This is a genomic window from Longispora albida DSM 44784, from assembly GCF_000379825.1.
Classification (GTDB): domain Bacteria; phylum Actinomycetota; class Actinomycetes; order Mycobacteriales; family Micromonosporaceae; genus Longispora; species Longispora albida.
Genome location: NZ_KB903834.1, coordinates 1 through 449262, shown reverse-complemented (window position 1 = coordinate 449262; position 449262 = coordinate 1). Strand labels below are relative to the sequence as shown.

The following is a 449262-nucleotide window of genomic DNA, read 5'->3' as shown; positions in this document are numbered from 1 at the left end:
GGGAGCTGAGGGCGTGTCATGAGCCGCACGCTAGAGCCGCCCGGTGCCCTGACGGCGAATCAAACCTGGCCGGAAGGTGAACGCGGAACGTAGTAGGGCTAGCCCCACCCCAGATCGGGGGGTCTGTCGCAATGATTCGCCCTGCGTTCATTGGCAGGCTCACACCCATGATCATCGAAGCGACCCCTCCGGTGTCCGCCGCCCGGAATGCCAGGTGGCACCGCCCTTTGCTCGCTGTGTCCGCCGCGATGGCCGTTCTCGTGCTGGTGTGCGCCGCGGGACTCGTCTTCGACGATCGTCAATCGGTCAACGTCCCGGTCTGGCTTAAGCCGCTCAAATTTTCGATCTCCGTCGGCATCTACTGCGCGACCCTAGCCTGGCTGCTGACCTTCCAGCGGAAGGCCCGCCGGACGGCGTGGTGGCTCGGCACGATCGTCGCGGGGGCGCTGGCCGTCGAGATGGCCCTGATCGTGTTCCAGATCGGCATCCGGGGCCGTCAGCTCCACTTCAACCAGCAGACCCCGTTCGACGTGAACCTCGGGATCGTCATGGGCCAGACCATCTACGTGCTGTGGGCAGCGGCGCTGGGCATCGCCATCCTGGCACTCTTCCAGCCCCAGACGGACAAGGCGCTCAAGTGGGCGATCCGGCTCGGCCTGCTCATCATGATCGCGGGGCTCGCGCTCGGCATCCTCATGGTCATCCCGACCCCGGAGCAGCTCGCGGCGGCCCAGCCCGGCCAGAAGCTCCCGATCGCGGGCGCGCACAGCGTCGGCGTGCCGGACGGCGGCCCGGGCATCCCTGGGCTCACCTGGAGCACGGTCGGCGGTGACCTGCGGATTCCCCACTTCATTGGCATGCACGCGATGCAGGTGATTCCGTTCCTGGCCCTTTTCCTGGTACGCGTGCGCAGGCTCACTGCCGCCGCCCGCACCCGGGTCGTCCTCGTGGCCTCTGCCTCCTACGCCGGCCTGATCGCGCTGGTCACGTGGCAGGCGCTCCGGGCAGAGCCGTTGCTGCGGCCGACCCTGCCGACCTATGTGGCCGGTACGGCATTGATCGCACTGACTGCCCTCGGAGTGCTGCTGGCGGCCAAAGACTACGATCGCCCGCGTGGATGGGTACTCGATCGGCGTTGACCTCGGCACTTCGAACACGGTAGCGATGCTGCGCAGGCCCGACGGGCGTGTGCAGCCGCTGCTTTTCGACGGCCAGCCGGTCCTCCCGTCCGGCGTGTACCTCGACGAGGACAGCCGCCTGCACGTCGGCCGGGACGCCGCCCGGGTCGCCCAGCTCGACCCCTCCCGCTTCGAGCCCAACCCGAAGCAGCGGATCGACGAGCGGACCGTACTGCTCGGCGGGTTCGAGGTGCCCACAGTGGACCTGCTGGCCGCGATCCTGCACCAGGTCGGGGTGTCGGCGGTCGAGGCGGTCGGCTTCGTGCCCCGCGCCGTCGTCACGTACCCGGCCTCGTGGGGCTCCGTCCGCCGCGACGTCCTCCTCCGCGCGGCCCACCAGGCAGGCTGGCCGCCGATCTGGCTCGTCCCGGAACCGGTCGCGGCGGCACGGTACTTCGCCGGCACGATGCGGCGGCCCATCCCGGTCGGCTCCACCCTCGCCGTCTTCGACTTCGGCGGCGGCACGCTCGACATCGCCGTCGTGAAGAACGACGGGGCGAAGACCACAGGCATCGGTCAGCAACCGGGAGATGGCCAGGAGTGGCGCCGAGGATCTGAGCCCCCAGGCCAGCACAGTGGCCAGTTCACCGTGGTGGGTTCCGGCGGGCTGGAGGACCTGGGCGGGCTCGATCTCGACGCCGCCCTCGTCAGCCACCTCGGCCGGATCATCGCCCACGCCGACCCGCGCGTCTGGGCGGCGCTCAGCAACCCGCAGACCGCGCAGGACCGGCGCGCCCGCCGGCTGTTCTGGGAGGACGTCCGGGGCGCGAAGGAGATGCTGTCCCGCGCGGCGTCGGCCCCCGTACCGGTACCCGGCCTGGAACAGGCCCTCCACCTGACCCGCGCCGAGCTGGAGACGATCGCCACCCCGCTGCTCCGGCGCGCCGTGGCCGAGACCAAGGCCGTCATCGAGCGGTGCGGGCTGACCCCGGAGCAGCTCGGCGGGCTGTTCCTGGTCGGCGGCTCGTCCCGCGTACCGCTGGTCGCGCGGGCGCTGCACGCCGAGCTGGGCATCGCGCCAGCGGTGCTGGAGCAGCCCGAGCTGCCCGTCGCCGAGGGGGCGCTCGCCGAGCTGCCGCCGGAGACGACCCAGGTCATGCCGGGAGCGGCCCGTCCGGCGGAGCGGGAGGTGGGGGCGCCGGCTCCGGTACAAAATCAGAGAAGGAAGCTGCCCTGGCTGCTCGCCGCAGGCCTGGCGCTCGTCCTGGCCGTGACCGCGGGCCTGTATTTCCTCCTCCGCGACCCTTACTCCGAAGTGGACTTCGTGGCCAACCTGGCCCAGGAGAAGACGGTCCCGCTGCTGGGCGACGGCACCTACGGCCGGGTGGCCATCGCCGCTGACGTCGCCTACCTGGCGACCGAGCGCGACGAGAAAGCCGGCAGCCGCACCGTCAAGAAGATCCAGGTGATCGCCTACGACCTGGTTGGCGGCAAGGAGAAGTGGCGGTCGGACGATGTCCTGCCCACCCTGGAGGGCGACTGGGACGGCTTCCACGCCTTGCCCTCCGCCCTCTTCTTCTTCCGCAAGGACGGTGACCAGGCGACGGTCTACGCACTGGACCCGGACGACAAGGGCAAGCAGCTCTGGACGGCGAGCTACCCCTCCGGCGACCGGTGGGTCTACTACGAGGACTACTTCCTCTGGGCCGACAGTGCGACCGGCACTCTCAGCCGGGTCAGCTACCGGACCGGCACCCCCGACGCCAAAGTGGACGGCTGGAAGGGCGCGAAGCTCCTGGCGGCCACGACGAAGGACGACCCTGGCTGGTGGGACTCCCGGCGCAAGGACACCCGCGTGGTCCTGGTGAACGGCAGCACCAAGAACGCACGGGTGCTGGACGTGGCGGAGATGAAACTGGGCAAGGAGTACGCCAACGTTGGTGGTGCCGACGACCACTACGTCGTCCGCGACGGCAGGCTCTATGTGGGTTCGGACGACCCCGGCTACCAGGTCACCTCCTTCGACCTCAAGGACATGAAGGCCACCAGCCTGTACCGGGCGGACAGCTCGGCCCGCAAGATCGGCAAGGACAGCCACGGCGATCCGAACTTCCACGTCTGCGGCGACCGGGTGTGCCTGATCGACATCGCGGACGACCGGAACGCGAAGGCCGAGGACAAGGCCAAGTCCAGCCGCCTGGTGTCCATCGGCCCGGACGGCAAGACCTGGGCGAAGCCCTTCGCGAACGCCGAGGCACTCAAGCCGGTGGGCGACCGGGTGGCAGTGCGGGTTGACCTCGACCCGAAGAGCCCGTGGTTCGAGCTGTTCGACGCCGAGGGCGACCGGGTCGGCCAGCGCCAGGCTGACCGCGTGCCGCAGGGGCTCACCAGCGGATCGCTGCTGCTGTTCGGCGACCACTCCAACTACGTGGCCGGCGGCCAGACCAGCCTGGCCGGTTACAGCGCCCGGTCGGGGGAGCGGTTCGAGCTCGGCGTGATCGCGGCGAAGCTCGAAGGCTGCGCGTGGACGGAGAAGTACCTGGCCTGCCCGAGGGAGAAGGACTTCGGGATCTGGCAGTTCGCGAACTGAGCCCGTTGCCGGCAGCCGCAAATCCCGGATGTGCGCGGGGAAGTGTGCTTCTCTGGATCAATGCGACGAATCTGGGCAATGGGTATGAGTGTGGTCCTGGCTGCCGTCACGGTCGCGGCGGCGGCGGGATGCGGTGGCAGTTCCTCCGGTACCGGGAACGGTTCCGACCCCGCCTACGCCGGTGACCTGCGCGGCAGGCTCCAGAAGCTGCTGACCGAGATGAAGGTGCCCGGCGCCGTCGTCATGATCACCTCGAAGGAGAAGGGGGACTGGACCGCCACCTTCGGTACCCGGTCGATCGGCGGCGGGGCCGCGATGGGCGCCGGCGACCACTTCCGGGTCGGCTCGAACACGAAGACCATGACGGGCACCGTGATCCTCCAGCTCGTGCAGGAGGGCAAGCTGGCGCTGAACGACCCGATCGCCAAGTACCGGCAGGACGTGCCGGGCGGCGACAAGATCACGATCGCCCAGCTCCTCGACATGCGCAGCGGGCTCTACAACTACTCGGAGGACCCGGCCTTCAACGCCGAGCTCGACAAGAACCCCGGCCGGGTCTGGCAGCCAGCAGAGCTGGTCACGATCGGGCTGGCCAAGCCGCCGTACTTCCCGCCGGGCGAGGGCTTCCACTACTCCAACACGAACACCGTGCTGCTCGGCCTGCTGGCCGAGCAGCTGACCGGCGGCAAGCTCGCCGACGAGTTCCAGAAGCGGATCTTCGGCAAGCTGGGGCTCAAGGGCACGAGCCTCCCGGCCCTCGACGACAGGAAGATCCCGGACCCGCACCCGCAGGGCTACATGTTCGGTACCAACATCGAGACCCTGGAAGACGCTGCCCTCCCGGCAGCCCAGCAGTCGGCGGCCGCCGCCGGTACCCTCCTGCCGTCCGACCACACCGACGACAACCCGTCCTGGGCCTGGGCGGCTGGTGGCGCGATCTCGACGGCCGGCGACCTCCAGCGGTACGTGAAGGCACTCATCGACGGCGAGCTGCTCAACGCCGAACTCCAGAAGACCCGGATCGACAGCATCCGCCCCTCAGACCCGTCGAACCCGAACAGCGCGGGCTACGGGCTCGGCATCGCGAAGTTCGGCCCGCTGGTCGGGCACGACGGCCAGATGCCCGGCTTCAACTCGTTCATGGCGCGCGACAAGGACAAGGACGTGACGGTGATCGTGATGACCTCACTGTTCGCGGCGGCCGACGGCCGGCAGCCGGCCAACGTCCTCGCCCTGGAGATCATCCAGACCCTGTACGGCAGGCCGACCCCGGCTCCGTCCGGTACGTGACCGGCGGGCCACGCAGGCAGGACTGAGCACTTAGGCTGGTCGCTATGCCCCATGTGCCGCAGGAGCTCCTCCCGCCACCGCCGGTCCTGGTGAGCCGCAGTGAGGAACTCGGCTGGCTGCACCAGGTCCAGCGGACCGTGGCCGTCGTGACCGGCCTGCCGGGCGTCGGCAAGCGAGCCCTCGCCCTGACCTGGGCCGAGGCCGCCAGCGCGCAGTACCCGGACGGCCAGCTCCACCTCGACCTCGCCGACCACGCTGGCCCGGGCGGCGGCTTCGACCCGGAGTCGGCCCTCGCGGCACTGCTGCGCAGCATGGGCATCCCGGAGGCCGACCTGCCGCCCAGCCGGGCAGAGCTGGGCAGCAGGTGGCGGACGCTGACCGCGCGGCGGCGGATCCTGCTCTTCCTGACCGGGGTGCGGACCGAGGCCCAGGTTCGTGAGCTGTTGCCCGGCGGGCACGGCAGCCGGGTGGTCGTGGCCAGCCAGCGGCGGATCCACGGCCTCGAACACGCCGAGGACCTCCAGCTCGCCCCGCTGGGCGAGCCGGGTGGCATCCAGCTTCTCGCCGCGCTCGCCGGCGAGGCCCGGGTCGCCGAGGATCCAGCCGGGGCCGCCGCACTGGTGCGCCGGTGCGCCGGGCTGCCCGCCGCGCTGCGTGTGGTGGCCAGGATGCTGAGCAGGGACCGGTTCCTGCCGCTCGGCCGCCTGGCCGGGCGGCTCGGCGACGGTGAGCTGGCCGGCCCGGTCTTCGAGGAGGCATACCAGCAGCTCGGCCCCGAAGCCCAGCAGCTGTACCGGATGCTCGGCCAGCACGAGCTCCGCGAGGTGAGCGCCGAGCTGATCGGCGCGTTCGGGCTGTCCGGCATGGAAGAGCTGCTGGACGCCTGCCTGGCGGACCAGGTGGGCGACGGCCGGTACGAGCTGCACGATCTCCTCCTGGCGCACGCCCGCACGGTGCCCGGTGACCCCGGCGAGGCCTCGGCGGCCCTCGACCGCTGGACGGCGGCGTGCCACCACTACCTGAACAAGGCCGGCCACGGGGCGTTCGCCGTGACCAGCCCGCGACGGCTGACCTTCGCCGGCCGTCCGGCCGGTGCCGACCCCTTCGGCGGCAGTAAGGCCGCTGCGATGGGCTGGTTCGAGGCGGAGTACCCGGCGATCCTGGCCGTGGCCCGGATGTCGGCTCTCGCCGGGGACGGCGGGCTCGCCTGGCAGTTCGCGGACGTGCTCAGCGCGTTCTTCTTCAACCTGCGCCGTCGCCTCGACTGGATCGAGCTCACCCGGCAGGGCATCCTGGCAGCTGCCCACAGTGGACGGATAGATGTCGAGGCCCGGCTGCGCAGCCTGCTGTCCCGCGCGCTCCTGACGGACGACGAGGCGGCCCGCGAGTCAGAGCTCTCCGTCGAACTCGCCGAGCGAGCCGCGCATCCGCTGCTGCTGGCCTCGGTGTGGGAGTTCCGGGGCCGTCACCTGGAAGCGGCCGGCGGGGCGGCCGAGGAGGCCTACCGCAAGTCGTACGAGCTGAACCTCGCCGCCGGTGATCGGCGCGGCGCGGCCCTGGCGCAGCTCTTCCTCGGCCGGCTCACGAAGGACGTTGCCCTGCTCCGGACAGCCATCGCTGAACTCGACGGCGACGAGCGCATGATCGTCCGCGCCAAGCTCGCGATCGGCCAGCTGACCGGCGACCAGGCCCTGCTGGCCGAGGCTGCCAGTTACTTCGCGGTCAACGGCATGCTGACCTACGAAGCCGAGGCGTTGCAGTCACTCGGCACCGATCCAGCCCGGCTGGAGGAGATCCGCGAGCGCCTCGGCCTCGTGTCGTAGCGGCATATTGCCGGTCAGTTGCCTGGTCCCCGGCTCTCCGCGTTGACAGGATCATGAACCTGCCGACTGAGGAGGACGCGATGAAGCGAGTTTTCGTGATGCTGCTGGCGATCGGGGCACTGGCGGTTGCCGGAGCCACCTGGACTGGCGAGGCCTGGACGCCGGTGCCTGCCACCTCGCTGGCCGACGACACCGACAGCAGCTTCAAGGGCATGTGACCGGGGTCTACCGGCTGATCGCCCGGTACGCGAGCACCATCGGATCCTCGGCCCCCGCCACAGTGAACGGCTCCCCGTCCCGGGGATGGATCTCGCACCCGCCGGGCACCGGCCGGACCGCCCACGAGCACGGGTACCGGCTGAGCAACCCGGCCGGGTCCGCTCCGGCGATCACGGACGCGGTGTGCAGGAGCCGCTGGTCGGGCTCGGACTCCTCCGCGCAGACCAGTCCCTCGCCGGACAGCCCCGGATAGCGCACGCCGTCGCGGACCGTGAACGTCCTGACTGGACGATGCTCGGGTGCCGGTACCGGCCAGGCGCGGCGGGACGGCTCGGGGCACGTGAGGCCCAGCTGCTCGTAGAGGACCTCCGCCAGCGACACCGGGGCGTCGAAGGCCAGGCTGGCCAGCCCCGGTACCGGTACGGCATCGGCGATCTGGGCCGCAGGGGCGGCATCGGTGAGCCGCGTACCGAGCTGGCCGAGCTGCTCGGCCGGCGTGCCCGGCACCACCTCGGCCCCGAACTCGGCCAGCAGGATCGGCGTGCCGAGCGCCCCGGCGTAGTACGTGACGGAACCGTGGTCGCCGATGACGACGTCGGAGGCGACCAGCGCCGCCTGCCAGCCCTCGTGCGGCGGGACGAGGTGCAGCCCGAGGTCGAGTGCCGGGGCGAGCCACTGCCGGATCTGCCACGGGCTGTGCCCGAACCACGCGTTGGGATGCAGCACCAGCGCCACCTGGAACTCGTCGGCGGGCAGCTCGCGCAGCAGCCGTTCGGCGAGCAGCGGCCGCCGGGCGAGCAGCGACTCGGCCCGCCAGGTGGAACTGAGCAGCACGAGCCGCTGCCCGGCAGAGGTCACGCCGAAAGCCCGCCGGTACTGCTCCCGCATCGGCTGGCTGAGCAGGATCCGTTCCCAGGCGGGATCACCGGCCACGACGGACCGGCCACCGGTCCGCGCGATCTGCGCGACCTGCCCGGGATGCGACAGCACGTGCAGCACGCGCTCGCGGAACTCCGGCCGGGCCAGCCCGGACACCCGCGTCACCCCCGACCGCGAGTCGGGTACCTGCTTGTGGAAGCCCACGCCGTGCGGCAGCAGGACGACGGGGGCGCTGACGTGGGTGAGGTCGACGTTCTCCGAGGCCGTGACCGCGAGATCGAACGTCAGGTGCTCAAGCTGCTCCCAGGGCGCGATCCGGGCTCCGGCGCTGTGGAGCAGGTCCGCGACTCCGGAGTGGAACGCCGAGGTCTCGTCGACCGCGAAGACGACCTGCACCCGCCAGTCACCCCGGAACGCGTCGAGGGCTTCGAGCAGCCGGGTCGTGGAGGTGAATGTCCTGACCAGCCCGAGAACCTTGCGGGTGCCGGCGACGGTCTCCCAGCGGTGCGCGTCCGGCCCGATCGGCACCCGCACCTCGCGGTCACCGAACATCGTGCCACCACCCGGCTCGCGCCCGTGCACCCCGCACCCGGCAGAACGAACAGAACCTCAGACCACCAGAAACAGAAACAGAAGCTGCCCGGCTGCCCGGCTGCCCGGCTGCCCGGCTGCCCGGCTGCCCGGCTGCCCGGCTGCCCGGCTGCCCGGCGTGAATTGTATGGATTCTATAGGTTTTGGCTGGATTCTGCGGGTGCCGCGCTGGACGTGGCCGCGCGTTTCCGGCCCGCCAGGCGAGGCGGCGGGACATCGGCGGGGCATCGGCATCAGGCGGCTACTCCGGCAGGCGGGCCTGGATCAGGAACCAGCGGTTGGAACGGCCCGGAACACCAGGTCGAAGATCTCCCGCCCGGCCTCCACGCCCCGCTGCTCGAACTTCGTCAGCACCCGGTACTCCGGCCGGGCCGCGAACCCCTCGCACGTGTTCTCCAGCCCGGGGTCCGCCGACAGCACCTCCAGCATGACCTCGGCGTACTCTGCCCAGTCCGTCGCGCAGTGCAGCACGCCGCCGGCCGCCAGCCGGGAACGGATCAGCGCGACCAGCTCCGGCCGGATGATCCGCCGCTTGTGGTGGCGGGGCTTGGGCCACGGGTCGGGGAAGTAGATGTGCACGGCGTCGAGGCTGCCGGGCGCGATCCGCTCGGTGAGCAGCACGACGGCGTCGCCCTCGTACACGCGCACGTTGTCCAGCTCGTGCTCCTCGACCAGGCTGAGCAGGTTGGCCACGCCGGCGAAGTGCACCTCGACGGCGAGGTAGTCCCGCCCGGGGTCGGCTGCGGCCATCGCGGCGGTCGCGTCGCCCATCCCTGAGCCGATCTCCAGCACCAGGGGGCGCTCGCTGGTCACGGGGCCCGGTGGCAGCCCGTAGCGGGGCCGGAGCCTGGCGGCTGCGTCCTCGTGGCGGGCGCTGACCCGGCCGCGGCGCGGGTAGAAGGTTTTAATCGCAGTGGTAGTCACAATGGTCCCCAGAATACCCTCGCCCGATGCGCCTTGATCCCTTGCACGAGTGGCCGTCGACACCAGCCGAAGCTGAGGCGATCCAGGACCGGCTGCGTTCCCGTGTGATCTTGTCCGGTGCCCCGGCCGGTGTCCGGACCGTCGCGGGGCTCGACGTCGCCTACGCCGACGACCGGCTCGCCGCCGCGGTCGTGGTGCTCGACGCTGAGACGCTCCAGCCGGTCGACGAGGCGGTGGCCCTCGGCGTCCCGGCCTTCGAGTACGTCCCGGGCCTGTTCGCGTTCCGGGAGATCCCGATGCTGGTCCAGGCCCTGGAGCGGCTCACGGTCACCCCGGATCTGCTGGTCTGCGACGGGCAGGGGGTCGCGCATCCGCGCCGCTTCGGCCTCGCCTGCCACCTCGGCCTGCTCACCGGCCTCCCGGCCATCGGAGTGGCGAAAACCCTTTTCGTCGGTACCCACGACGAGCCGCCCCAGCCCCGCTCCGCCCGCACAGACCTCCTCGACGACGGCGAGGTGATCGGCGCCGTGCTGCGTACCCAGCCGGGGATCAAGCCGGTCTACGTCTCGGCCGGCCACCTGATCGGGCTGGACGAGGCCTGTGACTGGACGCTCAGGCTCGCTCCGCGATACCGGCTGCCGGAGACGACGCGGCTCGCCGACCAGCTGAGCCGTCGCGCCCTGTCAGCACCATGACGGCGACGACGACGGCGAGGATGCCGGCCGTGAGGTGGATCGGCGCGCCGGTGAACGGCGTGAGCAGCGCCAGCCCGGCGGCCACCGGGAACACCCACTTCAGCCCGGCGTCCCGGTGCGGGCAGATCTGGAGCAGCCAGACCGTCAGCAGGTAGACGGCGACCGGGATGGCGACGGCGAATCCGGCGGCCGTACCGGACAGGTGGGCCTTCCCGGTGTCATAGTCGACAGCCACGGCCAGCCCGGCCCCGACAGCCGCCGTCGAGCCGAAGATCAGATAGTGGCCGTACCCCCAGCGGAAGGCGGCCTTCGCCGACGACAGCAGCTCGTGCGACTCCTTGTCGAAGTAGATCCACCACATCGAGAAGACGATCACGAGCCCGGCGACCGCCAGGCCGATCAGCGTGCCGGAGTGCCCGCCGGCGTCGATCGCGCCCTGGAAGGCCAGCGTGGCGGCCAGCACGGACTCGCCGAGCACGATCAGCGTGAACAGGCCGTACCGCTCGGCGATGTGGTGCGGGTGCCACGTGGTCGGCTCTGTCCGCTCGGCGAGTACCGGGACCAGCAGCTCAAGCCCGACGAAGAGGACGAACAGCGGCAGAGCCCAGCTCGACGGCGCGAACAGGAACGCCACCCACAGCGCCTGCATGATCGCGACCCCGGCCGCGTACCGGATCGCGGTCGTCCGGCGCGGCGGGTCCGACCGGGCGGCCCGCAGCCACTGCGAGACGATCGCGATCCGCATGATCACGTACCCGATGACCACGACCAGGAAGTCGCCGTCGTCGAAGGCCCGCGGGATCCCGGCGGCCAGCACGAGCGCCCCGGCGATCTGGACGAACGTCGTGACCCGGTACGGCCCGTCGTCGGTGTCGTACGCCGAGGCGAACCAGGTGAAGTTCATCCAGGCCCACCAGATCGCGAAGAACACCATCAGGTACCTGACCAGCGCCAGCCCGAAGTGGTTCTCGGCGAGCGCGTGGTGCAGGCTCGTCCCCGCCTGGGCGACGGCGACCACGAAACACAGGTCGAAGAAGAGTTCGAGGGGCGTGGCGGCCCGGTGTTCCTCGTGCCGTTCCCGCGCGCCCATCCGCCTGTACCACCGCATGGGAGTGATCATCGCAGGTCCGGGGATCGTATTTCCGGCAAACGCCGGACCTACCAACATCAATGCCCCGGAGTCCATACTCGACAGATGGTGTTCACTCCGGAATTCCAAGCCAATCCACACCCTGTCTACGCGCGGTTGCGGGCCGAGCTGCCCGTGCACCAGGTGACACTGCCCGGCGGCATGCTGGCCTGGCTGGTGACCCGGTACGAGGACGCGCGGCTCGCCCTGACCGACCCCCGGTTCGTGAAGCAGGGCCTGACCACGCCCACCGGCCCGAACGCGGAGATCGCGCCGGACGTCCTGGCCGCGATGAGCAGCCACATGCTCAGCTCCGACCCGCCGGACCACACCCGCCTGCGCCGCATGGTGTCCGCGGCCTTCACCCACCGCCGGGTCGAGCAGCTCCGGCCCAGGGTCGAGGAGATCACGGCCGGCCTGCTCGACGAGATGGCCGGTCAGGACACAGTGGACCTGATCGACGCCTTCGCCTTCCCGCTGCCGATCCAGGTGATCTGTGAACTGCTCGGCATCCCCGGGGCCGACCGGGAGTCGTTCCGCGACTGGTCGAACACGATCGTCGCCGGGGTGGTGGCGGGAGAGAAACTGCCGATCGCCTTCGCCGCCCTGCTCGGGTACCTCCGCGAACTGATCGCCGACAAGCGCGCGCACCCGGCCGAGGACCTGATCTCCGCGCTGATCGAGGTCCAGGAGGCCGACGGCGACCGGCTCACCGAGAACGAGCTGACCTCCACCGTGTTCCTGCTGCTCCTGGCCGGCCACGAGACGACGGTCAACCTGCTCGGCAACTCGGTCTACCTGCTGCTGTCCGAGCGCGAGCGCTGGGAGAAGCTCCGCGCCGACGCCGAGACCCTGCTGCCGACGGCCATCGAGGAGTTCCTCAGGTACGAGAGCCCGGTCGAGACGGCCACCTTCCGGATGGCGGCGGAGGACATCACCCTCAGCGGCGTGACCATCCCGGCAGGCGACGCCGTACTGGTCGGCCTGCTCGCCGGCAACCGGGACGGCGGCCGGTTCCCGGAGGCCGGCCTGCTCGACATGGCCAGGACGGAGAACCCGCACCTCGCCTTCGGGCACGGCATCCACTACTGCCTGGGCGCCCCGCTGGCCAGGCTCGAAGCCCGGATCGCGCTCGGCGGGCTGCTCAGCCGCTTCCCCGACCTCCGCCTCGCCGTACCGGCCAGCGAGCTGGAATGGCGGCCGGGCGTGCTGATGCGCGGCCTGCTCGCGCTGCCGGTGACGGGCCTGACCTCTTAAGAGGTTGGCAGGTGCCGGCCGGGTGCGGGATCGTTGCTGGCCGGCACCGGGCCGGTGGTCACGGAGTACAAAGAAGAGGTTTGCGTGATGGAGACGGTGGCCGAGCTGAGGCAGGCCCTGGCAAGCGGCGCCCGCCCGAAGTATCTGCACTTCTGGGGGCACCGCCCGCAGCGGGACGGCAGCGTCGGGGCTGGCTGCCTGAGCCAGTGGTGGCCGTCGCGGTTCGAGGTGGACGGCCTGGTCTACGCCACGGCCGAGCACTACATGATGTGGTCGAAGGCCACACTGTTCGGCGACGACGAGATCGCGGCGAAGACGCTGGCCGCGTCGACCCCGGGAGCGGTCAAGGCACTCGGCCGCCAGGTGCGCGGCTTCCAGCAGGAGCTGTGGGAGGCTGAACGTTTCCGGATCGTGGTGGCGGGCAACGCGGCGAAGTTCGGCCAGGACGCTGAGCTGGGCGCGTATCTGGCGGGCACGGGGAACAGGGTGCTCGTCGAGGCCAGCCCGGTCGACCGGATCTGGGGGATCGGCCTGGCAGCCGACGACCCGCGCGCTGGCAACCCACAGCAGTGGCGCGGCCTGAACCTGCTGGGGTTCGCCCTGATGGTGGTCCGTAATGGATTGTCGCCAGCCTGACGATGGCCGCTAGGTTGTCCCGATGACTGATGAAGATCTCAAGCCGTACTTCGCGGCAGCAGCAGCCAACCTCGTCTACAACGCCCCGGTGTCCCCCGAGCGGGTCGAGGACCTGATCAGCAGGCTGACACCGGACGCGCCGGACTGGCGGGCACTCGACCTGGGCTGCGGAAACGGCGAGTTCCTGATCCGGCTGTGCAAGGAGCACGGCATCCCGGGTGCCGGCGTCGAGATCTTCCCCGCCGACCGCGAGGTCGCCCTGAAGCGCGCAGCCGAACTCAAGGCCGAGGACCTGCTCGCCTTCCACACCGCCGACGCGACGACCTGGACCGAACCGGCGAACCTGGTCGTCAACGTCGGAGCCGGGCACATCTGGGGATCGACAGCCTCGGCCCTGACCGCCCTGCACAAGCTCACCGCGCCGGGCGGCATGCTCCTGTTCGCCGACGGCTTCTACGAGAAGGAACCGAGCGAGCAGGTCCGCGAGATGTTCGGCGACCTGCCGGACCTGAACGGATTCGCGGCGGCAGCCGTCGCTGCGGGCTTCCGCGTGCTCTACCTGGGTCAGTCCACGCTGGACGAATGGGACGCCTTCGAGTCGGACTGGCGGGCCGGCATCGAGTACCTGGAGTCGCCCGGCGGCCGGGCCTTCGCCGACAAGCGCCGCGAGGAGTACCTGACCGGCTACCGGGGCGTCGTCGGCTTCGCCTGGAGCATCCTGACGCCGGCCTAGATCTCGTAGACCCGCTCGGCGGGCAGGAGAGCCGTGGCCCGATCGGTGTCGCCGGCGCGGACGAGGTCATGGATCTCGGTCGCCAGCCCGGTGACATCGGTCAGGCCCACGATCCACTCGTCGGCATACCGGCCCGCCGCCTCCCCGCCGAGCCCCACCTGGAGCGAGCGGCAGGGAAGCGGCCGCAGGTGCAGGTCACGCTCCGGGTCCCACTGGACGCGGACAGGGCTCGTCTTGAGCTGCTGCGCCCAGGCGGCCCGGCTGGCGTGCACGTCCGGGTCGTAGTGGCTCAGGCAGGCGTTCGCGAGCGCCCACTCGAAGCCAGCCCGGGTGATCTCGACCGCGAGGACCCGTTCCTGGCCGGGCTTGGCCGCCCAGCCGCACCGGTACATCATCCACAGGAACGACGGCTTGATCCACGTCATCCGCTCCCGCTTGAACGGCGCCACGAACCGGCCGGCCGCGAGGGCCGGCTCGGCGATCGCGGGGGAGTAGGCCTGGTAGACGGTGATGGTGTCCACTATGTACACGGCGCGGATCTGGTGCCGGGGCGCGGCCTGTTCAGTCATCGCTTCGCCATTCACTGCTTCGTCACGCGAAGTCTTCCAGTACGGCGGCGACCTTCGCCTGGCCTTCCGCGATGAAAGCCGGGTTGGAGTCCCAGTAGTACGGCAGGCCGACGAGCGCCGTCGACAACGCCCAGCCCCGGCCCCGCCGCCACGTGTCCTCGTCGTACCCGGAAGCCTCCCGGAACACCTGCCGCGTCCGCGCGTCGAACATGCTCCAGCCCGGCGCCAGGTCCGGAGCGGGATCCCCGAGGCCGAGCCCGCCGAAGTCGATGACAGCGGAGAGCCTGCCGTTCTCGGCGAGCAGGTTGCCGGCCTGGATGTCGCCGTGGATCCACACCGGAGGCTTGTCCCACGGGGTCGCAGCCAGGGCGTCGTCCCAGGCGGCGGTGACGCGGGCCGTGTCGACCCGGCTGCCGAGTTCCGCGATCGACTCGCGGGTCCACTCGTCCCGGGCAGCCAGCGGCACGCCCCGGGTCATGCCGGTCTTCACCGGGCCGCCCGTGGTGTCCACGGTGTGCAGGGCCCGGACGAATGTGCCCAGGTCGACGGCGGCCTGCTCGTAGTCGAGGTTGCCGGCGGTCGGGTTCTCGCCGGACAGCCACGGGGCCACCGACCACTTCCACGGGTACCACTCACCGGGCGCACCCACAGCCACCGGAGCCGGAACAGGCAGCGGGAGGTGCGGCGCGAGTACCGGCAGCCACCGCTCGTCATTGGTCGCCTGATCCGTCGCGCTCTCGATCCGCGGCATCCGGGCGACCAGCTCGTCGCCGAGCCGGAACAGCAGGTGATCGGTACCGGCCTGCTCGACGGGCGTCACGTCCAGCCCGGCCCACTGGGGAAACTGCGTGGCCACCAGCCGTCGCACCAGCGCGGCGTCAGCTTTGATCTCGTCTTTGTGCATCATCGGGAGCGAAGCCTAGCCCCGCCCAGCAACCCGGTCACCTGATTACTGCCTGAAGCACTGTCACGAGCCACCCCGCCCGTAACGGAAAGCAGGGCTGGCTCACCTCTCGGGCCAGCCCTGCTTCTTCGTTACGTCGCTATCCCTACACGCTGGTGCTGTACCGGCGACGCCGCGCTGCAACCACGAACGCCGCGCCAGCACCCATGAGCGCAACAGCCACACCACCGATGACCATCGCGTTCGTACCCGTCACCGGCAGCTCGGTACCGGTGGGCGAACCCTTGGCGGGTGGCACATTCGCGCCGGTAACCGGAACCACGCTGGAACTCGGGCTCGGGGTCGTGCTCGGAGTGGAGGCGACACGCTTCAGGGCGATCGTGACCTCAGTGTTCTTGTCGGCGAACACCTCGACGTCGGCGACCTCGCCCGGGAAGTAGGCGCCCGCGGGCGGGTACGGCTTCAGCTTGTACTTGCCGGGCTTGACCTTCGCGAACGTGTACTGGCCAACGTTGGTCGTGGTCTCACTGATAACCTTGCCCGAGAGATCGAGCAGCTCGATGCGCGCGCCGTTGACATACGAGGGTCCTTGCTGCGGCGGGTCCAGCCGGACATGCATGACGCCGCTGATCGAGCCCGCCGCACCCGGTACCGACACGTGGGCGATGGCAGTGTTGTCGCCCACGCTGGCCTCGCCATTGCGGGCGTCGGCCCGGAGGAAGAAACTGGCTCGCGTGTTCTGGGCCGCGCCCTGTGGCACGGTGCAGGTCCAGGTGAAGTCCTTGGCCGCCCCTGGAGCGAGGCTGAACTCGGCCTTCAGATCATCGGCGTTCTGACAGACGACTACCCAGTTCGTCTCCGGGCCGCCGGCCGAGAAGTGCACACCTTCCGCAGCCACGGAACCCTTGTTGGACACCTTCGCCGACAGCGTGACCGTGTCGCCGACCTTCGCCTCGGCCCGGTCGAACGCGGCCGTGAACACGATGTCCGGCTTCTCTGCGGCGTGGGCCGGCGCGGCATACAGCACCGGAATGGCCGCGCCGAACACGACGGTACCGGCAGCAAGAACTGCCTTGCTAGTACGCATTTATCCTGCTCCCCGTGGTTGTCGACGCGGAGGGTTCACGCGTCGAACAGCCGAAGCTATGCGCGGCGGGTAGGTTTGTCGACCCCGTTCCACGTCACTGTGGAACATGTCATACCGCCGCCGGCCAGGCTGTCATGTCACAACCAGCAGGGCTGTCTCGTCTCAGGTACGGACAATGGGTGGTTTGCCGGCGGGGAGGAAACAGCATGACCAGGACAGAGGAATTCGAGGATCTCCGGCCACTGCTGTTTTCCATCGCGTACCGGATCCTCGGCAGCGTGAGCGAGGCCGAGGACGCCGTCCAGGAGACCTGGCTCCGCTTCGAAGCCTCCACCACGGAACCGGTGTCCGCCAAGGCTTTCCTCTCCGCCGTCGTCACGCGGATCTCGATCGACGTACTGCGCTCCGCCCGGCTGCGCCGCGAGGAGTACGTGGGCCCGTGGTTCCCCGAGCCGCTGCTCACCGACCCGTACGAGGATCCGGAACGGTCAGCCGAGCTGGCCGACTCGGTGTCGATGGCCGCCCTCCTGCTGCTCGAACGGCTCAGCCCGCTCGAACGCGCGGCTTTCGTACTCCGCGACGTGTTCGGCTTCGGCTTCGACGAGATCGCCTCAACGGTCGGCCGCTCGGAGGCCGCCTGCCGCCAGCTCGTCGTCCGGGCCCGCCGCCACATGGACGAGGGCCGGCCACGGTTCGACGCCGACCGCAGGGAACGCGAGGAACTGGCCAGCCGGTTCTTCGAAGCCTTCCGCGAGGGCGACGTCGAGGGACTCCGCGAACTCCTCGCCGCCGACGTCCACCTCGTCGGCGACGGCGGCGGCAAGGCACCACAGTGGAGCCGGGCCATCTTCGGCGCCGACAAGGTCGCCAGGCTGCTCGCCGCCGTCGTCCCGCCACTGCTCCGGCTCGGCGTCGTCGTCGAGGCCTGCGAACTCAACAGCGAACCGGGCGCGATCTTCCGCGACCGCGACGGCGGAGTCCTCAACACGTGGGCGCTGGAGATCCTGGACGGCCAGATCCAGGCGATCCGCGCCGTGACCAACCCCGACAAACTCACCCACGTCGGCCCACTCGCCGACGCCTGGTCCCTGACCCGCCAATTCCAAGACCAACGCCGCCACGACACGGGTACGGCGGGCGCGGAGTAGAAAACCCCGATCGGTCAGCGTTTCCGCTGGTCGATCGGGGTCCTGCCTGGCTGGTGCTGCTGGTGCCCCCGAGAGGATTCGAACCTCCGACACACGGTTTAGGAAACCGATGCTCTATCCCCTGAGCTACGAGGGCAGCCCTGAGAGTCTAGCGAAGTCTCCGGGATCCGGCTGGCTCCGGGTGCCTTCCGAGCCGGCACACGGTTTCCTGAACCGCGCCGCTCACGTCGCGGGGGCGCCGCGCGGCCGGCCGTAGCTGTGGATGGGCATCTGGTTCATCGGGGCCATCTTGATCCGCTCGCCGGGCTGCGGGGCGTGGATCACGCGGCCCGCTCCGGCGAAGATCCCGACGTGGTGCAGGTCGTCGAAGTAGAAGATCAGGTCGCCCGGGCGGAGTTCGGCGGCTCCGATGCGTTCGGTGGCGTCGCGTTGCATGGCCGCGCTGTGCGGGAGGTTGATCCCGGCCGAGCGCCAGGCGGCCAGGACGAGGCCGGAGCAGTCGTATCCGCTGGGCCCGTCCGACCCGAAGATGTACGGCGACCCGATCGCCCGGTACGCGAACTGGACGACGGACCCCGACTTCCCTGCCCGGTACGGCGGGACGTAGCTGTCGCGCGGTTCGGCCCGGCTGCTGCGCGCGTCGCCCCAACGGGCGGTGGTCAGCTCGTTGAGCTGCTGTTCGATCGTCGCTTTGCGGGTCGCGATGTCGCGTTCGGCGCGGGTCTGGGTGTCGAGTACCTGGTCGAGGGTTCTGAGCTGCTTCTCGAGCCCGGTCTTGGCCTTGTTCAGGTCCCTGATCTGGCGGTACTGCCGCGCGGCGAGCTGGTCCACCGTCATCAGCCGTTCGGCGATCTCCGCCGGGGACTTGGTGGCCAGCAGCGCGTTGGCCCCGGCCAGCGACCCTCCTTTGTAGAGGGAGGCGGCCAGTTCGGCGACCTGGAAGCTGAGGTCGGCCACCCGGGCGCGCAGCGGGCCGAGCTGGCCGGTCAGTGCCGCTACCTTCGCCTTGGTGCCCTTGAGCTGCTCGCGAGCCTGGTCGTACTTCTCGATGACCGTCGCGAGCTGCCCGACAGCCTGGTCGATCGCCTGGTCGGGGCTGGGAGGGTCCGCCGCCGCCGGGCTGGGCGTGAGCACCAGCAGGAGAACAGCGAACCCAGCGGGGAGCAGAGCCTTCACCGAGCGAGGATAGAAAAGTGGTCAAAATTGGGCAAGTCCACACGCCGGAAAGGCCAACCCGGACCGCGAGTTGCCAGACGGCACGCCCGGGCCGAATAGTGTGAGCCATGTCCGACGCGACCAGCAGCCCGCCCGTCCGGCTCGGCGCCTTCATCGGCGGGCTGGCCGTGGCCCTGACCGCCGGATACCTGATCGGCAAGGTCGCGCCGAACGACCCGGCCCAGCCGGCCGCGCACAACCACGGCGGCACGAAGACCACCGCCGCCAGCCCCGGCGGCGGTCACGACCACACGGCCCCCGCCGTCACCGGGTTCGCGATCAGCCAGGACGGCTACACCCTGGTCCCGGCCCGGACCACCTTCACGGCCGGCGAGACGGCCCCGCTCAGCTTCACGATCGCCGGCCCCACCGGCAAGCCGGTCACCGACTTCGCCGTCAAACACGAGAAGAAGCTGCATCTCCTGGTCGTGCGTCGCGACCTGACCGGATATCAGCACATTCATCCGGTACTGGGGGAGGCCGGCCGCTGGGAGGTCCCCCTGACCCTCCGCGAGCCCGGCAGCTACCGGATGTTCGCCGACTTCACCACAGGCTCCACGGAACTCACGCTCGGAGCCGACCTGACCGTCCCCGGCGTCGTGACCCCGCAGCCGCTCCCGGCCCCGGCCCGCGAGGCGAAGCCGGGCGGGCACGACGTCACGTACGAGGGCACGCCCCGGGCCGGCTCCACGCAGCCACTTCTCTTCCGGGTGTTCGCCAGCGGCAGCCCGATCACGAACATCGAGAAGTACCTCGGGGCCTACGGTCACCTGATCGTCCTGCGCGAGGGCGACGCCGGCTACGTGCACGCGCACGCCGAGACCGACCTCGCCGGCGGGGCGATCAAGTTCTGGTTCGCCGCGCCCAGCCCCGGCCGGTACCGGGCCTTCCTGGACTACCAGGTCGGCGGCACCGTCCGGACAGCCGAGTTCACGATGCAGGTAGGGCCCGGGCCAGCCACGGGCTGACCTGCCACTCGCCGAGCAGCGCGCGGTACTCGTCGGCACCGGCCGGCGCTGCACCGCGACGTGCCCGGATCAGCAGGTTACGGGGCGTGTGCGCGGAGTCGACGAACTCGGCGACCTCCACCTTGTACCCGAGCTGCCGCAGGATCAGCGCCCGCAGCGTGTCCGTGAGCACGTCGGCGAACCGTTCCCGCAGGATCGGCTGCCCCACGATCGGCGAGGAGTGCTTCTTCAGCTGGCTCGCCAGGTCGTGATGGCAGCACGGGGCGGCCAGGATGTACTCGGCACCCCACTCCACCGCCCGGGCCAGCGCCTCGTCCGTCGCCGTGTCGCACGCGTGCAACGCCAGCACCACGTCAGCCGAGTCGACCGGGGCGTCCAGAATGGTCCCCGCGACGAACGTGACCTTGCCTGCCCACCCGAGCCGCTCGGCCAGCTCCGTGTTCCGCTTGCGCTGGTCCTCGCGGATGTCGACGCCGACGACCTCGGTGTCGAGCCCCTTCAGCGTCAGGTACCGGTACGCGGCGAAGGTCAGGTACGCGTTGCCGCAGCCCAGGTCCACGATCCGCTTCGGCCTCGCGTCGCCGAGCGTCGCGTCGAGGGCCCGCAGGAACGCGTCGACCTGACGGCGCTTGGCAGCGTTGCCGCCGATCACGTCGTAGATCGGGTCGTCGGGCGGCAGCAGGTACGCCTTCTTGCGGTCGTGAGCGGTGTCGGCGGCGTCCCGCGAGGCCGCCTGCCGGGACACCTGGGCCTCGCCCTTCTTCGTCACCCGGAGCTGGATGGTCTCCGTGGTGGTCTCGACATGCCAGTTCCCGAAGGGCTCGGCGAGCAGCTCGGCGACCAGCGGGTCACCGAAGTCCACATTGGACGTGTGCGGCCGGTCCGACGTCGCCACCACCTGGAGCAGGCGGTTGCCCTTGATGGTCACCGGGCGGAGCTCGACCCGGCTCCACCGCGGCGTCTCCGACCGGCGCTTGCCGGCCGCGACCGCCCTGACCAGGGCATCGGGGTCGGTCAGCCGGGCACGGAGCTCGTCGAGGACATCAGGGAGTGGCAGTTGTGGCATGTGCGGCCTGTCGTTGTCGGTACGCCTTGGTCTTGCTGCGGTTTCCGCAGATGTCCATCGAACACCACCGGCGGGAGGAATTCTTGGAGGCGTCGTAGTACGCCCAGCCGCAGTCGTCGGCCGGGCACACCTTCATCCGCCGCCAGTCGGGCTCACCGGCCAGCACGATGTCGGCCAGGACCTCGGAGAGCACCGCACGCGCGCCGTGCCCAGCCGGTACGAGATCAGGCCAGTGGACCACCAGCGGCAGCTCGGCCGCGACGGCGCGCAACCCGGCAGGGTCTCGCGGCGCGCCACCCCGGTGATGGGTGACGGCCTCGGCCCGCAGCTCGTCGCGGAGCCGCCGGGCCAGCAGCAGGTCCCCGGCCTCCGGGATGGCCCCGGCCAGCCGCGCGGCGGTGTGCGGCCGGCCCAGCTCGGCAGCCAGCGGCGCCTGCGTGGCCAGCCAGGAGCCGAACCTGTCGAGCGCGATGGCGTCGTCCGGCCCGGTCTCGGCGATCTCCACGGAGTTCAGGAAAGCCTTGACGAGCCAGAGCCGGTCGGGAACAGTCCTGGTCATCCATCCAGACTACTGGCTGGCCGGCTGTGTGCTGAGTCTCATCTATGCCGAATGGCCGTCAGGACGGCTCCGACCATGCCGTCTGGATGAGGTTGATGCCGTCCTTCCGGCGGACCAGCGTGCCACGGCCCGGCGGGAGGATGCTCGGCTTCAGGTTGCCGAAGAGCACACCCTCGTCCTTGTTGCCCGACATCATCAGGCCCGGGCAGTCCAGCTCGCGGAGCCGCTGGATCACCGGGTCGTACATGGCACGCGAGGCGCCACCCATCCGGCGGGTCAGGATCAGGTGCAGGCCGAGGTCGCGGGCCTGTGGCAGGTACTCGCTGAGCATCGTCAGCGGGTTGCCGGCGCTGCCAGCCACCAGGTCGTAGTCGTCGACCAGCAGGTAGACGTCCGGCCCGTACCACCAGCTGCGGTCCTTGAGCTGCTGCGGCGTCACGTCCGGGCCGGGCAGCCGGTCCTTCATCGCCGCCTGCACCGAGCCGAGGATCTCCGAGAAGGCCTGGCCGGACGGCGCGTAGCCGAGCAGGTGGTCCTGCCCGAACGCGCCGAGCAGCGAACGCCGGTAGTCGGCGACGATGATCCGGGCCTGGTCCGGGGTGAACTGCTGCTCGATCGTCTGGCCGATCACCCGCAGCAGGTTGGACTTGCCGCTCTCGGAGTCGCCGAACACGATCAGGTGCGGGTCGTTGCCGAAGTCCATCATCACCGGCGCGAGCTTCGTCTCGTCGATACCGATCGGCACGCCCAGCTTGGCGTCGACCCTCGGCAGCTCCGAGATGTGCAGCAGCTCCGGCAGCAGGCGGACCTTCGGGGCCGTCGCGTGCGACCAGGCGCCACGGATCTGGCTGACCAGCGCGGAGACGCCCTCGGCCAGGTCGTCGGTCGTCTTGGTGCCGTCCATCCGGGGGATGGCGGTGAGGAAGTGCAGCTTCTCCTTGGTGACACCACGGCCGGGCGTGCGCTCCGGCACGTTGGCGGCGGCGCGGCGGTCCAGCTCGGACTCGCCCGGGTCGCCGAGGCGCAGCTCGACCTTCGTACCGAACAGGTCGCGCATCGCCATCCGGATCTCGCCCCACCGGGTCGCGGCGGTGATCACGTGGATACCGAAACCGAGACCGCGTGAGCAGAGGTTCAGCACGGACTGCTCGAAGTTCTCGTAGTCCTGCTTGAAGCCGCCCCAGCCGTCCACGACCAGGAACACGTCACCGAACGGGTCGTCGGCGAACTCGCCGGCCGCGCGCCGCCTGCGGTACGTGGCCATCGAGTCGATGCCGTGCTGGGTGAACTTGGCCTCCCGGCTGTCCAGCAGGGCCGTGACCTCGGAGATCGTCCGGCGGATACCGTCGGCCTCCATCCGGGTGTACACGGCGCCGACGTGCGGCAGGTCCTTCATCGACACGAGCGTGCCACCGCCGAAGTCGACGCAGTAGAACTGCGCCTCGCGCGGCGTGTGGGTCAGCGCCACGGACGCGATGAGCGACCGGAGCAGCGTGGACTTGCCGGACTGCGGGCCGCCGACGACGGCCACGTGACCGCCGGCCCCGTCCAGCTCCAGGTACATCGGGTCACGGCGCTGCTCGTACGGCTTGTCGACGATGCCGACCGGCACGCGCAGCTGACCGGCACCCGGCCAGTTCGCCGGCGTGAGGCCGCGCTGCGGGTCGATCGCCAGCGGCGGGAGCAGCTCGGCGACGGTCGGCGGCTCGGACAGCGGCGGCAGCCACACCTGGTGGGCCGGCGGGCCCTGGCCGCGCAGCTTCTCCACGATCACGTCGAGCATGGAGGCCTGCTTGCCCTGCTGCTCCGGCGTCGCCTCCTCGATCTCGACCGGCACGTCCGGCACCTCGGGGATCGGCACGTACGCCACGTCGTAGGGCACGATCCGCCGCTGGAGCAGCGTGTGCGACTTGGCCTGGATGCCGGTCGGCCGGTACGTGCCGGACACGTACGCGCCACGGAACCGGTGCAGGGGACCAGCCGCGTCGGACTTCAGGTACCCGTGGCCGGGCGCGTTGGGCAGCTCGTACGCGTCGTTGACGCCGAGGACGATGCGGGACTCGACGGCGGAGAAGGTCCGCAGGCCGATCCGGTACGACAGGTAGGTGTCGAGGCCGCGCAGCTTGCCCTCCTCCAGCCGCTGCGAGGCGAGCAGGAGGTGCACGCCGATCGACCGGCCGATCCGCCCGATCTGGACGAACAGGTCGATGAAGTCGGGCTTGGCGACGAGCATCTCGGAGAACTCGTCACAGATCATCAGCAGGCTGGGCAGCGGGGCCAGCGGCTCACCGGCCAGCCGGGCCTTCTCGTACTCGTACCGCGAGACGTAGTTGCCGGCCGAGCGCAGCAGCTCCTGCCGCCGCGTCATCTCACCGGCGATGGCGTCCTGCATACGGTCGACCATCGGCAGCTCGTCCGACAGGTTGGTGATGACCGCGCTGGTGTGCGGGAGCACGTCGAGGGACGCGAACGTCGCACCACCCTTGAAGTCGACGAGGACGAAGTTGACTTCCTCGGACGAGTGGTTGATGGCGAGCGCCGCCACGATCGTCCGCAGCAGCTCGGACTTACCCGAACCGGTCGCGCCGATGATCAGGCCGTGCGGGCCCATGCCCTCCTGGGCCGCTTCCTTGATGTCGAGGTCGACGGGCACGCCGTCCGGCCCGACGCCGAGCGGGATGCGCAGCTTCTCCCGGTTGGGCCGGGGGTGCCAGCTGATCCGGGGGTCGACCTTGGCCGCGTCGGCGACCCCGAGCAGCTCGGGCAGCTCGGTCGCGACGTTGAGCACTTCCTCGCTGTTGCCGCCGCTGGTCTGCAACGACAGCCGGTACGGCGCGAGCTGGCGTGCCAGCCCCTCCGCCTGCTCCAGCGTCATCCGGTCCGGCGCGCCGAGCGGGATCGTCCGGTCGCCACGCAGGCCCTGGACGCTGGCCGAGGTGGCCTCCAGCGTGAGCAGCCCCGGCCAGCCGTGCCTCGGCGTGAAGCCGGACAGGTCGATCACCGTCGTACCCTGCAGGCCCTGGCCCGCCAGGTGGCAGGAGGGCGAGGCCTCGCCGCCGTCGAGGATGACGACCAGGTGCGGCATGCTCGTGATCGGCTTGGCGTCGGCAGCGTGCCGTGGCCGGGCCGACACCTCCTCGCCGAGCAGCTCCTCCAGCTCGTCGAGGCTGCTGAACACCATCCGCAGCGGGCCGGCCGCGTCGCTGACCGGCTCGTACATGCTGTGGGGCAGCCACTTCACCCACGACCACTCTGCGACCCGCTGGGCGTTGGTGACGACAGCGATCCGCATGTCCTCCGGGGACTGGAACGTGGCGAGCTGGCACAGCATCGACCGGGTCAGGTCGGTGACGACGGCACGCTCGCCGCGCATCACGAGCCGGCTGAACGAGCGGACGGACAGCGCCATCGGCACGTCGTGCACAGTGGAGTGGGTCCGGACGAACCGCCGCAGGGCGATCGCGGTCATCGGCTCCAGGTCCTCGACCGGCTTGGTCTCCGGCGTGATGATCTGCACCGCGAGCTTCTGGGGGCCGACGGCCACCCGGGTCTCGCCGAAGTCGCCGTCCGGTGGCCTCCGCTCCCACCGGCGGGCCGACGCGGCGATCGCCCAGAGCGCGTCGGGCTCCGGCTGGCGGAACTGGAGGGCCTCACGCTGCTGCGCCGCCGCCTTGCGCGCACGCTTCCGCATCTGCGTCAGGTACCGCATGTAGTCGCGGCGTGAGTGGTTGAGCTCGGCCTTCTTCTCGCCGCTGCCCTGGGTGAACTGGCTGACACCCATGCCGAGCATCGAGAGGCCGAACAGCGCGCCGGTGATCCACGGCATCGCGGAGTTGCCGCCGCCACGGCCCGCGTACATGAACATCATCGCGCCCATGCCGGCGAGCATGGGCAGGACCATCAGGACCTGGCCGAGGCCTTTCGGGTTCGGTTCTGGAAGATCGGGCGGCGACTCCAGCAGCAGCTCCCCGCGGGGAATCTGCGGCCCGGCCTGCCGTGCCGGCCTTCGGAACAGAACGGTACCCATGCCACCTCCTGAGATTTGCTCAGTCTAGGTAGTCTCAGCAAGCCAGGCTGGCACGGAGGGGAGAGGGTCGATGGCGGTCACGGCGGGCTTGTGCCGGATCACCGTGAAGGCACCGAAATCACGGCTTGACATCTCCTTGCCCGGAGACGTCCCCTTTGCGGATATGATGCCGACCCTGCTGCAGTACGCGGGGACGGACCTTGCCGACGACGGCGCGATGCAGGGCGGCTGGGTGCTCTCCCGGCTCGGCGGAGACGTGCTGGACAGCACAAAGACCGCCACCCAGCTCGACCTCCGCGACGGCGAGATCCTCTACCTGACTCCGCGCTCGCAGGTCGCGCCGGACTATGTGTACGACGACACGGTCGACGCCGTGGCCTCCGCCGCCGTGGACCGGGGCGGCAAGTGGCGCCTGTCACACACCCGGCGTTACTCGGTCGCGGTCGGCATCGGCGCCCTCGCTGGCGGCCTGCTCGCGATCCTCTTCTCCGGCACGACGATGGCGGCGGGTGCCGTCGGTCTCGGCCTCGGCGTGCTCCTGCTCGTCCTCGCGGCGATCATGTCCCGGGTGGCCGGCGACAGCATGGTCGGCGCCGCGTGCGGGCTCGTCGCCGCCGCGTACGGCACGGTCGGCGGCCTGCTGCTCCTGGCGGACTCTGTCTCCACGCTCGACGGCATCAACGTCCTGATCGCCGCCGCCGCGATGCTGTTCTTCGTGCTGCTCGCGGCAGTGGCGGTCGGCGACGCGCGGCCGGTGTTCATCGGGGCAGGCGTGGTCTCGGTGATGTTCCTGATCGGCGCGGTGACGGGCGTTCTCTTCGGACTGTCGCCGTCCGGCGGTGCCGCCGTGGTGTCCGCGATCCTGGTCCTCGGCCTGCCCTCGCTGCCCATGAACGCCTACCGGCTCGCCAAGCTCCCGATGCCGACCATCCCGACCGGCCCGGCCGACCTGCGCGCCGACAACGAGATCGTCGACGGCGGGCGCGTGCGGCGCGGCGCGGACACCGCCGACCAGTACCTGGCGGGGCTCCTGGGTGGCGTGGCCTTCACGGCTGTCGGCGTGCTGCTCCTGGTGGTGACCGGTGGCGGGATGCAGGGCGCTCTGCTCGGCACAGTCCTGTCCCTGGTCCTGCTCACCCAGGCCCGCGTCTTCCACGGCTGGCTCCAGCGCCTGCCGCTCCTGCTCACCGGCGCGATTGGCCTGGCACTCGTCGCCCTGGCCAGCTTCTCCGCCAGTTCCCCGCTGATCCGGCTGGCCGTCGTCCTCGCAGCCCTCCTGATCCTCGCTGGGATCAGCCTGGTCTACGGCCTCGGCGTCGCCGGCAAGCGGATCTCCCCGGTCTGGGGCCGCACCCTCGACATCCTCGAGATCATCCTCATCCTCGGCGTCGTCCCCCTCGCCGCCTGGGTCTGGGGCATCTACGAATGGATCCGCTCCATCAAGGGGTGATAGACCCGTTGAGCGAAAATCTGAGCTGCGCAGAACAAAAGCCCATGTACAACCAGTACACGGGCTTTTGTTCTGCTTGTCAGATTTCCGCTCAACGGGCCACTTCGCCTTAGATCAAGATCAAAAGCTTGAAGAGCGTGATTTTGTACCCGCGACGAGGCTGGACACCTCTCAGCACACGCAACGGGCACCCAGGGAATCCCGGGTGCCCGTCTCGTGTGATGGTGCTAGTTCAGCGCTCTTGGTACTCGCTCTTGATCTAGCGCGAGGTGGCCCTCACCGGGCCGGCACTACCAGGCTCAGCCGGTGTACCACTTCTGGTAGTTGCCGCCGTTGGCCGGCAGTGTGTACACGTTGCCGTTGTAGTTGCTGTCGAGCACGCGTCCGGTCTCGACGTTCTGGATGTAGCCGTTGCTGTAGAACAGCCACTTCTGGTAGCTACCGCCGTTGCACGGCAGCGTGTAGACGGCGCCGTCGTAGTTGCTGTCGAGGCAGCGGCCGGTCTGGGCGTTGCGGACGGTGCCGTCGCCGGGGCCGGTCCACCGCTGGTAGTTCCCGCCGTTGGCGGGCAGCGTGTAGACGTTGCCGTTGTAGTTGCTGTCCAGCAGGCGGCCGGTCTGGGCGTTGCGGATGGTCACCGAGGCGAACTGGGCGGAGACCTGCGAGCCCAGAGCCGGGCTGGCGGTGGTGTCGGCGGCGGGTGCCGCGGAGGCCGGGGCGGCGGCCAGGAACGAGCCCGTCAGGGCGACGGCTCCGATGGTGAGCTTGGTCAGGGTATTCATGATCATTTCCTCCCGTAGCGTGCACCGGATCCCGGTGCTGACTCGCCCAAGCCGTGAAATGCCGGCTATGTCAGGGCTTGAGGCTGTCTAGGGTGAACTGACCTTCCCGACGGTACATAGTGGATCCAGGGCTGCCCACCGTGAAGTTTCAGATGGTGAAAGCAGGCCTCCGAGTGTTCGGGGACGGTAAGGCGCCGCTTTCCGGGCCTGACCTGCGACGTTCCGAGCCGTCTCCAGTCCGGCCCGCCGAGGCCGGACGTGTCTCGGATCACAGTGGACGGTCGTCAATGGACCAAGAAAAGCGGGAGGCCCGGTGCCCCAGCACCGGGCCTCCCAGGAGGAGAGAAAAGCTTCGTCAGCGTGCATGCTCTTGATCTGACCTGAGGTGGCCCGGCGGGAGCGTTGAGGCGGCGGCAGAGAGTGTTGTATGCCGGGTTCTCGGCAACGCGCGCATCGACGCTCCCACCGGGTCGGCACTCACGCGTTACAGGTGCCTTGGTCTTCCCAGACGGCTGCGGTGCCGGGCGTCTCGCCCTGTGTCCACCACTTGGCGCGCCACTTCTTGCTGTTGTGGGAGACCACGGCCCCGCCACTGTAGGCGCGGCTGGCCACCCAGGCGGCAACCGTGCAGGTACCGGGCGGCTGGCTGGTCGCAGGGCCGCACGCGCCTGTGTCCTCCCAGACGGCTGCCGTGCCGGGGGTCTCGCCCTGTGTCCACCACTTGGCCTTCCACACCCGGCCGGCGTGCGAGGCGGTGTCGCCACCCACGTACACCTTCGTGGAGAGCCACGCCGGGACACTGCACCCGGGCGGGGTGGTGGTCGGCGGCGTCGTCGTTGGCCCGGTGGTGGGCGGGGTCGTCGGGGGAGTCGTGGGCGGTGTCGTGGTCGGCGTGGTCGTCGGGCCGACACAGCCCGGGGTGGTCGCGTTGATCGCGTCGACGGCCGCGTTGAACAGGGTCATGCCCGGGTCCAGCGATTCCATCGAGTAGAACATGCCGCCGCCGAGGCCTTTGCAGTGCGCGTAGTCGGCGCGGGCCTTGATGGACTGCTTCGAGTCGCCGCTCCAGAACGTGGTGCCGTCGTAGAAGTACGCGGCCTGGCTGACCGGGTCGTAGTACGTGCGGGAGGCGTTGTCCACGAAGCCGGTCAGTTCCTTGTAGAACCGCACGCCGGGAACGTTGCCCGACAGCGGGGCACCCGCAGCCGGGGCTGTGGCCGGCTGGAAGAGGCCGTTCTTGCCGTTGTTCGGGACGCCGGTCCAGCCACGGTAGTAGAACGGGTAGCCGACCGTGATCTTGCTGGCCGGGAAGCCGCCAGGGATGCCGTACTCGGGCAGGCCGTCCACCCACGCGGCCACGGCGGTGTCTGCGGAGTACTTCTTCGTGCCCGGCGGGACCGGGGTCATCGGGTCGGCCGGGTTCTCGTACACCGGGGCCTGGTGGTTGGTCGGGCCGGTCTTCTCCCAGCCGCCGTGCATGTCGTACGTCATCAGGTTCGAGTAGTCGAGGTACTGCCCGACCTTGTCCGTCTCGACATACTTGATCTTGTCCTGCCCGGCGGGCATCGCGGCCGTCAGCCACTTCTTCCCGCCACCCAGCGCGTCGAGCTGCGTCCGGAACTCCTTCAGCAGCAGCGTGAAGTTGACCTTGTCGTAGTCGCCGTAGTGGTTGCCCACGTGGCCACCCGGCGAGCCCGGGTACTCCCAGTCGAGGTCGATGCCGTCGAAGATGCCGGCCGCCGAGCCGGGGCCGCCGTAGCCGGCCTCGACCGGCAGGTCGCCCTTGATGAACATGTTGATACAGGACGTGACGAACTTCTTCCGGGAGGCGTCGGTCATCGCGGCGTCCGAGAAGTACTTCGAGTAGGTCCAGCCGCCGATCGAGATCAGGATCTTCATGTTGGGGTTCTTCGCCTTCAGCTTCTTGAGCTGGTTGAAGTTGCCCACGATCGGCTGGTTCCAGGTGTCGGCCACGCCGTCGACACTGATGTCGGCCCCGTAGCTCTTCTGGTAGTCGGCGAACGCGTCACCCGCGCCGTCGCCGGCGTTCGGGTTGTTCTCGTCCTGCGAGGCGGCCTTGGTCGCCATGAAGCAGGTGTGGTTGGTCGGGTGGATGTTGGCGAAGGCGTAGTTCAGGAAGTCGATCTTCGCGGCGGCGCCAGAGGTCTGCATGTTCTTCGGGTAGAAGGCGTTCTGGTAGATGCCCCACTGCGTGAAGTACGCGAACTTCACCCCGCCACTGCTGGGTGCCGCGCTGGCCGGCGCCGAGGGGGCAGCGCTGGCCAGCGCGGCGGCGAACCCGAGTGGCAGGGCGAGTGTCGCCGCCGCCGCCCACGCGAGCCGTTGACGTAGTTTCATGACCGGTCCTTAACTGTTAAGAAACCTAAGTATTGAAATGTATACACGTCCCGATCTCACGAGGCAATACGTGTCGATATGGATGGCACGGGTGCCCGGTGCGCGCCGCGGCACTCGCTGGCGTGCGTTCATGGGCAGCCCATTGCAACTCTCTGCCCGCACCTTGCATTCGTGGGCAGGGCCATTGCAATGATTGCTCGCGCTTGACCTGGCTAAACATCGCACATTGCAACAATCATATTTGACGAACCTATAAACGCTACGTAGCTTTTCCTCATTGTGAAAGTTGAGGGGAGGCGGGGCGTCATGTGGGAGCGGCACGAGCTGGAGACGTTCCTGACCCTCGCCGCTGACCTGCACTTCGGACGGACGGCCACCCGGCTGCGCCTCACGACGAGCCGGGTCAGCCAGACCATCAAGAAGCTGGAACGCCTGATCGGCGCGCCGCTCTTCGAGCGCACCAGCCGCCGGGTCGGCCTCACCCCGCTCGGCCGGCAGCTCGCCGACGACCTCCGTCCTCTGGCCTCCAGGATGGACGAGGTGATCCGGTCGGCGATGGACGCCGCGCGGGGGATCAGCGGGCTGCTGCGCGTCGGGTACTCGGCGCAGTGGGTCGGCGACCTCACGATCCTGGCCGCCGACGCGTTCAGCACCCGGTATCCGGACTGTGTGGTGCAGGTCAGCGAGATCCAGCTGTCCGACCCGCTCGGGCAGCTGCGGGACGGCGCGCTGGACCTCCAGATCAGCGCGTTCCCGGTCGAGGAGCACGACATCACGCGCGGCCCGGTCGTGTTCTCCGAGCCACGGGCGCTGATCGTGCCCAGTGCCCATCCGCTCGCCACGTGCAGGTCGGTGTCGCTGGAGGACCTGGCCGGTACGCCGCTGGTCAGCATCGCCGGCCGGGCGCCCGCGTACTGGACGGACTTCCACTACCCCCGGTACACGCCGAGCGGCCGGCTCATCCCGCGCGGGCCGGCGGCCGGCTCGTGGAGCCAGATGCTCTCGTACGTCGCCACGGGCAAGGGTGTGACTCCGGCCAGCGCCAGGGCCGCCTGGTACCACGACCGGCCGGACGTGGCCTTCGTCCCGTTCAGCGACGCGCGGGCCATCGACTACGGACTGCTGTGGCCGGCGGCGCGGGAGACCAGCCGGACGCGGGACTTCGCCGAGACGGTGCTGGCGGTCCGGGATCGTTGAGTCCCGGTAAGCGATCGTGTGGCGATCGTGCGTTGATCGGCCCGGGCGGCGCGGCGGAAGCTGATCATGTTCAGCGAAAGCGATCCACAGAGGAGTACCCACCATGAGCCGCAAGATTGTCGCCGGGCTGTTCATCTCGCTCGACGGGGTCGTGGAGGCCCCGGAGACCTGGCACTTCCCGTACATGAGCGAGGAGATGAACGCCGCGATCGGGACCATGACAGCCGCGGCGGACACGCTGCTGCTGGGCCGGGTCACCTACGAGGGCTTCGCCGCCGTCTGGCCGCACCAGACCGGCGAGATGGCCGACCAGTTCAACAGCATCCGCAAGCTCGTCGCGTCCACCACGCTGGACAAGGCCGAGTGGCAGAACTCCGCCGTGATCGAGGGCGACTTCCTCGAGGCGATGCGAGAGCTCAAGGGCCAGCCGGGCGGCAACATCAACCTCTCCGGCAGCCTCAGCCTGACCCGGACACTGCTCGCCGCCGGGCTGCTCGACGAGCTGCGGCTGCTGGTGCACCCGATCGTGCTGGGCTCTGGTGAGCGCCTGTTCGCCGAAGGTACCCGCGTGCCGCTCGCGCTGACCCGTTCGGCCGCGCTCCCCAACGGCGTCCTCGACCTGAGCTACGAGGCGGCCTGAGTACACCGGCGGGAGGCGGAGTTCCCGCCTCCCGCCGGCAGGCGGCTCAGTGCCCGGTACTGACGAGTTCTTCGGTCTTCCCGGCCGCAGCGGCCTTGCGGCCGGGCAGCACGACCAGGGACACGATGGCGGCCGCCACGACTCCGGCAGCGCTGATCAGGAACGTGGTGGACATGGCATCGGTGAACGCTTCCCTGGCGGCCTGGGCGAGGGCAGAGTCACCGAGAGCGAGTGCGTCGGCGATGGAACGGCGGGCGGTCTCGGGCGCGCTGTCCATGCCGGCGCTGTAGCTGTCGGCGAGGATGCTGCCGAGCACGGCGACGCCCAGGGCGGCGCCAGCCTGCTGGATCGTGTCGTTGAGCGCGGAGCCGACCCCGGCCTGCTCCGGCGGGATCGCGCCCATGAGTGCTGAGACCGCAGCGGGCATGGCCAGGCCGGCTCCCGCTCCCATCAGGGCCAGGGCGACAGCGGTGATCCAGAAGCCGTCGGAGGCGTTGAGGGTGGCCATCAGCCCGAAGCCGCCCGCACAGGCCAGCAGCCCGGCGCTGATCATCGGCCGGTTGCCGATCTTCGCGCCGAGGCCGGCGCCGATCCCGTTGAACACCAGCGAGGCGATCGCGAGCGGAATGAAGGCCAGGCCGGCCTCGGTCGGGGTGTAGCCCAGCACGAACTGGAGGTACTGGGTCATCACGAGCAGCAGGCCGCCGTTGCCGATCTGGACCAGGGTCAGTGACAGGCTGCCACCGCTGAACGTGCGGTCACGGAACAGCTTGAGCGGCACCATCGGGTGCGGAGTACGCAGCTCCCAGGCGACGAACCCGGCCAGGGCGGCCACCGCCACCGCCAGTGATGCCCAGTTGAGTCCGTGGGGCAGTTCGATGATCGTCCACACCAGGGCGGTCATCCCGGCCACCGACAGGATCGCGCCGAGCGGATCGGCCTTGCGCTCCGGGCCCTTCGACTCGGGCATCAGGGCGAACGAGGCGATGATGGCGACCGCTGCGACCGGCACGTTGATCCAGAACGCGGTCTCCCAGGAGTACTCGGCGATCAGCGCGCCACCGGCGATCGGCCCGCCGACCAGGCCCAGCATGGCCACCGCGCCCCACGCGCTCATGGCCTTGCGGCGTTCGTTCTCGTCGAAGACCGTGATCAGGATCGACAGGGTGCTCGGCATGATCAGTGCGCCGCCGACGCCCATCGCGGTCCGCGCGGCGATCAGCTGGCCGGGGTTCGTGACGAACGTGGCCGCCAGCGAGGCCAGGCCGAACAGAGCCAGGCCGATGACCATGACCTTCCGCCTGCCGTACCGGTCGGACAGGCTGCCAGCCGTCAGCAGCAGGCCGGCGAAGACCAGGATGTAGGAGTCGAGGATCCACTGGATGTCCTGGGCCGTGGCACCCAGGTCGGCGGTCAGCGGCGGGATCGCCACCGTCAGCACCATGTTGTCGATGACCAGCACCAGCGTGGCCAGGCACAGCACGATCAGGATCAGCCAGCGGCGCGGGTGATTACCGGATTGCATGAAAACCTCTCTGCGGGCGTGCGGCACCAGCGCGCCGCGTCTGCGGCACGCTGATGGGTGAGGGGAGGGAAACGCTTGGTCCACTCAGGAACAGACCAAGCATCGCCGCAGGCAGAGAGCCTTACAACGCCGGAATTCGCAACGGTCGTTAACTCCCGGTTATGGAACCCGCACAACGGTGAGTTCTGGATCTGGCTCTTGGTCTAAGGCGAGGTGGCCCGCTGAGACGGCCGAGGCGAAGGCGGAGGGGTTCCGGCATACCGGTGTTGTATGCCGGGTTCCCGACAACGCGCGCATCGGCCGTCTCAGCGGGTCGGCACCACCCCTAGACCCAGTGGTTTCCTAGCCACATGCGGGCCCACCAGCTCGCGTAGGTGATCGCCTGGCCGGTGTAGATCGGGTAGAAGTACGCGAAGCAGACCGCGATCACGCCCAGGTACGAGCCGGCGATCACCGCCCCGACCGTCCGCCGCCGCGCGGGCCTGTCCGGCGTCAGTACCGATACCGAGCGGGCCTGCTGTCCTGCCACGACACCGAGCACGAAGGTGACGGCGAGGATCAGGAACGGCTCGGCCGGGGCGGCGTAGAAGTAGAACATCGTGCGCTTGGGGTAGAACACCCACGGGATGAACACGCCGAGCAGCGAGAAGCCGAGGATCGGCCACGCGCGCCAGTCGCGGCGGGACAGCCCGAACCACGCGACGGCGAACAGCGCGGGGATGAAGGACCACCACAGCAGCGGCGTACCGAGCAGGACCACCTCGGACGCGCACTGGGGAGCCCCGCACGCCGCGTCGCCCGTGTAGTGGAAGGCGACCGGCCGGCCGAGCAGCAGCCACTCCATCGGCCACGACTGGTACGGGTGCTTGTCGCTCAGTCCCTCGTGGAAGGTGAGCATGTCGCGGTGGTACTTGAACAGGTTGTAGAGCGCGCCGATGACGGGCGGCTCGGAGTGCCCGTTGTCGCGGAGCCAGTGCCTGCCCCAGCCCTGGTCGCTGGCGAACCAGCCGAACCAGCTGCTGACGTACGTGACGATCGTGGTCAGCGTGTAGAGGGCGACCCAGCCGAGCTCGTCGAGGAAGCCGTTCCAGATCGGGCGCTTCACCCCGGCCGTCCGGCGGATCTGGATCTCCCACGCCACGAACATGATCACGAAACCGATCGCGTACGTGACGGCCGACCATTTCACCGACAGGGCGCAGCCGAGCAGGACGGCGCTGGCGATCCGCCACCACGGCACGGAGAACCTCGGCCGCAGCCTGCCCTCCTCCAGGGCGCTCAGCCACCGGCCACGCCGCTGGTCGCGGTCGGCGACCAGGCACGCGAAGGACGCGACGACGAACAGCAGCAGGAAGATGTCGAGCAGCGCGAACCGCGACAGCACGAACTGGAACCCGTCGAGCGCCATCAGCAGACCGGCCGCGCAGCCGAGCACGGTGGAACCGAACATCCGCCGGGCGAGCCGGGTGATGATGACGACGGCGGCGACCCCCGCGACCACCGATCCGATCCGCCAGCCGAACTCGTTGCGGCCGAACACCATCTCGCCGAGCGCGATGCACCACTTGCCGAGCGGCGGGTGCACGACGTAGTCGGCGCCGTTGGTCTCGACGTTCCACTCGATACCACGGTCGATGAACGTCTCGGCGTGCTTGACGTAGTGCTGCTCGTCGAAGACCTTGCCGCCGGGGAAAGCCAGGCCGACCAGCCGCAGGGTCGCGGCGATCAGGGCGACGGCCGCCGTCCACACCCACGACATCGGGTCGCGGGCGATCAGCGGGCTCAGCCGCCGGCGCACCTCGTCCGGCACCACGGGGGCGGCGGGCGCGTCGTCTGGCGCTGCTAGGGGCGTCGTCTCGGTCACAGCCACCCGCCGATCGTAGGCTGTCGGGGACGCATATGGGATACGGAGTTCTTGAGATGTCTGGACAGCTTGTCCTGGTTGGGGCACCACTTGGCAATCTGGGCGATGCGTCGCCACGGCTCGCGGCAGCCCTCGCGGAGGCCGACGTGGTCGCGGCAGAGGACACGAGGCGGCTGCTGCGGCTGGCCAGGGACCTCGGGGTGGAGATCAAAGGCAAGATCATTTCGTACTTCGAGGGCAACGAGGAGAAACGCACCCCGGAACTCGCGGCGCTGCTCACCGACGGCCTGAAGGTCGCGCTGGTCACCGACGGCGGCATGCCGAGCGTGTCCGACCCCGGGTACCGGCTGGTCCGGGCCGCGATCGACGCCGGAGTGCCGGTCACCGTGGCCCCGGGGCCGTCGGCGGTGACCACGGCGCTCGCGCTGTCTGGGCTGCCGTGCGACCGGTTCTGCTTCGAGGGCTTCCTGCCCCGCAAGCCGAACGAGCGCCGGTCGGCCCTCGCGGCCCTCGCCCGCGAACCGCGCACGCTCGTCTTCTTCGAGTCCCCGCACCGGATCGCCGGCGCGCTCCGCGACCTGGCCGGCGCGTTCGGGGCCGAACGCGAGGCCGCGGTGTGCCGCGAGCTGACCAAGACCTACGAGGAAGTACGCCGGGGCGGGCTCGCCGAGGTGGCGGCCTGGGCCGAGGAGTCCCAGCCGCGCGGCGAGATCACGATCGTGGTGGCCGGGTTCGCCGGCGCGGCGGAACGCCCCTCGGACGAGGCGCTCCGTGCCGAGGTCGCCGAGCGGGTCACCGGCGGGATGTCCAAGCGGGACGCCGCCGCCGAGGTGGCCGAGCTGTACGGGCTGCCCCGGCGCGAGGTCTACAACCTGGCGATCGGGGGCTGACCGTTCCGCGCCGGCCGGCGCGCCCAGCCCGGGACCGGTTACGGGCGGCGGGTCACCCCGCCGCCCGTAACAGATAAAGATCTTGATCTGTTCTTACCAGCTCAGGGCCAGCATGGTGCCAAGGAAGGCCAGTGGAGCCCCGAAGCTGAGCAGGACCGCTGTGACGCGGGCCGCGCCGTGGAGGCGAAAGGCCCCGGTGGCCCAGGCGATGCCGGCCCCGCAGACGAGCAGCAGGCCGAAGCCGATGGCCCAGCGCAGGTGCAGGCCGGACGATCCTCCGATGTAGGCGAACTTGGAGCTGCCGGACACCATCCGGGCCGGGATCTGCTCGCCCTGGTGGTGGTCGGCGTCGGGGGTGCCGGAGAGCGCGACGTTCTCGACCGCGAAGGTGCTGGTCCTGAAGTGGCCCTCGCACCGGGCGCCGAGCCCCGCGCCCTCGCAGGCGGTGACGGTGACGGTGCCGCGGTCGCCGTGCCCGAGCGCCAGCCAGAACGGCTCGGCGCTGACCCAGGCGAAGAACGCGGAGACGAGCGCGAGCACGATCAGCATCGGCAGGCCGATCAGCGGCCTGCGCGGCGGCTTGGGCGGCTTGATCCGGCCACGGGCCGCGGGGGCCGGCTCGGTGCCGGCCCAGAACGGCTGGTCGGGCTGGGCGACTTCCGGCGCCTCGGGCACCGACTCCGGCCGGACCCGCTGCACGGGCGGCGCGGTCGGGTCCCCGGCGTCCTCACCTGCGGGTTTACCGGTCATGAAGATATTTGACCATCTTGGCGGCATTTGCGAAGCCGGACGGCGGCGGCGTGTCGGAGACCGATTCCGGTGAAGGGCTAGGCTTTCGTGCATGAGTCACGTCCTCGCCGCGGTTGCCTGGCCCTACGCCAACGGCCCGCGCCACATTGGTCATGTTTCCGGCTTCGGGGTTCCGTCCGACGTGTTCAGCCGGTACATGCGCATGGCGGGGCACCGGGTACTGATGGTCTCGGGCACCGACGAGCACGGCACGCCGATCCAGGTCCAGGCCGACGCGGAGGGGCTGACCCCGCAGCAGGCCGTCGACAAGTACAACCGGATGATCGTGGAGGACCTGCACGGGCTGGGCCTGTCCTACGACCTGTTCACCCGGACCACGACCCGCAACCACTACGCCGTCGTGCAGGAGGTCTTCTCCGCGCTCGACGCGAACGGGTACATCGTCTCGCAGATCCAGATGGGCGCGCTGTCGCCGTCGACGGGGCGGACGCTGCCCGACCGCTACATCGAGGGCACCTGCCCGATCTGCGGTTACACCTCGGCGCGGGGCGACCAGTGTGACAACTGCGGTAACCAGCTCGACCCGATCGACCTGATCAACCCGAAGTCGAAGATCAACGGAGAGACCCCGGAGTTCCGGGAGACCGAGCACCTGTTCCTCGACCTCGGGGCCTTCGCCGACGCGCTCAACCAGTGGCTGGACTCCCGGGAGGGCTGGCGGCCCAACGTGCTGCGGTTCTCGAAGAACCTGGTGGACGACCTCCGGCCGCGGGCGATCACGCGGGACCTGGAGTGGGGCGTGCCGATCCCGCGCGAGGGCTGGGACGCGAAGCGGTTCTACGTCTGGTTCGACGCGGTCATCGGCTACCTGTCGGCCTCGATCGAGTGGGCCCGCCGCTCCGGCGACCCGGAGGCCTGGCGGAACTGGTGGCAGGACCCGCAGGGCAAGGCGTACTACTTCATGGGCAAGGACAACATCGTCTTCCACTCGCTGATCTGGCCGGCGATCCTGTTCGGCTACGACGGCAAGGGGGACAAGAACGGCAAGCCGGGCGAGTACGGCGAGCTGGCCCTGCCGACCGAGGTGGTGTCGAGCGAGTTCCTGACGATGGAGGGGAAGAAGTTCTCCTCCTCCCGCAAGATCGTCATCTACGTCCGTGACTTCCTGGAGCGGTACGACGCCGACGCCCTGCGCTACTTCATCGCCGTGGCCGGCCCCGAGTCCAACGACACCGACTTCACCTGGTCGGAATTCCTCCGCCGTAACAACGACGAGCTGGTGGCCGGCTGGGGCAACCTGGTCAACCGGTCCATCTCGATGGCCGCGAAGAACTTCGGCGGCGTGCCGCAGCCGGGCGAGCTGACCGACGAGGACCGCGCGCTGCTGGCGTTCTCCAAGGAGGCCTTCCCGCGGGTCGGCGACCTGATCGCCGCGCACAAGCAGAAGGCGGCCATCGGCGAGGCGATGCGGGTGGTGGCCGAGGCCAACAAGTACCTGTCGGACCAGGCCCCGTGGAAGCTCAAGGAGGACAAGCCCCGGATGGGCACCGTCCTCTACGTCGCGCTCCAGGTGATCGACGACTGCAAGACGCTGCTCTCCCCGTTCCTCCCGCACTCCTCGCAGAAGGTGCACGAGCTGCTGGGCGGCACCGGGGTGTTCGCGCCGATGCCGGAGATCCGTGAGGTGGACGACCTCGACGGCGGGCCTTCGTACCCGGTGCTGACCGGCGACTACGAGTTCCCGGCCTGGGAGCCGGTGACGCTGGAGCCCGGCAAGGCGCTGACCGCGCCGACGCCGCTCTTCAAGAAGCTCGAACCGTCGATTGTGGACGAAGAGCTGGCCCGGCTCACGGGCTGACCAGCATCGATACGGCACCCGGGGTTCCCGCAACCCCGGGTGCTGTCGTTTCGGTCACGGTCCCTGTCCAAGATCTATCGTGAGCTGCGGAAATGTGAGCACTGTGGACGGCGCGGCATGCGGCCTGCGCCGTGTGTTCGCGTTTCGTTAACCTACCGTTGTGGTAGGTCATTTAGCGTGGCCGTCATGACTCTGGTAGGTGAGGCCGGTATGCGTACGGTGACGTACGCGGGCCGCCAGTACCCTGCCGAGGAGATCGCGCGCGGTGCGGCGTTCGAGCTGTATCTCGACGTTCCCGAGCCCGGTGCGCTGCCCAACCCGCGCCCCGGTGCCCGGCACCCGTTCCGGCTGTTCGTGCATTCCTCCGAGGTGCTCGGCTCCGCTTCCTTCGACTCCCAGCTCAGTGCCCCGCTGTCGCGTAACGTCTCGTGGTCGCAGGTGCAGCTGCTGTCCCAGACGCCCGGCGCGGACCTGGCCGCGATCCGGTCCTCCGCGCTGATCAGGCCGGGCACCCGGATGTTCAAGCCACTCAGCCCGGCCCGCGCCGCCGCGTACCTGCGCGGCGAGCTCCCGCACGGTTTCTGCTACCGCGAGCACGACCTCGCCCACCTGCGCACCCCAGCCAGCCTCCGCTTCCTCGGCGTCGACGGGGACTCGTCCGGCGCTGGGGAGCCCGAAGTGGTGTACGCGCTGCGCTGGCGCGCGATCAGCCCCGCCGACTACCAGGTCCCCGACCTGCCCGGCGTGATGGAACTCCCGCCGCACGAGCGCGTCGGCCCGCCACTCCTCGGTACCGGCTTCGCGCCGAGCAGCCAGCACCTGATCCCCGAGTTCGTGACGCGGGACCTGGCGAGCCTCCCGCTGCCGGCCTTCACCGAGCTGCTCGCCTTCCTCCCGGACGGCACGGAGGTGACCCTGTTCCACTACCTGCCGGAGCAGCGCGGCTGGGCACGGATGGCCGGGCCGCAGTGGCGGCGGCTGCTCAGCCCGATCGGCGCCGACCAGGAGTTCTTCCCGGGGGTGGAGGTGTTCAGCAAGCTCGTCGGCCTGTACCAGGGCCAGGAGTACGAGGCTGTCGCCGACCCGCCGGGGGAGTACCGGGTGCTGTCGCGGACCCGCGCAGGGCGCTGGCCGGTCGAGACCCTGGCCCGCCGTGACGCCCGGGTCCGCTGGCGCGGGGCGGACTGCCTGATCGCCGGAGCCGACGGCGACTGGCTCCGGCTGCGTCTGATCACACCGGAGCAGGCTGCGATCGCCCGGCGGGGCGCGCGCTGCGCCGAACGGGGCGTCTACGAGGTCTGGGCCCCGGCCGCCGAGCTGGCCAATGCCCGTGAGCACGAGACGGCGTACCAGCTAACCTGAGGGTGATGTCTCAGCGCCCGCCGGCCCCCGAGCCGCTCCCGATTCCGGTACCCGACTCGCACACCCACCTCGACATCATCGTCGGGGACAGGGGCAGTGACGGCGCACCGCCGCGCATGGACCTGGTCCGCGCGGAGATCACCGCCGCCCAGGCGGCAGGCGTGGACCGGATGGTGCAGATCGGCGTCGACCTGGCCTCCTCCCGCTGGGCCGCAGACCTGGCCGAGACCGAGCCCGCCGTACTCGCGACCGTCGCGCTCCACCCCAACGAGGCACCCCGCGTCGCCGACCTCGACGAGGCGCTGCGCGAGATCGAGGCCCTCGCCCAGCGGCCACGGGTCCGCGGCCTCGGCGAGACCGGGCTCGACTACTTCAGGACCGGGATCGACGGCGTCGCGGCGCAGACCGACAGCTTCCGGGCGCATGTGGCGTTCGCGAAGCAGTACAACAAGGCCCTGGTCATCCACGACCGTGAGGCCCACGGCGACGTGCTCCGCATCCTGAAGGAGGAGGGCGCGCCGGACCGGGTCGTGCTGCACTGCTTCTCCGGCGACGCTGACTTCGCGCGGGCCTGCTCCGATCGCGGCTACTTCCTGAGCTTCGCCGGCAACGTGACCTTCAAGTCCAACGAGCACCTGCGCGCCGCAGCCCTGGTCGCCCCGCAGGACCAGCTCCTGGTCGAGACCGACGCGCCGTTCCTCACCCCGGTGCCCTACCGGGGCAGGCCCAACGCCCCCTACCTCGTACCCCTGACGGTGCGCTTCCTCGCCGAGCTGCGCGGCGAGTCCGTCGAGGACCTGTGCGTGGCCCTGTCGGCCAACAGCGAACGGGCGTTCGGGGCATGGTAGACGAGAACGGTGCGGAGCTGCTCGGCCCGGCCGACATCCGCAAGCTCGCCGCCGAGCTGGGCGTCAGCCCGACCAAGACCCTCGGCCAGAACTTCGTCCACGACGCCAACACGGTCCGCCGGATCGTCGCCGCGGCCGGGCTGTCCCCCGAGGACATCGCCGTCGAGGTCGGCCCGGGGCTCGGCTCGCTGACCCTGGCCCTGCTGCCACACGTCAAGGCCCTGCACGCCGTCGAGCTCGACGGCAAGCTCGCGGCGGCCCTGCCGTCCACCGTCGCCTCCCGCGCGCCCGGGCTGGCCGATCGCCTCACCGTCATCGCGAACGACGCGCTGAAGGTCAAGGCCGCCGACTTCCCGTCGCCGCCGACCGCGCTCGTCGCCAACCTGCCGTACAACGTGGCCGTCCCCGTGGTGCTGACACTGCTCGCCGAGCTGCCCAGCCTGGCCCGGGGCCTGGTGATGGTGCAGGCCGAGGTGGCCGACCGGATGATCGCTGGCCCGGGTTCCAAGATCTATGGTGTACCGAGCCTCAAGCTGGCCTGGTACGCCGCCTCCCACTGGGCGGGCCCCGTCCCGCGCGGCGTGTTCTGGCCGGTGCCCAATGTGGACTCGGGCCTGGTCGCCTTCACCCGGCGCGAGCCGCCACGGTCCGATGTGGAGCGTGAGGCGGTGTTCGCGATCGTGGACGCGGCCTTCGGCCAGCGGCGCAAGATGCTCCGGTCGGCGCTGTCTGGCTGGGCTGGCAGTGCCGAGCGGGCGACCGCGATCCTGGAGGCGGCCGGGGTGGACCCGACGGCGCGCGCCGAGACGCTGACGATCGAGGCTTTCGCAGGCATCGCCGCTGCGGCCGATCAGGTCTGATTTCCGCTAGCCGGTTCATCATGATCGTTGTTCTGTCGCCGGAAATTGCGTTTTCAGCGAGATTTTCGTCAGTACCAGCGATCACTCCGGGGCGACAATGGGCAGCAGGCTGGAATGTCGGAGGGCGGGGTTAGGGTATGGCTGAAAATGGCGAGAAGGAGGAGGCTGTGACCGCTTCGCCTGCCGAACGGCTGTATCCGGCACCTTGGGCACCCGACCCGATCCGGCAGCGGCTCGCCAACTACACGGTGGAGGATGTCCTCGCGTTTCCGGAGGACGCTCCCAGGGTCGAGCTCGCCGAGGGAAAGGTCATCGTGGTCCCCGCACCCACTCCGGATCATCAGGACATCGCCGGGCTGGTCTGGCACTGGCTCCGAAGGCACGCGCCGAAACAGTTCCGCGCGACGATGGCCACGGGAGTCATGGTCTCCGCCAGCCATACCTTCGAGCCCGATGTCCTGCTGATCGATGCCGAAGCCCCGGGCAACCGGCACTACCAGCTCCCAGAACAGGTCGAACTGGCTATTGAGGTCGTCTCGCCGAGCACCCGCAGGCAGGACCGGATCACCAAGCCCGCTGAGTACGCCGCCGCTGGCATCCCGTGCTACTGGCGGATCGAGCAGAATCCCCTGCACATCTACGCCTACCAGCTCGCAGGCCAGGAGTATCAGCTCGTAGCCGACAGCGCCGGGGAACTGGTCATCGAGGCTCCGTTCCCCATCCGGCTTCCCATCAGTGAGATCACCCCGTGAGCCTGGCGTATGAGGAGGGTGTCGAGTTCGACGCCTCCGGTTCGGTGAAGGTCCGCGTCCCCGCGAAGATCAATCTGCACCTCGGCTGCGGCCCGCTCCGCCCCGACGGCTTCCACGACCTGACAACGGTCTACCAGGCCATCTCGCTGTACGACGACCTGCACGTGATGCGCGCCGACGACCTGACTCTCACCATCGAGGGTGAGGGCGCGGCAGCGCTGCCCGTCGACGAGGGCAACCTGGCGATCCGCGCCGTGCAGGCCCTCGCCGCGCACACCGGCCACGAGCCGCTGGCCCGGCTGCACCTGACCAAGCACATCCCGGTGGCCGGGGGGCTGGCCGGTGGCAGCGCCGACGCGGCTGCGGCCCTGGTCGCCTGTGACGCCCTCTGGGGCACCGGCCTGTCCCGGGACGAACTCGCCAAGATCGCGGCGGATCTCGGCTCCGACGTGCCCTTCCTGATCCTCGGCGGCACGGCGCTCGGTACGGGCCGTGGAGAGCAGGTCAATCCGGTGCTCGCCGGGGGCGGCTGGCACTGGGTGGTGGCCGTCGCCGACGGCGGCCTGTCCACCCCCGAGGTGTACCGGGAGATCGACCGGCTCCGCGACCTCGGCATCGCACCCCGCCCGGCGGGCCCGCCGGACCAGCTGCTGGCCGCGCTCCGGCAGCACGACCCGGCAGTCCTGGCCGCAGCCCTGGTCAACGACCTCCAGGCCGCCGCGATCTCCCTGCGGCCCCAGCTGCGCAACACGCTCCGGGCTGGCAAGGACGAGGGCGCGCTGGCCGCGCTCGTGTCCGGTTCCGGCCCGACCTGCCTGTTCCTGGCGGAGAGTTCCGAGCACGCGAGCCTGCTGGCCACCCGGCTGACCGGCCGGGGCGTGTGCCGGACGGTCCGGCTGGCCCACGGCCCGGTGCCGGGAGCCCGGGTGTTCGCCTGACCACGGGCCGGCGTGCTCTGCCGGTGGCATGATTGCCCTGACCGGCGGCTAGGCTTCGCCTGCGTACGAGCCGGGGGCACGCACGGCTCCGCCCAGGCCCCGGGCCGGCCTTCCCGCAGGTCCGGCGGGGGTGACTCGTTGTTTCCGTGCGCGACCCGTCCGAGACCGCAGCCCGCGCCAGTGCTGGGGCGGGCAGCGGTGAAGCGGGCTGGTGCTGTCGTGTGGTGCGGTCCCTTGCCGGGCGGGAGTGAGGAGAAGCCTGATGGGTGCTGTGCCGGCCCGCCGGGCTGCCTGTTGCGAGTCCCGCGTCGAGCGGGTGCGAAGGAGTGGCTTGGTGGGCGCTGCTTGTGAGCCCGTCTGGTTGGTTCTGTCGTGTGGTGTGAGTCCCGTGTTCGGGCGGGAGCGAGAAGGAGTGGCTTGGTGGGCGCTGCTTGTGAGCCCGTCTGGTTGGCTCTGTCGTGTGGTGTGAGTCCCGCGTTCGGGCGGGAGCGAGAAGGAGTGGCTTGGTGGGCGCTGCTTGTGAGCCCGTCTGGTTGGTTCTGTCGTGTGGTGTGAGTCCCGTGTTCGGGCGGGAGCGAGAAGGAGTGGCTTGATGGGCGCTGCTTGCGAGCCCATCCGGTTGGCTCTGTCATCTGGTGTGAACCCCGCGTTCGAGCGGGAGCGAGAAGGAGCGGCGTGAACATCGTCAACCTGGACAAGGTCTCCAAGGTCTACGCGGCCGGCCCGATCTTCGACAACGTGTCGCTCGGGGTCGACGAGGCCGACCGGATCGGGGTCGTGGGCCTGAACGGGGCTGGCAAGTCCACCTTGCTCAAGCTCATCCTCGGCACGGTCGAGCCGGACTCCGGCCGGGTCACCCGGCGGCGGGACACCCGGATCTCGGCGCTGCCCCAGCAGGTGAGCTTCCCGGACGGTACGACGGTCCGCGATGTCGTGCTCGGGACGGCCTGGCTGGCGGAGGGCTTCGACGCCGAGCACGAGTGGGCCTCCGACGCCGGGATCCGGGGCATCTTGGCCGGCCTGGGCATGCCGGGGCTGGGCCTCGACGCCGAGCTCGCCCCGATGTCCGGTGGTGAGCGCCGCCGGGTCGCGCTGGCCGCGCTGCTGATCCGGAGCGCCGACCTGCTGATCCTCGACGAGCCGACCAACCATCTCGACGTGGCTGGCATCGCCTGGCTGGCGGCCTTCCTGAACGAGCGGAAGGGCGCGCTGCTGGTCGTCACGCACGACCGGTGGTTCCTCGACGCGGTGTGCGGCCGGACGTGGGAGGTCGCCGACGCGACGGTCCGCGCGTACGAGGGCGGGTACGCGGCGTGGATCCTGGCCAGGGCCGAGCGGCAGCGGGTCGCCTCCGAGGTCGAGTCCAAGCGGCAGAACCTGCTGCGTAAGGAGATCGCCTGGCTGCGGCGCGGCGCCCCGGCCCGGACGTCGAAGCCGAAGTTCCGGATCGACGCGGCCAACGCGCTGATCGCCGACGTGCCGGAGCCTCGTGAGTCGGTGTCGCTGAAGAAGATGGCGACCGCCAGGCTCGGCAAGGACGTGTACGGCCTGGCCGACGTCACCGTGCGCCTCGGCGACCGTACCCTGCTGTCCCACGTCGACTGGATCGTCGGCCCCGGCGACCGGATCGGCCTGGTCGGTGTGAACGGCGCGGGCAAGACCACCCTGCTTCGCCTGCTGGCCGGAGTCTCCGAGCCGACCGAGGGCGAGGTCTCCATCGGCAAGACGGTGAAGACGGCCTTCCTCTCGCAGGAGCTGTCGGAACTGCCGGGTGAGCTGCGGGTGCTGGAGGCGGTCGAGGAGGTCGCGCGGCGGGTCGTGCTGGGCGACAAGGAGATGTCGGCCGGCCAGGTCGCCGAGGTGTTCGGCTTCACCGACCGGCGGCTGTGGACGCCGGTCAAGGACCTGTCCGGCGGGGAACGCCGACGGCTCCAGCTGCTGCGCCTGCTGGCGACCGAGCCGAACGTCCTGATCCTCGACGAGCCGACGAACGACCTGGACACCGACACGCTGGCCTCGCTGGAGGACCTGCTCGACACGTGGCCGGGCACGATCGTGGTGGCCAGCCACGACCGGTACCTGATGGAACGCGTCTGCGACCAGGTGTACGCGCTGATGGGCGACGGCAAGGTGACCCACCTGCCGCACGGTATCGACGAGTTCCTGGAGCGGGTCGGGGCCGGCGGGCAGGTCGGCGGCAGGCTGGGCGCGACGGCAGCCGAGCCGCAGCAGGCCAAGGCCACTGTGGAGCGTGCCGGGCTGTCGGCGGCCGAGGCGCGGGTGGCGAAGAAGGAGATGGCCCGGCTGGAGCGGACGATCCAGAAGCTGGAGCAGCGCGAGGAGAAGCTCCACGCCCAGCTGGCCGAGCACGCCACGGACTATTCGAAGATCACCGAACTCCAGGCCGACCTGAGCGCGATCGTCGCCGAGAAGGAGTCGGCGGAGGAGGAGTGGCTCTCCCTGGCCGAGCAGGTCGGCGAGTAGGACCTTCTAAGGGGTGGCCGCCACGGTGGCCCGTGACCGGTCGAAGATCAGCCGGACGGCCATCCCCGCCAGCACGGTGCCCATCAGGTACCGCTGGACGCGCAGCCAGGACGGCCTGCCGCTCAGGAACGTCGACAGCGACCCGGCCATCATCATGATCACGCCGTTGACGGTGACCCCGATCGCGACCACGACCAGCCCGAGGATGAAGCTCTGCGCGGCCACGTTGCCCCGGTCCGGCTCGACGAACTGGGGGAGCAGCGAGACGTACAGGATCGCGATCTTCGGGTTGAGCAGGTTGGTGACCAGGCCCATGCTGAACAGCCTGCCCGCCGACTCGGCAGGCAGGGGCTTCGGCGCGAAGACCGACTCGCCGCCCGGCTTGAATGCCTTGTAGGCCAGCCACAGCAGGTACGCGGCGCCGGCCAGCTTCAGCACGGTGTAGACGGCTGGCACGAGCGCGAAGATCGTGGCGAGGCCAGCCGTGGTGGCGACCAGGTACACGAGGAAGCCGGCGGCCACACCGGCCAGCGAGATCGCCCCGGCCTTGCGCCCCTGCGTGATCGCCCGCGAGGCCACGTAGAGCATGTTCGGGCCGGGCGTGAGGGCCATGCCCAGCTCGATGGCTGCGATGCCGAGTACCGCGTGAGTGCTGACCATGATCGTCAAACTAGCGCACCCCGCCGGGCATCCCTACGGGCAGCGAACGTGGCCCGCACCACCCTCGGCCCGCCCGCCGGCGGGCACGGTAGTCCTGCCAGGCGCCCCAGTCACCAGTACACACGGAGTCCGGCGGGCTGCGGTACGAGCAGACGGTCCACCAGTACGCACGCATCAGCACGCACGACAAAGGCCGGCCTCCACACGGGAGACCGGCCTTCGCCGAAAACTGAAACTGGAGCAGATCCGGACCGGGAACGAGCGGATCAGGCGTGGCGGAAGGCTTCCTCGGCCTCGGCCTCTTCGGACGTGCCCACCTTGCCGTACAGCGCGGCCGCGAGCAGCAGCATCCCGGCCGTGTACACGATGATCACGGTGGTCATCGAGCCGCCGAAGACGTTCAGGTCGGTACGCAGCAGCGACAGCATCGCCGTGCCCACCGTCATCAGCACCAGCGAGGTCACGGTGTTGATCTTGACGTCGAGGTTACGGCCGAGCACGACCCCGAGCACGATGAGCGCCCCGGTGGCCAGCGAGAACACCGACCAGGCCATGTTGCCCTTGGTGCCGACGACGGTGGTCGCGCCCTGCGTGCCGAAGAAGTCGAGGTCCTTGCTCTCGACGAAGCCGAGCACCCCGGCCACGACCAGGTAGGCGCCGATCAGGCCGGCAAGGACCCGGTACAGCGGTCGCAGGTTGTGGTTGATCGGAATGTGTGACATCGTGCCCCTCTTCTGGTGAACGTCCACGGCGATTGTCGCCTACCGCCACGGGCGGCGAGCAGGAACCCCGGACTTCACGCCGCCGGCCGTGTCGCGGCTGCTTCCCCGGACGGCCCGGGCGCCACGTCCGCCCGAGCCCAGACGCTACTTCGCCGGGCGGCCCAGAGCCGGCTTCGGCTCCAGATTCCCCAGGCCGTTCCACGCCAGGTTGACCAGATGCGCCGCCACGGCTTCCTTCCGGGGCTTGCGCACCTCCAGCCACCACCGGCCGGCCAGCGACACCATCCCGACCAGCGCCTGCGAGTACAGCTCGGCGAGCTTCGGGTCGTAGCCCCGCGACTTGAACTCCCCGGCCAGCACGTGCTCGACCTGGTGCGCGACGTCATTGAGCACACTGGAGAAGTTGCCGCTGGTCGAGCCGACCGGCGACTCCCGCACCAGCACCCGGAACCCGTCGGTGTCCGACTCGATGTAGTCCAGCAGCGCCAGCGCGGCCTGCTCCAGCAGCTCACGGGGATGCCCGCCGGTCAGGGCGTTCGTCACCCGGTTCAGCAGGCCGAGGACCTCGCGGTCCACGACGACCGCGTACAGGCCTTCCTTGCCGCCGAAGTGCTCGTACACCACGGGCTTGCTGACCCGGGCGCGTGCGGCGACCTCCTCCACAGAGGTCGCGTCGAAACCCTTCTCCGCGAACAACTGCCTGCCGATCGCGATCAGCTGTTCCCGGCGCTGCGCCGAGGACATCCGCACCCGGCGTTGCACCGGCTTCGTCTCAGCGCTGTCAGCCACCTGGTTATTTAACACGCTTGGCGTCAAGCCGCTCCGCCTTGGGCCACCTGACCTGCGAAACCCAGCCGAACTTCTCGAACATCCAGATCAGCCGGGCCGACATGTCCAGCTGGCCCTTGTCCACGCCGTGCCGGGCGGACGTCGGGTCTGCGTGGTGCAGGTTGTGCCAGCTCTCGCCCATCGACAGCAGGGCCAGCGGCCAGAAGTTCGTCGCCCGGTCGCCGTCGCGCATCTCGAACGGGCGCTCCCCGTACACGTGGCAGATCGAGTTGATCGCCCACGTGGTGTGGTGCAGCAGCCCGATCCGGACCAGGCCGGCCCAGAAGAACGCGGACAGCGCGCCCTGCCACGACCAGGTCACCAGGCCGCCGGCCACGGCTGGCAGCAGGACCGAGACGCCGATCAGCGGCAGGAACAGGCTGTCGACGCGGCGGATGTCCTTGTCGGCGACCAGGTCGGGCGCGAACCGCTTCTGGTTCGACAGCTCACGGTGGAACAGCCAGCCGACGTGCGCGTGGAACAGGCCCTTCATCAGGCCCCAGAACGTCGGGCCGTACCGCCACGGCGAGTGCGGGTCGCCCTCCAGGTCCGAGTACTGGTGGTGGCGGCGGTGGTCGGCCACCCACTGCGTCGGCGAACCCTGGATCGCCATCGAACCGGCCACGGCCAGCGCGACCCGCAGCCAGCGCTGCGCCTTGAACGAGCCGTGCGTCAGGTACCGGTGGAAGCCGATCGTGATGCCGAACCCGGCGAGGAAGTACATGACCACGGCGATCGCGATGTCAGCCCAGCCCAGCCCCCAGCCCCAGGCGATCGGGACGGCGGCGAGCAGTGCGACGAACGGGAGGACCACCACGGCCCACAAACCGGCCAGCACCCCACCGGACTGCGTGCCGTCGGTGAGCGGCTTCGGGCCGGACTGCTGCTGGTCAGCAGCCACTTGCTGGGACATGGTGCCTCGCTAGATGAGCTGTCGATTGACGGAGGGGCCAGCCTGAGGCTACGCCTACGTCACCGTAACCTACGGGACCGTAGTTTGACAGGGCCCGCGAGTGCCGTCCCGGTGAGTCTGTGGCCCTTTAACCCCTTTCTTGTACCGGCGGGTAACAGCTCTCCGAATCCCCAGGAATGTCACACCCCAGCCATAAAGTCCCCCCATGCCAAGCCCCCGCCCCCAAGCCCGAGCCCAGGCCCGCGCGCTCCGCGCCTCAGGCCATACGTACGACGAGATCGCCACGCTCGTCGGCTGCTCGAAGTCGAGCGTGTCCCTATGGGTGCGTGACGTGCCCAAGAGCCGGGTTCCAGCCCCGGGGTGGTCGCCCGGCGCGCGTGCCCGCCGTGCCGAGCGCCTCGCCGCCCGCAGGTTGAGAGCCCGGCAGGCGCGAGAGGCTGGCCGCACCGTCCTCGCGTCGGAACTCGGCCAGCTGCCCGACGACGTGATCATCCTGCTCGGCGTCGTCGCGTACTGGTGCGAGGGCTCGAAGTCGAAACCCTGGCGTCCAGCCAACCGGCTGAGGTTCTGCAACACCGACCTCGGGCTGATCAGGCTGTTCCTGGCCTTCCTGGACCGGGCGCCGGTCGAGCACGGCGGGCCACGCTTCCGCCTGCACATCCACGAGTCGGCTGACGTCGAAGCAGCCAAGGCGAGCTGGGCCGCCGACCTGGGAGTACCTGCCGGGGATTTTCTCCCGACTGTCCTGAAACGGCACAACCCTCTGACCACCCGGCTCAACCGGGGCGACGGGTATCGGGGGCTGGTAGTGGTTGATGTCTTGAAGTCGGCGGCCCTGTACCGTTACGTCGAAGACATGGCTGCTGTGGTGCTCGCCGCGGCAGCCATTCCCGGGTCGTCTAATGGCAGGACAATCGGTTTTGGTCCGATTAATGGGGGTTCGAACCCTCCCCCGGGAGCCTGACGAGAACACCGAGGGAGTCACCGTGAGCCGGACAGTGATCGTTCTTGCCGCCGGTAAGGGTAAGCGGATGCGCTCGGCGCTGCCGAAGGTCATGCACGAGCTGCTGGGCCGCCCGCTGCTGGGCCACGTGCTCACCGCCGCCGCCCCGCTCGACCCGGCTCAGACGGTCGTCGTGGTCGGGCACGGTTCGGAGCTGGTCACCGAGTACCTGGGCTCTGCTTTCCCCGGTGCGGTCACCGCGCTCCAGGAGGTGCAGGGCGGGACGGGTCACGCGGCGCGTACCGGGCTCGACGCCCTGAAGGACGTCAAGGGCACCGTGGTCGTCCTGGCCGGTGACACCCCCCTGTTGCGCGCCGAGACGGTGAGCGCTCTGGTCGAGGCGCACGAGGCGGCCGGCGCCGCCGCGACGGTGCTGACGGCAGAGGTGGCCGACCCGACCGGCCTGGGCCGGATCCTGCGCGCCGCTGACGGTGCGGTCACGGGCATCGTGGAGGAGCGGGACGCCTCGCCGGAGCAGCGCCAGATCCGTGAGATCAACAGCGGTGTGCTGGCCTTCGACGCTGACGCGCTGCGGGAGATGCTGGGCAAGCTGACGGCGGACAACGACCAGGCCGAGGAGTACCTGACGGATGTCGTGGGCCTGCTGGTCGCGGCGGGCCGCCCGGTCGGCGCGCACGTGGCGGCTGACGCGACGGACACGCTCGGCTGCAACGACCGCGAGCAGCTTTCCGACCTGCGGTACCTGTTGCGTGACCGGGTCAACCGCGCCCACATGCGTGAGGGCGTGACGATGATCGACCCGGCCTCGGCCTGGATCGACGTGACCGTGACCCTGGAGCCCGACGTGACGATCGAGCCGGGCGTGATCCTGCGCGGTTCGACGTCGGTGGCGGCCGGCGCACTGGTCGGCCCGGACACCACCCTCCAGAACGTCTCGGTCGGCGCTGGCGCCAAGGTCATCCGGGCGCACGCGATCGACGCGGAGATCGGCCCGCGCGCCCAGGTCGGCCCGTTCGCGTATCTGCGGCCGGAGACGGTGCTGCACGAGCGGGCGAAGGTCGGCACGTTCGTGGAGACGAAGAAGACCTCTGTCGGCCCGGGCGCGAAGATCCCGCATCTGACGTACGCGGGTGACGCGACGATCGGTGCCGACGCCAACATCGGCGCGGCGACGATCTTCGTGAACTACGACGGGGTCCGTAAGCACCACACCACGATCGGCGAGGCGGCGTTCATCGGCTGCAACACGAACCTGATCGCCCCGGTCGAGGTCGGCGACGGCGCGTACGTCGCGGCTGGCAGCACGGTCGAGAAGTTCGTCCCGCCGGGTGCGCTGGCCGTTGAGCGTTCCCAGCAGCGCAACATCGAGGGCTGGGTGGAGCGCAAGCGGCAGGGTACGAAGTCGTACGACGCGGCCGTCAAGGCGAAGAAGGCCAACGAGGCAAGCGCCCCTGAATGACGGGTGGCGTGAAGTTGGCCACGAGGTTCGGGTTGGCTTGTACCTGAGGCGTGCTCACCCGCGATACTGGCGGTAACCGTCAGCCTCACCGTAGAGACAAGGGCCGTACCCGATGGGCAGCATCGTCGCGGAAAACCGTAAAACACTGATGCTCTTCTCCGGCCGGGCATACCCCGCGCTGGCCGAGGAGATCGGGGCGGAGCTGGGCATCCGGCCCACGCCGACTGACGCGTACGACTTCGCGAACGGCGAGACGTTCGTCCGGTACCAGGAGTCGGTGCGGGGCTCGGACGCGTTCGTCGTGCAGTCGATGACCACGCCGATCAACCAGTGGGTCATGGAGACCCTGATCATGGTGGACGCGCTGAAGCGTGGCTCGGCGAAGCGGGTGACGGTCGTGCTGCCGTTCTACCCGTACGGCCGGCAGGACAAGAAGCACCGTGGCCGGGAGCCGATCTCGGCCCGCCTGATCGCCGACCTGCTGAAGACGGCAGGCGCCGACCGGATTCTCACGGTCGACCTGCACGCCTCGCAGATCCAGGGCTTCTTCGACGGCCCTGTCGATCACCTGTACGCGATGGACACGCTCGCCGACTACATCATGGAGAAGTACGTCGGCCGCCCGCTGGCCGTCGTCTCCCCTGACGCCGGCCGGGTGAAGGTCGCCGAGCGGTGGGCGAACAAGTTCGGTGGCGTGCCGCTGGCGTTCGTGCACAAGTCGCGTGACCCGCTGAAGCCCAACCAGGTCGTGGCGAACCGGGTGGTCGGTGACGTCGAGGGCCGGGTCTGCCTGCTGATCGACGACATGATCGACAGCGGCGGGACGATCTGCAAGGCTGCGGACGTGCTGTTCGACAGCGGGGCGACGGACGTCGTCGTGGCCGCGACGCACGCGATCCTGTCCGACCCGGCGACGGAGCGGTTCAAGAACAGCCGGATCAGCGAGGTCGTGGTGACGAACACGCTGCCGATTCCGCCGGAGAAGCAGCTCGACAAGATCACTGTGCTGTCGATCGCACCGATGGTGGCGCGGGCCATGCGTGAGGTGTTCGACGACGGTTCCGTGACGACCCTCTTCGGCGGCCTCTCGGGCTGATGTCCCTTTCCCGGACGTATCCGGGGTAAGGAACCTCGCCCCGCCCCCGATTTCGTGCCGCCGCGCCTCCTCGGGTAAGCTGGCACGGTTGCCACGGCGAGGGTGCCCTCAAGGGCTCCGTCATCGACGCGGTGTTCCGGGCCGATGTGTCCGCCTCATCGTCGCCGTCGGGGCACCGCACCTGATGACTTTCGCAATTTCACGACCAAGCCCTTTCGGAGGAGTTCTCCCGTGTCCGAGGTCCGAATCAGCGCAGAGCCCCGTACCGAGTTCGGCAAGGGCGGCGCACGTCGCACCCGCCGGGCCGGAAAGATTCCTGCCGTCCTGTACGGCCACGGCGAGGCCCCCAAGCACATCGCCCTGCCGGCTCTGGAGTTCGCCGCCGCGATCCGCCGTGGTGGCATCAACCAGCTGTTCAGCCTCGAGGGCGCGGACGGCACCAAGACCCTGGCGCTGCCGAAGGCGCTCCAGCGTGACCCGATCAAGGACACGATCGACCACGTCGACCTGCTGATCGTCAAGCAGGGCGAGAAGGTCACCGTCGAGGTCCCGGTGCACGTGACCGGTACCGCGGCCTCCGGCACGCTGGTCAGCATCGAGCACACCACGCTCACGCTGTCCGCCGAGGCCACCCACCTCCCCGACTCGGTCGAGGTCTCGATCGAGGGCGCCGAGGCCGGCACGCACATCACCGCCGGTCAGATCACGCTGCCGAAGGGCGCGGAGCTGGGCATCGACGCCGACGCGCTGATCGTGAACGTGACCGCTTCGCCGACCGCCGCCGACCTGGAGGGCGAGGCCCCGGCCGAGGCCGCAGAGGCTCCCGCCGAGGCGTAAAGATCTCAGGGGCGGCCCGGCTGAATAGTATTCAGCCGGGCCGTTTTCCGTTTCTCTTCGAGGATGGTGTACCGGTGGACGCCACATTCCTGGTCGTTGGCCTGGGCAACCCTGGCAAGCAGTACGCGGGGAACCGGCACAACGTCGGCTTCATGGTGGCCGACCTGCTCGCCGGGCGGGCCGGCGCGACGTTCGGCCGGCATGCCCGCGCGCCGAAGGCCGAGGTGGCCGAGGGCCGGATCCGGCCGGGCGGGCCGAAGCTGGTGCTGGTCAAGCCGCTGACGTACATGAACCTGTCGGGTGGCCCGGTGGCGGCGCTGGCCCGGTTCTACAAGGTGCTGCCGGAGCACGTCATCGCCGTGCACGACGAGCTGGACGTGCCGTTCACGTCGATCCGGATCAAGCTGGGTGGCGGCGAGGGCGGGCACAACGGGCTGCGGTCGATGACGCAGACACTGGCCACGAAGGACTATGTCCGGGTGCGGTTCGGCATCGGGCGCCCGCCGGGCCGGCAGGATCCGGCCGACTTCGTCCTCAGTGACTTTTCCACTGTGGAGCGCAAGGAACTGGCGTTTTTCGTGGATCGCGCTGCCGATGTCGTCGAGGCTGTCATGGATAACGGCGTGGAGTGGGCGCAGAACGCGTACCACGCAGCGTGACCGTTATGCCCCTTATTCGTTACCTGGGTAGGTGACGCTGGGGGGAGCGGAATGGCGATCAGGGAGTTCGGCGCCGCGGTCACTGCTGTCCCGGATCGGGCCTGGGAAACGCGCTATCTGCGCCAGGTACTCGCCGTGGACCTCATGGTCGGGCTCGGTGCCGGTACGGTGGCGTTCTGCCTGCGATTCGGCGAGCACCTCACCTCGTACAACCTCAGGTATTTCGCTCTTTCGCTGCTCTTCCCGCTCGCGTGGGTCGCGGCACTGGCGCTGAACCGCGCTTATGAAAAGCGTTATCTCTACGTCGGCACCGACGAATATCAGCGGGTATTCCGCGCCGGCCTCGGTCTGACCGCCGGCCTGGCCGTTTTCGCCTACGCGCTGGACTTTCCGCTCGCCCGCGGTTACGTCATCATGGTTCTTCCACTCGCGACGGCTGCGACTTTGCTCGTCCGCTTCCTGTTGCGAAAAGCACTGCATTACGCCCGTGCCCGTGGCCGGTGCCTGCGGCGGGTTGTCGTCGTCGGGCATTCGTCCGCTGTGGAGCAGCTGGCGACGCAGTTGCGCCGGGAGGCCTATCACGGGCTGCGCGTCGTCGGGGCGTGCCTGCCGCCGGGGCAGTACGCGGATGGCCTGCCGACCTGCGGCGACTTCGGCGACGTGGCGGCTGCGGTGGAAGCGGCGCGCGCCGACACGGTCGTCGTCCTGTCCTGCCCGGAGCTCGACGGCATCGCGATGCGCCGCCTCGCCTGGGAACTCGAACGCGGCGACGTCGACCTGATCGTCGCCAGCTCCCTGCTGGACGTGGCCGGCGACCGCACGACGATCCGCCCGGTCGACGGCCTGCCGATGCTCCACGTCGAGCACCCGAACCTCGCGGGCACCCGCCGCCTGGCCAAGGAACTCTTCGACCGGGTCGGTGCCCTGCTCATCCTCGTGATGATCGCTCCACTGTGGCTGGTGATCAGCCTGGCGATCTGGTGGGCGGAGCCGGGCGCGCCGGTCCTGTTCCAGCAGCTGCGGGTCGGCAAGCACGGCAAGCTGTTCGCGGTGTGGAAGTTCCGCAGCATGTACGTGGACGCTGAGGCCCGGCTGGCCGCCCTGAACAGCGACAACTCCGGCGTGCTGTTCAAGATGCGCAACGATCCGCGGGTCACGCCGATCGGGCGCTGGCTGCGCCGGTTCTCCCTGGACGAGCTGCCGCAGCTCGTGAACGTGGTCTGCGGGCACATGTCGCTGGTCGGCCCGCGCCCGCCGCTGCCGGCCGAGGTCGCGGCGTACCCGGAGGACATGCGGCGGCGGCTCGTGGTCAAGCCGGGCCTCACCGGCCTGTGGCAGGTCAGCGGGCGCTCGGACCTGCCGTGGGAGGAAGCGATCAGACTCGATCTCCAATACGTGGAAAACTGGTCGCTGTCCCTCGATCTGGTGATTTTGCTGCGCACCCTCACTGCGGTGTGCCGGGCTTCGGGAGCGTACTGATGACCTCGGGAGGTACTGATGATCACTCCAGCCGCTGATGCCGCCTTCGCCCGCTGGCTCGCCCGCGCGGCGGGTGATGCCCTGCTGAGCCTGCGGGCCGACATGGGTTTCGATGACGGCGAGGCACTCAAGAACTCCGGAGACAAGGTCTCCCACGAACTCCTCATGACCGCCCTTGCCCGCTGGCGCCCCGCGGACGCCGTCCTGTCGGAGGAAGGCGCGGACGATCATGCCCGGCTGGCCGCCGAGCGGGTGTGGATCGTCGACCCGCTCGACGGTACGCGGGAGTTCTCCGAGGCCGGCCGGACCGACTGGGCCGTGCACATCGCGCTCTGGGTGCGTGGCGAGCTCGTGGCCGGCGCGGTCGGGATGCCGGCGCGTGGCGTCATCCTCGGTACGGACACCCCGCCGGCGTTTCCGGTCCGGGCCGCCGGGCCGCTCCGGCTCGCGTGCAGCCGCTCGCGCCCGCCGGCCTTCGTGGCCGAGCTGGCCGAGGCGGTCGGGGGCGAGCTGGTGCCGATGGGCTCGGCCGGCGTGAAGGCCTCTGCCGTGGTCACGGGCGAGGTCGACGCGTACGTGCACGCCGGCGGCCAGTACGAGTGGGACTCGGCGGCCCCCGTCGCTGTGGCCCGGGCCACCGGGCTGCACACTTCCCGGATCGATGGATCTGTGCTGAACTACAACCAGCCTGACCCCAAACTGCCTGACCTGCTCATCTGCCGCCCGGATCTGTCGCAGGTCCTGCTGGCGCAACTTTCGTCCATTTAAGTCCATCGGAGCACACGAATGACCGAATTCCCTACCCAGTCAGTGGGTTATGCGGTCTCCCACCTCGACGCGCTCGAGGCGGAGGCGATCTTCGTCTTCCGTGAGGTCGTGGCGGAGTGTGAGCGGCCGGTGCTGCTCTTCTCCGGTGGCAAGGACTCGATCGTCCTGCTGCACCTCGCACAGAAGGCGTTCTGGCCGGGCCGCATCCCGTTCCCGCTGCTGCACGTCGACACCGGGCACAACTTCGAAGAAGTACTCGCCTTCCGCGACCGGCGGGCAGCCGAGCTGGAGGCCCAGCTGCTCGTGGCCTCCGTGCAGGAGGGCATCGACTCCGGCCTGGTCGCCGAGCCGCCGTCGGGCATGCGCAACGCGATCCAGACGCCGGTGCTGCTGGAGGCCGTCGAGAAGTACCGCTTTGACGCGTTGTTCGGTGGCGCGCGGCGGGACGAGGAGAAGGCGCGGGCGAAGGAGCGGGTGTTCTCGTTCCGCGACGAGTTCGGCCAGTGGGATCCGAAGAACCAGCGGCCCGAGCTGTGGTCCCTCTACAACGCCCGTACCCACTCGGGCGAGTCCATGCGCGTCTTCCCGCTGTCCAACTGGACCGAGCTGGACGTCTGGCACTACATCCAGCGGGAGAACATCGCCCTCCCGGACATCTACTTCGCCCACGAGCGCGAGGTCGTCGACCGGGGCGGCATGCTCTACGCCGTCCACGAGGTCCTCCCGGCCAAGCCCGGCGAGGAGCCGTTCACCGAGCTGGTCCGGTACCGCACGGTCGGCGACGCGTCCTGCACCGCCGCCGTCCGGTCGGACGCGCGGACCGTGGCGGAAGTGATCGACGAGGTCGCGGCCACGCGCATCACGGAGCGGGGCGCGACCCGGGGCGACGACCGGGTATCGGAAGCGGCGATGGAAGACCGCAAGCGGGAAGGGTACTTCTAAAATGGACCTGTTGCGTTTCGCCACCGCCGGCTCGGTAGACGACGGCAAGTCGACGCTGATCGGCCGCCTGCTCTACGACTCGAAGTCCATCTTCGAGGACCAGCTCGCCGCCGTCGAGGCCACGAGTGCCGCCCGTGGCGACGACTACACCGACCTGGCGCTGCTCACCGACGGCCTGCGTGCCGAGCGGGAGCAGGGCATCACGATCGACGTCGCGTACCGGTACTTCGCCACGCCCCGGCGGAAGTTCATCATCGCCGACACCCCGGGGCACATCCAGTACACGCGGAACATGGTCACCGGTGCCTCGACGGCCGACCTGGCGCTGATCCTGGTCGACGCCCGAAAGGGGCTCGTCGAGCAGTCGCGCCGGCACGCGTTCCTGTGCTCGCTGCTGCGCGTCCCGCACATGGTCCTCTGCGTCAACAAGATGGACCTGGTCGACTGGTCGGAGGAGGTCTTCGAGAAGATCTCGGCCGAGTTCCGCGCGTTCGCCGCCAAGCTCGACGTGCCCGACCTCGCGATCATCCCGATCTCGGCGCTCAAGGGCGACAACATCGTCGAGCGCTCGCAGAACATGCCCTGGTACGAGGGCACGTCGCTGCTGCACCACCTGGAGCACGTCCACATCGGATCCGACCGCAACCTCGTGGACGCCCGCTTCCCCGTCCAGCACGTGATCCGGCCGCAGTCCAACGCCGACGACCGCCGCGACTACCGGGGCTACGCCGGTCAGGTGGCCTCCGGGGTGCTCAAGCCGGGCGACGAGGTGATGGTGCTGCCGTCCGGGTTCACCTCGCGGATCGCGGGCATCGACACGGCGGACGGGCCGGTCGCCGAGGCTTACCCGCCGATGAGCGTGACCGTCCGCCTGGAGGACGAGATCGACATCTCGCGGGGCGACATGTTCTGCCGCCCGAACAACAAGCCACAGGTCTCCCAGGACGTGGAGGCGATGGTGTGCTGGATGGACGAGTCGGTGCCGCTCACGCCCGGCCGCAAGTACACGATCAAGCACACGACCCGCAGCGCCCGTGCCGTCGTGAAGAACCTGCACTACCGGCTCGACATCAACACGCTGCACCGCGACGAGGGCGCGTCGAGCCTGGGCCTGAACGAGATCGGCCGGGTGCGGCTCCGCACGACCGTGCCGCTGCTCCACGACGAGTACCGCCGCAACCGTGCCACCGGTGGCTTCATCATCATCGACGAGGCCACCAACAAGACAGCCGGAGCGGCGATCATCGTATAGAAGACAGTCATCCTCCACAGGGGACGTTGCCCGTGCGTGGTTAGACATAGCATGTCAAATCTGGCCCGGTGGAAACCTTTCTTGACAGGGTTACCACCGGGCCGGACACTGCCTCCGTCGAGACTATCGAGCCACGGGGGCTACGTGATGACTGTTCGGCGCGGGGTTCACCCTGCCCTGATCGCGTTGTTAGGCGGGGTGCTGACGCCGCTTGTGCTGGCTCAGCCAGCGGCGGCGGCGCCAGCGGACTGCGCGGACGTCCGCCAGGACGAGGCGAGCGCGCTCGCCACAGCGAAAGCCTGCAAACGGCAGGTCGAGGTGATCGGCCAGCGCGGTGAGCGCGAGCGGCTGTTCGCGAATCCGGCGGGTCACCTCACCGCCGAGATCTCCGCCAGCCCGGTGCGGGTGAAGAAGGGCACCGAGTGGGTGCCGGTCGACACCACGCTCCGGAAGAACGCTGACGGCACGATCACGCCGGTCGCCTCTCCGCTGGCGATCACCCTGTCGGGCGGCGGGCACAGGCCCTTCGTCACGGCGGCGAAGGACGGCAAGTCCTTCTCCCTCGGCTGGCCGGGCACGCTGCCGGCTCCCGTGCTCAGCGGCGATACCGCCGTCTACCCGGAGGTCCTGCCGGGCGTCGACCTCAAGGTCCAGGCCGACGCGCAGGGCTTCGCCGAGGTACTGGTGGTGAAGACCCCGGAGGCCGCCAAAAACCCGGCGCTGAGGAAGCTCACGTTCACCACGTCCGGCAGCGGCCTGACCGTGAAGTCAGCGAAGGACGGCGGGTTCGCGGCTGTCGACGCGGCCGGGCAGGAAGTGTTCGGCTCCGGCGCGCCGATGATGTGGGACGCCGGCCGGGCGCAGGCTCCGGCCGCGGGTACGAGAAAAGGTCTGGTGGCGACCCCGGCGGAGACCGGGGCCGTCAAGCGGAAGCAGATGCCGGCCGCCGTGGCGCCGGGCTCGATCACGATCGAGCCGGACCAGGAGCTGCTGACCGGGGCCGACACGTCCTTCCCGCTGTCGATCGACCCTTCCGCATCGGAGGCCACCAACGGCTGGACGATGATCAACAGCTACTACCCGACCACGTCCTACTGGTCGTACGACCGCAACGACGGAGCGAAGGTCGGCTACTCCGACTGGGACAACACCGTGATGTACCGGTCGGTCTTCACCTTCCCGACCGGCCGGTTCCAGCTGCCGGGCGCGACGGTGCTCAAGGCGACCTTCAGCGCACAGCTCACCCACTCGTGGACCTGCGGCGGCGGGCACGTCGACCTGCACCACGTCGGCGCGGTGAACTCCGGGACCACCTGGAACAACCACTCCGGCTCCTGGGGCTCCCCGCTCGTCTCGGTGAACCCGGGCAACTGCACCGGCAACGTGGAGTTCAGCAACGACGCGCTGAAGGCGAAGCTCCAGGAGGCGACCGGCTGGAACGGCGCGACCTTCGGCCTGAAGGCCCGCGACGAGGGCGGCCACGACAGCTGGAAGAAGTTCAAGCACGATTCGCCGGTACTGGCGATCGACTTCAACCGGCCGCCGAACATGCCGACCTCGCTGAGCGTCGACAACAAGCCGTGCGCGACCGGCCAGGCCCGGCCGTGGATCACGACGGCCACGCCGACCCTGCGCGCGTGGGCGAGCGACCCGGACACCGACCAGAACCTGCGGACCTGGATCGCGCACGTCAAGCACAACGGCACCAGCTTCGACGAGCGCACAGCTGCTGGCGGGTACCAGGACGGCCCGGCCGGAGGCTACACGGCACAGTGGACGGCATCGGGCCTGGCCGACGGCGGAATCTATGCGTACCGGGCCCAGTCCACCGACTCGCACGGCAAGGCAGGTCCGATCACGGGCATCCCCGGCAACTGTGAGTTCGGCGTGGACCTGGTCGACCCGGCCAAGCCGTCGATCGACAACGACCTGTACGCGGAAGGCTGCCAGCCGTGCGGCGGCGGTGGCCAGCCGGGCAGGTTCACCTTCACCAGCTCGCTGGACGTCGTGGCGTACAACTGGGGCTTCACCGACCCGCCGGCCACCCGGGTCAGCACGTCTCGGATGGGTGCTCCGGTGACGGTGACCTGGACCCCGCAGGCCGGCGGCCCGAAGACGCTGTACGTGCAGGCCATCGACCGGGCCGGCCGGACGGCGACCAGGGAGTACCAGTTCACCGTGGCCGGCTACGCCATCAACGAGGGGCGCTGGCTCCAGGCCGACATGCCGGTCCTCGGCGACAACTCCGGCCACAACCGGCACCTGACCGCCACCGTCCCGCCCACCACCGTGCACCGGATCGTGGACGGCGGCGGCTACGGCTTCGACGGCACCGCGAACCCGATCGCCAGCACCGCCGGCCCCGTGATCGCGGACACGACGAAGAGCTTCACCGTCTCGGCGTGGGCGAAGGCCGACCCGGGTACCGGGCAGGCTGTGGTCGTGGGCCAGGACGGCAACCGGATCAGCGGTTTCATGCTCTGGTACGGCGGCGACAGCACCTGGCGGTTCGGCATGCCGACCTCCGACTCCGACGGCTTCCCGGTCACGATCGCGACGGCCAGCGGCGCGAAGACCGGCGTGTGGACCCACCTGATCGCCGCGTACGACGAGCCGAAGAAGCAGCTCAAGCTGTACGTGAACGGCAAGCTCGCCACCACGACCCCGCACACCGCGACGGTGAAGGCCACCGGCCAGTTCACGATCGGCCGCGACAAGGTCAACGGGGCGGCCAACGGCGGAGCGCTCTGGCGCGGCGGCCTGGCCGACGTACGGGCCTGGAGCCGACTGCTGGTCGACCATGAGATCGCCGAGATCGTCGCACCGTCCGAAGTGGCCGAATGGCACTTCGACCAGGAATGGCCGCCGGAGACCAACACCGGTGACAACCCCAACCAGGGCGAGAACGACCTGAATCTCTACGGCGGCTTCCAGGTGCCGTTCGATGGCTCCGGCAACTGCAAGGTCGGCACCTGCCTGCTGCTGGACAGCACAGGTTACGGCGACACGCAGTACCCGGTGCTGGACACCAGCCAGTCGTACACGATCTCGGTGTGGGCGCGGCTGTCGGACAAGAACGAGGACCACAACATCGTCAGCCAGCGGAACCCGTCCGGCGTCAACCCGTTCTTCCTCCAGTACGACAAGAGCACCGACCGGTGGAACTTCGAGATCCCGGACTCGGCGACCCCGGCCAAGCGCTGGTACACCCGCTCGGTGAGCGTGCCGGCCGTGAACGTCTGGACCCACCTGACCGCCATCTACGACGCGCAGGCCGGCCAGGCGAGGCTCTACGTCAACGGGGTGCTCGAAGCCACCCTCAACGGTGTCACCGCGTGGAACGGGTACTACCCGCTGGTGGTCGGCACAGCAAGCGGCCGTTCCTGGAAGGGTGCCCTGGACGAGCTGCGAATCCATACTGGAGTGAAGGCTCCGGACACCAGCCCGGTCGGTTCCTCGATCGGCATCGCGACCGGTGACTTCAACGGTGACGGCAAGGCGGACGTGGCCGGCGTCGACGCCAGCGGCGACATGCGGCTCTACCCGGGCGACGCCAAGGGCCGGGTCACCGGCGAGGCCCAGCTGATGTGGCCGGGCGGCAACGAGTGGGGCGGCTTCAAGCGGATAGCCGGCGGTGACTTCAACGGCGACACCAAGGCCGACATCGCGGGCGTCGACGCCCTCGGTGACCTGCGGTTCTTCGAGGGCGACGGCACGGGCAAGCTCCGCAACGACCCGATGATGTGGCCCGACCGCGGCGCGTGGGCCGCCTTCCGGATCCAGGCCGCCGGCGACTTCAACGGCGACGGTAAGCCTGACGTCGCCGCGATCACCACCGACGGTTACCTGCGGCTGTACACCGGTGACGGCAAGGGTTACCTGGCCGGGGCCGGCCTGATGTGGACGAACCCCGACTGGGGCAGCGGCCACCTGTCGATCGCGGCTGGCGACTTCAACGGCGACGGCAAGTGCGACCTCGTCAGCCTGTTCGGCAACCAGGTGTACTTCTACCCGGGCGACGGCGCCGGCAGGGTCAGCCACGGCGGTCCGATGTGGCAGGACGCCGGCTGGGGCGGTTACACCAAGGGCATCACCGCCGGTGACTTCAACGGCGACGGCAAGATGGACCTCGCCGCGGTCACCCCGCAGAACAGCATGTACTTCTTCGCCGGCGCCGGCGACGGCAAGCTGGCCAACTCGATGACTCCGATGTGGCCGGACGCCGGTGCGTGGGCCGCCTACACCAAGGGGTACACGGCTGGCGACTTCGACGGGGACGGGAAGACGGACCTGGCAGCCATCTCCGGGGCCGACAACAACCTGTACTTCTTCAAGGGCGACGGCACGGGCAAGCTGACCGGCATGGTCCTGATGACCCCGGGCCTCGGCCGCTGGGGCGCTGCGCGGACCCTGGTCTCCGGCGACTTCACCGGGGACGGCAAGCCGGACATCGCCGGCATCGACGGGGAGAACAGCATGGTCATGTTCGGCGGCGAGGGCTCCGGCCGGGCGGCCGTCGGCACGAAGATGTGGCCGAGCCTGGCGTAACCGGCACGCGCGACAGAGGGAAGAAAGGCCAGGTGGGCGATCCACCTGGCCTTTCTCGCCGGCGCCCTAGGTCTCAGATGCCGTGGCCCCTGCGGTGGAGCGCGGAGACCACCCGTTCCACCTTCACGATCCGGGTCGCGGCCGCCAGGGCGATCGCGGCCCGAGGTTCGCGCCAGCGCTGCCGCAACGCGGCCTTCGCCCACCGCACGGCCTGCCGCCGGTCGCCCTTCGCTGCGTGCCAGCAGGCGAGCTGCCCGTAGACCCTGGCCGCACCGGCCGGGCTGGTGCCGATCTCGGGGTGCCGGTCGAGCATCCAGCGCAGCGAAGAGATCTTCGTGTCGTACTGCCGGGCGAACAGCGAGTTCCCGCCCCACGCCACCCGGACCAGCGGCGTGTCCACGTGCACGACCGGGTGCCGGGCCGCGGCGCGCAGCAGCAGGTCCCAGTCCTCGTTCTGGCTGCCCGGAGCGTCCTCGGCGACCAGGCCCAGCCCGCCGGTCAGCGCGCCGCGCCGGATCAGGAACGTCGAGGAGTGCAGCATCGCCATCCGCGAGCGCAGCAGGTCGGCGTGGCTGACCTCCGCCTGCCCGGCCAGCCGCGCGTTGACCTGCCCGTTGTAGGCGACCTCGATCGCGCACGTGGAGAACTCGGCCAGCGGCCGCCGCCACAGCGCCATCGCCTGCGCCGTGATCTTCCCCGGCAGCCACACGTCGTCGTCGTCGCAGAAGGCGACCAGGTCGGTGTCGAGAGCCGCGATCCCGGTGTTGCGGGCGCCGGCCAGGCCAGGGGTGCGGTTGTTCGACAGCACCATCACCGGCCGGTCCCCGCCCTGCGCGACCATGAAGTCGGGCTCGGCCCGGTCGTAGACCACGATCACCCGCAGCTCGCCGGGATACTGCTGGGCCAGCACGCCTGCGACAGCCTCGCGGAGCTGCTCTGGGCGGCGGTGGGTGGGGATCACGACGCCGATGGAAGGCCAGTACATGTCAACTCCGGAGGTAGCCGTAGCGGCTGAGCAGTGGCGCGGTGAGCGCGCCGACGAGCTGCCGCTGCCTGGGGGGTAGGGCGGTGCGCCAGGCCTCGTCCCTGCGGAGCGGTACCCGGCCGGTGGTGAAGCGCATCGGATTGCCGGCCGCGCTGTGGCAGGTGGTCAGCTCGGCGGATTCGAGGTCGAGGAATCCGAGCCCGGCCGCGTCGAGCCCGCCGAGCCCGGCGAACCGGGCGATCGACGAGGTGACGGCGACCGGGTCGCGGAGGAAGTTCTCGTACCGGACGCGGCGGACGGGCACCCCGCTCCGCCGCAGCAGCCCGAACGCCGCGTTGTGCGTGTTCCACAGCAGCGCCGACCGGGTCGGGGAGTAGCGGGTCATCGCCTCGGTGCCGTCGGTCTCCGGCCGGGGCACGTTCTTCGTCCACGAGTAGGCGACGCCGCGCGCGTCGCGGACGACGTGCAGGACGCGCAGGTCGATGTCGGGGGACCAGCGCAGGCAGTACGCGAGGGCCGCGTGCTTCGACGAGTCCACGATGACCGGCGCGCCGGACACCTCGGCGGCAGCCTGGTACACCCGGCGGTAGTGCCAGACGTAGTCCTCGACGGCGGAGCCGCCCCGGACGGCGAGCCGGGGGATGTGCCGGGTCCGCTCGACCGTTGCCCGCAACTCCAGCAGCTTCGGGACGTTGAGCCGGTGCCAGCCACCGAAAGCGCGCTCGCCGATCTCCTGCCAGAACTCGCACCGGGAGAACCGGTGGCCGCAGCCGCAGCGCTCGTCGTCGCGGACGTCGCGGTCCCAGAGGTGGACGACCTCGCCGAGCGCGCAGACGCCGGGCAGCTGGCCGAGAACCCGTTCCAGGAGTGTCGTGCCGCTCCGTCCGAGCGCACCGATGAAAATGAGGCGAACCACGCATACCCTCCCAGACCAGCCCGCTCGTTATAACGAGCGAGCACAGCGGAAAGAACGGGGAACCCGGCTTTGGTAGGAAAAGTGACTGTCGGCGGGGTGGCGTTCGACGCCCTCACCGAGGCCGAGGCCGTCGAGCACGTCCGGGCGGCCGTCGAGCGCGGCGAGGGCGGCCGGATCATCACGCCCAACGTCGACATCCTCCGGCGCGGCGCGGAAGCAGCCGACTACCTGGACGACGCGACACTCGTGGTCGCCGACGGCATGCCGCTGCTGTGGGCCGCGCGGCGGGCCGGTACGCCGCTGCCCGAGCGGGTCGCCGGGTCGAGCCTGATCTGGTCGCTGTCGCGGGCGCTGGGCGCCGACGGCCGCTCGGCGTTCCTGATCGGCGGCGACCCGGGCAGCACCCGGGCCGGTGACGTCCTCGCCGAGGCGTGTCCCGGCCTGCGGATCGCCGGGCAGATCAGCCCGCCCTTCGGCTTCGAGGACACCCCGGACTACGACGAGCTGTGCGCGGCCATCATCGAGGAAAAACCCTCCATCGTGTACGTCGGCCTGGGGTTCCCCAAACAGGAACGGGTGATCACCAGGCTCCGGCCCCAGCTGCCAGGTACCTGGTTCCTCGGCTGCGGCGCCTCGATCCAGTTCGTGGCCGGCGAGCTGCGCCGCGCTCCACTGTGGATGCAGCGCTCGGGGCTGGAGTGGCTACACCGGCTGCTCAGCGAGCCCCGCCGGCTGGCAGGCCGGTACCTCGTGCACGACCTGCCCTTCGCCCTCCGCCTGCTCATCAACGCAAGGAAGACCACATGCTGACCTTCGATCGCCCCGCAGAGGCGTGCACCGCGCTCCAGAGCGCAGTCGACGAGCTGCTCGGCGACCATCTCGGTTCCCGGGCACTGGAAGCCGGGGCCGGGAAGCGCACCCGGCTGTCCCTCCCGCCAGACACCTACGTGATCGGCGTCGACACCGATCCCAACGCGCTGGCCTGGAACAAGCGGCTCGACGAGCGGGTGCTGTGCGACCTGATGGAGTACACGCCGCCGCCGCGGAGCTTCGACCTGATCACCTGCTGGTACGTGCTGGAACACGTCGACCGGCCGGACCTGCTCGTCGAGCGGTTCGCCGGCTGGCTGCGGCCCGGCGGGCTGATGGTGCTGGCCGTACCGCACCTGGCCAGCCCGAAGTCCCTGGTCACCAAGTGGACCCCGCACAGCTTCCACATCTGGTTCCGCCGGAGGATCGCCGGTTCGCAGAACGCCGGCAAGCCCGGCTTCGGCCCGTACCCGACGACGCTGCGCCGCTCGATCGCCCCCCGCCACCTCGCCCGCCGGGCCACAGACCTGGGCCTGTCCGTGGCCTTCGAGGGGTACTTCGAGGACAACAAGCAGCGCAAGCTCCGCGAGAAGCTCAAGATGACCGGCATGAGCTGGCGCGCGGCCCAGGGCCTGACCCGGGCAGCCAGCCTCGGCCAGCTCGACGCCCGCCGCACCGAGTACCTGGTGGTCCTCCAGAAGGAGATCTGAGCCTGTCAGGACCCCGCACTCACCCATGGGTACGCGCTGGGCCTGGTGCCCGTCGCGACGTATTCCGCGAGGATCACACCGGCCGACGTCAGCGAACATGTAGCCACCTGGGCTGGAACCGTGTCCTGGCCGGTGAACGGATCCAGCGTGACGAGCGGCGTGGCCGGTGGGTCGATCTCGTTGACGTGCGTGCCGTCGGCCAGCCAGGTGACGGCGGCACGCTGGTTCTCGTAGTCGACGTCCAAGCGCAGCTCGGCCGTGCCGGGACTGACATTGTGGTCCCAGCCGGGCTGCGCTGGGCCAACCCAGAACGTGAAGACCCGGAAGCCGTGAAGGTTGACCGAACCCTCGTAGAACGCGAGGGTCGCGGCGGCGTCGGCCGGGCTCGCCTGCAACTCGGCACCCACGTGGCCGTCGCTGAACATCCAGTAGCCGGTCATGGCCTGATCCTCTCGCCGGTCCCGTGGTAAGTGCCGCGAAGCCAGGTGCGGCCGGAGTCAGGGGTGACCCAGACGGTCAACCGGGTGCCTGCGGGCAGTATCGCGGGAAGGATTCGCTCGCAACTGTAGGGGTTGGCGGCAGCGCTGACCTCCCTGGTGTTCCCACATGGGATGTTGTTGATGACCAGCTCAGCCTCGTTGGTGCCTTCACGGCGGATGATGGCGGCTACTTTGGACTCGACGTGCTGCCACATGGTGACCGGAGGAACGGGCAGCGGGACCGGGTCCAGGTCGGCTGCAGGCGATGTGTCCCGGCCGCCGGAGTCGATGATCTGCCCCAGGAAATCGCCCTGAGTCGGTGCGCCCAGCGCGCCCAGGGGCTCGCGTGGCCTGAGGCGAACTCCTGCCTCCCGGATGTGACGCGGTACGTCGGCCGGCCGGTACCAGCGGCCGGTGGCGGCCAGGTGTGCTGGTGGCGAGTTCGGGGCCGCAGCGGTACCCAGTGCCGCCCCGTGACTATCGCCCCTGGCTGATGCCCCTGATCTTGGTGCTTGCCCGGTCCACAGCGTCCAGGGCGGCGCTGATCTCGGCGGTGATCTCCCTGGTGGTCGCCGTCGCTGACTGAGTGGCGGCGAACCGGGGCTGGTCGTTGACGACAACGTAGTGCCGGGCGAGTTCGTCCAGCATGGCGATCGTCTTGTCGACGGCTGCCCGGGCTTCTCCAAGGGCGCGATCGGCGAGTTGCGCCTGGGTGATGATCTCTTCGGGCGTAGGGGCCATTCCGTAAGTATCGTCCACTATGGAGCTGATCGCCAGATCTGATGATGATCGTCGACTATGAACGGCCTCTGCTGAACCAGTCGCTGGTCGCCATTCCTCTGAAGGCCGCGAGGGACTGGCCGTCTATCGAGTACTGGTGGGCGGCGTCGTTGCCCTCGGGGTCGGAGTTGAAGTAGCTGACGGCCTTGATCCTGGGTGTGCGTTCGAACAGGACCGCCGCGTCGCGGAGCCAGGCGGCGCGCTCGGTGGCTGAGAACTTCTTCGAGATGCCGTACTCGCCGATGATGATCGGTTTCGGCCGGGCCTTCGCCCAGTTCAGGAACGGCCCGGCCACCTCGGACAGCGGCCGGAGTGTGGTGGACGTGTAGGCGTCGGCGCAGGTCCAGTCGACCTGCTCGTCGCCGGGGTAGAACTTCTGGGCCTCGCCGGTGGCGAACCCCTCGGCTGTCGGGCACCACACCCACGACACGTTCGACGCGCCGGCCTGCTGGAACACGCGGCGGACGTGCCGCCAGGCCGCGATGTAGTCCTCGGGGGACCACATCTGGGCGCGGAGGTTGGGGCGGTCCATCTCCCACCGGTACCGCAGAAGAACTGGTTTTTTCAGGTTTCTGACGCGGACGGCCTGTGCGCTGATCTCCTGGTCGAGGCGGCCGGACGTGACCATGCGGGTGTCGGCGCCGGCCCAGCTGATCATGAGTGTGGTCCCGCGTTTGACGAACGCGGAGTCGGCCGGGTCGGCGAGCTTGTCCGTCCACTTGTGATAGACGTGCACGATGTCGAGCTTGCGCCCGAGCTGGCCCTCCAGGCCCGTGATGGCCTCGACGCGCGCGGCGTCGCTGTAGTCGCCGGGGCGCACCCAGGCCCCGACGTACGCGCCACGGTCGGGGACCTTGACCGGGCCGGAGGGCTGGAGCGCGGCCGGCGGGCCGGGGGGCTGCTCCACCGGCGGGTCCGCCGGTTCGCAGCCCGCCAGCCCCGTCACGACCAGGAAAGCGGCCAGGGAAGCTGCCAGCAGTCGTTTCACGCCTTCCTCCGCAAGGTCGTGAGCTCGGACAGTGCCAGTGGTACGCGCAGCCGCCAGCACGCCAGGCCGTACACCGCGCCGCCGAGCCCGGCCGCGAGCAGCAGCCCGGCCATGTTGCGGCCCGTGAACGTGGTCGTGACCAGCGGCAGGATGCCGAAGCAGGTACCGGAGAGCGCCGCAGCGAGCAGCGTCCCCCGCCCGAACGGGTGCATCCCGAGCCCGAGCTTGAGCTGCGCGAGTGGCAGCAGGTTGTTCGTCAGCACCGCGGCGGCCAGGCCGCACGCCGCGCCGCTCGCGCCCCAGCGCGGGATGAGCACCAGGTCCACGGCCACGTTGGCGACGAGGGCCGCGAGGACGTTGATGAGGTTCCACGAGGTCCGGCCGGCCATCGACAGCACCGCGTCGACCATGCCGCAGCCCGAGGCGACGAGCATCGCGACGGCGAGGACGACGACCACGCCGGCCGCCGGGGCGTAGCCGGGGCCGAACAGGCGCAGGTACACCGGGGCGAAGACGGCGGCCAGCAGGTAGATCGGCCAGGACAGCAGGATCAGCCAGCCGGTCGCCGACTGGTACAGGGCCTTCGTCGCAGCCTTGTCGCCGGTCGCGAGCAGGTCGGCCAGCCGGGGCTGCACGCTGTACGAGAGCGCCTGGTTCGCCAGCTGCCCGACGATCACGAACCGGCCGGCCACGGCGTAGTACGCGGCCTGCGTGAAGCCGACCAGCGCCGCCAGCAGGATGATGTCCACCCGCTGCACCGCCTGCTGTGCCACGCTGGCCAGCGCGCGCGGCGCGGTGAACTTCCAGAACGCCTTCCGCAGCGTGGCCGGCGTGAGCGTGGCGTCCGGTGGTGCGACTTCCGGCCGCGACACCGCCCGCCTGGCCGACCGCCAGGCCAGCAGCACGACCGGGACGTAGGCCCAGGCCCAGGCCAGCGTGAAGGCACCCGGCGATCCCTCGGCCAGCCACAGCGCCACGGCCAGCGCGCCCAGCTGCAACGTCGGCCGGAGCAGCTTGTCGAGCAGCACCGTAGGCCGCGGGCGCCGGCAGCCACGGGTCGCGGCCAGCAGCGCGTCGGTCAGCGCGGCGAGCGGCAGGAAGAAGGCGAGCGCGTTGAGCCTGCCGGTGAACCACAGCCCGGCCGCCAGTACCGCCGAGGTCAGCAGCACCGGGCTCAGCGCGATCCGCAGGCACGGTCTGAGCAGGTCGAGGCGGCCCTGCGCGCGGAGCTGGGCCGGCCAGTACACGAGGCCGGTCTGCGTGCCGAGTTTCGCGACCGTCACGGCGATCGTGAACACGGCGGTGGCCGCGAAGAAGACGCCGGCCTGGGCCGGTTGCAGCCCCCGGGCGACCAGCCAGGTGATACCGAAGCCCGCCAGGCCCGCGTACCCGGCGCCGGCCAGGTTGAGCACACCCCGCCGCGCGACCCGGCCCAGGTCGGCCCGGTCGCGTGCTGTGCGGGTGGTGACGGTGCTCAGCGGCGCCAAGAGGGTACCCAGCCGAGCCAATCGACGAGCCTGCGGTCGTATGGCTCGAAGTAGCGTTCGAGTGCCGTGCGCACCGCCGGGTCCATGGTGGAGCGTGGCCGGGCGTTGTGCTGCTCGAACGGCGGGTTGCCCAGCCAGGGCAGGCCGAGGAAGTGCAGCAGCTCGTCGTAGACGGGGCCGGGGTTCGTGAAGAAGTCGTGGCTGTCGAGCACGTGGATGCGGTCCCGGCCGAACAGGTTCGCCAGGGGCTCCAGGTAGTCGGTGTACTGCCCACGGGCCAGGTAGCCGTGGTGCTGGTGCGAGAACGAGTAGTACGTCGGGTCGGTGCGCAGCCGCTCGGCCTCGCCGGACAGCCGGACCGGCTCCAGGTCCAGCGCCTCGGTGAACTCCTCGATGTGCTCGAAGCCGCGCGCCAGCTCGTGCGCGTGCTGCGAGTGGGCCCGCTCGACCGGGTCGCGCAGCAGCACGACCAGCTTCACGTCCGGCAGGTCCCGGCGGATCCGCTCGGCGGCGTGCGGGTGGTACATGTAGTACGGGCTCGACTCGAACGTCTGCACGGGCACGCCGATCCGGCCGCTGAGCCTCCTGGCGTTCATCCGCAGGGGGAAGTGGCCGCGGTACCAGGACATGCCCTGGTGGTACGACGTGTCGAAGTAGTGCACGCCCTTGTGCAGCACGGCCTTCAGGATCGCCGGGTGCGCGGCGAGCGCGCGGTACAGCGACGTGGTGCCGCACCGCTGACCCCCGCACAGCAGGAAGGACGGCAGCAGCCGGGCACTGGCGGTAGCGCGGCCCAGCGAGCGCGACCCGAAGTGCACGAGCCGTTTGACGCGTTCAGGGACCTTGGCAGAGTCCACGACCTAACTCCTCACACGTGACTAGAGATGAGCGACCCGGCGGACCAGCGCCGGCAGCAGCCAGCTGCCCAGCACGCCCAGCCGGGCACCGGCCTCGGCCTGGCGGTCGGTCAGGTAGCGCGCAGCGAGGTCCGCGAGGTAGAGCAGGACGGTGATCCGGGCCGCGGCCGATCCGACCCCGAACGGCGCTAGCAGCGCGGGGGCGGTCTCGATCACGGTGTCGACCGCCGTGGCCGGTTCACGGCCCGCGGTGACGATCGCCGACTGGAGGGCGTAGTGCGCGGCGTCGAAGCCGATCGGCACGCCGGTGGTGAAGCGTTCCCAGTCCCAGACGAGCAGGGTGTCCGACAGCGCCGCCATGTTCCACGGGGTCCAGTCGCCGTGCCAGGCACCGAAGGACAGCTGGGCCGAGCCGGCCCGCTGGATCAGGTCGGCCCCGGCCCTGGCCAGGACGCGGCCGTCCGGCGAGCTGGTCAGGGCGTTCAGGCGGGTGCTGAGCCGGCCACGGTACTCGCTCTGCGCGAGCCGGCACCGGGTGATGCCGAAGGCCTCGGCCAGCTCGCGCATCGCGTACGGCAGCCGGTCGCGCATCGGGGCACGTGGCTGCCAGATCGGCAGCGCCGACTGGGCCAGCACCTCGTTCCCGCGCCACTCCCCGCTGTGCAGGACGGCTGGCGTGGTGATCTGTTCCAGCCCGGCGCACGCGAGCGTGGACAGCGCGTTCGTCTCGGCGCGGACCAGCCGGCGGGTCAGGTCGTTGACGCCGAGCTTGACGAAGCCGACCGTCGCGCCGGCCGGCGTCAGGAGCTGGATCACCGGCTTGCGGTTCGCCCTGGCCGGTCCGATGTGGACGCTGAGCCGGACGTCCTGGCCGAGCGCGGCCTTGAGGTACTCGTCGATCCCGCCGGACCCGCCGACCCGGACCTTGTCCCGGAGCAGCAGCCCCGAGGCACCCGTCTTCAGCGCGGCCACGACGGCGTCCCGTTTCAGCCGGGCCAGCCGGGAGGTCGGCTCCGCGTACCGGCGCACGGCTGCAGCGGCCAGTTTCCGGTCGTCGGCGGGTACGAGCAGCCGTGGCCGCCGGGCGTCCGGGACGACGAGGTACTCGATCCCGTCCCCGGAACCGGATTCGGGCTCCGGGTAGAGCACAGCGAGCACCTCGGCCAGGTACGCCGACCGTAGTTGCGCGTCACCCGCGGTCAGTTCAGCCGGCGCGTTATTCGCAGGCACTGTCGTCCCCACCCCTTCCAGCGGCGGCGTGTGCGGCATCGTTCCTCCACAGCAGGGCGTATGCGAGCAGCAGGAAGGCCAGCGGAGTGACGAGCGCGTTGTACCAGAACATCGCCGAGAAGCTGGCCACCAGGCAGGCCGAGCCGGCCAGCCCGGCCGGGCTGCGGTCCCTGCGGAACCGCCAGATCCCGTACCCGAAGAAACCGAAGTATGCGGCCGTGCCGATCAGCCCGTGCGCGTAGAGCGTCTGCCAGAGCTGGCCGTTGCCGCCGAGGGTGAAGTTGCCGCAGCGCTCGCAGTCCGAGGAACTGCCGACCGCGATCGAGTTGCGCCCGCCGGTCGTCGTCCGGGTCGAGCCGAAGCCGATCAGCGGGGACTCGCGCAGCCCGGCGAGCGCCTGCGTCGTGACGTACATCCGCACGTCGTTGGACTTGCCGTGTTCGAGCCGCGCCCCGACCAGGTTGCCGAGCGGGCTCACGACCACGAGCAGCGCCATCGTCGCCGCGCCGACGGCCAGGCCGCCGAGCGGCCACAGCCTGCCCTGCATGGCGAAGCGGATCGCGACGTAGACCGCCATCACGGCCAGGCCGATCCACAGGCCGCGGTTGAGGGAGTAGACGACCGGGACGACACTCGCGGCCAGCACCGCTGCCGCCAGCCACTTCTTTTTCCTGTACGCCCGGGAGGCGATCACGAACCAGCCGACCAGCAGGCAGTAGTTGTTACCCCACGTGTTCGTGTACCCCCACGGCGCGGCCGGCCGGGGAATCGGGTCGCCGCCGAGCACGTCCATGATCTGGGCTGCCGACGGGTGCACGAGGGACTTGATGAAGCCCATGCTGCGCAGCTTGTGCGGGAGCAGCGACTCGACGGGCGACGTGAACTCCCAGTGCCCGGCGACCACCCCGAGCAGCCCGCCGGCCACCGTCACGGCGAACAGCCAGCCGAGCAGGGTGATGAGCCTGCGCTGGGAGAGCCACTGCCGGGGCAGGTTGCCGGCGTAGAGCAGCATGATGGTCAGCGCGCCGTACTCGATCACCCGGAACCCGGCCCCCGGCATCCGGCCGATGACCGTGCCGGGGAGGGTGCCTGCGGGGGAGTAGCCCAGCGCCGTGAGGCTGCCGAGCACCGCGACCAGGAAGAGCAGCCAGAGGCCGAAGCCGGGGGGTACCCGCACCGGCCGGTTCCGCAGCAGCCACCACGCCATCGGCACCGCCATGATCGGGAAGATCAGCACGCCGAGGCCCAGTGCCCACCACAGTGGATAGAGGGCGAGGATCCCGGTCAGCGGCCAGGCCGGCGGCAGGGGCAGCCAGCGTGGCCGCTGCGGGCGGAGCGGTCGGACGGGGAGAGCTGTGGCGGTCACGTGCGGGCGGCCTGTGCGGCCTCGGCCTTGACCTGGACGGGCTCGGCTGGCCGGGCGGGCAGCTTCGGGGTGACCAGCCCGCCCAGCAGGACGGTGTCGACCCGGCGGAGCTGCTCCGCGGCGTCGAGTACCTGCGCGTGCGTGGTCCGGCGCAGCTCGACGACCACGAGCGCGGCGTCGGCCAGGCTGGCGAGGCTCTGCGCGTCGGCACTGGCCGCTGTGGACGGCGCCTCGATGATCACGTACTCGGCCCGGCCGCGCAGCTCCTCCACCCGCCGCCGCACCGGCTCGACCTGCAACTGCCCGCCGGCGTCGGTGGCGTAGTCGGTGATCAGCTCGGTGTCGTTGCCGGCGTGCTGGAACGCCCCGGCGAGCTGGGCGGCGACGAGCCCGGCACCCGGACCCTCGGCGGCACCCGTGACCACGAGTACCCGGTGGCTCGTCGCCGCCACGATCTCGTTGCGCAGCCTGGCGAAGATCCGGCCGGGCTCGGTCAGCGGCTCGAAGGCCGCCCCGATCACGGGCAGCTCGGCGAGCAGCGCGACGTCGGCGCGGCGCGGCAGGTCGATCCCCCGCCGGACCTTGCGGTCGAAGCGCTCGCGGCCGAGTGCGAAGCCGACGCCGAGGACGAGCCCGGTCAGCGCGCCGGAACCCAGGTTCAGCGCGGTGTTCGGCTTGACGGCCCTGTTCGGCAGGTCCGCGTCGCTGATGATCTTCCCGCCGTTGACCGTTGTCGTCGCGAGCTGGTTGAACCGGCTGGTCAGCGCGTTGAGCTGGTTGGTGAGGTTGGTCCGCCGGCTGTCCAGGTCGGCCTGCTTGTCGGCCGTCTTGTCCCCGGTGATCCGCCCGTCGATCGCGCTCAGGTCCGCGCTGACCTGCTTGATCTTGCGGTCCATCGTGTTGTACTGCCCGGTCAGCTCGGCCTTCGCGCTCTCGTTCCGGTTCGCCAGGTACGCCTCGGCGAAGGCGTGCGCCCCGGCCTGTGCCCCGCGCGGCGTGTGCTCGGAGTACGTGATGACCAGCACCGACGTGTTCGGCGGCACCGTGACGGAGACCCGCTTGGCGAGCTGGCGCGGCTGGCGCGTGCTCCGCATCAGCTTGCCGGCGTCGGCGGACACCTCGGTCGACTTCACGAGCTGGGCCTCGGTGTCGAGGTTGATCTCGCCTTTGGTCCGGCCGCCGGCCACGTTGGTGTCGGTGACCCCGGTCGGCTGGACGAGCACGGAGGCCGCCGACTGGTACAGCTTCTCCTGGGTCAGCGTGAACCCGGCGGCGAGGACCACCCCGCCGAGCGCGACCAGCAGGGCGAGCCACCAGCTTCGGCGCAGCGCGCTCAGGTAGTCGGAGAGGTCGTAGCTGGCCGGCCGGGTCGCGTCCATCAGGGCGGGGACACCTTTCTGGAATTTATTCCGACAAAGGTACAGATAAGGGATTGTATTCCCCGGGTGGTGCGGGCCGGTCGTCGCGGGGCGGGGCTCGAAGCCAGGCGAACGGAGGGCCGACGTACGGCCAAACGAGTGAGATTGCGCCGAGGGTGCGCAGTTTGGTCCCGAAGATCCCCAGAAGCGCGTTAAATATCCTGGTATGAGCCGCATTGACCGCCGAGTCGCCCTCGCCGCCATCGTGCTCTGTGCCGGAGGGGCCGCCGTCGCCTGCACCGGCCCGTCGCCCACCCGGCCGGTGTCCGTGAAGGCCAGCGCCGACGGGTACCTGAGAGACGGCCGGACCCCGGCCAGCGCCCGCGAGCCAGAGCTGAGAACCGGCACGTCCGGAGTCCAGGCGCACGTCGCGTACCTGCGCTTCCAGGTCACCGACCTCCCCAAGGGCGGCGGGAAGCTCCGGGCAGCCGTGGTGCTCACCCCGCTCCCGGGCTCCACGGAGGCGCTCATCGAGCTGGCAGCGGTACCCGACACCGGCTGGAGCGACCGCACCCTCGCGCAGCGCGCCCCGCTGGCCGGCCGGGTACTCGGCAGCAGCCTCCTCGCGGCCGGCGCCGAGGACCTGACCTTCGACGTGACCCGCGCGGTGAACGGGCCGGGCGCGTACTCCTTCGCCGTCACCAGCCCCGGCAAGATCCAGCGGTTCTACAGCTCGGAGTCGCCGACGGGCGCCCCGGCGCTGCGCCTCACCCGGGAACCGGGCCCGGCCCGCGTCCCCTCCCCTGACGACCGGTGGCCCCGGCCGACGGACTTCCCGACGACCCGCCCGGTACCGTCACCGACCCTGCCGTCGCCGTCGCTGTCCCCTTCGGCGTCCCCGAGCCCGAGCGCCTCACCGTCCCCTTCGGCCAGCCCATCCCCGTCCCCGTCCCCATCTCCGTCCCCTTCGCCGTCGCCCAGCCCGACCCCGTCGCCTTCCTCGCTCCCGTCACCCTCGGCGTCCCCGAGCCCGCTGCCGCCGACGCCGACCATTCCCGTCCCGACAGGCCCGGTCCCGACAGGTACCGGCCTGCCCACGCCCGGTCTGACGATGCGGCCGGTCGACCCGGATCCGCACGACCCGCCGGTACCCGACTGCGTGCTGGAGCGGCTGCTCGTCCCGACCTGCGGCATCCTGACCGGCGTCGCCCCGGCCGCCCACACCTCGCAGCCCAGGGACGAGGCCATGCGCGAGTTCGAGGCGAAGGCCGGGCGGACGCAGCAGATCTACCACGCCTACCACCGCGGCGAGGAACTCTTCCCGACCCCGACAGAGATCTCCCTGGCCAGGGAACCGGGCAAGAACCGCATCCTGTTCCTGAACTGGAAGCCGTACAAGATGACCTGGGCGCAGGTCGCGGCCGGTGAGTTCGACCCGGTGATCGACCGGCTCGCCGCGCACATCGTGAAGAACTTCCCCGAGCCGTTCTACCTCACCGTCCACCACGAACCGGAGAACGACGTCGACGCCCGCGACGGCTCCGGCCAGACGGCCAAGGACTACGCGGCGATGTTCCGCCACGTGGTGGAACGGCTGCGCGGCAAGGGCGTGACGAACGCGGTCACCGTCATCTCGTACATGTCCTACATCCCGTGGAACACCCAGCCGTGGTTCGGCGACCTCTACCCGGGCAACGACATCATCGACTGGGTCGGCTGGGACGTGTACGCCTACAGCGACGCCGGCTTCGGCTTCGGCGACTTCGTCGAGATGGTCAACCGCACCAAGCAAGGCGCCCAGTGGCCAGGTTTCTACTCGTGGGCAGCGCGGACCTTCCCCGACAAGCCGCTCATGGTCGCGGAGTGGGGCGTGTGGCAGTCCAGTGGCAACCCGGCCCACAAGCCCTGGTTCTACCGCACGGCCTTCGACCAGCTCGCGCTCTTCCCGAGAGTCAAGGCGATCGTCTACTTCGACTCACCCAACGCCGAGGGCCGCGACTCCCGCATCGACGCCACCCCGGAAGCCCAAGCCGCCTTCCGCGACCTGATGCGCAGCCGCGTCTTCGACGTCCGCCTCCGGTAACCAGGCTGGCCAGGTTTATAGGACTGTAGTTCTTATAACTACAGTCCTATAAACCTGGGGGATGAAGAAGCCCGCTGAAATGTTCGACCGTGACCATGAATGGGCCGCACTGTCCAGATTCGTGAGTGACGAGCAGCCTGGCGCGACCCTCGGGGTGGTATCCGGCCGCCGCCGGCAGGGCAAGACCTTCCTGCTGGACGCCGTCGCACGGGAAGCGGGCGGCTTCTTCTTCTCGGCAGCGGAGGCCACGGAGGCCGAATCGCTCCGGCGACTGGGAGAGACACTCGCGGCGTTCCTCCGGGCCCCCGGGCCGCTGGCATTCGAAAGCTGGCATCACGCGATCGAGGCGCTGCTCCGGCTGGGAGCCGAGCGGCCGGTTCCCGTCGTGCTGGACGAGTTTCCCTATCTGGTCAAGGCCAGCCCGGCACTGCCATCGATCATTCAGGGCGCGTACCGGCCGCTCGGCCCCGACCGCACCGGATCTCGGGCACGCCTCCTGCTCTGCGGCTCGGCGATGTCCTTCATGGGGTCGCTCCTGGCCGGCAACGCCCCGCTCCGCGGCCGGGCCGGGCTCGAACTGGTCGTGCACACGCTCGACCACCGGCTGGCCGCCCAGTTCTGGGGGATCGGCGACCCGAGGCTCGCGCTCATGACCAACGCCATCGTGGGCGGCACCCCGGCGTACCGCACGGAGTTCCTGCGCGGAGACACACCCGCTGATCTGGACGACTTCGGCGACTGGGTGGTGCGAGCGGTGCTCAACTCGCAGAGCCCGCTGTTCCGGGAAGCTCGTTACCTCCTGGCGGAAGAGCCAGACATCCGGGACTCGGGCCTGTTCCATTCCGTGCTCGCGGGCGTCGCGGAAGGAAACAGCACCAGGGGAGGGATCGCGAACTACCTGGGCCGCAAGGCGACGGACATCGCGCACCCGCTGAACGTGCTGGAGGGCGCCGGCCTCCTGATCAAAGAAGCGGACGTCTTCCGCGACAACCGGACGACGTACCGGATCGCGGAGCCACTGGTCACCTTCCACCACTCGATCATGCGACCAGCGTGGTCCCTGCTGGACAGAACCGGCAATGCCGAGCAGGTGTGGCGGATGAGCCAGCGGCGGCTCGCCGGCAGCGTTCTCGGGCCACACTTCGAATGGATCTGCCGGGAGTGGGCGCTGCGATACTCGGGCGGCTTCTTCGGCGATCTGGTCACGCAGGTGGGCAGCGGCGTGGTCAACGATCCGTCGAACAAGACGAGCCACGAGGTTGACGTCGCTGTCGTCGGCTACTCGGACGGCGGCAAGCCGCCACTGCTGTCCATTGGCGAGGCCAAATGGCAGGAAAGAATGGGCATGGGCCACCTGGAACGCCTCCGTCGAATCCGGACCCTGCTGAGCGGCAGCACCAGATACGACACCTCCGGGACCCGGCTGGCCTGCTACTCCGGAGCTGGTTTCACCCCTGAACTCGTCAAGGAGGCGGAGTCCGGAGCTGTCGACCTCGTCGACCTCAACCAGCTCTACGGCCTGCCCGTCACGGCCCCGTAAGGTCTGAATCTTGGTTGGGCGTTCAGGCTGTAGGCATGAGGAAAAAGCTGATCGCCGGGGGTCTGGTCCTCGCGGTTGCCCTGGCAGTCTTCGTGCTCGTCTGGTTCCAGCCGCAGAAGCTGTTCTACGACCAGGCCGTGAACGAGACGCTGCCGTCGCCGGTCGCGTCGCCGGCCGTGTCGTCCGCACCCGCGTCACCGGCCCAGACGCCACCAGCTGCCGATGTCGTGCTCCGCAGGGGGAGTTTCATCAGCCACGAGCACGAGACCAGGGGCACGGCCGAGATCGTGCGGCTCGCTGACGGCCGCCGGGTTCTCGCTCTGCGGGATCTCGACACGAGCAACGGCCCGGATCTGTATGTCTGGCTGTCTGACCGTCCTGCGGCATTCACGGAACTGACCAAGACGAAGTACCTTGACCTCGGACGGCTCAAAGGCAACAAGGGCAGTCAGGTGTACGAGATACCGGCAGGAGCTGACCTCGGCCAGGTCGCGAGCGTGACGATCTGGTGTAAACGGTTCAGTGCCTCGTTCGGTGCCGCTGATCTGACGCAAGCCTGACAGCCCTGGGTGGCGTCTCGACCTGGTCTTGACAGGCTGGGAGACTGTACCGGGTGCGAGGAGGGGGCTGCGGATGAACGGCTGGGTGCTGCCGGAAGAGGTGCTGCGGGGCGCGCCGGCGTACACGCCGAGACCTCGGGAACTTGCTGACCTGGAGTTGCTGCTCAGCGGGGCTTATGCCCCGCTGACGGGTTTCCTCGGCCGGGAGGACCTGGCTTCGGTCACCCGGCGGGGCAGGCTCGCCGACGGTACGCAGTGGTCGGCCCCGGTCACCCTCGAGATCCCGATCGGCCTGACCGAGCAGCTCGACCTGGCCAACCCGATCCGCAGGGTCCTGGTGCTCACCGACGCCGAGGCGGCACCGGCCGCAGCGCTCGACGTGACCGAGGCGTGGGAGGCGCGCGCCGGGTCGATGTACATCTCCGGCCAGCTCCGCAGGCTCGGTGAGGGCCCGCGTGGCCCGTTCCGCAAGCTGCGTCTCGGCCCGGCCGAGGTCCGCGACCAGCTGCCGCAGGGCCGGGTGCTCGGCGTGTTCGCCGACCGCCCCCTGCACCGGCCGCAGCTGGCGCAGCTCGCGCACGCCGCCCGTACGATCGCTGGCCATGTCCTGATCATGATCCCGGTCGGCGGTCCCGGCCCGGACGGCCTCCCGCCGGAGGCTCTGGTCCGCGCGGTGCTCGCCGCCCGCGACCGGCTGCCGTCCTGCACGATCGTCGCCGTGCCGCTGGCCAAGACCGGCGACGACTTCCGCGACGCGCTCCTGTACAACCGGGTCGCCGCCGCCTACGGCGTGACCCACCTGCTCTCGGGTGCGACCGCGCTGACCTCCGGCGGCCTGCGGGTCGTCCTGCCGCGCGAGCTCGCGTACGACTCCCGCGACGGCCAGTGGCGCTCCCGCGACGACGTGCCCCCGCACACCCGGCGGCTCGCACTGACCAATGAGGAGATCGCCGACCTGCTCGACCGTGGCGTGACCCTGCCCGAGTGGCACACCCCGCCGGCCGTGGCCCGCGAGGTACGCCGCTCCCGCCCGCCGAGGCGCGAGCGCGGCCTGGTCGTCCTGTTCACCGGCCTGTCCGGCGCCGGTAAGTCCACGATCGCCCGAGGCGTCCACGAGGCGCTCCTCGAAGGCGGCGAGCGCAGCGCCAGCCTGCTCGACGGTGACGTCGTCCGGCGCCTGCTCTCCAAGGGACTCGGCTTCTCCCGCGCCGACCGTGACCTGAACATCGCCCGGATCGGCTACGTGGCCGCCGAGGTCGCCCGGCACGGCGGCATGGCGCTGTGCTGCCCGATCGCTCCGTACCACTCCGGCCGGGCCGACGCCCGCCGCCTCGCGCACGAGGCCGGGGCCGGCTTCATCCTCGTGCACATCGCGACCCCGCTCGAAGTCTGCGAGCACCGCGACCGCAAGGGCCTCTACGCCAAGGCCCGGGCTGGCGAGATCACGAACATGACCGGGGTCCACGACCCGTACGAGGCACCGACCGACGCCGAGATCACGCTCGACACGGCCGGCACTGTGGACGAGGCGGTACAGACCGTCCTGGAGTACCTGACCGCAGAGGGCTGGCTGGAACCGGGCCGCCGCTGACCCGGCTGTTCACGGACGGGGCAGCCAGCCAGTCCGGCTGTCCCTGGCACGCGGGACAGTCGTGTTGACCTGCCACAGTTCCCACTGTTCGGGACCGGCGGCGTGCACCTGGTAGCCGGCCGTGCGATCGAGTACCCGATCGCCTTGCGCGGTGGGCAGAACCGATACGGTGCGGCCGGGGCGGTGGAGCCGGTACGTATGCCCCGGCTCGGTCCAGCAGCCTCCAGCGATCGTCCATGACGCTCCATCGTGGACGATTCCATAGATGTCGCCGGTTCGGAGCCAATGGGTGTGGACATGGCCGGCCACGTCGTCGTACATGTACAGGCCGACAACGCGATGCCAGCCGTCCTGAACGTGAGTGTCCAGAGTTCCGAGCAACTGCGGTTCACGCATCGCAACCTCCCACTATCGGACGAGTGACGACGAGACTACGATCGGAGACGAAGCCGGGCGACTGACTCGAAGTACACGTTGGCCGATCCTGTGATTGCCCGCCGAGGCTTTGGCTGAGCACTATTGCTGACTGGCAGTCGAGGAGACCGGGGCAATGGGCAGGACGGCTGGGATTGTCGCGGGCCAAGTGATCAAAGCAGTCCGGGAATCTGTTCCCCTGAGCCAGGAACACCTGGCGGAAGATCTTGGTGTGGACCGGACGACGCTCCAAAGCTGGGAATCGGGCCGGAGGCCACTCTCGCAGACCACCATCGAGACCATGTCGAACCTGCGCGACACGTTCCTTCGTCTCGGCGCGGATATGGCGATCTTCGGATCACTGCACGACGCGCTCGAAGCCGATCGCCTGCTGGCAACGTTGATCGACCAGGATCCGGCAACCTGTTCTCTTGACAGGCATCCACTCGGCTCGCTCGTGCTCAATCGCAGCACGACATCTCGCGGCAGTCTCGTCAGGAACTGAGTTCGATTCTCTACGTCCTCAAGACGGCTGGCATCACGACAACGAGGAGACAAGCGTGACAGGCCCCGAAGCTGCGATGCGGTACGTCTTCGAAGTTGGCATGCTCAAGCGTGCGAAGCGTACGGGTTGGTGGATCGCAGGGGTCCCGTCCCCGGAGTCCATCGCCGATCACTCGTTCCGGGTAGGCATCATCGGCGCGATCCTGGCTGCCATGGAAGGCGCGGATCCTGCCCGGGTGGCGCTGCTGTGCCTGCTGCACGACACGCAGGAAACCCGGGTCGGCGACATCCCCCACATCGGACGCCGATATCTCACTGCGGCCCCCAACGAGAAGGTCACGGCGGATCAGGTCGATGGCTGCCCTCCTGAGGTGTCCATGATGATTCAGGCAGCGGTCGACGAGTATGAGGACAAGGAGACGCTGGAGGCCCGGGTCGCGAACGACGCCGACAAGCTGGAATGCCTCGTGCAGGCCGTCGAGTACCGCAGCCAGGGCAACGCCAACGTCCAGCCCTGGATCGACTCTTCGCTGGCCTCGCTCAAGACCTCCTCTGCCCGCCAGCTCGCCGAGGCGGCGTTGAACACCGACGTGATCGGCTGGCGTGCGTGACCTTCTTCCTCGATATGGAAGCGGGAAGCCAGCGATGAAGTGGACGGTGCACTCCGAGCGGACTCTGTACCAGGACCAGTGGGTGCATCTCGTGTCCGCTGACGTCGAGTTGCCTGACGGGAGGCACCTCGATCACCGGCTGATGCGGAGTACCGCCCCCAGCGCGGGGGTGGTGTTGCTGCGGGAGGGCCGGGTACTCCTGATGTGGCGGCACAGGTTCATCACCGATACCTGGGGATGGGAGATCCCGATCGGGGGCATGAACCGGGGCGAGGTGCCCGTGGAGGCTGCTGCTCGCGAGTGTGAGGAAGAGACGGGCTGGCGGCCAGAGGGATTGCGGCAACTGGTGTACACACAGCCATCGCCGGGGCTGATGACCTCTGAGCACTATGTCTTCCTCGCGGAGTCGGCCACCTACACTGGCATGCCGAAGGACGGCTTCGAGTCGGAACGGATCGAGTGGGTGCCACTGGCGGATATCGTCACCCTGATCGCCAAGGGGGACATCGTGGCTGGCACGACGCTGGTGGCGCTGTTGTATGCACACGCGACCTGCTCGTCGGCTGGGGAACGCGAAAGCGGGTGAGCTGATGGAACTGTTGCGGGCCGACGCGTTCGAGGCGCTGTTCCGGACATTCGGGCGGACGGCGTTCCGGCTGGAGTTGCGCGATACCTACTACGAGCCGGCGGAGTCGGGGCCGTTCCGGTTGTTCCTTGATGGGCTGCACGACGATTTCGCCTGGCATGAGCCGTGGCTGGCGGGTGTTCGGGAGTTGACGGCTGCGGGCAAGCGGATGAGCCGGGTGCGAGTCGTCACCGTTCCGCATGGCGACTACACGCGCTGGGGCTTGGCTGTTGCTTCACTCAATGCAGGCGCCGGTGAGGATATCCGGTGGCTGCCGAGGGAACTCGCGACCGGCCTGGACCTCCCCGGCGACGACTTCTGGTTGTTCGACGATCAGTACGTGGTCCGGATGCACTTCGATTCCGAGGGGCGTTTCGCGGGTGGAGAGCTGACGCGCGACCCAGCCGAAATAGACAGTTGCCGTCGCGCTCAACGGGAATCGTGGAACCTGGCGATACCGCACGGCGAGTACCGATAGGTGAGCAGCGCCGCCACACCGGCCGACTCGAGTTCCGCCGTGACGGCGAACCCCAGCCGCATATTTAGCGGGATGTGCCGCAGTTCGGTCACACGGGTTCGCAGACGCAGAGTTGCAGCGACGCGTCCCCGGCGAACGGCCCGCCGGACCAGTCGCCGAAGCGTTCGGTGAGCCGGAGGCCGCCGAGTGAGAGGAGCAGCAGCAGCTCCTGCGGGAAGATGCTCCTGAGTTCGACCGGTGCGACGAGGAAGTCGGGCTCGGATTCGGCCGAGAGGTGCCATGTCCCGCGTGTGACCTGTGAGGGCGCGTCGTAGGTCTCGGTGATGTCGACGCTGACGGTGCCACGGTCAGGATCGGTGAACGACAGCGATCTGCGGGTACGCCGCGTGCCGTTGGCTTCGGCGAGCATGCTCACGTTCGGGTTGAACACGTCGAAGACGAACCGTGCCCCGGGTGCCAGGTGCCTGCGTACCGACCGGAAGCAGCTGATCAGGTCCTCGGCCTCGTGCAGGTGCAGCAGGGAGTTGGCTGTGATGAACACGAGGTCGAACGTGCGGCCCAGGTCGAAGGCCCGCATGTCGCCCTGGACCCACTCCACCGCCACACCGCGCTCGTCGGCCTTGCGCCGGGCCTCGGCCAGCATCTCCGACGAGAAGTCCAGGCCTGTGCTCGGATGCCCGTCGGACGCGATGGGGATGAGTTTGTGCCCGGTGCCGCACCCGAGTTCGAGCACGCTTCCGCCTTGCCTGCTGGCCTCGGCCCGGTAGTAGTCGACCGCCGGCCCGCCGCCCGGGAACATCAGGTCGTACAGCTTCGCTTGCGCGTAGAACGCTTCGCTCATCAGGTGCCTCCCCGTTCAGGCTCATCCACTGCCGGCGTTCCTGCCGGTGGCTGTGTTGCAGGATACGAGCCTGATCGTGCCGGTGCTGCGAATAAGCGAGCCTAGTAGCAGCCAGAAAGCAGGACAGTCCTCAATGGGCGGTTGGCTTAAGGTTGATCGCATGGGATCTATGCAACCGTGGCATTTCGCAGTTCTGCTTGTCTGTCTCGCCGTCGTCGGGAGCGTCGTAGCGCTGGCTGTTGTCCTGGCAACCAGGAAGTCCAGGTAGTTACGACTCACTCCCGGAGCATCGCCGTGACCGTCAGTGGCCCGATTCGCACTGTTTCCGTGACAGTGAATCCCAGCTTCGTGTACAGCGGGATGTTGGCCGGGTCGGCTGTGGTGAGGAAGAGGGGGCCCGGGATCGCGGTGATGAGCTGGCGGGCCAGGCCCCGGCCACGGTCCTCGGGGAGGACGCCGACGAATTCGAGCACGGAGGCCCCGGCCGGCTTGAGCGGTTCGGTGCGGGCGAGGTAGCCGAGGGTGCGGCGGACGGCGCGCGGGCCGCAGCCGGCGAGTACCGAAGCGGCCCACCGGGCCTGGGTCAGCGGCGGGATGCGCGAGCCGGGCGGGGTGATCAGGGCCGCCGCGCCCGGTACGAGGACGCGGTCGACCGGCAGCCGGAGGGTCGCCGCGAACCACGGGCGTTTGCGGGTGCCGCAGAGCCAGGTCATGCCCGGCTCTGCGGAGAAGGCCGTGGCCAGGAGGCCCGCGAGGTCAGCGGTCACGGAGGGGTGCCTCCGGTACCAGGTGGCAGACGAGCAGCTTGAGGTAGAACAGCGCCGGGAACCAGGCCAGGGGAGCGGGCAGCCAGCCCAGGTTCAGCAGGAAGAACGCCATGTACGCGGCCATCGCGGTGGGCCGGCGGATCGCGACTGGTACGCCTTCGATCAGGAGGGCCGAGGCCAGCAGCAGGGCGGCGTTGGTGGCGAACCACAGCCAGGTACCACCCAGGAAAACGACCGCGGCCAGGTGTGCGATGTGGACAGTGACGAACATGAGGCGGGGTTTGGCTTTGGGGCTGCGGTGATACCAGCGTTTGGCGGAGTTGGTCGCGTTGGTCATCACGCCGCCGGCCAGGTCGAGCGCGAGGATCGCGACGACCGCGAGCTGCCAGCCGGTGAAGTCGCCCCAGACGTGCCAGGCGATGAGGGCCGCCGCGACGAGCCCGCCCGAGAGCTCCGTGACGGTCTCGGCGCGCGTCTTGCCGGGACCCATGACCCTGTCGAGCGCGCCGGACGGCCGGGGCACCTCCCAGTCGGCGACGAGGTCCGTCCTCATCGCGGCTCGCCCCACAGGCCCGCGAGCAGGCTCCATGCTTCCTCGCCGACCGCATTCCCCGCCAGCGCCCAGCCGTCGAGGGTCTGCAACACGGCCGTTGTCACAGCCACGAGCAGGGCCTGGTCGAGATCGCTCCGGATGATCCCCAGCTCCTGGCCGTTGGCGACCACACCAGATATCCACTGTGTACCGGCGTGCGCCACCGGCCGCTCCAACGCCAGCGGAGCCAGCGCCTGATCGTCGGGATGCTCGGCGAGATGGGCCACGAGCCGGCCCGACCCGGCCCGGAGCTGCCCCCAGAAACCAGCGGCGTCACCGGCAGGCTCCCAGTCGCCCAGGGCGCCCAGCACGCGGGCCCCGACATCGTCGAGGACCGCGCCGAGCAGGTCGTCCTTGCCGTCGAAGTAGTGGTACGCGGCCGTCTTCGAGATCCCGGCCAGCTCAATGATCTTGTTGTAGGAGGCGGCCTCGGGTCCGTGTTCTGCGAACTGGACCCGGGCCACGGCGAGAATGGCGGCCTGCCGGTCGGCGGCCAGCCGGTCAAAGCGGGGCAGCGGCATGCACCCACAGTACATACCGCTGGGGTGTACCGCTAGTACACCTTCCTGCCGGGCGGCTCAGCCGGTGTTGCGCAGCCCGGCCGCGATCCCGTTGACCGTCGTCAGCAGCGCCCGCTCCGCCGTCGGGTCCGGCTGGGCCCGGTGCCGCTTGAGCAGGGCGACCTGGAGATGGTGCAGCGGCTCCAGGTACGTGTCACGGACAGCGAGCGTCCTGCGCAGGCTCGGCTGGGCCTCCAGCAGCGAGGACTCCCCGGTGATCGCCAGCACCTCGCGCACCGAGGCCTCGTACTCGGCCGCGATCTGGTCGTAGAACCGGTGCAGGTGCTCCGGCACGAGCGAGGACACGTACCGGCCGGTGATGCTCAGGTCGGTCTTCGCGAGCGTCATCTCCACGTTGGACAGGAAGGTGCGGAAGAAGTGCCAGCGCTCGTACATCTCGGCCAGCAGGTCGCCCAGCCCCTCCTCGCGGGCGGCGGCCAGGCCGGCCCCGACGCCGTACCAGCCGGGGACGATCTGCCGGGACTGCGTCCAGCCGAACACCCACGGGATCGCGCGCAGCCCGCCCAGCCCGGCCCCGGCGTCCGGGCGCTTGGCCGGCCGCGAGCCGATGTTGAGCGCGCCGAGCAGCTCGGTCGGCGTGACGGCCCAGTAGTACGCCGCCAGATCGGGGTCCTCGACCAGGCCCCGGTACGTGCCGAACGCCGCCGAGGACACGACCTCCATAGTGGAGTTCCACGCGGCCAGCGACTCCGAGGGCTGACGCGGCGCTGTGTGCAGGACGGTCGCCTCCAGCACGGCGGCCAGCGACAGCTCCAGGTTCTCCCTGGCGAGCGACGGCAGCGTGTACTTGTCGGAGATGACCTCACCCTGCTCGGTGACCTTGATGGCCCCGTCGAGCGTCCCGTACGGCTGGGCGAGGATCGCCTCGCGGGTCGGGCCGCCGCCCCGCCCGACCGTGCCGCCCCGGCCGTGGAACAGGCGCAGCCGGACGCCGTGCTTGGCCGCCACGTCCCGCAGCGCCCGCTGGGCCTGGTGGATCGCCCACTGGGAGGTGGTGATCCCGGCTTCCTTGTTCGAGTCGGAGTAGCCGAGCATCACTTCCTGCACGGAGCCGGCGATGGCCCGGTACGCCGGGATCGACAGCAGCTGGTCGAGCAGGATGCCGCCGGCTGCCAGCTCGGCCGGGGTCTCCAGCAGCGGCACGAACCCGATGCCGGACACGCCTGCCTCGCGGGCGAGGATCACGGCCGCCAGTACGTCGTCGATGCCCTGGGTCATCGAGATGATGTACGACTCGATGATCTCCGGCCCGAACACCTTCCGGGCCGCCCGGATCTCCCGGAACACCCCGAGCGTCTTCGTGCCGGCCGCGTCCAGCGGAGTGTCCGGAGTGGACAGCGGGCGGCGCGAGTCCAGCTCCTTGATCAGCAGGGCGGTGCGTTCCTCACGGGTCAGGCTGAGGTACGCCGCCTCGCCGACGTGCGCGTAGAGCTGCGCGAGGACGTGGTGGTGGGCGTCGGCGTGCTCCCGGATGTCCAGCGTCGCCAGCGGGAGACCGAAGGCCGCCACCGCCCTGACCAGCGCCTCCAGGTGCCCGGTCGCGGCCAGCCGCCCGCCGTGCCTGCTCAGCGAGACGCGGATCAGTTCGAGATCGGCCAGCAGGTCTGCCGTGCCGAGGTAGTCGCGGCCGGGGGAGTGCGTGCCGCCGGTCGCGAGGCGCTGCCGCGTGTTCTCCAGCTTGAGCTTGACGCAGCGGGCCTTGAGCCGGTACGGCTCCTCGGCGTTCACCCGGCGGAACCGCTCCGGGAGCTCCTTGAGCCGGTCGAGGTCCGTGGCGACGCTGGCTGCCAGGTCCAGCGAGACCCCGCGCAGCCGCCGGGAGATCGACAGCTCGTTGAGCAGCGCGTCCATCGCCTTCTCCGCCGCGCGGATGCCGTACTCGTGCTGGAGCAGCAGCACCTCCTTCGTGACCTGCGGAGTCACGTACGGATTGCCGTCGCGGTCCCCGCCGATCCAGGTACCGAAGGTCAGCGGCCGGGCGGTCGGCGGCAGCTTCACGCCGAGGCTGTCCAGGGTGGACGCGAGGTCGGCGAGCACCTGCGGGGCGGCCTCGGTGTACAGGTCGGACAGGTAGTACACGGCGTTGCGGGCCTCGTCGGTCGGCTCCGGCCGGGACAGCCGCAGCTCGTCGGTCTGCCAGAGCAGGTCGATCAGCTCGGCCAGCCGGGGCTCGGCGTCCTCGCCGAAGCCCTGGGCCAGCGCCGCGGCCTCCGCGTCCAGCGTGTCGGCCACCGCGCGCAGCTTGGTGAGGATCGACCGGCGGGCAGCCTCGGTCGGGTGCGCGGTGAACACGGGCCGGACCGCGAGCTTGCGGACAGCGGCCTCCAGCTCGCCAGCCGGGACGCCCCGCTCGGTGATCCGCTGCGCGACCTGCTCCAGCCAGCCGCCGGACTTGGCGCGCTGCCGGCGCAGCTCGCGGCCCCGGTGCGTCTGCTCCGCGATGTTGGCCAGGTGGAAGTACGTCGCGAAGGCCCTGGTCAGCTTGATGCCCGTCTCCACGTCGACGGCGCTGAGCCTGGCTTCCGCCGCGTCGCCGTCGGCCCGGACCAGGGCCCGGACCTCCTCCACGAGATCGAGGAGGCCCTGGCCTTCCTGGCGTACGAGCGCCTGGCCCAGCAGGGTGCCCAGGCGGCGGACGTCTGCACGGAGTTCGGCGTCTTCTTCGAGCATCTGGTGCTCCCTCGTTCAGAAGAGACGGAGCCCGTGACCGCGCTGTCCGGGAGATCTGACTCACCCTATCGGCGGGGCGAGCTCACTATCGGGCGAGGCGGGCCACGATCTCCGTGTCCTCCATCTCTCCGGTCTCCACGAAACCAATGCTTTTGTACAGCTTCGCGGCGGTCTCGTTGAGCGGGTCGTAGGACAGCGCGAACTTCTGGTACGGCAGGTGCGCCATCGCCGCCTCGACCATCGCCCGGCCGAGCCCGGCACCCTGCTTCCTGCGGTCCACGATGATCCCGCCCAGCCAGCAGGTATCACCCTCGACCGCCCACATCAGGAAGCCGCACACCTCCTCGTTGTGGTACGCCGCCAGCGGCTGCCACAGGTCGCCGTACGCGCACAGGCTCAGGTAGTACGTGGACGCGGCGACGAATTCCTGCTGCGCCGGCTTCACTTCCAGCGCGGCGACTCCCCGCCAGTTGACCCCGGTCACGGGCCTCAGCTCGATCATGATTGTGGAGGCTACCGGTTGCCCCGTTTGCCGAGCACGGTTGTCGCCAGCAGCAGGCCGATCACGCCGGCGGCCGCGTAGAGGACCAGGCCGGTGACAGCCCGGCCGGGTCCCTTGCCGTCGAAGTACGCGACCGAGCGGGCGAGATCCGTGCCCAGGCCGGGCAGCACCCAGTTGTGCAGGCCCCGGAAGACCCTCGGCAGCAGCTCCGGCGCGTAGATGCCGCCCGAGCCCGGGTTGCCGAGGATGACGAAGAGGAAGATCGCGACTCCGGTACCTGTCATGCCCAGCCAGCCGCTCAGCGCGCTCGCGGCAGCCGCAGAGGCGAACACCGTCAGCGCACCGGTCACGGTCAGGCCGAGCAGGTGATCGGGCCAGATGTGCAGGCCGTGCGTCACGATCAGCGCCCCGGCGAAACCGGCCAGTGCGGAGAACAGTGCCAGCGCGCCCAGCCGCATCGCAGCCCGCTCGAAGTTGCGCGGCACCGTGCCGGTGGACAGCGCCAGGACGGTCGCGGCGAGGTACCCGCCGACCACCCAGCCCACCACCAGGTAGAACGGCGACAGCCCGTGCGGGTCCTCGTCGTCGAGCGGCGCGACGTCGGTGACGGTCAGCGGGATCGAAGCCGCGTCGGCGGCGGTGGTCAGCGTCTCGGTGATCACGAGAACGGCGGACGGCCCGCCTGCCGTGGCCACCGTCAGCCCGGCCCCCGGCGCGTCCTCGCTCGTGGTGAACGTGAGCACGGCGTAGACCCGCCGCTTCTCCAGCGCGCTGCTCGCCGCGTCCGCCGAGCTGTACTCGACGGCCTGCAGGGCATCGCTGCGCTGCCGGAGCGTCGCGAGCAGCTGGTGGGCTGGCGCGTCACCCTTGATCACACCGACAGGAACATTCTTCGGTACCGGATTGTGCAGAGCCCCCACATACGCCCCGACGAACAACCCGGTCAGCAGCAGCACCCCGGTCAGCAGCAGAAGCGAGCGCATGAACCAGCTGCGCCACCACCGGTCGCTCATCGGCTCCGGGATGAACCACAGCGCGTTCCAGATCCGGTGCCGGGGCGCGGCGTGCTTCCCGCGTACCCGCAGCGGTTTCCGCCCGACCTCCTCCTCGGCGACGGCCACCGCCACGGGCTGATCCGTCGCGGTGGCCAGCTCGGCAGCAGGCTCGACCGGCGTCTTCACGGAGGCGGCTGCTGCTGCGGCAACGGTGGCAGGTACGACCGGCTGGGCCTGCTCAGGAGGCGACGCCGTGGCGATCTCCAGATAGCTGGCCGCCGAATCCTCAGTGTCCTTGCTCGTGGCAGCCACGACAGCGGCCTTCTCGCCAGCCTTCTCGGCGGGTTGCTCCTTCTCGGCCTCGCCGACCTTCTCCTCCGTCGGCCAGCAGTCCGTGGCGACCGGCGGCAGATCCGCACCCTCGGTACTCTCCGGACCAGCCTCGCCCTCAGCCTTCCCGGCATCGGACTTGCCTGCCGGCTCCGAGTCCTCGCCGGCGGCCGGCGCTTCCTCGGGCTCCTGCTCCGCCCGCTCGTCAGGCGCCTTCTCGGACTCCTTCGCAGACTCCTTCTCCGGCTCCTTCGCGGACGCTTTCTCAGAGCCCTTTCCGGCGGGCGGCGCTGGGTCCTTGGCCGGAGGTGGCGATCCCGCTGCCGAGGCCCCGGTCGCGGCTTCAGTGCCGGCCAAGGGATCAGCCCCGGGCTTGGGCTGGCCCGCGGCGGATTCCGGCTGGCCTGGCCCCTGCGGGCTGGTCTCGGGCTGCTTGTCGGTCATCGCGTTACCTCCACGCCGAACAGCTTATTGCGTGACATATCGGTTGGAAGAAGTAACGCGCAGAGATCCGCACGCCCGATGAGCGCCTACTCGGGGCTGTTCGCGGCCGGTCCGCCGATCAGGAACGGGGTCGTGACTCCCTCGTACGAGACGTGGGCCATGAGTCCCTGTGCGGCGTGCGGGAGGTTGTGACAGTGGTCCATCCACAGGCCCGGGTTGTCGGCGACGAACACGATCTCGTAGGTCTCCCCGCTGGCCACGTTCAGCGAGTCCGTCCACCAGGGACTGCCGGTGGCGGGTACGCCGTCGCGGCTGGTCACGAGGGCGTGGTGCCCGTGCAGGTGCATCGGGTGCACCTCTCCGCTGTGGTTGGACACCGTGAACCGGACGACGTCGCCCTCCGCCACCCGGAAGTCCGGTACGTCGGGGAACATCCGCCCGTTGACCGTCCACCACAGTCCGGGCCTCCCGTCGAGGAAGCCCGGCCGCCGCCCGATGCTGTACTCGTGCTCCCGGTTGACCCGTCCCGGGTCGATCGGGGCCACGGCCGCCGGTGCGCCGTAGGCCAGCGGGTCGACCATCCTCGCGGGCGCCGGCGAGCGCTTGCCTGCCACGCTTCCCGGCGGGCTCAGCACGATGGCCGTGTCACCGCCCAGCTCGATCCGCGCGCCCGCCTCCGGTACGACGACCTCGATGTCCGCCCGGCCGCCGGAGGTGACCAGCACGCCCTGCCCGGTCACCGGGGCCGGCTCGCGGACCTCGGTACCGTCGATGGCCGCGAGCGTGAACGGCGCGCCGGTCACCCAGGACGTCATCGGCCCGTTGTCCGTGTTGATCACGCGGACCCGGGCCCGCTCTCCGGCAGCGCTCGGCTGCACGACATCACCCGCGTACCCGTTCACCGTCCGCACGGCCCCGTACCGGTGCACCAGCGCGACCACGCCACCCCTCGGCGTACCCGGTTCGATCACGACGGCTCCGAGCAGCCCTTTCTGGACCTGCTCGTGGGACACCTGGTGTGAGTGGTACCAGTACGTGCCCGCCTGCTCCGCCACGAACCGGTACGTGAACGACCCGCCGGGCGGCACCGCGTCCTGGGTGACCCCGGCGACCCCGTCCGCCGCGTTGGGTACGTCGATGCCGTGCCAGTGGACGGTCGCCCCGTCCGGTACCGACTCGTTGACCAGGGTCACCTCGACCAGCTGGCCCTGGACTGCCCGGACGGTCGGCCCCGGGGACGTCCCGTTCACCGTGTAGCCGTCGAAGGCGCGCCCCGAAGGCAGCCTGAACCGCTCCTTGCGGGCCACGAGCGTGACCCGGACATCGGCGGCCCGTGCCGGATCAGCCACGAGGGTGTGCACGCCCCGGCCGTGATGCTGGTGCCCGCCGTGACCGTCCATGATGGAGTAGGTGCCAGGCATCAGGCTGGCCTGCCAGAACCAGGCGAGCGGGGCCAGGACGACGATGCTCGCCGCGGTGGCCACCAGTGCGCGCCGGGCCATGACGCCGCGAGCGGATCAGCCGCCAGCCACGCCGGTCGTCACGCTGGCCGGTGCGACCTGGGCGACCCGCCTGCCAGCGGTGATCGAGACGCCGACGATGGCCAGCGCGTTGATGCCGTGCAGCATGCCCAGCAGCGGGATGCCGTGCGACATGTATCCGAGGGTGACCTGGATGGCGATCAGCAGGAAGATGATGGCTGCCCACTTGACCCCGCCCGGGATGTGGGCGAAGAACGACACGATCAGCAGGATCAGCCCGACGAGCGGGATGAGGAACGTCCCGTTCATGCTGTGGATGATGATTCCCCAGATCTCGGGGAAGGGCATCTCGCCGTCGGACTCGATGACGCTCTTGTCGAAGACGCCGCCGTCGTCCACCCATTTCGACAGGCCGGAAACCGCCCACACGGCCATCGCGGACTGCACGAACACCAGTCCGGCGATGACGAACGTCAATGTCCGGTAGAAGGATCGCATTGCCTTTCCCCTCCCCCTCGGGGCAGCCGGTACTGGCCAGCAATCCTTCTCAGGCTATCCCTGGATCAGGTACCGCAAAATAGAAGAAGCCTTCTCAAACGAACACCGGACAATTTTCATTATTCAAATTAACAATTTGGACATCCGGGGACCCCGCTCGATAACGGCGTGCGCGGGGGCTGGGCCGAGATAGGGTAGAGACCCCCGGTCCGCACTCGGATCGGGGTTAACGCCGTGCCTGGAGTGGATCAATGCAGCTCGCCGGCCTCCTCGCCGCAGCCATCGACGACCCCGTACTCTCCGCCGCCAGGGCCGGCGGTGACGAGCTGGATCTCACCGGCCCGCCTGCCATGCGGCCCTTCGTCGCAGCGGCGGTCACCGGCCCGGTCCTCGCGGTCACCGCGACGACCCGCGAGGCCGAGGAGCTGGCCACAGCCCTGCGCGCGCTCGTGCCCGCCGACACTGTCGAGTTCTACCCGGCCTGGGAGACCCTGCCGCACGAGCGGTTGTCCCCGCGCTCGGACACAGTCGGCCGCCGCCTCGCCGTGCTCCGCCGCCTCGCCCGCAAGGACGACGTCCGGATCGTCGTGGCCCCGGTCCGCAGCGTCATCCAGCCGCAGCTCGCCGGGCTGGGCGAGCTGGAGCCGGTCGAGCTGCGCTCCGGCACGTCCGCGGACCTCGACGAGGTGGTGCGCTCGCTGGCCGGCATCGCGTACAACCGGGTCGACCTGGTGGAGAAGCGGGGCGAGTTCGCCGTCCGTGGCGGCATTCTCGACATCTTCCCGCCCACCGAGGAACACCCGCTCCGGGTCGAGTTCTGGGGCGACGAGGTCGAGGAGATCCGGTACTTCGCTGTCGCCGACCAGCGTTCACTGGACCGGGCCGAGGTCATGACCGCCCCGCCCTGCCGGGAGTTGCTGCTCACGCCGCAGGTCAGGGCGCGGGCCGCCGAGCTGGCCAGGGAGTACCCGGGCCTGGCGGAGATGTGCGCGAAGCTCGCGGAGGGCATCGCGGTCGAGGGCATGGAGTCGCTGGCCCCGGTCCTCAACGCCGGCCGGATGGAGCTGCTGCTCGACTGCCTGCCCTCGGGCACGACGGTCGTGCTCTGCGACCCGGAGCGGATTCGCGGCCGGGCCGCCGACCTGGTCCGTACCGCCGAGGAGTTTCTCGAAGCGAGCTGGGCCGCGGCCGCCGTCGGTGGCCAGGCCCCCATCGATCTCGGCGCCGCGACCTTCCGCAGTCTCGCGGATGTCCGCCAGGTCGCTGCGGGCCTCGGCCAGCAGTGGTGGTCCTTCTCCCCCTTCGGTACCGGCACGGAAGGGCTCACCGCCTCTGCCCAGCCGGCCCCGCTCTACCACGGCGACGGCGCGGCGCTGCTCGGCGACGTCCGGCGCTGGATCGCCGACGGCTGGCGCGTTGTCCTCGTCTTCGCAGGTCACGGCCCGGCCGAGCGCGCGATCGAGCTGCTGAACGAGGCAGGCCTCGGCCCGCTGTCCCTGCCCTCGCTGCCCGGGCTGCCCGAGCCCGGCCGGGTCACCGTCACGACCGGCGACATCGAGCGCGGCCTGGTCGACGAGTCCACCAAGCTCGCCATCATCACCGGGAACGACGTCACCGGCGGGCGCGGCGCGTCCACCAGGGACATGCGCAAGATGCCGTCCCGGCGCAAGAACACGATCAACCCTCTGGAGCTGCGGGCCGGCGACTTCGTCGTGCACGAGCAGCACGGCATCGGCAAGTACGTCGAGCTGGTCCAGCGCACGGTGAACGGCGCGGAGCGCGAGTACCTCGTCATCGAGTACGCGGCCAGCAAGAAGAACCAGCCTGGCGACCGGCTCTACGTGCCGACCGACCAGCTCGACCAGCTGTCCCGGTACGTCGGCGGCGAGAACCCGACCCTGCACAAGATGGGCGGCTCGGACTGGCAGAAGTCGAAGGCCAAGGCCCGCAAGGCCGTCCGGGAGATCGCGGCCCAGCTCATCCAGCTCTACGCCGCCCGGCAGAACTCGCAGGGCCACGCCTTCGGCCCAGACACCCCGTGGCAGCGTGAGCTGGAGGACGCCTTCCCCTGGCAGGAGACGCCCGACCAGCTCTCGGCGATCGACGAGGTCAAGGGCGACATGGAGAAGCAGGTCCCGATGGACCGGCTGATCTGCGGCGACGTCGGGTACGGCAAGACGGAGATCGCGGTGCGGGCGGCATTCAAGGCCGTGCAGGACGGCAAGCAGGTCGCGGTGCTCGTGCCGACAACGCTGCTCGCCCAGCAGCACTTCAACACGTTCACCGAGCGGATGAGCCAGTTCCCCGTGGCGATCCGGCAGCTGTCGCGGTTCCAGACGCCGAAGGAGACGGCGGTGACGCTGGAGGGCGTGGCGGCCGGCTCGGTCGACATCGTGATCGGCACGCACCGGCTGCTCCAGCAGTCGACCCGGTTCAAGCAGCTCGGCATGGTGATCATCGACGAGGAGCAGCGGTTCGGCGTCGAGCACAAGGAACACCTCAAGTCCCTGCGTACCAACGTGGACGTCCTCGCGATGTCCGCGACCCCCATCCCGCGAACCCTCGAGATGGCCATCACGGGCATCCGGGAGATGTCGACCATCGCGACCCCGCCGGAGGAACGGCACCCGGTGCTCACCTCGGTCGGCGCCTACGACGAGCGGACCATCGCCGCCACCATCCGCCGGGAACTCCTCCGCGACGGCCAGGTGTTCTACCTGCACAACCGGGTCGAGTCGATCGAGAAGACCGCCCGCAAGCTCCGCGAGCTCGTACCGGAGGCCCGCGTCGTCACCGCGCACGGCCAGATGTCGGAGGACGCGCTGGAGAAGGTGATGGTCGGCTTCTGGGAGAAGGAGTTCGACGTACTCGTCGCGACGACGATCATCGAGTCCGGCATCGACATCCCGAACGCCAACACGCTGATCGTCGAGCGGGCGGACCTGCTGGGCCTGTCCCAGCTCCACCAGATCCGTGGCCGGGTCGGCCGGGGCAGGGAGCGGGCCTACGCCTACTTCCTCTTCCCGCCGGAGAAGCCGCTCACCGAGCACGCCCACGAGCGGCTGGCCACGATCGCCCAGCACACCGAGCTGGGGGCCGGCATGTTCGTCGCGATGAAGGACCTGGAGATCCGTGGCGCGGGCAACCTGCTCGGCGGCGAGCAGTCCGGGCACATCGAGGGCGTGGGCTTCGACCTCTACGTCCGGATGGTCGGCGAGGCCGTGCAGCAGTTCAAGGGCGGCGGCGCCGAGGAAGAGGAACCAGCAGACGTCAAGGTGGACCTGCCGGTCGACGCGCACATCCCGCACGACTACATCGGTGCCGAGCGCCTGCGCCTGGAGATGTACCGCAAGCTGGCCGAGGTGCGCGACACCGAGGCGCTGACGGCCGTCGAGGCGGAGATGAAGGACCGGTACGGCACGCTGCCCGAGCCGGTCGCCAACCTGGCCGAGGTGGCCCGCCTGCGCCTGATCGCCCGGGGCTACGGCCTCACGGACGTGTCGGTGCAGGGCAAGTTCGTCCGGTTCACCGGGCTCACGCTGCCGGACTCCAAGCAGCTGCGGCTCAAGCGCCTCTACCCGGAGGCCGTGTACAAGCAGGCGGGCGAGACCGTGTCCCTGCCCCGGCCGTCGACGCGCCGGGTCGGTGGCGAGCCGCTGCGCGACGTGCCGATGCTGCGCTGGTGCCAGGAGTTCCTGGACTCGCTCCTCGGAGGGGCCACACTATGATCCTCGTCATGAGACGAGCCCTTGCCGCCACAGCTCTCGCCGCCGTCGCGGCCCTGGCGCTGACCGGATGCCGTTCCGAGCCGATCGCCGCCGCGTACGTGGGCGACACCCGGATCGAGAATTCCCAGGTCCAGAAGGTTGTCGATGAGGTGAGCAAGCCGGGCGTGGCCAAGCCGGGCCAGGTCGGGCAGAGCAAGCAGGGCATCGCGTCCTTCATCGTGGTCGGCGAGCTGGCCCTGCGGCTGTGCGCCGAGCAGAAGCTGACGGTGCAGCCGGTCACGGCCGCGGAGTTCGCCGCGCAGCGCCGGTCGAACGAGGTGCTGGAGTTCGACCGGCTCCAGGAGAAGTACGCGCCGTGCCTGGCGGCCCTGGAGGAGTCGGTCGCCCCGGCCGTGCCGAGCGAGGCCGACGTCAAGGAGATGACGGCGCTCGTCAACGGGCAGGGCTTCCGGATCAACAACGCCGAGCGGATCACTGGTGACCAGGAGTTCCGCAAGAAGCTCGGCCTGCGTAACACGCTGCGTGAGGCGATGACGAAGTACAACGTCACCATCAACCCGCTCTACGCCCCGGCGTCGTACGTGGTGATGAGCGACGAGGGCCCGAACGGTGCGGCGGTCAAGCTGATCGTGCTCCAGCTCGCCGGCGCGAACCCTGCCGTCACGGACCGCCCGGTCGCCGAGGACGCGCCGGCCCTGTGAGCGACAGTACCGAGAGCCGCCGCATCATCTTCCTGGTCACCTCGCCCCGGTTGCCGGCCGGTCTGCTGACAGCCGAGGCGTGGGACCTGGTCCGTAAGTACCCGGTGCTGGCGGCGGAGGAGTCCTCGCAGACCGAGGCGCTCCGGCACGCCGGTGCCGATGTGACGGTCGGTGAGCCGGACATCCCGGCGATGGTCGCCAGGCCGGGCACGTTCGTCTGGCTGGCCGGCCCGGCCGGTGACCAGGACATGGCCCGCGCGCTGGGCCGCAAGCTGCTCCTGGAACCGGAGCCGGTCACCATCGAGCTCTGCTACGGCTCCTGGGACCCGCCCGGCGCCCGCCTGCTGGACGCCGTCACGGTGACCGACCGGCTCCGGCTGGAGGATCCGTGGAAGCGGCAGCAGACGCACGAGAGCCTGGCCCAGTACATGCTGGAGGAGGCCCAGGAGGCGCACGACGCCATCAAGGCCGGGAACTTCGCGAATCTCCGTGAGGAGCTGGGCGACGTGCTGCTCCAGGTGCTCCTGCACGCCCGGCTCGCCGAGGAACGCGACGAGGCCGAGCGGTTCACGGTCGACGACGTCGCCGGGGACTTCGTGGACAAGATGGTCCGCCGCAACCCGCACGTGTTCTCCGGTGTGACCGTCACGAGCATCGAGGACATCATCACGAACTGGCGCCTGATCAAGCAGGCGGAGAAGGAAGGCCGAGAAGGCCGGCCGTGATCAGGACCGAGGACGGCGTCGAGCTGTCGGCAGTCCATCTGGCAGGGCCGGACCTCGGGGCCTGCGTGGTGCTCGCGCACGGGTTCACCGGCTCGTGGAGGCGGCCGGCTGTCCAGCGGATCTGTGAGCGGCTCGGCGCGACGTTCGGCGTGGTGGCCTTCGACTTCCGGGGGCACGGCCAGTCGGGCGGTCAGTCCACTGTGGGGGATCGGGAGATCCTCGACGTCGACGCCGCGGTGGGGTGGGCGCGCTCACTCCGGTACACGAAAATCGTTCTTCTGGGTTTCTCCATGGGCGCTTCGGTCGTCATCCGGCACGCGGGGCTGATCGGCGGGGTGGACGCCGTCGTGGCCGTGAGCGGCCCGAGCCGCTGGTACTACAAGGGCACCAGGCCCATGCGCCGCCTGCACCGGATGCTGGAGTGGCCGGGCGGCAGGCTGGCCGGGCGGCTGCTGAAGGTGCGGATCGCGCCCGGCGGCTGGGATCCGGTGCCCGTCCCGCCGGACGAGGCCATCGCCGCGATCACCCCGGTGCCGGTGCTGATCGTGCACGGTGACGCGGACCACTACTTCCCGGTCGAGCACGCCGAGGCGCTGTACGCTGCCGCGAACGAGCCGAAGGAGCTGTGGCTGGAGCCCGGTTTCGGCCACGCGGAGAACGCCGCGCCGTCCGATCTCGTAGACCGAATCGTGACCTGGATCGTGGCAACCTTCTGACCTTTCATCGCGTCCACACAGGCGTGGGGAAGTCTGGAAAGCAGAAGGGTCCGTTATGGGCGCGGTTGTGCATCGCGTTCGGCACGGTCATCGTCCTGCTCAGCGGGGGAACGCTGGTCGCGGGCAAGCTGGCGCTCGACAAGGTCGAGGGCTCGGTACACAAGGCTGACCTGTTCGGCGAGCCGCCACCGCGGTACGTCAGCGAGGAAAGCACGATCACCGGCCCGCTGAACATCCTGCTGGTCGGCATCGATCCCCGGCCGGAGCGGCCGGGCGAGGCCCCGCGCGGCGACTCGGTGATGGTCCTGCACGTCCCGCGCTCGATGGACCGGGCGTACCTGTTCTCGTTGCCCCGTGACCTGCTTGTCCAGATCCCGCGCTGGGAGCCGGCCAGGTTCGAGGGGCACCGGCGCGACAAGCTCACGCACGCCATGTTCTACGGCGCCTCCCGTTCCGACGGCCAGCCGTCCGACGTGGCCAGTGGCTTCGCGCTGATGGCCCGGACGGTCAGCGGGTACACCGGGATCAAGGAGTTCGACGCCGGAGCCGTGATCAACTTTTCCGGGTTCACGAAGGTCGTCGACGCGCTGGGCGGGGTGACGATGGACATCGACCAGCGGGTCGAGTCGATCCACGTCACGCCGGACGGGCAGGCGCGCTGGCTGCTGCCGGGCAATCCGCCGCGCAAGACCTACGAGCCGGGCCGCCAGCACCTCAACGGCTGGCAGGCGCTCGACTACGTCCGCCAGCGCTACACCGAGGGCGGCGACTACTCGCGGCAGCGGCACCAGCAGCAGTTCATCCGGGCGATGGTCGACCAGGCCGTCAGCAAGTCCGTGGTGACCAACCCGGCCAAGCTCAGCTCGGTGATCGAGGCGGCGGGCGCCTCGCTGACCTTCGACGGCCGTGGCCGGTCCATCGCCGACTTCGCGCTCGCCCTGCGCGGCATCTCGCCCTCGGACATGACCCTGGTCAAGCTGCCGGGGGAGAACGTCGGCTCCGGCTACGGGTACCAGGGCGAGCAGTTGCTGCCCATCGCGGCTGGCTTCTTCGAGGCTCTCAACGCCGGTCAGATCGACGAGTTCATCGTCGGTCACCCGGAGCTGGTGAACAAGTAGGTAGGTTGGGCGGATGCCTGAACAGTTCGCACCCCTCGCAGAGCGGATCGTCGACGCGCTGCTCGCCTCGGACCCGCACGTCGCCTACGACGCCGGGGACCACCGCTTCGACGGCCAGCTCCAGGACTTCAGCGCCGAGGGCGTCGCAGCCCAGGTGAGCATGCTCCGCGACGCGGCGAACGCGCTGGCCCAGGTGGACGTCGACGAGCTCGGTGCCGAGGACGGCGTGGACCACGCGCAGCTCAGCACGGCCGTCGACAAGCGGCTGTTCGAGCTGACCGAGGTCCGCAGCCACGAGTGGAACCCGCTGCGGCACAACCCGGGCAGCCTGCTCAACGCGCTGCTCGACCGGGAGTTCGCCCCGGCGGGCATCCGGCTCGACTCGGTACGGGAGCGGCTGGGGGCCGTGCCGGAGGCGCTGGCCACCGCCCGCGAGACCCTGCGCGAGTGCCCGGCGATCCACGTGGAGACCGCGATCGGCCAGTTCGCCGGCGTGCGGCGGCTGATCGAGACCCGGGTGCCGGAGCTGGAGGCCGCCGCCGGGTTCACGGTCGAGACCGAGCGGGCGAACGCCGTGAAGGCCCTGGAGGAGTTCGACGGCTGGCTCAGGGCACAGCGGCCCGGCCGCGACCCGCGCCTCGGCCGCCGGCTGTGGGAGGGCAAGCTCTGGTACACGCTGGACACCGAGCTGAGCGCCGCTGAGGTGCTGGCCAGGGCAGAGGCCGCCGTGGAGCGGGTGACGGCCGAGCTGGCCGAGCTGACCGGCGGCGTGCCGATCCGCGAGGCGCTGAACGCCCTGGGTGCCGAACGTCCGGACAACACGACGATCCTCGGCCTGGCCCGGGAGAGCTTCGCCGAGGTGACGGCGTTCGTCCGCGAGCACGACCTGGTGTCCCTTGTGGACGATCCGCTGGTGATCGAGGAGATGCCGGAGTTCGCGCGCGGTCAGGCCGTCGCGTACTGCGACCCCGTCGGGCCGTTCGAGACGGCGCCGGTCGCGACGACGTACGCCATCTCCCCGACTCCGGCTGACTGGTCAGCGGAGCGGGTCGAGTCGTTCTACCGCGAGTACAACAACCACATGATCAAGAACCTCACGGTGCACGAGGCGACGCCGGGGCACTATCTCCAGCTCGCGCACGCCCGGAAGTTCCGCGGGTCGAGCCGGGCGCGGGCGCTGTGCGAGTCCGGCCCGTTCTGCGAGGGCTGGGCTGTCTACTCGGAGGAGCTGATGGCCAACGCCGGCTACGGCGGCCGGGCTGTCAAGCTCACCCAGCTCAAGATGCAGCTGCGGATGGCGATCAACGCGATCCTCGACCAGCTCGTGCACTGCGAGGAGCTGACCGAGGCCGAGGGGATGGCCTGGATGATGGACCGCGGCTTCCAGGAGGAGGGCGAGGCGGCCGGCAAGTGGCGGCGCGCGCTGCTCACCTCGACGCAGCTGTCCACCTACTTCGTCGGTTACACCGAGGTCGCCGCCATCGGCGCCGCCCGCCCCAGTGGCGTGACGGTCAGGGCCTGGCACGACGCGATGCTCGCCCACGGCAGCCCGTCGCCGCGCCACCTGGCCACCCTGCTCGGCGTCTGAAACCCCTTCATCTGTTACCCGCGGCGGGCCCCAGCAGGAGCAACAGCCGCGCTGAACAGGGCACGGGGCTGACCGGAGCACCCCGCTTCGCGGAAGGGCGCACACAGCGCCCGGCTGCGAGGCGGGGCCGCAGCGCTCGACGTGGCACAGCAGCCGCCCATCACGAGAGGGACCTGAGCGCATGTCGCTGCCAACCCCCACGCTGGACACCGCCCGCCTCCGTCTCCGCCCCTTCGGCGACGCCGACGCGGACGACCTCTTCGCCCTGCACAGCAACGCCAACGTCCTGCGCTACTGGGACTCCCCGCCGTGGACAGAGCGGGCGCGCGCCGAGCGGTTCGTCGCGGGTTGCCGTCAGATGGCGGAGGAAGGCGCCGGGGCGCGGCTCGCCGTGGAACGCGCCTCCGACGGAACGTTCATCGGCTGGTGCAGCCTGAACCAGTGGAATCCCGAGTTCCGCAGCGCGTCGCTGGGCTACTGCTACGGCGAAGCGGCATGGGGCCACGGCTACGCGACGGAGGCCGCTGGCGCTCTGCTGCGCTGGGCGTTCGGCACGCTGGACCTGAATCGCGTCCAGGCCGAGGCCGACACGCGCAACGTTGCCTCGGCCCGCGTGCTGGAGAAGCTCGGGTTCGTGCGTGAAGGGACGTTGCGGGAAGACTGCGTCGTGAACGGCGAGGTCTCCGACTCGTGGGTCTACGGGCTGCTCAGGCGGGAGTGGTCACCGGACAGGTCCTAGCTCTGCCCGTCGCGGGGACGGTTCCGGTGAACCGCCCCCGCGAGTACCCGGTCTCATCAGACGCTGTAGTCCACCCAGCCCTCGTCGGCCTCGGTGCCGGACCAGCAGGACGCGGTGGACGGGCCAACGGTCACGGTCTGGCCATAGGCGTTGCCCATGTACCGGTAGTCGGTGATGCGGAAGCACTTCACCGCGGCCCGGGCGTTGTCGTTGTTGTGGATGTAGCAGTAGATCTTGAAGGACTGCCCGGTCGGGTAGCCCTGCGAACTACAACCCTGGGTGGCCTGCGCGGCCTGGGGTACGGCGAGAACGGCTGCGGTGGCCAGCCCCGCGAGGGCTACCGCACGGAACGTCTTGGACACGGATTCCTCCTGGTCAACTCGTGATCACTGATCGCGATCAATGCAAGGGGGACGCTACGTATCCACGCTTGCCGCTTTCTTGCCGTTCGCTGGCAATCGCGTTCGCCGCTGTGCGGGCAGTGGCTTGCGAGGCGCTCAGCTGACGAGCAGGTCCGTTACGACGGCGGCGTGGTCGGAGTAGAACCGGCCCGGCCCGTGTTCCGGGAGTCGGCTGTCCACAGTGGTGGAAGCCGTCACGGTCACGCCGGCGCCCCGGGTGAACACGAAGTCGATCCGGTCATCAGTGATCATGTAGCCGTACTCCGGCTGCGGGCTCCACGTGCGCCCCGGATGCGTGCACACGTCGGGGTTGGCGGCGCGGTACGTGTCGGTGAATCCGGTCTCGGTCAGCACGGTCGTGGTCCGCAGCTCGTAGCCGAGGCCGTAGTGCCGGGCGCACCGCGACCACGCCGGAGCCCAGTCGGCTGCCGGGACGGTGTTGAAATCGCCGGCCAGCACGACGGGCGAGGTGTCCCCGGCCAGCATCAGCGGCAGCTGGTTGCGCACGATGTCGGTGAGCTGCGGCGTCTGGGCCCTGCTCTCCGCGCCGGCCACCTTCCGCGCGGCGTACGTGGCCCGCCGCCCGGCCACGGCGTCGGTGGCGTTCGTGTCGATCATGTCCCCGATCCAGGGGTTGGTGTACGAGAGCCATGTGTCGAACAGATTCAGCTGACGGCCGTTGGGCAGCGCGACCCGGACGCCCCCGAAGTTGAAGTCGGTGACGGCGCTGCCCGAGGGCTTGGGGTAGACCTTCACCACCGGGTACCTCGTGAAGATCCAGAGGTTGTCGCTGCTGCTGGACGTGATCCGGGTGGCGCTGTAGGCGCCCTTGCCCGCCCGGGCGGTCAGGCCCTCGCGGATGGCGTCGGCCGCGCCGTAGGTCTCCACGGCGAAGAAGACGTCCGGGCTGATCGCGACGAGCTGGTCGACGACGCGGGGCAGGTTGGCGGCCCCGCCGACGGCCGGGTCCTGCCCGCCGTGCCAGATGTTCCAGGCCAGGACCCGCACGGGTTCCGGCGTGGCTGCCGGGCTCACGGGCGCGGCGAGAGCGTGGACGGTGGTACCGGACAGCAGGGCGGCGGCGCAGACAGCGGCGGCCGCGCTCCTTCTGAGGATCGACATGCGCCGGATAATGCATGACACACCACTCGGGCGGGCAAACACCGGACGGCAGCCCGGTAAGGCCCGGGTAAGCGGAAACTACACGCGCTCAGGAACCGGGCCCCTGCGCTCGCCAGCGACAGCCGCGTCCAGCAGCCACCGGGCGATGCTGAAGTGCGGCGGCACCTCGGCGGGCAGCGCGTCCAGCGGGAACCACTCGGCGGCCGTCAGCTCGGCACCGTCTACTGTGGGCACGCCGGCCGCCCAGTCGGCGGTGAAGCCGACGAGCAGCTGTCCCGGCCCGGCCATGCTCCACGGCTGGCTGCCGGCGTAGGCCAGGTTCGTGATCTCCAGGCCGGTCTCTTCCCGTACCTCGCGGCGGGCCGCGTCCTCCAGCGTCTCGCCGTACTCGGTGAACCCGGCGATCAGCGCCCACATCGTTTTGGCCGGCCCGTACGAGTGCCTGGCCAGCAGGACCTCGTCGCCGCGCCGGATCAGCACGATCACCGCCGTCGACAGCTGCATCGGGACGAGCAGGTCGCAGCCGGAGCAGCGTGGCCACGAGTAGCCGGGCTGGTAGGCGAGCTCCTCGCGGCACGCACCGCAGTACCGGTGGGTCCGCCGCCAGGTGACGAGCTGGAGCGCGCGCCCGGCCAGCGCCAGCGTCTCCTGGTCGAGGGTCGCGGCCAGCTCGCGCCACGTCGCCCCGCCGTCGGCAGCCGACTCCTCGGCCCAGGCCGGCACACCGTCGAACGTGCCCAGGAACAGCAGTTCCCCGGGCACTCCACGAGCGCCGACCGAGCCGATCGTGACCCGGTCTCCGGACACGGTGAGCAGCCAGTCGCCGGTCACCGGGCCGCGTGGAGCCTCCGTGCTGGCCAGCAGGCGGCTGTTCACTGACCGGCCGGCTTGTCGAACGCGTTCGCGGCGACCGTCTCCTCGTATCTGCTGAGGACCACGTCCACCTTCACCCCGCCAACCTCGCCGGTGAAGCTGCCGAGCACACCCCGGTCGGTGAAGCACGCCTCGTACCTGTCGACCTTCACGCACAGCGCGTGCTGACCGGCCAGCGTGGTGTCACTCGGCGTGATGGTCCCCGAGGCGTGCAGGGAGGACTCGGTGAGCACCCGGATCGCCTGCGGCCCGGTCAGGAACCCGGGAATCGCCACCGGCACCCCGGTGGCCGGGGTGGGCTTGATGGCCGAGCACTGCGTGCCGCACTGGTTCGCGCCCTCGGGCGTGATGATCAGTTTGCCGCCGGGGTGGGTGTACGCCGTCCTGAGCGGTTTCTGCCCCTGGACGACTGTGACGATTTCGTTACCCGCGAGGCGGTACTCCGCGGTGTATGTCCGTTCCGCGCCCTCGGCGAGCCGGGACGCCAGCGTGTTGATCAACCGGGCCGGGTCAGCCGGGCTCCCGGCCTCTGCCGTGGTCTGGCAGCCGGCCAGGGTGAGGAGCGCCAGGGTGGCGCCTGCGAGTCGACGCATAGATGCCAGCCTTCCCTGTCAGCCGGCCGTGCGCAAATCCTCTTCGTGCGCCCGGAGTGTCCCGCCAGCCCCGGCGGCCCGGGCGGACCGTCACCTCCGGAGAGCCCCGGAGGTCACTGGCCAGGGAGCCAGCGCACGCGCCCCCGGGGCCGGTGACTACGCTCGGCTGTGGGCCGCGAAGCCGCCGGCCCGGCCTTGGCCGCAGCGGCGCGGCCTCATCTCGATCTTCGAGGAGAGACAACGTGGCAACGATTGAGGGCATCGCCGCCCGCGAGATCCTGGACTCCCGGGGCAACCCGACCGTCGAGGTCGAGGTCCTGCTCGACGACGGCACCTTCGCCCGCGCCGCCGTGCCGTCCGGCGCGTCGACCGGCGCCTTCGAGGCCGCCGAGCTGCGTGACGGCGGCGACCGGTACCTCGGCAAGGGTGTCGAGCAGGCCATCGGCAACGTCAGCGCCATCGCCGAGGAGCTGATCGGCTACGACGCGACCGACCAGCGCGCGATCGACGCCAAGATGATCGACCTGGACGGCACGCCGAACAAGGGCAACCTGGGCGCCAACGCGATCCTGGGCGTCTCGCTGGCCGTGGCCAAGGCCGCTGCCGAGTCGGCGGGCCTGCCGCTCTTCCGCTACCTGGGTGGCCCGAACGCCCACCTCCTGCCGGTACCGATGATGAACATCCTCAACGGTGGCGCGCACGCCGACAGCAACGTCGACGTGCAGGAGTTCATGATCGCCCCGATCGGGGCCCCGACCTTCCGCGAGGCGCTGCGCTCGGGCACCGAGGTGTACCACGCGCTCAAGGCCGTCCTGAAGAAGAAGGGCTACGCGACCGGCCTCGGCGACGAGGGCGGCTTCGCCCCGAACCTGCCGGCCAACGCCGCGGCCCTCGACCTGATCGCCGAGGCGGTGGAGAAGGCCGGCTACGCGCTCGGTACCGACATCGCGCTCGCTCTGGACGTCGCGGCCACCGAGTTCCACAAGGACGGCTCGTACACCTTCGAGGGTGTGCAGAAGTCGGCCGACGACATGGCCAAGTACTACGCTGGCCTGCTCGACACCTACCCGATCGTGTCGATCGAGGACCCGCTGTCCGAGGACGACTGGGCCGGCTGGAAGGCGCTGACCACCCTGGTCGGCGACCGTACCCAGCTCGTCGGCGACGACCTGTTCGTCACCAACCCGGAGCGGATCGCCCGCGGCATCGCGGAGAGCACCGCCAACGCCGTCCTCGTCAAGGTGAACCAGATCGGCTCGCTGACCGACACCCTGGACGCCGTCGACCTGGCGCACCGGGCCGGCTTCCGGACCATGATGAGCCACCGGTCCGGCGAGACCGAGGACACCACGATCGCCGACCTCGCGGTGGCGCTCGGCTGCGGCCAGATCAAGACCGGCGCCCCGGCGCGGTCCGAGCGGGTCGCCAAGTACAACCAGCTGCTCCGGATCGAGGAAGAACTCGACTCGGCCGCCCGCTACGCGGGCGCGCTGGCGTTCCCCCGCAGGTAGTGCCGACCCGCTGAGAACGAATCTGGACTGCGCGTCGCGGCTTCCCACGTACAACACCGGTACGAGGGAAGCCGCGACGCTTGCCAGATCCGCCCTCAGCGGGCCACTGCGCCTCAGATCAAAACCAAGATCAAGGGCGGTAAGTCCGGTTTCTTGGTACGTGATGGGTGGGCCGGGGAGTTCCGGCGGGTCGCAATAGACTCAGTGGACGACCCGCGCCCGTGCGCGACACCCCTCTAAGGAGCGTCACGTGACCCGCTCACCCGGCAGCAGAGGCCCCAGCCGCAGGCCTGGCCGGTCCGCTGCCCGCCCGGCTGCGGCGCGCCGGCCGGCCGCCCCGGGCGCCGCGCAGCGTACCCGGCCGCCCCGGCAGAAGCGGCTGACCGGCCGCGCGGCTGTGCTCGGCCTGCTGCTCGCCGCGCTGATGCTGGCCTACGCGTACCCGGTGCGGACGTACCTGACGCAGAACGCCGAGATGTCCCGGCTCCAGCAGCAGCTCGCCGACCAGCAGGTCAGGATCGAGCGGCTCAACGAGCGTTACAAGAAGTGGGACGACCCGGCGTACTTCACCCAGCAGGCCCGCGAACGCCTCCAGCTCGTCCTGCCCGGCGACACCGCGTACCGGATCTCCGGCACCCCGGCCACCGGCCAGCCCGATGCCGACGCCTCCGGCCGGGGCAAGTCCGCTGGGGAGGGCACCTGGTACGGCAAACTATGGTCGAGTACCAAGGCAGCGGACAAACCACGAAGAAAGTAGCCAGGTAGCCAGGTGAACGACAGTCAGATGGTGAGCGCAGACGATCTCGCGGCGGTGGCCGCCCAGCTCGGCCGGACCCCGCGCGGGACACGGGCCGTGGCGCACCGCTGCCCGTGCGGCAACCCTGACGTGGTGGAGACCGAGCCCCGGCTGCCCGACGGCACCCCCTTCCCGACCACGTACTACCTGACCTGCCCGAAGGCGACCGGCGGCGCGTCGACCCTGGAGTCGGAGGGCCTGATGCGCGAGCAGCAGGACCGCCTGGCCACCGACCCGGAGCTCGCAGCCCAGTACCTGTTGGCGCACGAGGACTACCTGGCCCGCCGCGAAGCCATCGGCCACGTCGCCGAGATCGACGGCATCTCGGCCGGCGGGATGCCCGACCGGGTGAAGTGCCTGCACGTGCACCTCGGCCACGCGCTCGCCGCCGGCCCCGGGGTCAACCCGTTCGGCGACGAGGTACGCGAGCGGCTCGGCGAGTGGTGGGCCGACGGCCCGTGCGTGCAGCCGGGGACGGCCGGCGCATGAGGGTCGCGGCGATCGACTGCGGGACCAACTCGGTACGCCTGCTCATCGCGGACCTCCGGGGCGGAGCACTCTCGGAGCTGGTGCGGGAGATGCGGATCGTCCGGCTCGGCGAGGGCGTGGACCGGACGGGCCGGCTGGCCCCGGCGGCGATCGAGCGGACGAGGCTCGCGCTGGAGGAGTACGCCGGCCTGATCAAGGAGCACGGTGCCGACCGGGTCCGGATGGTCGCGACCAGCGCCTCCCGCGACGCGGAGAACGCCGGCGAGTTCGTCGCGATGGTCCGCTCGGTGCTGGGGATCGATCCCGAGGTCGTGTCCGGCGACGAGGAGGCCCGGCTGTCGTTCACGGGCGCGGTGCGTGGCCTGGAGACCGAGGGCCCGTACCTGGTCGTCGACATCGGCGGCGGCTCGACGGAGTTCGTCGTCGGTGACCGGGAGGTCGAGTCCGCGATCAGCGTGGACATCGGCTGCGTCCGGATGACCGAGCGGCACATCCACGCCGATCCGCCGTCCACTGTGGAACTGGCGGACGCGACCGCTGACATCACGGCCACCGTCGAGCGGGCACTCGGCGCGGTCGGGGGCGGCCGGGGGCTGACCCTGGTCGGCCTGGCCGGCTCCGTCACCACGATCGCGGGGATCTGGCTGGGGCTCACCAGGTACGAGCCGAAGTCCATTCACCACGCAGTGGTGCCAGCCGCCGGCGTGGCAGACGTCGTGGACCGGCTGATCGGCATGGACCACGACACACGCCTGGCGATCCCGATCATGCATCCGGGCCGGGCCGACGTGATCATCGCCGGCGGCCTGATCCTCCGCACGATCATGGAGCGGACCGGAGCCGGGGCAGTGATCGCCTCCGAGTCCGACATCCTCGACGGGATCGCCTGGGGACTGTCCCCTGACCAGTAATAGCGGGTGATCTCGCGCACCGCTGAGCGCTGGCGGGGCAGCTGGATCCGGTGGTTTTCCCTACCGTACGGGGATGCGCCGAACCCCACTCCTCGCCCTGCCGCTGGCCGGGCTGCTGCTCGCGGCCTGCACCGCCGAGTCAGCCACACCGAAGGCCGCCGCCCCGACCGGCGGCGCGCCGGGCTCCGCCAGCCCCTCCGCAGCCCCGGGCGTCGACTACGCCAAGTGGTCGGCGGGCAAGTCGTCCCCGGTGGCCGACACGCTCTACCCGGCCAAGGGCAACGCCCAGCTCGACGTGCTGCACTACGCCCTCGACCTGGCGTGGGCGCCGGAGACCAAGACCTTCACCGGCAAGGCGACCCTGCGGATCCGCCCCGTCGCGGACGCCGCGGAGATCAAGCTGGACTTCGCCGCCTACACGGTGGACGAGGTGGCTGTGGACGGCAAGGTCTCGGCTGGCACCGTGGCACAGGAGAAGCTGGTCGTGCCCAGCGGGGTGAAGAAGGACCAGCCGGTCACGCTGACCGTGAAGTACCACGGCACGCCGAAGACGGTGCCGATGCCGTCGAAGCGTGGCGACGCTGAGGGGCTCGGGCTCACCGTCACGGACGACAGCGAACTGTGGACGATGCAGGAGCCGTACGGGGCCTTCACCTGGTACCCGGCCAACGACTTCCCCTCCGACAAGGCCCTCTACGACATCTCCGTCACGGCTCCGGCCGGCTGGGCTGGCATCGCGTCGGGTACACCGGCCGGGCAGTCGGGGGACACGTACAAGTACACGACCACCGATCCCGTCGCGAGTTACCTGACCACGCTCGTCGTCGGCAAGTACACGAAGGTCACGGACACCGGCCCGCATGGCATCCCGCTGACCTACTGGTACCGGGCAGGCAAGAACGACGAGGTCCTTCCGTGGCTGAAGAAGTCGCCGAAGCAGCTGGAGTGGCTGGAGGCCCGGTTCGGCCCGTACCCGTTCCCGAGCGGCGGCGTCGTGATCGTGCCCTCGGAGTCCGGCATGGAGACCCAGCAGATGATCACGCTGGGCGACCACCTGGAGATCCCGGCCGACAAGCGGGAGGCGGCCTTCGACGGCAACCTGCTGCACGAGTACGGCCACCACTGGTTCGGTAACTCCGTGACCACGTCCACCTGGACGGACCTGTGGCTGAACGAGGGCTGGACCATGTACGTCCAGTACCTCTACCAGAACGAGCGGGACAAGGTCACTCCCGAGCAGTTCGAGCAGTGGCTGCGGCAGCGTGACGCGAAGCTCCGTGCCGAGGTCGGCCCGCCCGGCAAGCCCGTGGCCGGCCGGTTCGCCGAGAGCAACGTGTACACCTGCCCGGCTGGCATGCTGCTGAAGATCCACCAGAAGCTCGGCGATGACCGGTTCTTCAAGCTGGCCCGGGACTGGGTGCAGACCCAGAAGAACACGGGTCAGGACCGGGCCTCGTTCATCGCCTTCGTCAACAAGCACACCGGCGAGGACTTCACCGCCCTGATCAACGCCTGGCTGGACTCGCCGACCACCCCGTAGTCCACGTCAGTCCCGTGGCCCGGCAGCATCCCCGCTGCCGGGCCACAGGTGTCCCGGGGGCCACTGTGGATGTTTCCGGCCACTGTGGTCTGCCGCGATGGACAGTACTGTGCAATGCGGAGTACTCTGCGATGCGTGGATACGACCCAGCTCTTCAAGGGAGTCCTCGACCTCGCCGTCCTCGCCGTGCTCCGCGAGGAGGACGGCTACGGCTACGACATCCTCCGGCGGCTGCGCGCCGCCGGGATGTCGGAGATCGGCGACGCCACGATCTACGGCACCCTGCGCAGGCTGTTCGCCGCCGGGTACCTGACGACGTATGTCGTGCCGTCCGAGGCCGGCCCGAACCGTAAGTACTACGCCCTCACCCTCGCCGGGAACATCCAGCTCCATCATGGCTCGAAAGTGTGGCGCGGGTTCACCGAAACCATGAACAGCCTGCTGGGCGAGAGGAAAAAGCCATGACGAACCTGGGAACGGACAGCCAGCCGGCGGTGAACCGGGCGATGGAGGCCAGCGCGTACCTGGCCGGGGTCCGCGCCGCGCTCGCCGACCTGCCGGCCGCACTGCGCGAGGACCTGCTGGAAGAGCTGCCCGGTCACCTCGCCGAGGTACAGGCGGAGGGCGCAGGCTCACTGGTGGAACGGTTGGGCAGTCCCGTCGCCTACGCGGCCGAGCTGCGCGCCTCGGCAGGCCTGCCGCCCGGCCCGGTGCCGAGCGCGCCCAGCACTGTGGACTACCGGGAGCTGGCCCGGCGGTGCGACGAGGCGGCCGGCCGGCTCGCCGGGTACGAGAAGGGAAGTGATCTTCTCCGGGACCTGCTGCCCGGCTGGTGGGTGCTGAGGGGCGTCTTCGCCACCGTGCTCCTGATGGCCACCATCGGCCTGCACTGGTATCTCGGGCTGGTGACCGTGCCGCTGGCCGTGGTCATGGCGATGGTCTCGGTCCGGATCGGCCGGGCCAGCCGGACCTGGCCGCTGCCCGCCAAGATGATCATGATCGGCCTCAATGGACTGCTGTCCCTGCCCTACGCCGCGAGCCTCCTCAGCAGGCTGAGCTGAGCCCTAGAGGTCCTGACTCAATGGCTGGGGCCGCCACAGCACCACCGCCATTGAGTTAGGACCTCTTAGCGCACTTCTCCAACTTGTCCCCCTCGTTACGTGCCGCCCGTCACATCGTTACCGAGCTGGGCATAGGGTGTCTGCGTGAATGTTGGTCGGGGGGCAAGGCGGTGGGCGCCGGTCGCGGTGGTCCTGCTGCTTCTCGTCACGGTCGGCCTCGTGGCCACCCAGGCCGGAGTGCAGGCGACCAAGCTGCCGCCGCTCACCCGGCCCAGCTCCGTCGTCTCCCCTGAGGACGAGCCCGGGGAGGCCGCGGCTTCCGCGGAGGCGGAGGCGGTGTCCCAGGGCGACGTCAGCGGCATCCCCAGCTGGGTGATCACGCTCGCCCTCGGCATCATGGTCGCGATCATGATCTCGGTGGTCGTCGCCGTGCTGTGGACGGTCGCCAAGCAGTCGATCAGCGTGCACATGCGCTCGTTCTCCAAGCTGAATCCGGACACCAAGACGCCGGAGCAACGGGCAGCCGAGGTACGCGACGCCGTCGCCGCCAGCCTGACCGTGCTGGACGACGGCAGCACCGACCCGCGCCGGGCCGTGATCGCCTGCTGGCTGCGGCTGGAGGCGGTGGCAGCGTCGGCGGGCACCGTACGCGAGGCCGGCGACACCCCAGCCGAGCTGATCACGCGGCTGCTCGGCGACCACGAGCTGAGCGCGCCCAGCCTCGCCGAACTCGCCGAGCTCTACCGCCTGGCCCGCTACGCCCCGCACGCCGTGCCGGAAGGCATGCGCGACCGGGCCCGCGCCGCGCTCGGCCGCCTCCACAGTGAACTCGCGTCCTCGCCAGTGGCCCCGTCATGACCAGCATCGACGACCTGCTGACCGAGGACCGCCCCGCCAGGAACCGGCGCCGCCGGGCCCGGGTCACCGTGCGCGGCATGGTGATCGGAGCCTGCGCCGGAGCCGCGGTCATCGCTGGCGTTCTCTACGTGCTGATCGCCGGCACCGGGTACACGATTCCCTTCGTCTTCCTGTTCCTGCTCTGCCTGGCCGTCATCGCGTCCTTCCGGCTGAGCCGGCTGCTGGCCCCGCCGAAGGGCAGCGTCCAGATGGAGCGGCCGCAGCCCGAAGACGACTGGTTCCGCGTGCCGAACCGGCCCTTCGCCGAGGCCATGTACTGGATCAGGCAGCTCGACTACGCCGACGGCAAGCCCGTCGACTTCGTCCGCACGCTGGTACCGGCGATCGGCGCGCTGGCCGACGAGCGCCTCCGGCTCCGGTACGGCGTCACCCGGCAGAGCCACCCGGCCCGCGCGGCGGAGCTGCTCGGCCCCCGCCTGAGCGCCTTCCTGGCCACGACGGAGCTGAAACAGGTGCCCAAGCCCGCCGAACTGTCCGCACTGGTGAAAGAACTGGAGTCACTATGAACCCGCTGAAGCCGCTGGAGGTCAGCAGGCTCGCCCGCGCGGTGCTCGACCAGGTCGGCACGGTCGTGGTCGGCAAGCGTGACGCGCTGGAACTGGTGCTGGCAGGCATCCTGGCCGGCGGGCACGTCCTGCTGGAGGACCTGCCCGGCCTGGGCAAGACCCTCACGGCGCGGACGATGGCGCAGGCGCTGGGCATCGAGTTCCGCAGGCTCCAGTTCACCCCGGACCTGCTGCCCGCCGACGTCACCGGCTCGTTCCTCTACGACCAGCGCACCCACGACTTCACCTTCCGGCCCGGCCCGGTCTTCACCAACCTGCTGCTCGCCGACGAGATCAACCGGACGCCGCCGAAGACCCAGGCCGCGCTGCTGGAGGCCATGCAGGAGAAGCAGGTCTCCGTCGAGGGCACGACCTACCGCCTGACGGCGCCCTTCCACGTGCTGGCCACCGCCAACCCCATCGAGCACGAGGGCACGTACCCGCTGCCGGAGGCCCAGCTCGACCGCTTCCTGCTCCGCGTCTCCTTCGGGTACCCGACGCAGGAGGAGGAGCTCGACGTGCTCCACCGGCGGATGGCCCGGCAGCGCGAGGAGGTCGTGGTCCAGCCCATTGTGGACGCTCCCACGCTGCTCGCGATGCAGGAGTCGCTGGAGTACGTGTCGGTGGAGGAGTCGATCAGCCGGTACGTGGTGGACCTCGTCGCGGCGACCCGTTCCGACCCGCGCGTGCTCGTCGGGGCCTCCCCGCGTGGCTCGCTGGCCCTCCTGCTGCTCGGCCGGGCCCGGGCCGTGCTGGCCGGGCGCGACTACGTCGTACCGGAGGACATCAAGGGTGTCGCCATCCCGGCCCTGTCGCACCGGATCACCCTCCGGCCCGAGATGTGGCTCCGGCGGGTCGACCCGGGGCTGGTGGTCCGCGAGGTGGTCGACGCGGTACCGGCGCCCGCCAGCGGCGCGCTGCCGCAGTACGCGTACGCCACCGAGGAGGTGCCGGTCGGCGAGGCCTCCCAGTGGCGCTGAAGACGCAGGACGAGGCCGCCGACTGGGTACCGACCAAGGCGCTCCGGCGTGCCGTGCTGCTCAGCCTGCTGATCTCGGTCATCGCCGTGGTCACCGGCCGGGCCGAGCTGATCGTGCTCGCCGCGCCCTTCGCGGTCGGGGCGGCCTACTCGCTGCGCAACCGGCCGAAGTCGCTGCCGGAGGCCGTGGTGTCGACGGAGGAGCCGTACCTGACGGAAGGCGACCGGGCCACCGTCAGGATCAGCGTGGCCAACCCCGACGAGGCTGACTACGACCTGGCCGTCGTCCGGCTCGCAGCTGCCCCGGCCCTGAAGATCCAGAACGTGGACCGGGCGTTCGTCAGCCCGGTACTGGCCTCCGCCGTGATGGATCTCGACCTGTCCGGCGAGGCGACCCGGTGGGGCAGGCAGGCCGTCGGCCCGCTCCAGGTGTACGCGTTCGCGTGCGACGCGATGCTGGAGAGCCGGCCCATCGTCGCCGAGCCCCTCCGGCTCAAGGTCTTCCCGGCCACCGAGCCCTTCGAGGCCGACGAGGCGATGCCGCGCGCAGCCGGGCTGGTCGGGGCGCACCGCTCCCGCCGGTACGGCGACGGCGGCGAGCTGGCGGGTATCCGCCAGTTCTCCACGGGCGACCGGCTCCGGCGGATCGACTGGCGGACCTCCCTGCGCACCAGGGAACTCCACGTCGCCCACACGCTCTCCGACCGCGACGCCGAGCTGGTTCTCCTGCTCGACGTCCTCAACGAGGCCGGGAACCCGGCAGCGGCTCCCACCGTCCTCGACACGACCGTCCGGGCGGCGGCGGGCATCGCCCAGCACTACCTCGGCTGCGGCGACCGGGTGTCGATGGTGGAGTACGGCGCGCGGGCCCGGCGGCTCCGCGCGGGCAGCGGCAGGCGCCACTACCTCGCCGCGCTCGAGTGGCTGCTCGACGTCCGGCCGGGCGGGACGGAGTTCGACCCGGTCGACGGGCTGTTCAACCGGTACGTCCTGCCGAACAGCGCCCTGGTCGTCGTGCTGACCCCGCTCCTGGAAGCCCGCAGCGCCGGCCTGCTGGCCCGCCTGGCCCGGGCCGGCCGTTCCGTCGTCGCGATCGACACCCTGCCCCCGGGCATCCGGCCGGTCACCGACAGCCCCTGGGGCGACATCGCCAACCGGCTCTGGCACCTCGACCGGGAGAACACCGTCGGGGAGCTGCTCGAACACGGCGTGCCCTTCGTACCCTGGGCGGGCGCGGGCAGCCTGGACCAGGTACTCCGCGACGTGTCCCGGATGGCAGCGGCCCCCAGGGCAGGCCTGCGATGACCGGGCGAGGGGAGCGAGCACGATGATGCTGGACGCCGCCAGGACCGGCAGCCGGAACCTGGGCCGGATCTCGCCGGGCCCGCTGCTCGTCCGGGCCATCGCCTTCTGCGCCGGTCTCGCGACGCTCGGCCTGGCCCTGCCCCCGACGATGTTCACCGCGCCGAGCATGGTCGTCTCGGCGCTGCTGGCCGCCCTCGCCGCGATCTTCCCGCGCAGCGCGGCCGTGACCCTGCTGCTGGTGGTGGCGCTGGGGCTCTGGCTGGGCGGCACGGCCGTCGACGGGGGCGAGGTGTCCGGCCTGGGCCTGATCCTGCTCGGCTGGGCGATGTACTTCCAGCACACCGCCTGCGCCCTGGCGGCTGCCGTGCCGCTCGACGCGGTGGTCCTGCCATCCGTCCTGTTTAGGTGGTTTGCCCGAACTGCCGTCGTGATGTTAGTCACCGCCATATTGGGGGTGGTCGTGGTCACGCTGTCCGGCAAGATCCCTGAGCGCTCATCCCTGGTGTTTCCGCTGCTCGGAGTGGCCTGCGCCATTCTGATCGGGGTCATATTGGCCTACCTGGCGCTCCGCCGCCCCCGGGACGGCTCATGATGAAGACATGGCTGGAAAGAGGATCCTCGTCGTCGGTGCCGGACACGTCGGGCTGTACACGGCACTGAAGCTCTCCAAGAAGCTGAAGAGCCGCGAAGCTGAGATCGTCGTGATCGACCCGCAGCCGCACATGACGTACCAGCCCTTCCTCCCCGAGGCGGCGGCGGGCAACATCTCCCCCCGGCACGCGGTCGTCCCGCTGCGCCGGGTGCTCCGCAAGTGCACCGTCATCACGGGCCTGGTCACCTCGATCAGGCACGAGACCAAGACCGTCACCATCCAGCCGCTCGTCGGCCCGGACTGGGACACCAGCTACGACCACATCATCGTCGCCCCCGGCTCCGTCTCGCGCACCCTGCCCATCCCGGGCCTCAAGGAGAGCGCGATCGGCTTCAAGACGATCGGTGAGGCGATCTACCTGCGCAACCGGGTACTCGCCCAGCTCGACATCGCGGCCAGCACCACCGACCCGGCCACCCGCCGCCGCGCGCTGTCCTTCACCTTCGTCGGCGGCGGCTTCGCCGGCATCGAGGCGCTCGCCGAGATGGCCGACATGGTCGACGACGCCCTCAAGTACTACCCGGAGCTCGACCGCTCCGAGGTCCGCTGGGTCCTGGTCGAGGCCTCCGAGAAGATCCTCCCCGAGGTCGGCCTGGAACTCGGCGCCTACACCGCCGTCCAGCTCGTCGAGCGCGGCATGGACGTCCGGCTCGGTACCCGCCTGGAGTCCTGCGTGGACGGCAAGGTGGTCCTGTCCGACGGCGAGACCTTCGAGTCGGACACCATCTGCTGGACGGCCGGCGTCAAGCCGCACCCGATGCTCGACTCCACCGACCTGCCACGCCACGACCGGTCCCGCAAGGTCATGTGCAACGCGAAGCTCCAGGTCATCCAGGCCGACGGCACCCCGATCGACGGCGTGTGGAGCGCTGGCGACTGCGCCCAGGTACCCGACCTCAGCGTCGACGACCCGGAAGCGACCTGCGCGCCGAACGCCCAGCACGCCGTCCGCCAGGCCGCCACGCTGGCCAGCAACATCGTGGCAGTGGTCCGGGGCCGCGAGCCGCGGGAGTACAAGCACAAGTGGGCCGGTTCCGTCGCCAGCCTCGGCCTGCACAAGGGTGTGGCGTACCTGTTCGGCTTCAAGGTCCGCGGCCTGCCGGCCTGGTGGGTGCACCGCACGTACCACATGAGCCGGATCCCTTCCTTCAACCGGAAGGTCCGCGTGGTCGCCGACTGGACCCTGGCCCTGTTCACCAAGCGCGAGGTCATCGCCCTCGGTCAGCTCCAGGCCCCCAAGCACGAGTGGCGCGAGGACTCGTTCTGAGCAGCTAGCGCACAGAGCGCTACAGAACTACGGCCGCCCCCGGGCGGCCGTAGTTCTTTGGGGACACGTCAGCTCAGTGCCCGTCGTAGGTCTTTCATGAACAGCACGAGGTGCATCGGATCCGTGGGGGACTCGTCGAACTTCGCGAGTCCCTGGTAGAAGTTCCGGGCTGCTTCGGTCTCGCAGTGAATGAGCAAGGCCCGAACCCCGATGACCTCCGAGGCCACGGCCACTCGGGTGAGTGCGTCCACGATCAGTGACCGGCCGAGCCCTCGTCCTTGCATCGACAGGTCCACGCCCAGCCGGGTCAGGATGACAATCGGCTGAGGATATTGCCCGGCACCTTGGAGCAGCCTGCGCGGCGCGTCGGCAGGGGACACACTGCCCGCTGAAAGCGCGTAGTAGCCCGCCACTCGTTCCCCGGAGGCGGTGACGTAGACCCGAGACAAGCCAGCCCGGTGAGCCTGGAGCGCATGCCGGATCAGCCAGTCGGACTGTGCGGCCGAACCGCAGTCGAAGCCTGCGACGACGTGCTGCGCGTTCAGCGGCTCCGGTGCGCCGAATCTTGGGCTCACTCAGCAGCCTCGCCGAACACTGTCGGCTTGCGAAGGAGTTCTCGCAGGCCAGGTACGTCCTTGGCTGGCTCGTCCAGGGCTCGGTCGAATGCCTGCCAGCCTTCGTCGTCCAGCACGAAGGTGCGCCTGTCGGCCAGTACGTCCGCCGCCGCTTCTGTGGCGACGCGCAGAACGAAAGCCGAGACTGATTGGCCAGTGGCTTCGCTGGCGGCTTCCAGTAGTGCCTTCTGTTCCTCATCGACCCGCAGGTGCAGACGTTCAGCCTTCATGAGGTCAGTGTACGCACAACGTGCACCCGGTGAGTGGCGGAAAAATGGGGCTGAGGTCAGTGACCCCAGCCCCTGCGTGCCTCGACCTGGCTAGCGGACCAGGTCCGCCATCCAGGACTCGACATCGGAGGCCGTGCGGGGGAGCTGGTGGGACAGCATCTCGTAGCCGTCGGCCGTGATCAGGAGGTCCTCCTCGATCCGGAAGCCCATGCCGCGCAGTTCCTCGGGGATCAGCAGGTCGTCGGGCTGGAAGTAGATGCCGGGCTCGACGGTGAGGACGTGGCCGGGTTCGAGGCGGCCGTCGAGGTAGTTCGTGGCGCGGGCCCGGCCGCAGTCGTGGACGTCGAGGCCGATCATGTGGCCGGAGCCGCACAGCGTCCAGCGGCGGTAGATGGTCGACTCGGGGTCGAGGGCCTGCTCGGCCGGTACGGGGAGGACGCCCAGGTCCTCCAGCCCGTGCGCCATCACGCGCATCGCGGCCCGGTGGAAGTCGCGGTACTCGGCGCCGGGCTTCAGGGTCTCCAGCGCCGCGTCGTTGGCCCGCCGGGACAGCTCGTAGACGTCGCGCTGGAGCGGCGTGAAGCGGCCGGAGATCGGCAGGACGCGGGTGATGTCGGCGGTGTAGAGCGAGGTCAGCTCGACGCCGGCGTCGAGGAGCAGGAGGTCCCCGTCGCGGATCGGGCCGTTGTTCTCGATCCAGTGCAGGGTGGTGGCGTGGGAGCCGGCCGCGACGATCGAGTGGTACCCGACGTCGTTGCCCTCCGTCCGCGCCCGCCGCCAGAACGTGCCTTCCAGGTACCGCTCGCCGCCGCCCGTCTTCGCGAACTCCAGCGCCCGGACCACATCCTCGAACCCGCGCGCCGTCACCTCGCACGCGAGCCGCATCTGGCCTACCTCCCACTCGTCCTTGACGAGCCGCAGCTCGGAGAGGACGACGGAGAGTTCGAGGTCCGCCCGGCCGTCGCCGCGCTGGGGCAGGTCGGCGTCGACGGTCGCGTCCACGCCCCGCAGCAGCCGGGCCGGGCCGGCCAGGGACAGCTCGTTGATGTGGCGTACCTCCAGCCCGAGGCTGGTCGTCGACTCGCGCAGGGTCGGGCGGCGCCCGGCCCACAGCTCGCCGTACCGCCGGTCGGTGAAGAACTCGCCGTCGGAGCGGTTGGACTTGGGCCGGAGGTAGAGGACGCCCTCGCCGGACGGTTCGAGGACGAAGACGCCGTCGGAGGTCTGGTCGCCGGTCAGCCACACGTACGCGGAGTGCGGGCGGAACCGGTAGTCCTGGTCGTTGGAGCGGGGGATCATGCGGCCGGAGGGCACGATGATCCGCTCGCCGGGGAAGGCCGCGGCGAGGCGCTTGCGCCGGGCCTCGGTGTACGGGGCGAAGTCGGCGGGGTCGACATCGCGTTCGCCGTCGGCCCAGCCTGCCTTCATGAACTCGGTTAGGGCCTCGGTGACCGGCCAGTCGTGGCTACCGGTCGCGAACTCCGCCATCTCACACCCTCCAAACCCAGACGCCGGCGATGCGTTCCCCCTGGCCGTAGAGGCCGTCGAGGGTCAGCTTCAGCTCGTCGTGGAACGTCGACGGGCCGAGAGTAATACATGATGCATTCCAGTAGCGAGCATCGCGCTGTGCCTGCTCCCGCTCCGGCGGTCCGATGACCGGCACCGTCCCTTTTTGGTGTACTTCATGAAGCAGCGCCGCCGTCGGCTGCGAGTAGACGCCCATCGCGGCCCGGCCCTCCGCCCCGTACGGCCCGATGAAGAACCCCTCCGGTACCCCGAACGCCACGTTGGCCGCCGTGGCCCAGCGCAGCGGCTCGGGCGCGGCCGGCGTCGGCAGCGGTACCGGCACGAGCACCCCGCCCGGCCGCACGCACTTCTCCCAGTGCCCGGCCGAGAAGAACCCGGGTACCTCCGGCCGGGACACCGTGCCGAGCTGCACCGGCAGCAGCGGTACAAGAGCCAGCGCGATCCCGCCCGTCATCACGTACCGCGACAGATCGGCCGCCTGCATGGCCTCGTGCACCGTCAGCGCGAGCAGCCCCGCGATCAGAGGTACCAGGATCAGCGCGAACCGGCTCGGCAGCGCCCCGTCCACGACCGGCAGCCCCTCCAGCAGCACGTACGGCCCGGCGACGCCGGTACGTTCCCCGCCGACCACGATCTCCGGGCCGAAGGAGAGCCCGGCGGCGATCAGGCCGGTGACCAGGGCGGCCCGGACGTAGGCGCTCTGGAACAGGTACCCGGTGCACGCGGCGACCACGAGCAGCAGCGGCCAGCCCAGGAACGTGTTCATCTCCGTCGCGTTCGGCGCGAGCCTGACCGACTCCTCGGATCCAGCCAGGGAGTACGGGGAATACGCGAGGTAGCTGGCCAGGTCCGCGGAGAAGTACGAAGGCGGGAACAGGCCGTTCGGCACGGACTGCCGGCCGGCGAACTGCACCCACAGTGGATATCCGAGCAGGACGATCGCGAGCCCGGCCGCCACGCCCAGCCCGATCCCGAGCGGGCGGAGCGCCGCCCGGAGCTGCTGCCAGCCGACGACCGCGTACGACAGCGTGAGCAGGGCCAGGGTGAGCGCGGTGAGGAAGAGGACCTCCTCCCCGGCGAAGAGCTGGAGCGCGATGAGCAGCCCGAGGGCCACCCCGGTCCGGACCGGGGTCTGTGCCCTGGTGAGGCGCAGCACGCAGTACACGATGAGGGGTATGAGGATCTGAGCTGTGATGTGCAGGTGGCTGTTGGACTGCGACAGCATCGCCGGGGCGAAGCCGCAGAACAGGCCGCCGGCCGCCGCACCGGCCCGGTGCAGCCGGAAACCCCGCGCGAACAGCAGATACCAGCCGGAGGCCGTGCCGGCCAGGTTGGCGGCGACCAGGACGGCGAAGGAGACCGGCGCGCCGAACAGGAACGTGACCGGGGCCAGCACGATCCCCGAGAGCAGGTTCGTCGCGTTGGCCAGGAGGTTGATCCCCTCCGGACTGTTCATCCTGTCCGAGACGAGGGACAGGTCCCCGGTCCAGAACCGGGCGCCCTGTGCCAGGAACCACTCGGTCAGCGTCTGGTCGGCCGGATTGACCGCCAGCGCCCTCGTGCCCGGCGACGGCCACAGTCCAGCAGTGACAAAGGCCGCAATCGCCAGATACGCCAGCATCGCGCCGGCGTCCAGCCGGGCGGTTCGGCCGAATCGTCCGGCTTGCCTCGGTGTCGTGGCCGGCTCCGGCTGACACGTGGTGGTCACCCCGGTCACGGTAGTGGAGTAAGCGGGTACCACGGGAGGGCCACTTCGGGCTACCGTGGCTTTCTGACGAAGAGTCTCGGAGCCCGGATGGTGGAATGGCAGACACGGCCGACTTAAACTCGGCTGCCGCGAGGCGTGTGGGTTCGACCCCCACTCCGGGCACTGTATGTCCGATTTCCCTGCGAGTCCCGAACGTCCGGTTACGCTGAAAGGTATGCCAGAGTTGAAGAGCTCTAACGGCGCTCTGGGGCGCGTCCTGACCGGCGCAGCCCAGGACCGCAACACGTACGCACAGCCGGGTTACCCGGCTCCCTACGGCGACACCGGCTACGCCGCGCCGCAGGTCCGCACGATGACCGTCGACGACGTGGTCATCCGTACCGTATTCCTGCTAGCCCTCACCGGCATCACCGGCGCGGTGAGCTGGCTGTTCATCCCGCCGGCCGTCCAGGGCCTCGCCCTGCTGGCCTCCGGCGTGATCGGCCTCGTCCTCGCGCTCGTGATCGTCTTCGCCCAGGTGACCAACCCGGTCGTGATCAGCGCCTACGCGGTGATCCAGGGCGTCGCGGCCGGTGTGGTCAGCAAGTTCTACGAGAACCTGTACGACGGCATCGTGCTCCAGGCGGTGGTCGCCACCTTCGGCGTCTTCTTCGCGATGGCGGTGCTGTACAAGTTCCGGGTGCTGCGGGCCACGCCCAAGTTCGCCCGTGGCGTGATCGGCGCCCTGATCGGCGTCGTCGCCCTCATGCTGATCAACTTCGTGGTCGGTTTCTTCAACGACGGTGGCATCGGCATCCGTGCCTCCGCCGACCCGTCGGCGAAGGTCAGCTGGCTGCCGATCGTGTTCAGCCTCGTGGTGATCGTCGTCGCCGCGCTGACCTTCATCCTCGACTTCGACCAGGTCGAGCAGGGCGTGCGCTACGGCCTCCCGGAGAAGTACGCGTGGGCCTGCGCCTTCGGCCTCCTCGTCGGCCTGATCTTCCTGTACTACGAGGTCCTGCGCCTGCTTTCCTACCTGCGGCGGTAGTCAGACCGCAAGATCATGGGACCCCTCACGCTGCCATAGCAGCATGAGGGGTCCCACTGTCTTGCCAGTGACCCAGACCACCCGCGCCCCAAGTTACTGGAGCGTTAACCTATGGGCATGCCTGAAGCCGTCATCGTCTCCACCGCCCGTACGCCGATCGGCCGCGCCCACAAGGGCTCGCTGAAGGACCTCCGCCCCGACGACCTGGCGGCCACGGCCATCCGGGCCGCGCTGGACAAGATCCCGGAGCTGGACCCGACGCTGATCGACGACCTGTACCTCGGCTGCGGCCTGCCCGGCGGCGAGCACGGCTTCAACATGGGCCGGGTCGTGTCGACGCTGCTCGGCTACGACCACCTGCCGGCCGCGACCCTGACCCGGTACTGTGCCTCGTCCGTGCAGACCACCCGGATGGCGTTCCACGCGATCAAGGCCGGCGAGGGTGACGTGTTCATCTCGGCCGGCGTGGAGGCGGTCTCCCGGTACGCCCGGGGTAACTCGGACTGGCTGCCCGACGACGCCCGCGCCGCGGTTGGCGGCGGCTGGCAGAACCCGAGGTTCGCCGGGGCCCGTGAGCGTTCGGCGCTGGCGGAGCAGGGCGGCCAGACCTGGCACGACCCGCGTCAGGACGGCGAGCTGCCCGACATCTACCTGTCGATGGGCCACACCGCGGAGAACCTGGCCCAGGCCAAGGGCGTGACCCGCCGGGACATGGACGAGTTCGGCGTGCGCAGCCAGAACCTCGCGGAGGAGGCCATCAAGAACGGCTTCTGGGCCCGCGAGATCACGCCGGTCACCCTGCCGGACGGCACCGTGGTCAGCACCGACGACGGCCCTCGGGCCGGCGTGACGCTGGAGGGCGTCGAGGGCCTCAAGCCGGTGTTCCGCCCGGACGGCCTGGTCACGGCTGGCAACTGCTGCCCGCTCAACGACGGCGCTGCCGCTGTCGTGATCATGAGTGACGTGAAGGCGCGTGAGCTGGGCCTGACCCCGCTGGCCCGGATCGTGTCCACCGGCGTCACGGCCCTCTCCCCGGAGATCATGGGCCTCGGGCCGGTCGAGGCCACCCGCCAGGCGCTCAAGCGGGCCGGCATGAGCATCTCCGACGTCGACCTCTTCGAGATCAACGAGGCGTTCGCCGCCCAGGTCATTCCCTCGTACCGCGACCTGGAGATCCCGCTGGACAAGCTGAACGTGATGGGCGGAGCGATCGCCATCGGCCACCCGTTCGGCATGACCGGTGCCCGGATCACCGGCACCCTGCTCAACGCGCTCGACTGGCACGACAAGTCGATCGGCCTGGAGACGATGTGCGTGGGCGGCGGCCAGGGCATGGCTCTCGTCCTGGAGCGCCTGTCCTAACCGGTCAGTGCGTGGCGATGCTCAGCGCCGTCCGGCAGGCCGGCGCCAGAGCATGCGCCCACAGCCGGTACCCGTCGGCCGACGGGTGGTAGTCGTCCCAGCACAGGGTGCCCGGGTCGGTACGGAACATCACGCCGGTCTCCGCCGCGAGGTCCACGGGGACGCCCCCGGCCTCGCGGACGGCCGCGTTCTGGGCGCTCGCCAGGGTCCGGCCGCGCCGGGCGACGAGAGCCCGCAGCGGCTGGGCGATCGCGCGGGCGGCCCCGAGATCCGGGCAGGTGCCGGCCACGACAGGTACCCCGGCGCGCCGCAGGCGCCGGACTGCCGTGCCGAGCAGCGCTGCCGAGGTCTCCGCCCGGCCGGGCCGGATGGCGTCGTTGGCGCCGATCAGGATGACGGCGAGGTCGGGGCGCTGGCCGAGGAGAGCGCGGGCGACCTGGGTGGCCAGCTCGCCTGACCGGGCCCCGGCGACGGCCACATTGGACAGCTCCACCCGGTACCCGTCGGCGGCCAGCAGCTCGGCCAGCTGCCCGCCGACCGTGTCGGAGGCCTGCTCGACGCCAACGCCGGCCGCCGTGGAGTCACCGAGCAGGACGAGCCGCAGCGGCGTGGCAGCCGGGCGGCCGACGCTGCCCCGGTGGGCGAGGCTGAGTTCCGGCCGGGCGTACCGGCGCTGCCTGGCGACGGCCGCCTCGATGGCGACCAGGCTCAGCAGCCCGGCGGCGGCCAGGCCGGTGCCGTACGCGAAGGTCCGCAGCTTCGGTCTGACCGTACGCTCCGTCATGCTGGCTCCCTGATGAGTGCGGCCCGGACGGCCGGCAGCAGCGCGTTGGCCGCGGCGGCGTAACCGGCGGCCGAGGGGTGGAACCGGTCGGCGCTGAACATCTCGGCCGGCGCCGCCGCGAACTCCGGCCCGAGCAGCGCCCCGAGCTGCACAGCCCGGCCACCCGCCGCCTCGACGGCCCTGGTCTGCATCGCGGCGAGCTGCCTGCTCCACTGCCGGGCGACCCAGCGCAGCGGGGGCTGGATCGGCTGGATCGTACCGAGATCCGGGCAGGTCCCGACCACGACTTCCGCGCCGAGTTCGCGCAGGGCCCGCACGGCGTCGGCGAGCAGCCGGACGGCGAGGGCCGGGCGGACGCCGTGCGTGACGTCGTTACCGCCGATGACGATGATCGCGATGTCCATCGGGTGGGCGCTGGCCAGCTCGATCTGCGCCGCCAGGTGCCCGCTCTCCGCCCCGACGACCGCGAAGCACCGGTACTCGACCGGGACGCCGAGCGAGGCCGCGATCAGCGCCCCTGGGGTCTGCGCCGGATGGTCGACGCCGAGCCCGGCGGCTGAGGAGTCCCCGAGCATCACGAGCCGGATGGGCATGCCGTCGCCGGGGAAGTGGCCGCTGCCGTCGGGTGGTGGCCGGTCGGCGTCGGGGATCGCGCGTTTGGCCAGCTGGGCCTGCCCGAAGAGCAGGCCGGTGAGTAACGCCCCGGCCAGACCCAGCCCACCGCCGCCATAGGCGAAGGCTTTGGCGAACCGGTTCATGTCGCGAGCGTAGCCGAGCAGGGCGAGGCTTCCCTTCCGATATCGCCGGGTCGGTAGGCTCAATCTGTCGGAGAATCTCCCGGAGCCAGAAGGGCACAGCGACGTGCAGTACTACAACTCGGTTGTCGAGCTGATCGGCAACACCCCCCTGGTCAGGCTGCGCAGTGTGACCGAGGGCATCCAGGCGACCGTGCTCGCGAAGGTGGAGTACTTCAACCCCGGCGGCAGTGTGAAGGACCGGATCGCCGAGCGGATGATCGAGACTGCCGAGCGCGAGGGCCTGCTCAAGCCGGGCGGCACGATCGTCGAGCCGACCTCCGGCAACACGGGCGTCGGCCTGGCCCTGGTCGCGCAGACCAAGGGCTACAAGTGCGTCTTCGTCTGCCCGGACAAGGTCAGCGAAGACAAGATCAATGTCCTGCGGGCGTACGGCGCCGAGGTCGTGGTCTGCCCGACCGCCGTGGCCCCCGAGGACCCCCGGTCCTACTACAACGTGTCCGACCGGCTCGCCGCGGAGATCCCGGGCGCGTGGAAGCCGAACCAGTACTCCAACCAGGACAATCCCCGGTCGCACTACGAGACCACGGGCCCGGAGCTGTGGACGCAGACCGACGGCCGGATCACCCACTTCGTGGCGGGCGTCGGCACGGGCGGCACGATCTCGGGCACCGGCCGGTACCTGAAGGAGCAGAACGGGAACGTCAAGATCATTGGCGCGGACCCGGAGGGCTCGGTCTACTCCGGCGGCACCGGCCGCCCGTACCTGGTCGAGGGCGTCGGCGAGGACTTCTGGCCGACGACGTACGACACGGAGATCTGCGACGAGATCATCGCGGTGTCCGACAAGGACTCCTTCGAGATCACCCGCCGCCTGGCCCGCGAGGAGGGCCTGCTGGTCGGCGGCTCGTGCGGCATGGCGGTCGTGGCCGCGCTGGAAGTCGCGCGCAAGGCCGGCCCGGACGACGTGGTCGTGGTGCTCCTGCCGGACAACGGCCGCGGGTACCTCTCGAAGATCTTCAACGACAGGTGGATGGCGCACTACGGCTTCCTGCGGACCGGCGGCCAGGACACGACCGTCGCTGACGTGCTGGCCACGAAGGGCGGCGAGCTGCCGGAACTCGTGCACACTCACCCGACGGAGACGGTCCGCGACGCGATCGACATCCTCCGCGAGTACCACGTCTCGCAGATGCCGGTCGTCAAGGCCGAGCCGCCGATCGTCACGGCGGAGATCGTGGGCTCCATCGTGGAGCGTGACCTGCTCGACGCGGTGTTCAGCGGCCGGGCCAGCCTGCACGACTCGATCGAGCAGCACATGTCCGAGCCCCTGCCGATGATCGGCGGCGGCCAGCCGGTCGCCGAGGCGGTGGCTTTGCTGGAGAAGGCTGACGCGGCACTGGTCCTGATCGAGGGCAAGCCCCGAGGAGTAATCACCCGCCAGGACCTCCTCTCGCATACCGTTTCGACCCGCTGAGCGAAAATCTGAGCTGCGCAGAGCAAAAGCCCGTGTACAACCAGTACACGGGCTTTCACTCTGCTTGTCAGATTTCCGCTCAGCGGGCCACTTCGCCTTAGATCAAGATCAAGGGCCGAAGAACATTTAGTTGTTACTGGTGCCGGGTGTGCTCTGGGGCGGATTGCAGGCCGGTCTCCAGGGCGGAGATGAGCAGAGCGAACGTGTCGTCGAGTTTGTCGGGGAGGCCGAAGCCGCCGGTTGTCTCCAGGCTGACGAAGCCGTGGAGGGCGCTGCGGATGATCCGGGCGGCGTGGACGCGGCCGGTGTCGGGGATGCCGTAGCTGGCGATCAGGGCGAAGATCGGGGCGAGTGCCCGGGTGGCGGCCTCGTCGAGGCGGGGGTCGGCGCGCTGGCTCGCGGCGTAACAGGCGGGGTTGGCCACGGCGTACTCCCGGTAGGCGTTGGCGAGGGCCGGCAGGCCGCTGGTGCCGGCCATCGCGCCGGCCAGGCCGTCGACGCCGCGCAGGGCGAGCTGGTGCAGGAGTTCCGGCAGGCCGTTGACGTGCCGGTAGAGCGAGGGTGAGCGGACGCCCAGCCGTTCGGCGAGCAGGGCCAGGGTGAGGTTCGGCAGGCCGATCTCGTTGGCGAGCGCTGCGGCGGCGTCCACCACCGCAGCTGTGGTGAGCCCGGCCCTAGGCACGGTGCAGGGCCATGATCGCGTCGGCCACCACGGCGGGCGTCTGGACGTGCGGCTGGTGCCCGGCGCCCTCGGCGATGACCTTCCGGCCGCGTACGGCCTGGGCCGCCCACTCCGCCTGCGCCAGCGGGTCCGGGAAGTCGGGGTCGGCGCTGCCCATCACGACGACGGCTGGCGTGGAGATCCGGGGGAGCGCGTCCTCGGCTCGGGCGTGCGACATGCTGCGAATGTAGTGGCTGGCCGCGGCGGCCCGGCCCGGTTCGGCGAGGTTGGCGGCGAGCGCCGCCCGGTACTCGTCGAAGTCGGCGGGGACGTTGCCCGCGTACATCTTCACGACGTGGCTCTTCCACAGCGACACGGCCAGCTTGGGCGACCGGGCCAGGAACTTCACGAGGCTCAGCATGACCGAGGGCGCGGGATCGCGGAGGAAGGGCGCGACGAGCACGATCCCGGAGACCAGCTCGGGTGCCGTGGCGGCGACGACGGCGGAGGCCGCGGCACCGGAGGATGCGCCGACCAGGATGGCCGGGCCCGAGCCGAGGTGCCGGAGCAGGGCGATGACGTCGTCGGCGATCGGCGCGCTGCCGTACTCAGCCCACACTGCCCCGGTCTCACCCATGCCGCGAATGTCCATAGTGACCACCCGGTACCCGGCCTGCACCAGCATCGGCGTGAGGAGCCGGTACTCCGACCGCAGCCCGATCATCCCGGGAACGCACAGCACCAGCGGTCCGGAGCCCTGCTCGTCGTACGCGATCCGGCCGTGCGCGGTGTCGAGGTACTTCGTCGTCTGCGTCATGCTAATGAGGTTAGCTAACATCATTAGCTTTCGTCAAGAGCGCGCTCCGGAAGGCTCGCCGGCGGTCAAATTGGAGGTCGCACAAGCTGTCCGATGACAGGGCGCATCCGGCCCCTAACGTGGAGTCCGGAGGTTCTTCCAGAGGGGTCATCACCCGATGGGGGGAGTAAAAGTGGTCACGGTCGATCTCGCAGCGGTGGACACTCCTGCGGACGTCACAGACCCACTGTTATGGCGCGACGCCCAGTTCATGCTGGAGCGTCACGCCAGGCCCGACGAGCGCGGGCTGTGCGTGTGGTGCGGACGAGCCTGGTCCTGTGCCCCGCGCCGCCTCGCCGAGCGGGCCGCCGCCGCGGCACGCAAGCCGTGGCGGGAGGCATGGACGGCGCGGCACGACATCGCCGGCATGCGCGCGCTGCCCGAGTGGCGGCGGGCCGAGCCGGCCAGCGGGCACCTGCCGCCAGCGAACGGCGTGATCACGAGCAACCCGGCCAACACCAGCAGCCACACTGCACCGCTTACCCTCAGCGCTTCGAACGCCCCGGTCACACCGGCCACCCCCGACGCCAAGCGGAACCGGCCCAGCCCGCACTTCCGCTAGCGGACGGCCACGGCCCCGATCCCCGTCCAGCGATCCGATCTTCCCTGGCCGACCTGTCCTACCTGGTTTCCCGGTCGACCTGCCTGCCCCTGCGCGCCTCGAGCCCTCAGGCGCGCCCGCCCCGGCGGCGGCTCCCCTGCCGCCGGGTGAGCGGCTCCCCACGGGCCGGCAGGCCATCCGGCGGGAGCGCCTGGGTGCCCGAGTGCCGACGGCACCGTCTTCATCGGGCGCTCCCGCCGGGTCACACATACCCAGCGCGAAGGGCCGGGGTTCCTTGTGGAACCCCGGCCCCATGAACCGGCGTGCTGGGCTGGCCAGCCCGGCATGTGCCGAGCCGTTCAGCCTCCGGCAGCGGAGTGCCGTGCCCGTGGCTTCCCTGTCCTCGGTACGGCGGTCCAGCCGCCGGGCGACCCCCTCACCACCGCCCGGTGGCCAGGTGGCGCGCCGGTCAGGCGCTGCCCCACGGGTTGCCGGTGTAGTCGGCGACACCGTCGTGGTCGGTGTCGACGGAAGCCTTGTCCCAGCTGCCGTCGCTGTTGGTGTCCCAGGCCTCGACGTCGTGCGTGCCGTCGCCGTCGGTGTCGGCGGCCACGAAGTCGAACTGGCCGTCCCCGTCGGTGTCCGAGGCCTCGTAGTTGGCGACACCGTCACCGTCGGTGTCGATCAGCATCTCGCTGGTGCCGTCGGAGTTGACGTCGTACTGGATCTGGTCGGCGTTGCCGTCGCCGTCGACGTCGGCCTCGTAGAACTCGCTCATGGTGGTTCTTCCTCCGGGGTGGATCTTTCTGTTGGTGAATACTCTAGGAGAGCGGGGCAAGCCGGTGCTCCCCAGTTCATGCCACCATCACCTGATGCGCACGCGCGGGTCGGCCGCGGCGTAGAGCAGGTCGCAGACCAGGTTGAACACCACGATGAACACGGCTCCGATCAGGACGGTCGCCATGATGACCGGCAGGTTGTCGTCGGCGAGGGCCTCGATGGAGATCTGGCCGATGCCGCGCATGTTGAAGACGTTCTCCGCGATGATGTAGCCGCCGAGCGAGCCGCCGAGCTGGATGGCGGTGATGGTGAGCAGCGGGGCGAGGACGGCGCGCAGGGCGTGCCGCACCGTGACGGCCCGCTGCCCCAGGCCCTTGGCGCGGGCGGTGCGGATGAAGTCCTCACTCAGCACTTCGGACAGCTCGGATCGCACGTATCGGGCGTAGGCCGCGGCGTTCAGGAACCCGAGGGTCACCCACGGTAACAACATGCCGAGCAACCAGCCGCCGAAGTCCTCCGCCGGGCTGTGGTACTTCGGCGTGGGGATCAGCTTGAGCTGATACACGAAGACCTGCTGCACCAGCAGGCCGAGGAAGAAGACCTGGAGCGAGGCCCCGGTCAGGGTGATCCCGATCGACACCTTGTCGGCCAGGCGGCCCTGCCGGAGCGCGGAGACGACGCCGAGCCCGACTCCGATGAGGACGGAGAAGACCGTCGCGCCGATCGCCACGCTGGCCGTCACCGGCATGCCCCTGGCGATGATGTCGGTGACCGGTTCGTCGTTCCGGAAGGAGACGCCGAGGCAGGGCGCCGGGCAGTGGATCTCCCCGACCTGCCGCCCGGCGAAGATCCCGCGCATGTAGGCGACGTACTGCTCGTGGAGCGGCTCGTCCAGCCCGAGCGACTTGTTGATCCGTTCGAGCCGCTCGGCCGGGCAGGCCCGATCGCCGCACATCGCAGCTGCCGGGTTGGCCGGCCCGGCGAAGAACAACAGGAACGTCGTCACCGAGATGCAGAACAGCGCGAGCACGGCCAGCAGGGTCCGCCGGATCAGGAAGCGTGTCATGCCTTGGCGAGGCAGGCGGGGGCTCGCCGGTGCCCGTCCTGTGTGGATCGTTACCGGTCGTTGTCTCGTTCGTGTCTGCCGTTACCGGCCGGTGCCCGGAACGTGACCGTTCACCGGCACCGGCCGCAGCTGACAGCCCTCAGCCGGTCATGGTGCCGGAGTGGCGGAGTGCCGTGCTGACCGCGTCGACGACGTGCTCGAAGGACGGCATCAGGTCCGACCGGAAGGCGTGCAGGGTCGCCTGGTCGATGAAGCCCAGCGAGACCTCCGCCCGGTCGCCGCCGCTGACCAGGATCTGGAGGTACCGGGTCTCCAGGCTGCCCAGCTTCACCGGATGCTGGGTCAGGACGGCTGGCCCGGCCCCGCGCTCGATCGGCGGCAGCGGGCGGGTGCCTGCCGTGACGGCGGAGACCTGGCTGTAGGGGAACCAGCGGGCTTCCTCGGTACCGAGGTTGCCGGTCTCCAGGTCGAGCGTGCAGGTGTAGATCCCGAACTGCCAGCCGGTCGGGCAGATGACGGCGAAGCGGTACCGGGAGAAGTACGTGCCCTGCTCCCCGGTGACGAGCGCGGTCGGCAACGCCGGCCCGATGATCATCATGGGGCGGCGCGGCCCGTGCTGCCCCGGCGCGAGCCCCTCGGCGATCTCCCGCTGCAACTGCTGGGTACCGGCGTCAGACAACGCCTGGAGCTCGCCCCGCGCGATCCGCAGCTCCGCGAGCGCGTGCTCCTCGATGCGCCGCAGCTCGTGGTTGACCAGGCCCCGGATCCACTCGACCGGCGGCTTCGGCTCGGCGTGGTAGTAGGCGCGCTGGTACTTGGCCCGGTGCTGGAGGAACAGCACCCCGCCAATGACGCCCACAGTCACGCCGATGAACCCGAGGCAGAGCCCGGGGACGGCACCGGCCAACTGGGCCGGGTCCTCGGAACCGGTGGCACCGGACGAGGAGGCCGACAGGAACAGGATCAGCGCGACGATCGACAGGGCGCCGCCGCCGCCGATCATCAGCAGGTCGCCGACGTAGTTCGGGGTCTTCGGCGTGAGGGCGAAGAACCGGCGGACGACGAGCCAGCGCGGCGGCGGGGCAGGTGGCGGAGGTGGCTGGGGTGGCGGCTGGTCGGGCTGCTGGTCGGTCATCAGGGGGCTCCTGTGCGTTCCGAGGGGTCGGTGGCCTTACGGGTGAGCGCCTGCCAGGTCCGGCACTCCGGGGCCGGCACGTGCTGGACGATGAGGTGCGCGTCCTCGGAGCTGATCCGGCCGAGCAGCCCGGCCAGCAGCTCGTAGCCCGGCCCGCGGCCCCGGATCCACAGCCGCTCGTGGTCCTCGTCGACGAGCAGCCGCAGCAGCCGGGCCTGCGGCAGCGGGTCGGCGGCCACGAGATGGTCACGGATCTCCACAGTGGACGGCATGTACCGGGGCGCCCGGCCGCCGAGCAGCGCGATCGCCAGGTAGTAGTGGGCTTCGGGCGGGGCGGCCGGTTCGGCGAGGCGCTCGCGGAGGTGCCGCTGGGCCGCCGGGTACGCCCGGTTGTGCAGGGCCTGCATGCCCAGCGCCCAGTGGTCGGGGGCCGGCGGGGCCTGGTTGATCGTGACGTCGCCGGCCTGGCCGAACACCGGCCCGGCGAAGTTCCCGCTGAAGTGGTTCTGAGCGGGGGGCTGGGTGGCGGCGGGTTCGGGTGCCGCGACTACCGGGCGCTCTCGCGTCCCAGGTACATGAATCCATGCCTTGACGTGCAGTTCCTTGCTGTCGACCGGGACCTGTGTGTAGGTGCTGGCGTCGATCGCGCCGTGCTCGTGGCGGATCACGGCCTGGAACCATTCGTCGGACACGATCAGCGCGACGTGCGCCTCGGGCACCGAGGCGAGCGCGTCGCGCAGGGTCTGGACGTCGCACAGCCGGCAGGCGGTGTTGACGGCCGCGCCGATCCAGCCACGGTCGTCCCGGCCGAGTTCCCCGGAGTGCATGGCCAGCCGCATGCGCATCCGGCCGGCCTCGTTGCTCACCTTCGCGTAGCCGCGCAGCGCGGCCTCCAGCTTCGGCAGGAAAGTGTCCACCAGCTTGTACTTCGAATACTCCACAGTGGAGGGGATCAGCATGAGCACGCCGTCGCCCCGGTCCTCCAGGAAACAGCCGTCGGCGGGCAGCCCTGCCGCCCGCATCGCGTCCTCGATGCAGGAGTACATCTCCCGGCGGAGCCGCCACTGGATCGGGTCCGGGCGGCTGCCATATCGTTCGATGTCGAAAACAAGAATCGAGTGATGCGTGGGTTCCAGCCCCATGTCGGCCCACTGCCCTTCTACGTCTGCTTTTTGTTGGTACCCGCAGAGCGGCGCGCGCCGTGCCCCAGACGAAGCACAACGGCGAACCCGGCGGGGAATCGCGATCAGAGGTCGGATACCAGCCGGGCCAGCTCGCCAGGATCGGTGACGACCAGCCCGCCGCGCCTCGTCCGCAGCAGCCCGCGACCGGCCAGGTCCCGGATCGCACGGTCCATCGTGGTCCGCGAGACGCCGACCAGCCCGGCGAGCTCGCGCTGGAGGATGTCGACCAGCACAGCCCCCGGCTGGCCGCGTACCGGACGCCCCGTCCGCTCGGCCAGGTCCAGGACGCACAGCGCTGCCCGCGCGACGGCCGAGTACGCCCCGTACTCCAGCCGCTGCCGGTCGGCCTCCCGCAGCCGCTGCACGATCACCTCGAGCAGCCACAGGCTCAGCCCCGGCGCGGTACCGAGCAGCCTGCGGAACCGTGGCGCCGGGATCATGAGCGCCTCCACCGGGCTGACCGCCGTGACGGTCGCCGACCGGGGACCGTGGTCGACCCCGGCCAGCTCGCCGACCACCTCGCCCGGGCCGCGCACGGCCAGCACGCTGGTGTGCCCGCCGGGCGACGTGCTGGTCACCCAGACGTGACCGTGCTCGATGAGCAGGACGAAGTCCTCGTGCTCGCCCTGCCAGATCAGGGTGTCGCCCTGCCGGTACACCCGTCGGCTGCCCGCCGCGCGCAGGGCGGCGACGTGCTCGGCCGGCACAGCGTGAGCACCGCGAACATTCTGGTTGATGGCCACCCGACAATGACGGTCCATAGCCGACAATTGAGGAAGATCTATGTCCGATATCCGGCACAACGTGGTCTCGGCCAGTACTCGGGTGCTATGTGAAGATCATGAATCTTGATCAGCGGGGCGCCGTCGACTGGGCCTGGCGCGTCCACGCCGCCCAGGAGAACTGGACGGCCAAGGTCGACGCGAAGGCCGCCACGTTCCTGAGCATCGATCTCGCCCTGCTCACAGCCCTGGCGGCGGCCCGGCTCACCGGAGGCCTGCTGGCCGCGCTGACGGGGTTCCGCGCGGTGATGGTGAACACGGGCACGGTCCTGTGCCTGCTCGGCGTGATCCTCGCCGTCGCAGCGGTGTACCCGAGACTCGGCTCCACCATCCGCCCCCCGAACCCAGCGCCCCGGCGCACGCCGGGTGACGGGGAGGCGGACGGGGTCCCCGAGAGCCCGAAGCGGCTCATGCGCGGGACTGTCTACTTCGGGCACCTGCGCCGCTGGCAGCCCGGCGAACTGGCCGAGCGGCTGACGCGCATCACCCCGGCCGAGCAGCTCGACGAACTGAGCCACCAGCTCGTGCAGATGGCCCGGTACAACTGGATCAAGCACCGGCTGGTTCAGTCGGCGATGCTGACCGCCGTGCTCGGCGCGGTCCTGATCGCGGCAGCCATCACGCTCTGATCTTCCGGAGCTGCTCGAACGCTATGGGGGCCGGGGCGAGGGTGAGCCGGAGCGCGATCAGCTCCGCGCACTCTTCCGGGCTCAGCTCGGAGGTGTCGACCTCAAGGTCGTAGATACCGGGCGTGTGGACGGCTTCCTGCCACAGGCTCACCGGATCGGCCACGGCACCGCCCTCCGCGAACCCTGCTCCGCCCCACGTGTCCCTGCGGCGCTGCCGGATCACCTCGATCGGGCAGCGCACCCCGACCAGCAGGGCCGGCAGGCCGTCCAGGCGGCGGGCGGAGTCCGGCAGGATGCCGCGCGGGACCGAGTACACGTCGTGGTGGAGGGTGTCGGCGACGACGTTGAAACCGAGGCGGCTGTACGCGGCGATCGACTCGTACAACGCCGCGTACTGGGCGACGACCAGCGGCTCCAGCTCCGGCCGCTCGCCGCCCGGCCTGAGCCCGAGGCCCGGCTGGAACCGCCGCGGCGTCGCCTGCATGACCTGGTCGACCCCGAGGCTCATCCACACGCCGTCCAGCCGGTCCTGCACCGCCGCGGCGATGCTCGACTTCCCGGCGCGTGACGGCCCGTTCAGGACGACGATCTGTCCGGGAGTGCTGCTGAGCATCGCGTTCCTCAGGTGGTGGTCCAGCCTGGGTCGCGGCCGGAGAGGGCAAGGGCACGGTCCAGGGTAGAGGCGTCAGCCGGTACCGCGACGACCCCGGCGAAGCCGTCGAACTGCCGGTACAGCTCACCGTGCTCCTCGACCACGTGCAGGACGGACTTCGCCACGTCCTCCGGCCAGCCGTACTCCTGCCCGGTGGCCCGCGCGACATCCCAGCCGTGCACGACCATCTCCTTGAGCACCATGCCGGCGACCATCTCGGCCGGCATCTCGTACCCCTGCCCGACGTCGATGATCCCCTCGAAAGCGGCCGGGTCCGACCAGGCGGCGACGGCCCGGTCCAGCTGCGCGGCGTACGCCCCGGCCCAGCCCGGCTCGGCGGTGAAGTCCCGGTCGATCAGCTCCTGCGGGACCTCCTGGCGGAGCGCGCGCCGCTCGAACGAGTACCCCGTCCACAGCACGAAATGGTTGAGCAGCGTCCGTACGTCCCACTCGCCGCACGGGCTCGGACCGCCGAGCTGTTCCGGGCGGACACCGCGGGCCAGACGGGCCGCGGTGGCGGCTGCGGTCACGATCTGCGGGTACAGGAAACGGGTCATGATCTTGAAGCTAGGCGTGCGCTGACCGGCGGTATTGAAAAAATGCGACACTGGGCCGGTGAGCAGCGAAAGCATGGGCCGTGGCGTGCTGCATCCCGCCCAGGCGGCCACCAGGTTCAGCCTGAACCGGCACGCGCCGGCCCCGGCGGTGGCCACCTTCGTCGACTACTACTGGATCGTCCAGTGGGACCTGACCGGCCTGCCGCACTACGACCAGAAAATCCTGCCGCACCCGAACGTGCACCTCGTCTTCGAGGACGGCCTGACCGGCGTGCACGGCGTCGACCCGGGCCTGTTCGTCCGGCGCGTGCACGTCGCCGGCCACGTCCTCGGCGTCCGTTTCCTGCCCGGCGGCTTCCGGCCCTTCTGGGACCGTCCCGTCGCCGAGCTCACCGGCCAGACGCTCCCGGCCGCCGACCTGTTCGGCCCGGCAGCCCTCGACACGGAACGCGCCGTCCTGTCCACACAGGACGAATCGCAGATGGTCGCCCGAGCCAACACCTTCATGCTTTCCGTACTCCCCGAGCGCGACCCGCTCGCCGAAGAAGTCGCCGCGATGGTCCACCACATCGTCACCGATCCGGCACTGACCAGAGTGGACCAGCTCGTCTCCACCCTCGGCGTACCGGCACGCCGGCTCCAGCGTCTCTTCGCCGAATACGTGGGCGTGAGCCCCAAGTGGGTACTCCGCCGCGCCCGCCTCCACGAAGCCCACGAACGAGCCGACCGGGGCGCCGGCCTCGACTGGGCAGCCCTCGCCGCCGACCTCGGCTACGCCGACCAGGCCCACCTCACCCGGGACTTCACCGCGACGATCGGCGAACCACCGGCCCGGTACGCAGCGGTGTGAGGGGTTGAGCGCCTTCCGGACCTTCGCTGGCCCGGAAGGCGCATCGGGGCTGCCGAGCAGGTCCTCAGCACGATCAGTCGAGCAGCCCGGTGACCTGGGGAAGCGCCGTCACGCCCTCGGCCGTCTTCGCGACCCCGACCGGGCAGGTCAGGCCGTTCGGGCCGTGGTTGCAGTAGCCGCCGGGGTTCTTGTCCAGGTACTGCTGGTGGTAATCCTCCGCCTTGACCCATAAAACGTTGATCGACAACTGTCGGTATCGTTGAACGGTGTCGCTGAAACGTGTCGTGCCGTCCATCGCTCACCGAAAATATGACTACGCCAAGTTATGGCAGGATGATTTAGGTCATATCGTTGCAGATCTACGCGACCTGGGTTCACCGCTTGTGCTGCGTGCTGACGACTATGAGCTGGATGACGTATCTGATCTCGATTCTTTGCCGCAACTACGTCTCGAATCTTTTACTGTTCGGTCAGTGGACGGGAGAGTTCGCCTTGAATTATCCCGCTCTGAGGCTTGGATCGAAATCTCCGAACCTGATACGTTGGCTTACGGGGTTCTGGCGCGCATTGGTGGAACATTCACTGCGCGGTCGAGAAACTTGCCTTGGCTTGGGCTTGGGTGTTTGGCGCTAATCTGGCTAATAGCTTCCGTCATCCTCCTTTATGCGCTGGATGATGGTCGAGGTATTGGCGCGGCGACAGGATTTGCTCTGTTCGTGGCGCCGGTAGGTGTCCTCTTCTTGATTGGCCTCGCGTTCGAGCGCGGCACTTGGATAATTCGGCGGACAATCTTGGTTACGCGCAGGCGGGCTGATGCCCCAGGCTTTCTTGAACGTAATAGAGATAGTCTCTGGATTACAATTGTATCCAGTTTTGCGAGTCTCATCATTGGCGGCATGCTCGGATATTACATCAACCAAATCAGTTAGCGGGTGTACGTTATCCGCTATGGGCGACTAGCGGTTCGAATTCGATAGTTTGCAGCTCGCGCCGTGGCGATAATGAGCGGCTGCAGTTCACGTAAGGCGCTTGCGGTCGTGATAAGCCCATTGCGCCCGATTCGGTGGACAGCCCTCGCATCGCTGTCTTCGTCGAAATGTGAAGTGTATGCGGTGAGGGTTGTTATGTTCTTCTCGGGATCAAACTCGGATGCACCTTTTCTCGGTGACGCCGTGAGGAGGCTCGGTGGACGATGGCGGTGAAAATCCATACTGCGGCGCTGATCTAGTTCAGTGAAGCGTGAATCGCTGCGAAGGCGAAGAAGGCGCTTTACCATTCGGATGGCTGGTTGGCTATTCCTTGCTTCGGCTGCGTCCCTCAGCCTATCCCATATGTTGACTCGTGGCGAAAAACTCTTCCAATCTTCTTGTTTGGTACTTGCTGGAGAGTAGGCCCCCTTGGCTAGCTTCAATAGAGACCGAATTCCTTCGTCCAGGTAAGCCGCCCGCAGAACGGCATTTGCGCAGCCGTGTGCCGCGCCGAGAGTAAACAGCATGCAAACTTCAGACAGTGCCCTCACGGCCATTCGGCGCTGCAATTCGTTGTTGGTAGATTCCTTGTTTTGCCATCGCTGAACGTCTTGTTCGGCGGTGCGTGCGAGGCCGAGCTGTTCCCCTACGCTTCCCATCAGGCCGCACAATTCGTTTATGGCATTGGGGTATAAGGGCAATCCCAGTGACCGGCGGTGCACGGTGGATGCGATTTCCATTGACGAGCCGTATACTGCCATAAACTGCCAGGATATCGCCGTCTTCTGAATGTTGATGCGTGCGGCCTGGGTGCGAACTTGTGCAGAGCGCCTAGGGGTGAACGTTTGCAGGACCATCGCCCTGATATGCTGATCTGCCATATTTCCACGATAGATGAGTCGGCGCTCAGATTGGGCTATATGGCCGAGCGTGAACACGCCGCGCTGGAACGCACTGAGGTGAAACGCTTAGCCGCGCCATTTTGGGATGAGCAGATCTGGATTGAACGGTGCGCGACCCTTTCCGGCAGGCAAAACAATGACGGCCAGCAGCGCCTCGCGGATGTAGGCTCGCTTCTGGGTGGTGTCTAGGTCTCCGTTGAGCCATCGCTGTCGAACGCCCGTGAAAGTCGCTTGCGCCCGGGCTGCTGCGACTGTATGACGGCCTTGCTCGTTCCTTAGTTCTTTGATGGACTGCTCGATCTCCCGGACGGTGCCGAAGAAGAACTCATCGGTTATCTCGGACGAAGTCCACTGCCTCTTCAATGTGCCTAGTTTTCCCTCCAGTCGATGTAGTTCGGCTTCGCCAAGCCAGGGTGTGGTTTCGCGGGCGGCTGTCGCGTTTCGCTCTTCCAGCTTTGCCAAGACAGCTTCGGTGATGTACTCGTCGACCAGGTCGCCACGCCGTCCGAGGCCGCCGCACCCTCCGGCAGTTTTCGGCGGGCAAGCGTAGATGTGCTGAACGCAGTCTCGGTTGGATGTGACTCGTAGTTTTGCGCCACAGATCGAGCCGTCCTCGCGAGTGCGCCCACATCGGAGTATTCCGGTGAGTAGATGCTTGTGTTCGCGGAAGTCTGAGGGCAAGTCGCCAGCTATGCCGTTCCTATTCACGAGTTTGCCGCGCCGTGCCTCAAAGACTGCATGGACTGCGAGCCACTTTTCTGGTGAGACGATTGGCCGCCAGAGCCCGACTACCGGTTGGCCGTGCTCATCCAGCACCAAATCGCTCCCCATGCGCCGCCAGCCGCAGATTCGCGGATTGTCGAGGGCGAGCTTGAGCGAAATGGCCGTCCATTGGTTTCCGAGGCTGGTTAGGATTCCGAGTTTTCGCCACTCGTTGATGATCGAGTTTAGGGATCGACCGGCGATTACCTCGTCCACGGCCTTGGCAAGTAGTGGGGCCTCCGCCGGGTCCAATTTTGATCGGTCATCCTTGCGCCAGCCAAAAGGGCGGGTCCCGCCCGGCTGTTTGCCATCTTCGGCCCGTGCGCGATGCCAGCGTTTGATACGGCGTCGAATCTTCCGAGACTCGATTTTGGAGAAGGCGACGCCAACAAGGCCCAGCCCTTCAACATCCTCGGAGTAGAGGTCTTTCTTGCCTCGCTCATCTGCATAGACCCTGCCGTCCTTGGACGTCAGCGCTTCGACGAACCGTTCATAGTCTCCGGCGCGGCGGGCGAGCCGGTCGTCAGCCACGACAACTACGCCCTCCACGGGGGTGCCATCTGGACACCGGCCCGCTCGTAGTAGCTTGACCATGCGCTCAAAGTCTTCACGAACAACCTCGGCCTTGCTGGCTGACCGGTCGTTATCGGTCAGCTCCAGTACAACTTGCATGCCGAGCCGTTTAGCGGTAGCGCGATTGACCTTGTGCTGATCACGTACGCCGTGCTGGTCGTTCTCGCCATCATCGCTGATGCGGGCGTAGGAGATGACGGGGGTGCCGTCATCAGACGGCACCCCTTCGACCTTGCTCATGCTGCCTCTCGATTTTCGTTGCCGGGTTCCGGCTTGGTGAATTGGACTCCGAGAAGGACTGATATCCGAGCCCATTTCTCTTCGCTCCATACTGGCGACTGCGCAGCCTGGTTCCTGCCCCATTCGCGTGCGGAAAGAGTGGGTGGGCTGCTAGCCGCAGACGAGTCGTTGCCCGCCACCAGGTGCAGGTGTCGATGTGCGCGCTGCGGCTTGGTCACATGGCCTCCTTGCCGTTGCGGATGGTGGTGGCGTCGATATAGATGCGCTGGAACATTGGGGTGTTGCGGTCGGGGTATGGGTGGCTCACGCTGCGGATATCGAGGACTTTTGCCAGCGCTTGGAGTGCTTCGGTGGTTTCTTGGGGTGTTCCGTGGAGCCTGATTCGCACGGTGGCGGCCTCTCTGGCCGGAGTGGTCGTCTGTGGAGGGTCCGGCATCGTTGACGGCACAAGGGTTCTGGATGGCCCGCCGTACGGCCCTTAGAGCCAAGATCCGACCCGCCCGGGTACCCGGGTGAGGGTCAAACAGGCTGGGGGCTTCTGAGCGGGCCGGTTCCGGCCGCTACTCCGGCCGCTGATGGGCAGAGGGCCGGAGTAGCGGTGACACGGTGACAATCGGCCGACGCGGCAACGTTTCAGCAGGTCAGGGCCTTGTTGGCGGTGTCACCGGGTCTGGTGACAGGTGGTGACAGCGGTGACAGTGGCTAGGCGGCCGGGCTTGTTGTCACCGCTGTCACCGGGGTGTCACCGCCCTCGGTGACAGCGGGTTCGGGGCTGTGAGCTGCGGAAAGGGCTTCGCGGAGTGCGGTTGTCACCGTGTCACCGCTTTCCCGGTGCTGTGCGGCCTGCGGGTGGAGTTCGTACGCGCCGTCGGTGGTGGATCTGATCCAGCCGAGCTGTGCGAGGTTGTCGAGGGCTGCGACGAGCTTGGCGGCTTTCGGGAAGTGCCGCTGTACCCGCCGCTGGGCCTCGCGCCGCGTGAAGTGCTGCATGTCTTTGCTGATCAGCACGTTCAGCAGGTGCGCCGTCTTGTCGTCCTCGCTGTCGGTGCCGATGGTGTGAAGCGCAGCCCGGTAGTGACCTGCGAAGAACCCGGCGAGCCGGATGGCTGCTGCCATCGTCTCGCCGTCGATCGGGTGCTTGCCGAGGTCGCGGGTGTGGCGTGCGGTGTGCAGCAGCCCGGCCAGCCGCATCGTGGTTCCGCCGAGCTTTCTGGCCCAGCCGCGCAGTTCCGCGAGGTCCCCTCCCGGCCGGAGCCGCAGCTCGTCTGCTGCCGCTGCCTGCCGACGGAGTTCCTTCGCCTCATCGCTGAGCGGGATGGTGATGATGTCGTCCCACCCGGCCGCTTCGACCGCCAGGCCGCTCACCTGCTCGGCGTACTCGGTGGCGACTTCCCGGCCGACGGCGGGTGCGTCGGTGTCGCGGTATCCGACGATGCTGGCCGGGAGGGTGAACAGGAACCGGGCGGGGAGGCCGCGCCCGTCGAGGTCGTCGTTACTACCAAACTTCCGCAGTACCGACGGCTGGGCCATCACGCACACTGTGAGTGCCGGGTGTGCGATCTGCTCGCCTTTGCGGGTGAGGCGTTCGTTGCCGATGGGCCGTCCGGAGTGGCCGTTGAGGTACGGCGCGAGGTTCGGCGCTGCGGAGAACCGCCCGGCGAGGATGTCGAAGATCCCGCCCTCATCGGAGATGATCGCCATCCGGCCGCCGTTGGCGGCCATCAGCGCCATGAGCATTTCCGGGGTGGCGTCGTCGATGAACAGCTTTGGCTCTGACGGGACCACGATGGCCTCTGCCGACATGGCCGCTGCCACGGCTTCGGCTGTCAGGTCGTCGCGGCGGTCCGCCGTGGCTTTGGCTGCCGCTGTCTTGGCCTGCTCGGCGGCACGGTCGGCGATTTCCTTCAACGCCGCCCGTTCCGCGATCAGGGGTTCGACCCGGCTGCCGAGGGTTTCCTGTGCGTCGATCAGGGGCTGGGTCATGGCCGCGTGCACCGGGGACTTGGATTCGCCGGGATCTGCGATGACGGCGACGTAGACGTTGACGGGTTCACGCCAGTCGTCTTTAACCTCGACTTTCACCCGGCCCCCGACGCACGCCGACAGCACCGACAAGCCGAGCGCGGCGGCCATCGCAGGGTCGGTCTGCGTCGACCACGACACCCCGCTCACCATGTCGGCCAGCCAGAAGGGGAACACGTCGAGGGGGAACGACGGCGGCCGGTCACGGCTGCCCAGCGGTACCGGAATCTCCCACCCTGACTCTGCGTCGGACGCCACGAGCCGCAGGGCTGCTACGGGGGCGTTCATGCCGCCACGCTCCGGGGACGCTTCCCGCCCGCAGCGATGCCCGATCGCACGGTCCGGGCCGTCTCGACCATCCCCAGCCCGGCTGAAACACCGGCGTGTTCCAGCAGTCTTGTCACTTCGCTCGCGCTGAGTGCCCCACCGGCCGCGAGCTGCCCGAGCGCCACGGCGGCCACGTACAGCGCATGGTTCCGCCCGCCGTCCTCTGCGGTCTTCACCCGCCGGAGTTCAGCGTCCACAGCGGCCGTCAGGTACCCGCTCTTGCGCCGCCCGGCCAGGTCGATAACGACCGGCTCCTGTGGCGGGAGCGGAGCGGGTTCCAGCAGCACCGCCAGCCAGCCGGGCAACGGTTGCGGGTCGGCCTCCCAGACCGGCGTGTACGTGCCGCCGCCCACGATCGAGCCGGGGCCGACGACGTAGCCGCCGTGGGCGCGGGTGTCGACCAGCCATCCCAGGCTGCCTTGTGTGTTGCGCAGCTCCGGGCCGGTACCGGGGTGGGTGTAGTAGTAGTGCCGCCCATCGCTGGGGGTCTGGACCACGAACGTCTCAGCGGGCCACCGCGCACCGGCCCGTTCCGCGAGCACCGAGAGCACATCTCCGCCGTCGTGGCAGCACTCCGCCGCCCACTCCGGCGGCGGGACCTGTCCGGGCTTCGGCATGTCGGTGTCGGCCACCACGAGGCCGGATGGGCCACAGGCGACGCCGACGTTGTAGGGGCCGGTCGTCCAGCAGCGGCGGATCCGCTCCGGGTCGGTGGTGGCCCGGGACTCCCATTCGCTGACGGCCGGTCGCTTGCCCCCGGGCACGAGCGGGAACACCGCCCAGCCCCGAGTCGCAGCCGCCAGGGCGGCGAGCAGGAACCACTCCCGCGAGCCCTTCACCGCCGGGGCAATGTTCAGGTCGCACCACTCGCTAGAGCCCGGAAACGGCGGCAGCCGGTCGGCGCTGAGGCCGGGCAGCGGGTTCTGCATGATCGTTCCTCCCTGCTTCCAGGCAGGGGCCACCCCACCTGGATTCGTCACTGTGCGTGTTTTTCCAGGGGGTTGTTTCCAGTATTTCCACGCCGATGTTTCCGCTCTTTCCACGCCGCTCCCCTATAGGGAGGGACACGGTGGAAACATTGGAAACGCTGGAAAGACCGGAAACTGGAAACATCACGGTGAGTGACCGTCGGCACGGGCACCGACGGCCACTACCGCATGTGGATCTTGATTTAGGCGAGCTGGAGTACCCGGCCGCCGTCGTCGCGGGACGGGATGCCGTACACGCCGTGCTCGGGCTCGATGGTCAGCTCGCCTTCGTCCACGAGCCGCCGGAGTTCCTTGGTCAGCCAGGATGATCCCCGGCCGATGTTGGCGCGGAAGTCCACGAGCTGCCGGGGCTCGATCGTCTCGTACCCGGCCTCGGCCATCTGGTCGATGAGATTCCGCAGCGCCTGGCGGGCGTCTGCTGTGGACAGCCCGCGCTGGTCGCGTCCTGCGGTGAGGCTGATCTCCAGCACCGCATCTTCGGGGCTATCGGGGATGTCGGCCTCAACGTCGATGGCGTCCATGAACCCAGGCTCCGGCTGGTCCGGGATGATCAGGTCCGGGTCGTCATCCACGTCCGGCTCACCGTCTACGTCGTCCATGTCGGCATCGGTGTCTAGGTCGTCGTCGAGGTCGTCGGCCGCGCTGTTGAGCAGCCGGACCACCGGCCCGGACTGAGCCGCCCTGACCTGGGCCAGGGCGATCGTGGTGCTGGACTTAGCCCCGGCCTGCCACGCGGCGGCACCTTCGGCGACCTGCGTGCGGTAGTCGGCGTAGACCTTCCCGAATGCCGCCGCCGTCGTCTCGTCCAGGCTCGGATCGGTGACGTACTCGGCCACGGCTTCGGTCATGTGATCTTCCTCGGCGATGTACCCCCGCATCGGGATCGACCACCGTGTCCGGTCGATACCGGGGGCCTCCAGGTAGGAGTAACCAGGCTTGTCAGCCTTCCACGCCCACGGAGCCGCCCCCGCGTCGAGGGTTTCATCCGAGAGAGCGAACTTCGCTTCCTGCTCCCCGGTCACCCCGAAGCACCAGCCGCCACCCAGGTTCGACCGGGCAGAGGTCGCGATCCGGTCGTGGGACAGGCGCTGCTGCGAGATGACCAGCGAGATACCCGCCGAACGCGCCTGCTCGGTGACCTGCACGAACGTGTCAGAGTCCGCCAGCAAGGCTGCGGCTTCCTCCCACCAGCAGATCAGGTACTTCAACCCCGCCCCGCCGTCGCTGACCGGCCGGGCCGCTTCGGGAGTCCACTGCTTGAACCCATACCGGCCGAGCTGCATCGTCCGCGCCCGGATCACCTTCGGGAGTGCCCGGAACGCCGCCACCGCCGACTTCTGTTCCGTGAGCAGCAGCCCGATACCGGCCGCGATCGGCCGTACGGACTGGATGCCCTTCACCGGGTCGGAGAACATGAACGACACATCCCGCCGGGTCAGCGCATCCGTCACCACGCACAGACCCGATTCGGTCTTGCCCGCCCCAGTCATCCCGGAGACGGCCAGGTGCAGGGCGTTGCGGCGGCGCTGCGGGTCACCCGGCAGCCACAGCAGCGCCTGGTCGCCATCTTCGTAGAGGCCGGAGTGGAGTTCTTCGGCGATCGACTCACCCGGTGCCGACGGTCCCGGCCAGATCTGGTCGGCCGACAGCAGATCCTTCGGAGTAATGAACACGCTCGCCCGTCCGAAGTCGCCCGGGTCCGGGATGACCCGCACCCGCTCCGGTGACACCCGCGCCAGAGCCGCGATCTGCTCACGCGAGCGCTGCACATCAGCGGCCGTGTGCTTCTCCCGCTGGACCTCGACATCCGCCCGGACACGGTTGCCGCCCGCTTCAAGCTCGACCTTGCGGGTACGGCCTGCGATGCCGACCTTCTCCAGGAAGTCATCCCCGCCGTGCTTGTCCGTGCCGTCACCGCGGCTGATCCTGCGGATGTTCCACGTCAGGCACGCGATCGGCCCGGCCAGAGCCCACGCGCCCCACGGCCAGCCGTTGAAGTACCCCAGCATCCACCCGACAACATCCCAGCCCTGCCACGGCGAGGACTGCCACAGCCCGTCAGCCGTCGTCCACATCACCCACGCCGCCGCCGCTGAAATCGTCGCCGTCGCGTGAACCCGGATCGAATGGGCACGGGCGGCGAACACGTGCCACCCGAACACCGACAGGCCCGTCCCACCCACAGCGACGATCCCGCCGACCGCGACAGCAGCCGGGGTGCTGGCCTCGGTGAACAAGTGCGTCAGGGTACTGACTGCCGGGAGACCAAGCCACACCGCCCACGGCGGCGCGTAGGGGGCCAGGTGCCCGGAGCCGTAGGAGACGGATCGTGCGCCGCCCTTCATGACTTCGCCCTCCAGGGCCTTTCCGCTGGAGGGCTTCTTCTTCCGCTTGAACATTGGGTCTCGCCTCCCTTCTACTCCGGTACGACCCTGAACGACCGCCGCTTACCCCGCACCTTCGCCGGGGACAGCTCCGCTTCGTACTCCGCGCGGAACACGCCCCACGTCCGCACGCTCGCCGCACCGGCCGCGACCATGCACGCCGCCGCGTGCCGCAAGTGCTTAGCGACGCGCCGCGCACGGCGCTTGGCCCGCGTCTTGGAGAACGGCCCCGAAATCGGCGCGATCGTCTCCAGGGCCGCTTCTACTTCGGATGCTCCGATGTGGAGCAGCATCGCCGCGATGTGACAGCCCCGCCGGATGTCGTTCAGGTACAGCCTCAGATCCTTCGAGTTCGTGAACTCCGGCTCCGGCCAGTTCGGCCCGCCCTTGGCTCCATCAATGCTCAACTTGGCCTCCCTTCATCGCTGCGGATCAGGTGCCGTAGTGCCGCGCCCATCCCCAGCACGAGGATCGGGACGCATGCCACGGCTGTGGTGATCTGCCACGGCGCGGCCGTGACGCCTGCGGCTTCCATCAGGTGATACGCGACCTGACCGGCCGCGCCCAGCAGCAGCGAGCCGATCGCTGACCATTTCGCGAACCGCTGAGCTCGGCCCGTGACGGCGGCCGACAGCCACACGTGCAGCGCGTACGCCGCGTACGTCTCAACCCCGATCGGGAGCGTGATCGCGGAGTTCAGTTCGAAGCCGTCCGCGATACCCGGTAGGGGCCGGACGATGCCGAACCCGCACATCACCCCGAGGCCCACCCACCCCGACCAGATCGCCACGAACGCCGGGAGCGCCAGCAGCACCAGCGGCCACGAGCGAACCTTGCGAGCCCGGTTCTCAACAGGCAGGTCAGCGGGTTTCGTACCCGGGTACGTAACACCGCTGACCTGCGAATCCTCCGCCCGTACCGGGGCGGGGGCGAGCATCACCGGCGGTGCGGGTTCCGGTTCCGGCATCGTCTCCGTACCCGGGTACGACACCGTCTCGGCCATCTCCGGCACCACGTGCAGATGCCGCTCCGGGCCGTCGTCGCCTGGCTCCGGCTCGACCGGAACGGCCGCGAGGTCGGCGAGCAGGGAAGCCCTGAACGCCTCCCGGTACTCACCCGTCCCGCCCCCGCCGAGAACCTGCCGCGCGAACGGCCAGTCCGCGCCCAGCCCCGCCAGGGCCTCCCGGATCGCGTTCGCCTTGTGCGGGCCGACCCGCAGCTCCGCCATCAGCCGGTTACGCGACGGCACCTCCCCGCCGTCGATCGCCATGTCGACCGCCGCGCCCAGCAGATCCGTCACCGGCACCCGGTACGCGCTCCCGCGCTCAGCCGGGGCCGTCACCGGTTCCGCCCTTTGCGTTCCATGTGCACGATCGCCACCAGGAACAGCACCGCCCCCGCAGACAACGGCACGCCCTGCCACAAGCCACGTGAGGCCAGCACCGCACCCGTCACGCTCACGAACACCAGCACACCCAGAACCAGGAGCCGTTCCATCAGCCCTCACCACCAGCGAGGGCATTCATGAAATCGCCCAACCCCGACCACAGCTCCCGGACCATCCCCGCCGACCCGGCCGGGGACTTCACCACGAACCACACCACAGCCAGCACAGCCAGCGCGACACCCAGCTTCTTGCCCATCAGGAACTCTCCCTCAGCACAGTCCAGGCACTCACCCAGCGACAGGGGAATGCAGTACGAGCGCTCAAACCCGCACGTCGAGCACGTACGCCGCGCTGCCATCGCCCGCTCCAAAGCGGCGAGCTGCGCGGCCGTCGCAGGCTTCCTCGGCCGTGCCAGCGACACCTGGTACAGGTACGCCACCCGCACACCGCCGACCCCGCGCCACAGAATCTGAGCCGCGATCGGCTGACGGCCCGGCCGCAAACCCTGAAGCCGGAGCTGCCGTCGCGTCGCCAGCCCCGCCGGGGCTGACCACCACGGGAACGTCGGCACGGCGTGCCGTTCGCCGTCGGGGTCGTAGTACGCCGCGCGGTACCGGCCCATTACCAGCCACCCCCGCACAGCGATCGCGACGCCGCCGCCAGGCACGCCCGCACCTCCGGCAGCGTGCAGCGGTCAGCCCAGCAGTCCACGGCCTCCGGCCCGCACTCACCACACAGGACGTTGCGCGACAGCAGCCACGCACCCAGCCGCCGCGCCACCTCCCGCGACCGGACCTCAACCGTCGCCGCGTCGAACCACAGCGCGCACGCAGCCTCGATCACCCGGCACAGCGAACCCGTCACCTTCGGAGCCTCCGACGCCCGCAGCATGATCTCCGCGTGCCCGATCAGCTCCCCATCCGACGGCAACCGCACACCCTCCAGCCGCCACGCCAAGCTCGGGGCCGTCATCACGCCACCACCCGCAGCACCGGCGCGGCCGTGGTCACGTGCAGCACCGACAGGCCCTCGGCGATCGCCTGCCTCCGTGCCCTGCGAGCCCGGCGGGAGTCCAGGTCGATCACGTTGCTGTCCAGCTCGACCAGCTTGCTGTCGAGATCGAGCAGCGCGGCCACCCCGTCAGCGTCGAGGGCTGCGGCGTCCGCCAGGATCGACGGCATTTCCTGCTCGATCGCCTCCAGTTCGGCCACCGTCGGGCCGGACAGCAGGTCCAGCACGTACACCTCAGCCATCACGGCCGAGCCGTCCACGTCGGCAAACCTGCCGGTCAGTGGGAAAATCTTCATGGGTCTAGCTCCTTTGGCTGGATAGACCTGAACGAGGCCCGGCGGCTGCAACCGCTGGGCCTCACCTGCACAAACTTGGGGAACCGCCGGGCCTCTAGGCCACGCGGCGGTTGTGCGCCTTCCGGCACGGCTTACAACGCGTCTCATCGCCCGGCAGCCCGGACACCACCGAGCAGCCCGCGCACTTACGGAACGTCGACTTGCTCTTGATCGTCAGCCGCGCCGACGCGGCGAAACTCGAACCCATCACGCCTCACCTCCGATCACCAGACAGCCCTGTAGCTGCCTCCCGGACGAACGGCAGAGCACCCGGATAACCGGGGTCGTGCACGTGGCCCTCCCTTTCACACCACGCATGGCCGCCTTGACTACCAGGGGAAACTCCCCAGGCCCAAGACCAGGGGAAATGACGGCTAACCCGATTCAGTTCTCAACACCGGGCCGCACAAGCAGCCCGACACAAGCGGCAGCATGCGGCCCGTCCGCGCGTCCGGCGCAACAGCGCCAGACCTTCCCCGGAACCACAAGCTCCCACACTGTAGGTCTGCATCTCTGTATGCAGACCTACAGTGACTGGGGACACTCTAAGCACGCGAGCGACGGGATGTCAACAGGTCTGCATGCAGACCTGCAAGGTGCCCTGTAGGCTGGCTCCATGACGAGTTCGATCGGGTACACAGACGCCCGCCCCCTCCAGGTGCGGGTTGCCGACGACATCCGCCTAAAGATCGAATCCGGGGAATACGCACCCGGCCAGCAGCTGCCGACGCTCGACGAACTGGCGGCGCTCAACTTGTGCAGCTTGGCCGTCATCCGCAAGTCGCTTGACCTGCTCCGACAGCAGGGACTCGTGGTGACGGTCCAGGGCAAAGGCTCGTTCGTTCGCGAACGTCCCTCAGCGCGACGGCACGGCATCGACCGGTACGCCCGCAGCAAGTGGAAGGGCGTGACGGGCAAGCCGATCCTGATCGCCGAGGCGGAAGCTCAAGGCCGCTCTGCTGGCCAGCAGCTGCGCGAACTCGCCGAGGTTCCAGCGCCTGAATCGGTGGCTGAGAAGTTTGGGGTTCCGGCTGGCACACCGGTCTGGGTTCGGCGTCGTACAACCCTCATCGACAACCGCCCCAACCAACTTGCCGACTCGTACTACCCGCTCGACATCGTGACCGGTACGCCGATCATGGAGGAAGACACCGGGCCGGGTGGCGGATTCGCTCGGCTTGAAGATGCGGGGCACACGCTCGACCGCATCCGCGAAGAGTGGGCCGTGAGAATGCCGACCGGGCCTGAGTCTGTTGCACTCCGGCTTCAAACGGGTACGCCCGTAGTTGACCTGCTCAGGACGACGTACGACGCCGAAGGCCGCGCCGTTGAGGTCATGCTGGCCACGCTCGCGGGCGACATGGTGACCTTCGCCTACGAGTTCCCGATCCCCGACTAAACCGGAGCCTGTCTGTGCTCGAAACGACCACCGTCACCGAGGCTGCACCGGGTGGCGTGAACGATGACCTGCTGCTGGTGTCCGATCGCTGGGCGATTCTCCTTGATGGAGTGTCTCGGTATCCCGGCGCCGACAACGGCTGCACGCACGATGTGAGCTGGTTCGTTGCCCATCTCGGGGCACACCTTGGCCGCGGTATCGCTACCGCTCCGTCTGCTACAGACATGAGGACGCTGCTTGCCGATGCGATCACGCTGACGATGGCTGATCACGGCGCGGGCTGCGACCTGACCAATCCGCTCACTCCGGCCGCCACCGTGGCAGCGATCCGACTCAGCGCAGACCGGATTGACTGGCTCGTGCTTGGTGACGCGACGGTGTCATGGCTGTCCTCCGACGGTACCGCCGATGCGGTCACCGATGATCGACTTGAACAGCTCAAGGGAGGTCCGGTCGTCGTCGCCGATGTGCGGCGCTACGACTCCGCCTACGTCGCGAGTGTGCGCAACAAGCCCGGTGGCTTCTGGGTCGCCGCTGCCGATCCCAATGCCGCGGCAGAAGCACTCACAGGCTCAGTGCAGCGTGACCGGGTAGCCAAGGTCGGTCTCTACTCGGACGGCATCACCCGTCTCGTAGAGCGCTACGGCCGCACGTGGCGTGAGCTTTTCGACCTGGCAGAGGCAGAGGGGCCGCGGGCGCTCGTGGATGCCGTACGGGCCGCTGAAAAGGCGGACCCTGACCCGAGCAGATGGCGCGGTAAGCCACACGATGACGCGACCGCAGTCATTGCCCGTTGCTCGTGACGGTTCGTAGAAAGACGAAAAAGGGGCTCCCGGCATCAGGCCGGGAGCCCCTTTGTTTTGTTACCTGAGCCGTGCCTAGCCACGAACACGCTCCGCTTGGACGATGTCCTTCAGCTGGTCAATGGTCAGCCAGTTGTCGGCCTTACGGTGGATCATTCGATGGCAGTTCGAGCAAATAAGGGCGAGATCGGCGAGCTTGGTGGTCACCTGTCCCGTGACCGACAGCGGGGTTCGATGGTGGCACTCGATGTACTCGTGGCCGTGGTCGCCGTAGACCTGCTTGAAGTCGAATCCGCACACCTCGCAGGCGATGACCTGCCCCTTGCGCCGAGCCTCCGCCAGCTTCTTAACCTTCAGCCGCGGGTTTCGCTCCCGGCGCAGATGTTGCCGCAGAAGAAGCTGACCTTCCTCGGCTGAGTGCCCGTCAAGGTCCGGGTCAGTCACCGCGGGATGTTCTGCGGTTTCTTCCGACCGCAAGATAGCCTTTAGGGCCTTGGCTTCCGCGCGCATGGAGTCTGGGTCGTCGATGAATGCCTCGATGACAAGCTTTTCCCAGCTGCCGCCATTTGTTGGCTTCTTCTTATAACTGGGATGCCGCGTCGCGATGTCGGCCGTCTTTCTGACTACGCCGTTCGGGTTGCGGAACGTCGGGCTGCGGCCCTCTAGCGGGTGAATAGCGGGAGACTGAAGTAGTGCCGACAGCTCGATCACCCGCGGGTCATTCTCGGCGAGCTGTGTCCAGTGGTTGTCGGCAACTAGCTCAGTCGCCAGGATGACTTCATCCCGGGTCCAGTCAGGATTCCGTGTCTTGCGCACCGTAAAGCCCAGCCCCTTGAGCTTCGCGACGACTGTCTTCTCTCCGCCGGAGAAGTCCGACGGGCCTAGGAGGACTCCCTGCCCGAGCTTGTGGGCGTAGCCAACGATGGCCTTCGAGTCGTACTGCACACCGTTCTCTCAAGGAAGTACTCCCTAGCGAACCCGAACCCCGTCACCCGCAGGAACTCGTCTCGTCCTAGCCGATCAAACTCAGCCATCGCCCCGCGTACGTCGGCGGCAGTCACATCGGTAAACGTCACGCCCGGAACCCTAGACGGAGGGGCCGACATTCGCCGTACCTCTGGGCTCAGCCAGAGGTACGGCAGCAGCTTGCGGCTGCCCCGGACGCCGCCTGATCAGTCCAGCAGACCCGTGGCCCGGGGGAGTGCAGTTACGCCTTCCGCGGCCGTGGCCACGCCAACGGGGCAGGTCAGGCCGTTCGGCCCGTGGTTGCAGTACCCGTTCGGGTTTTTGGTGGGCGAGAGGTACTGCTGGTGGTAATCCTCGGCGTAGTAGTAGTCGCCCAGTGGCTCCACCGTGGTGGTGATCTCGCCGTAGCCTGCCGCCGCGACGACCGGGGCGAAGGCCGCGCGGGAGGCCAGGGCGGTCTGTTCCTGTTCCGGGGTCGTGGTCAGGATGATCGAGCGGTACTGGGTGCCGATGTCGTTGCCCTGCCGCATGCCCTGGGTCGGGTCGTGGTTCTCCCAGAACTCCTTGAGGATCCGCTCGTACGTGATCTTCGACGGGTCGAACACGACCATGACGACCTCGGCGTGCCCGGTCGCGCCGGAGCACACCTCCTCGTAGGTCGCGTTCCGGGTGTGGCCGCCCGCGTAGCCTGCCGAGGTCGAGTACACGCCGGGGAGCCGCCAGAAGATCCGCTCTGCGCCCCAGAAGCAGCCGAGGCCGAGGACGGCGATCTCCATTTCCGCTGGCCAGGGGCCTTGGAGGGGGGTGCCGAGCACGGTGTGCCGTGCCGCGACGTTCAGTGGCTCCGCCCGGCCGGGCAGAGCTTCGGCTGCGGTGGGCAGGTCGAGGCTGCGAGGTCTGCGCATATCCCAAGGATGCCCCAGCCCGCCGCCCGCTGGTCTTACGAAGTGCCGACGGAAACTCAGCCGCCCAGCGGAAGGGATATAACCGACACGGCTACGCTCAACGTATGACACTTGGCTTCGACACCCTCGCCATTCACGCCGGCCAGGAACCCGAGCCCCGTACGGGCGCCGTGGTCGTGCCGATCTACCAGACCTCCACCTACAAGCAGGACGGCGTCGGCGGCCTGCGCGAAGGGTACGAGTACTCCCGATCGGCCAACCCGACCCGGACGGCGCTGGAGGAGTGTCTCCAGGCTCTCGAGGGCGGCCAGACCGGCCTGGCCTTCGCCAGTGGCCTGGCCGCCGAGGACACGCTGATCCGGACGGCCTGCCGGCCCGGTGACCACGTCGTGATCCCCGACGACGCGTACGGCGGCACGTTCCGGCTGTTCGCGAAGGTCGCGGAGCGCTGGGGGGTCAGCTGGACGTCGGCCAAGCTGTCCGACCCCGGCAGCGTCCGGGCCGCGATCCGCCCCGAGACCAAGCTCGTCTGGGTGGAGACCCCGACCAACCCGCTGCTCGGCATCGCGGACATCGCCGCGCTCGCCGCGATCGCGCACGAGGCCGGGGCCAGGCTGGTCGTGGACAACACGTTCGCCTCGCCGTATCTCCAGCAGCCGATCGCGCACGGTGCCGACGTCGTCGTGCACTCCACCACCAAGTACGTCGGCGGGCACTCCGACGTCGTCGGTGGCGCGCTGATCGCCGCTGACGCCGGTCTCGGCGAGGAGCTGCGCTACCACCAGAACGCGATGGGTGCCATCGCCGGGCCGTTCGACGCCTGGCTGACCCTGCGAGGCATCAAGACCCTGGGTGTACGCATGGAGCGGCACTCCGACAACGCCGAGCGGATCGCAGAGTTCCTCACCGGGCACGCCAAGGTCGCCCAGGTGCTCTACCCCGGCCTGCCCGACCACCAGGGCCACGAGATCGCCGCGAAGCAGATGCTGCGCTTCGGCGGCATGATCTCCTTCCGGGTGAACGGCGGCGAGGAGGCGGCTGTCGAGGTCTGCAACCGGGCCAAGCTGTTCACGCTGGGCGAGTCCCTGGGCGGGGTCGAGTCGTTGATCGAGCATCCCGGCCGGATGACCCACGCGTCGGCCGCCGGGTCGCCGCTGGAGGTGCCGGCGGACCTGGTCCGGCTGTCCGTCGGGATCGAGACCGTGGACGACCTGCTGGCCGACCTCGCCGAGGCGCTGGGCTAACCACGCAATTCATCGAGTACCACCACGACACATCTGGAGGGGTCGGTCATGGCCTGGGTCGGGGCTACCGCACGCGAGATCGCCCGTGCGGTACGGCGCGGAGACGTGTCGGCGACTGAGGTGGTGGCCGACCACCTGGACTACATCCGGGCCACGGACCGCCATCTCGGCGCGTTCCGTGCGCTGCGCGGCCCGCGGGCGCTGGCCGAGGCCGAAGCGGTCGACAACCTGCCGGAGCTGACCAACCTGCCGCTGGCCGGCGTGCCGGTGGCGGTGAAGGAGAACGTCGCCGTCGCCGGGGAGCGTTCCGGCGCGGACTGGCCGCACGTGGCCGACGCCGACCACGAGGTGGTCCGGCGGCTGCGTGGTGCCGGTGCGATCGTGGTCGGCACGTCCCGGATGCCCGAGCTGGGCCTGTGGGGTACCTGCGACGACAAGGAGATCGTCACCAGGAACCCGTGGCGGCTCGACCGGTCGCCCGGTGGGTCCTCCGGCGGTTCGGCGGCTGCTGTCTCCGCCGGGCTCGTACCGATCGCGCACGGCAACGACGGGCTCGGCTCGATCCGCATCCCGGCAGCCTGCACCGGCCTGGTCGGGCTCAAGCCAGGCCGTGGCGTCGTGCCGGCCGGGATCGGTGCGAACGACTGGTACGGCATCGCGGAGAACGGCGTGCTGGCCAGCACTGTCGCCGACGCCGCCGTCGGGTTCGCCGTACTGGCTGGCCGCCGCTCGCACAAGCTCACCGAGCCGGGCAGGCTGCGGTTCGCGGTGTCGCTGCACAGCCCCATTCCGGGTGTCGTGCCGGACGCCGACAACCGGGCGGCCGTGAGCCGTGCCGTCCGGGCTCTCGTGGCCGGCGGGCATTCGGCTGTACGGGCCGAGGTGCCGTACCCGAAGCGGCTGGGCGCGGTGATCCTCGCGACGTGGACGGCATCGTCCTATCTGGACTCCCGCGACCTCGACTACGCCGAGCTCCAGCGCCGGACCCGCAGGCACGTCGCGCTCGGCGAGCAGGCCATCCGTACCGCCGAGGTGACGTCCGGCCAGCGGACCCGGTGGCGCGGGCAAGCGCTGAAGTGGATGTCCGACTACGACCTGCTGGTCACTCCGGCCCTGGCGGGCCCGCCCCTCGAAGCCGCCGAGTGGTCCCGGCGGCCGTGGCGGACCAACCTGACAGCCAACACCCGCTACGCTCCGTACTCGGCTCCGTGGAACATCGCCGGGCTGCCAGCGATCGTCGTGCCGGCCGGGATGCGCGGTGACGGCCTGCCTGCCGCAGTGCAGATCATCGGCCCGCCCGGCTCGGAGCTGATGCTGCTGGCCGTGGCCGGTCTGCTCGAACTGGCCGCGCCGTGGCGCCGGCACGCGCCGAGCTGGCCCCGGACCAAGCGCTAGCCTCCGGTTCACGGACAACGGGCACGCACGAGACGGGTACACAAAAAAGGGGTTCTGGCCTGGACCAGAACCCCTTTTCTGTGGAACTGGGGTCCTAGAGGACCTGGAACACCTTGTAGCTGGCGCCCATGTGGTTCTGTGACCACATCGTGCGCGGCCCCTGGAAGCCTCCGGCCTGCTGCGGGGTGAACGCGAAGAGCGTCTGGACCATGTTGCCGTAGTCGTAGAGCAGGGCGAGGTCGGACCGGCCGGTGCTGGTCGTGTACTTGCCGGCGGCGATGTGCTTCGTGCCGCTGCCCCAGTACGGGCCGTTCCAGATCGTCTCCAGCGCCGTGAAGCCGCCGTCCGCTCCGGCCGTCAGGCTGAACGCGGTGACCCGGCCGTCGCCGTAGTCGTAGAAGAGCGCCAGGTCGGACTTGGCGTCGCCGGTGAAGTTGCCGGCCTTGACGAACTTGGTGGCAGAGCCCCACTGCGGCGCGTTCCACCGGGTGTACAGGCCGCCCATCGTGCCGTTCGCGTCCGCGGTCAGCGTGAACGCCGCGACGTGCGAGCCGCCGTAGTGGTAGAAGAGCGCCAGGTCGGACCTGCCGTCGCCGTTGAAGTCACCGGCGGACATGGACTGCGTGCCCGTACCCCACAGTGGAGCGTCCCACTGCTGCTTGAAGGAACCGAGGGTCCCGTCAGCGCTGCCGTTCAGGGTGAAGATCGAGGCATGCGACCCGCTGTACTGGTAGTACAGCGCCAGGTCGGCCTTGCCGTCGCCGTTGAAGTCCCCAGTGGACGCGAACCTCGTGCCGGTGCCCCAGTACGGAGCCTCCCATGCGAGCTTCAGCCCGTCGAACGTGCGGGTCGTCGTGTTGTAGCTCAGGGTGTGCAGTGCCGTGTAGCCATTGGGCTGCTCGACGAGGAGCCCCATCTCGGCCTTGCCGTCGCCGTTGTAGTCGCCGGCCGTCAGGCTCTTGACCCGGCCACGCCAGTACGCGCTGGCCTGCCAGGTGGAGTCGCCCTGCGGTGCCTCGAAGCCGCCGTCCTTGCCCAGCATCAGCTTGATCTTGGGGTTGACGGGGACGGCATCGGGCCACGCCTGCGCTTCCCACACCACGAGGTCGTCGCGGCCGTCACCGTTGAAGTCGGCCTTCACCTGGCCGGCGTCGGAGGCGGCGGTCAGGTGCGGCGCGATCATGTTGACGGGGTTGACGTCAGCGCCCATGGTGTAGCTGGCGAGCACCTTCGGCCAGCCGGGAACCGTCAGGGACACCTTGACCTGGTAGGTACCCGGCAGCTGGTACCGGTGCCTGGCGGCGTTGAGCGTCGTCTCCTTGAACTCGCCTGCGGCCACCCACGGCAGTCGCGTGGTGACACTGCTCGTCGTGCCGTCGCCCCACTCGTACGTGGCGACGATGTCCGTCGAGCCCCACTGCCCGTAGTAGCTGAGGCCACTCCACTCGACCGTCAGCATTTCCCGCGTGGCCGCGAGGTACGTGTTGCCGATGCTGCTGGAGTACGAGAGCGGGACGTTCTCGTACGCGCCACGGTCATGGATGGCGGGCCGCCCGGCCGGCGCGCTGTGGTTGCGGATGCGCGGGTTGCCGGCGATGTCGGTGCCGAGCTGCCCCGGCGCGTCGGGATTCGCGGAGTCGACCAGCTCGTACGGCAGGTAGCTGCTGCCCCGCGTGCGCAAGGACTGGTCAACCGGCGCGTTCTCGGTGACGTCGGACGCGCCCTGGCCGGTGCCTGCCTGGAAGGCTGCGACGGTCGCGTAGTCCGTACCGGCCCAGCGGTAGAGCACCTGCGGGCTGAGCGCCGTGCCGAAGCCGCTGTAGCTGGCCTTGGTGGTGGCGGCGCTCGCCGCGTCGACCTCCACGACCGGCCGGCTGACCTCGAACGAGTCCGGCGGGAAGTAGTTGTTGGTGAACGTCGAGTCCTGCGAGGCCACCACGCCGGCCGCCACGGGCGTGCTCGACACCGTGTTGCTGGTGACCGTCGTGCGGGCGGCGCCCTTGAGCAGGACGGTGGGCCGCAGGTCGGACTTGGCCCGCCTGATCACGTTCGTGGTCAGCACCGTGTCCGCCGAGCCACCGCTGACCTGGATGCCCTGGTCGAGGTAACTGCGCTCGACACGCACACCGGCGGACTGGGAGACGAGGACCTGCAGGTCCACGAAGGAACTCTCGAGGACGACGTTGCTCACCTCTGAGAAGCTGAGCGCCGGCCCGAGACCGGCCTTCTGCTCGATCCAGAAGTTCCGCAGCCGCACATCGTGCAGCCCGGCCGCGAGGGCCGGCGCGTTGTCGATCACCTGCACCCTGACCTGCTGGCCGCCGGACTTCGGATCGGCCTCGAAAATGATCGGAGCCTCGGGAGTCCCGGACCTGGTGAGGGTGAAGTCGCCCGGGTACACCTTGTACGACTGGGCGATGCGGACCGTCTGTCCAGGCTGGACCACGTCCGCTGCCCGCTGGATCGTGCAGAACGGCATGCCCTCGGTGCCGGCTTCACCGCCCGGAGTGTCCGAACATACGCCGGTGTTGCTGACGTAGAGAAATGGTGTGACGGCTGACTGCGCGTATGCGGGAACTGGTGCCAGGCCAGTAGCGAGAACGGCAGCCACCATCGAGAATCTGAGCGCTTTCATCGCACCTCTGCCCCGTTTGGTGACGCAACAGAGGAAGACCTTAGGGCACGTGTATCACGGACAGATCACGTTCTGTCGATGGAATGGCGCACCCGGGCCATACGGCGTGATCACGTGCCGAACGGCTTGACCACCATCATCACGACGATCAGGACGATGAGCAGCAGGTTCACGCCACCTGCCGCGCCGATCCGGCCGGCCGCGGAGTCCAGCTTGGCTTTGGCCTCCACATCGGAGGTGGTCGCGGTCATCAGCTCGCTCGGGGTCTCGGACTCGCTATCCATTTCGCGTACCCAGGGCGTGACGCCGTCGAACGCCCCGGCCTCGGCGAGCCTGATCGCCTTGCCGAGGGCCGGCCTGGCCCAGAAGAACACGACGAGCAGGTCCACCACGAACAGGGTCATCGAAATGATCACCCACGGGGTCTTGGACGTGTACCCGTCCGTCTGGGTGAGTGTGAGCCCGCCGAGCGCCGCGACGAGCAGCGAGCCGAGCCCGAACAGCCAGGTCTGCTTCGCCGCGTCCCGCAGCCGGCCCAGATCCTGGCCCATCAGGGCGCGGAGGCCCATGAGGGGGGCCAGTGCCAGGGTGCCCATGACCAGGACGGCCGCGAGCACGTGCAGCAACTTGAAGAATGTCCCCATAGCGGGAGTCTATGACTATTTGGGGGTGTTGCGAGGCGGAAGCCGCCGGGTACGACCTGGGCATGCAGCTCGTCCCGTTCCTGCTGCTGCTCCTGCCGGCGGTGCTCTGCGTGGTCGCCGTCCGGGGGATCACCGCCCACCAGATGAGCCACCGCCAGCGCGCCTGGCTCCGAACGCCGGGCCGGAAAGGACCGGGTCCGGCGCGCCGGGTCCCGCCTCGGCCCCCGGCCGCGCGGGTGCGACGATGACGGCATGTCTGACCTGGTCACGCTCGACGATGTGCTGGCCGCCCGTGAGCTCCTGCACGGCGTCGTCCGCAACACGCCACTGGAACAGTCCCGCACCCTGTCGGCCCAGCTGGGCGGGCCGGTCTGGCTGAAGTGCGAGAACCTCCAGCGCGCCGGGGCGTACAAGGTGCGCGGCGCGTACGTGCGGATCGCCCGGCTGTCGGCCGCCGAGCGGGCCAGGGGCGTCGTCGCGGCCAGCGCGGGCAACCACGCTCAGGGCGTGGCCCTCGCAGCCACCACGCTCGGCGCGAAGTCCACGGTCTTCATGCCGACCGGGGCGCCACTGCCCAAGGTCGCGGCGACCAAAGGGTACGGCGCGGAGGTCCAGCTCTCCGGGGCCAACGTGGAGGAGGCCCTGGCGGCGGCGAAGCAGTTCGCCGCGGACACCGGTGCCGTGTTCATCCACCCCTTCGACCACCCGGACGTGATCGCGGGCCAGGGCACGGTCGCGCTGGAGATCCTCGAACAGTGCCCGGACGTGAAGACGATCCTGGCCGGGATCGGCGGCGGCGGCCTGGTCTCCGGGATGGCGGTCGTGGCCAAGGCACTCCGGCCGGACATCCGGGTGATCGGCGTGCAGGCCGAGGGCGCTGCGGCCGTCCCGCCGTCCCTGGCGGCCGGGCACCCGGTGAAACTCAAGGAGTACGCGACGATCGCGGACGGCATCGCGGTCGGCATCCCCGGCGAGGTCACGTTCCAGCACATCGCGGCACTGGTCGACGACGTCATCACCGTGACGGACGAGGACATCTCCCGGGCCATGCTCGCCGTCCTCGAACGCAACAAGCTGCTCGCCGAGCCGGCCGGGCTGGTCGGCGTGGCGGCGCTGATGGCGGAGGTCACGCAGGTGGAGACGCCGGCCGTGGCCGTGCTCTCCGGCGGCAACATCGACCCGCTCCTGCTGCTGCGGGTGCTGGAGCACGGCCTGGCGGCCGCCGGACGGTACCAGCGCTTCAAGGTCCGCTGCACCGACCGCCCCGGCACCCTCGCCAGCCTCCTGGCCCTCATCGCCGAGCAGGGCGCGAACGTCCTCGACGTCGCCCACCAGCGCTACGACGCCCGCCTCGCCCTCGGAGAGGTCGCCGTGGCGCTGTCCGTCGAGACCCGGGGCAACGAGCACTCGGAACGCCTGGTCGGCGCACTGCGCGCCGCCGGCCACACGGTCGAGTTCGACTGAGTACATGAGAAGCCCCGCCAGGACGAGATCGGCTGGGTCTAGGGCCAAAAGCTCCGGTGCCGTACCCGAAGGGCACGGCACCGGAGAACGAAAAGGGAAACTCAGCCCGTGAAGGGCTCGAAGGACACCACGACGACGGAGATCTCGGCGCCGGTCGGGGCCGTGTAGGTGACCTTGTCGCCGGCCGCGTGGCCGAGGATCGCGGCACCCAGGGCCGACTCGGGGCTGTACACCTTGAGGTCGGTCGTGGCGGCGATCTCCCGCGAGCCGAGCAGGAAGGTCTCGGTGTCCTCGGGGTCGTCGTCGAACTGGATCGTCACCACGGTGCCGGGCGCGACGACCTCGCTGACCGGGGCCTCACCCACCTGGGAGGTGCGGAGGAACTCCTGGAGGTAGCGGATCCGGGCCTCGGCCTTGCCCTGCTCCTCGCGGGCGGCGTGGTATCCGCCGTTCTCCTTGAGGTCGCCCTCCTCGCGGCGGGCGTTGATCTCGGCCGCCATTGCCGGGCGCTCGGCGATCCGCCGGTCGAGCTCCTCCTGGAGCTTGTCGTACGCCTCCTGGGACAGCCACGTGGCTTTGCTGTCAGTGCTGGGCACGGCGACTCCTTCAGCCCTGCGGGTGCGCAGGTTGCAGAAAACGAAACTACGAGAATATCAGCGCTGCGCCGCGCAGCCCACGGTCTCGCCGCTGACGGGGAGTCCGGAGGTCGACAGTGTGTAGCGGACCTCGACCCGCTTCCCCTCGGCCCTGATGGGCACGTTCGCCCGGCCGACCTCGGCACCTGCCCGGTTGCGCGCCCGCACCACGCACACGCCCGGCTTGCCGTCCGGCTTGTCCACGACAAAGTCGATGACAACCTGACTGTCCGTAATATCGCGGTAGGCCTTGAGCGTGGCGGAGAATTCCTTCGTGCCGTACATGCCCTGCAACTGGAGGGCGACAGCCACGCCGCCGGCCACCACCAGCCCGGCGATGACGGGGACCACCCAGCGCGGGGCCCGGCGGGGCGAGCGGCGCCTGCCGTACCGGTCAGGCGGGAAAAGTGTGTCGCTTGTCTCGCTCACGAGATGTCAGGCTCCGGTGTTGTCGGTATCAGGATCGTCGCAGCAGAATCAAAAGTATCCTCCGACCCTTACTACAGGAGTGTTCCGGTGGCCGAGCGGCTCCGCATGATGGCAGTACACGCCCACCCCGATGACGAGTCGAGCAAAGGCGCGGCTGTCATGGCCAAGTATGTCAAAGAGGGCGTGGACGTCCTGGTCGTGACCTGTACCGGTGGCGAGCGCGGCAGCGTGCTCAACCCGAAGCTGGACCGCCCGGAGGTCTGGGAGAACATCACCGAGATCCGGCGGGCGGAGATGGACACCGCCCGGGAGATCCTCGGCATCCGGCAGGAGTGGCTGGGCTTCGTCGACTCCGGGCTGCCCGACGGGTACCTGGAGGCCGAGGAGGTCGACCGCCCGGCGCTGCCGGAAGGCTGCTTCGGCCTGGTGGACCCCGAGGTGGCGGCCGAGCCGCTGGTGAAGCTGATCCGGGAGTTCCGCCCGCACGTGGTGACCACGTACGACGAGGACGGCGGGTACCCGCATCCCGACCACATCATGACCCACCGGATCTCGATGGTGGCCTTCGACGCCGCCGGTGACCCGGAGAAGTTCCCCGAGGCCGGCGAGCCCTGGACCCCGGCGAAGCTGTACTACAACATGTCGCACCCGCGGGCGAAGCTCGTCGCGCTCAACGACGCGATGATCGAGGCCGGCGAGGAGGGCCCGTACACCGACTGGCTCCAGTGGTTCCCCGAGGACAAGGACAAGGGCAGCCGGATCACCACGCAGGTCGAGTGCGCCGAGTTCTTCGGGGTCCGCGACGACGCGCTGCGGGCGCACGCCACCCAGGTCGACCCGGACGGCCGCTGGTTCGCCGTGCCGCTGGACCTCCAGGGCCGGGTGTGGCCGACGGAGGACTACCAGCTCGTCCGGGCCAACGTGCCAACAGAGCTGCCGGAGAGTGACCTTTTCTCTGGAGTACGGTGATGGCCATGCTCGAGTTCCTGGCGACAAACAATTTCGGCGACACCCGGGGCCCCGGCCTCGCCGGGCCGCTCGCCCTGCTGCTCATCGTGCTGCTGGGCGTCGCGACGTACTTCCTGATCCGCAGCATGAACAAGCACCTGCGCAAGCTGCCGGAGCGGTTCGACACGAAACCGCGCCAGTAATGGGCGATAACGCGGGGTGAGCACCGGTGCTTGACTACCGGGTGTAGATCGAGTAGCGCACATTTGGGACTGTTGCGGCCAACGCATCTCCCATAACCTTCTCTTACGGCCTGCCGTGCACTGCGAGGGCCGTTCGGGGGCCACCAAGAGGTGGTCCCTGCTCGCTGTGCGAGGGGGTTGGCGTTGGGTCGCCGCTGGCTGCTCACCGGCTGCGCCGCACCGGCTGCCGTACTCGGGCTGAGCCTCGCGGCCTGGCCAGTGTGGCTGCGGCTGCTGCTGGCAGCCGTGCCGGTGCTGTGGCTGGCCGTCCAGGGCTACCGGTACTGGCTGCGGATTCTCGAGGAGCGCCGGATCTGGCGCGAGCTGGCCACCGCGCCGCACCGGCTGCTCCGGCTGGACGAGCGCGAGGTCGTGGACGCGGCCCTGCACAGCCTCGGCCGGCTGTTCGCGCCGGAACGTGTGGAGATCGCGATCCGGGCCGGCGGTGGTACGGAGCGGGTCTACGCCTCAGGCCAGCCCGGCCCGCGTGGGCGCGGCTTCTCCCGCCAGCTCCGGGTCGGCGACCACCGGATCGGCGAGCTGCGGCTGTGGCTGCGCACCCCGGGGCCGATGTCCGAACGGGAGGACCTGGCCCTGTCGGCCTACGCCGGTACGCTCGGCGCCGCCCTGCTGAACGTCGCGGCGCACCGGCGGCTCCGGGAACTGATCGACGTGCTGCACCACACCGGTGACCCGGGGCACGGCAAGGGGCTGAGCGGCCCGGAGCGGGTCACGATGCTCGCCGAGCTCCGGCAGGCGCTGCTCGTCGAGGACCAGCTCGTGCTGGCGCTCCAGCCGGCCGTCGAGCTGGCGACCGGCGCGCCGATAGGAGCCGAGGCCCTGGTCCGCTGGCAGCACCCGAGCCGTGGGCTGCTGGCTCCCGACGCCTTCATCGAGGTCGTGGAGCACAGTGACCTGGTGGGGCCGTTCTCCCGGTACATCCTGGATCTCGCTCTGCGGATCACCTCGGAGTGGGCGGCCAGCGGCCTGATCGTGCCGGTCGCGGTGAACCTGTCGGCGCGGAACCTGCTGGAGCCGGACCTGCCAGGCGTGGTGGCCGAGTCGCTGCGCAGGCACGGCGTCCCGGCCGGGATGCTGGTCCTGGAGATCACCGAGACCGTGATGCTGGACGAGTCGCCGATCATCGACCAGGTGCTCGCCGGGCTGCGTGAGCTGGGCGTGCGGATCGCCGTCGACGACTTCGGCACCGGTTACTCCTCGCTGACCCTGCTGACCAGGTTCCAGGTGGACGAGGTGAAGGTCGACCGGGCCTTCGTCTCGAAGATGGGGGTCTCGCCGGAGGCGGCGGCGATCGTGAAGACCACTGTGGACCTGGGCCGGGCGCTCGGGCTGAGGGTCGTCGCCGAGGGCGTGGAGACCGCCGAGCAGCGGCAGGCGCTGATCGGCATGGGCTGCACCGCCGCGCAGGGATACCACTTCTCGCCGCCGTTGTTCCCGGACAAGGCGGGGGTCGCGCTAGCCACTCTCGCACGCGCCGCTGGTGCCTGATCGTCCACGAGGCACGATCGCTGAGACGCAACCGCAATCTGCCGGTGGCTTTGTGTAGACCAAGCGTTCAGTAGCGTCAGCCCGACTCGATCTATAGCTAGGCTGGCGAGGAGACACGTGGTGGGCGGCTCCGTAACACTTCAGGGCATCCGGTTCCGTCGGGGACTGTCGCTCGTTGTCCTGATCCTCGCGGCCTTCGCCGCCGCCTCGGCGGTACTGGTGCCCGCGTACACCCGGGCCGCGCAGGCCTCGGTGCTCGCCGACGGGCTGAACGCCGCCGAGCCCTGGCAGCTCCAGGTGCGGATGACCGCCGACGGGCCGGCGCCACTGGCCCAGGTGAAGAGCGCTGCCGACGAGGCGATCCGGGGCAGGAAGACCGGTAGGCACGTCGGCCCCGGTGTCGGCACGGCTGGCGAGAAGGTCGAGGCCGGGCCGCTGGGCAACGCAGGCCTGCTCGTGTACCGCGAGGGGATCTGCGAGCACCTGCGGATGACGTCCGGCACGTGCGCTGGCCCGGGCCAGGTGATGCTGACCGCCGGCACGGCGAAGCTGCTCGGCGCCGAGGTGGGCCAGCCCGTGCAGCTCAACCGGGCGACGGTCAACGGCAACGCCGACAAGAGCTCGCTGACCCTGTCCGGCATCTACGAGCCGAAGGACTCCCGCTCGCAGTACTGGGGCCGCGTCGTCCTGTTCCGTGGCTCCAGCCCCGACTCGGACCAGGCCGACGGCCCGCTGTTCGCCGGGGAGGAGAAGAGCATCTTCGGGGTTACCCGGACGAGCGCCATCGACTACCCGGTGCGGCCCGGCAGCTTCGCGCTGTCCGATGTGGAGCCGGTCGGCGCCGAGTTCGTCGTGATGGCGTGGAAGCCGGGCCTGAACGTGCAGTCCAGCCTCGGCGGGCTGCTCAAGGACATCAAGGCCGAGCAGGAGGCGCTCAGTAACGGCGTGCCGCTGGTCGCCCTGCCCCTGCTGCTGCTCTGCCTGTTCGTGCTGTTCCTCGCGGTCGCGTCGGTGACGGAGGAACGCGGCCCGGAGATCGCCCTGGCGAAGCTGTGGGGCTTCGGTGCCGGCCGGACGGTCCGGTTCGGCCTGGGTGAGGCGCTGGTCCTGATCGCTGTCGCGACTCCGGTCGGGCTGCTGCTCGGGCTCGGGATCACGGAACTGGCCGGGCAGGTGCTGTTCTATCCCGGTACCCATGTCGAGCCGCGCTGGGAACTGCTGGTCGCCGCGCTGGGCGCCGTCGCGGGAGCCGCGCTCACGGCCGGGCTGGCCGCCAGGGCCACCCTGCGCCGGCCGGCCCTGTCGCTGCTCCGCCGCGTACCGGCACGCGGCCGGCTCAAGGCTGCCGTTGGCGAGGGCGCGGTGCTGGCCCTGGCTGGCGCGGCCCTGTTCCAGGTACTCGTGGCCGGTGACCGCAACTCTTCACTCGGCCTGCTCGCCGCCCCGCTGCTGTCCCTCGTGGCCGGCCTGCTCGCCGCCCGCGGGCTGGCGTTGTGGAGCAAGCGCCGGGCCGGCCGGGCCGCGAAGTCCGGCAAGGTACCGGCGATGCTCGCCCACGCGCAGCTCGGCCGCCGCCAGTCGACCGTGCGGCTCGCGATGGTACTGACGGCGGCGCTCGCGCTGCTCGGCTTCTCGACCGCGATCTGGGGCGTCGCCGACATCAACCGCACCCGCACGGCGCAGGCGAAGGTCGGCGCGGCCAAGGTGTACCAGGTCTCGGCGGCCAGCCCCCAGTCCCTGCTCGACGGCGTGGCCAAGGCCGACCCGGGTGGCAAGAACGCGATGGCGGCCATGCGCGCCGTCCAGAGCTACGGCGGCGAGTCGATCAGCATCATCGGCGTCGACTCCGCCCGGCTGGCCCCGATCGTGTCGTGGCCGGACGTGACGGAGGCAGAGGCCGCCCAGATCGCCGGCAAGCTGGCCGTCGACCAGTCGGCGGCCCTGACGATCCAGGGCCCGGAGGTCAGCGTGGCCGCCTCCGTCGAGTCGGTCACCTCGGAGCGGCCACTGCAGCTCGCCGCGTGGGTGACCAGCCTCAACGCCGCCCCGCGCCAGGTGCAGCTCGGGGAGCTCAAGCCCGGGGCCGGCACGTACTCGGCGAAGCTCACCGGGTGCACGACCGGCTGCCGCCTGATCGGGCTGGTGGTGCAGCGGCACCCGTCCGGTTCCAAGGGGTACGCGGTCACCCTGACCGTCACGAAGATCGTGTCCGGCGGGCAGCAGGTTCCGGCGAAGCTGGACCGCAAGGAGATGTGGACGCAGGGTGCCGAGGTCTCCGGCAACTCGCTCACCGTCGAGCCGGCCGCTGAGAACAAGGGCCTGACGTTCGCGGTGAAGAGCGAGGGCGGTAACGACCTGGCCATCCGGTACGCGGACCTGCCGGCCCGGCTGCCTGCCGCGCTCGCCGGCCCCGTGCCGGACAGCAACCCGGACGGCCAGGACTTCCAGATCATCGCGTTCGGCCGGGGCGTGCAGAAGTTCGCCGTGTCCGACCGGGTGCAGATCGTGCCCAGGGGCGGCGAGCACGGCCTGATCACCGACCTGCACGGCGCGGCCTGGTCGGCAGCTGTGGAGACGAACCCGGGCAACCTCGGTGCGATCACCTTCGAGGTGTGGACCGGGCCCGGGGCGCCGGCCGGCTTCGACAAGACCCTCGCTGCGGCCGGGCTCCAGGTGATCTCGGTCGACTCGCGGGCGGCGTACCAGGACCGGCTGGAGCGGGCTGCCCCGGCGCTGTCCCTGGCCCTGTACATGGTGGCCGGCGGGCTCTCGGTGCTGCTCGCCGTCGGAGCCGTGCTGCTCAACGCGCATGTCGGCGTGAGGTCCCGGCTCTACGAGCTGGCATCGTTGCGCGTGGCCGGCCTGCGGGCCGGGACGCTCCGTGGCGCGGTGCGGCGGGAGTACGCGACGCTGCTCGGCGTGCCGCTGGTCGTCGGCGGGCTGACCGGCGTGCTGTCGGCGACCCTGATGGTCCGCGCGATCCCGCTGGTCACGACGGCTTCCGACGCCCTCAAGCCGGTGTACCGGCTCAGCCCGGCCGAGCTGGGCGTGGCCGGCACGGTGACGGTGCTCGGCTTCGCCGCCGTCGTCGGCGTGGTGCTCCGGCTGGTCGGCCGCGCGAAGGCCGACCTGCTGCGGTCTGGGGTGCGTTAGACGGGGCATCGGGCTGGGCGTTGGGCGGAGCGTGCAAGGCGGCAGGGGACCTGCGGCGTAAGTACCACGGTGGAGGGTGGGTGAGATGCGGCTGAGTGGTGGCGGTACAGGTACGTTCCGGCTGGCTCTGTCCGGGCTGTGGCATCGGCGGGGCAGCTCGCTGCTGGTCATGCTGCTCGTGGCCGTGTCGGTGGCCGCAGCGGTGTTCGCGCCCGGGTACAGCCGGGCTGTCGAGCAGTGGTCACTCCGCCAGGGCATGGCGTCAGCCGTCCCGGCCAACACCGTCGCGACGGTGACGGAGCTGTGGACCGGCGAGCGGGCCAAGCCGGCCGCTGACACCCTCGCCGCCGCCGAGCGGACGTTCCCGCTGAAGGAGTTCTTCGGCAAGCCGATCACCGAGTACAGGCTGAATGGCCGGGTCGCGTTCCCCGGTGACGGAGGGGTCGGCCGCCTCGTCTGGCGCGACGGCCAGTGCGAGCACCTGACGATCGTCGAAGGTACCTGCCCGAGCGCGCCCGGCGAGCTGCTGGCCAACGCGAACGCGAAGGTGGCCGACCCGAAGGGCGGCGGCCTTCGGCTGGGCGTGCCGGTCGACGTCACGGCCGGGCCGCTCGTCGGTACCGGGAAGATCGTTGGTTTCTACCGGGAGAAGCGCGACCCCGCCTACTGGATCGGCCGCGAGTACTTCGACTACGGCCCCCCGCTCGACGAGAGGGGCCCGTACAACTTCGGGACCTTCTTCACCGTCGGGGAAGGCGTGCTCGGTGCGCGTCGCGCGTCGGCGACCGTCTCCACCGGACGGAGCCCGTCCAACACCTTCGCCGACTACCCGATCAACCCCCGGGCCGTCGATCTGAACAATGTGGACCAGATGCTCACCGGGCTGCGCAAGGTCTTCACGGAGCCGGGTGGGTGCGACGCGCAGGGCCGGTGCGGGTCCCGCGTCCTCATGCTCCAGTCGAACGTCAGCGCCGTGATGTCCGACGTGCAGGCTCAGCGCGAGTCGGCGCTCCGCGCGGTGCTCTACGTGACGGTGCAGCTCATCGCCCTGTGCTGGCTCGTCGTGTACCTGATCCTCGCGAACCTGGCCGAGGCCCGGTCGGCCGAGCTGGCCGTGGCGAAGCTGCGCGGGTTCAGCACCAGGCGCGTGCTGCGCTTCGGGCTCAACGAGGCCCTGCTGCTCGTCGCGCTCGGCGGCCCGCTCGGTGCAGCCCTCGGCTGGGGGCTCGTGCTGCTCGGCACGCGGGCAGAGCTGGGCGCGCTGGCGGTGCGGGCCGAGCTGCGGCCACCGGTACTGATCGTCGGCGGGGCGGTGCTGCTCGGTGCCGTCGGAGTCGCGGTGCTGGCGAGCGCCGGGCCCTTGCGGCGCCCGGTGCTCGCCCTGCTGCGCCGGGTGTCGAGCGGGCTGCGCCGCCGGTTCGGCTTCCTCGACGCCGGGCTGGTGGTGGTGGCCGGCGTCACCGCGTACACCCTTGTCCTGGAAGGACCGGACTCCCAGCTGGGCCTGTTCGCCGGCAGTGTCGCGGCACTGACCGTCGGGGCACTCACCGGGCGGCTGATCGCGATGCTGGCCAGGCGGCGGGCCAAGGCCGGTGTCAGCAAGGGCAGGCCCGTGCAGATGCTGGCCTGGTCGGGCATCGGCCGGCGGCCGGGCGGGCCCCGCACGGTGGCCCTGGTGGTCGTGGCGACGTCGCTGCTGGTCTACGGCCTGTTCTCCTGGGGCATGGCCTCGCACAACCGTGAGATCCGTGCGGGCGTCGTGACCGGTGCGCCCGTGGTCTACCAGCTCGGCCCGGTCAAGACGGACAAGCTGCTGGCAGCAGTGCAGGCCGCGGACCCGGACGGCCGCAACGCGATGGCCGCCAGTAGCACCGTCCACACCAGCGGCACCAAGACCCTGCACCTCGTCGGCGTCGACACCAGCAGGCTCGCGGGCATCGGCTTCTGGAACGATTCGGTCACCGGGCTGAGCGTCGGCCAGCTGGCCGCCAAGCTCAAGCCGGCCGCCGACGGCCCGATCGTCCTCAAGGGACAGACGCTGGAAGCCGAGCTGGACGTGCGCTCCGTGCAGCCGCCCGGGTCCGTGACGCTCGTGGCGCTGCTCGACCTGGGAGCCGGCGTCCGCAAGAGCGCCGTGTTCGGCCAGGTGCCCAGCGGCAAGGCGAAACTCACTGCCGAGCTGCCCGGCTGCGCCCAGGGCTGCCGCCTGCTCGGCTTCGACCTCTACCGGGGCGGTGGCAAGCACGCCCTCGCGAACCTGACCGGCGACCTCGTCCTCACCGCGCTCAGGAACGACGGCGAGGACCTGACCGCCCACCTCCGCCTCGGCGACGGCTGGCGCGGCGCGGAACCCACGACACCGACCCAGCCGGTGGCCGCCGCCGAGGGCACGGCCGAGGGCCTGAACATCAAGTACACGTCGGCCGGCACGGAGAACCTCCAGGTCCTCCACAACGACTACCCGTACCCGATGCCAGCCGCCGTCTCGACCCCCGACTACACGGGCGACTTCAAGGCGGCCGGCGTCTACGGAGCCCAGCAGCAGTACCGCGAGGTCGTGCGAGCCCCCACCCTCCCTGGCGCTGCGGTCGGCATCCTCGTCGACCTCGCGTACGCCGACCGGTCGGCCAGCTCGACGGACACGTCCGCCACGGTGACGTCGATGGTGTGGGCCCGGGCCGACGCACCGGCTGACCTGCCGGCCAAGCTCGCCGCCGCCGGGCTGACCATTGTGGACACCGTGCGGCTCGACCAGCGCCAGGCGGCCCTCGACGACCAGGGCTCCTCGGTCGCCCTGCGCCTGTACCTCTTCGCGGCGGCCGGTGCACTCCTGCTCGGCCTGGCCGGCGTGCCGCTGACCGCCCGGCCGGGAGCGGGGGACCGGACGTACGAGACGGCCGCGCTGCGGGTCGCCGGGCTGAGCGGCCGGCAGGTGCGGCGGGCTGCCCTCCGCGAGTACCTGATCCTGCTCGGGGCCGCCGGGTTCGCCGGTGCCGCGGCCGGGACGGCGACAGCGGTGCTGACCCTGCCGTACCTGCTGCCGGCCAGCGGGCTCGTCGCCACGGTGCCCGTCGACTACTGGCCGGGGCCGGCCAGGGCCGGGGTGGTGCTCGGCCTGATCGTGGCCGGGTACGGGCTGGTCGCCCTGACCGCCGTACGGACCACGATGCGCCGCGGCCTCGCGTCCCGGCTACGCGAGGGCGCCCTGTGATCCAGGCCAGAAGAACGCCGGCGCAAAGAACGAGACGTTGTGAGCAGGAACAGGGGACGGTTGCAGTGAGCCAGGTCAGGGGAATCTTGTGAGCCAGGGCAAGGGGATCGGCGTCACGTGCCGCGGCCTCGTCTACATCTACCGGCTGGAAGGCTACGACGTCGTCGCACTGTCCGGTGTGGACCTCGACATCGAGCCGGGCGAGGCGCTCGCCCTCGTCGGCCCGTCCGGCTCGGGCAAGTCCACGCTGCTGTCCCTCATGGCCGGGCTGCTCCAGCCCTCCGCGGGGCGGCTGACGGTCGGTGAGCACGACGTGGCCAAGGCCAGCCAGAGCGAACTCCAGCGCATGCGCGGCCTCGACGTCGGCGTGGTCCTCCAGGGCGCCTCCCGCAACCTGCTGCCATACCTGACGGCCGAGCGGAACATCGCCTTCGCCCAGAGCGACGTGCCCCGCTACCGCCGCTCGGAACTCCTCCACCCCGTCGACGTGCTCCGCCTCGTCGGCCTCGACGATCCGCGTATCTCCAGGTCAAAGCCCGCCGACCTGGCCCCAGGCGAACGCCAGCGGCTCGCCGTCGCCGTCGCGATGGCCACCAACCCCGGCCTGCTCCTCGCCGACGAGCCGACCAGCCAGCTCGACCACGACGCCCGCGACGAGGTCCTCGCGGCCTTCACCGCCGTGAACCGGGCCGGCACCACCGTGGTCGCCGTGACCCACGACCCCGACGTGGGCCGGATCCTCGGCCGCACCGTCACGATCCGCGACGGCCGTGTCGGCGCGGAAGGCCGCCACGGCGAGGACTACGCGGTGGTCGCCCGCGACGGTGCCGTCCACCTCCCACCGGACATCCTCCGCGAGATCGTCCCCGGCACCCTGCTCCGCGTCGAACTCACCGAAGACGGCTGCATCCGCATGGAACCCGCAGGCACCGCATAAAACCCATTACTTTGTACCTGCAGCGCAAAGCCCCCTGGCGGCCCGGCACCTCCTCCACCCGGGCCGCCACACCCAGAACCCTGAACCCAGACAGCGAACAGCATGTACCTACTACCCAAAGGCGCGACGGGATTCTGGCTGGCGGACAGCGACCCGTCGCTCGCTTCCAACGACACCAGAGCGTTCATTCAACTACTGGGACTGATTCAGTCCTTGGGCTGGGCGTCTCCTCAGAGCTCCAGGACGCCCACCTTCTCGCCGAACAGGATCTCCCCGGTCTCCCGGAAGCCGAGCCTGAGGTAGAAGGCCTCCGGGCCGGCCTCGCCCGGCTCCCAGAGCACGGTCAGCCGCGTGTTGCCCCGCCGCCTGGCTTCGGCGGCGACGGCCTCGACGGCGATCCGGCCCAGGCCACGGCCCTGCGCGCCGGCGGAGATGTTGAGCCGCCAGATCCCGCACCGGAAGGCCTCGACCTCGTCGTCCGGGTTGAAGCCGGCCATCACGAAACCCACGACCTCCTCGCCTTCCATGAGCAGCCGTGGCCAGGCCGAGGGATACACATACGCCTCGGCCAGCGACACGGCGACCGGCGCGACAAAGGGCTCCTGTTCGGGGTGAACCCGCAGGTCGCATGCTTTCCGGACGTTGGCGGCAGTGACCTCGGCGACGACGACTTCGGTACTCATGCGCCGGACTCTATGCGACCCCTACGACAGTTTCCGGCCCTCGCATGGGGTGGTTCTCAGGGCTCGCCCCGGGGTTCCGCCGGAGGCGCGGGCACCGTGTCGCGCTGCAAGATCGTTTCATGACTCAGCCCCCGATGAGCAAGACGCCGAGCAGCACCCTGACGCGCACCGCCCTGATCGCGGCCCCGCTGGCCATCGTCGCGTACGGCGTCACCCGCAGTCTCGGCAAGATGGACGGCCACTATGGACCAGGCTTCGACTGGCAGCTCGCGCACATCTTCGCCCTGGCAGGCATGGTGTTGTTCCTGCCTGTCGTTCTCCTGATGCGCCGGCTGGCCAAGCCGGGCCTCGCCCGCGAGTGCGTGACCGGTGTGACCCTGGCCGGTCTCGGTGCGGCGATCGTCCAGTTCGGAGCGGACATCGTGCAGGCGTTCCTGGCGGAGGACCAGGCTGACCTGAAGCGGCTGCAGCACGAGTTCATGGACCTGCCGGGTGTCGAGCTGGCGTTCTACCAGGTCGGCCCGCAGCTTTTCTTCCTCGGGCTCGTCGTGCTGGCCGCCTTCCTGGCCGTGGCGCGGCGGGTGCCGGCCTGGAGCCCGGTACTGATCCTGGCCGGCGTGCTCCTCGTGCCGGTCAACCTGACCTTCATCATCGGCACCGGCCTGCTGATGCTGGTCGCCCTGCTCCCGCTGGCCCGGGCCGCCGGCACCCCGGCCAGGGCCTGACACCAGGCCGCCCCGCCCCCGCCGTGTCCTGCCTCCTGGTCGCGGCGGGGGCTCAGGTACCCGTCAGCCGGGCCCAGCTCGCCCTGTCCGCCCACACCGATCCCGGGTCGACATATGGCCGGACCAGCCGGCTCAGCCCGGGATCGGAATGGCCGCGCAGCTCGTCCTGCGCCACCTTCCGCGCGACTCCGGCCAGCATGTCGACGACCTGGATGCGCTCGTCGACCTCCGGGTTCGCGTACTCGACGCCGGCCAGGCCGGGATACTGGGCGTGGAGGTACGCGATCTTCGCCGGCGACCGGGACAGCGTGGTCTGCCGGTCGTGCACGATCGTGACCGCGCCCCCGCCAGCCGACCAGTACTGAACCGCACGGCTGATGGCCGGGATCAGCGGATCGGCAGGCGGCAGCAGTTCCGGATCTGCGGCCAGCCGTTCCCGGAAGGCGGCGAGCGCAGTACCCGACTCCGCGAGCCGCGCCATCGCCCGCGACCGGAGATCGGCAGCCAGCACCCCAGCGATCTCGGTGAACACGGGAACAGGGTCGCCGCCGTCAGGCCGCCCTTTGGTTTTGAGCACGTCGTTCGCCGCGACGAGGAATGCGCGCCGGGAGGGGTGGCGAGCCGCAGCCTGGTACACAATGGCGGTTTCTTCTTCGGAGCAGTCACCAGTGAGCCGGGCGATCTGCTGGACCAGATAGAACTCCTTGTCTATCAGGAAAACCTGCCCTGCCCCGGCGAATGGCCCGGCAGGTCCCAGCGCCCATTCCAGTGTGCGCCGGTGCCTCTCCCGCAACAGATGGTTCGCCTTGTATTGCGTCGCGGGTGACTGGATGCGTTTGCGCAGCTCAAGAAGCCATCCGGCCGCAGTCTCCCGCGCCATCGACATAGCACCGTGCGCGAACACGTCCGTCGTGGTCCCGGTGAGCTTCTCGCCCTCGTAACCACTTTCGTCGCAGGCGACTTCCAGCGCTTTCACAGTGCCAGTCTTCGCACGCCCGTCAAACACCCGCAACAGAATTCAGGGCTTCAGAACCTTCATCGTGTACCGGTGACAAGGCACCGCCAGAGTCCCACCCGGCACGAGCGCCGGATAGCCGAAAGCGCCCTCGTCCGTCCACCCGGACCGCTCGTGTCCCGCCTCGGTCACCAGCCGCGCGCCCCGGCGAGCAGCAGGCCAGCCACCCCGGAGCCGATAGATCGTCATGAGCCCGAGCGTAACAACGCGAAGTGTCGTACCCCGGTGCTAGCTTCCGGCCATGACTGGTCCCGGAGACGTCCCGCCCGAGTACCTCGCCCAGCTCAGGCCGGTGTGCCTCGGCCTGCCGGAGGCCTGCGAGGAGGCGGCGTGGGTCGGCCTGCGCTGGCGGATCCGCACGCGCACCTTCGCCCACGTGCTGACCATCGACCCGGCCCGCCAGGCTGCGTACGCACAGTCGTTCCAGACCGACCAGGAAACCTGCATCCTGACCTTCCGCGCACCCCTGGAGGAGATCGGCGGCCTGGTCGCCACCGGCCACCCGTTCTTCAAGATGAGCTGGGGCCCGTCCGTCATGGGCCTGGTCCTCACCCCCGAAACCGACTGGGCCGAGGTCGAAGAACTCCTCACCGACAGCTACTGCCTCCTGGCCCCGCAGAAACTCACCAGGCTTGTCGCCCGCCCGCCGGGCAGCGCCATGAGTTAGGCGCGGCGCCAGCTGGTGCCCGGTCACCCGGCGTACGGATCGGTCAGTGTCATCGGGGTGCGCGCGATGTCGAGCGCCTGCTCCGGGAACCGAGCGCCTGCCGTGTAGTAGCGGGCGCGAGTGCGCCCCACGGATTCCAGTACTCCTGCGGTGACGAGATCGCGCAGATCGCGCTGAGCCTGCTGCGTGCTCAAGCCCTCGGCGTGCTCGTAACGCGATCGGCGAACTCGACCGGACATCGCCACATCGTGCAGCGCGGAAACGATCCGCTCGTCGCGGCCAGTGCTGTCGGCGAACTCGGACAGCGTGGTCCACGTCCGGCCCGAACGGTCGATCCTGCCCTGCACCGTCTGGGCCTGCTGGTGATATGCGGTGAGGTTGAATCTGACCCAGCTGGAAACGTCCTGGTCCGGCAGGTACACCGCACCGCGGCGAGCCAGCTCGCGGTAGTACTCCCAGGTGTTGCCGGGCCGTCCCAGCCACGCCTCGATGGAGGAGAACTCCGGCGCGAGCACACCCTCCCGCGCGATCATCAGAGTTTGCAGCGAGCGCGACATCCGCCCGTTCCCGTCGGCCCAGGGATGGATGGAAACCAGGTGCAGGTGCGCCATCGCGGCACGGACCAGCGGGTGGTGGCCCTCGTCGTCGGTGTTCAGCCAGTCGACGAGTTCCAGCATGAGAGAGGGGACCTGCCCGGGCTCAGGGGCTGTGTAGGTGGCAATGCTGGGATCACGGGCGTCTGTGACGTAGACAGCTCCGCGCCGCCACTGCCCGGCCAGCTTCCGAGGGGCGTGCCGGTGTCCCTGCAACATCCAGTGCAGGGCGTTGAGGAGGCCCTTGCTGTACCTGAAGTCGGCGGAGTCGTGCAGGGTCTGGATGTACGTCATCATCTGCTGGTAGGCGAGCGTCTCCTGACGATTCTCATCGGACACCTCGACGTCACGCTCGCCATCGAGCAGGTCCTCGACGTCCACCGTCGACACCTTGAACCCTTCGATGGAGTTCGATGCGGCCACGGCGTCGGCTGTCAGGAACTTCCTCAGGCCGGCGTTCCGTTTGGAGGGCGAGGAGTTCACCTGGTGCTTCAGCTTCGAACGGGCGTTGTCGATCTCGCCGAGGACGCGCTGGTCGTCGGCGTCAAGCTTCGGCGTCGGATAGAGCATGCGCCCATGATGGATTGACGCAATCATTGCGTCAAGGTGTCGCCGGGAACGCCGGCCGGGTGAAGGCTCAGGGGTATGGGAGCCTGGACGGCATGAACCGGCTCGCCAGCGCCACGTCGCCGTATCTCCAGCAGCATGCCGACAACCCCGTCGACTGGTGGGAGTGGGGCCCAGAGGCTTTCGCCGAGGCGAAGCGGCGTGACGTTCCGCTGCTGATCTCCGTCGGGTACTCGGCGTGTCACTGGTGTCATGTCATGGCGCACGAGTCGTTCGAGGATCCGGCGATCGCCGAGGTCGTGAACAGGCTGACTGTGCCGGTGAAGGTGGACCGGGAGGAGCGCCCGGACGTCGACGCCGTGTACATGGCGGCGACGCAGGCGACGACTGGTCAGGGTGGCTGGCCGATGACGGTGTTCGCGACTCCGGACGGCGAGCCGTTCTACTGCGGTACGTACTTCCGCAAGGGTGACTTCGTGCAGCTGGTGGAGGCGGTCGGCAAGGCGTGGGCCGGGCAGCGGGAGGAGGTTCTCGCGCAGGGCCGGGCGATCGTCGAGGCGGTCAGGCCGGGTACGTCGGCGAGCGGTGACGTGAGCGCTGGCCTGCTGGGGGCCGGGGTCAGCAAGCTGCGGGCCGGGTACGACGACGTGAACGGCGGGTTCGGCACCGCGCCGAAGTTCCCGCCGAGCATGGTGCTGCTGTTCCTGCTCCGGCACCACGAGCGGACCGGGTCGATCGAGGCGCTGGAGATGGCGCGCCACACGTGTGAGCAGATGGCCCGGGGCGGCATGTACGACCAGCTCGCCGGCGGCTTCGCCCGCTACTCCGTCGACGCACAGTGGACGGTGCCCCACTTCGAGAAGATGCTGTACGACAACGCGCTGCTGCTCCGCGCGTACACGCAGCTCTGGAAGATCACCGGGGATCCGCTGGCGGCCAGGGTGGCCCGCGAGACGGCTGCCTTCATGGTGCGCGATTTCGTGACGCCGGAGGGTGGCTTCGCGGCGGCGTTCGACGCGGACACCGACGGGGTCGAGGGGCTGACGTACGCGTGGACGCCGCAGCAGCTCACCGATGTCCTCGGCGAGGAGGACGGTGCCTGGGCGGCAGACCTGTTCCGGGTCACGGCGGCTGGGACCTTCGAGCACGGTACGAGCGTGCTCCAGCTGAGCCGGGACGTGGACGACTCCCCGAGCCCGAGGCTGGCCGGCATCAAGGCCCGGCTGCTCGCCGCACGTGACGAGCGCCCGCAGCCCGGGCGGGACGACAAGCTCGTCGCCGCGTGGAACGGCCTGGCGATCACCGCGCTCTGTGAGTTCGGCGCGATCTTCGGGGACGAGGCGGCCCTGGCTGCCGCCACCCGGGCCGGAGACCTGCTCGCCCGGCTGCACATGACAGAGGACGGCCGGGTGCTGCGCGTGTCGCGGGACGGCGTCGCCGGTACGCCGAAGGGTGTCCTGGAGGACTACGGCTGCCTGGCGGAGGCGTTCTGCGCGTTGCACCAGGTGACGGCCGGCGGCCGGTGGCTCACGGCTGCCAGGTCCCTGCTGGACACCGCGCTGGCGCAGTTCGGCGACGGCGATGGCGGGTACTTCGACACGGCCGCCGACGGTGACGCCCTGGTCGTCCGGCCGCGTGACCCGGCGGACAACGCCAGCCCGGCCGGGGTGACGGCCCTCGCGGGTGCCCTGACCACGTACACGGCACTGTCCGGCGAGACCGCGTACCGCGAAGCCGCCGAGAAGGCCCTCGCCACCACAGCCCTGCTGATCGGGAACCATCCGCGATTCGGCGGCTGGGCGGCAGCCGTGGCGGAAGCCCAGCTCACCGGGCCGTGGGAGGTCGCGGTGGCCGGGGGAGGGCCGTTGGAGCTGGCCGCCTGGCGTACGGCACCGGGGGGCTCCGTGGTCGTCTCGGGCGCGCCGGATGCCGAAGGGGTGCCGCTGCTCGCTGACCGGCCGCTGGTGGACGGTGCGGCAGCCGCGTACACCTGCAAGGGTTTCGTGTGTGAGCGGCCGGTGACCGACGCTGCGAGCCTGACCCAGATCTTCGGCAGGGCCTGACCCAGATTTTCGGCAAATGGGGCAAAGGGCTAGGATCGGTCATCCCGCCCGCAGGAGATGACCAATATGGCCGGAATTGCTGGATATTTTGGGGCAGTGCCTGCTGTCCTCGACACGCTGACCGCTGCCCTGGCACCGCGCGGCGGCGACCCTGGGACCTGGCACACCGATGACCGCAACAAGCTCCGCCCGGCCAAGGCGGCGCTGGGCCTGGGCCTGCGCGCCGCCGTGCCCGAGATCAAGACCCGGGCGGGCACGGCCATCGTCATCGACGGCATCGCCGAGGCGACCACACTGCTCGGGAAGTACGCGGAACACGGGCCGCGCGCCCTGCTCACCGGCACGGACCCCTACGCGATGGCCCTCGCCGACCCCGACCGTGGCCTGCTGGTCCTGGCCCGCAACGGCGACGGCCCGCCGCTCTACTACGCCGTCCACCACGACACGGTCCTCGTCGCCTCCGAACCGTCCGCCCTGTTCGCGGCCGGTGTGCAGGCGACGCCCGACCCGGCGGTCATCGAACGTTTCCTCGGCACCGGCGCCTGCGACGACCAGGAAGCGACGTTCTACTCGGGAGTCCGGCGGGTCCTGCCCGGGCAGGTGATCGCGGTCGCCAAGGACGGCATCGAGCCGCTGATGGTCCGGCCGTCGCCGATGCGCGCCGTCGCCCCGGCCACCGCGCTGCTGCGCACCGCCGCCGCCACAGGCAACGTGGGCGTCCGGCTCGCGGAGGGAGTCGCTGGCGCTGCGGCCCTCGCCACCAGCAACACCAATTTTGTGTACTCCGCCAGCTTCGCCCCCCTCGAAACCGGCGAGGAGGCCTACGCGGCCAAGCTGATCGACCGCCAGCAGCACTCTTCCGTACCGGCAGGCCCCGACCAGATCGAGCACGACCTCGACGCGTTCCTCGCCGACCTCGGCGAACCCGTTCCCGACCTCACCGGGTACCTGATCTGGGCGACCGCGCGCGCCGCCGCAGGTGAGGTCGACGCGCTGATCGACCCGGCCGGGGCGAACCTGCTGCTCACCGCAGGGGAACGCATGCCGGCCAACGCGCAGCGCACCGCCGCCACCGCGTACCTGTCGCGCGTCGCAGACCGGTGCGCGACCCGGTTCGGCGTGGCGATCCGCGCGCCGTACGCCGAGGCGATCGGCTCGGGCGACACCCTCCGCAAGGAACTCGCCGGCCTGGCCCGCCAGGGCGAACTCGCCGGAGCCGACCAGCTCCGCCACCCGGCACCCACCCGCGAACTCCTCCTCGCGCTGCGCGGCAGGATCTACGCCGCCCTGCTCGCCGAGCGCTTCGCTGCCAGGCCCTGGGCTGACCAGCGCACCGTCCTGGCCGGATTCCAGGGACTGGTGCGCGGCCGTCGTGCCGACGCCGAGTACTTCTGGCGGCTCTACCTGGTCGAACGCTGGATCCGTACCCTCGACGAGCCCCCGGCCTCGGCGACCCCGCGCGCCGCGTTCGAACCCAACCGTGGCCACCTGCTCGAACAGGACGGCTGGCTGCGCTTCCCCGTCCGGACCGCTGTGATCGGTGACGGCGAGCGGATCGTCGAGAAGGTGCGCTGGTACGTCACCGAGTTCACCCAGCAGCTCACCGCCGACAAGTTCTACCGGAAGGTCCTCGGCCAGCAGTGGTTCGCGGTCGTCGCGGCCAAGCCGGTCTCGGTGGCCCAGGGCCGTGCCAGGTACCTGTGGGAGATCATGCCCGGCCTCCCGGCCCGCGTCCTCACCGCCCGTGGTGACGGGGTCCGGCGCGGACCGTGGCGTACCCAGCTCGCGATCGAAGCCTCCGGCCTCGGCCGGGTCGTGTGCGCGGGCGGGCTGCGCGTGATGGGCCTGCGTTCCCTGGCCTACAAGGTCGGCGGCCCGGCCCTCCGCGCCGTCACCATCCCCCGCGAGGACGCCGTGTACCCGGCCGACGTCGCCGTCATCCCGCCACCCGGCCAGCCGGACGAGCTCGCGGCGGCGATGCTGAACGCGCTGCGCACCGGGCTGCCGGCCGACGTGTACGCCACCTTCGGCGGCATCGCGATCGTGTCCGGTGCCGAGGTGCTCGGCTTCGCTGGCCCCGGTACCTTCCCGCACGCGGCCCTCGCCGACGACCCGCTCGGCTCCAGCCGCGAGCAGACCCCCATCGCGATCCTCACCCAGCCGGTAACAGCACCCCGCCCCACCAAGAAGGACAAGACTCGCCGAGGCGTACCAGCAGCCTCAAGGCGGTGAGCACTAGCGGTGAGTACTAACAGGGAAAGTGCGCCACCGGCCCGTGACCACGCGGGTTCTCTCAGCTTGACCACAGCCGGTGTAACCGTGAAGCGCCGGCAGACGTAGCAACGGTAACGGCGCCCGGGCACGGGTTGGGCAGGCTGGCCGCGGTTCGCTTCGTGCGGAGGCCCCCTGGGGCCGGAGCGCGAAGGGAACCTGCTGAAGCGGCCAGCCTGCCCAACCCCTAGCGCACAGCGGAGCCGGCCTGGACCTGTTCCCAGGTCAGGTCCCACACCGTCCAGCCGTCGCCCTGGGTCAGCGGGGCTTCCGTGCCCTTCACGACCACCATGTCGCCGATCAGCGAGTTCTCGAACACCCAGCCGGCGTTCTCTGTGGAGAGGTTCACGCAGCCGTGGGAGACGTTCCGGACGCCCTGGTCATCCACTGACCACGGTGCGGCATGGATGTACTGACCGCCCCACGTGAGCCGCTCGCCGTAGTCGACGACCTGGTCGTAGGAGTCGCCGGGTGTGGTCGACACGAAGTGGCTGGTGCGCTCGCGGCTCATGATGACGAGGTTGCCGTAGGACGACGGGGTGCTCGGTTTCCCGAGGCTGATCGGGTAGGTCTGCACGACAGTCCCGTCCCGGGTGACGGTCAGGGTCTTGGTCGCGTTGTCTGCGGTGAACACCATCGAGCGGTCGCCGATCGTCGCGCTGGCGGTGCGGTCCACGTCCCCGTATCGCCCGTCGCCGAGCGGCAGGCCTTCGAAACCAACACGCACGGACAGCTTCGTGCCCGGCTTCCACTGCTCCTTGGGCCGGTACTCGACCGCCTGGTCACTGTCCCAGTGCCAGGCTCCGACCTGCGGCGGATCGGACTTCACGAAGAGGCGGCGCTCCACAGTGGCCCGCTGGGCCGCCGGGATGCCGCCGCCCTCCTTGATCGGGAACTCGACGACGATCGGCATCGCCGTGCCGTAGACCTGCCCGTCGAAGAGGTACAACCCGCTCGACTGCCGGTTGCCCGGCGAGGGCATGGTGGTGAAGGCCGAGGTCTGGTTCCCGCTTTTCACTGTGTACCCGGTGCTGTAGGCCAGCGGCCTGCCCGGCACCCACGCCGACCCGTCGGCCCGGAACTCGCCGGGGATCTGGTTCCCGGCCGGGTCGGTCAGCGTCACCTGGCCACGGCCGGTCACTTCGATCTCCGCGGTGACCGGCACGTTCGTGGCCCCGTTCGCCGGGGAGCGCACCAGCGACGGCGGCGGCTCGGTACTCGGCGGCGCGGCCGTCGGCGTCGGGCTGGCCGGGGCGACCCACCGCGCCGGCGCGTCCGGGCCAGCCGTCGTACCGGTCGGCCCGGCGCACCCGCTGGCCAGCAGCACCGCCGCCAGCCAGCTCGTGGCCCACCGCCCCTGGCGCCCCGTCACCCGCATATCGCCAAGGTACGACATTCTGGTATCTACCTGGCGGTAATAGCCAGAAGGGTTCAATCAAACAGCTAGCTGATCTCCGGGCCCTTCCGGCGCAGCTCGTCGACCGACTCCATCGCCCCGCGCAGGTCGGTCAGCCACGACTCGGCGTGCTCGCCGACCAGCCGGACGCACCAGGCCAGCGCCTCGGACCGCGACCTGGCCACACCGGCGCTGACCAGGGTGTCGAGGACCAGCCGGTCCTTCTGCTTGAGCCGGCTCATCACCGGGGCCGACAGGGTGGTGAACAGCTCGCGGCTGTCCCCGCACTTCGCGCCCCAGCTGCACTTGCGCCGGTAGCGGTACTCGATCTGCTGGGCGAGGGAGATCCGGCGCTCCCGGGTCGGCTCACGGAACCGCTCGATCCGGCCGGCCTCGGCGGCTGCCTTGTCGATCTCGGTGGCGTCGGCGGGGAGCTGCGGCTCGGCGAGCTGGCCGACGATCAGGATCTCGTCCCGGTCAATGGTGATCTCCACGCCGGTGAACCAGTCGTCGGGCAGGCGGCCGGAGATCCAGCCGATCGCGTCGTCGGCGGGGGGTACCTCAGCGCGGGCGTAGGCGTATCCAGACATGATTACAGCGTTACACCGCTTCGGTGTGCACGCAAGGCACGGTGCTTACCCCCAGATCCCCATTTCGTGCCAACTAGTGTTCCGGGCCGCCGCCGGCCACGCGGGCGTAGTGCCGGGCCGACCGGGCGCGCGCCCCGCACGCGTCGGAGCACCAGCGCCGCCTCGGCGTACCCAGGAAGAACAGCCCGCACCCCGGAGCCGGGCAGCGCCGCAGGTCGTTGAGCCCCGACCCGAGCAGCCGCACCCCGGACGCCGCGACCAGTGCGAGCGCGATGTCGACAGGATTCGCCCCCCGGTACTCCACCTGGAGGCCGTCCGGCAGGACGAGCAGCCGGGGCTGGGCCGGGGTCCGGTTGCTCACCGAGTTCAGCGCGCCGACGATCTCCCTCGGCAGCTGCTCGCCGGACGTGACGGCGGCGAAGGCCCGGAACAGCGCGTCGCGCAGCCGCCGGAAGCCGTGGAATCTGGCCAGGCCGGGCGGCGGGACGGGCAGCCGGTACGCCTGGCGGTGGAGCCACGCGCTCAGCTGCTCCTCGGTGGAGATCAGGTCGAGTGGGGTGTCCGGCCGGGCCAGTGGCAGTGTGTTGGCCAGGTCGAGAGCCAGGGGGCCGCCGAGCCAGGCCAGCCTCGAATAGTCGGTCTGCCGCACGCCACCAGATTACAACGGTTCAACCCGTAAGAAAAAATGCTCGGTCGTGCTGAATTTTTTCCGCCGAACTTTCAGCCCATGCGCAAACTTGGCGCGAATCAGACATGAAGACGCATGAAACTGCAGGGACCGCGCAGGCAGCATCACCTTGTGCAGTTGTTCACAAGAGCTTGAGATGCCCCGTGTGAGCTGCCGGTTTAGGCTGCATCCACCAGGTGGGCTTGCGCCTGCTTTGTCGTCTACGAGGAGATTTCCCCATGACAGCTCCGGCCACGATCCCGGGCCTCGAAGCCGCTCCGACCCAGCACCCGCGGCTGCTCGCATGGGTACGCGAGGTCGCTGAGCTCACCACCCCCGACCGGGTGGTGTGGGTCGACGGCTCGGACGACGAGTGGAAGCGCCTCACCGACGAGCTGGTCGAGGCCGGCACGATGGTCCGGCTGAACGAGGAGATCAAGCCCAACTCATTCTGGACACGGACCGACCCGACCGACGTCGCCCGGGTCGAGGAGCGCACCTACATCTGTTCCGTGGACCCCGCCGACGCCGGCCCCACGAACAACTGGATGGCCCCGTCCGAGATGAAGCAGCTCATGACGGGCCTGTACAAGGGCTGCATGACCGGCCGGACGATGTACGTCATCCCGTTCTGCATGGGCCCGCTGACCGCCGAGTCCCCGATGTTCGGTGTCGAGATCACCGACTCCGCGTACGTGGTCTGCTCGATGCGGATCATGACCCGGATGGGCTCGCACGTCCTCGAGGCGATGGGTACCGACGCGGACTACGTCCCGGCCCTGCACTCGGTCGGCGCGCCGCTCAAGCCCGGCCAGGCCGACGTGGCGTGGCCGTGCAGCGAGACCAAGTACATCACCCACTTCCCGGAGGAGCGGACGATCTGGAGCTTCGGCTCCGGCTACGGCGGCAACTCCCTGCTCGGCAAGAAGTGCTACTCGCTGCGGATCGCCAGCGTCATGGGCCGCGACGAGGGCTGGCTGGCCGAGCACATGCTGATCCTCAAGCTGACCTCGCCGGAGGGCAAGGTCTACCACGTGACCGGTGCCTTCCCGAGCGCCTGCGGCAAGACCAACCTCGCCATGCTGGAGCCGACCATCCCGGGCTGGAAGGTCGAGACCCTCGGCGACGACATCGCGTGGATGCGCTTCGGTGAGGACGGCCGCCTGTACGCCGTCAACCCGGAGTTCGGCCTGTTCGGTGTCGCGCCGGGCACCGACCACACCACCAACCCGAACGCGATGCGCACCATCGCGAAGGGCAACTCGCTGTTCACCAACGTCGCGCTCACCGACGAGGGCGACATCTGGTGGGAGGGCATGGGCGAGCCGCCCGCGCACCTGATCGACTGGCACGGCAAGGACTGGACCCCGGACTCCGAGGGCGTCTCCAGCCACCCGAACTCCCGGTTCTGCACCCCGATCGAGCAGTGCCCGATCCTGTCGCCGGACTACGACAACCCGAACGGCGTGCCGATCGACGCCATCCTGTTCGGTGGCCGCCGCAAGACCACGATCCCGCTGGTCAGCGAGTCCCGCGACTGGGTGCACGGCGTGTTCCAGGGCGCGACCCTGTCGAGCGAGACCACGGCGGCGGCTGTCGGCGCGGTGGGTGTCGTCCGGCGCGACCCGATGGCCATGCTGCCCTTCATCGGCTACAACGCCGGTGACTACTTCCGGCACTGGATCGAGATGGGCAAGGGCGTCGACGGCGACGCCAGCAAGCTCCCCAAGATCTTCTACGTGAACTGGTTCCGCCGTGGCGACGAGGGCCAGTTCCTGTGGCCCGGATTCGGCGAGAACAGCCGGGTGCTCAAGTGGGTCGTCGAGCGGCTGGAGGGCAAGGCCGAGGCGATCGAGACCCCGATCGGCTACGTGCCGACCGCCGACGGCATCGACGTGTCGGGCCTCGACCTGACCCGTGAGGACCTCGAGGCCGTGCTCAGGGTCGACGCCGAGGAGTGGAAGGCCGAGGTGCCGCAGATCCAGGAGTGGTTCGACAAGTTCGGCGACAAGCTGCCGGGCGTGCTCGGCGCCGAGCTGGACGCCCTCAAGGCCCGCCTCGGCATGGAGTAACCATCACTCCACAGTGGGTGCAGTGATCTAGGCGGGGAGCTCGGGCCGGAGCTCCCCGCCTTCACTGTGCGCGATCACCGCAGCAGCGCTTAAGGCAAATATTTGCTGCTCTTAAGCATTTACGCCGGAGAATCTCTTCCCCTGCGCCTCCGCAGGCAGCTAATGTCCCGCCTAATTGGATTCGACCTGGTGTGCGTAGTCGGGGCAACCGCCGGGTCGCGAGGCGGAGGTGCGCATGAAATCTCTCGCGAGGCTGACCCTGGCCGCTGCCGTCGCCGGCGGCCTGCTGGTCGTCGGAGCCCCGGCCCAGGCCGAAGACGGGATGGAACTCGTCGCGGTCAAGGAGTCGCTGCTGGCCAAGCACTACTGGTACGAGCAGACGTTCGCCGGGCACCCGGTGCTCGGCGGGTTCTACGCGAAGCACGTCAGCAAGGCCACCGGCCAGGAGACTGTGGACGATGGCCGCATCGCCGTCTCCGGGCTGCCCCGTGGCTTCGCGGCGAGCCCGGCTGTCGGCTCGTCGAAGGCCGGCCTGGCCGCCCAGCACCGTACCGGCGGGCCGGCCTACAAGTCGCGCCTCGTCGTCGTGCCCGGCGCGCAGGCCAAGCTGGCCTGGCAGGTCAGCACCGAGCCGGAGACCGGCGGGTCGGTGAGCACCCTCGTCGACGCCGGTACCGGGCAGGTCCTGTCCAGCACGCCGCTCGTCAAGCACGCCACCGGCACCGGTAAGGTCTTCGACCCGAGCCCGCTCGTCACCCAGCAGAACCCGAACCTGAAGGACACCGACCCGCTGTCGGCGTTCCAGTACAAGACGGTGACGCTGAACCGGATGACGGCTTCGAGCAAGCTGGTCGGCGACTTCGCGAACAACACCAGCAAGAAGCCGGTGACCTCGACCTCGGGCACCTACGCCTTCGACCGCTCGCAGGCCGGGTTCGAGCAGGTCATGGGGTACTACCACATCACGACCACCCAGGAGTACATCCAGAGCCTGGGCTTCACCGGCGTCAACAACGAGTCGCAGGACTACCGGACGACCGGCCTGACCGCCGACAACTCCTACTACGACCCGGCGCGTGACCAGATCACCTTCGGCACCGGCGGCGTGGACGACGCCGAGGACGCCGAGATCATCTGGCACGAGTACGGCCACGCGATCCACGACGCCCAGGTGCCCGGCTTCGGCACGACCAACGAGTCCGGCGCGATCGGCGAGGGCTTCGGCGACTACTGGGCCTACACGATGTCCCAGGCCGTCAGCCCGAACACCTCCGTCACCCCGTGGGCGTGCGTCGGCGACTGGGACGCGGTGTCCTACACCTCCAGCACCCCGCACTGCCTGCGCCGCACCGACGGCAACAAGGTGTACCCGGGTGACATCGCCGGCGAGGTGCACGACGACGGCGAGATCTGGTCCCGTGCGCTGATGGACATCAACATCGCGCTCGGCCGGACCAACGCGAACAAGGTGATCCTGGAGGCGCAGTTCGGCTTCGCCCCTGGTACCACGTTCTCCGCGGCGGCCACCAAGACCGTGGCGACCGCGCAGACCATGTTCGGCAGCACCGCCGCGACCCAGGTGAAGGCCGCCTTCCAGGCCCGAGGCATCCTCTGACCGTCTGGACCTGGTGAGGACGACGCTGGACTGCGCGTTGGGCCCGCCCGCATACAACACCGGTATGCGGGCGGGCCCGACGCTTGCCAGCCCCGCCCTCACCAGGCCACTTCAGGTGAGATCAAGATCAAAAACTTGAGTGAGGTGTACCCGGACGCGGAGATCCTGTGCAGGTTTCCTGGGTGGGGGTGCCCGACCCTGACCGGCGGGTTTATCGTGACGGTCGTGGGTCTTCGGAATCTGGTCTACTCCTTCTACGAACAGTTGCTGACCGGCAAGTTAGCCGGGAAGCCGCGGCCGCGGCATGTCGGCGTCATGGTCGACGGCAACCGCCGCTGGGCCAAGGAGATGGGCTACGTCGACCCGAACGACGGTCACCGGGTCGGAGCCGCGAAGATCGAGAACCTGATCCGGTGGTGCGACGACGCCGGGGTCGAGGTCGTGACGCTGTTCCTGCTGTCGACGGAGAACCTGAACCGGCCGGCCGCCGAACTCGACCCGCTGATCCGGATCATCGGTGACCTGGCGACCGACCTGGCCGACGACGGCAACCCGTGGCGGCTGCGCGTCGTCGGTACCCGTGACGTCCTCCCGCAGATCCTCGCGGAGCGCCTCAAGGCCGCCGAGGAGCGCACCGCGGACCGTACCGGGGGTGCGCAGGTCAACCTGGCCGTCGGGTACGGCGGCAGGCAGGAGATCGCCGACGCGGTCCGTGCGCTGCTCCAGCAGCACGCCGAGGCCGGTACCAGCATCGAGGAGCTGGCCGGCATCCTCGACGTCGACCACATCTCCGAGCACATGTACACGAAGGGCCAGCCTGATCCGGACCTGGTGATCCGGACGAGCGGGGAGCAGCGGCTGTCCGGCTTCCTGCTCTGGCAGAGCGCGTACAGCGAGTTCTACTTCCACGAGGCGAACTGGCCGGACTTCCGGCACGTCGACTTCCTGCGCGCCCTGCGGTCCTATGCCGACCGTCAGCGCAGATTCGGCGGCTGAGCACCGCTCACTCACGCGGCTCGGTGACTGGCCGGTAACACCGGGTGGCCAGGCGAGATTGCCTGTTTGTCCATAACAGCCGGTCCGCGAAGGCAAGATCTTCTCACCGAAAACTCTCGCGCCGCTACTGGCTGAGCTGCTCTCCCGGGGCTACCGTCGAAGCGTGGCCCGGCGTAGGCCCGGGTCGCGCAGGAGGCCTGAGTGAGCACACGTCGCACTTTCGTCCTTGACACTTCCGTCCTGCTCTCCGACCCGGCTGCGTTCCTGAGGTTCGCCGAGCACGAGGTCGTCATCCCGCTGGTGGTCATCTCCGAACTGGAGGCCAAGCGCCACCATCCCGAGCTCGGCTGGTTCGCCCGGCAGTCCCTGCGGCTGCTCGACGACCTGCGGATCCAGCACGGCAGGCTCGACCAGCCGTTGCCGGCCAACGACCACGGGGGCACCCTGGTCGTCGAGCTCAACCACGCCGATCCCACCGTGCTGCCCCCGGGGCTGCGCGCGGACAGCAACGACGTCCGGATCCTCGCCGTCGCGCTCAGCCTCCAGGCGGAGAAGCGCGAGACGGTGCTGGTCACCAAGGACATGCCGTTGCGGGTGAAGGCGGCGGCCGTCGGACTGCCAGCCGATGAGTACCGGCACGGGCAGGCCTCCGATCCCACGTGGACGGGCATCGCCGACCTCACGGTCGGCGAGGAGGAGATCCGGCAGCTGTACGCGGGGGAGAGTGTCGATGTCGCCGAGGCCCAGGGCCTGCCGTGCCACACCGGCCTGGTCCTGCACAGTACGAAGGGCTCGGCGCTCGCCAGGGTGCAGCCGGACAAGTCGGTCCGGCTGGTCAGGGGCGACCGGGAGGTGTTCGGCCTGCACGGCCGGTCGGCGGAGCAGCGGGTCGCGCTCGATCTGCTGCTGGACGAGTCGGTCGGCATCGTGTCGCTGGGCGGCCGGGCCGGTACCGGCAAGTCGGCGCTCGCGCTGTGCGCCGGCCTGGAGCAGACCCTCGAACGCCACCGGCACAAGAAGGTGATCGTCTTCCGCCCGTTGTACGCGGTCGGTGGCCAGGAGCTGGGCTACCTGCCCGGTTCCGAGACGGAGAAGATGTCGCCGTGGGCGCAGGCGGTGTTCGACACGCTGGGCGCCGTCATCCACGAGAACGTGCTCGACGAGGTGCTCTCGCGGGGGATGCTCGAGGTGCTGCCCCTGACGCACATCCGGGGCCGTTCGCTGCACGACGCCTTCGTGATCGTGGACGAGGCCCAGTCGCTGGAGCGCAACGTGCTGCTGACGGTGCTCTCGCGGATCGGTACAGGATCCAAGGTCGTGCTCACCCACGACGTCGCGCAACGTGACAACCTCAGGGTGGGGCGGCACGACGGCGTCACCGCCGTGATCGAGGCGCTGAAGGGGCACCCGCTCTTTGCGCACGTCACGCTGACCCGGTCGGAGCGCAGTGAGATCGCCGAAGTCGTGACCGACCTGCTGGAAGACCTTCCTATGTGATTGACGAGTAACGCAAAGTAGTGTGACCTGGGTCACAAATGGACGGCCGCGGGCTGGTGCCCGCGGCCGTCGTGCGCCAAAGTGAGCCTTTGCAGGTGTTGCCGGCGGAAGGACAGGGCGCGTGCGGCGCGGTGTGATCCGGGTTCTCGCGAGCCTCATCCTGGTGCTGGCCCTCGCGGCCGGCGGCTACATGGGCCTGAAGACCAGCACGGAGAAGGACGTCGTCTCCGACAACGCCCGGCTCGCGGCGCAGGCCACCGAACTCCAGGCCGACCGTCAGCGGATCGGCGAGCTGGACAGGGCCAGCCGTGCGGCCAGGCGCCAGGCCGAGACCGACGCCAAGGGCAGGGCCGACGAGCTGGGCAAGACCATGACGGACGCGGTCAAGGCCGCCGACGCCAAAGCCTCCAAGGCCACGCCGACCCCGACGCCGGGTGCGTCGATGGGCCCGGTGAAGCCGTACGACGGGCCGGTCCCGACCTCCTGCGCCCAGTACACGGGCCACCAGGCGGCTGGCTGCGCGCTGCTGCTGGCCGGCGGCTTCGGGCTCGACCAGATGCCCTGCCTGTCCAAGCTGTGGACCAAAGAGAGCAAGTGGAACGTGACCGCGAAGAACTCTTCTTCGGGCGCGTACGGCATCCCGCAGGCCCTGCCGGGCAGCAAGATGGCCACCGTGGGCTCCGACTGGCAGACCAGCGCCGAGACGCAGATCAAGTGGGGCCTCGGGTACATCAAGGGCCGGTACGGCACGCCGTGCGGTGCCTGGTCGCACTCGCAGGCGACCGGCTGGTACTAGGTAGTACCCGGCCGGCCGCCCTGGTGCCGGTGCTCCCTGGCTAGTCCGTGGTGCTGTAACTCAGCCAGGTACTGGTGATCTCCCGGGCCTGCCGGGCCTGATCGGGTGTGATCAGCCCGCCGACATCGCAGTGCCGGCTGAGCAGATGCTCGACCTGGGCCCGTTCCTCGGGGGTGATCGTCCACAATGCCGAGACGGACGTGCCGTCGTCGTGCCAGTCCACAATGCTCAGAGTGTGCCGTTCAGTCATCACTGTCTCCGCACTGCTAGGTGGACATGCGGGTACAGACTGCGCTCACTGCTTGCTGACTGTCCATTGCCGCGCGCCAGAAACGGCCGCTGGTCCAGCGTACCGCCGGCCATTCGGCCCGGGGGAAAAACCGGCATTCCTGTGTCGGATGCCCGTCGCACTTGGGAGGCTGTTTCACATAGCTTGAGCCCTTAACATGGGTTTCATCCCAATTGGAGGTCCCGGTATGCGTCGCAGCCTCGTCCTCATCGCCTTCACCGCACTGCTCGCCCTGGTCGTCCCGGCTGCCCCGGCCCTGGCCGACGACGCCGAGATCGTCGGCGGCTCGCCGGCCGCGGCGGGGGAGTTCCCGTGGGTCGTGCACCTCTCGATGGGCTGCGGCGGATCCCTGTACCGCAAGGACCTCGTCCTCACCGCCGCCCACTGCGTCGACGGCAGCGGCCCAGACACCAGCATCGAGGTCACGACGGGTGCGAACTGGCGGCGGCCGGCGGCGAAGGTCCGCTCCCAGTCGGTACGCCGGGCGCCCGGCTTCCAGGACGTCACCGAGGGCCGGGACTGGGCGCTGATCAAGCTGGCCAAGCCGATCGAGGCCCCCACCCTGCCGCTCGCCTCCGACGGCACCCTCGACAGCGGACAGTTCACAGTGGTCGGCTGGGGCGCGACGAAGGAAGACGGCTGGAGCGTCGACCAGCTCCGCAAGGCACAGGTGCCGTTCGTCGCCGACGAGCCGTGCGGGCGGAACTACCGGCGCGCCGGGTACGGCTTCGTCGCGGCCGAGATGCTCTGCGCCGGGGCTGCTGGCAAGGACTCGTGCCAGGGCGACTCGGGCGGCCCGATGGTACGCAGGGACGCGGCTGGCCAGTGGCGTCAGGTCGGCATCGTGAGCTGGGGCAAGGGCTGCGCGCGCGCCGACTTCCCCGGCGTGTACACGCAGGTGTCACGCTTCCAGGCCGCGATCAGGAACGCGGCCGCCGGGATGTGACGGAAAAGGGGGCACCGGCCGGTGCCGGTGCCCCCTTTTCCGTGTGGTCACTCGGAGCCGTCGAAGTCCACGAGCGAGTAGCCGCGGAGCTTCTCCAGCCGGTGGTAGGAGTCGATCACGCGGGTCGTCCCCGACTTCGACCGCATCACGATCGACTGGGTGTAGGCGCCGCCGGACCGGTACCGGACGCCCTTGAGCAGGTCGCCCGTCGTGATGCCGGTCGCGCAGAAGAACATGTTGTCGCCGCGCACCAGGTCGTCGGTCGTGAGTACCCGGTCGAGGTCGTGGCCGGCGTCGATCGCCTTCTGCCGCTCGTCGTCGTCCTTCGGCCAGAGCCGGCCGTGCAGCGCGCCGCCCATGCACTTGAGCGCGACGGCGGCGATGATGCCCTCGGGCGTGCCGCCGATGCCGAGCAGGACGTCGACCTCGCTGCCCTCACGCGCGGCGCTGATCGCGCCGGCCACGTCACCGTCGGAGATGAAGCGGATCCGGGCGCCGGCGTCGCGGACCTCCTGCACCAGGCTGGCGTGCCGTGGCCGGTCGAGGATGCACACCGTGACGTCGGAGACGCTGCCCTTCTTCGCCTTGGCGATCCGGCGCAGGTTCTCCTTGATCGGGGCGGAGAAGTCGATGACGTCGGCGGCGTCCGGGCCGACGGCCATCTTCTCCATGTAGAACACGGCAGAGGGGTCGAACATCGCGCCACGCTCGGTCACCGCGAGGACGGCGATCGAGTTGGGCATGCCCTTCGACATCAGGGTCGTGCCGTCGATCGGGTCCACCGCCACGTCCACCTCGGCGCCGGAGCCGTCGCCGACCTGCTCGCCGTTGTAGAGCATCGGGGCGTTGTCCTTCTCGCCCTCGCCGATGACGACCGTGCCGCGCATCGGCACCGAGTTGATCAGGAGCCGCATCGCGTCGACGGCAGCCCCGTCCCCGCCTTCCTTGTCGCCACGGCCCACCCAGCGCCCGGCGGCCATCGCTGCCGCCTCGGTCACGCGGACCAGGTCCAGGGCCAGGTTGCGGTCAAGTTCCTCGGTACGGCGGGCTGCGGACATCGGCGTCCTCCTCGTCGGCGGGGTGGGTCGTCGCCTCATCCTGTCAGGTCGCCCTGCCCGTCCGGTGACATGGGTCATCAGGGAGCATGGAGCACGTGAGCGTATTCCAGGAGAGCCCCCGGCTGGGCAAGCCCGCGCGCAGCAGCCGGAACGCCAAGGACATGGCGTACTCGATGCTGGCCCTGCTCATCCCGATCGCCCTCATGGTGATCCTGTACCGGTTCCTCGGCGGCGAGTCACCCACCGTGATCGACCCGTCCGGCACCTACGCCGCGGCCCGCAACTCCGCCACGTACCAGGTGCTCGAGCCGAAGCCGGTGCCGAAGGGCTGGCACGCCTCCACGGCGACCCTCGACGCTGGCATGCTCCGGGTCGGGTACGCCGGGCCGGACGACGCGTACCTCCAGGTCACCGAGTCCAGCCAGCAGGCAGAGGCCGTGCTGGAGGCCGCGATGGGCAAGGGATCGGCGCCGCGCGGTACCGCACAGGTCAACGGCGCGTCCTGGCAGCTCTACGAGGGCACGAAGGGTGACCGGGCCCTGGTCCTGATGGAGCCGAACCGGACGATCGTGCTCGCCGGGCGCACCCCGGAAGCCCAGCTCAAGGCTTTCGCCGAGTCCCTGAAGCCCTAGGGGTACGAGTCGTGACAGAGCTGGACTTCCTGGTCCTCACCGCCGCAGAGCGCGCGCAAGGCGCCAGCCTCAGCAGCGTGACCTTCTCGATGGACTGGACCGGCGAGGAGTACCCCGGCCAGCTCGCGGCGTTCGCCGCCAGCCGGGTGCGAGCCACCGGAGCCCAGCCAGCCGACGACGTTTTCGCCCTCCCGGAAGCTCCGGACGACCCGGCTCCGGGCCGTGGTGACTACCCGGTCCGCCAGCTCGACCACCTGGCAGGCGCGCTGGAGACCCTCGGCTGCACGCTCCTGCTGCACGACACCGGTACCGACACGTACGAGCTCCTGATCGCGCTGACCAGCGGCGATGACCTGACCGGCCTGGCACACGAGGGCTCACCGGTGCGGGCCTGGGGCTCCGATACCGGGATCACCCTGGTCAGCCTGGACTGCCCGGGCTGCTCGGACATGCTGGTCTGGGAACTTCCGTCAGCCGAGACCCTGGCCGGTGAACGCTGCTCCTGCGGGGCCGCGCTGTTCGACACCGACGGCAGCCCGATGCCCGGGGTCGTCCTCCACGACTAGTGCAGCCCGGCTAGCCCTCGCCGGCGGGCTTGCGGGCGGCTTCGAGGCGGACCCTGGCCCCCTCCAGCCACTCCTGGCACACGGCGGCCAGCTTCTCGCCGCGCTCCCACAGGGCCAGGGACTCCTCCAGGCTCACGCCGCCGGCCTCGAGCCGCTCGACGACCTGGGCCAGCTCCGCCCGTGCTTCCTCGTACGTCATGACTCCACCAGCGCTTTCAGCTCGCCCTCGTCCAGCCTGATCCTGACCCGGTCGCCGGGTGCGACCTCGCCCTCGGCCCGCACCACGTGCCCGTCGGCCCGCTGCACGATCGCGTACCCCCGGGCCAGCGTCGCCGCCGGGCTCAGCGCCCGCAGCCGGGCCAGCGTGTGCTCCAGCTCTGAGCTGGCCCGGTCGAGCCGGTGACCGAGCGTACGGGCCGCCCGGTCCCTGACCTGCGACACGTCGGCCGCCCGGGTGTCGATGATCGCCTCGGGGCGGGCCAGCACCGGCCGGCTCCGCAGCGCGGCGATCCGGTGTTCCTCCCGGTCGAGGAGGCCGGCGATGGCGCGGTCGAGCCGGGTACGGGCGATGTTCAGCCCTCTGAGTTCCTCCGACAGGTCGGGCACGACGCGCTTGGCGGCGTCGGTCGGCGTGGAGGCGCGCAGGTCGGCGACGTAGTCCAGGAGCGGGGTGTCCGGCTCGTGGCCGATCGCGGAGACCACCGGGGTGCGGCAGGCCGCGACGGCCCGGCACAGCGCCTCGTCGGAGAACGGCAGCAGGTCCTCGACGCTCCCGCCGCCCCGGGCGATGATGATCACGTCCACGGCCGGGTCGGCGTCGAGCGCCCGCAGCGCCTCGATGATCGCCGGAACGGCTGCCCCGCCCTGTACCGGCGTGTTGATCGTGGTGAACTCCACGGACGGCCAGCGCCGGAGAGCGTTGGTCTGCACGTCGTGCTCCGCCGCGCTGGCCCGCCCGGTGATCAGGCCGATCCGGCCCGGCAGGAACGGCAGCTTCCGCTTCCGGGCCCGGTCGAACAGCCCCTCGGCTGCCAGCAGCTTCTTCAGCTTCTCCAGCCTGGCCAGCAGCTCGCCGAGCCCGACCTGGCGCAGCTCGTCGGCGCGGAGCGAGAACGTGCCCCTGGCCGGGTAGAAGTCCGGTTTGGCGTGCACGACCACCCGTGCGCCCTCACGCAGCGGCGGCTCGCACGCGTCGATCGCCGCCCGCCGGATCGTCACCTGCATGCTGATGTCGGCCGAGGGGTCGCGCAGGGTGAGGAACGCGGTGTTCTGGCCGGGGCGCCGGGAGAGCTGGGCGATCTCGCCGTCCACCCAGACCGTGCCCAGCCGGGAGATCCACTCGGCGATCTTGGCGCTGACGACCCGGACCGGCCACGGTTCCTCCGGGCTGCTCTTGGTCATCGGGCAAGCCTGGTCATCGGGCAAGCCTATGGCATGGGTGCTCACCCGGTCGCGATCATGGCGGCTGGGTGCTGGTCACGTAGACTTGGCCGCGTGTCTGAGCCTGTGAAGCGTGTCCTCCTCGCCAAGCCCCGTGGTTACTGCGCCGGGGTAGACCGTGCCGTGGAGACCGTGAAGGAGGCGCTGGCCCTCTACGGTGCGCCGATCTACGTCCGCAAGGAGATCGTGCACAACCGGCACGTCGTCGAGACGCTGCGTGCCCAGGGCGCGATCTTCGTCGAGGAGAACGAGGAGGTGCCGGAGGGCTCCACGGTGATCTTCTCCGCGCACGGCGTGGCCCCGGTCGTGTACGAGGAGGCCCGCCAGCGCAACCTGCGCGCGATCGACGCCACCTGCCCGCTCGTGACCAAGGTGCACAACGAGGCCAAGCGCTTCGCGGCCGAGGGCTACGACATCGTGCTGATCGGGCACGAGGGCCACGAGGAGGTCATCGGCACGATGGGCGAGGCCCCGGCGTCGATCCAGCTCGTCGACGGCCCGGACGGCGTGGACAACGTGCAGGTCAAGGACCCGAGCCGGGTGGTGTGGCTGTCGCAGACCACGCTGTCGGTGGACGAGACGATGCAGACCGTCGAGAAGCTCCGCACGAAGCTCCCGCTGCTGATGTCCCCGCCGTCCGACGACATCTGCTACGCCACGCAGAACCGCCAGCTGGCCGTCAAGGAGCTGGCCCCGGAGTGCGACGTCATGATCGTGGTCGGCTCGACCAACTCGTCGAACTCGGTCCGGCTGGTCGAGGTGGCCGTCGACGCTGGTGCCGACGCCGGCTACCTGGTCGACTTCGCCCACGAGATCCAGGAGGAGTGGCTGGCCGGCGCGACCACCGTGGGCCTGAGCTCCGGGGCGTCCGTGCCGGACGAGCTGGTGATGGACGTGCTGAAGTTCCTCGCCGACCGGGGATTCGGGCAGGTCACCGAGTTCACCACGGCTGAGGAGCGGCTGACGTTCTCCCTGCCGCAGGAGCTCAAGCGCGACATGAAGGCAGCGGGCCGGATCTAGGAGTTCGCGCCAGGCTCCGCCAAACAACCCGATTTTGTCGTACCCCCGGGTGAGGATGGGGGCATGGCAGAGACTTATCAGCCCGGTGCGCCCATGTGGGTCGACATCGGCAGCACGGACGTCCCCGGCGCCATCGCGTTCTACGGTGGCCTGTTCGGCTGGGAGGCCGAGGACCTCGGCCCTGACGCCGGTGGTTACCTGCTCTTCCGGCAGAAGGGCAAGCAGGTCGCTGGCCTCGGCCCGGCCACGGATCCCGATCGCGGCACGTCCTGGGCGACGTATTTCGCGACGGACGACGTGGACGAGACCACTGCCCGGGTGGAAGCCAACGGCGGCAAGGTGATCGTCCCGCCGATGGACGTCATGGACCAGGGCCGGATGGCTGTCTACACCGACCCGGCCGGCGTGTTCTTCTCCGCCTGGCAGCCCGGTGTCCACAAGGGAGCGGAGCTGGCCGGCGAGCACGGCACCCTGGGCTGGGCCGAGCTGCTCACCCCGGACGTGGCCGGCGCGAAGACGTTTTACTCCGCGGTGCTCGGCGTCAGCACGCGCGACGTGCCGATGAACGACCAGGGCGCGCTGTACACGCTGCTGGAGACCGGTGGGTCCTCGGTGGCCGGTGCCATGCCGCTGACCCCGGACATGGGTGACACGCGGCCGGCCTGGAACATCTACTTCGTCGTCGACGACGTGGACGTCTCGGCGGACCGTGCGGTCGAGCTGGGCGCGACGGAGCTGGTCAGGATGGATTCCGAGGCCGGCAGGCTGGCCTGGCTGATCGATCCGCAGGGCGGCGGGTTCTGCGTCATCAAGCCCAACCCGGACTACGCGCCGTAACGGCGGTTCAGCCACGGCGGCCCCAGCTGGCCGCCGTGGCTGAGATCCAGGCCACCCTTGCGGGGTCCCCGGGAGCCGTGGCACTCTTTCGGAGGTCCTGTTGTCGTCCGATCGGAGTCAGGCCGTTGATCTTCTAATCCGCCAGATGCGCTGAGCCGCCGCCTCCTGTCGCGTGCGTGTGCTCGCCCTGCCGGGTTAGAGGTCGTTCCCGCTTTCCGCGGATCTTCTGTGTACCTCTGGCGCATCCATGCCGCTCTGTCCTATTTGACTGTGCGTGCATCAGCTTCGCATGAGCACCCGGGTAGGTCTGGTGTGGAGGCGCTTGCGCCGGAACGCCGGGCCTACCTGACGGCGGGTGCTGCGAAGCTGCCGGTGGTATGGGGGTTGTTTTGCTAAAAGCCATTTCTTTGGGGATGCAGTACGACGGCGAGCTGCTGTTCGAGGACGTGAGCTTCGTCCTCGGTACCGGGGATCGGGTCGGGCTGGTTGGCCCGAACGGCGCCGGCAAGTCCACGCTGCTCAAGCTGCTGGTCGGGCACGAGCGGCCCAGCCAGGGGCACGTGGAGCGGGCTCCGGGGCTGCGGATCGGGTTCTTCGCGCAGCAGGTACCGGATTCCGATCTTGCTCTGGGGGACTTTCTCCGTGGTGAGCTGGGATCGGTGGCCCGTGAGCTGGAAGCGGCCCTCGCGTCGTCCGACCTGGACGGTTACGCAGAGGCGCTGGACCGGTGGGAGCTGGCCGACGGCTGGGCCTTCGAGGCCAGGCTGGACGCGGTGAAGGCCAGGCTGGGCATCACGGCGCTGCCGGACGACCGTCCGCTGGGGATGGTCAGCGGCGGCGAGCAGGCCAGGGTGATGCTGGCCAAGGTGCTGCTGGACGATCCGGACGTGCTGGTGCTCGACGAGCCGACGAACCACCTGGACGCGGAGGGTTCGGCGTGGCTGGCGGAGTTCCTGGGCGGCTTCGGCGGCGGGGTGCTCGTGATCAGCCACGACCGGGCGTTCCTCGACCGGGCCGTCAACCGGATCTACGAACTCGACGGGATCCACACCGAACTTCAGACGTACGAGGGGGGCTACACCGCCTACCGCGCGGAGAAGGCCCGCCGATGGCAGCGGCTGCTGCTCGACTTCGAGGCGCAGGAGAAGTACCGCGTGAAGCTCGAAGCCGAGATCGCGGCGATGAAAGCGAGGTCAGTTGAGGAAGAGGCAAAGAATCCGCGCGCACCGGGCAAGCGGCGGATCGCCCGGATGGTCGCCCGCAAGGCAGTCGTCCGGCAGGCGAGACTGGCCCGGCAGCTCCAGTCGGCACGCTGGGTGGCAGAGCCGGAGAGCCGGCCGTCGCTGAGCCTGGCATTCGACGCGAGCCCGGTCGGGCTGACCGGCGCGGGGCTGACGGTCGAGCCGGGTGAGCGGCTGCTGATCTCGGGGCCGAACGGGGCCGGCAAGACGACGCTGCTCCGCCAGCTGGCCGGGGAGGACGCGGTGCTGCTGCCGCAGGTCCACGACGAGCTGCGGACGGACACGACGGTGCTGGAGTACTTCCGTGCGCACGTGCCGGTCTATGTGGACGAGGCGGAGGCCCTGCTCACCGGGTATCTGTTCGGGCCGGACGAGTGGGGTGCGAAGCTGTCGACCCTGTCGGCCGGTGAGCTGCGCCGCCTGCTGCTCGCCGTCATGGTCAACACGCCGGGCAAGGTGCTGCTGCTCGACGAGCCGACCAACTACCTCGACTTCGACATCCTGGACGTGGTCGAGGAGGCGCTGCGGGCCTACGAGGGGACGCTGGTGATGGTCACCCACGACGCGTACTTCGCCGAGGCGGTCGGCTACACCAGGGAACTGTCCCTAGCCGGATGAGTAGCGGCGTTCGAGGGGAATCAGGGAGTCGTTCTCGCTCGCGACCAGTTCCGGTGCCTGGAGCTGGCGCGGGCCGAGTTCGACCTGGCCGGGCGTCTCGATCGGCTCGCCGGAGACGCCGAGGTCGGCGAGCTTGCGGGCGCTGACCAGTACCCGGCTCTCCAGCGAGCCGACGGCCTTGTTGTAGGCGGTGACGGCCCCGCCGAGCGAGGCGCCCAGCTTGCCCATGTGCCCGCCCATCGTCGCCAGCCTGCTGTACAGCTCGCGGGCGATCCGGTGCACTTCGAGGGCGTTGGCGGCGAGGGCTTCCTGCCGCCAGGCGTAGGCGACCGTCCTCAGGAGAGCGATGAGGGTCGCCGGGGTGGCCAGCACGATGTTGCGGGCGAAGGCGTGTTCCATCAGGGTCGCGTCGCGCTGGAGTGCGGCATCGAGGAAGGCGTCTGCCGGTACGAAGAGCACGACGAACTCGGGGCTGTTGTCGAAGGCCGCCCAGTACTCCTTGGCCGCCAGCACGTCCACGTGTGCCCGGAGCTGGCGCGCGTGGCTGCTCAGGTGGCCCTCGCGTTCGGCGTCGTCGCGGGATTCCATCGCCGACAGGTACCCGGCGAAGGGCACCTTGGCGTCCACCACCACCTGCTTCTCGCCGGCGAGCCGGACGACCATGTCCGGGCGGACGCCCCGGCCGTCGTTCGCCGAGGTCACCTGTTCGGAGAAGTCGCAGTGTTCGAGCAGCCCCGCGGCCTCCACGATCCGGCGCAGCTGGTGCTCGCCCCACCGGCCGCGTACCTGCGGGGCGCGCAGTGCCGCCACGAGCTGGCTGGTCTCGGTGCGGAGCTGGTCGGACACGATCGTCATCTGGCCGACCTGGGTACGCAGCTGGGCGTAGGCGTCGACCCGGTCGCGTTCGAGCTCGGCGACGCGCTGCTCGTACCGGGCGATGGTGTCCCGCAGCGGCGCGACCACGTCGGCGAAGCTGTCCTTCTGGACCCGGGCCGCGTCGGCTGTCAGGGCTCGCAGCGACTGTTCGAGCCGGTCTTCGCCTTCGAGGGCTGCGGTCAGCCGGGCGCGGTCCGCAGCGGAGCGGGCGGTCTCGGCCGCCGAGCGGGCGCGGGCGGCGAACCAGCCCAGCGCCCCGCCGATCGCCAGGCCGAGGAGCAGCAGCACAATCTCCATGCTCCGAGCATGCCCCATCATGCGGAACTGGCCGGGGTGGCGCTCCGGGAGCTGCCGCACGTAGCCGAGGATCGTCACGCGGACCGGAGCCGGGCCTTGCCCCGGGCGCGGGCCCAGAGGATCGCGGCCACAGTGGACAGTGCGACGACGCCGAAGGCCGCGAGGGTCTGGCCGTCCGGGTGGATCAGCGACTGGCCGCGCCCGGCCTGCCAGGCGACGACGGCGAACAGCCCGGTGTAGCCGAGTGCGGCGATCCGGATCAGCCGGGCCCGGGTGGCCTCGTCGCGCAGCCAGTGCACACGGGTGGCGAGCATGCCCAGTACGGCGGCGAGGACGAGCAGGAGGTGGATGCCGTGCAGGCCGGCGAAGTGCGGTACGCGGAAGTCGCCGCCCGTGACGCTCCAGTTGGTGATGGGCATGCCGTGGCCGTCGAGGTCACCGATGCCGTGGCCCTGGTACATGGTGACGGAGGTGCCGTTGGCGTCGACGACCGTGCGCTGCTGGATGTTCGTCGCCATCCAGAACACCGGGACGAACATCCCTGCGACAGCCAGGCCCAGCCCCCAGCGGATCGCCCTGCTCAGCGCCTGCCCGCCGTCGTGCTGGCAGAGGACGAGGACCACGATCACGAGCTGGGTGAGGAAGAGCCCGGCCACGCCGGAGGTGAAGATCTGCGTCGCGAGCTGGGTCAGCGGATCGTCCACATTGGCGTTGAAGTGGCTGAACGTGCCCCGCGCCGCCTGCATCGTGATCGCCGCGACCTCGACGACCGAGGCGACGGCGAAGATCGTCCCCGCCCACCAGCCGGTCCGCCTGGCCCGCGTCATCCGGGCGATCAGCCAGGCCAGCGTGCCGGTGTAGAGGGCGAAGGCGAAGCCGAACTTCAGCGGCTTCACCCACACCGACTCGCCCATCAGGACCCGGTCGTCCAGTGCCATCCCGGCCAGCGACACCAGGACCAGGCCGAACAGCAGGCCCGCCGTGACCAGCAGCGGCCGGTGCCATTCCCGAAGCTTCACAGTTCTCTCCTCGCAACGTTTGCCGATAGCCAAACGCTACGTTGCGTTCAGATCTGACTCAACACAAGAGGGGGGCCCGTAAGCCATAATCCCTGTTAGATTCCCTGATCATCATTGCGTCGATCGTGAAGCTAAACGCAACCAGGCCCGAGGTGCGTTGCGATCAGATGGCGTCGAACGCAATAATGGCCCACGGGACAACCCTCATCGCGTACCCGGAGGAGAGCCAGCAGTGACCGCACCCAGGCTGACCCACGACGACCGCCGGTACATCGCGGCCCGGCTGGCCGAAGGCACCGGCTATGCCGAGATCGCCCGGCTTCTCGACCGGCCGACCTCCACGATCAGCCGCGAGGTGAACCGCAACGGCGGCCCGGGCCGGTACCGTGCCGACCAGGCCCAGCGCGCCGCGGCCGCCCGGGCGAGGCGGCAGCCGGGCCGGCCGGCCGAGGCGACGCCGGCCAGCCGCGATCCGGAGGCCGTCCGGGAGTTCCGCGAGCAGCTGACCGGGATCATCGTCCACAGCGGACTGCCGAGAGCTGCCGCCGCCGCCCTCGTGTACCTGTTCACCAGCGATACCGGGAGCATGACGGCCGCGGAGCTGACCGCGCAGCTCCGCGTCAGCCCGGCGACGGTCTCCAAGGCGGTCGGCGACCTCGAACGGCAGCAGCTCATCCGGCGGGAGCCCGACGGGCGGCGCGACCGGTACGTGGTCGACGACGACGTGTGGGTGCAGGCGTGGCTGGCCAGCGCCCGGATGAACTTCATGCTCGCCGAGGCCGTCCGGCAGGGCGCGTCGATTCTGGGGGACGACACGCCGCCCGGCAACCGGCTGCGGAACACCGGCCGGTTCCTTGAAGCCGTCAACCAGGAGATGCTCCAGGCCGCCGAGCGCTGGCGGCAGGTGTTCGAGCACTCATAAGAGGTCCTGACCGAGCCTCGCCAAGCGGTACTTTCGAGACATGAGCACTCTCAGTGTCTTCCTCGTGCTGGTGGTCATCGCGGCAGCCGTGGCACTCGTCGGGTTCTTCCTCTGGCAGCGGCAGGCCAAGGAGCTGGCCGACGCGCGGGCCGAGGCGATGCGCTGGTACGACCGGCTCGGCGGCCAGGTGATGAACCTGCACGGCGAGGACACCGCCACCCGGCAGGCGCTCGCCGACGCCGGCGAGCGGTACAACGCGGCCGGAGCCCAGCTGGAGCAGTCGAAGACCGCCCGGCAGTTCGAGCTGGCGGGGGACACGGCGCTGGAAGGGCTGGCGTACGTCAGGGCCGCCAGGATCGCGATGGGGCTCGACCCTGGCCCCGACCTGCCGGAGCTGGCCGGGCAGCGCCGCGCCGGGGTGCTCACGAAGGAACGCCGGGTCGAGGTGCAGGGCCAGGTGCTGACGGCCGGGCCGTCAGCCGGGCCGCAGACCCCGTACTACTACCCGGGCGGGACGGTCTCCGGGCGGCCGGTGCCCGGCGGCTGGTACTCGACGCCGTGGTGGAAGACCGCGCTGATCGGCGGGGCCGGGGCGATCGGGACGATGCTGATCTTCGACGCGCTGTTCAGCCCGGCCTTCGCCGACCCCGGCTACGACGCCTACGCGGCCGGCTACGACTCGGGCTTCGGCTCCGGGTACCAGGAGGGCCTCGGCTCGGGGACCGACGACCAGCTCGGCGACGCCGGCGGCGGTGGCGGGTACGACGGGGGCGGCTTCGACAGCGGCGGGTACGACGGCGACTTCGGCGGGGACTTCTGACCGGCCGGTTACTGCGAGATGTAGTGCAGGATCACGTTGTGGGCGTGCCGGGCCTTCTCGTCGCCACGGAAGTCCACCTCGTAGGTGTGCGTGCCGACGTGCACCGCGATCGAGCCGGTGGAGAAGAACTGGCCGGCCCACGACTTGTTGGCCAGCACGCTCACGCTGCTGATCTTCGAGTACGGGATGCTGGTGATCGCGACCTTCTTGCCGACGAACGACTTGTCCTGCACGATCACCCGGCGGGTGGTCAGGCCCATGAAGCCGGTGCCGACGCCGATCGCGTCGTACACGGCGATGATCTGCTCGCCGGGCAGCAACCCGGAGCGGATCTGCTCGAACTGTTCCTTGCGGTCGTACACAGGGGCTGGTGCGGTCATGCCTCCCAACGTAACCAGGGCCCGCCAGCACCCGTGATCTTCACGTCTGATTTCCGCCAGCCTCCGGCCGCCCGGCTGGGCACTATTGACCCGTGGAACTGGACTTCGACCGGTGTTACCGGACCATCGTGGCGCGGGACGCGCGCTTCGACGGGTGTTTCATCATGGCGGTCAGCACCACCGGGATCTACTGCCGGCCGAGCTGCCCGGCCGTCACCCCGAAGCGGCAGAACGTCTCGTTCTACCCCTCGGCCGCGGCTGCCCAGCGCGGCGGGTACCGGGCGTGCCTGCGCTGCCGCCCCGACGCCGCCCCCGGCTCGCCCGACTGGGACGTCCGGGCCGACGTGGTCGGCCGGGCACTCCGCCTGATCGGGGACGGGGTGGTCGACCGGGAGGGCGTGCCGGGGCTGGCCCGGCGGCTCGGGTACACCGAGCGGCACCTCAACCGGATGCTCACCGCCGAGCTGGGCGCCGGACCGCTGTCCCTGGCCAGGGCGCAGCGGGCGCAGACGGCTCGTACCCTGATCGAGAACACCGACCTGGGCCTGGCCGAGATCGCGTTCGCGGCCGGGTTCGGCAGCGTGCGGCAGTTCAACGACACGGTGCTGGAGGTCTTCGCCGCGACCCCGTCGGCGTTGCGGGCCCGGCGCAAACCGGCGAGCGGCAACGGGCTGCGGCTCCGGCTGCCGTACCGGGCGCCCTTCGACAGCTCCAGTGTCTTCGACTTCCTGACTGGTCACGCCGTGGCGGGCGTGGAGTCCGCCGAGGACGGGTACAGCCGCCGGATCCGGCTGCCGCACGGGCCGGGCGAGGTGAAGCTGGAGCCCGGCAAGGGGCACGTCACCGCGACGCTGACCCTCGCGGACCTGCGCGACCTGGCCCCGGCCGTGGCGCGCTGCCGCCGGCTGCTCGACCTCGACGCCGACCCGGAAGCGGTGAGCCTGGTGCTCGGCGCCGACCCGGTACTGGCTGAGGCTGTTACTGCGGCCCCCGGCGTCCGGATGCCCCGCACAGTGGACGGTTTCGAGGCGACAGTCCGGGCCATCGTCGGCCAGCAGGTCTCGATCGCCTCGGCACGTAACGTCGCGGCGAAGCTGGTCCGCGACGGCCTGTTCCCCGACCCCGAGGCGCTGCTGGCCCTGCCGGACGAGGCGTTCGCGATGCCGGCCAGGCGCCGCGAGACGCTCAGGGCCCTGGCCAGCGCGGCGCTCGCCGGGGACATCGATCTTGACGGGGGCTCCGACCGGGAGGCTGCCCGCAGGGCACTGCTCGCCCTGCCCGGTGTCGGGCCGTGGACCGCCGGCTACGTGGCCCTGCGCGCCCTCGGCGACCCCGACGTCCTGCTCGACACCGACCTGATCATCCGCAGGACCGCCGGGCGGCTCGGCATCACCGACCTGGCCGCGCACGCTGAGCGCTGGCGGCCCTGGCGGTCCTACGCCATGCTCTACCTCTGGAGGCTTTCATGAGTTACGCGACCATTGTCACCCCAGCCGGCCCGTTCACGACGATCGCGGACAACGACGGCGCCGTCCTGGCCAGCGGCTTCACCACCGACACGGCCGCGCTGCTGCCCCAGGTCCACAAGAGCCTGCTGCCTGAGATCGAGCTGTCCGAGCGCGCCGAGCTGGGCGAGGTCACCGAGGCCGTCGTCCGGTACTTCGACGGCGAGGTCACCGCGATCGACAAGGTGCCGGTACGCCTGGCCGGCGGCGAGTTCCTCGTGCACGCCCGCCAGACGCTGCGCACGGTGACCACGCCTGTCACGTACACCGAGCTCGCCGAGCTGTCCGGCCGCCCGAGCGCCGTACGGGCAGCCGCGATGGCCTGCGCCGGCAACCCGGCTGCCCTGTTCGTGCCGTGCCACCGCGTCGTGCGGATCGGCGGGGCGCTGGCCGGGTTCCTGTGGGGGCTCGACGTCAAGCGTCACCTGCTCGGGCACGAGGCCGCCGCGTACACAGTGTGAGGGGTCTTGCCATCAACCTAGGTTGAGGTTGGACACTGCCGGCGTGCGCAGACGCATCGAAGGAAAGAGACGGCCCGGGGAGCGGAAAAAGGGGCGGCACGCACCCACACGGCGCGGTTATGGTCGCCAGGTGCCGGCTGACAATGATAGTTCCCCAGTCCGCAATCCGATTTCTAGCTTATGGCGGCTCCGGGTCTATGTGTTCCCGCAGCTGCCGACCATGCTGGTCCTCCTCCTCTCCGCCTTCCTGGGCGTCGGGGCCAGCATCGTCATCCCCCTCGTGACCCGCAGCGTCATCGACGGCCCGGTCAGGCACGGCGACGAGTCGGGCCTGGTCTGGCTGGGCCTGCTCGCCCTCGCGCTGGGCGTGGTCGAGTCCGGCCTGATCCTGCTCCGCCGCTGGACCATGTCGAACGTGACGCTGCGGATCGAAACCCAGATCCGTGACGATCTGTACCGGCACCTCCAGAAGCTCCCGGTCGCCTTCCACGACCGGTGGCAGTCCGGCCAGCTGCTGTCCAGGGCGACGTCCGACCTGGGCGCGATGCGCCGCTTCCTGGGCTTCGGCCTGATCTTCGGCGTCGTCAACGTCGCCATCTACGTCACCGTCGTGGTCCTGCTGATCCAGCTGTACTGGCCGCTGGGCGTGCTGGTCGGCCTGATCGCGCTGCCGCTGTTCTGGATCAGCCGCGGCTTCAGCAGGCAGTACCTGGTGATGTCCCGCGCCGTGCAGGACCAGACCGGCGACCTGGCCACCCTGGTCGAGGAGTCCGCGGTCGGCATCCGCGCGATCAAGTCCTTCGGCCGGGACAGGTTCATGGCTGCCAGGTTCGGCACGAACGCGGCGAAGCTCCGCGACACCTCCGTCGACCGGGCCCGGATGCTGTCCCGGTTCTGGCCGATGTTCGACTCGGTGTCCGGGGTGACCCTGGGCATCGTGCTCGTCGCCGGGGTGTACGCGGTGTCGAAGGGCGAACTCACGATCGGCGGCCTGGTCGCCTTCGTCAGCCTCCAGCTCATGCTGGTCTGGCCGATCGAGACGATGGGCTGGATCATCGCGCACGGCCAGGAGGCCATGACGGCCGCCGACCGGCTGTACGAGGTGTTCGACGCCGAGCCGACCGTGGTGGACCGGCCCGGCGCCGTTGCCGTTGACCCAGCGGAGGTCAGGGGGCACCTGCGTTTCGAGGGCGTCCGGTTCGCCTACGGTGACACGCCGGTACTGGACGGCGTCGACCTCGACATCCGGCCCGGCGAGACGATGGCGCTCGTCGGCGTGACCGGATCGGGCAAGACCAGCCTGGTGGCGCTGGTCCCGAGGCTGTACGACGTGGACGAGGGCCGCATCACGCTGGACGGCCGCGACATCCGCGACTTCACCGTCGACTCGCTCCGGCAGACCGTGGCGACGGCGTTCGAGGACCCGACGCTGTTCTCGATGAGCGTCCGGGAGAACCTGACGCTCGGCAACCCGGACGCGAGCGACGAGGACGTGGAGGAGGCGCTGCGGGTCGCGCAGGCCGGCTTCGTCCACGAACTGCCGTGGGGGCTGGAGACCCGGGTCGGCGAACAGGGCCTGTCCCTGTCCGGCGGGCAGCGGCAGCGGCTCGCGCTGGCCCGCGCCGTCCTCGGCCGCCCGAGGGTACTCGTCCTCGACGACCCGCTGTCCGCGCTCGACGTGCACACGGAAGCGCTGGTGGAGGAGGCACTCAAGCGGGTACTGGCCGGGACGACCGCGCTGCTCGTCGTCCACCGCCCGTCGACGGTGGCGCTCGCCGACCGGGTCGCGCTGCTGAGTGGCGGCCGGATCGTGGCCGTCGGGACCCATTCGGAGCTGATGGCCACCTCCGCCGAGTACCGGGCCGTGCTGTCGGCCGCCGCCGAGGAACAGGAGGCCGTCCGATGACGCAGGCCCAGACCCAGCCCAACGTCCAGCAGCAGGCCGACCAGCAGGCGCTGGCGGACGTGAGCGACTGGCGGGGCGTGGCGGCCGAGGAGGACGCCGAGCGTACCGCCGCCGAGAAGTCAGACCAGCAGTCGCTCGACCGGCTCCGCGGCCGCAGCCGCAAGCTGCTCGGCTCGCTGATCAGGCCGCACAAACCCATGATCATTCTTGCGGTCGTGCTGCTGCTCGTGCAGAACTTCGCCGGGATGGCCGGCCCGTACCTGGTGAAGCTCGGCATCGACAACGGCATCCCGCCGCTGGTCAAGAACCAGGGCGCCACCGTCATCATCACGGTCGGGGTGGCGTTCGGCCTGGCCGTGCTGATCGAGTACGCGACGAAGCGCGGTTTCCTCTTCCTGTCCGGCAAGATCGGGCAGGAGATCATCCTCGACCTGCGCCGCCGGGTCTACGACCACTTCCAGCGGCTGTCGGTCGGCTTCCACGAGAAGTACACCTCCGGGCGGGTCATCTCCCGGATGACCAGCGACATGGACGCGATCTCCGAGCTGGTGTCCGGCGGCATCGACGACCTGGTGCTGGCCGTGCTGTCGGTGGTGAGCATCAGCGGCATCCTGTTCTGGATGGACTGGCAGCTGGCCCTGGCCACCCTCGGGTCCTTCCCGTTCCTGCTGGCGCTGTCGATCTGGTTCCAGCGGTCCTCGACCAGGGCCTACCGGTCGACCCGGGAGAAGGTCGCCCTGGTCATCGTCCACTTCGTCGAGTCGATGGGCGGCATCCGCGCGGTCCAGGCCTTCCGCCGCGAGCGCCGCAACGAGCACATCTTCGAGCAGGTCAACGACGACTACCGCGTCGCGAACCTGAAGGCCTTCCGCCTCATCGCGACCTACGCGCCGGGCATCCACCTGATCGGCAACGTGACCACGGCCGTCGTCCTCACCTACGGCGGCTACCGGGCACTGCACGGCCAGGTGGACGTGGGTGTCCTCGCGGCGTTCCTGCTCTACCTGCGCAGGTTCTTCGCCCCGATGCAGGAGCTGTCCCAGTTCTACAACTCCCTGCAGAGTGCCACGGCAGCCCTCGAAAAGCTTTCCGGTGTACTCGACGAGGAGCCCTCAGTCCCCGAGGCGGCCAGCCCGGCGGAACTCCCGAAGGCCCGCGGCGAGATCACGTTCTCGGGCGTCGAGTTCTCCTACCGGCCGGACCGGCCCGTCCTCCACCGCCTCGACCTGGCCATCCCGGCCGGGCAGACCGTGGCGGTGGTCGGCGCGACCGGTGCGGGCAAGACGACGATCGCCAAGCTCGTCTCCCGGTTCTACGACCCGAGCCTCGGTACCGTCAGCCTCGACGGCCACGACATGCGGACCCTGGGCACCACGGACCTCCGCCGAGCGGTCGTCATGGTCACCCAGGAGAACTTCCTCTTCGCGGGGACGATCGCCGACAACATCGCGTTCGGGCGGCCGGAGGCGACCCGGGCCGAGATCGAGGAGGCGGCCCGGGCGATCGGGGCCGACGCGTTCATCAGCGCGCTGCCGGACGGGTACGACACCCAGATCCAGAAGCGCGGCGGCCGGCTCTCGGCGGGGCAGCGGCAGCTCGTGGCCTTCGCCCGCGCGTTCCTGGCCGACCCGGCGGTACTCATCCTCGACGAGGCGACCTCGTCCCTGGACATCCCGAGTGAACGGGCAGTCCAGCGGGCGCTCCGGACAATCCTCGCCGACCGGACGGCCATCGTGATCGCCCACCGGCTGTCCACAGTGGAGATCGCCGACCGGGTACTCGTCCTCGACGGCGGCCGGATCGCCGAGGACGGCTCGCCACGGGACCTGATCTCCTCGGGTGGCCGGTACGCCGACCTCCACCAGCAGTGGGCCGACTCCCTGGCCTAGCACCGGGCACTTCCCCGCTGGCCGGGTAGCTGAGAAGCTACCCGGCCAGCGGGGACTACTCGGCCTCGGGGATGGTCACCGTGACGGCGAACGGCCAGTCCAGCTCCGCGGTCTCACCCCGGCCAAGCTTCACGACTTCCTCGTAGGCCCCAGCTCTGAGCTTGTATGCGTGCAGAACGCCGGACTGCTCCACCCGCCAATCTGCCTGTTTCAGCAGTGATGGGGATGTTGGTGGCCTTCACTAGACTTATCTACACCCTCATCCCTTGTAGGGTGAAATTCAGAGCCCATCGGACTCGACAACGAGAGTCAATGCGTGACGTAGGCGGCGGCGCGGCCCTGCGAGCAGGGGCCGGGCCAGGCACCCACGTAGACTCAGCCCCCGTGAGCCTCCAAATCGGGATCGTCGGCCTGCCGAACGTCGGCAAGAGCACCCTCTTCAACGCGCTGACCAAGAACAACGTTCTCGCGGCGAACTACCCGTTCGCCACGATCGAGCCCAACGTCGGCGTGGTGGGGGTGCCTGACCCCCGGCTGGACAAGCTCGCCGAGATCTTCGGCTCGCAGAAGATCCTGCCGGCCACGGTCGACTTCGTGGACATCGCCGGCCTGGTCCGGGGCGCCTCGAAGGGCCAGGGCCGGGGCAACGCCTTCCTGGCCAACATCCGTGACGCCGCGGCGATCTGCCAGGTGGTCCGGGCGTTCTCCGACCCGAACGTCGTGCACGTCGACGGCAAGGTGTCCCCGGCCGACGACATCGAGACGATCAACACCGAGCTGATTCTCGCCGACCTGCAGACCCTGGAGAAGGCTCTGCCGCGGCTGGAGAAGGAAGCCCGGATGCAGAAGGACAAGGCGGCGATGGTCGAGGCGGCCAAGGCCGCTTCCGCGCTGCTGAACGAGGGTACGACCCTCTACGCCGGCGCGAAGGCCAAGGGCATCGACGTGGCCCTGCTCCGCGAGCTGCACCTGCTGACCACGAAGCCGTTCCTGTACGTGTTCAACGTGGACGAGGCCGAGCTGGGCGACGAGGACTTCCTCCAGGGCCTGCGTGACCTGGTCGCACCGGCCGAGGCGATCTTCCTCGACGCGAAGATCGAGTCGGAGCTGATCGACCTGCCGGAGGACGAGGCCCGCGAGCTGCTGGAGGCCGTCGGCCAGCACGAGCCCGGCCTGCACCAGCTCATCCGGGTCGGCTTCGCCACCCTGGGCCTGCAGACGTACCTGACCGCCGGGCCGAAGGAGGCCCGCGCGTGGACGATCCCGGTCGGCGCCACAGCCCCCGAGGCGGCCGGCGTGATCCACTCGGACTTCCAGCGCGGCTTCATCAAGGCCGAGATCGTCTCCTACGACGACCTGACGGCCGCTGGCTCGATGAGCGCGGCGAAGGCGGCCGGCAAGGTCCGCATGGAGGGCAAGGACTACATCATGTCCGACGGCGACGTGGTGGAGTTCCGCTTCAACGTCTGACAGTGCGAACGGAACAGGCCGGGCTCGTCACGAGCCCGGCCTGTTCCGTATTCCAGCTCCCGTTGTCAGGCCGGCAGCTGGAAGGCGCTCGCGCTGCCGGCCCTGCGCGCGCCGCCGTCCGACCGCCCGGTGTGCTGCCGCCGATCCTGGCGCGACGATCTCGCTGGGCGCGTCGAGCCGGAACTCGAAGAGCGCGGCCGCGAGCGGATCACGTTCGCTGGTCTCAGCCATGAAGCACCTCCGGTCCGCCGATGGTGGGGGAGCGTGTGCCAGGGGCTCTTGTGCACGCGCCACTGGCAGTGACGGAGTCCAGCCGTCCGTACAGTCAGTCGGCGCTACTGCCTGTTGCTTTCACTGGGCGCACGAAATCCTGCGTCCAGTGAAAACGTGCCGAGGTACTGAACCCCGGCACTAGCTGAGGATCGCCCGGTACGCCGTGTCGATCCGGGCCGCCAGCGCGACCTCTGACGTGGTGAGGGAGCCGCCGTCGGGGCTGCGGAGCCGGATGTGGGTCTGGCCGCCCGCCCGGCGGATGTCGGGGCGGAGCTGGAGGGCGTCGGCGAAGACCTTGACCCGCTCGGTGAGGTCGGCGTGCTGGGAGTCGTCGAGGGTCAGGCTGCGCTGGATCTCGGTGGAGTTTCCGTGCCAGCCATCGAGCTGCGACAGCGTGTCGCGCAGGGCCTCGCGGTCGAGCGGGTGAACGGTACACCTCCGAGTGTTGTCTCTTCGTGACCCTGGCTACGCCTGCCGGACATCCGGACCGCATAGGGTCCTCGGGGCCGCCTAGAAGTTTGTAGGGCACGCCTTGCCGTGTCTACGGCCACAAACTCGGCAGGTCTGGATGTTCTGGACGTGCGCGTACAACAAATTTTCGCAGGATCTGGCACCCTTGAGCCCCGTGCAGAGTGAACCAGTGCTTCAGGTGATCGTCGGTGCGGCAATTGTCCGGGATGGATCCGTGCTGGCCTGCGCCCGCGCCGAGCCGCCCGAGCTGGCGGGCCGCTGGGAGTTCCCGGGCGGGAAGGTCGAGCCCGGCGAGGGTGAGACGGAGGCGCTGCTCCGGGAGATCGACGAGGAGCTGGGCGCCGGCATCGTCGTCGGTGACCGGATCGGGCCGGAGGTCGTGCTCCCGCACGGTAAGGCTGTGCTGCGGATCTGGCTGGCGACGCTCGATGGTTCCCGGGAGCCCCAGGCGCTGGAGCATGCCGAGCTGCGCTGGCTGACCGCCGCGGAGCTGGACAGCGTGGACTGGCTGCCGGCCGACGCGCCGATCGTCGAGGCGCTGCGGGGCTACTTCCTGACCGGTCAGCCCGTTAGTTCCTAGCCAGCTGCACGGGTAGTGGTACGCCTGCCGGGCCGGCCAGTACGCGGGCGCCGAGTGGCTTGGCCAGCGTGATCTGGTAGTCCTGTGGTGTGAGGCGGCGGCTGGTGGACGTGCGGCAGGCTGGGCGCTGGAGGCCGATCACGACGGCCGTGGCCGATTCGCGGACGTCGGGCTGGTAGGCCGGGCAGCCGGCTGGTGCTGCGGGCAGGCGTACCGTGACGGTCTTCTGGTCGGCCGACAGCCGCGCGTCCCAGGCCGTGTACCCGGTGGCCCGCACCGTGCCCGGCTGGTAGATCTCGGGCTGTGTGACGGCGGGCCAGGCGACCGTGGCCCCGCCGGACGTGAAGTGCCAGGCGGGGATCTGCTGCTTTCCCCGGTCGGTGTGGACGGCGAGGGTGCCCAGGGCGACGCGGCTGACGCGTACCGGGCTGACGGTCGCGACGGGAACAGGGGTGGCCGAGAGCCGGGTGACCGCTGCCCACGCCTCGCTGGCCGTGATCGGCCGTCCGGCCGCGGCGGGTGGCATGGCTGGCGGGAGGCTGGCGTCCAGTTCGACCTGGCCGGTGAGCATGGCCACGCGGTCGTTGTCCGAGCTGAAGGTGCCGTCCACGAAGTACGGTCCCCGGTCGGCGCGGAGCAGGACGAGGGGCCGGGGCTGGCGGTTCACCGGGAAGCTGTCCCAGGCGGCGAGGGCGCCCGGCTGGATCTCGAAACCGTGCGGCAGTGCACGGTCATCCCCTGCGGTCCCGCAGGCCGTGGTGACCAGGGCGGCGAGCAGTGTCACGGCTCCCAGCCGGGTGCCTCGTGCCGTCATGCGTGGTTCCTCTGTGCTGTGCTGCGGGTGCTTTGGTGCCGTTGCTTCCCGGTACCAGAAAAGGATCTGGCACCGGGAAGCAGAGACGATCAGGAGGTCCGGCGGAAGATCTTCGAGCCGAGCCAGACGATCGGGTCGTAACGGCGGTCGACCACGCGTTCCTTCATCGGGATGATCGCGTTGTCTGTGATCTTGATGTGCTCCGGGCAGACCTCGGTGCAGCACTTGGTGATGTTGCAGAAGCCGAGGCCCTGCTCAGCCTGTGCGTACTCCTTGCGGTCGGTCTTCGCGTCGAGCGGGTGCATGTCCAGCTCGGCGGCCCGGATGAAGAACCGGGGGCCGGAGAAGGCCTCCTTGTTCTCCTCGTGGTCGCGGACCACGTGGCAGGTGTTCTGGCACAGGAAGCACTCGATGCACTTGCGGAACTCCTGCGAGCGCTCGACGTCCACCTGCTGCATCCGGTAGTCGCCGGGGGCGACACCGGCCGGCGGCGCGAAGGACGGGGTCTCCCTGGCCTTCTCGTAGTTGAACGACACGTCGGTGACCAGGTCCCGCATCACCGGGAAGGTGCGCAGCGGGGTGATCGTGATCGTCTCGTCCTCGGCGAAGCTGCTCATCCGGGTCATGCACGCCAGCTTCGGCATGCCGTTGATCTCCATCGAGCAGGAGCCGCACTTGCCTGCCTTGCAGTTCCACCGGACGGCGAGGTCCGGGGTCTCGGTGGCCTGGAGGCGGTGCACGATGTCGAGCACGACCTCGCCCTCGTTGACCTCGACGGCGAAGTCCTGGAGGTCACCACCGTTCTCGTCGCCCCGCCACACGCGGAACTGGCGCTTGCTAGCCACCGTGACCCTCCAGCTCCTGCGCGGTCATGTACTTCTTCAGCTCGGACTTCTCGAACAGGTTGAGCAGCTCCGGCGGGAGCGGCGGCAGCGGCTGCGGGTTGAGGGTGACCTTCTCCCCGTCCAGGCCGCAGATCAGGTTGACCTTGCGCCACTCGGCGGCCATCTCCGGGTGGTCCTCCCGGGTGTGCCCGCCGCGGCTCTCCTTGCGCTCCAGCGCGGCCATGGCGGTGCACTCGCTCACCACCAGCATGTTGCGAAGATCAAGAGCCAGGTGCCAACCCGGGTTGTACCGGCGCCCGCCGGTCGCCTGCACCCGGCTCACCCGCTCGCGGATCGCCGCCAGCCTGGTGATCGCCTCGGCGAGTTCTGCCTCGGTGCGGATGATGCCGACCAGGTCGTTCATGACGAGCTGGAGCTCGTGCTGGAGGGCGTAGGGGTTCTCGCCGTCGTTCGTGAACGGGGCCAGGGCACCCGCGATCGCGGCGTCCACATCGGACTGCGCGACGGTGCTCGGCCCGTTGCTGTCGGCGTACGCCGCGGCGTGCTCACCCGCGCGCTTGCCGAAGACGAGCAGGTCGGACAGCGAGTTGCCGCCGAGCCGGTTGGAGCCGTGCATGCCACCGGAGACCTCGCCGGCCGCGAACAGGCCGGGCACCCGCGACTGGGTGCTGTCCGGGTCGACCTCGACGCCGCCCATCACGTAGTGGCAGGTCGGGCCGACCTCCATCGGCTCTGCCGTGATGTCCACGTCCGCCAGCTCCTTGAACTGGTGGTACATCGACGGCAGCCGCTTGCGGATCTCCTCGGCTGGCAGCCGGGAGGCGATGTCGAGGTAGACGCCGCCGGCCTTGGTACCCCGCCCGGCCTTCACCTCGGAGTTGATCGCCCGGGCCACCTCGTCACGGGGCAGCAGCTCCGGTGGGCGGCGGTTGTTGTCGGCGTCCTTGTACCACCGGTCGGCCTCTTCCGGCGTCTCGGCGTACTTCTCGCGGAAGACGTCCGGCACGTAGTCGAACATGAACCGCTTGCCTTCGGAGTTCTTCAGGATGCCGCCGTCACCACGTACCGACTCGGTGACGAGGATGCCCTTCACCGAGGGCGGCCACACCATGCCCGTCGGGTGGAACTGGAGGAACTCCATGTTCACCAGGGTCGCCCCTGCCCGCAGCGCGAGCGCGTGACCGTCCCCTGTGTACTCCCACGAGTTCGACGTGACCTTGTAGGACTTGCCGATCCCGCCGGTGGCCAGCACGACGGCCGGCGTCTCGAACAGCAGGAACTCGCCCGACTCGCGCACGTACCCGAACGCGCCGGCGATCTTCCCGTCGGTCAGCAGCAGCTCGGTGATCGTGGTCTCGTGGAAGACCCGCAGGTTCGCCTCGTAGTCGCCGGTGGCGGCGAAGTCCTCCTGCTGCAGGGAAACGATCTTCTGCTGGAGGGTACGGATCAGTTCCAGGCCGGTGCGGTCGCCCACGTGCGCCAGCCGCGGGTACTCGTGCCCGCCGAAGTTGCGCTGGGAGATCTTGCCGTCGGCCGTGCGGTCGAACAGCGCGCCGTAGGTCTCCAGCTCCCAGATGCGTTCCGGGGCCTCCTTGGCGTGCAGCTCGGCCATCCGGAAGTGGTTCAGGAACTTCCCGCCGCGCATGGTGTCGCGGAAGTGCACCTGCCAGTTGTCGTTCGAGTTCACGTTGCCCATCGCCGCGGCCGCGCCACCCTCGGCCATCACCGTGTGCGCCTTGCCGAACAGCGACTTGGAGATGATCGCGGTCTTCTTGCCGGCCATCCGGGCCTCGATCGCCGCGCGCAGGCCGGCGCCACCGGCACCGATCACGACAACGTCGTACTGGAATCTCTGAAGCTCAGTCATCAGTGTTTACCCCACGAACCGCAGGTCGTTGATCCAGCCGGCGGCCACGGCCATGACATAGAAGTCGGTGATGGCCAGCGTCGCCAGTGTGATCCAGGCGAGCTGCATGTGCTTGCCATTGAGGACGGACACCCAGCCCCACAGCTTGTAGCGCACCGGGTGCTTCGAGAAGTGCTTGAGCCGCCCGCCGACGATGTGCCGGCAGGAGTGGCAGGAGGCGGTGTACGCCCAGAGCATGATGACGTTCACCCACAGCACGACGTTGCCGAGCCCGAAGCCGAACGCCCCGTCGGCCTTCTCGTGCGCGAGGAAGGCGTCCCAGGTGTTGATCAGGGAGATGACGACGGCGGCGTAGAAGGCGTACCGGTGGGCGTTCTGGAAGATCAGCGGGAACCGGGTCTCACCGCCGTACGTCTTGTGCCCGTCCGGCACGGCGCAGGCCGGCGGCGACATCCAGAAGCTGCGGTAGTACGCCTTGCGGTAGTAGTAGCAGGTCAGCCGGAACAGCAGCAGGAACGGCAGGCTCAGCGCCGCGTACGGGATGAGCGGGCTGTCCGGCAGGAACTGGCCGAAGTGCGCGGCGTGCGGGTCGCAGCCCTTGGACACGCACGGCGAGTAGAACGGGGTCAGGTAGTGGTACTTCTCGACCCAGTAGTTGTTCTGGAGGAAGACCCGGACCGTCGCGTAGGTGACCCATGCGCCGAGCCCGAGGACGGTGAGCAGCGGCGCGAGCCACCAGCGATCAGTCCGCAACGTCTTGGCCGCGATCGCGGCGCGGGGCCGCGGCGGCTGCGTTGCCGTATTCGTCATTACATTCGCTCCCTGACGTGAATCCGGCGTGATCCCGGCCCGAATCCGGTGTGATTCGGGCTCGGATCCGGCGTGAGTCCGGCTCGGGTTCGTGTCGAGAATCACCCAGTGATCATCGACACGTCTCCCGCGCCGGTACACGTTACGCCGTCAGAGAACTAAGTGGTCACCCGGACGCGCCGCCGGTGAAGTTCCAGGAGGCCAGCCGCAGCGCTGGTGCGCGCACAGTGCCCAACGCCCAGTTGAGCGGAAGGGACACGGCCTCCGATCCGATTCCCAGCACCGATCCGGGGGCGAGCGCCTCCGGATAGGACTGTGTGAACCGCATGTTCCGCACGGGCCGGGTGATCACGCCGTCCTCGATCAGCCAGACGCCGTTACGGGTGAGCCCGGTGACAGCCACACTCCGCGGGTCGAGCACCCGCGTGTACCAGAAGTCGGTCACCAGCAGGCCGCGCTCGACCCCGCCGACCAGCCCGCCGACCGCGTCGCTGGCCACGGGGCCGCCGACGGCCTTCGCCGGGGTGGTGCCGGGCTCAAGGAGCAGGTTCGCCGCGGCGGGACCCCACCGGCTGCTCTCCTCGTTGCCGTGACCGGTGCTGGTGGCCCCGGCGCCGGCCGCGTACGCGGTGCGCCGGTCGTGGATCGGGCCCTGGCTGACCCCGGCCGTGACCAGCTCCAGCCGCCGCTTCGGCGTGCCCTCGACGTCGAACGGCAGGCCGACAGCCTCCGGATCCTCCGGGTCGTCGGCCAGCGTGATCGACGGGTCGAACTGCCGCTCGCCCGGCCGCAGGAACGACCGTCCTTCCGCGACGGCCTTGCCGTTGAAACCGTACGAGGAAAGGAAACCGAGCACATCGAGCACCGCGGCCGGCTCCAGCACGACCTCGTAGCGGCCCGGCTCCAGCTCGGTCGCGCCCTCGCTCGCCCTGGCCTTCGCCGCAGCGATCGCGCCGAGCCGCGCACCGTCCAGTCCGGACAGTGAAACCCCGCTCCAGCGCGCCACGCCGTCAGCGCCGCTGACGGCTCGCGCGATGGCGTCCATCGCCGCCGACGAGGATGTACCGGTGACCAGCTGCCCGGCTGTGCTTCCATACGTGACCTGCTGCCCCACGGTCCGGCAGTAACCGGCCGTGACGAGCCCACCGGCCGCGTCCACGAACGCCCGCACCTGCCGGGCACGCGCGTCCGGCCCGGCGGAGACCGTCTCCGGGTCGGAGTTGCCGGCCGACGGCAGGGGAGCGGGTCCGGCCAGCCCCGGCCAGCCCGGGTCCGGCGGGCACACCTTCGCCTGCGCGATGGTCTGCTCCACGAACGCGGCCAGCGACTCGCTGTCCGTCCGCGTCGTCGTCCCCGTCGCCGTCCGGCCGTCCACGTGCACCCGCAGCCGCAGCCGCGTACCGGAGTCCGACACGTTCTGGTGGATGAAGGAATTGGCGAACCTGGTCAGCTCCAGGTTGGTCCGGTCGGCCACCACGTCGGCCTCGCCTCGGCCGCCGACCAGGCCGAGTACCCGTTCTACCAGCTCAGTCACGCGCGCACTCCTACTCGGACGTTGCGGAACCTGGCCGGGGCCGCCGGGTGGCCGGTGTGCCCGGTCTGGCCGGGCTGGCCCTTGCCGCAGTTCGGGGTACCCCAGGCGACGCTCTCGGAGGAGAGCATGTCCATCGACCGCCAGAACAGCGGGCCGATGCCGGTGTAGGTGGGGTTGCGCAGGATCCGGCCCTGCCTGCCGTTCTTGATCTCCCAGCCGATCTCGGTGCCGAACTGGAAGTTGAGCCGCTTGTCGTCGATGGACCACGAGCGGTTGGTCTCCATCATCACGCCGTCGTCGGTGGCCGCGATGATCTCTTCGAGGGTGTGCGGCCCGGGTTCGAGCCCGACGTTCGTCATCCGGACCATCGGCAGCCGCTGCCAGCCCTCGGAGCGGACGCTGCCCGCGTAGTCCAGCCCGGCCATCGCCGCCGAGTCCCGCCCGGCCAGCACGCCGACCCAGATCCCGTCGCGCACCGCGTCGCGCCTGGCCGCCGGAGTGCCCTCGTCGTCGTACCCGAAGGAGCCGAGCGCGCCGGGCAGCGTGGGGTCGATCGTGATGTTCATCAGCTCCGAGCCGTACTGGAGCTCGCCGAGCTTCGCCAGGTCCAGCCAGGACGTGCCGGCGAAGGCTGCCTCCCAGCCGAGGATCCGGTCCAGCTCGATCGCGTGGCCCACCGACTCGTGGATCTGGAGCGCCATCTGCTCGCCGCCGAGGATCAGGTCGGTCGTGGTCGACGGGCACTCCGGCGCGGTCAGCAGCTCGCGGGCCTCGCTGGCCACCCGGGCGGCGTGCGCCCTGAGGTCCAGCGCGTCGACCAGCTCCCAGCCGGCCGTGCCGTACTGGCCCCGGTAACACGGGTAGGACCTGCGCTGCGTCTCGTGCTCGCCGACCGCCGTCGCGGAGATCCCGCCCCCGCTCTTCGTGACCTTCTGCTCGATCCGGTGCCCGGCACTGGAGACGAACCAGCTGTGCTGCTCCCAGATCTGGTAGAGCGCCTCGGCCTGGTCGGCCCCGTTCTCCTTCATGATCTTGGTGGCCTCGACGAGCAGGTCACCCTTCTCGGAGAGCGGCACGGCGAACGGGTCGGTCAGGCACGGCCCGTTCCAGGTGTCCTGGCGGGCCTCGGCAGGCACCAGCTCCAGGGCTGGCCCGGCGACCAGCGCGCTGGCCTTGGCGATCGCCGTCGCGGCGCGCCCGGCTGCTCTGGCCTCCTCGTCGCCGAGTTCCGGTACCGCGTGGAAACCCCACGAGGAGCCGACCAGCGCGCGGACACCGATCCCGGCGTCCTCGTCACGCGTCAGGTCCTCGATCTCGCCGTTACGGGCCGACATCGACTCGTAACGGCGGAGCATGACCCTGGCGTCCGCGTACCGGGCGCCAGCGGCCAGCGCCGCCTCGACCGCCGCGGTGGCGGAGGAGAAAAGTCCCATATTGCTACCTCCAGGATGGACGTTGGGCCCAGCCTGACACATCCGGCCAGCCAAAAAGGGTCTTGCAGATCTCCGAAAAGGGTCTTGCCGATCTCCGATTGGCTGAGGCAGAGTCAACCTTTACGGCGAGAGCGCCACGGGGGCGCGCGACAGGGATCGTGGTCAGGATGACCGCGGTGACCGTCCGGGATGGCCTGTGCCCGGCCCGTGATGCCTTGTGCGCACATCCCGTCACGATTTGCCGTCACATGACTACACACAGTGGCAATTGCCGGGGGCAATCCGGGTATTCACAACCTACTTACCGATACACTAAAACCGCCCACGGCAGCGCCAAAACCCGCAAAACCGGACGTGAAACCGGCTTGCGTGATCGAGCTGTTATCGGAACGATGCCGCGCGGCGTCCACCAATCCTGTGGCGCCCGCTACTTTTCCGTCAGTGGGAGGGCGAGACGGGCCCTCCGCACGGAGGAGGCACGTTTCATGAGCGACACGACGTCGTCCGGCCAGGGCACAGCCCTCGAGCCCGGCACGGCACCGGAGCCCAAGGCCGAGAACAAGGCCGCGCTGGTCGGCCGTTCGCCGGGCCAGCTCGCCTGGATGCGCTTCAAGCGCGACCGGGTCGGCGTGGTCTCGATGTGGATCTCGGTGACGTTCCTGATCGTCGCGATCGCCGCGCCCCTGATCGAGATGGTGTACGGCCAGTCGGCGACCACGCTGAACTCGAACCTGCTGAACGACGACTCCCGCCCGCTGGGCGTGCTCGGCGGCATCACGTTCAGCACGGACAACCCGTCGAACAACATCCACATCCTGGGTGTCGAGCCCCGTACCGGCCGTGACATCTTCATGCAGCTGGTCTACGGCGCCCGTACCTCGCTGGGTATCGCGGTCACCGCCTCGCTCATCTCGCTGGCGATCGGCGTGGTCATGGGCCTGGTCGCCGCCTACCGTGGCGGCTGGGTGGACTCGTTCATCAACTGGTTCACCGACTTCATGCTGGCGTTCCCGTTCGTGCTGTTCGCCTTCGCGGCGATCCCGATCGTCAACACCTGGCTGGCTGACGACAAGGGCGAGGTCTCACCGTTCTCCCGGGTCATCACGATCATCGTGGTGTTCTCCGTGTTCGGCTGGATGGGCACGGCCCGTCTGGTCCGCGGCCAGGTGCTGTCCCTCCGCGAGCGCGAGTACATCGAGGCCGCGCGGGCCGCCGGCGCCGGTACGGGCCACATCCTCTTCCGTCAGCTCCTGCCGAACCTGTGGGCGCCGATCCTGGTGACCCTCTCTCTCGGCGTCCCGGCCACCGTCACAGGCGAGGCCGCTCTGTCCTTCCTCAACATCGGCGTCACCGAGCCCACCCCCGACTGGGGCCGCATGGTGAACGAGAGTGTTGCCTGGTACCAGGTCGAGCCCATGTACATGCTGATCCCCGGCGTGGCGCTCTTCCTGCTGGTGCTCTCGTTCAACCTGTTCGGCGACGCCCTCCGCGACGCTCTGGACCCCAAGTCCACCAAGTAGCGCCGCACCCCGCAGACGTCCCGCCCCGGGGCTGGTCCGCCGGACGAGCACCGAGTGCCGGGCTTGAGAGAGGAGATACCGTGCGACACCGCGTACGGGCGCTGGCGATCAGCGCTCTCGCCATCAGCCTCGCCGCTGCTGGCTGCAGCAAGACCACCAACAGCGACAACAAGGGTGAAGGCGCCGACTCGAACAAGAAGGCGATCGTTGTCGACAAGGAGGGCAAGACCCCGGTCCCAGCCCCCGAGGTCGAGGGCGCTCGTAAGGGCGGCCAGCTCCTGATCCTGCAGGACGGCGACTTCGAGCACCTGTCGCCGCAGCAGATTTACGTCGGCGACGCCATCAACTACGGAACGGGCCTGTTCCACCGGACGCTGACCGCGTACAAGGAGCCGGTGAAGCAGGGCGACGCCATCGAGGTCGTCGGCGACCTGGCGACCAACGCCGGTGTCACCACCGACGGTGGTAAGACCTGGAAGTTCACCCTGCGTGACGGCATCAAGTTCGAGGACGGCTCGCCGATCACCGCCAAGGACGTCGTGTTCGGCCTTGGCCTGTCGTACGGCAAGTTCGGCGTCCAGGGCCCGCAGTACCTGCAGGCCGCTGCCGACCCGAAGCGTGAGTACCAGGGTCCGACCGTTGACAAGGGCAAGCCGGTTCCGGGTGTCAAGGCTGAGGGCGACAAGACCGTCGTCATCACCCTCGAGAAGCCCGAGCAGGCCGTCCCGTACTGGCTGACGTACCCGATCAGCACGCCGGTGCAGGAGTCCAAGTTCAACAACGAGAAGTACGAGACCGAGTTCCAGTCGTCTGGTCCGTACAAGATCAAGGAATACAAGCGCGACTCGCACCTGATCCTTGACCGCAACCCGAACTGGGACCCGAAGACGGACCCGATCCGTCACCAGTACCCGGACACCGTCAAGTTCGACTTCTCCGTGAACCGGCAGAACCAGACCCAGCGGGTCATGGCCTCCACCGGTGAGGACGCTGCGGCCATCGCCGTGTCGGACGTCGCGCAGGAGAACCTGGCGACCGTCGCCGCCGACCCGGAGCTCGAGAAGCGGGTCATCCAGGGCGCGACGCCGTACGCCAACTACATCAACATGAACTACGACCGCATCAAGGACGTCGACGTTCGTCGCGCCCTGGTCTTCATGTACGACAAGTCGGCCGCCATCAAGAACGCCGGTGGTAACAAGGTCGCCGTGCCGTCCACCACGCTGATGGCTCCGGTTGTCCCGGGTTACAAGAAGTACGACGCCTACCCGATGGGCGAGAGCGGCGACGTGGCCAAGGCCAAGCAGCTCATGACCGGCAAGAAGGTCGAGAAGCTGACCTACTGCTTCGTCAACACCACCAACGGCCAGAAGGCCGCCGCGATCGTCAAGGCCAGCTTCGAGCGGGACAACGTCTTCCAGGTCGCGCTCAAGCCGATCGACCGCAAGGACTACTACACCACGATCGGCAAGAAGGGCAACGACTGCGACCTGGTCGGCTCTGGCTGGGGTCAGGACTGGCCCGACGGTGAGAGCACCCTGGGTGTTCTGTTCGACGGCACGCTGATCAAGGACGAGGGCAACAACAACTACTCGTACTTCAACGAGCCCTCGATCAACGCGGAGCTCAAGAAGCTGCGTGAGATGACGGACCGCGAGGCCGCCGCGAAGGCTTACGGCGAGCTGGACGAGAAGATCATGAAGGAGTTCGTCCCGGTCATCCCGACGACGTACACCCGGCACTACAGCCTCATCGGCACCAAGGTCGGCGGCGCGTTCCTCAGCCCGCTGTACTCCCAGGTCAACGTGACCCGGATCTTCGTCAAGGCGTAGGTCCCTCGCTAGACCAGGCGCGCGGCGCGGTGACCGTCAGGTAGCCGCTCCGCACGCCGGGGGTGGCCGGAGTGATCCGGCCACCCCCGGCGGCCAGCCAAGCACGTCAATCGCTCGCCCTCGACCGGACGCTCTGGGCAGAACCTCGGAAGGCCCCCATGCTGCGGTATCTCATCAAGCGATCGCTGATCGCGGTCATCACCCTGTTGATGATCTCCATTACCACGTTCTGGCTGTTCTTCGCAGGATCGGCGAATCCCGCGGCGCAGATGTGCGGGGCGAAGGCGTGTGACGCTGCCAAGATCGAGCGGATCAACAAGTCGCTCGGCCTGAAGGACCCGATCCACGAGCAGTACGGCCGGTTCATGAGCGGCATCTTCACCGGCCGCGAGATCGGCGAGGGCGCCGACGCGATCAAGTGCCCAGCCCCCTGCCTCGGCGTGTCCTTCCGGACCAGCGAGCCGGTGCTCGACATCATCGAGCGTGGCCTTCCGGTCTCCGCCAGCATCGCTGTCGGCAGCGCGGTGATCTCCGTGCTGCTCGGCGTGTCGCTGGGCATCGCCTCCGCGCTGAAACGCGGTGGCTGGCTCGACAAGTTCTCCATCGGGTTCGCGCTCACCGGCGCTTCCCTCCAGATCTTCTTCCTCGGCCTGCTACTCCAGATGGTGCTGGTCTACCAGCTCAAGATCTGGGACCGCCCGCGATATGTCCCGCCTTCCGAGGACTTCCTGGGCTGGTTGAGCGGCATGAGCCTTCCGTGGGTCACCCTCGGCGTGCTGAGCGCGGCGACCTACGCCCGGTTCGCCCGCGCCGAGATGCTGGAGATCCTCTCCGAAGACTTCGTGCGTACCGCACGCGCCAAGGGCCTGACGCCGCGCGCCGTGAACATCAAGCACGCGCTGCGCGCCTCCCTCAGCTCGATCGTCACCATCTTCGGCCTCCAGCTCGGCGGCCTGCTCGGTGGCGCGGCGATCACCGAGACGACGTTCGACATGCCGGGTATCGGCAAGCTCGCGGTCAAGGCGGTCGGCGACGACAACCTGCCGATCGTGATGGCCACCGTGCTGCTCGCCGCGTTCTTCGTGGTGCTGTTCAACGTGATCGTCGACGCGATGTACGCGGTCATCGACCCGCGCGTCAAGCTGAGCTAGGGGGGAGTGACACCAATGGCTGACCAGAATCCGTACCTTCAGGTCAAGGATCTGCGGGTCCAGTTCAAGACCGAAGACGGCGTCGTCAAGGCCGTCGACGGTGTGTCGTTCGCCGTCGAGCGCGGCAAGACGCTCGGCATCGTCGGTGAGTCCGGCTCCGGCAAGAGCGTGACGAGCCTGTCCATCATGGGCCTGCACAACCGCAAGCGCGCGGCGATGACGGGCGAGATCCTGGTGGATGGCCGCAACATCCTGAACCTGCCGGAGGAGAAGCTCCGCGAGGTCCGTGGCCAGCAGGTCTCCATGATCTTCCAGGACCCGCTGTCCGCGCTGCACCCCTTCTACACGATCGGTCACCAGATCGTGGAGGCTCACCAGGTGCACCACAAGGTGAGCAAGAAGGAGTCCCGCAAGCGGGCGATCGAGATGCTCGACCGGGTGGGCATCCCGCAGCCGGCCAAGCGTGCCGACCAGTACCCGCACGAGTTCTCGGGTGGTATGCGCCAGCGGGCCATGATCGCCATGTCCCTGGTGAACAACCCGAACCTGATCATCGCGGACGAGCCGACCACCGCGCTCGACGTGACGGTGCAGGCGCAGATCCTCGACCTGCTGCTGGACCTCCAGCGCGAGTTCAACTCCGCGATCATCATGATCACCCACGACCTCGGCGTGATCAGCCAGATCGCCGACGACGTCCTGGTGATGTACGGCGGCCGCGCGGTCGAGACCGGTACCGTCGAGTCGGTCATGCGCCGCCCGCAGCACCCGTACACCTGGGGCCTGCTGTCCAGCGTGCCCTCCCTGCACGGCGACGCGAACGAGGACCTGGTCCCGATCAAGGGCAACCCGCCGTCGCTGATCAACCTGCCTTCGGGTTGCGCGTTCAACCCGCGGTGCCGGTACGCCATGCTGGGCGACGGCAGGCCGTGTGACCTGGAGATCCCGCAGCTGCTCCAGGTGCAGGAGCGCGGCCACTCCGTCGCCTGTCACCTGCCGGAGCAGGAGCGGGTGCAGACCTACCAGCAGGACATCGCACATTCGGGAGTCGCACAGTGACCACCATCGAGAACAGCGCGCCGGCGCCCCGCACCCCGGACCGTTCCGCGGAGCCGCTGCTGAAGGTGGAGAACCTGACCAAGCACTTCCCGGTGCGTGGTGGCCTGTTCGGCGAGAAGCAGGTCGTGAAGGCTGTCGACGGCGTGAGCTTCGATGTCGCGGCCGGCGAGACTCTCGGCCTGGTCGGCGAGTCCGGCTGTGGCAAGACCACGACCGGCCGGATGCTGGTCAAGCTGCTGGAGTCCACCTCGGGCAAGATCACGTTCGAGGGCCGCGACATCACGAAGCTGAACAACGCCGGCATGCGCTCGCTGCGCCAGGACATGCAGATCATCTTCCAGGACCCGTACTCGTCGCTGAACCCGCGGCACACGGTCGGCAAGATCATCTCCATGCCGCTCGAGGTCAACGGGATCAACCCGCCCGGTGGCGTGAAGAAGCGGGTCCAGGAGCTCCTGGAGATCGTCGGCCTGAACCCGGAGCACTACAACCGGTTCCCGCACGAGTTCTCCGGCGGCCAGCGCCAGCGGATCGGCATCGCACGCTCCCTGGCCCTCCGGCCGAAGATCATCATCGCCGACGAGCCGGTGTCCGCCCTGGACGTGTCGATCCAGGCGCAGGTGATCAACCTGCTCCGTGACCTCCAGCGCGAGTTCAACCTGGCGTTCGTGTTCATCGCGCACGACCTCGCCGTCGTCCGGCACTTCTGCCAGCGGATCGCCGTGATGTACCTCGGCAAGATGGTCGAGATCGGCGAGCGGAACGACATCTACGAGCGGCCGAGCCACCCGTACACCAAGGCTCTGCTCTCCGCGGTGCCTGACGTGACGAAGCTGGGCGCGCAGGGCGGCCGGATCCTGCTCAAGGGTGACGTGCCGACCCCGCTGAACCCGCCGTCGGGCTGCCGGTTCCGTACCCGGTGCTGGAAGGCCCAGGACATCTGCGCGACCGAGGAGCCGCAGCTGCTCCAGGTCGGTGGCCCGCTGCAGTCCTCGGCCTGCCACTTCCCGGAAATCGAACGAGCCTAACCCTCTCTCAGGACACAGCCCCGGCGTCGCGTACGCCGGGGCTGTGTCGCGTCCTGACGCTTCTCAGGACAGGTGTTCCCTGAGGAACTCCAGCTCGCCGTCCGCCGACATCAGCAGCGGGCGCTCCAGCGTGGACAGCTCCTCGTGCAGCCAGTGCCTGGCGTAGGCCTCTGGCTGTTCGAGAGGGAGGCCGAGGTAGCGCTCGGCGAAGCCGGTACTGGCCGTGCCCCAGTCCAGCAGCGGCGCGTGCGCCACACCGGCCTGGAAGAGGTCCGGCCGGCGGAGCAGCGCGGCGATCGCGAGGAAGCCGCCGTACCCGGTGCCCCGCACGCCGACCCGGTCGAGGTCGAGGTCGGGGTGCTTGGCCGCCAGCGCGTGCAGCGCGTCGCACTGGTCGGCGAGGGCCACGTCCCCGATCCGGTGGTGCACGACCTTCTCGTACCGGGGCGAGCACCCCGGCGTCCCCCGCCCGTCCACGCTGACCACGGCGAATCCCTGGTCGGCCCACCACTGCCGTTCGGCCCACGTGCCGCCGTCCGCGCGGACCTGCTGTTCGCCGGGCCGGGTGCCGATCTGGACCAGCACGGGCAGCCGCACGCCGGGCACGTGGCCGGCCGGGTAGCACACGGCGACTGGGATCTGCCGGTCGGTGACCCGGGTCAGCGCGGGCCGGGCGGCGCGCAGGGGCGTCCCGCTGTCCAGGGTGTACCGGGTGTCCCCGCGCACGACCGTCCACTGTGGCTCGCCGTGCTCCCACGAGGCGGAGCAGAGCGCGTACGTGTCCCCGCCCGTCACGGCGCTGTGCCAGCCCGGTGTGGTGGTGAGCTGCCTGGGCGGGGTACTGGGGGCGAGGCTGACCAGGTACAGGTGCTGCTCGCTGGGCTCACCCTCGCTGGCGCCGAGCAGGAGGCCCTCGGGCAGCACCCCGCAGACCGAGCGCGGGTACATGGACGGCGGTGTCAGCAGCGCGCCGTCGGCGAAGAGGCACCGGGCGTCGAGGCCGTCGCGGACCAGCTCGCCGGCGAGCACCACGCGCCCGTCGGGCAGCCGGGACGGCGTGCCGGGCACGAACTCCACCCAGTGCGGATCGGACAGCTCGGCGTGGACCTGGGTCTCCCCGGTACGCGGGTCGATCGTCAGGGCCAGCCCGTGCTGCTGGAGCCGCCGGAGGACCGTGATCAGCGGGCCGGAGTGGCTCCATTCGGCCGCGGCCAGGTACGGGTAGGCCAGCCGGTCCCAGTGCACGTCCACCCAGCCGCCGTCGAGGTCGAGCACGTGCAGGGAGACCATCGCGTTGTCCTGCCCGGCGAGGGGTACGCCCTCGTCCGGCAGCCGGGAGACGTCGACTCTGGTTGCCAGGATGTGCTCGCCGTCCGGCGACCACCAGTACCCGGCGTCGCGGCCGAACACCTCGCTGGCGACCGGCTCTGCCACACCCCAGGAGACTCCCCGGCTGTCCTCCCCGGCGAGCAGGAAGTCATGGCCATCGGGCTGCCAGACCCGCAGGCTGCCGCCGGTCAGGTACGCGATCCGCCTGCCGGTCGGGTCCGGCCTCGGCTCGCTGACCGGCCCTGGCACGTCGATCGCGGTGACCTCGCCGGTCGCCAGGTCCGCCCGGTGCAGCTCGCCGCCGATCTCGAACGCCGCGACGGTGGCCAGCGCGTCCGCCGAGTACCAGGAAAGGGGCCCCGGTGTCACGACGGCCCGCTCGCTGCCCTCGGGCAGATCGAAGATCCGGAGCTGGCCGGACCGCAGGAACGTGACCCGCAGGCCGTCAGCGGAGATCCGCACGGCGCGCGGCGGTCCGGGAAAGTCCACCATACGGTCTAAAGTAGCCGAGTGACCTCCCGCAGCATCGTATTCGTGCACGCACACCCCGACGACGAAGCCATCGGCACGGGGGCCACGATGGCCCGCTACGCCGCCGAGGGCGCCCAGGTGACCCTGGTGACCTGCACCCTCGGTGAAGAGGGCGAGATCCACGTTCCGGAGCTGTCCGGGCTGCTGGCCGCGGAGGCCGACCAGCTGGGCGGATACCGGATCGCCGAGCTGGCGGCGGCGTGCCAGGCTCTCGGCGTGTCCGACCACCGCTTCCTGGGCGGGGCCGGCCGCTACCGCGACTCCGGGATGATGGGCACCGAGCCGAACAACCACCCGAGGGCCTTCTGGGGCGCCGACCTCGACGAGGCGGCCAAACACCTGGTCAAGGTGTTCGAGGAGACCCGGCCACAGGTCCTGGTCACCTACGACCCGAACGGGTTCTACGGCCACCCCGACCACATCCAGGCCCACCGGGTCGCGATGCGCGCCTGCGAGCTGGCCGGGGACGCCGCCCCGCAGAAGGTGTACTGGACGGCCGTGCCGAAGAGCGTGATGGCCGCTGGGCTCGCCGAGTTCGCCGGGTCCTCCGACAACCCGTTCGCGGGCGTGGAGAGCGTCGACGACCTGCCGTTCGGCACGCCGGACGAGGAGATCGCCGCCCGGATCGAGGCCACGGCGTACGGCGAACAGAAGCTCGCTTCCCTCCGCGCGCACGCCACACAGATCCCGCCGACGTCCTGGCTGTTCACGCTGGCCGGCGGCTTCGGCGAGGAGATGATGGGCGTGGAGTACTACACGCTCGCCGAGGGCACCAAGGGGCCGGGCGTCGGCCCGTACGGCTGGGAGTCCGACCTCTTCGCCGGCGTTACCCTTTCCGGGTGAGCCTGACCTTCCACGACCACAGCCAGGACGTCGTACCAGACGAGCGGGAGCCCGCCTGGTACGTGGCCGTGATCATCTTCCTCGCCTGCTTCGCGGCGGCGGCCTCGGCGGTCGTGGAGGTGTTCTTCACGCCGTTCCGGGTGGCCGGCTGGCTGGTGCCGGTGTCGATCGCCGCCGCCGTCGTCATCACGCCGTACCTGTGCCGCGTCGCCCACCAGCTGACCCGGAGTGGCTGGGCGGCGCTCCCTGCGGCGTTCTGGCTGGCCGGCGCGGGCTTCTGGCTGTGGCCGACCGCCGAGAACGACATCGTGTACGGGGACAACTGGGTGTCCCTGGCGTTCCTGTTCTTCGGCTCGATAGCAGCCGGAATCGGCGCCTACCGCGTCTTGGTGGTGCCGGCCCGCTGAGCGAAAATCTGAGCTGCGCGAAACAAAAGCCCGTGTACAACCCAGTACACGGGCTTTCGTTTCGCTTGTCAGATTTCCGCTCAGCGGGCCACCTCGCCTTAGATCAAGATCAAATGATCAGGATCAAGATCTTTTTGATCTGGTACGGCGGTCGCGCATCTCGGCCTCGTGGCGCTTCCACGCCTTCGCCTTCCAGTCCTGGCCGAAGGCGATGACGGCGAGGATGCCCAGGCCCGTGCCCAGCCCGGCCACCGCCAGGTACTGGAGGGTCTGTCCGATGAGGAAGCCGAGGCCGGAGCTGAACGGCTGGGAGCCGGTCAGCAGCGGCCCGGCGAACACGGACAGCAGGCAGCCAGCCGTGATCGCGACCAGCAGGTCGGCCGCGAGCCGGATCATCGGGTACCGCATGGTCCACCAGGCTCCGGCCGCCGCACACGCCAGCGCGACCGCCACGAAACTGATCATGGCGACCCGGTCCTGGCCGGAGATCTCGGTGATCTCGCCGAGCTTGACCGTCAGCCGGCTGGCCGCGTTGATCACGAAGAGCAGCCCGGCCACAGCGGCGACGGGCATCCACCGTTGCTTCATCGGGGATTCATACCATCCATCGGGCCGGAGTGGTAACCCTCATTCGTAGCCGCGCCTGGCCAGCCCGGCGAGTTCGCGGAGCGCTCCGGCCGTCCCGTGGAACACGGAGTGCGTGACCTTGCCCTGGATGCCTGGTACCGCGCTCTGCGCCGTCCATTGCCACATGTGCCAGGTGTCCCAGCCCGGCGGCAGCGCCTGCGGCGGGGTCTGGCCGTAGTGGGCGATCTGCAGCGGGTACCCGCCGAGGGCCTTGGTGCCGCCCATGCAGTCGAGCATGAAGTACCGGTTGGTGTAGATCACGGGTTTGCGGCCGAAGGCGCGTTCGACGGTGTCCAGCCACGCCTTCACGTCGGTGACGGAGATCTGGGCCGGGCACTGGTTCGTCTTCCAGTCCCATTCGAGGTCGAGGACGGGCGGCAGGTCGAGCTGGCGCTTGCCCGTGTACCCGGCCTCCCGCACCGTCGCGACGAAGTGCTCGGCCTGCGCTGTGCCCGTGTCGGCGGCCCTGGCCAGGTAGAAGTGGTACGGCGCGACCGGCAGCCCCGCGGCCCGCGCACCGTCCATGTCGGACCGGAAGTACGGGTTGACGTAGTCGTTGTCCTCGGTGGCCTTCACGGTCGCGAAGTCGACGCCGGAGTTCGCCACGTCCGGCCACCTGATCGCCGCGCCCTGCGGGTGCTGCCAGCTCGCGACGTCGACCCCGTCGACGGGATGCTGGTCGACGGGGGAGACGGCGGGAGGGGCGAGCGGGGCGGCGAGGAACATGCTCAGCAGCGCGGCGGCGATCACCGCCCCAATATAGTACTAATCAGTCAAACGATAATGAACGTAGCCATGGTGCCGCGCAAAGCCCAGCCGGGTGTACAGGGAGATAGCGGGCTCATTCGCTTCTTCGACCTGCAAATAGCCGCGTCCCGCCCCGGCTGCGCGCGCCCAGGCTGCCAGCGCGCCCATGACCTTCCGGGCCAGCCCCTGACCCCGGTACGGCAGGCTGGTCTGCACGAGAGCGAAGCCCGCCCAGCCGTCAGCCACCGCGCACCGGCCGATCGCGGCGAGTTCGCCGCCGCAGTACAGGGAAGCGAATGTGACCATCTCCGGCCCGGTGAGGATGCTCCGGGCGATGGGTGGCAGCTCGCCCTTCTGCCCCGCCATCATCCGCAGCCAGGCCTCGTCCGGCTCGTCCGCCAGGACCACGTCGCTGTCCTCGGCGGCGAAGGAGAGATCGGAGACCATCACTGTCGTCGGAAAGTAACTCTCCCAGCCCTGTGCCTCCAGGACCCGTGCCACGCCACGCGCGAGCGGCAGCGGCACGGCGAACCTCGGCTGCAAACCCCTTTCCTTGTACCAGGAAACGACGGTCGCCACACCCTCCTCAAGGGACACGCACGGGTCGCCGATCGGCAGCGCGGTGTTGGCCCGGTTGGTCCAGCCCCCGCCAGCTCGCAGCACCCAGTCGCCCAGCGCGGCCGTCTCCACCGGCGGCCAGCCGCCCACCGCGGCCCGCTCCAGGGCAGCGATCTCTGAGTACTTCACCGGCCGGGGCGGCACCTCCTTCGCCGCGACGATGTCGGCGTACCGGATGGTGACCTCCCCCTTGTCCGTGGCAACGATGAGATCCATCTCACCCAGGGCTCGGAGGACGCCGACCACATCCGTAAGATGCTGGTCTGGCAGCCTGCGGCGAATAACCACCCTCCGCCCGATCTGGTCTTTCACAAGCACGGTGCCCCTCCCGGTGGATTGCACGCCGGGGACACCTTAGGCTTACTCGCTGGCGGGTATAGCCTGGATTCAGTGCGGAGAGGAATGCCGTGACGTACATCATTGCCGAGCCGTGTGTGGACGTGCTGGACAAGGCGTGCATCGAAGAGTGCCCTGTTGACTGCATCTACGAGGGCAACCGCATGCTGTACATCCACCCTGACGAGTGCGTGGACTGCGGTGCCTGTGAGCCGGTCTGCCCGGTCGAAGCCATCTTCTACGAGGACGACGTCCCGGAGAACTGGAAGGACTTCACCGACGCGAACTACCGGTTCTTCGACGACCTCGGTTCCCCGGGTGGCGCGTCCAAGAGCGGCAAGATCGACGCCGACGCCCCGTTCGTGGCGGCGCTGCCGCCGGCCGAGGCGAAGCACTGAGCGTCTCCGCCCGGCTGCCGGACTTCCCCTGGGACGTCCTGGCTCCCTATCTGGAGAAGGCCCGGGCACATCCCGGTGGCGTGATCGAGCTGTCCATGGGTACTCCAGTGGACCCCGTTCCCGCCACGGTGCAGGCTGCGCTTGCCGCCGCCGGTGATGTGCCGGGCTATCCCCTGACCACCGGTTCCGCCGTACTGCGTGCCACCGTCACCGACTGGGTGCGCGAGCGGTGCGGCGCGGCCGACGGCTTCGACGTACTGCCCACGATCGGCTCCAAGGAGCTGGTGGCCTGGCTGCCGACGCTGCTCGGCCTCGGCCCCGGCGACACGATCGTGATCCCCGAGCTGGCGTACCCGACGTACGAGGTCGGCGCCCGGCTGGCAGGCTGCGAGCTGGTCCGTTCCGACTCGCTCACCGCGCTCGGCCCGGCCAGGGTCGCCATGATCTGGCTGAACTCGCCGTCCAACCCCACCGGCCGGGTGCTGCCCGAGGCACACCTGCGCAAGGTGCTGGACTGGGCGCGTGCCTCCGGCACGATCGTGGTCAGCGACGAGTGCTACCTCGAACTCGGCTGGGACACCGAGCCGGTCTCGATCCTCTCGGTCTGCGACGGCGACTACACCGGCGTGCTCGCCGTGCACTCGCTGTCCAAGCGGTCGAACCTCGCCGGGTACCGGGGCGGCTTCGTGGCCGGCGATCCGGCCCTCGTGAAGGAACTGCTGGCCGTCCGCAAGCACGCCGGCATGATCGTGCCCGGCCCCGTGCAGGCGGCGATGACGGCGGCGCTGGCCGACACCGAGCACGTGACCGCCCAGCGCGGCCTGTACTCGGCCCGCCGCGACCTGCTCAAGCCCGCCCTGGAGGCCGCAGGGTTCCGGATCGAGCACTCCGAGGCCGGCCTGTACCTGTGGGCGACCCGCGGCGAGGACTGCTGGGTGACCGTGGACTGGCTCGCGAGCCGCGGCATCGTCGTCTCACCCGGCGCGTTCTACGGCCCGGCCGGCGCCGAGTACGTGCGGGTGGCACTGACCGGCTCCGATCAGGCCGTCGCTGCCGCTGTTGAGCGCCTGAGGGCCCCTTAACCGGTCTACGCTCGGGGCATGACCGAGCTTCGCGTGCTTCCCGACGCCGGCCAGACCCCGGCGTTCAGCTACCAGATCGGCTACCGCCCGGCCTTCGCGCTGGCCACGCTCGTGCTCGCCCCGGAGCAGCCGGTGAAGGCCGAGGCCGGCGCGATGGTCAGCATGAGCGGCAACGTCGAGCTGGAGTCCCAGATGGAGGGCGGGCTGTGGGGCGCGCTCAAACGCGGGGCCGGCGGGCGGAGCGCTTTCGTGTCGACGTACACGGCGCGGGGCGGGCCGGGGGAGCTGACGCTGGCGCCGGGCGCGCCGGGTGACATCGTGCCGCTGCACGTGTCCGGCGAGGCGTACAACGTGGCTGCGTCCTGTTACCTCGCGGCCGAGCCCAGCCTGGAGGTCGAGACGGGCTGGGGCGGCGCGCGGTCCTTCTTCAGCAGCGAGAGCATGTTCGTGCTCCAGATCCGGGGGAACGGGCTGCTGTTCGTGACCGCGTACGGCGCACTGCACAGCCGGGTGCTCCAGCCGGGCGAGCGCTACGTCGTGGACACCGGGCACCTGGTGGCCTGGCCCGCCGCGATGCCGTACACGATCAACAAGGCCACGAAGAGCATCTTCCGCTCGATGACGTCAGGAGAGGGACTGGTCGCGACCTTCACCGGGCCCGGCACGCTCCTCATGCAGACCCGCAACATCGAGGCACTGGCCGGCCTGCTCCGGCCCTTCTTCCCGTCCCGCTCGGGCGGCGGCAGCGAGTGACTTACCGACCAGTCCAGCTGGCCACGATGTCCTCCACGTCGGCCACCAGCTGCTTCCAGCTCTCCAGCCGGGTGACCGGGCCGAAGGGGTCCAAACGCTCCAGGAGCTGGCGGCGGTGCTGCGGGAACCGCTCAGCCATCTGCTTGCGGCGACGCCCTGTCGCACCGGAGGCCTCGGCAAGGCATTCCGCGAGGAGCTTCTTCGGGTCGGCGACCCGTTCAGCCTCTCGCGGGTTCGGAAGCCCCAGTGAGCTGCGCCCCTTCGGATTACCGGCGACCTGGCGGATCGCTGCCTCGTCGAGCAGTAGCCAAGCCTCGGTCATCCGGACAGGCACCACGGGAATCACGGCGGCCTCAGGAGCGCTCTGAGCGGAGGCTTCGGCGATCTCTTGCCGCCGGGGTGCCGGACCCGCGTTGTCGGCATCCCGGTGCACGACCAGGACATCGACTGGCTGCCCGGCCAGCTGACAGCCAGCTTCGAGCTTGGACCTGACATCCTTTTTGATACTGCGCTCAAGAAGACCGAAGTCTGGTTTGCTGAGCCGTACACTCACGCCCTGTTCGAGAAACAACGCTTCCACGAGATCCGCCAGCGGTAAGTCGGAGGTGCCCTCCGCGATGAACAGCCCGGAACGTTGCCTCACTGGTTCCACTCCGAAGGCAGGCGAAGTTGTGTGCCAGATGGAGCAGTGAGGTAGGGCACGATGTCGGCTTCGGAGAACGTCGTGATCCCAGATGCCGCTCGCCAGGAGTCCTTGAACGGAAGCAATGTCAGCGCGCTGGTCACGCTGCCGTCCGGCGCCTGCTGAGGTAGCAGTTCGGCGAGCAACAGGTCCTGCGGGTCGCACACCTGGACCACGCCCGGGGAGTGAGTGTTGACAATCACCTGCCGGAACGGATTGGTCTCGTCCACCGGTTCCGCTGGGTCCAGAGCAAGATCCTGGATCAGCCTGACCACGGCTGGCAGATTCGCCGGGTGGATGCCGTTCTCCGGCTCCTCCATGCAGATCAGACCTGTGAGATCGGGGTCCTCGAGAAGCACACACAGGGCTAGGAAACGCAGGGTGCCTTCGGACAAGGCCCTCGCCGGTAGCCGCATGCCGTCACGCGTCGTGAGGAACAGCGTGAAGGCCTCCCTGATCTCGTCCGGTTCGACGGAAACCTCGCGGACACCAGTGTCGCCGAGGTCCGCCAGCCGTCCGGCGACGCGGGCGTAGACGGCGTCGGGGTCGCTGGATCCTTCATGCGCAATGCGATACAGGCTGGCTGCGAGGTACCGGCCATCGGTGCTCAGCACCCGAGGGTCTCCGAAGCTGTCGGGCGCGCGGAGCGCCGAAGGTTCGAGGGCCAGCCGCCGCCAGCCGAGCATCTCCTGCCGGGCGGGCCAGACCGAAGGCGCCAGGCTGAAGATCATCATGCTGAGGCCGGTTCGGTGCCCCTTCGGATGCTTGGGCACGTTCATGATTACCGGGCCCTGGTCGCTGTGATAGGCGAGCCGGAGCCGACTGTCGTCCATACGGGAGGTCAGAAGCGGCCTGGCCGCAGACTGGCTGCTTATGTCTGCGGCTAGCCGCTCGACGGGACTCCCCACGAGGGAAGCCGCTGAGAGCGGGTGGAGATCTTCCCTCATGATGACGAGCTTGCCAACGCTCGCCGGGCCGGAGGCTTCCTCCAATCCGAGCACGACTTCGTAGCGCAGGTAGGAGTCAGGGATGGCCTCGTGGCCGCCCGCGGTCAGCCACGCCTCCCCGGGAACAATCATCTCGGCTGCGAGGCTCATCTGGTGTTCACCGGACTGGTAACCGTTCCAGAAAAGGTCTCGCGGGTCCGAAGATCCCCGGACACGTTTCGCGGCTTCGGCGAGGGGCATCTCCGCCAGGTACGACAGCAATTCGATCGCGTCGAACAGGTTGGACTTGCCGATGCCGTTGGCGCCCGCGATGCAGGTGAACGGGCCGAAGTCCACCCGGACGTCCAGCAGGTTCTTGAAACCCTGGACTTCCAACCTGGTCAGCATGAGGCCAGCCTACCGAGGCGCACCCGGGTCCGTGGCAACGTGCCAGCGCGCAAACGAGACGGGGGTCAGCTGAGCCGGTTGAGGGCGCGGGCTGTGCGTTCCTGGCCGGCTGGAGCGTCGAGCAGGTCCCAGAGGACGCGGGCGGCCTCCAGGTGGCTGCGGGCCGGCTCCGGCTGGCCACCGTCGAGGTAGACCTCGCCGAGCAGGTGCAGGGTCGCTGCCTCGCCGTACTTCTCGCCGCACCTGCGGAACATGGCCAGCGAGGAGGTCAGCAGCTTCTCGGCCTGGGCGAGTTCGCCCAGCTGGCGCGCCGAGTCACCCAGGACGTTGATCGTGTACGCGGTCTCCAGCTCGTCCCCGATCCGCTGGCTCATCACCAGCGCGTCGGAGGCCCGGCCGCGCGCCGAGGCGAGGTTGCCGGTCCGCAGGCTCACGACGGCCAGCCCGCGCAGCGCCTGCTGCTCGCCACGGATGAAACGGCAGCTGTGCGCGAGGGCCTGCGAACGGGCGAACTCGGCCTCGGCCGCCGGGTAGTCGCCGCCGTCGAGCAGCGTCATGCCGATCAGGTACCTGGCGTAGGCCTCGGCCCGTGACTCCTTGTGCGCCCCGGCCTCGGCGGCTGCCGACCGGAGCCGGGCCACCGACTCCTCGCGGCGGCCGAGGATGCGGTCCACGACGCCCAGCGCGCACTCCGACAGCACAGCGCCCTGCGGGTCGCCGAGCGTCGTGAAGAGATCCCGGGCCTCGGTGAGGCAGCGCGGGGCCGTGTCGTAGTCGTCGAGCACGGCCGTCAGCTCACCGAGCCCGTGCAGCATCGCCGCCGTACCCTGCCGGTCCCCAACCTCCCGTGCCGCCCTCAGCGCTGCCTCGTGCGTGCGCCTCCAGTCCGCGTACCGGCCACGGACCTCGAAGAACCCGACGGCCGAGCGGGCGATCCGCCAGGCGTGCTGCACGTACCCGTGCTCGGCCGCCGCCTCCACCACCGCCGTGAGGACCGGCATCTCGGCCTCCAGCCAGCGGTACGGATCGGCGATCAGCCGCCCGCGCAGCTCCGCCAGCCACGGCCACCGGTCGGGGCGCAGCGGGCTCGGGCCCAGGTACCCGTGCGGGGCCCGCCGCTCGGCTTCCTCGGCGAGCGCCAGCCAGCCGTCGAAGTACCGCTCGCGGCACTCGGCGCGCTCCACGACCGGCAGTGCCCGCTCGGACTCCTCGCGGGCGAAGAGCCGGACCAGGTCGTGCAGCTGGTACCGGACCTGGCCGAGGTCGTCGCGCCCGCGCAGCTGCACGAGCTGCGCGTCCACCAGCAGCTCCAGCGTCTCGCGGGCCGGGGCCGGGCGCTGGTCGAGCAGCGCGGCGGCGGCCCAGCCGGGGAAGTCGGTACTGGGCAGGGTGGCCAGCCGCAGCAGCAGCCCGGCGGCGGGTCCCGGCAGGGCGTGGAAGCTCAGCGCCAGGCTGGTCCGGACGCCGAGGTCGCCCTGGTCGAGGGCGTCGAGCCGGTCCCGCTCGTCGGCCAGCGCCTCGACCAGCTCGGCGGCCGTCCAGTGTGGCCGGTGGGCGAGCCGGGCTCCGGCGACGCGCAGGGCCAGCGGCATGCGGGCGCACAGCTCGGCCAGGTGCCTCGCTGCCGCCGGGTCGGCGTCGACCTGGCCCGGGGTGCTGGCCCGGCGGAGCAGGTCGAGCGCTTCAGGCTCGGGCAGCTCGCCGATCCTCAGCCGCAGCGCGCCGTCCAGAGTGGACAGCGGTGAGCGGCTGGTCACGAGTACCGCGGAGTGGCCCGCGCCGGGGAGCAGGTGCCTGACCTGCCGCTCGTCGGTGGCGTCGTCCAGCACGACCAGGACCCGGCGGCTGCTCAGCAGCGAGCGGTACGCGGCTGCCCGGTCGTCGAGCCGGTCCGGGATGGCGTGACCGGCCACGCCCAGCGCCCGCAGGAACTCGGCGAGCACGTCGGCTGGCTGGGCCGGGTGCTCGTCGAGGCCGCGCAAGTGGGCGAAGAGCTGCCCGCCCGGGTACTGGTCCCGGACCTGGTGGGCGATGTGCACGGCGAGGGAGGTCTTGCCGGTGCCGCCCATGCCGGAGATCGTCACCAGCGCGCCAGCCCGGCCGTCCGCCCGGCTCAGCGCCTCGATGGCTGACCCGGTCTCGGCCAGCCGGCCCGTGTGGTCGGCCACCCCGGCCGGGAGCTGGCAGACCGGGGCCGGCCCCGGTGCGGGCTCGGCGGCGGCTGGCTCGTCGCCTGGGGTGTTCTCCTCGCCGCGCAGCATCCGGGTGTGCAGGTCACGCAGGTACGGACCCGGGTTCTCGCCGAGCTCGGCCGCGAGGTGTTCCCGGGCGCGGGCGTAGACGTCCAGCGCCTCGGCGCGCCTGCCGGAACGGGCCAGGGCGAGCATCAGGCGGCCGGTGAGCTGCTCGGCCAGCGGGTACTCCGCGGTGAGCGTGGCCAGCGCGTCGAGCACGGAACCCGGCCGGTCGAGCTGGAGTTCGGCGTCGGCCCACTCCGCGATCACGGTCAGGCGCTGGCGGTCGAGGGTCTCGGCGGTGCGCTCGGCCCAGCCGGTGGCCGGCCCGGTCAGCCCGGAGAGCGGCCTGCCCCGCCACTGCCCGAGCGCCGCCGCGAGCAGGGCAGCCCGTTCGGCGAGACGCTCGGCGGGCAGAGCGCGGGCCTCGGCGACCATCGAGCGGAAGACCTGGAGGTCGAGCACGCCGTCCGGCACGCTAGCCAGGTAGCCGGAGCCCTCGCGCCGGATCTGCACGCCCGTGCCGTCGAGCAGGGCCCGGATGCGGCTCAGGTGCGCGTGGAGGGTCGAGCGTACGGAGTCCGGGGCCTCGTCGCCCCAGACCCGCTGGGTCAGCGTGTCCTGCTGTACCAGCCTGCCGTGCTCCGCGAGCAGTGCGGCCAGGACGGCCACGCGGCGCGGCGGGCCGATCGTCACGGCCGTGCCGTCCACCAGTAACTGAACCGGTCCGAGTATCCGCAGTTCCACCGTCATCCGTTTGTGTCCCCCTGCGGTCGAGTCGCCCGGTGAGCCAATCAGGATCTCCCTGGTTCATCAAGGGAGAAAAGACCTGTGGCCGGTACCGGATCGGTACCAGCCACAGTGGAGGAGCGGGAGAACTAGGGTCTGTCCGGTAGATCTTTGCCGGGCTGCGGCGGCCTCAGAAGCCGCCTGCCTGCGCCGTTTTCCTCCCGGAATACAACACCGGTATTCCGGGAGGAAAACGGCTTGTCAGCCGACTCCTGAGACTCGCCTCGCACCGACAAGATCTACCGGACAGACCCTAGTCGTTGGCGTGCAGCGCGGCGTTCAGCGTGATGCCCGTACCCTTGCGGGCCCGCGCTTCCACCGTGCCCGTCACCGAGTTGCGGATGTAGAGGATGCCGGAGGAACCGGACAGCTCCAGCGCCTTGACGATCCGGCCGTCGGGCAGGGTGACCTTCGTACCCGCCGTGACGTACAGCCCGGCCTCCACGACGCAGTCGTCACCCAGCGAGATGCCGATGCCGGCGTTGGCCCCGAGCAGGCAGCGTTCGCCGATCGAGACGACCTGCTTGCCGCCGCCGGAGAGCGTACCCATGATCGAGGCGCCGGCCCCGATGTCCGAGCCGTCCCCGACGACCACCCCGGCCACGATCCGGCCCTCGACCATCGAGGCGCCGAGCGTGCCGGCGTTGAAGTTGATGAAGCCCTCGTGCATGACCGTCGTGCCGGGCGCCAGGTGCGCGCCCAGCCGCACCCGGTCGGCGTCGGCGATCCGGACACCGGACGGCACGACGTAGTCGACCATGCGCGGGAACTTGTCCACAGAGAACACCGTCAGGTGCGGCACGGTCAGCCGCAGCTCGTTGACCTGCTCGGGCAGCACCGGGCCGGCCGAGGTCCACGCGATGTTCGGGAGGATGCCGAAGATCCCGTCCAGGTTGGCCTGGTGCGGCCGGATGATCCGGTGGGAGATGAGGTGCAGGCGCAGGTACGCGTCGGCGGTGTCCTTCGGGGGCTCGGCCAGGCTGATGCTGGTCGTGACCGGTACGCGCCGCATGCCGAGCGGGCGCTCGCCCGCCGGGAGGGTCACGTCGCGGGCCTCGCCGAGGCCGAGCTCCGGGTACCAGACTTCCAGGACGGTGCCGTCGGCTGTCACGGTCGCGAGGCCTGAGCCCCATGCCGTCTCGTCGAGAAATTCGCTGCTCACGACGGGCTAGTCTACGGGGGTGCTGACAACGGATGAGCTCGCAGACCCTGTCGCGCTGACCCGGGCCCTGGTCGATATCTCGTCGGTCTCCGGCGATGAGGAAAATATCGCCGGGCAGGTCGAGGCCGCGCTAAACCTTCCGCATCTGAGCGTCGCCCGCTCCGGTAATTCCGTGATGGCCCGGACGAATCTGGGCAGGGCGAGCCGCGTCGTGCTGGCCGGCCACCTCGACACGGTGCCGCACCACGACAACTGGCCGTCGCGTACCGAGGACGGCGTCATGCACGGCTGCGGCACGTCCGACATGAAGTCCGGCACAGCCATCGCACTGCACCTCGCCGCGACGCTCACCGAGCCCGTCCACGACGTCACGTACTTCTTCTACGACTGCGAGGAAGTCGAAGCCGAGCGCAACGGGCTCAACCGGATCGCCCAGGAGAACCCGGAGTGGCTGGCCGGCGACTTCGCCGTCCTGCTGGAGCCGACGTACGGCGTGGTCGAGGCCGGGTGCCAGGGCACGATGCGGGTCCGCGTCACCACGCACGGCAAACGCGCGCACTCGGCCCGCTCCTGGCTCGGCGTCAACGCGATCCACGCGATGGGCGAGCTGCTCCGCCGGCTCGACGCCTACGAGGCCCGCACGGTCCTCATCGACGGCTGCGAGTACCGCGAGGGGCTCAACGCCGTGCTGATCAATGGCGGGGTCGCGGGCAACGTGATCCCGGACCGGTGCGAGGTGACGGTCAACTACCGGTTCGCGCCGGACAGGAGCGAGGCCGAGGCGCTGGTACACGTGAAAGAGGTTTTTGACGGGTTTGACGTTGAACTCTCCGACTCGGCGCCCGGTGCGCTGCCCGGCCTCGAACAGCCAGCGGTGAAGGACTTCCTGGCTCTGGCCGGTGCCGAGCCGCGCGCCAAGCTCGGCTGGACGGACGTCGCCCGCTTCTCTGCGCTCGGCGTCCCGGCCGTCAACTTCGGCCCCGGCGACCCCAATCTGGCCCACAAGCAGGACGAGCACGTGGAGATCCAGAAGATCATCGACGGGGCTGCGGTGCTGCGTGACTGGCTCGCCGGGGTCAATGGCTGACAATGGCTGACATGACGGAAAAGAGAGGACCCGAGCGGCACCGAGGCCCGGTCACACTGCGCAGGGGTGCCGCCAGCCAGCTCGTCACCGCCGACCAGCGGCTGCTCGACTCGAAGGGCCGCCAGGACTGGCGGATCGGCGACGCGTGGCGCTCGCTGCGGATCCAGGCGGAGTTCGTCGAGGGCTTCGACACCCTGTCCGAGCTGCCGCCGGCGGTCAGCGTGTTCGGCTCGGCGCGCAGCAAGCCCGACAGCCCCGAGTGCCTGCTGGCCGAGGAATTGGGTGCCGCGCTCGCCCAGGCCGGCTATGCCGTGATCACGGGTGGCGGGCCGGGCGTCATGGAAGCCGCCAACAAGGGCTGCCAGGAGGCTGGTGGCCTGTCGGTCGGGCTGGGGATAGAGCTGCCGTTCGAGCAGGGCCTCAACGAGTGGTGCGACATCGGGATCGACTTCCGCTACTTCTTCGCCCGCAAGACCATGTTCATCAAGTACGCGCAGGCCTTCTGCGTCCTGCCCGGCGGCTTCGGGACGATGGACGAGCTGTTCGAGGCGCTGACCCTCGTGCAGACCGGCAAGGTCACCGAGTTCCCCGTGGTCCTGCTCGGCGTCGACTACTGGTCGGGCCTGCTCGGCTGGCTGCGGACCAGCATGCTCGCCGACGGCATGATCGGGCCGCTCGACCTCGACCTGGTCCACCTCACCGACGACGTGGCCGAGGCAGTGCACCGGATCCAGGCGGCCGGCCGGATCTGATGGCAGCCGTCTGCGTCTTCTGCGCCTCGTCGGTCACCGTCGCGCAGTCCTATCTGGACCTCGCCCGCGAGACCGGCATCCGGCTGGCCGAGGCCGGGCACACCCTGGTCAGCGGCGGGGCCCGTGTCGGGATGATGGGCGCCGTGACCAGCGGCGCCCGCTCGGCCGGTGGGTACACGGTCGGGATCATCGTCGAGGCGCTTGCCGCCGTCGAGATCGCCGACACCGGATCCGACGAGCTGGTGGTCGCGGGGTCGATGCTGGATCGCAAGGGCCAGATGATCGATCGTTCGGACGCCTTCCTGGTACTCCCCGGCGGGCTCGGCACCCTCGACGAGCTGTTCGAGGTCTGGACGACGGCCGGGCTCGGCATGCACGCCAAGCCCGTGGTCGTCGTGAACGCCGGCGGCTTCTACGACGGCCTGCTGACCTGGCTCGGCCGGCTCGTCACGCTCGGCATGGTCCGCGAGGCAGCCCTGGAATCCCTGATCATCGTCGATACCCTGGACGGCGCGCTGGCCCAGCTGGCCACGTCGCTCAAGGAAGTCGGCTGACGCTCGCACGCAGGCCTCGCGCTGACTGCCGGCCGGCACTAGCATTGCCGGTTATGAACCAGGTCCTGCTGCTGCTCGTCGTCGCGCTGGTCGCCGGTGGCATCGTGTTCGGCGCCGCCGCCCTGCTGACCGGTACCGATCCCGGCCTCGCCGTGGTCGAGCCCGACGGGCGCGCCGTCGCCCTCCCGGCCGGCCGGCCACTGGCGGAGGGCGACCTGGGCCGCCTGCGGTTCGACGTGGGCCTGCGCGGGTACCGCGCCGACCAGGTCGACGAGGCGATCGGCCGCCTCGGCTACGACCTCGGCTACAAGCAGGAGCTGATCAGCGTCCTCGAATCCGAGGTCGTCGCCCTGCGCGAGGGCCGGGCCGACGACGCCGACCGGCTCAGGGAGGCCCGGCTCGCGGCCGGCGGCCAGCACCCGGCGGCCAGCGACCACGAAGAGATCATCGACCTGGACGCCGAGCCCGAGCTTCCGGAGTCCGCCGAGGCCACCGGGTCCACTGAGGACGAGGGCAAGCGCTAGCCCCGTCGTACCCCTCCGATACCGTTGGCGGCATGACTGCGCTGGTTGTGGGGCCCGACGGGCTCGGCCGCTGCCACTGGGCCTACTCCGCTCCGGAATACCTGCCCTACCACGACGAGGAGTGGGGGCAGCCCGTGCGCGGCGACGAGCCGCTGTACGAGCGGCTGACCCTGGAGGCCTTCCAGTCCGGGCTGTCGTGGATCACCATCCTCCGCAAGCGCGCGGCCTTCCGGGCGGCGTTCGGTGACTTCGCGCTGGAGACCGTCGCCGGGTTCGGCAGCGACGACGTCGAGCGGCTGATGGCCGACCAGGGCATCGTCCGCAACCGGATGAAGATCGAGGCAGCGATCCACAACGCCAGGGTCGCGCTGGACCTGCCCGGCGGGCTCTCGGACTTCCTCTGGGCGTACGCGGTGCCCGACCAGGCCCGCCCGGCGACCGGCGGCGACGTCCCGGCCGTGACGGCCGAGTCGACCGCGATGGCGAAGGCGCTGAAGAAGGCTGGCTTCAAGTTCTTCGGCCCGACGACGGCCTACGCCCTGATGCAGGCCACCGGCATGGTCAACGACCACCTGATCGGGTGCATGGAGAAGCCAGCGTCCTGACTCTGGCCCCACTGGCCCCGCCAGCCCCAAATCGGACTTATTTTACATAAGGCCTATACTTCTGCCATGACTATGGCTACCGACTTCTCGATCAAGTACTCCCGGCTGTTTGACCTGCTCGACATCGACGGCAGCGGTGACCTGCGCGCGGCGGACATGACGGCTCTCGGCGAGCGCGTGATCGCCGGGTTCGGCGCCACGGCGGCTCCCGCGAAGATCGAGACGGTCCGGGCGGCCTTCGTCAGCTACTGGAACGGCATCTCGGCCCAGCTCGGTGGCGGCGACGGCCCGTTCAGCCGTGAGCAGTTCAGCGCGGCGCTCACGGTGGCTGTCGGCGAGAGCGAGCAGGGCTTCGACGAACTGCTCCGTCCGCTGGCCTCGGCGATCTTCGCGCTCGCCGACGCCGACGACAGCGGGATCGTCTCGATGGCGGAATTCCGGCAGGCCCAGGTCGCGATGGGTGTCTCCACCGAGGACAGCGAGCGGGTCTTCCGGCTGATCGACACGGACGGTGACGGCCGCATCGACCGGGAGGAACTGCTGGCCGCGGCGAGCGACTTCTACCGCAACCCTTCGGCCGACTCCCCGATGAGCGGCTTCTTCGGCAGCCTCGGCCGCTGACAACGGCGGGTTCCCGCCCGGCCAGCGGGCGGGAACCCGATCAACGAGACATGAACACCGTGAACGCGTCGGTCCTGTCGGCCCTGACCAGCGTGCTGTACCCACCAGAGTCCGCAGGCCTGCACGAGTGGTGGCGCAAGCTGATCGGGACAACCGGCTTCGCTCACCGTGGCGGCCTGTCCCACGAGGAGCGGGTGCACCGGGCGTACCGGCTGCTCGCGCTGGTCAACGAGAGCCTTGCTGACGTGCCGGCCTTCGTGGCCGATCCCGAGCAGCTCGCCGTGATGCACGAGTGGACGGGCGCGGTCGAACCCGGCTTCACCGCGATCGCCGGCATCCACTACAACCTGTTCCTCGGCAGCCTGCTGGACCTGGAGCCCGAGGGCGTACGCGACCTGGCGGAGTACACCGGGCTGCGCGAGACCGGCACGTTCCTGTGCACCGAGGTGGCGCACGGTAACGACGCCGCGAGGCTGGAGACCACGGCGACCCGGGACCCCGGGACCGGCGACTTCGTCCTGCACACTCCGAACCGGGGCGCGGCGAAGTTCATGCCCAACACGTCCAGCGCGGGCGGCGCCAAGACCGGGCTGGTCGCCGCGAGGCTGCTCGCCGACAGTACGGACCATGGCGTGCACCTGTTCCTCACCCGGCTGAACGACGGGCGCCAGCCGATGCCAGGAGTACGGATCGAGCTGCTGCCGCCGGCGCTCACCTGCCCGGTCGACCATGCCGTGACCAGCTTCGACCAGGTACGCCTGCCGCCGGAAGCGCTCCTCGGCCCGCTGCCGTCCGGCCAGGCGGCTGGCAGTGGCCGTCGCCGGTTACTGCACGCGATCGGCCGGGTCACCGCCGGGAAGCTGTGCATGAGTGCCTGCGGGGTCAGCGCGGCGAAGACGGCCGTCGCCCTCGCGGTCCGGCACGCGCACGCCCGATCGACGGCCGGCCTGAGGCCCGGCGAGTCGGTCACGCTCTTCGAGCACGGGGCACACCAGGCCCGGCTCGTTGACGCGACTGTCACTGCCTATGCCGTGACCGCACTGCATCGGTACGCCGTGCGCCGCTGGCTGGACGCCGGACCCGCGGACCGGTCCGAGGCCGAACGCGTCGTCGCGATCACCAAGGGCTGGACCACGTGGCAGGGCCGCGCAGTGGCCATCGAGTGCCGTGAGCGGTGCGGGGCACGCGGCGCGCTCCGGGTGAACGGGTTCGCCGACCCGATCGCCGCGATCGAAGGCCCGATCACCGCCGAGGGCGACAACCTGGTGATCTGGAACAAGGCAGCCGCCGAGCTGAGCCTCGGCTGGCGCAGGCCCGCGGTCCCGCGAACCGAGCCGGACCTGGCTGACCCCGCGTACCTGCACGGGCTGCTGATCGGCATCGAGGAGATCTGGCACCAGCGGGCGAGCCGCAAGCTCCGGGACCGCGGCGCCCGGTCACCGCTGGCCCGGTGGAACGCCACCGTCGGCCCGGCTCTCGAGCTGGTCGCAGCCCATGCGCACCGCCTGGCAGCCGAGGCACTGCACGACTGGGCCGAGCGCGCCGACGGCCAGCCAGCAAGGGAAGTGCTGCGCGGGGTGCACCGGCTGTTCGCCCTGCGGCGGATCTCCGGCCACGACGGCGTGCTGCTCGCAGCCGGCCGGCTCACCGCGGAGCAGGTCGAGGAGCTACCTGACCTGATCGACAGGGCGGTGACGGCGCTCGCCCCGCACACACTGACCCTTGTGGAGGCGTTCGGCGTACCAGAGCAGGTGTTCGTCCCCGACGGGTACCAGGACGAGCGCTAAGGCTGGTCCTTCCTGCTCCGCAGTTCCCGGTAGGACTGGTAGGTCAGCCACAGCGTGATGACCTCCACGAGCGTGGAGAGCACGGCCGCCAGGTTGGCCATCACCGACGTGCCGATCCGCGACCACGCCTGCCAGAGCAGCGCGAGCATGATGCCAGCCAGCCCGACCAGCGCGCCGGTCCGCAGCCGGAGCCGGCGCGCGGCCGGCAGCAGGCCCCGGTCGCGTGCGACGCGCAGCCCGTACTCCACGACCACGATCCCGGCCGTGACCAGCAGCGGGATCAGCCACAGTTCGACGCGCACCCCGATCACCTGCCTCCCAGCGCAGCGCGCATGTCGTCGACGAACTTGGATGGCAGGTCGATGTTGCTCCGCAGCAGCCGGCCGGCGTGCAGCACGACGGCCTCGGCGAACCGGCCGTAGTCGCGGTGCACCGGCCGGGGCCTGGACCTCTCCACGGCGCCCCGGATCGCGCCCAGGTGCGGGATGAACGCCTTCAGGTTCGGGTCGATGTAGGCGTTGGTCCTGGTCGGGGCGAGCCCGTGCGCCGCGAGGACCTTCTGGGCCTCCTCGCCGGTCAGGAACCGGATCAGGTCGGCGGCTGGCCCCGGATTGCGCGAACCGGCGACGACGGCCAGGCTCTGCCCGCCGAGGATCCCGATCGGCAGCGCCCGTACCCGCAGCCGCGCGTTCCGCACGCCCGGATCCTCCTTCTGCTGGAGCACCCGGTACTGCACCGGCCAGTTCCTCATGTACCGCCGCCCCGGCTCCCCGAACGCCTCCAGGCTGCTCTGCTCGTTGTCGGACAGCAGCACCCGGCCCTTGGCCGCGGCCACCCGTAGTGGCTGGAGTGCCTGCTGCCAGCGCCCGAGGTCGTAGGCCGGCCCGCCGTTCACGTCGAGGATGCCCTCGTCGCGGGCGAGCGCGTGTTCGAGGATGTTGACGACGAAGGCCTCGTTCGAGGCTGACGACGCCGGGTCGAGCTGGCCGACGAAGGCTCGCGTACCGTCCAGCGCCGCGTCGTCGAGCACCTCGCGCAGCGTGTGCTCGGCCGGGTCTCCGGGCTCCTGCCGGGCGAAGAGCATGCCGACGTCGGTGTTGAAGGGCACGGCCCAGTACCGGTCGGGGTCGCCGGGCACCCGGTTGGCCCGGATCGCCCGGTCGAGGAACAGCTCGGCGTCGTGCATCTCGATCGGCCGGAGCAGCCCCTGCCCGGCGAAGTCCTGGATGTCGATCGCGTCGAGGTTCACCACGTCGGCCACGCCGTTACGCGCGGCCGTGACGGCCTGCCGTTTCTGGTCGGCCGTCGCGCCCTGCGAGGTGGCGAGGCTGACCCGGACCCGGGGGTTGGCCCGGTTCCACATGTCGATCAGGAGCTGGCGGGCTCCGGTCGAGTCGGCCCCGGTGACCAGGGTCAGCTCGGTGTCCTTCGGCTGGCTGCCGCCGGGGAGCAGGTAGATGGCCGCCGAGGTGAGCGTGCCGCAGGCGAGCACGCCGGTCAGGAAGTCTCGCCGCGAGTACGCCGAATGTGTCCCAGCCACGGCAGGTGCCCCTTCCGTCCAGTCCTGCCGAGTCTATCGACGTACGCAAATGATTGTCGCGCCAGCGCCGTTCACCCGCAGATCAGTGCAGGTGAACGCGTACTAGAGTGAGATCATGCGTTCCTGGCTGGTAAGTGTCGACCTGCCCATCGAGGCCGAGTCCCCGGCCGAGGCGGTCGCCCAGTTCTGGACATACCTCCAGCAGCTCGGCCCGGCCGAACTCCCGGCCTTCGTGTCCCCGGCCGACGACGAACTCGCGATGGCGGCCTACGTCCTGGGCGAGAACGCCGAAGAAGTGAACCTGGACCCCGAAGAGGAATAACCAGCCGGCCCTCGCCACCCTGGTTTGACCTTCGCTCTTGATCTAAGGCGGTCGGCACAACCTCAGAACAGGCCGGGGACGCGGCCCTGCCAGCCGTTGAGCACTTTGCCCGGGTCCGTGTTTAGCACCGAGCTGAGCAGGCTGCCGTAGATGTCCCGGAAGTCCGTGGTCGCCTTCAGGTCGCCCCGGTCGAGGTCGGTGAGGCTGGGCTGCTGGCCGAAGAAGCCGCCGTTGCCGCCGATCACGAAGGCCGGCCCGGCTGTGCCGTGGTCGGTACCGTCGGAGCCGTTGCCCCGCACCCGCCGCCCGAACTCCGAGTAGACCAGGACCACGGCGCCGGGTACCCGGGCGGCGAACGCGCTGACCGCCGCGTCCACCTCTCCGAGCAGGCGTTCCGAAGCGGCCTTCTCGACGGCGTGGGTGTCGAAGCCGCCGAGGCTGACCGAGTACACCCTGGCCTGCGCCCCGGCCTCGATGCACCGGGCCGTCATGTCGAGCTGGGCTGCGAGCGGCCCCTGCTCGTGCTCGGCGTCCTCGCCTGGTTCGTCGGTGTCGACCGACACGGCGAGCTTCCGGACGGCGAGCAGGTCGGTGTAGGAGGCCGACACCCGGTCGCGCAGCGAGGGCCCACCCGGCCCGGCCAGCCCTGTCACCAGCGACGTCGACGTGAAGCCCTTGAGCGGCACCGAGCCACCGGCCACTGTGGAGCCTGCGAGCAGCGGTGGCAGTACCGGTTCGAAGGAGATCGCGTCGAGCGGCCCGCCCTTGGTCGCGTCGAGCCACCGGCCGAGCCAGCCCGTGTCCACCGGACTGTCCGGCGAACCGGTCTGCCAGATGTCCATCGAGCTGAAGTGGCTCCGGTTGGGCTTCGGGTACCCGGCGCCGCGGACGATCGCGAGTTTCCCCGCGTCCCACAGCTTCTTGAAGCCCAACATCTTCGGGTTGAGCCCGAGGCCGGAGCCGAGCGTCAGCGTCTCGGTGTAGGCGAGGTCGGGCCGTGCGGCGTGGTACGCCTTGTCGGTGTACGGGATCACGGTGTTCAGGCCGTCGTTGCCGCCGTACAGGGTCACGACGACCAGTGGCCGTCCACCGAGGACTCTGCCCTCGGGGGTCTCGAAGAGCGACGACAGGGCGATGGTCGAGCCGCCGGCCGCGAGGGCACCGGCCCCCACCACGCCACTCGCCAGCAGGAACCGGCGCCGGGTCACGGAATCCACGTCACACCACCAGGTACTCGGGGCTGATCAGGCCGAGGGTGACCAGCTGCTTCACGTCGCGGTCGGCTGCCGACAGCGCGGCACGGGTGCGGTCGGTCCAGGCGCCGACGGCGAGGAGCTTCGCGAGGCGGTCCGGCCGCTCCTTCGCTGGTACCGAGGAAAGATCTGTCTTCGCGGCGTCGGCGATCGCGGCAGCGACCTGGAGCCTGGCCTGCGCCGCGGAGGTGGTCAGCCACGCGGCGCCCGAGGGCCAGCCGCCAACGTTCGGCGGCGCGAACGGCACCTGCCCCAGGTCGGTCAGGCCGCGCAGCAGCTCCATCTTCGGCTGGACGCCGAGCTGCCGCATCGCGCTCACCGCCCAGTCGATCGGCGGCCGGACGACCTCGCCGCCCAGATTCGACCAGATTTCGCGCAGCGAGCCGCCCGCGCCGCCGTAGTAGGCACCGAGCTGCCCGGCCACGTGCTTCGCGCACGCCGGCTGGGCGAGCAGATGGTCCACAAGGGACTGTGCCGTGAACTGGCTGGTCTTCCCGAGCACGGTCGCCGCGCCGTCGTCGTGCCGCTTCGGGTCCAGGGTGGCCGTCATCGCCGCCCGGTCGACCCGCCAGCCGGTCAGCACCCGGGCGGCTTCCAGAACATCGTCCTCGGAGTAGTTGCCCACGCCCAGCGTGAACAGCTCCAGCAGCTCCCTGGCGAGATTCTCGTTCGGGGCCTTCTTCGTGTTCTGCTGGGCGTCGAGCCAGACCAGGAGGGCCGGATCGGCCACCATCGCCCGGCTCAGCGCGCCGAAGTCATGGGCGTGCGCGCGGAAGGTCTGCTGCTGCCTGGCCATCAGCGCCGGCCCAGCCTTGCGGATGCTCGTCGCCCAGTGACCGTGCCAGAACAAAACCAGTTTCTCGTACCCGGGGGAGGGGCTCGACACCATCTGCCCCACCCACCACAGCGCGAGCTGCCGGCGTTCCTCCTTCTGCCTGGCCCGGTCGGCCCGCGGATCGAGCGCCGGATACGTCACGGCGGGACCGGGCTGGAGCAGGGCTGCGAGCGTCGCGTCGAAGCCGGCCAGCTCGGCTGCGGCCAGCTCGTCGGGGCGGGGGCCGAAGGAGACCCGGCGGAGCAACCGCGCGATGTCCGTCATGCCGGGGACGGTAGGCCCCCACCCTGTGAGATTCCTATGAGGAAGCTTGCTTACCGGCCGGTGAAGACCGGCTTCTCCTTGGCGACGAAGGCAGCCGTGGACGCCCGGTGGTCCTCGGTCCGGCCGCAGATCGCCTGAGCCTCAGCCTCCACGGCCAGCGAGTCGGCCAGGCCGGACGCTGTGGCGATGGACAGCTGCCGCTTGATCGCGCCGTACGCGGTCGTCGGCCCCTGCGCCAGCCGCACCGCCAGCTCACGGGCCACCGGCAGCACGTCGGCGTCGTCCTCGACGAGCTTCGTCAGCAGGCCCAGCGACAGCAGTTCCTGCGCGCCCACAGGCTCGGCCAGCAGCAGCAACTCGGTGGCCTTGGCGTGCCCGACCATCCGGGGCAGGATCCACGACGCGCCGGTGTCGGCAGCCAGCCCGACCTTCGCGAAGGCCATCAGCATGCTCGTCTTCGGCCCGCCGACCCGGAAGTCGGCCAGCAGGGCCAGCGAGGCCCCGGCACCGGCCGCCGAGCCGTTCACCGCGGCGATGACCGGCTTCGGCAGCGAAGCCAGCCGCTGCGCGATCGGGTTGTAGTGCTCGTGGACGGTCTGGAGCGGGTTGGCGGACCCGCTGGCCAGCGTCGCGGCGTGCTCCCGGAGATCCTGGCCGGCGCAGAAGGCCTTGCCGGACCCGGTCAGCAGCACAGCCCGCACGTCCTTGTCCGCGCTCACCTGGGCCAGCGCGTCCCGCAGCGCCTCCTTGAGCGCCACGTCCAGCGAGTTGTACGCCTCCGGGCGGTTGAGGGTCAGGGTCGCGACGCCGTCGGCGTACTCGACCAGCAGCGGGTCGGCCATGTTCACTCCTGTGTGCTCGTTCAGTCTTCGCTCAGACACGTGTCCACGAACCTATCGGCCGCCGGGCGCAGCCTGCCGGCGTGCCGGTCGAAGAACGCCGCGGCCGTGGCTCCGGCCCAGCGCTCGGGCAGCAGCGCCGGTGGCAGCTGCGGATCCTGGAACAGGAAGGTACGCCAGGCGTGCACCAGCCGGAACCGCGCGGCGTACGCCACCTCGTCGCTCACCTCGGCGGCCAGCCGCACGATCGGCTGCTGGGCCGCGATGAACTCCGCGTACGCCTCGCCCAGCGCCTCCAGGTCCCACGCCCGCCGGACCAGCGCCGCGGCGCCCCCGGCCCCCGCGAAGTGCTCGGCGGTGAACCGCTCGTACCTGACGCCGGTATCGGTCAGCAGCGCGTCGATCTCCGGGGCCGGCCGGGGAGACAGCCAGGTCCCGCCGTCCAGCGCCCCGTACCCGAGGAAGGCCAGGTCTGCCGCGATCTTGTTCCGCTCGGCCCGCTCAGTGGGAAGTGTCACCACGATGAGGTCGAACTTGCCGTCCCAGCCGAGGCGTTCTGTCCGATAGATCCGGGCTGCCGCGTCGTCGAGCCGCCTGACCGCTTTCAGGGTGAGCCGGTAGCCCGCGCCGTCCGGTAACTTGACAGGCTGGAGCCAGCCTTGCCTGACCATGCGGGACACGGCTGTCCGCACCGCTGGGGCCGCTATGCCGAGCGGTGCGAGAAGACGGACGAGGGCCGCGACCGGGGCGGCGCCACCCCGTGGCCGGAGGTGATCGCCGTACAGATCGAAGAGCGCCGAGCGCGCTTGCACCCGAAAGAGTGTGACAGTTAAGCCCCAAAAAATCCAAACTTCTGTCACATTCTTGCGGCGGCGGTTTGGGATCAGGGGCGGTTATCAGGGAAAATCATTGGTTGGCGCGTGCGTTGACTCATGAAGATCAACTACATGTGCGGTTGTATGCGGCTTGATTGAGGGGAGACAGCATGGCGGCCATGAAGCCGCGGACGGGCGACGGTCCGCTGGAGGTCACCAAGGAAGGTCGGGGCATCGTGATGCGCGTCCCGCTGGAGGGTGGCGGCAGGCTCGTTGTGGAGATGACTCCTGACGAGGCCAAGGGTCTCGGGGAGGCACTGCGGGAAGTGGTGGGCTAGTCCCCCCTCTGTGTAGCCGTGCCCGCCGGGTGCCGGTCGCCGATACGTCGGCTGACCTGGTCCCGGGCGGGCACGGCTCGTTGTAGTCTCAAGATCAATAATCGGGGCACCAGGAGGCACAGTGCAGCTCGACATCCGTCTCACCGCCGACCGTGGCACGCCGGAGGCGCTCGCGCTGCCCGTGTTCCCGGAGCAGGAAGGGCAGTTCGACGAAGAGCTGACCGCGTTCCTGGAGCAGGCGGAGCACAAGGGCAAGGCCGGTGAGACGGCGGCACTGCCGAGGCCGCTGGGTACCCCGCGCAAGACTTATCTGATCGGTGTCGGCGAGGGCGGCGAGGCCGGGTGGCGGGCCTTCGGTGCCGCTCTGACCCGGGCTGCCAGCCGGGAGACATCCGTCACGGTCGGGCTGCCGGCCGGGCTGACCACCGCGGAGCTGTCGGGGCTGGCCGAGGGGCTGCGGCTCGCGGCGTACAGGTTCCGTGCCGTGCCGCTGTCCGAGGACAAGGCGCCCAAGCTGGCCGAGGTGATCCTGGCCGGTGAGGCGGACGAGCAGGCCGTGCAGGCCGGCATCGTGACGGCCGAGGTGACCCTGGCCGCCCGCGACTGGGTCAACACGCATTCGGGCGAGAAGACCCCGGAGTGGCTGGCTGAGCAGTTCCGCGCCGCGGCTGAGGCCGTCGGCGGCGTCGACGTGAAGATCTGGGAGCCCGGTCAGCTCGCCGACGAGGGCTTCGGCGGCATCCTGGCCGTCGGCGGCGGCTCGACCCGTGGCCCGCGCCTGGTCCAGCTGACCTGGGCGCCGGAGGGCGCGACCCAGCACGTCGTCCTGGTCGGCAAGGGCATCACGTTCGACACCGGCGGCATCTCCATCAAGCCGGCCGCGGCCATGCTGCTCATGCGCAAGGACATGGGCGGCGCGGCTGCCGTCGCGGCCGCCGTGCTCGGTGCCGCGCGGCTCAAGCTGCCGGTCAAGATCACCGTCCTCACCCCGCTCGCGGAGAACGCGGTCAGCGAGTCGGCCTTCCGGCCCGGCGACATCGTGACCCACTGGGGCGGCGGCACGACCGAGATCCTGAACACCGACGCCGAGGGCCGGGTCGTGCTGGCCGACGCCCTCGCGTACGCGGCTGCGAACCTCAGCCCCGACTACCTGATCGACCTGGCCACCCTGACCGGCGCCCAGAACGTCTCGCTCGGCAAGAAGACCGCTGCGCTGTTCAGCGACGCCCCGGATCTCGCCAAGGCGCTGACCGAGGCCGGCGAGCAGGTCGGCGAGCGCATGTGGCAGCTCCCGCTCCCGGCGGACTACGTGGACGACCTGCGCAGCGACGTCGCCGACTGGGTCAACTCGACCGAGGTCGGCGCCGGTACCGTGATGGCGGCCCTGTACCTGCGCGAGTACGCGGGCGCCGCCCGTGACCGCTGGGCACACCTCGACATGTCCTCTGTCGCCTGGACGGAGGGCGCCGACAAGGAGTTCTCCAAGGGCGCGACCGGCTGGGGCACCCGGATGCTGATCCGCTGGCTGAGCACCCTGGCCTAGAGCCTTGCTTGAAGAGCCCCGTCCCGGGTCACGGGACGGGGCTCTTTCACAGCTCCAGCCGTGGCGCGCCGTAGAAGGAAGCGCAGGCTGCGCAGCAGGTCGGACACCGGCGTCTTGATGTGCCGGACCTGACTGATCCCGACGCCCATCGGTACTCCCATCCTCGGGTTCTCTCGCCAGAGCCCGACCGTACCGGGGGCTGGGCTACCCGGCCGCCGCGTAACCCGTGTCGCGAGAGTGCTTGTGTCAGCCCGGGTCCGCAAGGCCGCCCACGACGCCTCGTCCGCTGGTACCCCGTCAGCGCCGGCGTCCTGGACGGCACACGGCTAGCTGGGGCCCGGGTCCAGGCCCTAACGCTTGACGGCCACCAGGAGCCCGTCGCCGACCGGCAGCAGGGCCGGGATCCAGTCAGGAGCCTCACGCAGCCACTTGACCGTCTCGCGTACCGCGAGGGTCTCGCTGTCCCGCGCCGCCGGGTCGAGCACCCGCCCGCCCCACAGCGCGTTGTCGAGGGCGAGCACCCCGCCCGGGCGGAGCAGCCGCTGCGCCTCGGCGACGTACTGCGGGTACTCGTACTTCTCGCCGTCCACAAAGACCAGATCGTAGGCCGCGTCGGCGAGCCGGGGCAGCACCTCCAGCGCCCGGCCGGTGATCAGGCGGGCGCGCCCGGGCGGGAAACCGGCCTCGAGGAACGCCTGCCGCGCGTACCGCTGGTGCTCGGCCTCGGCGTCCATAGTGGTCAGCACGCCGTCGGGTCGCATCCCGCGCAGCAGCCACAGTCCACTCACGCCGGTCCCGGTACCGATCTCCACGACGGCCTTGGCGTGCGTGGCGGCTGCGAGCGCGCGCAGTGCCGACCCGCCGCCGGGCTGGATGGGTGTCAGGCCCAGCTCGCTGCCCCTGGCCCGGGCCTTGGCGAGCACACTGTCCTCTGGCACGTACGCCTCGGCGAACTCGCGGGCCTCCCTGGCGAGCTGGCGCTGCTGAGGTACACCGGAAAAGCCTCCGTCGGGTTCGGACGGGATGGGCGGACGGGGACCGCCCACAGACCTGTCGATGGCGCACCTCCTGTGGGATCTGTCCAAGCCTAGAGGGTTGGGGACAACCGGGGGGCCTGGACTGGACTCCGCGTGCGATGCTGGAGGCGATCGCGTCTGGAGGGGAGGAGCTGGGGTGCCGCATCTTTCCGGATCTGCGCAGCAGAATGGGGCGAATTTCCCGGAATCGCCGTGGTGGTCGGACGCACCGAACGACCCCTGGCGTAACCCGGCCACACCGGCCGTCGTCGTCCTCCACCCGCAACCCTCGGTGCCGCAGCTCGAACCGCCGGCCCCGCCCCGCCCGGCAGGCCGCGCGGGGCTCAGCATGGTGCTCACCGTCGCTGTCGTGTCGGCACTGCTGGCCGGCGCGCTGGGCGGTGCCTTCGGCTACGTGTTCGCCGCCAGGAACGGCGCGGGCAGCGGCCCGCTCGTCGGCCAGGTCGACAACAAGCCGGCCCCGGTCACCAACCGGGCGCCCGAGTCGCTGGCGGCCACGGTCAAGAAGGTCCTGCCGAGCCTGGTGACCGTCCGGGCACAGGACACCAAGGTGCAGAGCACCGGTTCCGGGTTCATCATCACGCCCGACGGTTACATCGTGACGAACGAGCACGTGGTGTCCGGGGTGAAGGAAGGCAAGTACACGGTCGCCTTCGATGACGGTACCGAGACGCCAGCCAAGCTGGTCGGCAAGGACGTCGAGTCCGACATCGCCGTCCTCAAGGCCGACCGGACCGGGCTCACCCCGATCATGTTCGGAGACTCGGACAAGCTCGCGGTCGGCGACCCGGTCCTGGCGCTCGGCACGCCGCTCGGCCAGGACAAGACCGTCACCTACGGCATCGTCAGCGCCCTCGACCGGGCCAGGCCCTCGCCGTCCAGCGACGGGCAGGCCGGCTCGTACTTCGCGGCGATCCAGACCGACGCCGCGATCAACCACGGCAACTCCGGCGGCCCGCTCGTCGACGCCGGCGGCCGGGTCATCGGCGTCAACGAGCAGATCATCACGGCCAGCAAGGAAGAGAAGCCCGGCACGGCCGGCAACGTCGGCATCGGCTTCGCCGTCCCGATCAACCAGGCCAGGCGGGTGGCGACCGAGATCATGCAATCCGGTACCGCGCGGCGGACCGTGATCGGCGCGAACCTCGACACCGGCTACAACGGGCCCGGCGCCAAGCTCACCGGTACCGCCGACAGCGGGCCAGCGGCCAAGGCCGGGCTGAAGACCGGCGACGTCATCACCGTCTTCAACGGCCGGCTCGTCGAGGGCGGGCCGGACATCATCGCGCAGATCCGCAAGCTGCCACCCGGCTCGGTCGTGACGATCGAGTACAGACGGGACGGCGCCAAGCAGACCGGGCAGCTCACCCTCACCGCCGACACGAAGTAGTCAGGCTGCTGCTGGCGGCCGTACACCACGGGCGGGTACGGTGGCGCCTGGTACCTGAGGGCGCAGCCGCAGCGTCGCGCCGCCCCGGGTGCGGACGTGACAGATCGCGTAGTGCGTGGGGAGCAGCGATGTTCGAGAACCTCGGCTGGCCCGAGATCATCCTGCTCGTCCTGGTCGGGTTGTTCATCTTCGGCCCGGAGAAGCTGCCGAAGGCGATCAGCGACGGCATGCGCTTCATCCGCAACGTCCGGCAGATGGCCGCCAACGCGACCTCAGACCTGGGCCGCGAGATGGGCAAGGACATCCAGCTCGAGGACCTGCACCCGAAGACGTTCATCCGCAAGCACGTGCTGAGCGACGAGGACCAGTCGCTGTTCCGCAACCAGGCCGAGGACCTCAAGCGCGAGCTGAACGAGGCGCTGCGCGACCCCCGCAAGGACCCGTCCTGGGAAGCCCCGGCCCCAGTCGCCGAACAGTCTCCCGTGCGTCGCCGCTTCGACACCGAAGCAACGTGACGATCGGGTTCTCCTGAGCTTTCGCTCTTGATCTGACCTGAGGTGGCCCGCTGAGGGCGGATCTGGCAAGCAACGAGAAGACCCGCATACCGGTGTTGTATGCGGGTCTTCTCGTTGCGCAGTCCAGATTCGTTCTCAGCGGGTCGGCACTACCGAGAAGGCTTCAAGCTCAAGGGCTTGCCGACGAGGCTTTCGCGGCGGATCGCGAGCTTGTCGGCGACCGCGCGGAGTGCCTTGCCTGCCGGGCTGTCCGGCGTGGCCAGGACGGCGGGCTGGCCGATGTCGCCGCCCTCGCGGACACCGGTGTCGAGCGGGATCTGGCCGAGCATCGGTACCGGGGCGCCAATGATCTTGGTGAGGGCCTCGGAGACCTGCTGGCCGCCGCCCGTGCCGAACACGTCCATCTTCGAGCCGTCCGGCAGCTCCAGCCACGACATGTTCTCGATGACGCCGACGATGCGCTGGTGGGTCTGGAGGGCGATCGCCCCGGCCCGCTCCGCGACCTCGGCCGCAGCTGCCTGCGGGGTGGTGATCACGATGATCTCCGAGTTCGGCAGGAGCTGCGCGACGGAGATCGCGATGTCGCCGGTGCCGGGCGGCAGGTCGAGGAGGAGGACGTCGAGGTCGCCCCAGTACACGTCGGCGAGGAACTGCTGGAGTGCCCGGTGCAGCATCGGCCCGCGCCAGACGACGGCGGCGTTGCCCTGGGTGAACATGCCGATCGAGATCACCTTCACGCCGTGCGCCTGCGGCGGCATGATCATGTCCTCGACCTGGGTCGGGCGGCCGTCGGCGCCGAGCATGCGGGGCACGGAGTGGCCGTAGATGTCCGCGTCGACCACGCCGACCGACAGGCCCTTGGCCGCGAGCGCGGCTGCCAGGTTCACCGTGACGCTGGACTTGCCGACGCCGCCCTTGCCGGAGGCGATCGCGTACACCCTGGTGCGAGAGCTGGGCTGGGCGAAGGGGATCACCGGCTCGGCGGCGGCCCCGCCCCGCAGGGTGGTCTGGAGGGCCTTGCGCTGCTCGTCGGTCATCACGCCGAACTCGACAGCCACGGCGCTGACCCCGCCGACCGCGCTGACGGCGGCGGTGATGTCCGAGGTGAGCTTGTCCTTGAGCGGGCAGCCGGCCACGGTCAGGTCGATGCCGACGGTCACCAGGCCGGCGGCGGAAACCACGACCTCACGGACCATGCCGAGGTCGGTGATCGGCCGGCGGATCTCCGGGTCGTTGACGGTGGCGAGCGCCGCGCGGATCGCGGACTCGAGCTCGGTAACGGCAGGGGCAGACATGCTCATAATGTACGTCGCCCGGCCGGCGGCCCACTTCACCGGTGCTCCGAAACACACGCCGCTCGCTACTGTTGGCCGATGCTGAGCCCCGAGTACCCGATTGTCACGCCCCGGCTCCTCCTCCGCCCCTTCGCCCCGGCCGACGTGGCCGGCGTCCACGCTTTCGAATCGCTGCCCGAGGTGCACCGGTACCTGTACTCCGAGCCGCGTGACCTGGCCGCCGTCGAGGAGCTGGTCGCCAGGCGGGCCGCCGGCACCGCCCTCCGGGAACCGGACGACTACCTGAGCCTCGTCGTCGAGCTGAAGGAGACGGGTGCCGTGATCGGTCACGTCCTCCTGCACTGGGTCAGCGCCGAGCACCGTCAGGGCGAGGTCGGGTACGTGTTCAGCCCGGCATACGCTGGCCAGGGGTACGCGACGGAGGCGGCGGAGCCGATGCTCCGGCTGGGCTTCGACGGCCTCGGCCTGCACCGGATCGTCGGCAGGCTGGACGGCCGCAACACGCCGTCGGCCCGGCTGCTCGAACGGCTGGGCATGCGCCGCGAGGCTCACCTCGTCCAGAACGAGTTCGTCAAGGGCGAGTGGACCGACGAGGTCGTCTACGCGATGCTCGCCTCGGAGTGGGCCGCGCGCTAGCGGGAGGCCGACGGGGTCGGCGTCGGGGCCAGGGGAGTAGGCGTCGGCGACTTGCTGGGCGTGGGCGACGGTACCGGTGACGGGCTCGGCGTCGGGGACACCGGAGCCGGCGACGGTGCCGGAGTGTCCGGTGTGGACGGATGGCTCGGCTGGGGTGACGGGCTCTGGCCGGGTTCGGGCTCGTCGGGTACCGGCTGGGGCTTTTCTTCTTTCTGCTGCCCGCCGCCGCCGAACAGTGTCGTCTGGCGTCTGTCCCCGCCGAACAGGGTGGACAGCGACTCGCCGGCGGCGACCTCGACCACCGTGATCCCGGTCAGCGCGATCCCGAAGAACACGGCGGCACTGGCCGCGATCACCGCCCACCTGGGCCGCTTGCGCACCGGAGCCGCCGGGACGTACAGCGTCCCGCGTGGGACGCGCGCCATGCCGACCGCACCGCCCGGCGTCGTGACGGCCTCGGTCAGGTCCCCTGGCACCGTGGCCGTCTCTTCCGGGTCGGCTGCCGGGGTGACCAGGGTCGGGGCCTGCCCGCGGGCCTGCTGGATGCGGTCCTTGGCCCGGTTGAGCGAGTGGCTGTAGAGGGCGCTGCCGACGGCCGCGACGATGCTGCCCAGGGCCGCGCCGGTCAGGGTGCCGGCCACGCCCAGCCAGGAGGCGGCGAAGGCCGCTGACACGGCGGCCAGGCAGCCCGCCAGCAGCTGGACGGCGTTGATCTCCAGCCGCTTGGGTTCCCTGGTCTCCTTGGTCTCGGGCATCCAGCAAGAATGCCCAGCTCACCGGCCCGGCCGGGCCCAGAGGCCCCCAGATGTGGGCGAGCTAACCCTGCTTGTCCCGCTTCCCCTTCTCCGTACGCTCGGTGACTTCCTCCACCAGCCGGGACAGCTCGGCGCGGACGAAGTCCCGCGTGGCCACCTCGCCGAGCGCGATCCGCAGCGAGGCGATCTCGCGGGCCAGGTACTCCGTGTCGGCCTTCTGGGCCGCCGCGCGCCGCCGGTCCTCGTCGGCCGTCAGCCGGTCGCGGTCGGCCTGGCGGTTCTGCGCGAGCAGGATCAGCGGGGCCGCGTAGGAAGCCTGCGTGGAGAAGAACAGGTTGAGCAGGATGAACGGGTACGGGTCCCAGTGCAGCCCCCATATCCCGACAACGTTGATCACCACCCAGGCGATCACGAACACCGTCATGTAGAAGATGAACCGCGCGGTACCCATGAACCGGGCGAACGTCTCGGCGAAGCTCCCGAACACCTCCGCGTCGAACCGCGGCATCCGCCACCCGCGCTCGGCCGGCTGGTCGAGCCGTGAGCCCGGATCCCGCCGGCCTGCTGGTTCGGCCCGCCGCCCGCGTCCCTCAGCCATGCCGCTCACGGTCACGCCAGTCGGAGGGCAGCAGGTGGTCGAGCAGGTCGTCGACGGTGACCGCGCCGAGCAGCCGGCCGGCGTCGTCCACGACCGGCATGGCGACCAGGTTGTACGTGGCCATCCGCCGGGTCACTTCCAGGATCGGTGTCTCCGGGGTCAGCGGGTCGATGTCGTTGTCGACGATCCCGCCCACGAGGTCGGCGGGCGGCTCGCGGAGCAGCGACTGGAAGTGGGCGACACCCAGGTACTTGCCGGTCGGCGTCAGCGTGGGCGACCGGGTGACGAAGACCTGCGCCGCGATGGCCGGGGCGAGCTGCTGCACCCGGATCATCGCCAGTGCCTCGGCGATCGAGGTGTCCGGCGTCAGCACCACCGGCTCGCTCGTCATCAGCGACCCGGCCGTACCGGGGGAGTACTCGAGCAGCTGGCGGACCGGCTGGGCCTCCTCCGGCTCCATCAGCCCGAGCAGCTCGGCCTGGTCGGGCTCGGGGAGCTCGTGCAGCAGGTCGGCGGCGTCGTCGGGGTCCATCTCCTCCAGGACGTCCGCAGCGCGTTCCTTGTCGAGCGCGGTGAGGATCTCCACCTGGTCGTGCTCGGGGAGTTCCTGGAGGACGTCGGCGAGCCGCTCGTCGTTGAGGGCGGCGGCCACGTCGAAGCGGCGGCGCTCGTCGAGGTCCTGGAGCACGTTCGCCACGTCGGCGGCGCGCATGTTGTCCATTGTGGCGATCAGCGCGTCCGTGCCCTGCTCGTGCGGGGTGCCGGTCAGCCCGGGTACCTCGGCCCAGTCGAGCTGGACCAGGTTGCCCCGGCGGCTGAGCCTGCCGGTGTACTCGCGGACGGCGACCCTGCTCAGCAGCCAGTCGCCGGTACGGGCCTTCTCCATCGCGACGTCGACCACAGTGGCCTTGCGCCCGTCGGGGAGCACGACCCGCCGGTCGAGCAGCTCCTCGATGACCAGCAGCTCACCGGTCCGCTTGGCGAACCGGCGCAGGCTGAGCGTGCCGGTGGACAGCACGACGGCGTCGGCGTCCATCACGGTCACCCGGCCCATCGGGATGAAGATCCGCCGGACGGCCGGGATCTCGGAGATCAGGCCGAGGACGCGGGAGGGCTGGCCGTCCGTGCGGGCACGCGCCAGCACGTCCCGGACCCGGCCGACCTGGTCGCCGTTCGGGTCGAAGACGGCGATGCCTGCCAGCCGGGCGACGTACACCCTGCTCGCCACTGTCATGATCCCCAGCGTAGTGCTGGCCGCCCCGGGCCGTTCGGCGAACCACACCGGACGGATGCCGGCCCTCAGTGGCGGCGCTTCACGCGGTGCAGCCGGAACGGCGTCTTCGTCCGGCGGGACACGCCGCCGCCCGGTGCCTCGGCCGCGCCCGACTCGTCGGTGAGCGCGATGGTCGTACCGGTCGGCGTCAGCCGGGTCAGCACACAGGTCTCCGCCCAGCGCCCGGCCGTGTCCTCGGCCGAGGGCAGGTTGAGCCGCTTGGCGGCCAGCTGCGGGGCGATCGCCTCCCATGCCTCGGTACCCGGCCGGACGGCCTCGGCCCGCGCCTGCCAGGTGATGATCCGCCCGCCGTGGTCGCCACGCAGCGTGACCGTGACCCCGTGCGCCTCGGCGAGCCCGGGAGCCGGCTGCTCGCCCGGGCCGCTGATCACGTACAGCGAGCCCTCCGACCACAGGCACCACACGGCGCCGCCCGGGGCGAGCCACGCGACGGCAGCCTTCTTGGCCGCCTCCTCGATCAGCGGGTCGAGGGCTGGGGCTGCGGGGGCTGGGGCTTCCGGCGCGGCATCCGGCTCAGTCATGCGTCACAGTGTGCCAGTACCTCGGCCAGCCCGGTGACGACCGGCCCCTGCCAGCCCGTCTCCGCGTTGTAGGACAGGTGCCCGGGTACGAGCAGCCGGACGGCGCGCATCCCGGCGGCCAGCGCCCCGGTCAGCTCGTTGCTGCCGCCGTCGCCGACGTAGAGGCAGTCCTCGGGTGCCACGTCGAGAGCCTCGCAGGCCGTCTTGTACATGAGCTGGTCGGGTTTGCAGAGCCCCATCGCGTACGAGAAGACGGTCGCGTCGAAGTACCGCGACACCTCCAGCTCCGGCCACAGCTGCGGCAGCTCGTTGGTGCAGTCGCTGACCAGGGCGAGCCGGAGCCCGCGTTCCCGCAGGGCTGCCAGGGTGGGCAGGGTGTCGTCCCGGAGCTGGGCGTCGTGCCGCAGCACCTCGAGGCGGGCCGCGCAGGCCGCCTCGACCTGGGCCGGGCTGGCGGTCACGCCGAGCAGGCCGGCGAGGAAGCGGATGACGTCGGGCAGCTCGCCTATCGAGCCGGTGGCCCGGGAGTAGAAGGTCTCACCGAGCACTGTGTCCAGTGCCTGCGGGGTGACGCCGAGGATGGCGGCCACCCTGGCGTGTTCCGTACCTCGGCTGACAGGACGGGTCAGAGTACCGAAAAAGTCGAAAACGACGGCAAGGGGCATGGAAGGTAAGCCTAGCCAGCTGGTGAACTCCGCGTTATCGGCCAGCCGACCGCCCGCTGAGCACCACCACGGCGATCCCGCCGACCAGGAGTACGAGGCCGGGTAGTGCGAGCAGCCCGGGTACCTGGCCGAGCCAGGCCCAGCCGAGCAGCGCCGCGCCCGGTACCTCCAGCAGGATCAGCACCGACAGGACGTGCGCCTGCACCCGCTTGAGCGCGAAGTTGAACAGCGAGTGCCCGAGCAGCTGCGGCCCGGCCGTCAGCGCCACGAGCAGCAGCCACGTCGAGGCTGTGTACCCGGTGAGCTGCACGTTCCACAGGAGACAGACGGCGAGCAGTACCGCCCCGCACACCCCGTAACAGAGCAGCGTGTAACTCGTCGTGCTCACCTCGGCCCGCACCCGCTCGCCGAAGGTCACGTACACCGCGGCGAACAGGCCGCCGAGCAGCGCCAGCCCGTCACCCGCGAGCGCTTCGGCGGAGCCGTTGAGGTCGGCGCCGGTGGCCAGCACCGCCCCCAGTACAGCGAAGGAAATGCCCAGCCACATCGCACGCCCGAGCTTCTGACCCCGGGCGAAGGCGAACAGGCCCGTCCAGATGGGCTGCGTCGTGGCCAGCGCGGTCGCGGTCGCCACGGAGGTCATGGTCGCGCTGGGCACCCAGGTCGCGAAGTGAGCGGCGAGCGCGACACCCGCCAGCACGCAGAGCAGCACCGCCCGCCGGTCGAGCCCGCGCAGCTCCTCGCGCCGCACCACCCCGGCCACTGGGGCCAGCACACCCACCGCCATCGCGTTGCGCCAGAATGCGATGGCCAGGGCGGGTGCAGCGGCTGCGGCGATCATCGGCCCGGAGGCCGACACGGCGACGATCCCGACGGCCAGTGCGGCGTAGGTGGGCAGATGCGGCTTGGTCACCCCCTATTTTTGGTACCGGGGGCGGGGCCGATGCGTGGCGATGTGCTATTTCCCACAGGGCTGTTCTGCGCGCATCGAGCGCGGCGCTACCCTCCCGCTATTACTACTCGGTAACCAGAGAGCGAGACACAACAATGGGTGCACACGGACGTCCTCGCCGGTCCTGCCTCGCCGTGCCGGGCTCGAGCACCAAGATGCTCGGCAAGGCCCAGGGCCTGCCCGCCGACCAGGTCTTCCTGGACCTGGAGGACTCGGTGGCCCCGCTCGCCAAGGCCGAGGCGCGCAAGAACGTCGTCGCGGCGCTGACCGAGGGCGACTGGGCGGGCAAGACCCGCGTCGTCCGGGTCAACGACCTCACCACCCAGTGGACGTACCGGGACGTGATCGACATCGTGGAGGGGGCCGGCGGCCACCTCGACGCGATCATGCTGCCGAAGGTCCAGTACGCCGCGCACGTCCAGTGGCTCGACCTGCTGCTCACCCAGCTGGAGAAGACCCTCGGCCTGCCGGTCGGCGAGATCGGCATCGAGGCCCAGATCGAGAACGCCCGTGGCCTGGTCAACGTGGACGAGATCGCGGCAGCCTCGCCCCGCGTCGAGACCATCATCTTCGGGCCGGCCGACTTCATGGCCTCGATCAACATGAAGTCCCTCGTGGTCGGCGAGCAGCCGCCCGGCTACGACGTCGGCGACGCCTACCACTACACCCTGTCCCGCCTGCTGATGGCGGCCCGCGCCAACGACCTCCAGGTCATCGACGGGCCGTACCTCCAGATCCGCGACGTGGACGGCTTCCGCCGGGTGGCCGGCCGTTCCGCCGCCCTCGGCTACGACGGCAAGTGGGTGCTGCACCCGGGTCAGATCGAGGCCGCCAACGAGCTGTTCTCCCCGGCGCAGGGGGACTACGACCACGCGGAGCTGATCCTCGACGCGTACGAGTACTACACCTCCGAGGCTGGCGGCCGGCTCGGCGCGGTCATGCTCGGCGACGAGATGATCGACGAGGCGTCCCGGAAGATGGCCCTGGTCATCGCGGGCAAGGGCCGGGCGGCCGGCCTGAGCCGGACCACGTCCTTCACCCCGCCAGCCTGACGACGGGAAAAGAGAGCGGCCCGCCTCGGGCCGCTCTCTACCGGACAGACCCTAGTCCCAGTCGTAGTCGTCGTCGTACGAGCTGGAGTCGCCGTAGTTGATGCCGATGTAGATCAGCACGGCGTACACCACGACGATCAGCAGGAAGATGCCGAAGCTGATCCAGCCGATGATGATGCCGGCCAGCGCGAAGCCGTCACCCTGCTCGCCGCGCTCCTTGACCTGCCGCTTGGCGACGTGGCCCATGATCGCGCCGACGATGCCGGGCAGGCCGGCACAGAAGGCGATCGCGACGATCGAGACGATCATCGAGGCGATGGCCAGGCCGTTGGTGCGGGGCGGGGCGGCGTAGTACCCGTACGGCGGGTACGGCTGGCCGGAGACCGGCTGCTGGGGGTCGTACGGGTACGTCATGGTCGCCTCTCACCAATCCGGGTGGTCACCCATGTTGTCCATCTCGTCCTGCATCTGGTCCCACTCGGTCCAGAACTTCAGGATCAGCGTCCCGAACAGGAGCAGGATGACGGCGCTGATCACGAATATCACCCAGCCGATGATCGCACCAGACAGCGCGAGGCCCTCGCCCTGCTCGTTGCGCTGCCGGATCTGCCGCTGCGCGACGTGACCCATGATCGCTCCGGCGATGCCGAGCAGCCCGCCCACGCCGGTGACGCAGGTGAGGATCACGCTGATCGCCGACGTGACCAGCGAGGCGATGGCCATCGTGTTGTACCTGGCCGGAGGCGGCCCGTAGGGCTGGTAACTCATTCCAGTGATGGTGAGGCACCGGCCAGCGGAGCGTGATCCCCTTTTCGTGTCGCCCGGCAGCGATTTCGGTAACAATGGCCTCCCTGTAACCCCCCGTTGCCCGGTAACCGCGCCGGGGCGGCGGGGCAATACGCCGCAAGTCTGATGTCACCGGCACACGACTCACCACCGTGGTGGTTGCCCGCGAACCCGCCGAGCAGGCAGGATCACGACATGGCAGTACAGCCCGCGGCCCTGGCGGCCACCGGACCATCCTTGGCGACCACCGACCGGCTCGACGGCAAGATCGCGCTCGTGACCGGGGCAGGCAGCCCGGACGGGATCGGCTTCGCCACCGCGGCCCGGCTCCGTGCGATGGGCGCAGAGGTCGGCATCGTCTCCACCACGAAACGCATCCACGAACGCAGCCAGGAGATCGGCGCGTACGGCTTCGTCGCCGACCTGACCGACGACGCGGAGGTGGCAGGCCTCGCCGACGCGGTCGCCGAGCAGCTGGGCGACGTCGACATCGTCGTGAACAACGCCGGCCTGGCGAGCAAGACGAGCCCGGAGGTGTTCCGCCCGGTCTCCCAGCTCACCTACTCCGAGTGGCGCGCGGAGATCGACCGGAACCTGAGCACGGCGTTCCTGGTCAGCCGGGCCTTCGTCGCCGGGATGACCGAGCGCGGCTGGGGCCGGGTGGTCAACGTGGCCGCCACGGCCGGCTATCTCAACGCGATGCCCGCGGAGGCCGCCTACGCGGCTGCCAAGGCCGGCGTGATCGGCCTGACCCGCGCGCTCGCCATGGAACTCGTCGCCGACGGCATCACGGTCAACGCCGTCGCGCCCGGCACCATCCGCACCGGGTCGTCCACTGTGGCGGAGCTGCGGCACGGGCTCGACACGCCGATGGCCCGGCCGGGCCTGCCGGAGGAGGTGGCCGCGGCGATCACGTTCTTCTGCATGCCGGCTTCCTCGTACGTCACCGGCCAGGTCCTGGTGGTCGACGGCGGCAACAGCGTCCGGGAAGCGGCCTACCACCGCTGAAACGCGACCGGGACCCCAGTGAACGGGGTCCCGGACTTCGCCGCAGCGGCTACAGCGATGCCTAGTACGAGCTGGTGTCCGCGCTGATCGCGGCCAGGATGCCGAAGCCGTAGCAGACGCAGGTCAGCACCCAGAGGCCCGTGAAGATGTAGCTGCACACCAGGCCGGCCGTCGCCAGGCCGTCGCCGTCCTCGCCGGTCTGCGCGATCTGCTTCTTGGCCATGTGGCCGAGCACGATGCCGACCGGGGCGAAGACGAACGCGAACACCAGGGAGAGGATCGCCATCGTGTTCGTGCCGCGCGCGGGCTGGGCATAGCCGTAGGGCTGCTGGGCGTAGGGCTGCTGGTAGCCGGGCGGCTGGCCGTAACCCTGCTGCTGGGCGTACGGGTCGTAGGGCGCCCCGGTGCTCGGCGGCGCGCTGTACGGCTGGTCGTACTGCGGGTAGCCGCCCTGGTCATAGCCGCTGGGCTGCCCGTAGCCGGGCTGCTGGGGGCTGTTCGGGTCGTGCGGCGGATATGCCATCTGAGATTTCCTCCCTCTCCCCGGCAGACGGTACCGGTACCGCGCCACCCTCGCATAGTCGGCGGACGGCTACGCGGAAGGCGGCTGCCGAGAGATCAGGCTCTATTCCAGGACACGGGGCGGCCCGGGGTGGTCGGATACAAGGCGTTACCCGCGTCACATTACTGTCACTCCCACACGACTGAACGAACGTTCATACTCACGAGTAACAAAGGCTCGGCCGGAGCCCGCCCCTGTAACGCCTGCGTACCACCGGATTTGGCCCTGGAGGAAACATGTCCCGCCTCGCGCAGACCCGCGACCTGACCGAGATCCAGCGCGACATTCTCGCGACAGTGCGCGAGTTCGTGGACAAGGAAGTCATCCCGCACGCCCAGCGGCTCGAACACGACGACACGTACCCGGAGAAGATCGTCCAGGGCATGCGCGACCTGGGCCTGTTCGGCCTGACCATCGGCGAGGAGCACGGCGGGCTCGGCGAGTCGCTGCTGACCTACGCCCTCGTCGTCGAGGAACTGTCCCGGGGCTGGATGAGCGTCTCCGGCATCGTCAACACCCACTTCATCGTCGCCTACCTGCTCCAGCAGCACGGTACTGAGGAGCAGAAGGCCCGCCTGCTGCCCCGGATGGCGACCGGCGAGGTGCGCGGCGCGTTCTCGATGTCCGAGCCGGGCTGCGGGTCCGACGTGGCGGCGATCCGCTCCAAGGCTGTCCCGGTCGACGGCGGCTGGCAGCTCGACGGCCAGAAGATGTGGCTGACCAACGGCGCGTACTCCTCGGTGATCGCCACCCTGGTCCGCACCGAGCTGGGCGCGGACAGCGCCTACGGCAACATGTCGACCTTCCTGCTGGAGAAGGAGCCCGGCTTCGGCGAGACCGCCCCGGGCCTGACCATCCCCGGCAAGATCGAGAAGATGGGCTACAAGGGCGTCGAGACCACAGAGCTCCTGCTCGACGGGCACGTGGTCGGCGACAGCGCCCTGCTCGGCGGCGAGCCGGGCAAGGGCTTTTACCAGATGATGGACGGCATCGAGGTCGGCCGGGTCAACGTGGCCGCCCGCGCCTGCGGCATCTCGATCCGCGCCTTCGAGCTGGGGATCAGCTACGCCCAGCAGCGCCACACCTTCGGCCAGCCGCTCTACAAGCACCAGGCGATCGCGTTCAAGCTCGCGGAGATGGGCACGAAGATCGAGGCGGCCCACGCCCTCATGGTCAACGCGGCCCGGCTCAAGGACTCCGGCCAGCGCAACGACGTCGAGGCCGGCATGGCGAAGCTGCTCGCCTCCGAGTATTGCGCCGAGATCGTCCAGGAGGCCTTCCGTATCCACGGCGGCTACGGCTACGCCAAGGAGTACGAGATCGAGCGGCTGATGCGCGAGGCCCCGTTCCTGCTGATCGGCGAGGGCACCTCCGAGATCCAGAAGACCATCATCTCCCGCGGCCTCCTCAAGGAGTATCTGCCGACCCGGTGAGCGGAAATCTGAGCTGCGCAACGCAAGAGCCCGTGTACAACCAGTACACGGGCTCTTGCGTTGCTTGTCAGATTTCCGCTCACCGGGCCACCTCGCGTTAGATCAAGAACAAAGATCAAAAATCGTCATCGTGTACTGCGCGGGAATGGCACCGCAGGACACAATGGACTTCGTGACTCGACTCGGTACCGATCAGTACTCGGCTGACACCACCTACTACCCGCCCCTCGTCGCGGCGGCTGTCGAGGCGTCCCGGCGCACCGGCTTCGAGCTGTCCTGCCTGCCGGAGCACGGCGAACTCCTGCGCGTCCTCGCGAGGGGCGTAGGTCCCGGCCGGATCGGCGAGACGGGTACCGGCTGCGGCGTCGGCCTGGCCTGGCTGGTCACGGGCGCCCACCCGCAGGCGGCCCTGGTCAGCGTGGAACTGGACGCCGAGCGGGCCGCGGTGGCCGCCGGGGTGTTCGCGGCCGAGCCGAGGGCCGAGGTGCTCTCCGGCGACTGGAAGCTCCTGGAGGCCGAGGGCCCGTTCGACCTGCTCGTCCTCGACGGCGGTGGCCAGGGCAAGAAGTCGGAGCCACCGGCCGAGTTGCCCGGGGCCGCGAAGCAAGGCGGGCAGCGAGGCCCAGAGGCACCGCTCGACCCGGCTCGCTGGCTCCGGCCTGGCGGCCTGCTGGTGATCGACGACTTCACCCCGTCGACCGGCTGGCCCCCCATGTACGGCTCCGAGGTGGACACCGCCCGCCTGCACTGGATGGACCATCCGCAGCTCAAGGCTGCCGAGGTCCGGGTGACCCCCGCCGCGTCGGTGATCGTGGCAACCTTCGTCGGATGACCGAACCCGCCGCCGACGTGACCTTCCGGCCGCTGACCAGGGCCGACCTGCCCGCGCTGCTGCGCTGGCTGGCCACGCCGCACGTCCTCGAGTGGTGGCCGGGGTCGCCGGGCACCCTGGCAGCCCTGGAGGCGAAGTACGGGCCGTCGATCGACGGCACCCACCCTGTGGAACGCTTCGTGATCGAGGCGGACAGCATCCCGGCTGGCCTGATCCAGCGCTACCGGCATGCCGACCAGCCGGACTGGGACCGCGCGGTCGGCATCCCGGACGCGGCCGGCCTGGACTACCTGATCGGCGAGCCCACGCTGACTGGCCGGGGCTTGGGTTCCACAGCCATCAGAGCCTTCACGGCCACCGTCTTCACCCGTTACCCGGAGATCACAGCCGTCGTCGCCGTACCCCAGGCGGCCAACTTCCCCTCTCGCCGCGCGCTGGAGAAGGCCGGCTACCTGCTCGACGGCATCCGTGACCTCGAATCCGGCGACCCGGCCGACGCAGGCCCGAGTGCCGTCTACGTGACCCGGCGAAGCCCCAGCGGCTACAGCAGCGTGAGCTGAGTGCTCCCAGCCCCGGCAGGGCTCAGTACTGCCGGCATCTCTGTCAGGGACGCGGCCTCCTGTGCCGCCCGGCCCTCGGAGATCGACGCCGGCAGCCGGCGAGCCCGGCCCGTCCCGCCGGGGTCGATCCCGTGCCGGCGGGCAGCGGAACGGACCCGGGCGGTCAGCTCCCGCTGATACCCCTTCGGCAGGTACGAACCGGGGCCATACAGCCGCTTGTAGACCTCCACCAGCCCGGGATGCTCGCGGGCCAGCCAGGCCATGAACCACTCCCGGGCGCCCGGCCGCAGGTGCAGGGCGAGCGGCGTGATGCTCACCGCCCCGGCCGAGGCGATGGCGGCGACGGTGTGCTCGATCTCCTCCGCCGAGTCGGTGAGCCCCGGCAGCACCGGGGCCATCAGCACGCTCACCGCCAGCCCGGCGTCGGTCAGCGCCCTGACCACGTCGAGCCGCCGGTTCGGGCTGGGCGCGCCGGGCTCGACCGCCCGCCACATCGCCGGGTCGGTGAACCCGACGGAGACCGCGATGCTGACCGAGGTGACCTCGGCGGCCTCCCGGAGCAGTTCCAGGTCGCGGAGGATCAGCGTGCCCTTGGTGAGGATCGAGAACGGATTCCGGAAGTCACGGAGCGCCTCGATGATGCCGGGCATGAGCAGGTACTTGCCCTCCGCCCGCTGGTAACAGTCCACATTGGTGCCCATCGCGATGTGCGCGCCCCGCCATTTCGGCGCGGCCAGCTCGCGGCGGAGCAGCTCCGGAGCGTTGGTCTTCACCACGATCCGCTGGTCGAAGTCGAGCCCGGCATCGAGATCCAGGTACTGGTGGGTCCCGCGCGCGAAGCAGTTGTGGCTGACGACGCCGTTCGCGATGAAGTCGCCGGTGCCGGTGGTGATGTCGTAGAGCTGGCGCTGGCCGACCGGCTCGATCGAGACGATCCCGAGCGGCGCGTTGGACTTCAGCGCGGTGCCCTCGATCGTCCACTTCGCCGTGATCGCCGGGTCGGTGCCGTGGAAGAAGCGCAGGTGCTCGCGCAGCCCGCCGAGCAGCCGGAAGCAGGCGAAGCCCCGGTCCTCGATGACGAAGTCGAACTCGAAGCGCTCCAGGGACAGCTCGATCGCGTCGACCAGGTCCTTGTCGGCGGTCGGGATCCGCAGGATGCCCCGGCCGTAGCTGCCGGCGGCGTCGAAGATCCCGGCGAGCAGGCCCAGGCACCAGTCGTCGCTCGGCGTGACCGGCCAGGCGATCAGGTTGGAGATCATCGCCTGGGCGCTCCGGCTGCGCGACCGCAGGCCGCCGGCCTTGGGGCGGCTGGCCGTCGGGGCCACGCGCTCGGAGGGCACGCCGAAGTGCGCCAGGAACTCCTGCATCCGGTCCACGGCCTCCGCCTCGGGGATCACCAGCCGGAAACCGGAACCGGAGCCCTGGCTCTCCCTGGCCATCCCCGCCATGTACCCCAGCCGGTACTCGTCGGTCTGCTCGGGCGGCGGCGCGAACTGACCGGTGCCCATCAGCTTGTTGCTGGTGGTCAGGTGGGGGCGCTTGCCGTGGCCGGGGTCGGCGTTGGTGACGTGCTTCCACCCGCGCTCGGTCAGGAACCGGTGGTCGCCGCTGGCGACGATGCTCGTGCCGTCGGCCAGCGTCACCCGGAATGCTGGCTTCACGGAGATCCAGTGGTCCAGCACGGTGGTGGTGACATACCGCCGGTAGTTGCCCTGGCGCTCGGTGCCGTAGATCTCGTCGCCGGCCTGGAGGTCGGCGAGCCTGCGGTGCCTGCCGTCGGCCATCAGGATCGGCGTGTCGCCGTCGAGGCAGTAGACGCAGGCGTGTGAGCAGCCGCGATAGGGGTTGACGGTCCACTGGAAGGGCACATCGGACTCTCCGGACACCTTGTTGACGATCGACTTGGCCCGGATCTCATAGAAGGTCATCCCGGCAAACCCGGGGGTCTCGAAGGTGCGCACGGCGGAATCGGGCAGGTGGAGGGGGAGTTCGCCGTCGGCGGACTGTGTGGCCTCGGCTTGCAGATGGCTCCAGCGCATGCGTCTAATAGAACACATGTTCGAGAAAGTGTCCACTCACATGCACAGGTCTGCGCTCCCCGCGCCGCTGGGGGAGAATGGCCGGGTGAAACCCACTTTCGTGTACGACGGGGACTGTGCCTTCTGCTCAGCGTGCGCGCGTTTCATCGAACGCAGGCTGCGCCCGCAAGCCCGGGTCGTCCCGTGGCAGTTCACCGATCTCGCCAGCCTCGGCCTGACCACCGAGCAGGCCGACGAGGCCGTCCAATGGGTAGGCGGCGGCCGGGTCGCCTCGGGGCCTGCGGCCATCGCGGAGCTGCTGAAGGTCTCCCGGCCCGTCTGGCGCCCCGCCGGGTACCTGCTCGCGCTCCGCCCCGTCCTCGCCCTGGCCTGGCCGGCCTACCGCTGGACTGCCCGCAACCGCCACCGCATGCCCGGCGGTACCCCGGCCTGCTCACTGCCGCAGGCGCAGCGCTAGCCGGGGTCGGGCAGGCTGGCCCCTTGAACAGGTTCCCTTTGCGCTCCGGCCCCGAGGGGGCCTCCACGCAAAGCGAACCGGGGCCAACCTACCCAACCCGTGCCTGGCCGCCGTTTCCGGAAGACTCTGCCGGCGCTTCACGGTCAGCCCGGCAGCGGCCAGGCTGGAAGAAACGGCGGAGGGGTCAGGATCGCTTCTCAGTGGGGGCGTATCCGGCGACTCTTTCCTGGCCGGTCAGGGCCGCGATCGCGTCCATGATCTGGTCGGTGGCGGCCCGCCGGTCCTTGGGGCTGGACGGGTCGCCGCTCACCGGTACCGGGGCGCCGAGGCGGATCTCCACGCGGACCGGGCGGGGCAGGACGGAGCCGCGCGGCAGTACCTTGTCGCTGCCGATCATGCCGACCGGGATGACGGGCGCGCCGGAGGCGAGGGCCAGCCAGCCGACGCCGACCTTGCCCCGGTAGAGCCTGCCGTCTGGGGAGCGGGTGCCCTCGGGGTAGATGCCGAAGACCTCGCCTGCCCGCAGCACGTCGAGGGCGGCGTCGAGGGCTGCCGTGGCAGCGCTGGAGGCCCGGCGTTCGACGGGGAGCTGGCCGAGTGCCCGCAGCAGCTTCCCGGTGAGCTTGCCATCGGCGAAGTACTCCGACTTGGCCACGAACGTGACCCGGCGCGGCATCAGGGCCGGCAGGATGATCGGGTCGATGGTGCCGAGGTGGTTGGAGGCGAGCAGGGCGGGACCGGTGGCCGGCAGGTGTTCCAGCCCGGTCACCCGGGGACGGCAGTAGAGCCGGAATGCTGGTCCTGCGATGAGCTTGAGCGGTCCGTAGGGCATCCGGGCAGCTTAGTTGCCCTGTAAGGAACCCTGCCTCTGAACCACGCTGCGGCCCGCTCCAGCGGCAGGAAGCTGCTCATCGCGACCTGGTGCGGGAGGAAGGTGATCGTCACGGTCGCGAAGACGACCAGGTGGAAGACGTAGAAGCCGGCGACCATCAGGTACCGCAGGCGCTCCCGGACGAAGAACACCACCGGGCTGCACAGCTCGAAGAGCATGATCCCGAACTGGCTGGCCACCAGCACCCCGGGTACGGACGCGAGCCAGCCGAACGCGCCGCGCCGGAGCACCGCGCGGGTCAGTGTCGCGCCGGTCACCCATTCCAGCCCGCCGAAGCGGAGCTTGGCTGTCGCGGCGAGGAAGTACGTGGCGATCACGGCGAGCTGGGTGACCCGCAGTGTCCAGCCGGCCGGTTCGGACAGTTCCGCCGAGCCGAACCTGGCCCGTCCGGCCACGGGCAGGGCCGCCAGCGCGACGAGCAGGCCCAGCCGGTCGTGGTCGACCTTGCCGTAGCTCATGGCGATGATCATCCACTCGGCGTACAGGATGAAGACTGTCCAGCCGAGCAGACGTGGCGCGCGGCCGGTGGCGGCGGCGAGGGAAACGGCGATCAGGCCCCAGAAGACGCCCCAGGCCAGCCACGGGCCCGGTGTGGGCAGCGGCAGGATCCGTCCGATCAGGAGCGGCTGGTAGAGCTCGGCCGGCAGGTCGGCGTGCCCGCGCACCCAGCCGGTGAAGTGCACCAGGTCGGCGGCGACGAACACGTAGACGATCGCCCGGAAGACGGCCAGCCGCCCGAGCGGCACCGGCGCTGTCAGCCACGAACCCAGCCGCGAGGTCACCGCCCGGACCATGTGACCACCGTTTCCTCCCGGTACTGGCCTGTCGGCCGCCCGCCGCGCAGCTCGTGCCACCGGACGACGACGCTGATCCGGTCCAGCGAGGGCTCGCCCGGCTGCCGTCGCGCGTACGCCTCCGCGAGGGCCGGCAGCATCGCGGTGTTGCGCCCGAGCTGACCCTCCACTTCGGCCCGCCGGAACCCGGTGTTACGTTCCGTGAGGGTGACGGCCCGGCCAGCCGCGTCGACGGCCTCGACCCGGGTGTCCCTGATCGGGGCGTCGAGCCGGTCCGTGGTCGCGTACATCCGCATGGGGCCGAAGGGGAAGGCGTCGTCCTGGCCGAGCAGGCTGCCGAGCAGGAGGAGCGCGGCCCCGGCGCCGGTGGCGGCCAGCCGCGTCCGCCGCCCGGCCGGGCTGAGGCGTTGCATCGCAAAAGTCTGACATGTGCCATTTCTGGCCGGACGGACGGCCAGCCGGCACGTAATCCTTTCGGTCGATGCCTGGCCACGGTTGCATAACTATGGCCCAGGTCACAGCGTAAATCCGCTTGCGGCGGCGAAGATCTACCGCACAACCAGAGCGCGGGCGGCGGGTGTTTCAAAACCTCGCCGCTCGTTGCTATTTACGGGGTAAATGTCCGGGGTATGCTACCCGCGAGTAACAGACTCGGCGTAAACCCAGGGAGCCACCCATGCAGTTCGGCAGGTACTTCGAGGAGTTCGAGGTCGGCGCGGTCTACAAGCACTGGCCCGGCAAGACGATCACCGAGTACGACGATCACCTGTTCTGCCTGCTGACCATGAACCACCACCCGCTGCACATCGACGCCCACTACGCGGAGACGTCGACGGAGTTCGGCAAGAACGTGGTGGTCGGCAACTACATCTACTCCCTGCTGCTCGGCATGTCCGTGGCCGACGTGTCCGGCAAGGCGATCGCGAACCTTGAGGTCGAGTCGCTCAAGCACGTCGCGCCGACCTTCCACGGCGACACGCTGTACGGCGAGACCACCGTCCTGGAGGTCAAGGAGTCCAGCTCCAAGCCGGACCGTGGCGTGGTCTACGTCGAGACCAAGGGCTTCAACCAGCACGGGACGATGGTCTGCGTGTTCCGCCGCAAGGTGATGGTCCCGAAGAAGCCGGCCGCGGCGGAGTAGTCCCGAAGAAGCCGGCGGAACGGAGTGGTTCTCGCCGGCGTGTCGATCTCGTCGCTCTCCTATCCTGAGATTTCAGGACATTGGGGGAGGGACATCATGCGTGATCTCTACAGTGGCGACGAGTGGGACCTGCTGGTCGACCTGCCCCGCTCGGTGGTGATCGCCGCGACGACGGCCCAGGCCGACAACCCGCGCCGGACGGTCACCGAGGGCATGGCCGGGCACGCTGGCATCCAGGCCGGGCAGATCGACGACAGCCCGCTGGTCCGCGCCGTCTACGCCGAGCTGTTCCTCAAGGAGTCCGACCCGGAGTCCGACGAGCTGCCGGCCGCCGAGGTGTTCAACAATCCCGAACGCGGGCTGACCGAGGTGCTCACCCGGGCCCGCCGCGCCGCAGTGGTGCTCGCGGCGAAGGCCGAGCCCGAGGACGCCATCGCGTACCGGATCTGGATCGGCCGGATCGCCGGCACTGTCGCCGAGGCTGCCAAGTCCGGAGGCTTCATCGGCCTCGGGGGCGAGCGCGTGACCCCGGCCGAGCGCCGCTTCCTCGAACAACTCGACGCCGCCCTGAGCTGAGTGTTCTGGGACCCCTCATGCTGCTATAGCAGCATGAGGGGTCCCACGATCTAGGGTCGCCGGGCGATGTCCAGCACGCCGGTCAGGTGGTCCATCGCCACGTGCGCGTGCAGCCGCACGCCGACCACCAGGCTGTCGTCGTCGGCGTAGAAACCGGGGTTGTGGTTGGCTACCACGCCCCGGCCGCCGGGTACCGGGACGAGCCGGTCACCCTCGAACGCCGTGTCCTGCACTCCCAGCAGGACATACAGCCCGCCGTACCGGCTGACGAAGACCGAGATGTCGTCGCCCCCGAGCGTCGGCGGCGTCTCTGCCACCCGTGCTCCCCCGGCCACCCGCCGCAGCGTCGGCAGCCCGGCGCTGACCCACTCCGGGGTGTTGCGGACGGCCGGGACGTCCTGGAGGAAGGCCACGCTGGCGGTACACCCGAAGGTCTGTGCCTGGTGCTGGGCAAGGTGCCGCAGCCTGTCCTTGACCTCGGCCATGTCGGTCTCGGCGGAGCAGCGGATCGTGCCCCACAGCATGACCGACTCCCCGATGATGTTGAACCGGCCCACGTCCTCCACATGCCCGAAGGAGATCGTCATCGGGTTGTAGGCGGGTAGCTGCCGGTAGAGCTGGGCGGACCCGGTGATGATCGCCGCGGCGGCTGGCATCGGGTCCGCGCCGAGCCAGGGCGTGGAGCCGTGCACCTGCTGCCCGTGCACCACCACCTTGACCAGCGTCGACGCGGCGAACTGGTTGCCGGTCCGGTAGCCGACGTGTCCCTTCGGCAGCGGCCCGACGTGCATCCCGAAGACCATCGTCGGCTCGGGATCGGCGAGCGCTCCGGCGGCGAGCATGGCCGCCGCTCCGCCGTCCTCGGTGACCGGCGGCCCCTCCTCGGCGGGCTGGAACACGAACAGCACGGTGCCGGGCAGGTGCTCCCGCACTCCGGCGAGTACGGTCGCCGCACCCATCAGCATCGCCGTGTGACAGTCGTGACCGCAGGCATGGGACACCGGGAACGGCCCGCCGGGATACTCGGCATCCACCACTGTGGACGCGAACGGCACCCCAGACTCGTCCCGTACCGGCAGCGCGTCGGTGTCGGCCCGGAGCGCGACGACCCGACGGCCGCGCTGTCCGCCCCGTAGTACCCCGACGACGCCGTGCCCGGCGATGCCCTCCCGGACCTCGTCGAGCCCGAGTGACCTCAGGTGCGCGGCGGCCAGCGCGGCCGTGCGAGTCTCGCGATTGGACAGTTCCGGGTGGGCGTGGAGGTCGTGCCGCCAGGCGACGACCTGCTCGGACACCTCGGAGGCCAGCCGGTCGAGGTCGGCGTACAGCCCGACAGCAGCGATCGCCGTCATCCCGGCCACCTCCCAAGTTGGGTCCCTTTCGTCACGGTATCGGCTAGGCGGCCCGCACGGGCTGCTCCCAGGGAATCTCGTGCCGGTGCAGCCAGCCGAACATCTTCTCCGGCGAGTAGAACGTCCGCATCGCGAGCGGGAACATGAGGTCGCGGATCACCCGGCCGACGGGACCTGCCGCCTTGTCGTTGTTCACCCGCTCGGCATTCCTGATCACTTTCTCGGCCCGGGCCCGCCGCAGCCCCTCGTACGCCGCGAACGCCCTGCCGTGATCACCCAGGTCCCGCAGGCACCTGGCCAGCTCGACCGCGCTCTCCACGGCCAGCGACGCCCCCTGCCCCGAGCTCGGCGACGTGGCGTGCGCCGAGTCGCCGACCAGCACCATCCGGCCACGGTGCCAGACCGGCACGGTCGGGATGTCCTCCATCGCGCCCGTGGTGACCAGATCCTCCGGCCGCTGCTTGTTCAGCAGGTGCACGGCGGGGGAGTCGTCACCCCGGTAGAGCTCACGCAGGGTGCCCAGCCATTCCGCGGCCGGGATCGCCCGGGCCTCAGGCCCGCTCAGCGGCTGCTTGCGCGGCAGATTGGCGAACCATCCGGCCAGGCCGTTGTCCAGCACCTGGTAGCCGAAGAAGGCCTTCCTGCCAAAAACGAAGTGCATTGCGTCCTTGGTACTGGCCAGCTCGGAATCCGGCACCCAACCCCCGAAACCCAGCAGTCCCGTGTACCGGGGCCCCGGCGCGCCCGGATCGATCACGGCCCGCACGGCCGACCGGATGCCGTCCGCGCCCACCAGAATGTCGCCACTCGCACTGGTGCCGTCCGCGAACGTCGCCGTCACCCCGCCCGCACCCTCCACAGCGGACACGAACCGCTTCCCGTACCGCACGTCGATGCCCCGGCGCTCCGCCTCCGCCATGAGCGCGGCGTAGAGATCCGCGCGGGCGACGGTCTGGCCGATCGGCAGGCCGGGCAGGGCCGCCATGTCGCCGAGCACCTTCCCGTTCGCGTTCTGCATCACCATCCGCGCCGTCGGGAACCCGGCCTCGGCCACCACCCCGTCCGCCCCGAGCAGCCGGAGTGCGTTTATCCCGTTCGGCGCGATGTTCAGCGCTCCGCCGACCCCGTCGGCCCGCCCGCCGTACGCCTCGAACACTGTGGCGGCGATGCCGGCCTGCTGGAGGGCCATCGCGGTCACCGGCCCGGCGATCCCGCCGCCGATAATGAGGGCTGAGCTGATCATCTGGTACTCCCGGGGGCTAATGTTTCTCGGGTGGGCAACTATCTCGCTCAACAAAGATATTAGGTGAAACGAGGAATCGTGTCGAGAGCGGAAACCGAATGGGCCGTGCTGGCCGCGACGCAGCGTGTCATCGCCGACGCGCTGCTGTTCAGCCACGAGGTCGCGGAGAAGCTGGGCCTGGGGCCGAGTGACAGCCAGTTCATGACCCTGCTGGAGGTGCACGGCCCGCTCACTCCCGGCCGGCTCGCCGAGCTCAGCGGCCTGACCACCGGCACGGTCACCGGCGTGATCGACCGGCTGGAGAAGGCCGGCTTCGTCCGCCGTGACCGGGCACCCGACGACCGGCGCAAGGTCATCGTGTCCCGCGACGACGAGCAGGTCGCCAAGGTCATGGCCCCGATGTACGCAGAGAAGGGCCAGAACCTCTTCACCGTGCTGAGTCAGTTCTCCGACGAGGAGCTGACCACCATCGCCCGCTTCATGACGGCTGTGGCCGGCTCGTGAACCCCGACGAGCTCGAAGTCGGCGTCGGCCCCTGGCTGGGCCCGTGGCCGGAAGACCCCCGCTACGACCCGGAGCTCCTGGCGGACGGCGACCGCCGCAACGTCGTCGACCAGTACCGCTACTGGACGAGGGAAGCCATCGTCGCCGACCTCGACACCCGCCGCCACGACTTCCACGTCGCCATCGAGAACTGGCAGCACGACCTCAATATCGGCACCGTGGTCCGCACGGCCAACGCGTTCCTCGCCAAGGCCGTCCACATTGTCGGCAAGAAGAAGTGGAACCGGCGCGGGGCGATGGTCACCGACCGTTACCAGCACGTCTTCCACCACCCGACGATCGAGGACCTGCTGTCCTGGGCGGCGGAGGAGAACCTGCCGATCATCGGCATCGACAACCTGCCCGGCTGCGTACCGCTGGAGACGACCGGCCTGCCCCGCCGCTGCCTGATGCTCTTCGGCCAGGAAGGACCGGGCCTGTCCGAGCCGGCCCGCGAGGCGGTCAGCCTGGTCTGCTCGATCGCCCAGTACGGCTCGACCCGCTCGATCAACGCCGGCGTGGCCAGCGGAATCGCCATGCACGCCTGGATACGCCAGCACGCCACCGCGTGAATGAGTACTTGATAACGGGTTTCAGTTCCCCAATTTGTCGTAATCTGAGTCTCGTGAGCGTCGCGGCCAGCTGCCCGCGGTGCGGGGGCCCCGTACGGCCACCGGACCTGATGCACTCTGACTGGCGGTGCGCTCACCACGGTCCGGTGTCCCCGTACCGCGCGCCAGCACATATCAACGCCGCGGTGCTGGCCACGGTGCGAGGCAGGAGCCGGGTGCCATTGTGGTGCCTCTGGCCCCTGTTGCCGGCCTGGATGGTGACGGGTGTCGGCTGGGCTGGTGACGAACGCACCGGTGCCCGGGCGACAGCCGTCGCGTGCAGCGGTCCGGGTCCGCTCGAGAGTGGTCCGGCCGATGTCGTGCTCGTGGCCGAGGAGCCTGGTGTCGGATTGGGAAGCCGGTTCGCCGGTTTGACGGGGGTCGATCCCGGACCTGGGCTGGCCGAGTCGCAGCCGCACGCGCACGTGACCATCGGCGGGCATCCAGCTCCACTGTGGCTGGTGCCTTCGCCGCCGGATCGCAGCGTGCACGCTGGCGAGGCCAATGGTTGCTGGATCTATGCTGTGACCTGGCCTGCGAGTGCTGGATACCTGCTGGTGGAGGACGTGGGGCTGCACGACCTCGCCGACTCGGTCCCCAGTGCACTCGTTTTCGGAGCCCCGTCCCCGTATCTTCATGGGGAGGCTTGAAGTTCGTGTGTAGACATTCACCGTGAGACTAGTAACTGATACTCTGGGTAACGCCGCGGCAAGTCAGTGGGGAGGGGAATTCTCGCCATGAAGAATGTTCTCAAGTGGGGCGCGCTGATCTTCCTGGTCTTCTTCGTCGTCTACCGGTCGGAGGACGCCGCCAACGTGGTGGGCTCGATTGGTAACACGATCGGCGAGGTGTTCGACGGGGTGGGTAACTTCATCTCCGGCGTTGCCGACGGCAACTGACACCCTGATATGGCTGACGACGCACGCACCGGCCCGGAGGACCCGCCAGAGCTGCGGGAGACCGAGCCGATTCCCCGGGCACGCCCGGAGTCGGCGGCCGAATCGGGAGACCTTGTGGTAGCTCCTCCTCCCTCCATTACGGAGGAGGAGCTCGAGGATCTTCGTTTCGACGCGGCCGGCCTGCCGGTCGGCCCGCGCCGCGTTCTGCCTCTCGAACCCGAGCCCAGCCCGCTGGTCTCGCGTTACCTGTTCCCCACCGAGCGGTACAGGGGCGAGTGGCGCCGGCACTGGATCCACCTCGTTCCCGAGCTGGCGATCGGGGTGGCCGCGACCTTCGTGATGGGCTACCTGTCGGGCTACGCCGCTCGCAAGGAGCAGTCCGTCCTCACTGGCGTGATCGCTGCCGTGTGGATCGCCGTGCTGCTCTGGGTCGCCTGGAAGCACCTGGACTGGTATTTCGACCGGTTCATCCTGACCAACAAACGGGTGATGGTCGTTTCCGGCATCGTGACGCGCAAGGTGGCGATGATGCCGCTGCTCCGGGTCACCGACATGAAGTACGAGCAGTCGCCGGTCGGGCGGATGCTCAACTACGGCACGTTCGTCCTCGAGTCGGCAGGCCAGGAACAGGCGCTGCGCGAGGTCAAGCACCTGCCGAATCCCAATGAGCTCTATCTCCGTGTCTGTGAGGAGATGTACGAGCCGGAGGCCGTCGAGGCCCGCCTCGGCCGCAACGAGGAGTCGTCGGAGGACGGCGCCTGACCGTCCGCTCCGGATAGTGTCGGGCGCATGCCTGACGCCGCCTTCACGGATCCCCGGCTCGCCGAGCTCTACGACCCGCTCGATCCCGACCGCAGCGACCTCGAACCGGTACCTGGCGATGGCCGGGGAGTTCGGGGCTGAGCGCGTGCTCGACATCGGCTGCGGTACCGGGACCTTCGCCTGCATGCTGGCCGCGCACGGGTACGAGGTGACCGGCCTGGAGCCGGCTGGCGCCTCGCTGGACGTGGCGCGCCGGAAGGCGGGGGCCGGCCGGGTCCGGTGGGTGCACGGGTACGTCGCTGACCTGCCGCCGATCCAGGTCGACCTGGTGACCATGACGGCCAACGTCGCGCAGGTCTTCCTCGGTGACGAGGAGTGGGCCGGGGTGCTGGCCGGGGCGTACGCGGCGCTGCGGCCGGGCGGGCGGCTCGTGTTCGAGACCCGGGAGCCGGGGGTGCGGGCCTGGCTGGACTGGGTGCCGGAGAAGTCGCGGTCGTCCACGGTGGTGGAGGGGTTCGGCGAGATGGAGAGCTGGTACGAGCTGCTGGAGGTCAGCGGGGAGCTGGTGACGTTCCGTGGCGTGCTCCGGTTCGCGGACGGCGAGGTGCTGGAGTCTGAGTCCACGCTGCGGTTCCGGAGCAGGGCTGAGGTGACGTCCTCGCTGGAGGCTGCAGGGTTCGCGGTGGAGAGCGTGCGTGACGCGCCGGACCGGCCGGGCCGCGAGATGGTGTTCGTGGCGCGCAGGCCGGAGTAGCGCGACGCAACACTTGTTGACAGTGGACGCGGTGGCAACATATGTTGCTCATCGTGCCCAATAATGATCATGAAGACCTCGGCCGGTACGTCGACGCGGTCGCGGAGCCGGGCGGGCTGGCCGGGCTGGGGCGGCTGACCGAGGCCATCTCCGGGATGGAGAGCCGCCGGGCCGCGATCATCCGCCAGTTGCGCCAGGCGCAGACGGCCAGCTGGGAAGAGATCGGGCAGGCGTGCGGGATGACCAGGCAGGGTGCGACCCGCCGCTGGTCGAAGGCGCTGCACGCCGGCTCGTTCGGCTCGCAGGCCGAGGCGTACCAGCGCGGGCGGCCGCCGTACCCGCTGTCGGCCGTCGAGTGGCTCGTGCCCCGGCAGGCGCGGCGGGTGGTGGACCTCGGTGCCGGTACCGGAAAATTCACCAGGCTCCTGGCGGACGCGAAACTGGATGTCGTCGCGGTGGAACCCTCGGCGGACATGAGGGCGCAGTTCGCGGCGGCGCTGCCGCGCGTGCCCGTGCACGAGGGGACGGCGGAGCGGATTCCGCTGCCGGACTCCAGCGTGGACGCTGTCGTCGCGGCGCAGGCCTGGCACTGGGCTGACCCCGCGCTGGCAGTGCCGGAGGTGGCCCGCGTCCTCCGCCCCGGCGGCACGCTGGGCCTGGTGTGGAACATGCGGGACAACAGCGAGCACTGGGTCGCCCTGCTGGACAACATCCTGCACCAGCACACCCGCAGCGAGATCGACACCGAGCCGCCGATCGGCGAGCCCTTCGGTGCCCCCGAACGGACCGAGATCCGCTGGAAGCACACGCTGACCCCCGCAGGCCTGCTCGACATGGTCGCCTCCCGCAGCTACGTCATCGTCCTGCCGGAAGCCGAGCGTGCCCAGCTGCTGGGGGAGGTACGCGAACTGCTCGGCTCGCATCCGGAGCTGCGCGGGAGGGACGAGATCACGATGCCATACGTGACGCGGTGCACCCGGTTGCGCCGCCCGTGAGCTGACGGGGGCCGTAGGCTCAGCGTGTGCTCATCGACCTCCATACCCACTCGACCGTCAGCGACGGCACCAGCCAGCCCGCCGAGCTCATGCGGGAGGCGGCCGAGGCCGGGCTGTCGGTCGTCGCCCTCACCGACCACGACACCACGGGCGGGTGGGCCGAGGCGTCGAAGGCGCTGCCGCCCGGCCTCACTCTCGTACCGGGCGCCGAGCTGTCCTGTCACTGGGAGGGCATCGAGCTGCACCTGCTGGCCTACCTGTTCGACCCGGCTGACCCCGGCCTGTCCGCAGCCATGTCCGGCCTGATCACCGACCGGGAACGCCGGGCGGAGCGCATGGTCGACCTGGTCCGCGCCGACGGCGTCGGGATCACCTGGCAGCAGGTACTCGAACTGGCCGGCGGCGGGGCTGTGGGCCGTCCGCACCTGGCCAGGGCGCTGGTCGCCGAGGGCGTGGTGTCGACAGTGGACGAGGCCTTCCAGGACCAGTACCTGGGCAAGCGGTGGCGGCTGCCGAAGGAGGCGCTGGAGGTCTTCGACGCCGTGCGGATGGTACGGGGGGCCGGCGGCGTGCCGGTCTTCGCGCACCCGAGGGCCAGCAAGCGCGGGACCGTCGTACCCGACTCGCTGATCGTCGAGCTGGCCGGCGCCGGGCTCTTCGGGCTGGAGGCCGACCACACCGACCACACGGAGACCGAGCGGGCCGAGCTGCTGGTGCTCGCCGCCGAGCTGGGGCTGGCGGTGACGGGGTCGAGCGACTACCACGGTACGAACAAGACTGTCCGGCTCGGAGCCCGGACCACCAGCGCGGACGTGTACGAGCGAATCGTCGCGGAGAGTACCGGGACTGCCCTTAGGGTGAACTAGTGGACTTCAAGCTGTTCGGGGCGGTGTTCCTGACGCTGATCGTGATCACCGACCCGCCGGGGCTGGTGCCGATCTTCCTCGCGCTCACCTCCAGCATGGACGCCCGGCACCGGCGCCGGGCGGCGCTCCAGTCGGTGCTGCTGTCCTTCGGGGTCATCGTGACCTTCGCCGTGATCGGCGAGCAGATCTTCAAGTACCTGCACATCGAGCTGTTCGCGCTGCGGGCGGCCGGTGGCCTGCTGCTCCTGCTCGTCGCGCTGGAGCTGCTGACGGGCAAGTCCGACGACCCGTCGCGTGAAGTGACGTCCAACGTGGCGCTCGTACCGCTCGGCACGCCGCTGCTGGCCGGGCCGGGTGCGATCGTGGCGACGATGCTGTTCGTGCGGGGCGCCGACGACGCGGGTGGGTACCTCGCGATCGCGGGGGCGATCGTCGTCATCCACGTGATCATTTTCCTGGTGCTGCGGTACTCGGGGATCATCGTCCGGCTGCTGAAGCCGAGCGGGATCGAGGTGCTGACCAGGATCGCCGGCCTGCTGCTGGCCGCGATCGCCGTGCAGATGATCGCCGACGCGATCGTGACGTACGTGAAGGAGTACTTCTAGCACTGCCCAATAATTGTTTGACGGTCCTGGGTGCGGCGTGCCAGACTCCCCAACATGTCTTTGGAGGAAGTGCCGAGGCTGCGTGCCCTCGCCCATCCGCTCCGGCTGCAGATGCTCTCCCTGCTGACCGGCGCGGCCATGTCGGCCACCGAGGTCGCTGACGAACTCGGCATCACCCACGCCAACGCCAGCTACCACCTCCGCCAGCTGGCCTCCGCCGGCGTCGTGGACGTCTCCGACGGCGAGGTCGTGCGGGGCGGCCGCGTCCGCAGATACCGCTACGACCCGGCGAAGCCCGTCGCGAGCGGTACAGGCGAGGTTTCCCCGGGCGAGGAGGCGTTCCTGTACGCCGTCGCCGGCGAACTCCAGCGCCGTGCCGCGAAGCTGGCGGCGTTCGGCCAGACGACCGACGCCGAACTCTGGGTCACACCCGACGTGTGGAGCGAGGTCACCCAGCGGGTCCACGAGGCCAGCCTGTTCCTGCACCAGTCAGCCCAGCCCCCGCGTACCCCCGGCACTGTCCGGACCAACACCACGATCGCCATGTTCACCATGCTGGACGAAGGGAAGTAATCCGGTGGCGTCCCCCCTCCGCCTGCACAAGTTCCGCCTGCTGCTGTCCGCGCGGGTGATCAACACCTTCGGCTCGGCGGTGGCTCCGATCGCCCTGGCCTTCGCCGTCCTCGACCTGACGGGGTCGGCGACCGACCTCGGCCTGGTCGTCGGCACCCGGATGATCCTCAACGTGATCTTCCTGCTCTATGGCGGGATCATCGCCGACCGGCTGCCCCGCCACCTGATCCTGGTCGGCTCGTCGGCCCTCAGCGCGCTGACCCAGGGCGCGATCGCGGCGCTCATCCTGACCCACTCGGCGACGATCCCCCTGCTCGTGGCGCTGGCCGCGGTCAACGGCGTCTCGGCGGCACTGACCGGACCGGCCAGCGGGGCGATCGTCACCCAGGTCCTTCCCGCCGAGTGCCGCCAGCAGGGCAACGCGATCCTCCGCTTCGGCCACACCAGCGCGATGGTGGTCGGCGCACCGCTCGGTGGCCTGGCCATCGCGTACACCAGCCCGGGCTGGGGAGTGGCCGCCGACGCCATGACGTTCGCGATCTCCGGGGCGCTGTTCGCGATCCTCAAGGTCGCCCCGGCCCCTGCGGCGGCCGACCGGGGCGAGAGCACGTTCGCGCAGCTGCGGACGGGCTGGCGGGAGTTCATCGCCCGGGACTGGCTGTGGAGCGTCGTCCTCGGCTTCATGGTCATGAACGCCGCCGGCAGCGCGGCCCTGATGGTGCTCGGCCCGGTGCTGGCCAAGGACACGATCGGCGTGAAGTCCTGGGGCCTGGTCCTCGGGGCCGAGACCGCCGGCATGGCGGTCGGCGCGCTGATCGCGATGCGGCTACGGGTCAGGCGGCTGCTCCTGCTGGGCGTGGTGTGCACCAGCTCGATGGCGCTGATCCCGTTCGCCCTGGCCTTCGCGCCCCGGCTGGTCGTGCTCGTGCCGGTGGCCTTCTTCGCCGGGGTGTGCATCGAGCAGTTCGGCGTGGCGTGGGAGACGACGATGCAGGAACACGTGCCGGAGGACATGCTCGCCCGGATGTACTCCTACGACATGCTCGGCTCTTTCATGGCCATCCCGATCGGCCAGATGACGGCGGGTCCGATCGCCGACGTGGCCGGGATCAGCCCGACCCTGGCCGGTCTGGGCGCGGTGATGGTGGTCGCGGCGCTCGCGATGCTGATCCCGCGCGGCGTCCGCACCCTGAGGACAGCCCAGCACACGGTGAAGAAGGCCACCGAGGAGCCAGTACCAGCTGCGATCTGATCTTGATCTTTTGATCTTGACCTAAGGCGCGGTGGCCCGCTGAGCGGAAATCTGACAAGCAACGCGGAAGCCCGTGTACTGGTTGTACACGGGCTTTTGCGTTGCGCAGCTCAGATTTTCGCTCAGCGGGTCGGCAGTTTCCGAAGGACGGCTACGCCCTTGTCCAGGTCTATCTTCGAGCCGCCGGAGGCGTTGACGTCCTGCCGCCGCTGCTTCTGCTCCTCGATGTGCTCGGTCTGCTTCCGCTGGCCGGGGGAGAAGAAACCGCCCAGCTCGGCCATGCCAGCGGACATGGCACCAGCGGAAGCGCTGTCCTCGTCACTACCACGCAACCAGCGAAGTAAACCCATGATCACCCTCCCCGGGGCCGCACCAGGCGATGCACCCGATCCAGTGTCGCACCCTGCTGGCAGCATGGGAATATGCCGAGCGCGAAACCGGACAACGAAGATCAGCTAGCCCTATTCTCCCCTCCACCTCGCCTTTTCTCCTGCACTCCGAGCAGGATCACGACGTTCGAGGACTGCCCGAGGAAGTATCGGTACACCTATCTTGACCGGCCGGGCCCGCCGAAGGGGCCGCCGTGGGCGCACAACTCGCTCGGCGCGAGCGTGCACAACGCGCTCAAGCGGTGGTATGACCTGCCGGAGCGCGAGCGCCGCCCCGAGGTGCTGCCGAGGCTGCTCAGCGGCGCGTGGGTCACCGACGGCTACCGCGACTCCGCCCAGGTCCGTGCCGTGTACGAGCGGGCGCTGGCCTGGCTGACGGAGTATGTGACCTCGCTACCGGAGGAGCCGGTGGGCGTGGAGCGCACGGTCGCGGCGAAGACGGCCAGCCTGGCCCTGTCCGGCCGGGTGGACCGGATCGATGAGCGCGACGGCGAGCTGGTGATCGTCGACTACAAGACGGGCCGCACCGGGCTGGGGCCGGACGACGCGCGCGGCTCGCGTGCCCTCGCGCTGTACGCGTATGCGGCCGAGCGCCTGTTCCGCAAGCCGTGCCGGACGGTCGAGCTCCATCACCTGCCGTCGGGCCAGGTCGCGGCGCACCGGCACACCCCGGAGTCCATCGAGCGGCACGTCCGCAGGTCGGAGGAGACGGTCGCCGACATCCAGGCCGAGACGGCGTTCGAGCCGCGCCCCGGCGCCCTGTGCTCGTGGTGCGACTTCCGGGCCGCGTGCCCGGCCGGGCAGTCGGCGGCGCAGCGCGAGCCGTGGTCGGCGATCGAAGGGTATTGCGCTCCGGCGGGGTGAACCCGAGAATCTCTCAGTTATGAGCACAGTGACCGGCGTCACGCCGGACGCGCGCGACCGGCGGGCCAGGCTGTCGGTGGCCGGAGCGTTCTTCGTCCAGGGCCTGTGCTTCGCCAGCCTGGTCACCCGGATCCCGGCGATCCAGTCCCGCCACGGATTCACCGACGAGGAGCTTTCTCTCGTACTCCTCGCCGTCCCGGTCTTCGCCGGCCTCGGCAGTGTCCTCGCTGGAGTGATCGCCGCCCGGCTGGGCAGCGCCCTCGCCCTCCGGGCCAGCGGAGTGCTGGTCTGCCTGGCGGTCGCCGGGGTCGGCTGGGCCCCCGGCCGCCCGGCGCTGTACGCCGTCCTCGTCGCCTTCGGCCTCGCGGTCGGCGTGGTCGACGCCGCGATGAACATGCAGGGCGTGGCCGTCCAGGGCCGGTACGGCCGGAGCATCCTCGCCTCCTTCCACGCGGTGTGGAGCGTGGCCGGGCTGCTCGCGGCCGTGCTGGCCAGCGTGGCGGCGGCGCGCGAGCTGCCACTGGCCGCGCACCTGAGCCTCGCCGCCGGTACGGGGGTCGTGCTCGCGCTGCTGGCCGGCCCGGGCATGCTCCGCCGCGACGAGATCGTCCCCAGTGGACAGCGAGTCGGGGCGCGGGTCCCGTGGCGGCCGGTGCTCCTGATCGGGCTCGCGATGATGTTCATGTACATCGCGGACGCCTCGACAGCCAACTGGCACGGCCCGTACCTGAAGTCGCTGGGCGGCACCGAGGCCCTGGCCCCGCTCGCCTACTTCGCCTACCAGGGCTGCATGCTGCTCGGCCGCCTCGCCGAGCACTTCGGTCCGGTCAGGACGGTCGTCGCCGGGGCGGCCGGCGGGGCGGCCGGGCTGGGCCTGGTCGTGGCGGCCGGGGAGCCGTGGCTGGCGATCGCGGGCTTCGGCGTGCTCGGCCTCGGCCTGTGCGCGATCGTCCCGCAGTCCTTCACGGCAGCGGCCAGCCTGGATCCGGACGACACCGGGGTCGCTATCGCCCGGGTCAACCTGTTCAACTACGCGGGGTTCGTGATCGGCGCGCCGCTGGTCGGCCTCGCCGGGAACCTGCGGCTGGGCTTCGCGATCACGCTCGTCCTCGTGCTCGGGATCATCCCGCTGGCACGAGCCTTCACCAGTCGGCCAGCTCGCGGGCCAGCGACCCCAGGTTGATGGTCAGCGGGCACGGGGTGTCCGTGGTGAAGATGCCGGGCGCCGTGACCGTCTGCTGCTCGGTGTAGGTGTCGCCGGCCAGCCGGTACTCGGTGACGGTCAGCGGCTCGGGGTCGACGATCAGGTAACTCGGGATGCCGTGCCGGGCGTAGACGGACTTCTTCTCGCCCCGGTCGCGGTCGGCGGTGGCCGGCGAGAGGATCTCCAGGACGAGCAGTGCCTCGGTCGGGCGCTTCATCTCGCTGTCCGGCCGCTGGCAGAGCATCAGGTCGGGAGCCGGGTGGTTCTGCCGGTCGAGGTACAGCCAGGTGTCGATGCCCAGCCACAGTGGCCGGGGCAGCTGGCGGCGGAGGTGGCTGCCGAGGATGTGCATCAGGGAGCCGTGGGTGGGGCCGGCCGGTGGCGTCACGATGATGGCTCCGTTGAGCAGCTCGTGCGGGATCGAATCCGGATACACCTCGGGATTGGTCGGGTCGGCCAGGATCCGGCGCAGGGTCTGCGCGTCGCGGACGTCAGCGGCGAGGGCCGCGGTCCAGCCTGTGGTCATCTGATCACCCCCTGCTGGCTACCTGGTAGCCAACGCGTCCCCCGAATTGTCCCATATATACGGGGAACTCGGCCTCCCCTGCGGCCCCGTCGCGGGACGTAGAGGAAGCCGAGTTTACCGATCAGCGGCCGGGGCTGAACAGGTTCAGGGCGTGCCGACTCCGGCGGCGATCGTGTCGCCGAGCCCCTTGTCGACGGCCCGCCAGTAGGCGATCGCCCTGCTCAGGACCGGTTCCTGGACGCCGGCCCTGAGGTGGCCGATGACGTTGTTGGCCAACACCACGCGTTCGGTGTCGGTGAGCACCTGGCGGACCAGGGTGCCCGGCTGGCCGAAGTCGTCGTCCTCGGCGTGCAGGGTGGACGCCGACCGGACCATGTCGCCGTCGACCTCCCAGCCGGACTCCGCAGCCGCCTCGGCGTTCGCCACGGGCCCGCCGAACGAGTTCGGGGAGTAGACGGGGGAGTTACCCGAGTGCTCGTAGCGCATGCCGCCGTCGAAGGTGTAGGAGTTCACCGGCGACTTGGGCTGGTTGACCGGGAGCTGGAGGTAGTTCGTGCCGATCCGGTACCGGTGGGTGTCGGCATAGGCGAACATCCGGCCCAGCAGCATCTTGTCCGGCGAGATCCCGATGCCGGGCACGAGCGCGGACGGCTCGAACGCCGCCTGCTCGATCTGCGCGAAGAAGTTCTCCGGGTTGCGGTCGAGGACGAGCCTGCCGACCTCGATCAGCGGGTAGTCGCCGTGCGGCCAGACCTTCGTGATGTCGAAGGGGTTGAACCGGTAGGCAGCCGCGTCCGCGTACGGCATGATCTGCACCTTGAGCGTCCACGAAGGATGGTCGCCGCGCGCGATGTGCTCGAAGAGGTCACGCCGGTGGAAGTCCGCGTCCTGGGCCGCCACGGCCGCGGCCTCGGAAGCCGAGAAGGTGGCGATGCCCTGATCGGTGAGGAAGTGGTACTTCACCCAGAACTTCTCGCCCCCGGCGTTCGTCCACATGTAGGTGTGGCTGCCGAAACCGTGCTGCTGCCGCCAGTTCGCCGGCGTACCGCGGTCGGTGAACAGGAACGTGACCTGGTGCGCCGACTCCGGATTCAGCGTCCAGAAGTCCCACTGCATCGTGTTGTCCCGCAGCCCGGTGTCTGGCAGCCGCTTCTGTGACCGGATGAAGTGCGGGAACTTCATGGGATCGCGGATGAAGAAGATGGGCGTGTTGTTGCCGACCAGATCGTAGTTGCCCTCGGACGTGTAGAACTTGAGGGCGAAACCGCGCGGATCGCGTACGGTGTCGGCACTGCCCTGCTCACCGGCCACTGTGGAGAACCGCAGCAGGGTGTCGGTGACCGCGCCAGGCTGGAACACCGCGGCCCTCGTGAACTGGCTGACGTCAGCCGTCACCGTGAAGTGGCCGAAAGCGCCGCCGCCCTTGGCGTGCACGTTGCGCTCCGGGACCCGCTCGCGGTTGAAGTGGGCCATCTGGCTGATGAAATGGTGGTCGTGCAGCAGGATCGGGCCGTCGGCTCCCGCAGTGAGCGAGAACGCGTCGCTGGGCGCGGGCGCGCCGGTCTCGGTAGTGGAGGTGATGCTGTCGTTCGAGGGGTGCTCGGTGGACACGCTGGAACTCCTTCTACTCGGGGGTTCGTTCAGTCGTCTGTGATCTCCTGGCAGGCCGGGCACAGGCCCCAGTAGGTCACCTCGGCCTCGTCGAGACGGAAGCCGTGGTGCTGGGACGGGGTCAGGCAAGGGGTGTAGTCCACGGCGCAGTCGACGTCGCCGATCGCGCCGCAGGACCGGCAGACCACATGGTGGTGGTTGTCGCCGGTGCGGGCCTCGAACCGGGCCGGATGCCCGGCCGGCTCGATCCGCCGGGCCAGCCCGGCCCTGGTCAGCGCACCCAGTACGTCATAGACGGCCTGGGTGGATACGCTGTCCAGCCGGGAACGGGCCTGCCGGGTGATCTCGTCGACGTCCAGATGGCCGCCGGCGGCAAGGATGTCCAGCACCGCCAGCCGGGGCTTGGTCACCCGGAGCCCGTGGGCGCGGAGCTGGTCACTGTGCATGACTGCCAGGTAACCACTTTTTCTGGAACGAGTCAACTTTAGCCCGGGCCGGTGTGGGCCATTGCTCACCGGTGCCCCGACGGCCGACACTGGCAAGATGTTCGATGAGCTGAACGGCCTGCCAGCCCACCCGCTGCTGGTACACGCTGCGGTCGTCTTCGTGCCACTGTTCGCCATCCTGGCCATCGCCTTCGTGGTGCTGCCCTTCCTGCGCTCCCGGCTGAACTGGATCGTGGTCACGCTGGCGATCGTCGCGCCGGGCGCTGCCTTCTTCGCGAAGGAGAGCGGGAAGAAGCTACGGGACAAGAAGTTCCCCGCCGAGCTCACCGACGCGGTCAAGGCACACCAGGACCACGGCGAGAAGCTGCTCTGGGCCGTCTGCGGCCTGGCGCTGGTCGCGCTGTTCTTCGTCGCGCTCGACGCCGCCAGCCGCCGGGTGAAGGCCCAGGCGGCGGAGGGTGCGGCGGAGGCGCCTGCGGCACGCGGGCGGCTGGTCATCATGATCGTTTTTGGTGTGCTGGTGCTGGTGGGCGCTGGCCTCAGCCTCTGGTACGCCTACAAGACAGGGGACACAGGCTCCCGCATGGTCTGGGGGTAGGTTGTGCCGGGCCACCTCGCCTTAGATCAAGTTCAAGTTCAAGGGCGAAGGGCAGGTCAAGAGCGGTTTACAGTACTGCGCGGGCGCAGAGGACCATCGTCATGAGGATGAAGATGGAGCCGGCGATCAGGGCTACGCCGTAGGTGATCGTGCGGGCGGACTTCTCCTCGGAGTCCAGGGCCGGGTGGTCCTGGGCCGGCATCTGCCGGGGTGGTGGTATCTCGAGGACGATCGGCGGGCGCCAGCCGGGCGGCGGGGGCGCTGACCTGGGCGGGCCGGCGTAGGCGGCTGGCGGCGCGGGCAGCACGGCCGGCGGCTCGGGCTCACCGGGAGCGGGCCGCCGCCAGTACTGGTCCGGATCACTCACGCCCCTGACCATACACAGCCAGCTCGTTCTGTTCTTGATCTGACCTGAGGTGGCCCGCTGAGGGCGGATCTGGCAAGCATCCGGGGCTCCCTCGTACCGGTGTTGTACGTGGGAGCCCCGGATGCGCAGTCCAGATTCGTTCTCAGCGGGTCGGCACTACTTGCGGCGGCGGGGCTTGGCCTCGGGCTCCGGTTCGTCGTCGTAGTACTCGTCTGCGGTGTCGGCGGACGTGAACTGCGGCGCCTGGAAGACCGGGGCCATGAACAGCGGCATCGACACGCCCGACGTACCCGGCTGGGCCGGCGCGAGCACGACGGGAGCCGGCTTGTCCACTGTGGCCGGCGCCTCGGGGGCCTTCACCGTGCGGGTACGGGGCTTGCGGGCCACCGGCTCCGTCACGACCTCCTCGGCAGCCACGACGGCGGCCTCGGCCTCGGCCACCACGGCTTCCGCCTCGGCGATCACGGCTTCGGCCTCGGAGACCTTCACCGTCCGGGTGCGGGTCCGGGCCTTGCGGGGCTCGGGGGCCACCTCGGGCTCGGTGGTGCCGGCGGCAGGCTGCTCCGCCGGTACCGGGGAAAGGTCTTCGTCTCCGACCCGGCGGGAGCGGCGGCGCTGGCGCGGCGGACGGTCAGCGGCAACCTCGGCGGCCGGCTTGTCCTTGGCGCCACGGCGCGGGCGGCGGGACTTCTCCTTGCCACCCTCGATGTCCTCGACCTCCTCGGCGGCGAGGCCGGCCCTGGTCCGCTGGGCGGAGGGCAGGGTGCCGGTGATGCCCTCGGGGATCTCGAGGTCGGAGAACAGGTGCGCGGAGGTGTGGTACGTCTCCGGCGGGTCGATCTGGTTGGGCTTGTCGAGGTGCAGGTTCTTGGCGATCAGGCCCCAGCGGGGCATGTCCTCCCAGTCGACGAACGTGACCGCGACACCGGTCGCGCCGGCCCGGCCCGTCCGGCCGATCCGGTGCACGTAGGTCTCCTGCTCCTCGGGGCAGTCGTAGTTGATCACGTGGGTGACGCCGCTGACGTCGATGCCGCGGGCGGCGACGTCGGTGGCGACCAGCACGTCGACCTTGCCGGTCCGGAACGCGCGCAGCGCGCGCTCCCGGGCGGCCTGGCCCAGGTCACCGTGCACGGAACCAGCGGCGAAGCCCCGGAAGTCCAGGTCGTCGGCGAGGTTCTGCGTGGCGCGCTTCGTCCGGCAGAAGATCATGGTCAGGCCGCGGTCCTTGGCCTGCAGGATCCGCGAGACCACCTCGGCCTTGTTCATCGGGTGGGTGCGGTAGACGAACTGCTTGGTCAGCGGGTTCGGCGCGCTGTCCTGAGAGTCGTGCCCGGCGTGGATGGTCACCGGGTTCGTCAGGAACCGGCGGCTCAGCGCCACGATCGGGTCCGGCATGGTCGCCGAGAACAGCATCGTCTGGCGCTGCGCCGGCAGCATCGCGAGAATCCGGATCACGTCTTCGAGGAAGCCCAGGTCGAGCATCCGGTCGGCCTCGTCGAGGACGAGCGTGCGGACCTCCGACAGGTCGAGCTTCTTCTGCTTGGCCAGGTCGAGCAGGCGGCCGGGCGTGCCGACCACGATGTCGACGCCCTTGGTGAGCGTCTCGACCTGCGGCTCGTAGGCCACGCCGCCGTAGACGGCGAGCACCCGGATGCCCCGGAGCTTGCCTGCGTTGCCGAGGTCCCGCGCGACCTGGACGTTCAGCTCGCGGGTCGGGACGACGATCAGGGCCTGCGGCTTGCCGCTGGCGCCCTCGCCGGGCGCGTCGGTGCGCTCCAGGATCGGGATGCCGAAGCCGAGGGTCTTACCGGTACCGGTGGGGGCCTGCCCGATCACGTCGACGCCGCGCAGGGCGATGGGCAGGGCGTACTCCTGGATCGCGAACGCCCGGGTGATGCCGACCGAGGCCAGTGCCTCGACGGTCTCCGGGCGGACGCCCAGTTCAGCGAAGGTCGGCGCCTGTGCGTCGACCGCGCGGGGGGTGATGTCCTCAGTTGTCGTTTCTGCGTCGTGCTGTGCGGGAAGCAGTGTGGTGTCCCTCTCCTGTGGCCCCAGAAGCGCTGGATACGTGTCGCGACGTGACGCTGGCCGCTCGCGAGCCCCCGCTGTGGAGCCGGTTTTCCTACCGGTGCGGGGTCACGGGCCTGCGCGCCGCGGCGCTTCCTGTGGCTGTGTGGTGCGGGCGTGCCCGGTCAGGGGACACCCGCTATTAGCAGCCATCCTACCGGTTCGGCCAGCGGCACGCCGTGTTCGCGCCCTCACGTGAGGTATCCGACAACGGAACCGGGGGCCCGGGGGGTGGCCCATCTCACCGAAACGGCCGCTGGAACCCGCGAATTCGGTAGCCTGCGTGACGTGCCCGAGTCTTCTGCCGCAGTCGTAGACCTCCTGGCTGTGCTCGCGTACGGCGAGCTCAGCGCCTTCGACCGGATGGCCGAGGACGCCCGCCTGGCCCCCGACCTGACCCGCAGGGCAGCGCTGTCGGAGATGGCGGGCCTGGAGATCGCCAACTACCGCCGGCTCGCCGACCGGCTGGCCGAGCTGGGCGCCGACCCGGCGGAGGCGATGCGGCCGTTCATGGCGGCCATCGACGGGTACCACGACCAGACCGAGCCGAGGGACTGGCTGGAGGGCCTGGTCAAGGCGTACGTGGGCGACTCGATCGCCGATGACTTCTACCGGGAGGTCGCGGCGTTCCTCGACGGGCCGGACCGGGACCTGGTGCTCGAGGTGCTGCACGACCACCGGTACACCGACTTCGTGGCCGGCGAGATCCGCGCGGCGGTGGAGGCCGACCCCAAGGTGGCCAACCGGCTCGCGCTGTGGGCCCGGCGGCTCGTGGGCGAGGCGCTGTCGCAGGCCCAGCGGGTCGCGGCCGAGCGTGACGCCCTCCCGGCTCTGGTCATGGAGGGCACCGAGGATCTGCAGGCGGTCGGCGCGCTGTTCAAGCGGCTGACCGCCGGGCACGCCGCCCGGATGGCCGCGGTCGGGCTGAACGCCTAGCTCGTTTCGAGGTTGGCTGTCATCCGTTCGAGGACTCTGACGGCCGTCTGGTACTCCTCGATGCTGATCCCGGTCAGCGAGCGTTCGCGGAAGCCGGCGATCAGGGCATCGGCGCGGGCGAAGAGGTCCTCGCCGCTGGGCGTGCGGGCCAGCAGGTTCGGGCCGGGCCGGTAGAGCAGCCCGTCGGCGAGCAGGTCGCCGATCGTGCCGAGGAGGGTGTAGCGGTCGGCGTTGGCGGCGAGGACGTCGAGCACGTGGTCGGTGGTGCAGTCGGCCAGGCCTGCGACGTTGAGGATCTGCCAGCCGGTACGGGTGATCCCGGCGCTGGTCAGGGCCTGGTTCATCGCGGTGGTGATGGCGCGGTCCGTGCGGTTGAGCCAGTAGCCGATCGGCTTCATGGTCAGTTTCCTCCGAAGTGCTGGATGTGGCCGGCCGCCCACGCGGAGAACGTGCGGGCCGGGCGGCCGAGCAGGCTGAGCGTGGTCTCGCCGATCACGGCGGCCCGGCCGTCGGCGGGTTCCCACAGGTCGTGCAGAGCGGTGGCGACGTGGGCCGGTACCCACTGGGAGAGCTGAGCCTCGGCGTCGGCGCGGCTGATCGCGCGCACGGGGATCTCCCGGCCGAGCAGGCCGCCGATGACGCCGATCTGCTCGCGGAAGGTCAGCGACTCGGGGCCAGTGATCATGACGGCCCGGCCGGCGACCGGGTGCCCGGTCAGCGCGGCGGCGGCGATGTCCGCGAGGTCCTCCGGGTGGACCGGGGCGATGCCGGCCTCGGGGAAGGCCAGATCGATCGGCATGCCGTTGCTGATCTGGTACGCCCAGCCGAGGGCGTTGCTGGCGAAGGCGTCCGGGCGGAGCAGGGTCGTGGTGAAGGCCGCGCCTTCCAGTGCCCGCTCGACGAGCACGTTGGGCCTGGCGAGCGGGTCGTTCTCCGCGCCGGGGGCGAGCACCGTGGACGAGGAGAGCACCACGACGTGCCCGACCTTCGCGGCCTCCGCCGCCTTGACGAAGTCGTGGATGCCGTCGGGCTCGGGGTAGAGGAAGACCTGGCTGACGCCGGTGAGCGCTGCGGCGAAGGTGTCCGGGTTGGTCAGGTCGAGCTCGGCCCGCTCCACATCGGACGGCAGGTCGAGGGCCGACGGGTCCTTGCTGGCGGCGCGGACCGGGAGGCCGGCCTCCCGGAGGCGGGCGGCGAGTGCGGTGGCGACCTTGCCGCGGGCGCCGGTGACGAGGGTGATGGTCATCAGTAGTCCTTCGAGTCATATACGTGCTGAATGACAAATGCATGCTGTCATGCATGCATCTTCATGTCAACATGCATCTCTGCTAGCCTGGCTGCATGGCGAAGCTGGACAGCGGTTACGAGGAAGAAGAGGCGGCCGAGCTGCTGCGGGCGGTCGGCCCCGCGTTCCGGAAGCTGCGGCGCGGCGTGCTCAACCTCGTCGAGAACCCGATCTCCCACAAGGACATGAGCCGCACGCTCGTGCTCGCCGTGGTCGAGGAGGGGACCGCTGAGCCGGAAGGTGAGATCACGGTGGGGGCGGTGGCGGAGGCGCTGGCCGTCGACCCTTCCGTCTCCAGCCGGATGGTCTCCGACTGCATCACCGCCGGGTACCTGACCAGGGCCGCGTCGCAGCGGGACGGCCGCCGGACGGTGCTGCGGCTCAGCCCGGAGGGCATCGGCCTGCTGGGCAGGTTCCGTGAGCAGCAGGAGAAGGCGTTCCTGCACATCACCGCCGGGTGGTCCGAGCGTGACCGGCTCGACTTCGCCCGGCTGATGCTCAAGTACGTGGACTCGATCGGCCAGCTCCAGAAGGGCTAGCCGACGGCTTCGAGGCCCGCCCGGGCCCGGCTGTCCTCGATCTGGTCGCCGATGCCGCAGGCCAGCGCCTCGCGGTGGTACCGGGCGGCGGTGGCCGGGTCGCCGAGGGCGAGCGTGGCCTCGCCGCAGCCGTTGAGCGCCTGCGTTTCGAGGTGCCGGGCGCCGATCTCGCGGGCGATGGCCAGGGCGGCCTGGTGATCGGCGAGGGCTTCGGCCGGGTGGCCGGCCAGGAGGTACGTGCGGCCGCGGTCGGTCTGGGCGTTGGCCTCGTAGTCGCGCGCGCCGATCTCGCGGCAGATGGTGAGGGCCTCGGTGTGCTGGTCGAGCGCCGTCGCGAACTCTCCACTGTGGGCGGACGTGATGCCGAGCACGTTGAGCATGCACGCCTCGCCGCGCCGGTAGCCGTGCTCACGGGCGATCGCCAGCGACTCCGTGCAGAGCCCGGCCGCGTGCTCGTACGAGGCCATCCGCTGGTACACGACGCCCAGATTGCCGACCAGCACGCCCTCCCACTGCCGGTCGGGCAGGTCACGGACGACGGCCAGTGCCTCCTCGATCGGCGTGATCGCCTCGGCGCACCGGCCGATCGAGTCGAGCGCGTTGCCGATGTTGCCCAGCGCGATGGCTGCCATCCGGTGCAGTTCCAGCTCGCGGGCCACGGCCAGGCAGCGCTGATAGTGCCCGATCGCTTCCAGATACTGCCCCGAAAGGCTCAGGACGTTGCCCAGATTGCCGAGGGCCCGGGCCTGCCCCAGCCGGTCACCGGCCTTCTCTGACAAGGCCAGGGCCATTTCCTGGTACTGGCGCGCCTCGCCGAACCGCCCCAGCTTCTCGTACACCCGCCCCAGGTCGGAAGCCGCACCCGGCCGGCCGGACTCCGTACCGGCCTCCAGCGCCCGGCTGTGCAGCAGCTCGGCGTCGGCGTAGGCGGCCGTCGTGTCCAGGTACGCGGCGAGCTTCGCGGAGAAGCCGGTCACGTGCTCCGGCCAGCCGTGGTCGGCGGCGTGCACAGCCGCGGCGATCAGGTTGGCCCGCTCGGTCCCGAAGTCCTCCGGCTCGATCGCCAGGCAGTGGTCGAGCAGCCGGGTAAGGGCTGCGCGCTGCTGACTGTGCGGCTCCTCCTCGTGGACCAGGCGGCTGGCGTGCGCCCGGATCAGGTCGTGGAACTGGTAGCGCCCCGGCCCGCTGCTCGTCAGGAGATGCTCGGCGCTCAGCTGCCCGAGCAGGACGGTGATGACCGGGCCGGTGAGCATGGTGAGCGCCGCCGCGGCGTACACAGTGATGTCGTGTCCTGGATGCAGGGCCAGGAGCCGCAGCACCCGCCTGGCCTCGGCACTCAGGTTGCGGCAGGAGGCGGCGAGCGCCGGTCGCACGGCCTCGTCACGCGGGAAGGACTCCAGCCGCTTGACGTGGTCGGCGAGCGACCAGCCGGGGCGGCCGGCGATCCCGGCCCCGGTCAGCGCCAGGTCGAGCGGGAGCGCCCCGCACAGGCTCACGATCCGGGCCGCGGCCTCCGGCTCGGCGGCGATCGGCTCGTGGCCGATCGTCTCCGCGAGCATCACCAGGCCGTCGCCAGGGGAGAGCACACCGAGTTCGAGCTGGTCAGCGCCTGGCACGTCGAGGACGCGACGGCTGGTGACCAGGACGAGATTGCCGGGACCCGGCAGCAGGTGCGCCAGCTGCTCGGTATCGGAAGCGTTGTCGAGGACCAGCACCGCGCCGCGTAACCGCTCGCGGAAAGCCTCAGCCCGCGCGGCGAGATCCATCCGCTGCACCGTCAGGCCCGGCAACCCGAGCAGCCGCAGGAACTCGGCGAGCACGGCGGCAGGGTGGGCCGGCGGCTGAACCGGGTCGTAACCCCGCAGGTTGACGAACAGCCCCGGCAGACCGGTCGCGTGCGCCGCGCGGATCGCGAGCTGGGTCTTGCCGGCCCCGGGCATACCCGTGATGACGGTGGTCCCGGAGCGCAGACCGTCCAGTTCGGACTGCCGGCCGGTGAAGACCGGCTCCGGTTCCGGCAGGCCCGGCAGCGCACTGACCACGCTCCCGGCGGCAGCCCGGCCCAGCACGACCCGGCACGCCTGCCGCCACAGGCCGACCCCGGCCTCGTCGCCGCCGAGCGCCCGGACGATGTCGGCTACCAGCTCGACGTCCAGCCGGCGGCGGCCAGGCTTGAAACAGTCGTACACCGTGACCCGGCCCGGCTGCTGCTCGGCGGCCGGCAGGCCGCGATCGGCCCTGATCCGGCCGATCCGCCGGACGATCTCCGCGAAGGACGGGCCGCCGGCCTGCTCGCGGAAGGCACGCAGCGCGGCACTCAGATCGTCCACAGTGGTGGCAGCCGCCAGCTCCGTCATCGCACCACGATAAGCAGCGGGCGACGAGTATCGACCGTTCGGGATCGTTTGGGATCTGGCTCCAGATCTCTTCGTTCTTGATCTGACCTGAGGTGGCCCGGCACTACCTACCAGGGCTGGCCGGTGATCCGTTCATAGATCTCGATGTACCGCGAGCGGATGCCCTCCACGACCTCCGCCGGGATCTCCGGACCCGGAGCCGTGCGGTCCCAGTCGAGGGTCTGCGACCACTCGCGCAGGTACTGCTTGTCGTAGGACTTCTGCGGGCCGCCCGGCTGCCACGCGTCGACCGGCCAGAACCGCGCGGCGTCGGGGGTCAGCACCTCGTCGGCCAGTACCAGGGTGCCGTCCGGCGCCCAGCCCAGCTCGATCTTCGTGTCGGCGATGATGATGCCGCGCTCCGCCGCCAGCTCGGAACCCCGCCGGTACACCTCCAGGGTGATCCGGCGCAGCTCGCGGGCCGTGGCCGTGCCGACCTCGGTGACCACGTCCTCGAACGTGATGAACTCGTCGTGCTCGCCGACCGGGGCCTTCGTGGTCGGCGTGAACACCGGCTCGGGCAACTTCGAGCCCTCGACGAGACCCTCGGGCAGCGTGAGACCGGAGACGGTGCCGTTCTTCCGGTACTCCTCCAGGCCCATCCCGGCCAGGTAACCGCGCGCGACACACTCGACCGGCACCATCTGGAGCCTGCGGCAGCGGATCGCACGCCCGGCGAACTCCTCCGGCACGTCCGTCGCCGAGACGACGTGGTTGGGCAGCAGGTCAGCCAGCTGCTCGAACCACCACAGGCTCAGCCTCGTGAGCACCGCGCCCTTGTCGGGGATCGCGGTCGGCAGCACCACGTCGTAGATCGACACCCGGTCGGAAGCGACCAGGATCAGGTCGTCGCCGTCTTCGTAGAGGTCCCGGACCTTGCCGGAGTGCAGCAGCTTCACCGGCACAGGCTAACCTAACCGCCAGCCCGCGGCCTGTCCGTGGTGGCGCGCAGCTCGTCCAGCAGGCCGATGACCGCGCGGGCCACCGTACGCGGCACTTCCATCTGGGCCACGTGGCCGACCTGGTCGAGGATCAGCAGCCTGCTGTCCGGGATCGTCGTGGCCACCTGCGGGGCGACCCGCACGTCGACCAGCTTGTCCTGCCGGCCGGAGATGACCAGCGTCGGCGCCTCCACCTGGGCGGCTATCCGCCACAGCGAACCGCTGCCGGGCAGGTAGGCCCGGACGAACGTGCCGACCAGGTCACGGAAGGTCCGGATGTACGCCTCGGTGTACCAGGGCTGCGTCTGCCGGAACCGCGCCTCCTCCTCAGCCTCGGCGAACTGCTGGGCCGACACCCGGTCCGGGTCGGCGTAACAGAGCTGGAGCGCGGTGCGGGCCACCTCGGCCGGATCCATCGCGGTCAGCCGGCGGGCGGCCAGCTTCTCCACCCGGGGTACCAGGAGCAGCGGGATCAGCCGAGAGTGGAAGGACCAGCGCGGGTCGACGAACGGCATGGCCGGGGAGATCAGCACCAGGCTGCGCACGAGATCCGGCCGGTTCGCCGCGACCCGCACGCTGACCGCCCCGCCCAGCGAGTTGCCGAACAGGTGCACGGGACCACGGCCGGAATCCTCGATCCACCGGATCACCCGGGCGGAGAAGGCCGCGACTCCATAACGCTTGCCCGGTTCGCTCAGCCCGAAACCGGGCAGGTCGATCGCCTGGCCGTCGAGCCGGGGCGCGAGCAGGCCCGCCAGTTCGGTCCAGTTCTGCCCGGAACCGCCGAGGCCGTGCACGTACAGGGCTGGCTCGGCGTCGCCGCTGGTGGCCGGGGTCTCACGCACGTGGGTGATCTGCCCGTCAAGTGCCACTTCGCGGCCCGGCCACGGCGGCTGGGTACCCGTCGCGGGCGGGAGAATGTCCTCGGAAACCATCGCTGGCCGCTTCACACCCGTCAGTGTGCCTCAACTCGGAGGCTGATCACCGGATACGCTCAGGGGTGCCGGTACTCGTGAGCCCGGCGATGACGGAGGTGACACTCATGGCCGCGGCCCCGACCGCCGGTGCGCAGACGGCTGGCCGCCCTGTCCGGCTGCCACGCTCTGCCCGGCGCAAGCAACTACTCGCCGCAGCGCAGGAGGTGTTCGTCGCGCAGGGCTACCACGCCGCTGCGATGGACGACATCGCCGAGCGGGCCGGTGTGTCCAAGCCGGTGCTCTACCAGCACTTCCCCGGCAAGCTGGAGCTGTACCTGGCGCTGCTGGACGTGCACTGCGACGCCCTCGTCCGCAAGCTCGTCGACTCGATGGCCGAGATCACGGACAACAAGATCCGGGTCCAGGCCGCCATGCAGGCCTACTTCGACTTCGTCGACGGCAACGGCGAGGCGTACCGGCTGGTCTTCGAGTCCGACCTGCGCAACGACCCCGCCGTCCGCGAACGCGTCGACCGGGTCGAGCAGGGCTGCATCGCCGCCATCACCGAGACGATCACCGCGGACACCGGCGTCACCCGGGAGCGCGCCGAGCTGCTTGCCGTGGGCCTGACCGGGGCCGCGGAGATCGCCGCCAGGTACTGGCTGACGTCCGGCCAGCAGCTCCCCAAGCAGGAGGCCGTCGGCCTGATGGCCACGCTCGCCTGGCGCGGCATCTCCAACTTCCCGCTCCAGGGCGGCGAGCACCCGGCCGACTTCGCGGACGAGTGAGACACGAGTGACCGGCCCGGCGGAATAGCAGCGCTGCGGGTCCGGGTTGAATGTCGTTGAATGTCCGGCCGGGCTGGTGTCCGGTCCGGGCGCACGGCTTGGGAACGAGACAGCAGGAGGGCACGTGGAGGTCAAGATCGGCGTGCAGTTCGCACCGCGCGAGCTGCAGCTGGAGAGCACCCAGACCCCGGAGGAGATCGAGCAGGCCGTCGTGTCGGCGCTCGAGGGCTCGAAGGTGCTCACCCTGGAAGACGAGAAGGGCCGCCGGGTGATCGTGCCGGTCGAGAAGCTCGCCTACGTCGAGATCGCCGAGCCGGTCTCCCGCACGGTCGGCTTCACCGCCGGCTAGGCAGCACCGAGTCAGCTATCTGTCAACCGGGCATGTCCGCTTTCCTGCGCACATGCCCGGATTGCTGTCCGGGCTTGATCGATTATCCCGGCGTGGCGCCGTTCGGCCCGGCGTGTCGCATGTCAGGGTTGGGTCATGACCAGGAACGGGACCCGCGCCGCCGCCGCTGCGGACGCGCGCGCCGAGCGGCGGCTGGAGATGATGCGCCGCCGCCGTCGCACGGTCACCCTGGTCATGCTGCTCGTCGCCGCGAGTCTCGTCACCGTCGACTTCGTGCGCGGCCTGGGGAAGCCCGATCCGGTACCTGCGGCCGCGGAGCCCAAGCCGGCCGTCACACAGCAGGCCGAGATCAAGCCGGTCGAGCCCAAGCCCCAGCCGGAGCCGTCCACAGTGGCGGTCTCCCCTGTCGCCGGAGCGCAGAGCTACCCGCGGTCCGGCCCGGGCACGTTCAGCTACGCGCCGGGGGCCGGGCCGATACTCGGCAAGTCCGGCAAGCTCCGCGGGTTCAAGGTGGCCGTGGAGAACGAGAGCCAGCAGGACGCCGTGGCCTTCGCCGCCGAGGTCGACAAGATCTTCGGTGACGCGCGGGGCTGGACGGCCGGCGGGGACGTGCGGCTCCAGCGGGTGGTGGCTGGCGAGGAGTTCGTCATCTACCTCGCGACCGAGGCCACCTCGGAGAAGATGTGCGCCGAGGGCGGGCTGAAGACCGACCGGCTCACGTCGTGCAGGCTCGGCGGCAAGGTGATCATCAATCTGTCGCGCTGGCTGACCGCGGTACCCGACTACGGCGCCCCGCTGCCGGTCTACCAGGCGTACGTGCTCAACCACGAGACCGGCCACCAGTTCGGCTTCGGCCACGAGCGCTGCCCGGCGGCAGGCTCCCTCGGGCCGGTGATGCTCCAGCAGACCCTGGGGATGTACGGCTGCACGCCGAACGCCTGGCCGTACGTCGACGGCAGGCGGCTGACCGGCCCGCCCGGCTCCTACACCCCGGGAAACTGACGCCTCCGCGGCTGACGCTGGGCTGACCTCGGGCTGACCGGGTGAAACTGAGGCCCCCGTCACCGCCGAACGGCGAGCGGGCGCGGCAGAATGGCAGATGACACCTCGCCACCGCCCGGCGCCCGACTCCGAAACAGGAAAGGCCCTGTTGTGACGTCACTGCCCCCGCTTGTCGAACCAGCGGCAGAGCTGACCGTGGACGAGGTCCGGCGGTACAGCCGGCACCTGATCATTCCCGACGTGGCGATGGACGGCCAGAAGCGGCTGAAGAACGCCCGCGTCCTGTGCGTCGGCGCGGGCGGCCTCGGCTCCCCGGCCCTGATGTACCTGGCTGCCGCCGGCGTCGGCACCCTCGGCATCGTCGAGTTCGACACGGTCGACGAGTCGAACCTCCAGCGTCAGATCATCCACGGCCAGTCGGACATCGGCCGGCCGAAGGCCGAGTCGGCAGCTGCCACCATCCGGGAGATCAACCCGCTGGTGAACGTGGTCATCCACAACACGGCGCTCGACAACGACAACGTGTTCGAGATCTTCGGCCAGTACGACCTGATCGTCGACGGCACCGACAACTTCGCCACCAGGTACCTGGTGAACGACGCCGCGGTGCTGCTCGGCAAGCCGTACGTGTGGGGCTCGATCTACCGGTTCGACGGCCAGGCCAGCGTGTTCTGGGCCGAGCACGGTCCCTGCTACCGCTGCCTCTACCCGGAGCCTCCGCCGCCCGGCATGGTCCCGTCCTGCGCCGAGGGCGGCGTGCTCGGCGTGCTGTGCGCGAGCATCGGCTCGATCCAGGTCACCGAGGCGATCAAGCTGCTCACCGGGGTTGGCGAGCCGCTGGTGGGCCGGCTGATGGTGTACGACGCCCTGGAGATGACGTACCGCTCGGTGAAGGTCCGCAAGGACCCGGACTGCGCGCTGTGCGGCGAGAACCCGACGATCACCGGGCTCATCGACTACGACGACTTCTGCGGCGCGGTCTCGGCCGAGGCCCAGGAGGCCGCCGACGGCGCGACGATCACCGCGGCCGAGCTCAAGGAGATGTTCGACGCCGGCAAGGAGTTCTACCTGGTCGACGTGCGGGAGCAGGCCGAGTACGAGATCGTGCGGATCCCGGGCAGCGTGCTCATCCCGAAGGGCGAGATCCTGAACGGCTCGGCGCTGGCCACGCTCCCGCAGGACAGGCAGATCGTGCTGCACTGCAAGTCGGGTGTGCGCTCGGCCGAGGCGCTGGCCGCGCTGAAGGCCGCCGGGTTCAAGGACTCCGTGCACGTCCAGGGCGGCGTGCTCGCCTGGGTGAACACAGTGGACCCGTCGCTGCCCACGTACTAGATGGAAGTGTTTTTCCAGGCCCCAGGTGTGAACGCACACCTGGGGCTTAAACGTGCAACAGTGTGAATCATTCACACTTGCAGATATATTGAACTGATCTTCGCGTGGTGCTTCAGTGGCTCCACCATGCAGGCCCCCTCACCTGTGTGGACATGAGCCCCTGGGAGGCGCCATGAGCAGCAAACGCAGGTGGTGGTTGTTCGCCGGGCTGGCCGTCGTGCTGGCCGCGGCACTGTCCACCCCGGCGACCGCCGGACCGAAGACCGAGCCCGCTGACGACGCGTCGGCGGAGTATGTCCTGATCGGACCGAAGAGCAGGGCCGACGTGCAGGCCATCGCCCAGACCGGAGCGGCGATCGACCTGGTCGAACACGGCAAGGTGTTCGTCACGGCCACCCCGTCGGAGCTGAAGAAGATCGCCGGCCTGGGCTTCCAGGCCGTGCCGCAGCCGAAGCGCGAAGAGCACGGCGTGACCGGGACGTTCGGCTTCCCGTCCTCGGACTCCGGCTACCACGACTACGCCGAGATGACCACGGTCATCAACAACCTGGCGGCGGCCAAGCCGTCGATCTTCCGGAAGATGAGCCTGGGCACCTCGCACGAGGGCCGCGACCTCTTCCTGATCAAGATCTCGGACAACGTGGCCACGGACGAGGACGAACCGGAGATCGTCTTCAACGCCCACCAGCACGCCCGTGAGCACCTGACCGTCGAGATGGCCATCTACATCATGAAGATGCTCACCGACGGGTACGGCACGGACACCCGGATCACGAACCTGATCAACACCCGCGAGTTCTGGATCATCCCGGACGTGAACCCGGACGGCGGCGAGTACGACATCGCCACCGGCTCCTACCGGTCCTGGCGCAAGAACCGCCAGCCCAACAGCGGATCGTCGTACGTGGGCACCGACCTCAACCGCAACTGGGACTACAAGTGGAACTGCTGCGGCGGCTCGTCCGGCTCGACGTCGAGCGAGACGTACCGTGGCACCACGCCGTTCTCGGCCCCCGAGTCGCGGAAGTACTCCGACTGGGTGAAGTCGCGCGTCGTCGGCGGCAAGCAGCAGATCAAGGTGGCCATCGACTTCCACACGTACGGTGAGCTGGTGCTGTGGCCGTTCGGGTACACGACGGCGACCACGACGACCGGGATGAGCGCGGACGAGTACAACACGTTCCAGACCATCGGGCAGCAGATGGCCTCGTCGAACAGCTACACGGCCGAGCAGTCCAGCGATCTCTACATCACCGACGGGGACATCCTGGACTGGCTGTGGGGCAGCCAGCGGATCTTCGCCTACACCTTCGAGATGTACGGCGGCTCCTACGGCTTCTACCCGCCCGACGAGGTGATCGGCACGCAGACCTCCCGGAACAAGGAAGCCGTGCTGAAGCTGGCCGAGTACGCCGACTGCCCATACCGGGCGATCGGCAAACAGGGCCAGTACTGCGGCACCGGCGAGCCGCCCGGCCCGCGCTTCGAGAACCTGGCCGACGTGACGATCTCCGACAACACCACTGTGGAGAGCCCGATCACGGTCAGCAACGTCAGCGGCAAGACCACGGTCAGCGTCAGCGTCGACATCAAGCACACCTACCGCGGTGACCTGGTCGTCAGCCTGGTCAAGCCGGACGGCACGACCGTCGTGCTCCAGGACTTCCCCAACAACGACAGCGGCGACAACGTGCTGGCCACCTACTCGGCGACCGTCCCGGCGAACGCCAACGGGACATGGAAGCTGCGGGTCCAGGACGTCGCGTCCCAGGACGTCGGCAAGATCGACGCCTGGTCGCTCCAGTTCTAAACCCTTTGCTCGTACCTGGTGAGCACTGGCCTCGCGGAGATCGGAGTTCCCCGCGAGGCCAGCCGGGGCGTCACCCGGCCGCCTGGGGCATCCTTGATCGCTATGCGGATCGAATGTGAAGCGATGCTCTTCGACCTGGACGGTGTCCTCGTCGAGTCCCTGCCACTGATCGAGCGGATCCTGCGGACCTGGGCCGCCGGGTACGGGCTGGACGCCGACCGGGCCGTCGAACTGTCCCACGGCCGGCGTGAGGCCGACCTGATCCGGCTGCTCGCCCCCGAGATGGACGCCGAGGCGGGAGCCGCCGAGATCATCGCCGTCGAGGAACGCGAGTTCACCGGGCTGGAACCGGTGGCGGGCGCCCCCGAACTCCTCGCGGCGCTGCCGGCCGGGCGCTGGGCTGTGGTCACCTCGGGTACCCGGCTCGTCGCCGAAGGGCGGCTGGCGGCGGCAGGGCTGCCCCGGCCGGACGTCTTCCTCACCGCAGAGGACACGCCACGGGGCAAGCCAGACCCGGAGGGGTACCTGAAGGCGGCAGCGATGCTCGGCTACGCCCCGGACCAGTGCGTCGTCGTCGAGGACGCCCCGGCCGGGCTCGCCGCCGCGGCCGCTGCCGGGATGGCCTCGATCGGCCGGGGCGGCCAGGCCCGGCAGGCCAGCATGTGGGTACCCGACCTGACCGGGCTCAGCCTGACCGTGTCAGCGGCCGGGCTGAGCATCGGGTACGCACAGAGTTAGGACCTCTAGAGGTCCTAACTCAATGGCGGTGGTGCTATGGCGAGGTCCAGGAGGCGGCCGGCAAGCAGAATTCAGGGCCGGATACCGGTGTTGTATCCGGCCCTGAATTCTGCGCAGTCCGGTCGTCTTCTGGGGCCGCCAGAGCGCCGCCAGTCATTGAGTTGGGACCTCTTAGCCCCGGATGTGCCCGTCGCCGGTCACGATGTACTTCGTCGACGTCAGCTCCGGCAGCCCCATCGGCCCCCGGGCGTGCAGCTTCTGGGTGGAGATCCCGATCTCCGCCCCGAAGCCGAACTCCTCGCCGTCCGTGAACCGCGTCGACGCGTTGATCAGCACGGCGGCGGCGTCGACGCGGGCAGCGAACGCCCGGGCCGTGGCCTGCGAACGGGTCACGATGGCCTCGGAGTGCCCCGTCCCGTACTCGGAGATGTGCTCCAGCGCGGCGTCCAGCGAGTCGACCACAGCGATCGAGATGTCGAGCGAGAGGAACTCGGTCCCGTGGTCTCCATCGTGGATGGTCACGCCCTGCTCCTGGAGCGCGGCACGCGCCCTCGGCAGGAACTCGCCGGCCACCGCCCGGTGCACCAGCAGGGTCTCGGCGGAGTTGCAGACGCTCGGCCGCTGCACCTTCGCGTTGAGCACGATCGCGAGCGCCATGTCGAGGTCGGCCTCGGCGTCGACGTAGATGTGGCAGACCCCGACGCCGGTCTCGATCACCGGCACCGTCGAACCCTCGACAACCGTGCGGATCAGCCCGGCGCCGCCGCGCGGGATGAGCACGTCGACCAGGCCGCGCGCCCGCATGAGCTGCTGCACGCTCTCCCTGGTCTCGCTGTCGAGCAGCTGCACGGCGTCGGCGGGCAGGCCGTGGTTCGCCAGGGCCTCACGCAGCACCTCGACCAGCGCGGCGTTGGAGTGCCTGGCCGAGGACGAGCCACGCAGCAGCGCGGCGTTGCCAGACTTCAGGCACAGGCCTGCCGCGTCGACGGTCACGTTGGGCCGGGCCTCGTAGATGATGCCGACCACGCCGAACGGCACGCGCAGCTGCCGCAGCTCCAGCCCGTTGGGCAGGGTCGAGCCGCGCACGACCTCGCCGACCGGGTCTGGCAGCCCGGCCACCGTCCGCAGCCCGGCCGCGATGCCCTCGATCCGCGTCTCGTTCAGCGCCAGCCGGTCCAGCAGTGCCGGATCGAAACCGGCGGCGCGCCCAGCCGCGAGATCCTGCTCGTTGGCGGCCAGGATCTTCTTCGTACTGTTCAGCAGGGCCACCGCCATGCCGTGCAGCGCCGCGTCCTTCGCCGCGCGCGGCGTGATCGCGAGGGTGGCGGCAGCCTTCCTGGCGGCCCGGGCAGCGGTGTCGACGTCAGTCATGACAGAAGCCTAGTCCCGGCCAAAACGATCACTCACCTGCGGCAAGGTCCCGGGCTGACCGGCGCTGGGAGCTACAGCAGCGCGATGTCGTCCCGGTGGATCAGCTCGCGGTCGTAGCCGGGTCCGAGCTCGCGGGTCGACCGGCCGAGCAGGGCCGGCAGCTCGGCCGCGTCGTAGTTGACCAGGCCCCGGGCGACGGCGTTGCCTGCCGGGTCAAGCAGGTCCACCGGGTCGCCAGCCGCGAAGGTGCCGTTCACGGCGGTCACCCCGGCCGGCAGCAGCGACGCGCGCCGCTGCACGACAGCCGCCACCGCCCCCTCGTCGAGGTGGAGCTGGCCGCGCGGGGTGGTCGCGTGGGCCAGCCAGAAGAGCCGGGATGCCGGGCGGCGGCGCTGGCGGTGGAATAGCGTACCGACGGGCTGCCCTGCCAGCGCCGCCGCCGCGTGGGGCGCCCCGGTCAGCACGACGGGGATGCCGGAGTGGGTGGCGATCCGGGCAGCTTCGATCTTGGTGATCATGCCGCCGGTACCGACGCCGGCCGCCCCGGCCTTCCCGATCTCGATCCCGCCGAGGTCGTCGAACGAGCGCACCTCGTCGATGCGGGTGACGCCGGGCCTGCCGGGCGGGCCGGAGTACAGAGCGTCCACATCGGACAGCAGGACGAGCAGGTCGGCGTGCACGAGAGCCGCGACGAGAGCCGCGAGCCGGTCGTTGTCCCCGAACCGGATCTCGTCCGTGGCGACGGTGTCGTTCTCGTTGACGATGGGCAGCGCACCGAGCGACAGGAGCGTGGTCAGCGTCTGGTGCGCGTTGCGGTAGTGCACGCGGCGGATCAGGTCGTCGACGGTGAGCAGCACCTGGCCGACGCGCAGCCCGTACCGGGCGAACGACTGCGTGTACCGGTTGATCAGCAGGCCCTGCCCGACGCTCGCCGCGGCCTGCTGGCTGGCCAGGTCACGTGGCCGGCGTGGGAAGCCGAGCGGGGCCAGGCCCGCGGCGATGGCGCCGGAGGAGACGAGCACGATCTCCGCCCCGGCGGCATGGCGGGCCGCGAGGGTGTCGGCGAGCGCGTCGACCCTGGCAGGGTCGAGGCCCCCGGCGGCGGTGGTCAGCGAGGAGGATCCGATCTTGACGACGATCCGGCGGGCGGCGGTCACGGTTTCACGCACGGTGCCCATTCTTCTACGCTGGTCGGCATGGATGTCGTCGAGGCTGTGCTGTCCCTGGTCGAGCGGATCCCCGAGGGCCGGGTGATGTCCTACGGCGCGATCGCCGACTACCTGGGCATCGGCTCGGCCCGGCTGGTCGGCCAGGTCATGGCCCAGCACGGCGCGGCCGTCGCGTGGCACCGGGTCGTCGCGGCGAACGGCAGGCTGGTCCCCGGCCACGAGCAGAAGGCCATGCAGCGGCTGATGGCCGAGGGCGTGCTGTTCCGCACCGACAAGGTGAACATGACCCGCTACGCCTGGTACCCCGAGTCCTGATCCGCCCGGGCCTCCCCGCTGAATATCCAGCTCGGCACCTATGTAGACAGACGCGATACCCCTATGTAGAGTTTCTGGGGTGACTCAGGGACCTCGATTGACGGTGCCGGTGACGAAGGTCCTCGCTGCCTTCTTCGCCGACGTGACGGCCGAGCGCTACGGCCTCGATCTGATGCGCGAGACCGGCCTGGCCAGCGGCAGCCTGTATCCGATCCTGATCAGGCTCACCGAGGCCGGCTGGGTCGAGCCGCACTGGGAGCAGGTCGATCCGGCAGAGGCCGGCCGGCCGCCGCGCAAGTACTACCGGCTCACGCCGGAGGGCGCGGCCCGCTCGGCCGAGGCGGTCCGCTCGCTCCGGGGCAAGCGCAGCCCCGCCACCGAGGCGAGCCTGGCATGGTGAGCCGCCGGCTGACCGGCTGGCTGCTGCGCACGGCCGCGGCGCGCTGGCCCGTCCAGTACAGGGAAGAGCTGGCCCGTGAATGGGTAGGCGAGATCGCCGCGCTGGAGGGCTCGGCCTGGCGGCAGCTCGCGTTCGCCCTGAGCCTGGCCTGGCAGCGGCCCGTGCGGGACAAGCTGCCGGGGGAGCGCCCGGCCATCGTCGGCCTGGGGCTGGCCTCGGTCAGGCAGCTCGGCCTGGCCGGGCTGGCGACAGTCCTCCCGGTGTCCGGCTGCGTCCTCGTGCTCCTCGCCGGGGGCATCTCGCAGGGCATCCTGGGCGGCGGAAGCCCAGGTCTCGGGCTGGCTGCCGGCCTGCTGTCGGTGGGCAGCGGGCTGTGGATGCTGGGCAGCCTGCTCGGCAGGCGGGCGCCAGCGAACGCCGTGCCATCGATCCTGAGCGTGCTGTGGGTGCTCGCGGCGACGGCCCTGGGTGTGCTCGGCCCGCTGTCCCTCGTGGACAGCGACAGCTTCTTCGAGGTGCTCGGGGCCGGCCCGAGGACGATGCTCCTCGTGGGCTGGCTGTGGCTGTCGGTCTTCGGCGTCGTCACGCTGGCCGGCTTCTGGCTCGCCCGGCGCAGCCGGTGGCTGGGGTACGTCACCGCCGTGGCGGGCATGCTGGCGAGCCTGCACGTGGCTGTCATCGCCTACGTCTGGCTCCACTTCGGCAGGGACTACGTCCCGGCCGCGTCCCTGTACCGGCTCGTGCCGGAGACGCTGCTCATGACCGACGCGCCGCTTCGCCCCGGCACGAACTCCAGCTTCGAGATCACCGACGCCACGGAGTTCTTCCCGCACCTGGTACTGCTGGCCATGATCCTGCCGCTCTCGTACGCGCTGGCGGCAGCCCGCAGCCGTCACCGCGCCGAGGTGCCGGCCCCCGCGACCGCGATCGGCCACACCCCGGAACCAGAGCAGCCCTGACCGGCCCAGAGCAGCCAAGACTGGCCCAGAGCAGCCAAGGCGAGCTCAGAGCAGGATGCCGGTGCCGCCCCGTCGCGGGTCGCCAGCGGCACCGGCCAGGCCGACCGCGCTGGCCCCGCCGAAGTAGTGGTCGAGCGCGCCCCAGACCCGCATCTGGTATCCGGCGGCGGCCAGTGCCAGCAGATCCTCGTCGGGCAGCCCCGGCTCCGCCTGGAGCACCCCGCCCGCAGGGTGGAAGCGGGGCCGGGCAATCGCGTCCACTGTGCTGAGTCCCCGGTCGAGCACGCCGATCAGGGTGTGCAGCAGCGCCGTGCGGATCCGGGAGGCTCCGGCCGACCCGGCCGCCAGGACCAGGCCGCGTCCGCCGCCCGGCAGCTCGCCGGTGACGACCAGCGGGCACATCATGCTCGACATCCGCCCGCCCGGCCCGAGGCCCGGGGTGAGCAGCTCGCCCTCGCCGAGCATCGAGTTCAGGTGGACGCCCATCCCTGGCAGCCACACGCCAGAGCCGATGCCCATCGTGGTCGTCACGACACACGCGTTGCCGTCACCGTCCACAACGGACACATTCGTCGTGTCGCCGACCTTCTGCGGCAGCGGGTCCTCCAACGCCCGCGCGACGCTCACCGGGTCGGTGTGCTCGACCCGGGCCAGGGTCTCGATCGTCCGGTTGAGATCGGCCCGCGCGTGCACGGTGTGCCCAGCGAAGGACGTGGAGAAGACCGGAACAGCATTCACCGTGTACCCGGCCAGGTCCGCCTCCGTCAGCACCCCGCCACCGGCCGCCACGCAGTCGGCGGCGAGCTTGGCCGCCGAGCCCGTGTAGAACAGCGCCGGGCCCTCCTGGGCCAGGAGACTCAGGGTCGCCGCCAGCCCGGGGTGGAAGAGCACCTCGCCGCCGGCCAGCAGCCTGCCGCCCGGCGCGTAGATCGCTGCGCCCTCGCCCGGCAGCAGGGCCGGCGCGATCGAGATCAGGGAGACGGCCTGGGCTTCCGGCAGCGGTACGCCGGCCTTGGCCAGCTCGATCGCCGGCTTCACCACGTCGGCCCAGTCCAGCCGGCCCCAGCGGCGGTGCAGCTCGCCACAGCCGGCCGGTACGCCGGGGACGCCGACGCTGGGCCCGCCGGCCGAGTAGGGGATCGGCACCCCGCCGAACTCGACGCTGATCGGGGTCATCGGCTCCGGCTCACGGTCGGCGCCCAGCCCCGGTACGGAGCAGAAGAAGTCGAGGCAGGTGACCTCACCCGTCGCCGCGTCGTAGTAGGTGGCGAAGCCTCCGCCGCCCAGCCCGGTGAGGATCGTCTCCGCGACGCAGCTCGCGAGGACCGCTGCGACGGCCGCGTCCGCAGCACTGCCGCCCGCCGCGAGGATCTGTGCCCCCGCCTGGGTGGTCGCTGGATGCCCGGCGGCGATTCCGGCTGGCGTGGGCAGATGGGCTCGGGTGGAGGCTGGTGTGGTCTGCTGCACAGCGCGAGCGTAGACGGTTTGTCTGCCTTTTGCCTCCTTCCCGACCGGCCTTTCCCTCCGCCCCAAACGCACCACAGCTCCCTGACGCGCACCACAGCGCACGCCGAAATCTGTTTGCCCGGGCCGATAGCGTCGGGGCTCATGGGAGCGCCTCAGGGTTTCGACTACACCGAGCGAGCCGACGGCTCCGTGGTGATCACGCATCACGGCCGGTCAGCCACGGTGCTCAGGGGCGGCCGGGCGGCCGAGTTCCTGGAGGAGGTCGGCGACGACCCCCAGCTGGTCATGGCCCGCTGGACGGGCAACTACCGCCGGGGCAACGAGCGCATGGCCAAGCAGCATCCCCGCAACAGGTGAGCTGAGCTTGCTGGGGGTTGGCGGGCGGCCCGCTCAGGCAGGTTCCCTTCGCGCTCCGGCCCCGAGGGGCCTCCGCGCGAAGCGAACCGCGGGCCGCCCGCCAACCCCGTGCCCAGCCGCCGTTACCCGCACGACGTCTGCCGGCGCTTCACGGTTACCACCCGTGGTGGCCGGCCTGGGACCGAGCCCCAGTGTTGCCGCGACCGCTACCGGGGTAACCGTGAAGCGCCGGCACTCGTCCTCCGGTCCCCAGGGGCCGGAGCGCGAAGGGAACCTGCTCAAGGGGCAGCTCAACCAACCCCGAAGACACAGTGCAGGATGGGCTGGTGACTTATCGGCTGGTGCGGCGGCGTGCGCTGGGGCGGGTGCCCGCCGCGCTGGCTGCCGACCCGGCCCAGCGCACCGTGATCGCGCATTCAGGCCCGCTGCTCGTCCTGGGTGGCCCTGGCACTGGTAAGACCAGCACCCTCGTCGAGTGCGTCGCGCAGCGGGTGGCTGAGGGTGCGGATCCCGGCCGGGTGCTGGTGTGGGCGTTCAGCCGGCGTTCCGCCGCGGCGCTCAAGGACCGGATCTCGGCCAGGGTCGCCTCGGTGGGCACGGTCGCCGAGCCGCTGGTGCGGACGCCGCACGGGTACGCCTTCTCGCTGCTCCGGCTGGCCGCGTCCCGGCGGGGTGACCCGGCGCCGAAGTTGATCACGGGTCCCGAGCAGGACCTGATCATCAGGGAGCTGATCCGGGGCGCGCTGGAGGACGGGCGGGAGGACTGGCCTGCCGACCTGCGGCCGGCGCTGCTCACGCGCGGCTTCGCGACGGAGTTGCGTGACCTGCTGCTGCGCGCCGTCGAGCGGGGCATAGCGCCTGGACAGCTGGCCGCGTGGGGCCGTCAGCACGGGCGGGCCGACTGGGTGGCCGCGGCGCGTTTCCTCGATGAGTACATTGATGTTCGCCTGCTTCGTGATCCGAGCGGCTATGACCCGGCCGAGCTGATCCGGGCCGCCATCGGCGAGCTGAACGCTGATCCGGAGCTGCTGGCTGACGAGCGGGCCAGGCTCCAGCACGTCTACGCCGACGAGGTTCAGGACACCGACCCGGCCCAGCTCGAACTGCTCCGGCTCGTCACGGCCACCGCGATCGGTTTCGCCGATCCTGCCTCCGCCACCTTCACCTTCCGTGGTGCCGATCCCGAGGGCCTGCGCACGTTCGCGCCCGAGACTGTCCATCTTGGACAATCGTGGCGGCAGGGCGGGAAGCTGTTCGCCGCCACTTCTCGCATCCGCCTGCGCGGCGCGGTCGCCCGCCGCCCAGCCCCAGGTCCGCTGGGCGGCGACTTCGAGGTCGCCTTGCTGCACTCGGTCAGCGAGGAAGCCAATTTCATCGCGTACCGGCTGCGAGCCGCCCACCTCCTCACCGGCATCCCCTGGTCGCGGATGGCCGTGGTGGTCCGGTCGACGGCGGCCACCCTCGGCCCGCTCCGCCGGGCGCTGTCGATGGCCGGCGTGCCGGTCGAGGTCGCCGCTGACGACCTGCCGCTCCCGGCCCAGCCCGCCGTACGGGCGCTCCTGACCCTGATCGCGTGCGCCGTCGAGCCGGGCAGGCTGGACGACGAGACGGCTCTGATGCTGGTCCGTTCACCGTTCGGCGGGGCTGACCCGCTCGCCGAGCGCCGTCTCGCCCAGGCTGGCCCGCTTCCGGCCCTGATCGCCGAGCCTCCACCCGAACAGGAAGCCGCAGATTGGGCCGGGCCCGTCCATCGGATCAGCAGTCTCCTCCGGGTCGCCCGCGATACCGCAGGCTCTATTGAGGACATTCTCTGGGCCGTCTGGCAGGAGAGCGGGCTGGCCGGGCGCTGGGAGGCCGCCGCGCTCGGCGGTGGCGACGACGGTGCCGCCGCCGACCGGGATCTCGACGCCGTCGTGGCCTTGTTCGAGACGGCTGGCCGGTTCACCGACCGGCTGCCGGGGGCTGGCGCGAGCCTGTTCCTCGACCACATTCTCGGCCAGGAACTCCCCGCCGACTCCGCCGCGCCGTCCGCCGACCGTGGCGAGGCAGTCCGGATTCTCACCGCCCACTCGGCGAAGGGGCTGGAGTGGGACGTGGTGGCTGTCGCCGGCGTACAGGAAGGGATCTGGCCGAACCTGAAGCCGCGTGGCTCGCTGCTCGGCTCGGAACACCTGGTCGACATCGCGGCTGGCCGGGCGGGGACTTCGATCACCGCTCTGCTCGACGAGGAGCGCCGCCTGTTCCACGTCGCCGTGACGCGGGCGGCGAAGAAACTGATCGTGACGGCGGTGGCTGACCGGGAAGAGCAGCCCAGCCGGTTCCTGGACGAGTTGCAGGTGCGCTCGGAGCTGCCGGAGACGACAGTGGTCAGCCATGCCCGGCTGCCCCGCTCGCTGACCCTGGCCGGTGTGGTCGCCGAACTGCGTGGCCGCCTGCCCGACCCGGAGGCCGCCCGTCAGCTCGCCGCGCTGGCCGACCACGGCGTACCGGGCGCGCATCCCGACGAGTGGTGGGGCCTGCCAGCGCTCTCCGACGACCGGCCGCTCGCGCTGCCCGGCGAGCGGGCCCGCGTCTCACCTTCCACTGTGGACACCGTGCTCACCTGCGGGCTGCGCTGGCTGCTCGGCCGGCACGGCGGGGACGTGCCGAGCCCGGCCGGGTCGATCGGTACCCTCGTGCACTTCGCCGCCGAGCTGTCCGCGCAGCCGGGCATCTCGCGGGCGGAGATCTTCGACGAGGTGCGCCGCAGGTACGCGCAGATCGACACGGGCGCGAAGTGGTACTCGCAGCGCCAGTGGTCCGACGTCGAGTCGATGATCGACCGGCTGCTGGCCTGGGGCGAGGGCAGGCAGGCCCGGATCAGGGGTGTGGAGACGGCTTTCACGGTCGACTTCGGTGACGGGGTCGAGCTGGCCGGCCGGGTGGACCGGCTGGAGGCCGACGACCAGGGCCGCCTCGTCGTGTACGACTTCAAGACCGGCAGGGCCGCCGAGGACGCCGAGGCCAGCAAGCAGCTCGCCACGTACCAGGCGGCCATCGAAGCCGGAGCGTTCGGCCCGGCGGGTCCCTCGGGCGGCGCCGCGCTGGTCCGGCTGCGGCTCAAGGACCCGGAGAAGCGCCAGCGCCCGCTCGCGGACGCCGAGGACCCGGCATGGGGCCGCAAACTCGTCGAGCAGGCGGGAGAGACGGTGCGCGGCGCGACAGTGATGGCCATCGCCGGCGACCACTGCCGCTCGTGCCCCGTCCGCTCAGCCTGCCCCCTGCACGCCCCCCAGGTGATCTCGTGATCTTTATCGAACGTGGGACAGAGGGGGACGCGTGACCAACCCGGTCGAGGAGTCCGCGCACACCGTCCCAGCCCAGCGCCAGCCACGTACCCGTTTCACTCCCGAAGCCCTTGCCGCCCTGCTCCGGCTGCCTGCCCCCACCCCGCAGCAGTCGGCGATCATCGGGGCCGGCCCGCAGCCGCTGCTGATCGTCGCCGGTGCCGGGTCGGGCAAGACGGAGACGATGGCGGCCCGCGTGCTCTGGCTCATCGCGAACGAGCATGTCCGCCCGGAGGAGATCCTCGGCCTCACGTTCACCCGCAAGGCAGCTGGCGAGCTGGGTGCCCGGATCCGCCGCAGGCTCGGCCAGCTCGCCGCGCGGCTGGGCGGGGCCGACGACCTGCTGGCCGGCGAGCCGATGATCGCCACGTACGACGCGTACGCCGGCCGGATCCACGCAGAGCACGGGCTGCGCGGCGGCTACGAGCCGAGTACCCGGCTGATCACCGAGGCAGAGCGCTGGCGGTACGCCGACGCCGTCGTCCGCGCGCATGACGGCGACATGTCCGAGGTGGACTACACGCCGGGCAAGGTCACCGACGCCGTGCTCCAGCTCGCCGGCGACCTGGCGGCCCAGCTCCGTACGCCGGCCGACCTCGAAGCGTTCCAGGCCAGCCTCCCGGCGCTCCGTGGCCGGGCGGCCGAGCAGGTCCAGCGGGCGCGGCGGCAGCTCGTGCCACTCGTCGCCGAGTACCAGCGGCGGATCACCGATGCCGAGGTCATGGCGTTCGGCGACCAGCTGTACCGGGCGGCACTCCTGGCACGGGATCACGCGGAGGTGCGGGCGGCGGAGCGGGCCAGGTACAAGGTCGTGTTGCTCGACGAGTACCAGGACACGAGCCACGGCCAGTTCGTCCTGCTCCATTCCCTGTTCGGCGACGGGCACCCGGTGACGGCGGTCGGCGACCCGGCCCAGGCCATTTACGGCTGGCGTGGCGCGAGCGCCGGTACCCTCGCCAGATTCGAGCGGGCTTTCAACGCCGAGCGCAAGGAACTCAGCATCAGCTGGCGCAACCAGCCCGGCATTCTCACCGCCGCGAACGAGATTTCCGCGCCACTCACCAGCGCCGCGACACTCAGCCCCGGCCGTGAGGACAATGGCGTATCACCAGTCCATTGTGCACTCCATCTCACCCAGGAAGACGAGGCCGCCTGGATCGCCGACCGGATCGACCGCGCACTCCGCAGCGACTGGACCGGCGAACGCAAACTCACCGCGGCGGTGCTTGTCCGTAAACGAGCCCAGATGCCCCTCATCGAGGCGGCTCTGAAAGCGAAAGGACTTCCCGTCGAGGTCATCGGCCTGGGCGGTCTGCTCGACACTCCAGAAGTCATGGACGTGCTCAGCACCCTGCGGGTCCTCGCTGATCCTGCGGCGGGCGGCGCACTGCTGCGGCTCCTGACCGGCCCGCGCTGGCGGATCGGCCCCCGCGACATCGTCGCCCTCTACCGGCATGCCCGTGACCAGGCCGAACCCTCCCTCGTCGTCGCGCTGGACGACCTGGGCGACGCTGAGTTCTCCGCCGAGGGCCGTCTGCGCCTCGAACGATTCGGCGCGGAACTCCGCCTGCTGCGCCACAGGCTCGACCGGGCGCTGCCGGACCTGGTCGCCGACATCATCCGCACCATCGGGCTCGATATCGAAGTCGTGCTCCGCGAGACACCAGACGGCCAGGCTCACCTCGCCGAACTCGCGGACGTGGCCGCACGGTTCGCCGCAGATTCCACCGCGCCCAACGTTCGCGGTTTCCTGTCTTATCTGGATGCAGCAGCCCGTGAGGAACGCGGCCTCGAACCAGGTGCCGTCGAAGTCGCCGACGACGCGGTCCAGATCGTCACGGTGCACAGCGCCAAGGGCCTGGAATGGGACATCGTGGCCGTCGCGGGCCTCAATCACGGGCAGTTCCCAGATCCGGCGGGCCGGGCTGATTCCTGGCTGCACGGCGTCGGCGTGCTCCCTTTCCCCCTCCGGGGCGACGCCGAGGAACTCCCGGCCTTCCAAGGCAAGATAAAGGACTTCGACGCCGCATGGCGGGCGCATGGCGAGACAGAGGAACGCCGGCTCGCCTATGTCGCCGTCACGCGCGCCCGGGATCTGCTTTTCTGCTCGGGCTACCGGTGGTCGGCCAGCCGCACCCGGCCGTACGAGATCAGTGAATTCCTGAAAGAGATCAGCCTGCACGCCACAGTGGACACCTGGGCAGCTGATCCCGGTGGCGACAATCCGCTCCGGCAGAGCCGGGCGAGTGCCATCTGGCCACAGGACCCGTTGCCACTCGATCGCCGCCGGGCGCTTTCGGCTGGTGCCGGCCTGGTGCGTTCTTTTCTCGGTACGCGGAAAGAATTGCCCGCAGAACTCCAGATGCTCCTCGCCGAACGCAATCGCCGGATGACCGACCCCGGATCTGTCGCGTTGCCGGCCCGCCTCACCGTCTCCCAGCTCGTCAAGCTGGCGCACTCCCCGGCGGAGCTGGCCCGCAGCCTGCGCCGCCCGATGCCGGAACGCCCGGCCCCGCAGGCCCGCCGTGGCACGGCATTCCACACCTGGCTCGAACGCCGCAATGGCGGGGCGGATTCGCTGTTCGACATGGACGACCTTCCGGGCGCGGCTGACGCCGACGAGGCGCCCGACGCGCATTTCGAGGAACTGCGCGCGGCATTCGAAAGCAGTGAATGGGCCAATCGTGAGGCCTATGCCGTCGAGGTGCCGTTCTCGACAATGGTCGGCGGCGTACTGCTCCGTGGCCGGATGGACGCCGTCTATTCCACTGAGGACGGTTACGAGGTCGTCGACTGGAAGACCGGCCGCGTCCCGTCCGGCCCCGCCGCGCAGGCCGCAGCCGTCCAGCTCGCCGCGTACCGCCTGGCCTGGGCCGAGCTGACCGGCACCGCCCTGGGCCAGGTCAGCGCGGCCTTCCACTACGTCCGCGACAACATCACCGTCCGTCCGGTCGACCTGCTCGACGCCGCAGGCCTCGCCGCGTTGATCACGGACGTGCACGCCGAACCGGGGGAGTAGCGCGAGGCTGGCACACTGGGTAGGTCATGACTGCCAAGGACTCGCCTTGGGCCGGTGGGGACGGCGAGGTCATCCTGCCGCCCAGCCCGGCCCCGGCACCGCCGACCGATGCGCCAGCGCGCACCGGTCTCGTCACGTTCCCCGCGAGGGCCACCTCCGCCGCACCTCCGCCGGACAAGCCTGACAAGCCGGAGAAGCCGGGCGGCAACAGCAACCGCAAGGCGCTGATGTGGTTCGGCGGCGGCGCGGCGGCGATCCTCGCGATCGGGGTCGTGGTCGTCCTGTCCATGATCCTGACCGGCAACACGTCGCCACTCGGCTCGCAGGCCAAGAACGGCCCCGACCGCAGGCCACCGCTGGCGAAGCTGTGCCCGCCGCCGACCTCGTACGCCGAGCCGAACGGTGAGGTGCCACCGGTCCCGCCGGGCCCGCGCACCGTCGACGACAAGGCGCGCATCTCCTACAAGCAGTTCGGCGCGCCCTGGCAGCCCTGGCAGGAGACGTGGTCGGCGGGCACGCTCAAGGTCGAGTACCGGATCGGCCAGAGCTTCGTGACCGAGCGCTACTCGGGTGGCACCTACTACGCGTCGATCCTGTCCGGTTCGGTCCCGGCGACGGCCAACGACGGCACCCAGCTCGACCTGAAGTGCACCGGCCGCCAGGTCGCCGCCGACGCCCGCGCCTCGTACTATCCCCAGCCGAACACGATGGAGACGATCCGGGACGAGGCGGCCACGCTAGGCGGCAGGCCGGCCTGGGTCAGCAAGTTCCGCCTCAAGTTCGACAACTCCAAGCGCGGGCTGACCGCCAAGGACGAACTTGTCGTGATCGCGATGATCGACGTCGGCAGCCCAGAAGCCGCCGTGCTGTACGTGTCGATCCCTGGCACTCACAAGCAATACGACGCGGTCGCCGACGAAGTACTGGAATCGGTCCGCCCGCACTTCAAGTAGGCGGCGTTCACGACCCGTCTGGCTGGGCGCCAAAACCGGCCGGCACGCGCTAGGGTCACAGGGTGCGTATCCCAGCCACGACATACCCCGTCGCGCGTTTCACCCTGGGCAACGGCCTTCGTGTCGTGCTCACCCAGGACAAGTCGGCCCCAGTCGTCGGGGTCGCCGTCGTCTACGACGTGGGGATCAGATCAGAGCCGGAAGGGCGGACCGGTTTCGCCCACCTCTTCGAGCACCTGATGTTCCAGGGTTCGGAGAATCTGGAGAAGCTCGCCCACTTCCGGTATATCCAGGGGTCCGGCGGCACCTTCAACGGCTCGACCCATTTCGACTACACCGACTACTTCGAGGCGCTGCCTTCCGGCGCGCTGGAGCGGGCACTTTTCCTGGAAGCCGACCGGATGCGCAAGCCGAGCCTCACCGAGGAGAATCTGCGCAACCAGATCGACGTCGTCAAGGAAGAGATCCGGGTCAATGTGCTGAACCGGCCGTACGGCGGGTTCCCGTGGCTGCGTATCCCGCCGGTCATGTTCGACACGTTCGCCAACGCCCATGACGGCTACGGCTCGTTCGTCGACCTGGAGTCGGCGACGGCTCCCGACGCCGAGGAGTTCTTCGCCGAGTACTACGCGACCGGCAACGCCGTCCTCGCCGTCTCCGGCGACTTCGACGTCGACGAGTGCCGCGCGATGGTCGAGAAGCACTTCGGTGACATCCCGGGCCGCCCGGCCCCGGCCAGGCCCGACTTCTCCGAGCCGGACCTGACCGAGGAGCGCCGCGGCTCGATCACCGACCCGATGGCCCCGCTCCCCGCGCTGGCTATCGCGTGGAAGGTGCCGGACCCGATCAACGACTTCGCCGCGTACCTGCCGTTCGTGGTCCTCGCCGAGGTGCTCACCGACGGCGACGCCTCCCGGCTGCACGAGCGGCTGGTCCTGCGCGACCGGTCGGCGACGAGCATCAGCGGCTACATCGGCTTCCACGCCGAGCCCTTCGGGGTCCGTGACCCCACGGCGCTGATCCTCCAGGCGTTCCTCCCGCAGGGCGGCGACGTGGACAAGATCCTCAGCACCGTGGACGAGGAAGTCGAGCGGCTGGCCTCGGGCGGCCTCGCCGACGGCGAGCTGAGCCGGGTGCAGGCCCGGATGGCCACCCACCTGCTCCGCGAGCTGGACTCGCTGGTCAACCGGGCGCTGCTCATGGCGGTCGTCGAGCAGCAGCGCGGCGACGCCTCCCTCGTCAACGACCTGCCGAGGCTGATCGGTGAGGTCACGGCGGAGCAGGTCGTCGCGGCAGCCAGCACCCTCCGCCCGCAGCGCCGGGTCAGCATCGAGGTCATTCCAGGAGTAGAGGCATGAAGGCAGTCCCACCGCTGACCCCGTCCGGCCCGCTGGTCATGCCGGAGCGCGCTGACCGCACCCTGCCGAACGGGCTGAAGGTGACCGCGATGCGCCGTTCCTCGGTGCCGCTGGCCGAGATCCGGCTCCGGGTGCCGTTCGCCCGGGCCGACCTGGCCAACGGCCAGGTGCTCGGCAGCACGCTGCTGTCCGGCACGGAGACGATGAGCGTCGTCGACATCGCCGCGGAGCTGCAGGCTGTCGGCGGCGGCCTCAGCGCCGGCGCGGACGCCGACTGGCTGGCCGTCTCCGGCAACTCCCTCGTGGACGGTCTCGACCGGCTGCTGGAGCTGCTGGCAGGCTCGCTGACCGGCGCGGTCTACCCGGCCAACGAGGTGCAGACCAACCGCGAGCGCATCGCCGACCGGATCGCCGTGGCCCGCAACCAGCCGGCCCACCTGGTCCGCGCCGCACTCCTCAAGCGGATGTACCCGGGTCACCCCTACGCGATCCAGACCCCGGAGCCCGAGGCCGTCCGCGCCGCGGAGACCGCGGCCCTGGCCGAGCTGCACGCCGCCCGGGTCCGCCCCGACGGCGCGATCCTGGTGATCGTGGCCGACATGGATCCGGAGAAGGCACTCGACTCCGTGGAGCGCGCGCTCGGCGGCTGGGCCTCCGGCGCCGAGCTGGTCACCCTGCCGTCAGCCCCGGAGCTGACCGGCGGCCCGGTGACCCTGGTCGACCGGCCGGGTTCCGTGCAGTCCTCGATCCGGGCCGCGATGACCACCGTGCACCGGACCAGCCCGGACCACGCCCCGCTGAGCCTGGTCAACATGATCTACGGCGGCTACTTCTCGTCCCGCCTGGTCGAGAACATCCGGGAGAGCAAGGGCTACACCTACTCGCCGCACTCGGGCATCGAGCACGCCCAGGCCAGCTCGGCCATGATCATCGCGGCGGACGTGGCGACGGAGGTGACCGGCCCCGCCCTGATGGAGATCATGTACGAGCTGGGCCGCCTGTCCCTCCTCGCCCCGTCGGAGGAGGAGCTGGAGCAGGCCCGGCAGTACTCGCTCGGCACGCTCCGGCTGGGCATGGCCACCCAGGCCGGCCTCGCGAGCCTCACGATGACCCTGGCGTCCTCCGGCCTGCAGGCCGGGTGGCTGGAGGGGCACCTGGAGCGGTTGGCGACGGTCAGCAGGGAAGAGGTGGCCGACTGCGCCCGCCGGTACCTGGCTCCGACCAACGCCGCGTACGTGGTCCTGGGCGAGGCCTCCACGATCGAAGCCCCGCTGTCGTCCTGGACCCAGGTCGCCAGGGCCTGACGGCAAGCAGTACGTGGTAAGCGGCAGAGCAAAGGAAGTCAGTACGGTGATCGACCGGCAGGAACACCGGCGGGAAGACCCGTCCTGGCTGGCCGGGGCCTGGGGCCGGGCCCGCGTCCTGGCCGTCCACGACGGACGGCTGGCGTGGCTGCCCGGCCCCGAGGCCGCGCCGCCCGGCGAGCGGATCTTCCTCGGGCTCGCCGAGGACAAGACGCCGTGCTTCGCGGTTCTCGCCGAGGTCGAGGGCATGCTCCCGCTCCGGGAGGTGCTCATGGAGTGCGACCGGGACCACGACGACCGTGACCTGATCTGCTCGGCGGCCGCCCTGGCCGGCTGGCGCGAGTCGCACCGCTACCACCCCGGTACTGGCGAGCCGATCAGCCCCGCCATGGCTGGCTGGGTGCAGCGCACCGAGAAGGGCGAGCTGGTCTGGCCCCGGATCAACCCGGCGGTACTCGTCCTGATCCACGACGGCGTACCGGGGCCCGAGGGCCGCCTGCTCCTGTCCCGCAACGTCGCCCGCCCGCCGGACTTCCGGTCCATCACGGCAGGCTTCGTGTCACCGGGGGAGTCCCTGGAGACCACAGTGGCCAGGGAGAGCTTCGAGGAGCTGGGCGTCACGGTCCGCGACGTCCGGTACCACTCCAGCGAGAGCTGGCCCTTCAACGGCGAGATGATGATCGGCTTCGTCGCGCTGGCCGACCCGCAGCAGTCGCTGGTACTCGATCCGGCGGAGATCGCCGAAGCCGCCTGGTACACCAGGGCCGAGATGCTGGCCAGGGACTTCACCGTCCCTTCCCGAGTGTCGATCTCGGGCGTGATGATCGAGGAATGGCTCGACGGCCAGATCTGAGAGTGGCCCTATCCGAAGCCAGGTTCAGACGGCTGTAACGCTTGTCGGCACAACCCCGATAAGGCAGCGTTGCAGTCTGTCCGGAGGTGTGTAGTGCGCGCTCGTCTGCTGGTTGCCGCTGCTGCGGGGATCGCGGTGCTGGGGATCTCGTCCCCCGCGCTGGCCAACCAGACCATCAACATTAACCCTGGCAATATCGGTCCAAATGGTACCACTGCCGCAAGCTGGCCGGAAAACAAGGGCTGCGAACCGTTCGGCCAGTCGGCCACTCAGGACGGCTGGGTGTTCATCCTCCCCGGCGGCAGCGGCGAGTTCGTCTCGGTGACCGCGACGTTCCGCAAGCTGGACGGCACCACGACCACGGTCACCAGCACCAACAAGACCACCGACAACGGGAAGGCCGACAAGGTCTGGATGCAGACCCCCGTCGGCTGGGCGCTGATCCAGCCCACCACCGCCGTGGTCACCGACGACGCCAAGTCGGACAAGTTCAACCTGACCCACACCTGCGCGGCCGGTGGCGGCAGCACGCCGACCCCGACGCCGACCGGCACGAAGCCGACCACCCCGACCCCGACGCCGTCGACCTCGGCGAGCACGACGGCGACCCCGTCCTCGCCGGGCGCCACCCCGAGTGGCACCAAGCCGGCCGAGAGCACCCCGGCCCCGACCGGCAGCACCACCGTCCCGCCGGTCACCGAGCCGTCCGGCGGTAACCTGCCGACCACCGGTATCGCCCTGACCGGCCTGTTCGCCGCAGCCGGTGCCGCGCTGGCCGCCGGCCTGTTCATGCGCTCGGTGCGCCGCCGCCGGGTCGAGACGGTCCTGCCGGAGTAAGTACCGGAGTAACACCCCTCAGCAATGCCGCTGCCCTGCGCCGGAGGTCCCGCCGGCGCAGGGCAGCACTGCGTTGGAAGCGGCTCAGGAAGGCTGTAGCAGCCCGATCGGGTTCCCGTCCGTGTCCCGCACGGTCGCGATCAGCTTGCCGCCGCCCACGTCCCGCACGTCGTCCACGAGGACCCCGCCAGCCTCCACCAGGGCAGCCACCACCGCACGCACATCAGCGACGTGCCAGTACGCCACCGGCCCGGTCATGCCTTTCCCGAATCCGTTCGGGTCGAGCCCCACCTCGACCCCGCCGTCGGAGAACCCGGCGTAGTACGCCTCATCCGTATGCGGCTCACCCAGCAACACCGCGTACACGGCCTTGGCCGCAGCCAGGTCCTTCACCGGGTACACGACGGTCTTCACGCCATCAGTCACGACAATCTCCCAGGTCAGACACAGGCCAGCTGCCCGTGCTCACCCTGAAGACACCGCCAGCGGCCACAACGTGACCACAACCCCAACCCCAAACCCTTTTTCTTGTACCTGCGCCGGCCCGCCCCAGCCCGCACCACCCGCCCCGGCTGCCCGGCAGAGCCATCAGCACAGCGAACAGCCCGGGAACCATCCGGTTCCCGGGCTGCGTGCGAGGGCTCGGTCAGCGGGCCGCGATCGCGGCGAGCTGCTCCTTGACCTGGACGATCGTGGGGTTGGTCATGGCCGTGCCGTCAGCGAACCGGATGGTCGGGACCGTCTGGTTGCCGCCGTTGACGCTCATGACGAACTCGGCGTCGGCCGGCGAGTTCTCGATGTCGATGATCGTGTATTCGAGCCCTTCGCGGTCGAACTGCGACTTGAGCCGCCGGCAGTATCCGCACCACTCCGTGGAGTACATCGTCAGCATCTGTTTGACCTCCTGAGTCGCCAACGCTATCGGGGTCAACAACCACGGGGGAAGAGTGCTGCCCGGCTGTGGCGAGAGCCACGTGCCGGCCGGGCCTGACACAATCGGCAACCGTGGACGACGTACTCGCAGGACTCGACGAGGAGCAACGCGCAGCAGTAACCGCACCGGCAGGCCCGGTGTGCATCCTCGCGGGGGCGGGCACCGGTAAGACCAGGGCGATCACGCACCGCATCGCGTACCGGGTCCGCTCCGGCCAGGTGAAGGCGCAGCAGGTGCTGGCCGTCACGTTCACCTCCCGTGCGGCGGCCGAGCTGCGTGCCCGGCTGGGAGCGCTGGGCGCCGGTGGCGTGGCGGCCCGTACGTTCCACGCCGCGGCCCTCCGCCAGCTCCGGTACTTCGCCCCGCGCATCTTCAACGGCCGTGCCATGCCCGAGCTGGTCGACTCCAAGGCCCGCCTCCTGCTGCCCGCCGCGGCGAAGCTCGGCCACCGCGGGGACCGCACGCTGGCCCGCGACCTGGCGAGCGAGATCGAGTGGGCGAAGTCCTCGCTGGTCGAGCCGGGGGACTACCCGGCTGCCGCCGCGAAGGCCGAGCGCGACCTGCCACTGGCCGCCGAACAGCTCGCCGCGATCTACGCCGAGTACGAGAAGGTGAAGCGCGCAGCCGGGCTCATCGACTTCGAGGACGTGCTCCGGGGTGCCGCCTGGGCGATCGAGGAGCACCCGGACGTCGCCGAGCAGATCCGCTCGCAGTACCGGCACTTCGTCGTCGACGAGTACCAGGACGTGAACCCTGTCCAGCAGCGCCTCCTCGAAACCTGGCTGGCCGGCCGGGACGACCTGACGGTGGTCGGCGACGCGAGCCAGACCATCTACTCGTTCACCGGCGCCACCTCCGGGTACCTGGTCGACTTCCCGCGCCGTCACAAGAACGCGACTGTTATCCGTCTCGTCCGCGACTACCGCTCGACGCCGCAGGTCGTCTCGCTGGCCAACGCGGTGATCAGCCAGGCGCGCGGCCCGGAGGCCCGGCTCCGCCTGGAACTCGTCGGCCAGCGACGGCCCGGCCCCGAGCCGGAGATCCGCGACTTCCTCGACGAGCCCTCCGAAGCGGCGGCCGTTGCCAACCGCTGCTCGGCCCTGATCGCCGGCGGCGTGGCCCCCAGTGAGATCGCGGTGCTGTTCCGGATCAACGCGCAGTCCGAGGTGTACGAGGGCGCGCTGGCCGAGGCCGGCGTCCCGTATGTCCTCCAGGGCGCTGAGCGGTTCTTCGAGCGGGGTGAGGTCCGGCAGGCGATGGTGGCCCTGCGCGCCGCCACCCGCACCGCCGACCCGGAGGCCCCGCTCGTCCCCACCGTCGCCGAGGCCCTCGACGCCGTCGGCTGGCGCTCGGAGAACCCGCCGTCCGGCGGCGCGGCCCGTGAGCGCTGGGAAGCCCTGTCCGCCCTCGTCGGCCTCGCAGAGGAGTTCGACTTCGGTACTCCGCTCGGTGACTTCTGCGCGGAGCTCGACCGGCGGGCAGCGGCCCAGCACGCCCCGACCGTCGAGGGCGTGACCCTCGCTTCCCTGCACGCCGCCAAGGGGCTGGAGTGGGACGCGGTGTTCCTCGTCGGGCTGGCCGAGGGCACTCTGCCGACCACGTACGCGCGGACGTGGTCGGCACTGGAGGAGGAACGCCGCCTCCTGTACGTGGGCATCACCCGGGCCCGCGAGCAGCTCTGGCTGTCGTGGGCGGCGGCGCGGGCGGCTGGCGGCCGGGCGAGCCGGAGGCCGAGCCGGTTCCTGCCGTCCACCGGGTCGACGGCGGCAACGAGCTCTTCCGGGTACAAGAAAAAGGATCGGACGGCGGCGAAGACCATCTCGTGCCGCGTCTGCGGCGTGACCCTGATGGACGCCGCGGAACGCAAACTCGGCAGATGTGCGACATGTCCTTCCAGCATGGACGAACAGATCTACGAGCAACTGCGTGATTGGCGGGCCGAGACGGCCGCAGCCGCGAAGGTTCCGGCCTATGTGGTGTTCACCGATGCCACGCTCGTCGCGATCGCCGAGCAGCTGCCGACCACGGAGAGTGAGCTGGTCGGGATCGCGGGTATCGGACCGCGCAAACTGGGCCTCTACGGCGAGGCGGTATTGGCGCTGGTGGCCGGTAAGTCCGTTGCCGCTCCGGCGGCCGGAAAAACTCGTGATAACGAGGCCGTAAATTAGGTTGCGAGCCCCCGAGCAGGGGGCATAGCCTTCACACGTCGCGTCGGGCGTGTTCTGGCTGCGGCAGTCTTGTCCGGATCGGGAGAAAGAGCAGGAGGTGGAGACAGTGGAGATCATCAAGAACATCAGCGTCGTTGCGTTCGACAACGTTACGGCGAAGCTGTCCCTGCTGGCTGCCCCCATGCCGATCCCGGCTCACGCCACCACTGGGTCCTCCGTGACTCCGTGGTCCGCGTCTGCCCCGGCGGTCCCGGCTGGCTTCGGCACCAGCGGGCTCACCGTCCGCGGACTCGACACCGAGAGTGGCAAGCGTGAAGGCGGCGCTTTCCTGGCCGGCGCTGGTAACCCGGTTCTGGGCACCAGTGGCTTCGGCAAGCGTGATGAGCAGGTCCTGACGGCCCAGCGGCCGGGGGCGTACAAGGGCGGGATTCCGCCTCGAGGGAGTAAAGCCTGACAGACAGGCTTATGGCTCACCTCGAGGCCGCGGAACCCGACAACCGGGATCCGCGGCCTTATTTGTTACCCAAGTGTTCAATGTGGAACGAGACAGAAAGAGGTGAACCGGGCATGAGCCTGGCGTTGGTCCCCGTGGAACGGGCCATCGACACCGAGCGTGACGACCTGCCGTGCCGGAGCAACGACCCCGACCTGTGGTTCGCGGAGTCGCCGGCCGACCTGGAGAACGCGAAGTCCTTCTGCGGCGCCTGTCCCGTCAAGGTGGAATGCCTTGCCGGTGCGCTGGAGCGGCAGGAGCCCTGGGGCGTCTGGGGCGGAGAGATCTTCGAGCGCGGCACCGTAGTACCGCGGAAGCGGCCCCGTGGCCGTCCGCGTAAGGAAGACCTGGCCCGCGACGCGGCGCTCCGCGCGGCGGCGTAGGCAACCAGCAAGAACCCCGTAACACCAAGACTTGAAGTAGCTAAGGAAAAGACATGAACCAGGAATTCGGCCAGATCAGCCAACTTCAGTACGAAGCGATGAGCCGGGCTCGAATGCCCAAGGCTGCGCCGGTCCGCCAGGGGGCGGCCCGTGCAGCCCGTCGCATCGCCATGTGGGTCGCGAAGCAGGCCCAGTAGTACCACCCTCCCCCTATATCCACACCGCCCGTCCCGGCCACAGCGCCGGGGCGGGCGTTTCGCTTTCCGGGGGGTTTCGGCGCGCTGTCGGGGATGGGACACGCCGGAGTGGATTCATTCACGGCGCGGGTACCGGATGCCGGGAGCTGCCAGGCGTAACGTCGCCCACATGGGGGACGAGGAAATTGTCCATTGCGTACTGTGCGGGCAGCAGGCGGTAGCCCCGCCGCTCGACGGCTGGGTGCTGCACCCGGCCGAGGGCCTGTGGCTGTGCGGCTGGTGTACCCGGGCCAATGTGACCGCGATCGAATCCGGCAGGCCGTTCGCCGAGGGGCGCGTGCCGGCCCCTCCCGTCTCGGCTCAGGTCACTCGTCAGCGAAGCCGGGCAGCCATTCCGTGAGGACGGCCCGGTAGGGCGCCTTCGCCTCGAGCTGGCACAGCACGCCGATCGAGCCCAGCGTCACCCGGTGGATCAGCAGGTACGAGGGCGGCAGGTTGAGCTGCTTGCCGAGGGAGTACGCCGGGCTCTTCGGGTTGGCCAGCCGGGTCGCCTCCCCGCGCAGCCAGGCCCGGGAGAACTGGAACTCGTCTGCGGCGATCGGGTCGAGCATCGGCCGCAGGTAGCCGAGGACGGCCTCGGCGTCGACGTCCACGTCCGGCTTGACGAAGCCCTCGGAGCGCAGACCGGCCAGCACGGCGTCGGCGTCTCCGGCCAGCGCGAGGCGGGTGAGGCGGCCGATCGGCTCCGGGTGGCCCTCGGGCAGCCGCGCGCAGGCCCCGAAGTCGAGGACGCCGAGCCGGCCGTCGTCGAGCAGCCGGAAGTTGCCCGGGTGCGGGTCGGCGTGCAGGAGGCCCGCCCGCGCCGGGCCGGAGAAGTGCAGGGTGGACATCCGCAGGCCGGCCAGGTTCCGCTGGTCGGGCGTGCCGTTCGCGATGATCTGGGAGAGCGGCGTGCCGGTCATCCACTCGGTGACGATCACGTGCGTGCTGGCCTCGACGACCTGCGGGACGAAGATCTCCTCGTCGCCCTCGTACGCCTCGGCGAAGGCCCGCTGTGTCTGCGCCTCCAGCTCGTAGTCGAGCTCCTCGACGACCCGCTCGCGCAGCTCGGTGAGCAGCGGCTTCACGTCCAGCCCCGGCTGGAGGATCTTGAACAGCGCCGCGAACCTGCTGAGCTGGTTGAGGTCGGCGACCAGCGCGTCGCCAGCGCCCGGGTACTGGACCTTGACGGCGACGTCGCGGCCGTCGGACCACACGGCGCGGTGTACCTGGCCGATGCTGGCCGCGGCCGAGGGCGTGTCGTCGAACTCCTGGAACCTGCTCCGCCAGTCCTTGCCCAGCTCCGCGGCCAGTACCTTGTGGACGGTCGCGGCCGGGAGCGGCGGGGCTGCCTCCTGGAGCTTGGTCAGCGCCTGCCGGTACGGCCCGGCGACCGCCTCGGGGAGTGCCGCCTCGAAGACGCTCAGCGCCTGGCCGAGCTTCATCGCCCCGCCCTTGAGCTGGCCGAGCACGCTGAACAGCTGCTCGGCCGTGCGCTGCTGGATCTCCTCGTTGATCACCTCGGAGGCGAGGCCGGTGACCCGCTTGCCCAGGCCGAGGACAGCCCGCCCGGCGAAACCGAGCGGCAGGGACGCGAGCTTGGCTGTCCGCGAGATCGCGCGGCGCGGGATGTCGGTCACCCGCCCATTGTCCCCGGTCATCCCCTGATGTGCCGCCCGCCCCGGTCGCGTTGGCAGTCACAATCCGGATGCGGGTGCCACCTGCGGCTGCGCGAGCGGCCGTCGGGGGACCACGTGACGGTCCGGCCGAGGGTTTCCGGTTGCGCGCCGTCGATCTCCGCAAGGGCCTGAGCTGCGGCGTAACCGCTGGCGAGCATGGCCAGCGCCGTTTCGCAGGCCTCCGATGGTGTACCGGAGGTGGCGAGCTGGGCGGCCAGTGCCGGCCAGGCCGGGTCGGCTGCCGCCCGGTGCAGGTCGAGGCAGCGCAGGCACGGGCCGCCGGAGCCGGGGCGTACCAGCGGGCCGACGAGGACGTGGCCGTCGCGGATGCTGAGCGGCAGGACGGGAGCCCGGCGGCGGGAGGCCGCGAGTGTGATCAGGGTCGCGGGCTGGCCGGTGTGCCCGGCGAGGACGAAAAGAGTGGTACCGGAATTCCGCGTCGGACTCGTCTCCCCGGCTGCCCGGCGGATCGCGTCGGCTGCCGCCGCGGCCCTGGGGCGGCCGTGGTCGCTGGTGAGCAGGCCGCCGACCGTGGCGTCCGAGCGGCGTACGCGGCCGGTGAGCTGGGTGCTGACCTGCCCCGTACCGGCCATGGCGAGCGCGGCGGCTATCGGTACGGCGAGGCGGTCCTCACCGAGGATCCGCACGGTGGCGCGGCGCCGGCGGGCGAGTGTCGTGCCGGGGTCTGCGCGCAGCGCGAGGGCCAGTGCCTCGGGATGCAGGGAACGGGCTGCCCGTTTGTCCAGCTCGGCTGGCAGGAGTGCCTTCCCGTCGCGGAGCAGGCCGGTCTCGCGTACGGCGTCGAGCAGCCGGTCGGCGCTGTGCTCGGGCAGGCTGTGACGGCGGGCGGCCCGGCGCAGGTCGGTGAGCGTGTGGTTGCCGTCGAACAGCTCCAGCAGCCGGGCCACGCCGGGCTCGTCCAGGGTCAGGACGTGTGCGCGGGCCGGGTCGGAGCCGAGCTGGACTGTGCCAGTGTCCCGCCAGAGCCGCCGGACTGAGGGAGGGAGGAGGGGTCTCATGCCCTCAGCGTGCCGGGGTCTGGCGGGGCGGGCCGAAGTTGTCCACAGGGCTGGCGGGGGTGGGGCCGGCTGTCCACAGCGGCACGCCAGGTTGTCCACAGGACTGGCAGGGTGAGTGTCGGGCAGGCGACCCGTTACTCGGGGTTGATCAGTACCCGGGGGCGGCCGTGGAGGTGGCCGTCCCCCGCTGGGTACCGGATCAAGGGTTTTACGCCTTGGCGGCGGCCTTGCCCAGGATGCGGTTCATCTTGGTGCCGCACACCGGGCAGGTGCCCTTCGCCATGTTCATCCCGGTCTTGGAGACCTCGACGGTGCCCTCGAAGTCCCGCTTCTCCTTGCACTTCACGCAGTAACCGTTGTACGTGGCCACGAAGCCCCTCCTCAGATTGCTTACCCCGGTCGCGGGTCGCGACCACCGGTCCGGCGGACAGTACCCACTTCGCGCGGGTGAAGCGTCAGCGCCATGTCGACACTGTGAGGAAGTCGACGCCGTGAGTCTGCCCTGCTCAGTGACCGTAGCTCGCCCGTTGGACCCGGGACACGCCGAGTATGTCTAATTTTTGACAATTTGCGGGACTTAACGGGCATCAGCTGGCAATCGGCTTGACAATTTCACCGGGAAAGTCTTGGAGCACGGGCGGTAACCGGTTAGCGTGCCCTAGTGGCACACCGGAGGCCAGACGTCGAGGTACGGCGCAGTGATCGCCGCCGGCGCACGGTGTCCGCCTACCAGGACGGCGACCGGATCGTCGTGCTCATTCCGAACCAGTTCAGCCGGGCTGAGGAACGCGAGTGGGTCGATCGGATGGTCGACCGGATCGCCGCCCGGGGGCAGCGCCGGCACCGCAGCGACGACGAGCTGATGGAGCGCGCGGCCCAGCTGGCCCGCAGGTACCTGCCGGAGCTGCGGCGGGGGCCGGTGACCGTACGGTGGGTCACCAACCAGAACAGCCGCTGGGGCTCGTGCACCCCGGCCGAGCGCAGCATCCGGCTCTCCGCCCGGCTGCGCGGCATGCCGGAGTGGGTCGTCGACTACGTCCTGCTGCACGAGCTGGCCCACCTCGTCGTACCGGGGCACGGGCCGGAGTTCTGGGCGCTGGTGAGCCGCTACCCGAGGATGGAACGCGCCCAGGGGTACCTGGAAGGCGTCGCGGCGACAGCCGGGCTCGACCTCACAGAGGACTAGATTGGCGGGCATGACCCGTCGTTGCGTGATCCTGCTGCTCAGCCCCGTGACGTGGAGCCCGCCCGGTGTCGACCCCGGGGCGTGGCGGCTGGCGCTGGCCGAGGACTCCGCCGACCTGGTCAGCTCGCTGGCCGAGACCGACGCCGCCCTCGCCTACCCCTTCGGTGACCGGGCGCTCGCCGAAGCCGTGTCCTGGCCGGGCATGCCGCTGTACGAGGCCGACACGCCGGCCGGGGCGCTGAACGCTGCCGGGCGGGACGGCTACGACCAGGCCGTCGTCCTCGTACCCGACGCGCCGGACCTGCCGGCCATGCTCATCGGCAAGCTGCTCCGGCCGCTCGGCAGCTCACCGCTGGCTGTCGCGCCCGCCGTCACGGGCGGGCTGGTGGGGATCGCCGCGCGGCTCCCGTACACCGGAGAACTGTCCTTTGCGGACAACCCGCCCGAAGGCGCGGTGGTGACGGCGGGCTGGCACCGCCTGGGCTCACCGGAAGGACTGGGCAGGCTCGATCCGGCCCTGGAGGGCTGGGAGGCTACTCGTCTCCTTCTTTCTTCTCCTGCTCACCATCGGCAGGCTCGCTGAACAGGTCGCTGATGTCGGTGAAGTCACCGAGCGTCCGGCTGGCGAAGACCTCAGGGTCGGCGAAGTCGTCGTCGGTCGGCAGCAGGTCCGGGTGCTCCCAGATCGCGTCGCGGCCCTCGACCCCGCGCGCCTCGGCGAGCGCCGTCCACAGCGCGGTGGCCTCGCGCAGCCGGCGCGGCCGGAGCTGAAGCCCGACCAGGGTGGAGAAGGTCTGCTCCGCCGGGCCGCCGGCGGCCCGCCGGCGGCGGAAGGCCTCGCCGAGCCGGCCGGAGTCGGGCAGCCGGCTGGCGCACGCCCGGTCGACGACGTGGCAGACCCAGCCCTCGACCAGGGCGAGGATGGTCTCCAGCCTGCGGAGCGCCGCCTGCTGCTGCGGGTTGTCCTCCGGGGTGGCGAACATGCCTTCAAGCGACAGCTCCTGCATGCTCTCCGGGTTGCTCGGGTCGATCCGGCCCACGGCCTCCTCGACGGCCTCACGGTCGATGGTGATGCCGGAGGCGTACGACTCGACGGCGCCGAGCACGTGGGCACGCAGCCACGGCACGTGCCCGAACAGCCGCTGGTGGGCCGCCTCACGCAGCGCGACGTACAGCCGCAGCTCCTCCGCGTCGGTCTCCAGGCCCTCGCCGTACGCGGCGAGGTTGGCCGGGAGCAGTGCCGCGACCCCGGCCGGGCCGAGGGGGAGGCCGATGTCGCCGGCCGAGAGCACCTCGGAGGCCAGCTTGGCCAGCGCAGAACCGAGCTGCTGGCCGAACATCGCCCCTCCGAGCGAGCCGATCATCGCGGTCATCGGGCCGAGCTGGGCGCGGAGCTCCTCCGGTACGAGATCGCCGAGAGCCGACACCATCCGGGCCGCGAGCGGTTCACAGAGCGGGCGCCACACGTCGAGAGTGTTGTAGACCCACTCGTTGCGGGTCCACGCCACGGCCTGCTGCGCGCCGGACGGCAGGGAGGACTCGGGGTCGAGCCAGTGATCGGCGAGCTGGAGCGCCGATGCGACCGCGTCGCGCTCCGCCTGCGTCGGCTGCGGGTCCTCGCCGAGCTCCTGCACGGCGAGCTGACGGGCCAGATCCCAGTTGACCGGGCCGCCGCCGGACTGGGCGGCGAACATCTGCTGGAGCTGCGCCATGATCATGCGCATCTGGGGATCGTTCGGGTCCGGCAGTCCGCCGCCGGGCAGCCCGAAGCCGAATGGAGGGTTATCGCTCATGACTGCTCTCCGATCACGATCACGTCCCCAACGGTACGCGACCCTGGCGGGTGACTCGCTCGGCTAGTCTTGCCTGTCATGAGGCGCAGGGGTCTGACAGTAGTGGTCGGTGTCGTGCTGGTGGCGGTGCTCACCGGCGCCCTGCTCTGGATCAAGGTGCCGTACGTCGGGCTGAGCGCTGGCCCCACCGTCGACACCCTCGGCGTCCACGACAACTCCTCGGTCATCACCGTCTCCGAGCGCGACTCCTTCACGCCGAAGGGCCAGCTGAGGCTCACGACCGTCGGCGTCAGCCCGGGGATCAGCCTGCTCGACGCCATCTACTACTGGTTCGACGACGACACCGCCGTCGTGCCCAGGGATCTGGTGTACCCGCCGGACAAGTCCCAGAAGCAGGTCGACCAGGAAAACGTCGAGCAGTTCCAGCGTTCGCAGACGAGCGCGGAGACGGCGGCGCTGAAGAAGCTCGGGTACCCGGTCTTCGTCTCGGTGAAGGACGTCACGGCCGGTAAGCCCGCTGACGGCAAGCTGAAGTCCGGCGACCTGATCACGACGGTCGACGGGCAGCCGGTGAAGGACATCGCGACGACGGTGAAGACGATCAGGTCGAAGCCGGCCGGGTCGGCCTTCACGATCGGCTACACCCGGGGCGGTACGCCGGCCACGGTCAGCGTCACCTCCCAGGCCAACGAGAAGAACGAGCCGGCGATCGGCGTCGCGCTGGACACCATCCAGCCGCACCCGTTCAAGGTCACGGTGAAGCTGGACAAGATCGGCGGGCCGTCGGCCGGGCTGATGTTCAGCCTCGGCATCCTGGCGAAGCTCGACAACAAGGATCTGACCGGCGGGCACATCATCGCCGGTACCGGGACGATCGACGACGACGGCAAGGTCGGGCCGATCGGCGGCGTGGCCCACAAGATCGACGGCGCCAAGCGCGACAAGGCCAAGTTCTTCCTCACCCCCGCCGACAACTGCGCCGAGGCCGTCCGCAACGCCGTACCCGGCCTGCCGCTGGTCAAGGTGAGCACACTGGACGATGCGCTGGAGGCCCTGGCGGCGATCCGCGAGGGGCGACAGCCGGTCCTGTGTACGGCGGGTAGCGCGAAGTAACCCGTAGTCTGATAGTCAACTCAACTCCAGAGCAGGCAACTGGACTCCGGAGCCAGTAGGTACCTCAACTCCAGAGCTTGGAGCACCGAAGTGTCGATGCGTACTCCGATCCCGAGGGTCAGCAGGCGCGGACGGCGCATGATCGGCACGCTCGCCGTGCTGCTCGTGCTCACCACCGTGCTGAGCTGGGCCGTCGATGCCTACACCGACTGGCTGTGGTTCGACGAGGTCAAGTACACCAAGGTCTTCAGCCAGGTCCTCGAGACCCGGATCCTGCTGTTCACGCTGTTCGGGGCCGGCATGGCCCTGATCGTCGGCGGCAACCTGGCCCTCGCGTACCGGCTGCGGCCCCTGCTGCCGCCCAGCTCGCCCGCGCAGCGCACCCTGGACAGGTACCGCCTGGTGCTCAGCCCCCGGATCCGCTGGGTGACCGGCGGCCTCGCGGTACTGGTCGGCGTGCTGACCGGCCTGTCGGCCCAGGGCCACTGGCCGCAGTGGCTGCTGTTCCGCAACGGCGGCAGCTTCGGCGTGCCAGACCCGCAGTTCAAAGTGGACCTCGGTTTCTACGTCTTCGAGTACCCCTTCTGGCGTTACCTGCTGGGCGTCTGCTTCACCGCCATCGTGCTCTCCCTGATCGGCGCGCTGGCCCTCCACTACCTCTACGGCGGGGTGCGGCTGGAGGGCTCCGGCGACCGGATGTCCGCCGCCGCCCGGGCTCACCTCACGTCCCTCGTCGCGGTGTTCGTGCTCCTGAAGGCCGTCGCGTACTGGCTCGACCGGCGCGGCATGCTGCTCGGCCAGAACCAGAGCACGGACGTGGCCGGCGCCGGGTACACGGATATCAACGCCCTGCTGCCAGCCAAGGAGATCCTGGGCTGGATCTCGATCGTGGTGGCCATCGCGATCCTCGTCTTCTCCAACGCCGTCATGCGCAATCTGGTGTGGCCCGGTGCCGCCCTGGCCCTGCTCGGGCTGGCCGCCGTCGCGGTCGGTGGGATCTACCCGGCCGCCGTGCAGGCGATCGAGGTCAAGCCGAACAGCCGTGAGAAGGAAGCCTCGTACATCGAGCGGGCGATCAAGTCGACCAACTACGCGTTCGGGCTGGACGCGGCGAACAGGGTCAGATACGAGAACAAGTCACTGACCCCGCCGGCCGACCTCCAGAAGGACCCGAGCATCGGCAACGTCCGGCTGCTCGACCCGGCCGTCGTCTCGGAGACCTACACCCGGCTCCAGCAGGTCCGCGGATTCTACGACTTCGGGGCGAAGCTGGACATCGACCGGTACACGGTGGACGGCAAGACCCAGGACTACGTGGTCGGCGTCCGCGAGATCGACCCCGACAACCTCCGCGACAACCAGCGCAACTGGCAGAACCGGCACACCGTCTTCACCCACGGCTACGGCTTCGTGGGCGCCCCGGCCAACAAGGTCGTGTGCGGCGGCCAGCCGTACTTCTCCTCTGGCTTCCTCGACGACGGGAAGAACACCCAGAGCAGCGAGTGCGCGGACCGCAGCGACCAGATCCCGACCGACCAGCCCCGGGTGTACTACGGCGAGCTGATGACCGACTACTCGATCGTCGGCAAGAGCGGCAGCCGCTCCGACATCGAGTTCGACCGGCCGACGGCCGGCGAGGGCCAGACCAGCTTCACGTACGACGGCAAGGGCGGCGTGAAGGTCGACAACTTCTTCAGGAAGTCGGTCTTCGCGCTCAAGTACAAGGAAATGAACTTCCTGCTGTCGAGCGCGCTGAACGACAACTCGAAGGTGCTCTACATCCGCAACCCGCGTGACCGCGTGCAGAAGGCCGCGCCGTTCCTGACGGTCGACGGCGACCCGTACCCGGCGGTGGTCGGCAAGCGGATCGTCTGGATCGTCGACGGCTACACGACGTCGGCGACCGTGCCCTACTCGCAGAAGGTCGACCTGCGCGACGCCGCCAGCGACGCCCAGACCGGCAAGGGCACGACAGCCCAGGCCCGCCAGGACGTCAACTACATGCGCAACTCGGTGAAGGCCACGGTCGACGCCTACGACGGCACCGTGACCCTGTACGAGTGGGACTCCGCCGACCCGATCCTCAAGGCGTGGAACAAGGCCTTCGGCGGGGACCTGGTCAAGCCGCGCTCGGCGATCACGCCCGAGCTGGCCGACCACCTGCGCTACCCCGAGGACCTGTTCAAGGTGCAGCGCGACCTGCTGACCCGGTTCCACGTGAAGGACCCGCGGCAGTTCTTCTCCGGCGACAACCAGTGGCAGGTCCCCGAGGACCCGACCAAGGACGGCACGAACAAGTCGCCGCAGCCCGCGTACTACCTGATGACCCAGTTCCCCGGGCAGGCGAAGCAGACGTTCCAGCTCACGGCTTCGATGACCCCGCAGAAGCGCGACAACCTCGCGTCGATGCTCTCGGCGTACTACGCGCCGGACGGCAGTACCAAGATCGATATTTTGGAGATGGGTGACGTGCAGGGGCTCCTCGGCCCCGGCCTCGCCCAGCAGAAGCTGCTGAGTCATCCCGAGGCGACCAGGGACCTCGCCCTCTTCAACACCCCGCCCTCCAAGGCGATCAAGGGCAACCTGCTGACCCTCCCGATCGGCGGCGGCCTGCTCTACGTCGAGCCGCTGTACATCCAGGGCGGGGCGAGCACGCCGTACACGCAGATGAAGAAGGTGCTCGTCACGTACGGGCAGGGCGACTACGTCGGGTACGGCGACACGCTGGAGATGGCCCTGGCCCAGATCGTGACCCAGGCCGCGACCGGCAAGCCGACCACTCCGACGACCCCGCCTACGACGACACCACCCACGACACCGGCCACACCTGGGGCGACGCCGTCGCCGGGTACCAGCCCGCCGTCCGGGGACGTGGCGGCAGCCGTGGCCAAGATGCAGTCGGCGATCGACCGGGCCAAGACGGCACAGCAGGCCGGGGACTTCGAGGCGTACGGCAAGGCGCTGAAGGACCTCGACGCGGCGATCAAGGAGTTCGAGGCGGCTTCGAAGAAGCCTTGACCTGCGGGAACGCACGTCCGGCCGGGTTCTGTTGAGCCCGGCCGGACGTGTTTGCGGGACGCGGATGTACGGCGCGTGACGCGTGGATGGATACCGATTTGGCGAACCGGCGGCGGTCGGCTAATGTAGTTCAAGTCAGCGAGGCAAGAAATTGAAACGCTGAACGGCGCGGGGTGGAGCAGCTCGGTAGCTCGCTGGGCTCATAACCCAGAGGTCACAGGTTCAAATCCTGTCCCCGCTACTGGTTGAAAGAGGGTCGAACCGGACAGGTTCGACCCTCTTTTTGTCTGAAATCAGTCGATGATCCAGTTCGTCGAACCCCGTGTGTGACCAAGGTTGTGACCAGCCAGCCAGGCTCCAAGGGGCGAACCCAGGGCGCACCCGGGTTCACAGATTGACAAATCATCTGTTCAGATTGACAGATGATTTGTCAATCTGCTATCTGTGGGTCATGTTGTTTGAGGTGCCAGAACTCGATGACGAAGACGCTCGGGTGATCGCGGAGATCAACGATTTTCGCCAGAATCTTCGCGTCTACCTACGTGAGCCTCGGCGATGGAGCGGGCAGCTGCGTCGAAACCTGAAAGCTCGTGCGGTCAGGGGCTCCAACAGCATCGAAGGGTACGAGGTGTCACTTGATGATGCGTTGGCCATCATGGAGGACGAGGAGCCGCTTGATGCGGATCGCCGCACCTCGCTGGAGATCGTTGGCTACCGGAATGCCTTGACCTATGTTCAGCAGCTTGCAGACGACGCATCATTTGTTCTGGATGAGTCGTTGCTGCGTAGCCTGCACTTCATGATGCTGGGTCACGATCTGAGCAAGAGTCCCGGCCGGTACCGCCAAGGTCAGATATTCGTCCACGACGAGGAACATGATGTGCGGGTGTACGAGGGTCCCGATGCCGATATGGTGGCGGGCTTGATGCGAGAGCTCATCGAGTACCTCAATGACGACGAAAGTCCTGTCTTCGTTCGGGCTGCGATGGCTCACCTGAATCTTGTGATGATCCATCCTTTCCGCGACGGCAACGGGAGAATGGCGCGTGCGCTCCAAACGATGGTGCTGGCTCGCGAGAAGATCCTGACCCCGGAGTTCAGCAGTATTGAGGAATGGTTGGGTAGAAACACTACGGCCTACTACTCGGTGCTTGCTGAGACGGGCGGAGGTGCGTGGCATCCAGAGCGTAGCTCCAAGTCGTGGGTTAGGTTTAATCTTGTAGCCCACCATATGCAGGCTCAGACGGTGCTGCGTCGAGTCGACGACGCTAAGCGCACTTGGGGCGAGCTGGAGCGGGTTGCGGCTGCTAAGAAACTGCCGGAGCGCGCGATTTTCGCCCTCTACTCGGCGGCTCTCGGTCTCAAGGTGCGTCGGGCGTTCTATGAAAAAGATGCCGATGTGGAGTTGGGAACGGCCAACCGGGATCTTCGAATGATGGTCGACGCCGGGTTTCTGCAAGCGATGGGGGAGACCAAGGGACGTTACTATGTCGCTACCCCTGAGCTCCGGAACATCCGCTTAGGTGTAATTCAGGAGAGGCGACGCCTCGAAGATCCTTATGAATCGCCGAATCAGTTTGTCATCCAGCTCAGGTAAGGGATTCAACGGTAGAAGTGCTGGAAGCAGCTGACTCGCCCTAAGGTCGGGCCACATCTGGCTGCCGTGACCTGAACTGTGGCCGAGAGATGCGGGAACGGGCCGGGCGCCTAGGGTCCGGGGGAGACGGCAAATCGTCACGTGAGGCTCGTGACCTGCACGTACAACAATGGGTGCGAACGGGTGAGACGGTCCCCGAAGTTCTCATAACCCAGAGGTCCTAGGTTCAAATCCTAGCCCCGCTACCAAGAAGTGCAGGTCAGGGCGTAGATTTCATTCATTGAGATCTACGCCCTTTCCTGTGTGGTGAGTAAATCAGGCACCTGATACGTCGCCATGCGGTGAAACGGCAGGCGGGCCTGAGTAGCGGCCCCTCTGGGGTGGGCTGGCTGTGGATCTCGCAGGCTTGATCGCTGTGGTGCATGGCCTCACGAGGATCGCAATCCAAGCGGTGAGCGGGGCCCAGCCCTGCCCCGGCCGTCTATTGGCCTTCGGGGAAGAAGACCTCCCCGATCCCCACCCCGAACAGTTCGGCCACCCGGAAGGCCAGCGACAGCCGAGGGTCGAAGTGCCCCTTCTCCATGGAGATCACCGTCTGGCGAGTGATCCCGAGCCGTTCGGCGCATGCCTGCTGGGACAGGCCAGCGGCGGCGCGCAGCTCGGCGACCCGGTTGCGCATCCCTACGCCCCCCGCCGCGCGGCGACCAGGTAGCGCGCGCCCGCGTCGGCCAGTCCGAGGACGAGGAAGACCTGGAGCGGGATGTCGGGCGCGCCGAGCGCGTACTTCGCGCCCAGCGCCAGCGCCATCGCGGTGAGCAGGTCGACGAGTGCCCCGTAGGCCGCGCGCTGCTTCCACGCGTGCTCGACGGTGTCCTCGGGGTTGCGCGGGGCGTCCGGATCGGGGAGGAAGGCCCAGATCACGCCGGCGAAGATCGGCCAGGTGGTGATCGCGAAGGCGATGAAGGTGATCATTTTCTGGTCGTCGGCGACGAACGCGGCGATCAGGCCGCCGAGCAGCGCCAGCGCGATGCCGGCCGGAAGGGCGATCGCCCAGCGGTTCAGCTTTCTCATGGGTTGCCCCCTGGCAATGTCTGAGTTCTTTGACATATTCAGGGTGCCGCACCCACACCCGATTGTCAAACTTCTCTTACATCGTGCGCCCGGGATGAGACATCAGCCATCTAGTGGCCAGGCGGCCGCCCATGAGGCGCCGACGAGTGTTCAGGTGCCTGCCGCGTTGAGGTGGGCGAGGACGGCGAGGACGCGGCGGTGGCCGCTGTCGGTCACGGCGAGGCCGAGCTTGGCGAAGATGTTGCCGATGTGCTTGTGAACGGCGTTGTCGGTGATGACGAGCTGCCCGGCGATGGCGTTGTTGTCGTGGCCCTGTGCCATCAGCGCGAGTACCTCGCGTTCGCGCGGGGTGAGGGCGGCGATCGGGTCGCCGGCCCGCTGGACGAGCCCGGCGATGACCTCGGGGTCCATCGCGGTACCCCCGGCGGCGACCCGGCGGACCGCGTCGACGAACTCGTCCACCCGGCTGACCCGGTCCTTGAGGAGATAGCCGACCCCGCCGGCGGAGCTGGACAGCAGCTCGGCGGCGTACTGCTGCTCGACGTACTGCGACAGCACCAGGACGGGCAGGCCGGGGTGCTCCTTGCGGGCCTGGAGCGCCGCCCGGATCCCCTCGTCGCGGAACGACGGTGGCAGCCGGACGTCGACGATCGTGACGTCGGGCCGGTGTTCCCGTACGGCGGCGAGGAAGGCGGGTGCGTCGACGGCGACCGCCGCGATCTGGAAGCCCGCGCGGCCCAGCAGCAACTCGAGCCCGGTGGACAGCAGTACGTTGTCCTCGGCGATCACTACCCGCATGGCAGCTCCAGGGTGATGACTGTCGGCCCGCCGGCCGGGCTGTTGATGTCGATGGTGCCGTCGAGCGCGAGTACCCGGCCGCGGATTCCGGTGATGCCGGTGCCCCGCCCCTCGTCGGCGCCGCCGGTACCGTTGTCGGTGATCACTACCGAAAGCCGGTCGGCCGTGCGGCTCAGCCGGACGCTGGCCTCGGTCGCCTGGCTGTGTTTGGTGACGTTCGTGAGCGCCTCGGCGACGGCGAAGTAGACGACGGCCTCCACGGCCGCCGGAACGCGCTCCAGCTCCCCGATGTCCAGCCGGACCGGCACGCCGCACCGGGTCGTCACCGCCGTCAGGGCGCCGGTGAGGCCACGGTCGGCGAGGATCGGCGGGTACACGGTCCGGATCACCTCGCGGAGTTCGGCCATCGCCTCCTCGGTTCCGGTGTGGGCGTCCTGGAGGAGTCCCGCCACGAACTCGTCGTCGCGCGGGTTGTCGGTGAAGGCCTGCCGCGCCACGGCCAGCCGCATCGCGATCGCCACGAGCCGGGCCTGGGTACCGTCGTGGAGGTCGCGTTCGATCCGGCGCAGCTCGGCCCCGTGCGCGTCGAGCACGTCCGCGCGGCTGCGGGTCAGCACGGCGACGCGCTCGGCGAGCTGCTCGTTCGCGGTGTGCGACAGCACCAGCAGGCAGATCCGGGCGTGCGCGCGGGCGACCGGCGGGAAGCACAGGTACGCCAGCAGGCCGAGTAACAGGATCTGGAGCGGGCCGAGAGTGAGGGCGGTCGGCCAGCCGGTCACGGGGACGTCGACGAACAGCCGTGGCCGATCCTCCAGCCGGAACGCCCACCACAGTGGAGTGGCGATCAGCGCGACCACGATGTTGCCCGCGCACAGCAGCGCCGGCAGGCCGAGCACCACTCCGGCCACGACGTTCACCGGCAGCCAGAGCAGGGAACGGGATGTGCTGCCGCCGGCGGGAACGGCCGGTGCCCCGAGCAGCCGGGCCGCGCGGGCCCGGTGCCGGTCCGCCCAGCGCCGCGCGAGATTCGGGACGAGCAGGAGCGGCAGCGCGAGTATGGTGACGACCCCGGAGAGTAACGAGCCCAGGAGGTAGGTGCAGCTGCGCCGAGCCTGTCGCCACCGTTGCCCCGACGCCACCAAAGATCCTTTCGCTGTACCTCGCCGCGTCGAGTCTGCCCGGTGCCCGCCGCGCCTGCCACTACAGCCAGCTGTAGCTCAGATCCGGGGGCTGAGGGTATCGGGCCGGGCCGCCCGCCGAACCTAACGTCGGACAGCATGAGATCCACGAAGGACGGAAAGTACGCGGTGCGGCTGGACGCGGTGTCGAAGGAGTACCGGTCGGGGAAGAACACGGTGCGGGCGCTCGACGCGGTGACGGCCGGGTTCCTGTCCGGTACTTTCACCGCCGTCATGGGGCCGTCCGGCTCGGGTAAGAGCACGTTCCTGAACTGCGCGGCCGGCCTGGACCAGCCGACAGCCGGCCGGGTCGTGCTGGGCGACGTGGACCTGTCCACCCGGTCGGAGACCGAGCTGACCGAGCTGCGGCGGGATCGGATCGGGTTCGTCTTCCAGGCGTACAACCTGCTGGGGTCCTTGACCGTGGCGGAGAACGTCACGCTGCCGCTGCGGCTGGCTGACCGGAAGGCCGACGGTGCCTTCCTGCGCGAGGTACTCGGTGCGGTGGGCCTGGCCGAGCACCTCGACCGGCGGCCCGGCGAGCTGTCCGGCGGTCAGCAGCAGAGGGTCGCGATCGCCCGCGCGCTGATCAACCACCCCGACGTCGTGGTCGCCGACGAGCCGACCGGCGCGCTGGACACCCGTTCCAGCAGGCAGGTTCTGGAACTGCTGCGCCGCGTCGTCGACGAGCTGGGGCAGACGGTGCTGATGGTCACGCATGACCCGGTGGCCGCCTCGTACGCGGATTCCGTGGTGTTCCTGGCCGACGGGCGGCTGGCGGGCGAACTGGCCCGGCCTGCGCCGGAGCAGGTCGCGGCACGCATGACGCACCTGGGCGAATGGTGATCCGCCTCGTGCGGCGCCTGGCCGGCGTCGTCGTGCCGTCGCGCAGGGACCTGTCGCTGGCGTGGAGCACGATCAAGGGGCGCAGGGGCGGGTTCGCCGGCTCGTTCTTCGCGATCGCCGCTGGATCGGCGGTTATCACTGCGTGCGGCGTCCTGCTGATGTCCGGGCTCGGTGCCGGAGTCCAGCCCGAGCGGTACTCAGGCGCGGCAGTGGTCGCCGGCGCTGAGCAGTCCTTCTGGCTGGACGAGACCGCCGAGGTCCGGTACAGCGAGCGGGTCACGCTGCCGGCCGGGGCGGTCGCGGCCGTCGCGGCGGTACCGGGAGTCCAGTCGGCTGTGGGTGACGTCAGCGTCGAGGTCAGCCTGCTGGGGCCGGGCGGGGAGGCTGTGGGCGGGCCGGGTGGCTTTCCGGTACTCGGGCACGGCTGGTCCAGCGCTGTCCTCGCGCCGTTCCGGGTGAGCGAGGGCCGGGCATCGTCCACTTCGGACGAAGTGGTGCTCGACGCCGGCCTTGCCGCGCGTGGTGGTGTGCGGGTCGGTGCGACGGTACGCCTCGTCGCCGGCTCGGTCCCGTCCTCCTACCGCGTGGTCGGCATCGCCACCGCCCCGGGCAGCGGGCTGGTCCGGCAGTCCGCCGTGTTCTTCACCGATGATCAGGCGGCCCGGCTGTCCGGCCGTCCCGATCGGGTGGACGCCATCGGAGTGCTCGCCGCGCCCGGTGCCGACCCGGTGGAGCTGGCGGGAAGGATCACCGCCGCTGTGCCGGGCGTGATGGCCCGGACCGGCACGGGGCGCGGTGACGTCGAGTTCCTGGACGTGGGTGACGCCCGCAGCCTGGTGGTGGAGACTGCGGCCTCGTTCGGCGGCACCATGGTCCTGATCGTGGTGTTCGTGGTCGCGAGCACCCTCGCGCTGTCGGTACGCCAGCGCAGGCGGGAACTCGCCCTGCTCCGCGCCATCGGTGCGACGCCCCGGCAGATCCACCGGATGATCGGTGCCGAGATGACCCTGGTCGCCTCGGCTGGCGCGGTGGCCGGCGCGGTCCCGGGCGTGGCGCTCGCGTTCGTGATGCGCGGCGTGTTCGTCCTCGCTGGCGCGATGCCCCCGGACTTCCAGGTGCGCGTGGGATTCCTGCCGGTCCTCGCCGCGCTGCTGCTGTGCGTGACCAGCGCCCGGGTCGCCGGCTGGCTGGTCGCGCGCCGGGTGGCCAGGGTCAGCCCGGTCGAGGCCCTCGCGGACGCGGCGATCGAGCCCAGGAAGCTCGGCTGGGTCCGGCTCGGCCTCGGTATCGTGCTCGTCCCGCTCGGGTTCCTGCTGACCTTCGGCAACGTGGCGTCGGGAGGAGACTCGGCGGCCGATACGGCTGCGAGCGCGGTACTCCTGTTCGTCGTGGCCCTCGGTTGCCTCGGGCCGGTGCTGCTCTGCGGCACGCTCGTGCCGTCCGGCTGGATCGTGAGCCGGTGGTCCTCGGCCAGCGGCTTCCTCGCGCAGGCCAACGCCCGGGCCGGATACAGACGGCTCAGCGCGGCCACCACCCCGCTGGCCGTGGGCGTGACCCTGGCTGCCGTGCAGGTGTTCACAGCTTCCACGGCGATCGTCGCTGCGCAGCAGCAGGCCGAGGACGGGCTCCGCGCCGACCATGTGCTGACCGTGTCGTCGGGCACGGGGGTGTCCCCGGAAGTCGTGGCCGCAGTGCGCGGCGTGCCGGGGGTGGCGGTGGTGACGCCGGTGGCCCGGACGCGGGTGTTGCTGACCTTCCCGTCCGAGGACAGCACCGCCACCAAGGCCTTCTCCGCGCAGGGCGTCACCCCCGAAGGGCTCTCCGAGACCATGGACCTCGCGGTCATCGAGGGCGACATCGTGAACCTGCGGGGCGAGGCGGCTGTGGCACTGAGCCGGATCGTCGCGGAGTCCATCGGCGCGAAAGCCGGCGGTACCACCGAACTGCGGCTCGGCGACGGCACGCTGATCAGGCCGCGCGTGGTGGCGATCTACGAGAACGGCCTGGGCTTCGCGGACGTCACCCTGCCCAACGACCTCGTGGTCACCCACACCACCGCACAGGTCAACAGCGCTGTGCTGATCAGGTCGGCAGCCGGGGCGGACGCGAAGGGGCTGGCGGGTGCGCTGCGCGCCGCCGTCGAGCGGTACCCGACGGTCCGGGTCGGCGGGCGGGAGGCGTTCCTGGCCGGACCCGGTTCCGGCGGCCCGGGCGACTGGGCACTCAACCTGCTGTTCCAGACCGTCCTGCTCGGATACATCGCCATCGCCGTGGTGAACAGCCTGGTGATGGCGACGGGGGCCCGGGTACGCGAGTTCGCCATGTTGCGGCTCGCCGGTGCGAGCCGCCGGCAGGTCCGCTCGATGGTGAACGCCGAGGCCGCGATCGTGGTGTCGTCCGCGTTGCTGTCCGGGCTGGTGGCGGCGATCCCGCCGCTGGCCGGCTACAGCCTCGGGCTGACGGGGTCGCCCGTGCCCAGCTTCTCCCCGGCCGGGCTGCTCGCGATCGTGGCGCTGACCGTCGCGCTCGCCTGGGGAGCGATGCGGCTGGCCACCCGGTACGCGATGCGGCCAGCGCCGGCTGACGCGATCGGCGGGCGCGAGTAGCGGACTCTGGGCTACTCCGTGGCTGGCAGCAAGGCCTGAGCCCGCTCCACCACGGGGAGCTGCCCGATCTCCTGCGCGAGGGCGAGAGCGCGCTGGGCCTGCTCGGCCGCGCCGGGTCGGTCGCCGGCCGCGAGGAGTGCCCTGGCCAGGGCGACGCGGGCCGGTGCCTCCAGAATGCGGTAGTCCAGGCCGACAGCGACCTCGACTGCCTCGGCCGCCTCGGTGACCGCCTGGTCGTGCGCCCCCTCCCGGATGCGCACGGCTGACAGGCCGATCAGCGCCTGGACGATCGCCTTCTGCTGAGCGGTCTCCCTGGCCAGCCGCAGGGCTGCCGCCTGGTGCCCGGCCCCGGCCTCATCGCCCATCGCTTCGAGGATCATGCCGAGGATGACCTGGGCGTACGCCTCACCGAACTGCGCGCCCGGCTTCTGGATGATGTCGAGCGCGAGAACCGCCTGCTCGCGGGCTGCCGCGTGGTCGCCGAGCATCAGCAGCGTGTGCGCCGCCGCGCTCCGCGCCTGTCCCTCGCCGTAGGAGTCGCCGTGCGCGGCGTAGAGCCGGGTCACGTGCGCGAGTTCCTCAGCGGACTCCTCGAACCTGCCCAGCTCGCGCAGGGCGATGCCGAGCATGAGGCGGGCCGCGCGCTCCGGCTGCTGGTCCGGGTAGCTGCCCTGGTCGAGCGCTGTGCGCAGGCTGGCGGCCACCTCGGCGAGCCGGCCGCGCTCGATGCCGACGATCGCGAGGTTCAGGCTGGCGAGCGCCGCGCTGCCCGGCCGGCCGGCCGCGTTGTAGGCGGTCACGGCGGCCGCCCAGGCGTCAGCTGCCTCGTCGAGCAGGCCGCTGTGCAGGTAGGCGGATCCCTGGATGTTCAGGGCGGTGCCGAGCAGCATCTGGTCGCCGATCTCGCGGCTCAGCTCGATCGCCCTCGCGCAGTGCTCGATGGTGGCGGTGCTCTCGCCCCGGGCGTACCAGAGGTTGCTCAGGTTGAGCTCCATCGCGATCTGCCCCTGGTGGCTGCCTGCTCGCTGGGCGGCGCGCAGGCAGGCCTCCGCCGTGTCCCGCCAGCCCTCGACCGGGTCGTGGTGCATCAGGTACCCGCGCAGCAGGTCCATCAGCAGCCACGAGGCCGGGTACGGGCCGTGCTCCGCGGTGTGCCGGGCGATCGCGATGAGGTTGGCCGACTCCTGCCGCAGCCAGGCCAGCGCGCCAGGGACCTCGTCGAAGGCGACCTGGGGCAGCCCGGGGCGGAGCTCGGGCAGCACCCGCCGTTCCGTCAGCGGGAAGATCGTCAGCATCGTGTCCGACAGGGTGTGCGCGTACCAGGCGTACACAGTGGCCAGGCTGTCCTCCACATCGGACTGCCCGCTGGACAGCTCTGCGGCGTAGAGCCGGAGCAGGTCGTGGAAGGTGTAGCGGCCCTGGCCGGCCGGCTCGATCAGGTGGGTCCTGGCCAGCTGGTCCAGCAGGCCCTCGGCGGTGTCCTGCTGGACGCCGAGGAGCACCGCGGCGACCTCGGCGCCGAACCCGGCACACGGCAGCGCGCCGAGCAGCCAGAACAGCCGGGCGGCCTGGGCCGGCAGCCGTTCGTAGGACTGGTCGAACGCCGCGCGGACCGAGGCCGTCGGGTCCTCGCCGAGCGCGAGCGTGCCGAGCCGGTCACCCTCGCGCAGCTCGGCGACGTGCCGGGCGATGGTCGTACCCGGCTGGTCGGCCAGCAGCGCGGCGGTGATCCGGATCGCGAGTGGCAGGTGGCCGCACAGGCCGGCCAGCTCGGCGGCCGCCTCCGGTTCCGCGGCGACCCTGGCCCGGCCGATCACCCGGGACAGCAGGTCGAGGCTCTCGGCGGGGCTGAGCCCGTCGAGGGTGAGCCGGCGGGCGCCGTCGAGCGCGACGAGGCTGGCCATCCGGTCCCGGCTGGTGATCAGGGCGAGGCTGCCCGGCCCGGTCGGCAGGAGCGGCCTGACCTGCTCCGGGTCGACGGCGTTGTCGAGCAGGACGAGCATCCGGCGGTCGGCGAGCATGCTCCGGTACATGCTGGTGGCCTCGTCCAGGGTGAGGGGGACCTTCTCCGGCGGTACACCCATCGCGCGCAGGAACCTGGTCAGCGCCTCCACCGGCCCCACGGTCGGGAGATGGGAGTAGCCGGCCAGGTTCACGTAGAGCTGGCCGTCGGGGAAGCGGTCCCTGACCCGGTGTGACCAGTGCACGGCCAGCGCGGTCTTGCCGATTCCGTAGTTGTGACGTTGTTTCATTGCTAGGTTGATCTTGTGATGAAGCCATCGAGTGCTATTGGGTATGTCAGGTTGTCTGACCTGCGGTTAGAGGATCTCACGGATGACGGTGAGGGTAAGGGGAACCTGGATCAGAAGGGCCGGATCACGGAGAAGGCGAAGGTTCTGGGGTGGGTTCTGCGGGAGATCATCGTGGAGAATGATCTGTCGCCGGGGCAGGGGAAGACGCGGGCGGCGTCGGCGTTCAAGCGGCGGAAGATTCTGCTGCCGGATGGGCGTAAGGAGCTGCGGACGGTGCGGCCGGGGTTCCGTAAGGCTCTGGACATGCTGTCTCGTGGTGAGGCTGACGGGTTCCTGGCTCTGGATCTGGACCGGACGGTGCGTGACCCGCGTGATCTGGAGGATCTGATCGACGTGGTGGAGGCTTCGAAGCCCCGGGTGCAGGTGGAGTCGGTGACGGGTTCGCTGCGGCTGGCGAATGATGCGGATATCACGATGGCGCGGGTGATGGTCGCGATGGCCAACAAAGCCTCCCGCGACACCGCCCGGCGGGTGTCGGCCGCGAGGGAGCGGCAGGCTCTGGCGGGTGAGTTCGCGGGCGGGCGGCGCCCGTTCGGGCATGAAGACGATGGGATCACCCTGATCGAGGCGGAGACGAAGCTGGTGAACGATTTCTCGATCAAGGCGTTGCAGGGTGCGTCGCTGCGGAGCCTGGCGGCGGAGTGGCGCAGGCGCGGGCTGCCGACAGTGACGGGTGCGGACATGACGGCCGCGACGTTGAAGGATCTGCTGCTGCGTCCTCGCAATATCGGCCGGATGGTGTACCAGGGTGAGGAGGTCGCTGACGCGCCGTGGAAGGGGTACGTGAAGGTCGAGGTGTTCCGGGCGTTGCAGGACAAGTTCGGCGACCCGGCGCGCCAGTCTGGGCCGGGTCCGGCGCCGCGGTGGCTGGGCAGCGGGGTGTACATGTGCGGGATCTGCACGCCTGTGTCGCTGGAACGGCCGGTGTTCTGCGAGGTGACCCGCGCGAACAAGGCGCCGGCCTACAAGTGCAAGGACAAGGCGCACTTGATCCGCTCCGTCAAGCACGTCGACGCCCTCGTCGTCGGCGTGGTGCTGGGCCGGATGCTGCGGGAGGACGCTATCGACCTGCTCCGGCCCGCCGCGCCGGAGGTGGACGTGAAAGAGCTGCGCGCCGAGCGCAAGGCGATCCGCACCAACCTGGATGAGATGGCCGCTGACAAGGCTCTCGGGCTGATCGACCGCGCGCAGCTGATCAAAGCGACCGCTATCGGCAAGGCCCGCATGGACGAGATCGACGCGCTGCTGACCCCGGCGAGCGTGGACTCGCCGTTGAAGCCGCTGATCGAGGCCGACGCCGATGAGATCGAAGCCGTGTGGGAAGGACTGGGACTCGCCCACCAGCAGCTGGTGATCAACACATTGGTCACGGTCCGGATCCTCACCGCCCCGCGCGGCGGGCGAGGCTTCGACCCGGCAGGTGTGGATGTCCGCCTGCGCGAGGACACCGACAGCTGAGCCGCAGAGCCGCATACCCTGCGCAAAGAACACCACCGCCGATCGCACGCCGCACCTGCCTGCAATCCCGCGAGCCGAAGGGCCTGACTACCGTGACCGATCCGATCCCTCGGCGGGACTCCGGGGCGGCGGTGCCCGCCAGCACATACTGGATCGCCGGCTACCACACCGACAGCGACCCGCCCGGCGGGCAGCCCCGGCCATGGGCACAGCTCATCGTCACCACTGCTTGCAGCGCGCCGCTGTCGGCCGAAGCCACACTGGAGATTGCCAGCAAGACCCGGCAGGGAGCCCGCGACATCGTTGTCCTCGGCCCGTTCAGCACTCCCGCACAGGCAGGCTCCGCGCAGGAGCGCTGGCTGGCCGCCCAGCCTGCCAGCCCGGTCGAGCTGATCGCACGCGTCACGGTCGTTACCCTCAGCGGGTATCCGGTGCACCCCGTTGGGGTCCAGCAGGTGCTGCGTGCCCTCGCGCCGTGGCAGCCCGTCCTCGACATCGGTGACGACAGCCCCGTGGCGACCGTGACATTGTCCTTCGTCAACCCCGAGATCACCGCCGCCGCCGGCGCAGCCGGGATCGTCCTCAGCGCCTTCGGGACCGCCGGAGAGCCGGTGAACTTCCAGACCATCACCATCTCCACCCCGGCCACGTACCGAACGGCATGAGCCGCCGGAACGACGGCCATGCCTTGAATCGGGCAGCTGGCTCCTGCATCATTCGGCTACAGCTGCGGGTGCCCGCTCAGGAGCACCCGCAGATGCCGGCTATCAGCGGTCGATTGCGGCGCCGGTTGTGTTGTCACCGTCAAAACGGATGCCGTTCAGCTCGCTCCGTGCCCAGCTGACGCCTTCCGGCCGCATCCCGGTACCCGTGCGGCAGAACTCCTCAAGCACAGCACGCACCTGTTCGATGGGCACTGTACTCCTGGGGTCGTGGAACCGCGGCTCGCCCGGGCTGGCAACAACCCGGGGGTCGAAGGCTGGAGGCTGCGGGTTGTCGGAAACCCAGGCGTTGTCAAAGATGTCTCCTTCGCCAGGGTAGTCGCCGGAGGCAAGCCAGATGACAGCACCGTAGCCAGTTGCCCTGTTCACCGAAACGTGGAGCATCAGTTGCGGCCAGTCCGCCCCTGTACCTGTGTGCCGCCTGTCTGACAGCATGAACCAGGCGTCCTCACCAGGGTCATAGTGCGGACTAAGCGACTCCGCTTCCAATGTCGACAGGGCTTCGTCGATCAATGCCTGCATATCTGGCCAGGTTTCCGCGTAGCTCAACTGCCCGTGGATGAAGGCGTTCAGAATCATGTCAGCCCCTGCCCGTCAGCACTGTGGGCGTCGTTGCGCCCGGGTACCACACCCTCATAGTTGCCCCCTTCGGCAGGATAGCGGGCACGGCCACCTGGCAGGAGTATGGGCCGCCGCACACGCCCCGGGGATTGTTGATGATCACGTCAGCGTCCGTGACGCCGTTTTCCCGCATCCACATAGCGAATTTGACTTCCACGTGATCGGCTGCCGGATGCTGCGCGCCCCGCGGGGGCATCGCGACGTCCGGCTGCTGGCTGAGAAACTCATTGATCTTTGCGCTTGATTCGTCTCTGCCGCTGCTGACTCCTGCCCCGATGGGCTTGCCTTCGGAGTCGAGCATCTGCCCGCTGGTGATCTTGCCGCGAAGGTTGCTGATGGCGGCTGCTGCTGCGCTGGGTGTGCAGCCTCCGGTGTTGTGGACGAGGACGGGTGTGCCGCCTGCCATGACGTAGTAGGTGTGGATGGTGGCGATGGTGAGGTCGTGCATGTCGCGGGTGCTGATGTAGTTGCTGATGGCTGCGACGGTGATGGTCTCGCCGGTGGTGGTGGCGAGGGTGTCGCCGGGTTCGAGGTCTGAAGCCTCGGTCCAGCCGCTGGTGGTCTGGTTCCAGAAGGGGTGGTTCCAGGTGGTGGTGAGGGTGACGTCGCTACCGGCCTCCGTGGTGAGGGTGAGGTCGGTGAGCTGGATGTCTTCGTTGCGGTGGACTGCGGTGACGGGCTGGGTGCTGGTCTGCCCGGTTTCAGGGTCGGTGGCGGTGACTTCGTCGCCGGTTTCGACGTCGGCGATGGGTTTGGTGGTGCCGTCTGCCATGAGGACGGGGGTTGCGGGGTCGAAGCTGTGGCATCCGGCGGAGCCGCGGTTACGGCCGAGGCGGAACGTGGGACCTGTGTGCTGCCAGTAGGCGAGCACGCCGACGGCGGTGGCGCTGATGTCGTCGATGATCCGCCATTCGCAGGAGTTGGTGCGGAAGCACAGGGCTTTTTCTGCCTGGTCTATCATGCCTGTACGGCCGCAGTGGAAGCTGCTGTTGGCGCTGCTGCGGCAGACCTGCTGGATCCCGACGGCGACGGCGACGATCGGATCGGTCTTGGGCTTGGTCTTTTTCCATTCGTCCGCCTGCTGGGCGACGGCTGTGACGAACCTGTCGATGTCGTCGACGGCTTCGGGTTCGACGTAGAACCCGGCCATGGTCGCGGTGCCGTCGTCCCATTCGGAGTAGAACGTGCCGGTGTCGCCGATCTCCACGGTGTAGATCGAGCTGCGGCCTTCCAGGTCATTATCGCGCTGCAGGCCGGTGGGGTCGGAGCTGGTTGCGGGGGCGTTGTTCGCGTAGGCGTATCCGTGCCAGGACTGCGGGTCGTTGACGTCGAAGACGGGGTCGGCGGACAGGAACCGGCCGGTCGCCGGGTTGTACTGGCGTGCTCCGATGTGGATGTAGCTGGTGTCGGGATCGCTGACGCCGTCCACGAAGCCGCGCTGCGCAGGCCAGGCGGCGGGGATGGTGCCGCGTGCCGCGCCGTAGGGGTCGGTGCGCTTGCGGGTGACGGCGAGGGTGGCGGAGTTGACGGCGGCCTGGCCGGTGCCGTGGTGGTCGGAGGCCATCCATGTCAGGCCGCCGGTGGTGGTGCGGACGGCAATGACGCCGCCGGAGGAGTAGTAGCGGGTCGCAACGGGGCTGCTGGTGAGCGTGTCAGCGTGCAGTTCCAGCGCGCCGAGGTAGACGGTGCGGCCGGAGCTGTCGGCGCGCATGATCCGCCCGCCGTCGGCGTTGTACACGTACGCCGAGGTGGTTGTGCCGTTGCTGATGGCCGAGACCTTGCCGAGGTCGTTCCAGGTGAACGTCTTGTCGTTGTGGGTCTTGGTGTTGCCTGCGGCGTCGTAGGTGAACTGGTCGGTCGTCGCCGCCGCGCCAGCGCCGATCTTGGTGTCGATCTTCGTCAGCGAGTGCGGGTTCGCCGCGAGTGCGGCGGGGGTGGTGTAGGTGCGGACGGTGTCGCCGCTGCTGTTGTGCCTGGTTTCCGTCTTGCGGCTGCCGGCCTTGTCGAACGTGTAGGACTTCCAGTACGGCTCCACGCCGCCGATGATGCCCTGCGACGGGGATGCCTGGCATGTGCTGGCACCAGTGGCCCATGCTTCGGTCATGCGCCGCAGGCCGTCATATGCGAAGCACTGCGTCCCAGCGGTTGTGGTGCCCTTCGTCTCGGTGATGCCCCTGACGTTCCCGGCAGGGTCGTAGGCGTACTTCTCCTTGTACTCCTCGATGAACGAGCCCGATCCCCCCTCGAGGGACAAGGTCACCTCGTCGAGGCGGAGTGTCGCGTCATCCCGGCTGGTGGTGATCTTGACGCGCTTGGAGCCTGTGCCCAGGGTGCGCTGGTACACGCCGCCGTCGTGGTAGTACCACGTGTTCGACAGGTAGGTGTCCAGGCCGGTCATGGTGAGGGCGTGGCCGGTGGAGGTGTAGCCGTAGGTGATAGTCTCGGCGGGCAGCCCACCCGCTGCGGGCAAGGTGACGGTTGCTGGTGACCCGTCCGGGTTGTAGGTCATGGTGGTGGTGTAGGTGCCGGCCAGGGTGCCTTGGGATGCTGGCACCGTGACTGATGTACCAGTAGGCCGGTAGGCGTTGTCGTAGCCGGTGACGCTGGTGATCCAGCTGTCGGGGCCCTCGTGCTGGGCAGACGAGGCAGGCTGGCCCTTGGCGAAGGTGTCGTACGTCCACGATGCGAGGAGCTTGAGTTTCCCGGCGGCGTCGCGCACGACGCCGGTCTTGCGGCCGAGGGCATCGTAGTTGTAGTTGAGTTTCACGCCGCGTGCGTCAGTGGTGGAAGTGACCTGCCCCGCCGCGTCGTAGGTCGTCGACACGCTGCCCGCGTCGGGGTCTGATTTCGCGGTGACGCGTCCGAGGAGGTCGTAGGTGCTGGTCCAGGTGTTGCCCTCGGTGTCTTTGACGGATGTCATGTGGTCGAGGCGGTCGTAGCCGAAGATCGATTCTTGGTAGGTGCCTGAAGGCTGGGAACCGAGGTACTGGCGCAGTGCTGTCGTTCTGCCCCGTGCGTCCTTGATCGTGGTCGTCGCGGTCCCGCCCGACGGCGGGGTGAGCGTGACACGGTCACCATCGTGGGCTGTCACGGTCTGGAAGACCTGCACGCCTCTGCTGCGCAGCGTGTCCGAGACCGGCCGGCCGAGTGAGTCGAAGGCGATAACGTGCTGGATGGGTACGTTGACATCAGGTGTGCCGTACAGCGTCCCGGACGGGGACACCGCCGCCTTGTAGGCGTTGGTCAGCCATACCCGGCCCGCCGCGTCGTATGCCTGATCCGCGATGGACGCATTACCGTCCTGTGTGATGGTTTGCGTCTGGCGTGGCCGCAGGCGGCCGTCCAGAATCTGGTAGGAGTCGATGGTGCCGCCGCTGGGGCCGATTTTTGCTGTTTTCACCGACGGTGTGGGCGAGCAGGTGTAGCTGCCGTTGCTGTACCCGCACGAGGGCATCTGGTAGGTGTAGGCCACGTCCGGGACCGCCGCTACAGGCCGGCTCGCACCCCATGCCCTGACCAGGCGCCCGAGCGGGTCGTACTGCGTTGTGGTGACCTTGCCGTTGGGATCGGTCATCGTCAGCGGTGTTCCGCTGCCGGGGTTCAGCGTGGTCGTGGTCTCGTGCCCGGCAGGATTCCTCGTAGTGACGCGGTCAGTCGGCACGCCGTCCTGCGGGCCGTAGGTGGTGGTCGTCGTGCGGCCGAGCGCGTCGGCCGCGGTCAGCACGCGGCCGTAGGAGTCGTGGGTGGCGGTGGCCATTTGCCACCACTCGATGGTGCTTCCGGGACGGTGCAGGGAGTTGGCCTGGGTGACCAGGCCCCTGACCGGTGCCGCGCCGACATAGTTGCTGCCGTCGTACTTCATCTGGCTGCCGCCGAGGTAGTCGGCATCAGCTGGGTTCGCCGCACATGTCGTCGTCAGTGTCTGCGACACGTAGTCGATCAGATGCCGGGCGGTGTCACGGGCGTAGCTGGTGTCGACGCACACGTCGTCGGCGGTGCCACTGTCACCGAGGTCGGCTGTCCTGGTGATCAGCCCGTAGGAGTCGTAGGCGTACTGCTTCCTCGCCTGTCGCCACCGGTTTTCCGCGGCGATGTAGGTGCCGGTGATGATTTCCTTCTCGCGGACCTGGTATCCGGAGTACCCGCCCCAGTAGGGCTGCCACGACGTGTTCATCTCATACGGCACGTACACCATGTGCCGGCGTGCCTGCGGTGAGGCACCGGAGTTGTCGTAGACGTACTCCTCCCGCACCACACCAGCGAGCCACAGGGAGTCGGTGAGGACATTGGACCAGGAGTCGGTCAGGGTGACGCTGCGGGTGCCGCCGCTGCCGTTGACCCGGTCTCCGTGCATGCCCCGGAAATACCGCTTCGTGGAGTACTCCACGGAACTGCCGGCGCCGTGCCAGGTGTGGACGGTGGTGTAGCCCTGCCACCGGTTCCAGGAACGCTTGCCGTAGTCGAACTGCGTGTAGTTCTCGTCGTGCCGCCACAGCGCCGTGGTGCTGGAGCCTTCGTTGCTGTAGTTGTACGTCCACCACTCGTCCGGGCTGCCGCCCGTGACATCGACTTCCTTGACGGATGCGACGACGTACTTGTGGAACCAGCCCCATCCGGTGCCGTTTGTGGTGTTCTTCGGGTCCAGGGTGAAGTACTGCGGGAAGCACCGCCGGTCGTTCGCCACAGCCGATTGCGGAATCAGCGTCGCCGAACAGCCCACGCCGGACGTGTCGTTGGCGTCGTAGGTGACAATCGTCTGCGAGCCGGTGGACGGCGTGATGCGGAACAGCCGGTACTTGTTCATCGGCGGCACAGCAATTGATGTGTTGTAGTCCACCCGGTTCGGCTTGGCCTGCCCATCGAAGTACAGGACCGGTGAGTCGAGGCTGTTGCCGGAGTAGCCGCCGGTGTGCTCGACCGACCCGAGCCACAACGACGGCGCTGTGCCGTCGCCCGGATCGGGGAACCAGTGCTTAAGCCGCCACTGATCGGCCTGCTGGTAGAAACCCGGGACGCCGTCCTTGGGCGGAACCCAGTACTGGGTAGTCACCGAGGCGAGGCGTACCGAGGTCCAGAACGTCGGTGACTGGTTGTTCGGGCAGCCAGTCGAGTAGCAGAACAGGTCCCACGGGGTGTCCGGCCAGCCGGCGCTGTTACCGCTGCACACCGAAACGAAGCACCGCTCCGCCGGGGCGAATAGCACCCGGTACGGCGCGCCGCCGCCTTCGGCGCCCTGGCGGGTGCCGTACTCGATCCGCGACAGGTACCCGCCCCGGTCAACGAGGTAGGGGATGGTGTTGTTGTAGGCGCCGTACCAGTTCTGCTCCCGCTCATAGAACAACGTCATCGAGTTGCCCTTGGCGTCGAGGACGTAGTCCAGGTTCCACCGCCACGCCCGCCGGCAATGGGAATCGGCGTAGTTGGCGTTGTAGCAGCGGTGATACGACTGTGTGGCCCACACCGGGGTCATCCACGCCGACTTGGTGACATCACCGTTGTCCACACCCCACCGGCCGCCGAGCCCGAACCAGTACTGCGTGCCGTCGACCGTAGTGATCTTCCAGTGCTCGCCGTTACCGCCTTCGCCGTTGGCCGCACCATTGAGGCGCTCCACCTTCGACCCGTCGTCGTTCACAGGCTTGAACTGGCCGGTATTGTTGTCGATGATCAGGGACGTGGACCTGCCGCCGAGGCTCATCGTGACGTGGTCGGAGGCGTAGCACAGGTCCCCCGGGTTAGGCATGCCCGTGCACGAGGTGAACTGCCGCTCGATGAACCCCATCGCCAGGTCCCACCCCTCGCCGGCCCAGCTCGTCTGGCCGGAGGTGGCGAGGGTGCGCGAGTCCGTGGACTGCGACGAGTACGACAGCGCGACCTTCGGATCCAGACCGCCCGCAGACTTCGGCACACCCATCGGCACCGAATACGAGAAATCCCCCGACTGGGAGCCCGCCGCCCACGAACCAGCCTGCGACAGCGGCGTGGACGCGAATGACCCCGGCCCGGTCGTCGCCGCGTACGCACCCGACGGTGTGTCAGCGAACGATGAGAAGCCCTGATCGGCGTACGCGGTCACCGACGCCGACACCCGCTTGTCCGCCCACGTGTTGCCCGAGTCCGGCAGCGGCGTCTGCACCTGGCACTCGGAACGCTCCGGCGTGGTCAGCGCGCACCCAGGCAGTGCGACAATCCGCAGCCGCGACGCGTAGTCCGAACCCAGCGCCTGAGCGAACCCCGCATAGTCCAGGCCCACACCCACACGACCCGGCGTGGTGATGCCGTCGGAGCGTTTCACGGTGAACATGACACCGGGAATACCAGCCTTCTTCGCCACCGCGCGGTCGGCGACGATGACCTTCACAGCAGCCGGCGGCCCGGCAGCGGCCTCCTTGGCCGTGCGGGGCTCGCGGGCAGCCAGCGTCGATGTGGTGGCATTCGCACGGACCGAGAACGCCGACGTGCCAGCCCTCGACCACACACCGGCCGACGTGCCGCCTTCGCCGGCGGGCGCGGCAGCCTGCCCCGCCTGCGTGACCGGTGCAAGCTCCGGCACCTCCGCCTCATACGCGCCAGGCACAGGCCACGACTCAGCCGGTACCTGCCAGGCGGGCATGGGCTGTGCGGGCAGTGTCTTCGGGACGACCGGCTGCACTGGCGCAGCCGCCTCGTTCAGCGAGGGAGCGTCTGGCCCTGGCTCGGCCAGGACGGGTACGCCCGGTAATAGTGAAAAGGCAATAGCCGTAACGAAAATGGGCACGGCAAAGCCACGGCGCAATAGCACCTAGATCCCTCCCCGGATCTCAGACAGCAACAGGTGGCCTGGGAACCTTACGGACCCTTGACAGCCGCCGCAATCAATACTTTCCGTCATCAACATGTCTGCGTGAACCACAAAGGACTATCACTCTCTGCAGTTGCCCTGGTGGGCGGATTGCTCGGGATAGCCCATACTTCCGATGTAAGCTGCGAGATCCGGTGGCGCCCTGGCGCGGGTGGAGGTCACCGAAGCCAGGCTCCGGCTGTCAGCGCGGTTGCGGACAGCAGCCCGCAAGCGAACGCGATGAGGAAGCCTGTCGCCGCCAGGCTCGCCAGCCGCCGGGCGGCCCTCCAAGCTGCGCTCATGGCAGGCCGGCGGTTCACGGCCCTGCCGGCCCGCATACCAGGTCCGTGAACTCAGCCAGCCGGTCCGGGCTCTCCTCGAACTCGATCGGGAGGAAGCCGTAGCCGATCATGAGGGTTTCCACCTCCCCGCGTGTGGCAATCAGGAGGGAACCGGCTGGAAGGCTCTCACCGTGCGCGAAGTGGCCGCCGCTGTGGGCATAGATCACAGCGTTCAGGTTGGAAGGTGGATAGATCGCCGTGAACTCGGCGATCTGCGCGCCCAGTTCCTGGTGCTGTTCTGTGGTCAGGTGCAGCATGCTTCGTAGTCCTCCCTGGTCACACCGGAGCCGGGTGCGCCCGCCTGGCTGTCCTCGCGCCGCCGCAGGGGCAGCTGATGTCCAGGCGAGCCCGTAACGGAAGAATCTGAATTGATCATCTGGGTCGGGAACGTCCGCTATGGACTCAGCCTGGCCTGCGAGGCAGGATCGGGGAACGAGCGGGAAATTGCCAAGACTTGCCAAAGCGCGGGGGTGATACCGGATGACCGGAGATGGTGCGACGCTGAGAACAGCGCGTCTCGCGGCTGGCGTAAGCCTCAAGGAGATGGCCGCGCTGACGTTCTACAGCGAGTCCTTGCTTTCCAGGGTGGAGCGGGGCTTGCGCACCCTGACGCCAGAGATCCGGTTCCGGTACGAGCAAGTCTTGGGAGACGCCGTGTATCGCAGGGAACTACTCACCGGCGCCGCTGGCGCCGTCGTGCCGCTCGCACTGTCCAGCCACATCCTCAAGAGCTTCCAGGAGCCCGGCACCGCCCAGACGTCCCTCGATGACTGGCGAGGCAAGGCCGCAGCGTACGGGCGCGAGTACATGCGCGTCCCGGCTGCTGAGCTGCAAACCAGGCTGGCTGCTGACCTCATCGATCTCCAGCGCCAGTCGGAATCGCCAGCGCTGTGGGGCGTGGCAGCCTACCTGCTGAACACCTACGGCAAGACCATGCCCGGTTCCGAGCGCGCTCTCGGCTGGTACGGCGCCGCGCTGAGCGCGTCTGACCGATCCGGTGACACCGCAGTGAGGGTGTGGACCCGTGGCCGTGTCGCGCTGCAGCTCGGCTACGAAGGAAGCGACCCGGCCCAGGCCCGTGTCCTCGCCCGCCAGGCACTCGCGCTGTCGGACAAGCCCAGTACTGGCAAGATCAACGCCCACACGGCCATCGCTCACGCCGCAGCTCTGGACGGCAACACGGCCGAATGCGAAGAGCAGCTCACCCTCGCGTGGCGCACTTTCGACAAGGTCAATGACAGTGAGCAGATTTCTGACCATGCGATCCCGGGTTGGCGCATCGCTACATCCGCCTCGCTCGCCTACGCCCGCCTCGGAAGCGGCAAGACCATCCGGGCTGGGCAGACGGCAGCTGAGACCCGCCCTGGCGAACTGCCCAGATTTGGTGTCCACACCGACCTGCACGCAGCTTTGATGATGGTCAAGGCCGGCGACAGGGCTGGCGGAGTGGCCCATGCCCGCCAATCGATGGCCTCGCTGCGCGGCAAGGCCAGCCTGTCCCTCCAGTTGCTTTTGAGCGAGATCGAGCGAGGCTAGCCCCAGGGCACTCCTGGCAGCCACGGTTGTGACTGCCAGGTACCTCTGGTTCCCCGCTACCGGCCGACCGGGGATGCCGCCTGCCCAGGTGGCGTTGTCCGGCGTGAGTCACGCCGCAGCCCGCCCGTTCAGCAGGCAGCATCCCGGCGGAGCGCGTCGCGCCGGGGTACTGCTCGATGGCGTCTCTCAGCGTGCGTGCCGGTGCCGCCGGGCGCTAGATGCTGCTGGTGTCTTCGTCAGCTCAGGGCCAGGGATCACGATCCATGCGATGAGGTGGATGCGGCTGTCCGCTGTGATGGCCGGGATGCTGTGCGCTTCGGCTACGGCGTCGCGTGCCCGGTCGAGGTTGGTGGCCATGAGGTAGAGGTGCCGGTCGTCCAGTGGTGGGTAGTCGGTGGGGTCGATTGCCTGGGTGAGGTCTTTCATCCAGGTGGTGGGGTCGACCAGGGCGGCGCGCAGGCATGCGTCGTCGTCGGTGACGACGGCGCCGTCGCGGGGGCCGGCGAAGGCTTGGGCGAAGGCGGCCTGGTGGTGTGGTGGGGTTGTGGCGCTGGTGACGCGGAAGCAGTAGACGACGCTGGGCTCTTTGGCTGTGCGGGGGTGGACGGCTCCGGCCCAGTGGGGGTAGTTGAGGATCGCGTCTTTGATGGCGGGGTTGCGGTGGGCGTCGCCGAGCCAGGCGTGCCACCAGTTGTTGTCGCGGTCGAGGAGTTCGGGTGGTTCGGGTTCTTCTTCTGGGTGGCGTAGCCGGTAGAGGAGTTCGGTGTAGGTGGCGTTGGCTTTGGTGTTGGGGAGGATGCGCGCGAACACGCCGACGGTTCTTGCAGCGATGTCGATTTTGCGGATGAGGATGTCCATGATTCCCAGGACGACGTCGATGATCTTGTCCGGGAGGATCGTCCAGCAGGTGATGTGTTTGTGGTGGCTTCCGACGCGGTCGAGGCGGCCGGCGCGCTGGCGCATGCGCTGGGGGTTCCAGGTCAGATCGTAGTGGACGCAGTGGCTGGCTTGCTGGAGGTTGACGCCCTCGGCCATTGCGTCGGTGCAGATCAGGACGTCGAAGTCGTCGCTGGGTGGTGCGATGGTCCCGTTGCGCGGGCTGTGGCCGGCGGTGTCGGGCGCGAAGCGGGCCATGAGGTCTTCGGTCTGGCGTGGGCTGGGCCGGTCTTTCGTGCCGAGGTTGGCGATGCGTCCTTGGAGCCGCTGAAACTTGGGGTCAGTGTCGGCGAGGTGCTGGAGGTAGTCGCCGAGGTCGGTGGTGGTCTCGCGGGCGCTGGCGAACACCACGATCTTGAAGCGCTCTGGCTGCCGGAGCAGTCGCAGGAGCAGGTCGCGGATTTCCCTCTTCTTCGGATCGTGGGGAATCTGGTGCCGTGCAGCGTTGGCCAGGGCGGACAACCGGTCCAGGTCATGTTCGAGGTCGGCGCGCATCGCGGCGGTGTCGAACTCGGATGCGGGGTAGATGGTGCTTGAGCCGTCGCTGTATCCACGGAGAAGGTCATCGGACTCGCCAGCGAGGCTGTGCCTTGTGCCAGCATCTTGCGGGGTGTCGGGTTCCCAGCCGGTGAGTGTGTCGATGAATCGTTGCCGGGCCGACGGTTCGCTGATGCGCACGATGCCGTGGTCGAGGTCGTCGAGGGCTTGCCGGACGGTGGTGGCCATGTTGGCGGCGGTCGCGGCGAAGGCGGCTGGGGACGATTCGATCCGTTTGCACAGCATGGCGCGGAGCAGCCCGAGGAGCTGAGGGTTGTCGGGTCCGCCGCCGCCGAGCCGGTAGGTGTCCTTCTGGTAGACGGCGAGGGTGAGCGGTTTGTGCGGGCGGGTGTCCTTGCCCAGGGTGGTGAGCATGGTCGCGAGGTGGCCGGGGAGCTTGTCTTCGGAGCCCATCGCTTCGACGACCTCGACGAACAGCCGCCTCATGCCGGAGGTGAGCTGGTATCCGATCGCCTGGTGTTCCAGGTGCGGGAAGGCCAGGTTCGATTCTGGGTAGGCGAAACGGATGAGGTCGCGGTCACGGCGCAGCATCCGGTCGGTGAGCTGCTGGGCGAGCCACCGGCGGTCCAGCTCGCCGAGCGGCCCGGCGTTGGCCTGCTCGCACAGGTCGGCCAGTTCGCGCCCGGTGGGGCTGCGTTCCAGTGAGCGGGCCTGGGTGAAGGTACGGCCACGCTGCCAGTGCGGTTCGAGGCTGTGGTCGGCGAGCGCGAGGAGTTCAAAGAGGTCCTCGGCACCGTTGTTGACGGGTGTGCCGGTCAGCAGCAGGACCAGCGGCCTGCTCGGCTGGGCTGCTAGGAGCGACCGCACCGCGCTCATCCGCTCGGTGAGCGGATTGCGCAGGTTGTGCGCCTCGTCCACGACGACGACCCCGTACACGGGCCACCGGTGCCCATGATCGCGTACCGCGCGCCAAGAATTGCCGATCTTCTCGTAACTGCGGTATTCAGATTGGATGCCGTAGAGGGCCATGTGCCGCATCCACATGCCTTCCAAGTTGGCGGGCCCGATGGTCAGCGCAGGGCCGGTGAATATTCCTGGCGGGTTGCGGATGATCTCGCCGGCGATGAACGTCTTGCCTAGGCCCACCTCGTCGGCGATCAGCGCGCCTCCGTACAGCAGGCACTTGCGGCGGACCTGGGCCAGCCCGTCGCTCTGATGGCTCTTGAGCGCGACCAGCGGTCCGCCTTGGGCGTTGACGTGCTCGCCGAACGCCTCGTGCAGGAACCGCAGGAACGTCAGCTCCGGAGGGAACGCGACCAGCCGCTGGCCGATCAGTCCGGCGAGGTCCAGCGGGGCGCTGCCACCCCACCAGATGTCAGCCTGCCCGGCAGACTGCCGGGCCTCTTCCGCGCCGATCTCGCAGTTGAGTTCCTGATTAGAACGTAGCCCGCCGAGAGTGAAGTTCGAGGAGCCGATCACCGCCCGCGTCCGGCCGCCGCCTTCTGTGATGACCGCCTTGGCGTGCAGATACCCCTTCTTGTACACCGCGACCTGCATAAGCGGGTGAGCGAGGAGCCGGGCCAGGTCCTGCAGCAGCGCGAACCGCTCACTGTTGATCGGTGTCTCGTTGAGCTCGGCGCGCAGCACACGGCCGAGGTGCTGACAACGCCGCTCAACCTTCTCTGCGCGCGCGTCGGTGGTGTGCGGGAGGTACATCATCTCGGCCTGCTCGTCAGGGACAACGCCGATCAGCAGGCGGACCTGGCACCCGGTCTCGATGAGTCTGCGCAGCCGTGGAACGAGGAGCATGAGCCCGCCGTACGTCACGAAACTCGTAACCAGAGTGACCCGGCGGCCCCCGTTCCCGCAGGCGCCCGCCAGCCACTGGTCCAGGGACCCGGCGACGCTTCGGCCTGCGGCGGCGTTGATGAACATACGAACCTGTTGCGGTGCGTCAGCGCGCATCATGGCGGAATTCCTTCCCGGAGTGGATGCCGGGGAGGGCTCTGCGCGCCTCCCGGACGAGAAATGCGCCGATCATGTCGGCGAGCTCGTCGCCGCGCGCTTTGACCAGGGCCGCGGTGTCAGAGCCTGCATCGGAGGCGGGGGGAATGGGGATGCGCTGGGAATCCAGGACTGACCGGGCAGGACGAAGGGCGTGGTAGGCGGCCCGGGTCCAGCCGCCGTGCTCGGCCAGGATCCGCGCGGTGTCCGCCGTGGCGACGGCGCATGACGCCAGTGACGGGCCGCCTGAACCAGGCCACAGATCTACCAGCTCCATGTTGGCGAACGGGAAGACCCGATCCGGGTCGGCGAGATCGACGACCCGCACCGTCGAAGCCACACAGGCCTGCGCGTACAGCGACGCCAGGCCGGGATCCGCACGCCGGCCGCGCGATGTCAGCGTCTGCCTGTCGAGCCCCTGCGGGCTGGCACTGCCCATCCGGGCGAGGAGTGCCGCACGCGCTTCGGTCCAGCCGGGTGCGCGATGGATGGCAGCGATGTCGCCCTGGGCTCGTTCCCGGCGGCGGTACCGGCCGGTTGCTGAGGTCAGGGCCAGCCAGTAGCCGGCGAAATCGTTCTGAGTTGCTGCGGGAAACCTGGCCGCCATATGCAGCAGTACCTCGATCGCGGCCGGCCGGGGCATCAGGCACTTCGAGACGAGTCCTCGGTCCCGCAGATACGACATCGTCGACAAGCAGGCTCCGGTCACCTGCGCGACGGCGGACTCCACAACACACCGAGCGGCCGGCGCGCCCACCGGCAGGGCGGTCACACGAGGAGTCACCCGGGCTAGCAGTTCCTCGAACAGCTCGGGCGTGACGCTGTCGTCGAACCCCCACCGCCGTGCGAGGAGCATGACCCGCCGCATTTTGCTCGGCTGCGTCGCTGTCGCGTTGCCCGCCGGTTCCGCGGTCGGCGCGCGTTTGAGCCCCGGCCGAGCTAGATTCCCCGTCCGGGCAGGAACGGGAGGAATAGGCCCGGAGGCTGTCAGCTCAAAAATCGGTATCGAGACACTGCGCAGGTGGCGCTGCACGCGCAGGAGGTCGGGCAGGAGGACACCCCGCTCGGCGTCATCGAGACGCAGAACACGGACGAGATCCTCATCGGTAAGGTCACCGGCGACCAGGACCTTGACCGGCACATGCCGCCGATGGCCGCAGATCAGTGGCCGAAAACGAGGGAAGCCCGGCACAGTGAACACGACGGCGACTTCCAGGCGGTTGCCGCCCATGCTCTCCCAGCGCCAGCTCGGACATGACGCGGGGCGTACCCCGCAGCCACCGGCCAGCATCGCCGCAATCCGATGCCAGTTCACTGCCCCGCCTTCCGGCCTGAGCATCTGGCCCCGCCATAGCGTGCTCCGCGAAAGTCGCCAATCGCGAACTGCGAGTCCTCCGCCATCAATCGAGCGGGCGGAAGCCGAGCAGAGATCGCTGAAGAGCGCGGCGGTGGATGTGGCGATGACGCCGTCGAGGGCGGCCGGGCCACCAACAGTCAGCGAGCCTTCAGCTAGCCCAGCCAGCAGGTCTTTCAGGCCCAGAACCTCGTGAATGTGCACAGCGCCTCCCCTGACACCGATGGACGATGCCTGCGGGGGCACAAAGAACGCTAGTACCGGGGTACGACAGAAAACCGCGACACCCCGCAGCGCCGGAGCGCTGCCGATCGCACTTTCAGGAGGAAAGGTTACATACGCAGGAAAAGGGGCAGGCAGCGACTACGGGTCGCTGCCTGCCCCTTCGGCGGTTATCGGCGGACGATGTGAGTGCTGACCGACAGCAGGTCAGCGAGGCGCTCGCGTTGCCGTGGGCTCAGCGGCGGCGCGTTGTGAAGGATCTTGCTGATGGCCTCCTGGATGGCTAGATCGGTGTTGCTCGGCCGGGTGGTCCTGCTGTCGCTGGGTTGGCGGGGCCTGGGTACGCGCGGCGGCGGGTCCGGCTTGTGGTCGGGGTATGGGTGGGACGTGGACGGCATGGGGCTCCGGTGCGAGGGTAAGCGGGGCGAGGCCGGGCGAGAGCAGTCATGACAAGGCGTCTCCTTTGCTCGGTGCTGTGGTCTGGTTGGAATGTGGTCAGCGGGTGGCTGGGACGGGGGCCGGGAGCCGCAGCCAGGGCGGCTGGAGGCGGGACGGGCGTCGGGTTCGTGTCGGCCGGGTGGCGGGCCGGGGTGTGGGGCGGGGCATGGAGGGCTCCGGTCGGCTGGATGCTGGGCGGGACGGGCGGGGGACGGCGCTGGTGGTCACGGGCTGGCTCCGGGAGATGGAAGTTCAGCGAGCCGCCATCGCCGGGAGGGGTCGCTTCCGGCGATGCGCCAGACGGTTCCGGCGGGGTGGCCGTGGCCGCTCATGCTGGCCACGGTGAGCAGCCCGCCGGTGACGGCTGGGTGGGTGGTGAGTCTGGTGTGGAGTTCGTTTTCCTGTCTCAGGGTTTGCATGCGGATGCAGATGGCGTGGTCGTATTGCAGGACGCGGTGGAGGCGGGCGTAGCCGTCGAGTTTGGCGATCACCCGTTTGGTGGTTTCGGTGCCGCGGTCGTATTCGAGCCAGAACTGCCGGTGCCGGCCGTCGTGCTGCCAGTGGCCGTAGCCGTCGGGGCGCAGCCCGTCGCCGGTGGCGTTGCGGCGGCGGATGCCGGTCTCTGACCACCAGGCGTTCAAGGCCGTCCCGGTGTTGTGGCGGGCGTGGTAGGCGAGGTCGACGAAGAAGCCGTTGGCGCCGAGCAGATGCTGCAGGTCGCTGCGGGCGGAGAGCCTGTCGACCCGTGCCTGCACGGTCGCCTGCCTCGGGACGGGGCGGCCGTCGCGTTCGGCGAGGTAGCAGGCGGCGAGGTATCCGAGGCACCAGCGGTAGGGCTGGGTGCCTGCGGGTACGTGGATGCGGAATCGTGCGAGGACGCCGCGCTGGTGCAGGAGGGCGAGGCGGTTGCGTGCGGTGTGGAGGCTGGTGAACCCGAGGGAGGCGATGTGCTCGGTGGCGAGCACCTGGTGCTCGTCGAGGAGGTCGATGAGCCAGAGGTCGCGGGCGGTGAGGCGGGACAGTTCAGCCGACACGGGCCGCAGGGCCTGATCGGCAGCGGACGCGGGTACGCCCTTCGGGGTGGGGTGACGGGATGACATAGTCAGTCGCTCTTTTCACGGGGGTGCGGGATATAGGGGTTGAGCTGGGCTGTTAGAGGGGATGGGGCCGGAGGTTGGGGTAGGTGCTGGGGAACGGGCCGGTCTCCGGCCTGATCTCCGGCCCAGCCTCCGGGGTCCGGAGCCGCCGGAACCAGCGCATCGTCGGCGAGGCGAGCCGCCGGGCGGGCGGTGCGGAACAGCCGTGCTTCGGCCAGTGCCCGCCGCTGCTCGGCGGGCAGGCCCCGGGTTCTGGCTGCGGCCCGGAGGGCTTCGGCGCGGCCGGGTGTGGGTGGCGGTGGCGGGATGGTGGTGAGGCTGAACGGCTCGGCGTCGCGGCCGTCGATGACGAGGCGTACCACGACGCCGTAGGCGTCCCGGCGGGATAGATCCTCTGGGCTGAAGTAGGGGGCGGTGTGGTGTGCCCAGGCTTTCGCGTCGGCGGGTGCGAGGGAGAAGTACACCTTGTTACGCGCGTTGGCGTCGATCGCCGCAGCCATCTGCGGGGTGAGCTGCCCGCCATGCTGGTGGGCGAGGACCCATCCGAGGCGCAGGCCGCGGGTTTCGGCGAGGGCTTCGTCGATGGCGATGGGCAGGTTGAGGAAGTTGTGGCATTCGTCGATGATCACGGTCGCGTCGAGGCGGTCGTGTTCGTCGAGGTCGCCGCGCTTCCCCGCTGCCCGCAGCACGGATGCGAGGAGGAGGGAGCCGGTGAGGCGGACAGTGTCGTCCCCGAGTGTGCCTTTCGGCAGTCGCGCGAGGAGGATGCCGCCGTCGAGGATGTCCTGGAGGTGGAAGGTGGAGGCGGCGGTTCCGAGCAGGTCGGCGGCGAACCGCCGCGACAGCACCGCCCGCAGCTTCGACAGCAGGGGCCCGGCGTGCCGGGCTATCTCGCCGGGGGACTGGTGGTCGTGCCAGTCCCAGAACGTCTCCAGGCCGCCGATGTCGAGGGGGTCGGCGGTGCGGCGCATCTGGGCGCGGACCCGGCTGCGGAACGCCGGGTCGGTCAGCAGGATCGGCACGTCGGCGAGGGTGGAGCCGGGCACGTGCGCGAGGGTCGCCACGGCGTGGCGGGCGAGGTCTTCGATCCTGCCGCCCCAGGAGGAGGCCCACACTTTGGCCATGACCCCGACGAGGTGATCAGCCGTGTCGGCGGGGTCGGTGCCGAGGTCGAACAGGTTGAACGCCGCCGGAGCGTCCTTCTCATCCGGGTCGATCAGCACCATGCGGCCGGCTGCCTCGGCCGGGAGCCGGTGCAGCACGTCGCGGATCAGGTCGCCTTTCGGGTCGAGCACGATCACGCCGCGCCCGGCACGGGCCTCCCCGATGATCATGTTGAGGAGGAGTGTGGACTTGCCGGTACCCGTCGGTCCGGGTATGTGGAGGTGGTGGCGGGCGTCGGCGACGTCGACGCCGACGAGGTCGGCGCGCGGGTCGAGCGGCGGGTAGCCGAGGGCTTTCGGGTCGCTCCGGCGCGGGGACGACGCCGGGACGAGACGAAGCCGTGCGGGGACGGGCCGGGACGAGGCCGGTTCAGGGGACGGGTGGGCGGAAGAGCGGGACGGCCGCGCCTGGGCGCGGCCGTCCAATGGAGACGATGGGTGAGGGGTTCGCATCAGGAGAAGTCCTTGCTGTTGTGAGATTCAGGTTCGGTGCTGGGGTCGTCCGGGTCGCGGGGTCCGGGCTGGGTCCAGGCGCCGCCGCGCCAGGCCCACTCCGCTGTGTGCTGTGGTGCGGGGCGGCGTGCGTCGGCGGCGACGGGCCGGTGGACGGCTGCGGTGGTCATGCCGTACCGGGCTGGGTCTGCCGGGAGGCGGGCGAGGCTGCCGAGTTCGCCTGCGGTGACGAGGACCCAGTCGGTGCCGCGTGCCCGCCGGAACCGCAGCCACCTTCCGGCTTTGCGGATCCTGGCCGGGGTGAGGGCGCGGGTGACGGAGACGAATCCGTCGGCGGCCCGCCTCGCCTCGCCGCCACCGTGAGCATCGGGCGTGCTGATGCGGATGGTGGTGAGGAAGTGCGGGCCGTCGGCGAGTTTCTTGCGGGCTGCGTCCATCCCGGCGCGCTGCCACGCCTCGACCGGCGGCGGCCCGGGCGGGCGGTGCCCGCTGGCCGGGGTGCTGTTCGGGATGAACAGGTCCAGCAGGAACCGGACCGGGGCCGCCACACCCATAGCGACACCACCCGCAATGCGCTGGGGCCAGGTTTTGCGGGGCTTGGCCGGATAACGGGAGGCGTGCCTCAGCGCCGCCATCCGCTTATTCGGTACCGGGCGGACGAGGACCTGCACCATCACCGGCACATCGGCCTCGGCGATCGCGGAGTACACCGGCCGCAGCAGGTCCCCGTCGGCACCACCGCGTTCGGACCGCAGTCCCGGCGGCGTGGGGTCGTCGGTGAGCGGCCCGTGGTCGTTCACGACGGCTCGCAGCCGCCAGGCGGCCGTGCCGTCGGCGAAAACCGGGCCGGGGCTGCGTTCGATTCCCGCGCTTGGCCAGGCGCGGGTCAGTTCGGCGCGGGCCTCCGCTTCGGTGATCTTGCCGGGCAGCCACACCCCGGCCACCATCTTGCCGGTGGCGGGGTCGCGGCCGAACTCGAACGCGAGAGGCAGCGTGGCGAGCTTTGAGCTGCGGGCGGCTTTGCCCGTCAGGGCCGACAGCAGCCGCCATACACTCATCGCCCGCGCGGGGTCGGTGGAGCGGGGCGGGGTGACTTTCAGCCAGTAGCCGCGCCCGGCGGCCTTCTCGTGCAGAGCGCGGCGGGCCAGACGCAGGCCGGCCCAGCCCGCCACGAGAGCACCACCAGCCGGGGGCAGGACCGGCCACCATTCGGCGGCCAGCGCGCTTGCTGGGCCGAGGACGGCCTGCTCCCACCATTCGCCGGTGCCGAAGCCAGGACCGGCGGCCCGCAGCACGGCTCGGGCGGTCACCAGCGCGGTGTCCACTGTGAACAGGACAGACGACGCGGGCGCGGCATTAGCCGCGCCCGCCATGATCAGGGATAGGGGTTCAGACAAGAGAGGGGCTCTTCCGGGAGAGGTCCGCCGCAGCGGGCGCTGCGGCGGGATCGGGGCTCACGCCCCGGGTGGCGGCCGTGGCCGGAGGCGACGGCGGGAGGGTTGGTTGCGGTAGGGGCATCAGGGCAGGGCTCCAGGACGAAGAGGAGAAAGGGGGCGCGGCGCATAGCGCCGCGCCCCAGGATCGAGACGGTAGATGGACATCAGGCAAGACGGGTTCCCTTTGCGAGGAGGCAGGGTGGATGCCGCCGGGCGGGCGGCGTGCGAAGGGCGAGAGTTGCGGCCCCTACATACAGAAGGGGAACCGGATCCCGCGTTTCATCACAACTTCCGGCGAGAAACCGCGAAGATCCTCCGTTCGGCCGATGCGAGCACCGCAGGTATCAGCCGGTTGATCACCGGCTGCCGGTTTCTGCGGCGCGGAGTACGGCCAGGAGTTTCGACACCTCGGCGTTGCGGACGGTGTGGCCGTCCGCGCGGAGCTGGCTGGCGAGGTTGTCGCGAGTCAGCGGCCTGCCCGCCGCCCGCAGCCGTCCGGCGGCGACCCGGGCCGCCGGCAGCAGCCCCGGCTCGGCCGGGACGGGCTCCGCCAGAGCCGGCGGCTCCGAGGGCGCAGGCGGTTCTGAAGGTGCCGGTGGTGCAGGCTTCGGGTCCAGGACGCTGGCAAGGAGCTTCACCGCGATCAGCAGCGCCACAGCGGGCCAGCCAGCCACGACCCGGCCGACGAACCCGTGGCCGCCGACGGCGATGTTCGCCGCCATGCTCGCCGCGGTGCCCGCTGCCAGAGCGGTCCACGGCAGCCAGCCCGACGGGCGCCCGGCCCGCTGGTTGGCGAACAGCACCAGCGAGGCCACGACCTCCACCCCGTCCACAGACACCGGGAAAGCGTGCGACCGCCACCCGGACTCGCCATGCAGAACCGCCAGGGTCCGCATGTGGTCATACGAGATCGCAGCAGCAACCCCGGCCAGCACCGCCACGGTGACGGTCGCCGCCACCCGCACACCCCGGCCCGCGCGATCATCCCGCCCGCCGGGCGGATCGATATCCGAACTCATAAACCTCCCCGAAAACGGACCACTGGCCGTGGCACGGCGGCCACGGAAACGGATGAACACAGCTGAACAGTGCGATACATGAGGATTCCTTCGATGCGTGTGCGTGAGCTGCCCGTGCCGGTTCTGGCGGGAGCAGCGGGGCCTGCGTGTGCGGCCTCTACATACAGAAGGGGAACCAGGACCCCGGATTCATCACAACTTCCGGGAAACTACTTTCCGTCACCACGCCGCCACGGCGGATCGTAGGCTCACAACAGCCGCGTTACCGCAGCTCACAGACACGCGGCCGGGGGAAACAAGCCGGACGGGAGGGCGGCCAGTGACCGAAGATCCCGCCCAGGCTCCCGTGCCTCAGCCTGGGGCTGAAGACGGCGAGCCGAAGTCCCCGGAGGCAGAGGGCGCGATGCCGCTGAAGGTGATGCTCGGCCACGCAGCCCGCATCGAGCACATCGGCGTCCCGAAAGGCGTCCTCGGCAGGGAACCCGCCGGCGAGCTTCTCGCGCCACTGGATCTGAAGACGCTGATCCTGCTGCCGGCGACGCCGCTGGCAGTGCGAGATGCCGCCTGGGCCTACATCGCCGAGCAGGTCCGCGCGCTCGGCGGCGACTGGAACCTCATCGCCCTGGCCGCGGCATACCCGCGCCTGCGCCAGGCGGCCTGGAGCATCAAGCCCGGTAAGGAGCAGCCAGCCTCGGTCACGCACCCGATCCATAAGAGACTGATCGTCGAGTTCTTCGGCGTGCTCAGCGAACGCAAACCCGACGGCACCTTCCGCCTCGACATCACCGCCCCGCACATCGCGGTACGTGCCGTCGACCAGGCGAAATACCACACCCGGAAGTACTTCGAACGCGCCGCCGAGACCGCGTTCCACGAGAAGGCGACGTTCGACAAGACCATCGACCTCGCGTTCCTCGCGACCCGCCCGCTCGGCCGCTCCGGCGTACGCGACACCGAGACCCTGCACACCGACTACGCCCTCTACAGCCTCGTCAACGACACCCGCGGCAACCGGGGCGGCAGCAGGCTCACCCTCGACGACGCCGAACTCGTCGCCCGCACCCGATACGAATACACCACCAACACCGAAGGCGAACTGCGCACCAAGACCATCCAGGCCGCCGCCGCCGAACGCGGCATCCCAGCGACCGCCGCCGCGATGCGCCACAAACGCGCCATCGACCTCATCGCCGTACTCCTCGGCCACACCCCAGCGGCACAGGGCGGCGACCCGCCGCCCAGCCCCGCTCAGCCGCCCGGCACGAACCGCTCGGCCGCACCGGCGCGATCCCGGGCCTCCAAGACGCCGAGCACAGCTTCGGCGACCATCCGGGAGCCCTCACCGGACAAGTCCTCATCGACCCGCACCGCGTAACCGGGCATCTCATCCGTCAGCACCAGCACCGGCTCCCAATCAGGGGCGAACCGGAACACCACCGAGTACTCCTCACCCTGCACCAGCACCACATAGCCCCCGGCACCCGCCGTCACCCGTACCCGATGCGGCAACCGCACCGCCAGATCGGGCGCGTCCGAAAGAGCCTCCGGCACCGAATCCAGGTACGCCACCGGCAGCGACACCGACACCGCCGACACCAGATCATTGCCCGCAACAGCCGGCCCGGACTCGTCCGTCAGCTCCGCAGCCAGCGCCGCCGCCAGCTGCCACCGCTTCCGCGCGGCCTTCGGCAAAACGGGCGTCTGCAGCGGCGGCCTCGGGCGCAGCACACGCGGATCATCCACCGGAACCAGCAGCACCCTGTCATGCCCGCGCTCGAACTCGCGGCCGTGGGCCGCCAGCCACGCCTCACGGACCACCGCCGTACGCGACAGCCACTCCGCCCGGTCACGGGGCAGCCCGCCGCCATGCAGCACCAGCCCAGCCCTCCGAGCGGCATGCCGCCACCTGACGCTCCGGCTCCACCGCCTGCCCCCCACAAACAGCCACATTACTCACCCGCAGCACGGTTCCCTCCAGGCTCGCCGGGGTCCCCGCAGGGGCGGCGGGCCGTGGCCTGAACGCCAGCGAGATCCGCTTGCTCGCCAACGGCAACGGCGAGCAGATCAGTTCCAGCTACATCATCAGGGGCTTGTCGGAGGTGGAGCGGTCGTGGGCCGCAGGGCGAATGGCAGCAGTGCGAGGTGAATCTCGCGGTTGGGGTCGCCGACGGCGTGCATGACGAAGTCATGGCGGTCTTCGGTGCCATGCCGGCCGCGCCGCTTGAAGTTCGGATGTTCTTCGATCTTCGCCACGGCCTTGTCGATTATGGCGGTGACGTTGGCGTGGCGGATGAACAGCAGTAGGGCAGCTTTCGTATCACGCCAGACGAGATAGCCGAATAGCTGTTCGAGGGCTTCTTCGATCGTTTTTGGCCCCTTCCAGATCTTGCACTCGCCGATGAACACGTTGCGGTCCTCGATCCGGACGAGAATGTCGGTCTTGCCAGCACCGTTGAAGACTTCTCCGGCGGCGTTGCCCTGGAACACGCTGTTCAAGGCGATCAGGAGGATGTTGCGAATCTCCTCTTCGGACAGTTTCGCGGTCGTGGTGGGGCTGCGTTCCAAGCCATTGCGGGCGTTGCGCAGCACTTCCAGAGCATCTTCGTACTGGGGTTCGCTGAGCGCCGGTTCGGGCTTGAAGAGTCCCGCCTTCGGCCGGGCTGGCTGCCTGGCTACCTGAAGGGTCCGGCGAGTGACCGGGACACTGTAGGTCGCTGCGTCACCGCGTCGCCGGACGGGAATGCCGATGTCCGCCTGGATGTTCCGGACGTTGAGGAGTTCTTGCCGGCGGCGGGCGACCAGGCCAGGAACTTCGTTTACGACTCGCTGGTTGTGCTCATCGATCTGGGCACGGGACCAGGAGAGGTACTCCTCGATCTTGTCGATCTCCTGCTCGAAATGCGCCCGGATCGCGGCGGCGTCTGTGGCCGGCGCTTCCCAGGTGAGCCTGAGGTCAGCCTTGTTAACCGCAGCGATGCGGGGTGGGTTGAAGCCGTATGTTCTGGCCCGGATCATGAATACCTCGTGCTCACCGTCGAAGGGAACGATGACAGTGAGCCTGGGAACGCGCCGCTGGACCTGTCGGCCGAACTCGCTGTGCTGGAAGGTCGTCTCGGCTGGTTCGTCCATCCACCACTCGTCCCGGTGCAGTACCGGGCACCGAACGCTGCCCTTGTCGATGAGCTCCGCGATGGTGTCGGCCTCAGGTGTGCTGAGCAAGGCGTCTGGGTTTCGGTCTTGCAGGAGCTTGATCATGTGGCGGAAGGTGGCTTCGAGACCGCTGGACAGGTCTCCCTTGGAGAACAACAACACCGAGTCCATTGGACCATCCTGCTCCTGCGGTACGACAATCCGCGTTCGCCGGGGAGCCAACATTCGCGAGCGGTCCTTCGGGGTCAGTCTGCGCATGGGTCCTGGCCCCTCGACGCCCGCGTTGCGCATCGCAGCATGATCGCCGGCTACTCCGGCGGCGGCTCGATGTGGGTCGGCAGGCCCCTGCAAGCCGCAGCGCCCGGAACTCGCGGGTGCCGCCCGGAGCCGGCAGAAGGCCGTCCTCGACAGTCAGGACCTTGTTGATCCTGGCGAACACCTTCGGCCGTCGCCTCCAGCTCACGGTTGGCCCTCACCAGCGGCCCCATGAACGAACGACAATCGCTGCGCCGTACTGCTCGGCCTGTTCGCGAAAGGAGACTGGCCACCCGGCGACGCCCAGCCTGCACGTGTTGGGGTTACCTAGCCTGCGCGATCAACGACGAACCCACATCGGACATACCAGAACTCAAACATGAGATCACCAACCAAAACAACGTCACAATAGGGTATCGGTCTTCCCGACGCCGCCGATGCCCGCGATCGTGGAGATGAGCACCGCACTGGGCGCTGCCCTGCCGTAGTCGGGCAGCACGCCGTCGAGGAGTTCGAGCGGGCCGGTCCGGCCGGTGAAGTCCGGCAGGTCGGCAGGCAGCTGGGCGGGAACCGACGGGTCGCCGGCCTTGGGAGCCAGCCGCAGCTCCGGATCGGTACGCAGTACCCGCTGCTCCAGCCGGGTGAAGTCAGCGCCGGGGCTCAGCCCCTGCTGGTCGGCGAGCGCCGCCCGGAACCGCCGGGCCACCTCCAGGGCCTCTGGCTGCCGGCCGGCCCGGTAGAGCGCGAGCATCAGCTGCCCGGCCAGCCGTTCCCTGGCCGGGTCCTCGTCGACCGCCGCGGCCAGCTCGTCCACCAGCTCGGCGTCGCTGCCGGCCGCTAGCTCCAGGTCGGCCATCCGCTCCAGCACGACCAGGCGGCGCTCGCGGAGCCTGGCCCGCGCGCTGTCGACGTAGCCGGCGGTGATGTCGGCGAAGGCCTGGCCCCGCCACAGGGCGAGCGCCGCGCGGAGCTGGACGGGGTCCGCGCTGCCTGCCAGCTCCGTGAAGGTCAGCAGGTCCAGGCTCGCCTCGCCGAGGTCGAGCACGTACCCGGGGGAGCGGGTGACCAGCATGTCGGGCGCACCGGCCTGGGCGAGCGCCCGCCGGATGGCCGAGACGGAGCCCTGGAGCTGGGTACGCACGGTGTCCGGCGGGTTCTCGCCCCAGACGGCCCCGATCACCCGTTCGGCGGAGAGCACCTTGCCGGCGTGCAGCAGGAAGTATCCGAGGACCGCCCGGTGCCGGGGCGCGAGCGGCGGCAGCCGGACCCCCTGGCTACTCGCTTCGACAGGCCCCAGAACCCCGAACCACATGACCGCCCCCCACCTCGGTTTCCAGCCAGCCTAGACGCAGTCCAGCACGCGTCCAAAAGGCTGCGTAGCGAACGCATAGCGGTTCGGTAGCGGCGGGCGCGAAGCTCTTTTTGCGGGGCTGACAGCCCCGCAAACGGGGGAGGCGCGGGCCGCGAGGCCCGCGCCTCAAAACTTCTTACGCGTGGGTTTCGCACTGGTCTTCGGCGCCGGACTCGACGGCAGCGGCCGGAACCAGGTCCGGACCGGGGTCGCGGTGTCGGCCGGCGTGACCGGCCGGACGTTCGCCAGGGTGGCGAAGACGATCACGTTGCTGAGGTAGGTCTTCCTCGCCTTGTCGTACGCGCCGCCGCACGTGACCAGCCGCAGCCCCGCGTACGGCAGCGGGCCGTAGACCCGCTCGGCCGGGAACTCGTCCTTCTCGAAGGACGCGACGCCGTCGACCCGGAACTCGGCGACCTGGTTGTCCTTGCGCACGACCCGGATCAGCGCCCCGGGCTGGAGGGAGCCGAGCCGGAAGAAGACGGCCGGCCCGACGCGATCGGAGTCCACGTGGCCGGTGATCACGGCCGGGCCGAGTTCTCCGGGTGCCGCGCCGTGCCGGTACCAGCCGGTGAGGTGCGAGGAGTACACCGGCGGTACCTCGATCTCGCCGTCCTCGTCCACGCCGGTAGGTGTGACAGGTGCCCGCACGTCGATGCCGGGTATGTCGATCCTGACCGGCTCGGAGCGGGGCAGGCTCAGCGGCGGTGCCCCGGACGTGACGCCGGGCGACGGTACCGGGACACGCGACGGCGGCGCGGCCGCCGGGGCAGGCTGTGGTGGCGGCTCGGGCACGGTCACCCATGCCGCGACCAGCAGCCCGGCCCCGATCGCCGCCGGGAGTACGACGAAGGCCCCCGCCTTCCACCAGCGGCCAGCCCGCCGGCCCGTCCCGCGAGCCGGCTGCCCGCCAGAGGCTGGATCTTCCATGTCGGATCGTGACTACGCTTCGTCGCCGGTCGCGCGGCGCCGGCGCAGCAGCACCAGGGCCCCGGCCCCGGACAGCGCCAGTGCCCCGGCCCCGCCAGCGGCCAGTGTCATGTCCATGCCGTGGGACGTCGCGCCGCCGCCGGTTTCAGGAGCGCCGGCCGGCAGGATGGTGATGGGCTTGGAGATCGCGTCCGCGTCCCCGCACTTGACCCACACCTGGCTCGGTCCCGGTGCCAGGCTGCCGGCGTGGACACCGGTTCCCTTCTTCGGCACGGTCAGCGTGCCGCGCAGCCGCGCCCCGTCGCGCACGAGCGAGGCCCGGGCGGAGGTCTCGCCGAACTGGCCGCCGCCGAGCCAGAATCCACCAGCCTCGCAGCCCTCGACCAGGATGGTCAGCGTGCCGCCGAGTTTCACCGTGGCCGGCGAACTGAAGATGGACGGAGCCGCCTGGGCTGGGGCCGCAGCCAGACCCACGAGGGCCGCCGTGCCGCAGGCCGCCGCAGCCAGGGTGCGTGTAACTCGCATTGCCACTCCTCGTTTCACCGCGTGTCGCGGCACCCCTGCGGTCCGCGATCACACAGAAAACGCTACGGTCCGTACCCTCCAATGAGGAGGGTACGGACGCGCTGAGGTCCTTACAGAGCAGTGACGCGCACGGTTACGCCGACGGGCTGGCCGGGCGGCGCCGGCGGAGCAGCACCACGACCCCGGCTCCGGCCACGGCGAGCGCTCCGGCTCCACCTGCTGCCAGCCGCACGTCGATACCCTGGGAGGTCGCTCCGCCGCCGGTGCCGGCAGCGCCGGCCGGCAGGATGGTGATGGCCTTGGACGTCCTGCTCTCGGGCCCGGTGCACCTCACCCACACCGTGCTCGGACCGGGGTTCAGGTGGTCGCCGTGCCACTTCGGCACGCTACGGGGGACGGTCAGCGTGCCCTTGGAGAAGCCTTCGCCCGCGTAGGTGAGCGTGCCACGGGCCGGGGTCTCGCCGGACTCACCGCCGCCCAGCCAGAAAGTGCCGCCCGAGCAGCCGTTGGCCTGGACGGTCAGCGTGCCGCCCAGCTTCACCGTCGCCGGAGCGACGATCACCGGATTAGCGAGGGCTGGGCCCGATGCCATCGCTACCAGGGCCCCTGTGCCGGAGACGATCGCTGCCAGGGCGCGTACAACCCGCATTTCTTTACCCCTCGTGTACCTGCTTCGCGGGACCCCCGTGGCCCGCGATCATGGAACGCACGTTATCAGTACATATCGAGCAAATAGTGCGACTCGCTGCCGGCTGGCGCGCCCTCGGTGCGGGCGTCAGGGCCGGAGTGCGCGGCGGGCCGCCGCGGTGACCGACACATAGGACACCGTCAGTACCACCGCGCAGACGGCGGGGACCAGCCACCACGGTCCGGGGGCGATCGGGGTGCCGAGCAGGCCGGTACCGAGGAAGAGGAGCGGGAGTGCCGACAGGCCCAGGCCTGCGGCACACGCGCCGAGCCCCGACCACATCGCTTCCTGGCGGGCGACGGCGCGCAGCTGCGGCGGTGTCGCCCCGGCGAACCGGAGCGCGGCGAACTCCTCGCGGCGCCGGGCCGTCGCCGCGACCATCGAGTTGGCGACACCGAGCAGGACGTAGGCCAGCAGTGCGCCGACCACGACCAGGTTGAGTGCGACGTGCGGGTTGACCTTGCCGGACTTCGGCGTGCCTTCCGTGACCACGATGCCGGGCAGCCCGGACAGGGCAGCGCGGGCCTTCGCCGCGTCTACCCCGCTGACCAGGACAGCCGCGAACTGGTCGCGGGCCAGGCTCAGGCCGGGGGAGACGACCATGTCTCCGTAGCCGAGCTCGCGGCCGTAGATGGCTGCCACGGTCGCCGTGACCCTGCTGCCGTCGGCGCGGATCAACGCGTGTTTGCCGCCGACATCGAGGCCCTGGAACCGGGCGAAGCTCGCGCCCACCGCGATGGAGTCGCCGGTCAGGCCGGTCATGGCCCCCTCGCGGACATCCAGGTCCACCAGGCCGTCGGCGTCGGAGCCGAGCACTGTGACGGGATAGCTGTCCACGCGGTCCTTGCCCTGTTCCTTGAACGGCCACAGCACCGTGGTCTGGTCCCGCACCGCCACCTTCGCACCGGTGACACCACGGAGCTGGGCGAGAGCCTGAGCCGGCACGCCACCCAGGCCCGGAGCCGTCACAGTCAGCGCGCCCCGGGTGCTCGCCGCCAGCTCGGTGTCGTGCCCGTGCTGTGGCGTGGTCTGGACGAAGGTGTACGTGATCGCCAGCGTCACCGCCATCGCGAGCCCGGTCAGCGCCCCGGATCCGCGGCTGGCGTACGCGGCGAGGTTGTGCAGTGCCAGCCAGCCGGGAGCGCTGCGGTGCTCTGCCCGCCGGGCGAGCCAGCTGGCCGTGGCCCGCAGCAGCACCGGGCCGGCGACGGTCAGGCCGATCACCGCGACGATGCCCGCCGTGGCGGTACCGGCGACGGCCACCAGGCTCCGGGACACCAGCGGGACAGCCGCCATGCCCGTGGCGAGCACGATCAGGCCGAGGCCGGTCCAGGCACGGACCTTGGACGGCGACTGTGGTTCCGTGGCCGTCGCGGCGACCGCTTCCGTCGCGGGCAGCCGGGACACGCGCATGGCGGCACCACGGGCGGCGAGCTGGACCACGAGCAGGAACAGCGCTGCCGTCACCAGCGCGGGGAAGGGGCTGAGTACCAGCGGCAGCTCGGCGGGGATGACGCCCAGCCCGACGAACCAGTCCCAGGCGCGGCCGGCCAGCAGGTACCCGCCGGCGATGCCGAACGGCAGCACGACAGCCGCCGCCAGGGTCGCCTGAGCGGCCGCGAGCCGCCGGACCTGACGCGGCGTGGCCCCGACAGCCCGGATCAGCGCGAGGTCACGGCTCTGCCCGGCCACGTGCACGCCCAGCGCGCTGAGCAGCACGAACCCGGCGATCATCAGGATCACGCCGGCCAGGGAACCGGACAGGGCGATCAGCGTGCCCCGGCCGGTACCCGCGGCGACCGACTCCAGGTCGCCCCGCGCGTCTCCGGTGGCCACGCGGAGGTCCGTGCCGGACAGCGCGGTACGGATCCGCCCGGCCAGCGTCTCGCCGCTCGTGCCCGGGGCGGCCCAGACGGCGATCAGGTCGACGGCACCGGCCCGGTTCGCGAGGCGCGCGGCTTCGGCGTCGGAGAAGTACAGCCCGGGCGGAGGTCCATTGAGGACGGAACTGATCCGGTACGTGCTCCGGGTACCGCCGGTCACCACGTCGAGGGTCGCGCCGACGTGGACGCCCAGCCGGGTGGCGGAGGCCGCGTCGAGGGCGAGCTCGCCGGTGGCCGCTGGGGGCCGGCCGGTCATGGCTGGCGTGGCGGGAAGGGCTGCCGAGGACCAGCCGTGGCCTTCGGCGGCTGGTACCGGAGCGCCGTCGCGGATTGGTACGGCCGGGAAGGTCAGGTCGCCCACGACGCGGGATACGCCGGGGAGTGCGGCGAGCTGGGTGACCACTGTGGACGGAACGGGGGCGCGGGCTGGCAGGGGTACATCGATGTCTTCTTTCTGTGCCACCTCCTGCGGCGCGGCGATCAGGACATCCGCACCACCCAGCCGCCCGGTGGGAGCCTGGCCCCGCAAACCCGTCTCGCCGAGACTCACGGTCGCCGTGACGGCGAACGCTCCGATCAGGACGGCCAGCGCCACCGCGACCAGGCTGCCGGCCCTGCGCCGGGCTGTCGCCCAGCAGATCGCACCCATCTCGCCCATCATGCGGCAGCCCGCACCGGGGCGCGGTGGCCTGCGGCCACGTGGGTGATCCGGCCGCCGGCCATCGTGACCACGCGCCGGGCCCGGCCTGCGGCACGGAGGTCGTGGGTCACCATGATCACGGTCTGGCCGAGGTCGTCCACCAGCGATTCCAGCAGGTCGAGCACGCTGGCCGCTGTCACAGAGTCCAGGGCGCCGGTCGGCTCGTCGGCGAACACCACAGCCGGCCGGGCCACGAGGGCCCTGCACACGGCGACCCGCTGCCGCTGCCCGCCGGACAGCTCCGACGGCGCGCGGTGCAGCAGGCCCGTCAGGCCGGTGCGCTGCACGAGGCCAGCCAGCCAGGCACTGTCAGGCCTGCGCCCGGCCAGCCGCAGCGGCAGGGTGATGTTCTGCTCGACGCTCAGGGAGGGCACCAGGTTGTAGGACTGGAAGATGAAACCGACCTGCTCCCTGCGTACCTTCGCCCTGCGCGTCTCGTTCATCCGGCTGACCTCGGTGCCGCCGATCACGACCGAGCCGGAGGTCGGGGTGTCCAGCCCCGAGGCGCAGTGCAGCAGCGTGCTCTTGCCCGAACCGGACTGGCCCACAACAGCGAGGAACTCGCCGCGCTGCACCTGCAGCGACACGTCGTCCAGTGCGGTCACGCCGCCCGGGTAGGCCCGGGTGACCGAGCTGAGGACGACCGCGTCGGCGTTCATCGCTTCCGCCCTGCGCGCCCGGTGACGTGCGACACGACCAGCCCGGCAGCGCAGCATGTTGCCAGCGCGCCGGCCGCGAACGTGAAGACCGAGTGCCCGGTCACGGAGCCGGCCACGTTGATCGCCGTCGCAGGGACCAGCGTCACCCACAGCACGACTCGGAGGAGGCGGTGCCGGACGGCGGGTTCCGCCGGGCGGGCCGGCGCTGGGGCCGGGGCGAGACGGTAGGGGTCGGTCATCGATGCTTCCCATCGCTGTGAGTAACGGCTTTCCGATACCCATGACGCTAGGGATCCGGGCCCGCCGGCCCAATGCCACCAGCTACCGGGCCCAGGTACCCCCTGCTGTACTTCTCCGGTCGGCCCCGGCACTCGTGAGCCCCCGTCACGTACGGTTGCCCCGCACAGCCGAACGGAGTAGATCATGAACAGCACGCGGGCGTACCTGGCTGCCCGGGCCGCCGAAGGCGCACAGGCCTGGTGGCGGCTCGCCAAGGGCCTGGTGACCGGCGCGCTCGCCCTCGGCATGCTCGTCGTGCTCGTCTCGGTGACGACGACGGCGCTGATGACCGTCGGCCTGCCGCTCGTACCGGTCGCCCTCGGCCTGATGCGCCGGGTGGCCGACCGTGAACGCCGGCGGCTGGCGATCCCCAGCCCCCACCAGCCGCACCCGGGCGGCTGGCTGTCCCGGCTGCGCGGCACGATCACCGACCCGGCCACCCGCCGCGACTGCGGCTGGCTGGCCCTGCGGGCGCTGCTGCTGTTCCCGGGAGTGATCGTCGTGGCGCTGCCCCTGGAGGTGGTCAAGAACCTGACGTTCCCGTTGTGGTGGTCGGTAGTCCCGCCGGACCAGGCGCGGGGCGCCCTCGGCATCCCGGTCACCACGTGGACGGGCGCCTTCGCGATGATGACGGCCGCGCCCGTGTGGCTGCTGCTGGGCTTCGTGCTCACCAGGTACCTGGTCGGCCTTCAGGACAGCATCGGCCGCCGGCTGCTCGGTGTGAGCCCCGGCGTCGACCTGTCCACCCGGATCACCCAGCTCACCGCGACCCGCGCGGCTGCACTCGACGCGCACGCCGCCGAGCTGCGCCGCATCGAGCGTGCCCTGCACGACGGCGCGCAGAACAAGCTGGTCAGCGTGGCGATCCTCGCCGGAGCCGCCCGCCGCGCCGTGAACCGCGATCCGGCGAGCGCCGACGCGATGCTCGAACGCGCCCAGGCCGCCGCCGAGGAGGCCCTGGCCGAGCTGCGTACCGTGATCCGGGGCATCCTCCCGCCGATCCTCGACCAGCGCGGCCTGGATGGCGCACTCGCGGCACTGGCGGCCGGCAGCCCGGTACCGTGCACGGTCAGCGTCGACGTCCCTGTCCGCTGCCCCACCTCCGTGGAGGCCACGGCGTACTTCGTGGTGGCCGAGGCCCTGACCAACACCGCCCGGCACAGCGGGGCCGCGAACGCCGCGGTCGGTGTCCGCCGGGTGGGCGACGTCCTGGAGATCGAGGTCAGCGACGACGGCCGGGGCGGGGCGACCGAATCAGGTTCGGGGCTGGCCGGGCTGCGGGGGAGAGTCGCGGCACACGACGGGACCCTGGCCGTCTCCAGCCCGGCGGGCGGGCCGACAATCGTCCGCGTGGAGCTGCCATGCGGATCGTGATCGCTGAGGACGACACCCTGCTGCGCCAGGGCCTCTCCCTCCTGCTGGAGGGCGAGGGTTTCCAGGTGGTTGCCGCGGCCGGCGGGCCGGAGGAGCTGCTGGAAGCCGTGAGGGAACACCGGCCGGACGTGGCGGTCGTCGACGTGCGGATGCCGCCCACCCACACCGACGAGGGCATCCGGGCCGCCGTGCGGGCCCGGCGCGAGCAGCCCGGGCTGGCTGTCCTGGTGCTGTCGGCCTATGTGGAGCAGAGCTTCGCCACCGAGCTGCTCGCCGACGGGGCGAGCCGGATCGGTTACCTGCTGAAGGAGCGCGTCGGCCGCGTGGAGACGTTCGTGACCGCGCTGCGCCGGGTGGCCGAAGGCGGCACGGCGATCGACCCGGAGGTCATCGCGCAGCTCTTCGCCGCCCGCCGCTCAGGCGACGGGCTGGACCGGTTGTCGGCCCGCGAGCTGGAGGTACTCTCCGCGATGGCCGAGGGCCTGGGCAACGCGGCGATCGCCGAGCGGCTGTTCGTGACGGACAACGCGGTGCACAAGCACATCCGGAACATCTTCGCCAAGCTCGACCTGGCCCCCGACGACCGCCAGGACCGGCGCGTCGCGGCCGTGCTCCGCTACCTCGAAGGCAACCGCCGCTGACCACAGTGGACTATCACTGCTGTCACCCACCGCCCCGCCGTGGATCGATCGCGTCGGCCGGGCCGGTGACGACGACGGCGGGGAGCACGGGCTCCCTGGGGTCGTAGGCCGGCACGTGCCGCAGCTCGGCGGCCGTCGTGTTGAGCCGGACCATGCGCGTCTCGTGGTCGACCGCCAGGACCACGCTCGCCGGGAACGCGATCTCGTGCCCGGCCGCGCCCTCGAAGTCGATCTTCACGACCAGGACGTCGCTGCCGATCCCGGCCCCGCGATCGGTGCACTCACCGAGGAATCCGTCCAGCGTGACGGCCATCAGATGCCTCCCGATCGGGCCTGCTTCTTTCCTGGTACCCGATGGGGACGGCCGGAAAACCGCGGCGGGCACGCCCGCCGCGGTCGGAGTACCCGTCCTAGCCGCAGACCCGCCGCACCTTGAACGGCATCCGGGCCGGCAGCCCGGCGGCCAGGCTCAGCACCTGGCCCTCGGTGACCCAGGTACCCGTCCAGGTCCGCACGAGCGCCGTCGGCTCGTCGAGCCCCTCGGCGACGACGGTCTTGGTACCCGTCGCGACGTTCACGCGCAGCAGCCGCCCGGTCAGCTCGACCATCATCAGCTCGTTGCGGTTGAGCATCCGGATGCCGTCGGGGCCGGAGAACCGTTCAGTGAACGGGATCTCGGCCGCCGGCAGCGCCGAGCCGTCGCGGGCGATGCCGACGCGCAGCAGCTGCCCGGTACTCACGTTGCTCGTGTAGAGGGTCGACAGCCCGTCGAAGGCGATGCCGTCGATCTGGAGGCCGGGGCCGCCCGGACCCGTGAACAGCGGATCGGCCGACCACATCGACAGCGTCCCGCCGGTCGCCAGCCACGGGTTCGCCGTGTGCAGCTTCCACAGCCGGGCCGGGCGCTGCGGCACGGCCGTCGGGTCGGTCGCGTCCGTCACGTACACGTCGCCCCTGGCGAGCACCAGGTCGGCGCACAGTCCCTCGTCGGGGATGGTGTAGCTGGCCTTCATCGCCCCGGTACGCAGGTCGAAGGCCCGGAGCATGAAGGCCGCCTGGTAGGACGGGTCGACGGAGCACGCCCACAGCACGCGGCGCTCGGGGTCCACGGCCACGCCGCCGACCCCGATGTTGACGTCTTCCGGTACGAAGATCTCGGCGGTTTCCGACCCCGGCCGGAACCGGACGATCTCTCCGCTGATCAGGCTCGACACGTAGAGCGTGCCGTCGGGGGCCGCGGCGATGCTCTCCGGATAGAACTGCGAGCCGGGCAGGACGAGCACCTGCCCGGCGGAAACTTCGGTGGCTGGCTGCCCGGCGGCGGCGACCGTGCCGGGTGCCGCTGCCATGACGGTGACGCAAGCGAGGGTTATCAGTCTCTGGACGGCGTTTTTCATGCGCCTCTCCACTCTCATCGGTCCACAATTGGGGCACTAGTGCAGTGCCGGGCATCGACGGAGCGGACTATAGCAATATTCAGATGTCTGAGTCTTTCGTGGAGTATGCCGTTACTTCTTGATGTCGACGTGCATGATGAACTCGACCGCCTCGACGTGGACGAACAGGTTGCCCTGCCACTTGCGCGTGCCGAGCGTCGCGCCGATGTTCCCCTTGCCCAGCGCGGCCTTGTCCTGCGGCGGGGCCGAGCGGAACTGTGTGAGCGACGGGGCGGCACCCTGCCCGAGGTTGCTCGCCGCCGTCCACTGTGCCTGGAGCTTCGCGTACTCGGCCGGGGTGAACGCCTCGCCGTAGCCCAGGTACACCTCGCCGCCGAAGATGTAGCGCTCGACGCAGGTCCGCAGGATGTTCTGCGTGTGCTGGTCGTTGAACCGCTTGTCGCCGTTCATCGCGGCGAGCAGCGTCGTCCACGCCGGGCTGACCAGTGCGGTGCGCGCCGCGCGGTTGGCGGCCCGCTGGATCTCCTGCCGGTCGCCGAGCAGGGTGTCCTGGGCGACCTCGATGCCCTCGTTCCGGTCGCAGGCGATCCTGACCGTGGCGTCCCACTTGGTCTGCGTGGTCCACTGCATGTCGTAGTCGATCGAGAAGCAGTACTCCTTGAGCAGCTGCTCGGCTTCCTGCTGGCTGGCGGCGAAGGCCTTGCGCTTCGGTTGCATCGGGTGACCTCTCCATACCGGGCGGTGAGAAGCCAGCATGTCGCGCGGCCCAGCCCCCGGCAGTCGGTGATCGGGGCCCGCACTGTCGGCTACCCGACGCCGCCTGGCCGCCGGCCTGGCGATAGCGTGCTGTGAATGGACCTCGCGGGCGGAGCAGCTGACTGGCCGGCCTGGATATCCGCCATCGCCTCCGTGCTCACCCTCCTCTTCGCGGCTCTCGCCGGGTGGGTGGCTTTCCGGGTGTACCGGATCGAGTCCCGCCGCGACGAGGCGGCGGCCGCCGACCAGAGCGACCGGGCCGCGCAGGCCCGCCGGGCACAGGCCGCACTGGTCTCCGCCTGGTGGGGCAGGCACAGCAGCCTGCCGGGCATCTTCGTCCGCAACGCCTCAGAGGTCCCCGTCTACCAGGCCAGCGTGAGCCTGATCGACCCGGTGGGTGTCGGGCTCGCCGAGGTCGTCGAGCTGCCAGTTGTCCCGCCGGCCGATCAGCCGGTCTTCCACCCCGTCATGGGTATCGGCGGCACGCCGCGCGTCGTGTTCGGCTTCACCGACGCCGCCGAGCGCCGCTGGATCCGGGACCAGCGCGGCGGCCTGCACGAGAGCGACGACGCGCTGACGGTGTTCGCGGACCTCAACCGGTCGGCGGTGCTGCTGCCGCTGCTGGAGGAGTTCGGCAAGACACGCGGCGTGCGGGTCAGGGTCCGGACGGCGCACTGGGCGAATCTGCGGACGGAGTTCCTTGCGGCGTGCGCGACCGGTACCGCGCCGGACATCCTGATCGGCGCGCACGACTGGGTCGGGCAGCTCGCGGGGGAGGGGCTGATCGCGCCGATCGACCGCGTACCGGACGCCGCGAAACTCTTCGACCCGCTGGCCCTGCGTGCCTTCCAGCACGGCGGCGAACTGTACGGGCTGCCGTACGCGATGGAGAACCTCGCACTGATCCGCAACACCGCCCTCGCACCCGAGGCCCCATCCTCCATTGAGGACCTGATCGAGACCGGCGGCCGTCTCGTACTGGCCGGCCGGGCCACGGACGTGCTCGCGATCCCGATCGGCCCGTCCGGCAACCCGTACCACCTCCAGCCGCTCGTCTCGGCCGGCGGCGGGTACCTCTTCGGGCGGCTCGCGGACGGCACGGCCGACCTCACGGACGTCGGCCTGGACTCGGCGGCCTCGCTGGCCAGCTTCGAGCGGATCAGGGCGCTGGGCGAGGCCGGGCGGGGCGTTCTGCGCCGTTCGATGCTCACCCGGCAGGCGCAGGCGCTGTTCACGTCCGGCTACGCCCCGTACCTGATCTCCGGCCCGTGGGCGCTGCCGGCGATCGAGAAGGCCGGCACGCCGTACGCGGTGTCGGCGCTGCCCGGGTACCAGGGCGGCCAGCCCGGCGTGTCCTTCCTCGGTGTCCAGGGCTTCCTGCTCGCCGCGCAGGGGCGGAACAGGACGCTGGCCGCGGAGTTCCTGGCCGGGTACGCGACCAGGGCTGACGTCGCCCTCGCGCTGTACGAGGCCGAGCGCCGCCAGCCGGCTCTGCTGTCCGCGCGGGCCAGGCTGGGGACCGGCGGCGCGATGGCCGGCTTCGGCGCGGCGGGCGCTGGAGCGATCCTGATGCCGGCCAGCGCCGCGATGGCCGAGGTCTGGGAGATCCTGGGCGAGGCGGAGGCTGCCGTGATCGGCGGAGCCTCCGTACCGTCCACTGTGGGCGATGCCGCGACGCGCATCCGGCGGCTCGTACCCTGACCGTGGTGCTTGCGATTCCCAGGGACCGGGGAACCACAAGGACTCACACGCACTCACGCGAACTCGTAGGGCGCTACGGCGACGGGGCGATCCACAGCTCCGAACCGCTGGACGTGGTCAGGCAGTAGAAGTTGTTCCACCACACCTCGCCCGTCTCGGGGTCCGGCGTGGAGCCACGGAAGCCGGCCCGCAGGCAGTAGGTGTCGCTGGAGTAGGTCGACTGGTACACGTAACCGGCTGGGACGGGGCCGGGCGCGGCTGCCGCTGGTGCGGCGAGGCCACCGAGCACAGCGGCACCGGCGGCCGCCACGGCGAGCATCCTCTTCATCGTTCGCTCCGTTCTCGTGTTCCGCAGAGGGCCTAGCCGTAGATCCACAACTCGGAACCGCCGGACGTGGTCAGGCAGTAGAAGTTCGTCCACCACACCTCGCCCGTCGCGGGGTCCGGAGTGGCGCCACGGAAGCCCGCGCGGGCGCAGTGGGTATCCGTCGGATAGGTCGCCGAGTAGACGTAGCCCTCCGGTACCGGACCGGGCCACGCCGAGGCCGGGGCGGCGGAGAAGCCCAGTACGGCCGCCCCCGCGACCGCAATCGTTAGAATTTTCTTCATCGTTGCTGCTCCCTTGAACGTCTGAGTGTGAGCAGCCTATGGAGATGCCTGTCGATGCGGCAAGAGGTGGAAGCCGTCATTGGCACACGGGTACCGGCGCCACTGTCTACTGGGGAGGCTCCACCAGCCTGAGCCGGTTGCCGAACGGGTCGAGCAGTTCGAGGCACAGCCCGATCTCCGACTCGTCGAGCCCCGGCCGGAGGTAGCCGTAGTCCCTGGCCGTCAGCTCCGCGTGCAGCTCCCGCACGCCCGTCGCCTCCACGTACGCCGTCGAGCCGGGCGTCGCGTCCCCGTGGTGCTCGGACAGGTGCAGGACCAGCCCGCCCCGCGAGACCTGCATGTACACCGGCGCCACGCCGGGGAAGCGGTGTTCCCAGTCGACTGTGAACCCTGCGTAGCCGACGTAGAACTCCCGAGCCTTGGCGAGATCGAAGATCCTGAAGATGGGAACGGTCCGGTGAAAGGTCACAGCCATGCCGACCATCGTGCAGTGTGGCAGAGGCCACCACCAGCGAGCACGCGGCGAACATGTACGCAGGGTTAACGTGCTTCCATGATCAGCCTGCTCCCCTCGCACGCTGCCACCCGTTCCCTCATCTACAGCACGCTCGCGGCCTCGGTGTCGCGCGGGCTTTTCGTCACGATCAGCATCATCTACTTCACGAAGCAGATCGGGCTCACCGCCACCCAGGTCGGCCTGGGCATGACGATCGCGGCCGTGGCCGGCATGTTCAGCGGCGTCCCGGCCGGCTACGTGGCCGACCGCGCCGGCCCGCGCGGGATCGCCGTCCTCCTCGGCGTGATCAGATCCGCCTTCCTGCTGCTCTACCTGGCCGTGGACAACTTCCTTTTCTTCGTACTGGTGGCCTGCGCCATCGCCGTCTTCGACGCGGCGGGCGGCGCGGCACGGGGAGCCCTCCTGGCCTCCGTGGTGCCGTCGGAGGACCGGGTGAAGGCCCGCGCGATCCTCCGCTCGGTGACGAACGTCGGCTGGGTCGCCGGAGCCGCGGCGGCCGGCGTCGCCCTGCACTACAACACCTGGACCGCGTACGCGGCGATGTTCGTGATCTGCGCGGCGGCCTCCCTGGCCTCCGCCCTGCTCAACCTGCGCATCCCGGCCGTCGCCCCGATCCCGCGCGCGGCGTCCGGCCCGAAGCTCGTCGTCCTCCGCGACCGCCCGTACCTGTCCCTGGCGGTCCTCAACGGCATCCTCTGCATCCACTACGGCATGCTCAACGTGGCCGTACCGCTCTGGGTCTCCGAGCGCACCAACGCCCCGGCCTGGGTGATCGCGGGACTCGCCGCCACCAACGCCACCGTGGTCGTCTTCCTCCAGATCCGCGCCAGCCGGGGTACTGCCGACGTCGACGGCGCGGCCAGGGCCCAGCGCGCCTCCGGCCTGCTCCTTCTCGGCGGCTGCCTGCTCTACGCGCTCGCCGCCGGGCAGCCGGCCTGGGTGGCGGCGGCGTTCCTGTTCGCCGGCGCGCTGGTCCACGTGGTCGGCGAACTCCGCCAGGCGGCCGGCTCGTGGGGCATCGCGTTCGGCCTGGCCCCCGACCACGCCCAGGGCCAGTACCAGGGCCTCTACGACACCGGCTTCTCGCTCGCCAACATCATCGCGCCGGCCCTGCTGACCACGGTGGTGATCGGCTGGGGGTTCGGCGGCTGGCTGCTGTTCGGCGTGATCTTCGCGGTGACCGGGCTCGCGGTGCCGCCGGTCGCGCGGTGGGCGCAGCGCACCCGGGTACAGGAAAAGGAACTTGTGCCGGCCTGATAAGCCGGCGGGTTAATTCCGAACGCAAAATGAGCAGCGCCCTGACAATCCACACTGGATAGTCAGGGCGCTGTGCCTTTTCCGTCCTCCGAGCCTGGCTGCTCGGCCGAAGGGAACGATCACGGCACTGTGTGAATGTCGTGGGGTGACTTCACCGGAGAATGACGCCACGGACACCGAGCTGGCCAATGACGGGCACGTCGGGCAGCCAGCCGGGAAGAGTGTTCGCCGGCGCGCCCGCGAGTTTCTGATTCCCGCCGTCGCGGTGTTCCTCGCACTCGGCTGGGGATTCGCCATCTACTACTACCGGACCGGTTCTGCGGCGATGGATGCACGCGACGACGCCCTGGCCCGCGTCAGCGTGCTGAACAACCAGGTCAGCACGCTGAACAACCAGGCAGCCGATCTGAAGGGCCAGCGCGACGGTTATGCCAGCCGTGAAGTGGCCAGGCAGCAGCACGAAGAGCAGGTCAAGCAGCGTGAGAAGGCCGTCGCCGACCGGGAGAGCGCAGTCAAGGGACGCGAGGAGGCTGTCACCGCACAGGAGAAGACGGCCGAGCAGAACACGATCCGGGAGGGCACGTGGGCCGTCGGTGTCGACATCCAGCCGGGCACCTACCGGACGAAGGAAATCGTCACCGGCCAGTGCTATTGGGAGATCAACTCCGACGCTAACGGCGACGACATCGTCGCCAATGCCATTGTCACGGGCGGGCGGCCCACCGTGAATATCGCCAAGGGGCAGTTCTTCACGACCAAGCGGTGTGGCGAATGGGTGCGCGTGTAGAAAAGCGATTGGCCGGGACAGCATCTGCTGTCCCGGCCAATCGCTTCCGTTGTTACTTGCGGCGGAGGGTGACCAGCGGGGTCAGCATGCCGATCGCCGCGATCAGGGTGACGACGCCGAGGGCCGTCCGGTAGTCACCGAGCACGTCGGCCGCCTGGGTGGAGCCGCCGGAGGTGATCACCGCGGTGACGACGGCCAGGGCGATCGCGCCGCCGACCTGGAAGGACGTCTGCACCAGGCCGGAGGCCAGGCCCTGCTCGTGGTCGGCGACCCCGTTGGTGGCCTGGATGTTCAGGGCCGGGAAGGCCAGCGCGAAGCCCAGGCCGATCAGGATCATCGTCGGGAGCATGACGACCAGGTAGCTCGGGTCGCTGTCGATCCGGAGGAACAGCGCGTACCCGATGACGAAGGCGATCAGCCCGGCCGTCACGACCTTGCCAGCCCCGAACCGGTTGACCAGCGCACCGGCCCGCGGCCCGCCGAACGCGACGATCAGGCCGGCCGGCAGCAGCGCCATCGCCATGCCGAGCGGAGACCAGCCGAGCATCGACTGCATGTAGAGCGCCACGATGAACTGGAAGCCGACGTAGGAACCGAGGACGGCCAGCGCGGCGAGGTTCGCTGCGACGACGTTGCGGTTACGGAAGATGCCGAGCCGGAGCAGCGGGTGCTTCACCTTGCTCTCGATCGCGAGGAACGCGCCGATCAACAGGGCGGACACCGCGAAACCGCCGAGCGTCTGGGCGCTGGTCCAGCCGGCCTCGGGAGCCGAGACGACCACGTAGACCAGGGTCAGCAGGGCCAGGGTGCTGGTGATCGCGCCGAACACGTCGTACCCGCCGCGCGCCTTCTCCTTCGCGTCAGCCGGGATCAGCTTCACGCCGAAGGCGAGCACGGCCAGCGCGACCGGCACCGGCAGCAGGAACGTCCACCGCCATCCGACCTCGGTCATCAGGCCGCCCAGGATCAGTCCGGAGGAGAACCCGCTCGCCCCGCAGGCGGTGTAGATGCTCAGCGCCCGGTTACGCGCCGGACCCTCGGGGAAGGTGGTCGTGATGATGGACAGCCCGGCCGGGGCGGTGAACGCGGCGGCGACACCCTTGACGAACCGGCTGCCGATCAGGAGCGCCGGGTCGTCGACCAGCCCGCCGAGCAGGGAGGCGACCGCGAAGATCGCGAGCGCGGTGAGCAGGACCTTGCGGCGGCCGAGCAGGTCGGCCATCCGGCCACCGAGCAGCAGCAGCCCGCCGTAGCCGAGGACGTATCCGCTGACGATCCACTGGAGGGCCGACGGCGACATGTCGAGCTCGGCGCTGATCGACGGGAGCGCGACACCGACCATCGAGACGTCGAGTCCGTCGAGGAAGAGCACACCGCACAGGACGATCAGGGTGCCCCAGAGCCGGGCGGTCCAGACGGTGGGAGCTGGTGTGACAGGAGGGGTTGGAGTGGCGAGGGTGGCCGTTGAGGTCATGCGAAGCAATATACATGCATCCGCAACTAGTGCAACAGGATTAAGTTCCACCTCAAAAAATGTCGATGCAACCTGATACGATCTCGGGCGTGACCACGGAAGCTCAGCTCGTCTCGACCTGGCGCGCGCTGCTGGAGCGCTACCACGCGACCTCCTGTGCCCTGGACCGGGCGCTCAACGACGGCCATCAGCTCGGCATGAGCGAGTTCGAGGTGCTGGAGCGGCTGGTCGAGGCCGAGAACGACGGCGGGCCAGCGATCCACCGCCGGGTCCAGGAGCTGGCCACGAGCGTCCACCTGAGCCAGAGCGCGCTGTCCCGGGTCGTCGCCCGGCTGGAGCGCGACGGCCTGGCGCTGCGGGTCATGTGCCCCTCCGACCGGCGTGGCATCTACGTCCAGGTCACTGAGGAGGGACGCGAGCGGTATGCGGCGGCGCGCGTCACCCACCGGGCGATCCTCGCGGAGACCCTCGGCTCGTCATAGTTTTCCCTCGTCCCGGACCGGCGCTGAACGGCGGTGGTTGGCGTAGCCTGGGCACACCTCCCGCTCGTCCTGCCTTCCCGGAGCACCAATGCCGTCTCGTCGCGCGGCCGTCATCGCCGCGGCCGCAGCTGTCACCGCCCTCGTCATGCTCGCGGCACTGTGGACAGGCAGCCGGATCGGCAGCGAACCGGTACCGGTCGCGATCTGGGGCGGACCTGCTGTGACCTCCGGCTGGCCGTCCCCGCCAGCGACCTCGGCGCCCGCACCCGCCACCAGCTCACCGTCCTCGCCGGCCGCCACCCCGCCGGGCACCCGGCCGCCGGTCAGGCCGACGCAGGCCGGCCCGCCGCCCGGCGGGGGTACCGGGCCCGGCGGGTCGGTGAAGTTCACCGGCAGCGAGGCCGTGGCGCTCACCTTCGACGACGGGCCGGACCCGGTGAACACGCCCCGGCTGCTCGACATCCTCAAGCAGCACGACGTCAAGGCGACCTTCTGCGTCGTCGGGTTCCGGGCGCGCGACCATCCCGACCTGGTACGGCGGATCGCCGCCGAGGGCCACGCGCTGTGCAACCACTCCTGGCAGCACCTCTTCGACCTCGCCCAGCGCGGCGCCGACTACATCCGGGCCGACCTCCAGCGCACCAACGACGCGATCCACAACGCGGTGCCGGGCGTGCCGATCCGGTACTTCCGCGCGCCCGGCGGCAACTTCACCTTCCCGCTCGCCGCGATCGCCCACGAACTCGGCATGCACTCCATCTACTGGGACATCGACACGCGGGACTGGGAGAGCACCAAGTACGGCACCGGCCCGGCGATGGTCAACCACATCATCGGCGTCGTGAACGGGCAGACGAGGAAAGGGTCCATCGTCCTCGCCCACGACAACGGCAAGCCCGACACGATCGAAGCCTTCCGTACCCTGACGCCGCAGCTCAAAGGCCGGTTCAATCTGATAGTGCTGCCTTGACCCCGCCCGGGGCCGGCGTGCCGGGGCCCGGCCAGTCGTTGTCGGCGCCGAGCAGCGCGCGGGACATCCTGGTCAGCAGGGCGTCGAGGTCCGGCTCCTGATCGGGTTTCCAGTCGCCGAGCAGCGCGACGAGCCCGGCCCGGCGGATCGCGAAGAGCTTCTCCGCCGCGTCCTCCCCGGCCGGGGTCAGGCTCAGCACCCCGTCCTCCGAGCGGGTCAGCATGCCCTTCGCGATCAGCGGCTCGGTGTGCTGCCGGCCTTCGTGCACTGTGGTGTCCGCCAGCTCGGCCAGCTCCCGCTCCGGCATCGGGCCGAGCCGTACCTCCGAGCTGAGCCGTTCCCCTGAGCCGTGCCGCCCGCCTTGCTTCGAGGCCCCGGGCGACTCCGGCTGTGCCAGCCGGGACACGATCCAGCAGCCGGCCGGGGTCAGGCCGAGCGTGGAGGTCGTGGCCAGCCACTGGTAGTAGCCCTTGCGCAGCTCACCGTCCACCCGCTGCGACAGCGCCCGCTCGATCTCGGCCAGGCTGGTCCGCTGGGTCGGTGCCGCGCTCAGCCCCTCACCCATGTCGGTGGCCCGGAGGCTGTCGCGGAGCGGTTCGTCGCGGAGCATGACGGCGAGGACCAGGGCGATCAGCGCGATCGGCGTGGCGATCTGGAACACGGTCTGCAGGGCCGCCGAGTACGCGTGGACGAAGTCGGCCATCACCTGCGGCGGCACCCTGCTCGGATCGGGGGCCACGCCGCCGCCCGAGGGCAGGCCCAGCTTGGCCGACTCGGTAGCCAGCCGGCTCGCGAAGATCGTCCCGAAGACGGAGACGCCGAACGAGCCGCCGATCGAACGGAAGAACGTGACGCCGGAGGTGGCGGTGCCCAGGTCCCGGTACGACACGGCGTTCTGCACCGCGATCACCAGGACCTGCATCACCAGGCCCAGGCCGGCCCCGAGGACGAAGAAGTACAGGCTGTACACCCCGGCCGAGGTCCGCTCGTCCATCGTGGACAGCAGGAACATGCCGAACGCCGTGACCACGGAACCCACGATCGGATACACCCGGTACCGGCCCGTCCGGCTGATCAGCTGCCCGCTGCCGATCGACGTGAGCAGCATGCCCAGCACCATCGGCAGCATGTAGACCCCGGACATCGTCGGCGTCACCCCGTGCACCACCTGCAGGAACAGCGGGATGAACGTCAGCGAGCCGAACATGGCGAAGCCGACAACGAAACTGATCGCCGAGCCGAGCGCGAAGATCCGGATGCCGAACAGGTTCAGCGGCAGCACCGGCTCGGCCGCCCGGCGCGCCGACCAGTACCAGCCCAGCGCCAGCACGACGGCCAGCACGCCCAGCCCGATGATCTGCCACGAGGCCCAGGGGTACATCGTGCCGCCCCAGCTCGTCATCAGCACCAGGCAGGCCACGGCGGCGGACAGCAGCGCGATGCCCAGATAGTCGATCTTGTGCTGGGTGTGCACCTCGGCCGAGTGCAGCACCGAGGCGATCACGATCAGGGCGAGGATGCCGATCGGCAGGTTGATGTAGAACACCCAGCGCCACGACAGGTGGTCGACGAACAGCCCGCCGAGCAGCGGCCCGGCGACACTGCTCACCCCGAACACCGCCCCGAACAGGCCCTGGTACCTGCCGCGGTCCCGGGGTGGGACGACATCGCCGACGATCGCGGCGGCCAGCGCCATCAGGCCGCCGCCGCCCACGCCCTGCAACCCGCGGAAGGCGATCAGCTCGCCCATCGTCCCGGCCTGCCCGCAGAGCACGGAACCCACCAGGAAGATCACGATCGAGGCGAGGAAGAGCTTCTTCCGGCCGTACTGGTCGCCCAGCTTCCCCCACAGCGGCGTCGCGATCGTCGACCCGAGCATGTACGCCGTGACCACCCACGACAGGTGCTCCAGGCCGCCGAGGTCGGAGACGATCGTCGGCAGGGCTGTCGACACGATGGTCTGGTCGAGAGCGGCGAGCAACATGGCGAGCATGAGCGCGCCGATGACCACCTTCACGCTGCGCTGAGGCTTCACAAGCCTGACAATACGGGCGAAGGGCAGCCCTCACCGGCTACTTCAGCAGCAGCTTCCCCATCCGCCGCGACGCGATCGTCAGCCCGATCGCCGCCAGCGCGGCCAGGTACACGGCGTGACCGATCAGCCCCGGCCCGACCTGCCCGGTCGTCAGCCCGCGCAGCAGCTCCACCCCGTGGTACAGCGGTGTGACCTGCACGAGCCACTGCGCCCACGCCGGGAACAGCGCGATCGGGGCGAAGGTGCCGGAGAAGAGGAACATCACGTACATGATGCCGGTGACGTAGTCGAAGTCCTGCCAGGACCGCAGGAAGGTCGCGATCGCCATGCCCAGCCCGCCGAACGCCAGGCCGATCAGCAGCGCGCCCGGCAGCGCGAGGACCGCCCACCACGAGGTCGTCAGGTCCATCACGGCCATCACGACCAGGAACGCCGCCGAGTACGCCCCGCCACGGGCCAGCGCGAACGACAGCTCGCCCCACGCGATCTCGTTCGGCCCGACCGGCGTGGCCAGGAAGGCGTCGTACAGCTTCTGGTACCGCATCTTGCCGAACAGGTTGAACGCCGACTCGATCATCGCCCCGCTCATCGCCGACTGGGCCATCATGGCCGGCGCGACGAACAGCGCGTAGGACATCGGCTCGCCGTCCACGGTGAACGTGCCGCTGACCAGGGCGCCGACCCCGATGCCGATGCTGAACAGGTACAGCACCGGCTCGAAGAAGCCCGAGACGATGTTCCACGGCAGCCGCTTGTACACAACGACGTTCCGCTCGAACAGCGCGCTCGCCCGCTTGGCCTGAGCCACCATCGTGAGCATTGTGGCCCCTCTACTTCTGCAGCCGTCGGGTGAACGAGGAGTGCGCCAGGAACCAGCCGGCCACCAGCCACACCAGCAGGTACGCGGCGTGCCAGCTCGCGGCGTTCGTGAACGCGCCGAACGCGAACTGCCGCGACAGCTCCACGGCGTGCCACAGCGGCGACACGTACGCCAGCGGCTCCAGCCAGCCCGGCAGCCGCTCGACCGGGAAGAACACCCCGGAGAACAGGCTCAGCGGGATCAGCACGAAGCGGAACATCAGCGAGAAGTTCGCCGCCGACGTGACCCGCGCGGCGAAGGCGATGGCCGGCCCGGCGCACGCCAGCCCGACCAGCCCGGCGACCGGCAGCGTGCCGAGCAGCCACGGGCTGTGCACCGCGCCGAACACCGCCATCACCAGCAGGAACGCCCCGGCCCCGACCAGCACCCTGGTCAGCAGGAACCCGAGCAGCCCGCCCAGCACGTCCCGCACCCGCACGGGCGTGGCCTGCATCGCGTAGTAGTACCGGCTCCACTCGAAGTTACTGAAGACCGGGAAGGTCGACTCCCCGACGGCCAGCTGCATCGCCGTGGACACCAGCAGCCCGGGAGCCAGGTAACTCACGTAGTCGACAGCGCCGAGCGCCCCGCCCCGGTCCACATACGTACCGACGCCGAGCCCGATGCTGAGCATGAACAGCACCGGCACGATGAACTGGCTGAACACGCTCCCTTTCCAGGTGCGCCTGTAGCCGATCAGCTCGTAGTGGTAGCAAGCCCAGGCCCGCATCAGTCGACCAGCGTCCGGCCGGTGATGTGCAGGAAGACGTCCTCCAGCGTGGACCGCCTGGCCAGCACGGAGGCGGGGACGACGCCACGGGCGTGCACCTCGGCGATGGCAGCGTCGCCGTCGGCGGCGTAGAGCAGCAGCCGGTCGGGCAGGGTCTCGATCCGCTGGGCGATGCCGTCGAGCTTCTCCGCGATCGAGCCCAGCTCGTCCATCTCGTTGAGCGAGAAGCGCAGCTCGACGACCTCGCGGGTGGAGTGGCGCTCGATCAGCTCGCGCGGCGAACCCTCCGCGACGATCTTCCCGCCGTCCATCACGACGAGCCGGTCGCACAGCTGCTCGGCCTCGTCCATGTAGTGCGTGGTCAGCACGAGGGTCACGCCGCGCTGCTTCAGCCGGAACAGCCGCTCCCAGACCAGGTGCCTGGCCTGCGGGTCGAGCCCGGTGGTCGGCTCGTCGAGCAGCACGATCTCCGGCTCGTTGATCAGGGCGCGCGCGATGGTCAGCCTGCGCTTCATCCCGCCGGACAGCGGCTCGACCCGGTCATTGGCCCGTTCGGTGAGCTGGACGAACTCCAGCAGCTCCAGCGCCCGTCTGCGCGCCTCGGCCCTGCTGATCCCGAAGAACCTGGCATACACCGTCAGGTTCTCCAGGACGGACAGCTCGACGTCGAGGTTGTCGGTCTGCGGCACCACGCCCAGCCTGGCCTTGATCTCCGCGGCGTGGGTCGCCGGGTCGAGGCCGAGGATGCTCAGCTCGCCAGCCGTGCGCGGCGAGACGCAGCCGATCATCTTCATGGTGGAGGACTTGCCGGCGCCGTTGGGGCCGAGGAAGCCGAAGGCCTCACCCGGCTCCACCTGCACATCGATGCCTTTGACGGCGGTGAGGTCACCGAACCGTTTCTGGAGCCCGCGGGCGGTTATCAGAGCCACGCCTGACGGTAGCGTGCGGCTACGACATTTCCGCAAGTACTTTCCCGGTACCGGGCGCGCTGCGGATATCTACGAGGACAACTCGGCCGCGACCTGCTCCTGCCGCACGACAGCCGTCGGCTGCGGCTCGGAGTACCTGGTCAGGGCGAGCACAGCCACCAGCGTCGCGCAGAAGCCGGCCGCGGCCAGCCATTCCAGCCCGGGGACGATCTGGTCGCCGAGGAAGAGGAGCCCGAGCGCCGCCGCCGGTACCGCGGCCGCCGCGTCCATACCGGCGATCGCCGCCATCGTCGAGCCGCGCTGCATGGCGATCGCGAGCAGCAGCGAACCGGACAGCGAGTGGACGATGAGCAGGTACAGCAGGGGGTCGGTCAGGAAGGTGACGGGCTGGCTGACGTTCGCCAGGGGACGGCTGGCCAGGGCCGCCGCGCCGAAGTTGAGCCCGGCGAGGCAACCCAGCGTTATCGACGCGCGGACCCCGCTGAGCCGGGTGGCGAACACCCCGGCCACCGCGATCCCGGCGAAGGCCAGCACGAGCAGGGCGATGCCCACCCAGCCGATCTCCTTGGACGGTGCGGGCTTCGCGGAGACCACGAGGCCGACCAGCCCGACGCCGAGCAGGCCCAGCAGGGCGACCTCGGCGCTCGGAAGCCGCCATTTGAGCACGAACACCCCGAGGATGGCCGTCACGCCCAGCCCGGCTGTCATGCACGCCTGGACCAGGAACAACGGCAGGTCCTCGCGGGCCAGGAAGGCCAGCACGAAACCGGCGATCTGGCAGAGCAGTCCGAGCAGGTACACGGGCTGGGTCGCGAGCTTGGCCAGCAGGCTCGGGTGCAGGTTGTCGGCGGTTTGCTCCCGGTTGACCGCGATCGACTGGAGCAGGTTGGAGACACCGTACGCAGCGATCATCGCCGCTAGGAAAAACCAACCCGAAGACACCCGACCCACGATAGCTGGGTCACTCGCTGTGCACAGCGGTGGCGGGCACAGATCACTCTCCGGTACCCCAAAGTCACTCGCCGAGGTGTTAGTCGCCGAGGTGGTCGAGCAGGACCTCGTGCAGCTGCCCGTTACTCATGATCACGCCGTCGCCGTGGTTCAGCGGGCGGCCGGCCCGGTTCGTGCACCGGCCGCCGGCCTCGGTGATGATCGGGATCAGGGCCGCCATGTCCCACAGGGCCAGCTCGGCCTCGACCATCGCGTCGACCGCGCCCTCGGCGAGCAGCATGTGCCCGTAGAAGTCGCCGTAGGCCCGGCTCCGCCAGGAGCCCCGCATCAGGTCGAGCATCGCGTCGAGCTTGCCGGCCTCCTCCCAGCCGCCGAGCGAGGAGTAGCAGAAGGAGGCGTCGGAGAGCTTGCCGACCTCGGAGACGTGGATCCGGGTGGCGTTCGACGCGTGCTTGCCCGCGAAGGCGCCGTGCCCGCGTGCCGCCCACCACCGGCGGCCGAGTGCCGGGGCCGAGACCAGCCCGAGCACCGGCTCGCCGCCCTCCAGCAGCGAGATCAGCGTCGCCCAGATCGGCACGCCACGGACGAAGTTCTTCGTGCCGTCGATCGGGTCGATCACCCACTGCCGGTTACCCGGGCCAGCCGCTGCCGGGGTGCTCCCGAACTCCTCGCCCAGCACGCCGTCGCGCGGGCGGCTGCGGGCCAGCGTGGAGCGGACGGCCTTCTCGACGGCGGTGTCGGCGTCGGTGACGGGCGACAGGTCCGGCTTGGCGTCGACCCGCAGATCGAGCGCACGGAAGCGGGAGAGGGAGATGGCGTCGGCTGTGTCGGCGAGGAGGTGGGCCAGCCCGAGGTCGTCCGTGTAGCGGGTCATGGCGAAAACCTATCTGATCTGAGTGTCGGTGGGGCTGTGGACTATCTCGCGCCGTTATCTTTGACGGAAGTCGATGGGAGGTTGAGCGATGGTCGCTGGCTTGCCTTACCGGACGGCGTTCCATACCGGCCTTCCATTCCGCGAAGCGCACGAGCGCACGGAGCAGGAGCTGTGCAAATGGCTGCGCGGCAAGCGGTACGACATAGCGGCATACGAGAATGAGCAGCAGGACCTCGCGCCGGACGCCCATATGCGCTACGTGAGCATGACGGGGACGCGTGGCTGGCAATTGCGGGAAAGAACGGCGATCGGCACCTGGCTGACGACACTCACCGTGCATGAGGAAAGCCCGTCGAGAAGCTGGATTTCCCTCGACGTCGAGCACGTTCCCTTTCCTGGTTACGAGCCTCAGCGGGCCGCTGTTCCCCGGCTCGCGCGCCTGTTGCTCGAAGAGTTCGACGCTTATGACGACGAGGCTGTGCTCCGGCCGGAACCGGAGCTGATCCGGCCGGACCGCGTGGAGAATCTGCTCGAACTCGTCTGCGCGCCGGACCGGCGGCTGCCAGTCGTGGTCGCGGCCCCGCACCAGTGCCGCCCGTTCGACGACTGGCGGCACGAGGTGGCCAGGCTGACGGCCGACCTGCCGGGCCTGGCGAGTGTGTACATTCTGGACCCCACGGCGCTCACCGAGTTCAACGGCGGCATGGGTGACGGCCCGCACCACGTCGGCCCCGGCGCCGTCCGGACGTACCTGGCGGAGACCGACCCGGCCGTCGCCGACGACGCGCTCCGCCACCGGGTGCTGTCCGGCCGGCGTATCGAGGCTGATCCGGCCCGCGCCCGGCAGGTACTCGGGCTGCTGCCCCGGCAGCTCGCGGCGAACCGGCCGCGCCCCGGCGCCCTGGCCAAGGTGACCTTCGCCCGCCAGCGCACGTCGCCGGAGTCCCGCTCGCCGGAGGCTGAGCTGGCTGGCCTGCGCGTCAGGTACCTGGACCTGGAGCACCTGCTCAAGGAGACGGAGTGGGAGCGTGACCGGGCCAAGGACCAGCGCGACGATCTCGACAGCCGCCTCTTCGACGCGCACGGCGAGCTGGAGGCCGAGCAGCGGCGGCGCAGCCGGCTCGCCGACCGGGTGCGCTATCTCGAACGGCTGCTGTGCGACTCGGGGCACGGCGACCAGGTGTACACCGAGTCCTCGTACGCCGACCCGCCGAAGTCCTTCGACGAGCTCCTCGACCGGATCGGCGAGCTACCACGGATCGTCTTCACCGGCGACCGGCACAAAGCGCTGAGCCTCGACGACCAGCACGAGTATTCGACGTGGGCTGTCGGTGCCTGGGACGCGCTCCGGGCGCTTTCCGACTACGCGGACGCCAAGGCGGACGGCACATTCACCAGAGGTTTCTACGCGTGGTGCAAGGAGCCGCCTTCCGGCGCGCTGGCCATCACCGCCCGCAAGGTGGTGCGCGCGGAGTCGGACACTGTTTGCCACAGCGCGAAATTCTCCGGGTACAGAATGCTGCCCTGTCCTGTGACGATCGACCCGAGCGGCCGCGTTTTCATGGGTGCGCACATCAGGATCGGGGCCAGCGGCAGGGTCTCGCCGCGCATGCACTTCCATGACGCGGTAGCGGCCGATGGCAATGTCTACATTGGATATATCGGCCCGCACCTGCCGAACACCCTTACGAACTGATCCCTTCCTGGTACATGCTGACCAGCAGCCCGTAGCGCGCTTCTTCCGGCCCGGCCGGCTCGATGTTCTCGGCCAGCTCCGCCAGCGCTGCCCGCAGTTTCGCCGCCTGCGCCGCGGTCAGCCGGACGTGGCGCAGGGTGAGCAGCGGGTCGTCGGCCGCCCCGGCGATCTCCTCGGCGACCGCGCCGAGCAGCGCGCTGGTCGAGCCGATCGACCGGGGTTCGAGGTCGATCCGGCGGGCGGAGCGCTGGTAGTACTGCTCGGTGCCGCCCCGCACCTGCTTCGTCGCGATCACCCGGACCATGCCGGCCTCCCGCAGCACCTTGAGGTGGTGGGCCACGTTGCCCTTCTGCGCGCCGAGCCGGGCGGCGAGCTGGGCCATCGTGGCTGGCTCGCCGAGCGCGAACATCAGGCGCTGGCGGAGCGGGTGCCCGAGCGCCTTGAACTGCTCGGGAGTCGTGATCTTCAGGTCGTCGTCCACCCCTAAAGTGTCTGCGAATGTTGACGCTTTGTCAAGAGCATGCTCTAGTACCGGACATGGACATCACCAAGATCACCCAGGACACCAGCGCCCTCGTCGCGAAGCACTACGTCTTCCCCGACCTCGGCGGCCAGCTCAGCGGCCTGATCAGCACCCGGGCCGCCGACGGCCACTACGCGACGGCCACAGGCCCGGAAGAACTCGGCGGCCTCGTCACGGCCGACCTCCAGTCCGTCAACGGCGACAAGCACCTGCGGTTGAAGTACCACGCCGAGGCGCTGCCCGACCTGCCCAGCGCAGAGATGATGATGGCTGAGAACGCCCGCGACGCCGCCCGCAACCTCAACGGGGTCGCCAGGATCGAGCGGCTGCCCGGCAACGTCGCCCTGCTCGAACTCGGCCCCCGGCTCTACCCGATCGAGATCTCCGGCCCGGCCATCACCGCGGCCATGCAGGTGGTCGCCTCCGCCGACGCGCTGGTCCTCGACCTGCGGGGTACCCGAGGCGGAGACCCCCGCGTCGTCGCGCTGGTGTGCAGCTACCTCTTCGACGGCCGGCCCGTGCACCTCAACGACATCTACGACCGGGCGCAGGACAGCACAACCCAGTTCTGGACCCTGCCGTACGTGCCCGGCCCGGCGTTCGGCGGCACCAAGCCGATCCGCGTCCTCACCAGCCCGGACACCTTCTCCGGCGGCGAGGAACTGGCCTACGACCTCCAGCAGCTCGGCCGGGCCGTCCTGGTCGGCGAGCGCACGGGCGGCGGCGCGCACCCCCGGATCGGCATCCGCCTCCACCCGCACCTCGAACTCACGGTGCCCACCGCCCGGGGCATCAACCCGGTGTCCGGGACGAACTGGGAGGGCACCGGCGTCATCCCCGAGATCGAGGTACCGGCGGCCGAAGCCCTCGACGCCGCCCTGAAGTCGCTCTAGCTCCGGTCCGGCCCCGACAGCTCCTCCCCGGCTCGCGAGGCGAGCAGCCGCCGGTACGAGGCCAGCCGGCGCGCGTCGGCGTTGCCGGCCGCGACCCACCCGGTCAGCGCGCAGTCGGGGGAGTGCTCGTCGTGCTCGCAGTTCGGCGGGCAGTCCAGAGTGCCCTCCACCAGGTCACCGAACCCGTGCAGCAGGCTGTGCGCCGACACGTGCGCCAGCCCGAACGACCGGATCCCCGGTGTGTCGATGATCCAGCCGTTGCCACTGGCCAGCGGCAGCGCCACCGCACTCGTCGACGTGTGCCTGCCCTTGCCGATCGCGCTCACCACGCCGACCGCCCGATCCGTGCCGGGCACGAGCCGGTTCACCAGGGTCGACTTCCCGACACCCGAGTGCCCGATCAGGACGGAAAGCCTGCCCTCCAGCCGGTCGAGCAGCTCGTCGAGCGGGGCGTCCGGGCTCATGGCCAGCCAGTCGAGCTCCAGGTCGGCGTAGTAGCCGAGCAGCTCGTCCGGCTTGGCCAGGTCCGACTTGGTCAGGCAGAGCAGCGGCGAGATGCCGGTGTCGTACGCCGCCACCAGGCACCTGTCGATGAATCCGGTCCTCGGCGGCGGATCGGCCAGCGCCGCGACGATGACGAGCTGGTCGGCGTTGGCCACCACGACGCGCTCGGTGGGATCGTCGTCGTCGGCCGTCCGCATCAGCTTCGACGCCCGCTCCTCGATCCGGACGATCCGCGCGAGCGAACCGGCCGACCCGCTGGTGTCGCCGACCAGCGCCACCCGGTCGCCGACCACGACGGACTTGCGGCCCAGCTCCCTGGCCCGCATCGCGGTCAGCTCCCGGTCACCGGCCACACACGTGTACCGGCCACGGTCCACCGCGACCACCAGGCCCGGCTCGGCGTCGGCGTGCTTGGGGCGGGTCCGGGTACGCGGCCGGGAACCCTTCCCCGGCCGCACCCGGACATCGTCCTCGTCGTACTCCCGTGCCTTCTTCAGGATCCTGCTCCCAGCAGGCTGGCCCACAGCGCCGGGAACTCCGGCATGGTCTTGGACGTGCAGCCGACGTCGGTCAGCTCGACGCCCGGCACCCGCAGCCCGACCACGGCGGCAGCGTGCGCGAGCCGGTGGTCGTCGTACGTCTCGAACACGGCGCCGCGCAGCTTGCCCGGCACGATGTGCAGCCCGTCCTCCGTCTCGTCGACCCGGGCGCCCACCTTGGACAGCTCACGGGCCAGCGCGCCGAGCCGGTCGGTCTCGTGGGTCCGGATGTGGCCGATGCCGCGCAGCGTCGACGGCCCGTCCGCGAGGGCGCACAGCGCGGCGATCACCGGGGTCAGCTCCCCGACCTGGGAGAGGTCGGCGTCCAGACCCCGCAGGTTGCCAGTACCCCGGAAGGTCAGGCCGTCGGTGTCCAGCGTCCACGAGCCGCCCATCGCGGCCAGCAGGATGCGGAGCTGGTCGCCTGGCTGCGTCGTCGAGCGCGGCCAGTCGAGGACCTTTACCTCCCCGCCGGTCACCAGGGCCGCGGCGAGGAACGGGGCGGCGCCCGACAGGTCCGGTTCGATGGTCCAGGCGCGGCCGGAGAGCTTGCCCGGCTCGACCTGCCACACATCCGGTACGGAATCGTCGACACCGGCACCTGCGGCCCGCAGCATTTCCATTGTCATGCGCAAATGTGGAGCCGAAGGCACGGGTGGCCCGACATGGCGGACGGTAATGCCCTGGTCGAAATCGGCCCCGGCGAGCAGCAGCCCGGAAACGAGCTGACTCGATTGAGAGGCGTCAATGGTGACTTCTCCGCCGGTCACCCGGCCCTGACCGTGCACGGTGATCGGCAATCCGTCACCGGTCACCTTCACTCCCAGTGCGCGCAGCGCGTCGAGGAGTGGCTTGAGCGGACGCTGCCGCGCCCGGGGGTCGCCGTCGAAGGTGATGTCACCCTCGGCCAGCGCCGCCACCGGCGGCAGGAAGCGCATCACGGTGCCGGCCAGGCCGACATCGATGTGCGCCGGGCCACGCGGCGGGCGTGGCCTGACCGTCCACAGTTCATCATCGTCGGTACTGACCTGCGCGCCGAGCGCGCGCAGCCCGGTGGCCATCAGCTCGGTGTCGCGGGCCCGCAACGGCCGGCGCAGAGTCGAGGTATCGAGGCTTGTCGCTGCAAGGACGAGTGCCCGGGCTGTCATGGACTTCGATCCGGGCAGCCTGACGGCGCCGTGGATTGGCCCGGTGGCGAGCGGGGCGGTCCAGGGGGTCTTTGTCACCGTTCTAGTCTGCCGGGTCACGCAGCGCTGTGGAGCCCGGCCCGCCGGATAACCCTGAGTGGCCGAGTGAACTGTCCGGATATGTGGGTTCTTGTGATTTCAGTTGTTGAACAATGACCGTCGAAACTCTTTACCTCCCGCCGATATGTGCGGTAGAACACAGCGCCGGCCTTCAATACGGGCCGGTGTTACGGGGGAGGTGGGTAAATGACCCGGGCGCGTATGCCACGCCCGCATGAAGTCGACGCCGCACGTCGTGATCCACGGCTGCGGCTCGCGTACGAACAGCGGAATCTGGAAGCCGGATGGCGGGTCTACGGACGCTGCCGATCCGTGGACCCTGAGGTGTTTTTCCCCGCGCCGACCGAGCGCGACCAGGCGGACGCGGCAATGGCCCTGTGCGGGTCCTGCGACGTGTCGGGCGCCTGCCTCGCGTGGGCGCTCGACTCAGGGGACTGTAACGGAGTCTGGGGCGGCACGCTGCCCCGTGAACGGCGGGCGATGCTCGTCGCCTGGCGGGCCGGGGAGGACGACGAAACCTTCGCGCTCGCCCGTCGTTAGACAGGACGTACCCGGCACCTCGCGGGGAACCTCCACAGCCTGACCCCGGCACCGGTGAGCCAGCTCACCGGTGCCGGGTGAGGGAATTCCCCGGGCGAGGAGGCTGTTGCCCCCTGTGAAGCTCCGCCCTCCCGCGGAGTGGGAGAGGGGTGGCGACGTGCCGATGATGCTCCAGGAGCAGGCCAAGACTCAGGTTCACGACCTGCTGTCCGCGCCCGATTGGACCCCGGACGGCCCTCCTGCCCCCGGCGTATCCTCCTTGAAGAGGCGGACCAGGGGGGATGGCGGCGTGGTGGTGGCTGACCGGCAGGACCGGCGGGAACAGAGAGCGCGTTTCGAGAAGGACGCCATGCCCTTCCTCGACCAGCTCTACGCGGCTGCCCTGCGGATGACCCGCAACCCGGCCGACGCCGAGGACCTGGTCCAGGAGACCTTCATGAAGGCCTTCGCTGCCTTCCACCAGTTCGAGCAGGGCACGAACCTGAAGGCCTGGCTGTACCGCATCCTCACCAACGCGTACATCAACTCCTACCGCAAGCGGCAGCGGCAGCCGATCCAGGCTCCGACCGAGGAGATCACCGACTGGCAGCTCGCCGAGGCCGAGTCGCACACCTCCTCGGGGCTCAAGTCCGCGGAGACCGAGGCGCTGGAGCGCCTGCCGGACTCCGACGTGAAGACCGCGCTGCAGCGGCTGCCGGAGGAGTTCCGGCTCGCTGTCTACCTGGCCGACGTCGAAGGCTTCTCCTACAAGGAGATCGCCGACATCATGGGCACCCCGATCGGCACCGTCATGTCCAGGCTGCACCGCGGCCGGCGCAGCCTGCGGGGCCTGCTGGAGAACTACGCCGCCGAGCGCGGTTTCGCGGCTGCGAAGCAGGAGGTCTGAGTCGTGATGTCTGACGGCTCCCACGAGAACGAGGCTGACTGCCGCGAGGTCCTGGCCGAGGTCTATCTCTACCTCGACCTGGAGTGCGACGAGAGCCGCCGTGGCCTGATCCAGCAGCATCTGAACGAGTGCAGGCCCTGCCTGCGGGAGTTCGGCATCGAGCAGGAGGTCAAGGCGCTGGTCGCCAGGTGCTGCGGTGGGGAGTCCGCCCCGCTCGAGCTCCGCGACCGGCTCCGGTTGCGGATCGAGGAGATCGCCGCCGAGCCCTCCTTCGAGGCCGAGCTGCGCGACCGCCCGTAAACCCCTTTTTCCTGTACTGACAAGCCAAGGGCCGGTCCCCGATCACGGGGGCCGGCCCTGAAGCTTGTGCTGCTCGCGTCTGGAACTCGTCCTCAGGCGTTGGGACGACGGCCGTGGTTGGCCTTGCTGTTCTTGCGAGCGCGCTTCTTGCGAGCCTTCTTGCCCATCGTCATCTCCCTTGGACTTCTCTTGCGAACCCGTCGAGCTTACTAGTGGCGCTCGTTCGCCGATGCGGCAGCCGTGATCCGTGATTGGATCAGGCGGAGGGCACTCAACCGCTGTGGAAGGGGCTGGCGATGTCCGGGGAGATTCGTTCAGAGATGTCGGCGAACGTATGGAAAGTGGTGACCCTGCCCGGCGCGAAGGTGGCCGAGGGCGACACCCTGGTGATCCTCGAGTCGATGAAGATGGAGATCCCCGTGCTCGCCGAGGCTGACGGTACGGTGGCGGAGGTCGCGGTGCACGAGGGCGACGTCGTGCAGGAGGGCGACCTGATCGCCGTCATGGTCTGAGAGTCGGGTACGAGTGTGCTGATCAGGGAAGCTGTCCCGGCGGAGTACGAGCGGGCCGGGCAGGTCTGCGTCGCGGCGTACCGGGCGGCCGGGCAGGTGACGCCGGAGACCGAGCGCTACGCGACCGTGCTCGCCGACGCGGGTACCCGGGCGCGGGAGTGCGATCTGCTGGTCGCGGCCGGTGACGACGGGGCGATCCTCGGCACGGTCACCTTCTGTGTCGCCGGGCAGGAGTACGCCGAGCTGGCTCAGCCGGGCGAGGCCGAGTTCCGGATGCTCGCCGTGGACCCGGCGGCCCAGGGCCGGGGCGTCGGGGAGGCGCTGAGCCGGGCGTGCGTCGAGCGGGCGCGCGAGCTGGGCTGCTCGGCCCTGGTCCTGTGTACCCGGGAGGACGCCGTGGCCGGCCCGGCCCGCCGCCTCTACGCCCGCCTCGGCTTCACCCGCACCCCCGGGCTGGACTGGGAGCCGCTGCCGGGGGTCGAGCTGCACGCCTGGCGGCTGGAGCTCTAGGTACCGAGGGGGTCCGAGCTGGTCAGCTCGCCGGCCACCAGCAGGATCGCGTCCTCGATCTCCTGGTCGGACTTCGCGTGCTCCTCGCGGAACATCCAGCCGACGTGCATGACCATGATCGCGGCGACGGCGCGCATCCGGTCGGGCAGGCCGGACTCGGCGGGGGCCAGCAGCTGGCCGAGGCCCTTCATCTTCGCCTTGAACCGCTGGCCGGCGTCGAGGTGCGCCAGCGAGGCCTGGTTCTCCTGGAGGAACCGGATCAGCTTGACGCTGCTGCGGATCTCCGCCGTGTACCGCTGGACGATCGCCGCGCGGGTACCGGCGCCGGGCGGCTGCTCCTGGCCCCAGGCGATGATCGCGTCCACCCTGGACATCAGCGAGTCGAGGATGCCGGTGAAGATGTCGTCCTTGGTCTTGAAGTGGTAGTACACCGCGGCCTTGGACACGTCCAGCCGCTCCGCGATCTCACGGAGTGACGTCTTCTCGTACCCGCGCTCGGCGAAAAGGTCGAGCGCCTCGGCCATGATCCGTTCACGGGTGTCCACGTGTGCCGCCTTGGTCAAATCGACTTGCCGGTCGGCAAGTAAGCGAGCTATCTTCGGCCTCGAGTCTACTAGCCGGTCGGCAAGTAAGTGGGGTTCAGTCGTCGCCCCGCAACGGCCATGAAGGTAAACGGAGCCCTCCGCGTGACACAACCAGCCAGCCGGCGGGAAATACTCGCCGTGCTTCCCGCCATGCTCCTCGTGATGCTCCTGGCCATGCTGGACAACACCATCGTCGGTACCGCGATGCCCACGATCGTGGGTGACCTCGGCGGGATGCAGCACTTCTCCTGGGTCGCGACGAGCTACATCCTCACCTCGACGATCACCACCCCGCTGTACGGCAAGCTCGGTGACCTCTACGGCCGCAAGAAGCTGTTCATCACGTCGATCGTCATCTTCCTCGCCGGCTCGGCGCTCTCCGGCCTGGCGCAGGACATGACGCAGCTGATCGCGTTCCGCGCGGTGCAGGGGCTCGGGGCCGGCGGCCTGATGGTCGGGGTCATGGCGCTGATCGGTGACCTCGTGCCCGCTCGCGAGCGCGGCAAGTACCAGGGTTACTTCGCGGCCGTCATGGCGCTGGCGATGGTGGGCGGCCCGCTGGTCGGCGGCTTCTTCACCGACCACGTGTCGTGGCGCTGGTGCTTCTACGTGAACCTGCCGCTGGGCGCGATCGCCCTGGTCCTGGTCGCGATCCGGCTGCACACCCCGGTCAACAAGATCAGCCACAGGATCGACTACCTGGGCATCGGGCTGCTGTCCGGGGTGTCGGCCGCGCTGGTCCTGCTCACCACCTGGGCCGGTACCGAGTACGCCTGGGACTCGCCGCAGATCATCGGCCTGGGCCTCGCGGCGGTGGCCGGCCTGATCGCCTTCCTCTGGGTGGAGGCCAAGGCCAGCGAGCCGGTGCTCCCGCTCAACCTGTTCGCCAACCGCAACTTCTCCCTGACCGCCGGGATCGGCTTCCTCCAGGGCTTCGCGATGTTCGGCGCGATCATGTTCCTCCCGCTGTACCAGCAGCTGGTGCAGGGTGCCTCGGCCACCAACTCCGGCCTGCTCCTGCTGCCGCTGATGGCCGGCATGATGGGCGCGTCGATCGCGGCGGGCCAGGCGATCTCGAAGACCGGCAGGTACCGGTTGTTCCCGATGGTCGGCGCGGCGGTCATGACGATCGGCATGGTGCTGCTGTCCCAGGTCGAAGTGGGCACGAGCAAGTGGACGACGTCGCTGTACATGCTGGTCCTCGGGATCGGGATGGGCCTGATCATGCAGATCGTCGGCATGATCGCCCAGAACAGCGTCGGCCCGAAGGACATGGGCGTCGCGAGCAGCACCTCGATGTTCTTCCGCTCGATCGGCGGCGCGTTCGGTGTCTCCATCTTCGGCGCGATCTTCACGAGCACCCTGAAGGACGGCGTGTCCTCTATGCCGGGCGAGGCGGCTGGCAAGCTGCTCAGCGGCGGCACGCAGGTCGACCCGGCGGTGCTGGCCAAGCTCAGCCCGGCCGAGCTCGGCACCTTCATGCAGGCGGTGGCCGACGCGACCGGCACGGTGTTCGGCTGGGCCGTGCTGTTCACCGTGATCTCGCTGGCGCTGTCGTTCTTCATCCAGCACGTGCCGCTGCGCGGCCCGGGCGGCCCGGCTCCCGAGCAGGGCTCCGAGGAAGAGAAGGAACTGGCCAAGGCCTGATCGGACTCACAGCGTCACCGGGCGCGCTCCGCTCACCACGAGCGGGGCGCGCCCCCTTTTGCGCACCGATCATGCTCATTTCGGTGCGATCATTGGACAGAGTGAGCATCTTCGAGCAATACTGAGCATGAGACGTCACGCTTGGAGGTTGGTACCAGTGATCGCACAGCAGGCCGGCGTGGGCATGGCCACCGACATCGCAGAGCAGCCCGGTGGGTACGCGCGGCTGCTGGACGAGGGCGCCGGCCCGATCAGCCAGGCCGCGGCCCAGATCGCGGCGTGGGACCCGAAGTTCGTGCTGTTCACCGCGCGCGGTACGTCCGACCACGCGGCCCTCTACGCCGCGTACCTGACGGAGATCCGGCTGGGCATCCCGGTCGGGCTCGTGTCGCCGAGCGCCGTCACGCTGTTCGGCGCCCGGCCCAAGCTCGACGGCGCGCTGGTCGTCGGGGTCTCCCAGAGCGGCGGCTCGCCGGACCTGGTCGAGGTGCTGCGCGTGGCCGGCGAGCAGGGCGCACACACCCTGGCCGTCACGAACAACCCCTCTTCGGCGCTGGCCTCGGCTGCCGAGCTGCACGTGGACGTACTCGCCGGGCACGAGCGCGCCGTCGCGGCCACGAAGACGTACACGGCTGAACTGATGGCCCTGCTTCTCCTGGTCGAAGGCATCCGCAACGGCGGGGAGTTGCCGGCAGAGGAGCGCCGCGCGCTGGAGGAGCTGCCGGGCCTGGCCGCTGGCGTGCTGGCCGACCCGACGGCGACGGAGCTGGCCGCCCGGTACCGGTTCGCCGACCGGATCGTGACGACCGGCCGCGGCTACGGGTACCCGACGGCGCGGGAGGCCGCGCTGAAGCTGATGGAGACCTCCTACATCGCCGGGCTGGCGTTCTCCGGTGCCGACCTGCTGCACGGGCCGCTGGCGATGGCCGACCCGGACGTGCCGGTACTGGCTGTCGCGGGTAGCGGCAAGGGCGGCGAGTCGATGCGCGAGGTACTGGCGAAGCTCGGCGAGCGCCGGGCCGACGTCGTGACCATCGGCGCGGGCATGACGGTGTCCACCCCGGACGTCGACGAGCGGTACGCCCCGCTGCTCGACATCCTCCCGCTCCAGCAGCTCGCCCTGTCCCTGGCGCTGACCCGAGGCGAGGACCCCGACGCCCCTCGCGGCCTGAAGAAGGTCACCGAGACGCTGTAGCCCCATGAATCGTGGGACCCCTCACGTCGCCCTGGCAGCATGAGGGGTCCCACGATCATGGAAAACCTGCTGCGAGATGCCGGCGGGTGTGGTTAGCGTGCGGCGTGACTGACTGGAAACTGATCGCTGAGGCGGACTACGCCGTACCCGCCGGCCGTGACCTCGACGAACTGGTCGCGGAACTCGTACCGTGCCTGCGCCATCCCGACCCGGAGATCCGGGACGGCTTCCCGTACCGGGTGCTGTTCACCTGGCTCGACCGTGGCGTGCTGAACGACCACCTGAGCCGGATCGGCGACGAGGCCGCCGGGTGGTTCGGCCACGAGGAGATCCAGGCCCGGACCTTCGCGCCGCTCGTCCTCGACGGGGTGGTGAGCGCCGGCGGGTTCGCGCCGGAATGGGTTTCGGGCTTCTCCGCCTGGTACCCGGAAGAAAAAGATCTTCGGGGTTTCGATCCCGAACTGGGCTGGCTGCACGCGGTGGCCCACGGCGCCGACCTGCTCGGCGTCTTCGGCCGGCACGAGAACGTCGCGCCGGAGTCCATGCTGGACCTCGCGGCCCGGCGGCTGACGGCAGAGACCGAGTTCGTCCTGCGTGACCAGGAGGACGACCGGCTCGGGCACGCGATCGGCCTGGCCCTGACCCGGGCCGAGCTGACGGCCGAGGGCGCGACGGCCTGGCTGGAGACGATCCGGGAGACCCTGCTGGCCAGGGCCAAGCCTGGCCCGCTGCCCGCCTGGGTGTCGAACACGATCCGGACCCTGCGTGTCGTCTACCTGCTGTGCGACCGGGGCATCCGGCCGCAGCCGCGCGGCGAGGAGGTCGAGCTGATCCCGCACGCCGCACTCGTCAAGGACAAGATCGCCGAGGTGCTGGCGATTCCGGCACCCTTCACCGGCTAGTCTGGCTGGCGTTCGGGACGTCGGCGTGGAGGTCTGGCATGGGCGAGTTCGTGCGGCTGGAAGTCAGTAAGGGCAACGAGGGGATCGGCGTCATCCGGCTGGACCGGCCGAAGATGAACGCCCTCAACGAGCAGGTCCAGGAGGAACTGCGCGCGGCAGCCCGCGAGGCCACGGCCCGCACCGACATCGCCGCCGTGATCGTCTACGGCGGGGAGAAGGTCTTCGCGGCCGGCGCCGACATCAAGGAAATGGCCGACATGGGCTACGCGGCGATGTCGGCCAGGTCCCGCGACCTGTCCAGCGCCTTCGACGCCATCGCGAAGATCCCGAAGCCGGTCGTCGCCGCGATCACCGGCTACGCGCTCGGTGGCGGCTGCGAGCTGGCCCTGGCCTGCGACTGGCGGGTCGCCGCCGAGGACGCCAAGCTCGGCCAGCCCGAGATCAACCTGGGCGTCATCCCCGGGGCCGGCGGCACCCAGCGCCTGGCCCGGCTGATCGGCCCGGCCAAGGCCAAGGACCTGATCTTCTCCGGCCGCATGATCACCGCTGCTGAGGCGCACGCGATGGGCCTGGTGGACCACGTCGTACCGGCGGCCGAGGTCTTCGAGAAGGCACTGGACCTGGTGCTGCCGTACGTCGGCGGACCGGCCCAGGCGCTGCGCGCCGCCAAGCAGGCCATCGACGGTGGCCTCGACGTCGACCTGGCCACCGGCCTGAACTGGGAGAGCCAGCTGTTCGCCTCCCTGTTCGGTACCCAGGACAAGGTGGAGGGTATGGCTGCCTTCGTGGAGAAGCGCGCCCCGAAGTTCATCGGCGAGTAGCCACGTCGTTCGTCAGGGGTTAGCCCCGTCGTCCGCAGAGCCCGCCGGGTACGCCCGGCGGGCTTTTCGCGCGGTGCCGAGGGCGTGACAGCGTTACCTACTCCGGGGTAAGTTTCGGGGATGACTGAGACGATCGAGGGCCACGGCGGCGATCTCGCGCTCGCCACCCTGCGCGGATTCGGCATCAAGGAGCTGTTCACCCTCTCCGGTGGGCACATCTTCCCGCTCTACGACGCCGCCCAGCGCCTCGGCGTGCGGCTGCTCGACGTCCGGCACGAGCAGTCGGCGGTGTTCGCTGCCGAAGCCGTCGCGAAGCTCCAGCGCCGCCCGGCCGTGGCGGCCCTGACCGCCGGTCCCGGCGTGACGAACGGGATCTCCGCCCTGACCACGGCCCAGTTCAACGGCTCGCCGGTGCTGGTGTTCGGCGGGCGGGCCCCGTCGTGGCGCTGGGGAGCCGGCAGCCTCCAGGAACTCGACCACGTCCCGCTGGTCTCCTCCGTGACGAAGGTGGCCGGCACCGTCCTCGACACCGAGGACGTCGTACGGGACGTGCACGCCGCGGCGCTCGCCGCGATCTCCGGCCACAAGGGACCTGCCTTCCTCGACTTCCCGCTCGAAGTGCTGTTCAGCCGGGAAGAGGTGACACTGCCGGAGCTGTACGCCGCCGAGGTCACCGAGGCCGACCCTGCCGACGTGGCGAAGGCGGCGGTGCTGCTGGCCGGGGCGAGCCGTCCGATGATCATCGCGGGGTCCGATGTGTACACCGGGGACGCGATCGACGCGCTGCGGGCGGCCGCCGAGAACCTCCGCGTGCCCGTCTACACCAACGGCATGGGCCGGGGCGCCCTGCCGCCGGAGCACGAGCTGGCTTTCTCGAAGAGCCGCCGGGCCGCGCTGTCCGACGCGGACGTCGTCTGCGTCATCGGCACGCCGCTGGACTTCCGGCTCAACTTCGGCGAGTTCGGCGACGCGGCGCTGATCCACGTCGTCGACGATCCCTCGCAGCGGGCCGGGCACGTCGAGCCGTCCGTCTCGCCTGCCGGTGACCTGCGGCTGACGCTCACCGCGCTGGCCGACCACAGTGGAGCGCGCGCCGACCACGAGGACTGGATCGAGCAGCTGCGCGAGGTCGAGGACGCGGCGCGGGCCGGGGAGAAGGCCGCGCTGGAGGCCGACGGCGACCTGATCGTGCCCAGCCGGATCTACGGCGAGCTGCGCAAGGTCCTCGACCGCGACGCGGTGACGATCGGCGACGGCGGGGACTTCGTGTCCTACGCCGGCAAGTACCTGGAGCCGGCGACTCCCGGCTGCTGGCTCGACCCGGGGCCGTACGGCTGCCTGGGTACCGGCATGGGCTACGCGATGGGCGCCCGCTACACCTACCCCGACCGGCAGATCTGCGTGCTGATGGGCGACGGTGCGGCCGGGTTCTCCCTGATGGACGTGGAGTCGCTGGTCCGCCAGGATCTCCCCGTCGTGATCGTGGTCGGCAACAACGGCATCTGGGGGCTGGAGAAGCACCCGATGAACCAGCTCTACGGCTACGACGTCGTCGCTGACCTCCAGCCGGGCCTGCGGTACGACGAGGTGGTCAAGGGCCTCGGCGGCGCGGGCGAGACGGTCGCGAAGGCCGCGGACATCGGCCCGGCCCTCAAGCGCGCGTTCGCGTCGGGCGTGCCCTACCTGGTGAACATCCTGACCGACCCGGCCGACGCCTACCCGAGGTCCTCCAACCTGGCGTGACCGGCAGAGCATGGCGCGTCTCCTCCCGGAAGCGCGCCATCCTCTTTTCCTTGCCCGCCACAGGGTTCCGCGCGTTGTTACGTTCCCGCGTACACCTCCAGGAAAGGGAACGACCATGCGGGCACGGGCTGTGGCGATCGCGATGTTGGTGCTGGCGACGGGTGCCGCGTGCGGCGAACCCGATCGGGAGAAGAAAGCCGGCCCGGAAGCTCCGGCCACGGCCACGATGAGCCCTGCGGCACCGGGGGGCACCCCGGCCTCCGGCCGGCCAGCGGTCAGCGCATCGGCTGCGAAGAGCTCTGCTCCGGCCGCCAAGGCCATGAGCTGCGCGGATGTCCAGCGGGCTCGGGTGCGCGGCTCGCGTGCGCCGTACACGGCTGCGGGATTCGTCCTCACGGGCGGCCGCCACACCACGCCGGACGGGACGACGGTCGCCGCGCAGCAGCCCTGCGCGACCGGCAACCTCGACCCGCATGGCGGGCTCACGACCGTCGCCACGGTGATGGCCAGTATGGACGGGACGACCGGCCGGTACTGGAGCCTCATGCTCTGCAAGCTCGACGCCGGCGCCCCGGTGTGCACGGTCGCCGTCATGCTGGACGACCGGGAGCCGGTCGAGTCGGTCGCCATCGCCAAGCAGACGGCCACGGTGGTGTACCTGACCCGCACCCCGGGTACCCCGCCGGCGGCGGTGAACGTCCGCCGGACCGTCACGTACCAGTTCGGCGGTAACACGCTCCACGAGCTGAGCCGGACGGACGCTCCGGCGTAGAAACGGGCAGAATGGTCTAGACCATCGCTGGACCTGTGGTTTTGGCCAGGGCATCGCGGGAGAGTCCGGCAGGGTTCCGGATCGCCTCATCCCTCGTTCACCTCTGAGTCATGCGTGCTGCTCACTCTGACGGGGCCAACCAAACCCGGTAAGGAGCAGCAAGGTCATGAAGCGTGTTCTTCTGGTGAGCGTGGCCGCCCTCGTGGCGGCGGCGGGCCTCGCCGGCTGTGGCTCTTCCGAGAAGGCTAAGGAGAAGGCCGCCGCGACCACCGGCGCTGCGGAGGCCAGGAGCGCGAAGGACCTGGGTGGCATGGACGCCCTGGTCGCGGCCGCGAAGAAGGAGGGGCAGCTCAACGTCATCACGCTGCCCCACGACTGGGCCAACTACGGCGAGATCCTGAAGAAGTTCTCCGAGAAGTACGGCATCAAGATCAATGAGGCGAACCCGGACGGGTCCAGCGCCGACGAGATCAACGCCGTGAAGAACCTCAAGGGCCAGGACCGCGCCCCGGACGTGCTCGACCTCGGCTCGGCGTTCGCGATCTCCGCGGCCAAGGAGGGCCTGCTCGCTCCGTACAAGGTGGAGAAGTGGGACGAGATCCCGGCGAACCAGAAGGACGCCGACGGCCAGTGGTTCAACGACTACGGCGGCTACGTCTCGATCGGCTGCGACGCGAAGAAGATCGCCGTCTGCCCGCAGACCTTCGCTGACCTGCTCAAGCCGGAGTACAAGGGCAAGGTGGCCCTGAACGGCAACCCGACCAAGTCCGGCTCCGCCTTCGCCGGTGTCTACGCCGCGGCGCTCGCCAACGGCGGCACCTTCGACAACATCCAGCCCGGCATCGACTTCTTCGGCAAGCTGAAGGCCTCCGGGAACTACATCCCGGTCGAGTCGACCCCGGCCACCATCGAGAAGGGCGAGACCCCGATCTCGATCGACTGGGACTACCTGAACGCCGGGTACGCCGACAAGTTCAAGGACAAGGGCATCGACTGGAAGGTCGCGGTGCCCGCCGACGGCAAGTACGCGAACTACTACAACCAGGCGATCAACAAGACCGCCCCGCACCCGGCCGCCGCTCGGCTCTGGGAGGAGTTCCTCTACTCCGACGAGGGCCAGAACCTGTGGCTGAAGGGCTACGCCCGGCCGGTCCGGCTGCCGAAGATGGTCGCGGCCAAGACCGCCAAGGGCGACCTGGTCGGCAAGCTGCCGAAGGTCGAGGGCGAGCCGAAGTTCCCGACGCCGGACCAGATCACCGCTGTGAAGAAGGTCCTGGCCGACAGCTGGACCAAGGCCGTCCAGGGCTGACAGCTCGACCCGCGCACCGGCCGTGCCTCCTCCGGCCGGTGCGCTGCCCACTGTGCCCGCCAGCCCGTCTCCCGGATTGAAGATGCGCAAATACTTACCCCTCCTGCCGTTCCTCGTGATCGTGGGCGCGGGGCTCGTGGTGCCGGTGGGGGTGCTCGCGACCGGTGCGAGCAGCCTCGGCGACACCATGAACTCCACCTACGGCACGGCGATGCTCGGCAGCCTCAAGCTCTCGCTGGTCACGGCGGTGCTCGGCGCGGTGATCGGCACGCTGCTGGCCCAGGCCGTGGTGAAGAGCCGGTCCACGCTGCTCCGCCGGGTGGTCACCACCGCGTCCGGCGTACTGGCCAACTTCGGCGGCGTGCCGCTCGCCTTCGCCTTCATCGCGACCATCGGCAACGCCGGCATCGTCACGAAGCTGCTGGGTCTCGGCCAGACGGGCTTCACCCTGTACGACTTCTCCGGGCTGACGATCGTCTACCTGTACTTCCTGGTACCCCTGATGGTCCTGGTCGTCCTGCCTGCCCTCGACGCCGTCCGGCCACAGTGGAGCGAGGCGGCGGCCAGCCTCGGCGGTAGCCGCTGGCACTACTGGCGGCACGTCGGAGCCCCGGTGCTCGCACCGCCCGTCGCGGCCGGCGCGCTGCTGCTGTTCTGCGGGGCGTTCAGCGCCTTCGCGACGGCTGCGGCCCTGGTCGGCGGGTCCGTCCCGCTGCTGACCCTCCAGATCGCCGACGTCCTCTCCGGCAACGTGATCGAGAACGGCGAGGGGATCGGCGCTGCCCTCGCGATCGAGATGCTGCTGGTGGTCGGCGTGGTCATGATCGCTTACTGGCTCCTGCAGCGCCGGACTTCGAGGTGGTTGCGGTGATCCGGCGGCTCGCGCTCCTGCTCGTGGGGCTCTATTTCCTGGTACCGCTGGTGGCGTCGTTCGTGTTCACAGTGGACGGCGGGGCCAACGTGTACGGCCAGATCATCACGGCCGAGGGCTTCGCCGACGCGTTCCGCCGGTCGATGACGCTCGCCGTGCTGACGGTCGCCGGCGTACTCGGCATCACCATCCCCGCCCTGCTCGCCGTGCACCTGAAACTCCCGAAGTGGCGGCCGGTGCTGGAGACCCTGTCGCTGATCCCGCTGGCCGTGCCGCCGATCGCGCTCGTGGTCGGCGTGCGGACCCTGCTGGGCTACGGGCCGGACGAGCTGGCCGGCACGCCGGTCGGCGACGTCCTGGTGTCCATCCAGGACCCGGAACTGCCCTGGGTACTCGTGATCGTGTACATCGTCCTCGCGCTGCCCTTCGCGTACCGGACCCTCGACGCCGGCCTGCGAGGCAGTGACGTGAAGACCCTGGTGGACGCGGCCCGTGGCCTGGGCGCCTCGTGGCCAGCGACCCTCGGCAGGGTGATCCTGCCCCAGCTGCGCCCGGGATTGCTCGGCGCGGCGTTCCTGACCCTGGCGCTCGTGCTCGGCGAGTTCACGGTGTCCAGCATCCTGCTGTTCGAGACGCTGCCCGTCTGGCTGCTGAAGATCTCGGGCTCCGACGCCCAGCTGTCCGTGGCGGTCAGCCTCGCGAGCCTGGTGTTCACCTGGCTGCTCCTGCTGGCAGTCTCAGCGTTCGACCGGAAAGAGAAGACCTCATGACTGCGGTGGAACTGCGTGGCCTGCACCGGCGGTTCGGCGACGTGACCGCCCTGGACGGCCTGGACCTGTCGATCGAGGCCGGCGAGCTGATCGGCCTGCTCGGCCCGTCCGGCTGCGGCAAGACGACGGCGCTGCGGGTACTGGCTGGCTTCGAGCAGCCCGACCGGGGCCAGGTCCTGGTCGGCGGGACCGACATCACCGGCACGCCGGCCAGCCGCCGCGGCATGGGCATGGTGTTCCAGTCGTTCAGCCTGTTCCCGAACATGACGGCCGCGGGCAACGTGGCCTTCGGCCTGCGCGTCCGCAAGGTACCGGCACCCGCCAGGCGCAGGCGCGCCGAGGAACTGCTGGAGCTGGTCGGGCTCGGCGAGAAGGCGAAGGCGTACCCGCACCAGCTCTCCGGCGGCCAGCAGCAGCGGGTCGCGCTGGCCAGGGCCCTGGCGATCGAGCCGGCCGTCCTGCTGCTGGACGAGCCGCTGAGCGCCCTCGACGCCCAGGTACGCAACCAGCTCCGCGACGAGATCCGCAGGATCCAGCAGCGCCTCGGCACGACCACGCTCTTCGTCACCCACGACCAGAGCGAGGCGCTGTCGATCGCCGACCGGGTCGGCGTGCTCCGGGCCGGCCAGGTCGAGCAGCTGGCGGCCCCGGACGAGCTGTACCACCGGCCGGCCACCGCGTTCGTCGCCGAGTTCGTCGGCACCACGAACCGGCTCCAGGCCCGGCGCGTCTCACCGGACACTGTGGAGGTTCTCGGCTCGCGGCGGCCGCTCGCTGGTACCGGCGACGCCGAGGTCCTGGTCCGGCCGGAGGCGATCGGCGTGGCCGCCGACGAGACGAGCGGGCTGACCGTCGTGGCCAGGACGTTCCACGGGGCGCTCACCCGGCTCACGGTCGCCGTGGACGGCCGCGAGGTCGTGGCGGACGTGCCGAGCCCGCTGGCCTCCGGTCTCGTACCGGGTTCCCGGGTCGCCCTCACACTCGGCGACGTCCCCCTCCTCGCTGCCTAACCATGATCGTGGGACCCCTCACGTCGCTATAGCGACATGAGGGGTCCCACGATCATGTGGTTCAGGGCGGCATGTTGAGGTGGGCGCATGACTGACTTGCTGACAGCGTTCGACGCGGCGACTCGCGGCCACCGCCCCACCGGGATGCCCGAGGGCGTCGTGGTCACCGACGACGGCCCGGTACACCGCGTCGCCGGAGCCCCCTGGGGCGGCATGGTGCTCTACCGGGACCTGGGCGGGCTGGAAGGCGCCGGCCTCGACGCGCTCATCGCCCGGCAGCGTGACTACTTCGCCGGTCGCGGCGAGCACTTCGAGTGGAAGACGTACGCGCACGACGCCCCGGCCGACCTGCCCGAGCGGCTGCTGGCCGCCGGCTTCGAGGCCCAGGAACCGGAAGCCGTCGTGATCGGGTACGTCGAGCCGCTGGTCACGCCGGTCGTCCTGCCCGAGGGCGTGACCCTGCGTGAGGTCACCGAGCGGGCGGACCTGGAAAAGATCGGCGAACTGGAGGCTGCCGTCTGGGGCGGCGACTGGTCCGGCCTGGTCAGCGGGCTCGAAGCCGAACTCCCCGACGGCAAGCTCGTGATCGTGGTGGCCGAGGCCGAGGGGCAGGTCGTGTCGGCCGGCTGGGTCCGGCTCACGCCGAAGCCGTTCGCCTCGCTGTGGGGCGGGTCCACCCTGGCCGGGTGGCGGCGCAAGGGCATCTACCGGGCGCTCGTCGCCTACCGCGCGAAGCTGGCCAGCGACGGCGGCTTCGAGTACCTCCAGGTCGACGCCTCGCCCGACTCCCGGCCGATCCTGGAGCGGCTGGGCATGTCGGTCGTGACGACCACGACTCCGTACATCTGGAAGCCGGCCGGCTAAAACCGGTGGCAGGCCGGCTGCCAGGGCACATAGCCTGCCGCGCATGACGATTGCGATTACCAAGTTCGATGGCGAGTACGAGGCGGTCGGTGCCTGGACGGGCCTGACCGTCGCCGAACAGCGCCAGCTTGAGGAACGCCACGACGGGCCGCGCCTCCAGTGGCTCGCCTGGGACGGTGACCGCGTCGCCGGGGTGCTGCACCCGTGGGTGATGCCCGACGGCAGGCACCGGCTCTTCTTCGGCAAGTGCTCGCCGGAGGCGTACGTAGCGCTGGCCGGGCACGTCCCCGGCGAGGTCTACGCCACGTTCGACGATCCGGCGACGGTGGGGCTGTTCCGGGGGATCGGGTTCGAGGTGAACCGGCAGGAGAACCAGTACAAAATCGGGGTTTCGGTTTTCGAGGCCCCGGTGCCGGAGGGCCTCACGGTCATCAGCGCGGCGGACACCGAGCTGGAGAAGCTGATGATGCTCGACTGCGCGCTGCGGGAGGACGTGCCCGGCTCGGAGGGCTGGCAGCCGGACGCGCAGTGGTTCCGGGAGGAGACCTACGACTCGCCGTACTTCGACCCGGAGGCCTACCTGGTCGCCCTGGACGGCGAGGACTACGTCGGCCTGGTCCGGATCTGGAAAGGCCCCCGGCCCGTCCCGCGTCTCGGGCTGATCGGGCTGCTGCCGGACTACCGGCGTCGTGGCCTCGCGCGGGCGCTGGTCAGCCAGGCATTCCGTGCCCTGCACGCTCGCGGGGTGCCGGAGGTCGTGGCAGAGGCCGACGTGACCAACGTGGCCTCCAACGCGCTGCTGACCGGGCTGGGCGGCGTGGTCACCGGCCAGGAGACCGAGCTGCGGCGACCGGCGTAACCAACCGCGTACCCACCAGGGTCGATCCAGTCGGAAGCACGATAGTGGCTGGCGCCGGGGCAGCGGTTAAGGTTCCTTCCCGGGGGTGGGGAATGGATCTTCAACTGGGGGTACTGGGGCCGGTGCAGGCCTGGTCGGGCGGGGCTGAGATCCCGCTCGGCCCGCCGCAGCAACGGGCGTTCCTCGCGATGCTGGTGCTCGGCGGGGGCCGGATCGTGCCGGTGAGCGAGATCGCCGCCGGCCTGTGGGGACTGGAGCCGCCGCCGCGCGCGATCGGCACGATCCGTACGTATGCCTCACGGCTCCGCCAGGTCCTGCCCGGCGTGTCCTACCGCGACGGCGGGTACCAGATCGTGCTGCCGGCCGGCTCGCTGGACCTGGCGGAGTTCGAGGACCGGGCCGGGCGCGGTGACCACGCCGGAGCGCTGAGCCTGGTCCGGGGCGAGCCGCTGTCCGGGCTGCCCGGCCCGTACGCCGAGCGGCAGCGCGCACGCCTCGCGGAGCTGCTGGCCGGAGTCACCGAGGCCCGGATCAGCGCTGACCTGGCGGCCGGGCGGCACGAGCTGCTCATCCCGGAGCTGACAGCCCTCGCGGCCGCCGACCCGCTGCGCGAACGTGCCAGCGCACTGCTGATGCTCGCCCTGTACCGCTCGGGCCGCCAGGCCGACGCGCTCGCCGTCTACGAGCACACCCGCCGCGTGCTCGCCGACGAGCTGGGCTGCGATCCCGGGCCGGAACTCCAGGACCTCCACCGGCAGGTACTCATGGCCGAGGTGCCGGCCGTAGCCGCAGCCTCCGCCGGGCCGGCCCAGCTGCCGATGGCCCCGGCGGAACTCGTCGGGCGGGACGAGCCGCTGGCTGTCGTGGCCGGGCGGCTGGCGGAGCCGGGTACCACGGTGACCGCGATCAGCGGGCCGGGCGGCGTCGGGAAGACGGCACTGGCCCTGGCCGCCGCGCACATCGCGCGCGGCGAGTACCCGGACGGGCAGCTGTACGCCGACCTGCTCGGAGCAGAGGCCCAGCCAGCGGAGCCCGGCGCGATCCTCGCCGACTTCCTCCGGGCGCTCGGGGCCGCCGTGCCGGAGAGCCTGGGTGCCCGCGCGGCGGCGTACCGGTCGGCCCTGGCCGGGCGCCGGATGCTCGTCGTGCTCGACAACGCACGGGACGCCGCCCAGGTCGCACCCCTGCTGCCAGCGGCGGGCGCCGTGCTGGTCACCAGCCGCGTACGGCTCGACGAACTGCCGGGCACCTGCGTCGTGGAACTGGCGGCGCTCGGCCGGGCGGACGCGGTGGAGCTGCTGGGGCGGATCGCCGGGCCAGAGCGGATCGCCGCCGAGCCGGGAGCGTCGACAGCTGTCGCGGCGGCGTGCGCCGACCTGCCACTGGCCGTACGGGTGGCCGGGGCGCGGCTCGCGAAACGTCCACGATGGACAGTCGCCGCCCTCGCGGAACGGCTGGCCGACGAGTCAGGGCGGCTCGACCAGCTCCGGGCCGGGGCGCTGGATGTGGAGGCGGCGCTGGCCGTCGGGTACCAGCAGCTCGACCCGGACACAGCGTGGGCCTTCCGGATGCTCTCAGTCGCGCCACCGGCCGACCTGGGGCTCGACGCGGCCGCCGCGCTGCTCGACCGGACGGCGGCGGAGACCGAGAACCTGCTGGAAACCCTGGTGGACGCGAACATGCTGCGGACACCGGCCGCAGGGCAGTACGGCTTCCACGACCTGCTCCGGCTCTACGCCCGCCGGTGCGGCAAACGGGAGGACCTGCCGGAGGAACGCTCGGCGGCCCTCGACCGGCTGCTCGACCACTACCTCGGCGGCTCAGCAGGGGTTGTGGGGATCGTTGGGGGCGTAGGTGCTGAGCAGGATCATCGCTCCGGCTGGAGCGGTCTTCCCGTACGAGCTGCACTGAATGTTCACTAGCGCGTTGCTGTCGGTCGTCGGGCCGATCACCGACACGGTGAAGCCAGCGGCCACGACCTGCTTCTTCGCCTCGCCGAGCGTCAGACCCTCGACCTGAGGGATCGCTACCCAGGCTGCGGTTTGCGTCGCGGTGGGGGTTGGGATGGCTGTAGCGGTCGTGGCCGGGGCCGACGTTGGTGTCTGAGTAGCCGGAGATGTACCGGGAACGGTCGCCGGGGGTGATGTCCGTGCCGGAGCAGGCGTCGGTGTGGCGGTCGTGGCGCTCCGCGACGGTGTTGGTGTTGCTTTCGGAGTCGTGGATGGGCTCGCGGCCGGAGTCAGGGTGACACCGGTGGTGGTCCCCGGTGCCGCGACAGCTGCCGAGGACGGTGTCAGCGCGGCGGGCTGCCCGGCCTGCGTGCCCGTACCCGGCTCGGGCCACAGGGTGATGGTCCCTGCCGTGAGAGCGATGGCTGCCAGGGTTGCCTGGAGCCGCCGGTACGACCACAGTGGACGGACTGTGGCTGTTGAACGGGCGGCTTGGGCGAGGGCTGTCGCGTCCGGGTACCGATGAATGGGTTTCTTGCTGAGCAGGCGCAGGACGAGCCTGGCGACCTGGGGCGGCACTGTCCTGGGCAGCGGCGGCGGCGGTGCGGAGACGTGCTGGAGGGCGAGCCTGATCGGGTTCTCCGCTGTGAACGGCAGGCGGCCGGTGAGGCACTCGTAGGCGATGACACCCAGGCTGTAGAGATCCGAAGCCGGGCAGACCTCGCCGCTGCCCGCCTGCTCCGGCGAGACGTAGCTGGCCGTGCCGAGCAGCTGCCCGGTCGCGGTCAGCTCCTCGCTGGCGGGCGCTGCGGCGATCCCGAAGTCGGTGAGCACGACACTGCCGTCCGGCCTGATCATCAGGTTGGCGGGGCTCAGGTCGCGGTGCACGACCCCGTGCGCGTGGACGGCGGCGAGAGCGTCGGCGGCCTGGGCGACCAGATCCATCGTCCGGGCCGCCCCGAGCGTGCCCTCGCGGCCCAGCAGCGCGCCCAGCGGCTCGCCCTCGACGAACTCCATGACCAGATAGCCCGGCCCGGCCCCGAAGACCCGCACGACGTTCGGGTGCTCGATGGCCGCCAGCGTCTTGCCCTCCGCGGCGAAGCGGGCGGGCTCGGCCAGCACCAGCTTCACGGCGACAGTGCGGCCGAGCGTCAGGTCCGTCGCCTGCCAGACCTCACCCATGCTGCCCGATCCGGCCAGCCAGTCCAGCCGGTACCGGCCGGCGACGACCCGCTCAGGCTCCATCGGCACGAACACCCTCCACTATGTACTGTGCGCGCGGGCACTGGCCGCCCGGCGGGCACTGGCCCTGCGCCTCCTGGCAGAAGATCAGCACCTGGGAGCCGGGGCTGACCCGCGTACCGCCTGCCGGGTCCTGAGCCTGGATCACGCCGTTCGTGCACTTGTTGGGCTGCGTGACCCGGAACCCGTCGGCAGTGAGCCGGCTCACCGCGCTCGCGGACGACATGCCGATCGTGTTGGGGACGACGACCGTCTGCGGTACGGGCTGGTTGCTGACGGGAGGCGGTGCCACCGGCTGTGAGGCCGCAGGCTGAGGCGCACCGGACGGCTGTGGTGCCGGGTTGGCCTGAGCTGGCGCCGAGGACGTGCCAGTAGCCGGAGTCGGCGTCGGCGACGGAGTGCTGGCCTTCGGCGTGGGGGAGGCGGACGTACCGGGCGCGAACGCAGGTGCGCTCGGGCCCGCGTGAGCGGCCACGGCCGGAAGAGTCGAGGCGGCTTCGGCTGTGGAACGGGCCGCAGGCTGCCCGGGGGCCGGCGTGACCGAGTACCAGGAGACCGCAGCCGCGAGGCCCAGCACGGCGACGGCGGCAGCCACCAGATACGGGCGGCGCGAACGGCGGGCCCGGGGCGGCTCCGGCACGACCTCGCCCCGGCAGGCGGCAGCCAGGTCGGCCGCCGACGCGAAGCGCGCACCCGGATCCTTGGCCATCGCCCGCTCCACGAGCGACCTGACATGAACCGGGACAGACTCGGGCAACGGCGGCGGCTCAGCCGTGACGTGCTGGAGCGCGATCTGCGCCGGGCCCTCCCCGGTGAACGGCACCCGACCCGTCAGGCACCGGTACGCCACCACACCCAGGCTGTACTGATCGGCGGCCGGAGTCAGGTCATCGCCGTCCACCTGCTCCGGAGCCATGTACGAAGCGGTACCGAGCACCGCGCCGGCCGTCGTCCGGTGACCGCCCTCGGAACGCGCGATCCCGAAGTCGGTCAGCACGAGCTGGCCGGACGGCCGGACCAGCAGGTTGGCGGGCTTCACGTCCCGGTGGACCACGCCACGCGCGTGGGCGGCGGCGAGCGCGCCGGCGGCCTGGGCGACCAGGTCCAGCACCCGGTCCGGCGGCAGTGTGCCCTCGTCGTCGAGCACAGCGCCCAGCGTCCGGCCCTCGACGAACTCCATGACCAGGTACGCGGTGCCCCGCTCCTCGCCGTAGTCGTAGACGGGCACGACGCCGGGATGGTCCAGTGCGGCCATGACCCGGGCCTCCGTGACGAACCGCTCCCGGAAACCACGCTGCCCGGTCAGCCCGGCGTGCATCAGCTTCACGGCGACCGGCCGGCCGAGCAGCGTGTCGGCGCCCCGCCACACCTCGCCCATGCCGCCGGCCGCGATCCGCCGGTCCAGCCGGTACCGGCCACCAGCCAGTTCCCTGAACATTGTTCGCGTTCCCTCCCCCGGTCGAGCAGGCTACACGGCGGGGTGCCACCGGACGGGCGGTCGTCCCGTGTTCCTAGGTAGACGATGAAAGGTGGTGCACGTGCCGGACGCCGACGGCTTCGACGAGTTCTACCGGGACACCGGGCCACGGCTCATCCGGTACGCCTACGGGCTGACCGGTGACCCGGCCGAGGCGCAGGACCTGGTGCAGGAGGCATACGCGCGGGCGTGGCAGCGGTGGCGGAAGCTCAGCGGGTACGCCGACGCCGAGGGCTGGCTCCGGCTCGTCGTCACCCGGCTGAGCACCGACCGCTGGCGCTGGCTCAAGGTACGCCGCACCGCGGCAGCCAGCGCCAGGCCGCCAGCCCCGGCCGAGCCGCCGTCCGAGGACACGGTGCTGCTGGTCGGGGCCCTGCGTACCCTGCCGGTCCAGCACCGCAGGGCACTCACCCTGCACTACCTCCTCGACCGGTCGATCGCCGACATCGCGATCGAGATGGGCGCGACGGCCGGCACGGTGAAGTCGTGGCTGGCGCGGGGGAGAGCCGGGCTCGCCGAAGTGCTGACAGAGCCCGCTGCGGAAGTCGCGGAAGTACTGGGAGGATCCGATGTCCGCTGACCTCGACCAGCTCTTCGGCTCGCTCCGGGCCGACTCCGACCGGATCCCGCTGCCGCTGGCCGCCGGGGCGCGGGCGCGCGGTGGCCGCCGCCGCAGGAACAGCGTGATCGCCTCGGTACTGGCCGTCGCCCTGGTGGCAGCGGGTGTGACCAGCGGGCTGCTGCTGACCGGCAGGGAGGACGTGACCCTCCCGCCGGCCAGGGTGAACTTCGTACCCCTGGAGCAGGTCGGGCCGGGGGTGTCCGGCGAGTTCCCCGGGCGGACCTTCGTCTGGGGGCAGGCAGCGGGCGGCGACGCGTACTTCACCTGGCGATCGGAGACGACCGGGCAGCTGATGGTGGCCGGCGTGCAGCTGCCGACCGGCAAGCCGGCCTGGCCGGCCAGGGAACTGGGCAAGTACGGGGACTTCGCCGGGTCCTTCCTCGCGCCGGGTGTGCTGGGCGTGATGGGCGAACGCGACGACGGCTCGCCGCTCGACCGGCGGCTGCACGTCGTGGACCTGAGCACCGGCCAGGAACGCTGGGCCCTCGACTTCGACATCAACCAGGGCGGGGACCTGACCCCGACGACCGGCGGGCTGCTCGTGACCGGGGAGAACGGCGGACAGCTCCGGCTGCTCGACTGGGCCTCCGGCAAGGCACTGTGGACGATGCCGTCCAGCCAGGGCACCGTCGTCGCGACGACCGTGGCGACGGCGGAGGCGCTGGACAACCGGCCACTGGTCCTCCAGGCACCCGACGGCGCGCTCAGCCTGCTCACCCTGCCCGACATGCAGCCACGGCCGCTGGGCCAGCGGATGCAGGGACGGCTGACCGTGATCGGCGGCCGGGTCTACGCGAGCACCGAAGGCGGGCCGGTCACCGTCCTGGACCTCGCAGGCGGCGCGCCGAGGCCGTTCCACACCCCGGCGAACGGCGCCAGGGCCGGAATGATCCAGCCGTGCGGGCCGGGGCTGGTGTGCGTGCAGGAGGAGTCACGGACCGGCGAAGCCATGATGGTGCTCGACGCGGCCACCGGCGCACGGAAATGGCAGGTGGGGGGGGACTACGGCCGAGGCAGGGGCGGGCCGGTCAGCACGGTCGGCGACCGCATCCTCGGAGCCGAGGGCATGTACTCGCCGTCTGGCAAGCTGCTCTACCGCTCCGGCCAGGCGATCCTGAGCCCGGTGGGCCCGGCGGCGGCCCTGGCCATCCAGTACCCGGGCAGCCCCGGCATGGGTGGCGGCGACCAGCCGGTACAGGTGTCCGGAGTGGACGCATCGGACGGCCACGTCACCCCGCTGGGCACGATCAGGGCTGGCTACGGGTGCGTCGCGGACAACCAGTACCTGGCGTGCCCGGACGCGGCCGGGTTCAAGGTGTGGCGCTTCTCGAAGTAGGCCGCGTCAGGTGAACCGGTGCCGGCGTCCAGCCCGCTACGAGGGGCTGGGCGGCGGCTCGGTCTCTATGTGCCACATCGCGCGCATCCGGTCGCGGACACAGTCCTCCCGATACCGGCCGCATGTGCACATGTGCTCGTCCGGTGGAGGCTGCGGGTGGTGCTCCTCCTGCTGGACGGCCGTGGGCTGCTCTTTGGTCATCGCTGACACCTCCGGGGCTGTCGTATGGAGGAGACGTACGCGGAGGAGGGATATGACGCATATGTGCCCCTCCATCATGCCCCGCCCGATCGGGTGGCAGAGTGAGATCCAGAAGACATCTCCTAGACTGCTAGCTACTTGCTAGTAACATGTCTGGTGGTCAAGCACACAGCGTTGCGGGTTGACCCGTACGGTTGTGCGCGAAAGGCTCACGCTATTCCCGGAGCTTTAACGCTCGTTCAGCAGGAGGTCGTGTCCGGCGATGAAGATTGTCGTACTGGTCAAGCAGGTGCCGGATTCCGGCTCCGAGCGCAGTCTGCGCGCAGACGACGGCACTGTCGACCGCGCGTCGGCGAGCAACGTCATCAACGAGATGGACGAATACGCCATCGAGGAAGCGCTGAAGATCGCTGAGGCGCAGGGCGGCGAGGTGACCCTGCTGACGATGGGTCCCGACGCCGCCACCGAGTCGATCCGCAAGGCGCTGTCGATGGGCCCCGACGGGGCTGTGCACGTCACCGACGACGCCCTGCACGGCTCGTGCGCGCTCGGCACCTCCAAGGTGCTGGCGGCCGCGCTCAGGACCCTCGAGTTCGACCTGGTGCTCTGCGGCGCCGAGTCGACCGACGGCCGGACCCAGACCATGCCGCACATGCTCGCCGAGCGGCTCGGCGTCCCGGCACTGACCGGCGCCCGCAAGCTCACCGTCGAGGGCTCCACCCTCACCGTCGAGCGGCAGACCGACGAGGGCTACGAGGTCGTGCAGGCCACCGGCCCGGCCATCGTCAGCGTCTGGGACACCATCAACGAGCCGCGCTACCCGTCGTTCAAGGGCATCATGGCGGCCAAGAAGAAGCCGATCGCCACGAAGTCCCTCGCCGACCTGGGCGTCGAGGCCGGTGAGGTCGGCCTGGCCGGCGCCACCAGCAAGGTGCTGTCGAGCGCCAAGCGCCCGGCGCGCTCCGGTGGCCAGAAGGTCGAGGACAGCGGCAACGGCGGCGCGGACCTCGTTGCGTACCTGTCCGCCGAGAAGTTCGTCTGAGCCGGGAAGAGCGGAGAAAGACAAGATGACTGAGGTACTCGTCGTCGTCGACGGCTCGGCCGCGACCGGCGTCAAGAAGGTCACCCTGGAGCTGCTGACCCTGGCGCGCACCCTGGGCGCCCCGTCGGCCGTCGTGCTGGGCGCGCCCGGTACCGCCGAAGCGCTCAAGGACAAGCTGGCCGAGTTCGGTGCCGAGAAGATCTACGTCGCCGAGAGCGCCGAGATCGACGGCCACCTGGTCGCCCCGAAGGCCGCCGTGCTGGCGCGCCTGGCTGGCGAGGTCAGCCCGGCGGCCATCCTGATCGGCTCCACCCAGGAGGGCAAGGAGATCGCGGCCCGGCTCGCCGTCCGCCTCGACAACGGCATCCTGACCGACGTGGTGGACCTGAAGGCCGACGGTACGGCCACCCAGGTGGTCTTCGCCGGATCCACCATTGTGGAGTCCCAGGTCACCAAGGGCTTCCCGCTGGTGACCCTGCGGCCCAACTCGCTCACCCCGGAGGCCGCCCCGGCGGCCGGCGCGCTGACCCCGGTCGACACGACCGTGGACGCCGTCACCCTGGGCGCGAAGGTCCTCGAGCGCAAGATCGAGGCCAAGGGCTCCCGGCCAGAGCTGACCGAGGCGTCCATCGTGGTCTCCGGTGGCCGCGGCGTCGGCAGCGCCGAGAACTTCGCCGTGGTCGAGGAGCTGGCCGACCTGCTCGGCGCGGCCGTTGGCGCCTCGCGTGCCGCGACCGACTCCGGCTTCTACCCGCACGCCTTCCAGGTGGGCCAGACCGGCAAGACGGTCTCCCCGCAGCTGTACGTCGCGCTCGGCATCTCCGGCGCGATCCAGCACCGGGCCGGCATGCAGACCTCGAAGACGATCGTCGCCGTCAACAAGGACGCCGAGGCTCCGATCTTCGAGCTCGCCGACTACGGCATCGTCGGCGACCTGCACAAGGTCGTCCCGCAGGCCGCAGAGGAGATCCGCAAGCGCCGCGCGTAAGAAGGCACGAGGCTCGGGCCGGTCAGCGTTTCGCTGGCCGGCCCGAGGCCGTTTCCGCGAGAAGCGCATTTGAATGTACGGACCGGCTGGTGGACGATTCCTGCCATGACGACGGCTGACCTGCCCGGCGGCGGCACCCCGCTGAACCACGAGGACTGCGAACGGCTGTGGCGGGGCTGGACCCCCGGCGAGATCGCCCGGCGGCTGTCCGGAGTCCGGGCCCACTGGTACGTGGCGGCGGGCTGGGCCCTCGACCTGTTCCGCGGCGGGCAGACCCGGGAACACGAGGATCTGGAGATCGGCGTCCCGCGCGGCTACTTCGGCGAGATCGCCGAGGCGCTGCCCGGCTACGAGTGGGACGTGGTCGGCGCGGGCAAGGTCTGGCCGTACGAGCAGGCCGGCGGATACCCCGACCTGCACCAGACCTGGCTCCGCGACCCGGGGACCGGCCAGTACCACCTCGACGTCTTCCGGGAGCCGCACGACGGCGGGATCTGGGTCTGCCGGAGGGACGCGGGGATCCGCCTCCCGTACGAGGACCTGATCCTGTGGACGGAGACCGAGGACGGAGTCCGGATCCCGTACGCGATCCCCGAAGTAGTACTCCTGTTCAAGGCCCGCGACCCCCGCCCGAAGGACGAGGCCGACTTCGCCGGAGTCCTGCCGTCGCTGGACGAGGAACGGAAGGCGCGGCTGGCCGGCTGGCTGGACCTGGTGCACCCGTCGCACCACTGGCTCGCTTCGCTCGCCACTTGAGCGGCGACCCGTCGCTCGCTGCCGCTCGCTGACCTTCCCGCCACCCGCCCCCACCCCCACGCCGGTGCTCCGTCGCTCCGCGACCGCCCCGCCTCCCGCCATCGCGACCGTCCAGCCCCACCCAGCCAAAAAGCCCCGAACCGGAAAACCCCGCGTAGCACGCCCGAAACAAGCCCGGCGCAAGGTTGGCTCATGACTCTCTGGCGGATCCGAACCGAAGTCGACGACCGCCCGGGCCGCCTCGCGGCGCTGTCCCGGGCCCTGGCTGATGTCGGCGGCAACATTCTCACGCTCGCGGTGCAGGTCGACGCCTCCGGTGTCGTGGACGAGTTCATCGTGGAGACTCCGCCGCGCGTGCAGGCCGGGCACCTCGGCACGGCCCTGCACATCGCCGGCGGCCGGGGCGTGGCGATCACCGCTGCCACCCGCCGGGACCTGGTGGACGAGCCGACCCGTGCACTGCTGCTCGCCGCCCGGCTCGGTGCGGACCAGCCGCAGGACCTGCCAGCCCTGCTCGCCGAACTACTCCGGGCCGACTCGGCGACCTGGCTCCCCGAAACTCGGAACGACCACGACCACCACACCGGCACCGACCTCGTCGTCCCCGTCGCCCCCGGCCGCCACATAGTCCTCACCCGCAGCCTGCCCTTCACGCTCACCGAGGCCGCACGCGCCGAGGCGTTCGTCCGGCTTCTCCGGGCACCCGGCATCGAGGCCAGCCCGCACCGGGAGAGCGTCACGCTCGCGGACGGTACGCGGCTGCCGGTCCGGCTGGTGCTTCCCACCGACGAGGCCGAGGTCCAGGCGCTGCACCGGCGCTGCACGGCCGAGACGCGCCGGGCGCGGTACTTCGTGGCCCGACGTCAGCTCACCGGCCACATGTGGCGCGCGTTCTGCGACCCGGCCTGGGGGCTGACCTTCGTCGTCCGTACCGGCACCGCTCCCGAGGCTCCCGCCCAGGCCGTCGCTCTCGCGCATCTCGCGTACACCCCGGAACCCGGCGTCGCGGAACTCGCGATCCTCGTCGAGGACTCCTGGCAGAACAGGGGACTCGGCAGTTCCCTCGTCACGATGCTGGTCGCCGAGGCCCGCGACAGGGGGCTGGTCGAACTCCGGGCGAGCCTGCTCGCTGACAACGTCGCGATGCGGCGGCTGCTGGCCAGCCAGGGCGCGGCTTTCTCCTACGGCGGGGCGGTGGTCGATGCCCGTCTGCCGCTCAGCCAAAGCTACGCTGAGCGCGATGGTTTACTTCGATCACGCCGCGACCACGCCGATGCTCCCTGAGGTCGTCGAGGCGTACGCCGCTGCCGCCGCGACGGGGGGCAACGCCTCCGCGCTGCACTGTTCCGGACGGGCGGCCCGGCGGCTCGTCGAGGAGTCGCGGGAACGCGTCGCCGCTGCTCTCGGTGCGCGCCCCGGCGAGGTGGTCTTCACCGGCGGCGGTACGGAATCCGACAACCTTGCCGTCAAGGGCATCTTCTGGGCGCGGCGGGCCGCCGACCCGGCCCGGACGCGGATCGTCGCCAGCGCCGTCGAGCACAAGGCCGTCCTCGACACCGTCGAGTGGCTCGAACGCCACGAGGGCGCCAAGGTCGCCTGGCTGCCGGTGGACGAGCTCTGCCGGGTACACGAAGAAGATCTTGAACTGGCCCTGACCGACGATGTCGCGGTGACCACGATCATGTGGGCCAACAACGAGGTCGGCACCGTGCAGCCTGTCGCGGCCCTGGCAGCCGTCTCGGCAGCAGCCGGAGTCCCCTTCCACACCGACGCTGTGCAGGCGATCGGCCAGCTGCCGGTCGACTTCGCAGCCAGTGGCGCATCGGCTCTCACGCTCAGCGGGCACAAGCTCGGCGGCCCGGTCGGGGTCGGCGCGCTGCTGCTCGGCCGCGACGTCGCCGTCACGCCGCTCCTGCACGGCGGCGGCCAGGAACGCGACGTCCGCTCCGGCACCCTCGACGTCGCCGGGATCTCGGCCTTCGCGCTCGCCGTCGAGCTGGCCGTCCAGCGCCGTACCGCCTTCGCCGCCCAGCTCGCCGCCCTCCGTGACGAACTGGTCGAGCGCGTCCAGGCCGCCGTGCCGTGCGCGCTGCTCAACGGCGACCCGGGCGACCGCCTCCCCGCCAACGCCCACTTCTCGTTCCCGGGCTGCGAGGGCGACGCGCTGCTCATGCTGCTCGACGCGCAGGGCATCGAGTGCTCGACCGGTTCGGCCTGTAATGCCGGAGTCGCTCAGCCCTCGCACGTCCTCCTCGCGATGGGCGCCGACGACGCGCGGGCCCGCTCGTCCCTCCGCTTCACCCTCGGGCACTCCTCGGCGCGGACCGACATCGACGCCCTGGTAGCGGCCTTGCCCACAGCGGTGGAGCGGGCCAGGCGGGCCGGGAAGATCCGCCGGTAGGCTAGAACGATGCGTGTACTGGCTGCGATGTCCGGCGGGGTCGATTCGGCGGTCGCTGCTGCCCTGGCCGCGGAGGCCGGGCACGACGTGACCGGCGTGCACCTGGCCCTCGCGAAGAACCCGCAGACCTACCGCTCCGGAGCCCGCGGCTGCTGCACCCTCGAAGACTCGCGGGACGCGCGCCGCGCCGCCGACGTGATCGGCATCCCGTTCTACGTCTGGGACATGGTCGAGGAGTTCCAGGAGGACGTGGTCGACGACTTCGTCGCGGAGTACGCGGCGGGCCGCACGCCCAACCCCTGCCTGCGCTGCAACGAGAAGATCAAGTTCCATGCGGTACTGGAGCGGGCCCTCGCGCTCGGCTTCGACGCCGTCGTCACCGGCCACCACGCCCGGCTCGGGGCCGACGGCCTGCTCCGCCGGTCGGTCGACGCCGGCAAGGACCAGTCGTACGTCCTTGGCGTCCTCAACTCCCACCAGCTGGCCAAGTCGATGTTCCCGCTCGGCGGGTACACGAAGGAGCAGGTGCGCGAGCTGGCCGCGGCCCGGGGGCTCGGTGTCGCCGGCAAGCCGGACTCGCACGACATCTGCTTCATCGCCGACGGGGACACGCAGGGCTTCCTGGCCGCCCGGCTCGGTTCGAGCCCCGGTGACATCGTCGACTCCGAGACCGGTGAGGTCGTCGGCGCGCACGACGGGGCGTACCAGTACACGATCGGCCAGCGCAAAGGCCTGTCCATCGGCCGCCCGGCCCCGGACGGCAAGCCGCGCTACGTCCTGTCGATCACCCCGGTGACCAACACCGTCACGGTCGGCCCCCGCGCGGCCCTCGAAGTGTCCACAGTGACCGGCGACCGGGCCCTCTGGCTGGCACCCAGCCCCGGCGGCGCCGTCCAGGTCCAGCTCCGGGCACACGGCGAGGTCCACGACGCCCAGGTGTCCGTTGTGGACGACGAGATCATCGCGGTCCTCGGCAAGCCGGCCCTCGGCATCGCCCCCGGCCAGACGATGGTCGTCTACCAGCCGGACCCGGCGGGCGACATCGTCCTCGGTTCCGCGACGATCTCCGCAGCCCGGTGAGCGCGTACCCCTGGGGGCCCGGCTCCGCGACCGGGATCGGCTCCCACCCCGGTACCTCGTTCGCCGACGCCCTCGGGCTGGCCTTCGAACTCCCGCTGCCATACCTCCCGGAGCTCCCGGCCCGTGGCCCCGGAGCCGACATGCTGGGCCGGACGGCCGGCCTGCTGGTCGATCTGCCCGTCGAGCTGTACGCGGCCCGCTGGCAGCTCACCGCCCGCCCCGGCAAGGACGCCCGCCGCACGGCCGACTTCGCCGAACGTGACCTCGACACGCTCACCACGACCGCCGACGGCTACGAAGGCCCACTGAAACTCCAGGCGGCAGGCCCGTTCACGCTGGCCAGCGGCCTGCAGCTCCCGATCGGCGGCGCGGTGCTCCGCGACCGGGGCGCGGTACGTGACCTGACCGACTCGCTGGCCGAGGGCCTGCGCCGGCACGTGGCGGACGTCCAGGCCCGCGTACCGGGCGCGAAGCCGGTCATCCAGCTCGACGAGCCCTCGCTGCCCTTCGTGCTCGCGGGCCGGATCCCGACCGAGTCGGGCTTCGGTTTCCTCAGGTCGGTGTCGGCCCCCGACGCCCGTGACCTCCTGGCCCGGCTGATCGAGGCCGTCGAGGTGCCGGTCGTCGTTCACTCCTGCGCGCCCGACGTGCCGATCAGCCTGCTCCACTCGGCGGGTGCCGCCGCCATCGCCATCGACCTGGCCCTCCTGGACCAGCTCGACCCGCTCGGCGAGGCTCTCGACGCGGGTCTCGGCCTGCTCGCCGGCGTGGCACCTGCCACGTCCAAGGGCATGGCGGGCCAGGTCAGCGAGCTGTGGGGCAAGCTGGGCTTCCCGCTGAAGGCGCTCGCCGACCAGGTGGTCGTCACCCCGGCCTGCGGCCTGGCGGGCTCGACACCGGCCGAGGCCGCCCGGATCCTCCGGGCCTGCAAGGACGCGGCCGCCCGCCTCACCGACGTGGCTCACAGCTAACGGAATAGCCCCCACCCCATCGCGGTTGATGGATGCGTACCCGTGCCGCAAAGCATCACAAAAGGGGGAGCCGTGCGCGAGTTCACCACCAGCGAGAAGATCACGATCCTGGCCGGCCGAGAGGTCGGTGCCGAGTGGGCCGAGCTGGCCCGGATGCTCGGCGCGCCGGAGGCCGAGATCCAGCTGGCCTTCGAGGAGCTGCGCGCCGACGCCGTCCGGCTCAAGCTGGGGCTGCTCCGCCGCGCCGTCGCCCGTGAGGTCGGCGCCGACCGGTACCGCGACCCGGACTCGTGGCGCGCCTTCAAGTTCTACGAGAAGACGGCAGGGGAGTCCTTCGTGGACAGCGGTGTCGTCATCGACGAACGCTGAGACGCGCTGCCCCGGTGCGCGGCATGAACACCATGCCGCGCACTCCGGCCCGCCTACCCGGCCAGAGCCGCCGGCCCGTCTAGATCACGGCACCCAGCCCGTCTCGTGGTACCGGCGGACCGTCCACCAGGTCTCCTCGTCGCACTGCCCGGCCCGCGCGCCGAACGCCGTGTCCTGTACCCGGAAGAAGCCGGACAGGTCCAGCCAGCCGTGCTCGCCGAGCGGCACGTACCGGGGAGCCGAGCCCTGCGTGGCGATCCGCAGCACGTCGGCCTTGTCGCGGTGCGTGCGCAGTACCAGGCACGGCCCGTTCGAGCTGCCGACCCCGTCCGCGTACGGCACGTCGGCCAGCCACAGCTCGCCGGGTTGCGGTCCCTGCTGCCATTCGGGGCCGGGTGGATGGTCGAGCAGCGCTGGGTTATCGGGGTCGGGGGACCAGGGTGGTGGAGCGTCGGGTGCTCGCCGCCGCCGGGTCAGGCCGGCCACCAGAATGGCGGCCAGTCCCACGGCGAGCAGGCACAGCACGGCTCCGGCTCCCGAGTAGAGGTTGGACATGCACACCTCCTGGGGTTTTCTCACTGTATGACCGACGAGCCGGGCGCCGGAAGTGTCGTACGGTCCGACTAACCTGCACGAAGGAACTAGGAGGTGGGCGTGAAGCCGGAGCAGGCGGCGATGGAGCGGCACAAGATCCTTGCCGACGAGATCAACGATCATCGTTTTCGGTACTACGTGAACGACGCGCCGACCATCTCGGACGCCGAGTTCGACGTGCTGCTGCGCGAGCTGGAGGGGCTGGAGGAGAAGTTCCCCGAGCTGCGCACGCCCGACTCGCCGACCCAGCAGGTGGCCGGCAGCTACACGACGGAGTTCACCCCCGTCACGCACGCCGAGCGGCTGCTCAGCCTGGACAACGCCTTCGACGGCGAGGAGCTGGCCGCCTGGTCCGCCCGCGCGGAGCGCGACGCCGGCGGCCCGGTCAGCTACCTGTGCGAGCTGAAGATCGACGGCCTGGCCGTCAACCTGACCTACGAGCACGGCCGCCTGGTCCGCGGCGCGACCCGTGGCGACGGCCGGGTCGGTGAGGACATCACCCCCAACGTCCGGGCGATCCAGGGCATCCCGCACCAGCTGGCCGGCGACGCGCCGGCCCTGGTCGAGATCCGGGGTGAGGTCTACTTCCCGAGCGAGGAGTTCGCCGGGCTCAACGCGCAGCTCGTCGAGCAGGGCAAGGCCCCGTTCGCCAACCCGCGCAACGCCGCGGCCGGCTCGCTGCGGCAGAAGGATCCCCGGATCACTGCCAGCAGGCCGCTCCAGCTGATCGTGCACGGGATCGGGGCCAGGGAGGGCTTCACGCCCGAGCGGCTGTCCGACGCGTACGAGACGCTGCGCGGCTGGGGCATGCCGACGTCTGCGCGCTGGAAGGTCGTCGCCGATCTCGACGGGGTCAAGGACTTCATCCAGTACTACGCGGAGCACCGCCACGACGTCGAGCACGAGATCGACGGCGTGGTCGTGAAGATCGACGACGTGGCGGTGCAGGGCAGGCTCGGCTCGACCAGCCGCGCTCCGCGCTGGGCCATCGCCTACAAGTACCCGCCGGAGGAGGTCAACACCAAGCTGCTCGGCATCGAGGTGCAGGTCGGCCGGACGGGCCGGATCACGCCGCGCGCGATGGTCGAGCCGGTGCTGGTGGCTGGCTCCACAGTGGAGTTCGCGACCCTGCACAACGCCTCGGAGGTCGAGCGTAAGGGCGTGCTGATCGGCGACACCGTCGTGCTCTGCAAGGCCGGCGACGTGATCCCCGAGATCCTCGGCCCGGTGGTCGCGCTGCGCGACGGCACCGAGCGGCCGTTCGTGATGCCCACCGAGTGCCCGGAGTGCGGGGCCGAGCTGGCCCCGGCCAAGGAGGGCGACGTCGACATCCGCTGCCCCAACGCCAGGTCCTGCCCCGGCCAGCTCCGCGAGCGGATGTTCTACCTGGCGGGCCGCAAGTCCCTCGACATCGAGGTGCTGGGCGCGAAGTCGGTCGGCGCGCTGCTGGAGAGCGGGGCGATCGTCAACGAGGGCGACCTGTTCGACCTCACCGAGGAGAAGCTGCTCGCCTGCCCGTTCTTCGTGAACAAGAGCGGCAAGCAGGCCGGCCAGCTCGGCAGCAACGCCCACAAGCTGCTGGCCAACCTGGCCGAGGCGAAGAGCCGTCCGCTGTGGAGGGTGCTGGTCGCGCTGTCGATCCGGCATGTCGGCCCGACCGCCGCGCAGGCACTGGCCCGCGAGTTCCGGGACATCGACCGGATCTTCTCCGCCGAGCAGGCCGAGCTGGCCGCGGTCGAGGGCGTGGGCCCGACCATCGCGGAGAGCCTGGTCGAGTGGTTCGGCCACGACTGGCACCGCGAGATCATCGAGAAGTGGCGGGCGGCGGGCGTGCAGCTCGCCGAGGAGGCAGAGGAGACCGGGCCGCGCCCGCTCGAAGGCGTGACCGTGGTCGTCACCGGCACCCTCGAAGGCTGGTCGCGGGACGCGGCGACCGAGGCGATCCAGAAGCTGGGCGGCAAGGTCACCGGCTCGGTGTCGAAGAAGACCGGCTTCGTGGTCGTCGGGGAGAATCCGGGCAGCAAGTACGACAAGGCTGTCGCGGCCAAGGTGCCGATCCTCGACGCGCCAGGGTTCGGCGTCCTGCTGGACGAGGGCCCGGAGGCCGCCAGGGCGGTCGCGCAGATCGGTGAGCCCGAGAGCAACGACGAGAGCGAGCGGGGCGAGTAACGAACGGTCACGGAAGCCCGGCCAGAGCGTGCGCGATTGCGCGCATCCGGACGGGCTTCCGCGCGCGGTAGGCACACCGGGCACCGCCCCAGACCCCGGCGGCCAGCCCCCGCCAAGGAACTTGTGCCTGTCGATGTCTCCGGGTCACGGTTCCCGCGCGAATCTGACTACAGAACGTGTTCCGGCCCCTACGCTGCTGTGATGTGCCGTGCTGTGCCGGAAAGCTCGGCACCCGGCCGGGCGATCCCTCCGGCGGTGGGGCCAAGCGGGGGTTCCGAAGGGTACAAGTCCTAGATCAGGTAACGAATTGACGTACCGGTGCCGGAAACTGCTTGCCTGAGCAATAAATTGAGCATGTCCTGACACTGCTGGCTACCGCTTGCCGTGGAAAAGGTGATACTCAACACAGACGCCGTTACCGCGTTCATCGCTGGACGGTTCACCACAGGGGCCGGGGTGAGCGCGGTAGGTCGCTGGGGGGCGATAGCCGGGTGCCATCGTGGTTCCCGGCGGGACTTGTCGAGGCGTCGGGAGGGGTAGATGGAGCCGACGTCTCTGCGGAACTCAGCGCCGCCAGGACGCCGTCTGGCGTTCTTCACCTACCTCACCATCGTGATCCTCTCGGCGATGGCTGCCGCCGTGCCCTCAGCCGTCCAGTACGGGCCGAAGTTCCTCACTCTCCCCTTCACGTTCTGGCTGATGCTCGCGCTGGCCTGCGCCGCGGACTTCCGCCCGTTCAACGCGACCGGCCCGCGCCAGTCCGTCGCCGTGTTCCCCTCGATCTGCTTCGCGTTCGCCGCGCTGCTGATGTGGGGGCTTCCGGCCGCCGTGCTGATCCAGACCTGTGCGACCAGCGTGTTCGCGTGGCGGACGCGGCACTCGGCCTGGCGGGGGCTGTTCAACATCAGCCAGTACACACTGGCCCTGACCTTCGCGTTCGGCGTGCTGAGCCTCGGCCCGAAGATCCCGCTGCGGGACGGCACGATCGACCGGCACCAGGTCGTCCTGATCCTGCTGGCCTGCGCCGGCTGGTTCGCCACCAGCCATGTGCTCGTGGCCACCGCTGTCTGGCTGCGGTTCGGCGGGACGTGGCGGCAGAGCCTGACCACGGCGATCGGCTCGGAGGGGCTCGCGGCGTTCGCCCTGCTGCTGCTCGGCCCGTTCCTGGTGGCCGCTGCCCAGGTCAGCGGGTGGCTGATCCCGCTGATCGTCGCCCCGCTCTACGCGGTGTACCGGGTGGCAGGCCTGTCGGAGGACCACGAGCGGCTGTCCCTTCTGGACCCGCTGACGGGCCTGGCCAACCGCAAGGCGCTGTTCACCGCCGTCGAGGACGCGATCACGGAACTGCGTGAGCTGCCCTTCGACAGCCAGGACCGGCGGCTGGCGCTGGTCGTGCTGGATCTCGACCGGTTCAAGCAGGTCAACGACGCCCTCGGTCACGCTGTCGGCGACCGGCTCCTGATCGAGGTCGGCCGGCGCCTGGCGACGTGTGTACCGGCCGACGCCCTGGTCGCCCGGCTCGGCGGCGACGAGTTCGCCGTCCTCGCGCCCCGGATCACCGCACAGGACACGGCCCGCGACCTGGCCCGCACGGTCGCGAAGGCCCTGGCGGACCCGGTCAGGCTCGACGGGATGCCCCTCGACGTCGCCAGCTCGATCGGCATCGCCGTGTACCCGGAGCACGGCGACGACTTCACCACCCTCCTCCGGCACGCCGACGTGGCGATGTACGACGCGAAGACCCGTGGCGACACGATCGCGGTGTACAAGCCGGAGTCCGACCACAACTCCCCGGCCCGGCTCGGCCTGCTGGGCGACCTCCGCCGTTCCCTGGAGACCCCGGGCTTCGGCGAGGTGGCGCTGTACTACCAGCCGCAGGTCGACATGGGTACCGGCGAGGTCGTCGGCGTGGAGGCGCTGCTGCGCTGGCGGCACCCGGTACGCGGGCTGGTCAGCCCCGAAGAGCTGATCAAGGTCGCGGAGCACTCCGGCGTGATGCGGCTGCTGACCTGCCGGGTGATCGACGAGGCGCTGGCCCAGCTCGCCCGGTGGGCGGAGGGCGGGATGCGGCTGCGCGCCGCGATCAACGTCTCCGTCCGCGACCTGCACACCACCGAGCTGGTCGACTACCTGGCCGGGCGGCTCGCCGAGTACAACGTGTCCGCCGACCAGATCCAGCTGGAGATCACCGAGGGCGCGCTGATGGCCGACCCGCGGCGGGTGCTCACCACCCTCCAGCGGCTCGACCGGCTGGGCGTGGCGCTGTCGCTGGACGACTTCGGCACCGGGTACTCGTCGCTGCAGCACCTGCGCAGGCTCCCGCTGTCCGAGGTGAAGATCGACCGGTCCTTCGTGCTCGGCATGAGCACGGACGAGGACGACGCCTCGATCGTCCGCTCGATCATCGAGCTGGCCGGCGCGCTCGGGCTGCGGGTGGTCGCCGAGGGCGTGGAGGACGAGCGGACCTGGCGCTGGCTGGTCGCGCACGGCTGCCACGTCGCGCAGGGCTGGTTCTACGCCCGGCCGATGCCCGCCGACGAGCTGCCGCGCTGGCTGGCCAAGTACCGGCCGCCGATGCTGCTCCGCGCCGTCCCCAACCACCCGGAGGCGGCATCCTGAGGGGCGGTGTCACATTCACCGCCGCCAGGGAGTCATAGGGGCGTGGAAAACAACGCATGGCTGGCTGGCCAGTTCGAGGAGAACCGTTCCCACCTGCGCGCCGTCGCGTACCGGATGCTCGGCTCCGCCGAGGAGGCCGACGACGCGGTACAGGAGGCGTGGCTGCGGCTGACGGGCGCGGACGTCTCCGGGGTGAACAACCTGCGGGCCTGGCTGACCACGGTCGTGGCGAGGGTCTCGCTGAACCAGCTCCGCGGCCGTACCCGGCGCGGCGAGTCCCCGCTGCTCACCGAGCCGGTCGCGGGCCACAGCCCCGAGCACGAGGCGCTGATGGCGGACTCGGTCGGCCTGGCCCTGCTCGTCGTGCTGGACTCGCTGAACCCGGCCGAGCGGCTGGCCTTCGTCCTGCACGACCTGTTCGCGGTGCCGTTCGACGAGATCGCCCCGATCCTCGGCCGGACGGTGCCGGCCACCCGGCAGCTGGCGAGCCGCGCCCGGCGCCGGGTACGCGGGGTGCGGGCCGAGCCCAGCCCGGACCAGGCCCGGCAGCACGAGGTGGTGGCGGCGTTCCTGGCGGCGTCCCGGGCCGGTGACTTCGCGGGGCTGCTGGCGCTGCTCGACCCGGAAGCCGTCGTACTCGCCGACTCCGCCGCCGTCATGATCGGCGCGCAGGCCGAGGTCCGTGGCCGTGCCGAGGTCGCGGAGACCTTCTGCGGCCGGGCGGCCGCCGCCGAGCTGGCGGTCATCGACGGGCTGGTCGGCGCGGTCTGGGCACCCGGAGGGGAGCCCCGGGTGGTGTTCGCCTTCACGCTGCACGAGGACCGGGTCGCCGAGATCCGCCTGATCGCCGACCCCGACGAGATCCGCACGCTGGACGTGGAGCTGCTGAGCGAGTAGACGACCGGTGGTCGTGGCAGGAGTAGGGCTCGCGCAGCAGGTACAAAATCATAAAAATCACACAGGGTGAGTGGCCGGACGGCGCTGTTTCCCGATGCGCGCTGGCCTCACGGCCCGAAACATGACGGCAACACGGCGAACCGTAGAATCTGACGGTTCGAGCAGGTGCGACGTGAGGAGCGAGTCGATGACCGCCATCTCCCGCGAGGAGGTCGCGCATCTCGCGCGCCTCGCGCGGCTAGCTGTGACCGATGAAGAGCTGGACATGTTCGCCGGTCAGCTGGACGTGATCCTGCAGTCCGTGGCGCGTGTGGGTGAGGTCGCGGCCGAGGACATCCCGCCGACCTCGCACTCCGTGCCGCTCACCAATGTCTTCCGCCCCGACGAGCCGCGTCCCGGCCTGACCCGGGCGGCGGCTCTGGCCGGCGCGCCGGATTCCGCCGAGGACCGGTTCCGGGTGCCCCGGATCCTGGACGAGGAGGAATAAGCCATGTCGTCACTGATCAAGAAGACGGCCGCTGAGCTGGGCGAACTGATCGCCGCTGGCCAGACCTCCGCGCTGGAGGTCACCCGCGAGCACCTGGACCAGATCTCCAAGGTGGACGGTCGCGTGCACGCGTTCCTGCACGTGGACGTGGAGGGCGCGCTCGCAGCGGCCAAGGCCGTCGACGCCAGGCGCGCGGCCGGCGAGAAGCTCGGCCCGCTGGCCGGCGTGCCGATCGCCGTCAAGGACGTCGTGACCACGAAGGGCCTGCCGACCACGGCCGGCTCGAAGATCCTCGAAGGCTGGGTCCCGCCGTACGACGCGACGCTCGTCGAGCGGCTGAAGGACGCCGGCACGGTGATCCTGGGCAAGACGAACATGGACGAGTTCGCGATGGGTTCGTCCACCGAGTACTCGGCGTACGGACCGACGTTCAACCCGTGGGACCTGACCCGCATCCCGGGCGGCTCCGGTGGTGGCTCGTCGGCGGCCCTCGCGGCGTACGAGGCCCCGCTGTCGATCGGTACCGACACCGGTGGTTCCATCCGCCAGCCGGGTGCCGTGACCGGCACGGTCGGCGCGAAGCCCACGTACGGCGGCACGTCCCGCTACGGCCTGATCGCCTTCTCGTCCTCTCTGGACACTCCCGGCCCGTGTGCCCGGACGGTGCTCGACGCCGCCCTGCTGCACGAGGTGATCGCCGGGCACGACCCGCGCGACTCCACGTCGATCCCGGCCCCGGTGTCGCCGGTCGTCGCCGCGGCCCGCCAGGGCATGTCCGGCGACCTGACCGGCGTGAAGCTGGGCCTGGTCAAGGAGTTCATGTCGGCGGAGGGCGCGGAGCCCGGCGTCGTCGCGGCGTTCCACGCCGCCGTCGAGTCGCTGACCAAGCTCGGTGCCGAGATCGTCGAGATCTCCTGCCCGAACTTCGTCTACGCGCTGCCGACGTACTACCTGATCGCCCCGAGCGAGTGCTCGTCCAACCTGGCCCGCTTCGACGGTGTCCGCTACGGCCTGCGGGTCGGCGACAACGGCGTGAACAGCCTCGAAGAGGTCATGTCGCTGACCAGGGAGGCGGGCTTCGGCCCCGAGGTGAAGCGCCGGATCATGGTCGGCACGTACGCCCTGTCGAGCGGCTACTACGACGCGTACTACGGCCAGGCCCAGAAGGTCCGCACGTTGATCACCCGCGACTTCCAGGCGGCGTTCGAGAAGGTCGACGCGCTCATCTCGCCGACGACCCCGTTCGTGGCGTTCCAGCTCGGCGCGCGCACCGCCGACCCGTCGAGCATGTACCTCGCCGACCTGTACACGATCCCCTCGAACCTCTACGGCGGCCCGGCCATCTCCGTGCCGTGCGGCCTGTCGGAGGGCCTGCCGGTCGGCCTCCAGGTGATGGCACCGACCCTGGCCGACGACCGGATGTACCGGGTCGCGGCAGCCCTCGAGTCCACCATCGGCACCCTGACCCCGCCGGAGCTGTGAGATGACCTACGCGGACATTGTGGAGCGGTACGAGCCGGTCATCGGGCTGGAGACCCACGTAGAGCTGGGTACCCGGACGAAGATGTTCTGCTCCTGCCCGACGGAGTTCGGCGCGGAGCCGAACACGCAGGTCTGCCCGGTGTGCCTGGCGCTGCCGGGCGCGCTGCCGGTGGTGAACGCCGTCGCGATCGAGTCCACCATCAAGATCGGTCTCGCGCTGAACTGCTCGATCGCCGAGTGGTGCCGGTTCGCCCGGAAGAACTACTTCTACCCGGACATGCCGAAGAACTTCCAGATCTCGCAGTACGACGAGCCGCTGTGCTTCGACGGGTACCTCGACGTCGAGGTGGACGGCAGGACCGTCCGCATCGAGATCGAGCGGGTCCACATGGAGGAGGACACCGGCAAGACGATGCACATCGGCGGCTCGACCGGCCGGATCCAGGGCGCGACGGAGTCCCTCGTGGACTACAACCGGGCGGGCATCCCGCTGATCGAGATCGTGACGAAGCCGGTGACCGGTACCGGGGCGATGGCTCCGGAGGTCGCCAAGGCGTACGTCGCCGAGCTGCGTGACGTGCTGCGCGGCCTGGGCGTCTCGGACGTCCGCATGGAGCAGGGCTCGCTGCGCTGCGACGTGAACACCTCGCTCAACAAGCCGGGCGAGGAGTGGGGCACCCGTACCGAGACCAAGAACGTGAACTCGCTGCGCTCCGTCGAGCGCGCCGTCCGGTCGGAGATCATCCGGCAGTCCGGCATCCTCGACGACGGCGGCAAGATCACGCAGGAGACCCGGCACTTCCACGAGGACACCGGGCAGACCACGTCGGGCCGCAGCAAGGAGACGGCGACCGACTACCGGTACTTCCCCGAGCCCGACCTCGTCCCGGTCACCCCGGCCCGCGAGTGGGTCGAGGAGATCCGGGCCGGCCTGCCAGAGATGCCGCGCGTCCGCCGCCTCCGGCTGCGCGAGGCCTGGGGCCTGTCGGAGCACGACATGCAGTCGGTCCTCAACGCCGGCGCCGTCGACCTGATCGAGGCCACGATCGTGGCCGGCGCCTCGTCCGAGGGCGCCCGCAAGTGGTGGATGGGCGAGCTGGCCCGCCGCTCCAACGAGACCGGCCAGGAACTCGACGCCCTCGGCATCACCCCGCAGTGGGTGGCCGAGCTGGTCTCGCTGACCGACGCGGGCAAGCTGAACGACAAGCTGGCCCGCCAGGTCGTCGAGGCCGGCCTGAACGGCGAGGGCACCCCCGGCGAGATCATGGCCGCCCGCAAGCTCGAGGTCGTGTCCGACACCGGCGCGCTCCTCGAAGCCATCGACGCGGCCATCGCAGCCAACCCCGACGTCGCCGAGAAGATCCGTGGCGGCAACCAGGGCGCGGCTGGCGTGCTGATCGGCGCGGTCATGAAGACCACGGGCGGCCAGGCCGACGCCAAGACCGTCCGGGGCCTCATCCTCGAAAAGCTCAAGTAGTAGTGCCGGCCCGCTGAGCGAAAATCTGAGCTGCGCGAAACGAAAGCCCGTGTACAACCAGTACACGGGCTTTCGTTCATGCGATCAGATTTCCGCTCAGCGGGCCACCGCGCGTTAGATCAAAACCAAGAGCAAGAGCATCATTTTGTACCTGTGCCGGTGCCCCACCCCTCTCCCCGATCACCCCGGCTACGCGGCGCCGAACCGGGCCCCCAGCCTCCGCAGGTAGTCCTTCAACTCCCCAGGCTCGACCACAGTGAAGTCCTCACCCACCCGGGCCAGGTACGTCACGAGGTCGGACAGCACATCTGTCCCCGTCTCCAGCACGCAGTGACCATCCCCGTCCGGGGTCAGCGCGCCCGCCGAGGCCCCGACCCGCTCGGCGATCGTCTCCAGCGGAGCGTGGAAGCGGATCAGCACCCGGTACCGCCAGGCCGCCGTGCTGACACCCCGCAGCACGTGAGCGAGCGCGTCACCACCCGGCGCCTCCCTCGGCGTGAAGCGAGGCCCGTTCGGGGTACGCGGCCGGATCCGGTCGGCCCGGAAGGTCCGCCAGTCGCCCCGTGACCCGTCCCACGCGAGCAGGTACCACCGCAGCCCCGTGTAGACCAGCCGGTGCGGTTCGACCTGCCGCGCACTCGCGGAACCATCCCGGCCGACGTAGTCGAACCGCAGCTGCTCACGGCTGCTGATCGAACCCGCGACAGCGGTCAGTACCCCCGCGTCCACGGTCGGCCCCCGCCCGGCGGCGCTCACCGTCGCCGCCCGGAGCGCGTCGATCCGATGCCGGAGCCGGGCGGGCATGGTCTGCTCCAGCTTCGCGAGCGCCCGCAGCGAGGTCTCCTCGATTCCCGTGATCCCACCCGTCGCGGCGACTCGCAACCCGGCCGCCACGGCCACCGCTTCCTCGTCATCCAGCAGCAACGGCGGCATGGCCGACCCCGCGCCCAGCTGGTAACCACCCGTAGTCCCGGTACTCGACCGCACCTGGTACCCGAGGATCCGCAGCCGCTCGACATCGTTGCGCACAGTCCGCGTCGTCACGCCCAGCCGGTCGGCGAGGTCAGCCCCCGCCCACTGTGGACGGGACTGCAACAGCGCGAGCAGTCTCAGCAGCCGTACCGAAGTCTCCAGCATTGAGGAACCGTACCTTCCGCAACCCCGCATACCGTGGTCCCCATGAGAGGAATCGCGACAGTCAGCTTCTACTCCGCCGACCTGAACGCCGCCCAGGCCTGGTACACCGAGGTGCTCGGCATCGAGCCGTACTTCGCCCGGCCCGGGTACATCGAGTTCCGCATTGGCGACTACCAGCACGAACTCGGCATCATTCAGGCCGAGTACGCCTCACACGAGGTCGGCAACGGCCCGGCGGGCGCGGTCGTCTACTGGCACGTCGACGACGTCACGTCGACTGTGGACCGCCTGGTCGTCCTCGGCGCGACCCTTCTCGACGCCCCGGTGAACCGTTCGCCGCACGAGCCCGACCCGGCCAGGCAGTTCGTCACCGCCACCGTCACCGACCCGTTCGGCAACATCCTCGGCGTCATGCGCAACCCGCACTACCTGCGAGTACTGAACTCGAACGCATAACCTCCGCCCCCGGCGGGCAAGATGGTGTCATGCGATTCCGTACCACGCTCCGCGCGTTCTACCAGGCTGTGCGGGTCGCGGTCCGGCACGAGGCCAGCCGGGCGGCGGCCCGCAGGACCGGGCGCGCGCTCGGTCTCCTGCTGGTCGCCACCGTCGGCGTCGCGGCCGGGCTGCTGCTCGGCGGCACGGTCCAGGGCCCGCTGGGGCCGTTCCAGGCGGAGTTCTCGCTCACGCCGGGCCTGCACGGCGGCACGCAGGTCGTCGTGCCGCCGCTCGGCTCGCTGACCCTCGACAGCCACGCGGGCCCCGAGCGGCTGACGATCCGGCTCGACTCGCTCGACCAGGCCCGTACCCAGCGGCTGGTGTCCGACCCGGACGGCCTGGGGAAGGCGAGCGAGTCGGCGTTCTCCGACGTGCAGTCCGGCATCGTGAAGGTGCTGCTCCAGTCGACCGGGGCCGCCCTGCTCGGCGCGATGCTGCTCGGCGCGCTCGTGTACCGCAGCGTCCGCCGGACGGCAGCCGTCGCCCTCACCGCGCTCGGCCTGATCGCGGCGAGCCTGGGCACGGCGCTGGTCACCTTCCGCAGCGACGCGATCGACGAGCCCCGGTACGACGGGCTGCTGGTCAACGCGCCAGCCGTCGTCGGTGACGCCCGGAAGATCGCCTCACGCTACGAGCAGTACCGTGGCGACCTGCAACGCCTGGTCACCAATGTCGGGAAGCTCTACACGACCGTGTCCACGCTCCCGGTGTACGAGCCGGAGCCGGGCGTGATCCGGGCGCTCCACGTCTCCGACATGCACCTCAACCCCGGGGCGTGGGACGTGGTGCAGACGGTCGTCACCCAGTTCAGCATCGACGTGGTGATCGACACGGGCGACCTGACCGACTGGGGTACCGGCCGCGAGTCCGAGGCCTACGCCCGGGGCATCTCCGACCTCAAGGTCCCGTACGTCTTCGTCCGGGGCAACCATGACTCGGCGGAGACGGTCGCCCAGGTCGCCCGGCAGCCGAACGCGATCGTCCTCGACAACCGGGTGCAGACCGTCGCCGGGCTGCGCATCGGCGGCATCGCCGACCCGCGCTTCACCCCCGACAAGTCCACGACCTCGTCCGGGCTCCTCGAAGAACGCCGCCTGTTCGAGACCGGTACCACGCTGGCCACCACGATCGGCCGCGTCGGCGGGGCCGACATCGCAGCCATCCACGACCCGGTGGCCGCCGGCCCGCTCGCCGGGGCCGTCCCGCTCGTCCTCGCCGGTCACAAGCACAAGCGCGAGGTACGCCAGCTCGACCCGAAGACGCTGCTGATGGTCGAGGGCTCGACCGGCGGGGCCGGCCTGCGGGGCCTCGAACTCGCCGAGCCCACCCCGCTCGCCCTCTCCGTCCTGTACTTCAGCTCGGCCGGCAAGCTCCAGGCATACGACGACATCTCCGTCGGCGGCACCGGCCGCTCGGAGGTCACCCTGCAACGCCGCCTGATCAAGGAGACACCGCCCCCGATCCCGACACCCACGCCCGCACCAACGCCGAGCTAGCTCTTACCGACCCCGCCAGACGAGCTGAGCACGATCCGCACGATCCGGTCGTCGTCGGCGACCGGCTTGCCCCGGCCGTCCTTGTTGGACGTCGTCACCCACAGCGTGTTGTCGGGAGCCTTGACGACCGTCCGCAGCCGGCCGTACTCGCCTTCCAGGCCCGCGACCGGCGCGCCGAGCAGGCTGCCCTTGCCGTTGAGCCCGGCCAGCCACAGCCGCTGCCCGCGCAGGCAGGCAGCCACCAGCGTCGTACCGCTGACCGCGGCACCGCTGCACGAGGCGTCGCCGGGCTTGAACACCGTCAGCGGGTTCGTGAACCTCGGGTCGCTGCCCTGGCCCTCGACCGCAGGCCAGCCGTAGTTCTTGCCCGGCTCGATCAGGTTCAGCTCGTCCCAGGTGTCCTGGCCGAACTCCATCGCGTACATCCGCTTGTCGGCGTCCCAGTCGAAGCCCTGCACGTTCCGGTGGCCGTATGTCCACACCAGACTGTCGGCGGCCGGGTTGCCCGGGGCTGGCTTGCCCTCGGTGGTCATCCGGAGGATCTTGCCGCCGAGGTTCTTCAGGTCCTGCGCGTTGCCGGTCCGGCTGGCGTCGCCCGTGCTCGCGTACAGGAACCCGTCCGGGCCGAAGGCCAGCCTGCCGCCGTTGTGCACGCCGGACACCGGGATGCCGGTCACGATCGGCTTGGGCTGCTCGCCCAGCTTCATGGTGGAGATCCGGTTGTCGGTCCTCGTCGTGTAGTACAGGAAAAGCGTTTGGTCTTCCGTGTACCTGGGGGAGACCGCCACCCCCATCAGCCCGCCCTCGCCACCGGAGTGGGCCTCCTCGATCGTGCCGAGGACGGTGACCTTGAGCCCGGCCGTGCCGGTCTCCGGCCCCAGCTTGAGCAGCCTGCGGGTGTCCCGCTCGGTGACCAGCGCCCCGCCGTCCGGCAGGAACGCGACGCCCCACGGCACACTCAGGTTCTTCGCGATCACCACCGAGGTGACCGCGTCGTCGTTGGGCTTGGCCGAGGCGGAAGGGGTGGGGAAGCGCGGCGGAGTGCCGGTCTCCTTGTCCTCCGGCGGGCCGAAGGCGCAGCCGGTCAGCGTGCCAGCGGCGAGCGCCGTGGTCAGCAGGGCGATGATCAGCCGCCGGGGGGAATCCACGCCCTCCAGCGTAGCCGGGTGGAGCTAGGGCTCGTCTTCAAAGGTTTAGATCCATTGAAGTAGCGCGGCGATGGTGATGGTCGCCTGGTATGAGGTGGCGGTTTTGTCGTATCGGGTGGCCACGCTGCGGTGTTGTTTGAGCTGGTTGAAGCATCGTTCTACGACGTTGCGGTGGCGGTAGATCTGACGGTTGAAGGTGGGAGGTCGTCCGCCGCGGGGTCCTCGTCTGCGGCGGTTGGCCTGCTGGTCGCAGCGTTCCGGGATGGTGTGGCCGATACCTCGGCGGCGCAGGTGCTCCCGGATGGCTTTTGACGAGTAGCCCTTGTCGGCGATGACGTGGTCAGGTCGTGATCGTGGTCGGCCGCCGCCAGCGCGGGGGACTCGAATGGCGGCCATGACCTCCTCAAAGCGGGTGCAGTCGTTGACGTTGCCGCCAGACAGGACGAACGCCAGGACGCGGCCGGCGCCGTCGCAGGCGAGATGGATTTTCGTGCTCAGTCCGCCTCGACTTCGACCGAGGGCGTGATCTGATGGTTCGCCCGTTTCCCTTCGCCCCTTNTGGCTCCGGCGGCGTGCTGGTGAGCCCGCACGATGGTCGAGTCCACCGACACCAGCCACTCGATATCACCGGCCGCGTCGGCGTGGGCCTGGACCCCTTCGAGCATCGCCGAGAATGTCCCATCGAGAGCCCACCTGCGAAAACGGGTGTAGACCGACTGCCACGACCCGTAACGCTCAGGCACATC

At 69.9% G+C, this 449262-nt stretch carries 423 protein-coding genes, 4 tRNA genes and 7 pseudogenes (1 of these 434 only partly in view); 232 read left to right on the top strand and 202 right to left on the bottom strand.

Annotated features, from left to right (window positions below; genetic code table 11):
• A protein-coding gene (locus tag A3G1_RS0122620) for a PhoX family protein (protein ID WP_040479381.1) crosses the window boundary here: on the bottom strand, positions 1-20 show its beginning. Its footprint begins 2074 nt before the window's first position; 20 of the gene's 2094 nt are visible here — the first part of the coding sequence; its start codon is at positions 18-20; its stop codon lies beyond the left edge, outside the window.
• A gap of 147 nt (positions 21-167) precedes the next feature.
• Here A3G1_RS0122620 and A3G1_RS36255 point away from each other — a divergent pair, with 147 nt between their 5' ends.
• The 5 genes from A3G1_RS36255 to A3G1_RS40730 all read left to right on the top strand — a co-directional run bounded on the left by A3G1_RS36255 (position 168) and on the right by A3G1_RS40730 (position 7039).
• Complete coding sequence (locus A3G1_RS36255; protein ID WP_018351774.1) at positions 168-1139, top strand: hypothetical protein; 972 nt, start codon at positions 168-170, stop codon at positions 1137-1139.
• The gene (locus A3G1_RS38880) at positions 1114-3708 is read left to right on the top strand and encodes an Hsp70 family protein (RefSeq protein WP_051110615.1); all 2595 of its coding nucleotides are present in this window, start codon (positions 1114-1116) and stop codon (positions 3706-3708) included. The genes A3G1_RS36255 and A3G1_RS38880 overlap by 26 nt, the downstream gene beginning before the upstream one ends.
• Positions 3709-3792: 84 nt before the next feature.
• Complete coding sequence (locus A3G1_RS0122605; protein ID WP_018351773.1) at positions 3793-4998, top strand: serine hydrolase domain-containing protein; 1206 nt, start codon at positions 3793-3795, stop codon at positions 4996-4998.
• A gap of 44 nt (positions 4999-5042) precedes the next feature.
• Positions 5043-6821 (top strand): hypothetical protein, encoded by a 1779-nt coding sequence (locus tag A3G1_RS0122600; protein ID WP_157641283.1) that lies wholly within the window; start codon positions 5043-5045, stop codon positions 6819-6821.
• A gap of 53 nt (positions 6822-6874) precedes the next feature.
• On the top strand, positions 6875-7039 hold the full coding sequence (locus A3G1_RS40730; RefSeq protein WP_018351771.1) for a hypothetical protein: 165 nt from the start codon (positions 6875-6877) through the stop codon (positions 7037-7039).
• Between the two features lie 7 nt (positions 7040-7046).
• Here A3G1_RS40730 and A3G1_RS36245 read toward each other — a convergent pair whose 3' ends face one another.
• Complete coding sequence (locus tag A3G1_RS36245) at positions 7047-8471, bottom strand: hypothetical protein (protein WP_157641281.1); 1425 nt, start codon at positions 8469-8471, stop codon at positions 7047-7049.
• A 303-nt stretch (positions 8472-8774) separates the two neighbouring features.
• The gene (gene trmB / locus A3G1_RS0122585) at positions 8775-9434 is read right to left on the bottom strand and encodes a tRNA (guanosine(46)-N7)-methyltransferase TrmB (protein WP_342664503.1); all 660 of its coding nucleotides are present in this window, start codon (positions 9432-9434) and stop codon (positions 8775-8777) included.
• A 26-nt stretch (positions 9435-9460) separates the two neighbouring features.
• Between trmB and nfi the strand changes: the two genes are divergently transcribed.
• Positions 9461-10129 (top strand): deoxyribonuclease V, encoded by a 669-nt coding sequence (gene nfi / locus A3G1_RS0122580; protein WP_026212412.1) that lies wholly within the window; start codon positions 9461-9463, stop codon positions 10127-10129.
• Here the strand turns inward: nfi and A3G1_RS36240 are convergent.
• Positions 10047-11237, bottom strand: coding sequence for a low temperature requirement protein A (locus A3G1_RS36240; protein WP_018351767.1), 1191 nt, complete (start codon positions 11235-11237; stop codon positions 10047-10049). The genes nfi and A3G1_RS36240 overlap by 83 nt on opposite strands.
• 87 nt (positions 11238-11324) lie before the next feature.
• Here A3G1_RS36240 and A3G1_RS0122570 point away from each other — a divergent pair, with 87 nt between their 5' ends.
• The 3 genes from A3G1_RS0122570 (at position 11325) to A3G1_RS0122560 (ending at position 13884) form a co-directional block, all read left to right on the top strand.
• Complete coding sequence (locus tag A3G1_RS0122570; RefSeq protein WP_026212411.1) at positions 11325-12515, top strand: cytochrome P450 family protein; 1191 nt, start codon at positions 11325-11327, stop codon at positions 12513-12515.
• Positions 12516-12602: 87 nt separating this feature from the next.
• Complete coding sequence (locus A3G1_RS0122565; RefSeq protein ID WP_026212410.1) at positions 12603-13151, top strand: riboflavin biosynthesis intermediates N-glycosidase; 549 nt, start codon at positions 12603-12605, stop codon at positions 13149-13151.
• 22 nt (positions 13152-13173) lie between these two features.
• Entirely contained in the window at positions 13174-13884 is a 711-nt protein-coding gene (locus A3G1_RS0122560; protein ID WP_018351764.1) for an SAM-dependent methyltransferase, read from the top strand.
• Here A3G1_RS0122560 and A3G1_RS0122555 read toward each other — a convergent pair.
• From A3G1_RS0122555 to A3G1_RS0122545, 3 genes are all read right to left on the bottom strand, one after another.
• Positions 13881-14453 (bottom strand): DUF4291 domain-containing protein, encoded by a 573-nt coding sequence (locus tag A3G1_RS0122555; protein WP_018351763.1) that lies wholly within the window; start codon positions 14451-14453, stop codon positions 13881-13883. The genes A3G1_RS0122560 and A3G1_RS0122555 overlap by 4 nt on opposite strands.
• A gap of 22 nt (positions 14454-14475) precedes the next feature.
• A complete protein-coding gene (locus A3G1_RS0122550; RefSeq protein ID WP_018351762.1) occupies positions 14476-15360 on the bottom strand; it encodes an aminoglycoside phosphotransferase family protein in 885 nt (294 codons plus the stop codon).
• 142 nt (positions 15361-15502) lie between these two features.
• Entirely contained in the window at positions 15503-16444 is a 942-nt protein-coding gene (locus A3G1_RS0122545; protein ID WP_083937038.1) for an NEW3 domain-containing protein, read from the bottom strand.
• A gap of 206 nt (positions 16445-16650) precedes the next feature.
• Here A3G1_RS0122545 and A3G1_RS0122540 point away from each other — a divergent pair, with 206 nt between their 5' ends.
• Positions 16651-17592 (top strand): RNA polymerase sigma-70 factor, encoded by a 942-nt coding sequence (locus tag A3G1_RS0122540; RefSeq protein ID WP_018351760.1) that lies wholly within the window; start codon positions 16651-16653, stop codon positions 17590-17592.
• Positions 17593-17652: 60 nt separating this feature from the next.
• Here A3G1_RS0122540 and A3G1_RS0122535 read toward each other — a convergent pair.
• Together A3G1_RS0122535 and A3G1_RS36235 are read right to left on the bottom strand one after the other, a co-directional pair.
• Positions 17653-17728 (bottom strand) — tRNA-Arg (locus tag A3G1_RS0122535).
• An 86-nt stretch (positions 17729-17814) separates the two neighbouring features.
• Positions 17815-18768: a C40 family peptidase gene (locus tag A3G1_RS36235; protein WP_018351759.1), complete on the bottom strand. Its 954-nt coding sequence runs from the start codon at positions 18766-18768 to the stop codon at positions 17815-17817.
• A gap of 107 nt (positions 18769-18875) precedes the next feature.
• Here A3G1_RS36235 and A3G1_RS0122525 point away from each other — a divergent pair, with 107 nt between their 5' ends.
• On the top strand, positions 18876-19775 hold the full coding sequence (locus A3G1_RS0122525) for a hypothetical protein (RefSeq protein WP_018351758.1): 900 nt from the start codon (positions 18876-18878) through the stop codon (positions 19773-19775).
• On the opposite strand, the gene A3G1_RS0122520 is transcribed toward A3G1_RS0122525, so the two are convergent.
• The 3 genes from A3G1_RS0122520 to A3G1_RS0122510 are packed head-to-tail and all read right to left on the bottom strand — an operon-like array spanning position 19738 to position 25427.
• Positions 19738-20841 carry a class I SAM-dependent methyltransferase gene (locus A3G1_RS0122520; RefSeq protein ID WP_018351757.1) on the bottom strand — a complete coding sequence of 368 codons (1104 nt, stop codon included), beginning with the start codon at positions 20839-20841 and terminating at the stop codon, positions 19738-19740. The two genes, A3G1_RS0122525 and A3G1_RS0122520, sit on opposite strands and share 38 nt — an antisense overlap.
• On the bottom strand, positions 20819-21400 hold the full coding sequence (locus tag A3G1_RS0122515; RefSeq protein WP_018351756.1) for a CGNR zinc finger domain-containing protein: 582 nt from the start codon (positions 21398-21400) through the stop codon (positions 20819-20821). The genes A3G1_RS0122520 and A3G1_RS0122515 overlap by 23 nt, the downstream gene beginning before the upstream one ends.
• A 58-nt stretch (positions 21401-21458) precedes the next feature.
• Positions 21459-25427, bottom strand: a complete 3969-nt coding sequence (locus A3G1_RS0122510; protein ID WP_018351755.1) for a type VII secretion protein EccC — start codon at positions 25425-25427, stop codon at positions 21459-21461.
• A gap of 70 nt (positions 25428-25497) precedes the next feature.
• Between A3G1_RS0122510 and eccD the strand changes: the two genes are divergently transcribed.
• Complete coding sequence (eccD, locus tag A3G1_RS0122505) at positions 25498-26877, top strand: type VII secretion integral membrane protein EccD (protein ID WP_026212409.1); 1380 nt, start codon at positions 25498-25500, stop codon at positions 26875-26877.
• Positions 26878-27176: 299 nt separating this feature from the next.
• Here eccD and ath read toward each other — a convergent pair whose 3' ends face one another.
• Both ath and A3G1_RS0122495 read right to left on the bottom strand, forming a co-directional pair.
• The gene (gene ath, locus A3G1_RS36230) at positions 27177-27659 is read right to left on the bottom strand and encodes an actinohivin (protein ID WP_083937060.1); all 483 of its coding nucleotides are present in this window, start codon (positions 27657-27659) and stop codon (positions 27177-27179) included.
• A 477-nt stretch (positions 27660-28136) separates the two neighbouring features.
• Positions 28137-30017: a glycosyl hydrolase family 18 protein gene (locus A3G1_RS0122495; protein ID WP_018351752.1), complete on the bottom strand. Its 1881-nt coding sequence runs from the start codon at positions 30015-30017 to the stop codon at positions 28137-28139.
• Positions 30018-30323: 306 nt separating this feature from the next.
• On the opposite strand from A3G1_RS0122495, the gene A3G1_RS0122490 reads away from it, so the two are divergent.
• Entirely contained in the window at positions 30324-31214 is an 891-nt protein-coding gene (locus A3G1_RS0122490; RefSeq protein WP_018351751.1) for a LysR family transcriptional regulator, read from the top strand.
• A 103-nt stretch (positions 31215-31317) separates the two neighbouring features.
• Positions 31318-31854 carry a dihydrofolate reductase family protein gene (locus tag A3G1_RS0122485; protein WP_018351750.1) on the top strand — a complete coding sequence of 179 codons (537 nt, stop codon included), beginning with the start codon at positions 31318-31320 and terminating at the stop codon, positions 31852-31854.
• Positions 31855-31900: 46 nt separating this feature from the next.
• Here the strand turns inward: A3G1_RS0122485 and A3G1_RS0122480 are convergent, their stop codons facing one another.
• Both A3G1_RS0122480 and A3G1_RS0122475 read right to left on the bottom strand, forming a co-directional pair.
• Complete coding sequence (locus tag A3G1_RS0122480; protein ID WP_018351749.1) at positions 31901-33379, bottom strand: MFS transporter; 1479 nt, start codon at positions 33377-33379, stop codon at positions 31901-31903.
• Positions 33380-33704: 325 nt separating this feature from the next.
• A complete protein-coding gene (locus A3G1_RS0122475) occupies positions 33705-35249 on the bottom strand; it encodes a dolichyl-phosphate-mannose--protein mannosyltransferase (RefSeq protein ID WP_245563567.1) in 1545 nt (514 codons plus the stop codon).
• Positions 35250-35299: 50 nt separating this feature from the next.
• On the opposite strand from A3G1_RS0122475, the gene rsmI reads away from it, so the two are divergent.
• A complete protein-coding gene (rsmI, locus tag A3G1_RS0122470; RefSeq protein ID WP_040479162.1) occupies positions 35300-36133 on the top strand; it encodes a 16S rRNA (cytidine(1402)-2'-O)-methyltransferase in 834 nt (277 codons plus the stop codon).
• 93 nt (positions 36134-36226) lie between these two features.
• Here the strand turns inward: rsmI and A3G1_RS36225 are convergent, their stop codons facing one another.
• The gene (locus tag A3G1_RS36225) at positions 36227-36883 is read right to left on the bottom strand and encodes a hypothetical protein (RefSeq protein ID WP_018351746.1); all 657 of its coding nucleotides are present in this window, start codon (positions 36881-36883) and stop codon (positions 36227-36229) included.
• Between the two features lie 91 nt (positions 36884-36974).
• Between A3G1_RS36225 and metG the strand changes: the two genes are divergently transcribed.
• The 7 genes from metG to A3G1_RS0122430 all read left to right on the top strand — a co-directional run bounded on the left by metG (position 36975) and on the right by A3G1_RS0122430 (position 45985).
• A complete protein-coding gene (gene metG, locus A3G1_RS0122460; RefSeq protein WP_026212406.1) occupies positions 36975-38741 on the top strand; it encodes a methionine--tRNA ligase in 1767 nt (588 codons plus the stop codon).
• Positions 38742-38927: 186 nt separating this feature from the next.
• The gene (locus A3G1_RS0122455; RefSeq protein WP_026212405.1) at positions 38928-40103 is read left to right on the top strand and encodes a hypothetical protein; all 1176 of its coding nucleotides are present in this window, start codon (positions 38928-38930) and stop codon (positions 40101-40103) included.
• A gap of 5 nt (positions 40104-40108) precedes the next feature.
• Entirely contained in the window at positions 40109-40951 is an 843-nt protein-coding gene (locus tag A3G1_RS0122450; RefSeq protein ID WP_018351743.1) for a TatD family hydrolase, read from the top strand.
• On the top strand, positions 40945-41811 hold the full coding sequence (rsmA, locus tag A3G1_RS0122445; protein ID WP_018351742.1) for a 16S rRNA (adenine(1518)-N(6)/adenine(1519)-N(6))-dimethyltransferase RsmA: 867 nt from the start codon (positions 40945-40947) through the stop codon (positions 41809-41811). Before A3G1_RS0122450 ends, rsmA begins: the two co-directional genes overlap by 7 nt.
• Before the next feature lie 167 nt (positions 41812-41978).
• Entirely contained in the window at positions 41979-42563 is a 585-nt protein-coding gene (locus tag A3G1_RS0122440; RefSeq protein WP_245563566.1) for a Uma2 family endonuclease, read from the top strand.
• Complete coding sequence (locus tag A3G1_RS0122435) at positions 42560-43501, top strand: 4-(cytidine 5'-diphospho)-2-C-methyl-D-erythritol kinase (RefSeq protein WP_018351740.1); 942 nt, start codon at positions 42560-42562, stop codon at positions 43499-43501. Before A3G1_RS0122440 ends, A3G1_RS0122435 begins: the two co-directional genes overlap by 4 nt.
• A gap of 675 nt (positions 43502-44176) precedes the next feature.
• On the top strand, positions 44177-45985 hold the full coding sequence (locus A3G1_RS0122430; protein WP_018351739.1) for an ABC-F family ATP-binding cassette domain-containing protein: 1809 nt from the start codon (positions 44177-44179) through the stop codon (positions 45983-45985).
• Positions 45986-45991: 6 nt separating this feature from the next.
• Here the strand turns inward: A3G1_RS0122430 and A3G1_RS0122425 are convergent, their stop codons facing one another.
• From A3G1_RS0122425 to A3G1_RS0122410, 4 genes are all read right to left on the bottom strand, one after another.
• Positions 45992-46645, bottom strand: a complete 654-nt coding sequence (locus A3G1_RS0122425; protein WP_018351738.1) for a LysE family translocator — start codon at positions 46643-46645, stop codon at positions 45992-45994.
• A 266-nt stretch (positions 46646-46911) separates the two neighbouring features.
• A complete protein-coding gene (locus A3G1_RS0122420) occupies positions 46912-47367 on the bottom strand; it encodes a hypothetical protein (protein ID WP_026212403.1) in 456 nt (151 codons plus the stop codon).
• A gap of 144 nt (positions 47368-47511) precedes the next feature.
• A complete protein-coding gene (locus A3G1_RS0122415) occupies positions 47512-48111 on the bottom strand; it encodes a TetR/AcrR family transcriptional regulator (RefSeq protein ID WP_083937059.1) in 600 nt (199 codons plus the stop codon).
• Positions 48112-48160: 49 nt separating this feature from the next.
• Positions 48161-49108: an acyl-CoA desaturase gene (locus A3G1_RS0122410; protein WP_051110614.1), complete on the bottom strand. Its 948-nt coding sequence runs from the start codon at positions 49106-49108 to the stop codon at positions 48161-48163.
• 205 nt (positions 49109-49313) lie between these two features.
• Here A3G1_RS0122410 and A3G1_RS42355 point away from each other — a divergent pair.
• From A3G1_RS42355 to A3G1_RS0122360, 11 genes and pseudogenes are all read left to right on the top strand, one after another.
• Positions 49314-49427 (top strand): annotated as a pseudogene (locus tag A3G1_RS42355) (helix-turn-helix domain-containing protein); the annotation flags it as partial.
• Between the two features lie 569 nt (positions 49428-49996).
• Positions 49997-50067 (top strand) — tRNA-Gln (locus tag A3G1_RS0122405).
• Between the two features lie 27 nt (positions 50068-50094).
• On the top strand, positions 50095-51531 hold the full coding sequence (glmU, locus tag A3G1_RS0122400; RefSeq protein WP_281167853.1) for a bifunctional UDP-N-acetylglucosamine diphosphorylase/glucosamine-1-phosphate N-acetyltransferase GlmU: 1437 nt from the start codon (positions 50095-50097) through the stop codon (positions 51529-51531).
• A gap of 112 nt (positions 51532-51643) precedes the next feature.
• Entirely contained in the window at positions 51644-52627 is a 984-nt protein-coding gene (locus A3G1_RS0122395) for a ribose-phosphate diphosphokinase (RefSeq protein WP_026212401.1), read from the top strand.
• Positions 52628-52858: 231 nt separating this feature from the next.
• On the top strand, positions 52859-53464 hold the full coding sequence (locus tag A3G1_RS36220) for a 50S ribosomal protein L25/general stress protein Ctc (RefSeq protein ID WP_018351733.1): 606 nt from the start codon (positions 52859-52861) through the stop codon (positions 53462-53464).
• A gap of 74 nt (positions 53465-53538) precedes the next feature.
• Positions 53539-54123, top strand: a complete 585-nt coding sequence (pth, locus tag A3G1_RS0122385) for an aminoacyl-tRNA hydrolase (protein WP_018351732.1) — start codon at positions 53539-53541, stop codon at positions 54121-54123.
• 51 nt (positions 54124-54174) lie between these two features.
• On the top strand, positions 54175-55602 hold the full coding sequence (locus A3G1_RS0122380; RefSeq protein WP_018351731.1) for a sugar transferase: 1428 nt from the start codon (positions 54175-54177) through the stop codon (positions 55600-55602).
• Between the two features lie 15 nt (positions 55603-55617).
• The gene (locus A3G1_RS0122375) at positions 55618-56370 is read left to right on the top strand and encodes a 3'(2'),5'-bisphosphate nucleotidase CysQ (RefSeq protein WP_425411402.1); all 753 of its coding nucleotides are present in this window, start codon (positions 55618-55620) and stop codon (positions 56368-56370) included.
• 18 nt (positions 56371-56388) lie between these two features.
• Entirely contained in the window at positions 56389-57312 is a 924-nt protein-coding gene (gene cysD / locus A3G1_RS0122370; RefSeq protein ID WP_040479155.1) for a sulfate adenylyltransferase subunit CysD, read from the top strand.
• Position 57313: 1 nt separating this feature from the next.
• Complete coding sequence (locus A3G1_RS0122365) at positions 57314-58564, top strand: sulfate adenylyltransferase subunit 1 (protein ID WP_018351728.1); 1251 nt, start codon at positions 57314-57316, stop codon at positions 58562-58564.
• 147 nt (positions 58565-58711) lie between these two features.
• A complete protein-coding gene (locus A3G1_RS0122360; protein WP_169437603.1) occupies positions 58712-63112 on the top strand; it encodes a LamG-like jellyroll fold domain-containing protein in 4401 nt (1466 codons plus the stop codon).
• A gap of 73 nt (positions 63113-63185) precedes the next feature.
• Here the strand turns inward: A3G1_RS0122360 and A3G1_RS0122355 are convergent, their stop codons facing one another.
• Positions 63186-64097, bottom strand: a complete 912-nt coding sequence (locus tag A3G1_RS0122355) for a glycosyltransferase family A protein (protein ID WP_018351726.1) — start codon at positions 64095-64097, stop codon at positions 63186-63188.
• A 1-nt stretch (position 64098) separates the two neighbouring features.
• Positions 64099-65013, bottom strand: a complete 915-nt coding sequence (locus A3G1_RS0122350) for a sulfotransferase (protein ID WP_018351725.1) — start codon at positions 65011-65013, stop codon at positions 64099-64101.
• A gap of 81 nt (positions 65014-65094) precedes the next feature.
• Between A3G1_RS0122350 and A3G1_RS0122345 the strand changes: the two genes are divergently transcribed.
• On the top strand, positions 65095-65823 hold the full coding sequence (locus A3G1_RS0122345) for a WecB/TagA/CpsF family glycosyltransferase (RefSeq protein ID WP_018351724.1): 729 nt from the start codon (positions 65095-65097) through the stop codon (positions 65821-65823).
• Positions 65817-66533 carry a class I SAM-dependent methyltransferase gene (locus A3G1_RS38875; protein WP_018351723.1) on the top strand — a complete coding sequence of 239 codons (717 nt, stop codon included), beginning with the start codon at positions 65817-65819 and terminating at the stop codon, positions 66531-66533. Before A3G1_RS0122345 ends, A3G1_RS38875 begins: the two co-directional genes overlap by 7 nt.
• Before the next feature lie 5 nt (positions 66534-66538).
• On the opposite strand, the gene A3G1_RS0122335 is transcribed toward A3G1_RS38875, so the two are convergent.
• The 9 genes from A3G1_RS0122335 to A3G1_RS36200 form a co-directional block, all read right to left on the bottom strand.
• Positions 66539-66973 carry an Imm1 family immunity protein gene (locus A3G1_RS0122335; RefSeq protein ID WP_018351722.1) on the bottom strand — a complete coding sequence of 145 codons (435 nt, stop codon included), beginning with the start codon at positions 66971-66973 and terminating at the stop codon, positions 66539-66541.
• Positions 66970-67341, bottom strand: a complete 372-nt coding sequence (locus A3G1_RS42350; RefSeq protein ID WP_425411401.1) for a DddA-like double-stranded DNA deaminase toxin — start codon at positions 67339-67341, stop codon at positions 66970-66972. Before A3G1_RS42350 ends, A3G1_RS0122335 begins: the two co-directional genes overlap by 4 nt.
• A 148-nt stretch (positions 67342-67489) precedes the next feature.
• Positions 67490-67753, bottom strand: a complete 264-nt coding sequence (locus tag A3G1_RS41855) for a hypothetical protein (RefSeq protein WP_018351721.1) — start codon at positions 67751-67753, stop codon at positions 67490-67492.
• A gap of 55 nt (positions 67754-67808) precedes the next feature.
• Positions 67809-68780, bottom strand: coding sequence for a glycosyl hydrolase (locus tag A3G1_RS36210; protein WP_018351720.1), 972 nt, complete (start codon positions 68778-68780; stop codon positions 67809-67811).
• Positions 68777-70267 carry an oligosaccharide flippase family protein gene (locus A3G1_RS0122320; protein WP_018351719.1) on the bottom strand — a complete coding sequence of 497 codons (1491 nt, stop codon included), beginning with the start codon at positions 70265-70267 and terminating at the stop codon, positions 68777-68779. The genes A3G1_RS36210 and A3G1_RS0122320 overlap by 4 nt, the downstream gene beginning before the upstream one ends.
• Positions 70255-71124: a sulfotransferase domain-containing protein gene (locus A3G1_RS0122315; RefSeq protein WP_018351718.1), complete on the bottom strand. Its 870-nt coding sequence runs from the start codon at positions 71122-71124 to the stop codon at positions 70255-70257. Before A3G1_RS0122315 ends, A3G1_RS0122320 begins: the two co-directional genes overlap by 13 nt.
• A gap of 21 nt (positions 71125-71145) precedes the next feature.
• On the bottom strand, positions 71146-72354 hold the full coding sequence (locus A3G1_RS0122310) for a hypothetical protein (protein ID WP_245563565.1): 1209 nt from the start codon (positions 72352-72354) through the stop codon (positions 71146-71148).
• On the bottom strand, positions 72341-73720 hold the full coding sequence (locus A3G1_RS36205) for an O-antigen ligase family protein (RefSeq protein WP_020539681.1): 1380 nt from the start codon (positions 73718-73720) through the stop codon (positions 72341-72343). Before A3G1_RS36205 ends, A3G1_RS0122310 begins: the two co-directional genes overlap by 14 nt.
• Positions 73717-75099, bottom strand: a complete 1383-nt coding sequence (locus A3G1_RS36200) for a Wzz/FepE/Etk N-terminal domain-containing protein (RefSeq protein ID WP_018351712.1) — start codon at positions 75097-75099, stop codon at positions 73717-73719. Before A3G1_RS36200 ends, A3G1_RS36205 begins: the two co-directional genes overlap by 4 nt.
• Positions 75100-75304: 205 nt before the next feature.
• Between A3G1_RS36200 and A3G1_RS40725 the strand changes: the two genes are divergently transcribed.
• The 4 genes from A3G1_RS40725 to cysC all read left to right on the top strand — a co-directional run bounded on the left by A3G1_RS40725 (position 75305) and on the right by cysC (position 80852).
• Positions 75305-77161 carry a CBM96 family carbohydrate-binding protein gene (locus A3G1_RS40725; RefSeq protein WP_051110612.1) on the top strand — a complete coding sequence of 619 codons (1857 nt, stop codon included), beginning with the start codon at positions 75305-75307 and terminating at the stop codon, positions 77159-77161.
• 61 nt (positions 77162-77222) lie between these two features.
• The gene (locus A3G1_RS0122290) at positions 77223-78701 is read left to right on the top strand and encodes an AAA family ATPase (protein WP_026212399.1); all 1479 of its coding nucleotides are present in this window, start codon (positions 77223-77225) and stop codon (positions 78699-78701) included.
• A gap of 35 nt (positions 78702-78736) precedes the next feature.
• Positions 78737-79261, top strand: a complete 525-nt coding sequence (locus tag A3G1_RS0122285; RefSeq protein ID WP_018351709.1) for a DM13 domain-containing protein — start codon at positions 78737-78739, stop codon at positions 79259-79261.
• A gap of 73 nt (positions 79262-79334) precedes the next feature.
• The gene (gene cysC, locus A3G1_RS0122280) at positions 79335-80852 is read left to right on the top strand and encodes an adenylyl-sulfate kinase (RefSeq protein WP_018351708.1); all 1518 of its coding nucleotides are present in this window, start codon (positions 79335-79337) and stop codon (positions 80850-80852) included.
• 9 nt (positions 80853-80861) lie between these two features.
• Here cysC and A3G1_RS40720 read toward each other — a convergent pair whose 3' ends face one another.
• The gene (locus A3G1_RS40720; protein WP_018351707.1) at positions 80862-81248 is read right to left on the bottom strand and encodes a hypothetical protein; all 387 of its coding nucleotides are present in this window, start codon (positions 81246-81248) and stop codon (positions 80862-80864) included.
• Positions 81249-81435: 187 nt separating this feature from the next.
• On the opposite strand from A3G1_RS40720, the gene A3G1_RS36190 reads away from it, so the two are divergent.
• The 4 genes from A3G1_RS36190 to A3G1_RS0122255 all read left to right on the top strand — a co-directional run bounded on the left by A3G1_RS36190 (position 81436) and on the right by A3G1_RS0122255 (position 83484).
• Positions 81436-81771, top strand: a complete 336-nt coding sequence (locus A3G1_RS36190) for a helix-turn-helix domain-containing protein (RefSeq protein WP_157641279.1) — start codon at positions 81436-81438, stop codon at positions 81769-81771.
• Between the two features lie 76 nt (positions 81772-81847).
• Positions 81848-82381: an HD domain-containing protein gene (locus A3G1_RS0122265; protein ID WP_018351705.1), complete on the top strand. Its 534-nt coding sequence runs from the start codon at positions 81848-81850 to the stop codon at positions 82379-82381.
• Positions 82382-82415: 34 nt separating this feature from the next.
• Positions 82416-82967 (top strand): NUDIX domain-containing protein, encoded by a 552-nt coding sequence (locus A3G1_RS0122260; protein ID WP_018351704.1) that lies wholly within the window; start codon positions 82416-82418, stop codon positions 82965-82967.
• Positions 82968-82971: 4 nt separating this feature from the next.
• Positions 82972-83484, top strand: coding sequence for a DUF6879 family protein (locus tag A3G1_RS0122255; RefSeq protein WP_018351703.1), 513 nt, complete (start codon positions 82972-82974; stop codon positions 83482-83484).
• An 88-nt stretch (positions 83485-83572) separates the two neighbouring features.
• Here A3G1_RS0122255 and A3G1_RS0122250 read toward each other — a convergent pair whose 3' ends face one another.
• The 9 genes from A3G1_RS0122250 to A3G1_RS0122210 all read right to left on the bottom strand — a co-directional run bounded on the left by A3G1_RS0122250 (position 83573) and on the right by A3G1_RS0122210 (position 93185).
• Positions 83573-84325 (bottom strand): class I SAM-dependent methyltransferase, encoded by a 753-nt coding sequence (locus tag A3G1_RS0122250; protein ID WP_018351702.1) that lies wholly within the window; start codon positions 84323-84325, stop codon positions 83573-83575.
• Positions 84326-84600: 275 nt separating this feature from the next.
• On the bottom strand, positions 84601-85092 hold the full coding sequence (locus A3G1_RS38865; protein WP_018351701.1) for a GNAT family N-acetyltransferase: 492 nt from the start codon (positions 85090-85092) through the stop codon (positions 84601-84603).
• Positions 85082-85645 (bottom strand): hypothetical protein, encoded by a 564-nt coding sequence (locus A3G1_RS0122240; protein WP_026212397.1) that lies wholly within the window; start codon positions 85643-85645, stop codon positions 85082-85084. The genes A3G1_RS38865 and A3G1_RS0122240 overlap by 11 nt, the downstream gene beginning before the upstream one ends.
• Positions 85642-86205 carry a TetR/AcrR family transcriptional regulator gene (locus A3G1_RS0122235; RefSeq protein ID WP_157641278.1) on the bottom strand — a complete coding sequence of 188 codons (564 nt, stop codon included), beginning with the start codon at positions 86203-86205 and terminating at the stop codon, positions 85642-85644. Before A3G1_RS0122235 ends, A3G1_RS0122240 begins: the two co-directional genes overlap by 4 nt.
• A 57-nt stretch (positions 86206-86262) precedes the next feature.
• Positions 86263-88935 carry a phosphoenolpyruvate carboxylase gene (ppc, locus tag A3G1_RS0122230; protein WP_018351698.1) on the bottom strand — a complete coding sequence of 891 codons (2673 nt, stop codon included), beginning with the start codon at positions 88933-88935 and terminating at the stop codon, positions 86263-86265.
• A gap of 85 nt (positions 88936-89020) precedes the next feature.
• The gene (locus A3G1_RS0122225) at positions 89021-89437 is read right to left on the bottom strand and encodes a GNAT family N-acetyltransferase (RefSeq protein ID WP_018351697.1); all 417 of its coding nucleotides are present in this window, start codon (positions 89435-89437) and stop codon (positions 89021-89023) included.
• Between the two features lie 11 nt (positions 89438-89448).
• A complete protein-coding gene (locus tag A3G1_RS40140) occupies positions 89449-91206 on the bottom strand; it encodes a hypothetical protein (protein WP_018351696.1) in 1758 nt (585 codons plus the stop codon).
• Between the two features lie 86 nt (positions 91207-91292).
• Positions 91293-92708, bottom strand: a complete 1416-nt coding sequence (locus A3G1_RS0122215) for a multicopper oxidase family protein (RefSeq protein ID WP_018351695.1) — start codon at positions 92706-92708, stop codon at positions 91293-91295.
• A gap of 15 nt (positions 92709-92723) precedes the next feature.
• Complete coding sequence (locus A3G1_RS0122210; RefSeq protein ID WP_018351694.1) at positions 92724-93185, bottom strand: hypothetical protein; 462 nt, start codon at positions 93183-93185, stop codon at positions 92724-92726.
• 251 nt (positions 93186-93436) lie between these two features.
• Here A3G1_RS0122210 and mfd point away from each other — a divergent pair, with 251 nt between their 5' ends.
• From mfd to A3G1_RS0122175, 7 genes and pseudogenes are all read left to right on the top strand, one after another.
• Positions 93437-96913: a transcription-repair coupling factor gene (gene mfd, locus A3G1_RS36180; protein WP_018351693.1), complete on the top strand. Its 3477-nt coding sequence runs from the start codon at positions 93437-93439 to the stop codon at positions 96911-96913.
• Positions 96914-96921: 8 nt separating this feature from the next.
• Complete coding sequence (locus tag A3G1_RS0122200) at positions 96922-97614, top strand: hypothetical protein (RefSeq protein ID WP_157641277.1); 693 nt, start codon at positions 96922-96924, stop codon at positions 97612-97614.
• Positions 97611-98315: pseudogene (locus A3G1_RS36175) on the top strand (nucleoside triphosphate pyrophosphohydrolase); the annotation flags it as partial. The gene A3G1_RS0122200 and the pseudogene A3G1_RS36175, both read left to right, overlap by 4 nt.
• A 20-nt stretch (positions 98316-98335) precedes the next feature.
• Entirely contained in the window at positions 98336-99055 is a 720-nt protein-coding gene (locus A3G1_RS0122190) for an alpha/beta hydrolase (RefSeq protein WP_018351690.1), read from the top strand.
• Positions 99056-99120: 65 nt separating this feature from the next.
• Positions 99121-100173, top strand: coding sequence for an LCP family protein (locus tag A3G1_RS0122185; protein WP_018351689.1), 1053 nt, complete (start codon positions 99121-99123; stop codon positions 100171-100173).
• 13 nt (positions 100174-100186) lie between these two features.
• Positions 100187-101761 carry a DUF885 domain-containing protein gene (locus A3G1_RS0122180; RefSeq protein WP_018351688.1) on the top strand — a complete coding sequence of 525 codons (1575 nt, stop codon included), beginning with the start codon at positions 100187-100189 and terminating at the stop codon, positions 101759-101761.
• Between the two features lie 181 nt (positions 101762-101942).
• On the top strand, positions 101943-102500 hold the full coding sequence (locus tag A3G1_RS0122175) for a GNAT family N-acetyltransferase (protein ID WP_018351687.1): 558 nt from the start codon (positions 101943-101945) through the stop codon (positions 102498-102500).
• A 56-nt stretch (positions 102501-102556) separates the two neighbouring features.
• Here A3G1_RS0122175 and A3G1_RS0122170 read toward each other — a convergent pair whose 3' ends face one another.
• From A3G1_RS0122170 to A3G1_RS40715, 4 genes are all read right to left on the bottom strand, one after another.
• On the bottom strand, positions 102557-102862 hold the full coding sequence (locus tag A3G1_RS0122170) for a hypothetical protein (RefSeq protein ID WP_018351686.1): 306 nt from the start codon (positions 102860-102862) through the stop codon (positions 102557-102559).
• A gap of 135 nt (positions 102863-102997) precedes the next feature.
• Entirely contained in the window at positions 102998-104023 is a 1026-nt protein-coding gene (locus A3G1_RS0122165; protein WP_018351685.1) for an endonuclease/exonuclease/phosphatase family protein, read from the bottom strand.
• Between the two features lie 78 nt (positions 104024-104101).
• Positions 104102-104899, bottom strand: a complete 798-nt coding sequence (gene nudC / locus A3G1_RS36170) for an NAD(+) diphosphatase (protein WP_018351684.1) — start codon at positions 104897-104899, stop codon at positions 104102-104104.
• Positions 104896-105489 (bottom strand): hypothetical protein, encoded by a 594-nt coding sequence (locus tag A3G1_RS40715; RefSeq protein ID WP_018351683.1) that lies wholly within the window; start codon positions 105487-105489, stop codon positions 104896-104898. Before A3G1_RS40715 ends, nudC (A3G1_RS36170) begins: the two co-directional genes overlap by 4 nt.
• Positions 105490-105731: 242 nt before the next feature.
• Here A3G1_RS40715 and eno point away from each other — a divergent pair, with 242 nt between their 5' ends.
• From eno to A3G1_RS0122090, 13 genes are all read left to right on the top strand, one after another.
• Positions 105732-107000 (top strand): phosphopyruvate hydratase, encoded by a 1269-nt coding sequence (gene eno / locus A3G1_RS0122150; RefSeq protein WP_018351682.1) that lies wholly within the window; start codon positions 105732-105734, stop codon positions 106998-107000.
• 250 nt (positions 107001-107250) lie between these two features.
• Positions 107251-107757 carry an FtsB family cell division protein gene (locus A3G1_RS36160; protein ID WP_018351681.1) on the top strand — a complete coding sequence of 169 codons (507 nt, stop codon included), beginning with the start codon at positions 107251-107253 and terminating at the stop codon, positions 107755-107757.
• A gap of 27 nt (positions 107758-107784) precedes the next feature.
• Positions 107785-108285 carry a DUF501 domain-containing protein gene (locus A3G1_RS0122140; protein WP_040479339.1) on the top strand — a complete coding sequence of 167 codons (501 nt, stop codon included), beginning with the start codon at positions 107785-107787 and terminating at the stop codon, positions 108283-108285.
• A complete protein-coding gene (locus A3G1_RS0122135; protein WP_026212392.1) occupies positions 108282-109196 on the top strand; it encodes a Ppx/GppA phosphatase family protein in 915 nt (304 codons plus the stop codon). Before A3G1_RS0122140 ends, A3G1_RS0122135 begins: the two co-directional genes overlap by 4 nt.
• Positions 109197-109269: 73 nt before the next feature.
• A complete protein-coding gene (locus A3G1_RS0122130; protein ID WP_018351678.1) occupies positions 109270-110736 on the top strand; it encodes a M1 family metallopeptidase in 1467 nt (488 codons plus the stop codon).
• 135 nt (positions 110737-110871) lie between these two features.
• Complete coding sequence (locus A3G1_RS0122125; RefSeq protein ID WP_018351677.1) at positions 110872-111201, top strand: PadR family transcriptional regulator; 330 nt, start codon at positions 110872-110874, stop codon at positions 111199-111201.
• On the top strand, positions 111198-111797 hold the full coding sequence (locus A3G1_RS36155; RefSeq protein WP_018351676.1) for an HAAS signaling domain-containing protein: 600 nt from the start codon (positions 111198-111200) through the stop codon (positions 111795-111797). Before A3G1_RS0122125 ends, A3G1_RS36155 begins: the two co-directional genes overlap by 4 nt.
• A 144-nt stretch (positions 111798-111941) precedes the next feature.
• Positions 111942-112655 carry a DUF4129 domain-containing protein gene (locus A3G1_RS36150; RefSeq protein WP_040479150.1) on the top strand — a complete coding sequence of 238 codons (714 nt, stop codon included), beginning with the start codon at positions 111942-111944 and terminating at the stop codon, positions 112653-112655.
• A complete protein-coding gene (locus tag A3G1_RS38860) occupies positions 112652-113221 on the top strand; it encodes a hypothetical protein (protein ID WP_018351674.1) in 570 nt (189 codons plus the stop codon). Before A3G1_RS36150 ends, A3G1_RS38860 begins: the two co-directional genes overlap by 4 nt.
• Positions 113218-114240, top strand: a complete 1023-nt coding sequence (locus A3G1_RS0122105) for an AAA family ATPase (RefSeq protein ID WP_018351673.1) — start codon at positions 113218-113220, stop codon at positions 114238-114240. Before A3G1_RS38860 ends, A3G1_RS0122105 begins: the two co-directional genes overlap by 4 nt.
• Positions 114231-115544: a DUF58 domain-containing protein gene (locus A3G1_RS0122100; RefSeq protein ID WP_018351672.1), complete on the top strand. Its 1314-nt coding sequence runs from the start codon at positions 114231-114233 to the stop codon at positions 115542-115544. The genes A3G1_RS0122105 and A3G1_RS0122100 overlap by 10 nt, the downstream gene beginning before the upstream one ends.
• Positions 115545-115566: 22 nt before the next feature.
• Positions 115567-116136: a hypothetical protein gene (locus tag A3G1_RS0122095; protein ID WP_018351671.1), complete on the top strand. Its 570-nt coding sequence runs from the start codon at positions 115567-115569 to the stop codon at positions 116134-116136.
• Positions 116137-116143: 7 nt separating this feature from the next.
• On the top strand, positions 116144-117463 hold the full coding sequence (locus tag A3G1_RS0122090) for an NAD(P)/FAD-dependent oxidoreductase (RefSeq protein WP_018351670.1): 1320 nt from the start codon (positions 116144-116146) through the stop codon (positions 117461-117463).
• Between the two features lie 68 nt (positions 117464-117531).
• Here A3G1_RS0122090 and A3G1_RS0122085 read toward each other — a convergent pair whose 3' ends face one another.
• The 4 genes from A3G1_RS0122085 to A3G1_RS0122070 all read right to left on the bottom strand — a co-directional run bounded on the left by A3G1_RS0122085 (position 117532) and on the right by A3G1_RS0122070 (position 121542).
• Positions 117532-118038 carry a GNAT family N-acetyltransferase gene (locus A3G1_RS0122085; protein ID WP_018351669.1) on the bottom strand — a complete coding sequence of 169 codons (507 nt, stop codon included), beginning with the start codon at positions 118036-118038 and terminating at the stop codon, positions 117532-117534.
• Positions 118035-118307, bottom strand: coding sequence for a type II toxin-antitoxin system TacA family antitoxin (locus tag A3G1_RS0122080; protein ID WP_018351668.1), 273 nt, complete (start codon positions 118305-118307; stop codon positions 118035-118037). The genes A3G1_RS0122085 and A3G1_RS0122080 overlap by 4 nt, the downstream gene beginning before the upstream one ends.
• A gap of 90 nt (positions 118308-118397) precedes the next feature.
• Positions 118398-119795 carry an aminopeptidase P family protein gene (locus tag A3G1_RS0122075; RefSeq protein ID WP_018351667.1) on the bottom strand — a complete coding sequence of 466 codons (1398 nt, stop codon included), beginning with the start codon at positions 119793-119795 and terminating at the stop codon, positions 118398-118400.
• Position 119796: 1 nt separating this feature from the next.
• Positions 119797-121542 carry a hypothetical protein gene (locus A3G1_RS0122070; RefSeq protein ID WP_157641276.1) on the bottom strand — a complete coding sequence of 582 codons (1746 nt, stop codon included), beginning with the start codon at positions 121540-121542 and terminating at the stop codon, positions 119797-119799.
• Positions 121543-121623: 81 nt separating this feature from the next.
• Here A3G1_RS0122070 and A3G1_RS0122065 point away from each other — a divergent pair.
• From A3G1_RS0122065 to A3G1_RS0122055, 3 genes are all read left to right on the top strand, one after another.
• Positions 121624-121704, top strand: a tRNA-Leu gene (locus A3G1_RS0122065).
• A 61-nt stretch (positions 121705-121765) separates the two neighbouring features.
• On the top strand, positions 121766-122569 hold the full coding sequence (locus A3G1_RS0122060) for a Bax inhibitor-1/YccA family protein (RefSeq protein WP_018351665.1): 804 nt from the start codon (positions 121766-121768) through the stop codon (positions 122567-122569).
• Between the two features lie 117 nt (positions 122570-122686).
• Complete coding sequence (locus A3G1_RS0122055) at positions 122687-123931, top strand: acetyl-CoA C-acetyltransferase (protein ID WP_026212391.1); 1245 nt, start codon at positions 122687-122689, stop codon at positions 123929-123931.
• Positions 123932-123935: 4 nt separating this feature from the next.
• On the opposite strand, the gene A3G1_RS0122050 is transcribed toward A3G1_RS0122055, so the two are convergent.
• Both A3G1_RS0122050 and A3G1_RS36140 read right to left on the bottom strand, forming a co-directional pair.
• Positions 123936-124715 (bottom strand): SGNH/GDSL hydrolase family protein, encoded by a 780-nt coding sequence (locus tag A3G1_RS0122050; RefSeq protein WP_018351663.1) that lies wholly within the window; start codon positions 124713-124715, stop codon positions 123936-123938.
• Positions 124712-125473 carry an SGNH/GDSL hydrolase family protein gene (locus tag A3G1_RS36140; RefSeq protein WP_018351662.1) on the bottom strand — a complete coding sequence of 254 codons (762 nt, stop codon included), beginning with the start codon at positions 125471-125473 and terminating at the stop codon, positions 124712-124714. Before A3G1_RS36140 ends, A3G1_RS0122050 begins: the two co-directional genes overlap by 4 nt.
• 103 nt (positions 125474-125576) lie before the next feature.
• Here A3G1_RS36140 and A3G1_RS0122040 point away from each other — a divergent pair, with 103 nt between their 5' ends.
• Positions 125577-126947 (top strand): cystathionine beta-synthase, encoded by a 1371-nt coding sequence (locus tag A3G1_RS0122040; RefSeq protein WP_018351661.1) that lies wholly within the window; start codon positions 125577-125579, stop codon positions 126945-126947.
• A 133-nt stretch (positions 126948-127080) separates the two neighbouring features.
• On the opposite strand, the gene A3G1_RS0122035 is transcribed toward A3G1_RS0122040, so the two are convergent.
• Both A3G1_RS0122035 and A3G1_RS0122030 read right to left on the bottom strand, forming a co-directional pair.
• Positions 127081-127596: a TetR/AcrR family transcriptional regulator gene (locus tag A3G1_RS0122035; protein ID WP_245563563.1), complete on the bottom strand. Its 516-nt coding sequence runs from the start codon at positions 127594-127596 to the stop codon at positions 127081-127083.
• 25 nt (positions 127597-127621) lie between these two features.
• Positions 127622-128425, bottom strand: coding sequence for an alpha/beta fold hydrolase (locus tag A3G1_RS0122030; RefSeq protein WP_018351659.1), 804 nt, complete (start codon positions 128423-128425; stop codon positions 127622-127624).
• Between the two features lie 250 nt (positions 128426-128675).
• Here A3G1_RS0122030 and A3G1_RS41490 point away from each other — a divergent pair, with 250 nt between their 5' ends.
• Positions 128676-129026 (top strand): hypothetical protein, encoded by a 351-nt coding sequence (locus A3G1_RS41490; protein ID WP_211216367.1) that lies wholly within the window; start codon positions 128676-128678, stop codon positions 129024-129026.
• Between the two features lie 448 nt (positions 129027-129474).
• On the opposite strand, the gene A3G1_RS0122020 is transcribed toward A3G1_RS41490, so the two are convergent.
• From A3G1_RS0122020 to A3G1_RS0122000, 5 genes are all read right to left on the bottom strand, one after another.
• Complete coding sequence (locus A3G1_RS0122020) at positions 129475-129783, bottom strand: hypothetical protein (protein ID WP_018351657.1); 309 nt, start codon at positions 129781-129783, stop codon at positions 129475-129477.
• An 87-nt stretch (positions 129784-129870) separates the two neighbouring features.
• A complete protein-coding gene (locus A3G1_RS0122015; RefSeq protein WP_018351656.1) occupies positions 129871-130851 on the bottom strand; it encodes an ABC transporter permease in 981 nt (326 codons plus the stop codon).
• Between the two features lie 139 nt (positions 130852-130990).
• Positions 130991-131986 (bottom strand): hypothetical protein, encoded by a 996-nt coding sequence (locus tag A3G1_RS0122010; protein ID WP_018351655.1) that lies wholly within the window; start codon positions 131984-131986, stop codon positions 130991-130993.
• Entirely contained in the window at positions 131986-133128 is a 1143-nt protein-coding gene (locus A3G1_RS38855) for a nucleotidyl cyclase domain-containing protein (RefSeq protein WP_018351654.1), read from the bottom strand. The genes A3G1_RS0122010 and A3G1_RS38855 overlap by 1 nt, the downstream gene beginning before the upstream one ends.
• A gap of 104 nt (positions 133129-133232) precedes the next feature.
• On the bottom strand, positions 133233-133877 hold the full coding sequence (locus A3G1_RS0122000) for a Crp/Fnr family transcriptional regulator (RefSeq protein ID WP_018351653.1): 645 nt from the start codon (positions 133875-133877) through the stop codon (positions 133233-133235).
• A 134-nt stretch (positions 133878-134011) separates the two neighbouring features.
• Between A3G1_RS0122000 and A3G1_RS0121995 the strand changes: the two genes are divergently transcribed.
• Positions 134012-134581, top strand: coding sequence for a Pycsar system effector family protein (locus A3G1_RS0121995; protein WP_157641275.1), 570 nt, complete (start codon positions 134012-134014; stop codon positions 134579-134581).
• Here the strand turns inward: A3G1_RS0121995 and A3G1_RS0121990 are convergent.
• Together A3G1_RS0121990 and A3G1_RS0121985 are read right to left on the bottom strand one after the other, a co-directional pair.
• On the bottom strand, positions 134571-135194 hold the full coding sequence (locus A3G1_RS0121990; protein ID WP_018351651.1) for a chloramphenicol phosphotransferase CPT family protein: 624 nt from the start codon (positions 135192-135194) through the stop codon (positions 134571-134573). The genes A3G1_RS0121995 and A3G1_RS0121990 overlap by 11 nt on opposite strands.
• 8 nt (positions 135195-135202) lie before the next feature.
• The gene (locus A3G1_RS0121985) at positions 135203-135790 is read right to left on the bottom strand and encodes a TIGR03086 family metal-binding protein (protein ID WP_026212387.1); all 588 of its coding nucleotides are present in this window, start codon (positions 135788-135790) and stop codon (positions 135203-135205) included.
• A gap of 58 nt (positions 135791-135848) precedes the next feature.
• Between A3G1_RS0121985 and A3G1_RS0121980 the strand changes: the two genes are divergently transcribed.
• Positions 135849-136640 carry an AraC family transcriptional regulator gene (locus A3G1_RS0121980; protein WP_211216366.1) on the top strand — a complete coding sequence of 264 codons (792 nt, stop codon included), beginning with the start codon at positions 135849-135851 and terminating at the stop codon, positions 136638-136640.
• A 73-nt stretch (positions 136641-136713) separates the two neighbouring features.
• Here the strand turns inward: A3G1_RS0121980 and A3G1_RS39775 are convergent, their stop codons facing one another.
• A complete protein-coding gene (locus A3G1_RS39775) occupies positions 136714-136935 on the bottom strand; it encodes a peptide-methionine (S)-S-oxide reductase (protein WP_018351648.1) in 222 nt (73 codons plus the stop codon).
• On the opposite strand from A3G1_RS39775, the gene A3G1_RS40710 reads away from it, so the two are divergent.
• Positions 136907-137569: a hypothetical protein gene (locus A3G1_RS40710; RefSeq protein ID WP_157641274.1), complete on the top strand. Its 663-nt coding sequence runs from the start codon at positions 136907-136909 to the stop codon at positions 137567-137569. The genes A3G1_RS39775 and A3G1_RS40710 overlap by 29 nt on opposite strands.
• Positions 137570-137586: 17 nt before the next feature.
• Here A3G1_RS40710 and A3G1_RS40705 read toward each other — a convergent pair whose 3' ends face one another.
• The 12 genes and pseudogenes from A3G1_RS40705 to A3G1_RS0121930 all read right to left on the bottom strand — a co-directional run bounded on the left by A3G1_RS40705 (position 137587) and on the right by A3G1_RS0121930 (position 148501).
• Positions 137587-138489 (bottom strand): hypothetical protein, encoded by a 903-nt coding sequence (locus tag A3G1_RS40705; RefSeq protein ID WP_157641273.1) that lies wholly within the window; start codon positions 138487-138489, stop codon positions 137587-137589.
• 87 nt (positions 138490-138576) lie between these two features.
• Positions 138577-140085, bottom strand: coding sequence for a recombinase family protein (locus A3G1_RS39770; protein ID WP_169437601.1), 1509 nt, complete (start codon positions 140083-140085; stop codon positions 138577-138579).
• Positions 140086-140299: 214 nt separating this feature from the next.
• Positions 140300-140473 carry a hypothetical protein gene (locus tag A3G1_RS41195; protein WP_169437599.1) on the bottom strand — a complete coding sequence of 58 codons (174 nt, stop codon included), beginning with the start codon at positions 140471-140473 and terminating at the stop codon, positions 140300-140302.
• 314 nt (positions 140474-140787) lie between these two features.
• A complete protein-coding gene (locus tag A3G1_RS0121970) occupies positions 140788-142395 on the bottom strand; it encodes a YfjI family protein (RefSeq protein WP_018351647.1) in 1608 nt (535 codons plus the stop codon).
• The gene (locus A3G1_RS0121965) at positions 142392-143363 is read right to left on the bottom strand and encodes a bifunctional DNA primase/polymerase (protein WP_018351646.1); all 972 of its coding nucleotides are present in this window, start codon (positions 143361-143363) and stop codon (positions 142392-142394) included. The genes A3G1_RS0121970 and A3G1_RS0121965 overlap by 4 nt, the downstream gene beginning before the upstream one ends.
• A gap of 242 nt (positions 143364-143605) precedes the next feature.
• A complete protein-coding gene (locus A3G1_RS38850; RefSeq protein ID WP_018351645.1) occupies positions 143606-145822 on the bottom strand; it encodes an FtsK/SpoIIIE domain-containing protein in 2217 nt (738 codons plus the stop codon).
• 17 nt (positions 145823-145839) lie between these two features.
• Positions 145840-146214 (bottom strand): hypothetical protein, encoded by a 375-nt coding sequence (locus A3G1_RS38845; RefSeq protein WP_018351644.1) that lies wholly within the window; start codon positions 146212-146214, stop codon positions 145840-145842.
• Positions 146211-147149 carry a hypothetical protein gene (locus A3G1_RS0121950; protein ID WP_018351643.1) on the bottom strand — a complete coding sequence of 313 codons (939 nt, stop codon included), beginning with the start codon at positions 147147-147149 and terminating at the stop codon, positions 146211-146213. Before A3G1_RS0121950 ends, A3G1_RS38845 begins: the two co-directional genes overlap by 4 nt.
• On the bottom strand, positions 147146-147304 hold the full coding sequence (locus A3G1_RS40700; RefSeq protein ID WP_018351642.1) for a hypothetical protein: 159 nt from the start codon (positions 147302-147304) through the stop codon (positions 147146-147148). The genes A3G1_RS0121950 and A3G1_RS40700 overlap by 4 nt, the downstream gene beginning before the upstream one ends.
• A 161-nt stretch (positions 147305-147465) precedes the next feature.
• Positions 147466-147816 (bottom strand): annotated as a pseudogene (locus A3G1_RS36115) (RRQRL motif-containing zinc-binding protein); the annotation flags it as partial.
• Positions 147816-148166 (bottom strand): hypothetical protein, encoded by a 351-nt coding sequence (locus tag A3G1_RS0121935; protein WP_018351640.1) that lies wholly within the window; start codon positions 148164-148166, stop codon positions 147816-147818. The pseudogene A3G1_RS36115 and the gene A3G1_RS0121935, both read right to left, overlap by 1 nt.
• The gene (locus A3G1_RS0121930; protein WP_018351639.1) at positions 148166-148501 is read right to left on the bottom strand and encodes a DUF6284 family protein; all 336 of its coding nucleotides are present in this window, start codon (positions 148499-148501) and stop codon (positions 148166-148168) included. The genes A3G1_RS0121935 and A3G1_RS0121930 overlap by 1 nt, the downstream gene beginning before the upstream one ends.
• 655 nt (positions 148502-149156) lie before the next feature.
• Here A3G1_RS0121930 and A3G1_RS0121920 point away from each other — a divergent pair.
• Complete coding sequence (locus A3G1_RS0121920) at positions 149157-149939, top strand: GntR family transcriptional regulator (protein WP_018351637.1); 783 nt, start codon at positions 149157-149159, stop codon at positions 149937-149939.
• Between the two features lie 14 nt (positions 149940-149953).
• On the top strand, positions 149954-150742 hold the full coding sequence (locus A3G1_RS0121915; protein ID WP_026212384.1) for a protein phosphatase 2C domain-containing protein: 789 nt from the start codon (positions 149954-149956) through the stop codon (positions 150740-150742).
• Between the two features lie 75 nt (positions 150743-150817).
• On the opposite strand, the gene A3G1_RS36110 is transcribed toward A3G1_RS0121915, so the two are convergent.
• The 3 genes from A3G1_RS36110 to msrA all read right to left on the bottom strand — a co-directional run bounded on the left by A3G1_RS36110 (position 150818) and on the right by msrA (position 152613).
• The gene (locus A3G1_RS36110) at positions 150818-151687 is read right to left on the bottom strand and encodes an HNH endonuclease (RefSeq protein WP_018351635.1); all 870 of its coding nucleotides are present in this window, start codon (positions 151685-151687) and stop codon (positions 150818-150820) included.
• Positions 151624-151848, bottom strand: coding sequence for a ScoMcrA-related endonuclease (locus A3G1_RS42375; RefSeq protein WP_483804253.1), 225 nt, complete (start codon positions 151846-151848; stop codon positions 151624-151626). The genes A3G1_RS36110 and A3G1_RS42375 overlap by 64 nt, the downstream gene beginning before the upstream one ends.
• A 66-nt stretch (positions 151849-151914) precedes the next feature.
• Positions 151915-152613, bottom strand: a complete 699-nt coding sequence (msrA, locus tag A3G1_RS36105; protein WP_051110611.1) for a peptide-methionine (S)-S-oxide reductase MsrA — start codon at positions 152611-152613, stop codon at positions 151915-151917.
• Between the two features lie 104 nt (positions 152614-152717).
• Here msrA and A3G1_RS0121900 point away from each other — a divergent pair, with 104 nt between their 5' ends.
• Together A3G1_RS0121900 and A3G1_RS0121895 are read left to right on the top strand one after the other, a co-directional pair.
• Positions 152718-153857, top strand: a complete 1140-nt coding sequence (locus A3G1_RS0121900) for a cystathionine gamma-synthase (protein WP_018351633.1) — start codon at positions 152718-152720, stop codon at positions 153855-153857.
• Positions 153858-153905: 48 nt separating this feature from the next.
• The gene (locus A3G1_RS0121895) at positions 153906-155252 is read left to right on the top strand and encodes an amidase (RefSeq protein WP_018351632.1); all 1347 of its coding nucleotides are present in this window, start codon (positions 153906-153908) and stop codon (positions 155250-155252) included.
• 94 nt (positions 155253-155346) lie between these two features.
• Here the strand turns inward: A3G1_RS0121895 and A3G1_RS0121890 are convergent, their stop codons facing one another.
• Together A3G1_RS0121890 and A3G1_RS0121885 are read right to left on the bottom strand one after the other, a co-directional pair.
• The gene (locus A3G1_RS0121890) at positions 155347-157887 is read right to left on the bottom strand and encodes an FG-GAP repeat domain-containing protein (protein WP_083937030.1); all 2541 of its coding nucleotides are present in this window, start codon (positions 157885-157887) and stop codon (positions 155347-155349) included.
• A gap of 110 nt (positions 157888-157997) precedes the next feature.
• Positions 157998-158531: a DUF2269 family protein gene (locus A3G1_RS0121885; protein ID WP_018351630.1), complete on the bottom strand. Its 534-nt coding sequence runs from the start codon at positions 158529-158531 to the stop codon at positions 157998-158000.
• 11 nt (positions 158532-158542) lie between these two features.
• Here A3G1_RS0121885 and A3G1_RS0121880 point away from each other — a divergent pair, with 11 nt between their 5' ends.
• Both A3G1_RS0121880 and ilvA read left to right on the top strand, forming a co-directional pair.
• Positions 158543-158779: a hypothetical protein gene (locus A3G1_RS0121880; RefSeq protein WP_018351629.1), complete on the top strand. Its 237-nt coding sequence runs from the start codon at positions 158543-158545 to the stop codon at positions 158777-158779.
• A gap of 4 nt (positions 158780-158783) precedes the next feature.
• On the top strand, positions 158784-159995 hold the full coding sequence (gene ilvA / locus A3G1_RS0121875) for a threonine ammonia-lyase (RefSeq protein WP_018351628.1): 1212 nt from the start codon (positions 158784-158786) through the stop codon (positions 159993-159995).
• Between the two features lie 101 nt (positions 159996-160096).
• Here ilvA and greA read toward each other — a convergent pair whose 3' ends face one another.
• Positions 160097-160591: a transcription elongation factor GreA gene (gene greA, locus A3G1_RS0121870; protein ID WP_018351627.1), complete on the bottom strand. Its 495-nt coding sequence runs from the start codon at positions 160589-160591 to the stop codon at positions 160097-160099.
• A gap of 57 nt (positions 160592-160648) precedes the next feature.
• A complete protein-coding gene (locus tag A3G1_RS0121865; protein WP_040479146.1) occupies positions 160649-161059 on the bottom strand; it encodes a DUF4307 domain-containing protein in 411 nt (136 codons plus the stop codon).
• 87 nt (positions 161060-161146) lie between these two features.
• Between A3G1_RS0121865 and mca the strand changes: the two genes are divergently transcribed.
• The 6 genes and pseudogenes from mca (at position 161147) to A3G1_RS0121835 (ending at position 171059) form a co-directional block, all read left to right on the top strand.
• Positions 161147-162028, top strand: a complete 882-nt coding sequence (mca, locus tag A3G1_RS0121860; RefSeq protein WP_018351625.1) for a mycothiol conjugate amidase Mca — start codon at positions 161147-161149, stop codon at positions 162026-162028.
• Positions 162029-162033: 5 nt separating this feature from the next.
• Positions 162034-162210 carry a hypothetical protein gene (locus A3G1_RS41190; RefSeq protein ID WP_169437597.1) on the top strand — a complete coding sequence of 59 codons (177 nt, stop codon included), beginning with the start codon at positions 162034-162036 and terminating at the stop codon, positions 162208-162210.
• Between the two features lie 762 nt (positions 162211-162972).
• Positions 162973-163758 (top strand): annotated as a pseudogene (locus A3G1_RS42345) (putative bifunctional diguanylate cyclase/phosphodiesterase); the annotation flags it as partial.
• Positions 163759-163878: 120 nt separating this feature from the next.
• Positions 163879-166911 carry an FtsX-like permease family protein gene (locus A3G1_RS0121845; protein ID WP_018351622.1) on the top strand — a complete coding sequence of 1011 codons (3033 nt, stop codon included), beginning with the start codon at positions 163879-163881 and terminating at the stop codon, positions 166909-166911.
• Positions 166912-166996: 85 nt separating this feature from the next.
• Positions 166997-170122, top strand: coding sequence for an ABC transporter permease family protein (locus tag A3G1_RS0121840; protein WP_018351621.1), 3126 nt, complete (start codon positions 166997-166999; stop codon positions 170120-170122).
• A gap of 88 nt (positions 170123-170210) precedes the next feature.
• On the top strand, positions 170211-171059 hold the full coding sequence (locus A3G1_RS0121835; protein ID WP_018351620.1) for an ABC transporter ATP-binding protein: 849 nt from the start codon (positions 170211-170213) through the stop codon (positions 171057-171059).
• A gap of 230 nt (positions 171060-171289) precedes the next feature.
• Here the strand turns inward: A3G1_RS0121835 and A3G1_RS0121830 are convergent, their stop codons facing one another.
• The gene (locus A3G1_RS0121830) at positions 171290-171742 is read right to left on the bottom strand and encodes a GNAT family N-acetyltransferase (protein WP_018351619.1); all 453 of its coding nucleotides are present in this window, start codon (positions 171740-171742) and stop codon (positions 171290-171292) included.
• A gap of 119 nt (positions 171743-171861) precedes the next feature.
• Here A3G1_RS0121830 and A3G1_RS0121825 point away from each other — a divergent pair, with 119 nt between their 5' ends.
• Positions 171862-172467, top strand: coding sequence for a hypothetical protein (locus A3G1_RS0121825; protein ID WP_157641272.1), 606 nt, complete (start codon positions 171862-171864; stop codon positions 172465-172467).
• A 52-nt stretch (positions 172468-172519) separates the two neighbouring features.
• On the opposite strand, the gene A3G1_RS0121820 is transcribed toward A3G1_RS0121825, so the two are convergent.
• Both A3G1_RS0121820 and A3G1_RS40695 read right to left on the bottom strand, forming a co-directional pair.
• On the bottom strand, positions 172520-173443 hold the full coding sequence (locus A3G1_RS0121820; protein ID WP_026212381.1) for a hypothetical protein: 924 nt from the start codon (positions 173441-173443) through the stop codon (positions 172520-172522).
• 42 nt (positions 173444-173485) lie between these two features.
• Entirely contained in the window at positions 173486-173671 is a 186-nt protein-coding gene (locus A3G1_RS40695; protein WP_157641271.1) for a hypothetical protein, read from the bottom strand.
• A 52-nt stretch (positions 173672-173723) separates the two neighbouring features.
• Here A3G1_RS40695 and A3G1_RS0121815 point away from each other — a divergent pair, with 52 nt between their 5' ends.
• A complete protein-coding gene (locus tag A3G1_RS0121815; protein WP_018351616.1) occupies positions 173724-174149 on the top strand; it encodes an MmcQ/YjbR family DNA-binding protein in 426 nt (141 codons plus the stop codon).
• Positions 174150-174172: 23 nt separating this feature from the next.
• Here A3G1_RS0121815 and A3G1_RS0121810 read toward each other — a convergent pair whose 3' ends face one another.
• Positions 174173-175312 carry a Fic family protein gene (locus tag A3G1_RS0121810; protein WP_018351615.1) on the bottom strand — a complete coding sequence of 380 codons (1140 nt, stop codon included), beginning with the start codon at positions 175310-175312 and terminating at the stop codon, positions 174173-174175.
• Between the two features lie 92 nt (positions 175313-175404).
• On the opposite strand from A3G1_RS0121810, the gene A3G1_RS0121805 reads away from it, so the two are divergent.
• Entirely contained in the window at positions 175405-177372 is a 1968-nt protein-coding gene (locus tag A3G1_RS0121805; RefSeq protein ID WP_018351614.1) for a thioredoxin domain-containing protein, read from the top strand.
• Between the two features lie 96 nt (positions 177373-177468).
• A complete protein-coding gene (locus A3G1_RS0121800) occupies positions 177469-179604 on the top strand; it encodes an asparagine synthetase B family protein (protein ID WP_018351613.1) in 2136 nt (711 codons plus the stop codon).
• A gap of 226 nt (positions 179605-179830) precedes the next feature.
• Here the strand turns inward: A3G1_RS0121800 and A3G1_RS36090 are convergent, their stop codons facing one another.
• From A3G1_RS36090 to A3G1_RS41850, 3 genes are all read right to left on the bottom strand, one after another.
• Complete coding sequence (locus tag A3G1_RS36090; protein WP_018351612.1) at positions 179831-181021, bottom strand: L,D-transpeptidase; 1191 nt, start codon at positions 181019-181021, stop codon at positions 179831-179833.
• Positions 181022-181086: 65 nt separating this feature from the next.
• The gene (locus A3G1_RS0121790) at positions 181087-181629 is read right to left on the bottom strand and encodes a hypothetical protein (RefSeq protein WP_018351611.1); all 543 of its coding nucleotides are present in this window, start codon (positions 181627-181629) and stop codon (positions 181087-181089) included.
• A 73-nt stretch (positions 181630-181702) separates the two neighbouring features.
• Complete coding sequence (locus A3G1_RS41850) at positions 181703-182278, bottom strand: CGNR zinc finger domain-containing protein (protein WP_018351610.1); 576 nt, start codon at positions 182276-182278, stop codon at positions 181703-181705.
• Between the two features lie 257 nt (positions 182279-182535).
• Here A3G1_RS41850 and A3G1_RS0121780 point away from each other — a divergent pair, with 257 nt between their 5' ends.
• From A3G1_RS0121780 to A3G1_RS0121760, 5 genes are all read left to right on the top strand, one after another.
• Positions 182536-184368, top strand: coding sequence for a phosphoenolpyruvate carboxykinase (GTP) (locus tag A3G1_RS0121780; RefSeq protein WP_018351609.1), 1833 nt, complete (start codon positions 182536-182538; stop codon positions 184366-184368).
• A gap of 235 nt (positions 184369-184603) precedes the next feature.
• Positions 184604-185983, top strand: coding sequence for a M4 family metallopeptidase (locus A3G1_RS0121775; RefSeq protein ID WP_018351608.1), 1380 nt, complete (start codon positions 184604-184606; stop codon positions 185981-185983).
• 225 nt (positions 185984-186208) lie between these two features.
• Positions 186209-186979 (top strand): isoprenyl transferase, encoded by a 771-nt coding sequence (locus tag A3G1_RS0121770; RefSeq protein ID WP_026212380.1) that lies wholly within the window; start codon positions 186209-186211, stop codon positions 186977-186979.
• Positions 186980-187180: 201 nt separating this feature from the next.
• Positions 187181-188476, top strand: a complete 1296-nt coding sequence (gene phoH2, locus A3G1_RS0121765) for an RNA 5'-3' helicase PhoH2 (protein WP_018351606.1) — start codon at positions 187181-187183, stop codon at positions 188474-188476.
• A 121-nt stretch (positions 188477-188597) separates the two neighbouring features.
• Positions 188598-189272 carry an aggregation-promoting factor C-terminal-like domain-containing protein gene (locus A3G1_RS0121760; RefSeq protein WP_018351605.1) on the top strand — a complete coding sequence of 225 codons (675 nt, stop codon included), beginning with the start codon at positions 188598-188600 and terminating at the stop codon, positions 189270-189272.
• A gap of 40 nt (positions 189273-189312) precedes the next feature.
• Here the strand turns inward: A3G1_RS0121760 and A3G1_RS0121755 are convergent, their stop codons facing one another.
• Entirely contained in the window at positions 189313-189522 is a 210-nt protein-coding gene (locus tag A3G1_RS0121755) for a hypothetical protein (RefSeq protein WP_018351604.1), read from the bottom strand.
• A 226-nt stretch (positions 189523-189748) separates the two neighbouring features.
• Between A3G1_RS0121755 and A3G1_RS0121750 the strand changes: the two genes are divergently transcribed.
• A complete protein-coding gene (locus A3G1_RS0121750) occupies positions 189749-190507 on the top strand; it encodes a S1 family peptidase (RefSeq protein WP_018351603.1) in 759 nt (252 codons plus the stop codon).
• Positions 190508-190554: 47 nt separating this feature from the next.
• Here A3G1_RS0121750 and glpX read toward each other — a convergent pair whose 3' ends face one another.
• Positions 190555-191565 (bottom strand): class II fructose-bisphosphatase, encoded by a 1011-nt coding sequence (gene glpX / locus A3G1_RS0121745; protein ID WP_018351602.1) that lies wholly within the window; start codon positions 191563-191565, stop codon positions 190555-190557.
• A 95-nt stretch (positions 191566-191660) separates the two neighbouring features.
• Here glpX and A3G1_RS36080 point away from each other — a divergent pair, with 95 nt between their 5' ends.
• Both A3G1_RS36080 and A3G1_RS0121735 read left to right on the top strand, forming a co-directional pair.
• Positions 191661-192197: a DUF4245 domain-containing protein gene (locus A3G1_RS36080; protein WP_157641270.1), complete on the top strand. Its 537-nt coding sequence runs from the start codon at positions 191661-191663 to the stop codon at positions 192195-192197.
• An 11-nt stretch (positions 192198-192208) separates the two neighbouring features.
• Positions 192209-192763 (top strand): hypothetical protein, encoded by a 555-nt coding sequence (locus tag A3G1_RS0121735; protein ID WP_018351600.1) that lies wholly within the window; start codon positions 192209-192211, stop codon positions 192761-192763.
• A 10-nt stretch (positions 192764-192773) separates the two neighbouring features.
• Here the strand turns inward: A3G1_RS0121735 and A3G1_RS0121730 are convergent, their stop codons facing one another.
• Positions 192774-192962: an exodeoxyribonuclease VII small subunit gene (locus A3G1_RS0121730; RefSeq protein WP_018351599.1), complete on the bottom strand. Its 189-nt coding sequence runs from the start codon at positions 192960-192962 to the stop codon at positions 192774-192776.
• Entirely contained in the window at positions 192959-194164 is a 1206-nt protein-coding gene (gene xseA, locus A3G1_RS0121725; protein WP_018351598.1) for an exodeoxyribonuclease VII large subunit, read from the bottom strand. Before xseA ends, A3G1_RS0121730 begins: the two co-directional genes overlap by 4 nt.
• Before the next feature lie 57 nt (positions 194165-194221).
• Here xseA and A3G1_RS0121720 point away from each other — a divergent pair, with 57 nt between their 5' ends.
• The 3 genes from A3G1_RS0121720 to A3G1_RS0121710 all read left to right on the top strand — a co-directional run bounded on the left by A3G1_RS0121720 (position 194222) and on the right by A3G1_RS0121710 (position 197919).
• Positions 194222-195223, top strand: coding sequence for a 4-hydroxy-3-methylbut-2-enyl diphosphate reductase (locus tag A3G1_RS0121720; RefSeq protein ID WP_051110633.1), 1002 nt, complete (start codon positions 194222-194224; stop codon positions 195221-195223).
• A gap of 63 nt (positions 195224-195286) precedes the next feature.
• Complete coding sequence (locus A3G1_RS0121715) at positions 195287-196060, top strand: VOC family protein (protein ID WP_026212378.1); 774 nt, start codon at positions 195287-195289, stop codon at positions 196058-196060.
• A gap of 413 nt (positions 196061-196473) precedes the next feature.
• On the top strand, positions 196474-197919 hold the full coding sequence (locus tag A3G1_RS0121710) for an ABC-F family ATP-binding cassette domain-containing protein (protein ID WP_018351595.1): 1446 nt from the start codon (positions 196474-196476) through the stop codon (positions 197917-197919).
• Here the strand turns inward: A3G1_RS0121710 and A3G1_RS36075 are convergent.
• Complete coding sequence (locus tag A3G1_RS36075; protein ID WP_085985728.1) at positions 197908-199092, bottom strand: DNA recombination protein RmuC; 1185 nt, start codon at positions 199090-199092, stop codon at positions 197908-197910. The genes A3G1_RS0121710 and A3G1_RS36075 overlap by 12 nt on opposite strands.
• A 74-nt stretch (positions 199093-199166) precedes the next feature.
• Positions 199167-200111 carry a hypothetical protein gene (locus A3G1_RS0121700; RefSeq protein ID WP_018351593.1) on the bottom strand — a complete coding sequence of 315 codons (945 nt, stop codon included), beginning with the start codon at positions 200109-200111 and terminating at the stop codon, positions 199167-199169.
• 232 nt (positions 200112-200343) lie between these two features.
• Here A3G1_RS0121700 and A3G1_RS42340 point away from each other — a divergent pair, with 232 nt between their 5' ends.
• A complete protein-coding gene (locus A3G1_RS42340) occupies positions 200344-201033 on the top strand; it encodes a GbsR/MarR family transcriptional regulator (protein ID WP_018351592.1) in 690 nt (229 codons plus the stop codon).
• Between the two features lie 40 nt (positions 201034-201073).
• Positions 201074-201853 (top strand): hypothetical protein, encoded by a 780-nt coding sequence (locus A3G1_RS0121685; RefSeq protein WP_018351591.1) that lies wholly within the window; start codon positions 201074-201076, stop codon positions 201851-201853.
• An 8-nt stretch (positions 201854-201861) separates the two neighbouring features.
• Here A3G1_RS0121685 and A3G1_RS0121680 read toward each other — a convergent pair whose 3' ends face one another.
• Positions 201862-202233: a PH domain-containing protein gene (locus A3G1_RS0121680; RefSeq protein WP_040479138.1), complete on the bottom strand. Its 372-nt coding sequence runs from the start codon at positions 202231-202233 to the stop codon at positions 201862-201864.
• Between the two features lie 92 nt (positions 202234-202325).
• Between A3G1_RS0121680 and A3G1_RS0121675 the strand changes: the two genes are divergently transcribed.
• The 4 genes from A3G1_RS0121675 to A3G1_RS36070 all read left to right on the top strand — a co-directional run bounded on the left by A3G1_RS0121675 (position 202326) and on the right by A3G1_RS36070 (position 207994).
• A complete protein-coding gene (locus A3G1_RS0121675) occupies positions 202326-203702 on the top strand; it encodes an AlkA N-terminal domain-containing protein (RefSeq protein ID WP_018351589.1) in 1377 nt (458 codons plus the stop codon).
• Positions 203699-204199, top strand: coding sequence for a methylated-DNA--[protein]-cysteine S-methyltransferase (locus tag A3G1_RS0121670; RefSeq protein WP_018351588.1), 501 nt, complete (start codon positions 203699-203701; stop codon positions 204197-204199). The genes A3G1_RS0121675 and A3G1_RS0121670 overlap by 4 nt, the downstream gene beginning before the upstream one ends.
• Positions 204200-204329: 130 nt before the next feature.
• Positions 204330-206105: an ABC transporter ATP-binding protein gene (locus A3G1_RS0121665; protein ID WP_026212377.1), complete on the top strand. Its 1776-nt coding sequence runs from the start codon at positions 204330-204332 to the stop codon at positions 206103-206105.
• Positions 206102-207994: an ABC transporter ATP-binding protein gene (locus A3G1_RS36070; RefSeq protein ID WP_018351586.1), complete on the top strand. Its 1893-nt coding sequence runs from the start codon at positions 206102-206104 to the stop codon at positions 207992-207994. The genes A3G1_RS0121665 and A3G1_RS36070 overlap by 4 nt, the downstream gene beginning before the upstream one ends.
• A 55-nt stretch (positions 207995-208049) precedes the next feature.
• On the opposite strand, the gene A3G1_RS40690 is transcribed toward A3G1_RS36070, so the two are convergent.
• A complete protein-coding gene (locus tag A3G1_RS40690; protein WP_018351585.1) occupies positions 208050-208187 on the bottom strand; it encodes a hypothetical protein in 138 nt (45 codons plus the stop codon).
• A 191-nt stretch (positions 208188-208378) separates the two neighbouring features.
• On the opposite strand from A3G1_RS40690, the gene ychF reads away from it, so the two are divergent.
• Positions 208379-209464, top strand: coding sequence for a redox-regulated ATPase YchF (gene ychF / locus A3G1_RS0121650; protein ID WP_018351584.1), 1086 nt, complete (start codon positions 208379-208381; stop codon positions 209462-209464).
• Positions 209465-209491: 27 nt separating this feature from the next.
• Here ychF and A3G1_RS40685 read toward each other — a convergent pair whose 3' ends face one another.
• On the bottom strand, positions 209492-209695 hold the full coding sequence (locus tag A3G1_RS40685; RefSeq protein WP_157641268.1) for a hypothetical protein: 204 nt from the start codon (positions 209693-209695) through the stop codon (positions 209492-209494).
• 180 nt (positions 209696-209875) lie between these two features.
• Entirely contained in the window at positions 209876-210142 is a 267-nt protein-coding gene (locus A3G1_RS39755) for a 4a-hydroxytetrahydrobiopterin dehydratase (protein WP_083937053.1), read from the bottom strand.
• 244 nt (positions 210143-210386) lie between these two features.
• Here A3G1_RS39755 and A3G1_RS36065 point away from each other — a divergent pair, with 244 nt between their 5' ends.
• Positions 210387-210788 (top strand): (deoxy)nucleoside triphosphate pyrophosphohydrolase, encoded by a 402-nt coding sequence (locus tag A3G1_RS36065; RefSeq protein ID WP_051110630.1) that lies wholly within the window; start codon positions 210387-210389, stop codon positions 210786-210788.
• Here the strand turns inward: A3G1_RS36065 and A3G1_RS0121635 are convergent.
• From A3G1_RS0121635 to A3G1_RS0121610, 6 genes and pseudogenes are all read right to left on the bottom strand, one after another.
• Positions 210778-211602, bottom strand: a complete 825-nt coding sequence (locus tag A3G1_RS0121635) for a hypothetical protein (protein ID WP_018351581.1) — start codon at positions 211600-211602, stop codon at positions 210778-210780. The two genes, A3G1_RS36065 and A3G1_RS0121635, sit on opposite strands and share 11 nt — an antisense overlap.
• 98 nt (positions 211603-211700) lie before the next feature.
• Positions 211701-212447 (bottom strand): annotated as a pseudogene (locus tag A3G1_RS36060) (succinate dehydrogenase/fumarate reductase iron-sulfur subunit); the annotation flags it as partial.
• Positions 212440-214314, bottom strand: a complete 1875-nt coding sequence (locus tag A3G1_RS0121625) for a fumarate reductase/succinate dehydrogenase flavoprotein subunit (RefSeq protein WP_018351579.1) — start codon at positions 214312-214314, stop codon at positions 212440-212442. The pseudogene A3G1_RS36060 and the gene A3G1_RS0121625, both read right to left, overlap by 8 nt.
• 6 nt (positions 214315-214320) lie before the next feature.
• Positions 214321-215124: a hypothetical protein gene (locus A3G1_RS0121620; RefSeq protein WP_018351578.1), complete on the bottom strand. Its 804-nt coding sequence runs from the start codon at positions 215122-215124 to the stop codon at positions 214321-214323.
• Positions 215125-215290: 166 nt separating this feature from the next.
• Positions 215291-216658 carry a TldD/PmbA family protein gene (locus tag A3G1_RS0121615; RefSeq protein WP_018351577.1) on the bottom strand — a complete coding sequence of 456 codons (1368 nt, stop codon included), beginning with the start codon at positions 216656-216658 and terminating at the stop codon, positions 215291-215293.
• Positions 216655-218091, bottom strand: coding sequence for a TldD/PmbA family protein (locus A3G1_RS0121610; protein ID WP_018351576.1), 1437 nt, complete (start codon positions 218089-218091; stop codon positions 216655-216657). Before A3G1_RS0121610 ends, A3G1_RS0121615 begins: the two co-directional genes overlap by 4 nt.
• Positions 218092-218576: 485 nt before the next feature.
• On the opposite strand from A3G1_RS0121610, the gene A3G1_RS0121605 reads away from it, so the two are divergent.
• The 5 genes from A3G1_RS0121605 (at position 218577) to A3G1_RS0121585 (ending at position 224681) form a co-directional block, all read left to right on the top strand.
• Positions 218577-219611, top strand: coding sequence for an ABC transporter permease (locus A3G1_RS0121605; RefSeq protein ID WP_018351575.1), 1035 nt, complete (start codon positions 218577-218579; stop codon positions 219609-219611).
• An 80-nt stretch (positions 219612-219691) separates the two neighbouring features.
• Positions 219692-221443 (top strand): ABC transporter substrate-binding protein, encoded by a 1752-nt coding sequence (locus tag A3G1_RS0121600; protein WP_018351574.1) that lies wholly within the window; start codon positions 219692-219694, stop codon positions 221441-221443.
• A gap of 158 nt (positions 221444-221601) precedes the next feature.
• Positions 221602-222594 carry an ABC transporter permease gene (locus A3G1_RS0121595; protein WP_018351573.1) on the top strand — a complete coding sequence of 331 codons (993 nt, stop codon included), beginning with the start codon at positions 221602-221604 and terminating at the stop codon, positions 222592-222594.
• A gap of 15 nt (positions 222595-222609) precedes the next feature.
• The gene (locus tag A3G1_RS0121590; RefSeq protein ID WP_018351572.1) at positions 222610-223653 is read left to right on the top strand and encodes an ABC transporter ATP-binding protein; all 1044 of its coding nucleotides are present in this window, start codon (positions 222610-222612) and stop codon (positions 223651-223653) included.
• Positions 223650-224681 (top strand): ABC transporter ATP-binding protein, encoded by a 1032-nt coding sequence (locus tag A3G1_RS0121585; protein ID WP_018351571.1) that lies wholly within the window; start codon positions 223650-223652, stop codon positions 224679-224681. Before A3G1_RS0121590 ends, A3G1_RS0121585 begins: the two co-directional genes overlap by 4 nt.
• Before the next feature lie 63 nt (positions 224682-224744).
• Here A3G1_RS0121585 and A3G1_RS0121580 read toward each other — a convergent pair whose 3' ends face one another.
• Positions 224745-226502: a S9 family peptidase gene (locus A3G1_RS0121580; RefSeq protein WP_018351570.1), complete on the bottom strand. Its 1758-nt coding sequence runs from the start codon at positions 226500-226502 to the stop codon at positions 224745-224747.
• Between the two features lie 18 nt (positions 226503-226520).
• On the opposite strand from A3G1_RS0121580, the gene mshB reads away from it, so the two are divergent.
• Both mshB and A3G1_RS38835 read left to right on the top strand, forming a co-directional pair.
• Positions 226521-227384, top strand: coding sequence for an N-acetyl-1-D-myo-inositol-2-amino-2-deoxy-alpha-D-glucopyranoside deacetylase (gene mshB, locus A3G1_RS36055; protein WP_018351569.1), 864 nt, complete (start codon positions 226521-226523; stop codon positions 227382-227384).
• Positions 227381-227791 carry a hypothetical protein gene (locus A3G1_RS38835; protein ID WP_018351568.1) on the top strand — a complete coding sequence of 137 codons (411 nt, stop codon included), beginning with the start codon at positions 227381-227383 and terminating at the stop codon, positions 227789-227791. Before mshB ends, A3G1_RS38835 begins: the two co-directional genes overlap by 4 nt.
• Before the next feature lie 123 nt (positions 227792-227914).
• On the opposite strand, the gene A3G1_RS0121565 is transcribed toward A3G1_RS38835, so the two are convergent.
• From A3G1_RS0121565 to A3G1_RS0121555, 3 genes are read right to left on the bottom strand one after another with little or no spacing between them, the layout of a single operon-like run.
• Positions 227915-228379 carry a hypothetical protein gene (locus tag A3G1_RS0121565; protein ID WP_018351567.1) on the bottom strand — a complete coding sequence of 155 codons (465 nt, stop codon included), beginning with the start codon at positions 228377-228379 and terminating at the stop codon, positions 227915-227917.
• A 39-nt stretch (positions 228380-228418) separates the two neighbouring features.
• Positions 228419-229168 carry a glycoside hydrolase family 25 protein gene (locus A3G1_RS36045; protein WP_018351566.1) on the bottom strand — a complete coding sequence of 250 codons (750 nt, stop codon included), beginning with the start codon at positions 229166-229168 and terminating at the stop codon, positions 228419-228421.
• A gap of 15 nt (positions 229169-229183) precedes the next feature.
• Positions 229184-230095, bottom strand: coding sequence for a GNAT family N-acetyltransferase (locus tag A3G1_RS0121555; protein ID WP_425411400.1), 912 nt, complete (start codon positions 230093-230095; stop codon positions 229184-229186).
• Positions 230096-230190: 95 nt separating this feature from the next.
• Here A3G1_RS0121555 and fdxA point away from each other — a divergent pair, with 95 nt between their 5' ends.
• The 3 genes from fdxA to A3G1_RS0121540 are packed head-to-tail and all read left to right on the top strand — an operon-like array spanning position 230191 to position 232352.
• Positions 230191-230517, top strand: coding sequence for a ferredoxin (gene fdxA / locus A3G1_RS0121550; RefSeq protein WP_018351564.1), 327 nt, complete (start codon positions 230191-230193; stop codon positions 230515-230517).
• On the top strand, positions 230514-231599 hold the full coding sequence (gene dapC, locus A3G1_RS0121545; protein ID WP_040479132.1) for a succinyldiaminopimelate transaminase: 1086 nt from the start codon (positions 230514-230516) through the stop codon (positions 231597-231599). Before fdxA ends, dapC begins: the two co-directional genes overlap by 4 nt.
• A gap of 18 nt (positions 231600-231617) precedes the next feature.
• Positions 231618-232352: a TIGR00266 family protein gene (locus A3G1_RS0121540; RefSeq protein ID WP_018351562.1), complete on the top strand. Its 735-nt coding sequence runs from the start codon at positions 231618-231620 to the stop codon at positions 232350-232352.
• Between the two features lies 1 nt (position 232353).
• On the opposite strand, the gene A3G1_RS0121535 is transcribed toward A3G1_RS0121540, so the two are convergent.
• The 4 genes from A3G1_RS0121535 to dapD all read right to left on the bottom strand — a co-directional run bounded on the left by A3G1_RS0121535 (position 232354) and on the right by dapD (position 238553).
• Positions 232354-232995 (bottom strand): DUF4276 family protein, encoded by a 642-nt coding sequence (locus tag A3G1_RS0121535; protein WP_211216365.1) that lies wholly within the window; start codon positions 232993-232995, stop codon positions 232354-232356.
• Complete coding sequence (locus A3G1_RS0121530) at positions 232992-234368, bottom strand: AAA family ATPase (protein ID WP_018351559.1); 1377 nt, start codon at positions 234366-234368, stop codon at positions 232992-232994. The genes A3G1_RS0121535 and A3G1_RS0121530 overlap by 4 nt, the downstream gene beginning before the upstream one ends.
• A 65-nt stretch (positions 234369-234433) precedes the next feature.
• The gene (locus A3G1_RS36040; RefSeq protein ID WP_018351558.1) at positions 234434-237355 is read right to left on the bottom strand and encodes an AfsR/SARP family transcriptional regulator; all 2922 of its coding nucleotides are present in this window, start codon (positions 237353-237355) and stop codon (positions 234434-234436) included.
• A gap of 289 nt (positions 237356-237644) precedes the next feature.
• Complete coding sequence (dapD, locus tag A3G1_RS0121520; RefSeq protein WP_018351557.1) at positions 237645-238553, bottom strand: 2,3,4,5-tetrahydropyridine-2,6-dicarboxylate N-succinyltransferase; 909 nt, start codon at positions 238551-238553, stop codon at positions 237645-237647.
• Between the two features lie 19 nt (positions 238554-238572).
• Between dapD and dapE the strand changes: the two genes are divergently transcribed.
• The 7 genes from dapE to A3G1_RS0121485 all read left to right on the top strand — a co-directional run bounded on the left by dapE (position 238573) and on the right by A3G1_RS0121485 (position 244483).
• The gene (gene dapE, locus A3G1_RS0121515) at positions 238573-239640 is read left to right on the top strand and encodes a succinyl-diaminopimelate desuccinylase (RefSeq protein WP_026212373.1); all 1068 of its coding nucleotides are present in this window, start codon (positions 238573-238575) and stop codon (positions 239638-239640) included.
• Positions 239641-239642: 2 nt separating this feature from the next.
• Positions 239643-240392, top strand: a complete 750-nt coding sequence (locus A3G1_RS0121510; RefSeq protein WP_018351555.1) for an LOG family protein — start codon at positions 239643-239645, stop codon at positions 240390-240392.
• Positions 240392-240946 (top strand): LOG family protein, encoded by a 555-nt coding sequence (locus A3G1_RS0121505; RefSeq protein ID WP_018351554.1) that lies wholly within the window; start codon positions 240392-240394, stop codon positions 240944-240946. The genes A3G1_RS0121510 and A3G1_RS0121505 overlap by 1 nt, the downstream gene beginning before the upstream one ends.
• A gap of 53 nt (positions 240947-240999) precedes the next feature.
• Positions 241000-241470 (top strand): DivIVA domain-containing protein, encoded by a 471-nt coding sequence (locus A3G1_RS36035; protein WP_018351553.1) that lies wholly within the window; start codon positions 241000-241002, stop codon positions 241468-241470.
• 32 nt (positions 241471-241502) lie between these two features.
• Positions 241503-242075 carry a DNA-3-methyladenine glycosylase I gene (locus A3G1_RS0121495; RefSeq protein WP_026212372.1) on the top strand — a complete coding sequence of 191 codons (573 nt, stop codon included), beginning with the start codon at positions 241503-241505 and terminating at the stop codon, positions 242073-242075.
• A gap of 66 nt (positions 242076-242141) precedes the next feature.
• Entirely contained in the window at positions 242142-242696 is a 555-nt protein-coding gene (locus tag A3G1_RS38830) for an EF-hand domain-containing protein (protein WP_083937024.1), read from the top strand.
• Positions 242697-242746: 50 nt separating this feature from the next.
• Positions 242747-244483: an acyl-CoA dehydrogenase family protein gene (locus A3G1_RS0121485; RefSeq protein WP_018351550.1), complete on the top strand. Its 1737-nt coding sequence runs from the start codon at positions 242747-242749 to the stop codon at positions 244481-244483.
• Here the strand turns inward: A3G1_RS0121485 and A3G1_RS0121480 are convergent.
• Positions 244480-244785: a hypothetical protein gene (locus A3G1_RS0121480; RefSeq protein WP_026212371.1), complete on the bottom strand. Its 306-nt coding sequence runs from the start codon at positions 244783-244785 to the stop codon at positions 244480-244482. The genes A3G1_RS0121485 and A3G1_RS0121480 overlap by 4 nt on opposite strands.
• A 5-nt stretch (positions 244786-244790) precedes the next feature.
• Entirely contained in the window at positions 244791-246023 is a 1233-nt protein-coding gene (locus A3G1_RS0121475) for an extracellular solute-binding protein (RefSeq protein ID WP_018351548.1), read from the bottom strand.
• A gap of 124 nt (positions 246024-246147) precedes the next feature.
• Here A3G1_RS0121475 and A3G1_RS0121470 point away from each other — a divergent pair.
• Positions 246148-246345, top strand: a pseudogene (locus tag A3G1_RS0121470) (hypothetical protein); the annotation flags it as partial.
• A 62-nt stretch (positions 246346-246407) separates the two neighbouring features.
• On the opposite strand, the gene A3G1_RS0121465 reads toward A3G1_RS0121470, so the two are convergent.
• The 4 genes from A3G1_RS0121465 to A3G1_RS0121450 are packed head-to-tail and all read right to left on the bottom strand — an operon-like array spanning position 246408 to position 250348.
• Entirely contained in the window at positions 246408-247562 is a 1155-nt protein-coding gene (locus A3G1_RS0121465; protein WP_026212370.1) for a DUF1501 domain-containing protein, read from the bottom strand.
• Position 247563: 1 nt separating this feature from the next.
• Positions 247564-248697: a DUF1800 domain-containing protein gene (locus tag A3G1_RS0121460; RefSeq protein ID WP_018351545.1), complete on the bottom strand. Its 1134-nt coding sequence runs from the start codon at positions 248695-248697 to the stop codon at positions 247564-247566.
• 50 nt (positions 248698-248747) lie between these two features.
• Positions 248748-249539, bottom strand: a complete 792-nt coding sequence (locus tag A3G1_RS0121455) for an enoyl-CoA hydratase-related protein (RefSeq protein WP_018351544.1) — start codon at positions 249537-249539, stop codon at positions 248748-248750.
• A gap of 20 nt (positions 249540-249559) precedes the next feature.
• Complete coding sequence (locus A3G1_RS0121450) at positions 249560-250348, bottom strand: PaaX family transcriptional regulator (protein ID WP_018351543.1); 789 nt, start codon at positions 250346-250348, stop codon at positions 249560-249562.
• A gap of 173 nt (positions 250349-250521) precedes the next feature.
• Here A3G1_RS0121450 and A3G1_RS39750 point away from each other — a divergent pair, with 173 nt between their 5' ends.
• Together A3G1_RS39750 and A3G1_RS0121440 are read left to right on the top strand one after the other, a co-directional pair.
• Positions 250522-250689: a DUF3117 domain-containing protein gene (locus A3G1_RS39750; protein WP_018351542.1), complete on the top strand. Its 168-nt coding sequence runs from the start codon at positions 250522-250524 to the stop codon at positions 250687-250689.
• Positions 250690-250810: 121 nt separating this feature from the next.
• A complete protein-coding gene (locus tag A3G1_RS0121440; protein ID WP_018351541.1) occupies positions 250811-252232 on the top strand; it encodes a leucyl aminopeptidase family protein in 1422 nt (473 codons plus the stop codon).
• 350 nt (positions 252233-252582) lie between these two features.
• On the opposite strand, the gene A3G1_RS0121435 is transcribed toward A3G1_RS0121440, so the two are convergent.
• Positions 252583-253170, bottom strand: a complete 588-nt coding sequence (locus A3G1_RS0121435; protein WP_026212368.1) for an O-methyltransferase — start codon at positions 253168-253170, stop codon at positions 252583-252585.
• 427 nt (positions 253171-253597) lie between these two features.
• Here A3G1_RS0121435 and A3G1_RS0121430 point away from each other — a divergent pair, with 427 nt between their 5' ends.
• Both A3G1_RS0121430 and A3G1_RS0121425 read left to right on the top strand, forming a co-directional pair.
• The gene (locus A3G1_RS0121430; protein WP_018351539.1) at positions 253598-254659 is read left to right on the top strand and encodes a S1C family serine protease; all 1062 of its coding nucleotides are present in this window, start codon (positions 253598-253600) and stop codon (positions 254657-254659) included.
• Between the two features lie 128 nt (positions 254660-254787).
• Entirely contained in the window at positions 254788-255174 is a 387-nt protein-coding gene (locus tag A3G1_RS0121425) for a Sec-independent protein translocase subunit TatB (RefSeq protein WP_018351538.1), read from the top strand.
• A gap of 149 nt (positions 255175-255323) precedes the next feature.
• On the opposite strand, the gene A3G1_RS0121420 is transcribed toward A3G1_RS0121425, so the two are convergent.
• Positions 255324-256469 (bottom strand): Mrp/NBP35 family ATP-binding protein, encoded by a 1146-nt coding sequence (locus A3G1_RS0121420; RefSeq protein WP_026212367.1) that lies wholly within the window; start codon positions 256467-256469, stop codon positions 255324-255326.
• Positions 256470-256547: 78 nt separating this feature from the next.
• Between A3G1_RS0121420 and A3G1_RS0121415 the strand changes: the two genes are divergently transcribed.
• Entirely contained in the window at positions 256548-257105 is a 558-nt protein-coding gene (locus tag A3G1_RS0121415; RefSeq protein ID WP_018351536.1) for a GNAT family N-acetyltransferase, read from the top strand.
• Here the strand turns inward: A3G1_RS0121415 and A3G1_RS0121410 are convergent.
• The 6 genes from A3G1_RS0121410 to A3G1_RS0121385 all read right to left on the bottom strand — a co-directional run bounded on the left by A3G1_RS0121410 (position 257102) and on the right by A3G1_RS0121385 (position 261851).
• Complete coding sequence (locus A3G1_RS0121410; protein WP_018351535.1) at positions 257102-257860, bottom strand: hypothetical protein; 759 nt, start codon at positions 257858-257860, stop codon at positions 257102-257104. The two genes, A3G1_RS0121415 and A3G1_RS0121410, sit on opposite strands and share 4 nt — an antisense overlap.
• 61 nt (positions 257861-257921) lie before the next feature.
• On the bottom strand, positions 257922-258458 hold the full coding sequence (locus A3G1_RS0121405; RefSeq protein WP_018351534.1) for a DUF1003 domain-containing protein: 537 nt from the start codon (positions 258456-258458) through the stop codon (positions 257922-257924).
• Positions 258451-259692 carry a magnesium transporter MgtE N-terminal domain-containing protein gene (locus tag A3G1_RS36025; RefSeq protein WP_051110628.1) on the bottom strand — a complete coding sequence of 414 codons (1242 nt, stop codon included), beginning with the start codon at positions 259690-259692 and terminating at the stop codon, positions 258451-258453. Before A3G1_RS36025 ends, A3G1_RS0121405 begins: the two co-directional genes overlap by 8 nt.
• A 65-nt stretch (positions 259693-259757) precedes the next feature.
• Complete coding sequence (locus tag A3G1_RS0121395) at positions 259758-260273, bottom strand: hypothetical protein (protein WP_018351532.1); 516 nt, start codon at positions 260271-260273, stop codon at positions 259758-259760.
• Complete coding sequence (locus A3G1_RS0121390; protein WP_026212365.1) at positions 260270-260938, bottom strand: HAD family hydrolase; 669 nt, start codon at positions 260936-260938, stop codon at positions 260270-260272. Before A3G1_RS0121390 ends, A3G1_RS0121395 begins: the two co-directional genes overlap by 4 nt.
• 34 nt (positions 260939-260972) lie before the next feature.
• Positions 260973-261851, bottom strand: coding sequence for a DMT family transporter (locus A3G1_RS0121385; RefSeq protein WP_018351530.1), 879 nt, complete (start codon positions 261849-261851; stop codon positions 260973-260975).
• A 134-nt stretch (positions 261852-261985) separates the two neighbouring features.
• Here A3G1_RS0121385 and A3G1_RS0121380 point away from each other — a divergent pair, with 134 nt between their 5' ends.
• Entirely contained in the window at positions 261986-262942 is a 957-nt protein-coding gene (locus A3G1_RS0121380; protein WP_026212364.1) for an HpcH/HpaI aldolase/citrate lyase family protein, read from the top strand.
• Positions 262943-262993: 51 nt separating this feature from the next.
• Here the strand turns inward: A3G1_RS0121380 and A3G1_RS36020 are convergent, their stop codons facing one another.
• Both A3G1_RS36020 and A3G1_RS36015 read right to left on the bottom strand, forming a co-directional pair.
• Entirely contained in the window at positions 262994-263356 is a 363-nt protein-coding gene (locus A3G1_RS36020) for a DUF4190 domain-containing protein (protein ID WP_018351528.1), read from the bottom strand.
• A 9-nt stretch (positions 263357-263365) separates the two neighbouring features.
• A complete protein-coding gene (locus A3G1_RS36015) occupies positions 263366-263710 on the bottom strand; it encodes a DUF4190 domain-containing protein (RefSeq protein WP_018351527.1) in 345 nt (114 codons plus the stop codon).
• Between the two features lie 213 nt (positions 263711-263923).
• On the opposite strand from A3G1_RS36015, the gene A3G1_RS0121365 reads away from it, so the two are divergent.
• Entirely contained in the window at positions 263924-264736 is an 813-nt protein-coding gene (locus A3G1_RS0121365; protein WP_018351526.1) for an SDR family NAD(P)-dependent oxidoreductase, read from the top strand.
• 61 nt (positions 264737-264797) lie between these two features.
• Here A3G1_RS0121365 and A3G1_RS0121360 read toward each other — a convergent pair whose 3' ends face one another.
• The gene (locus tag A3G1_RS0121360; RefSeq protein ID WP_018351525.1) at positions 264798-265259 is read right to left on the bottom strand and encodes a DUF4190 domain-containing protein; all 462 of its coding nucleotides are present in this window, start codon (positions 265257-265259) and stop codon (positions 264798-264800) included.
• A gap of 275 nt (positions 265260-265534) precedes the next feature.
• Here A3G1_RS0121360 and A3G1_RS0121355 point away from each other — a divergent pair, with 275 nt between their 5' ends.
• The 3 genes from A3G1_RS0121355 to A3G1_RS0121345 all read left to right on the top strand — a co-directional run bounded on the left by A3G1_RS0121355 (position 265535) and on the right by A3G1_RS0121345 (position 268123).
• A complete protein-coding gene (locus A3G1_RS0121355) occupies positions 265535-266731 on the top strand; it encodes an acyl-CoA dehydrogenase family protein (RefSeq protein ID WP_018351524.1) in 1197 nt (398 codons plus the stop codon).
• Between the two features lie 163 nt (positions 266732-266894).
• A complete protein-coding gene (locus tag A3G1_RS0121350; RefSeq protein ID WP_018351523.1) occupies positions 266895-267563 on the top strand; it encodes an O-methyltransferase in 669 nt (222 codons plus the stop codon).
• Complete coding sequence (locus A3G1_RS0121345) at positions 267560-268123, top strand: GNAT family N-acetyltransferase (protein ID WP_018351522.1); 564 nt, start codon at positions 267560-267562, stop codon at positions 268121-268123. Before A3G1_RS0121350 ends, A3G1_RS0121345 begins: the two co-directional genes overlap by 4 nt.
• On the opposite strand, the gene A3G1_RS0121340 is transcribed toward A3G1_RS0121345, so the two are convergent.
• Positions 268105-270162, bottom strand: coding sequence for an intein-containing Rv2578c family radical SAM protein (locus A3G1_RS0121340; RefSeq protein ID WP_018351521.1), 2058 nt, complete (start codon positions 270160-270162; stop codon positions 268105-268107). The two genes, A3G1_RS0121345 and A3G1_RS0121340, sit on opposite strands and share 19 nt — an antisense overlap.
• Before the next feature lie 85 nt (positions 270163-270247).
• Between A3G1_RS0121340 and A3G1_RS0121335 the strand changes: the two genes are divergently transcribed.
• On the top strand, positions 270248-270619 hold the full coding sequence (locus A3G1_RS0121335) for a thiol-disulfide oxidoreductase DCC family protein (protein ID WP_018351520.1): 372 nt from the start codon (positions 270248-270250) through the stop codon (positions 270617-270619).
• A gap of 184 nt (positions 270620-270803) precedes the next feature.
• Here A3G1_RS0121335 and A3G1_RS0121330 read toward each other — a convergent pair whose 3' ends face one another.
• Genes A3G1_RS0121330 through A3G1_RS0121320 form a run of 3 tightly spaced genes read right to left on the bottom strand, consistent with a single transcriptional unit; the run spans position 270804 to position 272718 of the window.
• Complete coding sequence (locus A3G1_RS0121330; RefSeq protein WP_026212361.1) at positions 270804-271451, bottom strand: lysophospholipid acyltransferase family protein; 648 nt, start codon at positions 271449-271451, stop codon at positions 270804-270806.
• Positions 271385-272305, bottom strand: coding sequence for a hypothetical protein (locus A3G1_RS0121325; RefSeq protein WP_018351518.1), 921 nt, complete (start codon positions 272303-272305; stop codon positions 271385-271387). Before A3G1_RS0121325 ends, A3G1_RS0121330 begins: the two co-directional genes overlap by 67 nt.
• Positions 272290-272718 (bottom strand): hypothetical protein, encoded by a 429-nt coding sequence (locus A3G1_RS0121320; protein ID WP_018351517.1) that lies wholly within the window; start codon positions 272716-272718, stop codon positions 272290-272292. The genes A3G1_RS0121325 and A3G1_RS0121320 overlap by 16 nt, the downstream gene beginning before the upstream one ends.
• A 263-nt stretch (positions 272719-272981) precedes the next feature.
• On the opposite strand from A3G1_RS0121320, the gene A3G1_RS0121315 reads away from it, so the two are divergent.
• Entirely contained in the window at positions 272982-273446 is a 465-nt protein-coding gene (locus A3G1_RS0121315) for a MaoC/PaaZ C-terminal domain-containing protein (RefSeq protein ID WP_018351516.1), read from the top strand.
• Between the two features lie 96 nt (positions 273447-273542).
• Positions 273543-274022, top strand: coding sequence for a hypothetical protein (locus tag A3G1_RS0121310; protein WP_018351515.1), 480 nt, complete (start codon positions 273543-273545; stop codon positions 274020-274022).
• A 50-nt stretch (positions 274023-274072) separates the two neighbouring features.
• On the opposite strand, the gene A3G1_RS0121305 is transcribed toward A3G1_RS0121310, so the two are convergent.
• Both A3G1_RS0121305 and A3G1_RS0121300 read right to left on the bottom strand, forming a co-directional pair.
• Positions 274073-275374 carry an amidohydrolase gene (locus A3G1_RS0121305; protein WP_018351514.1) on the bottom strand — a complete coding sequence of 434 codons (1302 nt, stop codon included), beginning with the start codon at positions 275372-275374 and terminating at the stop codon, positions 274073-274075.
• Positions 275375-275417: 43 nt separating this feature from the next.
• On the bottom strand, positions 275418-276617 hold the full coding sequence (locus tag A3G1_RS0121300) for an FAD-dependent oxidoreductase (protein WP_018351513.1): 1200 nt from the start codon (positions 276615-276617) through the stop codon (positions 275418-275420).
• 78 nt (positions 276618-276695) lie between these two features.
• Between A3G1_RS0121300 and A3G1_RS0121295 the strand changes: the two genes are divergently transcribed.
• From A3G1_RS0121295 to A3G1_RS0121250, 11 genes are all read left to right on the top strand, one after another.
• A complete protein-coding gene (locus tag A3G1_RS0121295; RefSeq protein WP_211216363.1) occupies positions 276696-277121 on the top strand; it encodes a MarR family winged helix-turn-helix transcriptional regulator in 426 nt (141 codons plus the stop codon).
• Positions 277118-277732, top strand: coding sequence for a TrmH family RNA methyltransferase (locus A3G1_RS0121290; protein WP_018351511.1), 615 nt, complete (start codon positions 277118-277120; stop codon positions 277730-277732). The genes A3G1_RS0121295 and A3G1_RS0121290 overlap by 4 nt, the downstream gene beginning before the upstream one ends.
• Complete coding sequence (locus A3G1_RS41835; RefSeq protein WP_342664502.1) at positions 277729-278421, top strand: DUF6758 family protein; 693 nt, start codon at positions 277729-277731, stop codon at positions 278419-278421. The genes A3G1_RS0121290 and A3G1_RS41835 overlap by 4 nt, the downstream gene beginning before the upstream one ends.
• 87 nt (positions 278422-278508) lie before the next feature.
• Positions 278509-278670 (top strand): hypothetical protein, encoded by a 162-nt coding sequence (locus tag A3G1_RS41185; RefSeq protein WP_018351510.1) that lies wholly within the window; start codon positions 278509-278511, stop codon positions 278668-278670.
• Between the two features lie 9 nt (positions 278671-278679).
• On the top strand, positions 278680-279432 hold the full coding sequence (locus A3G1_RS0121280) for a PH domain-containing protein (RefSeq protein WP_018351509.1): 753 nt from the start codon (positions 278680-278682) through the stop codon (positions 279430-279432).
• Positions 279433-279550: 118 nt separating this feature from the next.
• Positions 279551-280186, top strand: a complete 636-nt coding sequence (locus A3G1_RS36010) for a class I SAM-dependent methyltransferase (protein ID WP_018351508.1) — start codon at positions 279551-279553, stop codon at positions 280184-280186.
• A 53-nt stretch (positions 280187-280239) separates the two neighbouring features.
• A complete protein-coding gene (locus A3G1_RS36005; protein WP_245563561.1) occupies positions 280240-281181 on the top strand; it encodes a class I SAM-dependent methyltransferase in 942 nt (313 codons plus the stop codon).
• Between the two features lie 26 nt (positions 281182-281207).
• Complete coding sequence (locus A3G1_RS0121265) at positions 281208-282047, top strand: PHP domain-containing protein (RefSeq protein ID WP_018351506.1); 840 nt, start codon at positions 281208-281210, stop codon at positions 282045-282047.
• Entirely contained in the window at positions 282047-282652 is a 606-nt protein-coding gene (locus tag A3G1_RS0121260; RefSeq protein ID WP_018351505.1) for a MarC family protein, read from the top strand. The genes A3G1_RS0121265 and A3G1_RS0121260 overlap by 1 nt, the downstream gene beginning before the upstream one ends.
• A gap of 54 nt (positions 282653-282706) precedes the next feature.
• Positions 282707-283225 (top strand): ArsR/SmtB family transcription factor, encoded by a 519-nt coding sequence (locus A3G1_RS0121255; RefSeq protein WP_040479127.1) that lies wholly within the window; start codon positions 282707-282709, stop codon positions 283223-283225.
• 4 nt (positions 283226-283229) lie between these two features.
• Positions 283230-284477, top strand: coding sequence for an MFS transporter (locus A3G1_RS0121250; RefSeq protein ID WP_018351503.1), 1248 nt, complete (start codon positions 283230-283232; stop codon positions 284475-284477).
• 122 nt (positions 284478-284599) lie between these two features.
• Here the strand turns inward: A3G1_RS0121250 and A3G1_RS40680 are convergent, their stop codons facing one another.
• Positions 284600-284827 carry a DUF6191 domain-containing protein gene (locus A3G1_RS40680; protein ID WP_157641265.1) on the bottom strand — a complete coding sequence of 76 codons (228 nt, stop codon included), beginning with the start codon at positions 284825-284827 and terminating at the stop codon, positions 284600-284602.
• 72 nt (positions 284828-284899) lie between these two features.
• Here A3G1_RS40680 and A3G1_RS36000 point away from each other — a divergent pair, with 72 nt between their 5' ends.
• On the top strand, positions 284900-285730 hold the full coding sequence (locus tag A3G1_RS36000; RefSeq protein ID WP_040479125.1) for a RecB family exonuclease: 831 nt from the start codon (positions 284900-284902) through the stop codon (positions 285728-285730).
• 19 nt (positions 285731-285749) lie between these two features.
• Positions 285750-286913 (top strand): MFS transporter, encoded by a 1164-nt coding sequence (locus A3G1_RS0121235; RefSeq protein WP_026212359.1) that lies wholly within the window; start codon positions 285750-285752, stop codon positions 286911-286913.
• Here the strand turns inward: A3G1_RS0121235 and A3G1_RS38825 are convergent.
• The 3 genes from A3G1_RS38825 to A3G1_RS0121220 form a co-directional block, all read right to left on the bottom strand.
• On the bottom strand, positions 286873-287460 hold the full coding sequence (locus tag A3G1_RS38825; protein WP_018351499.1) for a Uma2 family endonuclease: 588 nt from the start codon (positions 287458-287460) through the stop codon (positions 286873-286875). The two genes, A3G1_RS0121235 and A3G1_RS38825, sit on opposite strands and share 41 nt — an antisense overlap.
• Before the next feature lie 144 nt (positions 287461-287604).
• Complete coding sequence (locus A3G1_RS35990) at positions 287605-289071, bottom strand: catalase (protein ID WP_018351498.1); 1467 nt, start codon at positions 289069-289071, stop codon at positions 287605-287607.
• 29 nt (positions 289072-289100) lie between these two features.
• Positions 289101-289517 carry a Fur family transcriptional regulator gene (locus tag A3G1_RS0121220; protein ID WP_018351497.1) on the bottom strand — a complete coding sequence of 139 codons (417 nt, stop codon included), beginning with the start codon at positions 289515-289517 and terminating at the stop codon, positions 289101-289103.
• Between the two features lie 97 nt (positions 289518-289614).
• Here A3G1_RS0121220 and A3G1_RS0121215 point away from each other — a divergent pair, with 97 nt between their 5' ends.
• Positions 289615-290115: a DUF2231 domain-containing protein gene (locus A3G1_RS0121215; RefSeq protein ID WP_026212358.1), complete on the top strand. Its 501-nt coding sequence runs from the start codon at positions 289615-289617 to the stop codon at positions 290113-290115.
• A gap of 67 nt (positions 290116-290182) precedes the next feature.
• Here A3G1_RS0121215 and A3G1_RS0121210 read toward each other — a convergent pair whose 3' ends face one another.
• Positions 290183-290482, bottom strand: a complete 300-nt coding sequence (locus A3G1_RS0121210) for a translation initiation factor 2 (RefSeq protein ID WP_245563560.1) — start codon at positions 290480-290482, stop codon at positions 290183-290185.
• Between the two features lie 156 nt (positions 290483-290638).
• A complete protein-coding gene (locus A3G1_RS35985; protein WP_083937022.1) occupies positions 290639-292510 on the bottom strand; it encodes a DEAD/DEAH box helicase in 1872 nt (623 codons plus the stop codon).
• 327 nt (positions 292511-292837) lie between these two features.
• Here A3G1_RS35985 and A3G1_RS0121200 point away from each other — a divergent pair, with 327 nt between their 5' ends.
• Positions 292838-293485 (top strand): ferritin-like fold-containing protein, encoded by a 648-nt coding sequence (locus tag A3G1_RS0121200; RefSeq protein ID WP_245563559.1) that lies wholly within the window; start codon positions 292838-292840, stop codon positions 293483-293485.
• On the opposite strand, the gene A3G1_RS0121195 is transcribed toward A3G1_RS0121200, so the two are convergent.
• A complete protein-coding gene (locus A3G1_RS0121195; protein WP_018351492.1) occupies positions 293482-293883 on the bottom strand; it encodes a MarR family winged helix-turn-helix transcriptional regulator in 402 nt (133 codons plus the stop codon). The two genes, A3G1_RS0121200 and A3G1_RS0121195, sit on opposite strands and share 4 nt — an antisense overlap.
• A 2-nt stretch (positions 293884-293885) precedes the next feature.
• On the bottom strand, positions 293886-294731 hold the full coding sequence (locus A3G1_RS0121190) for an NAD(P)H-binding protein (RefSeq protein ID WP_018351491.1): 846 nt from the start codon (positions 294729-294731) through the stop codon (positions 293886-293888).
• A gap of 95 nt (positions 294732-294826) precedes the next feature.
• On the opposite strand from A3G1_RS0121190, the gene A3G1_RS0121185 reads away from it, so the two are divergent.
• Positions 294827-295309 (top strand): MarR family winged helix-turn-helix transcriptional regulator, encoded by a 483-nt coding sequence (locus A3G1_RS0121185; protein ID WP_018351490.1) that lies wholly within the window; start codon positions 294827-294829, stop codon positions 295307-295309.
• Here the strand turns inward: A3G1_RS0121185 and A3G1_RS38820 are convergent.
• The 3 genes from A3G1_RS38820 to A3G1_RS0121170 form a co-directional block, all read right to left on the bottom strand.
• The gene (locus A3G1_RS38820; RefSeq protein ID WP_018351489.1) at positions 295306-297666 is read right to left on the bottom strand and encodes a tetratricopeptide repeat protein; all 2361 of its coding nucleotides are present in this window, start codon (positions 297664-297666) and stop codon (positions 295306-295308) included. The two genes, A3G1_RS0121185 and A3G1_RS38820, sit on opposite strands and share 4 nt — an antisense overlap.
• Before the next feature lie 107 nt (positions 297667-297773).
• Positions 297774-298604 carry a phosphoribosylaminoimidazolesuccinocarboxamide synthase gene (locus tag A3G1_RS0121175; RefSeq protein WP_026212357.1) on the bottom strand — a complete coding sequence of 277 codons (831 nt, stop codon included), beginning with the start codon at positions 298602-298604 and terminating at the stop codon, positions 297774-297776.
• Between the two features lie 14 nt (positions 298605-298618).
• Positions 298619-299581, bottom strand: coding sequence for an alpha/beta fold hydrolase (locus tag A3G1_RS0121170; RefSeq protein ID WP_018351487.1), 963 nt, complete (start codon positions 299579-299581; stop codon positions 298619-298621).
• Positions 299582-299670: 89 nt separating this feature from the next.
• On the opposite strand from A3G1_RS0121170, the gene A3G1_RS0121165 reads away from it, so the two are divergent.
• The 6 genes from A3G1_RS0121165 (at position 299671) to A3G1_RS0121140 (ending at position 305582) form a co-directional block, all read left to right on the top strand.
• The gene (locus A3G1_RS0121165; RefSeq protein WP_211216373.1) at positions 299671-300351 is read left to right on the top strand and encodes a TetR/AcrR family transcriptional regulator; all 681 of its coding nucleotides are present in this window, start codon (positions 299671-299673) and stop codon (positions 300349-300351) included.
• Between the two features lie 124 nt (positions 300352-300475).
• Positions 300476-300700 (top strand): DUF3107 domain-containing protein, encoded by a 225-nt coding sequence (locus A3G1_RS0121160; RefSeq protein WP_018351485.1) that lies wholly within the window; start codon positions 300476-300478, stop codon positions 300698-300700.
• 135 nt (positions 300701-300835) lie between these two features.
• The gene (locus A3G1_RS0121155; RefSeq protein WP_018351484.1) at positions 300836-301702 is read left to right on the top strand and encodes a DUF3152 domain-containing protein; all 867 of its coding nucleotides are present in this window, start codon (positions 300836-300838) and stop codon (positions 301700-301702) included.
• Positions 301703-301792: 90 nt separating this feature from the next.
• Positions 301793-303034, top strand: a complete 1242-nt coding sequence (gene moeZ, locus A3G1_RS0121150) for an adenylyltransferase/sulfurtransferase MoeZ (RefSeq protein ID WP_083937021.1) — start codon at positions 301793-301795, stop codon at positions 303032-303034.
• Between the two features lie 172 nt (positions 303035-303206).
• Positions 303207-304844, top strand: coding sequence for a M14 family metallopeptidase (locus tag A3G1_RS0121145; RefSeq protein ID WP_018351482.1), 1638 nt, complete (start codon positions 303207-303209; stop codon positions 304842-304844).
• A gap of 102 nt (positions 304845-304946) precedes the next feature.
• On the top strand, positions 304947-305582 hold the full coding sequence (locus tag A3G1_RS0121140; RefSeq protein ID WP_018351481.1) for an HAD-IA family hydrolase: 636 nt from the start codon (positions 304947-304949) through the stop codon (positions 305580-305582).
• A gap of 171 nt (positions 305583-305753) precedes the next feature.
• Here A3G1_RS0121140 and A3G1_RS0121135 read toward each other — a convergent pair whose 3' ends face one another.
• A complete protein-coding gene (locus A3G1_RS0121135) occupies positions 305754-306953 on the bottom strand; it encodes a glutamate-5-semialdehyde dehydrogenase (protein WP_018351480.1) in 1200 nt (399 codons plus the stop codon).
• 71 nt (positions 306954-307024) lie between these two features.
• Positions 307025-308122 carry a glutamate 5-kinase gene (gene proB / locus A3G1_RS0121130; RefSeq protein ID WP_026212353.1) on the bottom strand — a complete coding sequence of 366 codons (1098 nt, stop codon included), beginning with the start codon at positions 308120-308122 and terminating at the stop codon, positions 307025-307027.
• Between the two features lie 27 nt (positions 308123-308149).
• On the opposite strand from proB, the gene A3G1_RS0121125 reads away from it, so the two are divergent.
• From A3G1_RS0121125 to A3G1_RS0121115, 3 genes are all read left to right on the top strand, one after another.
• Complete coding sequence (locus A3G1_RS0121125; protein WP_018351478.1) at positions 308150-308437, top strand: MGMT family protein; 288 nt, start codon at positions 308150-308152, stop codon at positions 308435-308437.
• A gap of 79 nt (positions 308438-308516) precedes the next feature.
• Entirely contained in the window at positions 308517-308837 is a 321-nt protein-coding gene (locus tag A3G1_RS0121120) for a PadR family transcriptional regulator (protein ID WP_040479119.1), read from the top strand.
• Complete coding sequence (locus A3G1_RS0121115) at positions 308831-309796, top strand: hypothetical protein (protein ID WP_018351476.1); 966 nt, start codon at positions 308831-308833, stop codon at positions 309794-309796. The genes A3G1_RS0121120 and A3G1_RS0121115 overlap by 7 nt, the downstream gene beginning before the upstream one ends.
• Positions 309797-309841: 45 nt before the next feature.
• On the opposite strand, the gene A3G1_RS0121110 is transcribed toward A3G1_RS0121115, so the two are convergent.
• Positions 309842-311263, bottom strand: coding sequence for a gamma-glutamyltransferase (locus A3G1_RS0121110; RefSeq protein ID WP_018351475.1), 1422 nt, complete (start codon positions 311261-311263; stop codon positions 309842-309844).
• A 141-nt stretch (positions 311264-311404) separates the two neighbouring features.
• On the opposite strand from A3G1_RS0121110, the gene A3G1_RS0121105 reads away from it, so the two are divergent.
• From A3G1_RS0121105 to A3G1_RS0121070, 8 genes are all read left to right on the top strand, one after another.
• Positions 311405-311620: a hypothetical protein gene (locus A3G1_RS0121105; protein ID WP_018351474.1), complete on the top strand. Its 216-nt coding sequence runs from the start codon at positions 311405-311407 to the stop codon at positions 311618-311620.
• A 365-nt stretch (positions 311621-311985) separates the two neighbouring features.
• The gene (locus A3G1_RS0121100) at positions 311986-314907 is read left to right on the top strand and encodes an ATP-dependent helicase (RefSeq protein WP_040479228.1); all 2922 of its coding nucleotides are present in this window, start codon (positions 311986-311988) and stop codon (positions 314905-314907) included.
• 31 nt (positions 314908-314938) lie between these two features.
• Positions 314939-317965, top strand: a complete 3027-nt coding sequence (locus A3G1_RS0121095; protein WP_018351472.1) for an ATP-dependent helicase — start codon at positions 314939-314941, stop codon at positions 317963-317965.
• Positions 317966-317991: 26 nt separating this feature from the next.
• Complete coding sequence (locus A3G1_RS0121090) at positions 317992-318918, top strand: hypothetical protein (RefSeq protein ID WP_018351471.1); 927 nt, start codon at positions 317992-317994, stop codon at positions 318916-318918.
• A 62-nt stretch (positions 318919-318980) separates the two neighbouring features.
• Positions 318981-320276: a M16 family metallopeptidase gene (locus tag A3G1_RS0121085; protein ID WP_018351470.1), complete on the top strand. Its 1296-nt coding sequence runs from the start codon at positions 318981-318983 to the stop codon at positions 320274-320276.
• Entirely contained in the window at positions 320273-321580 is a 1308-nt protein-coding gene (locus A3G1_RS0121080; protein ID WP_018351469.1) for a M16 family metallopeptidase, read from the top strand. Before A3G1_RS0121085 ends, A3G1_RS0121080 begins: the two co-directional genes overlap by 4 nt.
• A gap of 46 nt (positions 321581-321626) precedes the next feature.
• Positions 321627-322433 carry an NAD(+) diphosphatase gene (gene nudC / locus A3G1_RS0121075; protein WP_018351468.1) on the top strand — a complete coding sequence of 269 codons (807 nt, stop codon included), beginning with the start codon at positions 321627-321629 and terminating at the stop codon, positions 322431-322433.
• A gap of 282 nt (positions 322434-322715) precedes the next feature.
• Positions 322716-323270 carry an LPXTG cell wall anchor domain-containing protein gene (locus tag A3G1_RS0121070; RefSeq protein WP_018351467.1) on the top strand — a complete coding sequence of 185 codons (555 nt, stop codon included), beginning with the start codon at positions 322716-322718 and terminating at the stop codon, positions 323268-323270.
• Positions 323271-323354: 84 nt separating this feature from the next.
• On the opposite strand, the gene A3G1_RS0121065 is transcribed toward A3G1_RS0121070, so the two are convergent.
• Both A3G1_RS0121065 and A3G1_RS0121060 read right to left on the bottom strand, forming a co-directional pair.
• Positions 323355-323696, bottom strand: a complete 342-nt coding sequence (locus A3G1_RS0121065) for a VOC family protein (RefSeq protein ID WP_018351466.1) — start codon at positions 323694-323696, stop codon at positions 323355-323357.
• 220 nt (positions 323697-323916) lie between these two features.
• Positions 323917-324162, bottom strand: a complete 246-nt coding sequence (locus A3G1_RS0121060; RefSeq protein WP_018351465.1) for a mycoredoxin — start codon at positions 324160-324162, stop codon at positions 323917-323919.
• A 95-nt stretch (positions 324163-324257) separates the two neighbouring features.
• Here A3G1_RS0121060 and A3G1_RS35975 point away from each other — a divergent pair, with 95 nt between their 5' ends.
• From A3G1_RS35975 to A3G1_RS40670, 5 genes are all read left to right on the top strand, one after another.
• A complete protein-coding gene (locus A3G1_RS35975; protein ID WP_051110624.1) occupies positions 324258-326372 on the top strand; it encodes an ATP-dependent DNA helicase UvrD2 in 2115 nt (704 codons plus the stop codon).
• Positions 326373-326469: 97 nt separating this feature from the next.
• Positions 326470-326826: a hypothetical protein gene (locus A3G1_RS0121050; RefSeq protein WP_157641262.1), complete on the top strand. Its 357-nt coding sequence runs from the start codon at positions 326470-326472 to the stop codon at positions 326824-326826.
• A gap of 113 nt (positions 326827-326939) precedes the next feature.
• Complete coding sequence (locus A3G1_RS0121045; protein WP_018351462.1) at positions 326940-327248, top strand: WhiB family transcriptional regulator; 309 nt, start codon at positions 326940-326942, stop codon at positions 327246-327248.
• A gap of 53 nt (positions 327249-327301) precedes the next feature.
• Positions 327302-327445 (top strand): hypothetical protein, encoded by a 144-nt coding sequence (locus A3G1_RS40675; RefSeq protein WP_018351461.1) that lies wholly within the window; start codon positions 327302-327304, stop codon positions 327443-327445.
• Positions 327446-327614: 169 nt separating this feature from the next.
• Positions 327615-327845 carry a hypothetical protein gene (locus A3G1_RS40670; protein WP_157641261.1) on the top strand — a complete coding sequence of 77 codons (231 nt, stop codon included), beginning with the start codon at positions 327615-327617 and terminating at the stop codon, positions 327843-327845.
• Here A3G1_RS40670 and A3G1_RS0121035 read toward each other — a convergent pair.
• The 3 genes from A3G1_RS0121035 to A3G1_RS41180 all read right to left on the bottom strand — a co-directional run bounded on the left by A3G1_RS0121035 (position 327811) and on the right by A3G1_RS41180 (position 330552).
• The gene (locus tag A3G1_RS0121035) at positions 327811-329124 is read right to left on the bottom strand and encodes an ABC1 kinase family protein (protein ID WP_018351460.1); all 1314 of its coding nucleotides are present in this window, start codon (positions 329122-329124) and stop codon (positions 327811-327813) included. The two genes, A3G1_RS40670 and A3G1_RS0121035, sit on opposite strands and share 35 nt — an antisense overlap.
• A 17-nt stretch (positions 329125-329141) precedes the next feature.
• Positions 329142-330182 (bottom strand): hypothetical protein, encoded by a 1041-nt coding sequence (locus A3G1_RS35970; protein ID WP_018351459.1) that lies wholly within the window; start codon positions 330180-330182, stop codon positions 329142-329144.
• A 208-nt stretch (positions 330183-330390) separates the two neighbouring features.
• Positions 330391-330552, bottom strand: a complete 162-nt coding sequence (locus tag A3G1_RS41180) for a DUF5679 domain-containing protein (protein WP_018351458.1) — start codon at positions 330550-330552, stop codon at positions 330391-330393.
• 291 nt (positions 330553-330843) lie between these two features.
• Here A3G1_RS41180 and A3G1_RS0121020 point away from each other — a divergent pair, with 291 nt between their 5' ends.
• Positions 330844-331368, top strand: coding sequence for a M48 metallopeptidase family protein (locus A3G1_RS0121020; RefSeq protein ID WP_026212348.1), 525 nt, complete (start codon positions 330844-330846; stop codon positions 331366-331368).
• Positions 331369-331378: 10 nt separating this feature from the next.
• Positions 331379-331951 carry a hypothetical protein gene (locus A3G1_RS0121015; RefSeq protein ID WP_026212347.1) on the top strand — a complete coding sequence of 191 codons (573 nt, stop codon included), beginning with the start codon at positions 331379-331381 and terminating at the stop codon, positions 331949-331951.
• On the opposite strand, the gene A3G1_RS35965 is transcribed toward A3G1_RS0121015, so the two are convergent.
• Entirely contained in the window at positions 331902-333161 is a 1260-nt protein-coding gene (locus tag A3G1_RS35965) for a zinc-dependent metalloprotease (protein ID WP_018351455.1), read from the bottom strand. The genes A3G1_RS0121015 and A3G1_RS35965 overlap by 50 nt on opposite strands.
• A gap of 78 nt (positions 333162-333239) precedes the next feature.
• On the opposite strand from A3G1_RS35965, the gene A3G1_RS0121005 reads away from it, so the two are divergent.
• The 4 genes from A3G1_RS0121005 (at position 333240) to A3G1_RS0120990 (ending at position 338889) form a co-directional block, all read left to right on the top strand.
• Positions 333240-334274: a YlbL family protein gene (locus A3G1_RS0121005; protein ID WP_026212346.1), complete on the top strand. Its 1035-nt coding sequence runs from the start codon at positions 333240-333242 to the stop codon at positions 334272-334274.
• Between the two features lie 96 nt (positions 334275-334370).
• Positions 334371-337292, top strand: a complete 2922-nt coding sequence (locus A3G1_RS0121000) for a UPF0182 family membrane protein (RefSeq protein WP_083937049.1) — start codon at positions 334371-334373, stop codon at positions 337290-337292.
• 167 nt (positions 337293-337459) lie between these two features.
• Positions 337460-337533, top strand: a tRNA-Met gene (locus tag A3G1_RS0120995).
• Positions 337534-337743: 210 nt separating this feature from the next.
• The gene (locus A3G1_RS0120990) at positions 337744-338889 is read left to right on the top strand and encodes a Fic family protein (protein ID WP_018351452.1); all 1146 of its coding nucleotides are present in this window, start codon (positions 337744-337746) and stop codon (positions 338887-338889) included.
• A gap of 481 nt (positions 338890-339370) precedes the next feature.
• Here A3G1_RS0120990 and A3G1_RS0120985 read toward each other — a convergent pair whose 3' ends face one another.
• From A3G1_RS0120985 to A3G1_RS0120970, 4 genes are all read right to left on the bottom strand, one after another.
• Positions 339371-339568 carry a helix-turn-helix transcriptional regulator gene (locus A3G1_RS0120985; protein WP_018351451.1) on the bottom strand — a complete coding sequence of 66 codons (198 nt, stop codon included), beginning with the start codon at positions 339566-339568 and terminating at the stop codon, positions 339371-339373.
• 2 nt (positions 339569-339570) lie between these two features.
• Positions 339571-339960: a hypothetical protein gene (locus A3G1_RS0120980; RefSeq protein WP_018351450.1), complete on the bottom strand. Its 390-nt coding sequence runs from the start codon at positions 339958-339960 to the stop codon at positions 339571-339573.
• 150 nt (positions 339961-340110) lie between these two features.
• Positions 340111-340758 carry a response regulator gene (locus tag A3G1_RS0120975; protein WP_026212345.1) on the bottom strand — a complete coding sequence of 216 codons (648 nt, stop codon included), beginning with the start codon at positions 340756-340758 and terminating at the stop codon, positions 340111-340113.
• The gene (locus tag A3G1_RS0120970) at positions 340749-341897 is read right to left on the bottom strand and encodes a sensor histidine kinase (protein WP_018351448.1); all 1149 of its coding nucleotides are present in this window, start codon (positions 341895-341897) and stop codon (positions 340749-340751) included. The genes A3G1_RS0120975 and A3G1_RS0120970 overlap by 10 nt, the downstream gene beginning before the upstream one ends.
• 138 nt (positions 341898-342035) lie before the next feature.
• Here A3G1_RS0120970 and A3G1_RS0120965 point away from each other — a divergent pair, with 138 nt between their 5' ends.
• Together A3G1_RS0120965 and A3G1_RS0120960 are read left to right on the top strand one after the other, a co-directional pair.
• Positions 342036-342782: an ABC transporter ATP-binding protein gene (locus A3G1_RS0120965; protein ID WP_018351447.1), complete on the top strand. Its 747-nt coding sequence runs from the start codon at positions 342036-342038 to the stop codon at positions 342780-342782.
• An 8-nt stretch (positions 342783-342790) separates the two neighbouring features.
• Positions 342791-345388: an ABC transporter permease gene (locus A3G1_RS0120960; RefSeq protein ID WP_245563556.1), complete on the top strand. Its 2598-nt coding sequence runs from the start codon at positions 342791-342793 to the stop codon at positions 345386-345388.
• An 11-nt stretch (positions 345389-345399) separates the two neighbouring features.
• On the opposite strand, the gene A3G1_RS35960 is transcribed toward A3G1_RS0120960, so the two are convergent.
• Positions 345400-347640: an NB-ARC domain-containing protein gene (locus tag A3G1_RS35960; protein ID WP_018351445.1), complete on the bottom strand. Its 2241-nt coding sequence runs from the start codon at positions 347638-347640 to the stop codon at positions 345400-345402.
• Positions 347641-347811: 171 nt separating this feature from the next.
• On the opposite strand from A3G1_RS35960, the gene A3G1_RS39740 reads away from it, so the two are divergent.
• Both A3G1_RS39740 and A3G1_RS0120945 read left to right on the top strand, forming a co-directional pair.
• Positions 347812-349158, top strand: a complete 1347-nt coding sequence (locus A3G1_RS39740) for a recombinase family protein (RefSeq protein ID WP_245563555.1) — start codon at positions 347812-347814, stop codon at positions 349156-349158.
• A 92-nt stretch (positions 349159-349250) separates the two neighbouring features.
• Positions 349251-349823 carry a hypothetical protein gene (locus A3G1_RS0120945; protein ID WP_018351443.1) on the top strand — a complete coding sequence of 191 codons (573 nt, stop codon included), beginning with the start codon at positions 349251-349253 and terminating at the stop codon, positions 349821-349823.
• A 102-nt stretch (positions 349824-349925) separates the two neighbouring features.
• Here A3G1_RS0120945 and A3G1_RS35955 read toward each other — a convergent pair whose 3' ends face one another.
• From A3G1_RS35955 to A3G1_RS0120930, 3 genes are all read right to left on the bottom strand, one after another.
• Positions 349926-350459, bottom strand: coding sequence for an Imm1 family immunity protein (locus A3G1_RS35955; protein ID WP_018351442.1), 534 nt, complete (start codon positions 350457-350459; stop codon positions 349926-349928).
• A 1-nt stretch (position 350460) separates the two neighbouring features.
• Complete coding sequence (locus A3G1_RS35950; RefSeq protein WP_245563554.1) at positions 350461-357054, bottom strand: DddA-like double-stranded DNA deaminase toxin; 6594 nt, start codon at positions 357052-357054, stop codon at positions 350461-350463.
• 583 nt (positions 357055-357637) lie between these two features.
• Positions 357638-357919: a hypothetical protein gene (locus A3G1_RS0120930; protein WP_018351440.1), complete on the bottom strand. Its 282-nt coding sequence runs from the start codon at positions 357917-357919 to the stop codon at positions 357638-357640.
• Positions 357920-358142: 223 nt separating this feature from the next.
• Here A3G1_RS0120930 and A3G1_RS0120925 point away from each other — a divergent pair, with 223 nt between their 5' ends.
• The gene (locus A3G1_RS0120925) at positions 358143-359198 is read left to right on the top strand and encodes a helix-turn-helix domain-containing protein (protein WP_018351439.1); all 1056 of its coding nucleotides are present in this window, start codon (positions 358143-358145) and stop codon (positions 359196-359198) included.
• A gap of 186 nt (positions 359199-359384) precedes the next feature.
• Here the strand turns inward: A3G1_RS0120925 and A3G1_RS0120920 are convergent, their stop codons facing one another.
• From A3G1_RS0120920 to A3G1_RS35940, 6 genes are all read right to left on the bottom strand, one after another.
• Complete coding sequence (locus A3G1_RS0120920) at positions 359385-362567, bottom strand: helicase-related protein (protein ID WP_018351438.1); 3183 nt, start codon at positions 362565-362567, stop codon at positions 359385-359387.
• A gap of 19 nt (positions 362568-362586) precedes the next feature.
• Positions 362587-364194, bottom strand: coding sequence for a hypothetical protein (locus A3G1_RS40665; RefSeq protein WP_157641259.1), 1608 nt, complete (start codon positions 364192-364194; stop codon positions 362587-362589).
• A gap of 680 nt (positions 364195-364874) precedes the next feature.
• A complete protein-coding gene (locus A3G1_RS0120900; protein WP_245563552.1) occupies positions 364875-365750 on the bottom strand; it encodes a replication-relaxation family protein in 876 nt (291 codons plus the stop codon).
• Between the two features lie 2 nt (positions 365751-365752).
• A complete protein-coding gene (locus A3G1_RS35945) occupies positions 365753-367363 on the bottom strand; it encodes a type IV secretory system conjugative DNA transfer family protein (protein ID WP_245563551.1) in 1611 nt (536 codons plus the stop codon).
• Complete coding sequence (locus A3G1_RS0120890; protein WP_245563550.1) at positions 367363-368760, bottom strand: hypothetical protein; 1398 nt, start codon at positions 368758-368760, stop codon at positions 367363-367365. Before A3G1_RS0120890 ends, A3G1_RS35945 begins: the two co-directional genes overlap by 1 nt.
• Positions 368761-369155: 395 nt before the next feature.
• Positions 369156-369818 carry a DUF2637 domain-containing protein gene (locus A3G1_RS35940; protein ID WP_083937018.1) on the bottom strand — a complete coding sequence of 221 codons (663 nt, stop codon included), beginning with the start codon at positions 369816-369818 and terminating at the stop codon, positions 369156-369158.
• 319 nt (positions 369819-370137) lie between these two features.
• On the opposite strand from A3G1_RS35940, the gene A3G1_RS0120880 reads away from it, so the two are divergent.
• Complete coding sequence (locus A3G1_RS0120880; RefSeq protein ID WP_157641258.1) at positions 370138-371193, top strand: hypothetical protein; 1056 nt, start codon at positions 370138-370140, stop codon at positions 371191-371193.
• 707 nt (positions 371194-371900) lie between these two features.
• Here A3G1_RS0120880 and A3G1_RS0120875 read toward each other — a convergent pair.
• The 8 genes from A3G1_RS0120875 to A3G1_RS0120840 form a co-directional block, all read right to left on the bottom strand.
• Positions 371901-373139: a hypothetical protein gene (locus tag A3G1_RS0120875; RefSeq protein ID WP_018351432.1), complete on the bottom strand. Its 1239-nt coding sequence runs from the start codon at positions 373137-373139 to the stop codon at positions 371901-371903.
• A 487-nt stretch (positions 373140-373626) separates the two neighbouring features.
• The gene (locus A3G1_RS0120870; protein WP_018351431.1) at positions 373627-374535 is read right to left on the bottom strand and encodes an AfsR/SARP family transcriptional regulator; all 909 of its coding nucleotides are present in this window, start codon (positions 374533-374535) and stop codon (positions 373627-373629) included.
• 165 nt (positions 374536-374700) lie between these two features.
• Positions 374701-375504, bottom strand: a complete 804-nt coding sequence (locus A3G1_RS35935) for a class F sortase (protein WP_018351430.1) — start codon at positions 375502-375504, stop codon at positions 374701-374703.
• 12 nt (positions 375505-375516) lie between these two features.
• Complete coding sequence (locus tag A3G1_RS0120860; protein WP_018351429.1) at positions 375517-376029, bottom strand: hypothetical protein; 513 nt, start codon at positions 376027-376029, stop codon at positions 375517-375519.
• Between the two features lie 133 nt (positions 376030-376162).
• The gene (locus A3G1_RS0120855) at positions 376163-376678 is read right to left on the bottom strand and encodes a hypothetical protein (protein WP_018351428.1); all 516 of its coding nucleotides are present in this window, start codon (positions 376676-376678) and stop codon (positions 376163-376165) included.
• A gap of 126 nt (positions 376679-376804) precedes the next feature.
• Complete coding sequence (locus A3G1_RS0120850; protein WP_018351427.1) at positions 376805-379249, bottom strand: FtsX-like permease family protein; 2445 nt, start codon at positions 379247-379249, stop codon at positions 376805-376807.
• Positions 379250-379257: 8 nt separating this feature from the next.
• Complete coding sequence (locus tag A3G1_RS35930; protein WP_018351426.1) at positions 379258-379959, bottom strand: ABC transporter ATP-binding protein; 702 nt, start codon at positions 379957-379959, stop codon at positions 379258-379260.
• Positions 379956-380198: a hypothetical protein gene (locus A3G1_RS0120840; RefSeq protein ID WP_018351425.1), complete on the bottom strand. Its 243-nt coding sequence runs from the start codon at positions 380196-380198 to the stop codon at positions 379956-379958. Before A3G1_RS0120840 ends, A3G1_RS35930 begins: the two co-directional genes overlap by 4 nt.
• 184 nt (positions 380199-380382) lie before the next feature.
• Here A3G1_RS0120840 and A3G1_RS0120835 point away from each other — a divergent pair, with 184 nt between their 5' ends.
• On the top strand, positions 380383-381612 hold the full coding sequence (locus tag A3G1_RS0120835) for a sensor histidine kinase (protein ID WP_018351424.1): 1230 nt from the start codon (positions 380383-380385) through the stop codon (positions 381610-381612).
• Positions 381600-382253, top strand: coding sequence for a response regulator transcription factor (locus A3G1_RS0120830; RefSeq protein ID WP_018351423.1), 654 nt, complete (start codon positions 381600-381602; stop codon positions 382251-382253). The genes A3G1_RS0120835 and A3G1_RS0120830 overlap by 13 nt, the downstream gene beginning before the upstream one ends.
• Before the next feature lie 22 nt (positions 382254-382275).
• On the opposite strand, the gene A3G1_RS0120825 is transcribed toward A3G1_RS0120830, so the two are convergent.
• The 3 genes from A3G1_RS0120825 to A3G1_RS0120815 all read right to left on the bottom strand — a co-directional run bounded on the left by A3G1_RS0120825 (position 382276) and on the right by A3G1_RS0120815 (position 384367).
• Positions 382276-382566, bottom strand: a complete 291-nt coding sequence (locus A3G1_RS0120825) for a hypothetical protein (protein WP_018351422.1) — start codon at positions 382564-382566, stop codon at positions 382276-382278.
• A 97-nt stretch (positions 382567-382663) separates the two neighbouring features.
• Entirely contained in the window at positions 382664-383602 is a 939-nt protein-coding gene (locus A3G1_RS0120820; RefSeq protein ID WP_018351421.1) for an SMP-30/gluconolactonase/LRE family protein, read from the bottom strand.
• A gap of 159 nt (positions 383603-383761) precedes the next feature.
• Complete coding sequence (locus A3G1_RS0120815) at positions 383762-384367, bottom strand: hypothetical protein (protein WP_018351420.1); 606 nt, start codon at positions 384365-384367, stop codon at positions 383762-383764.
• Between the two features lie 135 nt (positions 384368-384502).
• On the opposite strand from A3G1_RS0120815, the gene A3G1_RS35925 reads away from it, so the two are divergent.
• Positions 384503-386107 (top strand): sugar ABC transporter substrate-binding protein, encoded by a 1605-nt coding sequence (locus A3G1_RS35925; RefSeq protein WP_051110606.1) that lies wholly within the window; start codon positions 384503-384505, stop codon positions 386105-386107.
• 73 nt (positions 386108-386180) lie between these two features.
• Here A3G1_RS35925 and A3G1_RS0120805 read toward each other — a convergent pair whose 3' ends face one another.
• From A3G1_RS0120805 to A3G1_RS0120795, 3 genes are all read right to left on the bottom strand, one after another.
• Positions 386181-386435: a hypothetical protein gene (locus A3G1_RS0120805; RefSeq protein ID WP_018351419.1), complete on the bottom strand. Its 255-nt coding sequence runs from the start codon at positions 386433-386435 to the stop codon at positions 386181-386183.
• A 32-nt stretch (positions 386436-386467) separates the two neighbouring features.
• Positions 386468-386716, bottom strand: coding sequence for a hypothetical protein (locus A3G1_RS0120800; RefSeq protein WP_018351418.1), 249 nt, complete (start codon positions 386714-386716; stop codon positions 386468-386470).
• A 106-nt stretch (positions 386717-386822) separates the two neighbouring features.
• Positions 386823-387191: a glyoxalase superfamily protein gene (locus tag A3G1_RS0120795; RefSeq protein ID WP_026212341.1), complete on the bottom strand. Its 369-nt coding sequence runs from the start codon at positions 387189-387191 to the stop codon at positions 386823-386825.
• A 78-nt stretch (positions 387192-387269) separates the two neighbouring features.
• On the opposite strand from A3G1_RS0120795, the gene A3G1_RS0120790 reads away from it, so the two are divergent.
• A complete protein-coding gene (locus tag A3G1_RS0120790) occupies positions 387270-388490 on the top strand; it encodes an MFS transporter (RefSeq protein WP_018351416.1) in 1221 nt (406 codons plus the stop codon).
• Positions 388491-388635: 145 nt separating this feature from the next.
• Complete coding sequence (locus A3G1_RS38815; protein ID WP_018351415.1) at positions 388636-389277, top strand: Rv1352/Rv1906c domain-containing protein; 642 nt, start codon at positions 388636-388638, stop codon at positions 389275-389277.
• A gap of 52 nt (positions 389278-389329) precedes the next feature.
• Here A3G1_RS38815 and A3G1_RS0120780 read toward each other — a convergent pair whose 3' ends face one another.
• Positions 389330-390751, bottom strand: coding sequence for an MFS transporter (locus A3G1_RS0120780; RefSeq protein ID WP_018351414.1), 1422 nt, complete (start codon positions 390749-390751; stop codon positions 389330-389332).
• An 89-nt stretch (positions 390752-390840) separates the two neighbouring features.
• On the opposite strand from A3G1_RS0120780, the gene A3G1_RS0120775 reads away from it, so the two are divergent.
• Both A3G1_RS0120775 and A3G1_RS0120770 read left to right on the top strand, forming a co-directional pair.
• Entirely contained in the window at positions 390841-391233 is a 393-nt protein-coding gene (locus A3G1_RS0120775) for a MarR family winged helix-turn-helix transcriptional regulator (RefSeq protein WP_245563549.1), read from the top strand.
• Positions 391234-391321: 88 nt separating this feature from the next.
• The gene (locus A3G1_RS0120770; RefSeq protein WP_018351412.1) at positions 391322-392203 is read left to right on the top strand and encodes a polysaccharide deacetylase family protein; all 882 of its coding nucleotides are present in this window, start codon (positions 391322-391324) and stop codon (positions 392201-392203) included.
• Here the strand turns inward: A3G1_RS0120770 and A3G1_RS0120765 are convergent.
• The 6 genes from A3G1_RS0120765 to hisN form a co-directional block, all read right to left on the bottom strand.
• The gene (locus tag A3G1_RS0120765) at positions 392181-394196 is read right to left on the bottom strand and encodes an MDR family MFS transporter (protein ID WP_157641301.1); all 2016 of its coding nucleotides are present in this window, start codon (positions 394194-394196) and stop codon (positions 392181-392183) included. The two genes, A3G1_RS0120770 and A3G1_RS0120765, sit on opposite strands and share 23 nt — an antisense overlap.
• 79 nt (positions 394197-394275) lie before the next feature.
• Positions 394276-395058, bottom strand: coding sequence for an ABC transporter permease (locus A3G1_RS0120760; RefSeq protein WP_018351410.1), 783 nt, complete (start codon positions 395056-395058; stop codon positions 394276-394278).
• Between the two features lie 10 nt (positions 395059-395068).
• Positions 395069-395827: an ABC transporter permease gene (locus tag A3G1_RS35915; protein ID WP_018351409.1), complete on the bottom strand. Its 759-nt coding sequence runs from the start codon at positions 395825-395827 to the stop codon at positions 395069-395071.
• Positions 395827-396756, bottom strand: coding sequence for an ABC transporter ATP-binding protein (locus tag A3G1_RS0120750; RefSeq protein WP_018351408.1), 930 nt, complete (start codon positions 396754-396756; stop codon positions 395827-395829). Before A3G1_RS0120750 ends, A3G1_RS35915 begins: the two co-directional genes overlap by 1 nt.
• A gap of 69 nt (positions 396757-396825) precedes the next feature.
• Complete coding sequence (locus tag A3G1_RS0120745; RefSeq protein ID WP_018351407.1) at positions 396826-397668, bottom strand: hypothetical protein; 843 nt, start codon at positions 397666-397668, stop codon at positions 396826-396828.
• 118 nt (positions 397669-397786) lie between these two features.
• Entirely contained in the window at positions 397787-398581 is a 795-nt protein-coding gene (gene hisN, locus A3G1_RS0120740; RefSeq protein ID WP_018351406.1) for a histidinol-phosphatase, read from the bottom strand.
• An 88-nt stretch (positions 398582-398669) separates the two neighbouring features.
• Here hisN and A3G1_RS38810 point away from each other — a divergent pair, with 88 nt between their 5' ends.
• Positions 398670-400277: a hypothetical protein gene (locus A3G1_RS38810; protein WP_157641256.1), complete on the top strand. Its 1608-nt coding sequence runs from the start codon at positions 398670-398672 to the stop codon at positions 400275-400277.
• Here the strand turns inward: A3G1_RS38810 and A3G1_RS0120730 are convergent.
• The gene (locus A3G1_RS0120730) at positions 400267-400758 is read right to left on the bottom strand and encodes an ArsR/SmtB family transcription factor (protein ID WP_018351404.1); all 492 of its coding nucleotides are present in this window, start codon (positions 400756-400758) and stop codon (positions 400267-400269) included. The genes A3G1_RS38810 and A3G1_RS0120730 overlap by 11 nt on opposite strands.
• Positions 400759-400814: 56 nt before the next feature.
• On the opposite strand from A3G1_RS0120730, the gene A3G1_RS0120725 reads away from it, so the two are divergent.
• Positions 400815-401693, top strand: coding sequence for a S41 family peptidase (locus A3G1_RS0120725; RefSeq protein ID WP_018351403.1), 879 nt, complete (start codon positions 400815-400817; stop codon positions 401691-401693).
• Here A3G1_RS0120725 and rsgA read toward each other — a convergent pair.
• Together rsgA and aroA are read right to left on the bottom strand one after the other, a co-directional pair.
• Complete coding sequence (gene rsgA / locus A3G1_RS0120720; RefSeq protein ID WP_245563574.1) at positions 401690-402655, bottom strand: ribosome small subunit-dependent GTPase A; 966 nt, start codon at positions 402653-402655, stop codon at positions 401690-401692. The genes A3G1_RS0120725 and rsgA overlap by 4 nt on opposite strands.
• 35 nt (positions 402656-402690) lie before the next feature.
• The gene (gene aroA / locus A3G1_RS0120715) at positions 402691-403983 is read right to left on the bottom strand and encodes a 3-phosphoshikimate 1-carboxyvinyltransferase (protein WP_026212339.1); all 1293 of its coding nucleotides are present in this window, start codon (positions 403981-403983) and stop codon (positions 402691-402693) included.
• A gap of 186 nt (positions 403984-404169) precedes the next feature.
• Between aroA and A3G1_RS35905 the strand changes: the two genes are divergently transcribed.
• From A3G1_RS35905 to rsrA, 3 genes are all read left to right on the top strand, one after another.
• A complete protein-coding gene (locus A3G1_RS35905) occupies positions 404170-404523 on the top strand; it encodes a WhiB family transcriptional regulator (protein WP_051110605.1) in 354 nt (117 codons plus the stop codon).
• Positions 404524-404686: 163 nt separating this feature from the next.
• A complete protein-coding gene (locus A3G1_RS0120705) occupies positions 404687-405409 on the top strand; it encodes a sigma-70 family RNA polymerase sigma factor (protein WP_083937047.1) in 723 nt (240 codons plus the stop codon).
• 6 nt (positions 405410-405415) lie between these two features.
• Positions 405416-405709 carry a mycothiol system anti-sigma-R factor gene (gene rsrA, locus A3G1_RS0120700; protein ID WP_018351398.1) on the top strand — a complete coding sequence of 98 codons (294 nt, stop codon included), beginning with the start codon at positions 405416-405418 and terminating at the stop codon, positions 405707-405709.
• Between the two features lie 92 nt (positions 405710-405801).
• Here rsrA and A3G1_RS42335 read toward each other — a convergent pair whose 3' ends face one another.
• Positions 405802-405876, bottom strand: a complete 75-nt coding sequence (locus tag A3G1_RS42335) for a 50S ribosomal protein bL37 (RefSeq protein WP_157641297.1) — start codon at positions 405874-405876, stop codon at positions 405802-405804.
• A gap of 123 nt (positions 405877-405999) precedes the next feature.
• Between A3G1_RS42335 and A3G1_RS0120695 the strand changes: the two genes are divergently transcribed.
• The gene (locus tag A3G1_RS0120695) at positions 406000-406221 is read left to right on the top strand and encodes a biotin/lipoyl-binding carrier protein (RefSeq protein ID WP_026212338.1); all 222 of its coding nucleotides are present in this window, start codon (positions 406000-406002) and stop codon (positions 406219-406221) included.
• A 15-nt stretch (positions 406222-406236) separates the two neighbouring features.
• Positions 406237-406731 carry a GNAT family N-acetyltransferase gene (locus A3G1_RS0120690; protein WP_018351396.1) on the top strand — a complete coding sequence of 165 codons (495 nt, stop codon included), beginning with the start codon at positions 406237-406239 and terminating at the stop codon, positions 406729-406731.
• Here A3G1_RS0120690 and A3G1_RS0120685 read toward each other — a convergent pair.
• Positions 406728-407276, bottom strand: a complete 549-nt coding sequence (locus tag A3G1_RS0120685; protein ID WP_018351395.1) for a TetR/AcrR family transcriptional regulator — start codon at positions 407274-407276, stop codon at positions 406728-406730. The genes A3G1_RS0120690 and A3G1_RS0120685 overlap by 4 nt on opposite strands.
• Before the next feature lie 117 nt (positions 407277-407393).
• Between A3G1_RS0120685 and A3G1_RS35900 the strand changes: the two genes are divergently transcribed.
• The 13 genes from A3G1_RS35900 (at position 407394) to A3G1_RS35885 (ending at position 422000) form a co-directional block, all read left to right on the top strand.
• Positions 407394-408962, top strand: coding sequence for an MDR family MFS transporter (locus A3G1_RS35900; RefSeq protein WP_157641255.1), 1569 nt, complete (start codon positions 407394-407396; stop codon positions 408960-408962).
• A 184-nt stretch (positions 408963-409146) separates the two neighbouring features.
• The gene (locus A3G1_RS0120675; RefSeq protein WP_026212336.1) at positions 409147-410157 is read left to right on the top strand and encodes an SIS domain-containing protein; all 1011 of its coding nucleotides are present in this window, start codon (positions 409147-409149) and stop codon (positions 410155-410157) included.
• A 104-nt stretch (positions 410158-410261) separates the two neighbouring features.
• Positions 410262-411059 (top strand): DUF2785 domain-containing protein, encoded by a 798-nt coding sequence (locus A3G1_RS0120670; protein WP_018351392.1) that lies wholly within the window; start codon positions 410262-410264, stop codon positions 411057-411059.
• 38 nt (positions 411060-411097) lie between these two features.
• On the top strand, positions 411098-411880 hold the full coding sequence (locus A3G1_RS0120665; RefSeq protein WP_018351391.1) for an enoyl-CoA hydratase/isomerase family protein: 783 nt from the start codon (positions 411098-411100) through the stop codon (positions 411878-411880).
• A 120-nt stretch (positions 411881-412000) separates the two neighbouring features.
• On the top strand, positions 412001-413623 hold the full coding sequence (locus A3G1_RS0120660) for an acetolactate synthase (protein WP_018351390.1): 1623 nt from the start codon (positions 412001-412003) through the stop codon (positions 413621-413623).
• A gap of 115 nt (positions 413624-413738) precedes the next feature.
• Entirely contained in the window at positions 413739-414395 is a 657-nt protein-coding gene (locus tag A3G1_RS38805; RefSeq protein ID WP_018351389.1) for a hypothetical protein, read from the top strand.
• 166 nt (positions 414396-414561) lie between these two features.
• A complete protein-coding gene (locus A3G1_RS0120650) occupies positions 414562-415704 on the top strand; it encodes an ABC transporter substrate-binding protein (protein ID WP_018351388.1) in 1143 nt (380 codons plus the stop codon).
• Positions 415705-415786: 82 nt separating this feature from the next.
• On the top strand, positions 415787-416575 hold the full coding sequence (locus A3G1_RS0120645) for an ABC transporter permease (RefSeq protein ID WP_018351387.1): 789 nt from the start codon (positions 415787-415789) through the stop codon (positions 416573-416575).
• Positions 416572-417345 (top strand): ABC transporter permease, encoded by a 774-nt coding sequence (locus A3G1_RS0120640; protein WP_018351386.1) that lies wholly within the window; start codon positions 416572-416574, stop codon positions 417343-417345. Before A3G1_RS0120645 ends, A3G1_RS0120640 begins: the two co-directional genes overlap by 4 nt.
• A complete protein-coding gene (locus A3G1_RS0120635) occupies positions 417342-418355 on the top strand; it encodes an ABC transporter ATP-binding protein (RefSeq protein WP_018351385.1) in 1014 nt (337 codons plus the stop codon). The genes A3G1_RS0120640 and A3G1_RS0120635 overlap by 4 nt, the downstream gene beginning before the upstream one ends.
• Before the next feature lie 87 nt (positions 418356-418442).
• Entirely contained in the window at positions 418443-419219 is a 777-nt protein-coding gene (locus tag A3G1_RS0120630) for a GNAT family N-acetyltransferase (protein WP_018351384.1), read from the top strand.
• A 43-nt stretch (positions 419220-419262) separates the two neighbouring features.
• Positions 419263-420078: a GNAT family N-acetyltransferase gene (locus tag A3G1_RS38800; RefSeq protein WP_018351383.1), complete on the top strand. Its 816-nt coding sequence runs from the start codon at positions 419263-419265 to the stop codon at positions 420076-420078.
• Positions 420079-420170: 92 nt separating this feature from the next.
• Positions 420171-422000, top strand: a complete 1830-nt coding sequence (locus A3G1_RS35885; protein ID WP_083937015.1) for an AfsR/SARP family transcriptional regulator — start codon at positions 420171-420173, stop codon at positions 421998-422000.
• Here the strand turns inward: A3G1_RS35885 and A3G1_RS39735 are convergent.
• Positions 421899-423272 (bottom strand): serine/threonine-protein kinase, encoded by a 1374-nt coding sequence (locus tag A3G1_RS39735; protein WP_083937046.1) that lies wholly within the window; start codon positions 423270-423272, stop codon positions 421899-421901. The genes A3G1_RS35885 and A3G1_RS39735 overlap by 102 nt on opposite strands.
• Complete coding sequence (locus tag A3G1_RS40655) at positions 423262-424707, bottom strand: serine/threonine protein kinase (protein ID WP_018351378.1); 1446 nt, start codon at positions 424705-424707, stop codon at positions 423262-423264. The genes A3G1_RS39735 and A3G1_RS40655 overlap by 11 nt, the downstream gene beginning before the upstream one ends.
• Before the next feature lie 100 nt (positions 424708-424807).
• On the opposite strand from A3G1_RS40655, the gene A3G1_RS0120605 reads away from it, so the two are divergent.
• Both A3G1_RS0120605 and A3G1_RS0120600 read left to right on the top strand, forming a co-directional pair.
• The gene (locus tag A3G1_RS0120605) at positions 424808-425326 is read left to right on the top strand and encodes a SigE family RNA polymerase sigma factor (protein ID WP_026212334.1); all 519 of its coding nucleotides are present in this window, start codon (positions 424808-424810) and stop codon (positions 425324-425326) included.
• Positions 425316-426704 (top strand): outer membrane protein assembly factor BamB family protein, encoded by a 1389-nt coding sequence (locus A3G1_RS0120600; protein ID WP_018351376.1) that lies wholly within the window; start codon positions 425316-425318, stop codon positions 426702-426704. The genes A3G1_RS0120605 and A3G1_RS0120600 overlap by 11 nt, the downstream gene beginning before the upstream one ends.
• Before the next feature lie 36 nt (positions 426705-426740).
• Here A3G1_RS0120600 and A3G1_RS0120595 read toward each other — a convergent pair whose 3' ends face one another.
• A complete protein-coding gene (locus A3G1_RS0120595) occupies positions 426741-426905 on the bottom strand; it encodes a hypothetical protein (protein ID WP_157641254.1) in 165 nt (54 codons plus the stop codon).
• A gap of 262 nt (positions 426906-427167) precedes the next feature.
• Here A3G1_RS0120595 and A3G1_RS0120590 point away from each other — a divergent pair, with 262 nt between their 5' ends.
• From A3G1_RS0120590 to A3G1_RS0120555, 8 genes are all read left to right on the top strand, one after another.
• Positions 427168-427947, top strand: a complete 780-nt coding sequence (locus tag A3G1_RS0120590; RefSeq protein ID WP_018351374.1) for an electron transfer flavoprotein subunit beta/FixA family protein — start codon at positions 427168-427170, stop codon at positions 427945-427947.
• Between the two features lie 25 nt (positions 427948-427972).
• Positions 427973-428935, top strand: coding sequence for an electron transfer flavoprotein subunit alpha/FixB family protein (locus tag A3G1_RS0120585; RefSeq protein WP_018351373.1), 963 nt, complete (start codon positions 427973-427975; stop codon positions 428933-428935).
• Between the two features lie 105 nt (positions 428936-429040).
• Complete coding sequence (locus A3G1_RS0120580; protein ID WP_018351372.1) at positions 429041-429691, top strand: nucleotidyltransferase domain-containing protein; 651 nt, start codon at positions 429041-429043, stop codon at positions 429689-429691.
• Between the two features lie 192 nt (positions 429692-429883).
• Positions 429884-430975 carry a GNAT family N-acetyltransferase gene (locus A3G1_RS35875; RefSeq protein WP_018351371.1) on the top strand — a complete coding sequence of 364 codons (1092 nt, stop codon included), beginning with the start codon at positions 429884-429886 and terminating at the stop codon, positions 430973-430975.
• Entirely contained in the window at positions 430932-432092 is a 1161-nt protein-coding gene (locus A3G1_RS0120570) for a cysteine desulfurase family protein (protein ID WP_018351370.1), read from the top strand. The genes A3G1_RS35875 and A3G1_RS0120570 overlap by 44 nt, the downstream gene beginning before the upstream one ends.
• A 9-nt stretch (positions 432093-432101) precedes the next feature.
• Positions 432102-433172 carry a tRNA 2-thiouridine(34) synthase MnmA gene (gene mnmA / locus A3G1_RS0120565; RefSeq protein WP_018351369.1) on the top strand — a complete coding sequence of 357 codons (1071 nt, stop codon included), beginning with the start codon at positions 432102-432104 and terminating at the stop codon, positions 433170-433172.
• Complete coding sequence (locus tag A3G1_RS0120560; protein WP_018351368.1) at positions 433169-434143, top strand: uroporphyrinogen decarboxylase/cobalamine-independent methonine synthase family protein; 975 nt, start codon at positions 433169-433171, stop codon at positions 434141-434143. The genes mnmA and A3G1_RS0120560 overlap by 4 nt, the downstream gene beginning before the upstream one ends.
• A 72-nt stretch (positions 434144-434215) precedes the next feature.
• Entirely contained in the window at positions 434216-434512 is a 297-nt protein-coding gene (locus A3G1_RS0120555; protein ID WP_018351367.1) for a hypothetical protein, read from the top strand.
• Between the two features lie 84 nt (positions 434513-434596).
• Here A3G1_RS0120555 and A3G1_RS35870 read toward each other — a convergent pair whose 3' ends face one another.
• Positions 434597-435067 (bottom strand): hypothetical protein, encoded by a 471-nt coding sequence (locus tag A3G1_RS35870; protein WP_018351366.1) that lies wholly within the window; start codon positions 435065-435067, stop codon positions 434597-434599.
• Positions 435068-435187: 120 nt separating this feature from the next.
• Here A3G1_RS35870 and ligA point away from each other — a divergent pair, with 120 nt between their 5' ends.
• The 6 genes from ligA to gatB all read left to right on the top strand — a co-directional run bounded on the left by ligA (position 435188) and on the right by gatB (position 444237).
• Positions 435188-437275 carry an NAD-dependent DNA ligase LigA gene (ligA, locus tag A3G1_RS0120545; RefSeq protein ID WP_083937045.1) on the top strand — a complete coding sequence of 696 codons (2088 nt, stop codon included), beginning with the start codon at positions 435188-435190 and terminating at the stop codon, positions 437273-437275.
• A 540-nt stretch (positions 437276-437815) separates the two neighbouring features.
• Positions 437816-439894: a putative bifunctional diguanylate cyclase/phosphodiesterase gene (locus A3G1_RS0120540; RefSeq protein WP_018351364.1), complete on the top strand. Its 2079-nt coding sequence runs from the start codon at positions 437816-437818 to the stop codon at positions 439892-439894.
• Between the two features lie 42 nt (positions 439895-439936).
• On the top strand, positions 439937-440791 hold the full coding sequence (locus A3G1_RS0120535; protein WP_018351363.1) for a sigma-70 family RNA polymerase sigma factor: 855 nt from the start codon (positions 439937-439939) through the stop codon (positions 440789-440791).
• Positions 440792-440978: 187 nt separating this feature from the next.
• Positions 440979-441278 carry an Asp-tRNA(Asn)/Glu-tRNA(Gln) amidotransferase subunit GatC gene (gene gatC, locus A3G1_RS0120530; RefSeq protein ID WP_018351362.1) on the top strand — a complete coding sequence of 100 codons (300 nt, stop codon included), beginning with the start codon at positions 440979-440981 and terminating at the stop codon, positions 441276-441278.
• A 3-nt stretch (positions 441279-441281) separates the two neighbouring features.
• Positions 441282-442760, top strand: a complete 1479-nt coding sequence (gene gatA / locus A3G1_RS0120525; RefSeq protein WP_018351361.1) for an Asp-tRNA(Asn)/Glu-tRNA(Gln) amidotransferase subunit GatA — start codon at positions 441282-441284, stop codon at positions 442758-442760.
• 1 nt (position 442761) lies between these two features.
• Complete coding sequence (gene gatB, locus A3G1_RS0120520; protein WP_018351360.1) at positions 442762-444237, top strand: Asp-tRNA(Asn)/Glu-tRNA(Gln) amidotransferase subunit GatB; 1476 nt, start codon at positions 442762-442764, stop codon at positions 444235-444237.
• Between the two features lie 189 nt (positions 444238-444426).
• On the opposite strand, the gene A3G1_RS0120515 is transcribed toward gatB, so the two are convergent.
• On the bottom strand, positions 444427-445374 hold the full coding sequence (locus A3G1_RS0120515; protein ID WP_018351359.1) for a helix-turn-helix transcriptional regulator: 948 nt from the start codon (positions 445372-445374) through the stop codon (positions 444427-444429).
• Positions 445375-445416: 42 nt separating this feature from the next.
• Between A3G1_RS0120515 and A3G1_RS0120510 the strand changes: the two genes are divergently transcribed.
• Both A3G1_RS0120510 and A3G1_RS35865 read left to right on the top strand, forming a co-directional pair.
• Positions 445417-445830: a VOC family protein gene (locus A3G1_RS0120510; protein ID WP_018351358.1), complete on the top strand. Its 414-nt coding sequence runs from the start codon at positions 445417-445419 to the stop codon at positions 445828-445830.
• 29 nt (positions 445831-445859) lie between these two features.
• Positions 445860-447368 (top strand): metallophosphoesterase family protein, encoded by a 1509-nt coding sequence (locus tag A3G1_RS35865; protein WP_018351357.1) that lies wholly within the window; start codon positions 445860-445862, stop codon positions 447366-447368.
• On the opposite strand, the gene A3G1_RS0120500 is transcribed toward A3G1_RS35865, so the two are convergent.
• Both A3G1_RS0120500 and A3G1_RS39730 read right to left on the bottom strand, forming a co-directional pair.
• The gene (locus A3G1_RS0120500) at positions 447365-448516 is read right to left on the bottom strand and encodes a PQQ-dependent sugar dehydrogenase (RefSeq protein WP_018351356.1); all 1152 of its coding nucleotides are present in this window, start codon (positions 448514-448516) and stop codon (positions 447365-447367) included. The two genes, A3G1_RS35865 and A3G1_RS0120500, sit on opposite strands and share 4 nt — an antisense overlap.
• A 45-nt stretch (positions 448517-448561) precedes the next feature.
• Positions 448562-449262: pseudogene (locus A3G1_RS39730) on the bottom strand (IS5 family transposase); the annotation flags it as partial.

What these genes read in the sequence shown, in the direction of transcription:
- A3G1_RS0121405 (WP_018351534.1), bottom strand. Translation starts at nt 258,458, where the DNA reads ATGGCTGAGGGACGCGGGCGGCGGGCCGAACCAGCAGGCCGGCGGGAT.
- A3G1_RS0121455 (WP_018351544.1), bottom strand. Translation starts at nt 249,539, where the DNA reads ATGGCCGACCCGCTGCTGGTCGAGTACGCCGACGGCGTCGCGACCCTG.
- A3G1_RS0122030 (WP_018351659.1), bottom strand. Translation starts at nt 128,425, where the DNA reads ATGACGCAGACGACGAAGTACCTCGACACCGCGCACGGCCGGATCGCG.
- A3G1_RS38875 (WP_018351723.1), top strand. Translation starts at nt 65,817, where the DNA reads ATGCTGACCTTCGATCGCCCCGCAGAGGCGTGCACCGCGCTCCAGAGC.
- A3G1_RS0120795 (WP_026212341.1), bottom strand. Translation starts at nt 387,191, where the DNA reads ATGGCTGTGACCTTTCACCGGACCGTTCCCATCTTCAGGATCTTCGAT.
- A3G1_RS0121495 (WP_026212372.1), top strand. Translation starts at nt 241,503, where the DNA reads ATGACTGCGCTGGTTGTGGGGCCCGACGGGCTCGGCCGCTGCCACTGG.
- A3G1_RS0121900 (WP_018351633.1), top strand. Translation starts at nt 152,718, where the DNA reads ATGACACTTGGCTTCGACACCCTCGCCATTCACGCCGGCCAGGAACCC.
- A3G1_RS35940 (WP_083937018.1), bottom strand. Translation starts at nt 369,818, where the DNA reads ATGAGTTCGGATATCGATCCGCCCGGCGGGCGGGATGATCGCGCGGGC.
- A3G1_RS0121235 (WP_026212359.1), top strand. Translation starts at nt 285,750, where the DNA reads ATGAGCACAGTGACCGGCGTCACGCCGGACGCGCGCGACCGGCGGGCC.
- A3G1_RS0122210 (WP_018351694.1), bottom strand. Translation starts at nt 93,185, where the DNA reads ATGCGATCCTTCTACCGGACATTGACGTTCGTCATCGCCGGACTGGTG.
- A3G1_RS0120635 (WP_018351385.1), top strand. Translation starts at nt 417,342, where the DNA reads ATGACTGCGGTGGAACTGCGTGGCCTGCACCGGCGGTTCGGCGACGTG.
- A3G1_RS40670 (WP_157641261.1), top strand. Translation starts at nt 327,615, where the DNA reads ATGGGGGACGAGGAAATTGTCCATTGCGTACTGTGCGGGCAGCAGGCG.
- A3G1_RS0120570 (WP_018351370.1), top strand. Translation starts at nt 430,932, where the DNA reads ATGGTTTACTTCGATCACGCCGCGACCACGCCGATGCTCCCTGAGGTC.
- A3G1_RS0121355 (WP_018351524.1), top strand. Translation starts at nt 265,535, where the DNA reads ATGTCCCGCCTCGCGCAGACCCGCGACCTGACCGAGATCCAGCGCGAC.
- A3G1_RS35870 (WP_018351366.1), bottom strand. Translation starts at nt 435,067, where the DNA reads ATGTCCAACCTCTACTCGGGAGCCGGAGCCGTGCTGTGCCTGCTCGCC.
- A3G1_RS0122215 (WP_018351695.1), bottom strand. Translation starts at nt 92,708, where the DNA reads ATGGCCCGGCGCGCACTGGTGGCCACCGCGGCGAGCATCGTCGTCCTG.
- A3G1_RS40700 (WP_018351642.1), bottom strand. Translation starts at nt 147,304, where the DNA reads ATGGAACGGCTCCTGGTTCTGGGTGTGCTGGTGTTCGTGAGCGTGACG.
- A3G1_RS0122090 (WP_018351670.1), top strand. Translation starts at nt 116,144, where the DNA reads ATGGCTGGAAAGAGGATCCTCGTCGTCGGTGCCGGACACGTCGGGCTG.
- A3G1_RS0120585 (WP_018351373.1), top strand. Translation starts at nt 427,973, where the DNA reads ATGACTGAGGTACTCGTCGTCGTCGACGGCTCGGCCGCGACCGGCGTC.
- A3G1_RS0120820 (WP_018351421.1), bottom strand. Translation starts at nt 383,602, where the DNA reads ATGGCAGCGGCACCCGGCACGGTCGCCGCCGCCGGGCAGCCAGCCACC.
- A3G1_RS0121935 (WP_018351640.1), bottom strand. Translation starts at nt 148,166, where the DNA reads ATGACGGCCCCGAGCTTGGCGTGGCGGCTGGAGGGTGTGCGGTTGCCG.
- A3G1_RS0122175 (WP_018351687.1), top strand. Translation starts at nt 101,943, where the DNA reads ATGTCGCTGCCAACCCCCACGCTGGACACCGCCCGCCTCCGTCTCCGC.
- A3G1_RS0121920 (WP_018351637.1), top strand. Translation starts at nt 149,157, where the DNA reads ATGACGAGTTCGATCGGGTACACAGACGCCCGCCCCCTCCAGGTGCGG.
- A3G1_RS35965 (WP_018351455.1), bottom strand. Translation starts at nt 333,161, where the DNA reads ATGAGCGATAACCCTCCATTCGGCTTCGGGCTGCCCGGCGGCGGACTG.
- gatB (WP_018351360.1), top strand. Translation starts at nt 442,762, where the DNA reads ATGACCTACGCGGACATTGTGGAGCGGTACGAGCCGGTCATCGGGCTG.
- A3G1_RS0122050 (WP_018351663.1), bottom strand. Translation starts at nt 124,715, where the DNA reads ATGACGGAGCGTACGGTCAGACCGAAGCTGCGGACCTTCGCGTACGGC.
- A3G1_RS0121825 (WP_157641272.1), top strand. Translation starts at nt 171,862, where the DNA reads ATGACTCAGCCCCCGATGAGCAAGACGCCGAGCAGCACCCTGACGCGC.
- A3G1_RS36225 (WP_018351746.1), bottom strand. Translation starts at nt 36,883, where the DNA reads ATGACCGGTAAACCCGCAGGTGAGGACGCCGGGGACCCGACCGCGCCG.
- A3G1_RS0121060 (WP_018351465.1), bottom strand. Translation starts at nt 324,162, where the DNA reads ATGCTGACGATGTACTCCACGGAGTGGTGCGGATACTGCCGGCGGCTC.
- A3G1_RS0121505 (WP_018351554.1), top strand. Translation starts at nt 240,392, where the DNA reads ATGGCAGCCGTCTGCGTCTTCTGCGCCTCGTCGGTCACCGTCGCGCAG.
- A3G1_RS0120965 (WP_018351447.1), top strand. Translation starts at nt 342,036, where the DNA reads ATGAGATCCACGAAGGACGGAAAGTACGCGGTGCGGCTGGACGCGGTG.
- A3G1_RS42375 (WP_483804253.1), bottom strand. Translation starts at nt 151,848, where the DNA reads ATGTCGGCCCCTCCGTCTAGGGTTCCGGGCGTGACGTTTACCGATGTG.
- A3G1_RS40685 (WP_157641268.1), bottom strand. Translation starts at nt 209,695, where the DNA reads ATGGCTGAGACCAGCGAACGTGATCCGCTCGCGGCCGCGCTCTTCGAG.
- A3G1_RS0122565 (WP_026212410.1), top strand. Translation starts at nt 12,603, where the DNA reads ATGGAGACGGTGGCCGAGCTGAGGCAGGCCCTGGCAAGCGGCGCCCGC.
- A3G1_RS38860 (WP_018351674.1), top strand. Translation starts at nt 112,652, where the DNA reads ATGACCAGCATCGACGACCTGCTGACCGAGGACCGCCCCGCCAGGAAC.
- A3G1_RS0122540 (WP_018351760.1), top strand. Translation starts at nt 16,651, where the DNA reads ATGACCAGGACAGAGGAATTCGAGGATCTCCGGCCACTGCTGTTTTCC.
- A3G1_RS0120630 (WP_018351384.1), top strand. Translation starts at nt 418,443, where the DNA reads ATGACTGACTTGCTGACAGCGTTCGACGCGGCGACTCGCGGCCACCGC.
- eccD (WP_026212409.1), top strand. Translation starts at nt 25,498, where the DNA reads ATGGCGGTCACGGCGGGCTTGTGCCGGATCACCGTGAAGGCACCGAAA.
- A3G1_RS0121425 (WP_018351538.1), top strand. Translation starts at nt 254,788, where the DNA reads ATGTTCGAGAACCTCGGCTGGCCCGAGATCATCCTGCTCGTCCTGGTC.
- A3G1_RS0120815 (WP_018351420.1), bottom strand. Translation starts at nt 384,367, where the DNA reads ATGCAACCGAAGCGCAAGGCCTTCGCCGCCAGCCAGCAGGAAGCCGAG.
- A3G1_RS0122605 (WP_018351773.1), top strand. Translation starts at nt 3,793, where the DNA reads ATGAGTGTGGTCCTGGCTGCCGTCACGGTCGCGGCGGCGGCGGGATGC.
- A3G1_RS38855 (WP_018351654.1), bottom strand. Translation starts at nt 133,128, where the DNA reads ATGGGGCTGGAACCCACGCATCACTCGATTCTTGTTTTCGACATCGAA.
- A3G1_RS0120990 (WP_018351452.1), top strand. Translation starts at nt 337,744, where the DNA reads ATGTTGTTTGAGGTGCCAGAACTCGATGACGAAGACGCTCGGGTGATC.
- A3G1_RS0122020 (WP_018351657.1), bottom strand. Translation starts at nt 129,783, where the DNA reads ATGAGCGAGTTCTACGAGGCCGACGTCGACGGCGACGGCAACGCCGAC.
- A3G1_RS0121590 (WP_018351572.1), top strand. Translation starts at nt 222,610, where the DNA reads ATGGCTGACCAGAATCCGTACCTTCAGGTCAAGGATCTGCGGGTCCAG.
- A3G1_RS0121300 (WP_018351513.1), bottom strand. Translation starts at nt 276,617, where the DNA reads ATGATCAGCTCAGCCCTCATTATCGGCGGCGGGATCGCCGGGCCGGTG.
- A3G1_RS0120800 (WP_018351418.1), bottom strand. Translation starts at nt 386,716, where the DNA reads ATGAAGAAAATTCTAACGATTGCGGTCGCGGGGGCGGCCGTACTGGGC.
- A3G1_RS0121115 (WP_018351476.1), top strand. Translation starts at nt 308,831, where the DNA reads ATGGTGAGCCGCCGGCTGACCGGCTGGCTGCTGCGCACGGCCGCGGCG.
- A3G1_RS0122235 (WP_157641278.1), bottom strand. Translation starts at nt 86,205, where the DNA reads ATGCCGCTGCCCCGCTTTGACCGGCTGGCCGCCGACCGGCAGGCCGCC.
- A3G1_RS36240 (WP_018351767.1), bottom strand. Translation starts at nt 11,237, where the DNA reads ATGCGGTGGTACAGGCGGATGGGCGCGCGGGAACGGCACGAGGAACAC.
- A3G1_RS0121280 (WP_018351509.1), top strand. Translation starts at nt 278,680, where the DNA reads ATGGCTGACGACGCACGCACCGGCCCGGAGGACCCGCCAGAGCTGCGG.
- A3G1_RS0120780 (WP_018351414.1), bottom strand. Translation starts at nt 390,751, where the DNA reads ATGACCTCAACGGCCACCCTCGCCACTCCAACCCCTCCTGTCACACCA.
- A3G1_RS0120870 (WP_018351431.1), bottom strand. Translation starts at nt 374,535, where the DNA reads ATGTGGTTCGGGGTTCTGGGGCCTGTCGAAGCGAGTAGCCAGGGGGTC.
- A3G1_RS0121790 (WP_018351611.1), bottom strand. Translation starts at nt 181,629, where the DNA reads ATGTCTGGATACGCCTACGCCCGCGCTGAGGTACCCCCCGCCGACGAC.
- A3G1_RS0121255 (WP_040479127.1), top strand. Translation starts at nt 282,707, where the DNA reads ATGTCTTTGGAGGAAGTGCCGAGGCTGCGTGCCCTCGCCCATCCGCTC.
- A3G1_RS0121565 (WP_018351567.1), bottom strand. Translation starts at nt 228,379, where the DNA reads ATGAAGCAACGGTGGATGCCCGTCGCCGCTGTGGCCGGGCTGCTCTTC.
- ath (WP_083937060.1), bottom strand. Translation starts at nt 27,659, where the DNA reads ATGAATACCCTGACCAAGCTCACCATCGGAGCCGTCGCCCTGACGGGC.
- moeZ (WP_083937021.1), top strand. Translation starts at nt 301,793, where the DNA reads ATGGCAGATGACACCTCGCCACCGCCCGGCGCCCGACTCCGAAACAGG.
- A3G1_RS36015 (WP_018351527.1), bottom strand. Translation starts at nt 263,710, where the DNA reads ATGAGTTACCAGCCCTACGGGCCGCCTCCGGCCAGGTACAACACGATG.
- A3G1_RS0120840 (WP_018351425.1), bottom strand. Translation starts at nt 380,198, where the DNA reads ATGACCGACCCCTACCGTCTCGCCCCGGCCCCAGCGCCGGCCCGCCCG.
- A3G1_RS0120510 (WP_018351358.1), top strand. Translation starts at nt 445,417, where the DNA reads ATGAGAGGAATCGCGACAGTCAGCTTCTACTCCGCCGACCTGAACGCC.
- A3G1_RS0122225 (WP_018351697.1), bottom strand. Translation starts at nt 89,437, where the DNA reads ATGATCGAGCTGAGGCCCGTGACCGGGGTCAACTGGCGGGGAGTCGCC.
- A3G1_RS40675 (WP_018351461.1), top strand. Translation starts at nt 327,302, where the DNA reads ATGAACCAGGAATTCGGCCAGATCAGCCAACTTCAGTACGAAGCGATG.
- A3G1_RS0121610 (WP_018351576.1), bottom strand. Translation starts at nt 218,091, where the DNA reads ATGGGACTTTTCTCCTCCGCCACCGCGGCGGTCGAGGCGGCGCTGGCC.
- A3G1_RS0120580 (WP_018351372.1), top strand. Translation starts at nt 429,041, where the DNA reads ATGACGACGGCTGACCTGCCCGGCGGCGGCACCCCGCTGAACCACGAG.
- A3G1_RS0120930 (WP_018351440.1), bottom strand. Translation starts at nt 357,919, where the DNA reads ATGCTGCACCTGACCACAGAACAGCACCAGGAACTGGGCGCGCAGATC.
- A3G1_RS0121995 (WP_157641275.1), top strand. Translation starts at nt 134,012, where the DNA reads ATGAATCTTGATCAGCGGGGCGCCGTCGACTGGGCCTGGCGCGTCCAC.
- A3G1_RS35865 (WP_018351357.1), top strand. Translation starts at nt 445,860, where the DNA reads ATGCGATTCCGTACCACGCTCCGCGCGTTCTACCAGGCTGTGCGGGTC.
- A3G1_RS35960 (WP_018351445.1), bottom strand. Translation starts at nt 347,640, where the DNA reads ATGAAACAACGTCACAACTACGGAATCGGCAAGACCGCGCTGGCCGTG.
- A3G1_RS35930 (WP_018351426.1), bottom strand. Translation starts at nt 379,959, where the DNA reads ATGAACGCCGACGCGGTCGTCCTCAGCTCGGTCACCCGGGCCTACCCG.
- A3G1_RS0121420 (WP_026212367.1), bottom strand. Translation starts at nt 256,469, where the DNA reads ATGTCTGCCCCTGCCGTTACCGAGCTCGAGTCCGCGATCCGCGCGGCG.
- A3G1_RS0120835 (WP_018351424.1), top strand. Translation starts at nt 380,383, where the DNA reads ATGAACAGCACGCGGGCGTACCTGGCTGCCCGGGCCGCCGAAGGCGCA.
- A3G1_RS0121530 (WP_018351559.1), bottom strand. Translation starts at nt 234,368, where the DNA reads ATGCTGACCAGGTTGGAAGTCCAGGGTTTCAAGAACCTGCTGGACGTC.
- A3G1_RS0120980 (WP_018351450.1), bottom strand. Translation starts at nt 339,960, where the DNA reads ATGAGAAAGCTGAACCGCTGGGCGATCGCCCTTCCGGCCGGCATCGCG.
- rsrA (WP_018351398.1), top strand. Translation starts at nt 405,416, where the DNA reads ATGTCTGACGGCTCCCACGAGAACGAGGCTGACTGCCGCGAGGTCCTG.
- A3G1_RS40730 (WP_018351771.1), top strand. Translation starts at nt 6,875, where the DNA reads ATGAACCTGCCGACTGAGGAGGACGCGATGAAGCGAGTTTTCGTGATG.
- A3G1_RS35970 (WP_018351459.1), bottom strand. Translation starts at nt 330,182, where the DNA reads ATGAGACCCCTCCTCCCTCCCTCAGTCCGGCGGCTCTGGCGGGACACT.
- A3G1_RS0122335 (WP_018351722.1), bottom strand. Translation starts at nt 66,973, where the DNA reads ATGACCGGCTACTGGATGTTCAGCGACGGCCACGTGGGTGCCGAGTTG.
- xseA (WP_018351598.1), bottom strand. Translation starts at nt 194,164, where the DNA reads ATGACCAAGAGCAGCCCGGAGGAACCGTGGCCGGTCCGGGTCGTCAGC.
- A3G1_RS0122055 (WP_026212391.1), top strand. Translation starts at nt 122,687, where the DNA reads ATGCCTGAAGCCGTCATCGTCTCCACCGCCCGTACGCCGATCGGCCGC.
- A3G1_RS0120765 (WP_157641301.1), bottom strand. Translation starts at nt 394,196, where the DNA reads ATGCTCGCCATGTTGCTCGCCGCTCTCGACCAGACCATCGTGTCGACA.
- A3G1_RS0122095 (WP_018351671.1), top strand. Translation starts at nt 115,567, where the DNA reads ATGATGCTGGACGCCGCCAGGACCGGCAGCCGGAACCTGGGCCGGATC.
- A3G1_RS0121680 (WP_040479138.1), bottom strand. Translation starts at nt 202,233, where the DNA reads ATGACCGCACCAGCCCCTGTGTACGACCGCAAGGAACAGTTCGAGCAG.
- A3G1_RS41190 (WP_169437597.1), top strand. Translation starts at nt 162,034, where the DNA reads ATGCTCGAGTTCCTGGCGACAAACAATTTCGGCGACACCCGGGGCCCC.
- A3G1_RS0120850 (WP_018351427.1), bottom strand. Translation starts at nt 379,249, where the DNA reads ATGGGTGCGATCTGCTGGGCGACAGCCCGGCGCAGGGCCGGCAGCCTG.
- A3G1_RS0121145 (WP_018351482.1), top strand. Translation starts at nt 303,207, where the DNA reads ATGAGCAGCAAACGCAGGTGGTGGTTGTTCGCCGGGCTGGCCGTCGTG.
- A3G1_RS0122450 (WP_018351743.1), top strand. Translation starts at nt 40,109, where the DNA reads ATGTCTCAGCGCCCGCCGGCCCCCGAGCCGCTCCCGATTCCGGTACCC.
- A3G1_RS0120805 (WP_018351419.1), bottom strand. Translation starts at nt 386,435, where the DNA reads ATGAAGAGGATGCTCGCCGTGGCGGCCGCCGGTGCCGCTGTGCTCGGT.
- A3G1_RS0121930 (WP_018351639.1), bottom strand. Translation starts at nt 148,501, where the DNA reads ATGAAGATTTTCCCACTGACCGGCAGGTTTGCCGACGTGGACGGCTCG.
- A3G1_RS0121220 (WP_018351497.1), bottom strand. Translation starts at nt 289,517, where the DNA reads ATGCACAGTGACCAGCTCCGCGCCCACGGGCTCCGGGTGACCAAGCCC.
- A3G1_RS0120600 (WP_018351376.1), top strand. Translation starts at nt 425,316, where the DNA reads ATGTCCGCTGACCTCGACCAGCTCTTCGGCTCGCTCCGGGCCGACTCC.
- A3G1_RS36075 (WP_085985728.1), bottom strand. Translation starts at nt 199,092, where the DNA reads ATGGAGATTGTGCTGCTGCTCCTCGGCCTGGCGATCGGCGGGGCGCTG.
- A3G1_RS38830 (WP_083937024.1), top strand. Translation starts at nt 242,142, where the DNA reads ATGACTATGGCTACCGACTTCTCGATCAAGTACTCCCGGCTGTTTGAC.
- msrA (WP_051110611.1), bottom strand. Translation starts at nt 152,613, where the DNA reads ATGCGCAGACCTCGCAGCCTCGACCTGCCCACCGCAGCCGAAGCTCTG.
- A3G1_RS0122015 (WP_018351656.1), bottom strand. Translation starts at nt 130,851, where the DNA reads ATGACACGCTTCCTGATCCGGCGGACCCTGCTGGCCGTGCTCGCGCTG.
- A3G1_RS0121105 (WP_018351474.1), top strand. Translation starts at nt 311,405, where the DNA reads ATGGGAGCGCCTCAGGGTTTCGACTACACCGAGCGAGCCGACGGCTCC.
- A3G1_RS0121350 (WP_018351523.1), top strand. Translation starts at nt 266,895, where the DNA reads ATGGACTTCGTGACTCGACTCGGTACCGATCAGTACTCGGCTGACACC.
- A3G1_RS0120985 (WP_018351451.1), bottom strand. Translation starts at nt 339,568, where the DNA reads ATGCGCAACCGGGTCGCCGAGCTGCGCGCCGCCGCTGGCCTGTCCCAG.
- A3G1_RS0121185 (WP_018351490.1), top strand. Translation starts at nt 294,827, where the DNA reads ATGGCGAAGCTGGACAGCGGTTACGAGGAAGAAGAGGCGGCCGAGCTG.
- A3G1_RS0122415 (WP_083937059.1), bottom strand. Translation starts at nt 48,111, where the DNA reads ATGTCCTCGGCGCAGCGCCGGGAACAGCTGATCGCGATCGGCAGGCAG.
- A3G1_RS0121090 (WP_018351471.1), top strand. Translation starts at nt 317,992, where the DNA reads ATGACTGCCAAGGACTCGCCTTGGGCCGGTGGGGACGGCGAGGTCATC.
- A3G1_RS36035 (WP_018351553.1), top strand. Translation starts at nt 241,000, where the DNA reads ATGAACCAGGTCCTGCTGCTGCTCGTCGTCGCGCTGGTCGCCGGTGGC.
- A3G1_RS0121365 (WP_018351526.1), top strand. Translation starts at nt 263,924, where the DNA reads ATGGCAGTACAGCCCGCGGCCCTGGCGGCCACCGGACCATCCTTGGCG.
- A3G1_RS0121510 (WP_018351555.1), top strand. Translation starts at nt 239,643, where the DNA reads ATGGCTGACATGACGGAAAAGAGAGGACCCGAGCGGCACCGAGGCCCG.
- A3G1_RS0122365 (WP_018351728.1), top strand. Translation starts at nt 57,314, where the DNA reads ATGGACCTGTTGCGTTTCGCCACCGCCGGCTCGGTAGACGACGGCAAG.
- A3G1_RS36000 (WP_040479125.1), top strand. Translation starts at nt 284,900, where the DNA reads ATGCCGAGCGCGAAACCGGACAACGAAGATCAGCTAGCCCTATTCTCC.
- A3G1_RS36245 (WP_157641281.1), bottom strand. Translation starts at nt 8,471, where the DNA reads ATGTTCGGTGACCGCGAGGTGCGGGTGCCGATCGGGCCGGACGCGCAC.
- A3G1_RS0120830 (WP_018351423.1), top strand. Translation starts at nt 381,600, where the DNA reads ATGCGGATCGTGATCGCTGAGGACGACACCCTGCTGCGCCAGGGCCTC.
- rsmI (WP_040479162.1), top strand. Translation starts at nt 35,300, where the DNA reads ATGTCTGGACAGCTTGTCCTGGTTGGGGCACCACTTGGCAATCTGGGC.
- A3G1_RS38820 (WP_018351489.1), bottom strand. Translation starts at nt 297,666, where the DNA reads ATGACGGAGCTGGCGGCTGCCACCACTGTGGACGATCTGAGTGCCGCG.
- A3G1_RS39735 (WP_083937046.1), bottom strand. Translation starts at nt 423,272, where the DNA reads ATGGAGCCTGAGCGGGTCGTCGCCGGCCGGTACCGGCTGGACTGGCTG.
- A3G1_RS0122135 (WP_026212392.1), top strand. Translation starts at nt 108,282, where the DNA reads ATGAGGGTCGCGGCGATCGACTGCGGGACCAACTCGGTACGCCTGCTC.
- A3G1_RS0121460 (WP_018351545.1), bottom strand. Translation starts at nt 248,697, where the DNA reads ATGACGGACATCGCGCGGTTGCTCCGCCGGGTCTCCTTCGGCCCCCGC.
- A3G1_RS0122140 (WP_040479339.1), top strand. Translation starts at nt 107,785, where the DNA reads ATGGTGAGCGCAGACGATCTCGCGGCGGTGGCCGCCCAGCTCGGCCGG.
- A3G1_RS40695 (WP_157641271.1), bottom strand. Translation starts at nt 173,671, where the DNA reads ATGACGATCTATCGGCTCCGGGGTGGCTGGCCTGCTGCTCGCCGGGGC.
- A3G1_RS0120790 (WP_018351416.1), top strand. Translation starts at nt 387,270, where the DNA reads ATGATCAGCCTGCTCCCCTCGCACGCTGCCACCCGTTCCCTCATCTAC.
- A3G1_RS0121140 (WP_018351481.1), top strand. Translation starts at nt 304,947, where the DNA reads ATGCGGATCGAATGTGAAGCGATGCTCTTCGACCTGGACGGTGTCCTC.
- A3G1_RS0122425 (WP_018351738.1), bottom strand. Translation starts at nt 46,645, where the DNA reads ATGGTCAGCACTCACGCGGTACTCGGCATCGCAGCCATCGAGCTGGGC.
- A3G1_RS40680 (WP_157641265.1), bottom strand. Translation starts at nt 284,827, where the DNA reads ATGGGTTTACTTCGCTGGTTGCGTGGTAGTGACGAGGACAGCGCTTCC.
- A3G1_RS0121755 (WP_018351604.1), bottom strand. Translation starts at nt 189,522, where the DNA reads ATGACTGAACGGCACACTCTGAGCATTGTGGACTGGCACGACGACGGC.
- A3G1_RS0120875 (WP_018351432.1), bottom strand. Translation starts at nt 373,139, where the DNA reads ATGGACTCGGTGTTGTTGTTCTCCAAGGGAGACCTGTCCAGCGGTCTC.
- A3G1_RS36200 (WP_018351712.1), bottom strand. Translation starts at nt 75,099, where the DNA reads ATGGACGCGACCCGGCCGGCCAGCTACGACCTCTCCGACTACCTGAGC.
- A3G1_RS36255 (WP_018351774.1), top strand. Translation starts at nt 168, where the DNA reads ATGATCATCGAAGCGACCCCTCCGGTGTCCGCCGCCCGGAATGCCAGG.
- cysD (WP_040479155.1), top strand. Translation starts at nt 56,389, where the DNA reads ATGACCGAATTCCCTACCCAGTCAGTGGGTTATGCGGTCTCCCACCTC.
- A3G1_RS0120925 (WP_018351439.1), top strand. Translation starts at nt 358,143, where the DNA reads ATGACCGGAGATGGTGCGACGCTGAGAACAGCGCGTCTCGCGGCTGGC.
- A3G1_RS0122510 (WP_018351755.1), bottom strand. Translation starts at nt 25,427, where the DNA reads ATGGGTACCGTTCTGTTCCGAAGGCCGGCACGGCAGGCCGGGCCGCAG.
- A3G1_RS36070 (WP_018351586.1), top strand. Translation starts at nt 206,102, where the DNA reads ATGACGCAGGCCCAGACCCAGCCCAACGTCCAGCAGCAGGCCGACCAG.
- ilvA (WP_018351628.1), top strand. Translation starts at nt 158,784, where the DNA reads ATGTCTGACCTGGTCACGCTCGACGATGTGCTGGCCGCCCGTGAGCTC.
- A3G1_RS38825 (WP_018351499.1), bottom strand. Translation starts at nt 287,460, where the DNA reads ATGACCACAGGCTGGACCGCGGCCCTCGCCGCTGACGTCCGCGACGCG.
- A3G1_RS0121620 (WP_018351578.1), bottom strand. Translation starts at nt 215,124, where the DNA reads ATGACGAATACGGCAACGCAGCCGCCGCGGCCCCGCGCCGCGATCGCG.
- A3G1_RS0121810 (WP_018351615.1), bottom strand. Translation starts at nt 175,312, where the DNA reads ATGCTCTATCCGACGCCGAAGCTTGACGCCGACGACCAGCGCGTCCTC.
- A3G1_RS0120675 (WP_026212336.1), top strand. Translation starts at nt 409,147, where the DNA reads ATGGCCACCGACATCGCAGAGCAGCCCGGTGGGTACGCGCGGCTGCTG.
- A3G1_RS38805 (WP_018351389.1), top strand. Translation starts at nt 413,739, where the DNA reads ATGCGGGCACGGGCTGTGGCGATCGCGATGTTGGTGCTGGCGACGGGT.
- A3G1_RS0122290 (WP_026212399.1), top strand. Translation starts at nt 77,223, where the DNA reads ATGAAGAAGCCCGCTGAAATGTTCGACCGTGACCATGAATGGGCCGCA.
- A3G1_RS0121390 (WP_026212365.1), bottom strand. Translation starts at nt 260,938, where the DNA reads ATGCCCCTTGCCGTCGTTTTCGACTTTTTCGGTACTCTGACCCGTCCT.
- A3G1_RS0122285 (WP_018351709.1), top strand. Translation starts at nt 78,737, where the DNA reads ATGAGGAAAAAGCTGATCGCCGGGGGTCTGGTCCTCGCGGTTGCCCTG.
- A3G1_RS0121670 (WP_018351588.1), top strand. Translation starts at nt 203,699, where the DNA reads ATGAGTTACGCGACCATTGTCACCCCAGCCGGCCCGTTCACGACGATC.
- A3G1_RS0121965 (WP_018351646.1), bottom strand. Translation starts at nt 143,363, where the DNA reads ATGCAGAACCCGCTGCCCGGCCTCAGCGCCGACCGGCTGCCGCCGTTT.
- A3G1_RS0122130 (WP_018351678.1), top strand. Translation starts at nt 109,270, where the DNA reads ATGCGCCGAACCCCACTCCTCGCCCTGCCGCTGGCCGGGCTGCTGCTC.
- A3G1_RS0122105 (WP_018351673.1), top strand. Translation starts at nt 113,218, where the DNA reads ATGAACCCGCTGAAGCCGCTGGAGGTCAGCAGGCTCGCCCGCGCGGTG.
- A3G1_RS0120725 (WP_018351403.1), top strand. Translation starts at nt 400,815, where the DNA reads ATGGACATCACCAAGATCACCCAGGACACCAGCGCCCTCGTCGCGAAG.
- A3G1_RS0121985 (WP_026212387.1), bottom strand. Translation starts at nt 135,790, where the DNA reads ATGACCCGTTTCCTGTACCCGCAGATCGTGACCGCAGCCGCCACCGCG.
- nfi (WP_026212412.1), top strand. Translation starts at nt 9,461, where the DNA reads ATGCGCCTTGATCCCTTGCACGAGTGGCCGTCGACACCAGCCGAAGCT.
- ligA (WP_083937045.1), top strand. Translation starts at nt 435,188, where the DNA reads ATGGAGCGGCACAAGATCCTTGCCGACGAGATCAACGATCATCGTTTT.
- A3G1_RS0121190 (WP_018351491.1), bottom strand. Translation starts at nt 294,731, where the DNA reads ATGACCATCACCCTCGTCACCGGCGCCCGCGGCAAGGTCGCCACCGCA.
- A3G1_RS0121215 (WP_026212358.1), top strand. Translation starts at nt 289,615, where the DNA reads ATGTTCGATGAGCTGAACGGCCTGCCAGCCCACCCGCTGCTGGTACAC.
- A3G1_RS0121125 (WP_018351478.1), top strand. Translation starts at nt 308,150, where the DNA reads ATGGATGTCGTCGAGGCTGTGCTGTCCCTGGTCGAGCGGATCCCCGAG.
- mfd (WP_018351693.1), top strand. Translation starts at nt 93,437, where the DNA reads ATGCAGCTCGCCGGCCTCCTCGCCGCAGCCATCGACGACCCCGTACTC.
- A3G1_RS38800 (WP_018351383.1), top strand. Translation starts at nt 419,263, where the DNA reads ATGACGATTGCGATTACCAAGTTCGATGGCGAGTACGAGGCGGTCGGT.
- A3G1_RS35925 (WP_051110606.1), top strand. Translation starts at nt 384,503, where the DNA reads ATGGACCTCGCGGGCGGAGCAGCTGACTGGCCGGCCTGGATATCCGCC.
- A3G1_RS0121540 (WP_018351562.1), top strand. Translation starts at nt 231,618, where the DNA reads ATGACCGAGCTTCGCGTGCTTCCCGACGCCGGCCAGACCCCGGCGTTC.
- A3G1_RS38850 (WP_018351645.1), bottom strand. Translation starts at nt 145,822, where the DNA reads ATGTTCAAGCGGAAGAAGAAGCCCTCCAGCGGAAAGGCCCTGGAGGGC.
- A3G1_RS0120745 (WP_018351407.1), bottom strand. Translation starts at nt 397,668, where the DNA reads ATGATCGCTGCGTACGGTGTCTCCAACCTGCTCCAGTCGATCGCGGTC.
- A3G1_RS0122550 (WP_018351762.1), bottom strand. Translation starts at nt 15,360, where the DNA reads ATGATGCACAAAGACGAGATCAAAGCTGACGCCGCGCTGGTGCGACGG.
- A3G1_RS0121430 (WP_018351539.1), top strand. Translation starts at nt 253,598, where the DNA reads ATGGTGCTCACCGTCGCTGTCGTGTCGGCACTGCTGGCCGGCGCGCTG.
- A3G1_RS0121580 (WP_018351570.1), bottom strand. Translation starts at nt 226,502, where the DNA reads ATGGTGGACTTTCCCGGACCGCCGCGCGCCGTGCGGATCTCCGCTGAC.
- A3G1_RS40720 (WP_018351707.1), bottom strand. Translation starts at nt 81,248, where the DNA reads ATGCGTGAACCGCAGTTGCTCGGAACTCTGGACACTCACGTTCAGGAC.
- A3G1_RS36140 (WP_018351662.1), bottom strand. Translation starts at nt 125,473, where the DNA reads ATGAACCGGTTCGCCAAAGCCTTCGCCTATGGCGGCGGTGGGCTGGGT.
- A3G1_RS0121880 (WP_018351629.1), top strand. Translation starts at nt 158,543, where the DNA reads ATGACTATTTGGGGGTGTTGCGAGGCGGAAGCCGCCGGGTACGACCTG.
- A3G1_RS0121080 (WP_018351469.1), top strand. Translation starts at nt 320,273, where the DNA reads ATGAAGGCAGTCCCACCGCTGACCCCGTCCGGCCCGCTGGTCATGCCG.
- A3G1_RS0121970 (WP_018351647.1), bottom strand. Translation starts at nt 142,395, where the DNA reads ATGAACGCCCCCGTAGCAGCCCTGCGGCTCGTGGCGTCCGACGCAGAG.
- A3G1_RS0121155 (WP_018351484.1), top strand. Translation starts at nt 300,836, where the DNA reads ATGACCAGGAACGGGACCCGCGCCGCCGCCGCTGCGGACGCGCGCGCC.
- glpX (WP_018351602.1), bottom strand. Translation starts at nt 191,565, where the DNA reads ATGTCCGCAGCCCGCCGTACCGAGGAACTTGACCGCAACCTGGCCCTG.
- A3G1_RS0121805 (WP_018351614.1), top strand. Translation starts at nt 175,405, where the DNA reads ATGAACCGGCTCGCCAGCGCCACGTCGCCGTATCTCCAGCAGCATGCC.
- A3G1_RS0122490 (WP_018351751.1), top strand. Translation starts at nt 30,324, where the DNA reads ATGTGGGAGCGGCACGAGCTGGAGACGTTCCTGACCCTCGCCGCTGAC.
- A3G1_RS35935 (WP_018351430.1), bottom strand. Translation starts at nt 375,504, where the DNA reads ATGGAAGATCCAGCCTCTGGCGGGCAGCCGGCTCGCGGGACGGGCCGG.
- A3G1_RS0120855 (WP_018351428.1), bottom strand. Translation starts at nt 376,678, where the DNA reads ATGCGGGTTGTACGCGCCCTGGCAGCGATCGTCTCCGGCACAGGGGCC.
- A3G1_RS0122010 (WP_018351655.1), bottom strand. Translation starts at nt 131,986, where the DNA reads ATGACCGACCAGCAGCCCGACCAGCCGCCACCCCAGCCACCTCCGCCA.
- A3G1_RS35955 (WP_018351442.1), bottom strand. Translation starts at nt 350,459, where the DNA reads ATGATTCTGAACGCCTTCATCCACGGGCAGTTGAGCTACGCGGAAACC.
- A3G1_RS35945 (WP_245563551.1), bottom strand. Translation starts at nt 367,363, where the DNA reads ATGCGAACCCCTCACCCATCGTCTCCATTGGACGGCCGCGCCCAGGCG.
- A3G1_RS0121360 (WP_018351525.1), bottom strand. Translation starts at nt 265,259, where the DNA reads ATGGCATATCCGCCGCACGACCCGAACAGCCCCCAGCAGCCCGGCTAC.
- A3G1_RS0122455 (WP_026212405.1), top strand. Translation starts at nt 38,928, where the DNA reads ATGACTCTGGTAGGTGAGGCCGGTATGCGTACGGTGACGTACGCGGGC.
- A3G1_RS0121015 (WP_026212347.1), top strand. Translation starts at nt 331,379, where the DNA reads ATGACCCGTCGTTGCGTGATCCTGCTGCTCAGCCCCGTGACGTGGAGC.
- A3G1_RS0122560 (WP_018351764.1), top strand. Translation starts at nt 13,174, where the DNA reads ATGACTGATGAAGATCTCAAGCCGTACTTCGCGGCAGCAGCAGCCAAC.
- A3G1_RS0121135 (WP_018351480.1), bottom strand. Translation starts at nt 306,953, where the DNA reads ATGACTGACGTCGACACCGCTGCCCGGGCCGCCAGGAAGGCTGCCGCC.
- A3G1_RS0122380 (WP_018351731.1), top strand. Translation starts at nt 54,175, where the DNA reads ATGGCGATCAGGGAGTTCGGCGCCGCGGTCACTGCTGTCCCGGATCGG.
- A3G1_RS35885 (WP_083937015.1), top strand. Translation starts at nt 420,171, where the DNA reads ATGGATCTTCAACTGGGGGTACTGGGGCCGGTGCAGGCCTGGTCGGGC.
- A3G1_RS0121340 (WP_018351521.1), bottom strand. Translation starts at nt 270,162, where the DNA reads ATGCGCTGGAGCCATCTGCAAGCCGAGGCCACACAGTCCGCCGACGGC.
- hisN (WP_018351406.1), bottom strand. Translation starts at nt 398,581, where the DNA reads ATGACCCGCTACACGGACGACCTCGGGCTGGCCCACCTCCTCGCCGAC.
- A3G1_RS0121750 (WP_018351603.1), top strand. Translation starts at nt 189,749, where the DNA reads ATGCGTCGCAGCCTCGTCCTCATCGCCTTCACCGCACTGCTCGCCCTG.
- A3G1_RS0121885 (WP_018351630.1), bottom strand. Translation starts at nt 158,531, where the DNA reads ATGGGGACATTCTTCAAGTTGCTGCACGTGCTCGCGGCCGTCCTGGTC.
- A3G1_RS0121415 (WP_018351536.1), top strand. Translation starts at nt 256,548, where the DNA reads ATGCTGAGCCCCGAGTACCCGATTGTCACGCCCCGGCTCCTCCTCCGC.
- A3G1_RS0120595 (WP_157641254.1), bottom strand. Translation starts at nt 426,905, where the DNA reads ATGACCAAAGAGCAGCCCACGGCCGTCCAGCAGGAGGAGCACCACCCG.
- A3G1_RS0121410 (WP_018351535.1), bottom strand. Translation starts at nt 257,860, where the DNA reads ATGCCCGAGACCAAGGAGACCAGGGAACCCAAGCGGCTGGAGATCAAC.
- A3G1_RS40655 (WP_018351378.1), bottom strand. Translation starts at nt 424,707, where the DNA reads ATGTTCAGGGAACTGGCTGGTGGCCGGTACCGGCTGGACCGGCGGATC.
- A3G1_RS40715 (WP_018351683.1), bottom strand. Translation starts at nt 105,489, where the DNA reads ATGCGTCGACTCGCAGGCGCCACCCTGGCGCTCCTCACCCTGGCCGGC.
- A3G1_RS40705 (WP_157641273.1), bottom strand. Translation starts at nt 138,489, where the DNA reads ATGGCAGATCAGCATATCAGGGCGATGGTCCTGCAAACGTTCACCCCT.
- A3G1_RS0120665 (WP_018351391.1), top strand. Translation starts at nt 411,098, where the DNA reads ATGGGCGAGTTCGTGCGGCTGGAAGTCAGTAAGGGCAACGAGGGGATC.
- A3G1_RS39775 (WP_018351648.1), bottom strand. Translation starts at nt 136,935, where the DNA reads ATGGACGGCACGACACGTTTCAGCGACACCGTTCAACGATACCGACAG.
- A3G1_RS0120660 (WP_018351390.1), top strand. Translation starts at nt 412,001, where the DNA reads ATGACTGAGACGATCGAGGGCCACGGCGGCGATCTCGCGCTCGCCACC.
- A3G1_RS0120825 (WP_018351422.1), bottom strand. Translation starts at nt 382,566, where the DNA reads ATGGCCGTCACGCTGGACGGATTCCTCGGTGAGTGCACCGATCGCGGG.
- A3G1_RS0122480 (WP_018351749.1), bottom strand. Translation starts at nt 33,379, where the DNA reads ATGCAATCCGGTAATCACCCGCGCCGCTGGCTGATCCTGATCGTGCTG.
- A3G1_RS0121345 (WP_018351522.1), top strand. Translation starts at nt 267,560, where the DNA reads ATGACCGAACCCGCCGCCGACGTGACCTTCCGGCCGCTGACCAGGGCC.
- A3G1_RS0120650 (WP_018351388.1), top strand. Translation starts at nt 414,562, where the DNA reads ATGAAGCGTGTTCTTCTGGTGAGCGTGGCCGCCCTCGTGGCGGCGGCG.
- A3G1_RS0121890 (WP_083937030.1), bottom strand. Translation starts at nt 157,887, where the DNA reads ATGAAAGCGCTCAGATTCTCGATGGTGGCTGCCGTTCTCGCTACTGGC.
- A3G1_RS0121635 (WP_018351581.1), bottom strand. Translation starts at nt 211,602, where the DNA reads ATGACGGCACGAGGCACCCGGCTGGGAGCCGTGACACTGCTCGCCGCC.
- A3G1_RS0122080 (WP_018351668.1), bottom strand. Translation starts at nt 118,307, where the DNA reads ATGAAGGCTGAACGTCTGCACCTGCGGGTCGATGAGGAACAGAAGGCA.
- A3G1_RS0121720 (WP_051110633.1), top strand. Translation starts at nt 194,222, where the DNA reads ATGGCGGCTGGGTGCTGGTCACGTAGACTTGGCCGCGTGTCTGAGCCT.
- A3G1_RS0121625 (WP_018351579.1), bottom strand. Translation starts at nt 214,314, where the DNA reads ATGACTGAGCTTCAGAGATTCCAGTACGACGTTGTCGTGATCGGTGCC.
- metG (WP_026212406.1), top strand. Translation starts at nt 36,975, where the DNA reads ATGAGTCACGTCCTCGCCGCGGTTGCCTGGCCCTACGCCAACGGCCCG.
- A3G1_RS0120515 (WP_018351359.1), bottom strand. Translation starts at nt 445,374, where the DNA reads ATGCTGGAGACTTCGGTACGGCTGCTGAGACTGCTCGCGCTGTTGCAG.
- A3G1_RS0122255 (WP_018351703.1), top strand. Translation starts at nt 82,972, where the DNA reads ATGGAACTGTTGCGGGCCGACGCGTTCGAGGCGCTGTTCCGGACATTC.
- A3G1_RS0120645 (WP_018351387.1), top strand. Translation starts at nt 415,787, where the DNA reads ATGCGCAAATACTTACCCCTCCTGCCGTTCCTCGTGATCGTGGGCGCG.
- cysC (WP_018351708.1), top strand. Translation starts at nt 79,335, where the DNA reads ATGAACGGCTGGGTGCTGCCGGAAGAGGTGCTGCGGGGCGCGCCGGCG.
- A3G1_RS0121305 (WP_018351514.1), bottom strand. Translation starts at nt 275,374, where the DNA reads ATGACGGCGATCGCTGCTGTCGGGCTGTACGCCGACCTCGACCGGCTG.
- A3G1_RS0121005 (WP_026212346.1), top strand. Translation starts at nt 333,240, where the DNA reads ATGAGGCGCAGGGGTCTGACAGTAGTGGTCGGTGTCGTGCTGGTGGCG.
- A3G1_RS0121045 (WP_018351462.1), top strand. Translation starts at nt 326,940, where the DNA reads ATGAGCCTGGCGTTGGTCCCCGTGGAACGGGCCATCGACACCGAGCGT.
- A3G1_RS0122525 (WP_018351758.1), top strand. Translation starts at nt 18,876, where the DNA reads ATGTCCGACGCGACCAGCAGCCCGCCCGTCCGGCTCGGCGCCTTCATC.
- A3G1_RS0120975 (WP_026212345.1), bottom strand. Translation starts at nt 340,758, where the DNA reads ATGCGGGTAGTGATCGCCGAGGACAACGTACTGCTGTCCACCGGGCTC.
- A3G1_RS0122485 (WP_018351750.1), top strand. Translation starts at nt 31,318, where the DNA reads ATGAGCCGCAAGATTGTCGCCGGGCTGTTCATCTCGCTCGACGGGGTC.
- mnmA (WP_018351369.1), top strand. Translation starts at nt 432,102, where the DNA reads ATGCGTGTACTGGCTGCGATGTCCGGCGGGGTCGATTCGGCGGTCGCT.
- A3G1_RS0121715 (WP_026212378.1), top strand. Translation starts at nt 195,287, where the DNA reads ATGGCAGAGACTTATCAGCCCGGTGCGCCCATGTGGGTCGACATCGGC.
- A3G1_RS0122515 (WP_018351756.1), bottom strand. Translation starts at nt 21,400, where the DNA reads ATGACCAGGACTGTTCCCGACCGGCTCTGGCTCGTCAAGGCTTTCCTG.
- A3G1_RS36020 (WP_018351528.1), bottom strand. Translation starts at nt 263,356, where the DNA reads ATGACGTACCCGTACGACCCCCAGCAGCCGGTCTCCGGCCAGCCGTAC.
- A3G1_RS0122240 (WP_026212397.1), bottom strand. Translation starts at nt 85,645, where the DNA reads ATGAGGACGGACCTCGTCGCCGACTGGGAGGTGCCCCGGCCGTCCGGC.
- A3G1_RS40725 (WP_051110612.1), top strand. Translation starts at nt 75,305, where the DNA reads ATGAGCCGCATTGACCGCCGAGTCGCCCTCGCCGCCATCGTGCTCTGT.
- A3G1_RS35915 (WP_018351409.1), bottom strand. Translation starts at nt 395,827, where the DNA reads ATGCGGGCCTGGGCTTGCTACCACTACGAGCTGATCGGCTACAGGCGC.
- A3G1_RS35905 (WP_051110605.1), top strand. Translation starts at nt 404,170, where the DNA reads ATGACCCGGGCGCGTATGCCACGCCCGCATGAAGTCGACGCCGCACGT.
- A3G1_RS0121000 (WP_083937049.1), top strand. Translation starts at nt 334,371, where the DNA reads ATGCGTACTCCGATCCCGAGGGTCAGCAGGCGCGGACGGCGCATGATC.
- A3G1_RS0122600 (WP_157641283.1), top strand. Translation starts at nt 5,043, where the DNA reads ATGCCCCATGTGCCGCAGGAGCTCCTCCCGCCACCGCCGGTCCTGGTG.
- A3G1_RS0121170 (WP_018351487.1), bottom strand. Translation starts at nt 299,581, where the DNA reads ATGGTTTCCGAGGACATTCTCCCGCCCGCGACGGGTACCCAGCCGCCG.
- A3G1_RS0120590 (WP_018351374.1), top strand. Translation starts at nt 427,168, where the DNA reads ATGAAGATTGTCGTACTGGTCAAGCAGGTGCCGGATTCCGGCTCCGAG.
- A3G1_RS39750 (WP_018351542.1), top strand. Translation starts at nt 250,522, where the DNA reads ATGGCGGCCATGAAGCCGCGGACGGGCGACGGTCCGCTGGAGGTCACC.
- A3G1_RS0121830 (WP_018351619.1), bottom strand. Translation starts at nt 171,742, where the DNA reads ATGAGTACCGAAGTCGTCGTCGCCGAGGTCACTGCCGCCAACGTCCGG.
- A3G1_RS0121195 (WP_018351492.1), bottom strand. Translation starts at nt 293,883, where the DNA reads ATGAAGCCGATCGGCTACTGGCTCAACCGCACGGACCGCGCCATCACC.
- A3G1_RS0122410 (WP_051110614.1), bottom strand. Translation starts at nt 49,108, where the DNA reads ATGTCCCAGCAAGTGGCTGCTGACCAGCAGCAGTCCGGCCCGAAGCCG.
- A3G1_RS0122570 (WP_026212411.1), top strand. Translation starts at nt 11,325, where the DNA reads ATGGTGTTCACTCCGGAATTCCAAGCCAATCCACACCCTGTCTACGCG.
- A3G1_RS41185 (WP_018351510.1), top strand. Translation starts at nt 278,509, where the DNA reads ATGAAGAATGTTCTCAAGTGGGGCGCGCTGATCTTCCTGGTCTTCTTC.
- A3G1_RS0121165 (WP_211216373.1), top strand. Translation starts at nt 299,671, where the DNA reads ATGACGGAGGTGACACTCATGGCCGCGGCCCCGACCGCCGGTGCGCAG.
- A3G1_RS0120900 (WP_245563552.1), bottom strand. Translation starts at nt 365,750, where the DNA reads ATGTCATCCCGTCACCCCACCCCGAAGGGCGTACCCGCGTCCGCTGCC.
- A3G1_RS35875 (WP_018351371.1), top strand. Translation starts at nt 429,884, where the DNA reads ATGACTCTCTGGCGGATCCGAACCGAAGTCGACGACCGCCCGGGCCGC.
- gatC (WP_018351362.1), top strand. Translation starts at nt 440,979, where the DNA reads ATGACCGCCATCTCCCGCGAGGAGGTCGCGCATCTCGCGCGCCTCGCG.
- A3G1_RS0120540 (WP_018351364.1), top strand. Translation starts at nt 437,816, where the DNA reads ATGGAGCCGACGTCTCTGCGGAACTCAGCGCCGCCAGGACGCCGTCTG.
- A3G1_RS0122165 (WP_018351685.1), bottom strand. Translation starts at nt 104,023, where the DNA reads ATGTCGATCCTCAGAAGGAGCGCGGCCGCCGCTGTCTGCGCCGCCGCC.
- A3G1_RS0121775 (WP_018351608.1), top strand. Translation starts at nt 184,604, where the DNA reads ATGAAATCTCTCGCGAGGCTGACCCTGGCCGCTGCCGTCGCCGGCGGC.
- rsmA (WP_018351742.1), top strand. Translation starts at nt 40,945, where the DNA reads ATGGTAGACGAGAACGGTGCGGAGCTGCTCGGCCCGGCCGACATCCGC.
- A3G1_RS0122075 (WP_018351667.1), bottom strand. Translation starts at nt 119,795, where the DNA reads ATGGCGGAGTTCGCGACCGGTAGCCACGACTGGCCGGTCACCGAGGCC.
- A3G1_RS0121780 (WP_018351609.1), top strand. Translation starts at nt 182,536, where the DNA reads ATGACAGCTCCGGCCACGATCCCGGGCCTCGAAGCCGCTCCGACCCAG.
- A3G1_RS0120705 (WP_083937047.1), top strand. Translation starts at nt 404,687, where the DNA reads ATGATGCTCCAGGAGCAGGCCAAGACTCAGGTTCACGACCTGCTGTCC.
- A3G1_RS0122250 (WP_018351702.1), bottom strand. Translation starts at nt 84,325, where the DNA reads ATGAGCGAAGCGTTCTACGCGCAAGCGAAGCTGTACGACCTGATGTTC.
- A3G1_RS0122520 (WP_018351757.1), bottom strand. Translation starts at nt 20,841, where the DNA reads ATGCCACAACTGCCACTCCCTGATGTCCTCGACGAGCTCCGTGCCCGG.
- A3G1_RS0122495 (WP_018351752.1), bottom strand. Translation starts at nt 30,017, where the DNA reads ATGAAACTACGTCAACGGCTCGCGTGGGCGGCGGCGGCGACACTCGCC.
- A3G1_RS36040 (WP_018351558.1), bottom strand. Translation starts at nt 237,355, where the DNA reads ATGACGGTGGAACTGCGGATACTCGGACCGGTTCAGTTACTGGTGGAC.
- A3G1_RS0122265 (WP_018351705.1), top strand. Translation starts at nt 81,848, where the DNA reads ATGCGGTACGTCTTCGAAGTTGGCATGCTCAAGCGTGCGAAGCGTACG.
- A3G1_RS0121605 (WP_018351575.1), top strand. Translation starts at nt 218,577, where the DNA reads ATGAGCGACACGACGTCGTCCGGCCAGGGCACAGCCCTCGAGCCCGGC.
- A3G1_RS0122200 (WP_157641277.1), top strand. Translation starts at nt 96,922, where the DNA reads ATGAGACGAGCCCTTGCCGCCACAGCTCTCGCCGCCGTCGCGGCCCTG.
- A3G1_RS36090 (WP_018351612.1), bottom strand. Translation starts at nt 181,021, where the DNA reads ATGCGGGTGACGGGGCGCCAGGGGCGGTGGGCCACGAGCTGGCTGGCG.
- A3G1_RS0121315 (WP_018351516.1), top strand. Translation starts at nt 272,982, where the DNA reads ATGCAGTTCGGCAGGTACTTCGAGGAGTTCGAGGTCGGCGCGGTCTAC.
- A3G1_RS0122395 (WP_026212401.1), top strand. Translation starts at nt 51,644, where the DNA reads ATGGGCAGCATCGTCGCGGAAAACCGTAAAACACTGATGCTCTTCTCC.
- A3G1_RS0122360 (WP_169437603.1), top strand. Translation starts at nt 58,712, where the DNA reads ATGACTGTTCGGCGCGGGGTTCACCCTGCCCTGATCGCGTTGTTAGGC.
- A3G1_RS0122555 (WP_018351763.1), bottom strand. Translation starts at nt 14,453, where the DNA reads ATGACTGAACAGGCCGCGCCCCGGCACCAGATCCGCGCCGTGTACATA.
- A3G1_RS0121685 (WP_018351591.1), top strand. Translation starts at nt 201,074, where the DNA reads ATGAGCACTCTCAGTGTCTTCCTCGTGCTGGTGGTCATCGCGGCAGCC.
- A3G1_RS0120770 (WP_018351412.1), top strand. Translation starts at nt 391,322, where the DNA reads ATGCCGTCTCGTCGCGCGGCCGTCATCGCCGCGGCCGCAGCTGTCACC.
- A3G1_RS0120920 (WP_018351438.1), bottom strand. Translation starts at nt 362,567, where the DNA reads ATGTTCATCAACGCCGCCGCAGGCCGAAGCGTCGCCGGGTCCCTGGAC.
- A3G1_RS0122420 (WP_026212403.1), bottom strand. Translation starts at nt 47,367, where the DNA reads ATGTCACACATTCCGATCAACCACAACCTGCGACCGCTGTACCGGGTC.
- A3G1_RS0122260 (WP_018351704.1), top strand. Translation starts at nt 82,416, where the DNA reads ATGAAGTGGACGGTGCACTCCGAGCGGACTCTGTACCAGGACCAGTGG.
- A3G1_RS0121895 (WP_018351632.1), top strand. Translation starts at nt 153,906, where the DNA reads ATGGCCTGGGTCGGGGCTACCGCACGCGAGATCGCCCGTGCGGTACGG.
- A3G1_RS0120760 (WP_018351410.1), bottom strand. Translation starts at nt 395,058, where the DNA reads ATGCTCACGATGGTGGCTCAGGCCAAGCGGGCGAGCGCGCTGTTCGAG.
- A3G1_RS0121485 (WP_018351550.1), top strand. Translation starts at nt 242,747, where the DNA reads ATGAACACCGTGAACGCGTCGGTCCTGTCGGCCCTGACCAGCGTGCTG.
- A3G1_RS0121330 (WP_026212361.1), bottom strand. Translation starts at nt 271,451, where the DNA reads ATGCCCTACGGACCGCTCAAGCTCATCGCAGGACCAGCATTCCGGCTC.
- A3G1_RS0122545 (WP_083937038.1), bottom strand. Translation starts at nt 16,444, where the DNA reads ATGCGTACTAGCAAGGCAGTTCTTGCTGCCGGTACCGTCGTGTTCGGC.
- A3G1_RS38810 (WP_157641256.1), top strand. Translation starts at nt 398,670, where the DNA reads ATGGTCGCTGGCTTGCCTTACCGGACGGCGTTCCATACCGGCCTTCCA.
- A3G1_RS35900 (WP_157641255.1), top strand. Translation starts at nt 407,394, where the DNA reads ATGAAGGTAAACGGAGCCCTCCGCGTGACACAACCAGCCAGCCGGCGG.
- A3G1_RS36025 (WP_051110628.1), bottom strand. Translation starts at nt 259,692, where the DNA reads ATGACAGTGGCGAGCAGGGTGTACGTCGCCCGGCTGGCAGGCATCGCC.
- A3G1_RS0121595 (WP_018351573.1), top strand. Translation starts at nt 221,602, where the DNA reads ATGCTGCGGTATCTCATCAAGCGATCGCTGATCGCGGTCATCACCCTG.
- A3G1_RS36155 (WP_018351676.1), top strand. Translation starts at nt 111,198, where the DNA reads ATGACGAACCTGGGAACGGACAGCCAGCCGGCGGTGAACCGGGCGATG.
- A3G1_RS40140 (WP_018351696.1), bottom strand. Translation starts at nt 91,206, where the DNA reads ATGACCGACAAGCAGCCCGAGACCAGCCCGCAGGGGCCAGGCCAGCCG.
- A3G1_RS0121310 (WP_018351515.1), top strand. Translation starts at nt 273,543, where the DNA reads ATGCGTGATCTCTACAGTGGCGACGAGTGGGACCTGCTGGTCGACCTG.
- A3G1_RS0121395 (WP_018351532.1), bottom strand. Translation starts at nt 260,273, where the DNA reads ATGACTGAGCCGGATGCCGCGCCGGAAGCCCCAGCCCCCGCAGCCCCA.
- A3G1_RS0121840 (WP_018351621.1), top strand. Translation starts at nt 166,997, where the DNA reads ATGCGGCTGAGTGGTGGCGGTACAGGTACGTTCCGGCTGGCTCTGTCC.
- A3G1_RS39770 (WP_169437601.1), bottom strand. Translation starts at nt 140,085, where the DNA reads ATGAGCAAGGTCGAAGGGGTGCCGTCTGATGACGGCACCCCCGTCATC.
- A3G1_RS0121730 (WP_018351599.1), bottom strand. Translation starts at nt 192,962, where the DNA reads ATGACGTACGAGGAAGCACGGGCGGAGCTGGCCCAGGTCGTCGAGCGG.
- A3G1_RS0121710 (WP_018351595.1), top strand. Translation starts at nt 196,474, where the DNA reads ATGCAGTACGACGGCGAGCTGCTGTTCGAGGACGTGAGCTTCGTCCTC.
- A3G1_RS41855 (WP_018351721.1), bottom strand. Translation starts at nt 67,753, where the DNA reads ATGGCCCCTACGCCCGAAGAGATCATCACCCAGGCGCAACTCGCCGAT.
- A3G1_RS0122180 (WP_018351688.1), top strand. Translation starts at nt 100,187, where the DNA reads ATGCCTGAACAGTTCGCACCCCTCGCAGAGCGGATCGTCGACGCGCTG.
- A3G1_RS0121320 (WP_018351517.1), bottom strand. Translation starts at nt 272,718, where the DNA reads ATGCAACGCCTCAGCCCGGCCGGGCGGCGGACGCGGCTGGCCGCCACC.
- A3G1_RS41490 (WP_211216367.1), top strand. Translation starts at nt 128,676, where the DNA reads ATGCTGGAGCGTCACGCCAGGCCCGACGAGCGCGGGCTGTGCGTGTGG.
- A3G1_RS36010 (WP_018351508.1), top strand. Translation starts at nt 279,551, where the DNA reads ATGGCCGGGGAGTTCGGGGCTGAGCGCGTGCTCGACATCGGCTGCGGT.
- A3G1_RS0122355 (WP_018351726.1), bottom strand. Translation starts at nt 64,097, where the DNA reads ATGTACTGGCCTTCCATCGGCGTCGTGATCCCCACCCACCGCCGCCCA.
- ppc (WP_018351698.1), bottom strand. Translation starts at nt 88,935, where the DNA reads ATGCTCGAAGAAGACGCCGAACTCCGTGCAGACGTCCGCCGCCTGGGC.
- gatA (WP_018351361.1), top strand. Translation starts at nt 441,282, where the DNA reads ATGTCGTCACTGATCAAGAAGACGGCCGCTGAGCTGGGCGAACTGATC.
- A3G1_RS0120860 (WP_018351429.1), bottom strand. Translation starts at nt 376,029, where the DNA reads ATGCGAGTTACACGCACCCTGGCTGCGGCGGCCTGCGGCACGGCGGCC.
- A3G1_RS0121380 (WP_026212364.1), top strand. Translation starts at nt 261,986, where the DNA reads ATGGGTGCACACGGACGTCCTCGCCGGTCCTGCCTCGCCGTGCCGGGC.
- A3G1_RS0121815 (WP_018351616.1), top strand. Translation starts at nt 173,724, where the DNA reads ATGACTGGTCCCGGAGACGTCCCGCCCGAGTACCTCGCCCAGCTCAGG.
- A3G1_RS0121990 (WP_018351651.1), bottom strand. Translation starts at nt 135,194, where the DNA reads ATGCTCAGCAGCACTCCCGGACAGATCGTCGTCCTGAACGGGCCGTCA.
- A3G1_RS0121325 (WP_018351518.1), bottom strand. Translation starts at nt 272,305, where the DNA reads ATGGTCCGGGCGGTGACCTCGCGGCTGGGTTCGTGGCTGACAGCGCCG.